Here is a 453,713-nt window from a genome sequence, read left to right on the forward strand (position 1 = left end):
TTGCGTATCAGTAAAGTAACTAAGGTGAAGGGCTTCATGCCGACGATTAATCAGTTGATCCGCAAGGGTCGCGAGCCGCAGAAAGAGCGCTCGAAGGTTCCCGCGATGGAAGCAAATCCCCAGAAAAGGGGTGTTTGCACGCGCGTCTATACGACGACCCCGAAGAAGCCGAACTCGGCTTTGCGCAAGGTGGCCAAGGTCCGCCTGACCAACCAGCGTGAAGTGATCAGCTATATTCCCGGCGAAGGCCATAACCTTCAGGAGCACTCGGTGGTGCTGATCCGTGGCGGTCGTGTTCGCGACCTTCCCGGCGTGCGCTACCACGTGCTACGCGGCGTGCTTGACACGCAAGGGGTCAAGGACCGCAGGCAGAGCCGTTCGAAATACGGCGCCAAGCGTCCGAAGTAAGGGAATAAGAGATGTCACGTCGCCGTCGCCCGGAAAAGCGCGAAATCCTGCCCGACCCCAAATTCGGGGATCTGGTCCTTTCGAAATTCATGAACAGCGTCATGCTCGACGGCAAGAAGTCCGTCGCAGAGGGCATCGTCTATGGCGCCTTCGAGACCGTCGAGGCGCGCGCCAAGCGCGAGCCGCTTCAGGTGTTCCATGATGCCCTGAACAACATCAAGCCGGGCATCGAGGTCCGCAGCCGCCGTGTCGGCGGCGCCACCTATCAGGTGCCGGTCGAGGTTCGTCCCGAGCGTGCTCAGGCCCTCGCCATCCGCTGGCTGATCACCGCGGCCCGTTCGCGGTCCGAAAACACCATGGCCGCCCGCCTGTCCGGCGAGCTGATGGATGCCGCCAACAATCGCGGCAATGCTGTCAAGAAGCGCGAAGACACGCACCGCATGGCGGAGGCCAACCGGGCCTTCTCCCACTACCGTTGGTAACAACGGTGGTCGTGGAACGTCGCTGGTAATAATCGAACGCCGGGCCGGAGCCCGGCCCTGGAGTTGAAATCGTGCCCCGCAGCCACCCGCTCGAAAAATATCGCAATATCGGCATCATGGCCCACATCGATGCCGGCAAGACCACGACGACCGAGCGTGTGCTTTATTATACGGGCAAGTCCTACAAGATCGGCGAAGTCCATGAAGGCACCGCCACCATGGACTGGATGGAGCAGGAGCAGGAGCGGGGCATCACGATCACGTCGGCTGCCACCACCTGTTTCTGGGACGATCATCGGATCAACATCATCGACACGCCCGGGCACGTCGATTTCACCATCGAGGTCGAGCGTTCGCTGCGCGTGCTCGACGGCGCGGTTGCCGTGTTCGACGGCGTCGCCGGTGTTGAACCGCAGTCGGAGACGGTTTGGCGTCAGGCCGACAAGTACAAGGTTCCGCGGATGTGCTTCGTCAACAAGCTCGACCGCACCGGTGCCAATTTCGAAATGTGCGTCGGCATGATCAAGGATCGCCTCGGCGCCCGTCCGATGGTCCTTTATCTGCCGATCGGCATCGAGGGCGGTTTCAAGGGCCTGGTCGATCTGGTCGAGAACCGGGCCATCATCTGGCTCGAGGAAAGCCTGGGCGCGAAGTTCGAATATCAGGATATTCCCGCCGATCTGGCGGACGCCGCCGCGGCGGCACGCCAGGAAATGATCGAGATGGCCGTCGAACAGGACGATGCCGCGATGGAAGCGTATCTGGAAGGCAACGAGCCGGACGTCGCGACGCTGAAGAAGCTGATCCGCAAGGGTACGCTCAACTTCTCGTTCGTGCCCGTCCTGTGCGGTTCGGCCTTCAAGAACAAGGGCGTGCAGCCGATGCTCGACGCCGTCGTCGATTATCTGCCGAGCCCGCTCGACGTCCCGGCCATCCAGGGTTTGAAGCTGGACGGCGAGACCACCGACGAGCGTCCGGCCGACGACAATGCGCCCTTCGCGGCCCTCGCCTTCAAGATCATGACCGATCCGTTCGTCGGCACGCTGACCTTCGCCCGCATCTATTCGGGCAAGCTCGACAGCGCCTCGACCGTGGTCAATTCGGTCAAGGACAAGAAGGAAAAGGTCGGGCGGATGCTGCTCATGCATGCCAATGACCGCGAGGACATCAAGGAAGCCTTTGCCGGCGATATTGTCGCGCTCGTGGGCCTCAAGGACACCACAACCGGCGACACTTTATGTGCGCCGAACGCGCCGATCATCCTCGAGCGGATGGAGTTTCCGGATCCGGTGATCGAGGTCGCGGTCGAGCCGAAGACGAAGGCGGACCAGGAGAAGATGGGCGTCGCCCTTCACCGCCTGGCGCAGGAGGATCCCTCCTTCCGTGTTTCCTCCGACCAGGAATCGGGCCAGACCATCATCAAGGGAATGGGCGAACTCCACCTCGAGATCCTGGTCGACCGCATGAAGCGCGAATTCAAGGTCGAGGCCAATGTCGGTGCGCCGCAGGTCGCCTATCGCGAATCGCTCGCGAAGCCGGTCGAGCTGGTCTACACCCACAAGAAGCAATCGGGTGGCTCCGGCCAGTTCGGCGAAGTCAAGGTTGCGCTGGAGCCGGGTGAGCGCGGATCGGGCATCCAGTTCATCGACGAGATCAAGGGCGGCAACATTCCGCGCGAATATATTCCGTCGGTCGAAAAGGGTATGCGCGAGACGGCGGCGACCGGATCCTTGATCGGCTTCCCGATCATCGACTTCAACATCCGGCTGCTCGACGGCAAATATCACGACGTCGATTCGTCGGCGCTGGCTTTCGAGATCACCGGCCGCGGCGCGATGCGCGAAGGTGCCCGCAAATCGGGCATCAAGCTGCTCGAACCGATCATGAAGGTGGAAGTCACCACCCCTGAAGACTATCTTGGCGACGTCATTGGCGACTTGAACAGCCGCCGTGGCCAGATCCAGGGAACGGACAGCCGGGGCAATGCACAGATCGTCGAAGCGATGGTGCCGCTTGCCAATATGTTCGGCTACGTTAATGAGCTGCGATCCTTCTCTCAGGGGCGCGCGCAGTACACGATGCAATTCTCTCATTATGAGGAAGTGCCGGCGAACGTGGCCGAAGAGGTCAAGGCGAAGCTTGCTTGAGCGACGTGACAGTTTGAATTTGTTAGAGAAAGACGAGGGTTAGGCAAAATGGCGAAAGCTAAGTTTGAGCGGACGAAACCGCATTGCAACATCGGCACCATCGGTCACGTCGACCATGGCAAGACGTCGCTCACCGCGGCGATCACCAAGGTGCTCGCCAAGACCGGCGGCGCGACCTACACAAGCTATGCCAATATCGACAAGGCTCCGGAAGAGCGCGAGCGCGGCATCACCATCTCGACCGCCCACGTCGAATATGAAACCGAAGCGCGTCACTATGCGCATGTCGATTGCCCGGGTCACGCCGACTATGTGAAGAACATGATCACCGGCGCCGCGCAGATGGATGGTGGCATCCTGGTCGTGTCGGCCGCCGACGGCCCCATGCCGCAGACCCGCGAGCACATCTTGCTCGCCCGTCAGGTCGGTGTTCCGGCTCTCGTCGTTTTCATGAACAAGGTCGATCAGGTCGACGATGAGGAGTTGCTCGAGCTCGTTGAGCTCGAAATCCGCGAACTGCTTTCGTCCTATGATTTCCCTGGCGACGACATTCCGATCATCAAGGGTTCGGCACTGGCCGCGCTGGAAGACAGCAATGAGACGATTGGCGAAAAGGCGATCCTCGAGCTGATGGCCGCCGTCGACAGCTATATCCCGCAGCCGGAGCGTCCGCTCGACAAGCCGTTCCTGATGCCGATCGAGGACGTGTTCTCGATCTCGGGCCGCGGCACGGTCGTCACCGGCCGCGTCGAAACCGGCATCGTCAAGGTTGGCGAGGAAGTCGAGATCGTCGGCATCACGGATACCAAGAAGACCGTGGTCACCGGCGTCGAGATGTTCCGCAAGCTGCTCGATCAGGGCCAGGCGGGTGACAATATTGGCGCGCTGATCCGCGGGGTCGGCCGTGACGAAGTGGAGCGTGGCCAGGTTCTGGCCAAGCCCGGCTCGATCACGCCGCACACCGATTTCAAGGCCGAGGTCTATGTCCTCTCCAAAGACGAAGGTGGCCGTCACACGCCGTTCTTCGCCAATTACCGTCCGCAATTCTACTTCCGCACGACCGACGTGACGGGTGAAGTGGTGCTGCCGGAAGGGACCGAGATGGTCATGCCCGGGGATAATGTGAATCTGGGCGTGAAGCTGATTGCCCCGATCGCGATGGATCAAGGCCTGCGCTTCGCGATCCGAGAAGGCGGCCGGACTGTCGGCGCAGGGGTTGTCGCCGAGATCACGAAGTAATATAGGGCGCGCAGCCGCTCGAATCCTGCGGGATTCGGGCGGCTCACGCTTTCAAGGTTTATTCGCCCGCACCGGGGCCTTCGGCTCCGGTAACGGCTTTGGTTAAATGTCCCCTCGGGGATTGGCTCTTTCGCATCGGTAGCTCTTATGGAAACGCAGAATATCCGGATTCGCCTGAAGGCGTTCGATCATCGTGTGCTCGATCAGGCCACTGGCGACATTGCTGATACGGCACGTCGCACCGGAGCACTTATTCGCGGTCCCATTCCGCTGCCGACGCGTATCGAGAAGTTCACCGTCAACCGCTCGCCGCACGTCGACAAGAAGTCGCGCGAGCAGTTCGAGGTGCGCACATATAAAAGGCTGCTGGACATTGTGCAGCCGACGCCGCAGACGGTCGATGCGCTGATGAAGCTCGATCTGGCCGCCGGCGTTGACGTCGAGATCAAGCTGGCCTGAGGCCGGCACGAAATAGGGATACCGCACGGCTTGCCGTGGTCTGCGTCCCCCGCATCTCCGGTTTCGGCCGGGGAATAGCCCAAGCGGGGCACGCATCTTTTCTGGGCTGAACATGCCCGCGGAATGGTCCGCGGGCCTCTGTCATAAGGAGTTTGGTCATGCGCACTGGCGTGATCGCGAAGAAAATGGGGATGACCCGATTGTTCCAGGAAGACGGCCGTCACGTGCCCGTCACCGTCCTGGTGCTCGACAATGTTCAGGTGATTGCGCGCCGTGAAAGCGATCGCGACGGCTATGTCGCGCTTCAGCTCGGTGCCGGCACCGCCAAGGCGAAGAACCTCACCAAGCCGGAACGCGGCCATTTCGGTAAGGCCGAAGTCGAGCCCAAGGCCCGCATTGCCGAATTCGTGGTGGCGGAAGATGCCCTGCTCGATGTCGGCTCCGAGCTGACGGCCGACCATTTCGTGGCAGGCCAGCTGGTCGATATCCAGGGCTGCACCCAGGGCAAGGGCTTTGCCGGCGGTATGAAGCGCTGGGGCTTTGGCGGTATGCGTGCAACGCACGGCGTTTCCGTCTCGCACCGTGCGCTCGGATCGACCGGCCAGCGCCAGGATCCGGGCCGCGTCTTCAAGAACAAGAAGATGGCCGGCCATATGGGCGCCCGCAATCGCACGCAGCAGAATCTGGAAGTGGTCCGCACCGATGCGACCCGCGGCCTGATCTTCGTCAAGGGATCGGTTCCCGGCCACAAGGGTGGCTGGCTGCTGGTCAAGGACGCCGTCAAGGTGAAGCGTCCCGATGAGGCGCCTTATCCTGCCGGCATCCGCGCGATCGCAGGCGAGATCGAGCATGAGGAAGCGCCGGCCGGCATGATCGAGGCCGCTGCCGAGCACGAGATTGCGCCGCTGCCGGGCGCCGAGGAAGTGGCCGCCGGCGTCGCCGAGGCCGATGCCCATGCGGCCGAGAATGACGCGGCCGAAGCCGCTGCAGTGGCTGACGCCCAGGCTCCGGCGGAAACGCCCGAGAGCGATGCCGCCGCCGACGAGAGCAAGGAAAGCTGATCATGAAGGTCAAGGTTCAGACCCTGGATGGTGCCGGCAAAGGCAAGGACATAGAGCTCAACGACGAGGTGTTCGGCGTCGAGCCCCGTGCCGACATCCTTCACCGCGTCGTCACTTGGCAGCTCGAGAAGCGCCGCGGCACTGCCCGCGCCGCCCGTGAGCGTTCGGACGTCGCCCGCACCGGCAAGAAGTTCGGCCGGCAGAAGGGTGGCGGCACCGCCCGCCACGGCGATCGCCGCGCCCCGATCTTCGTCGGCGGCGGCAAGGCGCATGGACCTCGTGTTCGCGACTTCAATCCGTCGCTCAACAAGAAGGTCCGCGCACTCGGTCTCCGCATGGCTCTTTCCGCCAAGGCCCGCGATGGCCAGCTGGTGGTCATGGAGAATCTCGACATCAGCGAAGCCAAGACCAAGAGCCTGAAGGCGCAGCTCGGCAAGCTGGGCTTCGGCAAGACGGCGCTGGTGATCGACGGCGATGCGCTCAACGTTGGTTTTGCCCAGGCCTCGTCGAATCTCCGCGAGGTCAATCTGCTCCCGGCGGTCGGCGCCAATGTATACGATATCTTGAAGCATGAGACTCTGGTGCTGACCCGCGCCGCGGTCGAGAAGCTGGAGGCGCGGTTCAATGGCTAAGAAGCCTGCCAAAGCGGCGGTCGACATCAATCATTATGATGTCGTGCTCGCTCCCCACATCACCGAGAAGGCGACCCTGCTGTCCGAGCAGAATGCGGTCGTCTTCAAGGTAGCCACTGATGCCACGAAGCCGCAGATCAAGGCGGCCGTCGAGGCTCTTTTCGGCGTCAATGTGATGGGCGTCAACACCATCACCCAGAAGGGCAAGACCAAGCGCTGGAAGGGCCGTCCCTATACGCGCTCGGACATGAAGAAGGCGATCGTGACGCTGGCCGACGGCCAGTCCATCGACGTCACCACCGGTATCTGAGGCTCGATCGATGGCACTCAAGACATATAATCCGACCAGCCCGTCGCAGCGCGGCCTCATCCTTGTCGACAAGTCGGCACTCTGGAAGGGCAAGCCCGTCAAGGCGCTGACCGAAGGCAAGAACAAGACCGGCGGCCGCAACAATAAAGGCCATGTGACGTCGCGCGGTATCGCCGGCGGCCACAAGCAGCGTTACCGCTACATCGATTTCAAGCGTCGCAAATGGGATCAGCCGGCCACTGTCGAGCGGCTCGAATATGACCCCAACCGCACCGCGTTCATCGCTCTGGTGCGTTATGAGGATGGCGAGCAGGCCTATGTGATCGCGCCGCAGCGGCTTGCCCCCGGCGATACGATCGTTGCCGGCAAGAAAGTCGACGTGAAACCGGGGAATGCCATGGAATTGGGCTCCGTCCCGGTCGGCACCATCGTCCACAATGTGGAGATGAAGCCGGGCAAGGGCGGCCAGATCGCCCGCTCCGCCGGCACGTATGTCCAGGTCGTCGGTCGTGATCGGGGCATGGTCATCGTCCGTCTGAATTCGGGCGAGCAGCGTTATATCCGCTCCGATTGCATGGCGACGGTGGGCGCCGTCTCCAATCCGGACAATCAGAACCAGAATTTCGGCAAGGCCGGCCGCACCCGCTGGATGGGCCGTCGTCCGCTGACCCGGGGCGTCGCCAAGAACCCGGTCGATCACCCGCACGGCGGCGGCGAAGGCCGCACATCGGGCGGCCGTCACCCGGTCACGCCCTGGGGCAAGCCCACCAAGGGCGCCCGTACCCGTTCGAACAAGGCGACGGACAAGATGATCATCCGTTCGCGTCACGCAAAGAAGAAGAGGTAGATATGGCCCGCTCCGTCTGGAAAGGCCCGTTCGTCGAGCTGTCGCTGCTGAAGAAGGCGGAGACTGCGCAGGAAGCCGGTACCCGCGCCCCGATCAAGACCTGGTCGCGCCGCTCCACGATCCTGCCGCAGTTCGTCGGCCTGACTTTCAACGTCTATAATGGCCGCAAATTCGTTCCGGTCTCGGTGAACGAGGACATGGTTGGCATGAAGCTCGGCGAATTCGCGCCGACCCGCTTCTTCCCCGGCCACGCGTCCGACAAGAAGGGCAAGAGGTAAGCCATGGGCAAGCAGAAGAGCCCCCGCAAGGTTGCCGACAATGAAGCTTTGTCGGTCGGAACCCAGATTCGCGGTTCGGCGCGCAAGCTGAACCTCGTTGCGGGTCTGATCCGCGGCCGCAAGGCCGAAGATGCGCTCAACATCCTCTCCTTCTCCAGCAAGGCGATGGCGGTGGACGTGCGCAAGGTCCTCGCGTCGGCGATCGCCAATGCCGAGAACAATCACAATCTCGACGTGGACTCGCTGGTGGTTGCGGAAGCAAGCGTCGGCAAGAGCATCTCGATGAAGCGCTGGACCCCGCGTGCCCGTGGCCGCTCCAGCCGGATCGTCAAACCGTTCAGCCGGGTACGCATCGTCGTCCGCGAGCAGCAGGAAGCAGAATAATGGGTCAGAAATCCAACCCGATCGGCATGCGGTTGCAGATCAACCGCACCTGGGACAGCCGCTGGTTCGCCGAAGGCGCCGACTATGGACGGCTGCTCCTCGAGGACCTGAAAATCCGCGCCTTCATCATGAAGGCGATCCCGCAGGCTGCCATATCCAAGGTGGTGATCGAGCGTCCGGCCAAGCTGTGCCGTGTTTCGGTCTATGCGGCGCGGCCCGGGGTGATCATAGGCAAGAAGGGCGCAGACATCGAAAAGCTGCGCAAGCAGCTTAGCGCGATGACGTCCAGCGACGTCTCGCTCAATATCGTCGAGATCCGCAAGCCCGAGATCGACGCGAAGCTGGTCGCCCAATCGGTCGCCGATCAGCTCGAGCGCCGTATCGCCTTCCGCCGCGCCATGAAGCGAGCCGTCCAATCGGCTCTTCGTCTTGGCGCGGAAGGCATCAGGATCACTTGCGGCGGCCGTCTCGGCGGTGCCGAGATCGCGCGGACGGAATGGTATCGCGAAGGCCGCGTGCCGCTCCATACGCTCCGTGCGAATGTCGATTATGCTGAAGCGACCGCCCACACCGCTTATGGGGTGTGCGGCGTCAAAGTCTGGATCTTCAAGGGTGAAATTCTCGGCCACGACCCGCTGGCCCAGGACAAGCTCATGATGGAAGCGCAAACCTCGGGTGTCCGGCCGGCCAGGTGAAGCGATAGCTTCAGCTGACCGCCTGATCGACCGACAATCGGTGTCAGAAGGCGAATTTAAATGCTGCAACCCAAACGGACCAAGTTCCGCAAGGCCTTCAAAGGCCGCATTTCGGGCAACGCCAAGGGCGGCACCGATCTGAACTTCGGTGCCTTCGGCCTGAAGGCGATGGAGCCCGAACGGATCACCGCGCGCCAGATCGAGGCCGCGCGCCGTGCCATCACCCGCCATATCCGCCGTCAGGGCCGGTTGTGGATCCGCATCTTCCCGGATGTGCCGGTGTCGAAGAAGCCCGCCGAAGTCCGCCAGGGCAAGGGCAAGGGCTCGCCCGAATATTGGGCGGCGCGGGTGAAGCCCGGCCGCATCCTGTTCGAGCTGGACGGCGTTCCCGGCCCGCTCGCCCGCGTCGCTTTCGAGCGTGCTGCGGAGAAGCTGCCGATCAAGACCAAGGTGGTTGCCCGTCTTGGCGAATCCGTGATGGACGAAGAGTGAAGCAAATGGCCAAGATCGACGATCTCAAGACCAAGACTGACGACCAGCTTTCCGAAAGCTTGGGCGAGCTGAAGCGCGAGCAGTTCAACCTGCGCTTCCAGGCGGCGACCAACCAGTTGGAAAAGCCGTCTCGGATCCGTGAGGTGCGCCGCACGATCGCCCAGATCAAGACGCTTCAGGCCGAACGCGCGCGCCGCGTCCAGGCCGAGGCATAAGGAGTAGACATGCCCAAGCGCATTCTGACCGGGACCATCGTGTCCGACAAGACCGACAAGACCGTGGTGGTGAAGGTCGAGCGGCGGGTGAAGCACCCGCTCTACGGCAAGATCATAAAGCGGTCGAAAAAATATCATGCCCATGACGAGGGCAATGAGTTTCGCGAAGGCGAGACCGTGCGCATCGAGGAGACGCGCCCGATCTCGAAACTGAAGACCTGGAAGGTCGTGGAGCGGGTCGACACCCATGCCACGCCGGCCAAGGCGGATGTGGCCTGATTCATCGGGCCTGGTTTCGGGCCTGAATTTGTAAGCTGATCGCCGGACCGGTTCCGGTTGAAGTGAGAGAAGGAATGGATCGATGATCCAGATGCAGTCTAACCTTGAGGTTGCCGACAATAGCGGCGCCAAGCGCGTCCAGTGCATCAAGGTGCTCGGCGGGTCTAAGCGCCGGTTTGCGGGCGTGGGCGATATCATCGTCGTTTCCGTGAAGGAGGCGGCGCCACGCGGCCGCGTGAAGAAGGGTGACGTCCACAAGGCGGTCATCGTCCGCACCGCCAAGGACATCCATCGTCCGGACGGTTCGACCATCCGCTTCGATTCCAACGCCGCGGTGCTCGTCAACAACAATGCCGAGCCGATCGGCACCCGCATCTTCGGTCCGGTTGTCCGCGAGCTGCGCGCGAAGAAGCATATGAAGATCATCAGCCTTGCGCCGGAGGTTTTGTAATGGCCGCCGCTAAGATCAAGAAAGGCGACAAGGTCGTCGTCCTGTCCGGCAAGGACAAGGGCAAGCATGGCGAAGTCACGAAGAGCCTGCCTCGCGAGGGCAAGGTGATCGTGTCCGGCGTCAATATCATCACCCGTCACAGGAAGCCGAGCCAGTCCAATCCCCAGGGTGGACTGGAGCGGACGGAAGCGCCGCTGCACATTTCCAAAGTGGCGATCGAGGATCCCAAGACCGGCAAGGCGACACGTGTCCGCTTCGAGGTCCGGGATGGTAACAAGGTCCGCATCGCAGCGCGGTCCGGGGAGTTGATCGATGGCTGAAGCAAAGAAGGACGGCTACAAGCCTCGCCTGAAGCAGGATTATGAGGATCGCATCATCAAGGCGATGACGGACCGGTTCGGCTACAAGAACGGGCTGGAAGTTCCGCGTATCGAGAAGATCGTGATCAACATGGGCGTCGGCGAGGCGACCCAGGACAAGAAGAAGGTCGACATCGCGGCTGCCGAGATGGAGCTGATTGCCGGCCAGAAACCTGTCATCACCAAGGCAAAGAAGTCGATCGCCCAGTTCAAGCTGCGCGAAGGCATGCCGATTGGCGTAAAGGTCACCTTGCGTCGGGAACGGATGTACGAATTCCTGGACCGACTGGTCACGATCGCGCTGCCGCGCGTCCGCGACTTTCGCGGCCTGAATCCACGCTCGTTCGACGGGCGGGGCAATTACGCGATGGGTCTCAAGGAACAGATCATTTTCCCTGAGATCAACTATGACCGCATCGAAAAGGTGCGCGGCATGGACGTCATCATCACCACCACCGCGAAGACGGATGAGGAAGCGCGCGAATTGCTGCGTCTCTTCAATTTCCCCTTCCCGGCGGAAGAGGAACAGAAGCAGGCGGCCTGAGGCCGACTGCGCTTAGACAAGAGGAAGAGAACTTAAGTCATGGCGAAACTGAGTTCGATCAATAAGAATGAGCGTCGCAAGCGGCTGGTGAAGAAATATGCCGGCCAATATGCGAAGCTGAAGGCGATCGCGGACGACGAGTCCAGGGACGATACCGAGCGTCTGATCGCGCGGCTGAAGATGGCCGAGATTCCGCGCAATGCGAACCCGACCCGGGTCCGCAACCGCTGCGAGATAACCGGGCGTTCGCGCGCTTATTATCGCAAATTCCGTCTCTCGAGGATCATGCTCCGCGATCTGGCCAACAAGGGCCTGATCCCCGGTGTGACCAAGTCGAGCTGGTAAGGGTAGAGCAGATGCCATTGACCGATCCTTTGGGTGATATGCTCACCCGCATCCGCAACGGCCAGCAGGCCCGCAAGGACAGCGTGGTTTCGCCCGCGTCCAAGCTGCGCGTGCGCGTCCTCGACGTGCTCCAGCGCGAAGGCTATATCCGCGGCTATACGGAAGAAGATCTGGGGCCCGCCAAGGGGCTTCGGATCGAGCTCAAATATTTCGAGGGCCAGCCTGCGATCCAGCACCTGTCCCGGATTTCTAAGCCTGGTCGTCGCGTCTATTCGGGAAGCCAGGAGCTGCCCCGGGTCCGCAACGGCCTCGGCATTACCATCGTTTCGACGCCACGTGGTGTTCTGTCCGACGCGGAAGCGCGCGACCAGAATGTCGGCGGCGAGGTGCTGGCGGAGGTGTTCTGATGAGCCGTATTGGAAAAGTCCCGGTTGCCCTTCCGGCCAGCGTGACCGCATCGATCGAAGGATCCGTGCTGTCGGTGAAGGGACCCAAGGGCACGCTCTCCATGGCAATGATGGACGACATCAGCTATGGCATCGAAGACGATCGTATCGTCGTCAAGCCGGCGAACGGGACGAAGCGCGCACGTTCTTTCTGGGGCATGCATCGGACCCTGGTTCAGAATCTCGTGACCGGCGTGACCGAAGGTTTCACCAAGGTCCTCGAGATTACCGGGGTCGGCTACCGCGCTGCCGTCCAGGGCAAGAATTTGCGCCTGCAGCTCGGCTATAGTCACGACGTCAATATTCCGGTGCCGGAAGGCCTGGAAGTCAAGACGCCGGATCAGACGACGGTCGAGATTTCCGGCAACGACCGGCAGCGCGTCGGCCAATTGGCCGCCGAGATCCGCCGTTGGCGCAAGCCGGAGCCCTATAAGGGCAAGGGCATCAAATATCGCGGTGAGTTCATCTTCCGCAAAGAAGGCAAGAAGAAGTAAGCCATGGCCAAACTTTCCCTTTTCGAGCGGCGTCGTCAGCGCGTCCGCACTTCGCTTCGCAAGCGCGGCGGCTCGCGGCCGCGGCTTTCGATCCATCGGTCGGGCCGGCACATCTATGCCCAGATCATCAAGGACGATGAAGGTCGTACCGTTGCGGCCGCGTCCACGCTGGACAAGGAAGTGCGCGGCAAGACCGGGGCAACGACGAATGGCGCCCAGGACGTGGGCCGCCGCATCGCCGAGCGTGCCAAGGCGGCCGGCGTCACCCAGGTAATATTCGACCGTGGCGGCTTCCTGTTCCACGGCCGCGTCAAGGCGCTCGCGGATGCGGCGCGCGAAGGCGGATTGGAGTTCTAAATATGGCCGACCAGAAGAACACGTCCGGCGAGGCTGATAACGCCCAGACCGAAGAGGCCGTGGCGACCGCCGCGCCCGAGGCCGCGCCCGAAGCGCCTGCCGAGCAGCAAGCTGCTCCCGCCGAAGATGCTCCTGCGCCAGTCGAGGAAGCCGCAGCTCCGGCTGAAACTCCCAATGAAGCTGCCGCTCCCGAGCCCGCTGCCGATACTCCGGCCGCTGCCGAGGACGTGGCTGCGGCTCCAGCCGCGGCTGCTGAAGCAAGCAGCGAAGCCGAACCCGTCGAAGCGCGCCCTGAGGGCCGCCGTGATCGCGGTCCGCGCGGCGGACGCGGTGGCGGCGGGGGGCGCGACAATCGCGGCGGCCGTGGCCGTCGCGACGATCGTCGCGGCAATCGCGACGACGATGGCGGCGAGGAACTGGTCGAGAAGCTGGTTCATATCAACCGCGTCTCCAAGACCGTGAAGGGTGGCAAGCGCTTCGGCTTTGCGGCCTTGGTCGTTGTCGGCGACGGCAAGGGCAGGGCTGGCTTCGGCAAGGGCAAGGCCCGCGAGGTTCCGGAGGCGATCACCAAAGCGACGGCGGCCGCCAAGCGGGCGATGGTCCGCGTGCCGCTGCGCGAAGGCCGCACGCTTCACCATGACGGGATGGGTCATTTCGGCGCCGGTCGCGTCTATGTCCGTACCGCTCCGGCGGGAACCGGCATCATTGCCGGCGGCCCTATGCGCGCCGTGTTCGAAAGCCTTGGCGTCGCCGACGTGGTGACCAAGTCGGTCGGCACGTCCAACCCGTACAACATGATCCGGGCGACGTTCGAGGCGCTTGGCGAGCAGACCAGCCCCAAGTCGGTTGCGCAGCGTCGCGGCAAGAAGATTGCCGATCTGATGCGGCGCGGCGGCGCCGGCGAAGCTGAGGCCAAGGCCGATGCTGAAGCGGTCGTGGAGTAAGAGACATGGCGAAGATCAAGATCACCCAGACCGGATCGCCGATCCGCCGCGCGCCGGATCAGCGCAAGACGCTGATTGGCCTCGGCCTGAACAAGATGCACCGCACCGTGGAGCTCGAGGATAGCCCCGAGGTTCGCGGCATGATCAAGCGCGTGCATCACATGGTGTCGGTGGCGGAATAAGCCCGTTCCCGACGGCGCGACAAAAGCGAAAGCGAGTGCAACGAATATGAAACTCAACGATCTCCGCGACAATCAAGGTGCCCGCAAATCCCGCGTTCGCGTGGGTCGTGGCATCGGTTCCGGCCTCGGCAAGACTGCCGGCCGCGGCCAGAAGGGCCAGACCAGCCGTTCGGGCGTGTCCATCTTCGGTTTCGAAGGCGGTCAGATGCCGCTCCACATGCGAATTCCGAAGCGCGGCTTCAACAATGTGTTCGCCAAGGATTATGCTGAGGTCAATCTCGGCGCGGTCCAAAAGGCGGTGGATGCCGGCAAGCTGAAGACGGACGGCACGATCGACCACGCAGCCTTGAAGGCGGCAGGCCTCGCGCGCGGCGGCAAGGACGGCGTTCGCCTGCTCGGCAAGGGAACGATCAGCGGGAAGCTCGCTTTCCGCGTGGCCGGTGCGTCGGCCGGTGCCCGCAAGGCCGTGGAAGCGGCCGGCGGCGCGATCGAACTGATCGAAGTCGTTCCGGCTGCCGAGAAGGCCGCCGCCAAGAAGGGCATCGCCAAGGCGGCGAGGAAAGACGGCAAGGCCGCAAAGAAGGACAGTGCCAAGGCGGCAAAGACGGAAGACTGATCGGTCTTCGCCGGGTGAGGGTTTTGATCCTAGAGGCTGACAAGCCGCGACTGGTCACTATATGAGGCGGCGGGGGTAAGCTTTCCGCCGCCTCGCATCTTTTTCGGGATCGAACGAACATGGCATCCGCAGCCGAACAGATGGCAAGCAATTTCAGCTTCGGCAATTTTGCCAAAGCTGCCGATCTCAAGAAGCGGCTCTGGTTCACGCTCGGGGCCCTGATCATCTTCCGGCTGCTGAGTTTCGTGCCTCTGCCCGGCATCGATCCGCGCGCGCTCAACACCCTGTTCGACACGACCCGGGGCGGCGTGCTCGATTTCTTCAACATGTTCTCGGGCGGCAGCCTCGAGCGGATGAGTCTGATCGCCTTGGGCGTGATGCCCTACATCACCGCCTCGATCGTCGTGCAGCTGGCCACTGCAATGTCTCCGACGCTCGCGCAGCTCAAGAAAGAGGGCGAGAGCGGGCGCAAGAAGATCAACCAATATACGCGCTATGGCACGGTGTTCCTGTGCGCCATCCAGGGCTATTTCATCGCGGTCGGCCTGGAAGGCTGGGGCCAGGGGGCAAGCGGATCGGCGGTGATCGATCCGGGCATGATGTTCCGCATCACCACCGTTATCAGCCTGGTCGGCGGGACCATGTTCCTGATGTGGCTGGGCGAGCAGATCACCAGCCGGGGCATCGGCAATGGCGTGTCGCTGATCATCATGGCCGGGATCGTCGCGCAGCTGCCCACCGCACTGGCGCAAGCATTCGAAGGCGGCCGCACCGGCACCTTGTCGCCGCTCATCATCATGGGCGTGCTCGGGCTTGCGGCGGTCCTGATCCTGTTCATCTGCTTCATGGAGCGGGCCCAGCGGCGTGTGCTGATCCAATATCCCAAGCGCCAAACGGCTCGCGGCCAGATGCAGGCGGAGCGTTCGCATTTGCCGCTCAAGATCAACACGGCAGGGGTGATCCCGCCGATCTTCGCATCGTCCCTGCTGCTGATGCCGCTGACCATCGCGCAGTTCGCGGGCAATCGCACCGAGGGCGAAAGCGCGTGGGGCGATGCCCTGATCACGGTGACGACCGCGCTCCAGCATGGTGCGCCGCTTTACATGGCGCTCTATGCCGCGGGCATCATCTTCTTCTGCTTCTATTATACCGCGGTCGTCTTCAATCCCGAGGAAACGGCGGAGAATCTGAAGCGCTATGGAGGCTTCATTCCCGGCATCCGTCCGGGTAAGCGCACCGAGGAATATCTCGATTATGTGCTGACCCGGATCACCGTGGTCGGCGCCGCCTACCTGACCCTGATCTGCCTCGTGCCGGAATTCCTGATCGCGCGCGCCGGCATTCCATTCTATCTGGGCGGTACCAGCTTGCTGATCGTCGTCAACGTCACGATGGACACGGTAACCCAGATCCAGAGCCATCTCATCGCCCACCAATATGGCGATCTCATCAAGAAGGCCAAACTGAAGGGCGGTGGCCGCCGCTGACGGTGGCACTTTTGGGGGACAGGGACATGAACATCATCCTGCTCGGACCGCCGGGGGCTGGAAAGGGTACGCAGGCAAGCAGGCTCGAGCGCGATCGTGGAATGGTGCAGCTGTCGACGGGCGACATGTTGCGTGCCGCCGTCGCCGCCAGATCGCCCGTAGGTCTTCAAGCCAAGGCGGTGATGGATGCCGGCGATCTGGTGTCGGACGAGATAGTGACGGGCATATTGTCCGATCGCCTCGACCAGAACGACGTCGCCAAAGGCTTTATCCTGGACGGCTATCCCCGGACCAGAGCGCAGGCGGAGTCGCTGGACCGTCTGCTGGCGGAAAAGGGCATGAAGCTCGACCAGGTGATCGAGATCGTCGTCGACGAAGAAAAGTTGGTCGACCGGATCACCGGCCGTTTCTCCTGCGCCAGCTGCGGCGAAGGCTATCATGACCGTTACAAGCTCCCCAAGACCGAGGGCGTTTGCGAGATTTGCGGCTCCACCAATTTTAAACGCCGGCCCGACGACAATGAGGAGACGGTTCGCAACCGCCTGGTCGAATATCGTGCCAAGACGGCGCCGATCCTTCCTCATTATGAGGCGAAGGATCTGGTCAGCCGTGTCGACGGGATGGCGCCGATTGCCGAGGTGGAAGCGGCGATAGAGGCCATTCTCGACCGGCAAGATTGACGCTTTTCGGAGCTTGGCGCATCCTCTGAAGCGTGGGCGACGAGGAGGCTAGCCATGAAGACCGGAGCCAAGGTGGCCGTCATGGTCGCGCTCAGCGTCGCCGCTCCCGCCCAAGCCGAAGTGAAGGCAGCGACGACCGTCGGCTTCGAGCTTGAATCCAAAATCGTCGTCGCTGCCACGCCAGGCGAAGCCTATGCCATGCTGGGCCGGATTGGCGACTGGTGGAATCCGGCGCACAGCTATTCGGGCGAGGGCGCCAATCTCCACCTCGACCTGAAAGCAGGCGGCTGCTTTTGCGAGACCTTGCAGGGCGGCGGCAGCGTCGAGCATATGCGGGTCGTGTTCGTACAGCCGGGTTCGGTGCTGCGCCTTCAGGGTGGACTCGGGCCGCTGCAGACGGAAGGCGCGACAGGAACGCTCACCTGGTCCCTGAAGCCGGCCATTGACGGAACGGAGATCGTCCAGACATATGTATTCGGCGGGTATGTCCGCGGCGGCGCCGACAAGATTGCGCCGATTGTGGACCAGGTCATGGCCGAACAGTTGGATCGGTTGCGCGCCAAGCTCAATCGGGTCCGCTGACGCTTCCGATCCGCCTTCAGCGGTCATGCCAGCGATTTGTCCTTGGCTGAGAAAACAAAGGCGATAGCCACCACGAGCATCATGACAGGATAGGGATGGTATAGGGACCCTTCGTAGAGCGACATAGTTGCTAGCCCGGCCGCAGCCAAAAAGGCCGGGATCGCCTGCGGGCTCCCATCTTGCGCGCGCTTCACGAAATGCCAGCCGAGATAGGCCGTGAGGGCGAGGAAGCAGGCGGCGCCGAGCATGCCCCACTGAATCAGTAATTGCAGAAAGATGTTATGCGGATGATTGAATTGGTCCCAGCCCGGCACCGCATGCCCATATTGACTTTCACCATAGCCGAACAATGGCCTGTCCCAAATAGCGCGAGCACTTTCCTGCCACTGGGTGAGCCTGCCGGTCGCCAGTTTGTCGGCGCCGGTCACCGCAGTCGATCTGGAGATGCGAAACAGGCCGTAGAATGGATGAGGCGGCTGGTGAGCCAGCGAAAGCAAACCGCCGGCCGTGTAGCTTGCGACCAAAGCGCCGATGGCGGCCCAATTGCGCATCGGCCGCAATAGGATCCATCCCGTCCCGAAAGCGACAAAGACGGCAAGAAGTGAGCCTCTCGTTCCCGACCAGAAGGACAATGCGAGAAGCAATGTGGCCGCGACGATTGCTGCCCAATAATAGAAGCGGTTGTTCGTGATCGCGGCAAGCCCGAGCGAGGCGCCGGCCCCCACGATCGAATAGAATGCAACTTGGCGAATATGAGTCACGCCGAGACCGAACCCCTTCCAGTTGAAGAGTTGCTCGTCAGGGATGGCAAGCACGAGGGCAATGACTGCGAGCATATACAACAGGGTGCCTCCGACGACGGACGGCCACACGAAGGGCCGAAGCTGCGACCATCGGGTTTCGAATAAGTCGCAGAGGCTGAACCCGAAAAGGAGGTGGATTGCCCATGCATAGGTGCGGACGGTGGCCGCTGCTCTGTCCTGGGCGACGAAGATCGTCGTCAGGAGTGCGATGGCGATCAGTATGGCAAGAACGATTCGGACCCAGACAGGCATTCTTCGAAACGAGGAAGCGAGCCGCAAGCCGGTCATTAGCGCGAAGAAGATTACGATCATTTCGATGATCGTAATCGGGAGTGAAAGCGAGCGCAGGATCGCTTGGAGAAGGGAGTTGTTACCCCACGGATCCCAGGTGACGGAGGCGAAGATGAAAGGCGCCAAAGGTAGAAGAAGCCAAACCCAGCGATCCAACCAAGCCAAGGCATGAGTGCTGTCGCCCGTCGGTCCTGCAGGTTGAGGAGAGCCTGTTTCCGTCATGAGCGTCCTTTGCTTTGGGCATGATCTTGCGGTCTTGTGATCGACGGATGTTGCTATGAAGGCATCTGGCATCCGCAGATGCCCAAATATGATTAACGTTCGGTAACCATGGTGGTTTGATCTGCTTAACGGGAACCGGGTGCATCTTCGGGTCATGCGACGCGCAACGTCACAGCCATGTAACAGCAAGGGTGCGATACATTCGCCACGATACATTTGTCGTTAAGTCGGAATGCGGCAGCCGGCTGTCGACGATGAAGGATGTTCCCATTTTGCGTAATTGTCTCATCCTCTTCCTGCTCGCGACGACGGCGCAGGGTCCGCTCTATGCACAAGAAGCTCCGGCACTATCGGAATGGCGGACTGCGGATACGGCGCAAGCGCCACCGCAGGATGATGGGCCTGCGGCTGCTTCAGATCCGGCCAGCGGCGAACCCGAGGAGGACTATGGCGAGGAGGAGGAGGGCGAGGAGATTGTCGTCACCGGACAGCGTCTTCGCGGCGCCGTCATCGGTGATATCGAACCGGAAGTGTCGCTCGATCGCCGCGATATACGTGCCTATGGCGCCGGCAGCCTTGCTGAACTGCTCGATGCGCTGGCGCCGCAAACCCGTAGCGGCCGCGGGAGGGGCGGGGAACGTCCTGTGCTTCTCGTCAACGGCCGGCGCATTTCCGGCTTCTCCGAAATTCGTGGCATTCCGCCCGAAGCGATCGAAAGGGTCGACATCCTGCCGGAAGAGGTGGCGCTGAAATATGGCTATCGGGCCGATCAGCGGGTCGTCAATTTCGTGTTGCGCCGCCGCTTCCGTGCGATCACCGCCGAAGCGGAGGGCGGCCTGGCGACAGGCGGCGGGCGCGACAGCCAGGAAGCCGAAATCAACATCCTGCGGCTGAACCGAAATGGACGCTGGAGCGTCGAATTCGACTATGAGCGCGACTCAGCTTTGTTCGAAAGCGAACGCAATATCATCGCCGACGATCCGCCGGGCACGCCGGATACGCGTGCCTATCGCAGCCTATTGCCCCTGGCGGAGGAAGCGTCCGTGAACGCTACGCTCAATCGGACCATTTTCGGCAATGTGTCGGCAACGCTCAATGGCGAATTCCAATCCAATTCAACGACGAGCTTCCTCGGCCTGGCCGACATCGGGGGCGACAGGCCTCTGGTGCGCGATACCAACGTCATGACCTATCATCTCGGTCTCGCACTGAACGGCGATCTCGCTTCGTGGCGCTGGTCGGCGACGGGCAATTATGACCGGTCGGAAAGCGACAGTCTGACCGACACAGACAGTTCCGGCGATCGGGCGCAAAGCTGGAGCCAGACCGCCGAAGCCGAACTGGTCGCGAACGGATCCTTGTTCGATCTGCCCGCCGGCGCGGTGTCGGCGACGATTCGCGCCGGTGGCGAAACGCGCGGGCTGCGCAGCGCGGCGCGGCGCGCGGAAATCTTCCAGCAACGATCGCTGTCGCGCGATCAAGCCAATATGCAGGCCAACCTGGACCTTCCGATCGCCAAGCGCCGCAATGGCGTCCTGGCCGCGATTGGCGATCTTTCCGCCAACCTCAATCTGGAAGTGGAGGAACTCTCCGACTTCGGGACGCTGCGGACCCTGGGGGGTGGCTTCAACTGGTCGCCGTTCAAGCCGTTGGACATCATCCTGTCGGTGACGGATGAGGAAGGCGCGCCGAGCATGCAGCAGCTTGGCGATCCGACGGTGCTGACGCCCAATGTGCGGGTGTTCGATTTTATCCGCGGACAAACGGTCGACATCGACCGGATCGACGGCGGCAATCCGGCCCTTCGTGCCGACAATCGGCGTGTGTTCAAAGCCGGGCTGACACTGAAGCCGTTCGACGAAACGGATCTGTCGATCACCGCCAATTATACGAACAGCCGCATCCGCAATCCGATCGCTTCTTTTCCGACCGCAACGCCTGAAATCGAAGCGGCTTTTCCGGACCGCTTCGCGCGGGATGCGTCGGGCGGGCTGGTCAGTATCGACAGCCGTCCGGTCAATTTCCAGAGATCGGCCAGGCGAGAGCTTCGTTGGGGTCTTAATTTTTCCCAGCCGATCGGGCCCGAGCGGCGTGCCGGCGGTCAGAGCGGGCGAGGCGGCTGGCGCGGGCGAAGTCAGCCTGCGGACGGCGCGTCGACGACGGCGACATCCGACAATCCAAGCTCCCTGCCTTCTGACGCGCGCGAAGCGCAGCGTGGCGCAGGCGGCGGAGGGCGCGGTCGAGGCGGGTTCGGTCGCGGAGGGCGCGGTCAGGGAGGGCGGCTGCAATTCTCGCTCTATCACAATATAAGATTGGTGGACCGTATCCTGATACGCGAGGGTGTTCCGGAACTCGATCTCCTGGGCGGCTCGGCTGTCGGTAGCCGAGGCGGCCAGCCCCGGCATGAGATCGAGGCCCAGGCCGGCATCTACAAGAACGGCTTCGGCGCGCGCCTCACCGGCAATTGGCAAAGCGGCACCAAAGTGAATGGCGGGATCGGCGGCGCACCAGGTGCGGAAGATCTATTCTTTTCCGATATCGCGACACTCAACGTGCGTCTGTTCGCCGATCTCGGTCAGCAACGTTCCTTGATACGGGCGCATCGCTGGCTGAGAGGAGCGCGTGTCAGCCTGTCGGTGACCAACCTGTTCGACACCCGGATCGACGTGCAGGATCGCAACGGCCTGACTCCGATCGGCTATCAGCCCGACCTGCTCGATCCGCTTGGCCGGTCGGTGCGGCTCAGCATTCGGAAATTGTTCTTCTAGCGCATGCGATCTGCAACATTTGCCCTGCCAGCAACGATCTGGTGAACGAAACGGGGAGCGTATCGTCCGCGATAGGAATGACCCCAAGCAGTATGCGGGTTTGCCACCAATCATATATAGGGCATGCCTGAAGCTGACCAGTCTTGAGCGAACGGATGTCGGAGGTTGCTTGTTTAGGGATAGTCCGCGCGGCAACGAATTGCGACATCGCGAAATGCCTTCAATGACCAAGCGCACTATCAGTGGCGTGGTCTGGCAGACTGGGGGGCGTCTCGTGCAGGCGATGATCGGGCTTCTGGTCGTGGCGATATTGGCGCGACTTCTCACGCCTGCGGAATTCGGCGTGGTCGCGGCAGCCATCGCTGTCGTCAATCTTGGTATCGCCCTCAATGACGGTACCTTCGGCCTGTCGCTGATCCAGCGAAAAAGGATCGGAGCGCGTCAGGTCACTGCATCTTTTGTTCTGGCATTTTGGCTTGGTGTCCTGCTGGCCTTGATCGTGAGCCTAGTGTCTCCGTGGGTTGCGGCTGCGCTGCAACTGCCGACGCTTCAGGCTGTCCTTGTGGTCGCGTCATTCCTTCTTCCGATGGGTGCGCTCGCCTCTGTTGAAACTGCTCTTCTTCAGCGAGCAGGCGAGTTCCGGCAGATATCCACCATCTCGATGGCTAGCCAGATCCTAGGGGGACTAATTTCGATCACACTTGCCATTGGCGGATATGGGCCTTGGGCATTGATCTGGGGTCAGCTGGCGGCGGCCGCTTTCAATGCGGCCCCGATTTCCCTTCTAGCCACCCGTCACCGTGATTGGAAAATCTCGCGAACAGCTTTGGCCGTCGTGGGCCATTCTAGCGGAATCTTCACTCTGTACAAGTTGTTGAGCTGGGGCAGCGGCAATGCCGGTCGACTGGTCGAGCGAACTAAATTCGTGACCGTCACCGGCCAAAAGGCGGTCATATGAAGCCGATAGTTTCCATCGCCATGGCCACCTTTAATGGTGCCCGCTATCTTCAGGCGCAGTTAGAGAGTTTCTCTACGCAAACCCTATTGCCGGATGAGCTCGTGGTCTGCGACGATTGTTCAAGCGATGCCACTGTCGAAATAGTCGAGAGGTTCAAGCTTGCGTCTCCCTTCGAAGTCATCATCCACCGCAACGAGGCCAATCTTGGCTATATTCAGAATTTTGCGAAGGCGCTGTCGCTATGCCGGGGGGACGTGGTCTTCCTGTCGGACCAGGATGATGTCTGGTACGATCAAAAGATCGAGCGTGTGCTTGCCGCTTTCCAAAGTGACCCTGACGCCATGGTTGTCTTGAACGATCAGCTGATAGTGGACGCCGAACTGAATTCCAGCGGTGTGACGAAGGTCGCCAACATGAAGCGGCTTGGTATCCCGCAGAAGGACTTCGTCACCGGATGCTGCTCGGCGCACCGACGGGATTGGCAATCTATCGTGCTTCCGATCCCCGATGGTGCTGTCACTCACGATGCCTGGATTAATGGCATCGCGCAGCGTCTTGCTGCAGCGATCTTGCTGCCGGATGTGCTTCAGCTTTATCGCCGGCATGGCGCGAACGCCTCCGACAACCTCATTAGTTCGGGCAAGCCGGGCTCACCACTTCGAAGGTTTCGGCGCTATCATCCGTATGGTCTGAAGGAAAAATTGGAGCATCTGATTGTTCATAAGGCCGCCATTGTAAAAAGGCTCGGGGAGGCGCGGCTAGACCTGGAGCGCATGGGGTTCGCTCTGGCTGCCGATGACGCGAGGGCCCGTTTGTCCAGGTACCTTTGGCTGCAGAGATTCATCTTGCGCATGCTCTCGGGTGTCAGTCGAATAACCAGGCTGTCGATTTGAGCCAAATCTGCGCCTCCACAGGTTTCAAAGTGATAGGGGGCCTACATAATCAATGCAGAATCGGTTTTATTCAGCTTTGATTACTCCCATCGTTGAACTGAGCATTTCTCCAGGTTGGTTGCGGGCCCGCTTTGCCTCCGCCATAATAGCCTCATGGGGACCGCGATCGATTGTTGGACCGATAGGGGAATCTCGAAATATTACTTCCGTCGGTGTGCTCGCCCTGAATTGGCCGCGCGACCGGTCGAACGAACCAAATATTTAGGACGCTTGCTCCTGACTGATGCTGTAGGTAGGCGACAGTACCAGACTCCGTTGGGAACGCCGCTTAATGGCTGATCCGCAAACTACCCGTCTCCGTATCTGTCTAGCGGCATCGGGAGGGGGGCATCTCCGTCAGATACTCGATCTCGCACCCTTCTGGGAGAGGTACGATCATTATTTCGTAACGGAGCCAACCCCGCTCGCTGAAAGTCTAGCGGCGGACCATCGTGTGCGCACCGTACCCCATTTCGCTTTGGGCCAAGCCAAGGTTCAATCGACAGGCGTCCTCATTGCTTCGGCTGTGCGCAACCTGATCGCCGCCTGGCGACATGCGAGGGAGGAAAGACCGGACTTGGTCATCTCGACCGGCGCCGGCTCGGCTTTCTTCCCGGTGCTTTTCGCCAGATTATTCGGCGCTAAATTCGTCTTGATTGAATCCTTCGCCAGGGTTCATCGCCCCTCCCTATTTGGCCGGTTGGCACGACCTTTCGCGAACAAGGTCGTGGTCCAATCAGCACACCTGCTCGACATGTGGCCCAATTCCGAACTGTGTGATCCGCTGGTCCTGCTTGGGCCCACCAACGAGCACAAAGACGATCTTGGCTTTGTCACCGTCGGGACCGTCATGCCATTCGACCGGCTGGTGAATGCTGTCGCCGCCCTTCCAGAGGGAAGGGGGAGGCCAAGCCATATTGTAGCCCAGGTCGGAGGTGGCGGCGCTATGCCAGATGGACTAGAGGGTCACGAGCGAATGGGTTTTGACGAGATCCAGCGGCTTCTTTCTCGTGCGAACATCGTCTTTTGTCACGGCGGGACGGGTTCGCTCGTAACAGCCCTGCGGGTCGGATGCCGTGTTGTGGCGATGCCGCGTCGCCCCGATCTCGGGGAGCATTATGACGACCACCAACGTGAAATTGTCACTGCCTTTGCAGCACATGGCTTGATCGAGGTGGCAGAAGGCCCGGGCGATTTGCAGGCGGCATTGGAACGTGCGTTGAATGCCACCCCTCAACGAGCGACTACGGATCCTAGCAAACTCATCAGCCGTCTAGATGTATTCGTGACAGAATGGTTCATGGAGAAGATATCGGCGCCCTTATCGTATTGAGCGCCAAACATTTTCCCGCATCCTTTTCGGGATAAGCTGCAATCTCGGTAAGGGTGGTGCGAATATTTTTTGTGCCGGGCCGAAGGCGATCAGCGGATCGCTACCAGCGACTTAGTGAAACCAGCAACCCGTTCCTTCCAGATACGGGATTCGGGAAACAGAAAAGAGAACTGGGATGCACTCAAGAGCGAGATACGCTGAACCGCCCGGGTGGCTGCGCCAGCGTCAATGTCCCCGCCCAGCCTTCCCGTCATTTGAAGGGCCCTTATTCGCGCCTGCTCCGGCATCCAATGAACAAAGGGCAGTTTAAAATGCGGCTCGATCGGAAATCCGATGTTCGGCGTCTGAATGAAATGCGACGGCGCGAGGCGCCTCACCTCTGCCGCCATGCGTTCCATCTCGGTCCAGTGGCCGACATGCTCGATCACGCTGTTGGAATGAACGATGTCGAATGTGCCGTCCGCGAACGGAAGGTCGCATGCGTTGCCGGCGCGCAATTCCAAGTTGGCTTCGGACGATTCTGGCTGGTCCAAGTTTACCACGGTGATCTCAACGCCGGGTAGGCCATAAAGCGCGGGTAGGGCACGCCAATAAGCGGCGGTCCCGCCAACATCGAGAATTCGGACGGTCTTGCGCGCCCTGACAGGCTCGACCAACTCTAGAAATTTGGCCATGCGCCGCCTTCGAAAGCGGTTGCCAAGATTATGTTCTTTGGATCCGGGAACTATCAAAAGGCGTTCCTGTGCATTAGCACCTGTAAGGTCTTAACGATGATTGTGATGTCGCGCCCGATCGTCCAGCCGACCAGATATTCGAGATCCGACTGAAGGCGGTTGGTAAGATCGGAACAGCTGGCGGTGGCACCGCGAAAGCCGCGGATCTGGGCGAGGCCAGTGAGGCCGGGCTTAATCGCATGTCGGTCCCAATAGCGTGCGTCTATGGTCCAGAAGAATCGGTCTTCGGCGGTCGAGGCAAGTGCGTGGGGGCGTGGTCCGACGATGCTCATCTCGCCTTTCAGCACGTTCACCAACTGCGGCATCTCGTCAAGGCTTGTTCGGCGGATGAACCGGCCGACGCGGGTCACGCGATCGTCATCGCGTCCGGTAGAGCGGGCGCCGGCGGTATCGGTGGCTTCGGCCCGCATGCTGCGGAACTTCACCATCGAGAAAATCCGGTTGCCGCGTCCGACGCGCGGCTGGCGAAAAAGGACGGAGCCCTTGCTTTCGATTCGGATCGCGAGGGCGATGGCCATCAGAAGCGGTGCCAGCAGGAAAAGCGCTGTTGACGAGATGGCAATATCAAGCCCTCGCTTCAGAATGCGGTCGCGCAGACCCAGCGGCCCGCAGGCCACGAGAAAGGTCGAGCGCCCGCCATATTGGCGTAGGGCCAATGCCCCTAACTGATCCAATTCTGGCGCAAGGATCTCTATATCGACATTGGCGCCCTTCAGCATCTGCGCCCACGCGCGGCGGCGGGCAGGTGGGCAGGCAAGGATCACTCTGTCGCGATGCTCGAGCAGTCGGCCAATCCGGTCGAGCATTTCGGGGTCGTCGAGAGACGGCTGAAGGCCCTCCCGATCCGCGAAGGTCACATCCTCGCCAGAGGACGGGAGCGCATTTGTTCCATCTACGAAGAGCAATTCGTTCCGGAAAGTCCAGCCGAACCGCTTGCCGATCGCATTTCCCGCCGCCAGACGGCCTGCGGTTACGAGGATCAATGCACCCACCGCGCCGATGCCGAACACCAGGCGGGAGAAGTCCGTGCTGACCTTGAGGGAGAAAAGCATGGCGACCGCGGCCGAGATGGCAAAGACAAGCGCCTGTGTCGCCCGCGAGGCGCCGGCACGCGGGTTTTCAAGGGCATCGATGGAATAAGCGCGCCCGTTGAGCGCGAGGCAAACATAGATGGGCCAAAGCAGCGCAAAGGTTTCGATACTCTCCGTATGCTGGGGGCTTCCAAATCGGATTGCGCCGGCCAAGGCGAAGGCGGCGGCCATGGCGACAGTATCGACCAGGATCAGAAGCCCATAAAGTCGCAGACGCAACGCCTCCGTGGGGCGCGCCTTGTTCGCGGGCAGCGGACGCAAGGGCACCTTTCCTACAGGCGACAGGACCTCGACCGGCTCGACCTCGAACTCCGCTCTGTACGCTGACTTATGCTCGCTCAACCTTATACCCCCAGCGGCTGGCTTGGCCGTGGGACGGTTACAGTCTAATAAGGTTAATGTCGGGTTACCGCCCGTCATTGAAATGCTCCGCCTGGGGCTTTGAAGCGTCTCCATATTTTCGCCAGCGAATCCGTTGACAACGCCCTCGCCCGATCCTATCTGCACCTCATCCCGATAACCGGCACCCCGGCGGCGCTCCCTTGCGCTCGTCGGCTATGCTTGTTGTGGGGGCTCATGAAGCGCTGAGATAGGAGGGGCAGCCAGCCCTCCTGTGGAGCAGGAGAAACTATCCATGGCACGTATTGCGGGTGTCAACATCCCGACCAACAAACGCGTTGTAATCGCACTTACCTATATCCACGGTATCGGGCGCACCAAGGCGGTGCAGATCGCCCAGAAACTGGGCATCGCTCCGGAGCGGCGCGTCCAGGACCTGACCGACCAGGAAGTATTGCAGATCCGTGAGGCGATCGACTCCGATCATATGGTCGAAGGCGATCTTCGTCGCGAAGTGGCGATGAACATCAAGCGGCTGATGGATCTGGCTTCCTATCGGGGCCTCCGCCATCGCAAGGGCCTTCCGGTCCGTGGCCAGCGCACGCACACCAATGCGCGCACCCGCAAGGGTAAGGCCAAGCCGATCGCCGGCAAAAAGAAATAAGTTCGGGCAAGGATTAGGATATGGCACGCGAACCTCAGCGCCTTCGTCGGCGCGAGCGCAAGAACATCACCGCCGGCGTCGCGCATGTGAACGCCAGCTTCAACAATACGATGATCACCATCACCGACGCGCAGGGCAATGCAATTGCATGGTCGTCGGCCGGCATGATGGGCTTCAAGGGGAGCCGCAAGTCGACCCCCTATGCCGCCCAGGTCGCCGCGGAAGATGCAGGCAAGAAGGCGGCGGAACATGGCGTCCGCACGCTCGAGGTGGAAGTGAAGGGCCCGGGTTCGGGTCGCGAATCGGCACTGCGCGCGCTGCAGGCGGTCGGCTTCCAGATCACGTCGATCCGCGACGTGACCCCGATCCCGCACAATGGCGTTCGTCCGTCCAAGCGTCGCCGCGTTTGAGGCAGAGGCTGCGGATCGCAGCCTTTGTCGCTTTTGAAGATATAACGGCGGGGACAGATCCCCGCCAAAGCCAAGGGAAGATCATGGCCGTCAACGCAAAAAACTGGCAGGAAATGAAGAAGCCCAATGCCCTCGAGAAGAAAGCGGGCGGCGACAGCAGGCGCAAGGCGACGTTCGTCGCCGAACCGCTTGAGCGCGGCTTCGGCCTGACGCTCGGCAACTCGCTGCGGCGCGTCCTCCTCTCGTCGCTCCAGGGTGCTGCGGTCACCTCCATGCGAATCGAAGGCGTGCTGCACGAATTCTCGTCGCTCCAGGGCGTGCGCGAGGATGTGACGGATATCGTCCTCAACGTGAAGCAGATCGCACTCCGCATGGAAGGCGACCAGCCCAAGCGGCTGCAATTGAGCGCCACCGGCCCGGGCGAGGTTACCGCCAAGCAGATCGCTACCTCGGGCGACATCGAAGTGATGAATCCGGATCTGGTCATCTGCCACCTGGACGAAGGCGCGACGCTCAACATGGAGCTCACCGCCGAAGTCGGCAAAGGCTATGTCGCCGCCGCTTCGAACCGTCCGGTCGATGCGCCGATCGGTCTCGTCCCGATCGACGCGCTTTATTCGCCGGTTCGCCAGGTCAGCTACAAAGTCGAAAATACCCGCGTCGGCCAGGAGCTCGATTATGACAAGCTGACGCTGACGGTCGAGACCGACGGCACCATCACGCCGGACGATGCGCTCGCTTATGCCGCGCGCATCCTTCAGGATCAGCTGCAGCTCTTCGTCCATTTCGACGAAGGCATGGTTGCCGTGCCGACCATGGCCGGCATGGCCGCGCCGTCGGCCGCCGATACGGAAAGCGACGCCAACCAGCTCAACCGCTATCTGCTCAAGAAGGTGGACGAATTGGAGCTCAGCGTCCGTTCGGCGAACTGCCTGAAGAACGACAATATCATCTATATCGGCGATCTGGTGCAGAAGACCGAGGCCGAGATGCTCCGCACCCCGAATTTCGGCCGCAAGAGCCTCAACGAGATCAAGGAGGTTCTTTCCTCCATGGGCTTGAGGCTCGGCATGGACATCCCCGGATGGCCGCCGGAGAATATCGAAGAAATGGCCAAGAAGCTCGAACAGGAGCTCATGGGCTAGAATATCGGGCCGAAGTCGTACTTCGGCCCGAGCTCCACTGGGGTTTGGGCGGCGCCCCTTCTTTGCCGCCTGGTCCGGGGTACCTGATACGGCCCCCGAACGAACTTAAGGAAGAAGAATATGCGTCATCGCGTCGCCGGCAGGAAGCTGCAGCGCACCTCTAGCCACCGAGCGGCCTTGTTCCGCAACATGGCGGCTGCGCTCATCAAGCATGAGCAGATCACCACCACGACCGCCAAGGCGAAGGAACTTCGCCCCTATGTCGAAAAGCTGATCACGCTTGCCAAGAAGGGTGGCCTCTCGAATCGTCGCCTCGCCCACGCTCGGTTGCTCGACGATACCCAGCTCAAGAAATTGTTCGACGTGCTGGCGCCGCGTTACGCGGATCGCCCCGGCGGTTACGCCCGCATCATCAAGGCCGGTATTCGCGCTTCCGACGCGGCGCCGATCGCGATCATCGAACTGGTTGATCGTGACGTCAGTGCGAAAGGGCAGGATTCCGGGCCGGTTCAAGGCGGCGAAGCTGACTTCGACGAAGCGGCCTGAGATCTTCGCGCGGCCGGTTCAGTCCAGCGAGTGCAATATGAAAGGGCCTCCTTCGCGAGGCCCTTTCTCTTTTGTGGGTGATACGCAAAGACAGGTGCCGATCGCCCACAATAACGAGCCGGCAGAGGCTGATCCTCGCCAGCGAGATCCGGCCACAATGGGTTCTCGGTCGGCTTGACGTTCTCCATCAGTGTCATGACACTCATCTGGTGCGGCTTTCCGGCGCCGCAAAGCGGAGCGATGGATCAGATGACGGTTGATCTTCTCTCACATCGTTCAGCTCCAGGAGTCTGAAAATGAACGGGGTCCTACGATCGAGTTCAGGACCGGCTCAGTCCGAACCTTCTAGAACGAACATAGCCCACATGTTTCGAGGGCGAGTTGTTCGACAGGAGGTTTGCCATGAAGGCTTTTTCTACATTCATCGCTGGCGCTGCCGCAGCAGCCATGCTCAGCGTACCGATGGCCGCGCCAGCCCAGGCGCAGTGGCGCCATGACCGTGACCGCGGCATCGATGCCGGCGACGTCATTGCCGGCGTGGCGATCCTGGGCGGGGCCGTTGCCATCGCCTCGGCTCTCGACAGCGACGGCAGGCGTTATGGTTACGGTTATCGTGACCGCTACCGCTACGGGTATAGCAATGCCGTCAACGCGTGTGGCCGCGAGGCCGACCGCTATGGTCGTGGCCGGGTTCGGATCCTGGACGTCGATCGACGCAGCAACAACAGCTATCGCGTCCGCGGCGTCATCGAGGGCGGCTATGACCGCTACGACCGCGGCTATGATCGTCGCTACGACCGGGATTATGGACGCTACGACCATGACCGACGGGATCGTGACAGCTTCACCTGCACAGCCCGCAGCAACGGCCGGATCACCCATTTCCGCGTCCGCGATCGCTACTAGGCGCCGGCAGGTCCGGCGGGCGTAATGTTCTCCGCCGGGGCTTTGCTGGACAGATATGCGCGCGAACCTTAGGGATCGCGCGCATATTTTTTGCATCAGGGCCAACCAGATCCATGACCGTCCAGCCTTCCGATTCCGTCCTGATCGTCGATTTCGGCAGCCAGGTGACGCAACTCATCGCGCGGCGGGTGCGGGAGGCGGGAGTCTATAGCGAGATCGCGCCGTTCAACCGCGCGGACGAAGCCTTTGAGAGGCTCCGTCCCAAGGGTATCATCCTGTCCGGCGGTCCGTCTTCGGTCATGTGGGACGATAGCCCGCGGGCGCCGCAGCATTTCTTCGGCGCCGGAATTCCTATTCTCGCCATCTGCTATGGGCAGCAGACGATGGCACATCAGCTCGGGGGCCGGGTGGCCCCTTCCGACAATCGGGAATTCGGCCGCGCTTTCATCGAGATCGTATCCGATTCCGTCCTGTTCGACGGTCTGTGGAAGCCGGGCGAATCGCACCAGGTCTGGATGAGTCATGGCGATCGGGTCGAAGCCTTGCCGGATGGGTTCAGCGTCGCTGCGCGATCCGAAGGTGCACCTTATGCCGTCGCCACCGACGAGGCGCGTCGTTTCTTCAGCCTGATGTTCCATCCGGAGGTCGTCCACACCCCCGACGGCGGCAAGCTGCTCGCCAATTTCGTCCGTCATGTCTGCGGGCTCGCCGGTGATTGGACCATGGCCGAATTCCGCGAAGCGAAGATCGCCGAGATCAAGGAGCAGGTTGGCAGCGGGCGCGTAATTTGCGGCTTGTCCGGGGGTGTCGACAGCGCCGTGGCGGCTGTCCTCATCCATGAAGCGATCGGGGATCAGCTGACCTGCGTGTTCGTCGACCATGGACTGATGCGGGCCAACGAGGCCGAGCAGGTCGTCAGCCTGTTCCGCAATCATTACAATATCCCGCTCGTCCATGCCGATGCCGAAGCGCTTTTCCTGGGCGGCCTCGCAGGAGTCACGGATCCGGAAGCCAAGCGGAAGTTCATCGGCAAGACCTTCATCGACATATTCGAGGAGGAGGCAGGAAAGATTGGCGGCGCCGAGTTCCTTGCCCAGGGCACTCTCTATCCCGATGTGATCGAAAGTGTCAGCTTCACCGGCGGGCCATCGGTGACGATCAAGAGTCATCACAATGTCGGCGGACTTCCGGAGCGGATGAACATGAAGCTCATCGAGCCGCTGCGGGAATTGTTCAAGGACGAGGTCCGCGCATTGGGCCGCGAGCTTGGACTGCCCAAAGCCTTTGTCGGCCGGCATCCTTTTCCGGGCCCCGGCCTCGCCATCCGCATCCCGGGCGAAGTCACCAAGGAGCGCTGCGATATCCTCCGCAAGGCCGATAGCATCTATCTCGAAGAGATCAGGAATGCCGGGCTCTACGACGCGATCTGGCAGGCCTTCGCCGTGCTCCTGCCGGTCAAGACGGTGGGCGTGATGGGTGACGGACGCACCTATGACAATGTCTGCGCGCTCAGGGCGGTGACGTCGACCGACGGCATGACGGCCGACATCTATCCGTTCGACGCTGCATTCCTCAGCCGGACCGCCACGCGCATCATCAACGAAGTGCGCGGCATCAATCGGGTGGTCTATGATTATACGTCGAAACCGCCTGGCACGATCGAGTGGGAATAAGCGAATAGGCTCGGGCCCCCGGCGAAAGCTTGTCTATCTGTTCCGGCCGCGGGCAGGATCCGTCGCGAGGAGGGTGCCATGAGAGACCTGATCCTGAAGATGGCTATCTCGGTCGACGGCTTCGTCAGCGACCTGGATGGCCGAAATGGATGGATGTTCGGCACCGACGAAGAGGCGAAGGCCTGGGCTGTCGAGGCGATCGGGCAGGCCGGACTCCACATCATGGGCAGCCGCACCTTCCATGACATGGCCGCTTATTGGCCTACCTCCACCGACATGTTCGCGCCGCCGATGAACCAAATTCCGAAGGCGGTCTTTTCACGACAGGGACCGGCTATCTTGCAGAAGGCGAACCTGACGGCGGCGCTCGGTGAGGCACGTGCCAAGGCGGGGAAGGGACAATCCGCGGAGCCGCAGCCCGGCGCGAACAGCTGGGCGGAGGCTTATGTGGCGAGCGGCAATTTGGCCGACGAGATCGCGATGCTGAAAGCCCAAGAGGGCAAGCCGATCATAGCCCATGGCGGAGTCGGCTTCGCCCGAAGTCTCGTCGCCCACGGACTGATCGACCAGTTCACCCTGCTCGTCGCCCCCGTGGCGCTCGGTCAAGGCCGGCCCTTATTTTCCGACCTTGCCGCACCGGCGCCTCTCGAGCTGGTCAGTTCGAAGGCCTTTCCGGGGGGCGCTGTGGCGCAGATCTATCGCACGGCTTGAACCCGCCGCAGCTCGACATCGATCGTCGGGAGCTGCTGGGTGCAAGGTTGCGCCTTCAACTGCCTGTCGGCGGAGCGTTCGGCGAAGGAACGCTGCAGCCACCTCCTTGGTCAACCCTCCCCTACGCTTGGGCGTCAGCGTCGCAGACAATCGTTGACGTCCTGCGCCGCGCGGCGCGACAAAGAGGGATGACAGACGACATGATTGCCGGCCAGCCCGTTCGCTGTGCCTGGGCACAAGGGGATCCGCTGATGCGGACTTATCATGACGAGGAATGGGGCGTCCCTCAGCGCGACGGCCGCATGCTGTGGGAAATGCTGATGCTGGAAGGGTTCCAGGCCGGCCTTGCCTGGATCATCATACTCCGCAAGCGGACAGCCTTTCGCGCGGCGTTCGCCGAGTTCGATCCCGCGCAGGTCGCGCGATTCGGGGAGGCGGACGTGGTTCGGCTGATGGGCGATGCCGGGATCGTACGCGCGCGCGCCAAGATCGAGGCAACCATCCGGGGCGCTCAAATCTATTGCGACATGGAAGATGGCGGCGAGAGCTTCACCGACTTCTGCTGGTCCTTCACCGACGGGCAGGTACTGTGCGGCGCTGGCACGCCTGTCGCCTCCTCGCCACTGTCCGAACGGATTTCAACGACGATGAAGAAGCGCGGCTTCAAATTCGTCGGCCCCACCATCGTCTATGCGTGGATGCAAGCCGTCGGCATCGTCAACGATCACGATCGGCGCTGTTTCCGGCGTTGATCCGCTGAACCGGCCTTTGATGGCGAAGCAGGAACCAATCGACCTTGCCGAGCAGGAATTTGTTCTTGGCGGCGCGTTCCCACAATGGCGTGTGATGGTCGCCGACGATGAGGATGTCGGTGGGCGGCAGCGCGGGATCGCTTGCGATCGCCGCCACCTGCTCCATCACCTCAACCCAATATTCGCCGAGCTGGCACACGGTTCGATTGTCGATGCGGGGACGGGCACCGGAACAACCCAGTCCGCCCCTCGTCTTCGGGACGAACGGGACGTGGGAATTGAGCGTCAGCCAATAGACGAATTTCGGCTGTCTTGACGGAGCCGTCAGCTCGCGCCGCACGACGCTCGCGACCTCATTGTCGCACAGGCCCAGGAAGACACTGCCGCAGGACGAAGGCGTCAACCTGCCATGGTCGCGCAATATATCCTTTTTGAAGTTCAAGCGGGCGAAGCCGATCTGCGGATACCAGTGATCGCGGGAGAACATGGACGGGACGAAGCCGTGATAGGCGATGCTTTGATAGCCTTTCCTGGCCAACCGGCGAGGCAGGCAGTCATAATCCCCTTTCGGCAGATAATCGACATAATCGCCCCACCGTCCGCAGAGCTCCCGCGATTCCCCGCCCGTCGTCGATCCCGAATAATGCGTGGTCCCGGTCTCGAATCGATAGCCGGATCGGTTGGCCGCGAGGCGCAACGACCGGGTGATGAGTCCCCGGTCGGCCGGATCGGCGAAGGCGCCCATTCCTTCGACCAGCACGACGAGAAGATTGTTTCCATTCGCTGCGACTCTGTCCGCCGTAAGACCGGTACGGCTGATCGCACTGTCAAAAGGGAGGCCGTCCGACCTGCCTTCGACAAAGGGGAAATTGGCGCTCAAATCGAGCAGCATCAGCAGCAAGGCGGCGATAGTCGCCGGAACCGGGGAGACATTCCTGAGCCGGGCGCGGTTTCGAGCCATCAGCCAGGCGGTCGCCAAGGCCGTTCCGATCATGATTGTCACCACCGCCAGGTAGAAACTCGAGGCGCCGACGTCGATCGAGGCCATGTAGCGCATGGACTTGAGCGCCGTGCCGACGGGGAGATGGAAGGCCGTGGCAATGATCAGTCCGAGATCCACGAACGCGGCGACGAGGAACAGCAGATAAATGGCCCACCGGGGCACAACGAAGGCCAGGAGACCGGCGACCAGAAAAAGCAATGGCGCGAGCAGGCGCTCGGCAATGTAGAAGGGCATGGCCACCAGGAAGAAAAGGTTCGGTAGCAGGCCGACGATCAGAGCGAACTGGATCGCTTCCCGGCTGAAGGGCTGGAACCGCTTTCTAGGCGCCGCTTCCATGGAGAGCGTGGAACTGGTCATCGCTGCGCCCTAGCCGAAACTCGTTAACCATTAATGGAGGGCATGGCAGGATGCTTTTTGCGTTGCAGCAAAGGAGTGATTAATAGGGTGAAGCGGGCCGCCGGCGCCGCCTCGTGCTGCAATCATCAGGCAGAAATCATGTCCACCTACACTATCGACACTTCCACCAGCCGCGCCAATCCTTCGCCCACGCCGATGAAAAGGCTGACTGTCCCGAAATTGCGGGAGATGAAAGGCAGGGAACCCATCGTCATGCTGACCGCCTATACGATGCGGATGGCGCAACTGCTCGATCCGCATTGCGACATATTGCTGGTGGGAGACAGCCTCGGTCAGGTCATTTACGGACTGCCGACGACAGTCCCGGTGACCATGGAGATGATGTGTGCGCATGGCGCGGCAGTAGTGCGGGGATCCTGGCACTCGGTGGTGGCCGTGGACATGCCGTTCGGCTCCTATGAGGCGAACCCGCAACAGGCATTTGAGAGCGCGGCCCGTATCCTGAAGGAAACAGGTGCGGCGGCCGTCAAGCTCGAGGGCGGCGAGGCGATGGCGGAAACGATCGCCTTCCTGACAGCCCGGGGCATTCCCGTCATCGGCCATGTCGGCCTCACTCCGCAGGCGGTGAACATGCTCGGCGGATATCGCGCGCGCGGCCGTGACGAGGCAGAATCTGACAAGATACTCGCCGACGCGCGTGCGGTATCGGAGGCGGGCTGCTTCCTGCTCGTCCTGGAAGGGGTGATGGAAGAAATTGCGGCGGAAGCGACCCGCGCCGTCGCTTGCCCGACCATCGGTATCGGCGCCTCGGCAAGCTGCGACGGGCAGGTACTTGTCACCGAGGATATGATGGGATTGTTCGAGCGTACGCCCCGTTTCGTCAAGCGCTATGACGATCTGGCGGGTCGCGTCACCGCCGCCGCCGCCGCTTATGCCGATGAAGTGCGCAATCGCGGCTTTCCCGGCGAGGAGCAAATCTACCGGTCGAAAAAGTGAAGCCCCTTCCGTTCGAGCCGCTGCCCCGGTAGAGGGTGCGCGAGGGCAAATTCCGGGCGCCGATCAATCCGTTCATCTTCGCGATCCCTTGTTCGTGCGAAGCTGTGGGAAAAAGGCGGGACCGGCGCGGTGTTTGGAGAATTAGATTGGCGATCAAGCCCAAGGATAATGAAGCCTTCTATCGCGAAGTCGACGAGGAGGTCAGGCGCGCGCAGCTGACGGGCTATTGGCACCGTTACGGCAAGGCGATGATCGTCGGAGTGGTGCTGTTGCTCGCGGGCCTTGGGGGCTTCCTCTACTGGCAGCACAACCAGAAGGTCGCCGCCGGCAAGAATGGCGAGGCGATGATCGCGGTATTCGATGATATCCAGGCGGGCAGGCGCAAGGAAGCAGGCGCGAAGCTCGATCGCCTCGCGAAGTCGGATTCTATAGGTTACCAGGCAGTCGCGACCTTGACCAAGGCGGATCTTGCCATCGATGCAGGCAATCAGGATGCTGCGATCGCGGCTTTCAGGACGGTTGCGGACGACCCGGATCTGCCGGAGGCCTATCGCAATCTCGCTTTGGTGCGGATGACAGCTCTTCAATTCGACACGCTCGATCCGGACGTAGTCATCAGCCGCCTGCGCCCACTCGCCAAGGCAGGCAATCCCTGGTTCGGCAGCGCCGGCGAAATGGTTGCCATCGCGCATATCAAGCAGAACAAACCTCAGCTTGCCGCTCCCATTTTCGCCGCATTGGCGAAGGATGAGGCTGTTCCGGAATCGCTTCGCTCCCGTGCCGTGCAGATGGCGGGGTCGCTGGGCGTTGACGCGATCCAGGAGCCGGCGAACCCAGTGAAGGAATGACCTACATGAAGCGAGTAGTGATCGCCCTGGCGGCTATCTCCATTCTTAGCGGCTGCGGCATCATCAAGGGCAAGAAGGGTCCCACGACCCCGACGGTCGGCGAACGGATCTCGGTGCTCGGCACCGAAGCGTCCATCGAAGTCGATCCCGCGCTCGCGGGAATTCCAGTCAGCATCCCCCCGGCCGTCACCAACACGGATTGGGCGCAGCTTGGCGGCAATGCCGCAAAGTCGATGACCCATGTCTCGCTAGGCACTGCGGTTGGCCAGGTCTGGTCGGTCAGCATCGGCGAGGGCAGCTCGACCAAGGGCAGATTGGGTGCCGGTCCCGTGGTCGGCGGCGGCAAGATCTTCACAATCGACACCCAGGCCGAAGTGCGCGCGATCAGCCCGGAAAATGGCGCCACCTTGTGGAGAACCCGCGTGGGTGTCGACGGCGAGAATTCGGGCTCGCTGTTCGGCGGCGGCGTCAGCTTTGACGGCGGCCGCGTCTATGCCACCAGCGGATTGGGCCATGTCGTCGCGCTGGATGCCAGCAATGGCGCGGTGATCTGGCGGGTTCAGCCGGGCGGCCCGTTGCGCGGTGCGCCAACCATCGCCAACGACAATGTCTATGTGGTGAGCCAGGACAATCAGCTTTACGCCCTGAATCCCGCTGACGGCAAGCTTCGCTGGACAGGCTCGGGAACCGTGGAACTGGCGGGTGTGTTCGGGACGGCTGCTCCAGCTGCATCGCAAGGCACGGTGGTCGCCGGATTCTCTTCCGGCGAACTCAATGCCTATCGCTACGAAAATGGCCGGGTCGTCTGGCAGGATGCACTGGCGCGCACCAGCATCTCAACGGCGGTCGGCACGCTGTCCGACATCGATGCCGATCCGGTCATCGACAATGGCAGGGTCTATGCGATCGGCCAGGGCGGCCGCATGGTCGCCATGGAGCTCAATACGGGCCAGCGCGTGTGGGAAATCAACGCCGCCGGCATTGCGACTCCCTGGGTCGCCGGGGAATGGATCTTCGTGGTCACCGATCAGGCCAAGCTGCTCGCCATCGCCCGTGCCACCGGCAAGGTCCGCTGGATGACCCAACTCCTTCGCTACCGCGATGAAGAGGATAAGAAGGGCCCGATCAGTTGGGTGGGACCGATCCTGGCCGGGGACAGGCTTATCCTGGCGAGTTCGGTCGGGCATCTGGTCAACGTCTCGCCTACCGATGGGGCGATCCAGTCGATCGTCAACACCAAGGATCCGATATCGCTGCAGCCGGCTGTGGCCAACAACACCCTCTACATTCTGCACGATAATGGACAGCTCACCGCCTGGCGGTGACCGGCGCCGATCCTGCGCTTCGCGACCGGTGGGTCGAAGCCGGGAACATATTGGTGCTTTGGGTGCCGCTGAAACGATCAACGTTCGGTTGACCCTAACCGGCTGAATGGGCAGGGCTGGCGTCATGGCCAAGCTGCCCCTCGTCGCGATCGTCGGCCGGCCCAATGTCGGTAAGTCGACCTTGTTCAACCGGCTCGTCGGTCGGAAATTGGCGCTCGTGGACGATCGTCCCGGCGTGACACGGGATCGCCGAGAGGGCGACGCCACCTTGCTCGGGCTGGATTTCCGGGTGATCGACACGGCCGGATATGAGGATGAGGATCCGGTGACGCTTCCTGGCAGGATGCGCACGCAGACGATGGCGGCAGTGCGCGAGGCCGACGCCGCCTTGTTCCTGATCGATGCCCGGGCCGGGCTGACGCCGCTCGATGAGGAAATCGCCCGCTGGCTGCGGAGCGAGACCACGCCCGTCATCCTGGCCGCCAACAAGGCGGAAGGCAAAGCAGGGGAAAGCGGCGTTCTCGAATCCTGGGCCCTGGGCCTGGGCGAGCCGATCCCGATGAGCGCCGAGCATGGTGAAGGCGTGGTCGACCTGTTCGAGCATTTGCGTCCCTATATCGAACGCGATGGCGACGATGATGCGGATGAGGGCGACGAAGAGGGGCCGCTCAAGCTCGCCATCGTCGGCCGCCCCAATGCCGGCAAGTCTACCCTCATCAACCGCATCCTCAGCCAGGACAGGCTGATCACCGGCCCGGAGGCGGGCATCACCCGCGATTCGATCGCGATCGACTGGGTGTGGACCGCGCCGGATGGTCAGGTCCGGCCGGTGCGCCTGATCGACACGGCCGGGATGCGCAAGAAAGCCAAGGTCGAGGACAAATTGGAGAAATTGTCCGTCGCCGACGCCCGGCGCGCGGTCGATTTTGCCGAAGTCGTCGTTTTGCTGCTGGATGGCACGCGTGGCCTGGAGGCGCAGGATTTGAGGATAGCCGACAATGTCCTCAAGGAAGGACGGGCGCTTGTCATCGCCATCAACAAGTGGGACGTGGCGGAGGGCCAGAGCGCGTTGTTCAACGGCATCAAGGCTGCTCTGGAGGAAGGACTGAGCCAGGCGCGGGGCGTGCCGCTGCTCACCGTATCGGGCAAAACCGGGAAGGGGCTCGATCAGCTGCTGGCCGTCGCCTTCGAGACGCGGGAAACCTGGTCCAAGCGGGTGTCCACCGGCCAGCTCAACCGCTGGTTCGAGGAAGCGATCGAACGCAACCCGCCACCTGCGCCTAGTGGCCGGCGGATCAAGCTCCGCTATATTACCCAGGTCAGCACCCGGCCGCCGAGCTTCGTGATCTTTGGGACCAGGGTCGATCAGCTGCCTGACAGTTATTTGCGCTATCTGGTCAATGGCATGCGCAAGGAGCTCGGATTCGGTGCGGTGCCGGTGCGTCTGACCGCCCGCGCCGCGCGCAACCCGTTCGACACGTGAGTGATGAACACGGCGATCGAGGACGCGCCGGCTGCAATGGCCGCTTGACCGCCATCCGTCTCAGCCGAAAGCATGCCAAATAGACCGCCGCGACCGGATATTGGTTGGTGATCCGGTACCATCGCCAGGCTTTGACCGCGGCGTGCCGGGCCATCGCTCGCCGACAATGAAATTCTTCCCTTCGACATACGAATGAGGCGAGCCGTCAACCGGCTGTTTACCCCATCGCCTTATAGATGACGCCGTGGACAATATGACCGATGATTTCGACGCGAGCGTCGACTGGGAAGTCTTTTCCCGAACGCGGACCGAACTCGGCGCGGCTTTCGTTCGCATTCTCAGCTATTTCCGGGAGGATGGGGAAAAGGCCGTGGCCAGGATCGAAGAAGCGATGCAGCGCCGCGACGCCGTGGCCCTGGTGATACCAGCCCATACGCTCAAGTCGGAAGCCCGGCAGTTCGGTGCCGATCCGCTGGGCGACCTGGCCGAGCTGATCGAAATCGAAGGCCGGCGATCTGTGGAGATGCGCCTCTTCCCGGACGATCTCATTCCCGAAGTTGCCAAGCTCCGGCCGCTCTATCTCAGCACGATCGAGCAGCTCGAAAAGGAGGCAAATCCTCTCCGCCAGCGCCGTCCTGCGGCCGACGGGATCGTATAAACATTTGAACAGAGCGGGCGTTCAAGCCCTTCGCATCGGCTGAAATGCGCCACGGGCGAGGCTCCGCCACAGCCATTCGAGTGGTCCGTAGCGAAAATGGTCGAGCCAGAGCTTGCTCCACACCAGGATCAGCAACCACATTGCCAGAACCGGCAGATAGACTTCGGCACGACCCATTCGGCCGTAAAGGCCGAAGCCATATCCATAGAAGAAGGTCGTCATCACCATGCTGGTCGCCAGATAATTGGTGAAGGCGGCGCGTCCCACGGCAGCGATCAGACCGGACCAAGCCCGACCATGTCCCGAAATCAGGATGATAAGGGCTGCGAGTGCAACGATCATGATTGGTCTGAGCGGCGTGGTGGCGCCAAGCGACAGTGCGGCTACCAAAGCAGGGTCGAAGCCTGATCGGATGATCAGCACGGCGAGGATCCCGAACGAAGGCGTGGCGACGGCGAATCCGATCGTTGCCCATCTTCGGTATCGCGCGGCTTCCCATGCGCCGGTGAGGAAGCCGCTTTTCAACCCCGCCATGCCCATCAGCATGTAGCCCAATGTTTCCGGCCCGACGAACGTCAAGCTGTTGACCAGCGAGGTTGAATTGTGAAGCCGATCGATCACGAGCGGAAGATAGGGGCCGCGGTGAAGGGCGAGGTCGGCGTCAAGTTCGGCGGGCGGGAGCGGACCCAATTGGGACCGCATCGCTTCCCAGCGAAGGATCGCCTGGCTTCCTGTTTCGGAAGATGCGGCGTCGCGTGCGGCTTCGATGAAGCGCGCTCCGGTCAAGGCCATCAGCGCCGTCTCGATGGCGATGAAGCCGATACCGTAAAGGGCCAGCTTGCCGGCCGGCTGGTGCCTGAAAGCGAAGGCGACCAGGCCGATCATGGCGTAATGGGCCAATATGTCGCCCCACCAGATGAGCCAGAAATGTAGGAGGCCGAACAGCAACAACCAGGCCATGCGGCGAAAATGGACCGCGCCTGGATCTTCGCCTTTCGCTTCGGCCCGGTCGATGACCAACAACAGGCTGGCACCGAACAGGAAGGAGAAGAGGCCTCGCATCCTGCCGTCGACGAAGATGAAGTTGAATGTCCAGGCAGCGAGGTCGAGGCCGGTCGATCCCCCATAAGCGGCTGGATTGGAATAAGCCGGTTCGGGCATTGAAAAGCCGATGATGTTCATCGCAAGAATGCCCATCACCGCGACCCCGCGCAGGATGTCCAGTGTGACGACGCGGGCGCCTGTTTCCATCTGTCTTCCCTGAGGTCGGCCGACAGGCCTGTCGCTAAACGTTTGAGTAGAGCCTGATCCACGTCATCGGTGGAAGCGCGAAGCACGTCCACCTCAAACGATCAAATCCAGGCGGGAGTGCCTGCAACGTGCAAACGTGAATCGTGCCGAACCCGAAGGTCAGGCGATTGCGGGCTCACCGCGCATCAGCGAGGGAAAGAAATCCTCATGCGCCGTTCTGAGGCTGGCAAGCGGAACAGTTTCTCCCTCTGGCAGGACGAGTGCATCGCCGCCAACATTGCCCAGACGGGTGATCTGGATTCCGGCCCGGCCTGCCGCGTCGAGCAGTGCCCCCTCGGTGTCGCCCGCAACCGTGACGACATAGCGCGCCTGATCCTCGCCGAACCAGCCCCCCGGTCCGGCAATTGCCGGGCCGTCCAGCGTCGCGCCGATTCCTCCGGCCAGCGTCATTTCGGCGATCGCAACCAACAGCCCGCCATCGGATATGTCATGGACATTCCTCGTCAGGCCTTGATCGATGAGGGCGCGGACGAAGTCTCCTGCCTTCTTTTCCGCGGCCAGATCGACGGGCGGTGGCGGACCTTCTTCGCGCCCCGCAATCTCGCGCAGCCAGATCGATTGACCGAGATGGCCATTTCCCGCCTCACCGACGAGGAATATGGCATCACCGGCTTGCCCGAAGCCGACGCGCGCCGAGCGGCGCCAGTCCGCGAGCAGCCCGATGCCGCCGATTGCCGGCGTCGGCAAGATCGCGCTCCCGCTTCCATCGTCATTCTTGGTCTCGTTGTAGAGGCTGACATTGCCGGACACGATCGGCATGTCGAGCACGCGGCAAGCCTCGGCCATCCCCTCGATGCAACCGACGAATTGTCCCATAATCTCCGGCCGCTGCGGGTTGCCGAAGTTCATGCAATCCGTCGTCGCCAGGGGCTTCGCCCCGACAGCCGTCAGGTTGCGATAGCATTCCGCGATAGCCTGTTTCCCGCCTTCGAACGGATCGGCGAAACAATAACGGGGGGTCACGTCGGTAGAGATGGCAAGCGCCTTTTCGGTCCCGTGGACGCGAACCAAAGCGGCGTCGCCGCCCGGGCGCTGGACGGTATCGGCGCCGACCATGTGATCATATTGCTCCCAGATCCAGCGGCGGCTGGCGAGATCGGGCGAGCCCAGAAGCCGGATTAGATCCTGGGCGGCGCTTCCCGCCGTCGGGACGGGGTCGAGCGGCGCCGGCGCCGGCGTCCGCACCCAGGGGCGCTCGTAACAGGGCGCTTCGTCTGCCAGTGGCGCAAGCGGGATATCGGCGGCAATTTCTCCATTCCATCTCAGCACCATATGGCCGGTCTCGGTCACGCGGCCGATAACGGCAAAATCCAGCTCCCATTTATGGAAGATTGCCTCTGCCTCGCCTTCGCGACCAGGCTTCAGCACCATCAGCATCCGCTCCTGCGACTCGGACAGCATCATCTCGTAAGGTGTCATGCCTTCCTCGCGGCAAGGCACTTTATTCATGTCGAGTTCAATGCCGACCCCTCCTTTTGAGGCCATCTCCACGGACGATGAAGTGAGGCCGGCGGCGCCCATGTCCTGGATGGCCACGATCGCATCTGATGCCATGAGCTCGAGACAGGCCTCAATCAGCAACTTCTCGGTGAAGGGATCGCCGACCTGGACGGTCGGGCGCTTTTCTTCGCTGTCTTCCGAGAAATCGGCCGAGGCCATGGTCGCGCCATGGATGCCGTCGCGGCCGGTCTTTGATCCCACATAAACGATCGGATTGCCGGCACCCGACGCGGCCGAATAGAAGATCTTATCGGTCTGGGCGATGCCGACGGTCATCGCGTTGACCAGGATGTTGCCGTCATAGGCCCGATGGAAATTCACTTCTCCACCGACCGTGGGCACGCCGACGCAATTGCCGTAGCCGCCGATTCCCGAAACAACGCCGGCGATCAGGTGTCGCATCTTGGGATGGTCCGGACGACCGAAGCGGAGCGCGTTCAGGTTGGCGATGGGCCGGGCACCCATCGTGAAGACGTCGCGCAATATTCCGCCGACTCCGGTCGCGGCGCCCTGAAAGGGCTCGATATAGCTCGGGTGGTTGTGGCTCTCCATCTTGAAGATTGCTGCCTGGCCATCGCCTATGTCGACCACGCCTGCATTCTCGCCGGGGCCGCAGATCACCTGTGGCCCGGTAGTCGGAAGTTTCTTCAGATGGATGCGCGAGCTCTTATAGGAGCAATGTTCGGACCACATGACCGAAAAGATGCCGAGCTCGGTCAGGTTCGGCTCGCGTCCCATGGCATGGAGGACATGCTCATATTCTTCGGGGGAAAGGCCGTGCTCGGCGACGATCTCGGGCGTGATGGATTCGGTCATGGCGGCCGTTTAGCGGGGCAGGCGGAGCTTGTCTAAGCGCCCTTTCGCCTTGCGTCCCGCGCCCGCCGGGAAGATATTGCCGGCTCCCCAGTATCAGCACAAGGAACAGGCTGATGGCGAAGCCAATTCCCGACGGATATCACAGTGTCACTCCCTATGTCATCGTCGACGACGGCAATGCGGCGATCGGCTTCTACAAGGAAGCCTTTGGCGCAACAGAGCTGCTCAGGCTGCCTATGGGGGACAGGATCGCCCATGCCGAAATAAGGATCGGCGATTCCGTCGTCATGCTGGCCGACGAGATGCACGATATGGGCTTATTGGGTCCCAAGGCACGCGGTGGATGCACGGCCGGGATGATGATCTATGTCGAGGATGTCGATGCTGCATTTCCGCGCGCCATTGCCGCGGGGGGGAAGGTCGAAAGGGAGGTTCAGGACCAGTTTTACGGCGACCGTTCGGGCACGCTGGTCGATCCGTTCGGCCATCGCTGGACGCTTTCGACCCATGTCGAGGACGTGCCCGAAGAAGAAATGCAGCGGCGTATGGCTGCCTTTGCCGCAGATTCCGGCAGCACCTGATCAGGCGCTGCTTGTTATCGTGGACGCGCCAGCGCGCTCAGGCCTTGCAGCTTTGCGTGCCCTTGCCGGGCGCGGTTACGGTGACTTGCGCCGCATTCTCGCTGATCGACCATCCTTCGGCCGTATAAGGCGGTTTGCCGTCGACGGCCGTTAGGACCGTCGTCTCACCGTCCCTCTTGGTGCGGGCGCGGGCCGAATCATTGGTATAGAAATCGACATAGAGCAGGCTGTTGTCCTTGCAGCGATAGGTCCGGCTCGCCTGGATCATCGGTGGTGCTTCAACGGGAGCGGCATTCTTGAGCGCTTCGGCCTGGGGATCGTTGAGGCCCCCGGTGATGGTTTCGGGCTCGTTGTCGCATCCGGCCAAGACGAGAAGGGCGGCGGCAGGGATAAAAAGCTTTTTCATGGCGCCCAATTCGCGAGTGCGGCAGCCAAGGTCAAGGGGTTTTGCGAGCGTTTCGCAAACTGTCCCAAGGTTCGACATGTCGTGACAGCATCCTGGCTCGTAAATGCATCTCCTTGTTCCGCTGCGTGGCATCCATGGTCTTCAAGGCGTCGTGAGCCGCGGTTCGACAAATACGCACCTTTCGGTTAGACCCATGTCGCTTTGGGGCATGGGAGTATCGGCTTCATGCAGCGCGTTCGCATCGGCCTTACCGGCCTTGCCTTCGTTTTCGTCTTTGTCCTGCTGGCCGCCATCTTCACAAGGCCCAGCGAGGAAGAAGCGATAACGGCGAATACGATCGAGCAGAAAAGGGTGGATAGCGGCGGCAATGAAGCGCAGCCGACCGAACCTCTTGCGGAACTCGGTGTCGTTCCGGGCAATGCTGATAATGTGAGTGCGACCGATCCGGCGTCTGCGGAACGGTGATTGCTTCCAGTCAGGCGAGATCGCCTGACTCATAAAGCCGGAAGATAATGAATCCGGGGTCGGTTTCCGGAACGGTCCAGTTGAACTGGCGAGCTGGAAAGGCGCCCTCTCGGTGTGCCTTCGCTCGCAATGCGTCTGTGCCCCGTCGCAAGGCGCGGGCGGCCCAAGCGCGCAAATGAGAGCCGGTGGGTCGCGCGGAGTCGCCGATCGCGCATGGCAACGCTCTCCCCCAGATTTATCCACAGCCCGATCCCATGGAACAACCGCAGAACAAGTTGAGGAACAAACCACGAAATGGGCTCTATCTCCCTCTGATTGGCATGAAATCCCCATGTAGGGCATCAAAACCCCTTCCCTACCCATCCGCTTCCTGTTATTCACACTGCCTTAAAGTTTCGGGGCACTCCTGCTGACGGCAGTCACGCGGCGCAAAGACATGTGCGTCCGCGAAGGGGAGGGGTCCGTCTAGGGGAGCGGATCGAAAGTTGGACTTGGAACACCTCTTCAACGGAAGCGCGCTGAATGCGGTGGACGCCAAAGGGCGTCTGTCGGTGCCGGCGTTCATCCGAGGTGTGATCGAGCGTCGGTCCGATGCCAAGGCGGTGGTGATCGGTGCCCATGAGGTGGATCCGTGCCTGACCGCTTATGATCGCGGCTATGGCCGCTACCTCCAGAACGAGATCGAACGTCGCCGCCTGATCGAGGAAGAGCAGGGCGGGACGTCCCAGGCCCATTTCGCGCGCGCCCGTCGTACCTTCGGCATCGTCGAAGACGTACCCTATGATACGAGCGGCCGCATCATCCTGCCCCCGATGATGCGCCGTAAAGGAAAGATCGAGGACCTGGCGCTGTTCGTCGGCGTCGGCGGTACGTTCGAAATCTGGAACCCTCATGTCGCGCTCGAAAGCGGAGACGAGGGTCTCAGGGATCTCGCCGCTTACCGGCTGGAAGAGCGGGGGATCGCTCCATGAGCGCGCCCGCCCATCATGTCCCCGTGCTTCTCGCTGAGGTGATGGCGGCGCTTTCGCCGCGCCAGGACGAAGTTCATGTCGACGGCACCTTTGGTGCCGGCGGCTATTCCAAGGCCATGCTAGATCTGGGTGCGCGTGTATTTGCGTTCGATCGCGACCCGGATGCCATCCGAGAGGGATGTATCCTCGAGGATGAAAGCGGGGGGCGCCTGACGCTTGTGCCGGAACGTTTTTCCCGGATGCGTCAGGCGCTTGCCGATCGTGGTGTCGACTCCGTCGACGGTGTCACGCTCGATATCGGCGTTTCCTCCATGCAGCTCGACCGCGCTGACCGTGGCTTCTCCTTCCAAGCGGACGGGCCGCTCGACATGCGCATGAGCCAGCAAGGTCGGACCGCGGCTGATTTCCTCAACAACGCGGCCGAAGAAGAGATTGCGGACATACTCTATCATTATGGTGAGGAACCGAAATCCCGCCGCGTCGCCCGCGCGATCGTGGCTGCCCGGCCGATCGAGCGCACCGGTCAGCTGGCCACGGTGGTGCGCAAGGCGCTCGGCCACCATCCAGGCATGAAGAAAGACCCGGCGACCCGCACTTTTCAGGCGATCCGCATCTATCTGAATGAGGAACTTCAGGAACTGGAGGGCGGCCTGGAGGCGGCCGAACAAGTGCTCAAGGCCGGCGGTCGGCTCGCCGTGGTGACGTTTCACAGTCTGGAGGACCGGTTGGTGAAGCGATTCCTGAAGGCGCGCAGCGGCAGCCTGCCGACCGGCTCACGCCATCTCCCTGAACGGAAATCGGCCGCGCCGTTGCCCAGCTTCGAAGCGGTCGCGAGACCAGTCCGGGCCGGCGAACAGGAGCTCGCCGCCAATCCGCGCGCACGTTCCGCGACGCTCCGCGTCGCCCGCCGCACTGCGGCATCGTCATGGTCAAGGGAAGGAGTGCCGGCATGATGGCGCGTGGTTTCAGGTCGGTCGGATGGGTCGCGGCCGTGGGTACGGCGGCGCTGGCCTGCTACATGCTTTCGCTGCAGGTCGCCACCGAGCGCGCCGAGCTTGCCAGCGTCGAGCGCAAGATCATCGCGACCAAGCAGGAAATCAGGTCGCTGCAGACCGAGCTTGGAACGCGTGGCCGGCTGTCCCAGCTCGAGCGGTGGAACGCGGACGTGCTGGCCTTGTCCGCGCCGGCATCCGGCCAATTTCTGCAGAGCGAATTCACGCTTGCCCGCTTCGACCAGCGCGAAAGGACGATCGAGGAGAAAACTGCCGTACGCCTGGCTTCACTGGAAACGCAGAAGCAGGAGAATGCCCCCGCTCTCCGCCGGGCGGTGGCCGAGGTGCGGGAGCCGCTGCGGCCGCCGCAGGCAGTGATCCATCGCGCAAGTTTCCAAACGCCGCCGGCTGAGGTTGCTGCCGCCAAGCCCGTCCTCATCGACGACAAGCTTGCCCGCGAGATCGGAGCCGCGGCGCATGCTGAAACGGGCCGGAGGACCAAAGCAGGCCAATGACCGCTCTTGCCGTCGAACCGGAACGGGCAAGGCTCGCCGGCGATCGGCAGCAATCAATGGCGCTCACTTATCATCGGCTGATGCTGATGATGCTGGTTTTCGCTGGCGTGACCTTGCTGATCGTGGTGCGGCTGCTGTTCCTGCAGCTCTTCACCGATCGTAGCGTCGTCCCTGTGGGTAATCCGCTGCTTCCGGCGCGGGGTGACATTGTCGATCGTAACGGCGTGCCTCTTGCGCGGACCATCGATGCCTGGTCGATCGCTGTCCACCCGCGCAAGCTGCTTGGCGATCCGGACGAGCTTGCGGTGAAGCTCAATGAACTCATCCCGGAACGGAGCGTCGCGCAATATCGGGCGATGCTGACCTCCGACAGGAATTTCACCTATCTGAGTCGGCGTGCCGCTCCCGAGTTGGTCGCCGCCGTCAACGCATTGGGCGAACCGGCGATCGTCTTCGATCGCGAGCCGGAGCGCCTCTATCCCCAGACCGTCATGGCGTCGCATGTGCTGGGTTGGACGGACATGGACGGACGCGGTGTGGCCGGAATGGAGCGCGTCCTCGACGAGCGGCTGAGTGATCCGGCGAAACGCGGTACCCCGGTCGCATTGTCGATCGACGCTCGGGTCCAGGCCGTTCTCGAGAGCGAGCTGAGCGCAGCGATGACGAAGTTCAGCGCAATCGGCGCTGCCGGGATCGTCATGGATATCGAGACGGGGGAGGTGCTCGCCCTGGCGTCCCTGCCGCAGCTCAATCCCAACGCGCCTGGTCAAAGTGCGATCGAGGCTGGATTCAACCGAGCGACCCTGGGTGTCTATGAGCTCGGATCCACCTTCAAGCCTTTCACGGTGGCGATGGCGATGGACGCCGGTGTCGTAAAAGGCTTCGGCCAACACTATAATTGCCCGGCCGGGCTGAAGGTCGGCCGCTTCACGATCACCGACACCCATCCGTTTGGACGCAGTTGCACCGTCGCGGAGATCATGAAGGAATCGTCGAATATCGGCACTGCCCAGATCGCAGCCGAACTCGGCGGCGTTCGCCAAAAGGAATTCCTTCGGAAGATGGGATTCCTGGAGCCGATCTCGATCGAATTGAACGAACGCGGCCGCACCCTGACGCCTGGCAGCAATTGGGGAGAGGTTGCCACCATGACGGTGGGCTATGGTCATGGCATTGCCGTGACCCCGCTTCACCTGGCGAGCGGCTATGCCACGTTGTTCAACGGCGGCTTTTGGCGTCCAGCGACATTGCTCAAGCATGATCGCGGGCATCCGGTGCCTAAAGGAAGGCGTGTGTTCACCGAGGATACGTCGTACCGCATGCGGTCGCTGCTGCGACTGGTCGTTACCGAAGGAACCGGCAAGAAGGCGGACGCACCCGGATATCGGGTCGGCGGCAAGACCGGTACGGCCGAAAAGATAAGCGGCGGGCGCTATACCGGCGCCGCCGTGGTCACGACCTTCGCCGGCGTATTCCCGATGGACAAGCCGCGTTATGTCGTCGTCGCCATGCTCGACGATCCCAAGGGAACGGCCGATACCTATGGGTTCCATACGGCCGGCTGGAACGTCGCGCCGGTCGTGTCGCGCGTCATCGGCCGCACCGGGTCCCTGCTGGGCGTCCGTCCGAACGAAGCCGTCGATGCCGACATGCAGGAGGTTCTTCGCTACGTTCAACGTGAACAGGCGCATTGATCGATGCGCTTGGCGGATCTTGCGGGGATCGAGTCCGATTCTCAGGTCACCGGCTTTGCCATCGACCATCGCAAGGTCGCGCCGGGAACGGTCTTCGGCGCCTTTCGGGGTGCGGTCTTCAACGGCGAGGATTTCATCCCGGATGCAGTGAGAGCGGGCGCTGTGGCGGTCGTCGCTCGCCCGGACGTCCTTGTCGAAGGCGCCGCCCATATCCCCGCGGACGAACCGCGGCGCGCATTTGCCAGACTGGCGGCACGCTTCTTCCAGCCTTTCCCGGGCACGGTGGTGGCCGTCACCGGCACCAACGGCAAGACCAGCAATGTCGAACTCACTCGTCAATTGTGGCGGATGGCCGGACATCATGCCGCTTCGATCGGTACGCTTGGCGTCACTACCGCCGATGACCAGGTGACGACCGGACTCACCACACCGGACATCGTGACTTTCCTGTCGAATATGGCCGGTCTGGCGCGGGAAGGGGTTACGCATGCCGCCTTCGAGGCATCCAGCCATGGTCTTGCCCAGTTCCGGACCGAGGGGCTTCCAGTCCAGGCGGCGGCCTTCACAAATTTCAGCCGCGATCATCTCGATTATCACCAGACGATGGAGGATTATTTTCACGCGAAGATGCGCCTCTTCGCTGAGGTGGTGGAGCCTGATGGGACCGCAATCGTCTGGATGGACGACCCGAAATCGGAGGCAGTGGCGCGAATCTGCCGCGAACGCGGGCTTCGCCTGTTCACGGTAGGCGAAAATGGCGAATCGCTACGGTTGAAGGCGCGCGCGGCCACCCAGTTCGGCCAGAGCCTGACCATCTGCTCCGGCGGCACGGACCATGTCGTCCAATTGCCGCTGATCGGCGCCTATCAGGCCGCCAACGCGCTCACGGCTGCGGGCCTCGTTATCGCCACGGGAGGCGAACTCAAGCAGGTTCTTGCAAATTTGGCGCGGGTGCAGCCCGTGCGCGGCCGGCTTGAGCGGGCCGTGATCAGCCGTGCTGGCGCGCCCGTCTATGTCGATTACGCCCATACGCCCGACGCGATCGAGGCCGCCGTGGAGGCGCTTCGCCCCCATGCCAGGGGGCGGCTGATCCTCCTTTTCGGCGCCGGTGGCGACCGTGACGCCGGCAAGCGCGCCGAAATGGGCCGGGCGGCCGCGCGCCTCGCCGACCTCGTCATCGTTACAGACGATAATCCCCGCAGCGAGGATCCCTCAGCTATACGCAGGCAGATCATGGAAGGCTGCCCTGATGCCCGCGAGATTCCGGGCCGCCGAGAGGCAATCGCCGGCGCGATCGCGGAAGCGCAACAGGACGATATCGTTCTGCTGGCTGGCAAGGGACATGAACAGGGTCAGATCGTCGGGAACAGGGTGCTCCCATTCGATGACGTCCAGGTGGCGCGGGAGTGCGCCGCATGACCCCGCTCTGGACCTCCGACGAGATCGAAGCCGCCACTGGGGGACGGGCGCAAGGTGCGTTCGCGGTGGAAGGCGTGGCGTTCGATTCGCGCGAGATCGAGCCGGGCGATCTTTTCGTCGCGATGAAGGGTGAAGCCACGGACGGGCATCTTTTTGTCGCCGGCGCGTTTACCGCCGGTGCGGCTGGAGCCCTGGTGAGCGAGGCCATAACGGGCCCGCACGTGCTGGTCGGGGATACTGCCAAGGCGCTGGACGATCTCGGCCGCCATGCGCGGCAGCGGAGCCGGGCCCGCATTTGCGGTGTTACAGGCTCGGTCGGCAAGACAGGTACGAAGGAAGCGCTTTTCGCGGCGCTTGACCGGTTCGCGCCCGGACGCGCCCACCGGTCGGTCAAGAGCTACAACAACCAAACCGGCGTGCCGTTGTCGCTGGCACGGATGCCGGCTGACGCCCGCTTCGGCATCTTCGAAATGGGTATGAGCGCCGCCGGCGAGCTTTCGGCCCTCACCCGGCTGGTCAGACCGCACGTGGCGATCGTCACCGCCATCGCCCCGGCGCATCGCGCCTTCTTCGCCAGCGACGAAGAGATTGCCGATGCAAAAGGGGAGATCTTCGAAGGCCTCGAGGATGGCGGGATCGCCATCATCCCCTATGACAGCCAGCATCGCGACCGGCTGGCAGCGGCGGCCCGCCCGCATGCCGCCGAGATCCGCACCTTCGGGCTTGGGGAGGGCGCCGACATAAGGGCGCTGGACGTGGTCGCCTCGCCGGCCGGCGGAAGTCTGGTGACGGCCTCGTTGCCGGATGCCGAACTCACCTTCACCATCTCGCAGCCGGGCGAACATTGGGTTTCCAACGCGCTGGCCGTACTTGCCGCAGTTCAGGTCATGGGCGGGGATCTCGCCGCGGCCGGCCTTGCCCTCGCCGACATGGCCGGCTTGAAGGGCCGGGGGGAGCGGCGCCGGATCCCGCTGGCGGGCGGCGAGGCCTTGCTGATCGATGAAAGCTATAACGCCAATCCAGTCTCCATGGCCGCGACTCTCAAGACCTTTTCCATCCAGCCCGTGCGCGGGCGGCGGATCGCCGTGCTCGGCGCGATGCGCGAACTTGGCGCCGATTCAGACATGTTTCACGCGGGCCTGGCGCAACCGCTGGAGGCGGCGCGGGTCGATTATGCTATTTTGGTGGGCGAAGAGATGGCACCGCTTGCGAAAGCGCTTGGACAGAGGCTGGAAATATCGCATGTGCCCGACGCGGCTTCGGCCATCGGCCTTGCGCGAGAGGCGGTGGCTCCGGGCGATGCGTTGCTCGTCAAGGGTTCGAACTCCATCGGTCTGGCCGCCCTTGTCGAGGCGCTGGCAGACGGGAAGAGCTGATGTTTCTCTGGTTATCAGAACAATTGGGTTTCCCGGGCCTTCTCAACCTCTTCCGTTACATCACCTTTCGTGCCGGCGCGGCAACCGCCACCGCTTTGTTCATCGGCCTGCTGATCGGCCCGAAGTTCATCGGATGGCTGCGCGTTCGGCAGGGCAAGGGCCAGCCGATCCGCAGCGACGGACCGGAAAGCCATTTTTCCAAGCGCGGCACGCCGACCATGGGCGGGCTGATGATCCTGACCTCGCTGACCGTGGCGATGCTGCTGTGGATGGATTTGTCCAACCGTTATCTGTGGGCTTGCCTCTTCATCACCGTGGGCTTCGGAATCATCGGTTTCCTCGACGATTATGACAAGGTCACCAAACGCAGCCACAAAGGCATTTCCGCCCGCATGCGGCTGTTCGCCGAATTCGTGGTCGCGGCGATCGGGTGCTGGATCATCAGTTGGGGTGCCGGGACCGAGCTCTACATCCCGTTCTACAACGGCCCCGTGATCGATCTGGGGCCTTTCTATATCGTCTTCGCCGCGTTCGTGGTCGTCGCCTTCGGCAATGCGGTCAATCTCACCGACGGCCTCGACGGGCTCGCCACCATGCCGGTAATCATCGCCAGCCTCGCTTTCCTCGCCATCTCCTACCTGGTCGGCAACGCCGTCTTCTCCGCCTATCTCGGCATTCCCTATGTGCCGGGGGTCGGACATCTCACCGTCCTTTGCTCGGCGATCATCGGTGCCGGCCTCGCATTCTTGTGGTTCAATGCGCCGCCGGCCGCCGTTTTCATGGGCGATACGGGCAGCCTCGCTTTGGGAGGCGCCCTCGGAGCGATCGCCGTCGCCACCCAGCATGAAATCGTGCTGGGCATCATCGGCGGGCTGTTCGTTGTCGAAGCCATGTCGGTGATCATCCAGGTCTTCTTCTACAAAAAGACCGGCAAGCGCGTCTTCAAAATGGCGCCTATCCACCATCATTTCGAGCAGATGGGGTGGTCGGAGCCGACGGTCGTCATCCGCTTCTGGATCATCAGCTTCGTGCTCGCTTTGGCCGGTCTGTCGACGCTGAAGCTCAGATGATCACGGGCCCATCCTTCGCCGGTCGGAACTATGCGGTCCTGGGGCTTGCGCGTTCCGGCAGGTCGGCGGTCGAGACGCTGGCGGCGAGCGGTGCCACGGTCATGGCCTGGGACAGCCGTGAAGAGGCGCGGGCCGCCGTCGCGGACAAGGCCCGCCTCGCCGATCCACTGGTGACCTCGCTCTTCGGCTTCGCTGCGATCGTGGTTTCTCCGGGCGTGCCACTGAACCGGCATCCGATCGCGGGTCGTGCGCGCGAGGCCGATGTCCCGCTCATCGGCGACATCGAACTTTTCGCTCAAGCGCGGCCATCTTTGCCGCCGCACAAGGTGATCGGAATTACGGGCACCAACGGCAAGTCGACGACGACAGCACTCATCCACCACATTGTGAAGAGCGCCGGCCGTCCCGCCCTGATGGGTGGCAATATCGGCATTCCGATCCTGTCCCAGGACCCTTTGCTGCCGAACGAGGAAGGCGAAGGCGTCTATATCCTCGAACTTTCCTCATATCAGATAGATCTCACCCAAAGCCTCGATTGCGATATCGCGATTCTGCTGAACATCAGTCCCGACCATCTCGATCGCTATGACGGGGTGGAGGATTATGCGGCGTCGAAGGCGAGGCTGTTCGCGATGCAATCGCCCGACCGTCTCGCCATCGTCGCCGACGAGGACGATTTCAGCCGGGCGATAGCCGGGCAATTGGTGGGCCGGAAAATGCTGGTTTCATCGGACCAGATCAAGGATCAATCACGCTGGCCATCGCTTCAAGGCCCGCACAATGCCCAGAATCTCGCCGCGGCCGTGGCCGCCGCGCGCGCGCTTGGAATCTCCGATCGGGTCATTGCCGACGCGCTCGTCACTTATGCCGGCCTGCCGCACCGCATGGAGCGGGTCGCCGAGAAGAACGGAATCCTTTTCGTCAACGACAGCAAGGCTACCAATCCGACCTCGGCGGCGCCTGCGCTTGCCGCTTATCCAGCAGTCCACTGGATCCTCGGCGGGCTCGCCAAGTCCGATGATCTGCAGGCTTGCGAGCCTTATCTGGACCATGTTCGGGGTGCTTATACGATTGGCGAAGCGGGCCCGATGTTCGCCCAATTGCTGGCCTCCAAGGTGCCGGTGACCGAGTGCGAGATGCTGATCGAGGCGGTCGGCGTGGCGGCCGAGGCGGCGCAGCCGGGCGAAGTCGTCCTGCTGTCGCCGGCCTGCGCATCGTTCGACCAGTTCAGAGATTATGAGGCCCGTGGCGATGCTTTCCGGGCGGCGGTAGAGGCATTGGCATGAGGACCCGCGGATGAATGTCGTCGAACAGGCAAGGATGAGCGGCTCGGCCCGGCTCGGCCGTTCCGATCGCAGCGCACTGGGTCGCTGGTTCTGGGAGATCGACCGGGTCCTGCTCCTGCTCGTCGCGGTCCTGATCGCGATCGGCCTCATCGCCGTTGCTGCGGCCTCTCCTGCCGCCGGATCGCGTTATTCGGGCGGTGACGTCAGCTTCGCGCCGCTCCATTATTTCTATCGGCAGCTGATGTGGATCATCGTCGCCATCCCTGTGATGATCGGCGTATCCATGCTGCAGAAGGCGACGGCGCGCAGGCTGTGTCTGATCGGAGCCCTCATCTTCACAGCCTTGCTGTTCGCCGTTCCGATCATCGGTAACGAGGTGAACGGCGCCCGCCGCTGGATCGGCGTCGGTTTCGCGCAATTTCAGCCGTCGGAATTCCTGAAACCCCTTTTCATCGTCTCGCTTGCCTGGCTGCTGTCGCTCAAGGATCGCGATGCGGGACTGCCGGTGGTACCTCTGTCCGGAATCCTGACGGCATTGGTTGCATTGTTGCTGATGCAGCAACCCAATTTCGGCGAGACCATCATATTCGCCGCCGCCTGGGTAATGCTGCTAACCCTTTCCGGCGCTTCGCTCCGCTTCCTCGGCATTCTGGGAGTCGCGGCAATGGTCGGGATCGTGCTCGCTTATTTCTTTTATCCGGTGGCAACTGCGCGCATCGACGGGTTTCTCTTCGCCGGGGGCGACACCTACCAGACCGATTCCGCCCTTCGGACATTGACCGCGGGTGGACTGTTCGGTGCCGGACCTGGCGCCGGAGTCCGCAAGTTCCATCTGCCCGAGCCTCATACCGACTATATCTTCTCGGTCATCGGCGAAGAATTCGGCATCATCGCCTGTCTCGCCATTGCAATCATTTACCTGGTGATCGTCGCGAGGGTCCTGATCCGCCTGTTGCATGAAGAGGATAGTTTCATCGTGTTCGCGGCTGCCGGACTGGTCACGCAATTCGGATTGCAGGCCCTCATCAACATGGCCGTGAATGTCCAGATCGCTCCATCCAAGGGAATGACACTGCCGTTCATCAGTTATGGCGGCTCTTCCATGGTGGCGCTGTCGATCGGCATGGGCCTCCTGCTCGCCTTCACGCGCCGCAACCCCTATCTGCACCGTTCGCCCTATGTGGTGAAATGGAGCGGTGGATGACGCTTTCGCGCCATTATGTGCTCGCCGCCGGCGGCACCGGCGGCCATATGATTCCGGCCCATGCGTTGGCCGAGGAATTAATCCGGCGTGGCCACAGGGCTGCCCTCGTCACCGATGCCCGCGGTGCGCGCATCCCCGGCCTGTTCAACGGGGTACAGGTGCATGTCCTTCCTGCCGGCAGGCTTGGCGGCGGGCCGATCGGCTGGTGGCGGGCGCTGCGCAACATTTATACCGGCCGCGCCATGGCGTCTCGGCTGTACGAGACATTCCGACCGGCGGCGGTGATCGGCTTCGGCGGCTATCCGGCGCTTCCTGCCTTGATGGCAGCGCAGCGAGACGGGATCCCGACCTTGGTTCACGAACAGAATGCGGTGCTCGGCAGGGTGAATCGCCTGATGGCGCGCAAGGTGGATGCCATCGCCACCGCTTATCCCGACATCGACCGTCTGTCGCCCAAGCATGAACCCAAGGTTCATCTTGTCGGCAATCCAGTGCGGGAGGAAGTGCTGGAACTTCGCGATCAGCCCTATCCAGCGCTGAGCGAAGACGGTGTCTTCCGGATTCTCGTCACCGGCGGCAGCCAAGGGGCCACGATCCTGTCTCACGTCGTCCCGGATGGCCTGGGCTTGCTGCCCGAGCATTTCCGCAGGAGGCTGCAAGTCACCCAACAATGCCGGACCGAGGATATCGACCGGGTCCGGTCCGTCTATGCCCGTCTCGGCATTCCCGCCGATCTTGCCACCTATATTACCGACATGCCGGAAAAGCTGGCCTGGGCCCATCTGGTCATCGCCCGGGCTGGCGCTTCGACCATTGCCGAGCTGACCGCGGCGGGCCGTCCCGCGATCCTGGTGCCGCTTCCGTCCGCGACCGACGATCACCAGACCGCCAATGCGCGCGAGATGGCGAAGACAGGCGGCGCGCGCATGATCGCCCAGAGGAATTTCACGCCGATCGAGCTCGCCAAGCAGATGCAGAAGCTGGGCCTCTCGCCTGCGGCGCTCGGCAATGCGGCCGATCGTGCCAGGCTGGTCGGCCGGCCAGACGCGGCCAGGGATCTCGCCGATCTTCTGGAGCGGACCGGTCAGGAACTTGGTTCCGATCCCCTTGTCGCAGAGGAGATGGTGCTGCGTCCCGTCTCCGGTGGAGCCTTTGCGTGAAGCGGGAACGGACATGAGAGGCGTCGGCACCGATATCGGCACCATTCACTTCATCGGCATCGGTGGCATAGGCATGTCCGGGATCGCCGAGGTCATGCACATCCTTGGTTACAAGGTGCAGGGCTCGGACGTCGCCGAAAGCTATGTGATCGACGGTCTTCGCCGAGCCGGAATAAAGGTGAGCATCGGACACGATCCCGACAATCTCGGCAATGCCGCGGTTGTCGTCACATCCACAGCGATCAGGATGAACAATCCCGAGGTCGCCTGCGCCTATGAGCGGCGGATCCCCGTGGTCCGGCGGGCCGAAATGCTGGCGGAACTGATGCGCCTGAAATCGACTGTCGCGGTGGCCGGCACCCATGGCAAGACCACGACCACATCGATGATCGCGGCCCTGCTGGATGCCGGCGGCATCGATCCGACCGTCATCAATGGCGGCATCATCAATGCCTACGGCTCGAATGCCCGGCTCGGCAGTTCGGAATGGATGGTGGTGGAGGCGGACGAAAGCGACGGCAGCTTCCTGAGGCTGGACGGAACGATTGCCGTCGTCACCAATATCGACCCCGAACATCTCGATTTCTACGGCAGTTTCGACAGGGCCAAGGACGCCTATGTGGAATTCGTGGAGAATGTGCCTTTCTACGGGGCGGCCCTGCTTTGCGTCGATCATCCGGAAGTGCAGGCGATCATTCCCCGCCTTCGCGATCGGCGGATCGTCACGTACGGCTTTGCCGCCCAGGCCGATATCAGGGGGGACAATGTCGTCCCGTATCCAGGCGGCAACCGTTTCGACGTCACCATTCGCAATCGCGCCGGCGAGTTGCGCGTGATCGCGGGGATAGCGCTGCCCATGCCCGGGCGGCACAATGTCCAGAATGCGCTGGCCGCAATCGGCGTCGCAATCGAGCTCGGCATCGAAGACGCACTGATTGCCCGAGGCTTCGAGAAATTCGACGGCGTCAAACGCCGCTTCACGAAGGTCGGGGAAGTGGAAGGCGTCACCATCATCGACGACTACGGCCACCATCCGGTCGAGATAAAGGCCGTGCTGGCGGCTGCCCGCGAAAGCGCGGGGGGGCGGGTGATCGCCGTCGTGCAGCCGCATCGCTACACGCGCTTGCGCGATCTGATGGAGGAATTTCAGAGTGCCTTTAACGATGCCGACATCGTTTATGTCGCGCCCGTCTATGCGGCCGGCGAGGAGCCGATCGAAGGAGTCACTGCCGATGCCTTGGTCGAAGGACTGAAGCAACGCGGCCATCGCGCTGCCCGCTCCGTTACCGGCCTGGGCCACCTCTGCGAGGAACTTGGTGACATCGCCGCCCCGGGGGACATGGTGATCTGCCTTGGCGCCGGCGACATCACCAAATGGGCGGGCGGGCTGGCCGACGGCATCAAGGCGGCGAGGGGAGTCGAATGAATCCTGTCCTCGACCTGCCGAGACTGGAAGGTACTGCCGAACGCGGTGGTGCGCTCGCCGACTTCATCTGGTTCCGTACCGGCGGGCCGGCCGAATGGCTGGTCAAACCATGCGATGTCGACGACCTCGCCGGTTTCATGAGCCGGCTCGATCCGGCGATCACGGTGATGCCGGTCGGCGTCGGCTCTAACCTCATCGTCCGTGACGCAGGGGTGCCGGGGATCGTGGTGCGGCTGCCGAAAAGCTTCGCGAAGGTGAGTGTGGACGGGGATCGTGTCCGCGCCGGCGCCGCCGCGATGGGGATCACCGTCGCCAGCAAGGCACGGGATGCGGGCATTGGCGGCCTCGAGTTTCTGCGTGGCATCCCGGGGACGGTCGGGGGCGCGGTACGGATGAATGCAGGCGCCTATGGCCGCGAGGTCTGCGATATTTTGGTGGAGGCGGTGCTGGTGCTGCGGGACGGCAGCATCGAGACCTGGCCGCGCGAACGGCTCGGCTATACCTATCGGCATAGCCAAGTGCCGGACGGTGCTGTCGTGGTCGAAGCATTGTTCGAGGGAAAGCCGGGTGAGCCGTCGGCGATCGGGGCGGAGATGGACCGGATCGCCGCGGAGCGCGAGGCGAGCCAGCCGCTGCGGAGTCGGACGGGCGGTTCGACCTTCAAGAATCCGCCCGGCACCAAGGCTTGGCAGCTGATCGATGCGGCCGGGTGCCGCGGCCTTCGCATCGGCGACGCACAAGTATCTGAAAAACATTGCAACTTCCTCCTCAACCTTGGCAAGGCCAGCGCCGCGGATATCGAGGCGTTGGGAGAGGAAGTGCGCCGCCGGGTGCGCGAGCAGAGCGGCATCATGCTGGAATGGGAAATACAGCGCGTCGGGCGCGGGTCTGGGGAAGAATGATGGATAAGCTTCATGTCGCGGTGCTGATGGGCGGTTGGTCGGCGGAACGGGACGTCTCCTTGATGAGCGGAGCCGACATTGCCGACGCTCTCGAAAGCCTGGGCCACAGGGTCAGTCGCGTCGACATGGATCGAAATGTCGCCGAGGTTCTGGCCGGCCTGCGCCCCGACATCGTCTTCAACGCCCTCCATGGCACACCCGGAGAAGATGGCACCGTCCAGGGCATGCTCGACATCATGGGGATAAAATATACCCATAGCGGCATTGCCACGTCCGTGGTCGCGATCGACAAGGAGCTGACCAAGCGGACCTTGAGCGCCCATGGCATTCGCGTGCCGGGGGGCGAAATCGTCGCCAGCAAGAGCCTGTACCAGGCCGATCCCATGCCGCGGCCCTATGTGCTGAAGCCGGTCAACGAAGGCTCTTCGGTCGGCGTGGCGATCATCACCGACGAGGGCAATTATGGCAATCCGATTTCCCGCGATGCCCGGGGCCCCTGGCAGGAATTCGAGCGGTTGCTGGCCGAACCGTTCATTCGCGGGCGCGAATTGACGGTCGCCGTACTTGGCGAGCGTGCTCTTGCTGTGACCGAGCTTCGGCCGAAGTCCGGCTTTTACGATTATGACGCCAAATATACGGATGGCCTGACCGATCATGTCTGCCCCGCCGAGATTCCGTCCGCGATACGCGACGCTGCCATGGCGACCGCCTTGCGGGCGCATCAGATACTCGGGTGTAGGGGGTGCTCTCGTTCCGACTTCCGCTGGGACGATGAGAAAGGAGAAGAGGGCCTCTATCTTCTCGAAGTGAATACCCAGCCCGGCATGACGCCCCTCAGCCTCGTTCCAGAGCAGGGAAAATATATCGGCCTCAGCTATGCGGAGCTGGTTCAGTCGATATTGGAGGAGGCGTTGTGACTGCCCGCATCGCGCGCGGATCAAGCCAGCGCGCCCGCCCGAAGCAAGCGGCGCGCGGACGCCCGGGCCGCAAGCAGGCAAGTCCCGATCCGCTTTCGGACTTCGTTCGTCGCATGAGCTGGTGGATTTTCATCCTCATGATCGTCGCCGTGGCGATCGCCTCGATCGTCGCTTTCAGAATTCCGCAGATGATCGGCACGGCCGTCGGCGAAGAGATTGGCGAGGCGGGATTCGCAGTCAAAAGAGTGGAGATAAAGGGCCTGGAACGCATGCAGCGTCTTCCCGTCTATGCAGTGGCCCTCGACCAGGACTCAATGGCGATGCCGCTGGTCGATCTCGAAGCAACACGGGCGCGCCTGCTGCGCTTCGGCTGGGTCCGCGAGGCGCGCGTGTCGCGGCGCCTGCCGGATACGCTGGTGGTGGACATCATCGAGCGCAAGCCGGCTGCGATCTGGCAACATAACCAGCATCTCAACCTGATCGACAGCGAAGGCGTGGTGCTGGAAGCGGTGCGGCTCGAAGCGATGCCGGACTTGCCGCTCGTGATCGGTCCGGCGGCCAATCGACACGCCGCCGAGCTCGCGCGCCTGGTCCAGATGGCTCCGCAGCTTAAGCCGATGATGGCCGGCGCAAGCTGGATCGGCGGCCGGCGCTGGGACATTCGGTTCCAGTCCGGGGAAGTGCTTGCGTTGCCGGAAGGGGTGGCCGCGCAGCGGGCGCTGGTCCATTTTGCCCGCATGGACCAGGCGACGCAGCTTCTCGGACGCGGTTTTGTCCGCTTCGACATGCGCATCCCCGGCAAGTTCATCGTTCGGGTTTCCAAGGAGCCCGGCAGCGCCCTGCCGCTGATGCCGTCGGAACCGCCGGCTCCTCCTCCTGCGGCACAGGTCGCCGAGCCTGTCGGGCGGGACGTCGTGCCCGATCTGAAGACGACCATCTGATGAAGCGCATCCAGACTCCCCCCGCCCAGAAACTGGTTACCGCCCTCGACATCGGGTCTTCGAAAGTCTCGGCACTCATCGCCGAGCCTCGCGAAAATGGTGAATTGCGCATCCTGGGCACCGGCCAGCGCCAGAGCCAGGGCGTGAAGCGCGGATTCATCGCGGACATGGAGCGGACCGAAGTCGCCGTCCGCGAAGCGGTGGAGCAGGCGGAGCGGATCGCGGCAACCAATATCGAAAGCGTGTTCGTCGGATATTCGGCCGGCGGCCTCGTCAGCACCGTGGCGAGCGTCGAGGTCGAGATTGGCGGCCGCCGCATCGAAAAGGAGCATATCGATGCGCTCCTTGGCGTCGGCCGGGACAGCATCGATCCGGAAGGGCGGATGATCCTTCACGCCATGCCGGCGCTCTATACGCTGGACGGGCTGGAAGGCGTGAAGAAGCCGCTGGGGCTGCACGCCGATCGGCTCGCCGTGGACATCCACGTCATCGCAGCCGAGCCGCCGCCCGTGCGCAATCTCGATCTGTGCGTCCGGTCCGCGCATCTCGGGGTCGACGCGATCGTCGCTTCGCCTGTCGCTGCGGGCAAAGCATGCCTCAGCGAGGAGGAGCGCGAGCTGGGGGTGGCTCTGGTCGAATTGGGGGCCGGGGTCACCAACATTTCGGTCTTTGCCGGCGGCATGCTGGTCGGGCTGAAATCGCTGCCTCTGGGCGGAATCGACATCACCGACGACATCGCCTCCGCCTTCGGAACACGCCGCGCCGAAGCGGAGCGGATGAAATGCTTCTATGGTTCGGCGACGACGAGCCCGCGCGACAATCATGACATGATCGAGCTGGCACCGATCGCCGGATCCGAAGAAGGCACCGAGGCAGCCCGCATCACCCGCGCGCAACTCATCGCGGTCATTCGCCAACGGCTGGAGCAATTGACGGGCGATATCGCTGTGGCACTGAAGGAACTCGGTTTTGCCGGCCCTTTCGGACGTCAGGTCGTTTTGACCGGCGGCGGTTCCGAGCTCAAGGGCATCGCCGATTATGCTCAAGGGGTCCTGGGACGGGCGGTTCGCGTCGGGCGTCCGCAGCTTGCAGGCCTGCCCGAAGCGCATGGCGGACCGGCCTTCACCACCCTGGTCGGGCTGGCGCAGTTCGCCGCATCGAACGAGCTCGATCTGCGCCAGATCGTCGCGCCCGGAGCGATCGTCCATAAGGGAAATGGCGGAAACCTGGTCCAGCGGCTGATTTCGGCCGTGAAGAGCGGATTTTGAACATGGTCCCGGAAGCGAGCGCTTCGTGCCTCCGCCAAAGGCCTGAACCAGCCCTGCGACAATGTCGAATCCTTGGTACGGGCCGCAGGTTGAATCGACGTAAGATGATCAAGGCTTTGAAAAAATAACCGGGCTGTTAACTTTTTGCTCGCACCGGCGAATCGCATAGTGCAAAAGGGTCGTGACAGCGCCGCGATGGCCAGATTTTTAGGGGGAGATAGCCCATGAGCATCGACTTTATCCGACCCGATGTAGACGAACTCAGGCCCCGCATCAGCGTCATCGGCGTTGGCGGTGCGGGCGGCAACGCCATCGCCAACATGATCAATTCCGACGTGCAGGGCGTCGACTTCATCGTCGCCAACACGGACGCGCAGGCGCTCAACGCTTCGCCGGCCGACCAAAGAATCCAGCTTGGCCTGCGCATCACGCAGGGGCTGGGCGCCGGATCCCGCCCGGAAATCGGCAAAGCGGCTGCCGAAGAGACGCTCGAACAGATCGAAAAGGCTCTGGAAGGTGCGCATATGTGCTTCATCGCCGCCGGCATGGGCGGCGGCACCGGTACCGGTGCCGCGCCGGTCATTGCCAAGGCGGCGCGCGACAAGGGCGTATTGACTGTCGGCGTCGTAACCAAGCCGTTCAGCTTCGAAGGCGCCCGCCGCACACGCTCGGCCGACGCCGGGATCGAGGAACTGCAGCAGCATGTCGACACCCTGATCGTCATTCCCAATCAGAATCTGTTCCGCATTGCCAATCCGAACACGACCTTCAAGGAAGCGTTCATGATGGCGGACGAGGTTCTGCAGCAGGGCGTGCGCGGCATCACCGATCTGATGGTCATGCCCGGCCTTATCAATCTCGACTTCGCGGACGTCCGCTCCGTGATGGGCGAGATGGGCAAGGCGATGATGGGCACCGGCGAAGCGGGCGGCGACAATCGCGCAATCGAAGCGGCCGAACAGGCGATCGCCAACCCCTTGCTGGATGGCGTTTCCATGAAGGGCGCAAAGGGCGTCATCATCTCGATTACCGGCGGTGAGGACATGCGCCTGATGGAGGTCGATGAGGCTGCCAATCACATCAAGGATCTGGTGGATCCGGACGCCAACATCATCTGGGGGTCTGCCTTCAACAACGATCTCGAGGGCAAGATCCGGGTCTCCGTCGTCGCCACGGGTATCGATGCCAATGCCTCGGCCATGCCTGCCCCTGCAAAGGTCTTCGCTTTCCCTGCGAGCCGTGCCGCCGAACCCACCAGGAAGGAAGAGCCGGCCCCCATCGTTCAGCCGATCGCCGAAGAGGCGCCGGCAATGGAGTTGGGCGCTGAACAGGAAGTCGCGGCCATCGACGAGCCCAGCCTGGAAGAAGTGGGAGAAGTTGTCGAACCTGTCGACAGCGAAGCGGAAAGCGACGAGCTGCTGCTCGATATGGGCACCATGGTCGAAGAGGATGAGGGCTTCGTCGAGGAGGATCTCGTCAATGGTCCCGAAACGAGCGGGCCCGGCACCCGCAGCTGGATTACCGGAGAAGAAAGTCCGGCGCCGGCGCCGAAGCCTGCCCGGGAAGGCGGCACCTTGTTCGAGCGCATGTCCAACATTGCTCGCGGCGCTGCCAAGGCCCAGGTCGAGGAGGATCCCCAGCCCCAGGGTCGTTCCGAACGGGATCCGCTCGATATTCCCCGCTTCCTGGGCCGGCAGAACAATCAATAGCAAGTCCCTGGACTTCTGATCGGGTTCGGGACTCTGGCCCGGCTCATCGCCGGGCCGAACCGATTGGCCGCAATCGAACGGGGCCAGACATTGCCGGTACAGCTTTGACCCGGTCTATCCGGTTCATGATTAAGACAAGAACGGGAGCAGTCGGGCTTGGCCTAGCCGCGTTCGGCGCGGCCCTGATCATGGCGCCGGCGCCGGTACGGGCGCAGGACTTGCCGACGAGCGCCGACAAGCCGGACGAAACATTGTCCGCGCATTTGCGCATGCTCGCGGACAATCCGCAAAGCCTTACAGCCTTGATGGGTGCCGGCCGCGCTGCATTGGACCTTGGCGATGCGCAGGCGGCGCTGACCTTCTTCGGCCGGGCCGAGGAACTCGCTCCAACCGACGGCCGCATCAAGATGTGGATGGCATCGGCGCTGGTGCAGATGGAGCAGCCTGCAACCGCGCTCAAATTTTTCGATGATGCCCGGCGTCTCGGCGTCCCGGAAGCCGATCTCGCACGGGATCGGGGGTTGGCATATGACATGAGTGGCAATCCATCGCAGGCGCAACATGATTACAGGCTGGTGTTGGCGCAGGGTTCCGATCCCGAGGTGACGCGCCGCCTGGCGCTGTCGCTGGCAATCAGCGGAAAGAAGGAGCCGGCGCTCGCCTTGCTGGAAGGGCAATTGCGGCAGCAGGTTCGAGCGGCATGGCGGACCCGGGCCTTCGTTCTTGCTTTGACGGGCGATGTCGAGGGTGCGAAACGCGCCGCGCAGTCGGTCATGCCCTCCGCCCAGGCAGCGGCGATGGCGCCTTTTTTCGCACGCCTGCCCATGCTCAATCCCGCTGAGCGCGCGATGGCGGTCCATTTCGGCCGGATCTCGGGCGATGGCCGGCCATCAATGGCGGCTGCGCCAACGCCGGTCAGTTCCTCCTCCGGTGCGGCGGCCATGGAAGCCGGCAAGCCGGACAGCCGTGAACCTACATTGGGCCAAAGGGCGGAGGCCTCGGCGGACCTTTCCGACCGGGCCCGCCTGCCTCGCGAGCCGAGGCGGCGCGGCGTCGCTGCCGCAGCGGTCTCCCGACGCAGCGCCGAAAGTCGCCCTCCGGCCAAGGCGACGCCGTCATTGACCAGTGCCGCCCAGCCGGAAGCTCCTCCCCAGGCGACGGCGCCGGTCGAGAGCGCTCGCCTGCAGGATCAACCGCCGGGGCCGGTCACTCGGCCGCGGCCGAGCGTGTTGCCGCCCGGCAAGGTCGCCCAGCCGGATTTTCCTGAAAGCCCGGCCGTTGCGGCCAATGACGAGATGGGGGATTCCGAAAATATACTGGCCCTGCCGGAAGCCAAGAGGCCGGCAGCTATCCCGGTCAGCGCTGAGCCTGTCGTCCCCACGACCCAGATCACAGTCACGCCTGCTCCCGCTCCTCCAGCCGGTCTGGCAGATATCGCGGCGGCGATAGCGGCCCTGAAGGAAGAATCCGTCGTGTCGCTGCCAATGGCCGGGCAGGCCGCGCAACCGGCCGAGGCCCGGTCCCGGCGTGCGAGCAACGCGGCGGTGCCCGCGAAAGCTCAAGCCAAGGCCCCGCCAAAGCCGAAGGCGGCAGCGCCTCGGGCACCCGCGCGGCATTGGGTGCAGGTGGCGGGCGGCGCCTCAAAGACCGCCTTGCCGCGCGAATTTACCCGTCTCAAGGCCAAGGCGCCGGCTCTGCTCGGCAGGCAGGCCGCCTGGACGACGCCGCTCAACGCGACAAATCGGCTGTTGGTCGGTCCGTTCGATAGCCAGGAGGAGGCTCAGGACTTCGTCAACGCACTCAAGAAGGCAGATGTCGCGGCGTTCAGCTGGACCAGCGCCGCTGGCCAGGCGATCGAGAAACTTCCTGCCAAGTGACGATACTCGCGCCTTATGCCGCCGATCCGAACCGGTCGCGAGGCCGGCGTCACGGCGGCGTGCCCGGAGAGGTCAGGGGGCCGCGCGACGCCTTCCAGCGCGATCGGGATCGGATCATCCATTCGGTCCCGTTCCGCAGGCTTCGGCACAAGACGCAGGTTTTCGTGGCGCCCGACGGAGATCATTTCCGAGTACGGCTCACCCATAGTCTCGAGGTAGCACAGATCGGACGGACGATGGCCCGGGCGCTGGGCCTTAACGAGGACCTGACCGAAGCGCTTTGCCTCGCCCATGACATCGGGCATCCGCCCTTCGGCCATGCCGGGGAGGAAGCGCTGCGCGAGGCCATGGCCGATGCGGGCGGATTCGATCACAACGCCCACACCCTCCGGCTCTTGACGAGGCTCGAGACGACCTATCCCAGTCATCATGGTCTCGATCTTAGCTGGGAAACGCTGGAAGGGCTCGCCAAGCATAATGGTCCGGTGACCGCACCGGGCTGGGCACTCGCCGAGGCTGATGCCGAATTTCCTCTCGAGCTCGCCAGCTGGCCCAGTCTGGAGGCGCAAGTGGCCGCGATCGCAGACGACATCGCCTATGACAATCACGACATTGACGACGGTTTGCGCGCCGGCCTCTTCTCGCTTGAGTCCCTCCTTTCGGTGCCTTTGGTGGCCCGCACATGGGCGGCCGTGCGGGCGCGCTATCCCGATGGGGACGAGGCAAGACTGCTGCCCGAACTGATCCGCGACCAGATCGGATTGATGGTGACGGACGTCCTCGACGAGACGCGTCAGCGGGTGGCGGAGGCCGGTGTCGGCACGATCGACGAGGTGCGTGGCGCAGGAAAGCCGCTTTCGGGCTTCTCGATGGCGATGGCGCTGGAGGAGCGGGTTCTGAAATCGTTCCTATATGCGAATATGTACCGGTCGGCGCCGATCATGGCAGTCCAGTCACAAGCGCAGAAGGTGATCGCGGACCTGTTTCAGGCCTATCGCGACCGTCCCTCCCTGATGCCGGACGGATGGGGCGGAGAGGAAGACGGGGTCGCGACCCGCCGCCGCATCGGCGATTTCATAGCCGGCATGACCGATCGCTACGCCATCGGGCGGTATCGCGATCTTATCGGACCGGTCGAACTTCCCGAAGCCTTCTGAAGTGTCTTTCAGCCGGACCGACCCACCTGCCCGCTGAAAATCACGACAGGCAATCCAACATGACTCCGTGCCACTGGACCTTGCGCGCACGCATCCGCTACAGCGCCGCCCTCCCCCCGTCCGGATGGTGATCGTGAGCAGCCTCTACGCCCGTTTTGCAGCCTATATCGATGCGATCCTCGCCGATCTCGAACGCGAAGGAAGCCTTGTTCCGGGCATTGATCGCGGTACGGTTGCGGTCGAACCGCCCCGCGACCCTGCGCATGGCGATCTCGCCACCAACGCCGCGATGGTGCTTGCCAAGCGCGCCGCCACCAATCCGCGCGCCTTGGCCGATCAGATCGCGCCGCGGCTGGCAGCGCTGGACGAAGTCGCCGAGGCGACGGTCGCCGGCCCGGGCTTCATCAACATCAGGCTGGTACCGAATTTCTGGCATGACGAACTGCGTGCAATCTTGGCCGCCGGTGCCGACTATGGCCGATCGGATTTCGGACGCGGCCTCCGAATCAATGTCGAATATGTCTCCGCGAATCCGACCGGCCCGATGCATATGGGTCATTGCCGCGGCGCCGTTGTTGGCGATGCGCTGGCGAGCCTGCTCGAATATGTCGGCTATGCCGTAACCCGCGAATATTATGTGAACGATGCCGGCGCACAGGTCGACACGCTCGCTCGCTCCGCCCATCTCCGCTACCGCGAGGCGCTTGGCGAGACGATCGGCGCCATCCCCGAGGGATATTATCCCGGTGACTATCTGAAGCCGGTCGGCGAGGCGCTCGCTGCGGAATATGGCAGCCAATATGCCAAGGCCTCCGAAGAGGAGTGGCTCGGGCTCTTCCGCACGAAGGCGGTGGCGATGATGATGGACCAGATCCGCTCCGATCTGGCTCTGCTCGGCATCCATCACGACCTTTTCTCCTTGGAATCCGAGGTCGTCGAAAGCGGCGCCGCCGCGCGCGCCATGGAGACCCTTCGGTCGAAGGGGCTTGTCTATGAAGGGGTGCTCGAGGTTCCCAAAGGCAAGACGCCGGAAGATTGGGAGCCCGTCGAGCTGACGCTTTTCCGGTCCTCGGATTTCGGCGACGATCAGGACCGGCCGATGAAGAAGTCGGACGGCAGCTGGACCTATTTCGGCGTCGACGCGGCCTATCACCTGGCCAAGGCCGAACGGTCCGATATTCTGGTGAACATTTGGGGCGCGGACCATAGCGGCACGGTGAAGCGAATCCAGGCCGCCGTGCGGGCGCTGACCGATGGCCGCGTCGCGCTCGACGTCAAGCTGATCCAGATGGTACGCCTGCTGCGCGCCGGCGAGCCGGTGAAGATGGGCAAACGTCTTGGCACCTTCGTTACCTTGGCGGAGGTCGTGGAAGAGGTCGGCAGGGATGTCGTCCGATTCACGATGCTGACCCGCAAGGCCGATGCGCAGATGGATTTCGACTTCGCCAAGGTCGTCGAGGCTTCGAAGGACAATCCGGTCTTCTACGTTCAATATGCCCATGCCCGCATCTGTTCGCTCCATCGGCGTGCGAAGGAGGCCGGCATCGATCTTACCGCCACGGCCGATCTTTCGCTGCTGGACGATGAGGAACTCGCGCTCGTGAAGCTTGCCGCCCAATATCCCCGCGTAGTGGCGGGGGCGGCGGAGGCGCACGAGCCGCACCGCATCGCTTTCTATCTCGGCGATCTCGCTGCGGCGCTGCACGCGCAGTGGAACAAAGGTAATGATGATCCCGCGCGGCGTTTTTTATTGGCACACAATCCCGATTTGACACGGACTCGGCTGGAACTCGCCTCAGCAATCGGGCAGATTGTCCGTAATGGCCTTGGGCTCATGGGAGTATCCGCGGCCGAGGAGATGCAGTGATGACCGACATTCGCGCCGATGAAGCGACTCCGCTGGACGATGAGGACCGTCTGCCCTGGCTCGAAGCTGTGGATGAGGAGGGGGAAAATGAGGGCCCGTCGCCGCTCAAGCTGATCGTCGCCGTGCTGATCGGCCTGGTCGCCATCGGCGGCATCGTCGGCGGCCTGTTCTGGTTGGGCAATCGCGATGCGGCGGAGCACCGTGACGCCGAGCTGATCGCCGCGCCGGAAGGTGATTACAAGGTGCGTCCGGACGATCCCGGCGGGATGAACATACAGGGGGAAGGCGACACTGCCTTCGCGGCCAGCGAGGGTGCCGATCCGAACGGACAGATCAACACCAATGCGCTTCCGGAAGCCCCCGTGACGCAGGCGCCGAAGCAGACGCCGCCTCAGGTGCCGGCGGCGCAGCCTGCGCCGCAAGCGCCGCCCGCCCCAGCGGCCGCGGGTGTTACCATCCAGCTCGGCGCCTTCTCCAGCCAGGCGGGTGCCACAAATGCGTGGAAGGCCTTGTCCGGGCGTTTCTCCTATCTTGCGCCGCTCAGCCATACTATCATACCGACCAGCAGCGGCGGGCGGACCCTCTACCGTCTTCGGGCCTCGGGCGGCGACGCAAGGAATATCTGCAATCGGCTGCGCATCGCTGGCGAGGCCTGCACCGTCGTCGATTGAAGGTGAGTCGAGAATGCAGCCCGCAATCTACGCCGTTGCGGGCGAGTGCCTGACGGCCGACGAACGTTCGTTCTTCAAGGATGCCGTTCCCGCCGGCCATATTCTGTTCGCACGCAACTGCCGCGACAAGGAACAGCTTCGTGCGCTGACCGACGATCTGCGCGGGCTTCATGGCCGCGCCGACCTGCCGATTCTGGTCGATCAGGAAGGCGGCCGGGTGGCACGGCTGTGCCCGCCCATCTGGCCATCATTTCCCGCAGCGGAGCGCTTTGCGGCGCTCTATCGGGTTGCTCCCGTGAGTGCGATCGAGGCCGCTCGCCTGAATGCCCAGGCCATCGCGTTCCAGCTTCGGGACTGTGGGATCAACGTGAATAGCCTGCCCTTGCTCGATGTCCGGCAGCCGACCACGCATGTCATAATCGGGGATCGCACGCTCGGTTCGGATCCAATGCAGGTCGCAGCGCTCGGTCGCGCCATGCTCGAAGGGCTGAACCGCGGCGGCATAGCGGGCGTGGTCAAGCACATGCCAGGCCATGGTCGCGCCACGAGCGACAGTCATGTCGAGCGCCCGGTGGTGGAGGCAAGCGAGGAAGAGCTGCGGATCGACCTGGAACCTTTCACCACCCTGCACCGTGCGCCTATGGGGATGGTCGCGCATATCCTCTATACTATCTGGGACGATGAGAGGCCGGCGAGCCAGTCGCCGACTGTTATTCGCGAAGTGATACGCGGCAGGATCGGCTTCGACGGTCTGCTCATGTCCGACGATATCGCCATGCAGGCGCTGGCCGGCAGCGTCGCGGAACGAGCGGAAGCCGTGCTTGCCGCTGGTTGTGATGTCCTGCTCCACTGCTCGGCGGTCCTTGCGGATATGATAGCGATCGCATCGGTCGCCGGAGAAATGAACGGCCGATCCAGTGAACGGCTGGCAAAGGCGATGGAAATCGTGGCGGGCGCTGCCGATGCGACTCCGTTCGACGTGTTGGCGGCCGAAAGGGACGTCCTCCTGGGTCTCGCCTGATCGGGTCCATCTGCGATCCTCGAGGGGAATTTCCGCTTCGCATGCGCGGCTTCTGTCCCTAATCTCCGGCAATGGACATGAGCGACTCCTTCGAGGAGCAGCCGGCAGTGCGCGAGGCGGACCGGTTGACCCTGGATCTCGACGGCTGGGAAGGACCGCTCGACCTGCTGTTGACGCTCGCGCGTGGGCAGAAGGTCGATCTGGCGAAAATCTCAATTCTTGCCTTGGTCGAGCAATATCTGGCGTTCATTGCCGATGCCAAGAAGCTGAAGCTGGAAATTGCCGCAGACTATCTGGTGATGGCGGCCTGGCTCGCCTATCTCAAATCCTGCCTGCTCCTGCCCAAGGACCAGGAGGCCGATCCCAGCCCTGAGGAGCTGGCGCTGCGCCTGCAGCTGCGCCTCCAGCGGCTCAATGCCATGCGGGAGGCCGGGGCCCGCCTTATGGCGCGTGACCGGCTTGGCCGCGACGTCTTCGTTCGTGGAACCCCCGAAGGGCTGCGGGTGGTCCGCAAATCGGACTGGAGGGCCGATCTCTACGACATCATCGCCGCTTATGGTTCGATCCGGGCGCGCAACGAGCCCGCCATCCACGTTGTTGGCCGTCGTCCGGTCATGACATTGGACGAAGCCCTGCTACGGATCGAGAGGATGATCGGAGCCAGTCTGGAATGGGCCGCGCTCGAATCCTTCCTGCCGGAAACGCAGGATCCGGAATTCCGTAAATCGGCCCTCGCCTCCAGTTTCGTCGCCACCCTCGAGCTGGCGCGCCAGGGCAAACTGGCGATCGAGCAGAAATCGTCCTTCTCCCAGCTCTACATCCGCGCCGCATGACCGCGATCGCCGACGATCTCCGCGCCGTCGAGGCGATCCTGTTCGCGGCCGAGGAGCCATTGAGCCGGGAGGAGATAAGGGATCATGTCGGCGCGCATGTGGACCTTGACCATGCCCTTGCCGCCCTGGCCGATCATTATTCCGGCCGCGGCATCGAGCTGGTCGAACGAGGCAGGAAGTGGCATTTCCAGACGGCGCCCGATCTGGCCGATTTCCTGCGCAGGGAGCGGGAGGAAACGCGCAAATTGTCCCGCGCGGCGGTCGAGACGCTGGCGATCATCGCCTATCATGAGCCTGTCAGCAGGGCCGAAATCGAAGCGATTCGGGGCGTTCAGATTTCCAAGGGCACGCTGGACGTCCTGATGGAAGCCGGCTGGGTGCGTCCGGCGGGCCGCCGCGAGGTGCCGGGCCGGCCGCTCACCTATGCGACGACCGCGTCCTTCCTTTCCCACTTCGGCCTCGCGAGCCGACGCGACCTGCCCGGTATCGACGATCTGAAGGCGGCCGGCCTGCTCGATCCGATCGATGCGGCGATGGAGCAAATCGGCAATGAACAGCTAGAGCTGGAAAGCGAAGCCGAGGACGACTAGGGATCAGAGTGAGGAATCCGGGAGTCGGCAGTCACGCGCTCTCGGCAAGGATTGGAGAGATATCATGGGTGGTCTAAGCCTCTGGCACTGGCTGATCGTAGGCATCGTGTTGCTGCTGCTGTTCGGCAAGGGCCGATTTTCGGACATGATGGGCGATGTCGCCAAAGGCATCAAAAGCTTCAAGAAGGGCATGACCGAGGATGAGGAAGCACCGCCTCCCCAGCCGCAGCCGCGTCTCAAGGATGAAAGTATTGTCGACGTGACCACCGATCGCAGCCGCGATCGCGACACTGCCGAGCGCTCCTAGGATCAGGGTCCTCGTCATCCGCCGGAAAGGCGAAAATGTTCGACATCGGTTATTCGGAGCTTCTGATCATCGGGATCGTGGCGCTGGTCGTCATTGGTCCCAAGGATCTTCCGCGAGTCATGCGCACTGTCGGAAACTGGGTCGGTCGCGCGCGAGGCATGGCGCGCCATTTTCGATCCGGCCTGGACACGATGATGCGGGAAGCCGAACTCGAGGAGATGGAGCGCAAATGGCGCGAGGAGAACGAACGGATCATGCGCGACCATCCCGCGCCGTCCGCGTCGGAAGACAGGCCGGCGGATCCTGAACTTCCCTCGATCGCGCCGCCCGTCGCGGAAGCGCCATCGGCGGCCGATGCGCCACCCAGCGGCGAATTGCCGCTGTCGGGAGGCGGCGACCGTCCGCGCGAATTGCCATGAGTGACATAGACGAATCCCGCGCACCGCTGATGGACCATCTTATCGAGCTCCGGCGGCGCCTGATCTGGTCCTTTCTCGCGCTGGGGGCGGCTTTCGCGGTCTGCTTCTATTTTGCCGAATATATCTTCGCCTTCCTGGCGCAGCCCTTGGTCGAGGCGTTCGGTGCCGGCCAGGGCAAGCTTATTTACACGAAATTGTACGAAGCCTTCTTCGTGGAGATCCGGGTTGCCCTGTTCGCAGCTTTCTTCATGGCGTTCCCGATCATTGCGAGCCAGCTCTGGGCATTCGTCGCACCCGGTCTTTACGCCAAGGAGAAGCGCGCATTTCTTCCTTTCATCATCGCCACGCCGGTGCTGTTCCTGATGGGCGGGGCGCTTGCTTACTATCTGGTCATGCCCACGGCTTTTCGCTTCTTCCTGCAATATGAAGGCAATCTTGGCGGCATCGAGCAGGAGGCCTTGCCGGCTGTTGGCGATTATCTGTCGCTGGTCATGCATTTCATCTTGGCCTTCGGCGTCGCCTTCCTTTTGCCCATCCTGTTGATGCTGATGGAGCGCGCGGGCCTCGTCACCCGGCAGCAGTTGAAGGGCGGCCGCCGTTACGCGATCCTGATCGCCTTCGTCATCGCCGCCGTTGCGACGCCGCCCGATGTGGTCTCGCAATTCATGCTCGCCATTCCGCTGATCCTTCTCTTCGAACTGTCTTTGATCGCGATCTGGTTCACCGAGCGACGCCGGGCCCGCACGGCCGCTTCCGAAACGCCCTGACCGTGGCGGTTTCGCCGCCTTTCCTCGATGCGGAAGGCAATTCAACCCCTTTGCATTCGCCCGATTGGGGGAGTCCCTTTCCGCCGAGGCCGGGATGTGTCGTGACGCCTCTTATCGAGGCGGCGGATATGTTTCCGGCACTCGAACGGCTGGTGCTGGATGCGACGAAGGAGGTGTGGATGTCGTTCCGCATCTTCGATCCGGGCACGAAGACGCGATCGCAGGAGGCGCGGGCCCTGGGCTTGGCCTCCTGGTCGGACCTTCTTCGCCACGCCGTCCTGTCGGGCGTGACGGTCAGGATATTGTTGGCGGATTTCGAGCCGGTACTCGCAGATTATCTGCATGCCGGCTCCTGGAACAGCTATCGCCAGATCCGGGATATCGTTGAGCAGCTGGACAGGGATGATCGCGCGCGTTTGCAACTGATCGTCATCCAGCACGAGGGCGAGCTTGGCTGGGTCTGGCGCCAGATGCTGCGGTTTCCGCTGCGGCAGCGCATTCGCAAGGTTGTGAAGAGGCTGCTCGGGCGCGCCGAACATGACGATGGCGGTCTCGAAAACCGCCCGGGCTTATGGAATCATCTCACCTGGGACGGCGACAAACCCAAGGCCTGGAAGGCAGCGGCGCCGCCGCGGCTCTGGCCGGCCACCTATCACCAGAAATTCGTCGTGATCGACGGGCAGATCGCCATCATCGGCGGGTTGGATCTGGACGAGCGACGGTGGGACGATCGGCGCCATCACCGCCGCGCCAACCAGACCTGGCACGACATCTCCGCCCGGCTGGAAGGTCCGGCGGTGACGGACGCAGCCCGGCATTTTGCCTTTCTCTGGAACCGCGAGATGCCGCGCTATCGCGCCATCGTGGAGGATTGGACCACGCCCTGCGGGCGTGAACTGATGCTCGATCCGCTCGATTCCATTGCTGAGCCTGATGCGTGGCAGCCGACGCGAGGGGAAGCGACCGTGCAGATAGTGCGGACGCTGTCGCGTCAATCCTCGTCGCTCTTCGCGATCGGGCCTGTGCCCTATCTTCGCGAGCTCAAGGCGGCGCACAGGAATCTTATTCATTCGGCGCGGCGCCAGCTCTATGTCGAAGCCCAATTCTTTCGGTCCCGCGAGGCTGCCGCCTGGATCGAACAGGCCCTGCGGGCAAATCCCGCACTCGAGGTCCTCATCCTCATCGCGAACGCGCCGGAGGAGATCGCCTTCGAAGGACAAGGCGGCAATCCGGCACATCGTCACGGCGAATATCTGCAGGCCCGCACATTGGGCAGATTGCTTCGCCGGGCCGGGCCAGATCGTCTAGGGCTGTTCACCCTCGTCAAGCAGGAACCTGTCAAAGCGGACGAGGAGAAGTTCGAGGAAACGAGGGGCACCGCCTTTGGCTCCGGCCTGATCCACATCCATTCCAAGCTGCTGATCGCGGACGATCGCAATTGCCTTCTGTCTTCAGCCAACATCAACGGCCGCAGCTTCGATTGGGATACCGAGCTCGGTTTTCTCTGGCAGGAGGAGGGGAAGGGTATCGCCTCGTTCAAGAGGCAGCTTTGGCATCAACTCTTCGACGGCCCGCCTCCGGAGGGTCTGGATGGATGGCGGGATGCGGCGCGTTTCAATGCGGGTGCTGAGCCGGAGGATCGAAAAGGATTCGTCCTGCCGTATCAGCTGGGTCGAGCCCGTCGCTTCGCACGGCCTTATTGGTTCATTCCGGATGATCTGGTGTGACAATGAAAAGGGCCGCTCCCAAAGCGGGAACGACCCTTCCTATTACAAGAAAAAGCCGGCTTATTCGGTCACACGGTCACCGGTTTCTCCGACGGATTCGATATCCTCGCCGGCGCCCCGCACGGTATTGCAGGCAGCTAGCATGAGGCCTGTCGACAGAGCCACGAGGGTAATAAGCTTACGAACCATGATACATCTCCTTGCCGTCCCATCGTACGCGCCGCCGCGATCGAAGCGATTGGCGGAGGCTTAATGCGTTCGCCTAAGCTTGGTTCCGTGGCGTAACGATTATGAGTGTTCGAAACCCTGACGGATCGACCGCGCCTCGAAAGTCTGCACGTCAGGTTTGGTCCGCAAGGGAAGCGAGATCGCGTTCTGCCAAAAAAATTTGAGCCCGGAGGCGCCACCGGGGGGGGGAGGTTGGCGCGTCCGGGCTCATGTCTTGGATAGCGAGAGCGGGGGGGCAAAAGGTCACTATCCGAAGAGCAGAACGACGAAGTTCGGACGGGGTTCCAAACATTTTTTGAAATAATTCGCGGCCGCTCGCAACCGTCCACCGGTGCCGCAAGTTCAGGCTTGGTCTTCCAAGGAGTGAAATATCGTGACCAAGCCGCCGAAATCTCCCCCCCATTCCGATCTGGATGGCGTCCGCGAAGACGAACGGCGCAATGTCGACGTCGCAAATGAATCAGGCCAGGACAGCGGAGATCTCGAAAGGGCAGACCGACATTCGGCCGGGCGACCGCGATATGAGGAGGATCGAAAGAACCGGGAGGATCGCAGCCGCTGATCGCCGAGCGATTCCAGGCTCTGGACCTGGTCTGGGCCCCGATCCGGACCCGAGCGGCGCGGCCTAATCATCCTTGTCGGAAATCGTGATGTCGACCGAATAGAGGCCCGTTTCCAGATCGCGAACCATCGCCGACCGCAACTGACGCGCGAGGCCGGTGATGATTCTGTCAAATCGCCCGAACAATTCCTCGTCACAACTCCTGTCGCCTTGCAGGCTATCCGAATGCACGGCGAGTGTGGCGGTTCCAGGGCTGGAGGTCGTGAGCGAAACGGCGACGATTTCGGCGCCGCAAAACATGGCGAATTCGACCATTTCGGTGATCAGGAAAGCGACCGAGACAGCAACATCCTGTGTCACATAGACCGATTCCAAATTGAGCGTTATCGGCATATGGCTCGCGGACAAGGGAGCTGTCGCACGCAAATTGGCGCCGAGCTCCGAGATCAATGCCTTGAGCGCCACGCCCCGATTTTCCTCCAGTTCGGCATAATGGTTGCGGTGAACCACGGCGAGCGCATCCACCCGCCGCTGGATCGAGGCATAAGCGGCCGCGACTTCCTCGTTCGAGGATCCGCGCGAGTGGAGGTTGAGCAGCGAGGCGACCACTTGAAGGTTGTTCTTGACCCGATGATGCACTTCGCGAACCAGCCGGGACTGACGCTCGATCGCGGCCTCCAGTTCCGCTTCGTGGCGGGCAACGGTCTGCGTGACCTGATCGAATGCCTCGCCCAGTTCGGTAATTTCGCGGGCCGGCGAAGCGACTGCCGGCAGGTCGAGATGCCGGTCACCCGGCTTGTAGGCGGATACCGCCCTCTGCATTCTCGCCAGCGGTCGTAGCAGCAGCCGATCGGCGATCACCCAGCCGATCAACGCGGCGAAGAGCCACATCAGCACTGGAAGCAGTGTCATCAAGGCGTCCGCGGCGCTGATCGGCGTGGCACCCAACCTGATCTGCAAGCTCAGCTGGCCATCGGCCACTGATTCGGAGCCGCCGACGGTCCGGACCAGCGGACCCCCCCTAAATTGGTCGCGCAGGACCAGTTTCCGGCCACCCTGGATCAAGTCCAGATCGAAATTCCCGCTCGTACCCGGAATGTAAGACAAACTGGCAAGCGTCTCGCGAGAAAATTCGACAACCCCTTCCAGATTGCCTTCCTCGCCGAACACGAATTGTTCCAGAGCATCCCGTTCGGGCAGAATGCGAACCTGAATACCCGGACCGTCGGCCTGATTCGGATGCGCCGGCGGCGCAAAGCCCGAACTGGCGCAACGAAGTGCGCCATCCGAACCATAAAGCGCGTAAAGGCCGGGAACCGGGCCTTGCCGAAGGCGCCGAAGCGTCGTTTCGCAGACCCTGTTTTGCGGCGTCAGGGAAATCGCAGCATTGGCTGTGGTGATGGTGATGGCACTACGCGACAGGACTTCGTCAAGACGTTGCGCCTTTACTTCGAGACGCGTCAAAGTCTGCCGCGTGCGTTCGGCATTCTTCTGCCGGGCATTGTCGATCGACGCCAATATGGCGAGCACGCCAAGCGGCAACAGACCCAGAGTCAGGAACAGCAGCATCTTCAGTCCGGTCGAAAGCTGCCCGAACGAAGATGTCACCCAGCCTTTTGCCCGCGCCTTCACGAGACTTTGATCGCCGGATCAGAAAGCCTCTCCACGGGCTACCCTCCTGCACCAGCTTTTTTGCTGTCGCTTCCAGATTCCAGATCTCGGGGACGAACGTCCGCCGCGCGCACTTTATCCCAGCTTACCGAGCAGATCGAGCATTTCCGGTGGAATATCCTCATCGATCGTCTTTTGATAAACGGATCGCAATGCGGATCCCACCTCCGGGGTTGGCCGCTTCCTGATCGCGCGCCGCTTATCTCCCGCTTCAGTGGATTGTCCGGATCTGCGCCGCCGGTCCTTTTCTTCCTTGTCGACCGCCAAAATCACTCACCCCCCGCGCCCAGCGCCATAACGCCGTCTTTCAAGATGCCTGCCGTGCCGTTCGACCTTTCGCCAAACTTGTCGAGCAGATGCCCGCAGGCGAATAGGGGCCCGCAGACGTCGTGGAAACAAAAAACTCAGCCAATAGTTCCACCATCACGAAAGGGCGGACGGGGCCGGATTCTCTGCAAGTCTGCAACTTGAGGCGCGCATTGGCGCCCCAGGCTTGCAAAGCTGGCAGGTCCCACCCAATAGAGCCCGGTTGAACAGGAGTCGTAACGAACATGTCGCTTGGACAGGAACTCGCGCCCCATCTTCCGTTTTTGAGGCGTTACGCCCGTGCGCTCACCGGCAGCCAGAAGCATGGCGACGCCTTTGTTCGCGCGACTTTGGAGGCAATCGTTGCTGCGCCCGACGATTTTCCGCGCGACGTGGATCCTCGCCTGGGGCTTTATCGCACCTTCCATGTCATCTGGTCCTCGGCGCATATCGAGGATGATCCCGGCGCGGGTTCGGCCGAAAATGCCGAAGGCATTGCCCAGGCCCGGCTTGCGCGAATCACGCCGCTTTCGCGGCAGGCGCTGTTGCTGACAGCGATGGAAGGCTTCACGCCCGAAGATGCTGGCTATCTTATCGGAGCGTCCGCCGACGAAGTGGATCATTTGGTGAGCGAAGCCCTGTCGGAAATCGAACGGCAGACCCGCGCCGAGGTTTTGATCATCGAGGACGAACCGATCATCGCCATGGATATCGAGACCATCGTCCGGGACCTCGGCCATAACGTCACGGGTGTCGCCGTGACGCGGGACGAGGCTGTGGCCCAGGCGCTGGCGCGACGTCCCGGGCTGGTTCTCGCCGACATTCAGCTTGCCGACGACAGTTCCGGCATCGACGCGGTCAAAGATATTTTGCAGGAATTTTCCGTGCCCGTCATCTTCATCACTGCATTCCCGGAGCGGCTACTGACCGGCGAACGGCCCGAGCCTACCTTTCTGATCACCAAGCCCTTTCAGCGTTCGACGGTGAAGGCGGCAATCGCGCAGGCATTGTTTTTCGACACGGCCACATTGCCGGCCTGATAGGCCAAGTGGCCCCATTGCGTCCGGCTCAGGCCGAATCCGAGTTTTGAGACAGTGATTCGGAACCCGCTCCGCGACAGGGCGTTGCCGTCCTGTAACGAATGGAACCGAGGGATATGGACGACAGCGAAAAGCATATCGATACGACGCGTGCCAGGGCGGGCGCGACTCCGCACATGACGCGCTACATCCTGCCGATCTCGCTCGCGCTGGTTGCGATTATCTTCGTGCTCCTGTTGTTACTCTGGGGCTAAGCGCTTACATCGCTGGGAGAAACGGCAGCCGCCGGGCTGGCAGCTCCGCATGAGCACAATCTGTAACGCGTATTCCTTGGGGGCCTAATGATGGCAGGCGACCGGCCGGCATTTTCCGAATTGAGTGACGAGCAACGGGCCGATCCGGTGCCGTTGCCGGACGATGAGTTCAAGGACCAGCTGGCCCAGGTCATCCCGCACCTGCGTGCCTTTGGGCGCTCGCTCTCTGGCAGCCGTGACCTCGCCGACGATCTCGTTCAGGAAACGCTGCTCAAGGCCTGGGCTGCCCGCAAGAGATTTCAGGCCGGCACCAATATGCGGGCCTGGACCTTCATCATCCTACGCAATCTTTTCCTGAGCCAGATGCGCCGAGCGCGGTTCAAGGGCGAATGGGACGAGATCACCGCATCGAAGCTGCTCGCGGCGCCGGCCAGCCAAGACCGTCACGTGGAACTTGGCGACATGCAACGCGCGCTCCTCCATTTGCCCCAACCGCAGCGCGAAGCGCTGATCCTGGTCGGCGCCGGAGGCTTTGCCTATGAGGAAGCGGCCGAAATATGCGGCTGCGCCGTCGGCACGATCAAGAGCCGCGTGGCGCGGGGCAGGGTTGCGCTGGAAAGCCTGCTCACCGATGGCAAGCTGCCTTCCCGTCGGCTCCATGAAACCGATGCAAACAAAACGGCGCTGCAATCGATCATGAACGAGGTGGATGAACTAAGTCGCGATCGCGACCCTCAAGGCTGATCGAACGGGATTCGTCTCGCGCACGCTCCCGCTGCGAAACGTCTTAGTCAAGACGAGCGAGCAGATCCTCGAACGTCTGCAGCGAGCGTTGCTCGCCATTCAAGGCAAACGCCTCGCGCAGGGCGTTTCCCACGCCTGCATGAAGCGTGGGCGGGGCGACCTTCACGAACCGCCTTGAGGAAGCACGAATCATCGCTTCTTTTCTCGGATTGAGCGTATTCACGGTCCAAGAACGTCTATCGCTCCAATGGGTTTCAACCGTTGCGCATCCTCAATGGAACCGGTGTTAAGCTCTTGTATGAATAAGACACATCGTAAACGGGAAATGAATGATGCGATTGCGCGCGCCAGACTTCACGCGCCGTTCCTGAATTTCCAGCTCGACAGCTTTCCTGCCATTTCCGAAGCGCTCGGGAATGGGCTGGTGGAAGATGCGATGATGCTTGCACGGCGCGCTGGCCACGGCGCGCTTACACTGGCCTCCGCGCTTCGCCGAGAGCGGCGTGCCTTGGCGTTGACGTTGGGTATCGCCGATCTTGCCGGGGCCCTGCCTCTGGAGCGGATCGTCGGATCGCTTTCGGACCTCGCCGACTCGGCATTGGAAAAGGCGCTGGCCGCTGTGATCGCGGAAAGGACGCCGGAGGCCGAAACGAAAGGCTTTGCTATCATTGCCCTTGGCAAGCACGGCAGCCGCGAGCTCAACTACTCCTCCGACGTCGATCTCATCTTCCTGTTCAATCCGGCAACCCTTCCGCGCAGGCCGCGAGAGGAGGCGGGCGAGGCCGCGGTGCGAATCGGGCAGCGCATCATCGAACTTCTCCAGAAGCGTGATGAAGAGGGCTACGTCTTCCGGGTGGACCTTCGCCTGCGTCCGTCACCCGAAGTGACGCCGATCGCCCTGCCTGTCGATGCCGCCATCTCTTATTATGAAACCAGCGCCCTGCCCTGGGAACGCGCTGCCTTCATCCGTGCGCGCGCGGTGGCGGGCGATTTCGTTTTGGCCCACTATTTCCTGGAGGCCATTCATCCCTTCGTCTGGCGGCGCTCCCTCGATTTCGGGGCGATCGGAGAAATCCAGTCGATCAGCCGGCGGATCCGGGACCATTATGCGCCGGGCCAGCGTTTCGGCCCCGGCTTCGACCTTAAGCGCGGTCGCGGCGGCATTCGAGAGGTCGAATTCTTCGCCCAGATCCATCAGCTTATCCACGGCGGCCGGGATTTGTCCCTGCGGGCGCCTGCAACCCTGGACGCACTTTGCGCGCTCGCCGGTGCCGACCGCATCGATCAGGATACAGCCCATGACCTCGCTTCTGCCTATCGGTTGTTCCGCACCATCGAGCACCGTTTGCAGATGGTCGACGACAAGCAGACCCACACCCTCCCCGCGGATCGGATCGCGCTGGACAACGTTGCGAGGCTCCACGGTGTCGAGGACGGGGTAGAATTGCTCGCCGTGCTGGAGGGACCCGTCGCCCATGTTGCAGCCATTTATGACGGGCTCGACGGTGGTGGAGACATTCGCCTGCCTCGGGACGAGCAGGCTCTAGAGCAATGGCTCGGCGAGGCCAGCTTCGCCGATCCGGCAGCGGCACGTCTCCGTATCGAGAGCTGGCGTTCCGGCAAGGCGCGCTCGCTTCGTACCGCGCCGGCGCGCGATGCGTTCGAAGCCATGCTGCCGGGCCTGGTGAGCGCCTTCGTCGAGGCACCCGATCCGATCCAGGCGATGATACGATTCGATGATCTTGTCATGCGGCTCCCCAGCGGGGTGAATTTCTATCGTCTGCTCGATGCGCGACCAGGCCTTGCCCAGCATCTCGCGACCCTGCTCAGCCACGCGCCTGCGCTTGCCGAGCAACTCGGTCACCGTCCCGAGCTGCTGGATGGGCTGATCGATGCCAGCGCGTTCGATCTGCCGCCGGATGTATCGGAAATGGCACGTGAATTTTCTCGTCTGGATCGCGCCGAGGGTGATTATCAACTGCTTCTGGACAGCGTGCGCCGCCGCGTCAACGAAAGGCGCTTCGCGCTCGGGGCCCAGCTCATCTTGGGATACAGTGACCCAATCGATGTCGCCGGAGGCTATTCCCGCGTTGCCGAAGCCGCCATCATCGTGCTTGCCGACGCGACGACCGCCGAATTCGAGGCGCGGCATGGTCGCGTAGCAGGATCGGAACTGCTCATTCTCGGCCTCGGGCGGCTCGGCGGCGAGGCGCTCACCCACGCCTCCGATCTCGACCTCGTTTATCTGTTCAGCGGATCGCATGAATCAGAATCGGACGGCCCCAAACCCCTTCGTGCGACGGATTATTTCAACCGGTTGGCCGCGCGGGTCTCGGCCGCGCTGAGCGTCCCCACCGCGGCTGGCCCCCTCTACGAAATTGATACTCGCCTTCGTCCTTCCGGCAAGGATGGGCTGCTGGCCGTGTCGGTCGAAAGCTTCGCCCTATATCAACGGGACCAGGCCTGGACCTGGGAGCATATGGCCCTGACGAGGGCGAGACCGGTCTATGGCTCGGCAGCAGGACGATCGCTTCTGCAGCAGGCCATCGATACCGCTCTGGCCCAGCCTCGAGATGCCGCACGCTTGATCGCCGACGCCGTTCGGATGCGAGCCGAAATGGCGATCCACAAGCCGCCCAACGGCCCTTTCGATATCAAGCTGGGGGAGGGGGGGCTGGTCGATCTCGAATTCGCCATCCATATACTCCAGCTGAAGCATCGCATCGGCTTTAACCCGCATCTCGAGCGCGCACTGGCGGAATTACAGGCGGAAGGACTGATCGGTCCCGACATCGAGCCGGCCTTGCATCTGCTGACGCGGATCCTCGTCATTCTCAGACTGGTTTCGCCGAGCTCGGCCGAGCCAGCCGACGCCAGCAAGAATCTGGTCGCCCGCGCGTGCGGCCTGGAGAATTGGAACGCCTTGCTTGCGGCGCACGACGATGCGCGTCAAAGGATCAGCACACTCTGGCGCGTCGTCGCCTATGAAAAAGGAGCCTGAACATGCTGCAGGAAGGCGATCCCGTCCCCGACGTCAAGCTGGAAAGCCTCGAGGGAAAGCAGATCAGCCCGACCGATTTTCGCGGGCAGAAGCTCGTCCTCTATTTCTACCCGAAGGACGACACGTCCGGTTGCACGCGGGAAGCGCAGGATTTCACGGCGCTTGCGGAGCAATTCGAACAGGCGGGAACCTGGATCCTCGGTGTTTCCAGGGACGATGCCAAGAAGCACCGGAAGTTCATCGACAAATATGGTCTGAAGGTATCGCTGGCCAGCGATCTCGACGGGTCATTCTGCGAGGCCTTCGGGACGTGGGTCGAGAAATCCATGTACGGCCGCAAATATATGGGCATCGACCGCGCCACCTTCCTGATCGACAGGGACGGCCGCATTCACCGCATCTGGCGCAAGGTGAAGGTTCCGGGCCATGCCGAAGCGGTGCTCGCGGTGGCAAAGACGCTGAGCTGAATCGTCTTCTCATCCGTCCCTGCGGCCGAGGGTCTCTTGCGCTCATTCGAAAATTGGAGTTCCGAATCCCCTCGGAAATCGCAGAATTTTCCGGAATATATGGTTAACGCAGCACAAATCATTTGAGCGGATTCATCACGCTTCAACGCTTCAACCCGCCGCCCGCCCGATCCGTCCCGCGATTTCCGCTCCGGGGTTGCCGCGGCAGGATATGTTTAACAATCTCCGGTCACACGTCGCGGGGTGGGCAACTTCCGAACGTATTCGACGGGCTTAACCGCCCGGATTGTGACACAGCGCGCGGCCGCGCTTTCGGCGGCAGCGGGGGATTGGATGATTAAACTTGTGCAAATGACCAATGCGGGAGTGGCGGGCAAGTTCCGCAATCTTTTCAAAGCTCGCGAAATTTTCTTTCACGATGGCACCAGCCTCCGGCGTCTCACCATCGGCAGCCGGGTGCAGTTCGCGCTCGCAGTGACCGCGCTTAGCCTTTTGCTTTGGTCGATCTTCGCCGCGGCTCAGCTCGCAATTGTCGCCGCCGGTCCCAGTCAGGCCGATATCGCGCGGATGGAGCGGGAAATGGAATCGATGCAGGCCGATGTTCTGACGATTAAAAAGGTCGCCCAGGCTCGCTATCATCTGACGGCGCGGGAAGTGCGACGTCTCGGCCTCGATCCCGACCGGCTCCAGGAAGGTGTGGGCGGTCCGCTGGAAGCGGTGCCGGCTACGCGCGTCGCCGATCCCAATTTCAAGGCCTTGTTCATGAGCTGGAAGAGGCTGGAGAAGCTCGAACAGGGCACGATCGCCATTCCTTCCACCGAACCCGTGCATGGCACCGCCTTCACCTCCGGTTATGGCGTCCGCTCCGATCCCTTCCGCGGCCGCGCCGCCATGCATGCCGGGATCGACCTAGCCGGCCCGATCGGCACGCCCATTTATGCCACCGCGGATGGCTTTGTCGGCCGCTCGCAGTGGGTGAACGGCTATGGCAATCTCGTGGAACTCGACCATGGCCGCGGCATCCAGACGCGTTACGGCCACCTTTCCAAATCGCTGGTTCAGGAGGGGCAACGGGTGAAGCGCGGCGACATGATCGCGCTAATGGGCTCTACCGGCCGCTCCACGGGAAGCCATCTTCATTATGAAGTCCGTCTCGACGGGAAGGCCGTCAATCCGGTTCCCTTCATGCAATCCTCCAATTACCTGCAATCGGTACAGCGCCGCGCCGCCGCCTCGACCCCGATTGCCATTGGCGGACCTGAGGCGGGCACTCGCTAAGCTCATAAGAAGATTCGGATCAGCAAAAGCCCCGTCCTATCCAAGACGGGGCTTTTCTTCATGCGATCCGCCCTGGAGGCAAAGACGGCGAATCCGGCTCGAACTTGTCCGCTCTTCCTCTCCAGTTCCTGCACCGCGCGCTTGCGAAGCTCACTTGTCTGCCTCTGCCGCGCCGGTCGCGACCGCATAGTGAGGCGGGCCTTCAGCGGCCCCGCTTCTGGCGATGCTCGTCCAGGTCGAGGACCATGTTGGATTCGCCTTCCGGGAGCAGGCCGAGGCGCCGGGCCACTTCCTGATAGGCTTCAGCTTCGCCGCCCAGGTCGCGGCGGAAACGGTCCTTGTCGAGCTTCTCGTTGGTGGCCATGTCCCAGAGCCGGCAGCCGTCGGGGCTGATCTCGTCCGCAAGGATGACGCGCGAGAAATCATTTTCCCAGAGACGGCCGAATTCCAGCTTGAAGTCGACGAGCCGGATGCCGATGCCGGCGAACAGCCCTGCCAGGAAATCGTTGATGCGCACGGCCATGTCGGCAATGTCGTTCATCTCGTCCTGGCTCGCCCAGCCGAAACAGGCGATATGTTCGTCGGCGATCAAGGGATCGCCGAGCGCATCGTCCTTGTAATAATATTCGATGATCGTACGCGGGAGCTGGACGCCCTCTTCGATGCCCAGACGCTTCGACAGCGAGCCCGCAGCGACATTACGGACGACGACTTCTATCGGGACGATCTCGACCTGCCGGATAAGCTGTTCGCGCATGTTGAGCCGGCGGATAAAATGCGTGGGGATGCCGATCTGGGCGAGCAAGGTGAAGACATGTTCGGAGATGCGATTGTTGAGGACGCCCTTTCCGGAAATCGTGCCTTTTTTCTGGGCGTTGAAGGCGGTGGCATCGTCCTTGAAATATTGAATCAGGGTGCCAGGCTCAGGTCCTTCATAGAGAATCTTGGCCTTGCCCTCGTAAATCTGGCGACGGCGGGACATGGGTGAGAGCCTCCGGCTAAAAACAGTGCGCCCCGGACGCGGCGTCGATGCGACGCGCGGGCGGGGCGGGGGAGTTCCTATAGTGGAACTGCATTCGTGGCGCAATCAGCGGAACCGTTAAGCGGGTCGGATCGACGGACTTTTCATCCGCCCGCACCTGTCCATTCAGCTATCGGCCCAGCGCATCTTCGATTTTCCGGCGTGCGACCGTCCAGGCTTTCGACTCCGGAGCGATGAGCTCGACATGTCCGGTGTGGTCGACCATCGTGACCTCGACAGCGTCTCCGGCGGCCCGCATCGGCCCTGCATAGCCTTCCGCATAGGCAGTCGGAATAACCCTGTCCTGCAGGCCGTTGATCAATATTTGCCTGACGCCCAGCGGCGCCAGACGCGGCACCGACGTGTCGGCAAAACTCCCTCCGCTGATCTTGGCGATCACCTCCGTTCCGCATCCGCTTCCGGGTTCGCGTGCGGCCTCTTCGAGGTCGGGCAGGCCGCCGAGGCTCACCGCGGTCTTGATCGGGATCGGGTTGGACGATCGGAGCGGGCTGGAGATGGGAAGGCGGGGCCGCCCTGCCAACCAGAGGGCCAGATGCCCACCGGCGGAATGGCCGGTAGCGACCAGCCGGGAGATGTCGAGCTCATATTTTTCGGCACTGGCGGCCAGCGCGTCGGCCGCCCTGGCTGCGTCGAGGAAGGTGCCGGGGTAGCCGCCCCCCTGCCGATCGACGCCCCGATAGTCGATGTTCCACACGGCAATGCCGCGTTTACGAAGATCGTCGGCAAGCCAATTCATGATCCGCCGATCAGCGATTTCGCTTGTCCAGCAGCCGCCATGGACCATCAGCACCGTCGGATGCGGCCCCTTTCCTTCCGGCAACCAGAGGTCGACGACTTGGAGCGCATCTTCGCCATATGGGATGGCAAGGCTTTCTCGGGGCCGTTCACGTTCGAGCAGATCGGGCCAGATCATCAGACCGTCCGGTCGTTCCACGAATTTTTCAGGCGGTACAGGTTCGCTCATGACACAGCCGGCTAGCGCCAGCAGACTGGTCAAAGCAAGGACATAGAGGGTCAGGCGCATGCTCGTCTCCCATGGGGTCCTCATCGGTAGACGCATTGGAGCGGCTGTCAGAGTGCTTTTTCCGTCGGTCCCGCTCGCCTCCTGCGCAACGCGCTGCTATCGCTGCCTTCATGTCCACATCGCCCGATGAATTCGACCAGATTGTCGATTCCCCCTTCGATGACGCTTTGTCGCAGCGTTACCTTGTCTATGCCCTGTCGACGATCACTGCACGGTCTCTGCCGGACGTTCGCGACGGGTTGAAACCGGTGCACAGGCGTCTCTTGTGGGGAATGCGGCTGCTCAAGCTGGATCCCGCCGCCGGCTACAAGAAATGCGCGCGCGTGGTGGGCGACGTCATGGGTAAGTATCACCCGCATGGCGACCAATCCATCTACGATGCGATGGTCCGTCTCGCTCAGCCTTTCTCGCTTCGGTACCCCCTCGTCGACGGACAGGGCAATTTCGGCAATGTCGATGGCGATAATGCGGCGGCGATGCGCTACACGGAGGCCCGTCTGACCGCGGCCGCCTATGAGCTGATGGCGGGGCTCGACGAAGGCACGGTCGATTTTCGTCCCACATATAATAGCGAGGAGGAGGAGCCCGAGGTCTTTCCAGGGCTGTTCCCGAACCTCCTCGCCAACGGTGCCAGCGGCATTGCGGTCGGCATGGCCACCTCCATCCCGCCGCACAATGCGGCCGAAGTGATCGATGCCGCCATCCACCTGATCGACGATCCCGGCGCAGAGCCGTCGGCGCTGATGGATTTCGTTTCCGGTCCGGATTTTCCGACCGGCGGCGTCATCGTCGACAGCGCCGAATCCATCGCCAATGCTTATGCGACTGGCCGGGGCAGCTTCCGGGTACGCGCCGAATGGGCGACCGAAGATCAGGGACGGGGAACCTGGACGGCGGTGGTGACCCAAATTCCTTTCCAGGTTCCGAAGTCGAAGCTGATCGAGCAGATCGCTGCCTTGATCGCCGACAAGAAGCTGCCGATCCTCGCCGATGTCCGAGATGAATCCGACGCCGAGATCCGGATCGTCATCGAGCCGCGAAGCCGATCGGTCGATCCGCAAATGCTGATGGAGAGTCTGTTCCGGATGACGGACCTCGAGGTCAAGGTCTCGCTCAATCTCAACGTGCTGGACGCCCACCACACGCCCAGGGTGATGAGCTTGAAGGAAGTGCTGTCGGCATGGCTTGGCCACCAGTTCGAGGTGCTGGTCCGGCGCTCCCAGCATCGCATCGCCAAGATCGACGACAGGGTCGAGCTGCTCGAAGGCTATTTGATTGCGTATCTGAATCTCGACAGGGTCATCGAGATCATCCGTCACGAGGACGAGCCGAAGCCGATCATGATGGCGGAGTTCGCGCTCTCCGATCGCCAGGCCGAAGCGATCCTCAACATGCGGCTGCGTTCCTTGCGCAAGCTCGAGGAAATGCAGATCCGGAGCGAGCGCGAGGCGTTGGAGAAGGAACGCGACGAATTGGCGAAGCTGGTCGAATCCCGGGCCCGGCAGCGGACCAGACTCAAACGGGACCTGGCCATGCTCCGCGACCGCTACGGACCCGATACCGATCTGGGTCGTCGTCGTACACGAGTCGAGGAAGCCGGGCCGGCCATCGAGATCCCCCTCGAGGCGATGATCGAACGCGAGCCGGTGACGATCATCATGTCGCAACGCGGCTGGGTCCGGGCGATGAAGGGCCATGTCGATCTCGCCAATCCCGAGGCGATGAAGTTCAAGGAAGGCGATGGTCCCGCCTTTGCCTTCCATGCCCAGACGACGGACAAGATCCTGCTCGCCGCGCCCAATGGCCGATTCTATACGCTCGCGGCAGATCGGCTGCCCGGAGGGCGGGGCTTTGGTGAACCGGTTCGGTTGATGGTCGACATCGAAGGCGAGGGGAATATCGTTGCCTTGTTCCCCGCGGCGGCTGGCGCGAAGCTGCTGCTCGCCTCGTCGGATGGTCGCGGGTTCGTCACGAGTGCTGCCGGTGCGATTGCGGAAACCCGGAAGGGCAAGCAGGTCGTCAACCTGCGCCAGGGCGCCCGGCTGGCCGTCGTCCGGCAAATTGGTCCCGACGACGATTATGTCGCGGCCATCGGCGAAAACCGGAAGATGGTGGTGTTTCCGCTGACCGAACTGCCCGAAATGAATCGCGGCCAAGGTGTTCAATTGCAGCGTTACCGCGATGGCGGGCTTGCGGACGCGACCACCTTCCTTTTCGCCGAGGGCCTCAGCTGGGGCATGGGTGGCGCGAGCGGACGTACGCGGACCGAGGGAGACCTTTCGGCCTGGCGCACGGCGCGCGGGGCGGCGGGGCGGATGCCGCCGGTCGGCTTCCCTCGCGACAATCGATTTTGAGGCGGGTCGGGCGGATGGCAGCAATTAACGTCTCTAAATCAAGACTTAATCACTTCCAAATATAAGATGGAGATATGCAGGTCGCATCCGCAAGAGGATTGAAGAAACCAGCCAAGGTCGCTCCCGCCGACCCGCACGAGCCCCTGCGCCTCCTTGCCACGCCCCACGACGATCTCGATATGGCACGGGGGGATTGCCTCGATGCTCTTCCCATCGCGGCGGCGGTCGTCCGCCTGGACGCCAAGGGAAAGGCGCATATCGAACTTGCCAACAAGCAATTCTTGACGCTCGTCGGGGAAATGCCGCGGGCGACGGACAAATTGGTGGAGGATGTGGATTTCCTGAGGGCGAGCGGGCTCGGCCGCGCGATCACGAACTTCCTCCTTGGTGAGGAACAGGCTCTGCAGTTCCAGGGCGATGACGGCCATGTCGTTGGCGGACGCCATTTCGAAGTCGGCTTTGGCCGCTTGGGCCGAGCCCAGGGTTCGGGCCTGCGCTGTCTTGTGTCGCTGCACGACATCACCGCTCAGGTGGAGACCGAAAGGAGCCTGCGCGGCGAGATGCTGCGCGACAGCCTGACGGGGCTCCCCAATCGCCTCGGCTTCAATGAACGTATCGATGCTCTCCTCGACGACCCTCACTTTGCGCCGGACAGCCATGCCGTGCTCGTGCTCGACATGGTTCGGTTCAGCAGGGTCAATGAGTGCGTCGGCGCTATCGCCGGCGACGAATTGCTAATCACCTTTGCGCGCCGGCTCTTCGGTGCGCTGCGGGCCGGTGATGTGCTCGCCCGTACGGCCGGAGACGAATTCGGTATTCTGATGAAGCTTGACCGGGGCGTCGACGACGCGATTCAGATCGCGCGACGTGTCGAATCGGTGCTCGCGGCGCCCTTCAAGCTCTCCGACCTGGAAATTGGGGTCGATTGCGCGATCGGCTGCGCGCTGGTCAAGGGCACGGAGCAGCTTTCCGAAGAAGTCCTGCGTAACGCTCAATTCGCTCTCAAACGGGCAAAGACCCTCGGGCAGATACAGATTTACGAACCAGGGCAGGCGCGTGCAGCACGACATCGGTTCAGCATCGAGACCGAACTTCGGCACGCCATCGAGCGCGGTGAGCTAAGTCTCGCCTATCAGCCCCTGATCGAACTTTCCACAGGGGCGGTGTCGGGGTTCGAGGCCCTTGCGCGTTGGGAGCATAAGGAACGTGGCTCCATACAGCCCACCGAGTTCATTCCGGTGGCTGAGGAATCGGGCCTGATCGTCGAATTGGGCCGTTGGGCGCTGGATAGTGCCGTCAGGACAATCCGCGATTGGGATGAAGAGATCGGATCGAAACTGCCCATCTCGATGAGCGTCAACCTGTCGGCGATTCAGATTGCCCGGGACGATGTCGCGGCCGTCGTCACTGAAACGCTGCGCGCCAATGCAGTCACCGGTGAAAGGCTGACGCTGGAACTTACCGAAAGCGCGATCATCCAGGATCCGTATCGCGCGGGCCGGGTTCTGGAAGAGCTCAAGGGCTTGAATGCTCGGGTCGCCATGGACGATTTCGGCACTGGCTACACCTCGCTTGCTTACCTGCAACGCTTGCCTATCGACATCCTCAAGATCGACCGAAGTTTCGTGACGGCCATGCATGACGACCGTGATTCGATTGCGATCATCCGGGCCGTTCTCTCGCTCGCCGACGCGCTGGGCATGGAGACGACGGCAGAAGGCATCGATTCCGCGGAGCTTGCGAGAACCCTCTCCTATCTGGGTTGCACTCACGGCCAGGGATTCTATTTCGCGCCGCCGCTCAACGCCGTGGAAGCGCTCGATTATTGGCGGGTCCGAAGCGCCTGATCGACGTGCCGCAGCGCGAGGGCACGCTGCATTTCCTTCTCGGGCGCAAATCCTTCTTGGGCCCATTCCCGCTCGATCGCCTGCAAGGTGCGTGCGACGACGGGACCGGCAGCCAATCCCATAGCGATCAGATCCCCGCCGCCGATCAGCAGGCGTGGCCTTTCCCATTCCGAAAGCTTCTCGACCGCAACGGGATCGCCATGGCCTAGAAGGATATGGTCAATCGCTTCCTCGACGCCGATACGATAAGCGAGCAGTCTCGGGTTCGCGACTTCATCTTCCTGTCTCGAGGCTGCGGACCTCAACCGCTTCGCAATCTTGCGCGAAAAACGCAGACGCGCCGCTACATTGGCCGCCAGCTCCTCGTCTGCGGGGAGGAGCGCCGCCAGCCTGCGGACCGCATCCGCCGCCACCCCAGCCAGCCTTTCCCTGTCGATGAGAGCGCTGAGTCGCGCAACGCCCTCCGAGCGGATTTCGGGTAAGACGGACTTCAATATGCCATGCTTTACCATCAGGGCGACCGCAGGCTGCGGCGAGGGCAGGCCGAGGAGTTTCAGGAGCTCGTCGGCGATGCGCTCGCGGGAGAGCGCCATCAGATCGTTGGCGCGCGCGGCGCAGCCCTGGAGTGCGTCCGCATCCGGTTCGCCCCGGCCGAAGCGCGCGTGGAAGCGAAAGAAGCGGAGAATACGGAGATGATCCTCGGCTATCCGTTGCAATGGGTCGCCGATGAAACGTACGCGGCCCGCCTGCAGATCTTCGAGACCTTGAAAATAGTCGAAGATTTCACCGGAGGCGGGATCCGCCGTGAGTGCATTTATGGTGAAGTCGCGCCGTGCCGCATCCTCCTTCCAATCGCTCGTGAAGGCGATAGTGGCGCGGCGGCCATCGGTGGTAACGTCACGGCGAAGACTGGTCACTTCGATGGGGACGCCGTTAAGGACGGCCGTGACCGTGCCGTGGGCAAGGCCGGTCGGGACGACCTTGATCGACTTGGCCCTCAGGCACCGCATGACCTCCTCGGGTTCCAGTCTCGTCGCAAGATCGACGTCGCTCGCCGCGAGGCCCAGCAACGCGTCGCGGACGCAGCCGCCGACATAGCGGGTATCGCCTTGGTCGCCCCGCAGCGCCTCCAGCAATTCCTGCATGCCCCGACGCTCCTGCCACTCCGTCCGCGGCAGCCTCATGCGACAAGCTCCAGACGGCGGCTGAGGTTGACGATCATCGCTGCAGTTGCTCCCCAGATTCGGCGCCCTTCCCAGATAATCTCATAATAAGAGCGTTCGCGACCGCGCCATTCGGCGCGGCGAACGATCTGGTGTCGCGGCTCAAGGAGATAATCCAGCGGTGCCTCGAAGATCGCCGCCACTTCGCCGGGGTGCGCCGCCAGGGGCAAATCCGCCGGGACCACGCCGACGATCGGTGTCACCTCGAATCCCGTGACGGTGCGGTAAAGGTCTGCGGTGCCGATGACCTCCACGAGATGGGGCGGCAGGCCGATCTCTTCCTCAGCCTCGCGAAGCGCAGCCGCGGTCGGGTCGCGATCGTCGGGATCGATACGGCCGCCCGGAAAGCTGATTTGCCCCGGATGGGTGCGCATCGTCCCGAGCCGTTCGGTGAGGATGATCGTGGGCTGGGGACGATCCACGATCGGAACCAGCACCGCCGCCGGGGTCGGTGGTTCCCCGGCCTCTTCCAGCACATCTCCGCCGATGAGAACGGGCCGCCGGCGCCGTCCCTGCTCCAGGGCTTCCCGCAGATTTGCCGCGAGCGTCACGAAGTGCCGGCCATCGGGAAGAAGGTGCCGCCGCTCCAGAGCCCCGCGGGTTCAGCGCTTTCGGCAAGGGCGAGATGGGCGAGCTCGTAATAGACCGGTCGGGCAATGAGCGCGTCCAGGCCATTGCGAACCTCCAGATAGGGGATAGGCCCCAGGGCGGCAGTTTCGAAGCGCAATCCATGATCGGGTCCTGCCATGACGAGATCGCCGGTGTTGAGGCGAAAGGCGAGGGATCTGCCCTCACCTTCGCCTTCGGTCTTGAGCTCGACTGCGACGAAGGGCGCATCCTCGACGTCGATCGTCAATTTTTCAACCGGCGTGACGAGCACGAAAGTCCCGTCCGTCTCGCGGCGCAGGATGGTGGAAAAGAGCCTGACCATCGCCATGCGGCCGATCGGGCTCCCCTCATGGAACCACGTGCCGTCGCGCGCGATGCGCATCGCGCTTGGTCCACAATGGGCCGGATCCCAACTTTCGACGGGCGGCAGTTTCTTGGCGGCCGCGAGTGCCGCGATATCGGCGAGCGACAGGCCAGTCAGATCCGGCAAGGGGGGTGCCATCGGCATATTCGGGTCCAAACCCCAAAACGGCGTGGCCCGCAAGCCTTGCCGCCACCGGCGGCCCCCCTTATCGCCTGCCATCATGGGACAGGAATTCACCGGACCGCGCACCGCGATCGTGACCGGCGGCGCGAAGCGAATCGGCGCTGCGATTGCAAGGGCACTAAGCGCCGATGGCTGGCACCTTCTGATCCACTGCCACAAGTCGATCGCGGAGGCGGAAGCGCTTGCTCGGGAGCTGGATAATGCCGTCGTGGTCAGCGCGGACCTGGCCGAGCCCACGGCCGCCGACCGCGTCTTCGACGCATTGTGCGGGCTCCCCCCTCCATTGCTGCTGGTCAACAATGCCTCTCGCTTCGTCCATGACAGCGCCGGCGATTTCACGGTCGAGAATTGGGACGCCCATCTGAACATCAATTTGCGGGCCCCTGCCTTGCTGTCGAGATACTTCGCTGAAATGGCGGGCGACGGCGGGCTGATCGTGAACCTTCTCGATGCCAAGCTGGTCCAGCCCAATCCCGATTTCTTCAGCTATACGGTTTCCAAAATGGGCCTGGCGGGGCTGACGGAGCTTCAGGCCCGCGTCTACGCGCAGCGGGGGATAAGAGTATGCGGCATTGCGCCATCGGTCACTTTGGTTTCGGGGCCGCAAAGCCGCGAGAATTTCGACTCGGTGCATAAATTGAACGCTCTGGGCCGCGGCGTCGAAGCCCGGGAAATCGTCGCGGCATTGCGGTTCATTGTCGACACTCCCACCCTGACGGGCCAGACGATCGTTCTGGACGCCGGACAACGTTTCCTTGCATTGCCTCGCGACGTTCAATTCATGGGACCCAGGCGATGATCGACATGAAGACGCTTGACGGGCTGGTGCCGGATGCGCTGGCGCCGAAGACCCGCAAGATCGTCCTCGAAGACTATTGCCTGCCGGTGGACATAGGATTCCACGAATTCGAGATCGGGAGGCCGCAACGGCTGCTGGTGACGATCGAGGTCTGGGTGGACGAGGAAAGTTTTCCTGCCGACGATCGGGCCGAGCAGGCCTGGGACTATGATTTTCTGAGGAACGAGATCGGCAGGCTGGCGTCGGCGCGTCGCTTCAACCTGCAGGAGACATTGGTGCGAGAGATTTACACCATGATCGCTGCCCGCCGCGGGGTAACGGCGTTGCGCGTGGCAAGCCGCAAGCCCGACATTTATTCCGACTGCGCCGGGGTCGGCGTCGAACTGGCATCCTATTAGCGGCGGCCCGGGTGGTTTCTCGCACAGGGGCCCAGTTCATCGAGGATCAGCTCATAATCGGACTGGATGGCGGCGGCCGAGGCGCCCGCTTCGGCCAGGCTCTGTCGCGGCAGTGCCCGCGGTAGGGTGCAGGCGAGCCGATACCATAACAAGGTCTCGCGCCTGGGCGGTTCGGCCGCCTCGTCGACGATTTCGCTTAACGCGACCGCCCATTGCGGCGTCTGGCCGGGACGGCGCAGGACGGTAAGCGACACAGGCTGGCGATCCTCTGTCTGAAGGAAGATCTGGGTTTCGCTTTCTCCGGCAAGAGCGCCCGGGACATGGAAGGCGCGCCCGATTCCGGTGATGTGCGGCGGTGCGTCGGCGGCTGCCGCTTCCTTGACGATTGCGCGCAGCCGTTCGCCCCGGGCCGGCGTCCAGGCCAATTGCGCGTCGGGCGCGACCAGTTGCAGCGAATCCGGCCGGCCTGAAACTGGAGCGGCGAGCAGGATATATTCGGCCTTCTTCCGCAATTTCGGGGCGCGGCCCTTGGCGTCGCGCGGCATGTCGACGAGATAATTGATTCGCGAAGGCAGGCCTCGAGCGCTTCGAATCAGGGTGACCAGATCTGCTTCGACGTAGAATCGCGCCAGCCCTGGCGGGACGCCCACGGCCTGTTCCTCCTCAAGCTCGATGGCTTCTGCGATGCGGACGTGGGCGGCGACAGGCGCGGCGAGGGCGAGGTCTGCAAGGTCGGCGTAGGTGGGCTCTCCGGCAGGCACTTGCGATTCGGCGGGAATAGCGATCGCCATTCCGAATCCAACCGCGACGAGTAAGGAAAAATGTTTCATCGCTTTTCCATGTTTCATTTCGAGGGGCAAACCAATGGCTCTTTTTCCCATAAACCCAAGGACATTAACCATGCATTTCGCCTCTCGGCACATTTTTTCCATGCAGGACAAGTGAGGATTGCGTCCTCTCCCTCGACGCGATAGAGACCTCCTTCTTGTCGATGATATGTTAAAACATCGATGGACCCGTTATGGATTAACTTCGTTATCTGCGCGGCGATTCATGACGACGAGACAAGAGAGAGGGAGTGTGGCTGATTAATGGCATATGCTGACAAACAGATGAGCTCGAGCCGCGTCACCGCGATCGTGGTCGTCGCCTTGATTCACGCTCTGCTCGGGTACGCCTTCGTCACCGGCCTCGCTTATAATGTCGTGAAGCAGGTCGCGAAGGATCTGAAGACCTTTAACGTGGAGGAGCCGCCGCCCCCTGAAGAGGAGCCGCCGCCGCCGCCGCCCGACCAGCCGCAGACGCCGCCGCCGGTCGTCGCACCGCCGCCGCTCGTACGCATGCCGTCACCGGCGCCGCCCGTCATCGCTCAGCCGATCGCGCCGCCTGTGCAGATAACGCCGACAGCGCCGCCTGCGCCGCCTGCGCCGCCTGCGCCACCGCCGCCGCCGCGCAAGGTCGAGACGGCTCGCGCGAAGGCGAATCTGGCTTCTTATGTGTCCAACGACGATTATCCGTCATCGGCGATCCGCGCGGGCGAATCCGGCACAACGGGATTCCGGTTGGAGATCGGCGCCAATGGCCGCGTCACAGATTGCTCCGTGACTTCGTCAAGCGGTTCGTCTTCGCTGGATTCGACGACTTGCCGGCTGATGAAGAGCCGAGCGCGGTTCACGCCGGCGCGCGACAGCAGCGGCAATCCGACGACCGATACCACCACCGGCCGCATCCGCTGGGTCCTTCCTGAGGATTAAGCGCCGTTAATTCGAAGCTTTATTGAACATAGAGAGGAACTTACAGAGATGGCTACCCCAGCAGCGCCGGCAGGCGAAAATCCCTATGGCCTTCAGGCCGCACTTGAACAGGGCGGTCTTATCGCCCAGTTGACCTTCGCGATCCTCGTCATAATGTCGGCTGCGTCCTGGTACATTCTCTTCGTCAAGCTGTTCGAACAGCAGAAGATTATCAACCAGGCCAAGCGAGCCAGAACATCCTTCTGGCAATCGGCCAATTTGCGTGAGGGCGCGTCGAAGCTGGAAAAGAACAGCGCCTATCGCCAGATCGTCGACGATGGCCTCCTCGCACTCGAACAGCATGACAAGCTGACCGATCCCGTGGACCAGCATGACTGGATGCTCGGCTCGCTGGCGCGCAGCCAGGGCGCCATCGCGTCGAAGCTCAGCACCGGTCTCGCCTTGCTCGCGACCGTCGGTTCGACTGCGCCTTTCGTCGGTCTGTTCGGTACCGTCATCGGCATCTATCGCGCCCTGATCAAGATCGGCGCGGCAGGCCAGGCATCAATCGACGCGGTCGCTGGCCCAGTCGGCGAAGCCCTGATCATGACCGCGCTCGGCCTCCTCGTCGCGGTTCCGGCGGTGATGGCCTATAACTGGCTGTTGCGCCGCAACAAGTCGATCGTCGAGGAAATGGCCCGCTTCTCCAACGATCTTCACGGCTATATGATGTCCGGCGGCGCGGTGAAGCCGAGCAGCACAACGCGGGCGACCGCAGCCGGCGCAACCGCCGCACGGGCGGCGCAGCCGGGTGCGGCTGGACCGGGTGGCACGACCGCGACGGGCAGCGCGACCGGTGCCACCACGGGTTCGCCGAAGAAAGTCTGAGCCGCTTTGGGGCGGCTCCGGCCGCCCCGCCTGATACCTGAAAGTCGATAGACAGATAGGAATGCTAAAATGGCCATGAATGTCGGCCAAGGCGCGGATGAAGAAACGCCGATGTCGGACATCAACACGACGCCGCTCGTCGACGTCATGCTGGTGCTTCTTATCATCTTTCTCATCGCCGTCCCCGTCGTGATCCAAACGGTCCCGGTGAACCTTCCGAAGGTCGAGTTCGAGCCCACCACGACTAAACCTGAAAACGTATCCCTCTCCGTGCGTGGCGACGGGGCAGGAGGCTGCGAGGTCTATTGGGGACTCCAGAAGCTGGATTCGGAAGAATTGCTCGATCGCGGCGTGAAGAAGCTGGAAGACGAGATCAAGCGGCTTGGCGGGGTCGAATTCATCACCGAGGAAACGATGCCCGAAGTGCATATCCGAGGTGACGTCGACACGCCGTACAAGTGCGTCGGCGGAGCCATCTTCACCATGCAGCGTGCGGGCTTCAGCCGCGTCGGCTTCATTTCCGAGCCGGCACCGGGTGGCGCCGTCACCAGAATGTAAGCAGGGTTTTAGGAGCAATATTATGGCAATGGCAGCCGCCACCGAAGAAGGCGAGCCGATGATGGACATCAACACGACGCCGCTTATCGACGTCATGTTGGTTCTTCTCATCATGTTCATCATCACCATCCCGATCCAGACCCATGCCGTGAAGCTGGATTTGCCTGTGGATCAGCAGAATAATGAGCCGCCGCCGATCGACCCGGTGAAGAACAAGATCGTGATCCAGCCCAACGGTGCGGTGCTGTGGAATGGCGAGCCTGTGGACCTCATCAGGCTGCGTCAATATCTCGACATCACCACAACGATGAATCCGGTGCCGGAACTCCATCTCCAGCCCGATCCGAATGCGCGCTATGAATTGGTCGATGAAGTTCTCGCCGTCACCAAGCGCGCCAACGTCACGAAAATGGGTTTCGTCGGAAACGAGGCGTATTCGACCTTCTGAGTGAAAGCTCCGACCCGTGATTGGAGGGCGGCCATTGCGGCCGCCCTTTTTTCATGTCCGTTCCATGGCTGGACTCGAACGATGTTCTCGGACGCGCCGGTCGTGCGGAACCATTCCAGCAGGATATCGAGAGATGAGGTTGGACCCGAGTCGATCGAGGAGAATTCGTGCAAGGCCTCCGGGTTCGCGGGGTGCGCAGGTTTGAAGGCGACATTCCGATCCCTCGTCCCGACCCGGAGTTGCACAGGTGGCTTCGCTGCCCCTTTTTAATTATGCAGCCATGCCTTCGAATTGGAGCCGCGCCAAGCGCGCGTAGAGGCCGCCATTCGCGCTCAGGCTGTCATGAGTGCCTTCCTCGACGATCCGGCCCTGATCCATGACGATGATCCGGTCAGCAGCCCTTACCGTTGCCAGACGGTGAGCGATGACGACGGTTGTACGGCCCTTCATCAATCGCTCCAGCGAGGATTGGACGAGCCGCTCCGACTCCGCATCGAGAGCGGACGTCGCCTCGTCCAGCAGCAGCAGTGGCGAATCGCGCAGGATCGCGCGCGCTATGGCGAGACGCTGGCGCTGGCCGCCCGACAGCCTCGCTCCGCCTTCACCCATGAACGTGTCCAGTCCTTGCGGCAGCTTCCTGAGGAATTCGGCGGCATTCGCCGCTTCCGCTGCTTCCCACAGGATTTCGTCGCTCGCGTCCCAGCGACCGTAGCGCAGATTGTCGCGGGCGGAGGCAGCGAAGATCACCGTCTCTTGGGGCACCACCGCGATCCTGGACCTGACCTCGGCCGGGTCCGCCTCAACGATCGGCACGCCGTCCAGCAGGACGGTACCGCCCTCGGGGTCGTAGAAACGCTGGGCGAGCTGGAACAAGGTGGATTTGCCGGCACCGGACGGACCCACGACCGCAACGGTTTCGCCAGGCGCGATGGCAAGCGAGAAATCGCTGAGGGCACTGACTTCGCGCCGGGTTGGATAGCGAAAACTGACATCATGATATTCGAGCGCGCCGCGTGGCGGTGCCGGCAGAGAGCGCGGATTGGCAGGCGCAGATATCTCCGGCTGCTCGGACAGAAGTTCCGTCAGGCGGCCGGCTGCGCCGGCACCGCGCAACAGATCGCCATAGACTTCGGTCAAGGCTCCGAAGGCGCCCGCGACGAGACCGCCGGTCAGCACGAAAGCAGCAATGGTGCCGCCGCTGAGCGCGCCCGATTGGACGTCGAGCGCACCTTGCCACATGACCAGGGTGATGGCGCTGAAGATCAGGGCAATGACCATTGCCGTCATCATGGCCCGCAGGGAAATTCTTCGCTTCGCGGTGTCGAACACGCTCTCGACCGCCGCTTCGAACCGCCTGGCCTCGCGCTCTTCCTGTCCAAAGGCCTGGACGATCTTCATCGCGCCGAGCACTTCGTCCACCATTGCTCCGACGTCCGCCACCCGATCCTGACTCTGACGGGAAACCCGCCGCACCCGCCGGCCCAGAAAGACGATCGGCAGGATCACGAGGGGAATGCCGATCAGCAGCATGGCTGCCAGCTTCGGTGCGAGCGCGAACAGGTAGATGACACCGCCTATTCCCATGACCACGTTCCGGAGAGCCACGGAGATTGTGGTACCGACCACCTGTTCGATGATGGTCGTATCGGCGGTCAGCCGGGAGGCGATTTCGGAAGGACGATTTTCTTCGAAGAATCGAGGGGCCAGCCGGAGCAGGTTGCGCTGAACCGCTTCGCGGACGTCAGCGACGACGCGTTCACCCAGCCATGATACGAAATAGAAGCGGAAGGCGGTGGCGATCGCCATCACGACAACGACCAGCAGCAGATATTGGAACCAGCGGCTTATATCGCCGCCCGCGGCGGAAAAACCACGGTCGATGATCAGACGGAAGCTGTTGGGGATGGCCAGTGTCGCAGCGGCGGCGACCATGAGCGCCGCCAGAGCCCCGGCGACCTGGCCCCGATAGCGGATCGTGAACCGCCATAATATGGCGAGGTTGCCGAGTTTCCTGGAAACGGGTGGGTCGGCGTCCTGGTCTGCCATGCCGGGCGGCCTAGCAGTGCCGGACCACCTGCTCAATGCCGAAGCCGATCGGCGTCGGAGCACCTTTGCTTATTCATTGGCCTATTGCCCGCGCTTGACGCTAATGCTGCTCCGCACCATCTAGGAGGTTCGATGCTATACGACGCCTATGAAATGCAGCGGTCGCTGCTCGCCGGAGCAAGCACGCTCGCCAATATCGGCGCCGGATGGATGCAGAATCCCGCCAATCCGTTCGCCTATAGCGGCATGGGGCCGATCGTCGCGTCGGCGCTCGATGTGTTCGCCCATGTCAGCGCGCCGAGGGGAAAGCCCGAGTTCGCGCTCAACTCCACGATCGTGGAGGGCAAGTCTGTCGCGGTCCACGAGGACATCGTCCTCCGCAAGCCTTTCGGACAGCTGAAACGCTTTCGGCGCGAGGGAATTGAGGGTTCACCACGATTGCTGATCGTGGCGCCCATGTCTGGCCATTATGCCACCTTGCTGCGCGGCACCGTCGAGCGGATGCTTCCGGCGCACGACGTCTACATCACCGACTGGCGAGACGCCAAGATGGTGCCGCTGGACGAAGGGCATTTCGACCTGGACGATTATATCGATTATCTGATCGAATTCATGGAGCATATCGGCCCTGGGGCTCATATGCTTGCCGTCTGCCAGCCGTCCGTTCCCTGTTATGCGGCGGCTGCGGTGATGAGCCGGGACGGCAACCCTGCCCGGCCGAAGACATTGACCCTGATGGGCGGCCCGATCGACACGCGCAAGGCGCCGACCGCCGTCAACCTTCTGGCCACCGAACGTCCGCATAGCTGGTTCCAGCAGAATGTGATCGCCACCGTGCCTTATTCCTATCCCGGCGCGGGCAGGGCCGTTTATCCGGGATTCCTGCAGCTGGCGGGTTTCATGACGATGAATCTCGGCAGCCATCTCACGAGCCATTGGGAGATGTTCAAACATCTCGTTGCCGGCGATGAAGAAAGCGCGGACGCGACCAAGAATTTCTATGAGGAATACCGGTCCGTCTGCGATATGACCGCTGAATTCTATTTGCAGACCGTCGAGGCCGTGTTCCAGCAGCATCTGCTTCCCAAGGGGGAATTGACCCATCGCGGTCGCCGCGTCGATCCCAAAGCCATCACCGATATTGCTCTTCTTGCGATCGAGGGCGAGCGGGATGATATTTCCGGCATCGGCCAGACCAAGGCCGCACTCGATATTTCCAAGGGGTTGCCCGCCAAGTTGAAGCAATATCTTCTGGCCAAGGATGTCGGCCATTACGGCATCTTCCACGGCGGCAAGTGGCGCAATCGGATCGCGCCGGTGGTCGAGCAGTGGATTGCCGACCATGATAGCTAGGGCCTGATCGCTCGAGGTGGAACGCTTTGCGCTTCGGCCGATGAAGTGAATCATGGCCTGGACTCCGGCATGATCCTTATTGTCTTCGGCAACGCCATCTCTGCGCCAGTGGAAATGGAAGCTCCGCCGCGTCGGGAACGGCCTTTCACATCCAGGTATCAGTAACGGGGTTCAGTCTCGTCCGAGTTTGTCGACGACCTGCAGGAAGCTTGCTTCGACGGCGACGCGACGCGCTCCAAAATAGATGTCGGTAGGGTCCGGAAACCGAACGAACATGGGTGACGTGCTCCGGATTGATCGCGATCTCGCCTGTTTCTCCTCCTTTTCTGAAGGTTAAGAGCTTCACATCCATTCCGATCCGTTGCTTGTCAGCGATAGTTGAAACCCCACAGCCGGACGATCAGCATGGCGGCGAGCAACCAGACGCCAATGACCATCAAGGCGCCTGTGGCGCTGCCGGGCCGCTTCGACGCGGCTTCCGCTTCCTTTCTATGCTCCTCGAAAAGTCCTGGAGGGAGCATGCGTATGAAGAGCCAGAGGCCTGCCGGTATCAAGACTGCATCGTCGACCAGGCCGAGGATCGGGATGAAATCCGGAATGAGGTCGATCGGCGACAAGGCATAAGCCGTCACCACCAGCCCGACGAGCCGCGCATGCCACGGGCAGCGCGGATCCCGCGCCGCCAGCCAGGCGGCGTGGGCATCGACCCTCAGCTTGTGGAAGAGGGACGGGCGCCCGGATTTCGATTTCAACTTCGGCCTCCAACCGACGGGGATGCCCATGCCGGCACTGCGGCACGGCGAGAGGCTAGGCGGGTCATCATGCCCGTCCTTCGCCTTTCTTCTCCCGCAGCATCTTGGATATTCATGTCTCGATCCGTGTTACAGCCGAAGTTGAACCTTAAAGGACCTCGAACAGGCCGGCCGCGCCCATGCCCCCGCCCACGCACATGGTGACGACAACCCATTTGGCCCCACGGCGCCGCCCTTCAAGGAGGACATGGCCTGTCATGCGTGCGCCGGACATTCCGTAGGGGTGGCCGATCGAGATCGAGCCGCCATTGACGTTGAGTTTTTCGTCCGGAATGCCCAGCTGGTCCTGGCAATAGAGGACCTGCACAGCGAAAGCCTCGTTCAATTCCCACAGATCGATATCGGCGGTTGTCAAGCCGAAACGGTTCAATAGCTTGGGAACAGCGAAGAACGGTCCGATGCCCATCTCGTCAGGTTCGGTTCCCGCCACCGCCATGCCGACGTAGCGGCCAAGCGGCTTCAGTCCCCGCTCGGCGGCGAGGCCGGCTTCCATCACGATGCAGGCGGCCGCCCCGTCGGAGAGCTGGCTGGCATTGCCGGCGGTGATCACCGCGTCCGGTCCCATGACCGGCTGAAGGCTGCGAAGTCCTTCCATATTCGTGTCCGGACGATTGCCCTCGTCGCGGGTCAGCGTCACCTCAGTCATGCTGATCGCGCCGGTCTCCTTGTCCTTGACCGCCATGGTCGCAGTGACGGGGATGACCTCCTCGTCGAACTTGCCGGCGGCCTGAGCGGCGGCGGTGCGCTGCTGGGACTTGAGCGCATATTCGTCCTGGCGCTCGCGGCTGATCGAATAGCGCTTCGCGACCACCTCGGCGGTCTGGATCATCGGCATATGGATGTCCTTGTGCATCGCCAGCAGTTCCGGATCGGGCGCGAGCCGCATCTCCGGTGTCTGCACCAGGGAGATGGATTCGACGCCGCCGGCGACGCACATATCCATTCGGTCGACGATCACCTGTTTCGCGGCGGTGGCGATCGCCATCAGTCCGCTCGAACATTGGCGGTCGATGGACATGCCCGCTACCGTGACCGGAAGTCCGGCGCGAAGGGCAGCGGTGCGGCCGATCGTGGCCTGCACACCCTGCTGCAAGGCGGCGCCCATGATGCAATCCTCGATTTCGGCCGGATCAGCTCCGGATCGTTCCACCGCGGCCCTTATCGCGTGCGCCGCGAGGGTAGGCGAAGGTGTCGCATTGAAGGCGCCTCGATAGGCTCGTCCTATTGGCGTGCGGGCGGTAGAGACGATGACGGCTTCGCGGTTGGACATGATTTTTCTCCATGAAGGTTTCAGCTTAAGATGAGGGCGATCCACTCCGCCCGCAATGCCGGACGTTGCTCCCCCTCGATCTCGACGAGGACATCGTGGACAAGGCGCCATTGGCCATCCTGCTTCTCCTCGAAGGCGGCGAGGGTGAAACGGCCGCGCACCCGCCGACCAGATCGGACAGGTGTGATGAAACGGATTCGCTCGAGGCCGTAATTCAGAGCCATGGTTGCGCCGGCCGGGACAAGCATGACGCCGGCACCCATCCGGGTCAGCAGCGACAGGGTCAGGAAGCCGTGGGCAACAGTGCCGCCGAAGGGCGTCCGCGCGGCAGCTTCCGGATCGACGTGGATGAACTGAGCGTCGCCAGTGACGTCGGCAAAGCGGTCGATCATGGCTTGGTCGATCTCGATCCAGGGCGAAACGCCGATCTCGGTGCCGAGCTTTCTGCTGATCTCGTCGATGCTGGCGATCGGCAAAGCCCGTCCCTTTCCGTGTTTCTACAGCTGCTGTAGGGCGTCCTCGCCATCCCAGACAAGGCTGCCGCCCCGGCCCCCGCTCCGACGCTACGGAACGGCGCCTTTCTCTTTGGCGGCGATTTCCGTATCGGCTGACGGGGCAGGGGGCTAGCCGATTCGCCTTGGCGTCAGATCGGCAGCGCGAAGCTGCTTTTCACTTCATCCATCACCGCATAGGTGCGCGTCTCTCGGACGCCGGGTATCTCCGCCAGTACCTCGACCAGGAAGCGACGATAGGCGATCATGTCCGGCATGCGCAGTTTGAGAAGATAGTCGAACCCGCCCGCCACCATGTGGCATTCCATGATTTCGGGGCGCATGCGCACCGAATCGCTGAATTGCCTGAATATGTCGCCGGTCGTCCGTTCCAGTACGACCTCGACGAAGACCAGAAAGCTCTGGTTGAGCAGGACCGGATCGAGCAATGCGGCATAGCCGCGGATAAAGCCGCGTTCTTTCAGCCGACGCATGCGGTCGAGGCAGGCGGACGGCGACATGGCGCATCGTGTCGCCAGCTCCTGATTGGTGATTCGCCCTTCTTCCTGCAGGATCCTCAGTATCTTGCGATCGAGCTCGTCCATCATGAATAATTCTCCCAAACCATCTGTCTCCCGAACGATCTGCGGCAATTCCGCCGATTTGTCCAAAATTACGAGGAAAATTCGCCGGGATTTCGGCTAATTCTCCGACATGAAGAAGCAAAATTTAGCGCAAAGGCGCACCGAGATCAGGAAGTTGCACCGGGCGCCCGAGCCGGACGTGCTGGCCCCGTTACTCAAGGACGCCGCGCCCGGCGCGGCGACCAGGCAGCATATCGAGCGGCGCGCGTCGCTCCTTCTCGCCGATCTCCGCGACGCCCAGAAAAGCGGCTGGGTGAACCAGTTTCTCCAGGAATATCGTCTTAATACGTCGGAAGGCATCGCCCTGCTGTCGCTCGCCGAGGCCTTCCTTCGCGTACCCGATCCGGAAACGGCCGACCAGTTGATCGCCGACAAATTGGGCGATGCCGATTGGCGCGCCCATGCCGGAAAGTCCCATTCCACCCTCGTCAACAGCGCGACCTGGGGCTTGGTGATCGGTCGCGCTTTGGTGAGCGACAGCGAGCAGGGGAGCCAGTTGAAGCGGCTGATCGCCCGCGCCGGTGAGCCGTTCGTCCGTCAGGCCGTGGGTGCCGCCATGCGCATGATGGGGGAGATCTTCGTGATGGGCCGTACCATCAAGGAAGCTGTCCGGCGCATGGACAAAGGCGAGAATAGCGGCTTCACCGCCAGTTTCGACATGCTTGGCGAAGCTGCGCGGACATTTCCGGACGCCGCGCGCTATTATGAATCCTATGAAGACGCGATCCGCGCCGTCGGCAAGGTGGCGGATCGCGGCCACTCCATCTCGGTCAAGCTGTCCGCCCTGCATCCCCGCTACGAGGTCGCCCAATATGGACGCTGCGTCCCCGAGCTGATTGAAATGGTGGAGGCGCTGGCGACTTTGGCCAAGGCGTCAGATATCGCCTTCACCATCGATGCCGAGGAAAGCGAGCGTCTCGAAATGAGCCTCGACATCATCGAGGCTGTTGCTGGGCTGCCGGCCCTCAAAGGCTGGGATGGGCTCGGCATGGCGGTGCAGGCCTATGGCAAACGCTGCCGACCGGTCCTCGCCTGGGCCGATGCGCTCGGTGCCGCCAATGGCCGCCGGCTCGCCGTGCGGCTGGTAAAGGGCGCTTATTGGGACAGCGAGATCAAGCATGCACAGGAACAGGGGCTAGATGACTATCCCTTGTTCACCCGCAAGGCTGCGACCGATGTCTCCTATCTCGCCTGCGCGCGGGACATGCTGGCGGCGAAGAACATCTATCCTGCATTCGCTACCCACAATGCACTGACGGTTGCGACGATCGTCGAATGGGCGGGGCCAAGCCGTGACTTCGAGTTCCAGCGTCTGCACGGCATGGGCGACGGTCTGTATGAAAAGCTGGTGCGCGAAGAGGGGTATCAGGCCCGCATCTACGCACCGGTCGGCGGTCATCGCGACCTGCTCGCTTATCTTGTCCGGCGTCTTCTCGAAAATGGCGCCAATTCCAGCTTCGTTCACCAGCTCGCCGACGAAAGCTTGAGCGACGCCGATATCCTGGCGGATCCCGTGGCGAAGATCGCCGCTGTCGGCGGATCCCGCCATCCCTCCATTCCACTGCCGTCGGATCTGTTCATGCCAGAACGCCGCAACAGCGAAGGCATAGATCTCAACGACAAGGCTGAACTCCAACGAGTGGCCAAGGTCGTCGCATCAGACCTTGACACGGGCAAGGTGCCATCGCCCGCAAAAGCCGGCTCGCCTCAACTGGATCTCGCGGCCGATGCGCGGCGGATGGTAGGGCAGGCTCTTGCCGCCCAGCCAGCCTGGGACGCCTCGCAGGTCGAGCATCGCGCCGCCTGCCTGGATCGGTTGGCGGACCTGCTCGAGCATGAACGCGATGCATTGATGCGGATCGCCGTCCAGGAAGCGCGCAAGACCATCCCCGATGCGCTCGGCGAAGTACGCGAGGCGGTCGATTTCTGCCGCTATTACGCCGCTCAGGCGCGTCTGGGATTGCAGCCGGTCGAACTTCCAGGCCCGACCGGAGAGCGCAATATCCTCAGGATGGAGGGACGCGGCGTCTGGGTCTGCATCGCGCCCTGGAATTTTCCATTGGCCATCTTTCTCGGGCAAGTGGCGGCGGCTCTCGTCACAGGAAATGCGGTCATTGCCAAACCGGCCCCGCAGACTCCGGAAATCGCCGCTTATGCGGTCGGGCTGGCACATGGCGCAGGAATACCGGAGGATGTCCTGATCCTCGCCCCAGGCGGCCCGGAAATGGGGGCGGCGCTAGTGGAGGACAGCCGCATAGCAGGCATCGCCTTTACGGGCTCGACCGCCACCGCCAAGCGTATCGGCCGGGCGTTGCTGGAGGATGAGGAGCGGCCGATCGTCCCGCTGATCGCCGAGACGGGGGGCATCAATGCGATGATCGTCGACTCCACGGCGCTGCCGGAACAAGTCGTCGTCGATGTCGTCACTTCCGCCTTTCGTTCGGCGGGGCAGCGCTGTTCGGCGTTGAGGCTCCTCCTCCTTCAGGAGGAAATTGCCGAACGAACGATCGAGATGCTTGAAGGCGCCATGGACACTTTGCGGATCGGCGATCCGGCGGATCCTGCGACCGACGTCGGGCCGGTCATCGACCGGGACGCCTATGACCGGCTGATGGGTCATCGGAGCGAATGCCGGAGCCGGTGGCTGAAGACCCTCGAGGTACCGGACGAGGGGCTATTCGTGCCGCCGACCCTGATCCAGGTCGATCGGGTCGAGGACGTTCGCAAGGAATGGTTCGGTCCCCTCCTCCACGTCGCAACCTGGAAGGCGGGACAGCTCACCGAAACGGTGGATCGGGTGAACCGCAGCGGCTTCGGCCTCACCATGGGACTGCACAGCCGTATCGCCAGGGCCGCCGAGACGGTCGAACAGACGGCGAATGTCGGCAATCTTTACGTCAACCGGTCGATGATCGGCGCGGTCGTAGGTTCCCAACCCTTCGGCGGCGAGGGTCTGTCCGGCACCGGGCCCAAGGCCGGAGGGCCGCACTACCTCCCGCGCTTCTGTTCGGAGCGGGTGACTTCGACGGACACGACATCGTCTGGGGGCAATGCGACCTTGCTCTCCCTCGCCGACATCGGTGTCTGACGGAGGCGGCCAAGCTGTCTGCGAATGCGGGAAATCCCTGCTTAAGCATGATCCTTCGCTATCAGGGTCACGTCCGGATAGGGAAGGACGAGGTTTCCATCGGGGGCTGCCGTGAAGCTGGTCTGGGTCGGATAGGCGAAGTCGATCTTATCCTCGTTGAAGCGCTTCAAGATGTCGAGGCAGATCGCACTCCGGGTCATGAAGGCTTTCTCGTAATCGGTCGTGTGGACGTCGAACTGCACCTCGAAGTCCAGGCTGGAATCGCCGAAATTGATCATGCCGCATCGCACGAACGTGGTATCCTCATGCGCCTCCACCATCGCCTTGATCATGTCGGGGATGCGCGCGCACACCTCCGGTGGCGTCTGATAGACGATCCCGAGAGTGAGCACGAAACGTCGATGCTCCAGATGGGTGAAATTGTGGATTTGCTGTTCGAGCAATTTGGCGTTCGATACGATCACCTGCTCCCCGCTCAATGATCTGATCCGCGTTGTCTTAAGTCCGATATTCTCGACGCTGCCGGTGATCTGGTCGAACTTGACGCCGTCCCCTCGCCGAAAGGGCTTGTCGAAGATGATCGATAGGGCAGCGAAGAGATCGGAGAAGATGCCCTGCGCGGCGAGGCCTATGGCGATGCCGCCGATGCCGAGACCGGCGACCAGGCCGGTGACGTTCACCCCGAGATTGTCGAGGATGAGGATGATGGCGATGGCGAAAAGGGCGATCGTGACAAGCAGACGGATGATGCCGATCGCCGATCCCAATGTACTATGTTCGGTTTCCGGGCCGACCCTATGTTCGATGAAGCCGAGCACCAGTTCCCGCGCCCAGATCGCCGCCTGGAAAGCCGCCGAGATCACGAAAAGGAAGTTGATCGTCTTGAGGATGGCTGGAGGCGTCGCCGCATAGCCGGCGACCAGCTCGGCCGAGCACATGACGATGAAGAAGATATTGGTCTTGGACAGCACGCGCACGAAAATCACCGGCCAGCGCGGATCGCCGCCCATCCGTTTCATGATCCGGCAGCCAAGCGACCTTATCCCGAGCAGCAGCAGGGCGATGATGATACCGGCGCCCGCCGCGAGCATGATCTCGACGATATTGCCGCCGATCCAGTGCGCGGCCTCGTTGACCAACGTCGCGCCCTGCTGGGATATGTTGTGGACGGCGTCCGGGCCGTCGCCTTCGACCTGTTTGTTCATGTCGGCTCTTTAGTCGTAAGTCGTTTCGGCGGCCAGTCAGGCGGCCTGCGCCTCGATCGAGGGCGGCGTTCCCGCTGCCGGGCCACCCTCCACTTGCTCGCGGCTCTTTGCCGTCGCCTTGGCGGCGCTCCGGATCCTTGTCGCGATTTTGTTTTGCTCCTTCGGCAGCGCTTCGAGGAACTCGAGGAAGCCCCGCTCGAAGGCATTCATATATTTGGTCGACCGCGGCAGCTTGCGTTCGCCGATTGCGCCGGCATCCTTGGCGGCTTCGATCAGCGCGGGGTGGACATAGGATTTGCGGCTGATCGCCGGAGTGTTGCCCAGCGCCTCGGCGACGGGCTCGATCATGCTTTTCAGGTTGATCCGGTCCTTCCTGGAAGCCTTCTTCACCATCTCCTCGAAGGCAATGACGCTCGCGCCCCAGGTACGGAAATCCTTCGCCGTGAAGTCCTCTCCTGTCACTTCCTTGATATAGGCGTTGACGTCGTTCGACGTGACCGGCCGGACATCGCCTTCCTCGCCGATACATTCGAACAGATGCTGGCCTGGAAGATCCTGGGTCCGCCGCGCGATCCTGGCGAGGCTGCGGTCGTCGATCACGCAAGTCCGCTTGATGCCATGCTTGCCGGCATAACTGAGCTTCAGCTTGCCACCCACTATGCGGGCATGGCGGTTCCGCAGGGTAGTGGCGCCGAAACTCTTATTCTCCTTCGCATATTCCTCGTTGCCGATGCGCATGTGGGTGGCATCGATCAGCCTCACCACCGCTGCGGTCACCGTGTCGAAACTGATCGCCTTGCCGCCAATATCCTCCTCGACGCTCCTGCGGAGCTTGGGCAAGGCGTGCCCGAATGCCACCAGCCGCTCATATTTCTCGCTGTCCTTGTGGGCGCGGAACTGCGGGTGATAGCGATATTGCTTGCGGCCTCTGGCGTCATATCCGGTTGCCTGGATATGGCCATTGGGGTGAGGACAGAACCAGCAGCGCTCATAAGCCGGAGGCATGCCGATGCCGTTCAGCCGGTCGATCTCGTCCCGATCGGTGATGCGATCGCCGTTCGGATCGAAATACATCCAGTAGCGACCCCGGCGTTTGCGGATGATCCCGGGTGAAGTATCGTCGACGAAACGGAGCATCCAGTCATCCTTCGAGATTTGGATATTAAAGCCCCCACGAAGAGCTTCGTTCCTCAGGATTGACCGAGGTCCGGAGAGCAGGGCTTGGCCATGCCCACAGCTGCGACTATCGACAATAAGGACCGCGGCCCATGTCGAAGTGGAAATGGTTGCGGTGGAAGCTGTCCGCATTCGGGCCCAGGCCGATCTGGAAGCGACGGCACCCCGCCTGATGCACCGCGCGCAGGAAACGACGGATATCCTCGTCCTCGCTGTTCCAGCCGCGCAGCACGTCGATCCTGCGTCCGTCCACCAGTACGAAGGCCGCGATGTCCACCGCGTTGGAGCGGCCATGTTCGCTCAATTTGGCGCCAGACTGGCTGTTGACCGGCCGGCAGCTATAGGTGCCGAAGCTTTCGATTCGCGCAACCGGATTGCCGAGCCAGGAGCGCGCCGCCGGCTGTACCGCCTCGCGTGCCCAGCGCGCGAACTGGCGGGCCAGCGGACAAGTCATGGCTCCCAAATTTGTCACAGGCGTGCCGATATCCAATAATTGGACGCTGCCGAACGAGGTGCAGCCGCCGCCGAAGTTGCGATCGGGAAGGATACGAAAACCGACCTCTTCGCGTCGAAGATCGGCATGGCATTTCGCCGTCGCCCTGTCGGGCGGGACACTGCTTGTCTGCGGCGGTAAGCTCCGGGTCCGGGGTGATTTTTCGCTGCTCGAGGGGATGCAGGCCGCCAGCAGCAAGGTGGCCAGAATCGTCGCCCTTTGTCGCATGGCCGCACCGTGATGAGGGCGGCCCGAAGCGTCAAGGGCCGCCCCTGCCGCACGAGTCCAGCCGACCCGTGACTGCGCCGACTGAACGGTTGACTTAAGCGCAACCTCCTTTAAGGGCGGCGGCGGGCCACGCCGTCCCAACGCGGCGCGAGCTCTCTGTGAGGAGAGTCTTAAATGACGAATGACCTGCCCGGCAACGCCGGTAATATTGCGCGTACCCGACCCGAAGTCCGTCCTGCGCGACCTTATTTTTCTTCCGGACCTTGCGCCAAGCCTCCCGGCTGGGCCCCGGAGCATCTCGCCTTGGGATCGCTCGGCCGCTCGCACCGCTCGAAACTCGGCAAGGCGCGTCTCGGCTATGCGATCGAGATGACGCGCAAGCTGCTGCGCGTGCCGGCGGATCATCGTATCGCCATCGTTCCCGCATCCGATACTGGCGCCATGGAAATGGCAATGTGGTCGATGCTCGGCGCCCGTCCCGTGACGATGCTCGCCTGGGAAAGTTTCGGTGAAGGCTGGGTCACCGACGTCGTGAAGCAGCTGAAGCTGGATGCGAAGGTGGTGAAGGCTCCTTATGGAGAGCTTCCCGATCTGAGCGCCGTCGACCAGACGAATGATTTCGTCTTCACCTGGAACGGCACTACGTCGGGCGTCCGCGTCCCGAATGGCGAGTGGATAAGCGATGCGCGCGAAGGCCTGTCCTTCGCCGACGCCACCTCAGCCTGCTTCGCCATGGATCTTCCGTGGGACAAGCTCGATGTGACGACCTTCAGCTGGCAGAAGGTATTGGGCGGGGAGGGCGCCCATGGGGTACTGATCCTGTCGCCCCGCGCCGTCGAACGGCTGGAGAATTACACGCCCGCTTGGCCATTGCCCAAGCTGTTCCGCATGACCAAAGGGGGCAAATTGATAGAGGGCCTGTTCAAAGGCGAGACGATCAACACGCCCTCCATGCTGGCCGTCGAGGATTATATCTTCGCGCTGGAATGGGCACAGGGACTTGGCGGCCTCGACGGCCTCATCGCCCGCGCCGATGCCAATGCCTCGGCGCTCGATGCCTGGGTTCAGCTTAGCAGCTGGATCGATCATCTGGCGGCCGATCCTGCCAGCCGGTCGAACACCAGCGTCTGTCTGAAATTCGCCGATGATGCTTTGCCCGGCAGCGATGATGAAGCGAAGCTGGCTTTGGTCAAGAGTATCGCCGGCCTGCTCGAAGGCGAAGGTGCGGCGTTCGACGTAGCCGGCTATCGGGATGCGCCGCCAGGCCTTCGCATATGGTGCGGGGCCACCGTGGAGACGGCCGACATCGAAGCGCTCTTGCCCTGGCTCGATTGGGCCTATCACGAAGCCCGCGCGAAATAAGGAATCCAGCAATGCCCAAAGTTCTGATCTCGGATTCCATGGATCCGAAAGCCGCCGAGATATTCCGTGCCAACGGCGTCGACGTCGACGAAAAGCCTGGCCTGTCCAAGGACGAATTGAAGGCGATCATCGGCGAATATGACGGTCTGGCCATTCGCTCGGCGACGAAGGTGACGCCCGACGTGCTGGAAGCCGCGACCAATCTGAAGGTAATCGGCCGGGCTGGTATCGGCGTCGACAATGTCGATATCCCCGCCGCATCGGCCAAGGGCGTTGTGGTGATGAACACACCCTTCGGAAACTCGATCACCACGGCCGAACATGCGATCGCCTTGATGTTCGCACTCGCCCGGGAGCTTCCCGCAGCCGACGCTTCGACCCAGGCCGGCAAGTGGGAGAAGAACCGGTTCATGGGGGTCGAGCTGACCTCGAAGACGCTCGGGCTGATCGGCGCTGGCAATATCGGTTCGATCGTGGCGGAACGGGCCCTGGGACTCAGGATGAAAGTGGTCGCTTACGACCCCTTTCTCACGCCGGATCGTGCCGTTGATCTGGGCATCGAGAAAGTCAGTCTGGATGAGCTTCTCGCTCGTGCCGACTTCATCACGCTCCATACGCCGTTGACCGATCAGACTCGCAACATCCTCAGCCGCGAGAATCTGGCAAAGACGAAGAGAGGGGTTCGCATCATCAATTGCGCCCGCGGCGGCCTCATCGATGAGGAGGCGCTGAAGGACGCACTGGAAAGCGGCCAGATCGCTGGTGCCGCACTCGACGTCTTCAGCGAAGAGCCCGCCAAGCAAAGTCCCTTGTTTGGAACGCCGGGTTTCGTCGCGACTCCGCATCTCGGCGCCTCGACCACGGAAGCTCAGGTCAATGTCGCCATCCAGGTGGCGGAGCAGATGTCGGAATATCTGACCCGCGGCGGCGTCACCAACGCGCTCAACATGCCGTCTCTGTCGGCGGAGGAAGCGCCGAAACTGCGTCCCTATATGGAGCTGGCGGAAAAGCTCGGCTCGCTGGTTGGCCAGCTCGAGGGGCGAAGGGTGACCGGCATTGCGATCGAGGTCGAAGGGGCCGCCGCCACGCTCAATCAGAAGCCGATAACAGGCGCGGTTCTGGCCGGATTGATGCGGACCTATTCGGACACGGTGAACATGGTGAACGCACCATTCCTGGCAAAGGAGCGCGGGCTCGATGTGCGTGAAGTCCGCCATGACCGGGAGGGCGATTATCACACCCTCGTTCGCGTCACGGTGACCACGAACGACGGCGAACGTTCGGTAGCCGGAACCTTGTTCGGCAATTCCGCACCGCGGCTCATCGACATGTTCGGCATCAAGGTGGAGGCGGAGCTGGAAGGCGAGATGATCTATCTCGTCAACGAAGATTCGCCGGGCTTCATCGGCCGGCTCGGTACAGAGCTTGGCGAGGCCGGCGTGAATATCGGTACCTTCAATCTCGGACGCCGCGCAGCGGGAGAGGAGGCGGTCGCACTGGTTTCCGTGGACAGCCATGTCGAGCAGGATGTTGTCGAGACCCTGGCAAGCCTGCCCGGCGTCAAGCGCGTGGCGCCGCTTCATTTCTAAGCTCGTGTCGACGGAACGGAGCGAACGGGGAAGGCTTCCGGCCGACGCGCTGGAAGCTTTTTTCCGGATCGGCGAGCCTCGATGCCGTGGGTTCTTCCCTAAGCATTTGAATCGAGCCTGATTCACATCATCGGTGAAAGCGCCAAACACTTCCCCCCGAACGATCAGGCCCTAGACGAAGGAGGACCTGCGCCCTAGATCGGCGCGCGGCAATCAAGGGGCAGACTTTGGGCAATGTAACCGTGATCGGCGGCCAGTGGGGCGATGAGGGCAAGGGCAAGATCGTCGATTGGCTCGCCAGTCGCGCCGACGTCGTCGCCCGCTTCCAGGGCGGCCACAATGCGGGCCATACCCTGGTCGTCGGGGATCAGACCTACAAGCTGTCGCTGCTGCCCTCCGGCATCGTCCGGGGGACCTTGTCGGTCATCGGCAATGGTGTGGTGCTCGATCCCTGGGCATTGAAGGCGGAGGTCGAAAAGCTCAGCGGGCAGGGCGTCAAGGTCGACCCTGGGACATTGCAGATCGCAGACACGTGCCCGCTCATTCTCCCATTTCATCGTGATCTCGATGCGCTGCGCGAAGATGCCAGCGGACAGGGGAAGATCGGAACGACCCGTCGCGGGATAGGCCCGGCCTATGAGGACAAGGTTGGCCGGCGGGCGATCCGGGTCTGCGATCTGGCCCATCTCGGCGAGCTTGGACCGCAGCTCGATCGACTTTGCGCCCATCATGATGCGCTGCGCGCGGGCTTCGGTGAGGGCCCGATCGACAGGGCGCGGCTGGAAAGTGATCTGGGCGAGATCGCCGATTTCGTGCTGCAATTCGCCGGCCCCGTCTGGCTAACCCTCAACGAGGTCAAGGCGAAGGGCAAGCGTATCTTGTTCGAGGGCGCACAAGGCGTCCTGCTGGACGTCGACCACGGCACCTATCCGTTCGTGACCTCGTCCAACACCATCGCCGGGACGGCCGCAGGCGGGACCGGGCTGGGTCCCTCGGCGGCCGGATTCGTGCTCGGCATCGTCAAGGCCTATACGACCCGGGTCGGCTCGGGTCCTTTCCCGACCGAGCTCACCGACGAGATCGGCCAAAGGCTCGGCGAGCGGGGCCGGGAATTCGGTACCGTGACCGGCCGAAAGCGTCGCTGCGGCTGGTTCGACGCCGTGCTGGTGCGTCAGTCCTGCGCGGTTTCCGGCGTCACCGGCATCGCCCTCACCAAGCTGGACGTGCTCGACGGTCTCGATGAGATCAGGATCTGCACCGGCTACCGGCTACGGGGGCAGGAGTTTAGCCATCTTCCCGCCCATGCCGCGGACCAGGCTGCGGTCGAGCCCATTTATGAGGCTGTCGAAGGCTGGGGCCAGTCCACCGCCGGAGCCCGCAGCTGGGCGCAATTGCCGGCCCAGGCGGTGAAGTACATCCGCCGGGTCGAGGAACTGATCCAGTGTCCGGTCGCTTTGGTTTCCACCAGTCCCGAGCGCGAGGACACGATCCTGGTCCGCGATCCTTTCGCCGGCTGACGGTTTTCGGCTGAAGCGGAGTTCTGGAATGACGTCACGCGAAGCCACCAGTCTCTTACCCAGGTTCGGCGACACCGCCGTGATCGGCAATGCCAGCCGTTCTTTGTCAGACTGGCTCAGCATCATCGCCTTCGGCGCGATTCAGTGGCCATGGCTTTTGAGGAGCCTGAACGGCGGTTCGATGGAGGCCAGGATTGCTTTGCTGGATCGGCTGCATTTGCCTCATGACGCGCTGCCAAATCTCGGCAGTTGGAAGGCGGATATCGGGCTGCTCACGCTCGTCACCGATTACATTTTAGAGCACCGGCCGAATCTGGTGGTCGAGTTCGGCGCCGGCGCCTCGACATTGATCCTCGCCCGGGCGCTCCAGCAGGCCGGCGGGGGCACCCTGATCAGTTTCGATCAGCACCAGGATTTCGTAGACGCCACGCGCGACTGGCTTCTCGAACATGGATTGGAAGCCGATCTTCGCGCCGTTCCGCTGCGGCCCTCGCCGGGAGATTGGCCTGGGCTCTGGTATGATCACGGTCCGTTGCCGCGCGATATCGATCTCATGCTGATCGATGGTCCGCCCTGGACCATCCACCCGTTCACCCGCGGCGGCGCCTCCTGCCTTTTCGATCATATCGCTCCGGGCGGCACGATAATATTGGACGATGCCGCGCGGCCCGGCGAGCGCATCGTGGCACGCCGTTGGGGCAAGGCCTGGCCAGATTTCCGGTTCGAGCGCCGGCGGAGCGGGAGCAAGGGCACATTGATAGGCACGCGCCGTTGAACATCGATCTTGCTTGGAGCGTGACCGTTTGAGGTGGAGCGCTTCGCGCTTCCACCGATGACGTGAATCAGGCCCTAAGTCGTCGAGATATCGGGCGCATCCTCGGCCTTCATGCCGACGACATTATAGCCTGCGTCGACATGATGGATTTCGCCCGTCACCCCCGCGGCCAGATCTGACAGCAGATAGAGGCCCGCGCCGCCGACATCCTCGATCGTCACGTTGCGACGGAGCGGGCTGTTATACTCGTTCCACTTGAGGATGTAGCGGAAATCGCCGATCCCGCTCGCGGCAAGCGTCTTGATGGGGCCTGCGGAGACGGCGTTGACCCGGATATTTTCCGGGCCAAGATCCATCGCCAGATATTTGACGCTGGTTTCCAGCGCGGCCTTTGCGACCCCCATCACGTTATAATGGGGAATGACTTTCTCGGCCCCATAATAAGACAAGGTAAGGATGGATCCGCCGTGCGGCATCAACGCACGCGCGCGCTTCGTCACTGCGACGAAGCTGTAGGCTGAAATGTTCATGGTGAGCAGGAAATTTTCCAGACTGGTATCGACATATTTCCCACGCAGCTCGTTCTTGTCGGAAAATCCGATTGCGTGGACCAGGAAGTCGATCGTCTGCCACCTCTCCTTCAACCTGTCGAAGGTTCGGTCGAGTGCAGTCATGTCGCCGACGTCGCAGTCGATCAGAAAGTCCGATCCGACCGATTGGGCAAGCGGCGCTACTCTCCGTTCCAGCGCTTCTCCCTGGTAGGAGAAGGCAAGCTCCGCGCCCTGATCGGCAAGTGCCTTGGCAATGCCCCAGGCCAGCGACCTGTCATTGGCGAGACCCATGATCAGGCCCCTTTTCCCCTTCATCAAGCCGCTCATATATTTTCCCTGTTGAAGAACGCCTCTTCGCCTTCCTTTAGGGCCTCTTCCGGGGTTTCCGCTAGTGCAGCGTTGAGTTCTGCCCCGATCACCACGCCCAAGCCGATGACAAAGAAAAACAGCAAGGCGATGATAACTCCCGCGAGGCTGCCATAAGTAAGATCATAGCCGCCCAGACTGTTGAGAGCCGCCGGCAGGATTGCGGTGGTCGCAAGCCACCAGAACGTCACGAAGGCCGGGCCCGGCCATTTCGGGCATTCGCTGTTGCGGTAGCGCTTCGGCGTCAGTGAATAGAAAAGCAGGTAAAGCGACCCGAACAGCACCAGGGCGGGGACGACCCTCAGCAGAGTGAACAGGCTTACGAGTTCGTCCGCGCCCGGCAGCCATTTTAGAACGAATTCCTGAACGCCGCTGAGCAGGATCGAAATACTGAAGGCGATCATGGCGATGATCACCGATCCTATGATCATTCCGATCGAGCCGAGCCGATATTCCCAGAAGGGCCGGCTGAACGTCACGCCATAGGCCCGGCGGATGATGTCGCGGATCGTCTCGATGAAGCTCCCGGTGGTCCAAAGGCCAACGATCGCCCCGAGCCACAAAAGACTGCCAGAGCGGGAATGGATTACATCCCTGATCGGCTTCTGCAAGACCTCCGCCACGTCAGGCGGCATCGTCTGGAGCAGACCGTTGACGGCTGCCAGACCTTCGCGGGTCTGACCGAATATGCCGGCGACGGCAGCGGCGACAATCACGAAAGGAAAGAGGGTGAGGAGAGCGAGATAGGCAAGATTGCCGGCATGGATAAAGCCGTCGCTATAAACGCCGACCGCCACCCGCTTGACCACTTCGAATGGATATTGGCCTGGCCGCATCCGGCTGGTCAGCTTCCCGAAATGGCTCTGCGGCGCGGCCTGCTTCTTTCGCCGGGCCTCCGGGGATTCGGGGGAAATTTGTTGCACGATTAGGGATTCGTCCCACCCGAACGGCGCGATCGTCCGAGCGTCGCGGAACGTCCACGAGCTCGACCGGGCCTGGACCCAGAGCCCATGCTCTGCATTTCTCCTCGTACGATATCCTGATTTGTCATCGAATGATCCGCGTCGTCGTCGGGGTATGAGCTATTAGACGCCCAAGGAGGCCCTCGGGTTTCCTCTGCCGCGACCGTTCCAGCTTTCCAGGAAGCGGATAAGATCCGCATCGTCGGCTGGAAGATCGACCATCAGCGTCACCAATTGGTCGCCGCGCTGACCGCTTTTGGCGGTGAACCCTTTGCCCTTGAGACGAAGCACGCGCCCGGAAGTGGAACCCTTGGGAATGCTGAGCATGACCGCTCCGTCCACCGTCGGTACCTTCACCTTGGCGCCGAGCACCGCCTCATCCAGGCTTACCGGGAGGTCGAGGCGCACATCCTCCCCTTCCCGCCGAAAGAAAGGATGGGGCGTGATGGCGATGGTGACTATTGCATCGCCGTTACCGCCGGGCCCCGCCCGGCCCTGTCCGGCCAGGCGGATCTTGCTGCCTTCCTCGACGCCGTTGGGCAATTTGATATCTACCGTCTTGCCGCCCGAAAGAGTGACGCGTTGCGGTTTGAGAGTTGCCGCGTCCTGGAAGGGGACGGGTAGCCGGTATGCGATGTCCATCCCCTTTTCGGGCGCCGCGCGGCGCCCGAAACCTGAAAAGCTGCCGCGGCGCTGGCCACCGCTGAACAATCCCTCGAAAAGGTCGGACAGGTCGGCAGTCTCGTTCATCTCGAAAGGGGAGGGGCCGGGACCGCCCGGTCGGAATCCGCCGGCCCCGGGGCGCGGCCCACCGCCGCCGAAGCCGAACGGCGCCTTGGGATTGCCGTCCTCGTCGATCTCGCCACGATCATATTGGGCACGCTTATTCTTGTCCGTGAGGATGTCGTAGGCCTGCGTGACCTTCGAAAATCGTGCAGATGCCGCGGGATTATCCTTGTTGCGGTCTGGATGCAGCTCCTTGGCGAGCTTGCGATAGGCCTTTTTGATCTCGGCCTCACTGGCGCTGCGCGCCACTCCGAGCTGTGAATAAAGATCGGCCATCCGCGCTTCGTTCTCCACAGGGTGGAGAGCCAGCGCGCTCCGACCCGTCCTGTTGCAGTTGCTCTAAGGTGCGCTGTTGCGATTGCGCAACCCTGTTGCAGATGGGTCGCTTGAGGCCCAGGTGCAAGCGCCGATGCTTGTGCGAACGTCCGGCAGGCGGCAAGAGGCGGGAATGGCTGACGATCCGCATGAAATCTTCGCGCAATGGCTGGTCGAGGCCCAAGCGGTCGAGCCCAACGATCCGACCGCCATGGCGCTGGCCACGGCCGATGGGGCCGGCACGCCATCGGCGCGCATGGTGCTGCTGAAGGGCCATGACGATCGCGGCTTCGTCTTCTACACCAATATCGAAAGCCGCAAGGGCCGGGATCTGGCCGCCAACAGTCAGGCCGCCTTGCTCTTCCACTGGAAGTCGCTGCGCCGACAGATACGCGTCGAAGGCCTTGTGGAGCCCGTCGACGAGGGGGAGGCGGACGCCTATTTCGCGACGCGCGCGCGCGATTCGCAGCTCGGTGCCTGGGCCTCGGATCAGTCTCGCCCGCTGGAAACGCGCGCCCTTTTCGAAGAGCGCTATGCCCAGGCAAAGGCGCGCTTCGAGGGAAGCGCGGTGCCGCGGCCGCCGCATTGGTCCGGCTATCGTGTCGTCCCGCACAGGATTGAATTCTGGAATGACCGTACCCACCGGCTCCACGAACGCCGCCTGTTCGTGAAGGATGGTGACGGCTGGCGCGAAGGGCTGCTCTATCCGTGATCGGTACCCATCATCACGACCATCATGGCGCCCCAATGGGGACGCTCGCGGCCAGGGCCGCGATGGCCAGCGTCGGTACCGCCCTCTTCCTCCTGCTGATCAAGGTCTATGCCGCGCTGCAGACCGGTTCGGTGGCCATGCTTGGCTCGCTGGCCGACACCGGCCTCGATCTGTTCGCCTCGCTGGTGACCCTCTATGGCGTGCGCCTCGCGGCGATGCCCGCCGATCGGGACCATCGCTTCGGCCACGGCAAGGCCGAGGCGCTGGCTGCCCTGTTTCAGGTCGGGCTGATCGTCTTCTCCGCCGCAGGCATCGGTTGGCGGGCCGTTTCGCGCCTGTTCCAGGGGGAGGCCACAGCCCATGCGGAACAGGGCATCGCCGTTTCGCTTGTCGCGATCGCCGTGACGCTGGCCCTGCTCCTGTACCAGCGGCGTGTCATCTCCCGGACCGGCTCGGTCGCGATCGAGGCTGATCATGTCCATTATCAAAGCGACCTCCTGCTGAACGGGTCGGTAATCGCGGCTTTGGTGCTCGATCAATATGTCGGCCTGACCGGCGCGGATCCAATATTCGGGATCGCGATCGCTCTTTGGCTGGCCTGGGGCGCCTGGCGCGCATCCAGCCGTGCCGTCGATCAATTGATGGACCGTGAATGGCCGGAGGAGAAGCGGCAACATTTCCTCGCCGTTGCCGCTCGCCATCCCGAACTGCGGGGGATCCATGATTTGCGGACCAGAAGCAGCGGAAGCCGCGACTTCGTACAATTCCATATCTGGGTCGATCCGGCGATGACGGTCGCCGAAGCGCATCGCGTGACCGAGGAGGTGGAAGCCAAGCTCGGCCGGGAATTTCCGACCTGCGAAATCCTCATCCATCTCGACCCTGAAGGCCAGGTCGATCAGCCCGGCAACAGTTTGGCCGAAACCGATGAAAGCCTGTTTGCGAAAGGAACCAGAAGATGACGGAGCTGCGTTTCGTCCAGGTCGATGCTTTCGCCGAGCGGCCATTCGCCGGCAACCCGGCTGCCGTGATCCCGCTGGATGCCTGGCTTCCGGACGATTTGCTGCAGGCAATCGCCATGGAGAATAATCTCAGCGAGACCGCTTTCACCGTTCCGGCCGCGGGCGATGCCGATTACGAGTTGCGCTGGTTCACCCCGACGACCGAGGTCGTCATGTGCGGCCATGCCACCCTGGCCAGCGGTCACGTGCTCATCGAAGGGGACAAGATAAGGTTTCGGACCCGCAAGGTGGGTATATTGGAAGTCGCGAGGCAAAGTGGCGGCTATGCCCTGTCGCTGCCGCTTCGTCGGGCCGAGCCCAAGCCATTGCCGGATGTCCTTGCGGGCCTCGGGTGCGGCGAAGCTGAAACCTTCTGGCACGAGGAAGGCTATGCACTCGTCGCCTTGCCGACCGAAGAGCAGGTGCTGGCCTTGCGACCCGATTATAAGGTGCTGGCAGCCGAAGGCGATGTGCTAATCATCGTGACAGCGCCGGGCCGGGAAAGCGATGTCGTCAGCCGGGTTTTCGCGCCCGGCGCCGGCATCGACGAAGATCCGGTCACCGGATCGGCCCATGCCGTGCTGGTGCCTTATTGGGCGGAGCGGCTCGGCCGCGACGAATTCACCGCTTATCAGGCGAGCCGGCGCGGGGGCCGCATCTCGTGCAAGCGCCTCGGCGACAGAGCAATATTAGGCGGCGGATGCGTCACCGTGATCGAGGGCATGTTCCGGTTGTGAGCCTAAACATTTGAATAGAGATCGGCTTCGAGCGCATCGAGGATAGGGCGCTGGCTCGCCAGCATGAGTCGGCGCGCCTCCCCAAGCGGCATCCAAGCTGCGCGATCGACTTCAGGATAGGTTTGAAGGCGGCCGCTGCGCGGCGGCCATTCCAGTTCGAATCTGTTGCTGACGATTCGGTCCGGATCGAGATCGCCTTCAAGCGCGAAGGTTTTCACCCATTTGCCGCCGGCCTGGCGAATCGTGCAAAGTGGGCGTGGCACTCCGGCGGGCCGGCTCCCCAATTCCTCTTCGAACTCTCGCAGTGCCGCCGCTTCGTCCTTTTCGCCCGGTTCGACCAAACCTTTCGGGATCATCCAGGCGCCCTCGTCCTTGTTGCGCCAGAACGGTCCGCCGGGGCGGACGAGCAAGACCTCCAATATTGTCTCGCGCATGCGGTAGAGAACGATACCGGCGCTGAAATCGGGCATCGCTGTCAGGTCCTACGCCGGCTCCAGTTCGGCGGCGATCGTCTCCTCGATCCAGCCGCCGCCCAGCACACGATCGCCGTCATAGATGACGGCCGCCTGGCCTGGGGCGACGCCATATTCCGGGTCCAGGAAATGGAGGCTGCGGCCATCGAAGCGGGCAGGTGCGGGCCTTGCCATCGATCGGACCTTTGCGGTGAGTCCTTCCTTTTGCGCCTCGCCGAGCCAGTTGATGTCGGAAAGGTGGGCGGTACGGACCGCCAGCGCGCTTTTCGGACCGACGATGACGCGGCGTACCCCCGGCTCCAACCGGACGACATAGAGCGGTTCCTTCTGTCCCCCGATCTCAAGGCCGCGGCGCTGCCCCACCGTGAAATGGATCAGGCCCTTGTGGCGCCCGAGCAGCCGGCCGTCCATGTGGACGATCTCGCCCTCTTGCGCCGCTTCTGGACGGACCTTCTTCACGACCGAGGCATAGTCGCCATTCGGGACGAAACAGATGTCCTGGCTGTCCGGCTTGTCGGCGACGATCAGTTGCAGATCGCGTGCCACCTCGCGCACCAGAGCCTTGGGCAGATCGCCGAGTGGGAAGCGCAGATAATCGAGCTGATCCGCAGTGGTGGCGAATAGAAAGTAGCTTTGGTCGCGGGCGGGGTCGGCGGCGCGATGAAGTTCTGCGCCTGACGGCCCTGCCATTCGCCGCACATAATGACCGGTGGCGAGGCAATCAGCGCCGAGATCGCGTGCCAGGCTGAGCAGATCGGTGAATTTAACGCCTTGATTGCAGGCGATGCACGGGATGGGCGTGCGGCCCATCATATATTCATCGGCGAAGCGGTCGATCACGCTGTCTTTGAAGCGGCTTTCGTAATCGAACACATAATGGGCGATGCCGAGCCGGTCGGCTACGGTACGGGCGTCGTAAATGTCCTGGCCGGCGCAGCAGCTCCTGGATCGCTCGACGGCCGCCCCGTGGTCGTAAAGCTGGAGCGTCACGCCGACAACCTCGGCCCCCGACCGCGCGGCGAGTGCGGCCACGACCGAGCTGTCGACGCCGCCCGACATGGCAACGACGATCCTTGCCTCCTCGGACGGGCGTCCGAGCTGGAAATCGACCTCTATCATGCGCGCTACATAGGCCCGTTCCCGGCGGGATTGAACCGGCACTTGCCTGATCAGCCTCGCTCGCCGCGCATATTGTGGTGGTAAGAGCGCCATACTCGCCCACAATGTGGTTGGAAAGAAAGGGGAATTCCACGAATTCCGCTCTCCTTTACCGGCTGTTCAACCTTATTCGCTACCAAGTCGCCATGGATTTGAGCTTTTTCCGCCGTGCGCAGCAAGGATTTGCCGGTCGCCTCGACGTTGCGCTCGATTATGGGCTGCTCGTCGCGATGTTGCGCGCGCATCAGGATGCCAGCTTGGCCGCCTGTTCGGAAGCGGGGCACGATATCGATCCGCATGTCCAGGAGCCACTGGTCGAATTGCTGCTCGGCGGCGCCCAGTGGCGGCAAGCGTCGGCCACGCAGAGAGGATGCTTCAATCCGGCTTATGCGAGGCAACCGGACGTAAATTGAGATGACCGGGAAATTTACCTTCGCGTTTCAGGCTTCTTTCAGTGGCGCGGCTTAGGACCGTCGTATCGACTGGCCTTGGCAGTGATTTTTGAGGTGGGAATGATTGAGAACCAGAAAATACGACCAGCCCAGGTCATTGGTCCCTTGGGGGAGCCGCTGACTCTTGAATCACTGCCGCCCAGTTCGACGACGCGATGGGTCGTGCGCCGCAAGGCGGAAGTCGTCGCCGCGGTCAATGGCGGTTTGCTTACGGTCGACGAAGTGTGCGAGCGCTATCAGCTAACGCTGGAGGAATTTGCCTCCTGGCAACGGGCCGTCGATCGCTCTGGCATGCCGGGACTGCGGGTGACCAGGATCCAGCATTACAAATCTCTGTACGAGCGCCAGCAGAAATTCTGACGCGTTATTCCGCGTGCGCTCCAGGCACGGCCTAAGCGTCCCCGGTCCCAGGGTCAGCGAAGGGCACCTCTATCGAGAGTGGCAGTCGCCCGCTTCCCTTTCGGTATGTCCGACAGGAAGCGGGCTTGCGCCTGCAGCGCCGATAATTTCCTTCGATACTGGCCCGAAACAATGTACGTCTTTGTCCGTTCCATCCGTTCCGATCCCGCAAGAAGGACGGACGGTAGGAACAAGCGCGTGCTTGACGCGTCTTATGGATCGAACCGCCGCTCTAACTGCCCGGTTCGTCCGGCAATGAATACAGGAGGGAAGAGATGGTTACCTGGATACTTATCATCGTTATAGGCGGCATCCTGGGCTGGCTCGCCAGCATCGTGATGCGCACCGATGCTCAGCAAGGAATACTTCTCAACATCGTCGTCGGTATCATCGGCGCAATCCTGGGCGGCCTGCTGCTCAGCCCGCTGATCGGCGGCGCGCCCATTACGAGCGGAAGTTTCGACATCATGTCGCTGCTTGTCTCGTTTCTTGGCGCCATCATTCTGCTCGCGATCGTCAATCTCTTCCGTCGCGGTCGGGTGCGCTAGCACGAGACTGTTCAAGCGAAAAAGGCCGTCCTGCAGAGCAGGGCGGCCTTTTTCATTCTTGCGAAAAATGGACGCGCTTTTCCGCGTTTCGACCAACCCCTCTATTGGAGTTCGAAGCTGACTGACAGCGTCACGGAAACGGTCTGCTCGCCTGGATTGATCTGCGAGGTGGCGCTATCCGCAGCCTCGGCTCGCATCGCCATTGGCCTAGGATAAGGCGTCATATTGCCGCCTTCGCTGACCGATAGGATCCGGCCGACTGTCTTTCCCATGGCGCGGGCATAAAGATCGGCGCGGGCGCGAGCATTGGCGAGAGCCGCGGTTCGCGCTTCGTCCAGTGCCTGCTCGGGCTCGTCGATGCTGAGCGCCGGGCCGTTGATCTGATTGGCGCCCTCGGCCACCAGCGCATCCAATATTTTGCCGGTGTTCGCGATGTCGCGGAAGCGCACATTCACCTCGTTGCTGGCGCGATAACCGATCAGCTGCGGATTGCCGCCGCGCTCGTCGTGGCGGTAATCAGGATAGAGATTGATTGCGCTGGTCTGGATGTCGCGATCGGCGATGCCAGCGCGCTTCAGGGCGGCGCGCACCGAGTTCATTTGCCGCGCATTCTGTTCGAGCGCAGCAGTCGCGGTCGGCGCGGTCGTAATGACTCCCGCGCCGATGCGGGCAATATCGGGGACCCGGCTCACCTCGCCCGTTGCGACGACATCCAGCCTTGTTCCCGAGAGGGGAGGCGCCTGCTGGGCGAGCGCCCCGCCTAGCGGCACCGCCGCTGCTGCCAGCAGAACCGCAACTTTCATTTTCGTGATCATCGACTACTCCCAAATAACTGAACACCTTCAGGCGTCAGGCTGCTTTCAACGACAACGCCCCTGCACGCTTGCTGAACCTCGTCCCGCACCGCGCCAACATGCTCTGATGCGCGCGCGGGCGCCGGGCTCCTTGGATCGTCGCTGCGCGACCCGCCTGTCAGAGCGAGCCGGCGGCGAACTTGCGCTAACGCCGGGAAATCAGCCTGTAGACGAACAGGATGATGATGGCACCGACAATGGCGGCGATGAAGCCTGCGCCCTCCCCAGGATCGTACCAGCCGATCGCATTGCCGATGAAGCCGGCTAGAAGCGCGCCGCCGATACCGAGGGCGATCGTGACCATGCAGCCGCCGGGATCACGGCCCGGCATGATGAATTTCGCCAGCGCGCCCGCGAGCGCGCCGATGATTATCCAAGCCAATATCCCGTAATCGGTGAGCAAGTTCATCCCGTTCCTCCCGCCGGTCGCCCGGCCGCCTGTCATTCACGCCTGACGGGTTTGGACCGTAAAGCGATGGCTAAAGGGTAACAATATTGGTAGAGCCGCGGTTCCACGGGACCGAGGCGGTCTTCGAGAAACAAGACTTGAGAGGGGTGCCCTATTCGGCTAACACAGTAGTCGAAGCGGCCGAGCCGCCCTTTTGGTGTGGGATGATGGAAGCGATGAACCTGGAATCGGCGACGTGGCGCCGCAGCGCGATCGAAACAGAGGTTCTCGATGAGGAGACGCTTGCGCGCCGGCGGCGGCGCAGGACGATCATCATCGGTGTCGTTGTTGCGCTGATCGCGATCGGCATCGCCTTCTTCATGCTGACGGGTCCGGCGGAAGAGGTGCCTGCCCCCGCCGGTCAAGGCGCGGCATCGCTGCCCGCAGTCACGGTCGTGGTGCCGGGCAAGCAGCAGGTCTCGAGGAGCATCTCCGCGACTGGAACGCTGGCGGCGCGGCGTGACATGCCGGTCGGCGTAGCCGGCGAAGGTGGAATGATCGCACGGGTGCTCGTCGAGCCAGGTCAATGGGTCGATAACGGGCAGACGCTCGCCGTAATCGAACGTTCGGTGCAGTCCCAGGAAGTGCAGCAGCTCGCCGCCAATGTCGAGGTCGCCCGCGCCGACGCCCGTCTTGCCCAGCAGGAGCTCGATCGCGCCCAAGCCTTGGTCGGACGCGGCTTTATCTCGAAAGCGGATGTCGAGCGGCGGATTGCCACCCGCGACGCCGCCAATGCCCGCGTCCGCGTCGCTCAGGCGCAGCTTGGCGCGGCCCGGGCCAGGGTCGGGCGGCTTGATATACGCGCCCCTGCGGCGGGACTCGTGCTCGATCGCAACGTCGAGGCTGGCCAGGTGGTTGGCGCCGGAAGCGGCGCTCTCTTCCGGATTGCCCAGGGGGGGCAGATGGAATTGCTCGCTCGGCTCGCCGAATCGGACCTGGAACAGGTGAAGGTCGGAATGACCGCGTCGGTCACGCCAGTCGGCTCATCGAAAAGTTTCACCGGCCAGATCTGGCAGGTCTCCCCTGTCATCGATCCGCAGTCCCGCCAGGGCGAAGCGCGTATCGCGCTTTCCTATGATTCCGCGTTGCGGCCGGGTGGATTTGCCAGCGCGACCATCAACGTCGGCACGATCGACGCACCCTTGCTGCCGCAGTCGGCGGTCCAGAGCGACGATCGCGGCAATTATGTCTACATCATCGATGGCAACAATGCCGTCGTGCGTCGTGACGTGAAGGTTGGAGAGGTTTCCGACCAGGGCGTTGCGATCGCTTCCGGCCTCAGCGGCAATGAACGGGTGGTTCAGTCGGCCGGCGCCTTCCTGAGCCCCGGTCAGAAGGTCCGGCCCGTCCGCGCCGCGTCGCGCTAGGATAGATCGCCATGGGCTTTCGGAATATTTCTGCCTGGTCGATTCGGAACCCGGTACCGCCGATCGTCATCTTCATCGCGCTGGCGCTGGCGGGGATCGTCAGCTTCATGCGGATGGAGGTGCAGAACGAGCCCGACATCGATTTTCCGGTCGCGATCGTCTCCATATCGCAGCCGGGCGCGGCGCCGACCGAACTCGAAACCCAAGTGGCGCAACGGGTCGAGGCGGCGGTTCGCTCCATTGCCGGCGTCGACGAAATCCAGTCGATGGTCAGTGAGGGCAATAGCCAGACGATCGTTCAGCTCGACATCGGCACCCCGATCGATCGCGCCGTCAACGACATACGAGATGCGGTCCAGCAGATTCGCAGCAACCTGCCGGACGGGATACTCGAGCCGCAAGTCTTCCGGGTGGATACGACCGACAAGGACCTCGCCAGCTTCTCGGTCGCCGCAACCGACATGACGCTCGAGCAATTGAGCTGGTATGTCGACAATAATATCGCGAAGGAATTGCTGTCGGTACCGGGCATGGCGGCGGTCAACCGGGCCGGCGGCGTTTCCCGGGAAATTCGCGTCATTCTCGACCCGGTCAAGCTCCAGGCGCATCGCCTGACGGCAAGTCAGGTCAACCAGCAGTTGCGGGCGGTCAACCTCAACGCGGCCGGTGGCCGCGCGGAAATCGCCGGTTCGGAACAGTCGGTGCGCGTGCTTGGCAACGCAGCCTCGGCTTATGATCTGGGACAGACGGAGATATCGACCGGCAGCGGCCAGACCATCAAGCTCGCCGACATCGCCGAGGTGCGCGATCTCTATGCAGAGCAGCGTGGCTATGCGACCCAGAACGGCCAGCAGGTGCTGAGCTTCAGCATTCAGCGCGCGAAGGGCAAGTCGGACGTCAGCGTCTACGATGCCGCGATCGAGAAGATCAAGGCGCTCGAGGAACGCACGCCGGGCGTGAAAATCGTCGAGCTGAACAACAGCGTCAAATATACGAAGGCGCAATATAATTCGGCAATGATCGCGATGGTCGAAGGCGCGGCCCTGGCCGTGGTCGTGGTGTTCGTCTTTCTGCGCGACTGGCGCGCGACCCTGATTTCCGCTTTGGCGATTCCGTTATCGGCGATCCCGACCTTCTGGTTCATGTCGATGCTGGGCTTCACGCTCAACAATATGACCTTGCTGGCGCTCAGCCTCGTCGCGGGCGTGCTGGTCGACGATGCCATCGTCGAGATCGAGAATATCGTGCGCCATATGCGCATGGGGAAAAGTGCCTACCAGGCCTCGATCGATGCCGCCGACGAGATCGGCCTCGCCGTGCTGGCAACGACCATGTCCATCGTGGCGGTCTTCCTGCCGGTCGGACTGATGCCCGGAATTCCCGGCCAGTTCTTCAAGAATTTCGGGCTGACCGTCGTCGTCGCCGTGCTGATGAGCCTTGCCGTCGCGCGGATGATCACGCCGATGCTCGCCGCTTATTTCCTGAAAGCGAAGGGGCACGCCTCGCATGGCGAGGGGCGGTTCATGAATTTCTACATGACGGTCCTCAAATGGACGATGCGCCACCGCTGGGCTGCGGTGGTGGGCGGATTGGCGGCCTTCCTCCTAACCATCGCCACGTTCATGGCGATTCCTCAGACGTTTCAGCCGAATCACGATTCCGATCAGAGCACGGTGAACGTGGCGATGGTGCCGGGCACGACACTCGCGCAGACCGGGGCGGCGGTTCGCGAGGTCGAGGCCATCCTGCGCACCCAGCCGGAGGTCGAATCGATCTTCTCCCGCGTCAACGTCGGCCAGGGACGGGTGACGGCGATATTGAAGGAAAAGCGGGATCGTAAGAGCGTCGAGATCGAGCGCGCGGTCGCGCCCCGGCTCGCGCGCATTCCCGACGCGCGTGCCACTTTCCAATCGCAAACCGGCTTTGGCGGCCGTGACATCACGGTGACGCTTGGCGGCGACGATCCGGTCAAGTTGCAGGAGACCGCCAACAGGCTGGTCCGGGAAATGGCCACCATCCCGGAATTGGTGGCGGCGCGCGTCGACGGCGATCTGCAGCGCCCGGAAATCACGATTGAGCCGCGCCTGGACCTGGCGGCGAATCTCGGGGTGACGACCAGTGCGCTCAGTCAGGCTATCCGGATCGCGACGCTCGGCGACATCGATCAGAACAGCGCGCGATTCTCCTTGTCCGATCGCCAGATTCCGATTCGCGTCTCCCTGGATGAAGATGCCCGGCAGCGGCTTTCGACAATCGAGAATATGCCGGTGCCGACAAGTGCCGGCGGATCGGTACCGCTCAAGGTGGTGGCCGATATCGGCTTTGGTGCAGGCCCGACCCAGATCCAGCGGGTCAACCAGATGCGGATGGTGAATATCGGGGCGGACCTGGCACCCAATGTCGTCACCAGCGAGGCTTGGGCAAAGATCAATCAGCTGCCAGCGATGCGCGACCTGCCCTTGGGCGTGCAGCGGATCGAACTCGGCATGAACAAGTGGATGGGGGAGATGATCCAGAGCTTCATCATCGCCGTCATTTCCGGAATCCTGCTCGTCTTCGCGGTGCTGGTGCTGCTCTACAAGCGTTTCATGTCGCCGCTGGTGAACATGGGGTCGCTGCTGCTGGCGCCGTTGGGCGGCATGCTCGCTTTGCTGATCGTCGGACTTCCGATCTCGATGCCCGTTTATATCGGTATTCTCATGCTGCTCGGCATCGTCGCCAAGAACTCGATCCTGCTTGTCGACTTTGCCATCGAGGAAATGGACAAGGGCATCGACAAGATGACGGCGATCATAGATGCCGGTCACAAGCGCGCCCAGCCGATCGTGATGACGACGGTGGCGATGGTTGCGGGCATGATCCCTTCCTCGATCTCGCTGAGCGGCGACGGCGCCTGGCGGGCGCCCATGGGCGTAACCGTGATTGGCGGTCTCATCCTGTCGACCGTATTGACCCTGCTCATCGTACCGGCATCCTTCTCGCTCGCGCTTGGGATAGAGCAACGGCTCGGCAGCAGGCTTCGCCGGATCATCACCTATCGGGGGGTCGAGGATCACGGTCCCGAGCCTCGCTCGCAGCCGGCGGAGTGACTTTTCCGCCACCAGAGATCGGGCCCGTACGAGCCGTATTCCTTTAGGAGGATCCGTGATGGGCTTTCGCAATATCTCCGCCTGGTCGATCCGAAATCCCGTTCCGCCGATCGTCATCTTCATCGCGCTGGCGCTGGCCGGAATCGTCAGCTTCATGCGGATGGAAATCCAGAACCAGCCAGACGTCGATTTTCCGGCGGTGATCGTCTCGATATCGCAGCCGGGCGCCGCACCGACCGAGCTCGAGACTCAAGTAGCGCAGCGCGTCGAGGCAGCGGTGCGATCGATCGCCGGGGTCGATGAGATCCAGTCGACGGTCAGCGAGGGGAATAGCCAGACTTTCGTTCAGCTCGACATCGGCACGCCGATCGATCGTTCTGTCAACGACATCCGGGACGCGATCCAGCAAATCCGCAGCAACCTGCCAGAGGGAATACTCGAACCGCAGGTCTTCCGGATCGAGGCGAACGATCAGGAGCTTGCCAGTTTCTCGGTCGCCGCAACCGATATGACGCTCGAGCAATTGAGCTGGTATGTAGACAATAATATCGCCAAGGAATTGCTGTCCGTCCCGGGCATGGCGGCGGTCGACCGCGCCGGCGGTGTCTCCCGCGAGATCCGGGTCATTCTCGATCCGGTCAAGCTCCAGGCGCATGGCCTAACGGCGGGCCAGGTCAACCAGCAATTGAGGGCCGTTAACCTCAACGCCGCCGGGGGGCGTGCGGAGATCGCCGGATCGGAACAATCGGTTCGCGTGCTTGGCAATGCCGCTTCGGCTTACGACTTGGGACAGACCGAGATCGCGACCGGAAGCGGCCGCACGATCAAGCTCGCCGATATTGCCGAAGTGCGCGACCTCTATGCCGAGCAGAGGGGATATGCGACCCAGAATGGCCAGCAGGTGCTGAGCTTCAGCATCAAGCGCGCCAAGGGCAAGTCCGATGTCAGCGTCTACGACGGGGCGATAGAGAAAATCAACGCGCTCGAAGAACGAACGCCTGGCGTGAAAATCACCGAGCTCAACAATTATGTTAAGTATACGAAGGAAAATTACCAGGCGGCAATGGCGGCAATGGTCGAGGGCGCCGCGCTTGCCGTCATCGTCGTCTTCCTGTTCCTGCGCGACTGGCGTGCAACGCTCATTTCCGCGCTCGCTATTCCGCTGTCGGCGATCCCAGCGTTCTGGTTCATGTCTTTGCTCGGCTTCAGCTTGAACATGATGACTTTGCTGGCGCTCAGCCTGGTCGCGGGCGTGCTGGTCGACGATGCCATCGTCGAGATCGAGAATATCGTGCGCCACATGCGAATGGGAAAGAGCGCCTACCAGGCCTCGATCGATGCCGCCGACGAAATCGGCCTTGCAGTGCTGGCGACCACGATGGCGATCGTCGCTGTATTTCTTCCCGTGGGTTTGATGCCCGGCTTTGCCGGCCAGTTCTTCAAGAATTTCGGGCTGACCGTCGTCGTTGCCGTGCTGATGAGCCTGGCGGTGGCGCGCATGATCACGCCGATGATCGCCGCTTATTTCCTGAAGTCCAAGGGACATGCCTCCCATGGCGAAGGCCGTCTTATGAACGGCTATATGTCGGTACTGAGATGGACCATGCGCCATCGTTGGGTCGCCATTGTCGGCGGGATTGCCGCTTTCGTCCTGACGATTGTGACCTTCTCGATGCTTCCCCAGACCTTCCAGCCCACCGAGGATTCGGATCATAGCAGGGTGATCGTGGAAATGGTCCCGGGAACCAATCTGGAGCAGACTGGCGCGGCGGTTCGCGAGGTCGAGGCAATCCTGCGCGAGACGCCGGAAGTCGCCTCGATCTTCTCGCGCGTCGATGTCGGCTCGGCTCGGGTCACCGCCACTTTCGACGAGCAGCGGGAACGCACGAGCGTGGAGATCGAGCGCGCGGTCGCGCCCCGGCTGGCCCGCATTCCGGATGCGCGCGCCAACTTTCAATCTCAGTTCGGAGGTGGCCGCGACATCACGGTGACTCTGGGCGGAGATGATCCGGTCAAGTTGCAGGAAACGGCGAACCAACTGGTCCAGGAAATGGCCACCATTCCAGAATTGGTGGCGGCGCGCGTCGACGGCGACCTGCAGCGGCCGGAAATCACGATCCAGCCCCGGCTGGACCTTGCCGCGAATCTGGGCGTGACCACCAGCGCCTTGAGCCAGGCAATCCGGATCGCCACGCTTGGCGATATCGACCAGAATAGTGCCCGTTTCTCCCTGTCCGACCGACAGATACCCATACGTGTCGCACTTGAGGAAGATGCGCGGCAGCGGCTTTCTACCATCGAAAACATGCCGGTCCCCACCACCTTCGGAGGGTCCGTACCGCTTAAAGTGGTGGCGACCATCGGATTCGGCACTGGGCCGACCAAGATCGAGCGTATCAACCAGATGCGGATGGTGAATATCGGCGGCGATCTGGCACCCAATATCGTCAGCAGTGAGGCTTGGGCGAAGATCGATCAGTTGCCGATCATGCGCAATCTACCGCTGGGCGTGCATCGGGTCGAGACTGGCGAGAGTAAGTGGCAGGGGGAGATGATCCAAAGCTTCATTATCGCCGTCGCCTCGGGGATCCTGCTCGTTTTTGCGGTGCTGGTGCTGCTCTACAAGCGTTTTATGTCGCCCCTCGTCAATATGGGCTCCCTGTTGCTCGCGCCGCTCGGCGGAACCCTGGCATTGATCGCCACCGGCCACCCGATCTCGATGCCCGTCTATATCGGCATCCTGATGCTGCTCGGCATCGTCGCCAAGAACTCGATCCTGCTTGTCGACTTTGCCATCGAGGAGATGGACAAGGGCGTCGACAAGCTGACGGCGATCGTCGATGCCGGGCACAAGCGCGCTCAGCCGATCGTCATGACGACGGTGGCGATGGCAGCCGGCATGGTCCCTACCGCTTTGTCGCTCAACGGCGACGGTTCGTGGCGCGCGCCAATGGCCATCATGGTGATCGGCGGTCTGATCATGTCCACGGTTCTGACATTGGTGATCATCCCCGCATCCTTTTCGCTCGCGCTCGGCATCGAGCGGCGGGCCGGCCGCCGGCTCAGCCGGATCATCACCTATCGTGGGGTTCAGGATCATGGGCCGGAACCCGCCACCCAGCCAGCAGAGTGAATCATGGGCCGGGCGCGATAGTGATATGGTTTCATCCACTCCGACGGGCGTAACTATCCCGGCGCGCGGGTCCGTCGATGGGCCCGGACGAGCATCGAGCCGGCTATTCGCCTTTCTCCAATTGGCCGGTATTGCGATTAAGTGCGGACCCTTGGATCAGGTTCGACTATTGAAGTCGTTATGAGCCTGTTCGAGCGGTCTGGCCTGGTGCGACTGAACCCGGCCCAAGGGGGTGTCCGCGGCATGCGGATCATGGCCACGGGCATGCTGGTCGCGATGGCGGCTTTGTTCCTGATCGCCAACAGCCTCGACGAGCTTTATCCGGCGCTGGGCTTCGTCAAGGCTTTCGCGGAAGCTGCGATGGTCGGCGGCCTTGCCGACTGGTTCGCGGTTACCGCCTTGTTTCGCCATCCGCTCGGCCTGCCCATCCCCCACACAGCCATCATTCCCAGGAACAAGGACCGGATCGGTGAGGCGTTGGCCGCGTTCCTGCGCGACAATTTCCTGACGCCATCCGTCGTCGCGCGGCGGATGCGCAAGCTCGACGTTGCTGCCGGGATCGGCCGGTTTCTGGCCAGTCCACCAGCGGAAGGAAGGCTGCGTGAAGGAGGATCGCGGCTGGTCGCGAACCTGCTCGAATCGCTGGATCAGGAAAAATTGGGCGGCATGGTAAAAGGCGCCGTCGCCAGTCGCATGCGGGCGATGGAGGTGTCGCCCTTGCTCGGCCAGTCGCTGGAGGCGGCGATCACCGACGACCGCCACGTTCCTATCCTCGACGGGATCATCACCTGGGCTGGTCGCACGCTCGACGCCAATGAGGACATGATCCGCGCCATGGTCCATCAGCGCGCCGGGCTCGTCATGCGTCTCGCCGGACTGGACGAGAAGCTTGCGGACGGGATCATCGACGGGTTGCGGCGGCTCACCATCGACATGGCGGTGGACGAGCACCATCCGCTTCGGGCCAAGGCTGAGGAAGGCTTGGCCGCGCTCGCGACCTCGATGCAGAATGATCCGGACATGCGCCGAAAGGTCGAGGAGTGGAAGAATGAGATCATCGCCAACAAGGCGGTAACCGATTGGGCCGACGGTCTTTGGGAAAATGCCCGGGCCGGATTGCTGAAAGCCGCCCGCGATCCGGATGCGACCATGGCAGGGAAGTTCGGCGAGGCGATCCGGCAGTTGGGCGAAACGCTGCAGCAGGACGCCCGGCTCAAGACGGCGGTGAACCAGTTCGCCCGGCGTGCCGCGGTCGGATTCGTCGCAAGCTATGGCAAGGGCATCGTCACCTTGGTCTCGGACACTATTCGGAGCTGGGATACGGGAACGGTCACCGGCCGGCTCGAGAACGCCGTCGGGCGTGACCTCCAATATATCCGGATCAACGGGACTTTGGTCGGTGGCCTGGTCGGGCTCCTCATCCACAGCATCGAACTGCTCGTTTGACCTTTCGCCCTCTCGATGCCGCCTTTCCCGCCGAGCCCGGCTATCCTTCGCTCGACATCCTGGCAGTCTCCGCCTGACCTGACCGGATCAGCCGTCGCTGACGCGCTCGATGTCGGCGCCGACTGCCTGTAGCTTCTCCTCCAGCCGCTCATAGCCACGGTCGAGATGGTAGACACGGTTGACCTGCGTCTCCCCCTCTGCGGCAAGGCCGGCGAGGATGAGGCTCATCGATGCGCGAAGATCGGTCGCCATGACCTGGGCGCCGATCAGCTTGTCGACCCCCCTGACTACGGCCGACCGGCCTCTCACCTCGATATCCGCGCCCATCCGGATGAGCTCCGGAACGTGCATGTACCGATTTTCGAAGATGGTTTCGGTAAGCAGGCTGGTTCCGTCCGCGAGACTCAGCATGGACATGAATTGCGCCTGCATGTCGGTCGGGAAGGCCGGGAAGGGTGCGGTCGAGAGGGAAAGCGGCCTCAGCTTCCCGTCTGCGCTCACCTTGATTCCTCCCGGCACGTCCTCGACGATCAGGCCGGCGTCGCTGAGACCGGAGAGGATTGACGGCATCGTCTCCTTGCTGGCGCCTTTCAGCTCCAGTGTGCCGCCGGTGATCGCCGCGGCGCAGGCATAGCTGCCAGCCTCGATCCGGTCGGGCATGACCGAATAGGTCGCGCCGTGGAGCCTGTCCTTTCCATGGACAGTCAAAGTATCGGTCCGCAAGCCATCAATCCTGGCGCCCATCGCGATCAGGCATTTGGCGAGATCAGTGATCTCCGGTTCGCGTGCTGCATTCTCGATGGTGGTTACGCCCTTGGCGAGTACCGCCGCCATGAGCGCATTTTCGGTGGCCCCGACCGACACGACCGGAAAATTGATCGTACCCCCCCGAAGGCCGCCGTCAGGCGCGATCGCCTTTACATAGCCCGCCGTCAGCTCGATGCGGGCGCCAAGCGCTTCGAGCGCCTTGAGGTGAAGGTCGATCGGTCTGTTGCCGATCGCACAGCCCCCGGGCAGCGACACCGTTGCCTCCCCGGCGCGGGCCAGTAACGGCCCCAACACCAGGATCGAGGCGCGCATCTTGCGGACGATGTCATAGGGCGCGACGGTCGAAGTGATGTTCGAAGCGCGAAGCGTCATGACGCGTCCGAACTCGTCCGCCTTTGCCCCCTCCACCATCGTCGATACACCGAGCTGGTTCAGCAGATGGCCGAAACTGTCGACGTCGGCGAGACGCGGAAGGTTGCGAAGAGTCAGCGGCTCGTCCGTGAGCAGGGCGCAGGGAAGCAAAGTGAGCGCCGCATTCTTGGCCCCCGAAATCTGTATCCTGCCCTGGAGGCGGTTACCGCCCCTGATGATGATGCGATCCATGAGACGGTCCTAAGGAATTGGCGACGCGGCGCAAGCTGGTGGCATTGATAGGATGTTCGTTCGGGCCGTTATGAGAGCAGCGGAGAGTGGTGGCCAGGCACGGCTCGCCAGCGTCGCACCGTCCTCTTCTGGGCAGCCAGGGGACGATTTAGGCGGCTATGCCTTTTCCAGCGTGCATTGGAGGGGGTGCTGATTTTCGCGCGCAAAGTCGATTACTTGGGCTACCTTCGTTTCCGCGACCTCGTAGCTGAAGATTCCGCATACGCCGACGCCGCGCTGATGAACGTGAAGCATGACCCGGGTGGCATCCTCGATATTCATCTTGAAAAAGCGCTGCAGGCACAAGACGACGAATTCCATGGGCGTGTAATCGTCGTTCAGCATCAGCACCTTATAGGGGGAGGGAGTCTTGGTGCGGGTACGCGTGCGCGTCGCGACGCCAAGGCCGGTCCCCTCGTCGTCTCCCTTCCGTTCGTCCGCCGCAACGATAACTGAATCATTCATGGCCATAAACATTGCCTAAATATGGCAAGCAGCGCTTTGCGGGCAAGGCTTTGCAGCTATTTGTCTTCGCAATTTTCGCCGGGCCGTGAGGGAGCGAGGGCCGGCCAAATCCGTCGCCGGCTGCCGGACATGGAAAGGGCGACCGCTCCTGGCCGGGAGCGGTCGCCCTTTCTGGCACTCGATTGGAGAATTCGCCGAGTCTCGGCGAACCTCTTTTAGAGCGCGACGGCGTTCTTCACCCGCTCGGCGGCGACTGAATAACGGTTGGTGATCGGCTCGGCGACTTCGCCCGCAAGCTTGACCACGGCTTCGCTCAGCTTCGAGCTTTCGGCGATCATCGCGTCGAACTGCGTGCGCGCGAATTCGCCCTGCAGACGGAAGAAGTCGGTCGGCGATTTCACTTCCGCAAAGCTCTTGAGCGCGGCAGACGCATCTTCGAAGCTCTTGCGGCTGAAATCGGCAACGTCCTGGCCGATCCGCTCGACGCCCTTTGCGGCAAGCTTGGTCGAAGCGACCATCGCCTCGACATTGCCCTTGGTGAGCTCGGTGACTTCTTCCGCAAAGCGGACATTGCGATCGAACGCGCCCTTGGCACGCTCATTGGCTTCGCCGAAAGCGGCCTGGACGCGGTCAGCGACCTGATTGGCTTCGTTCTTCATGGCTTCGTTTCCTTGGTTGATCTGATGGATAGGGGCGGCAGGCTTGGCAGCTCGACTTTTCGCCGTGGCAGCCTTGGTTCCAGTCTTGGCCATTGCAGTCGTCCTCATTCTTATGCTGCATTGCAACATAAGGTATTGAAGCCGATCCTGCAACCTATTTTGTGCAGTGCAACAGAGATGTCACAATCTCCGGCTGCCCATCTTGCGTGTCTTCCGGGGAAGCGAGGACCCGATCAGGGACTGGCGGGTTCGTCGCCGCCAATCTGCGTGGCGAGAATGGTCAGCAGGATGGCGCCCGCAATGGCGCCAAGCATCAGCAGGAGACCGGAATTGGTCATGGAATTCTGCCGAGCGATCGGGCGCACGTTGCTCGTCGGAGTCTGGTCGGGCGCGGTCTGCGCCACAACCGGGCTGGTGGCCAGCAACAGGGAACAAGCGGCCGCGACGGCAACTTTACGAGAGACCATTCCAATCATCCTTCCGAAACGAACGGGTCCACATAGAGCCTAATCATGCGTGGCGGAAGCGCCTTTGCACTTCCCCTGACAAGCCCGGGCGAAGCACGGCCGGGGTCTAGCCGAGTGGGAGGATGTCGTTCAAGCACGGGAGGGGGAGAGCAGCATTATCGCGCGCGCACATAGGATCCGGGGGCATCCTCGATCGCCGGGAGCTTGCCCTGGCCAGGAATGCGCGCGCCATCGGCGGCCAGCTCATATTCCGACTGGCTGCGGATCCAGGCGATCCAATCCGGCCACCAGCTCCCCTTATGTTCCTCGGCGCCTTCGATAAACGCCTCCAGCGTCGCCACCTTCTCGTCATTGGTCCAATATTGATATTTCTGGGCTTCGGGCGGGTTGACGACTCCGGCAATGTGGCCTGAACCGGCGAGGAGGAAGCGCAGCGGCCCCTGAAAGTGATGGGTGATCTTCCACACGCTGTGGGCGGGCGCGATATGATCTTCGCGGCCCGCCTGGACATAAGCGGGGGTCTTCACGGCAGAAAGGGTGATCGGCACGCCGCCGATCGTGATGCCTCCGGGCACGACCAATTTGTTGTCGCGGTAGAAATCGCGAAGATAGGCTTTGTGCCATTTGGCCGGCAGGTTCGTAGTATCGCCGTTCCAGTAGAGAAGGTCGAAGGGCGGATAATCCTCCCCCATCAGATAATTGTTGGCGACATAGTTCCAGATGAGGTCGCGCCCGCGCAACAGGTTGAAGGTGGCGGCCATGTAGCGGCCGTCCAGATAGCCCTTTTCGGCGGTGATCTGGTCGATCAGCTGCATCGCGCTGTCGTCGACGAACAGGTTGAGGTCGCCGGCTTCCGAAAAATCGACCTGCGCCGTGAAGAAGGTGGCGGTCGCCACCTTGCCGGCCTCACCTCTGGCTTCCAGCAGGGCCAGGGTTGCGGCTAGGGTCGTACCGGCGACGCAATAGCCGATCGCATGGACGCTTTCGACGTCGAGCAGGTCGCGCACAGTGTCGATCGCGTCGATCTGCCCGCCCAGGACATAATCGTCCAGGGTGGCATCGGCGAGGCTTTCGTCCGCCGATTTCCAGGAGACGACGAAGACGGTCAGACCCTGCTCGACGGCCCAGCGGATGAAGCTCTTCTTAGGGTTGAGATCGAGGATATAGTAACGATTGATCCAGGGCGGGAAGACGATCAGCGGGGTTTCGAATACCTGCCTGGTCGTCGGCGCATATTGGATGAGCTGGTAAAGCGGCGTTTCCTTGACGACCTTGCCGGGCGTCGTCGCGATGTTGCGTCCAACTTCGAAGGCGTGGGCGTCGGTGTGGGAGAGTTGCCCCTGCCCGATGTCCCGAAGCATGTTTTCGAGGCCCTTGAGCAGGTTCTCGCCTTTGGTTTCGAACGTCCGTTCAAGCACTTGCGGGTTGGTGAGGGCGAAGTTGGACGGCGCCATGGCATCCACGAAGGCCCTGGTGGCGAAACGCAATTTCTCGCGCGCGGGCTCGTCTATCCCCTCCAGCGCATCGACGCTGCCGAGCAACCGGTCGGAAATCAGGATATAGCTCTGCCGGATCAGGTCGAACAATGGATTCTCGCGCCATTGGGGGGCATTGAAGCGCTTGTCCCTGTCCGCTTTGCTCCGGGAGTCCGCTTTACCCGCGGCATCCGCCTTGCCGCCGGATCCGTCGAGTACGCTTTGCCAGATCGACAGGCCTTCGGTCCAAAGGTCGACCTGCGCCTTGGCGATCTTCGCGGGATCGGCGAACATCGTCATGGCCGGCCAATGCGCCGTCAGCCCTCTTGCCTCGGTCGTCGGCATTTCCTTCGCCTGCTTGGCGACATGTTCCATCATCAGCTGTTGGGCTCGGCCCATGACCCAGGTCCAATGCTGGATTTCCTCCAGGGTCGGCAAGGGCAGCGGTGTATCTTGATCAGCCATGTTTCGGATCCTATGCCGCTGCACCAGTAAGGAAACCCACGAAGCTGCGAAAGTGGTCCCTGCCCCGATCCGCTTTCAAAGGGGCATTCTTCCTGTGCCGCCAGTGAATTTCGATGCCGGAATGGGTTCGGCATCATGTTAGGATCATGAGATGAACGACGATTTCTACCGCATCCGCCGCTTGCCGCCTTATGTCTTCGCCGAAGTGAATGCGATGAAGGCAGCGGCGCGAGCGCGGGGCGAGGATATCATCGATCTCGGCATGGGCAATCCCGACGGCGCCCCGCCGCAGCATGTCATCGACAAATTGACCGAGGTCGCACGCAATCCGCGCGCGCACGGTTATTCGGCTTCCAAGGGCATCGCCGGCCTTCGCAGGGCCCAGGCGGCTTATTATTCGCGCCGCTTCGGAGTCGATGTCGATCCGGACAGCGAGGTCATCGTGACCCTGGGATCGAAGGAGGGTCTGGCCAATCTCGCCCAGGCCATCACCGCTCCCGGCGACGTCGTGCTCGCACCGAATCCGAGCTATCCCATTCACCAGTTCGGCTTCATCATCGCCGGCGCGGCGATTCGGTCGATCCCGGCCGCACCCGGGCCCGAATTCTTCACCCGGCTGGAATATGCGATCCGCTACACCGTTCCCAAGCCGACCGTGCTGGTGATCGGCTATCCGAGCAATCCCACAGCCTATGTCGCCGACCTGGCTTTTTACGAACAGGTGGTCGCCTTTGCCCGGGAGCATAAGCTCTGGGTCATCAGCGACCTCGCTTATGCCGAAATCTATTTCGGGGATGTGCCGACGCCGTCCATCCTGCAGGTGCCCGACGCGCGCGACGTCGCCATCGAATTCACCAGTCTCTCCAAGACCTATTCCATGGCCGGCTGGCGGATCGGCTTCGCGGTCGGAAACCGCACGCTGATCAACGCGCTGACCCGGGTGAAATCCTATCTCGATTATGGCGCCTTCACACCCGTCCAGGCGGCCGCCGCCGCAGCGCTCAATGGGCCGCAGGACATTATCGGGGTCAATCGCCAGCTCTACAAATCGCGGCGCGACTGCCTGGTCGAAAGCTTCGGCCGCGCCGGCTGGGACATACCGCCGCCGCAGGCGAGCATGTTCGCATGGGTCCCGATCCCGGAGCGCTTCCACAATCTCGGCTCCATGGCCTTTGCCAAGCAATTGTTGACGGAGGCCGGAGTCGCGGTCAGCCCGGGCGTCGGCTTTGGCGAGGAAGGCGAAGGCTATGTCCGAATCGCGCTCGTCGAGAACGAACAGCGCATCCGCCAGGCTGCGCGCGGCGTGAAGAAATTTCTCGCGAAATAGGACCGTTTTCGTCCCGGCGACCGCTTTCAATTTCTCGACATGCGCGCGCCCGTCACCTAAGGTCGAAACCTGCCATTCGCGACAATCACATCCTTTAGGAAGACGGATAATATGGTGACTGCCAGCCACGTTCTCGATCGCGTGCTCGTCCTTGAAATGGTGCGGGTCACCGAGGCCGCGGCCGTCGCCGCATCCAGGCTGATCGGCCGGGGCAACGAGAAAGCGGCCGATCATGCGGCGGTCGAGGCGATGCGCGAGGCGCTGAACCAGCTCGATTTCGACGGCACCGTGGTGATCGGCGAGGGCGAGCGCGACGAGGCGCCGATGCTGTTCATTGGCGAGAAGGTAGGCGCGGCCCAGGGAACCGGGCCCAGGATCGATATTGCCCTCGACCCGCTGGAGGGCACGACCATTACCGCCAAGGCGGGTCCGAACGCGCTCGCCGTGCTCGCCATTGCCGAGGAAGGCGGGCTGCTCAACGCGCCCGACGTCTATATGGACAAGCTCGCCGTCGGGCCCGGTTTCCCCAAGGGCGTGATCGATCTCAACAAGTCCCCGACCGAAAATGTGAAGGCGGTTGCCGCCGCTAAGGGCGTCGAACCGTCCGACATCATCACCTGCGTGCTCGACCGGCCGCGCCACGAGGCGCTGATCGCCGAGCTGCGCGGGCTCGGTTGCGGCATCATGCTGATCCCGGACGGCGATGTCGCCGGCGTTATCGCCGTTACCGATCCCGACACGACGATCGACATCTATATGGGCTCCGGCGGCGCTCCGGAGGGCGTACTTGCGGCGGCTGCCTTGCGCTGTGTCGGCGGCCAGTTCCAGGGACGCCTGCTGTTTCGCAATGACGACGAGCGTGGCCGCGCCGCCAAATGGGGCGTGGAGGATCTCAATCGGATCTACGATCTCCACGATCTGGCGAAGGGCGACGTCATCTTCGCCGCGACCGGGGTGACGGATGGATCGTTGCTGCAAGGCGTGAAGCGTCGCAAGAATTGCATCAGCACGGAGAGCGTCGTGATGCGCGCCAGCACTGGTACGGTGCGCTGGGTACGGGGTGAACATCGGCACGAGCCGGGTAGCCATTGCTGAGGGTGGGCACGGACGGCTCCCTGTCTTCATTCCCGCCCGTCTGCGGGGTGGAGCGATCGATCCTGGGCCAGGCCTGGCAATGGCGCGGCGCCGCAGCTGATGCCGCCGACGAGAATTTTCAGCCCGACGACCTGATTGATCAGCTCCTGCTCTCCCGTGGTGTCGCGCGGGAGGCGCTGGAGGTCCATCGCCAGCCGACCATCCGCGCCTTCATGCCGGATCCGTCCATCTTCCAGGACATGGACAAGGCGGCGGAAAGGCTGGCGGACGCCGTCCAGAAGAACGAGCCGATCATGATCTTCGGCGATTACGACGTGGACGGGGCGACGTCCGCCGCCCTTCTGATCCGCCTGCTGCGTGATCTCGGCGCCGATCCCAAAGCCTATATCCCGGATCGGCTGATGGAAGGCTATGGACCCAGCGGCGAGGCTCTGGTCAGATTGGCGGCGGATGGCGCGAAGCTCATCGTCACGGTCGATTGCGGCGCCCAGGCCTTCGAGGCGCTCGCCATGGCGCGGGAGGCCGGTGTCGACGTCATCGTCGTCGACCATCACAAATGCGCCTCCCAGCTTCCGGCGGCCCTGGCCCTGGTCAATCCGAACCGGCTCGACGAATCGGCCGAGGCCGCCGGCCATGGCCATCTCGCCGCCGTCGGCGTCGCCTTCCTGCTCGGAGCGGCCCTGCTCCGCCTGCTGCGGGCGCGGAGCTTCTTTTCCGGCCGGCAGGAGCCCCGGCTCGTCGACCTGCTGGACATTGTCGCGCTCGGCACGGTCGCCGACGTCGCGCAGCTCCGGGGACTCAACCGCGCCTTCGTGACGCAGGGGCTCAAAGTGATGGCCCACCGCCGCAATGTCGGCCTGTCGGCTCTGATAGAGGTGGCTCGGCTCGACCGCGCACCCACCTCGGCCGATCTGGGCTGGGCGCTGGGCCCGCGCATCAATGCCGGCGGTCGGGTCGGCCGATCGGACCTCGGCGTCCGGCTGCTGACGACCGAGGATGAGGAGGAGGCGCGTGCCCTTGCGGCGGAACTTGAGCTGCACAATCAGGAAAGGCGCGCGATCGAGAGCCTGGTCTCCGAGGCCGCCGAGCAGCTTTGTGCCGGCCAAGGCAACCGCGCCGTCGCCCTGGTCGCGGCAAAGGGATGGCATCCCGGCGTCATCGGCATCGTCGCCGGCCGTCTCAAGGAAAAGCTGGGTCGGCCGGCGATCGTCGTCGCGATCGGGGAGGACGGCCTCGGCAAAGGGTCCGGCCGGTCGATTTCGGGTGTCGACCTTGGTGCGGCGATCCTGGCGGCCAAGGATAGCGGCTTGCTGATCGCCGGCGGCGGCCACGCCATGGCGGCGGGATTGACAGTGGCGGGCGACCGGATCGACGCCTTGGCGGATTTCCTCGACGAAAGGCTGTCGGCGGCGGTCGCCAAGGGCCGGGAGGATCGGGCGCTGCTGCTCGACTTCATTCTGGCCCCGGGTGGGATCAGTCCTACCCTGTGCGACGCGCTGGAGGCGGGCGGTCCTTTCGGGGCGGGCTGGCCGGCGCCGAGGGTCGCGGCCGGACCGGTACAGATCGTCAAGGCGGACATTGTCGGCCAGAATCATCTTCGGCTGATCGTCGCGGGAGACGATGGGCGGCGCATCAAGGCCATCGCCTTCCGCATGGCCGACAGCGCGCTGGGCCAGGCGCTGCTTGCGGCGGGCAGCCATCGCAAGCTCTGGCTCGCCGGCCGCCTCAAGCGCGATGATTGGGGTGATCGTCCCTCGGCGGAACTGCATCTGGAGGACGCGGCCTGGATCGACTGACGGGCCACTGGCGGAAAGGAGAAGGGTTCGGGTTGACCGATGCCGGCTCCTCTTCTAATCCCCGCCCGCTGTCGCCAGCCTTCGGAAGCAATGTTCCGGCGGTCGGAGCTTGGCCCCTTCGTCTAGCGGTTAGGACGCGGCCCTTTCACGGCTGAAACACGGGTTCGATTCCCGTAGGGGTCACCATATCAGAGAGTTGCGGGGCAGCCTTGTATAGGTGACGGCGACCGAAAGGAGCCGCGGCCCACCACAAGCGAAACCGTGGGACCATCGCCTATATGGCGATTACGGCCTCTCCTTCTCCGGTTGAGGCCGGTCTGCTATCCTCGACCTTCGGACCGGCAGGATCTTTTCCTGGTTCGGCTGATCGTCGGGGAGGGGCGTGCATGAACCGGCCCATTCTTGTCTTTGTCGCGATCGTTTACGGCCTTTCGGTCGCGCTTGGCCTGCTGATCGGCCTCACCGGTCGCGAGCAGAGTCCGTTCATGAGTCTCGGTATTGCTGCGATGCTGTTTCCGGCCATGGCGTTGCTCGTCGTCGGCGTCGCCATGAACGCGAAGGTGGCCGACTTCGGGTGGAAGCGCTTTCCGCCTCGATATGGGCTGCTTGCCCTGTTCCTGATCCCGGGCGTCATGCACCTGGCTATGATCCCGGCGACGGCCGCGCTGGTCGGAGAACTGCCTTGGGAGAATTGGCTTACGCCGCGCGCAGATGGGCTCTTCAACGCGGACGAGCGGGGTTGGGGTACGCTCACCCCCCTCGGTCTGGCCGGCCGGCTGGCGCTCAATGCGGCGATCGGGCTTGTCGCCGTGACGCTGCTGGCCTTTTTCGAGGAGATCGGGTGGCGGGCCTGGTTGCTGCCGAGGCTTGCCGAGCGTCTCGGATGGCGGCGGGCCATAATGGCCACCGCGGCGCTTTGGGCGGTCTGGCATACGCCATTCGCCCTTTCGGGCGTCCACACGCTGCCCGACATTTCAGTCACTCTGACGGCCCTGGTTCTCCCGGTCGGCCATCTTGGCGCCGGATTCATCATCGGCTGGCTGTGGATGAGGAGCCGGAGCATCTGGATCGTCATGATCGCGCACGGCGCTCTCAACAATTGGGGCCAATATGCTTTCAAGTTCATGCAGGATATCGGTCCTGATGCACTCTGGATACTGCTGGTCGGCAATGTCGCGCTGCTCGCAACGGGCGGCATCCTGCTTGTCGCGAATCGATCACCAGAGCCGGACAGCCGGCACGGCTAGTTGCCGAGCCTCAAGGGGTTGTTCATCGGCCTGGCAAGCCAAGCTGCGGGCCGACACAGATTCACGCTTCCGCGATGGCTTCCGGCTGAGCGGCTGAGCGCCTATCCTCCTTGCGGCATACGACGGGGGCTGAGGATATGAACGACGCGATAAGGCAAGAAAGTCCCACCGTCGCGGCGGGGGCCGTCATTCCCACCCGAATGGAGGAAGCTGCGCTGGCAAAGGCATTCTGGCGCCTCATTCCGCTGCTGGGCCTTCTCTATTTCATCTCCTTCCTGGACCGGGTCAATGTGGGTTTCGCCGCGCTGACCATGAACCAGGATATCGGTCTGTCCGCGGCGGCTTACGGCTTCGGCGCAGGCATCTTCTTCCTTGGTTATTTCCTGTTCGAGATCCCATCCAACCTGATGCTGGAGCGGGTCGGGGCTCGCCGCTGGATTGCCCGGATCATGGTGACGTGGGGCATTCTTTCCGTTGCGATGGCCTTCGTGACCGGTCCGGTCAGTTTCTGGATCGTTCGCTTCCTGCTGGGTGCGGCGGAGGCCGGCTTCTTTCCAGGTATCATCCTTTATCTCACTTACTGGTTCCCCGGCGCCATGCGCGGAAGGATCATGGGCTGGTTCCTGATGGCCCTGCCTCTTTCCAATGCCATCGGCGCGCCATTCTCCACCTGGCTGCTTGGTCATAGCGTCTTTGGGCTGGCCGGCTGGCAGACCATGTTCGTCGTGGAAGGCCTGCCCGCGATTCTCCTGGGTCTCCTGGTCCTGCGGATATTACCCGACAAGCCGGCCAAGGCGTCTTGGCTGGACTCCGGGGAAGCAGTGGCAATCGAAGCCGTGCTCGTCCGCGATTCCCAAGCCGCCCGCCACGTGGGCTTGAGGGCCGGACTCACCAGCCCGCGCGTGTGGCATTTCGCCTTCATCTATTTCGGTATCGTCATCGGTCTTTACGGCTTTGGTTTCTGGGCGCCGCAGATGATCAAGGCGTTCGGGGATCTTTCCAACCAGCAGGTCGGCCTGCTGACGACTGCGCCTTATCTGCTGGTTCCGCTCGGCATGTATCTGTGGGGCCGCCGCTCCGATCGGCAGGGCGAGCGACGCTGGCATCTGGCGCTGGCGGCGTTCCTCGGCGCGACCGGCTTCGCTGCCAGCGCCCTAACCGACGATCCGATGCTGAAAATGGCTGCTTTCATGGTCGCGGCGATGGGTGTCTATGCCGCTCTTCCGATCTTCTGGACGCTTCCCACCGCCTTCCTGTCCGGCACGGCGGCCGCGGGTGGAATCGCCCTTATCAACTCGATCGGCAATCTCGGCGGCTATTTCGGGCCGGCGGCGATCGGACATCTCAAGGATCAGTTCGGCTTCGGGCTTGGATTGCTCGTCCTGGCGGCGGGCCTGGCGTCGGCCGGCGGCCTCGCACTCCTGGTCCCACGAGATCGATGCGCCGGCGCCACGAGCCGCTGATCCGTTCAGGCCCGGACCAGCCGTAGCTTGAGCTCAGCCAGGGTGCGCAAGGTGTTGTTGGGGCGGATGGCGGCCGGCGCGAGAAGCTCGATCTCCTTCACATGCCGGAGCAAGGCAGTGATGATGGCGCCCGCTTCCAGCTTCGCCAGGAGTTGGCCGACGCACATATGGATGCCGACTCCGAAGCCGACATGACCGCCGGCCTTGCGCTGGATATCGAAGCGATCGGGATCCTCCCAACGCCGCGGGTCACGATTTGCGGCGCCCAGGAACATCAGCACCTTCTGTCCTTCCTCCAGTTCATGGTCGCCGATACGGGCCGGGCCGGTCGTGGTACGGAAGAATGTCTGCGCCGGCGTTTCGAACCGTATCGCTTCCTCGAAGGCGGCATTGGCGAGCCCGGGGTCAGCCCGCAACGCTCGCCATTGATCGGGGAAGCGGGCCAGGCAGTGAAGCACGGCGCCGATGCCGCTCACCGTGGTGTCGACGCCCGCAGCCAGCATTGCACGGACGAGCGCCGCCGCCTCCTCCTCGCCGATGATGCCGGCATCGGCCGCTTCGTAGACGGCGGCACCGAAGCCACCCGGTGCCAGGCTCGGCCGCAAGGATTGTTCTTTCACCCAGGCGAAGCCGGCATCGGCATGGGCCGCGGACCGGCGGAACAGATCATTGTCGGGACCGAAGGAGTTGAACAGCATATCGCTATAGGGAAGCAGCTCGCCGCGCCCTTCCTCCTTCATCCCGAGGGCGGCCGGGAAGACCGACAGAGGATAAGCTTCGGCGATGTCACGGACGCCGTCTGTCTCGTCCTGGCCGGCTAGGGTGTCGATGAGACGGTCGGCCACCTGTTCGAAAGACGATTTGAGGCCAGCCATGACGGCCGGCGACAGCACCTTCATCAGGATCGATCGGGAAATATTGTGCACGGGTGGATCGGTCTCGAGGATCAGGCTTTTCAGCCGGAACCGCTCCTTGGACAGATCCGCCAGCCCGACACCGCGCGCGGACGAGAAAGTGCGCCAGTCGATCAAAACCTGCCGGACCTCCTGATAGCGCGCAACACCGACGACGTCATATTTGTCGATCCATACGGCCGGCCCAATTTCGCGGAGCCTGTGGTGGAGCGGATAGGGATCGATCAGCATGTCTTCGGCGAAAGGATCTTCGTGGAAGGCAGGTGGCAAGGGGATGGAGCGCGACATGTTGATCACATCAACAATCTTGTTGATCAAGTCAACAACTAATGGGTGCGAAGCTGCTCGGGTGGCGCTATTGCGACGCGATGGACAGTCGTGAAATCCGTGTGCTCGATATCGACCGGTTCGTGCCGGCGCTCGTCACCTTCCTCGCGAACCGGTTGACGGCCACCGGAAGCGCAAGCTTTCGATCGCAACTCGATATGAACATTCTCGATTTCCGGATTCTCGCCATGCTGGCGATCGAACCCGGCATTCCGGCATCGCGAATCGTTCAGGTCATCGGGCTGGACAAGGCCCTGGTCAGCCGGACCCTAGCGGCGCTCGGCCGGCGGGGATGGGTCCGCTCCGAGAAAGACCCGACGCACGGCCGCCGCCGCCTGGTCAGCCTGACCGAGGCTGGCATGAGGATGCACGATCGGGCGCTCGCTTTGGCGCTCGAGCGCGAAGCGCTGCTGCTGGAGCCTCTGGAGACGGACGAGCGGGAGCAACTCGTGACGTTGCTCCATAAGATGTTGGCGCGGACGGAGGCGGTCGCGAAGGCTTGCGTGTGAACGATGCTTCGTCCGGCCGGTCAGGCGGGAGGGATCGCGACCGCGGCTTCCTCGCCGTGCAGGTTCATGAGCGAATCGAGCAGACCATCTTCCGCGCTCGAACAGACGCCCAGGACGATCGCCTCGTTGCAGCCTTTGCCGGTCACATAGGCATGGCCCATGTTGGAATCGATATAGGCGAACTCTCCCTGGTTCAGCTCGATCGGATCGTAGAATTCCGTGTGAACGGCTACGCGGCCGCTCAGCACATAGATGAATTCCTCGCCGCTATGATGCAGGAGCTCGCCGAACTCCTCGACGGATTTGGCGCGGATATGGGTGATCATCGGCACCATCCGCTTTCGCCTCAGTTCGGTGCACAGATAGAAATAATCATAGCTGCCGGTGTTGACGCGCACAGCTTGGTCGAGCCCGCCCACGCTCCGCCTGGCCGTCACCTGCGTTTCATTCCGTGGATCGTTTTCGGCGAACAGGTCCGATATGCGGATGTTGAGGCGCTGACTGAGCTGCAGCAATTTGTCGTAAGTAAGCGTCAACCGGTCATGTTCGACCTTCGACAAAGTGGAGATCGGAATTCCGCTATGGTCGCTCATCTCCTTGAGCGTCCAATTGTTGCGCATCCGCAACCCGCGCAGCAGCATGCCCAGCGTCGGCCGATCAGAACTCATCGATAATCCCCGCCCGTCCATTGCCTTAAAGACAATTTTCCTATCAAGATCTTGTGTCCTATCCAGGACACGTTTAGGATGAGCCTATACGTTCCATAATGCGCGCGCAATCCAGCGGAACCACGGTGATCTGCTACCGGGGCGCCGTAGATGCCCGTCCGAACGCATCGCGCAACGCTCTGGCGCTCGCGGGCCCGTTCGCCTTATGGTCGCGCCGGCCTTCAGGCCGACCGGTTTCGATATGTGTTGTTAAGGATCATAGATGTCATGACACGCCTTTCTCTCGACGTGAACGTGGAACTTTTCCCCTATGTGAAGCCGTTTCGCATCTCCGGTCATGTCTTCACCGATTCCTCGGTCGTCGTCGTAACCTTGTCCGACGGCCAGAATGTGGGTCGTGGCGAAGGTTCGGGCGTCTATTATACGGGCGACGACGTCCCGCACATGCAAGCGGCGATCGAGGCCGCCCGGTCGAGGATAGAAGCCGGAATTTCGCGCGAGGAATTACTGGATGCCATGCCCGCCGGCGGCGGCCGCAACGCGGTCGATTGCGCCTTGTGGGAACTCGAGGCGCGGCAGACGGGCCGGCCTGTCTGGGAGCTTGCCGGATTGCCGGAACCGCGGCGGCTGGTCACCACCTTCACCATGGGCGCCGACGATCCGGAGGTGATGGCGGCGGACGCACGATCCTATCCACACGCGCGCGCGCTGAAACTCAAGCTGACCGGCGACCTCGACGTGGATATCGAAAGGGTCCGCGCGGTCCGTGCGGCGAGGCCCGAATGCTGGATCGGTGTGGACGCAAATCAGGGCTTCTCGATCGGCGAGCTCGATCGTCTTGTCGCGGCCCTGGTCGAATCGGACATCAAGCTCCTCGAACAGCCATTGGCCCGAGGCAGGGAAGGGGATCTGGACGATTTCGAATCGCCGGTCCCCCTGGCCGCCGACGAAAGTGTCCTGACCTTGGCGGACGTGCCTGGACTGAAAGGCCGGTTCGATACGGTCAACATCAAGCTCGACAAGTGCGGCGGCCTCACCGAAGGGCTGGCGATGGCGAGGAAGGCGAAGGAGTTAGGCCTGAACGTCATGGTCGGAAACATGATGGGATCGAGCCTGGCGATGGCCCCGTCCTTCATCCTCGGCCAATTGTGCGACGTCGTCGATCTCGACGGTCCCATTTTCCTCGCCAAGGATCGCGCGCCAGCCATCGACTATAGCGATGGCTACGCCTGGTGCGACGAATCGATCTGGGGGCGCGTGCAGAGCTGAATTCTGCGAACAACGCCTTCGCTACGGGTGAAGCAGCACCTCCCCCATTGACTTCGCCTCCACGCTCCTTTCATTCTGGCAAAAAATATCCTGAGCAGAAAAGGAGTTTGTGTGCCTGAGATCAACCGGCGGAATATATTGACGGGTGCCGCCGCGGCAGCCGCGATGATTGGCTTCCCGATGGTGAATTTCGGTCAGTATCGGGCCCATGCCCAGTCGCCGAAGCGCTATTCAAAGCGGGCGACGGACTTGGTCAAAGGGTCGTTGGTCATCGACATGCTCGGCCTGATCAAGCTCGGCCGGGACGATCCGCCTTATTATTCGAAGCCGCTCAGCGACAAGGATGCGGCCGAATTCCGCGCCAGCGGCATCACAGCCTTCCACGTCGCCAGCGGCACGCGCGATTATGAATCGACGCTCGTCTACATGGCGGGTTGGCAGGGCTTTGCCGGTCGCAACGGCGACGTTTTCACGCTCGTCGGGCGCGCCGAAGACATCGACGAGGCCAAGCGCGACGGCAAATGCGCCGTCATCATGGGTATCCAGAATAGCGAACATTTCCGTACGCCGGCGGATGTGAAGGCTTTTTACCAGCTCGGGCAGCGTTGCTCGCAGCTCACCTATAACAGCCAGAACAGGATCGGAGCCGGATCGACTGAACGCGTGGATGGCGGCGTCACCGATTTCGGCGTCGAGATCATCAAGGCGATGAACGAAGTGGGCATGCTGATCGACGTGTCGCATAGCGGCGACCGCACAACGCTCGACGCTATCGAGATCTCGTCCAAGCCGATCGCCTTCACTCACAGCAATTGCCGGGCGCTGGTCAACCATCCGCGGGTCAAGACGGACGAGGCGATCAGGGCGTTGGCGAAGAAAGGCGGCGTCATGGGCATGACGGGTGTCCGAAACTTCGTGAGCGCCACCGAGCCCACCGACGTGACCCATGTCGTCAATCATATCGATCATGCGGTGAAGCTGGTCGGCATCGATCATGTCGGCATCGGATCGGACGCCGATCTGCACGGCTATGATGCGATGAGCCCTGATCAAATTGCCCGCACCAAAGCCAATTACAAGGATAGCTACGCCTTTAGGGAAAAGATCGATACGGATGGTTTCGATCATCCGCTGAAGATGTTCGACCTCACCGAAGAGCTTATCCGTCGCAATTATTCCGACGCGAATATCAAGGCGATCCTGGGCGGCAATTTCCGCCGCCTGCTTGGAAGCACCTGGCTTTGACCTCTTCGGCTACACGCCTTCACGCGAATAGCACTTTTGCCGGGCGATCCCGGACTCACTTGCCTCGCAGGCATTGGGTCGCTGCCCTGGCCGGAGCACGGAACCGAAATCATTCGACCTCCCCCTCAATGTTTGTTTAGGCTGGATTATGGACACGAACACAATCGCCAAGCCCTCCTGGTTCCAGCGTTTCCTGCTGCCAGGCTTTGCCTTCAAGGCCGTCGTGATCGGGGGCGGCTACGCCACCGGTCGGGAACTGGCGGAATTCTTCATTCCCAGCGGTCCCTGGGGCGGCTTGATCGGCATCCTTTTGGCGATGATGATCTGGAGTCTGGTTTGCGCGATCACGTTCGCTTTTGCCCGCCTGACCCAGGCTTATGATTATCGCTCGATGTTCCGGCAGTTGCTCGGCCCGTTCTGGATCATATTCGAAATCAGCTATCTGCTGTTCATGATCCTGATCCTGGCGGTGGTGGCCGCGGCTGCAGGGGCCATAGGTGAGCAGGTGTTCGGCCTGCCGCCGATGGCGGGCACCCTTCTGCTGATCGCCGCTATCGTCGGCGTGACGACCTTCGGCAATCAGGGTGCCGAGCAGCTCTTCAAATATGGCACGACCTTCATCTATGTCGTCTATGGCGTCTTCCTCGTCCTTGCGATCGCCAGTTTCGGAGGTCTTATCGGCCCGGCCCTGACGTCGGGCGTTCCGACGGACGGCTGGGTGGTCGGTGGGGTGACTTATGCCAGCTATAATGTCGTGGCAGTGGTCGCCGTATTGCCATTCCTGCGGCGTGCAACCAGCCAGCGCGACGCCTTGATTGCCGGTGCGCTGGCGGGGCCGCTCGCGATGCTTCCGGCGTTGATTTTCTTCCTCTGCATGGCCGCTTTCTATCCCGCTATCGGGGCAGAGGCGCTTCCTTCCGATTTTCTGCTGCAACGTATGGGCGTGCCCTGGTTCCAGATCGTCTTTCAGCTGATGATCTTCGTCGCGCTTCTCGAGACAGGTGCTGGCTGCGTCAATGCGTTCAACGAGCGCATCGGGGAGGCCATGGTCGATCGCGGACGTCCGTCGCTTTCGCCCCTCGGCCGACTTGCCATCGCCACGCCGCTTCTCGTGGGCTCGGCCTTCGGGGCTTCGCAAATCGGTCTCGTCGACCTGATCGCAACGGGTTACGGCGCCTTCGGCTACATCATGCTGGTGGTCTTCGTGTTGCCCATCGTCACCATAGGCGTGGCGCGCGTTGTGCGAAGCAAGGCTCCGCCTTTGGGTCCGGCGCCCGAACACGGGCCCGTGGGCGAGGTCGCGCGCGACTGAAAGACTGCCCGGCCAGTCCTGAAAGTGGCCGCCCACCTGGGCGAACGACACTATTCGGCAGTCAATTCGTCGCATTGACGAATAAGACAGATTGTCCCGATCAGGATCATAATCTAAGAAGAGGGATATTCGATCCTGTTTCGACGCGGCGTCGGCTTCTGGCCGGCGTTACGGGAATATCGATCGGTTGCGTGGCGGCGGCTCCATCCCTGCGGAGACGCCGTTGCTCAGGCCTGGGTCGGCTGGCCGCAAGACGGCTGGCCCAGGCCATTTCCATTCGCATCTGAAAAATGTGCCGGGTGTCAGTGTGACGGTTGAGGTGGGGTGCCTCGAACCAATTCAATCGACACGCGCCCAAATTATCGAGCCTGAATCACAGCCAAATCCTGCGTGCGTATCAGCCCCTTGGCTTCATTGTTGAGGGTCGGTCGCGGCTCGGCCGATGTGAGCAGACGCCGCCTGTGTCGCCGTCTCGCCACGGCGCGTCCAGAAATAGATCGCCACGATCGTCGTCATCAGCGGCAACGCCCAACCGAACTCGCCGCCGGCATATTTCGTGGCATCACCGCGCTCGCCGGTGATCCCTTGGAAATAGATCTGGAGAAACATGTTATGGGTGGTGTGGAAGAGGGTGGCCGGCCAGAGGCTGCCTGATTTGAGCCGAAGCCAGGTCAGAATGACGCTCATGCCCAGGATCATGATCGCGAAGCAGAGCGTTGAATACCACCATGGGGTTCCGCCATTATAGTCGGCGGCCACGATGAGCGGAAAATGCCACAAAGCCCAGATCAGGCCGGTGATGATCGATCCCGTGGTAAAGCTCGACAACGCGACCAGGCGCGGCGTCAGGAATCCACGCCAGCCGATTTCCTCGCCCAGCGCGGATGACACGGAAGTGATCGTGCCGGTGAAGGCCAACAGGAGGAAAAAGAAAATGAGGACAAGCGCATTGTCCATGCCTTGCCAGCCCATGGATTCCGCGATCTTGTCGACATTGGCCTGGTCCGCGAAACCGCCCGCGCCCGTTGTCCAGATCAGGATATAGGCGGCCAATATGTAGAAGAGCGGGATCAGATAGCCGGCGGTGTTCCATTTCCATTCGCCCCAGCCCCAACCAAGCGACCGCAGGTCGATCCTTCTCAGCCAAACGGTGAGCAGGGCGGCCAGTCCCGGGGTCCACATCAGGCCGGTCGCGTAGCGTCGGGTATTGCTGCCGGCGAAACCGCCCCCGCCGATGATCAAGACATAAAACAGGATACTGATGCCGATTACCAGCAGCAGATAGACGCCGAGGTCGATCATCGTCTTGCGACGGTCCATGGTCGGAGCCCCCCCCCCCCCAGATTGTCCCGCAAGGGCTGATCTTATCCTTTCCAGGCGATTTGCCAAACGGAAAGGCACCGCTTTTGACGCTTCGGAACGATCTCGCGCAGAGCGGTTGTTGCGCCGATCAGTCCCGGCTGACGGTGAATCCGGCGAAGCTCTGTCGCACTGGCATCATCTCGATGCGGTTGATGTTGAGATGCGGCGGCAGGGTCGCCACCCACCAGATCGTGCCGGCGATATCGTCCGCCGTCATCGGTTCCGCACCGGCATAAAGCGCATCCGATGCTGCCTGGTCGCCGCCGGTCCGGATCAATGTGAATTCGGTTTCGGCCATGCCGGGCTCGATCGACGTCACGCGGACGCCCGTGCCGGCAAGGTCCGACCGGAGGCCGAGCGAAAATTGGGTCACGAAGGCCTTGCTGCCGCCATAAACATTGCCGCCGCGATAAGGATAGGTCGCCGCCGTGGAGCTCAAGTTCACGATGGCGCCGGCGCGTTCGATCAGGGTCGGCAGCAACCGATGGGTTATCGAAACCAAAGCGGTGACATTGGTGTCGATCATCTGCCGCCAGTCGGAAAGAACGCTCTCCTGCGCCGGGGCTGTTCCCAGACCAAGGCCGGCATTGTTGACCAGGAGGTCCACGTCGCGAAAGGGCGCGGGAAGGGCATCGATTGCCTCGGCCATCGCGTGGTCGTCGCGCATGTCAAAGACGCACGGGTGGACATTGTCCGTTCCGAGCTCCTCCACCAAAGAGGCGAGCCGGTCGGCCCGCCGGCCGGTCGCCACCGCCTGCCAGCCGCCGGCGACGAAGCGCCGCACCAGCGCCCGGCCAAATCCCGAGGTCGCCCCGGTGACGAGGATTGTCTTTCGCATGCCGAACATCCCACGAATCGCCATAGTGGCGCTGAAGCCGATGACGCGGGCCTATAGCTTCGCTTGCGTCTCAGGTGAACCGGATGAATCTATTTGACTGACCAGTCAGTCATGTTCTATCGGCGAGTCTGGGAGCATGGATATGGCCATCGGGCGACCGACGTTTCGATCAAAGGGGGCAGTGCTCGGCACGTTGGCGATGGCGGCCTGCACCACTGTCGGGCCGGATTACGAAGCGCCGGACATTGCCATCCCGTCCTCCTTTTCCGCAGGTCCGGCGAAAATGGCGTTCGCCGATCCGGTCTTGTTGCAAACTTGGTGGCGCCAGTTCGACGATCCCGTGCTGGACCGGCTGATCGCGGCGGCTTGGGCGGGAAATCTCGATCGGCGGGAAGCCGCCTCAAGGATCAGGGAAGCGCGGGCGCGGGAGATCGTCGCCGGAGCTTCAGGCCGGCCGCAAGTCGGCCTCGCCGCGGAGGCGGCCCATAACCGGCTGAGCGAAAATGCGGGCGTGACCTTGCCGGGCCAGGCGCCGGGCGCCGTACCGGGCCTGCCGGGAAGCGAGTTCAGCACCTTCCGCCTCGGCTTCGACGCATCATGGGAAATCGATCTGTGGGGCGAGGTCCGCCGCGCCACCGAGGCGGCTGGCGCACGAACCCAGGCCGAGCAATGGCATGCGCGGGACGTCGACGTCGCGCTTGCGGCCGAGATCGCTCGGCAATATTTCGATTGGCGGGCCTTGCGGGTACGCATCACGATCGCGCGCGAAGCGCTTGCGCGGCAGCGGGACATAGCCGGCCTGATCGACGCGCGCGCGCGAAACGGCCTGGTGTCGGTCCAGGACGTGGAGCAACAGGGCCGCCAGGTCGAACGCGCGGCCGCAGCCGTCCCGCCGCTGGAAGCCGAGGCCGGCATCCGCGTCCACATGCTCGCCTTGTTGCTTGGCACCTTTCCCGATCGGATCGTCGATGCGCTGAGCGCACCAGCCGTTCCAGCTCCCTCATCCGCCGCCTTGCCCGCGGTCCCGGTCGGCCTGCCGTCCGATCTGCTGCGCCGGCGTCCAGACATCCGGATGGCCGAACGACGGCTCGCGGGGGCGACGGCGGATATCGGCACGGCCGTCGCGGCGCTCTATCCGCGCATCAGCCTGACCGGTGCGCTTCAGCTCGTCTCGACCTCGCTGGCCAGCATCGTTTCGGCCGATTCCATCCAGGCGATGGCTGGAGGCGCGTTCGCCCTGCCGCTGCTGGACGGCGGCCGCAACCGCGCGAACGTCCGAATCGAAGAGGAGCGCAGGAACCAGGCGCTGACGGCTTATGAACGGCAGATTCTGGTCGCCTTCAAGGATGTCGAGGATGCCTTGTCCCGGTGCCAGCATGAAAGGGAACGGACGCAATCGCTCGATCGCGCCGCAACCGCCGCGCGGGCCGCCGCGGACACTGCCCGCATCCGCTACCGGGCCGGACTCACGCCCTTGTTGGATGTGCTGGAAAGCGAAAGCGCTTCGCTCGTGCTCGAAGACGAATTGGCGGTCAGTCGGTCGCAGCAGGTTCAGAATCTCATCTCGCTCTACAAGGCACTCGGCGGTGGCTGGGCGGATGAACGTACGAGCACCGGCACCCGCCATCGGGAGGAATTAGAAGATGGCAGAAACTGATAATCCCGCAGGGCCTGTCCCGCCGGAGCCAAGGCGCAGGAGCAAGTTGGCGGCGCGATGGCCATTCCTCCTCCTGGTGCTGCTCATCCTCGCTTTGCTGATCTGGCTCGTCGTACGGCCGGTCGCCGCGGAGGAAGAGACGCTGACCGGCTATATCCAGTCCGACAATCTCTATCTTTCCTCTTCGGTGGCGGGGACGATCCGGTCGGTGGCGGTGGAGCGCGGCGATGTCGTAGAAGCCGGCAGCCACGCTTTCACCATCGATCCGGCGTCGCTCGGGGCGGAGGCGGGGGGTGCTCGCGCCGGCGTCGTCGAAGCCCAGGCCCAAGCCGCGCTCGAGCTTGAAAATGTGGCCGTGGCGCGCGCCGAATATCAGGCGCAGGTAGTGGAAGCGCAGCGTATGGCGGACGATCTTCGCCGCTACCTCGCCGCGGATGCCGCCAAGGCGGGCGCGGTCGCCCGGCAGCAGATCGACGCGGCGCGGGCGGCGGCTGTCGCGGCGGCCCGCCAGCGGGAAGCCGCGCGCGCACGCGCAGACGCGGCATCTGCGCGGGTAAAGGCAGCACGCGCGCGTATTGCCGCCGCTGGCGAGAGCCTGCGGGGTGCCGAGACACGGGTTGACGAGCTCGCGCCTGTGGTCCCGGCCCGGTCGCGGGTCGAGGACGTGCTCTATCAGCCCGGCGAATGGGTGGCGGCCAACAAACCGGTGGTGAGCCTGATCCCCGACAACAAGGTGAAGGTGCGCTTCTATGCGCCGCAGTCGACGCTGCCGCTCTATCGCCCCGGCCAGACGATTAGATTCACATGCGACGGCTGCCCTCCGGACCTCACAGCGCGCATCGATTATGTCAGTCCCCGGCCCGAATATACGCCGCCGGTCATCTATTCGCACGAAAGCCGGGACAAGCTGGTTTTCATGGTAGAGGCCCGGCCGGCCCGGCCGCAGCGTCTCGCGCCCGGCCAGCCGGTGGACATTGTCCCGCTCGGCCGTTCCGATAGGCCCCGTTGATGCTTGCGATCGACGTCCGTGGCCTCAACAAATGGTTCGGGGACAGGCATGTCGTCCGCGATGTCGCGATTCAGGTCGGGCAGGGACGGATCACCGGCTTTTTGGGACCCAACGGCGCCGGGAAGACGACGACCCTGCGCATGCTCTGCGGACTGCTGACGCCGGATAGTGGCGAAGGCGAGGTGCTGGGCCGGGATTTTCGGGCCGAGGCCAACGCGGTCAAGCGCATGACCGGCTACATGACTCAGCGTTTCTCGCTTTATGAGGATCTGACGATCGAGGAGAACCTTGCCTTTGTGGCACGGGTCTATGGGCTCGATCGACGTGGACAGCGCGTGCGCGCGGCGCTGGAGCAGCTTGGCCTTGCCGATCGGCGCAGACAGCTCGCCGGCGCGTTATCCGGAGGATGGAAGCAGCGTCTGGCGCTCGCCACCGCCGTGCTGCACGAACCGAAGCTGCTGCTGCTCGACGAGCCAACCGCGGGCGTCGACCCCAAGGCACGGCGCGAATTCTGGGACCATATCCACTTGCTGGCCGATCAGGGGCTGACCGTGCTGGTGTCGACCCATTATATGGATGAGGCCGAGCGCTGCCACGATATCGGCTATATATTGAACGGCCGGCTCATCGCACGCGGTACGGCCCAGGAGATCATTGCGCGATCCGGCTTGATCACCTTCCGCGGTGAAGGACCCGATGTCGGTCGGCTCGTTCTCCCCTTGTCGGGCAGGGCAGGCGTGCTCAGTGCCTCGGCTTTCGGGTCCGCAATCCATGTCAGCGGCACCGACCGTCGCTTGCTCGAGGAAGCGCTTCGCCACAACCGCAGCGGCGAAACGAAGTGGGAAGAGGTCCCGTCGACCCTGGAGGATGTGTTCATCCAGCTGATGGCCGACCAGGCCGACGATCGGTATGCGGCGTGACCGGGTTCTCATTCCTGCGGGTCCTGGCGCTCCTGGTGAAGGAATTCACCCAGCTCACGCGCGACCGGGTGACTGCCGCGATGATCTTCGTGCTGCCGATCGTGCAGCTGCTGCTGTTCGGTTTCGCCATCAATAACGATCCTCATCATCTGCCGGCGGCCGTTTTCGCCCAGGATCACAGCAACCTTACCCGCGCTCTGGTGGCGTCGATGGAGCGTACCGAATATGTCGACGTTCGCTATCTGCCGCGAAGCGAGGCCGAGATGGAGCGGCTGATGCGTCAGGGCAAGATCCTGCTGGCCGTCACCATTCCTCCGGATTTCACGCGCCGGGCGCTGAGGGGTGACAAACCGCAAATCCTGGCCGAGGCGGATGCGACCGATCCCGTCGCCGCCAGTGGTGCAATGGCGGCGGTGGCGGCCCTGCCAACCGAGGCGCTGCGACACGACCTCCGAAATATTGCGCCGGAGCCGACGGCGCCTGCATTCGAAGTGATCGCGCACCGGCGCTACAATCCGGAGAATTTGACCTCCCGCAACGTGCTCCCTGGGCTGCTGGGCGTCATCCTTACGATGACGCTGGTGATGATGACGGCGATGGCGGTGACCCGCGAATATGAACGCGGCACGATGGAAAGCCTGCTTTCGACACCCGCGACCTCGGCCGAGATCATGGTCGGCAAGCTGACGCCTTATGTGCTGGTGGGCATCATCCAGACGATGATCGTCATCACGCTTGCCAAGCTGCTGTTCGCGCTGCCTTTGGCAGGAAGCGCTGCCGGTTGGTTCGCCTTCGTCTTCGCGGTCCTGCTCTTCATTCTCGGCAATCTCTCGCTCGGCTATCTGATCTCGACCGTCGCCAAGAGTCAGTTGCAGGCGATGCAATTGTCGGTCTTCTATCTGCTCCCCTCGATCTTCCTGTCGGGCTTCATATTTCCCTTCCTCGGCATGCCGCGCTGGGCCCAGCTGATTGGCGAAGCGCTTCCGGTGACCCATTTTCTTCGTGTCGTTCGGGGTTCGCTGCTCAAGAGCCAGACGATGGCGGACATGGGCGGTGAGCTGATCGCGCTCGGGCTGATCGTTCTCATCTTCTCGAGCGTTGCCGTCATGCGGTCGCGCACGACGCTCGATTGAGAGGGAAAGGTCATTGAGAGCGAAAAGGACAAGGGCGCAGCAGACTGACGAGAGGCGGCTGGCGATCGTTGCAGCGGCCCTGGATGCCTTTGTCGAAAGCGGCTTCGAGGCGACCAAGATCAGCGACGTCGCGGCCCGGGCCGGCGTCGCCAAGGGGACCGTCTATCTTCATTTCGCCGATAAGGAAGCGCTGTTCGAGGCGATCGTCCGGGATGCGCTGTCGCCGGTGGTGCAGGGAATCGGCGCGATCAGCACCGATGGCGTTGCCAGTGTTCGGTCATTGTTCGAAGCCTTCGCGCTGCCCTTGATGCTGGATATCGTGGAATCCCGTCGCGGCGACGTGCTGCGCCTGCTCATCTCGGAAGGGAGAAGGTTTCCCCGACTGGCCGAATTCTACCATGCCGAAATATTGACGCCGGCCAAGGCGCATATTCAGCGGCTGCTGTGCAAGGCCGTGGAAAATGGAGAGCTGCGCAATCCGGGGCTCGCCGAATATCCGCTTCTGGTTGCCGCGCCGATGCTGATGTCGGTGATCTGGGCCGGCCTCTTCCAGAGGCTCGACCCGATCGATTTCGAAGCCTTGTTCCGCACCCATCTCGACACATTGTTCATGCCGGGGGCTTAGGGGCGCGACATCTTGGCCCCCCCGCAAGCCCAAGCGGAGGGCATCAACTGCTACCGTCCTGATGCGCGGCGCCGAGCCCGGTTCGTCTTTGGCGCGCCGGCGGCACCGAAACTGGGGCGGCGGCTCTTGGGCCGGCGCACGCGGTTGCGGTCATTCTCGGTCCGCTCCACCACCGGCGGTCCGGTGCGCGTCGCCTTGATGCGGTTCGCCTCGGCGACGAAATTCTCGGGCAGGGGGACGATCTCGATCTTCTGTCTGGTGATCCGCTCGATCCCCTTGAGATAGGCCTTCTCGTCATCCGCGCAGTAGGCGATGGCGACACCCGCCGCGCCGGCCCGCGCGGTGCGGCCGATGCGGTGGACATATTGCTCGGCCACGTTCGGAAGCTCGAAATTGATGACGTGCGACACGCCGCTGACATCGATACCGCGTGCGGCGATGTCGGTGGCAATCAGGATCTTAACCTTGCCATGCTTGAATTCAGCCAAAGCCCGCTCGCGCTGCGGCTGGCTCTTATTGCCGTGAATGGCATTGGCGGCGATGCCGTTGCCGGCGAGCAGTTTCACCACGCGGTCGGCGCCATGCTTGGTGCGGGTAAAGATGAGGACGCGGTCCATATTGCCACGCTCGCCAAACCCGGCGCGAAGCATCATGGTGAGAAGCGCCTGCTTCTCCGCCTGCTGGACGAAGGTCACATATTGGTCGACCCGCTCCACCGTCGTCGCCTGCGGGGCGACCGACACCTGGGCCGGATCGGTCAGGAATTTGTCGGCTAAATCCTTGATCGTCTTCGGCATGGTCGCCGAGAAGAACAGGCTCTGGCGCTTGACCGGCAGCACTTTGACGATCCGCTTGAGATCGTGGATGAAGCCGAGGTCGAGCATCTGATCGGCCTCGTCGAGCACGAGGATTTCGACGTTGCGTAGGTCGAGGATGCGCTGGTCGATAAGATCGAGCAGGCGCCCCGGCGTGGCCACGAGGACATCGACGCCGCGGCTCAAGTCCTGACGGTTCTTGTTGATCGACGTGCCGCCGAACACGGTCGCGACCGATATGTGCGAGAAACGCCCGTACGCGCGAGCGCTCTCGGCGATTTGCGAGGCCAGCTCGCGGGTCGGAGCGAGCACCAGCATCCGGCAGGTACCGCGCTGAGGCCTTTTGTCGGAGAGGGTCAGCCGGTCGATCGACGGCAGCATGAAGGCTGCGGTCTTGCCGGTGCCGGTCTGGGCGATGCCCAAGAGGTCGCGGCCCTGGAGCAGCATCGGGATGGCTTGCTCCTGGATCGGCGTGGATTTTGTATATTCCTTCAGAGCAAGCGCCTGGAGGACGGGCTGCGACAGCCCGAGATCTTCGAATGACATGGTAATGACAACTTTCAAAAAGCCGGCGCTCCGGACGCATTTCGGGCGCACGGAGAGCGGGGTCAAAAATGACGACCCGCGTGATAAGGGAAGCCGGAAATAGCCACGAAGCAGAGCCGGGGCGGTGACGCCCGATCACGCTGCAATGATGCTTCGCTGGCGATCATTTGGATGCTGCGCCGCAAAAAGTCAAGGGAATCCGCGTTTCTCGCGAACCAGCTTCACTCTTGCCGTTGCAGGACAGCGTCCAGCACGGCCCTCGCGGTATTGGACGGCACTGCCAGACCGATGCCGACATTGCCTTGGCCTGGACCGATGATGGCGCTGTTGATGCCGATCACCTCGCCGCTCATGCTGATCAGGGGGCCGCCCGAATTGCCCGGATTGATCGGAGCATCGGTCTGCACATAAGCGGGGCTGCCGCCCCGCCGGCTCCGCCCGAGCGCACTGACGATGCCGGCCGTTACCGTCTGGCCGATCTGGAAGGGATTGCCGATCGCCACGACATAATCGCCGACCTTGAGCACATCCGAATTGCCAAGCGGAAGCTGGGCCAGGCGCGGTGCGTCAATCTGAAGCACTGCGATATCGGTCTCAGGGCTCGTGCCAAGCAAGCGTGCCTGGACGGTTCGCTGGTCGCTCAATGTGACCTCGATCGCCCGGGCATTGCGGATGACATGATGGTTGGTGAGGACGATGCCTTTGTCGGCGTCGACGATCACTCCGGAGCCGGCGGACAGGCTTGGCGCCAGCGCCCCATCCGGAACACCGAAGAAACGGCGGAAATAGGGATCCTGCAGCAGCGGGTTCTGCTCATAGGGTGACGGCTGAAGGACCGCGATGTTCACCACGGCTGCCGCCGTCTTTTCGACCAGGGGCGACAGGCTGAGCCGGCTCAAGGGAACGGCCGTCACCGGCGTCTGCGTGGAAATCGGCGCTAGCGCAGCCTCTTGCGACTGCGGCCGCCCCTGCAGCCACCAGGAGAAAAGGCCGCCGATCAGTCCGGACACGATAAGGGCGGGCACGAAGAAGATGCTGCGCATGAAGGCTTCCTACCCAGCTCGTTCCGAGCGTCAACGTCCCGCAGCGATGATCGTGCCAGCGTCAAGCGGCCCCGGCTCCTGCCGAGCCGGGGCCGTCGCGATCACGGGGCCGTCGCGATCACATGAAAAGGTGAGGAAGAAGGCGGTCAGGCAGCCGCTTCATTCTCCGCATTCTCATTTTCGGCGCTGCCAGCCTGGAGGCCGCCGATCTGCCTTGCTTGCGATCCGCCGATCTCGATCTTGCGCGGTTTCATCTCTTCCGGGATCTCGCGGACCAGCACGATCGACAGCAGACCATCCTTCAGTTCGGCCTCGCGCACCTGTACATAATCCCCGAGCGCGAAGCGGCGCTCGAAGGAGCGCGTCGCGATGCCCCGATGGACGAAGCTACGGTCATTCTGCTCCGCCTTGCGACCCGACACGACGAGCAGGTTCTGCTTGGCGATGATGTCGATCTCTTCTTCCCGGAAGCCGGCCACAGCAAGACTGATGCGGTAGCGGTCCTCGCCTTCCTGCTCGAGATCGAAGGGCGGATAATTCTCCGCCGATGTCAGGGATGTGCCGTTTTCGAGCAGGTCGAACAGCCGGTCGAAGCCGATGGTCGAACGGCGAAACGGCGTGAAATCCACATTCGTTCTCATATCCAGTCCTCCTTGAGCAACTTGACAATGAGCGTCCGAGAGAGCGGACGCCCTCCATGCTGAACCCATGACGGCGTCCAGCATGGGTAATTTATAACCCATTTGGACGCTTTCAAGATCCCTGGGGACGATTTTTTCGGGAGGAACCAAGGGGACGGCTGGGCTTTCTTCAGGTAGGAAGGAGAGCGAACCATGAGCCTCAAGGCCATCGCCCTCAATTGCAGCCTGAAACACAAGGGCGACGAACAATCTTCGACGGACAGGATGATCGGCTTGATCGTCTCCGAACTCCGCCGGCGCGACGTCGAATTTCTCGAGACGATCCGGGTGGCCGATCATGACGTGAAGCCCGGCGTGACTTCGGACGAAGGGGAGGGCGATGCCTGGCCGGATATCCGCCGGCGCATCCTGGATGCGGACATATTGATTTTAGGCACTCCGGTCTGGCTGGGCCAGATGTCGAGCATCGCCAAAAGGGTCGTCGAGCGAATGGACGCGTTTCTGAGCGAGACGGATGACCAATCGCGAATGCCGAGTTTTTCGAAAGTGGCTTTGCTCGCTATCGTCGGCAATGAGGATGGGGCGCATGGCATCAGCGCCGATCTTTACCAGGCGCTCAACGACGTGGGCTGGACGATTCCCGCCTCGGCGGTGGCCTATTGGGTGGGAGAAGCGATGGCAAAGACGGATTTCAAGGATCTGGAGACCATACCGGACAAGGTCGGGGAATCGGTGGCGATGGCAGCAGCCAATGCCGTCCATCTCGCCGGCCTGCTCAAGGCGAAGCCCTATCCCGGTCTTGCCCATTGAGCAGCCTGGATCAGGAGATGGACCGGGTCCATCGTGTGGCGGCTGATCTTCCGGGCATCGAACGTTCGGTCTGGTATGGCACGCCTGCGCTCAAGGTTGCCGGCAAGGGCTTCGTGCGGATGAAGGAGAGGGGAGTATTAGTCGTCACGTGTCCGCTCGAACTGAAGGACATATTGATGGAGGCTGAGCCGGGCATCCTCTTTCAGACCGATCATTACAGGGGATGGCCTGCAATGCTGGTCCGGCTCGACCGGATTGACGACGAGCGGCTCAGGGAGAGACTGGAATGCGCATGGCGCGAGAAGGCGCCGTCCAGGCTGCTCAGGGAATATGGCCGCGACTGACGCCGGCCTGCCATTCCGGCCGCCGGGCCGTTGCGCCCGGCGGCATGGAGAACATGCCTATTGGCAGCGGACCTCGCCGCGCTCGATCGCCCGGCCGGCGACCGCGCCGCCCGCCGCGCCGATGATGGTTCCGATCGTCTTGGATCCGCGCGGCGCGATCAAATTGCCGAGGAGGCCGCCGACGCCGGCTCCGATCACCAATCCGACGGTACCGTCGCGGCGCTTGCAATAATAACGGCCGTCATCGCCCCGATAGATATAATCGTCGCGGCTCATCGCATAAGGTTCATATGTGCCAGGCCGATATTGCCGGCCCCAGTCGTCGGCATAATAGCCGTCATTGGTCGTGCAGGCGGAAAGCGGCATGATCGCCAAAGCGGCTGCTGCCAGGATGGGGGTACGCATCACTTGCTCCATTTCGTTAGAGGAATGATGCAAGGGTGAATGCTTGAGGCGCAGGTTGGTTGCGTTCACAATGACTCCGACATCTCTTCGTCGATCGCAATCGCCAATTTCACGGTCGGCTGGCTCGGCCGCTACTATGAAAGGATGGACGCGGGCAGCTTTTGGCTGCTTCATTCCGCCATCGCCGCAGCAGGTGCGCTCGCCGCCATCCTGCTGCGTCCGATCGTCTACCGCCTGTTCGAAAGGAAAATCGCCTGATGATATCCCTGTTCGCTGCACTGGTCCTCGCCTCCAGTCCGCCGGCCGCGGCGCCGCAAGCCGTGTCCGCGCCCAAGCTCGGCGAGGCCTATGTCATGCCGCGAACGGCGGTGCGCACGATCAAGGCGAAATCCGGCGGCGAATATCGGATCTTCGTCTCCTGGCCGGAAGCTCCGCCGCCACCCGGGGGTTATCCGATCCTCTATCTGCTCGACGGCAATGAAAGCTTTCCCGTCGCCACGACCGTCGCTCACGGCCTCGGCCGCTATCTCGCGATGGAGCCGGGCGTCATCGTCGGCATCGGCTATCCGTCCGAGACGCGCCGGAGTTTCGATTATACGCCGGCCGTTCCGCCCGATCGGCCGACCATCCTGCCCCTCGGTCCCAGCGGCGGCGCGGAGGCCTTGCTTGCTTTCATCGCCGACGAGCTGCAACCGTCGATCGAGGCCGAACTGCCTGTCGATCCCAAGCGTCGGACGCTGAGCGGATACAGCCTTGGCGGGCTGTTCACCCTCTACACCTTGTTCAACCGGCCCGATCTGTTCCAGACCTATGTGGCCGGAAGCCCCTCCATCTGGTTTGGCCAGAATGAGGTGCTGAAACTGGAAAGCGGACTGGCTGCCAAGCTTCGTGCCGCGCGGGGCGGGCGGCGGCTTTTCCTCAGCGCCGGCCAATATGAGCAGGATCCGCTGCCGCCGCCCGGCGGCGAAACCGAGGAATCGCGCAAATTCGCGGACATCAGCGCAAAGGCGCGTATGGTCGACAATGCCCGCGAACTGGCCGGCCGGCTGGACGGGCTGAAGGAGGAAGGATTGACCGTTCATTTCCAGCTTGCCCCCGGCGAAAGCCATGCAACCGGCACCTATCCCGCCATGCGCGACGCGCTCCTCGGCGCGTTCGGGCCCCGCCAATGAGGCCGGCTTTCTGGTGGGCCGCGGCGGCCCTCATGTCCGCTCCGGCAGCGGCGGCCGAGCGCGAAGCCTGGGACGTCGAGGGACTGGAGCATGAGGCGGAGTTGATCGTCGACCGTTGGGGCCTTGCCCACATCTACGCCGCAAGCGAACGCGACGCCTATTTCCTGCAGGGCTATAATGTGGCGCGGGATCGTTTGTGGCAGGTCGATTTGTGGCGCAAGCGCGGGCTCGGCCTGCTGTCGGCAAGCCTGGGGCCGGCTTATGTCAAGAAGGACCGGGCGGCGCGGTTGTTGCTCTATCGTGGCGACATGCAGGCGGAATGGGACCGTTACGGCCCCGGCAGCCTAGCCCGCTACGAAGCTTTCGCGGCCGGCATCAACGCTTTCGTCGACGAGGTGCTGGCGGGCCGGAAGCCCTTGCCCGAAGCTTTCGTGCTGACGGACAGCCGGCCAGCCCGCTGGCGGGCGGAAGACATTGTCCGGATACGCAGCAACACCTTGGTCGGCAATGTCCGTAGCGAGGTGGCGCGGGCGCAGGTCGCCTGCGCGGCCGGCATCGATGCGGACCGGCTACGGCTGCGTCTCTATCCCGACCACAAGACAGAAATTCCCGCAGGCCTCGATCCTTGCGACATCGTGCCTGAAGTCCTGCAGGATTATGGTCTGGCGACAGCCGATGTGTCTTTCGAACCCGGCAGGGAGACCGCCTTGGCCGATCCCAACCCCGCCGACGCCGCGGAGGCGGCGAGGATGGAAGGTTCGAACAATTGGGTGATCGCGCCGTCGAAATCCGCCACTGGACGGCCGATCCTCGCCAACGATCCCCATCGCGTCTTCGCCATTCCCAGCCTTCGCTACGTCGTCCATCTCGAGGCGCCCGGCCTTTCGCTGATCGGTGCCGGCGAGCCGGCCGTCCCCGGGATTTCGCTGGGCCATAATGGCAAGGGTGCGTTCGGACTCACCATCTTCGGCACCGACCAGGAAGATCTCTACGTCTATGAATTGAAACCGGGCGAACCGGATTCCTATCGCTATGGCGATGGCTGGGAGCGGATGAAGATCGTCCGCGAGACGATCGCGGTGAAGGGCGGAAAGGCCGAGCAGGTCGAACTGCGCTTCACCCGGCACGGCCCTGTTCTTTTCCAGGATGCCGCCAAGGGTAGGGCCTTCGCCTTGCGCACCATCTGGTCCACGCCCGGCACGTCCGGCTATGCGGCCGCATCCTGGCATGCCCAGGCCGACAGCTGGGACGATTTCCGAAGGACCGCCGATCATTGGGGCACGCCGCCGCTCAATCTGATCTGGGCCGATACGAGCGGGACGACGGGCTGGATCGCCTCGGCGATGGTTCCGGTCCGGCACAATTGGGACGGGCTGCTGCCCGTGCCCGGCGATGGCCGCTACGAATGGGACGGCGTGCTTCGCGAAGGCGCTTTGCCGTCGATCAAGAACCCGGCCAAAGGCTGGTTCGCGAGCGCCAACGAGATGAATCTCCCGCCCAATTATCCGGCAAGTCCGCCGATCAGCTACGAGGCGAGCGACCGCAGCCGTGCCGATCGCCTCGGCCAGGTGCTTGGCGCCAGGGACAAGGTTTCGATCGCGGACGCCGCGGCGCTGCAGATGGACACCTACAGCAATATGGCCGCCCGCCTGGTGAAGCTGAGCCGCGGGATGGCGCCCGCCGATGCCGATCAGCGCAAGGCGCTCGCATTGCTCGGCGCCTGGGATCTCGACGTCGGCGTCGACAGCATCGCGGCATCCATTTACGAGACTTGGGCGACCCAGCATCTCGGCCGCACCCTGATTGCGCGGGCCGCCCCGGCAGCGGCCAGGATCATCGGGGCAGGTTCGGCCGACGCATCCCTTCATGCGCTGGAAACGCGCGATCCCCTGCTCGGCGCCGACCCGGACGCGGCGATCCAGGCCATCCTCTCCGAAAGCCTGGCGGCTACTCTGGAGGATCTGAGGACGCGCCTCGGTTCGGACATGGACGGGTGGCGATGGGGAAAGCTGCACGGCATCTCGCTCGAGCCGGCGATCGCCGTCCTGGCCGATGCGGAGCGCAAGGCGGCAATGGCGGTCGGCCCCGCGGAAATGCCCGGATCGGCATCGACCCCGGCGCTGATGGCCTATCGCGGTACGAATTTCGCAGCCGTTCACGGCGCATCGGTGCGGCTGGTGATCGACGTGGGCGCTTGGGACAAATCGCTGTTCCTCAACATGCCTGGCCAGTCCGGCAACGCGGACGATCCCCATTACAAGGATCTGTTCGGGCGCTGGCGGGCGGGCGACTTCGCGCCGCTCAGCTATACGCGCGCGGCGGTCGATGCGGCGGCCGAGCGCGTCATCCGCCTGCGTCCGGCCAGATGAATCCGCTTGTCCGCGCGAAAGCGGGCGCGCCGGTCACGATCGAGACCGCGCGCCTGGTCCTTCGGCCTCCGTCCGCCGACGATTTCGCGGACCTCCTCGCGCTGTGGACGGACCCGGTGACCTTGGCCTTTCTCGGTCGGGCGAGCACGCCCGCGGAGGCCTGGGCGCGGATGCTCAAATATGCCGGACATTGGTCGTTGTTCGGCTTCGGCTACTGGATGCTCCGCGAAGCGGGAACGGGGCGCTTCGTCGGCGAGGGCGGTCTCGCCCATCAGAAGAGGGACGGGATTGACGGCGGCGATCCCGAGGCGGGGTGGGCGCTCGTCGGCAGCGCCCAGGGCAAGGGCTACGGCCAGGAAGCCTTGGCCGCCATCCTCGCCTGGGGCGACACATGCCTGCCGTCGCCGCGCACCCTTTGCCTGATCGACCGGGCCAACCACGCATCGATCCGGCTCGCGGAGCGGAATGGATACCGGGCCAGCGGGGAGGCGACTTTGAACGAAGCCCCCGTCGTCCTGTTCGAACGGATGCGGGTAGGCCTTGCCGGATGAGCAGCCGGCATCTAATCGATCCCGAGCTCCTGCCCCTGCTCGAGACCTTCCCGACCATCACCATAACCCACGACAATCTCGCCGCGCGCCGCGCCCGCGTCTTTCCCGTGGAGATCGACCGCAACGACGATGTCTCGCTCGAAATCCTGTCGGCGCCCGGGCCAGAAGGCGCGCCCGATATCCGGATTCATGTCTACCGGCCGATCCAGGCCGATGGCCCGCTGCCCGTCCTCTATCATATCCATGGCGGCGGCTATGTCAGCGGATCGGCGGCGCAGCTGGAGGCGTTCCACCGGCCCTTGGCTGCCGATCTCGGCTGCGCACTCGTCGCCGTCGATTATCGCCTGGCGCCCGAGACGATTTTTCCGGGGGCGCTCGAGGATTGCCATGCGGGGCTCGGCTGGGTTTTTGGCCAGGCCGGCAAACGCGGCTTCGATATCGGCCGCGTCGGTCTGATGGGGGAAAGCGCCGGGGGTGGGCTCGCCGCGGGACTGGCTTTGCTCGCCCGCGACCGCGGCGATTATCCCATCCTGTTCCAGCATCTCATCTATCCGATGCTGGATGATCGGACCTGCGTGGCGGCCGACCCGAATCCCTTTGCCGGCGAATTCGGCTGGCACGCCGCGAACAATCATTTCGGCTGGTCGGCGATGCTCGGGGGGAAGCCGGGCGGAGAGAATGTTTCGCCTTATGCCGCGCCGGCGCGGGCCGAAGCGCTGGCGGGGCTGCCGCCGACCTTCCTGTCGGTCGGAGCACTCGATTTGTTCGTGGACGAGAATCTGGACTATGCGCGTCGGCTGATGCGGGCCGGGGTGCCGGTTGAGCTCCATATCTGGCCGGGTGCATTTCACGGGTTCGACTATCAGCCCGGCGCCTTCGTCGCGGAGGCGGCGCGGCGGGCAAGCCGCGACGCGCTGAGGCGTGCGTTTCGAGTCGGAGTTTAGGAAAGGTCGTCACCGGCCGGATCCGGCGCGATTCGCGCGAGATTGGATTCGCAAGGCACCGGAATTTCCAGGAGAGCGGAATCGCAGGACGCTGGAATCGTAATGGGGGCTGGTGTCGCCACCAGCCCCCACTGTCCGGCTCGATCCTCAGGCCCTTCAAGAGCCTGATTTTCTTCCCCGGAGGGCCCGGTTCCGGCGGAAGCATTGCTGCTTCCGTCGGTTCCGGTTCGCGGTTCCTTTGCCCGAAGGCTCCGGTTCCGCTGGACGATCTTGGAAAGTGGGATCGGCTTGCGCCTCACGCTTCTTCCTCGATCACCCTGCCACTTCCCTTCCGAAACTTTCATCCTTGCGGATGTCCGTCCTTCCGGTGGTGACAGCGGCTGGGCGCTTCCCTCGTTTCCGAAGGGCCGCTTCCGGCCACATCCAGAACCTGACAGGTCGAATCGAGTCGCGCGAGTCAAATCCGCCTGTGGATAAAAAGGATAACGGGTATAACTTTATCGGATCGATTTGGTACTTCGATCCGGGCAGGAGGAGGCGTGCTTCGTTCCTTTGGTCACCCTGAACGCGATTGAGGGTCCAGTTCGCTACCTGATCGGCGGCCTCCAAGCTGGATGCTGAATCAAGTTCAGCATGACGAATCCTTCAGCCTCGGTGCTCCCTAGCTTCCGTTGAGCCGGTAGTCGAAGCCTATTTCGGCATTGAGCAATTTCGAAATGGGGCAATTGGCCTTGGCGGTTTCGGCGATCTCGCGGAACCTGGATTCCTCGATACCGTTCACATTGGCTTCGAGGCTGAGATCGGAACGGCTGACCTTGAAGCCGTCGCCTTCCTTGTCGAGTTGCACCTTGGCCGTGGTCTGGAGCAGGCCGTCGGTCAAGCCTTCCTTCGCGAGCGCGAAGGACAAGGCCATGGTGAAGCAGGAGGCATGGGCGGCGGCGATCAGTTCCTCGGGGTTGGTGCCGGGCTCGTCGCCGAACCGCGTGCCGAAGCCGTAGGGCTGGTCGGCGAGCACGCCGGAGCCGGTCGAGACATGGCCCTTGCCGTCCTTGCCGAAGCCTTCGTAGCGGGCGGATGCTGTGCGCGTGGTCATATTCCTGTTCCTTCCTGGCTCGGCCGTGGGGTGTTGGGTTTCTCGCAGCTACATGCTGATCAGGTGAAGAATATTTCCATCCGGATCCTTCAGCCAGACGAGCTTCGCATCGTCCGCCACATGCACGTCCCCTTCGATGGTGACGCCCTCCAGGTCGGGAAAATGTTCGAACGTGACTCCCTTCGCCTTCAGATCTGCGACGATCTCGTCAATCTCGTCGCCGCAATCCCAGACGGCCGCATTGGCCTGGTTCGTGCCGGCGAATTCGGATTTGTAGACAATGAGCTGCGTCGCACCGGTGCGGTAGACCAAGAGATCGCCCATGCCCGCGTCGGCAAGTTCCAGCCCGAGCGTGTCGCCATAGAAGGTCCGGGCGCGGTCGATGTCGCGGACCGCGACGATGGCCGACGAGGATTTGTTCTTCAGCATGTCTCTCTCCCTCGCCAGCGCCCGCTTGCGCTGGCTCTGGCTCTCCCGGATCGAAAAGGCGTCGAGCCGGCTTCCCGGACAGGCAGGTCCGAGGCTCTTGCCGGACGAACGGCCGGAACCGCGCGAAGTTCAACGGCTCGTCGGTCCCCGCCCACGGACCGGGCCACCTTGGGCTGGCAGGTCCTGGAGTAATTTCAAGGCAGATGGCATCATCTGGCGACTGGGAAATAACGGAAAACAATGAGAAACAAGGCTCGTTTTCGGTTCAATATAACCGTGAACCAGTCTAGCCGAGATCCCTGTAGATTGCGGGAACGAGATCGTTGCCGAATGCGTCCTGGCCGGGCGGGAATTTCTGGATGTAACCGCTCGCGCGAATGCTGTGCTTGCGATCGACCCAGGCGATGGTGCCGGCCGCGCCACCCCAGCCGTAGGTGCCTGCACCCTGGCCGCTGGCTTCGTCCGCCAGCGAAACGCGGCCGCCCGCCCCGAACCCGCCGCCGCCGAAATCCTCCGGCAGCGGGACCCCGGCCGGCAGCAGGTTGGACATGGCCTGTCGCGCGGTCTCCGTCTTCATCACCCGGACGCCGTCCAGTATCCCTTCGCCCAGCAGCATCGCCAGGAATCGGTCAAAGTCCCGTGGCGATGATACCAGGCCGGCGCCGCCATAAGCGAAAGCGGGCGCGCGGGCGTAGACGCTGTCCGGCGGCGCATCCTTCGGCTGGATGCCCTGTGGGGTGTCCACATAGACCGGCCCCAGACGCCCGATCTTGTCCTGCGGAACGGTGAAGAAACTGTCCCTCATGCCGAGCGGATCGAACAGGCGCCTCTCCAGAAAGGTCTCGAACGACTGGCCGGAGACACGTTCGATGACCGCACCGGCAATGTCGAGGCCGATCGAATAGAAGAATGTGGTGCCGGGCTCGAAGAGAAGCGGCACGCTCGCGACCTTCCTCGCGAATGCCGTCAGGTTCGCCGGGCGCGGCTTCGGCGGCTCGTCCGAAAGGCCCTGATGGGGCATGATGCCCTCTTCGCGATACAGGCGCATGAGCGGCTGATCGCCCATGATGTCATAGGAAAGACCGGCGGTATGGGTCAGCAGATGACGGATCAGGATCGGATTCGTCGCCGGCCGGGCGTCCAGGCTGTTCGCCGCATCGGTCAGCACGTTCATCCGGCCGAATTCCGGAAAGATGTCCGCGAGCGGCTGATCCAGCTTCAGCTTGCCGTCCTCGACCAGCATCATGGCGGCGATGCCCGTCACCGGCTTGGTCATCGAATAGACGCGATAGAGCGTATCGGGCCCTGCCGGAACGGAGCCGTCGAGGGTGATCGTTCCCGCCTGCAGGAAGGACGGCGCGGCGCCGGCGCGGCCGATCGCGGCCACCGCATTGGGCACCTTTCGCTCAGCCACGTAGCGATCGAGCACCGCCTTCGTCGCTGGATAGTCCGGCGTGGCGCGACGGAAGGCAAAGGCAGGGCCGCCGGCGTGCAGTCCTGGCAGAACGGCGGCGGCGCCGAGCATGGCCAGGAATTGCCGACGGTCCTGCCGCCAGTGGGCCGGTGCGTCTCCGAACAAAGGGCTTGGCATCGGCTCATCTCCGGATGTCGTTTCCGGCAAAGCAGACTAGCCGATTGCCTTGGCTTGGCAAGCTTCGGACCGCGGGCCGGGTTCTCGCCGGCCGGCTTGCCCCGGGGCGATCAGGGATTGATCGCCGCGCCAACCACCGGCGGCCGTTCCCGTGCCTCCGCGCCCAACGTCCGGTACAGCAAACCGCCGATCAGGCCGCCGACCACAGGCGCCAGCCAGAACAGCCACAATTGCTGGAGCGCCCAGCCACCCTGGATGAGCGCAGGCCCGGTCGACCGCGCCGGATTGACCGAGGTATTGGTGACGGGAATGCTGATCAGGTGGATCAGGGTCAAAGCCAAGCCGATGGCGATCGGCGCGAAGCCGACCGGCGCGCGCGTATCGGTCGATCCCATGATGATCAGCAGGAAGAACAGAGTCAGCACGATCTCGATCATCAACGCTGCGCCGAACGCATAACCGCCGGGCGAATGTTCGCCGAAACCATTGGCGGCAAGGCCGTTGGCCGCCAGTGAATAATCCGCCTTGCCGCTGGCGATGACGTAAAGGGTAAGGGCAGCCGCAACCGCGCCCGCCACCTGCGAAATCACGTAGAGCGGAATATCCTTGGCCGGGAAACGGCCGCCGGCCCAGAGACCCAGGGTCACGGCCGGATTGAGATGGCAACCGGAAATATGGCCGATCGAATAAGCCATGGTCAGCACCGTCAACCCGAAGGCGAGCGACACGCCGAGCAAGCCGATGCCGACCTCAGGAAAGGCCGCCGCGAACACCGCGCTGCCGCAGCCGCCAAACACCAGCCAAAAGGTCCCGAGAAATTCGGCGATACCGCGCTGAGCATATGTCATTCGTTTGCTCCTCCCGTCTCCCGCATCACGTGCGGTTTGGGGAAGATGCGCTTTCATTCCGGACACGTAAAGAGTTTCGTCTGTACGGGCGGCCCGACTCACTCAGCAGCTTCCCGCTTCGCATATGCTCGATCCGACCGTCCCCCGGACGGTCGTCCCTGCGAGCACGACTTACTCGGCCGCCTCTCGCTGTCGCATTGAGGCTGACGAACCCCGCTTTTTCTTCAGCACAGGTTTCGCCTCTGTGCGTTTGCCATCGAGCAAGGGCTTGAGATAAGCCCCGGTATAGGAGCGGGGTTCCTGGGAAACCTGTTCGGGCGTCCCTTCCGCCACAATCTCTCCACCCTTGTCGCCGCCCTCCGGCCCGAGGTCGATGACCCAATCGGCGGTCTTGATGACTTCCAGATTATGCTCGATCACCACGACGCTATTGCCTTGCTCGACTAGCGCATGGAGCACTTCGAGCAACTTCCGCACGTCCTCGAAATGAAGACCGGTCGTGGGTTCGTCGAGGATGTAGAGGGTCTGTCCCGTCGCGCGGCGTGACAATTCCTTGGCGAGCTTGACGCGTTGGGCTTCGCCGCCGCTCAGGGTGGTGGCCTGCTGGCCGACCTTGACGTAGCCGAGGCCAACTTCCTCCAGCATCGCCATCTTGTCGCGGATCGGCGGGACGGCCTTGAAGAATTCGTGCGCGTCCTCGACGGTCATGTCGAGCACGTCGGCGATGCTCTTGCCCTTGAACTTCACCTCCAGCGTCTCGCGATTGTAGCGCTGGCCGTGGCAGACGTCGCAGGTGACATAGACGTCGGGAAGGAAGTGCATCTCGATCTTGATCAGGCCGTCGCCCTTGCACGCCTCGCAGCGGCCGCCCTTGACGTTGAAGCTGAAGCGGCCGGGCTTGTAGCCGCGCGCGCCGCTTTCGGGCAGGCCGGCGAACCAGTCGCGGATCTGGGTGAAGGCGCCGGTATAGGTGGCCGGGTTGGATCGCGGCGTGCGGCCGATCGGCGACTGGTCGATGTCGATCACCTTGTCGAGATATTGGAGGCCGGTCAGCTTCTCGTGGCGGCCGGCGAGGACGCGTGCGCCGTTCAGCTGCCGCGCCGCCGAGGCATAGAGCGTGTCGATGGTGAAGCTCGACTTGCCCGATCCGGACACGCCGGTGATGCATGTGAAAGTACCGAGCGGAATGCTCGCGGTGACGTTCTTGAGATTGTTGGCGGTGGCGCCGTGCACGGTCAATTTCTTGCCGCTGCCCTTGCGCCGCTCGGCCGGCAGCGGAACGACGCGGCGGCCGGTCAGATAATCGGCGGTCAGGCTGTTCTCGTTGGCGAGCACTTCTTCCAGCGTGCCCTGGGCGACGACGGCGCCGCCATGGACGCCGGCGCCGGGGCCCATGTCGATGACATGATCGGCATGGCGGATCGCATCCTCGTCATGCTCGACGACCAGCACGGTATTGCCGAGGTCCCGAAGCCGCTTCAGCGTCACCAACAGGCGGTCATTGTCGCGCTGATGGAGGCCGATTGACGGTTCGTCGAGCACATAGAGCACGCCCGACAGGCCGGAGCCGATCTGGCTGGCGAGGCGAATGCGCTGGCTCTCGCCACCGGAGAGGGTGCCGGAGGTGCGGTCTAGATTGAGATAATCGAGCCCGACATTGTTGAGGAAGCCCAGCCGCTCGTTAATTTCCTTTAGGATGGCGCGGGCGATCTCCTGCTGCTGCGGCGTCAATTTCTCTTCAAGCGTCGAAAACCATTCGAGCGCCTGCACGACCGAGCGGCGGGTGGAGACGGAGATATCCTCGCCGGCGATCTTGACCGCCAGCGGCTCGGGCCGGAGGCGGGCGCCGTCGCAGGTCTCGCAGGGCGCGGCGCTCTGATATTTGGACAATTCCTCGCGCATCCAGGCGCTTTCGGTCTGGAGCATGCGGCGGTTCAAATTGCCGATCACGCCTTCGAACGGCTTCTTCACCTCATAGGATTTGCGGCCGTCGACGAAGCGCAGGGTGACGGGCTTGCCCTTGGTGCCGTGCAGGATGATGTCGGGAATTGCCTCCGGCAGCTCGTTCCACGGCGTCTCCATGCTGAAGCCATATTCGCGGGCGAGGGAGCCGAGCACCTGCATATAATAAGGGCTGGGCGGGTTGGACTTGGCCCAGGGCACGACGGCGCCGCGCTTGATCGACAGATTCTGGTTGGGGACGACCAGCTCCGGATCGAAATAAAGCTTCTCGCCGAGGCCGTCGCAAGCGGGGCAGGCGCCCTGCGGCGCATTGAATGAGAAGAGGCGCGGCTCGATCTCCGTGATGGTGAAGCCGGAGACGGGGCAGGCGAATTTCTCGGAAAAAGTGATCCGGCCCGGCGGGGCATTGTCGGCCAGCACAGCACGTTCGGCGGCCTGGCCGAGCGCGGCGGCGACTCCGATATTGGCGTCGCCCGGACCGGACTCCTCGCCCTGCGCTTCGGCCCGATGGACGAAGGCGGCATGGGCTTCGCGAACGCCGCTATCCTTCGGCGCGTCGGCGGGATCGAGATAGACGGTGCCTTCGGCCAGCTTCAGCGCCGTTTCGAGGCTGTCGGCCAGCCGGGTCTCGATGCCCTCGCGGACGACCAGCCGGTCGACCACGACCTCAATGTCGTGCTTGTATTTCTTGTCGAGCGCGGGCGCGTCCTCGATGTCGTAAAATTCGCCGTCGACGCGGACCCGGGTGAAGCCTTCCTTCTGCCATTGGGCCATTTCCTTGCGATATTCGCCCTTGCGGCCGCGCACGACCGGGGCGAGCAGATAGAGGCGGGCGCCTTCCTCCAGCGCCATCACCCGGTCGACCATCTGACTGACCGTCTGGGCGGCGATCGGCAGGCCGGTGGCGGGGCTGTAGGGAATGCCGACCCGCGCCCACAGCAGGCGCATATAATCGTAGATCTCGGTGACGGTGGCGACGGTCGAGCGCGGGTTGCGGCTGGTCGTCTTCTGCTCGATCGAAATGGCCGGGGACAGGCCCTCGATATGATCGACGTCCGGCTTCTGCATCAGCTCCAGGAACTGGCGCGCATAAGCGGACAGCGATTCGACGTAGCGGCGCTGCCCCTCGGCATAGATGGTGTCGAAGGCGAGGCTCGACTTGCCCGATCCCGACAGGCCGGTGATCACCGTCAGTGTCTCGCGGGGAATGTCGATGTCGACATTCTTGAGATTGTGCTCGCGTGCGCCGCGGACGGAAATGTGCGTCAACATATCGGGCTATGTGTTCCATATTTGTTCTGATGAGGCAAGGGCGGCATGACAGCGTCAACGCGGCCCAGCGGAGATGGGTTCGCAGCCCTCTTAAAGCAAGCCTCCCGCCTTCAGCGGCAGCCGCGCCAGCCCGTCGCGCCGCGGCTTGCCTGGTCGAGATGGAGATGGTCGTGATGCGCCTGGTTGTAGTCGGGCGAGAGGGTGGTCGCGAACAGGCGGCAGGCACCGTCGCGAACCTCGCGGAGGAAGCGTCCTTTGGCGTCTTCGCTGTCCCAGTCGCCGGCCACCGTGATGCGCTCGCCCCCCTCAAGGCGGAAACCGGCAATGTCGACTGCATTGGCGCGGGCATGCTCGCTCCATCCGCCTTCTGACCGGCCGTAGAGGCGGCGGCAGCTATAGCTTCCGAAATGGTCGATGCTTGCGACCTTGCGTCCGAAATGGCGCAGCGCGGCGGGCTGGACGATATGCCATTCCCACAGCGCCAAAGCGGCGCCGACCGGACAGGATGTGCCGAGGCCCGGCGGGCGATAGGAGATGTCCAGCGCGCCATCCGTCCGCAGTCGGACGGCCTCGTCATGGCCGCATTGGGGTCCGTCCCGCCGCGGCGGCAAGGCGCTATAGCCGACTCCCGCCTGGTCCAGGAGGGCCTTGCAGCGAGCGCCTTCGCCGCCCAGCTCCGCCAGCTTGCGGCCGGTGAAGGCGCCGATCGGCTGGGTCAGGTCAAGCCGCGTCCAGGGCAGGTCTTCCGGATTGTCGCGGGCATAACCGTAAAGCAGCAACGCCGCGAAGCCGAGCAAGGCGAGGATCAGCAAGCGCCGAAGGATCATTATGCACTTCCGTCGCGGGCGCGAGCCAGGCGAATGCGACGCAGGACGAGCCTCTCGGGGGAGCGCCCAGGCCCGCGCCGAAGAGAGGCTCCGTCCCACCCATTGAGGATATTCATTGTGAACCTTCCATCCAGCGGAGATAAGGCATGCTGGAGAGGACGCGCGAAGCCGGAGTCGGTTTCAGCGGGCATCATGGGGACAGGAATGAAAGCCAGCCGCCTCGACAAGCGGAACGTCGAGAAAGTCTGGGGGCGGCAGCATCTCCCCCGCGCCTTCGGCGCGGACGGCGCCTGCCCGGTCGGCGAAATCTGGTTTCAGGACAGGACCGGCGGCGATGCGGAACTGCTGATCAAATATCTGCTCACCAGCGAGAAATTGTCGATCCAGGTCCATCCGGACGATGCCGTCGCCCGGACGCGCGGATACAAGCGCGGCAAGGACGAGGCCTGGCTGATCATCGACGCCGAACCGGGTGCGCGGATCGGTCTCGGCCTCAGACGGGAAATGACGAAGGAAGGGCTGCGTGCCGCCGCGCTCGACGGATCGATCGAGGATCTGATCGACTGGCGCGAGGCCCGTGCCGGCGATTTCCTATATTCCCCGGCCGGCACGATCCATGCGCTGGGCCCGGGCCTGACCCTTATCGAGATCCAGCAGAATGTCGATCTCACCTACCGCCTGTACGATTATGGCCGTCCCCGGCCGCTGCAGCTCGATGAGGCGATCGAAGCGGCACGGCCGGAGCCTTTCCGCGCCCCTTTCCAGCCCTACCGACATGGCCCTGGCCGGCAGATCCTGGCCGAAGGCCCCGCTTTCGTGGTCGAGCGCTGGACCGAAGCGGCGGGCGGGCAGCTCGCGGGAGAGGCAAAGCGGCCAGTCTGGCTGATCCCGGTCGCCGGCAGCGGTCTCATCGACGACGAACCGCTCGCGCCGCCCGAGGTCTGGCTGGTCGAGGCCCAGAGCCGGGTCCGGATCGACCCGGGATCGGAGATGCTCTTCGCTTATCCTGGCGACCGGATCATCGAGGATTTGCTTGTGGATACCCGCCGGGGGGGCGGCGAAATCCTGCCGGACGACCGCCGGACCTACGTCCCGCCCGTGCGGATCTCGCCTTCATTCTACGAGGACGAATGAATTCCTTTGCCGGAAGAGCGGCCGATCAGCGTCGGCGTGCCGTTTCGAACAATTCGGCCGTGACCGGGTAACCGGCTTCTTCCGGGATGCAGACCCAATGGCGGCCGTCCCGCTCCTCCACCCAGGGCGTGATCTTTTGCACGGGATGCAGCGCGGCGTCGGCGCGTGCATCGTCGATCGAGGCGAAGCGGGCGAGCCGTTCCAGATTGCGGCGCGTCGGGAAGATGGCACGGGCCTCGCCGGCCTCGATCTCCATGAGCACCGCGGCTGCGCTGGACCAGAAGGCGCGGGCCGCTTCGGTCTCGTCGGCGGAGACGAGCGGGGCTCCTGCAGGGGCTTCGGCGATATAGAAATGCGTGTCGAAGCGACGTGTCTCGCGGAAATTGGGGCACCAGCGCGCGAACGGAACCAGGGCTTCCAGGTCGAGCGACAGCCGATGTTGGTCGAGCAATCGGGAAAATGCCTCGCCGGCGGCGAGCCCATTGCGCAGGGACGCGGCCTGATCGGGATCGGGCTGCTGGCGGATGCCGACGGCAATGCCGGTTTCCTCGATCGTCTCGCGGATCGCGGCGACCCGCGCCGCCGCGTCGGCTAGGCCCGCGCCATGCAGGGCCGCGCTGGCATGGTCGTCGGGATCGATGCGGCCGCCGGGAAAAGCCAGGGCACCGGCGGCGAAAGCCATGTTGGCGGCGCGCTCGATGACTAGCAGGTCCGGCGGGCCGCTTGCCGAGGGCCGCATCAGGACGAGGGTGGCGGCGGGAATCGGTTCCGGAAAATCGGTCATGACGGGGCCTTAGCAGAAGCATCGCGCCTTTGGAGCGAGACGATGATGGCAGCAGCATCCGCTCCTGGTCGGCAATCCCCCTTGAAGTTCGGGCGGAGGATGGGATGATCGAGGCCGATGCGGATGAGACCGTCGATGGAGAATGAGATGAAACTGTTCGGACGCTCCTGCCTCGGCCTTGCCCTTGCCGCTTCTGCCGTGATGGCCCCTGCTGCGCCTCCGTCGTCCAAGCGCTCGGTCTCCGATCCGGTGCCCCGGGCAGGGCAGGTCTCCATCTATCGGGACGAATGGGGCGTCCCCAACATCTACGCCGCGCGCGAGGCGGACGGCTTCTACGGCCTCGGCTACGCACTGGCGGAGGACATAGGGGAATCATTCTACCTGATGATCCTCGCCGCCCGCGGGGAATTGGCCGCGACCCTGACATTTGCCGAGCTCTCGCCCGCAGCCCAGGCGCGTGCCGGTGGCGCCGATGCGATGATCGAAAACGACTATCAGGCGAAGCTGTGGCGCATCCATGAAGAGGCGGAGCGCAGCGTGGCGAGGCTCGAGCCCCGGCTGCGCGACAATTACGAGAAGTTCGCCGCAGGGGTCCAGGCCTTCGCCCGGCAGCATCCCGACAAGGTTCCGGCCTGGGCGCCGCGAGACGTCGATGTCGCCGACCTCGTCGCCATGGGGCACTGGCTGCTATGGCTCGAATATCAGGCGGGACAGGGCCTCAGGGAGTGCCGCCGCGGCGGGATCGCGCCCGCCAGCTTCGCGATGGTGAAGGGGGATGCGACGGCGAGCCGGCCGCCGACCGAGGGATTTTCGAACCAATGGGCGGTCATGCCGAACCGCACCGCCACGGGCGGCGCGATATTGCTGAGCGATCCCCATGGCGGGATCAACAGCGAGTTCTTCGAATATCGACTCCATGCCGGCGGGTTCGAATCGGCGGGCTTTTCGGTCGGCCCCATGATGCTCCTCGCGCGCAATGCACGCGTCGGATGGGCGATGACCACCGGCGCTCCCGACGTTGCGGATTGCTATCGGGTGGCGACGACATCGCCCGACAATCGGGCCTATCGTTTCGATGACGCTACGATCCCGATCGAAAATGAGATGATCGAGATCAAGGTGAAGGGGCGCGCGCCGGAGCGGGTGCCGGCAAAATATACCAGGCACAATGGCGTGCCGTCTCCGGTCGTGCGGGAGATGCCCGGCGTCGTCTATGTGGTCAGCACGCCCTATTTTCTCAATCTGGAGGGAATGCACAACAGCGCCTATCTCATGAACCGCGCCACGGACGTCGATGGTTTCCGGGATGCCCTGAACAATGGCGGCATGTTTCCACAGAATGTGCTCGCGGCGGATACGAAGGGCGACATATTCTATTTTAGGGCCGGCCTGACCCCGAGGCGCCCGGCCGCAATAGTCGATCCGTTGCTGATCCTGGACGGCAATAGCAGCAGCACTTCATGGACCGGGCTCCATCCCGCTTCCGATCAGCTGGCGATCAAGTCGCCGGCCGCGGGCTATCTCCAGAACAACAATGTCGATCCCCTCTCGATGAGCGATCCGGCGCCGGAAATGCTCAAGACGATGCCGACCCATCTTTACAAGGACGGTCGCACCTCGGGACAGACCTCGCGCAGCCTGGCCGCGCTTCGTGCGCTGGAGGCGCTGCCGAACATGACCGAAAGCGACGCATTCGCTTTGGCCACGAGCGTGAAGCTCGTGGACGAACAGGCCTGGGTCGAGATGATGAAGCTTGCCGTTGCCGGCGCCAATGTTGATCTCGGATCGAACGAACCGCTTGCCGCCTTCATCAAGGATCTGCTGAACTTCGACGGGGAGCTTCGCGCGGATTCCACCAGCGCGCTCAAATATGTCTATTTCCGGGAGGCGCTGCGGCCGGGCCTGACCCTGGAGGACATTGAGGGCCTCTCCAAGGCGTTCGACGATCCGACCAAGCTCTCGAGCCGGCTACAGGCGCGTTTCGTTGGCGCGATGGAAACGGCCTTCGCCCGCCTGCTCAAGATGCCCAAAGGGTTGCAGCGCCTATATGGCGACGAGTTCCGGCTACGCACCGGTCCGGACAGTTCGGAGCCGATGTCGGGAGGCAATCTGATCCTGCCGCAGACCGGCATCAACGAATGCACCATCCGGGAAAGATTGTGCGGCACCAGTCTGATGGCCCTTTATTATGCGCCGCCCAACGAGAAGGGCGAGCGGTTCGCGATCCTCGGATCTCGCATCATGCGGCTCGATTTCTATTCGCCCCAGGGCATCCGCACTTATTCCCTCCAGAATCCGGGCCAGGTCCATGAAGCGGGCTCGCCCCATTCCCACGACCAGGCGCGCGACCTGATGAGCAAGCGCAAATTGAAACAGGTCCATTTCGACTGGAAGGACCTTCGCGACAACGTCGTATCGAGCGTGAAGCTACACGTCGAATAAGGCCGGTCAGCCCCCCGAAATCGGAAGGCGCACCCGGGCGCAAAGGCCCCCTTCGGGCCGGTTGGACAAGCTTATGTCGCCGCCGCTGGCCTGGACGGCGGCCTTCACGATCGACAGGCCGAGGCCGATGCCGCCGGTCGATCGGTTGCGCGATCCTTCGGTGCGGTAGAAGGGCTCGAAGACCCGTTCCAGATCCTCCTCGGCAAGTCCGGGGCCCGTGTCGCATATGTCGACGATCGCCGTCCGGTGATCGACCGACAGGCTGATCCTGGCGTTCTTGCCATAAGTGACGGCGTTCATGACCAGATTTGAAAAGAGCCGCCGCAGCATGAGCGGGTCGGCCCGAACCGTCGCATTCCCGGCCTCGACCAGGCGGACGTCATGGCCGGTGTCCGCCAGATCGTCCGCGACGGATTCGACCAGCAGGCGCAAATCCACTTCCTCGGGCTGTTGGGCGCGAGTCTCATTCTCGACGAACTCCAGCGTGTTGGCGATCATCTTCTCCATTTCCGCGATCTCGGCCTCGGCCTTGCGCCGTGTTTCCTCGGGCACGGAAGCGAGCAGGAATTCCAGGCGGGACAAGGGCGTGCGCAGATCGTGGGCGATCGCGCCGATCATGGCCGTGCGTTCCTTCACATAGCGTTGGAGGCTACGCTGCATATCGTTGAGTGCGGTCGCGGCGAGGCGGATTTCGCGTGGTCCCGTCACGGCCACCGCTTCGATCTGGCGATCCCGGCCCAACCGTTCTGCCGCTTTGGAGAAAGCGCGGATCGGCTTGGCGATCCGGTTGCTGAACAGCCACGCGAGCGGAAAGACGAGGAGGATGGTCAACAGGATCCAGCCTATCGTGGTGAATTTCCAGCGCTGCAGCGCATCCGGTCCTTCGCGGGTAACGGTCCGCCAGCGCCCGTCGGGAAGCTGCAGTGCCGCGGTGAAGGAACCCAGGATCAGCAGGTTCAGCCTCTGGCCGATCGAGGATATCTGTTCGCCGCCTTTCGGCGAGATGATGAGCAGGCGCTGATATTCGACTCTCGGTCCGGAAGGGAGGACCCGCAGGAAGCGAATGCGGTCGATCGGGACACCCATATGCTGGGCGAGCGCGCTTCGCTGAACGAGAGAGAAAGGATCCTCCACGCCGGCCGGCAAAGCAGGCGGCTCGGCGGCGATGGTCACCTTTATCCGATTGATGGGACGCGGCGCCGGCTTTCCGTTCAGCAGGTCGGCGATTTCCTGGATCGATATGGCGGGATTGGTGGGCGCCGAACGGAAGAGGATCGTGGCGACGCTGAGGCCCGCCATCACGATGACGATGCCCATTACCAGCAGCAAGGTGTGCCCGAGGATGGAGCCGGACCAGCGGTGAGACTGAATTCGCATCAGGCCCTGGTGACCTTGGGCATGAACATATAGCCTTCGTTCCGCACGGTCCGGATCAGTTCGTCGTCGCACCGGCTTTCCAGCTTTCGCCGGAGCCGGCTGATCTGGGTATCGATGGCGCGGTCGAACGACTCGCTGTCGGGCCCGCGTGCATATTCCAGCAATTGATCCCGGGTGAGCACGCGCTGAGGCCGTTCGACAAACGCCTGGAGGAGCGAGAATTCGCCGCCTGACAGGCTGATCACGACCTTCTGGGGGTCTCGCAGCAGCCGCCGCACCGGATCCAGCCGCCAATTGGCGAATCCGTAATTCGCGCCCGGCTGTTCGCGCGCGCTTGCCGCATTCTGGCGGCGGACGAAGGCACGGATGCGGGCCAGCAGCTCGCGCGGGGAGACCGGCTTGGCCAGATAATCGTCCGCGCCGATCTCCAGCCCGACGATGCGGTCGGTTTCGCTGCCCAAGGCGGAGACCATGATGATGCCGAAGCTTCGCGAGGCGCCGAAGGACCTGGTGAGGGACAGGCCGTCTTCGCCCGGCATCATCACGTCCAGGACGACGACGTCGATCTGTTCGTCCGCCAGGATGCGGCGCATGGCGTCGCCGCCATCGGCTTCGAAGACCCGATAGCCATAGCTGCGCAGGAAATCCCGGATGAGCGTGCGCAGGGATTCGTCGTCGTCGACCAGAAGTATGGTTTGGCTTTCGTCCACATTCAGGCTCCGGCTCGGCATGTCATTGTGCAACGGGACGGCAGGGAGGGGAAGCGCCCGTCCGCTGCATCCCGCATCAAAAGAATTGCTTTCGAAGGGTGAGGCGGACGGCGCGGCCGAGTGGATCGAGCAAGGCCGATTGATAGCCGATCGGGGTCGCCCCCGTTGCGTCCGTGACCTTGAGGCGGCTGTCGAAAAGATTGTCGACGGCCAAGGTGAAGCGGCTGTTCCTGAGGAAGGGGAGGCGGCCGACCAGTGATTTGCGCTCGTTGAAATTGACGAAGACGCTGAGATTGATCGTCGCGAGGTCGGAAAAGAAGAGGTCGCTGCTGGTCGCCCCGCCCCTGACGAAGGTGCCGCTTTGCCATTTGGCATTGAGCTGCACGCCGAGGCCGTTCCGGAAGACGCCGCTTTGCACGTCGATTTCGTGGCGCGGCCGCCCGCCCGTGCTGCCAATGGCCGATCCGTTCAGGAGGTCCAGTTCGGGCAGACCGGGCCTGATCAATATCTCATCCTGGAAGCGCCAATTGTGGTAGATGCCGAATTGCATCCCGCCGCTGCCCGAGGTGCCGAGCGCGATCCTCGGTCCCCCCGCCGGCGGGCGTGCGGGACCGGCAGGCACGCTTCCAGGCGGCGGCGCGGCCCCTGCGCCGGAATTGCCGGGCGGGACCGATCCGGCTGGGGGCGGCTCCTTGGCATCGGGTGCCCTCTGGGCCGGTGGCGCGGGCGGCGGAGCGCCGCCGCCGCGTGGCGGCGGCGTTCCGAACGGTTTGCGGAACGTGAAGCCCCAGCGCAATTCCCTCGTTTCCCAGCGGGTGAAATTGACTGGCCGGGCATCGATTTGAAGAAGCCGTCCGGAAGTATCGCGGGTGAAGCGATCGGGGAAGGCGGCCTCGATCTCCAGCGTCGCGGTCGGGAAGCTGGCGATGGGATTGTCGATGCGGCTCGCCGTGTAATTGGCGTTGAAGGAGAGGAATATGTCCTCGAACGGCTGGGCCGAAAAGCCAAGCTTCGTCACGCGCCGATTGTCCGCGACCAGACCCGGATTGCCGCCGTCGATGCGGGTGACGTCCACCGTCTCGTTGCGAAGGAAATCGAACACCCGGACGTTGGGCGTCGCCAAAGCGGGATCTCCCAATTGCTGCATGGTCGGCGCGCCGTCTTCCTCGGTGACGGAGGCGATCAGGTTCACTTCCTCGATCGGCGACCAGTTGGCGCCATAGCCGATCGTTCGAAGCGTGCCGAAGTCCGAAAGCCGGTCGACCGCGAAATTGGCATTGGCGGAAAGAGTGCCGATCGCGCCGAGGAAGCCCGTCCGCCGGCTTGTGACGGGTATGTCCACATTGACCTGCCCGCTCGCTATGTCCCGCGATAAGCGGCTCTCATTTTCCACGCCGGGGCGCCTGAGCGTGCTGCTGAAATCGCGCGTCTCCACCCCGGCCTTCAACGTCGTCGCGATCGGTCCGCCCGGCAGGTCGAACAGGGTTCCGTTCGCCGTCAGCTCCGCCTCGGCGGTTTCATTGTCGGTGCGGGCCCCCTCGCGGACGGTGGCTGCGTTCTCGAGGGGCGCGAACGGATTGAGCGAAGGATCGCCTGCCGCGATCCGGGCCTGGACGTCGGCAAGATCCAGGCCCCTGTCCGTGACGATCCTGTCCACGTCCTTGTCGTAATTGGCGATGAACGACCAGCGCCAGGGAGCGATGGCGCCGTTCGCGGAAAGCCCGAAATGGCTCGTCCGGCTTTTCGCTTCCCGCATGAGTGGTCCGGCAGCATCGAAATAAAGATGGAGCAGGACGTCCGAGGCGAAAGGGGAATAAGGATGTCCGCCAGGAATGAGGAGGCTCGAAGAAGGAAGACCGAGCCGGCTTGCGGTGTCGGTCGCTTCGAACCGCGCATTTATCGTTGCGGAAACGCTGCCGAAGGATCGGCTGTAGGTTCCGTTGGCGCTAAAGCGGTCGATGGCGGGAAGCAGGGTCCGATAGTCGCCGATGTCGGTCATGTTGGCCGAATTGGCGCCGGCCGCAAAGTCGGCGAGTGTCGGAACTGCCTTGGCCGCCAATGCCGGGACCGCGGCAAGGCCGACCGTGCTGCCCGCGAGCGAGCTCAAACCTGGATCGATTTCCTGGCCTAAACCTGCCGCAGCGCCGATATTGCCGGTAAGATCGAACGGCAAAGGCGAGGGCGCCTGCTGCAGGCTGCGCTCGCTTTCCAGTAGCGGATCGTCGCGCTGATATTCGGCATCCAGATTCCACCGGCTGCCGGTATTGATCCGCGCGATATTGATACCGGCTTCATAGCTGCCGCGCCCGCCGGCCGTCGCCATGCCATGTTTCAGCTCGGCCGTCACGGCGCGAAAATTGGGCTTGAGCACGAAGTTCACGACCCTCTGATCGGCGCGATAGCCATATTTGAGCGCGACTTCCTCGGGGAAGATGTCGACGCGCTGGATCGCCTCGGGCGGCAGGTCCTGCAGTTCGGCGAAGCTGGAAATGCGCTGGCCATTGAGGAGGATGACCGGGCCGTTCGCGCCGCCGTCCGGCCCCCCGATGATGACCCGTCCGCGATTGCTCCGCAGCCGGGGAGCGATGGCGCCCAGCAATTCGGCGACGCTGCCGGCGCCATAAGCCGCGATCTCGTCTTCGTTCAGCTGATCTTCCGGCGGGATGTCGCCGATCACCCTGCCCCTGTCGCCGACGACGAGGATGTCCTGTCCCACGAACGGCTCCCCCGCATCGTCTTCGAGGTCCGGAGCCGGCGCTGGTGCCTGGTCCTGCGTGGAAACGGCCTGCGCGTTTGCCGGCAGTGTGGGCGATAGGACCGGAAGCAGGACCAGGACCGCGGCTTTGCTGAAATTCACTCGTCACTCTCCGCCATGGTCGATCGGCGGCAGGCGGGAAGCCCGGCGCGCCGAGCCTTTGCTCGTCGCGCGCTTATGAAAAGCGCATGTCACCCGAATTTGTCCGCCGGGACAAAATGGGATGGAGGCCGGAAAGGAAGGATTTCGGTTCTAAGTTGGTGGAGCCGAGGGGAATCGAACCCCTGACCTCTGCAGTGCGATTGCAGCGCTCTCCCATCTGAGCTACGGCCCCGCGCCATCACGGCGAAGGCGCCTCCATTAGCCGTGCGCGCGGTCGCGCGCAACTTTGCAAAATTTACTGCGGACGAGGGACTTTTCCGTGACCGCTTAATGACATCGGGGCAGCGGGCGTCGTTCCGCCGCCGTCCGCGAACGGATCGCCTCTCCCTTCGGAACGGGCATCCATTCTCCTTCGTTTCAGACCCAAGAACGCAAGCGCGGATCGGCCGCGCCTGGTGTCTGCGAACAACCGCGAAGGAGAAGATGATGGGATATCAACGCAGCGACTATCGCTACGGCGGCGACGATCGATGGCAGGATCGCGACCGCGACAGGAGCCGCTCTTATGGACGGGGCTATGATCGCGGCTACGACGCCCGCGACGATGATCGCGGCTTTTTCGACCGCGCCGGAGACGAGGTTCGGTCGTGGTTCGGCGACGAAGAGGCCGAACGCCGGCGCGAGATGGATGAACGCCGCTGGGCGCGCGAGCATGCCGCCGACCGCGGCGGGTGGAGCACAGGCGGCGGCTGGGGCAATCAGCGCGGAGACAGCTGGCGTCGCGACCGGCCCGGCGAGCGCGGCTATCTGCGCGAGGGCGGCTGGACCGATGAGGAAATATTCGGCGCCAATCGCAGTGGCGGCGGTGCCTCCGGCTTTGGCGGCGCACCCGATAGTGGCCGCCGCTTCGATCGGATCGACGCCGGCAGCACCGGCACGCACGGCGTCCATCCGATGTCGTCACCGGTAGGCGGTGCCTATGGCGCGGACTATGGAGCCTCGGCTTCGGGCTATGGCAGTTCGGCGGCCCGCTATGGCGCACGAAGCGGCGGACGTGGCGGCGGCCTGCACGACCCGCATTATTCCGAATGGCGCAATCGCCAGATCGACGATCTCGACCGGGACTATGACGAATATCGCCGCGAGCATCAGTCGAAGTTCGAACAGGAGTTCGGCAATTGGCGCAACCGTCGCCGGACGCAGCGTCAATCGCTCGGTCAGGTCACCGAGCATATGGAAGTGGTCGGCTCCGATGGAGAAAGGATCGGTACCGTCGACAAGGTTCGCGGTGACCGCATCATCCTGACGAAAAGCGACGAAAATGCCGGCGGCGCGCATCATTCGATCCCGTGCAGCTGGATCGAAAGCGTCGACGACAAAGTGAAAGTCGACAAGACGGCCCAGGAAGCCATGGATGCCTGGCGCAACGAGGAACGCAGCCGAGCGCTCTTCGAGCGCGAGGACAGCGGCAGCGATGGTCCGCACGTGCTGAACCGGAGCTTCTCGGGAACATATTGAATCCCCTCGGTCCGCACGGATTGAATTGGCCCGGCCGGCGCCCAGACGCCGACCGGGCCTTTTGACTCTGGGGGCCGATCCAGCGACAGTGACTCGAACTTTACGGAGACGAGCCGATGGCCGAAGCGCGCGCCTGGCATTTGAAGTCGCGGCCCAATGGGTTGCCGACACCGGAGAATTTCGAGCTGAAGGCGCTGCCTTCGCTGAAACTGGAGGACGGATGGATTCGCGTTCGCAACCATTGGCTGTCGGTCGACCCCTATATGCGCGGCCGCATGAACGACGTGAAATCCTATGTGCCGCCGTTCGAGCTCGATGCGCCGATGGAAGGCGGTGCGCTCGGCACGGTGGTGGAATCGCGCTCGCCCGATTTTGAGGAAGGCGAAACCGTGTTCCATATGATGGGCTGGCGCGAGGAAGCGATCGGGCCTGCCGAACAGTTCAATAATCTGCCCAAGCTTCCCGTCGAGGATCATCATTGGTTGGGTAATCTCGGCCTCACCGGAGCCACCGCTTATTTCGGCCTTCTGCGCGTAGCCGAGGCAAAGGCGGGAGACATAGTGTTCGTGTCCGCGGCCGCCGGAGCCGTCGGTTCCGCCGTGGTCCAGATTGCCAAGGCCAAGGGCATGGAGGTCATCGGATCGGCCGCCGGCGAGGAGAAATGCGCGTGGGTGAAGTCGCTCGGTGCGGATGCAGCGGTCGATTATAAGGCGGAACCGATCCTCAAAGGCTTGATGAAGGCCGCGCCGAAGGGGATCGACGTCTATTTCGACAATGTCGGAACCGACCATCTCGACGCCGCTTTCGCCGCGGCCCGCAACAATGCCCGCTTCGCCATCTGTGGGATGATCGGCAGCTATAATGCGGGCACGCCGGCCAGTTTCCGGTTCATCATGCGGGTCATCAGCGCCCGGATCATGATAAAAGGCTTTCTCTATTTCGATTACCTGTCCGAAATGGACGAATTCCATCGCGACATGGGCGCATGGGTCGCCAGCGGACAGATCAAGTCGCGCGAGACGATCCACGACGGAATCGAGGCGGCACCGGAGGCCTTCCTCGATCTGTTCAGCGGTGCGAATATGGGGAAGATGCTGGTCCGGTTGTGACGGGGCGTCACTCCCTAACCGCTCCACCATGCTGCGCATCGTTCCCCTCCCCGCCAGGGAGATTTCAAATTAGCGTCTCCAACCGCTTCCGTACCTGAACCAGGTCCTTCACGAACCGGGCATATTCCTCTTCCTTATTGTCGCGGACGCGGAGCAGGAAGGAGGGGTGAACGGTGACCCAGGCCTCGCCGCCGTCACCGAGCGTGTGCGCGCGTTCGCGCATGGACGTGATGGTGACCACGCGGCCGAACAGGGAGCGGGCGGCGGTGGCGCCGAGTGCGACGATGATACGGGGCCTCAGGATCATCTGCTCCTGTTCGATCCACCACCGGCAGGCCTCGATCTCGGGACCGTCCGGCTTCTGGTGGATGCGTCGCTTGCCGCGGCGTTCGAACTTGAAATGCTTTACCGCATTGGTGACATAGGCTTGCCTGCGGTCGATCCCGGCATCGCCCAGGGCCTGGTTCCACAATTGTCCGGCAGGGCCGACGAACGGACGTCCGGCCAGATCCTCCTGGTCCCCGGGCTGTTCGCCGACAAACATCAAAGGCGCGTCGACCGGACCTTCGCCGAATATTGTCTGGGTAGCGCATTTGTAGAGATGGCATCGGGTGCAGCCTCTGGCTTCCTCGCGCAAGGCCTCCCACGCCGTCAGCGCATTGTCGCCGATCCCGCCTCGCCTCATGCCTTCTCTGGATGCCTTCACCATTTGCGCCTCGCGAGCCTGGGCCCCCGCCACAAGTTGCCCCACCAACGCAGTCTCGGGCATGTTTTTCCAATATTTCTTCGGCATCTCCTTGGTCATCGCGCCGATCTTCACCCGTGCCGGATTGAAGATGGAGGCGTAATAGGTCTTCCAGACCTCCTCGACGGGATCGCCGTCCGGGGCGTCCGCCTTGACCGCGCCCGGGGTGAAGGCCAGCCCCTCGCCGTCCCAGTGAGCGCACAGTTCCGGCGTCAGGATCGACCAGTTCATGTTGGCGAAGCGCCGGACGAAGAAGTCGGCGTCGGACCGGAGAATATGATGCTCCGGCTCGAACCAGGCGACGTAGCGCGTCTCCCCGCCGGCCTGGATTTCGCGGAAGCGGACGAAGGCATGCATCTTGTGCATGTCGCGCCGCACCTCCTTGGCCATCAATTCGAGCCTGCGGATGAGCGGATCGGCGCCGTCCTCCAGCGCCTTCGGTTGGTCGCGCAGGCGCAGCAGCACAGCGTAAAGGAGGGAGAAGCGCTCAGGATCACGGTGGCAGATGACGGAACGGGCAAGCGCGACGAACGGACGGGGCACGGAGAAAGTGGGCGCGGACGCTACAGGCGGCAAAAGCTCGCCGCCAAACAGATCCTGCCTTGCCTCGCCGACCTGCCAGCTTATCCCGGCCGGCGACATGCCCGCGATCGCCAGCGACCGGGCTGCCGCCCGCCAGCCATCGAAATCCTCATCATGGGCAAGGGAAACGACCCGCATCCAAACCTCAGGGTGCAAAGAGCTCCAGCTGCTCCAATTTTGGCTGCAGGCGCCGCTTGAGATCAACGCGATCCGTCAGCAATGTCGGCCGCCAATTCCGGGCGGTGATGAAAGGCCGCACCTTGGCGATCGAGACGGTAAGGCGGGCAACATCGTCAAGATCCAGGCTGCGCCATCGGCGCGACGACAGGATCTTGTCGACCGCCTTCACGCCCAGGCCCGGTACCCGCAGCAAAAGCTCGCGTGGTGCCCGATTGACGTCGACGGGGAAATGCTCGCGGAACTTGAGTGCCCAGGCGAGCTTCGGGTCTATGTCCAGCGCAAGCATGCCGGCATCGTCTGCGGTCTGGGCCACTTCCCCCGGCGTGAACCCATAAAAGCGTATCAGCCAGTCGGATTGATAGAGGCGGTGTTCGCGCATCAAGGGCGGCCGGCGCAGCGGCAGGATCGCACTCGCATCGGGGATGGGGCTGAAGGCGGAATAATAAATGCGGCGGAGGCCGAAGCGCCCGTAGAGCGTCGCCGCGCGCTGGACGATGTCGCCATCATTGGCGCTGTCCGCGCCGACGATCATCTGGGTCGATTGTCCGGCGGGGGCGAAACTGGGAGCGTTTTTGAACCTTTTTCGGGCATCCCGCTTTTCCTCGATCGCATTCTTCATATCCTTCATGGCGCCTTCGATGCGGTCGCCATCTTTTTCGGGAGCGAGGCGCCTCAGTCCGGCGGCCGTCGGCAGCTCGACATTGATCGACACCCGGTCGGCATGGACGCCGGCCTGCCGGACCAATTCCGGATCGGCGTCCGGAATGGTCTTCAAGTGAACATAGCCGCGAAAATCATGATCCTCGCGCAGGCTTCGCGCCACCTCCACGATCTGCTCCATCGTGTAGTTGGGCGAACGGATGATGCCGGAGGAGAGGAACAGGCCCTCGATATAATTGCGTCTGTAAAAAGCGAGGGTGAGTTGGACTACCTCCTCGACCGTGAACCGCGCCCGCCGCACGTTCGAACTCTTGCGGTTGATGCAATAATGGCAGTCGAAGATGCAGCTATTGGTCAGCAGGACCTTCAGCAACGAGATACAGCGCCCGTCGGGCGCATAAGCATGGCAGATGCCCATGCCTTCGGTCGAACCGATGCCCTTGCCGCCAAGGCTGTTGCGTTTGGCTGTCCCCGAAGAGGCGCAACTCGCGTCATATTTCGCGGCGTCCGCGAGGATGGCGAGCTTTTCCTGGGGACCGAGCCGCGACATATGTTCCTTATATGTTCTCACTGACGGAGTGTCGAGCGGCAAATCATTCAGATTGCGGGGCTTTATCCTCGTCCCCGGAAAGGATCGCTCAATTGCGCAGGGTGAAGCCGATCTTCAGCGTCACCTGATAATGGGCGACCTTGCCATTTTCGACATGACCGCGCGTTTCCGTGACCTCGAACCATCCTATATCTTCGACAGTCGCCGATGCGCGCGCGATGGCCTGCTCGACAGCATCCTCGATCCCGGTGCTGGAGCTGCCGACGACCTCGATGACCTTATAGACATTGTCGCTCATGAAGATCCTCCGTCCCTTCAACAACTCTTGGGGGAGTGGAGGGTTGCCGGGACTTGCACATCGAAGGCATGGGATAGGAAATATTCAGGGAGGGCCATCGATGCGCCGCACGATTGTCAGGATATCATTGCTGGTCGCGCTGATCGGCGCGGCCCCGGCCGCTGCCGCGCCGGCAGATGATTTCAGGAAATTGCTCGACGATCATTACGCGTGGCTGTTGCGCGAGGATCCCGTCTACGCCACGCAACTCGGGGTCCGGGACCATGACCATCGCATCGCCGACATCAGTTCCGCGGCACGCGACCGGCGTGCTACCGAAGCCCGGGCATTTCTGGCGCGGCTGGAAAATATTCCCGGGTCCGCGCTCGGCCCGGACAACCGCACCGACCGCGCCATATTGAAGCGGATGCTGGAAGAGGCGGTGGAGGCCAATCGCCATGCCCAGCGGACGATGCTGTTCAGCACATATTTCGGCTGGCATCAGGACTTCATCGATGCGGTGACGGCTATGCCGTTCCGGACCCGCGCCGACTTTGAATCCTATCTCGCCAGAATTGCCCAATATCCGACGCTCAACGACGCGGCGCTCGCCATAACCGAGGAAGCCGTGCGTGGCGGATTCGTGCGTCCCTGTTCCGTGCTCGCCAATTATGAGCGGACCGTCTCCGGCGTGATCGCCGAGGATATGGCCAGATCGCGCTATTACGAACCTTTCGCCGGCAAGCGGCCAGCCGACGTTGACGTCTTGGAATGGCAAAGCCTGCAGTCCCGCGCTCGCACGATCATAAAGAACGTCATCAACCCGGCCTATGCCAAGCACCGGGCATATTTTCGAGTCTCCTATCTGCCTCATTGCGCGAAGACGGACGGCATCTCCGCTTTGCCAGGGGGGCGCGAATATTATGCCTTTCGGGTAAGGGCCGAGACCACTACCGATCTGAGCCCAGACCGGATCCACCAGATCGGCCTGGAAGAAGTGCGCCGTATCCGCGCTGACATGGCTCAGGTGGCGCGCGAGGCCGGCTTCCCAAGCCGCGAGGCCTTCATCCAGGATTTGCGCACCAATCCCGTTCACTATGCCGCCACGCCCGAAGCGCTGATGGCGGCGACTGCCTTGGTCACCAAGACGATCGACGGCAAGATGCCCAGTCACTTCGGAATCCTGCCGCGCCTGCCCTATGGCATTCGCGCCATTCCGCAGGAGACCGCGGAAGGGAGCACGACCGCTTATTATATGCGCGGCACGCAGGAGAGCGGCGTTGCCGGCACATATTATGTCAACACGTCGAAGCTCGACCAGCGACCCTTGTGGGAGATACCGGCGCTGAGTCTCCATGAGGCGGTCCCCGGCCATCATCAGCAGATCGCGCTGCAGCAGGAGATGGATATTGCGCCCTTCCGCCGCAATTTCACGGGCTTCACCGCCTTCATTGAGGGATGGGGTCTTTATGCCGAGAGCCTCGGCGAGGAGATGGGACTGTACGATACGCCAGCGAAGCGGATGGGGCAGCTATCCTATCAGATGTGGCGGGCGGCGCGTCTCGTCGTCGATACCGGCATCCACGCCCAAGGCTGGGACAAGGCGCGTGCGGTCGCTTTCATGCGTGATAACACGGCCCTCAGCGACGCCAATATCGATGCCGAGGTCAACCGCTACATCAGTTGGCCGGCACAGGCGCTCGCCTACAAATTGGGCGAGTTGAAGATAAAGGAATTGCGGGCGCGGGCAGAACGAGAGCTGGGCTCGCGCTTCGATCTTCGCCATTTCCATGATGCGCTGCTCCGGAACGGTCCGCTCCCGCTCGACCTGCTGGAGGCGCAGATGGTGGACTGGATCACGGTCGAAAGGACCAAGGCCTGATCAGGCTCTATTCCGATATTCAGGAGACCCGGCGCGTTCCCGGTCTCAAGCCCCTTCGGGCACCCGGTCCGAACTGGCGCCGGCGCTTTGGTCTTCCCTCGCTGCGCGCATCATCTGTTCCCAGCAGCCCGTGAAGCCGCCGGGGCCGACGGTCGAGCAGCTCTGGGTTCCGGTCCGGCCGACATATTCGAGGCTTTCGGCGCGGACGGCCCAGCTATCGCCTTCCGGGCCAGGCGAGGATTCGCGCAGTGTTTCGGGGATGCGGAACCGCTCGGTATCGGGACGGCGCGCGCAAACGACGACTTCACCTGTGACGCTTTGCGGACAGGGATCGTTGCCATAGACGATGACCCTGCTGATCTTATCCTCCGGGCCGGTCGGCTGAGCCGTTGCCGGCACGTAGGAAAGGGTGGTGGCCACGATCAGGGTCGCGGCCTTGAATAATGTCCTCATGTCCACCTCCGATGCAGATCCACTCCCGTAGAGAAGGGCCGACAGCCCTGCTTTGTTCCTTCCGAACCGGCGTTTCAGCCCATCGGGCAGCATGGGCGTCGCAAGCTTATGGGTTGCGTAGATCCTCTTCGATCGCCTCGGACTGAGCGTCGATCCGGCCCAGCCTTTCCTGCCGCGCTTCCTCGATCAGCTGGTTCCAATTCACCTGATCGCGGGTCGCGCGTTCGGCGCGGGCCGCCCGGACGATATCGTTGAAGCAGCCGATCATGCCGCCTTGGCCGACCGTCGAACAGCTCCCGATGCCGGAGCGTCCGACATATTCCAGCTGCTCGGCACGGTTTATCCAGGATTGATTGACCGGCGCATTGGGGTCTTCGCGCAGATTTTCCGGAATGCGGAATCGCTCGCCTTCCGGTTTGCGCGCGCAAACGATGATCTCGGCGTCGGTGCTTTGGGGGCAGGGGTCGTCGCCATAGACGATCAACTGATTGACCTTGGCGCCGTCGACCGGCTCCTGCGCAAATGCCGGCGCCGCGAAGGCCGCCACGACGAGCAGTGGAGGAAGGAAGGCTTTCATCGATCAGATCCTTTTCGAAAGTCCGATGGCGACCCGGCAACCGGCGCGTATCAGGCCGGATAATATCGGGTAGCCGAAGCTGTTTTCCGCACCTGCGGCAACGGCAGTATCGCGATGCTCGATCTCCTCCGTCCGGAACTCGGCGATCGCACCGGAAAGGTCGGGATCATCCTCGCGCAGGGCTTCGAGCTGCGCACCATAATGTTTATCGATTTCGGTCTCGACCGCCGCGGTGCAGGCCATGGCCGCTTCCGGACCCAACAAGGCGGTGACGACGCCGAGGCCATGACCAGCGATGTTCCAAAGAGGCTGGAGCAGCGTCGGCCGCACGCCCCGGTCGATCATCATCTCGTCGAAATGCCTGAGGTGCCGTTCTTCCTGCACCTGCATCCGGGCGATCACCCGCGAGGCCGGATGACGTGCGCCGAGAACGGCCTGCTGGCCGGCATAGATGCGGGTTGCGCCATATTCGCCGGCCTGGTCGACGCGGATCATCGAGGCGATGTCGGGCCGGGCGTCGCCCGGCCGCCAGCGCGGCGCCGCTACGGCGGGGTCAGGACCTAGGCCTGGGCGCGGGGTCGTCTGAGGCTCAGCCATGCTATCACCAGGAAAGTTCCAATCGAGACGATCGCATTCCATCCCGCCATCGAGAGGCCGAGGAACGACCATTGCACCTCGTCACAGCGGATGATCGGCGTGTCCAGCACATTTGCCAGAAGATCCTCCACCGATTCGCCGCGAGGAGCCGCCGTGCATTGGGTGAAGCCTTCGAAAATTCCGGCCTCGACTCCTGCATGATAGGTACCGATCATGCCGCTGGCGAGGATGGAAAGCGCCGCCAGCCAGACAAGGCTGCGGCCCTTGTCCGCCATTGGCGCGAAAGACAGCAAGGCGAAGGCCAGAGCGGCGAAATGCGCCCAGCGCTGCCAGTAGCACATCTCGCAGGGGTGGAGCCCACCCAGATATTGCGACCCATAAGCGCCCGCCAGCAAGGCGGCCGGGATCAGCAGGGCCAACGCCCGCGCCTGCTGAAGCGAGGTCAAGTTCGGTTCGGCCTAGCGCAAGTCACGGCGCGCAGCCGTGGCTGTGCCGGTCTTGCTGCCGAGTCGGGAGATGGTCTGAAGGGCATAATGGAGCTGGAAGTCCTCGATGCCCTTCTTCTTCAGTTCCTCGGCGGTGGCGGCGAAGCGCGGATCGGGTTTCCCGTCGTCCTGGATCACATCGTCCTCCACCTTCAACTCGTTGATCAGGTGGCGGCGAAGATCGGCCTCGCGGAAGCGCGGCCTGTCCTTGTAATCGGGATCGGAAAGCTGCGGCACCTCGACATCGGGAGCAATGCCGCCCTCCTGCACCGATCTTCCCGAAGGTGTATAGTAACGCGCGGTCGTGAGCCTCAAGGCCGTATCGCTCGACAGCGGAAGCAGGGTCTGGACCGATCCTTTCCCGAAAGTGCGCTCCCCCATCACCAATGCTCGGTGATGCTCTTGCAAAGCGCCCGCGACGATTTCGGCGGCAGAGGCGCTGCCCGCGTCGACCAGGACGATGATCGGCAGGCCGTGCGTCGCGTCCCCTGGCCGCGCATAATAACGTTCGATGTCGCTCTTGTTACGGCCGCGCTGCGAGACGACCTCGCCGCGTTCCAGGAAGACGTCCGACAGCCCGACGGCCTGATCGAGCAGACCGCCAGGATTGGAGCGGAGATCGACGATATAGCCGAGCGGCTGCCCGCCGAGCGACTTTTCGATACTGGCGATGGCGGCAAGCGCCTCATCGGTAGTATCGCGGCTGAAGCTGTTGACGTTGATGATGCCGACCCGGTCCTTGACCTCCCATTTCACCGCCTTCAGCTGGATGATGGCGCGGGTGATCGAAACGTCGAACGGTTTGTCCCGGCCGGGGCGGACGACCGTAACCTTGACGGTGGTTCCGGCGGCGCCCTTCATCTGCTCGACCGCTTCGTCGAGCGTGCCGCCATAGACCAGCTTGCCGTCGAGATGGGTCAGATAGTCGCCCGTCTTGAGGCCGGCGCGATAGGCGGGCGTATCTTCCGTGACGCTCATCACCTTGACCGCGCCATCCTCCATCGTGACGCTGAGACCAAGCCCGCCATATTCGCCCTCGGTCGTCGTCATCAGGGATTTGAAGCCCTTTTCGTCGAGATAGGAAGAATGGGGATCCAGCGAGGCAAGCATGCCGTCAATGGCACCGCGCAGCAGAGTCTTGTCGTCAACCTGCTCGACATATTCGGACCGGACCCGCTCGAACACGCTCATGAACTGGTCCAGTTCGCGATAGGTGTTGACGTCGACCGCCGCGAGCGCAGCGGTGGCTGCGGGGACGAGGGCGACGGCGCTGACGAGTCCGAGCGAACGGATGAGATTGTTGGCCATTTTGTTCCTGCTAATCGAATTTGTCCTTAAAGCATCGTGCTGAGATGTGGGCACCGATATCAGCCTTTCACGATGCGATAACAAAAGTTTAGAGCAAATGACCGATTCTCGCTTCGGCTTCTGGCTCTCGCTTACAGCCTTTTTAGCGCCACGAAAAGCAACGCCCGGTGAACGCGCCCCGCAGCAAGGGCGATTTCAGCCAAGCGCGATCAGGGGCGATATCGGAAAAGGCCTTCCGTTGCGCCTGAGTTCTACCGAAATGCGCGGCGATCCGCTGCCGGCGCGGCCGATCTCGCCGCCCTGTCGAACCTTGTCGCCGACGCCGACGTCGAGCGAGGCCAGGTTGGTGATGGCGGTCATCCAGCCATTGCCGTGGTCGATGATGACGATTTCTCCATAGCCTCTGAACCGGCCGGCATAGACGATCCGGCCTGATGCGGGGGCGATTACCACGGCACCGGCCTCGGTGGCGAAGGTGAGGCCGCGGGCATGGACCCCGGCATCGGAAATCTCGCCGAGGCCCCTGATCAGCCGGCCCTTGACGGGAAGGATATAGGTGGGCTTGGACGTGGCCCTGGCGCCCGACGGTGGCGGTGTGCCGGGGCGGAGCGACGGACCCGGGAGCTGCACCAAATCCTGTCGGAGGCGTGCCTGGAACTCGCGCGTCCCGGCAAGGGCCGCGAGTTCGCGCGCCTCCTCGCCGAAAGCCAGGGCACGGTCCGATTCGGCAAGCGCCGACTGGCGCAGGCTTTCCGACCGCTGACGCTGGCGCTGCTCCAGCCTGGCCAAAGCGATTCTTCTCGTCCTCAACTCCTCCTGTCCGGAAACCAGGGATGCCACCGCGCGATCGGCTTGCCGTCGCAACTGGTTGCCGGCCTCCACCTCGGCCCGCAGATCCGCCGTCCTGGCCCTGATCACCGGCAGCGTGGAGGCGAGCAGCGAACGGACATGGACGACGTCGTCCAACGAGCCGGGCTGCACCAAGGCGAGGGCGGCAGGCCGCCGAGCCATGGTCTGTAATGCTGCCGTAAGTCGGATGACGGGCCCCTCCTTCTCCGCCAATCGGGCCCGTTGCCGCGCGCGCAGATCCTCGATGATGCGGATCCTCGCTTCGGCAGCGCTGATGTCGGCTTCGGCGACTTCGATCCGTGCGGCGAGGGCGGCGGCGTCGGCGCGCGCGCGGGCGGCTTCGTTCGTCGCCTGTTTTGCCTGCCGCTCCAATTGTTCGGACCGGCGCGCCGCTTCCGCTGCCTGGCGCTTGGCGAGAATTAGCGCGTCGGCCCCCGCATTGACCCGAGTCTGCGCCAAGGCCCAACCGCCCCCGATCAAGCTCGTCGCGGCGAGGATAAGAGCGAAGCGGCGCATCATCCCTAACCTTCCCGATGATAGGGGTGATGTGCAAGCAGACTTGTCGCGCGCCACAATTGTTCGGCCAGCATGGCGCGGGCGAGGAGGTGCGGCCAAGTCGCCTTGCCGAAGGCAAGCAGAAGGTCTGCCGACATTCGCTCTGGGTCGCTGAAGCCGTCGGCGCCGCCGATCAGGAAGCGGGCCTCGCGCTTGCCGCCGTCGCGCCATTGCTCCAATTTCCGCGCGAAGGCGGCGGAGCCGAGTTGCTCGCCCTTTTCATCGAGGATGATCGTGACGGATTGGTCGGCGGCGGCGGGCAATTTGCCGCCGCTTTCCGGCAGCTCGGTGATACGGCTGGGCCAAGCCAAGCGCTTCATGTAACGATCGACGAGCTCCGCCTCCGGACCGCGCCCGATCTTACCTCGCGCGACAATGTGCAGAAGCATGTTCGCCCCCGGCTTGGATCCTAACTTTGGGCAGGCGCCGCATTGCCCTCCTCGAAGGCCCACATTCTCTCGAGATTGTAGAAGCTGCGCACTTCCGGGCGGAACAGATGGACGATCACATCCTCGGCGTCGATCAATACCCAATCCGCGACCGGAAGGCCCTCGATGCGGACATTGCGGCCGAGTTCCCGCTTGATCCGCTCAGTCAGCTTTTGAGCCATCGACGCGACCTGCCGGGTGGAGCGCCCGCTGGCGATCACCATATGGTCGGCAATGCTGGATTTGCCGGTAAGTGGGATGGTGACGACCTCTACTGCCTGGTCGTCGTCGAGAGACCGGAGCACGAGATCATGCAGGGCTTCGGCCTTGTCGATCGCTCCGTCGCTTTTCGGAGCAGGTGCTGGTGCGGGCAATTTGCCTCCTTAGGTCATCGGCTGCCGCGTTACGTCGTCGCGGAGCGCCTGGGGGTTGAACGATCTGGTCAATCTTCGGTGCCAATTGGGATCGGCGGCACGTATGCCTGTGGCGGAAGTCGGGTCGGGCGGCAGTGTCACGAACACGAGTGCCGGCATTCTCCACTTCGTCCAGTGCCGAGCTTCGGCTACGGGCCGGACGAAGCGGCGCAGCCAGCCCATGGCGGGAGCCGCCCGGGCGGCGCCATCATATCCCGGACGGGCGATCACGGCAATCGGCACTTGAGCGGCAATCTTTCGCCAATCTTTCCATTTGTGGAATTCACTCAGATTGTCGGCACCCATCAGCCAGATGAAGGCTCGCCTGGGGTAACGGCGGCGCAGCGAACGCAAGGTATCGATGGTGTAGCGCGTGCCCATCGCCTGCTCGATCGCCGTCACCCTGATGGGAAGTCGCCTGGCGGCGTGCCGGGCCGAGGCGAAGCGTAAGGCCAATGGCGCCATATCCTTCTTCGGCTTCAACGGATTCCCCGGTGACACCAGCCACCAGACATCGTCGAGCGCGAGCGCAGCAAGGGCGAAGGCGCTGATCCGGCGATGACCGCGATGGGCCGGATTGAAGGAGCCGCCCAGCAGCCCGGTCCTGGTCATGCGCGCCGGATCAACACGAAGCGCGGCCTCCCCGAACGACCTCGGCTAGGCGCCCTGTGGGGCGGCACCGCCTATTCCACCGCCACGCGGTTTGCGCGTCGTCGGGATCGAAGAGCCCGCCGTCGGCAGGACCAGTCGTTTCGAATCGGTATCGTCGCGGCCGATATCGTCGCCGCTGATCGCCTTCTTCGCCTCCTCGCCGTTCAGCGTCTCATATTCCAGCAACGCGCCGGCCAGCCGATGAAGCTGGTCCAGATTCTCCGTCAGCACCTTGCGCGCTGTCGCTTCCGCTTCTTCGATCAGGCGGCGCACCTCGTCGTCGATAAGCTTCGCTGTATCGGCCGAGATCGACTGCGTGCGGGCAACGCTGTGGCCAAGGAAGACCTCGTCCTGATTGTCGCGATAGCGCAGCCAGCCCAGTTTTTCCGACATGCCATATTCCATGACCATCGCCCGGGCCATCTCGGTGGCCTGCTGGATGTCGTTGGACGCGCCGGTGTTGAGCTCGTCGGGACCATAAATGATCTGCTCGGCGATGCGGCCGCCGAAGCAAAGCGCGAGCCGCGCCTTCATCTGCTTCATCGACATCGAATAGCGGTCGCGTTCCGGCAGATTCCAGGTCACCCCCAGCGCGCGGCCGCGCGGGATGATCGTCACCTTGTGCAAAGGATCGCAGCCCGGGACGTGGAGCGAGACGAGTGCATGGCCGGCTTCATGATAAGCGGTCGATTTCTTCTCATCTTCGGTCATCACCATCGATTTGCGCTCCGCGCCCATCATGACCTTGTCCTTGGCGAGCTCGAACTCGTTCATCGCGACGAGGCGCTTGCCCATGCGCGCGGCGAGGAGAGCGGCCTCGTTGACGAGATTGGCGAGATCGGCGCCTGAAAAGCCGGGTGTGCCGCGGGCGATGGTGCGGGCGTCGACGTCCGGCGCCAGCGGTACCTTCTTCATATGCACCGCCAGGATCTTTTCGCGTCCTTCGATATCCGGGCGCGGCACCACTACCTGGCGGTCGAAGCGGCCGGGACGCAGCAATGCCGGATCGAGCACGTCCGGACGATTGGTCGCGGCGATGATGATGATGCCTTCATTCGCTTCGAAGCCGTCCATCTCGACCAGCAGCTGGTTCAAGGTCTGCTCGCGCTCGTCATTGCCATTGCCCAACCCCGCGCCGCGATGCCGGCCGACCGCGTCGATTTCGTCGATGAAGACGATGCATGGGGCATTTTTCTTGGCCTGCTCGAACATGTCGCGCACGCGGCTTGCGCCGACGCCTACGAACATTTCGACGAAATCCGATCCGGAAATGGTGAAGAAGGGGACATTGGCTTCCCCAGCGATGGCGCGGGCGAGCAAGGTCTTGCCGGTGCCAGGCGATCCGACCAAGAGGGCGCCCTTCGGAATCTTGCCTCCCAGGCGGGCGAACTTGGTCGGATCCTTCAGAAAGTCGACGATTTCTTGCAATTCCTCGCGTGCCTCGTCGATGCCGGCCACGTCGTCGAAGGTGACGCGGCCATGCTTCTCGGTCAGCATCTTCGCCTTGGATTTGCCGAAGCCCATCGCTCCCGAACCTGCATTCTTCTGCATCTGCCGCATCACGAAGAAGGCGATGGCGAGAATCAGCAGGAAGGGCAGCGACTGGTAGAGGAGTATCAGCCAGACGCTGGTCGTCTGTTCCGGCTCCCCGCTGAAATTGACGCCGCGCTGGCGCAGGCGCGACGGTAGCTCCGGGTCAAAAATGGCGTTGGTCTTGAAGGATTCACCGCTGGTCAGTTTCCCGCTGATCACTTCCTTGCCGATCGCAACTTCCTTGACGCTGCCCTCATCGACCCGGTTCAGAAAATCGGAATAGGCAATCGCCCCGGCGCCTGCGCTGCTGCGACTGCCGCCGTCGACGATCTGGACGAACAGAATGAGCGCAAGCAGGATGCCTGCCCAGATGAAAAGGCTCTTCATCCAGGGATTGCCCTGCGGGTCCTTGTTGGGGGTCGGATTCTCGCTCATTCTCGCTCTCTTTGCTCGTCCCGACCTAGATAGGCGTTTTCGGGTCGATGACAATGTAGTGCGGCCATCTGAACTACTGCTTGACGCCATACCGGTCCGGCGATGCGCCGGACGGCGTCGGTGCGACTAGAGCCGTCACCATCCTCCAAGGCCCTGGCAATAAACAAGGATCAGCCTGTCCCAGATCAGGGCAGCCCCGATCTCACCATATTATATGATTGTGACTAACTATTTGGTGACGTAATATTCCTCAATCAACTGAACGCGTTGACCGACCGCGTGACCAGTTGAGCGTGGAGGCCGGTCCGGCATCCGTTCGACGGCCTCCAAAACGATTATGTGCGGATCCCCTCGGTCGCGACGAAGTCAGGAAAGGCACAGACGATGGAAAATCCGGAGCCAAGAGAGAAACCCGAAAAGAATCCCGTGTCCGTGATCGGGGCGGATATCGTCATCACCGGGAATATCGAATCCTCGCTGGACCAGCGCGCGGTGGACTTGCACATCGAAGGGCGCGTCAACGGCGATGTCCGATGCGCGACCTTGATCCTGGGCGAGGGCAGCATGATCAAGGGCAGTATCCACGCCGATCGCGTACGTGTGTCGGGTGCTGTTGAAGGTTCCGTCGAAACCAGGGACCTGGCCATCGAAGCGGGCGCGCGAGTCACCGGCGATATCGTCTACGAACGATTGCGGGTGGCCAATGGCGGCATGATCGAAGGCAATATCAAATGCCGGACCATCGAGGGCAATGAAGGCGGGGGAAGCAAGCTCAAGCTGGTGGAAGCCCCGGGTGACGCCAAGAGCAAGCCGATCTACATCGATTGATCGCGGCTCGGACGCTGCCCGATCAATATGGTGAAGCTGCGGGCGGGAAGACAATCGCCCATGACGCAGCCGCGCCGAGCCCTTGCCGCGTGCGGGACGGGGAGCCGTGCCGGTCTTGGAGGATGCTATGCGCCTTTTTTGCGCGATCGGCTGGCATAAGGCCAACCCCTATGATCGCTGGAATAGCGGCTATTATTTCACCAGGTGTCAGGCCTGCGGCCAGGACCTTGTGAGAAGGGTAGCCGGGCGCTGGCATGTTCCCAAGGGCTATCGGGTCGTCTGGAAGTCTAAATATGAGCCTGAAACCTTGCCTGTACCGGGACGCTTCCAGCTCAAAACCGAAGAATGGAGTGAAGTTCCGAGCCACTCCCCCATCGGCCGTCTCGCCCGGGGTCTTGCCGAGAATTCGCCGAGGAGGGGCGAAGACCAAGCGGAACAGGTGCCTGGTCCGGCTCGGATGGCGGGCACCGGTAGCGAGGGCGTCAGGATAAAAGTCCCCGCGAGCGAAAGCTCTGTGATGGCAAGCAGTGCAATCGAAGACGTAGCAATCGACGACCCGAATCCTGCCAGGGAGAGTCCAGACGTGGAAAGTGCGACCGAAGCGCCGACGGCCCCCTTGGCGCCACCAGGCACCGAACCGGACTCAGTAGCCTTTCAGAGAAACATTTCCAGGGCACCCGCCGGTGCGCGAGAAAATTCTTCGGCGGAGCTCCCTTCGGAACGCGTGGACCAATCAAGCATGAACGATGACGACTTCATGCAGGACGATGCCATCGCATGGCCCCAGCCCAGCAAACCTGCCTTCGTCGATGTGGACCATGATTTCATGGATGTTCCGGACGACATCATATTCGGGGACCGAAGCAACTTTGGTCCGGACCCAGACCATGTCGATGAGCGACCAGGGAATCCGACCGCTGCCCCGGAGGATCTCGAACCCGAATCCAAGACGCCGAAGGCCCGACGCAGCCGAAAGAAGGCAGCCGACACTTTATGAAATCATCTATTTTCGATCCTTGGCGGGTGACTTTCGTGCTGATCCCAGGGGAAATCAGCAGACGACTCGGCAGGAAGGAAAAGAGAAAAACGGATCAGGCCTGTCATGCGCGTGAAAGCAGCGCCGCCTTCGCTGGGCGGCTCCTCAGGCCGAGTCCTCCTCTTCCTCGAACAACACGGCTACGTCGCCATTGGCCGACAGCCTCACCCGGTCGTCTTCCACCTCGGCGACGAGGCCGAGTGAGATATAATGGTGATGGCCCTCATGCGATCCTTGTCCGCTATCGGCCTTGGTAAGCTTGATGCGATCGCCATTGACGTGATCGACAGTTCCGACATGGACGCCGTCGGCGCCGATCACTTCCATATGTTCCTTGATATCGTTCCGATCGACCATGTTTCTTCTCCTCTTGAAAGCTGAACTCCGGGGCGGTCGAAACGCTCCACCCCCGGGTCGGACAGGCAATGTCAAAGTGGTGGCGCAAGATAGGCGTGGAGTGCGGAGACGACCTGGGCGCCGTCCCCGGCCGCTGCTGCGACCCTCTTCACCGATCCGGACCGGACATCGCCGATGGCGAACACGCCCCGCCTGCTGGTTTCCAGCGGCAGGCGGTCCGCCGCGGCATCCGGACCGGTGCGGATGAAGCCGCGATCGTCCAGGGCGATGTCGGCATTGGCGAGCCAGTCCGTATTGGGATCTGCGCCGATGAACAGAAAGAGATGCCGAACTTCGCGGCGATTCTCGCCGGTGCTGCCGAAGGCGCGCCAGGATATCGCGTCCAGCGCGCCGCCGGTCCCTTCCAGCGCCGTCACCTCTACCCCCGTGACCACTTCGACGTTGGCAAGGCCGGCAAGGCGCTGAACCAGATAATGAGACATGGTGGCCTCCAGCTTCCGGCGGGTCAGCAAGGTGACATGCGCGGCATGACCGGCGAGGAAGACGGCTGCCTGGCCGGCGGAATTCCCCCCGCCGACGAGGGCAATATTATGTCCCGACGTCAATTTCCCTTCGAGGGGAGACGCCCAATAGTGTATCGACGAACCTTCGAAATCCTCGAGTCCCGCAAGCGGCAGTCTGCGATAGCGGGCGCCGGTGGCCACCACGATCGACCGGGCGCGGATATGCTCGCCATTGGCAAGGGACAGGCACAGGACGCCATCCTCGCCGTTCTCCAATCGAGCCACCTCGTCCGGAATCGCCATTTCAACCCCGAACTTCTGGGCCTGGCTAAAGGCGCGTCCCATGAGGGCCATTCCGGAAATGCCGGTGGGAAAGCCCAGGAAGTTCTCGATCCGCGCCGACGCTCCCGCCTGTCCACCAAACGAGCGGCAATCCAACGTCAGCACGGACAATCCTTCCGAGGCGCCGTAGACGGAAGCGGCCAGGCCGGCCGGCCCCGCGCCGACCACCGCCACATCGAACAGCCGATCCGCGTCGATGGGCCCGACCAAGCCGATGCAACGGCCGAGCGCCGCCTCGGTCGGGTTGCGGAGCAGCCGGCCATCCGGGCACAGCACGATGGGAAGCTCGCCGGGATCGAAATGGAATCAGTCCACCAGGGCTTGGGCGCAGCTGTCGCTTTCGGCGTCGAGCCGCTGGAAGGGGTGCCCGTTGCGCGACAGGAAGCCCTCGAGCCGGAGGACGTCCCCATCCCCGGCACGGCCAATGATGACGGGACCGCCATCGCCGGATTCGATGAGGCCGACGCGGCGCAGGATCAGCGCGCGCATGATCCGTTCGCCAAGCTCGGCCTCGGCTGTCAGCAAGGCCCGCAATTGATCTGGAGCGATGATCAGCGCCTCGACCATCTCCCTGGCTCGCGCGTCGAACAAAGCGGGGCGGCCGGACAATTGGGCGAGCTCGCCCACGAAGTTTCCGGAACCATGCGTCGTGATGAGCTGTGCCGCTGTGCCGCCGCCATGGCGGTAGACCTCGACTTGGCCGTTCAGGATGATGGCAAGTCCGTGGCCCGGCTCGCCGCCCCTGACCAGCATCTCGCCTGCGCCGAATCGCCGGTGGCTTGCAAAGCGACGCAGACGGTCGATCTCCACTCCTTCCAGAGATGGATAGATTTGCGCGCGTCGCGTTTCCCGGACCGAAGGGGAGCTGGCCATGTTTCGATCCTGGCGCATAATGTATCGGCCGGCAACGAGATCGCTCAGTCCTTGTGACTGAACGTTGACGCGTCAGGTGACAAGGATGCGCGCCGGGGCGGTGCGGGTTCGAAACGGTAACAGACTCCGCCGCTGCATTTGACTCCTGCCAGCGTTGCCACCCGACCGCGCCGGAGCTGCTCGGCAAGGTCCGTCAGTTGCCCGCCGCGCGGTGCCGCGTCCGGAACGATCAGACGCAGACAGGACAGGATCACGCGACGGAGTAGCGCGTTGGGGATATCGCCCGGATCCAGTAGGATCGAACCGCCACTTTGCTCGATCCGGGTAGCGGCGAGCGTGCGGGCGGCGGCGTCCAGAGCCTCCTCAGCATCGGCCAGGGCGGCGGCGCTGCGGGCGAGCGGCTCGGGATCGAGCCAAGGGGTTTGGGCAAGATGGCGGCGGATGCGGGCGCGATCGAAATCCTCATTCTCGTTGCTCGGATCCGCAACGGCCTGCAGTCCGGCATGCTGGACGATCTCGGCCAGTGCCGCGCGGCGCCAGCCGAGCAGTGGCCGCAGGATCAGCGCGTCCTCGCCTGCGGCCGGAAAGGGCATCCGGCTCCGGACACCGGCAAGCCCGGCCACGCCGGATCCTCTCAACAGGCGCATGACGAGTGTTTCCGCCTGGTCATCGGCATGATGGGCGGTGAGCAACGCCTTCATGCCTTCCGATTCCAGCCAGCCTCCAAGCGCGCCGTAGCGAGCTTGGCGAGCGCTGGCCTGGAGGCCGTCCCCAGCCGAGACCACATTCACCGTCAGGATGGCATGGGGAATCGAAAGGGAGGTGCAATAGCGTGCGACCAGATCGGCCTCAGCCCTGCTTTCGCTCCGAAGGCCGTGATCGACCGTGGCTGCCCGGACATGATCCGGATAGGCTGCGTGCGCGAGCAGCAGCAAAGCCAGGCTGTCCGGTCCACCCGATACCGCGACGCCGACCCCTTCCTGTTCATTGCCGCCGAGCGCCGCAAAGTCGCGGCGGAATCGTTCGACCGAGAGCGGAGGCAAGGATGGGAGCGCCATGGACCGCGTTTAAACGGATATGCGCCTAAGGGAAATGCGCAGGGAGGCGCTGGCAGGGTCCGGCCGCGATCAGGCGGCGATGGCGCTGGTGCGGCGCGCTTCGATGAATGCGGCCAGCGCCTCGTGCGGCAACGCCGGTGCGTAGAGAAAACCCTGCAGTCCGTCGCAGCCTGCTTCCAGCGCAACCTGTTCCTGTTCCTTGTTGGCGATTCCCTCCGCCATCACCTCGAGATTGATGGCATGGCCGAGGCCGACGGCGGCTCGGATGATGGCGACGCTCTCGTCCATATGGGCGGTGTCGATGAAGGAGCGGTCGAGCTTGATCTTGTCGACCTGAAAGCGCCGCAAATAGCTTAAGGACGAATAGCCCGTGCCAAAATCATCGAGCGCGATCCTGAACCCGTTGCTGCGAAGCGCCTGGATGACTTCCGCGCAACTGTCGCCATGTTCGACCAGCAGTGTTTCGGTGATTTCAAGTTCGATCTGACTGCATTGGACGCGTTCCGTTTCGACGATCTTCCTGAGTCGCGCGGGAAGATCGGAATTTCGGAACTGCATCGGCGAAAGGTTTACCGCTACGGAAAGGTCCGGCCACTGGCGGGCGACGGCACAGGCGCGCTTCAGCACCAATTCGCCGAGCACATTGATCAAACCGCATTCTTCCGCGATCGGAATGACTTCGGTGGGAGTGAGCTCGCCGAGCACAGGGTCGGTCCACCGCAACAGGCCCTCGAATCCGGAGACGTGTCCGGTGCTGGTGATTTGCGGCTGGAAATAGAGGCCGAGGTCGCTGCCGGCCCGCAAGGCGGCCCGAAGCCGGCTCTCGATCTGGTCACGGCGCTGGACGGCGGCGTCCATTTCGTCGGAGAAGAAGCGGAAACAATCCCGCCCCGCTGCCTTGGCCCTGTACATGGTGATGTCGGCCTTGCGGAGCAGGTCCGCAGCTGTGGTTTGGGTCTCGGCGGCCAGAATGGCACCGATACTGACTCCGATACGCGCTTCCCTGCCGTTGAGCAGGAAAGGCTCTCGCAGTGCCTTGATGACGCGACCGCACATGGCGCGGACCTCGGCTTCATTCTTCGGGCCGGTTTGGATGAGCGCGAATTCGTCGCCGCCGATACGCGCCACCGTATCCGTCGTGCGCAAGAGCTTGAGCAGCCGGTTGCCGACCTGCTGGACCAGGAGATCGCCGGCATGATGCCCAAGCGTATCGTTGACCTGCTTGAAGCGGTCGAGGTCGAGCATCAGTAGGGCGACCTTTTCGCCGGCGCGGCGATAGCGGCCCAGCGCCTGATCCAGGCGGTCTTGCAGAAGGGTCCGGTTGGCGAGACCGGTCAGTTGGTCGTGAAGGGCAAGATGCTGCGCGGCCGCCTCCCTGGCCTGAAGTTCGAGGACCAGATCCGTAAGTGTTCTATAGAGGAGGGACATGACGAGGATCACGGCCACAGCAGAGGTCAGCACGATCGGCCAGATCAATTGGAATAGCGCCAGGCCGGAACCCGCTTCGTCCCTCACCAGGATGATGATGGCGAAGCTGGTCAGCGATATGGTCGCAACGGCCGCCGAGACGATCGGAGCAATGAGTTTGCGCGAATAAGACATGCACCCTCCCCCCGGCACAGGAGGCGCGACTGTAGAGAAGTGCGGTTAATAAAGTGTCATTCCGGGGTCGGGAATAGACATAAACCTATGTTACCATCGGGCGATGGCGGCCGCCTCAGTCGCAATTGGCAGTTTTCCGGGCTTGCGGAAGGCGCTGTTTCAGGAAGTCGCGCATCGATGCGCCATAGACATCCTGCAACTCGTCATAGACTTTGCAGGCTTCGGGCATCTTCTGCAGCTTCACCAGCGCCTGGCCGAGGAAGAAGAGACTGTCGGCCGCACGTTCTCCCTTGGGATCGTTCTGATAATTGGCGAGAAGGACCTTTGCCGCGGTCGCCGGCTTGCCATCGTCGAGATAGGCACGGCCGGCCAGGTTGCTGGCCCAGCTCGCCAGGCGATGCTTCGGATATTTCTTGGCCACAGCCTCGAGGGCCTGCTGCGCTTCGCCATAACGCTGCTGGTCCCAGAGCCGGAAGCCGGCATTGTAGGCATCTTCGGCGGAGGCCGCCGCATCGGCGGCGGTTCCGGCATCCTCTTCCTCGATGGCGGGAGGTGCTTCGGCCGGGGCCGGTTGATCCGGCACTGCCGGCCGCTCGATCGCATCCAGCCGGGATTGGGTGCTTTGCGTCAAGGAGGTCAATGCCTGTTCGAGCTGGCGCAGCTGGTACTGATTCTGCTCGATCTGGCCCGTGAGGCTGGCCAATTGGCTTTCCAGTGCATCTACCCGAGCGGTGAGATCGGCGGTGGCGCTGCTCGCGGGCACGCCAGGCATGGGTTGCAGCTCGATCTCGGGACGGATTTCAGGCTCGACATTGCCGCCGGGAAAGACCCGCCGTTGGACCGCGCGCATTTCCTGTTCGAGCTTGCCGATGCGCCTGTCGATACCCTGTGACGCATTCTGCTGCGCCACCGCTGGCGCCGCAGTGCTGGCCAGCAGGACCAAGGCAAGAAGATGAAGACGCATGATATCGACCCCGTTAACCACTCTTTCGCGTTGATATTAGGAAGCGTCCCCTGTCGCCAGCATTAAGCAGCTGGTTCCATGGGCAGTTTCAATCCACCGGTATCTCGGACGCGGCGGCGGGTTGGGCGTTCTGATTGGCCCCCGCACCCGCATTGGCGCGGGCAAGCAGGTCCGCAGGCAGAAGGCTGACATCGGAAATGGTCCGTTCCGCAGGCGACAATTGGGGGATCATTGTCGATCCGACGGTCACGCGAAGCGCATTGGGCCGGCCGGTCAGGATTTGCGGCGCCGTGGCGGTGGATGGCACGGTATAACTTTCGCCGGCTTTCAGAATGGCCTCGTGCAGCCGGCGGCCGCCATTGCCTTCGTAAATGCGTAGCCATACGTCGGACGTGGCGGTGAGGACGACCGGGCCGCTTCTGTCGTTAGCGACCGGAACTGTCCCTGGCGGCTGCTTCGGAACCGCTTTGTCTGCAGGCGCGGCAGGTCCGGCAACGATCTCACTCTCATCCGTTGCCGGATCGTCGAGCGCCGCATTGCGCCAGATCAGATAGCCGCCGGCAAGCAGGACGAACAGGCATGCGGTCAGCAGCGCCAGCGAGCGTGGGGGCACCCGCGCCGGGTCGGCAGGTTCGTAATAGGCCGGAGCCGCGGCACTGGTGTGCGAAACGCCGCCCAGCTGTTCGCGAAGCTCGGCGCCGATGGCCGGTCCGTCGAGGCCCACCGCATTGGCATAAGCCCGGGTGAATCCGATGCTGTAGGTGACGGCCGGCAGGGCGTCCCATTCGCCCAGCTCGATATGCTGGAGATGGCGAATCGGAATGCGCGTCTGGCTTGCCACCTCGTCAAGACTGAGTCCCCGCTTTTCGCGGGCGGCCTTCAGCCTTTCGCCCACGCTCGGGCCCAGTAACGGATCCTGATCCATCTCAGCCATCAAATCCCAATCCGCTCGACCCGTTTCGAATGGTTTGTCATGACATAGCAGCCGCGCTTCATTGTCAACCGACGCGCGCCCCCTCCAATGGGAGGATTTTTAGAGAGCCGGCGGCCCATCTGCCTATCCTATGGCAACGTCATGGGCCTGGGCCCAGTCGGACAAAGCGGTGCGAAGGTCCGCGCGCCCGCTTGCAAGCAGCTTTTCCAGCTCCGGAACCAGCTGGCCCCGATCGAGGGAACGGATCATCGCCTTGACGGGGCCCACCGCCGCGGGCGTGATCGAAAGCCGTTCGACGCCGATGCCGATCAATGCCATCGATTCCAGCGTGCGCCCACCCATTTCCCCGCATACGCCGACCGGCACGCCATAATCCTTGCTGGTCCGCACGATCCGGCGGAGAAACCGGAGGATGGCCGGCGACAGCCAATCGTAGCGCTCGGCCAGCTTCGGATTGGCGCGGTCGGCAGCGAACAGGAATTGCGTCAGGTCGTTGGTCCCGATCGACAGGAAATCGATCTTGGGAAGAAGCATGTCGAGCATTTCCGCGAGCGCCGGAACCTCCAGCATCGCGCCATAATTGATTTTCGCCGGCAGCAGCTTCTTGCGGCCCGCAAGCCATTCGCGCTGATGTTCGACGATCGCCTTGGCGGCATCGAATTCCCACGGCTCCGAGATCATCGGGAACATGATATTGAGCTCGCGCCCCGCGGCGGCTTCGAGGAGTGCGCGTGCCTGGGCTTTCATGAGACCGTCGCGGTCCAGGGCGAGGCGTAGCGCCCGCCAACCCATCGCCGGATTTTCCTCGCCGACGCCATTGCCGACCTCTATATAGGGGAGGGCCTTGTCTCCGCCGACGTCGACGGTTCGAAAAATGACCGGCTTGTCGCCCGCTTCCTCGATGATTGCGCGATAAAGGCGTTGCTGGCTTTCCCGGCGCGGAAGGGTCGCCGAGACCAGGAACTGGAATTCCGTGCGGAAGAGGCCGATGCCGTCGGCGCCGGTCAATTGGAGCGCGGCGGCATCGTCGCGAAGGCCGGCATTGATCATCAGGGTGATCCGCGTTCCGTCCTTGGTTACGGGCGGCAGGTCGCGCAGGGCGGCATAATCGGCGAGTCGCTTGCGACCGGCAGCCTGCTTGCTCTTGAAGGCTTCTTCCACCGGGCCGGTGGCGCGAACGAAGGCAACGCCTTCGTTACCGTCCAGCAGGACGAGATCGCCTTCGCCGATCGCCTGGCGAATGTTTCGAATGCGGCCAAGCATCGGAATGCCCATCGCCCGTGCTACGATAGTGACGTGCGCAGTGAGCGATCCTTCCTCCAGGATCACCCCTTTCAAGCGCCGCCGGTCATATTCCAGCAGTTCCGCCGGCCCGAGGTTGCGGGCGATGAGGATCGCATCGTCGCGCAGCCCCGTCTGGGCGGCAGTGCCCAGCTGGCCCGAGACGATCCGGAGCAGGCGGTTGGCGAGATCGTCGAGGTCGTGCATCCGCTCCTGGAGCAGCGGATCGTTGATCTCGCGCATTCGCATCCGCGTCCTTTGCTGAACGCGCTCGATTGCCGCTTCGGCGGTGAGGCCGCTGTCGATCGCTTCGTTGATCCGTCGCGACCAGCCTTCGTCATAAGCGAACATCTTATAGGTTTCGAGAATCTCTTGATGTTCGCCCGCGGTGCCGAATTCCGCGAGGCTGGTCATCGTGTCGATCTGCTCCCGCATCTTGCGGAAGGCGGAATAGACGCGGTGGCGTTCCGCCTCGATGTCCTCTGCCACCGTATGCTCGATCAGCACGCGCGGCTGGTGGTAGACTGCGATCCCGCCGCCCATGCCGGTGACCAGCTTGAGGCCGGAAAGCCGCATCGGGCCGGCCTCGCGTGCGGTCGCCTCGCTTGCCGCCTTGTCGGCAAGGCCCGCATTGGCGATCAGCTCGGACAACACCATTGCCACCGTCTGCAGCGCCTCGATCTCAAGATCGACATAAGCGCGCGGCTCGGCATGCTGGACGCTGAGGACGCCAATCGCTCGCTCGCGCCGCACGATCGGCACGCCGGCGAAGCTGTGGAACAATTCTTCGCCCGTTTCCGGCCGGTAGGCGAATTCCGGATGGCGGCTCGCCTCGTCCAGGTTGAGGATGGCCACGTCCCGGGCAATCGTCCCGACCAGTCCTTCGCCAAGGGCGAGCCGGGTGACGTGAACGGCGCTCTGGTTGAGGCCGACCGTGGCGAACAGTTCGAGTACGCCGTCGCGCAGCAAATAGATGGAGCAGACTTCGCTCGCCATCGCCTCTGCGATGATCCTGACGACATTGTTGAGCTTGGCCTGGGCGCTGGCCCGGGATGCCATAACGTCGTGAAGCCCGGTCAGGATTTCACGTGCGGAGGCGGGGGAGGTCGGGACCATGTCGAGGGTCAATAATCGGTCCTTGCCCCGTGCGCCATCAGTTATGCCCGCGCCGTTCCAAAGCTTTCGCGGCTTCATCGACGAGGTCGCGCAATATGTCCGCGACGGGCGCTTCCTCCTTGACCATCCCGACCGACTGGCCGGCCATGACCGACCCGGATTCGACATCCCCCTCGATCACCGCCCGGCGGAGCGCGCCGGCCCAATAATGTTCGATCTGGAGCTGGGCTTCGGCCATCTCCACGGCGCCCGTGTCGAGGAGGCCCGCGACCTCGCGCTGCTTGGCGGCGAAGCTTTCCATCTCCTTGTTGCGGAGCGCGCGCACCGGGATGACGGGAAGGCGCGGATCGATCTGCACGCTGGTGATGGCGTCGCGGGCCGACGCCCGAATGAAGGCCCGCTTGAAGTTGGGATGGGCGATGCATTCTGTTGCGCAGACGAAGCGGCTGCCGAGCTGGACGCCGACGGCGCCCATTTCGAGATAGCCGGCGATGAGACCGCCATGGCCGATGCCCCCGGCGACGAAAATCGGGATCTCCGCCGCCAGCGGCGGAAGGATCTCCTGGGCGAGTACCGATGTCGACACCGGACCGATATGGCCACCGGCCTCCATGCCTTCGATCACCAGCGCATCGACGCCGGACCTGATCAGCTTCTTTGCCAGCGCCAAAGCGGGCGCGAAGCAGATGAGCTTGGCGCCGCCAGCCTTTATCCTGTCGATCGCACCGGGCGGGGGCAGGCCTCCCGCCAGGACGACATGACCGATTTCGTGGCTTCTGCAGACCTCGATCAGCGCATCCAGCGCAGGGTGCATGGTGATCAGGTTGACGCCGAACGGACGGGTCGTCCGCTTCTTCGTCTCGGCGATTTCCGAATCGAGCAATTCGGGCGTCATCGCCCCGCAGGCGATCACGCCGAAGGCGCCGGCATTGGACAAAGCCGAAACCAAGTTGCGCTCCGAGATCCAGCTCATCGCGCCGCCGAGAATCGCCACCTCGCAGCCGAGGAAGTCCGTGCCCCGTTGCATCAGCCGGGCGAGGCGATCATGGCCGGTGCTTGGCGCCGGCACCTCGTTCGTCATCCCTCCACGTCCTGGTCGAGCCCGTAAGCCGTATGCAGGACACGCACCGCAAGCTCCGTATAATCCTCATGGATCAGGACCGAGACCTTGATCTCGCTGGTGGTGATGGCGAGGATGTTGATCTGGCGGTCGGCGAGCGTCTGGAACATGGTCGCCGCGACGCCGGGATTGCTGCGCATGCCGACCCCGACGATGCTTATCTTGCTGACGGCCGTATCGGTCAGCATCTCGGAAAAGCCGATCTTGTCCTTCAATCTTTCCAATATGTCCGCGGCCTGCGCCAGTGAGGCGCGGGGGACGGTGAAGGTCATGTCGGTCTTCTCGCCGGCGCGTGGAACGCTCTGGACGATCATGTCGACATTGATACCCGCTTCGGCCATTGGCGCGAAAATGGCAGCGGCCTCGCCCGGCGTATTGGGCAGGCCCATCAGGGTGATCAGGGCCTCGTTCTTGTCGTGGGCGACCCCAGTAATGAGTTGCCGTTCCATCCCATGTTCCTCGATTTCGCTGTCGGCGACGATCATCGTTCCCGGTCTATCCTCGAACGATGACAAGACTTTGATCGGCATATTCTCGCGCATGGCGAGGCCGACCGAGCGGGTCTGGAGCACCTTTGCGCCTACCGATGCGAGCTCCAGCATTTCCTCATAGGTGACGACCGGTAGTTTGCGCGCCCGCGGCACGATGCGCGGGTCGGTCGTGTAGACGCCGTCGACGTCCGTATAGATATCGCATCGATCGGCCTTCATCGCCGCCGCGATAGCGACCGCGCTCGTGTCCGATCCGCCGCGGCCCAGTGTCGCGACGCTGCCGTCGGCGGCGACGCCCTGGAATCCCGGAATAACGGCGACGCCGCCCTGCTCGAACGCGGCTTCCAGCACTTCGACGTCGATCTCGTCGATCAAGGCGGCGGAATGGGCGGTGGTGGTCCGGATCGGCAGCTGCCAGCCCATATAGGATCGTGCATTGAGGCCCATGCCCTGGAGCGTGATCGCGAGCAGGCCGCTCGTCACCTGCTCGCCGCTCGCGACGACCACGTCATATTCGCGCGCGTCGTAGAGCGAAGAAGCCTCGCGGCAGAACTGGATGAGCCGGTCGGTCTCGCCGGCCATGGCGGAGACCACGACAGCGACCTGATTGCCGGCCTCGACCTCACGTTTCACGAGACTGGCGACATGGCGGATTCGCTCGATCCCCGCCATCGAGGTGCCGCCGAACTTCATTACGATACGGGCCATGAAACTCGCTTGCCGGTGGAGATTTTTCTCTTGGAGGTTTGGACCCCAGAGCTGGGTCCTGATAGGGAGCCGCCATGGCAGATGCAAGCGAACCGGCCGCGACCACGATCGACCCGCGCGAGGCGGCCCATTTCGGGAAGCTGGCAGGGGATTGGTGGGACCCGCACGGGTCCTCCGCCATGCTCCACAAGCTCAATCCGGTCCGGCTTTCCTACATCCGCGACCGGATCGACCAGCATTGGGGGATGGACGAACGCGCGCTGAGGCCGCTCATGGGGAAAAAGGCGTTGGATGTCGGCTGCGGTGCCGGCCTGCTTGCCGAGCCGCTGGCGCGGCTTGGCGCCGACGTCACGGCGATCGACGCCGCGCCGGAGAATATCGCGGCGGCGCAATCCCATGCGGAAGGCCAGGGCCTTGCCATCGATTATCATATCGGAGGCGTCGAGGCGCTCGGCGGCCGCTATGATCTTGTCACGTCCCTCGAAGTCGTGGAGCATGTGACCGACAGCCGCATGTTCGTATCCGGGCTTGCCGATTTGCTCGCCCAGGATGGGCTGCTCATCCTGTCGACGCCCAACCGTAGCGCAGTGTCGCGGCTGATGATGATCGTCATCGGCGAAGGCACGGGCCGCATCCCCAAGGGGACGCACGATTGGGACAAGTTCCTGACGCCCGAGGAGCTTTGCGCTCTCCTGGAGGAGACTGGTCTCGAGATCGTCGATTGCACCGGCCTTGCCTGGGGTCCCGCGCGCGGCTTCCACCTCTCCGACAACAAGTCGCTCGATTATTTCGTCACGGCTCGCCGCAAGGGCTGAGCTCGATCAATCCTTGTCGGGATCCTCATAGTCGAACGGTCTGGTGACCGACGGCTGGGTCGGAAGGACGTTGCGCGGCAGCGGCTTGTCACTGTCGGCGGCGCTCAGCAGCAGGCTCGCCATCACCGTGGCCGCCTGGCGCAGATCCTGCGCGCGCAGGTGATCGAACGTGTCCAAGCTGCTGTGATGGGCGCGGCTGCCATAATCGAGCGGATCCTGGATGAACTGGAAGGCCGGAAGGCCAAGCTCCGCCATGCCGATATGGTCGGTCGAGCCGGTCGGCTTTGCGACAACCGACGTCACGCCCATGCTGGCAAGGGGTGAAATCCATTCCTTCAGCATCGGCACCGCCGCGAAATTGCCTTCCGCGTAGATGCCTCGCAACTTGCCCGATCCATTGTCCATGTTGAAATAAGCGACGAGGTCGCGAAAGCCGGGCAATGGGGTGATCGGATAGGTCTGGTCACCCCATGGCCCGAGCGAGGCGATCTCGGGGTCAGGCTGCGCCGGACGTGTCACCAGATGTTTCCGGACATAGGAATAGGATCCGAACAGGCCTTGCTCCTCGCCCGACCAGAGCGCGAAGCGAATGGTGCGTTTGGGACGCACGCCGATCGCGGAAAGGATACGGGCCGCCTCCATTACCACGGCGCTGCCAGCCGCATTGTCGGCGGCACCGTCGGCGGCAACCCAGGAATCGATATGGGCGCCGGCCATGACATAGCCGGCCTTCGGGTCGGTGCCCGGTATTTCGGCAATGATATTATAGCCCTTGGAATCGGAATCGTCGAAATGGACCTTGCTGTCGATTTCGATCGTCACCGGGCCGGTCTTGGCGAGGCGGGTCAGCCGCCGATAATCCTCGGCGGCCAGTTCGACCGCCGGCAGGGACGGTGTTTCGCCGGTGCGGAAGCTGTAGCCTTCGCCATGAACGAGCCCATTGTCGCGCTGCGCCATGCGCGCCCACGCGATCGCGCCTTCTGCCTTGAGGAATGCGTCCAGCCGGCGACCGAATCTGAACCATTTCGCCAGGTCGCGTGCTTCGGACGGATCGTAGACAGGCTGTCGATATTCGTCTTTCTCCGCGAGCTCGCCGCCCGACAGCCGCTTGAACGGTGCCTCGCCCTCATCCTTGGGATCCTTGGGGAGGCTGACGAGGACGATCTTGCCGGCCAGCTTGCCGCGCCACTTCGTGAAATGGTCTTCCTTGGTCATCGGCGCGACGATGACCGGCGCTGTGATCGCGCCATCAGTTGGCGGTGTCCAGGCGATGGGGATCGCATGGAGCGCCAGCGGCCGCGGTGCCGTCATCCGGACCCTGGAAGATTCGATCCACCAGCCGCGCCCGAATTCGAAGCCCTCGAGATGGACGTTCCTGAGCCCCCACTCCTTGAACTTGGCCTGGGTCCATCGCTCGGCTTCCCGCATCGCCGGGGAATTCGTCAGCCGCCCGCCGATGCGGTCGGTGAGATAGGCCGCCGTCTCGACCACCTGGCCATGGTTCATCGCCTGGTCGGCGATGCGGTTGATCGCCGCCGGATCCGCGGCTGCGACCGGGCTCGAGACCAAAGTGATGGCAATGAGGGCGCATTTCAGGCGCATCGGCAGGTCTCCAATCGTTGCGCGGCACGGCGAAATCTATTGGCGCGATTCTCCGGCCGTGATCGCCGCGGAAGGATCATGGCCCTGCTTGATCAGGAAATCGTTGAGCGCGACCGCCATGTTCTGCGCGCCGGTAAGGGGCATCACGACCCGTTCCACCACGACATGCTGCACGGCCTTTTTCACCGGGCTCCAGCGAGCGCTGCTGAGCGTGATCGACACGTTCGACGTGCCCACCATCGAAAAGCTCAGCGCCTGCGTGGCGAAAAGATCGCGAATATGCGGATTGTCGATGATCTCGGCCTGGTTGTTCGGGGTCTTTGCCATCATGGTCTCCGGCGGAATCAGAAAAAGTCGACCTTGTCGTAATGAGCCGGCGGGGCGATCACCTCCATCCGTTCACTGAGCAGGGGGCGGAAACTCGGCCGCGACTTCATCACGGCATACCAGTCGACCGTCTGCTTGTGGCCGCGCCAATCGAGACCGCCCAGATAATCGGCCACGGAAAGTTGTGCGGCTGCGGCGAGATCGACGAGGCTCAGCACCGGCCCGCCGAGCCACCGGCGATGATCGAGAAGATAGTCGATATAATCGAGATGCGCGTTAGCCGTCTTCATCGCTTCGCGAAGGATACGCGTGTCCGGAGCGTCGCGAGAGACGAGACGCTTGCGCATCCGCTCCTCCATCATCGGCGCCACGACTTCGCCATAGAGCTTCTCGTCGAACCAGGCGACCAGCCGCCGCACCTCGGCGCGTGCCGCAGCGCCGCCCGGAATCATCGGCGCGCGATCGACGGTTTCCTCGAAATATTCGCAGATCGCGACCGAATCGATCAGCACCGTGCCTTTGCCGACCTGGGCGAGCACCGGCGTCTGTCCGGCCGGATTCATGTCGAGGAATTCGTCGCGCCGAGCCCAGGGCGATTCACGCACCAGCTCGTGCGGCACGCCCTTCTCGCCCAGCATCAGGCGGACCTTGCGGGAGAAGGGGCAGAGCGGGAATTGATAAAGCTGCCACATGCCCGCCGTCTTTAACGACCGAACGCGCCGCGTCCACAGCCGGGCAGTTGTTTATTACAGCTTCGCGACCGCTTTGTTCAGCGGTCCCAATCGTCCGGACCTTCATAAGAAGGTTCGTCATCATAAGGGCCGCGCTCGCGATATCGTGACCGATAGCGGGATTCGCGCATCGCTTCCTCCATCCGGATACGACTGTCTTCGATCGATCGGCGGAGAGCAGGCGCCAGGACTGCGATCTGTTCGATCATCGCGCTTATGCCTGCGGTCGCAGCGCCGATGTCGGCCTGGATCCGTGCGCGCGCATAGGGATCGTTCCGCGTCGCGATATCGCCGAGCGTGTCGCCGCGATGACCGCGATTATAGCGGCGCGCAGGATCCACCGCATCGACCACAGGGCCGAGATCCACGTCCATCAGCGCATCGGTCGTGCGGCCGATCGCATCGCCCATCGCGTCGATTTCGCCGGGGTCGGGCAAGGAGCGTAGGATTTCCTCGTCGGCGGGATGGACATATTGGGCGGCGGCCGGCGTTGCGGCGAATATCATCAGGCTGGCGGCGATCAGCAATCCACGCAAGGCGGGCCTCCTTCGATGAACAAGCGGCACGGCAGAAACGCCCGGTTGGGCGACTCGGTTGCGATCCATGTATGAACCCGGATGAGCAAAGGCTGAATGGGGCGGGACTTGGCTCACCCCCGGAACAACCGGGTTCGTGGCTATCGCGCCAGCAGCCAGACCAGGGCGACGGTGCCGATGACGATCCGATACCAGGCGAACGGCGCGAAGCCGTGCCGGGAGACGATGCCGATGAACCATTTTATCACCACCAGAGCGACGATGAAGGAAACGACGAAGCCGATCGCGATCGTCGTCCAGGCCCCGCTGTCCAGGCTCGCGCCGGTCTTGAACAGGTCGTAGCCCGAAGCGGCGAGCATGGTCGGCACCGCAACGAAGAAGCTGAACTCGGCCGCGCTCTTGCGCTCGACGCCCAGCCCGATGGCGCCCATGATGGTCGCTCCCGACCGGCTGACTCCTGGGATCATCGACAGGCATTGGATGAAGCCGATGCCCAGCGCCGTCTTCCAGCTCATCGCTTCGACGGTGGGCGTGGTCGGGTTGCGGTTCCACTTTTCCAGGACGAGAATGGCGATGCCGCCGACAATCAGGGCGACCGCGACGATGATCGGCGCGTCGAGCATCCTCTTGACCATGTCGTAGACCAAAAGGCCGATCGCCGCGGAAGGCAGGAAGCCGAGCAGGATGTTGCGCGCGAAGGCGATCGAATCGCGGTCGCGGCGCCCGAGTCCCAGGAATACGTTCCAGAAGCGGCGCCAATAGAGGACGATCACGGCCAGGATCGCGCCGAGCTGGATCACGATCTCGAATGTGCCTGCGGCCTCGCTGTCGAAGCCCAGCAATTCGCCCGCCAAGACCAGATGGCCGGTCGAGGAAACGGGAATGAATTCGGTCAACCCTTCGACGATGCCGAGCAGGATGATGGTGAGGAGCGAAGCTTCCATGATCTCGAAACGCAGCGCGGCGGATCAGTAAGGCGACTTGACGGCGAAGCGGCCGTGGCGGCGATAGCTGGCGATCCAGCCTTCGGCGATCGTGTCGAGGGGCGTCTTGGTCAAGCCGAATGCCTCCAGTCCCTTGGCGCCGGGCGACACGACATTGTCCTTCTGCAGCATCAGCCACTGGTCCCAGGTGATTGGCGCGCCCGGCGCCCAGCCGGTCAGGCGGGCGATCAGCCTGGCGATCGGATCGGGAACGTCCACAAGCGTGCGATCGTGACCGGTGGTCCGGCAGACCCATTCCATCAGCGCGCGCATGGTGAACAGCTGCGGCCCGCCAAGTTCATAGGTCTTTGCGCCGTGTCCAAGCCGGTCTAGCGCCGCTGCGGCTATCGCGCGGCCGACGTCGCCGACATAGACCGGCTGGAACCTGACCGGCCCGCGGATCACGGGCATCACCGGCATCAGGCGCGCCATGCCGGCGAAACGGTTGATGAAATGGTCCTCGTGGCCGAAAATGATCGACGGCCGCATGATGGTCGCTTGGGGAAAGGCGGCGCGGACGGCCTGCTCGCCCTGGCCCTTGGTGCGGCCATAAAGCGATTCGCTTTCCGGATCGGCGCCGATCGCCGACATGTGGACCAATGCACCGGCCCCGGCCTGCGCCGCGGCTTCGGCGACGTTGCGGGCGCCATCGACATGGACGGCCTCCATATCGCCGTCGAGGATCCCGACCAGATTGATGACGGCTGTGCTGCCCTGGACCGCGCGGCGCACCGCCGCCGCATCGCCAATCTCGGCGCGCACGAACTGGGTCTGGCCGACCCCGCCGAGGGGCTTCAGGAAATAAGCGCGGCGCGGATTCCGCTCGGCGATCCGGATACGGGCGCCGCTGCGATGCAGCGCCTGCACCACATAGCGGCCGACAAAGCCGCCGCCGCCGAACACTGTGACCAGCCTGTCCGTCTTTTCCACCATCTCGCACGCCTCGCCAAACCAGGGCCGCGGCCCGGCGCCCCATTGCCCGCTCGTCCCCGAATTGACAAGCGCCGCGACGCCCCCTAACTCGCCCCGCCTACCCCGTGCCCAGATGGCGGAATTGGTAGACGCACCAGCTTCAGGTGCTGGCGCTCGCAAGGGCGTGGAGGTTCGAGTCCTCTTCTGGGCACCATTTTCCCTCAAACGAGGTTTCTGAATTCGTCGAGAGGCCGCTCTGCCGTGCGGCGCTTAAGACGATGCGACCCCTATTCTTTCGGCTGCAAAGTGTGCTGTCGCCGGCTCAGCGGTCTTCGGCCCGAACTGCATCCACCACCTGTCCAACCGCCGCGATCACCGCATCCGGCCGGTCCCAGGGAACAGCGTGAGATGAATCAGGCAGCAACATCTGGCTGCTCCGGTTCGACCATTTCTCCTGCTCGTCATGCATTTCGCGCCAGACTCGGCGCAAGGTTACGCCCTGGGCTTGGGTAAGGCCGAAACCGGTGAGCTCGGCTACGGACTGGGGCTTGGTCGCGGTCAGGATGACCAAAGGACGGTCGCCGAAATCGCGCGCGGCATTGGCGTCGCGCATCGTCCGGTGGAAGCCTTCGAATTCGGATTTCCAGCCGGGAATGGAGATGCCGGCATAGGCGTTCATCGGCCCCTTGATGGCCGGCGGGATGCCGGGGCCTTCGACCTGCATCATCTTGCGGGGCAGGCCGAGCCAGCGCGTCGCCGACAACATGTTCAGCGTGGACGATGGCGGGATGAGCTGGATGTTCAACCCGGCCTGCTCGAAACGCTCCAGCTGTTCCGGATGCACGGCGTCGACCAGGACCATGCCGGCAACGTCGGACGGATACTTGCGCGTGTAGATCATCGCATAAGGGCCGCCGATCGAATGGCCGACCAGGACGAACGGGCCGCGTTCGCCGGCGGCCGCCAAGGCGGCGTGGAGATCCTCGGCGACGGCATTGCCGTCCTGCGGCGTGCTCTTGGCATCGCTCCACATGATCCCGGCCCGGTCGTAGCTGCAGGTCCGGCTGTTCCTGGCCAGGGCCTCGTGAACCGGCATCCAGTCGAGCGAGCCGGTCAGGTCCAGCGCCGATTCCAAGATGATCGTCGGCGAACCCCGGCCCTTGCAGTTCAAATGGATGTCACGGCCCCCAATGTCGACCAGCTTGCCCGGAGCCGGGAAACTTTGCGCCGCCGATCTGCGCGACAGCGCTTCATAGCCTGCGCCGAAGATCAGCAGCAGGAGGATCAGGCCCAACAGAAGCAGACCCAACCATTTCAGCCCGCGCTTTATCGAAAATCGACGAGTGGATAAGGTCACGGCCAGCTCCCCCCTTGCACGCCTGTCGCCGGACGGATGCCGGCGACCAACCCCGTCCGAGCCCTCGCGCTAGCGCGCCAGCGCGCCTCCGGCAGGGTGCCGTTCGTCTATGCCGTTTATTTAGCCGAAGGGCAAATCAAGTGGAGTCCGCATCGGGACGGGCGCGCCGTCAGGCGGCCTCCATCGTCCGATCGATGCCGCCACCCCAGACGTTGGCATCGTATCGAATCAGGCCATCCTCATAGGCCATGCCGGGAACGCGATCGGCCTTGAGGGTCAGGGGGCCGTCCAGATCGACAACGTCGCAATATTGGCCGACGACATGGGCCGCCGCCATCGCCCAGCTGCTGCCCGCCATGCAGCCTACCATGACGCGAAATCCCAGTTCACGCGCCATCTTCGCCATCTTCAGGCCTTCGGTAAGGCCGCCGCATTTGTCGAGCTTGATATTGATCACGTCGAAGCGGCCGACCAGGCCCTCCAGGTCCGCGCTGGACAGGACGCTTTCGTCCGCCGCGATCGGAATCGGCGACGAAAAGCCGTCCAGGGATGCTTCGTCGCCCCGGCGCAGGGGCTGCTCGATCAGCTTGACGTCGTTGCGGACGAATCCCTCCACCGCGGCGCGCAGGCCTTCGATCGTATAGCCCTGGTTGGCGTCCACGCCGATCCAGATATCCGGGAAGGCCGCCCTGACCGCGTCGACCCTCTTTCCGTCCAGCTCGACTTCGCCGGTAAGCTTGAGCTTGAGCGCTTTCGGACTGTCATATTCGCGGCAATTCCGGACCATCGTCTCGGGATCCTCGGCGCCTGCCGTCATCGTCGTCAGCAGCGGCCTGGATTGGCCGAGGCCGGCGAGCTTCCAGACCGGCTGTCCCCGGCGGCGCGCCTCGAGATCCCAATAGGCGCAATCCAGCGCATTGCGGGCGCCGCCCGGCGGCAGCAGCTGCTGGAGAGCTTCCCGGGACAGGCCGGATTCGATTTCACCCCGAACGCTTTCGATGGTCTTCACCATATGGTCGATATCATCGCCGAGATAATAGACGCCCGAGGCCTCCCCGATGCCGGAATGCGCCCCATCCGAAAGGCGGACGACAATTGCCGGCACCGAGGTGAAGACGTGGCCGGTGATGTGAAAGGGCCTTTTGAGGGCGAGATCCTCGGCACGCAGGTCGAGCGTCAGATGGTCGGGCATGAAAATGGGCAACTCCGTTAGGGATCCGGCTCCCGTGCCGGAGGGAAGGATTTGGGGCACCGATATTGGAATTGGTAAGATATGAAAAGGGGCAACTTCATGCGAGAATATTCCGGCCGCATGGTTGGGCTGGTGGGATCAGCTGTCCCAGGGGCAAATGCGGCTGCGAATGCTGGTCGGTGTCAGGCGGATGCCCGCTTGCGCAAAGCGGTTCGTCCGGCTTTCGCGGCGACCTTGCGGGAGGGGGCATCGGCGCCAGGGTGCCGGACGGCACCGACCGGGCCGAGATTTTCGCGGACGCGCGTTGCCAGCAAACCGTGTTCGGATTCCGGCACATTGTGAAGTTCTGAATCCTCCGTATGCGAATAGACGCAGAGGATGAGGGCGGAATCCTTCCCCTCGCGAACATAGCGGTGCGATAATGTCGCGTCGAAATAGACGCTGTCGCCGGCCTCCAGCAGGACAGGCGCATAGCCTTCGCAGATAAATTTGACGCGGCCCTTGAGGACGTAGGTGAATTCTTCGCCCGCGTGGCCCATGCTCTCTTCGGTCGTGGCATCGACCTCGATCAGACAGGGGCAGAAATCCTTGCTCGCGATGTCGGTCGCGAGGAAGTGATGGAGATTGTCCGCGAAATCCACCACGGGCGCGCTGCCCTTTCGGTTGACGACGCGGCGCCCCCCCTTGCGGAAGGTCGCCTCCACCGGCGAGAAAAGGTCTGCGACGGGGACCTCGAGGCCGGCGGCGAGCTTCAAGAGCTTGCCATAGGTGAGCGTGGTTTGCCCGTTCTCGACCTTCCAGAGCATCGATGTCGACAATTGCGCCCGCCGCGCCGTTTCCGCGATCGTCCAGCCGCGGCGTTCCCGCAAAGCCCTGGTGCGCCGCGAAAGCATCGATTTTTCGTCCACCATGTCTCCGTCCGGGGTCCTGGGTGTGTCCAAGTGCCAACTGCCCCCTCAATTGGATTCGGCTCCATAGTTGCATTAAATCCACATGGTGCAAACCATTTTGAGCAGTCCGCAGCGCCGGGGATCGAAGGATGCGACGCATAAAGGGGTTGACTATGTTCAAATTAGAAACGCATTTTCCGGACAGGTTGATTCAAGATAAATCGAATAACCAGAAAGAGGGGGAGCGGATGTTCGCGCATTCCAAGAAGCTGCTAGCCGCGGGCCTGACGGCCCTGTTGTCCTTGATCGCGCTGCCGTTGATGGCGCAGGGTCCGGACGCGCTGCAACCGGCCCAGCCAAAGGCCGCACCCGCCGAGGCCGCGAGCGCGGCACTCCCGCCGACGACCGGCCAGCCGAGCGGTGGCGCGCAGATCGAAGCGCAGGACCTCAATGTCTGGCTCGACGGCTTCATGCCTTATGCGCTTGCCCGCGGCGATATTGCCGGCGCGGTCGTGGTTGTCGTCAAGGACGGCCAGATCGTGACGCAGCGCGGCTTCGGCTATTCCGATGTCGCCGCCCGCAAGCCGGTCGATCCGGCCACCACGATGTTCCGGCCGGGATCGGTCTCCAAGCTTTTTGCCTGGACTGCGGTCATGCAGATGGTCGAGCAGGGCAAGATCGACCTCGATGCCGACGTGAACAAATATCTCGATTTCAAGATCCCGCCGCGCGACGGCAAGCCGATCACGATGCGCAACATCATGACGCACACGCCTGGATTCGAGGAGCGCTTCCGCAACCTGATCGTCGATAAATGGGAGGTCAGGCCGGTCGGCGAGATGCTGAAGAAATGGGTTCCCCACCGCATCTACGCGCCGGGATCCACCCCTGCTTATTCCAATTATGCCACCGCTCTCGCCGGCTATGTTGTCGAGCGCGTCTCGGGCGTGCCCTTCGACGATTATATCCAGCGCAACATCTTCGATCGGCTGGGCATGGCCCATTCGACCGTCCGCCAGCCGCTTCCGGCCGCGCTTCAGCCTTTCATGTCCAAGGGCTATGCCCTGGCTTCGGGCGAACCCAAGCCATATGAGCTCGTCACGCTGGCCCCGGCGGGCAGCGGCGCTGCGAGCGGCGTGGACATGGCCAGGTTCATGATCGCGCATCTGAACCAGGGCGGGGCGCTGATGAAGCCGGAAACCGCGCGATTGATGCACGATTATCGGCAAGAGGTCATTCCTGGCCTGAACCGGCACGCGCTCGGCTTCTGGGAGCAGAAGATCAACGGCAGGACGACGATCGGCCATGGTGGCGATACGGCCTGGTTCCATTCCTATCTGTGGCTTTTCCCGAACGAGAATGTCGGCATGTTCATGTCGATCAACAGCTCCGGCAAGGATGGTGTATCGGGTCCACTCCGGACCGCCCTGATCGAGGGTTTCGCCGATCGCTATTTCCCGGAACCGAAGCCGGCTCCGGTGGCGCTCTCCACCGCACGTGAACATGCCCGGATGATGACCGGCACCTATACGGGCAGCCGCCGGCCTTCGAGTAGCTTCTTCGATTTCATGAACTTGATGGGTCAGGTGAAGATCAGCGTCAACGACAAGGGCGAGCTGCAAGTGCCCGCCGTGACCAATCTTGCCGGCGAGCCCCGCAAATGGGTCGAGGTCGAGCCCTTCGTATGGGAATCGATGGATGGCAATGAGCGGATCGGAGGTAAGGTCGAGAATGGCAAGGTCGTGCGCTGGACGTTCAGCAGCTTCGGCCCGATCATGGTCTTCGATCGCACGCCTTGGTATCGGAGCAGCAGCTGGTTGATGCCTGTGCTGATCGTGAGCATGGTCATCGTCCTGTTGACGGCCCTCTCCTGGCCGGTCGGGGCGATTGCCAGACGACGCTACGGAGCGACGCTGGCGCTGCAGGGAACGGACCGGAAGCGTTACCGGCTGCTTCGCGCCGCGGCCTGGCTGGTGGTACTCGTTCCGGTCGGCTGGATGCTACTCCTGAGCGGCGGCCTCGAAGGCGGAGGGGGTTTGACCGCGATGTTCCTGCTGCTGCAGATCCTTGGCGCGATCGGCTTCGTCGGCTTGTTCGCCTTGGCATTGTGGAATGCCTGGCGGGTCTTGAAGAGCGACAGCGGATGGTTCGCGAAGCTCTGGTCGGTCCTGCTGGCGGTGGCCGGGTTCTTCATCCTATGGGTGGCATTGTTCTTCCACCTGATCGGTCTGGCGACCGAATTCTGATCTCCTTCGTCGGCCGCCCGGTCCGGGAGGAGCGGGCGGCCTTTTGTTTGAAGACTACTGACTCGGAGTATCCTCGTGACGGCACGTTCACCAATCTCGCGGCGCCAGATGCTGGTGGGAGCCGCCGTCACCGCAGGCGCGGCAGGGTTTCCAATGGTCAATTTCGGCCAGTACCGGCTCTTTGCCCAGACCCAGCGGACCTATTCGAAGCGTGCGGTCGATCTCGTACGATCCTCCTTGGTCATCGACATGCTCGGACCACTGAAAATCGATATGGACGAATTTTCGAAGAAACCGCTCAGCGAGAAGGATGCAGCGGAATTCAGGGCGAGTGGCATCAACGCCTTCCATCATGCCGTCGGCAGCGGCGGTCCCAACGCCTATGAGAATGCCTTGGCGTTCTTCGCGACCTGGAACAATTTCGTCGCCGTCAATTCCCACGTGTTCAGCGGTGTGTCCCGGGTGTCGGACATGGTCCGGGCCAAGGCGGAGAACAAATGCGCCGTCATCATGGGCCTTCAGAATAGCGAGCATTTCCGCCGACCGCAGGACGTCCAGGCCTTTTACGACCTCGGCCAGCGCTGCTCCCAGCTCACCTATAACAGCCAGAACCGGATCGGATCGGGTTCGACCGATCGCGTCGATGGCGGCGTCAGCGATTTCGGCGTCGCGATCATCAAGGCGATGAACGAAGCCGGCATGCTGGTCGACGTGTCGCACAGCGGCGACAGGACCACCCTGGACGCCATCGAACTCTCCCCGGTGCCGATCGCCTTCACCCACAGCAATTGCCGCGCGCTGGTCGATCATCCCCGCGTCAAGACGGACGAGGCGATCATCGCGCTCGCCAAGAAGGGCGGCGTGATGGGCATTACCGGCGTCCGCATGTTCATCAGCAAGAAAGAGCCGACGACGATCGTCGACATGGTCGACCATATCGACCATGTCGTGAAGCTGGTCGGGATCGACCATGTCGGGGTCGGATCTGACGCGGACCTGAACGGCTATGACGACATGTCGCCAGAAATGCAGAAGATGATCCGTGCGGCCTACAAGGACAGCTACGCCTTCCGCGACAAGATCGACACGGATGGATTCGATCATCCCAAGAAGATATTCGACCTCACGGAAGAGCTGATCCGCCGCAAATATTCGGATGCCAATATCAAGGCGGTGCTGGGCGGTAATTTCCAGAGATTGCTCGGCAGCACCTGGAAGTGAAGATGTTCCAATCGAGACGATTGGAATCCTTTCTTATTTTTCGATAGCAGCACCGGTCCCCCATAGTACGGCAGCCTCGTTAGAGTGTTGCTGTATTAACACGATACCTGATGCCTTTTTGCCACATTTGCTGCGGAAAGCTATTGCTCAGCGGAAAACTCTTGTCCTCAGGTGAGAAGGTGACAAAATGACCCGTGAAGATAGGGGGGTTGCTGTGCTAACACAGCAAAACGCTACTTTCACGCCTTTTAATTGCGCGATGAAAAGTAGAGTTTTGAACATCGTTGTCGTTGTTTGAATTGGTCATCCTAATCATGGGTCGGGCCTGTTCGGCGACACCGACCGAACCTCAAAAAAGCGCGTCGACTGCCTGTTAACTTACAACAAGGGGGGGAATACAATGCGCAATAGTTCCATGGGAGTGAACAAGACCTTCTTTCGTGGAGGCAGCGCGATGGCGCTGGCACTGGCGCTCGGCCATGCCAATGCCGCCTACGCGCAACCGTCCGCGGCTGATCAGGACTCGCCAGCCGAGGAAGCCGGCCTTGGCGAGAGCGGCAATGAGAATGAAATCGTCGTCACCGGCTCGCGCATCGAGCGGGCAGGGTTCGACCAGCCGACCCCGACGACAGTGATCGGCGACACCGAGTTGCGCCAAGGCGCACCAGTTAGCCTTCAGCAGGTCCTAGCGGACCAGCCGTCGGTTCGTGCCACGGTCAGCCCCGCTACTACCGTCGGCAACACTGGGGCAGGCTCGGCTCCGGTGGATCTTCGCGGCCTCGGCATCGACCGCACTTTGACCCTGATCAATGGCCGTCGTTTCGTGGGCGCCAACAATTTGAACTTCGTACCACTGAATCTGGTGGAGCGGCTCGAAGTCGTCACCGGCGGCGCTTCCGCGGCATGGGGCTCCGGCGCCGTCGCCGGCGTCGTCAACATCATCCTCAACGATGATCTGGAAGGCCTGCAGCTCGGAGCTGAGACCGGCATATCCTCGCGCGGCGATGGTGCGCGTTATCGCTTTGACGGCTCCTTCGGCACGCATTTCGCCGGCGGTAACGGGCATTTCATGATCGGCGCCGAATATTTAGACGATAAGGGTTTGTCGCCGCGTGCGCGCTTGTCGCGCCCCGGCCTGCGCGCGCCCGGCCTTACCGTCGTCGATGGCGAACTTGTCATCGCCGATGATCTGAACTCGGCACGAAGCACAACGGGTCTGATCACCACCGGCATTCTCGCCGGCCAGACCTTCAACAACGACGGGACGCTGCGTCCTTATCGCGGCCCCGCTGCGAACGGCATTGGCGGCGAGGATGCTTCCAGCCTGTTCGACAATCTTTATGCAGCCTCGCCGAACAAGCGCTTCAGTAGCTATGCGCGTGTCAGCTACGATATTGGTGATGCCACAATCTGGGCTGACGCTGCCTACGCAAAAACCAAGACGAACTACAATTTCTTCCCGGACTTCCTGGCGCCGGGTGACTTTGGCGGTGGCCCGCTTGTCGTCCAGGCCGACAATGCATTCCTTTCGCAGTCCATCCGGGATCAATTAGCGGCGGCCGGCGAGACCAGCTTCGAACTGAGCCGGTCTTATGAGGATGTCCTCGAACTTGTTTTCGACGCCGAGCGCCAGAGCATCGAAGGCGCAATCGGCGTGGACGGCTCCTTCGGTAATGGTTGGAAATATAGCGCTCATTTCAGTCATGGCGAAATCGACGACGAGCAGTATCTGCGTGACAGCCGATTGGCGGCGAATTTCGCGCGCGCCACCGATGCGGTTGTGAGCGGTGGGCAGGTCGTGTGCCGTGTGAATGCTGACGCGGACCCGACCAACAATGATCCCGCATGTCGCCCGCTGAATATATTCGGCGTGGGCAATGCGTCGGCCGAGGCACAAGACTATGTCACCGGCGATCAAGGCCAGCGTAGCGTCCAAAAACTGGATTCGGCCGGCATCCAGATCCAGGGTGATCTTTTCTCTTTATGGGCAGGCCCGGTCACCATGGCCGTCGGCGCGGAAGCGCGTTGGGAAGAAATCACCACGACCCGTCCTGCTGAGACGCTTGCCGGCGGGTTTGGTCTGCCAGTCTACACTAGCGAACTTAACGGTGGCTTCAATGTCAAGGAGGGTTTTGCCGAAATCGTGCTCCCGTTGCTCGACGTGGAATCGTTCAAGCTCGAGTTTAACGGCGCTGCCCGCTATTCAGATTATAGCAATAGCGGCGGCATCTGGTCGTGGAAGGTCGGTGGCACCGCCCGCTTGTTCAACGATTTGCTGCTGCGCGCTACCCGGTCGCGCGATATCCGCTCGCCGAATATTTCCGATCTGTTTACGACCCAGAATATCAATATCGGCGCCGTGGCTGACCAGGACACGGCGGGGCGAAATCATCCGCAGTATAACCCCAATCCGGCGACGGTGACGCTCTTCTCGGGCGGCAACCCGGATCTTAACCCGGAGGTGAGCAGCACGCTAACTTTGGGCGGATCTTATTCGCCATCTTTCCTTCGTGGCCTGAGCTTGTCGGTCGATTTTTTCGACATCAAGATCAAAGGTGCCATCACGACCTTGGGCCCGACGGAACTCACGGCGTTGTGCGCCGGTGGTCTGCAGTCGGCCTGCGATGCAATCATTCGCAACCCCGTGACCGGGACGCTCGAGACCGTCTTCTCCAACTCCCAGAATATTGCGCGCTTCGAGACGAGGGGCTTCGATTTCGAAGCGGCCTATGTGCTGCCCGTTTCTCAAATTGCGGGTGACAAGCAAGGCACTTTGCGCTTCCGGGCACTTGCCACGCACGTCAACAAATATGTGTTCGACACATTACTGCCTGGTGGACGACAGGAGCGAGCTGGCGAAGTGGGCGATCTCAATCTTGGCGTTCCGAAATGGCGGGGCACGTTCAGTGCCACTTACCAGGATGACGTATTTGGCTTGGATGCACGCGTCCGTTATGTGGGCGGCGGCGTATTCAGCTACGACCTCGTGAACGTTATTGCTAATAACGACGTCGGATCGCGGACCTATGTGGATATCGGCGCGCAGTTCAAAGTGATGGATAAGTTTACTTTCTTCGGCAATGTCTCCAACTTGTTTGACCGTGCTCCGCCTCTGGTGCTTCAGGGTACCTATCATTATGATATCATGGGCCGTTATTTCTCCTTCGGTGCCAAGGTTAACTTCTGATTTTTTAGACCGAAGATCTCGTGCGTGAGCGACGGAAGTCTGTCGCGTGGGAATAAGGCGGGCGGCAATCGCAGGATTGCCGCTCGTTTCACGTTCCGCGCCCACTCTGTTCCGGCATGAGACGTTCGTGGTCTGCAGCCTTTGGCCGGCGTCATGCGTTGATAAGGTCTTGATGACTCGCTCTAACTGTGCTCCTTTAGAGTTTGAACCGCCGCTTAACGGATAAATCGGCGGGCGGTCGCGGCACTTTGCTCCAATGCCGTGACGGGAGAGACGAATGGCATATGCGGAACGCGACAATCTGCAATTTCCCGGGCAGCGGGAATATCGCGAGCGCGCCCGCAAGCGTAATCTCCTGACCCAGATCGCCATGTTCGGCATCGGGGTGCTGGGTGCGCTTGGCGTTGCGGCGCTTCTTTATTTTGTCGCCTGGCTGCTGTGGCTCGCGGGCCAGACGGTTGCGGGCCAGACACAGACCTATATCGAGAATGCGGCAACCGCCCACAACTGATCGGCTGGGCTTGGATGGTCGATGGTCAGCAAGCGGATCATTACGTCTCGTCGCTGAATGATTTTCGATTCCGATATCGACACGATCAGGTCAGATTCGGCAACGGTTGATTGAACCGAAAGCGAGCCTGGTTTTTCTTCGTTTTTCGCTATTTCCGAGTCGTCTAACAATTCCATCTGCCTTGAAATAACTCTGGTCGGGAGCAGCGGGGACGGCTAGATTCTCCTTATGTTGCAAGTCGCTGCGCGGCGGCGCGTGGTGGTCTTGCTGGCTGCCTCCGCCCTCATTTTTTGCCCGGGAGCGGCGCTTGCGCAGCCACAAGATCCGTTCAGCGAATTGAATTCGCCGCTCGATCCGTCCGCGCCGATGGATCCGATGCCCGATTTGGACCTCGAATGGCCGGACATGGACACCGAAACGGACGAGGTGATTGCGGACATGCCCCAGCAGGGGCTGGCCGATGCTTCGGCCGAGCGATCCTATTCCTTGTCGATCGTGGGGCTGGACGACTTGGGGGGTGGGCTGGTCCAGCAGTTCCTGCCTCTTTCGACCCTGGAGCTCAATCGCGACGACCCGGCCAATGCGGCGCAAATCGACCGGCGCGCGCGGGCGGACGCCGAGACGCTCGGCGAATTGTTGCGGAGCCACGGCTATTATGACGCGCTCGTCGCTACGCGCATCGAGCCTGGATCGGCCGGAACGAGGCTGCTGGTCGTCTTGGAGGTCCAGCCCGGACCGCTCTATCGCTTTTCGGACGTGCGCCTGCCCGGCATCGAAAAAGCGGGTGAGGATGCGGGCGCGTTGCGCGAAGCGTTCGCAGTGGATCCACATGAACCGGTCGATGCCGCAGCGGTGACCGCCGGCGAAGCGGCGCTTCGGCTGGAACTCGGCCGCCGTGGCTATGCCTTCGCCGAGGTCGGCAAACTCGACATCGTCGTCGACCATGAAGAGCGAACGGCCAGCCTGGTCCTGCCGGTGAAACCGAACGGCGCGCGCCAGTTCGGACGCATTCGGGTGGAGGGACGCCGTCTGTTCAGCGCGGCCCATATCCAGACGATTGCGCGCTTTCGGCCCGGCGACCGCTTCGAGGCGGAGCTTCTGGACGATTTGCGTCGGGCACTTATCGCGACCGGCCTCGTTTCCTCGATCACGGTCCAGCCGGTGTCCTCCGAAGATCCGAAGGTCGTGGACATCGCGGTGAAGCTCGATCGCGCGCCGATCCGTACCGTCGCCGGCCAGGCCGGCTACGGTACAGGTGAGGGGATCAGGGTCGAAGCGAGCTGGCAGCATCGCAACCTGCTTCCGCCCGAGGGAGCGGTGACGTTTCGCGGCGTCCTCGGCACGCGCGAGCAATTGGTCGGCGCGATTCTTCGCCGAGGAAATTTCGGGCGGCGCGATCAGGTGTTGAACACGCAGGTCGCCGCAAGTCACATCGATCGCGCTGCCTATGAAGCGCACACGTTCCTCATGGCGGGGGGCATCGAGCGCCAGACCAATTTGATCTGGCAGAAGAAATGGACCTGGTCGGTCGGCGCCGAGCTGATCACCAGCGACGAACGCGACGTGGACGTGGATAGCGGCACGACGCGCCGCCGGACTTTTTTCATCGGCGCCTTGCCGGCTATGCTTTCCTATGATGGGTCGAACGATCTGCTCGATCCCACCCAAGGCTTTCGTCTCGCTGGTCGCTTCTCGCCCGAGGCATCTCTCCAATCCGGTGCCTTCGGCTATGCCCGTGCGCAAATCGACGCCAGCTACTACCAGCCCCTTTCGGACAAGCTGGTGATTGCGGGTCGGGCCCGGCTCGGAACGATCGTCGGTGCCGGCCGCGATCGGATCGCACCGTCGCGGCGTTTCTACGCCGGCGGCGGCGGGTCGGTCAGGGGCTATGGATTCCAGCGCCTGGGCCCGCGCGATCCCGTGTTCGACGATCCGATCGGCGGCCGCAGCCTTGCCGAATTCTCGATCGAAGCGCGGGTGCGGATGGGTAATTTCGGGATCGTCCCCTTCATCGATGCCGGCAACATCTACACTTCGCCTCTGCCCGCGCTCGACGCTCTGCGCTTCGGTGCCGGCATCGGCATCCGCTACCATACCAATTTCGGACCAGTGCGCGTGGATGTCGGAACGCCGCTCAATCGTCGGCGTGGTGACGCGCGGGTCGCGGTCTACGTATCTTTGGGCCAAGCCTTCTGATGCTTGAGAACCTGCCCGAGCAGGTGGCAATGAAGCGGCGGGCCCGGCCCTGGCCATCCTTCCTTGCGAAGGCCGCCCTCATCCTGCTTTTGCTGGTGATGCTGGCGGCCGCGACGCTCGTCATTCTGCTCGACACCGGCCCCGGGCATCGCTTCATCGCAGACCGCATCGCCGCCATAGCGCCGTCGTCCGGTCTCAAGATCCGGATCGGGCGGATCGAAGGTTCGATCTGGGGCGACACGAGATTGCGCGACGTCCGCCTCTATGATCCTCAGGGGCTTTTCGCGGAATCGCCGCTGATCCGGCTGGATTGGCAACCGGTCGCCTTGATCGCCAACCGGCTGGACATTGACGGTCTGCAATCGGCTCTGGTCGATCTCCATCGGCTGCCAGTGCTTCGGCCGAGCGCGGAACCCAAACCGATTCTCCCTGAATTCGATATCCGCATCGGCCGGCTTGCCGTCGCGCAATTGCGGGTCGGAGTCGCAGTCACTGGTCAGCAGAGGCTGGCAAGCGTCGCTGGCAAAGCCGACATTCGCTCCGGACGTGCCATGGTCGATCTCGACGTCGCGGTGAAAGGCAGTGGCGAACGGCTTGCCGTCACGCTGGATGCCGAGCCCGATCGCGACCATTTCGACCTCGACCTGAATCTTGCTGCCCCGGCCAATAGCCTCGTCGGCGCCTTGGTGGGGACGCGGCGCCCGGTCGGCCTTGTCGTCAAGGGCGACGGGCGCTGGAGCGCGTGGGCGGGAACGGCCAGACTCGATCTGAGCGGCCGGCGCACCGCCAGCTTCGACCTCAATGCCGAATCCGGAAATTATGCGCTGTCGGGCTGGATGGCGCCGTCGCAATTCCTGACCGGAAAGCTGTCGAGGCTCACCGGCCCGCGACTTCTGCTCAACGGAAGGGCCTCGCTGGCGGATCGGCAACTGGCCGGAAACCTGTCCTTTCGTTCCGCGGCGCTGAAGGCGGAGGCGAAGGGAAGGGTCGATCTGGCCGCCAGCGGCTTCGGCGGTGTCGCCTTCGCGGTCGATCTGCTGCGTCCGAGCGCCTTGTTTCCGAACATGACCGGTCGGGATATCAGGTTGGCCGCATTGCTTGATGGCCCGTTCGCGCGGGCGCGCTTCGCCTACCGGCTGACGGCGTCGCGCGTCGCCTTCGACAAGACCGGTTTTGAGCAGGTCCGCGCCGAAGGGAGAGGGCGCCTGTCGAAGCCGCCGGTCGCGGTGCCGATCCTGCTCACAGCTCGGCGCGTGACGGGGGTCGGTGATGTCGCCGGAGGGATTCTGGCTAATTTGCGGGTCCGGGGACAGCTCAAGGTGACCCGCCAACGGCTTGTCGGCGACGGCCTCAGCCTGACCTCGGACAAGCTGAAGGGGCGGCTCAGTCTGCTCGTCGATCTTGTCACGGGGCGATATGATGTGATCCTTTCCGGAGGCCTCACCCGCTATTTCATTCCCGGGCTCGGCATTGTCGATGTGGCGACGGAGCTGAAGGTGGTTCCCGGACAAGGCGGACGCGGGACTCTGGTGACAGGCAAGGGGCGGGCGTGGGTTCGCCGCTTAGACAACAAATTCCTGGCAGGTCTTGCAGGCGGCTTGCCGCAGATCGAGACGGACCTCGTCCGCGCTGCCGACAATATCCTCCATTTCCGCAACCTGCGGCTGGTGGCACCGTCAATATCCATAGCCGGAAGCGGCTTTCGCCGCCGGGACGGAACGTTCCTGTTCGAAGGCAATGGGCGCCAAAGCCGATATGGGCCGTTCGCGCTGGCTCTGGATGGTCGTATCGACCGGCCGAAAATGGCGATTCGGTTGGCGCGGCCCAATGAAGCGCTTGGCCTTGCCGATGTCGTGCTCAACCTGGACCCGACGGAACAAGGCTTCGCCTATCGCGCGGCGGGGATGTCGACGCTCGGTCCCTTTACCTCGAACGGCGCCATTCTCCTTCCGCGTGGTCAGCCGGCCTTGGTTAGGATCACCGTGCTTCACCTGTCGAACATGGTCGCGGCCGGGACGCTTCGCTCGGATCCGGGCGGTTTCACCGGACGGCTGGAAATTTCGGGCGGGGGCCTGCGGGGCAGCTTGGCCTTCGATCCCGTCCGGGACGTCCAGCGCATCGCCGCCGATATCAGCGCCGCCGACGCTCGCTTCGCCGGGCCACCGCCGATCGCCCTTCGCAGCGGCAGGCTTGAAGGCGTGGTCCTGCTCGACCCGGCGGGAATGTCGATGCGCGGCACGCTGACGGCGCGGGGACTCAGCCGAGGTGCGCTTTCTCTCGCCAATCTCAATGCGACAGGGGAAATGCGCGCCGGCACCGGTCGAATCAGCATCGATATTTCGGGGACGCGTGGCCGCGCATTCGCCCTCCGCACGGCGGTGGATTTCGCGCCCGGACGGGTGCGGCTGACGGGCGGCGGTACCGTGGATCGGCGCCCGATCCGGTTGACCGAACCGGCATTGTTGGTCCGTGCCGAGGATGGTTGGCGGCTTTCCTCGGCCACGATTGATTTCGAAGGGGGCAGCGCTGCGCTGTCCGGACTATTCGACGGATCGCGCACGGAGATTGACGCCCGACTGCAGGGGATGCCGCTCACCGTCCTCGATATCGCCTCGCCCGGGCTCGGCCTGGGCGGGATGGCTTCGGGAACCTTCCGCTATGCCCTCCCCAAGCTAAATGGCACGCCGACGGGATCAGCCGACATCCGTGTTCGCGGCCTGACGCGTTCCGGCCTTGTCCTGTCTTCCAAGCCCGTCGATATCGGCCTCGTCGCAAAGCTCGACGGACGCAATGCGGCGATGCGTGCCGTGGCAGTCAGCGAAGGGCGGACCATCGGCCGCGCCCAGGCCCGGCTTTCCCCAGTGCCGGGCAGCGGCGCGATCGGCGACCGGCTCAGCCGTGCCCCCCTGGCAGCCCAGTTGCGCTACAACGGCCCCGCCGACACCTTGTGGCGGCTGACCGGGATCGAATTGCTCGACGTCAGCGGCCCGGTAGCGATCGGCGCCGATCTTACAGGAAGTCTCCGCGATCCGGCGATTCGGGGTTCGTTGCGAGCCGAAAAGGCCCGGGTGGAAAGCGCAGTCACGGGGATGGTCCTGGACAATGTACGGGCGGGCGGCCGCTTCGACGGCTCGCGCCTGATGCTCGACACGTTCAGCGGCACGACCAAGCGGGACGGCACCGTCTCCGGGCGGGGCATGTTCGATCTGGCGGCAGAGCGGGGCTTCGCGATGAATGTGACTCTCCAGACCGACCAGGCCCAGCTGATCGATCGCGACGATCTCAGGGCGCAGGTCACGGGCCCCATCGCCATCCGGTCGGACGGCGGCGCTGGCACGATATCTGGCCAGGTGCAGCTGACGAGCGGCAGCTTCAGGCTCGGCAGCGCCACCACCGCAGCGCGGCTGCCGCGGCTCGAGGTCCGGGAGGTGAACCGGCCCGACGAAGAGGGGCCGCCACCCCGCCGATCGTCACCCTGGAAGCTCGATCTGGACGTGAATGCGCGCAACCGCTTGATGGTCACGGGTCTTGGCATCAACAGTGAATGGAGCGCGGACCTCAAGATCAGAGGAACCGTGACGGAGCCGCGGATCGAAGGCGACGCCAACTTGGTCCGGGGGAGCTACGACTTCGCAGGACGCCGTTTCGATCTGGAGCGGGGGAAGATCCGATTCCTCGGCGAATCACCGATCAATCCGGTGCTCGACATCACGGCCGAAGGTGGGGTGCAGGGATTGAATGCGATCATCCGCGTGACCGGCCGTGGCCAGAAGCCGGAAATCGCCTTCACCAGCACGCTGGCCTTGCCGCAGGACGAACTGCTCAGCCGTTTGCTTTTCGGGACCTCGATCACCAGCCTGTCGGCCCCCGAAGCCCTGCAGCTCGCCGCCGCCGTCGCCGCGCTCAACGATAGCGGCGGCGGCCTCGATCCGATCAACGCCGTCCGCTCCGCCACAGGGCTCGACCGCCTCCGAATCGTCCCCGCCGATATTTCGACGGGGCAGGGTACGGCGATCGGCGCTGGTAAATATCTCGGCCGGCGGGTCTATGTTGAGGTGGTGACCGACGGACGCGGCTATTCCGCGACGCTTGTCGAATATCAGATCACACGGTGGCTATCGCTTCTGTCGAGCATCTCGACCATCGGGCGGGAAAGCGTCAATATTCGAATATCGAAAGACTATTAGCGATCAGAGCGACTTTTAGCGGGGGCAGACATGGCGGATTACAAGGCGAGATTGAATTGGGCGTCGGATGGCGAGTTCCGCAGCGGCCGCTACAGCCGGGCGCATCGCTGGATCTTCGACGGCGGCGCTGTCGTGCCCGCTTCCTCCTCGCCCCATGTCGTGCCGCTGCCCATGTCCGATCCCGGCGGCGTCGATCCGGAGGAAGCCTTGATCGCCTCCGTTTCTTCCTGCCACATGCTCTGGTTTCTGTCGCTCGCGCAGGAGGAAGGGTTCGATGTGCTGCGCTACGAGGATGAGGCGACCGGGCGGATGGGCCGGGACGAACGCGGCCGAATCGGCATGACGCGAATCGTCCTGCGGCCCAAGATCGCCTATGCGGGCGATCCGCCGGATCCGTCGCTGGCACGCCGCATGCACGACGCTGCGCATGAAAAATGCTTCATCGCCAATTCCCTGCGCACGGAAATCCTCGTCGAATTCTGAATCGTTTTGGCATGGCCTCCGCCCGCTTGATCGATACTGACGATCAGGCGATGATGCGACTCGGGTGCGGGGAGGCACGAACATGTTTACAGCCAGCCAGAAGGTGCCGGTCGACCGGCGCAAGCAGAGCGCCAGCCTGTCTTATATCGGGGCCGAGGCCATGATCACCGGGGGCATCGCGACCTCCGCACAATTTCATATCGATGGCCGCGTGGACGGCGATGTGAAGTGTCACATGCTCATCCAAGGGCATAGCGGGACTATTGTGGGCAACATCATCGCCGACGAGGCTCGCCTCGCCGGTTTCGTCGATGGCACGGTCACCGCCGTGACGGTCGTGCTGGAAGCGACGGCGCGGGTCACCGGCGATGTCAGTTGCGAGACGCTCAGCGTTGCGACTGGCGCCGAGGTGGAAGGCCGCTTCGTCTGCAAGGCGGGGGCAGCCTCGACGGCGAAAGAGGATGAGCCCGCCGCGCCGGCAAGGCGCCGGTCCGAGCCACAGGAAATCACCCTGACGCCGGCACCCGGCCTGTTCGGAACGCCGTCCCATCTCGCGGCCGCGGCCGAATAGGCTTATTCGAATTCCAGGATGACCGCGTCCACGGCCAGGCTGTCGCCAGGCTCGGCTTCCAACTTGGCGACTGTGGCCGCCTTCTCGGCGCGGAGGATATTCTCCATCTTCATGGCTTCCACGACGGCAAGCGGCTGACCTGCCTCCACGACATCGCCGGCCTTGACGTGCAGGGCCGTGAGCAGGCCGGGCATGGGGCAAAGCAGATATTTGGAAAGGTCGGGAGGAACCTTCTCGATCATATGTCGCGAAAGCTCGGCGATATGGGCGGGCAGCACATCGACGACATGCGAGGCGCCTCGCGTGGTTAGCCGCCATTGTCGTCCGCGGCGCGCCACCTGAACGATGCGCGCCCTGCCGTCGATCAGCCCCTTGAAAGCCGGCTTGCCCGGCATCCAGCGGCCAACCACATCGATCGGATCGCCATCGTCGAGCCGTGCCAGAATGCCGCCTTCATAAGGCTCGAAGCGGAGACGGTGCTCGGCCTGCTCCAGCCGCACGACGTGTTCCTCAGGCGGTTGCACGTCGTCGCCGAGCTGTCCGCTGATGGAGCATGCCCGGCTGTCGGTCTGGAGCGCGACGAACCCAGCGACCACGGCGAGGTCGCGGACCAGCTGCGGATCGGCCGGAGCGCCCGCGAAACCCTCCGGATATTCCTCGGCGATGAAGCCTGTGGTGAGCGCGCCTTCGCGGAAGCGAGGATGCTGCATCAGCGCGGACAGAAAATCGATATTGTGGCCGATGCCTTCGATCGCGAAGGAATCGAGCGCCTCGATCTGGCGGTCGATCGCTTCTTCCCGATTCGCGCCATAGGTGACCAGCTTGGCGATCATCGGATCGTAGAACATCGATACTTCGCCGCCCTCGACGACGCCGTCGTCGACGCGGACACCTTCCTTTTCCGACGGCGGCCGATAACGGATCAGGCGACCGGTGGATGGCAGGAAGCCGCGATAGGGATCCTCGGCATAAACCCGGCCCTCGATGGCCCAACCCTTGAGCCGCACGTCCTTCTGGGCGAAGCTCAATTTCTCCCCGGCGGCGACCCGGATCATCTGTTCGACAAGGTCGAGACCGGTCACTTCCTCTGTCACCGGATGCTCGACCTGGAGGCGCGTGTTCATTTCGAGGAAATAGAAGCTGCGGTCGGCACCGGCGATGAACTCGACCGTGCCGGCGGAATAATAGCCGACGGCCTGGGCCAAAGCGACGGCCTGCTCGCCCATCGCCTTGCGCATCTCGGGCGTGACGAAGGGGGAGGGCGCTTCCTCGACCACCTTCTGGTGCCGGCGCTGAACCGAACATTCCCGCTCGCCCAGATAGACCATGTTGCCATGCTGATCGCCGAGCAACTGGATCTCGATATGGCGTGGATTCTCTACGAACTTCTCGATGAAGACGCGGTCGTCGCCAAAGCTGGCCAGGCCTTCGCGGCGAACCGACTCGAACGTCTCGCGCACGTCCTTTTCGGAATAAGCGAGGCGCATGCCCTTGCCGCCGCCGCCGGCCGAGGCCTTCATCATCACCGGATAGGTGATGCCATTTGAGATCTCCACCGCATGGTCGGTGTCGCGTATCTCGCCGATGAAGCCGGGCACGACGCTGACATTGGCCGCCTGCGCCAGCTTTTTCGATTCGATCTTGTCGCCCATCGCCGCAATCGCCTTGGGGGGCGGGCCGATGAAGGCGATGCCGCTGTCGCCGAGCAAGCGGGCGAAGCTCTCACGTTCGGACAGGAAGCCATAGCCCGGATGCACCGCCTCGGCGCCTGTCGCCTTGCAGGCTTCCAGGATCAGATCCGCATTCAGATAGGATTCGGCGGCTGGCGGCGGGCCGAGGCGCACACGCTCGTCGGCCATCTCGACATGGGGTGCGCGAGCGTCGGCATCGGAATAGACGGCGACCGTCTCGATCCCCATATTCTTGGCTGTGCGGATAACGCGGCATGCGATTTCGCCGCGATTGGCGATCAATATCTTCTTGAACATGGCTTAGCGGGATTCCGTATCTGTGGGTTTGAGCTCGGCTATGCGGGCGCGGGTCAGCCGGGCGCGGCATCCGCTGTAGAGCATGGGCTCCATGCTGCCGCCACGCATCTCATATCCTTCATAGGTGCAATGGGCATCCCGGAACTGGATCCAGGCACGCTGCGCGGCGCGTAGCGCCGCCTCGTGGGTCGGCCGCGTGTCATCGTTGCGATCGAGACCCTTGTCCGCTTGGCGTGCAGCACCGATCACGTCGCGCCAGAGCAGATTGAGTTCCTTGTCCGCAGCCTCGAAATCGAGCTGGGCGCAGGCATTCATATCCTGCTGGGCCATCGGCTCGTCGCAATGATGCTCCTCATAAGGCGTTTGCGCGGTCGCCACAGCCGCCAGTATCAGGATCGAGATCATTCCCGATCCTCCTCGGGGCCGCTGGGCGGGACGTTATGGCCGAGCAAAGCGAGTACCTCGCTGGCGGCGGTGACGAGGTTGGTGCCGGGGCCGAAAATGCCCTGGACCCCGGCATCGCGCAGGAACTGGTAATCCTGCGCGGGAATGACACCGCCCGCGACGACCTTGATATCGCTACGGCCGGCCTCTCGCAAATGATCGATCAATTCGGGGATCAGGGTCTTGTGACCGGCTGCGAGGCTGGAGGCACCGACGATGTCGACATCAGCTTTGATAGCCAGTTGAGCTGCTTCCTTGGGTGTTTGGAACAGCGGGCCCGCCAGCACTTCGAAGCCGAGGTCTCCGAACGCCGACGAGACCAGATTGGCGCCTCTATCGTGCCCGTCCTGCCCCATCTTGGCGACCAATAGCCGCGGCTTGCGGCCCTTGCGCCGGCCGATCGAAACGACACCATCGATCAGGCTGGTCCAGCGCGGATCCTCGCCATACGCGCCGCCATAGACGCCCGAAACCGGGGTCGGGTTTGTGGCGTAGCGGCCGAAAACATCCTCCATCGCCTGCGAGATCTCGCCAAGCGTTGCGCGCTTGCGCGCGCATTCGACGGCAAGGCCCAGGAGATTGTCCTGGCCGCGTGCGCCCTCGCGCAGGTCATCGAGCGCCGCCTGGCAGGCGGCTTCGTCCCGGCCGAACCTGACCCGCTGGATGCGGGCGATCTGGGCGTCGCGCACGGCGTGATTGTCGACGTCCAAAATGTCGATGCCGTCCTGCTCGGACAGAAGATATTTATTGACCCCGACAATCACGTCTTCTCCGCGATCGACTCGGGCGGCCCGGGCCGCCGAAGCCTCCTCGATCATGGCTTTAGGCCAGCCGGCGGCAACCGCTTTGGCCATGCCGCCTTCCGCTTCGACCCTTTCAATGATTTCCCAGGCCTTGTCGTACAATTCCTGCGTCAGCGCCTCGACATAATAAGAGCCACCCAGGGGATCGACGACATGAGTGATGCCGGTTTCCTCCTGCAGCACCAATTGCGTGTTGCGCGCGATTCGGGCCGAGAAGTCGGTCGGCAAAGCGATTGCTTCGTCCAGCGCGTTGGTGTGCAGACTCTGTGTTCCGCCTAGCGCCGCCGCCATGGCCTCGACCGTGGTGCGGATGACATTATTGTAGGGATCCTGTTCCGTCAGTGAGACGCCGGACGTCTGGCAATGGGTGCGCAGCATCTTCGACCGTTCCTGCTTCGCGCCGAGATCGGTCATGATCCGGTGCCACAGCTTGCGCGCCGCGCGGAGCTTCGCGACCTCCATGAAGAAGTTCATGCCGATCGCGAAGAAGAAGCTCAGTCGTCCGGCGAAGGCATCGATATCGAGCCCCGACGCGATCGCCGCCAGTGCATATTCGCGACCGTCAGCGATGGTGAAGGCCAGTTCCTGCACCTGCGTCGCCCCGGCTTCCTGCATATGATAGCCGGAAATGGAGATGGAGTTGAACTTCGGCATATTGGCCGAGGTAAAGGCGATGATGTCGGAGATGATCCGCATCGAAGGGTCCGGTGGGTAGATGTAGGTATTGCGGACCATGAACTCCTTCAGGATGTCGTTCTGGATCGTGCCGTCCAGTTTCTCCTGGGGAACGCCTTGTTCCTCGCCGGCGACGATGAAGAAAGCCAGGATCGGGATGACGGCACCATTCATCGTCATCGACACCGACATCTGGTCGAGGGGGATGCCGTCAAACAATATCTTCATGTCGTCGATCGTGTCGATTGCAACGCCAGCCTTGCCCACATCGCCCGTCACGCGGGGATGGTCGCTGTCATAGCCTCTGTGAGTGGCAAGGTCGAAGGCGACGGAAAGGCCCTTTTGGCCGGCGGCGAGGTTGCGGCGGTAGAAAGCGTTCGATTCCTCGGCGGTCGAAAAGCCCGCATATTGGCGGATGGTCCAGGGGCGGCCGGCATACATGGAGGCGCGCACGCCGCGCGTGAACGGCGCGAAGCCAGGCAGGCCCGGATCGATTTCCGTAATGTCCTCGGCCGTATAGAGCGGCTTCACCTCTATGCCTTCAGGCGTGTGCCAGGCAAGGTCCTTGCCCTTAACCTCCTTCGCGGCTGCGGCTGTCCAGTCTGCCTTGGTCGGCTTTCTCTCAGTGCTCACCACGGGGACTTTCCATCAATTCGACCAGGACCCCGCCCATATCCTTGGGATGAACAAAGATCACCGGAGTGCCATGCGCGCCGATGCGCGGTTCGCCCAATATCTTGGCGCCCTTGGCGCCCATGTCGGCTGCTGCTGCGTGGATGTCGGGAACTTCGAAGCAGACATGATGCTGCCCGCCCGCCGGATTCTTGGCGAGGAAATTGTGCAATGGGGACGCCTCGCCGAGCGGTTCGATCAATTCGATCTGGCTGTTCGGTAGGTCGACGAAGCAGACGCGCACGCCCTGCGGTGGCAGGTCGAACGCCTCATGGATCTTCGTCGCGCCGAGCAGGTCGCGATAGATGGCCAGGCTCTTTTCGATCGACGGAGTCGCCACTCCGACATGGTTGAGACGGCCGATGGTCATAAGCGGCTCCTAGAGCGGGATATTGTCATGCTTCTTCCACGGATTTTCGAGTTGTTTGTCGCGCAGCTTCCGAAGGCCGAGCGCGATGCGGCGCCGCGTCGAATGGGGCATGATGACTTCGTCGATGAAGCCTTTCGACGCGGCCACGAAGGGGTTGGCGAAGCGCATTTCATATTCGGCGGTGCGCGCAGCAATCTTGTCGGGATCGCCAATATCCTTTCGGAAGATGATCTCCACTGCGCCTTTGGGACCCATCACCGCGATCTCGGCGGTCGGCCAGGCATAATTGAGGTCGCCGCGTAGGTGCTTCGACGCCATCACGTCATAGGCGCCGCCATAGGCCTTGCGGGTGATGACGGTGATCTTCGGAACGGTGGCCTCGGCATAAGCGAACAGCAATTTGGCGCCGTTCTTGATGATCCCATTATGCTCCTGGGCAACGCCGGGAAGGAAGCCCGGCACGTCGACGAAGGTGATGATCGGGATGTCGAAGGCGTCGCAGAAGCGGACGAAACGTCCGGCTTTTTTCGAAGAGGCGATGTCGAGCACGCCAGCCAGCACCATCGGCTGGTTGGCGACGATGCCGACGCTCCGGCCTTCGATGCGGCCGAAGCCTATGATGATATTGGCGGCATGCTTGGGCTGGACTTCGAAGAAGTCGCCTTCGTCGACGACCTTACGAATGAGTTCGTGCATGTCATAGGGCTTGTTCGAACTGTCCGGGATGAGGGTGTCGAGACTGTCCTCGCGCCGGTCCCAGGGATCGGTGCAGATCCGTTCGGGCAGATCGTGGCGATTCGACAATGGCAGGAAATCGAAGAAGTCGCGCGTGGCGAGCAGAGCCTCGATATCGTTTTCGAAGGCGACGTCTGCGACGCCTGATTTGGTCGTGTGGGTAATCGCGCCGCCAAGCTCCTCCTGGGTCACGACCTCATTGGTGACGGTCTTTACGACATCGGGGCCGGTCACGAACATGTAGCTCGAATCCTTCACCATGAAGATGAAGTCCGTCATGGCTGGCGAGTAAACCGCACCGCCCGCACATGGTCCCATGATCAGGCTGATCTGCGGCACCACGCCGCTCGCCAGCACGTTGCGCTGAAAAACCTCGGCATAGCCACCCAGACTGGCAACGCCCTCCTGGATGCGGGCACCGCCGCTATCGTTGAGTCCGATCACCGGCGCGCCGGCCTTCAGCGCCATGTCCATGATCTTGGTGATCTTCTGGGCATGTCGCTCGCTCAAGCTGCCGCCAAAAACGGTAAAATCCTGCGCAAACACATAGACGAGCCGGCCGTTGATCGTTCCGGATCCGGTGACGACGCCGTCACCCGGGAATTTCTGGGTCTCCATGCCGAAATCGGCGCAATTGTGCTCGACGAACATGTCATATTCTTCGAAGCTGTCCGGATCCAGCAGCACCTGCAGCCGTTCGCGCGCCGTCAGCCGGCCTTTGGCATGCTGCGCCTCGATGCGCTTCTCGCCGCCTCCGAGCTTGGCTTGCCGCCGTCTCTGCTCCAGTTCCTCGATCGTCGTGGCCATAGCCGACTCAAACCCCTTTTTTCCGAATGGGACTCCTAATTCAGGAGTCCGCCCCCAAAGGCAAATGCCTATCGGCCGTCGAACCGCGGCTGCTGTTTCGAAATGAAGGACATGACCGCGGACTTGAAGTCCTGGCTATGTCCAGCTTCGCACTGGGCCGCACGTTCGGCGCGCAGCGCATCGCTCAAGGAGAGATGATCCGCGTCGCGGGCAAGCTTCCGGATCAGCCCCAGGGCGATCGTTGGCCCTTGCGCGAGCCGCGTAGCAAGCGCAACCGATTCCGAAGTCAGATATTCGTCTTCGACCAGCCGCGCAATCAATCCCCATTGCAGCGCCTGTTCGGCGGAAATCCGCTCTCCCAGCATCATCATTTCCATCGCTCGGGCACGGCCGGCGAGGCGTGGCAGCAGCCAGGTCGCGCCGGCATCGGGTATCAGGCCGATATTGACGAAGGCCTGGAGGAAATAAGCCGATCGCCCCGCAATGACGAAGTCGGCGGCGAGTGCGAGCGAGCAACCGGCACCGGCGGCTGGACCATTGACCGCCGCCACCACGGGTATCGGCAGGTTGAACAAGGTCTCGACGAGTGGATTATAATGCTCTTCCAGCGCTGCTCCGACATCTTCCGGCAGCCCTCCGCCCCCAAGGTCCGCCCCGCTCGAAAATCCGCGGCCTTCGCCCGTCAGCAGAATGGAGCGGGCCCCAGCCTCGACAGCATCGCGCAGGGCGGCGCGCAACTCGTCGAGCATGAGCAGGCTGAGGGCGTTCAGAGCTTCCGGTCTGGCCATGGTGATGGTGGCAACAGCTGCGTCGCTCTGTACCATCCTGATCGTCTCGTAGGTCATGCTGAACTCCGTTCGACGTGAGTGCCGGGCTGAAATGGCTGCGACAGTCAGTCCGAAAGGATGATTTCTTCCGGCGCGTGCAGGCGGAGTCGCGCGACCCGGCGCGTATCCCCGTCGGTTATCTCGAGCCGCCAGCCGCTGGGGTGGCGGATCACTTCGCCTGGCTGGGGCACGTGGCCGGCCAGGACGGAAGCCAGACCCCCGAGTGTATCGACATCTTCCTCCACGATCGCCAGCCGGGCATCGACCGTTTCGGCCAGTTCTTCCAGCTCGGTGCGGGCGTCGGCATCCCAGGTCCCGTCCTCGACGAGGATCAGCATGCCGGGGACTTCCTCGTCATGTTCGTCCTCGATGTCGCCGACGATCTCCTCGACGACGTCCTCGATCGTGACCAGGCCTTCGGTGCCGCCAAATTCGTCGACGACGATGGCGAGGTGAACGCGGTCGGCCCTCATCCGGGCGAGAAGGTCGAGCACCCCCATCGATTCTGGGACGTAGAGCGGCGTTCTCAGCAGCGCCGAGATGTCCTGGGGAGGTGCGGAATCGTTCACCTGCAGTGTGAAAACATCCTTGATGTGGACCATGCCGATCACGCTATCCAGGCTGTCCTCATAGACGGGGAGGCGGCTATGGCCAGCCTCCGCAAAGGCATTGACCAACGCCTCGAAGCTGATGGTGCTGGGAACGGCGATGATGTCGCCGCGGGTGACGGCAATATCGGAAACCGTGCTTTCGCCGAAATGGAGGAGGTTGCGAAGCATTTGGCGTTCGACCGGCGAAAGGTCGCCGACCATCGGTGCTTCGCCTTCATGACTTTCGATCACTTCTTCGATCTGGTTGCGCAGAGTGGCTTCGCTATCCTCTCCGAACAGGAAGGTGCGCAGGCCTCTCCAGAAGCTTCTGCCGTTGCTCGCGTTCGATTCGATCTCTTCGGTCATGATCAAGGCCGCGCCTCGGCTGGATAGGGATCCGTGATGCCCATTGACGCGAGTGCTTCACGTTCCAACTTTTCCATGGCTACGGCCGCCTCCTCCCCGATTTCATGATCATAGCCCAAAAGATGAAGCGCGCCATGCACGACCAAGTGGATCGCATGGTCCTCCATGCTGATCCCGCGTTCCCGGGATTCGGCCGCGCACACACCGTGGGCAAGGACGATATCGCCTAACAGGGCTTCGCCTTCGCCGACGGCATCGAATGCCGTGATAAGAGCCGGCTCGACCATCGGAAAGGAAAGCACGTTGGTCGGCTTGTCCTTGTCCCGATAGGCGGCGTTCAGCGCCCGGACCTCTTCGTCATCGGTGAATTTCACTGAAATCTCAAAGGAGACCGGGCTGCGGAGCAGCAGCTCGTGGCGGCTTGCGGCGATGGCCGACCGCACTGCCTGATCGGCAAGCGCGGCCCAGCCGGTGCTACTGTCCCATTCCTCCGAAGTGTCAGATTCAACCAGGATCATGCCGGCCCCTCATAGGCTTCCACGATCTTTCCGACGAGCGGGTGGCGGACGACATCGCCGGCGCCGAAGCGGATGGTGGCGATCTTCGCAATCCCCTCCAGCTTCGAAACTGCATCGGCGAGTCCGGATTTGCCGGGCTCCGGCAAGTCGACCTGTTTCGGATCGCCGCAGATGACCATCCGGCTCCGCATGCCGAAGCGGGTGAGGAACATCTTCATCTGCTGCGGGGTGGTGTTCTGCGCCTCATCGAGAATGACGAAAGCGTCGGCCAGCGTCCGGCCCCGCATGAAGGCGAGCGGCGCAATCTCGATCTCGCCCGAAGCGATCCGGCGTTCCACCTGTTCTGTGGGCAGCATGTCGTAAAGAGCATCGTAGAGCGGACGGAGGTAGGGATCGACCTTCTCCTTCATGTCGCCGGGCAGGAAACCGAGCCGTTCGCCCGCCTCGACGGCGGGACGCGACAATATGAGCCGGTCGACCGAACCGCCGATCAATTGCTGCACGGCCTGGGCCACGGCGAGATAGGTCTTGCCCGTTCCTGCCGGGCCAAGCGCGAAGATGATCTCGTCTCGGGCCAGCGCTTCCATATAGGCGACCTGCGTCTTCGACCGCGGCACGATCGTCTTGCGCCGTGTCCGGATCATGATCTTGGGTGGTTCCGCGACGTCGCTGGAAACGATGCCATCCAATGTGGGCTGGCCCGACATGGCAATCACGCCTTCGACGGCACCGGCGTCGATGTCCTGCCCTTGATCGAGACGGTTATAGAGCCCGGTCAAGACGTCGCGAGCGCGGGCCGCGGCTTCCGGTTCTCCTTCGATCTGGACGCGAGTGCCACGCGCGGCAATATAAACGCCCAATCTGTCCTCGATCGCAACGAGGTTGCGGTCGAACTCGCCGAACAGGGACCCCAGCAAATGGGGCTGGTCGAACTCGATTTCCAGCCGCGCACGAGGTGGCGAGGCTTCGGCTGCCTTTTTCTGAGCCATCAGGCGGCATTCCTCATGATTTCGGCTCCGGAGAGACTGTTGGGTCCGGCCGCGACGATCTCGACCTCGACCAGATCGCCGATCATCGCGTCCGTTTCCAGATGAACGGACTGGAGCCAAGGCGATTTCCCGATCAACTGGCCGGGCCTTCGTCCCTGCCTCTCCAGCAGCACGGAGGTGCGGCGCCCCATGGCGGCGCGGTTGAAAGCGTGCTGCTGCTCGTTGAGAAGAGCCTGCAGTCGCTGCAATCTTTCATCCATTACCTGGGCTGGCACCTGTTGATCCATGTCGGCGGCCGGCGTGCCCGGTCGCGGGGAATATTTGAACGAGTAAGCCTGGGCGTAGTTCACCCGTTTGACGATTTTCAGCGTCTCTTCGAACTCGGCATCGCTTTCGCCGGGGAAGCCGACAATGAAGTCGCCGGAAATGGCGATGTCGGGCCGCGCCTCGCGGACCCGTTCCAGGATGGCGAGATAATCGGCGGTCCGGTGGCTGCGGTTCATCGCCTGCAACACGCGGTCGCTGCCCGATTGCACGGGGAGGTGAAGGAAGGGCATCAGCTTGCCGACATCGCGATGGGCCTCGATCAGGGCGGCGGTCATGTCGTTGGGGTGACTGGTCGTGTAGCGGATGCGTTCCAGCCCTGGCTCGCGATCGAGTGCGCGGATGAGACCGTCCAACCCACAGGGCCGGCCTCGATCGTCAAGGCCCGTCCAGGCATTCACATTCTGGCCCAACAGGGTGATTTCGCGGGCGCCGGCGCCGATCAGGGCTTTCGCCTCCTCGATGATCGCCTGCCAGCTTCGCGAGACTTCGGCACCGCGCGTATAGGGGACCACGCAATAGGTGCAGAATTTGTCGCAACCCTCCTGTACGGTCAGAAAGGCCGAGGGACCCTGCCGGCGCCGCGCGGGAAGCGCGCCGAATTTGGACTGGACCGGCATGTCGGTGTCCAGCGCCTTCTTCCCTTGGCTCGCGGTAGCGATCAGTTGCGGCAGCCGGTGATAGGCCTGGGGACCGACCACGATGTCGACGCTGGCCGCGCGCCGCGGTATTTCCGCGCCTTCGGCCTGGGCCACGCAGCCGGCCACGGCTATCATCGGCCGCGAACCGTCCTCGCGCTTCAGCCGGCCGATATCGGAATAGACCTTCTCGGCCGCCTTCTCCCGGATGTGGCACGTGTTGAGGACAACGAGATCCGCTTCGCCGCCTTGCGCCGCACGCATTCCCTCCGCCTCCAGGAGCTCGGCCATCCGCTCGCCGTCATAGACGTTCATCTGGCAGCCGAAGGATTTGACGTGATAGGTCTGGGGCTTCGCCGATTTCATCGCGCGCCTATAGGCGATCCGCGCCGCGCGCGGAAGCATCAAGCCGGGATCCTCCGGTGCCGTCCGGACCCGCGGCCGGCAACGCGCCGAGGATTGCGGCCCTGCTGGCGATGGCCAGCGCCTTGCGGTCGGCGAAATCGACCGGGTCGATCGGGTCGAGAAAATGGATCATGACAGGGGTGGCGCCGGACCGGGACAATATCCGCATCGCATTGGCGCGGGCGCTTTCCCGGCCTATCCATGCGATCTCGGTTGCTGCCGCGCCATAATCGATCGCCACCGGCTGGACCCTCAGCCTCGGCAAGGGCGGGAACAGTGCGGCCAGGAGGCTGGGGCGGAACGGCAATATTTCCTCGCCGCCATCCGTGGTTCCCTCGGGAAAGAGCGCAACCGGCTGTCCGTTGGCCAGTGCGGTCCGAAGCGCATCGGCCTGCCCCTTGACCGACCGCGGTTGCTCGCGAGCGACGAAGACGGTCCTATTGAGTCGCGCCAGCCACCCGACCAAAGGCCAGCGGGCGACCTCCTCCTTGGAAACGAATGCGGTTCCGCTCGCGCTTGCCAGCAAGACAATATCGAGCCAGCTCGAATGATTGGCCACGAACAGGACATTGCTGGACATCGGCTTGCCGATGATCTGGCATCTCATCCCGGCAGACCAGCCGACCCAGGCCAGATAGCGCCTCGGCCAGGCCGACCGGCCAGTGATCAGGAGGGCGAGATAATGAAAAGGCGTGCACGCGATCAGCCCGGCCGTGATCGCTGCGATCCGCAAGGTCAGGCGCATCGGGCGCGGCACATCCTGGCGGTTGCCGGGGGTTCTGATCCTAATTCTTGCGGCCGAGGGCGACGCCGTACAACTCCATCCGATGGTCGACGAGACGGAAACCGAGCTTTTCGGCGATTCGACGCTGGAGCGCCTCCAACTCTTCATCGACGAACTCGATCACGTTTCCGGTTTCGACGTCGATCAGGTGGTCGTGATGGGATTCGGCCGCGGCTTCGTAACGAGCGCGGCCGTCGCCGAAATCATGACGCTCCAATATCCCAGCCTCTTCGAACAGCCTGACCGTCCTGTAGACGGTGGCGATCGAAATGCCGCTGTCGATATTGGAGGCGCGCGCGTGGAGTGCTTCCACGTCGGGATGATCCTCCGCATCCGACAGGACCCGGGCGATGATCCGCCTTTGTTCGGTGATGCGCAGTCCCTTTTCGGCGCACAAGCTTTCGATGTCGATCCTGCGTGTCATAGCGTCACGAGTTTAGACGAATCCGCCGCCGGGTAAAGGTGCCGGGACGATGATGCCCCGGCGGACCTTCTATTTTTTTGTGGTACGACGACGCTTGGTGCCAAGGCCGATCTTCTTGGCAAGGGTGCGGCGTTGCTCGGCATAATTTGGAGCGACCATTGGGTAATCTGCGTTCAGGCCCCATTTTTGTCGATATTCGTCCGGCGTCATTTGATAATGAGTCATTAGATGGCGCTTCAGCATTTTCAGCTTCTTGCCGTCCTCAAGGCAGACGATATAGTCGGGCTTGATCGAGGAGCGGATCGAAACGGCCGGTTCCTGCTTCACGGGAGCTTCCTGAGCCGCGGTGCCAAGACCGTTCAAGGCATTGTGCACGTTCTGAATCAGCTGAGGCAAATCATTCACCGCCACGCTATTGTTGCTGACGTGCGCCGATACGATGTCCGCAGTCAGAGTGATAAGCGTTTCATTCATTTCACTATTTTCCGCCATTGTAGGACCCGCTCGAGCTAGTGTGATGAGAATAGGTTAGTCTGTCCGCGTCCGAATGGTCCGTTTCGGAGCAATTTACAAGAAAAAACCTTTACCGGTGTATTGGTCAAATGCTCAGGGGCCTTGCGAGGGTCAACGCATCGTATACCTGGCCATCCTTCCCATTATAATAGTTACGGCGGCGTCCCACCTCGGCGAACCCGGCGCGGCGATAAAGGTTAATGGCAGGGTTGCCGTCGCGTACTTCGAGATGAAGCTGCTGTGCGCCCCGCGTGCCCGCGACCAGGCTGAAGCGATTTAGCAGCAATTGTCCGACACCTTGTCCTCGAGCCTGCTTCTTGACTGCCAGCAGGAGCAGTTCGGCTTCGTCGGAGACGATCCTCGCAAGTGCGAATCCGACTAGATCCGTGCCGGCCTTGGCCAGCGAGAGCCACACGCCCGGCATTGGCATCAAACCGGCGCATTGCGGCGCGGTCCATGCTTCCCCGAACACGGGATCGAAGCTGTCGTCCATCACCTTCATGACCGCATCGAGATCGATTATGCCTCCTTCGCACAGACGGATCTGATCCAGGTTCTTCACTGCATGGGCTTTGCGTCAGGGGCCCGGCCATAGATCGGCCTGGCCGGAAGGTTGCGAAGATGTTGAGGAAGCAAAATCGCGTGGGCGGCGCGGGGGAAGGCTTCCCGCCAGCTTCCGTGTCCGCGGGCTGCGACCAGCGTTTCCGCTCCCGATCCGATCACGAGCGACGCCCGGACGGACGCGGCCGCCTCTTCGGGGGGCACGGAACGCAAGGCATCCAGGGCTTCGATCGGATCACCGCCATAACTTTGCACGAATAATTCGCCATGTCCCGCTTGCAGCGCAACGGCCAGCTCTCCTTCGTGCTCAGCTGCCGCAGCGATCACGGCCATGGACGAATAGGCACGAAGTGGAATTCGCCATCCGATGGCGAGGCCGTGCGCGGCGGCAAGCCCGACCCGGACGCCGGTGAAGCTGCCCGGCCCGCAATCGACAAGGATTTCGTCCGGACGCCTTCCGTCCAGCAGCCTTGCCGTCATCGGCATCAAGCGTTCGGCATGGCCGCGGCCGACGATTTCATGATCCTCGCCGATCAGCCGACCATTGTCGACGAGCGCCACCGAACATGCTGCCGTCGCGCTGTCGATCACCAGCAGCATTTCGAGTCCCCCGTCCGGACCACGGCCGGACATAGAAGTTGATCATACCAGGCTGTAACAGCTTGAGGTGCGAATCAAGGCTTTGACCAGTTGTGATCCCCGCCCGATTCCCGTCGTCCGGTGTTAAACGGCCTCGACGGCATCGACCTCCGGCACATAATGTTTGAGAAGGCTCTCAATGCCTTGCTTCAGCGTCATGGTCGAGGAGGGGCAGCCCGCGCAGGCACCGTGCAAAGCGAGGAAGACCTTTCCATTCTGAAAGCCGCGATAGACAATGTCTCCGCCATCCTGGGCCACGGCGGGCCGGACGCGGGTTTCGATCAGCTCCTTGATCTGGGCGACGATGTCCGCATCCGCCGGGTCATCCGCAAATCCGGCATCGGGTTCGATAGCAATCCCCCCGGCACTGGCCGCCTTGAAAAGCGGCGCCCCGCTGGAGAAATGATCGAGTAAAATGGCCAGAATCTGAGGTTTGAGATCCTTCCATTCTACGCTGGGCGCTGCCGTTACCGAAATGAAGTCGCGCCCGAAAAAGACGCCATCGACGTCGCCCGTCGAGAAAATGGCCTCCGCCAGAGATGAGGCTTCCGCCTCTTCCGGGGTCGCGAAATCACGTGTGCCCCCATCCATCACGGCCTGGCCTGGCATGAATTTCAGCGTGGCGGGATTCGGCGTCGTCTCGGTCTGGATCAGCATGAAGTTCATGTGGGGCAGCAGGCCATGGCGATCAAGTGGTCTCGGCCTCCCGCTCAGGTCCGCTTCTCGTGGCTCAGCCGGGACATCAGGATCGCCGCGCGCTTGCCCGGGTGATCGAGGCTGCCGAAATCGACAATAAGTTCAGTCGTGCCCACCGTCCGCACCATCTGTCACTCCGGCCTGCCAACTGAGTGCTGGTGACGGCCGCGCGGTGGGTAAGGGCGGCAAACAGGCCGAGCAGGGAGCTTCTTCATTACCTTCTCCAGGGAGCAAGGCCGGGTCTTGAACGTTTCTGGCCTGCGAGCGGGAGGTCTTATGCATCTGCTTCGAACTTTGCTTTTCGTCACGGCAGCAATCTCGGCCCATGCTTTGCCTGCTCAGGAGTGGCGCGGCGCGCCGGAATATGATGTGCTCCTGTCGAGCTACGATATCGCACCGAAGACAATATATCTGAAAGCAGGAGAGCCGGTGCGCCTTCGTTTCGTCAATAATAGCGACCGGAGCCTCGATTTCGCGGCCGGCGCCTTTTTCGCAAGTGCGAAGATGCGAGAACGGGATGCCGATATGGTCAGCGGTGGCAAGATCAGGGTGCGGGCAGGCCAGACGCGGACGCTCGTGCTAATGCCTCGGCCGGGTCGCTATGGCGCCGGTGGCGGCAATTTCATCTACCGTCTATTGGGAATGCGCGGTTCGATCATCGTCGAATGACCTCCGACCCGATCGGCTCGTGAAGAACCTGACTTCCCCGCATCGTCGGACCGTGGCAGTTTGCATCGGACCTTAAGGAGGCGAGCATGGGCAAAGGCAAAGGCAAAGGCAAAGGCAAAGGCAAAGGCACGGGCAAGGCGAAGACCGACGAGAAGGGAGACCCGACCGAAAAGGCCGTGAAGAAGCTGCGCAAGGCGGGCAAGCGGGCCTTGAGACTGGTCGATCAGCCAGCTGTGAGTGAGATTGCGGCGGCAGCCATGATGGCGGCGGCGGCGGCACTCAGCGAAGGAAGGGCTGGCAGCGAAGGAAAGGCCGGGAGTCGCGCCGGAGGTGGTAAGGGGTCTGTCGCGGCTGATGTCGAAGCCGCCAAACTGGCCGACACGCTCAAATCGCTGGCGATCGATGTCGCGCGGCGCACGCTTGAATCCTGGGAGGGGAAGGCGAATGCGGGCCGCGGCAAGCGCGATGCGGCCGGGCAGAGCAAATCGGGCTGATTTATACCCGATATCCTTGTTATCCACAGGCAGATTTCGTTGGTCCGACTCGGAAATTCGTGAGAGCTTTCATTTGTGGCGGAGAACCGACGGGACGGCAACGGACCGAAAGTATTCCAGTCACAGCCGATGCGGACCGGCTTCGTTCCCCCAAGGACGAAGAGCAGGAAAACATGGGTGGACCGTGGATGAAGCCGCGCGACCATCAGCGCAAGCGGATGCGAGCGGGATTTCATAAAGCGGTCCGGCGATTCCGGAACCTTCGGGCGACGGCGTCGCAAACGGGGACCTGGCAAGGTATGACCTGGCCAGTGGCCCGGACAGGAGATCGGCTCGGGCCTGACCCGGTCCGGGATCCAAAGCCCAAGCGAAGACAGCTTCGCTACCCGGCGACGGCAGTCAAGGCTGGGACAGTGGGGGCCGGTGGTGACGCCGGCCCCCATTTCACGCGTCCGTTCGCAACTTTGCCTTCAGCCCCCTCCGATTGCCGCGCGATCGTTCGCAGCGCATCCTTTCGTTCCATCTACGTGTTTGTCCGGGACGCAAACCGGCATTTGGAAGGAAAAGAATGCGCCTGAGTCTTGAAGCTAATCTCGACTATGATTTTCCGGAGCCCGCCGACGTGCTGCTTGCCGTCGAGATCGCGCAGATGGCGGACCAGCATCTTGTCGAGGACAGGCTCACCGTCACGACGGCTACCCCTTTGGCCCCCGTCGAGGGGCTGCATGGGATCGGTCGCCGCACATGGACGCGAGGCGAAGGAAGATTCCTCGTTCATTATCGCGGCATCGTCGACGTCGATCGCCGGGCTCCCGACCTTTCCGGCTGTGCGATGATTCCCCTGCACGATCTGCCCGGCGACGCGATCGAATATCTTCTGCCGAGCCGTTATTGCCGTCCCGACAAGTTCAAATCCTTCGCTGTGGAGCTGTTCGGCGAGCTGGAAGGGGGAGCGAAGGTCACGGCGATGGCCGACTGGATCCGCGACAATATGCGCTATGTCCCGGGATCGAGCGACGAGCGGACCACGGCCGAAGACAGCTTTTTGACGCGTGAGGGAATTTGCCGTGACTATGCCCATGTGCTGATCGGGTTCGCCCGCGCCTTGGACATACCGGCACGGATGGTAAGCGCTTATGCCTGGAAGCTCGAGCCGCCGGATTTCCATGCCGTGGTGGAAGTCTATCTCGACGATTGCTGGCACCTCGTCGATCCGACGGGCTTGGCCCCGATCGAGGGGCTGGTGCGGATCGGAGTCGGCCGCGACGCGGCGGACATCAGTTTCATGACGATTTTCGGAAGCGCGAATCTCGTCAGCCAAAGAGTTCAGGTCGAACGCATCGGTGGATCGAATCCAGATTAAGGCCCGGCACCGCGTCTCTTGTCCCCGAAATTTGTGGATAAGTCCCGATCTGCCGGCAAGTGCCTGATTTGCTGAACTTTCGCAGGCATCACTGTTGCTGCGATGTGACAGCCGAACTCGGCTCGTCCCTTATTCGAAATTAACCGTTGCGGCGCGACTCGAACTCTGATTCATTTCTGAATGGGGAGTGGGGATTTGGTTAAGCGGTCGGTAACCGTTTTGCGCGCATGATCTCCGCCAGGCAAAAGGAGTGGGGACATGGGTACGCAGACCAAGCCTGCCAGTGGCGCGCTGACTCTGGTCGAGTTGAAGGAGTTTGCCAGCTTTTCAAAGGGCACACAGCGCTACATCCGTCGTTCGCTGGATGTCGGCCTTGGCCATCGTGATGCGATCCGGCGCTGGTCCCGCGACGTGGGCGAGGCGGCGAGCATTCGTGCGCAGGAGCGGGTCTATAGTCGGATCGACCATATTCGCGCCCATGTTCCGGATGATAGCGGCCTCGATGCCATGGAGCCGATGATGGGGCCGTTGGTGACGATGAGCGCCTTCGACCTTGGCCAGGACCGGCTTCCCGATTTCGCGTCCTACCGTTTCCTCTACGAACGCTTGATCGGCGCGGCCGTTCGTCCATGGCTCCCCGGCGCCTTCTGCGCGGCGGCCGCGCTCCCGCACCTTCACCCGGAGCGGCGGCGGATTTTGCTGCAATCGATCAGCGAAGCTGCCGCAACGGCGCCCGGCTGGTCGAACAGGGAGCCGAGCTTCTTTCCGGAATGGGTGGAAAAGGTGGATCTCACCGTCGCTGGCTAAACAGTTTCGCGTCGAACACGGGCGGTCCTGACCTTCAGGGCCGCCCCTTTTGTTTCTGCGCTCGCTCTATTGAAATGTGTGGACCATGATTCACGCTTCAGATTGACTCAATCTGAGACGATGATGGTCTAGGCTCGATTGCGCAATCGCTTGAGCAGATCGGCCGCGAAGGTGGAAAGCGTGTCGTCCCGAGCGCCCATGATGACGATGCGATCGCCGGGGCGGGCAAGCATCATCAGACGGGTCGCGCAGTCGGCTCGGTCGGCGATATGTTCGGCATTGCGTCCCGCCGCCCGCACCCCGTCAACGATGTCGCCGCTGGTGACGGAGCGTTCCACCGTGCCGCCAAAATAAGCAGGATCGGGCATTATCAATATGTCGTCGGCTTCGAGATTGTGGGCGAAGCAATCGACAAGTTGCTGTTTCATCACGCGCAGCGGCCCGTAACCGTGCGGCTGGAACATGACCAGCACTCGCCCGGGAAAGGCGTGAAGGGTGGCAAGGGTCGCAGCGATCTTGTCCGGGTTGTGGCCGAAATCGTCGACGATGCTGATGTCGCGATATGTTCCCACGACCTCGAATCGGCGGCGCAGGCCATTGAAACCAGCCAAGGCCTCGACCGCAGTCGCAAGGTCTAGACCGCAGGCTCGGGCCGAGGCAATGGCAGCCAGTGCATTGGTGGCGTTGTGGCGTCCGGGAACCTGGAGACGGACACGGAAAGTGTCGCCGGTCGCCCGTTCGAAGACCGTGAACGAAATTGCTAGCGGTTCCTCGACGATATTCCTTGCGACAAGATCTGCGGCTTCGTCGAGCAGGCTGAAGGTCACCAACCTCACCCTCTCGCCTCTGGCCGCGAGCGTCCGCACCTCTTCGTCGTCCAGGTTGAGGATCGCCGTTTCCGCCTTGCCGATGAAATCGAGGAACAGCGCGCGAAGCTCGTCCAGCGACTTGTGATCGAGCGTAATGTTGTTGAGGATGGCGATGTTCGGCTCGTAGAGCGCGATCGAACCGTCGCTTTCATCGACCTCGCTGACGAAAATGCCCCCTTGGCCCACAAGCGCGCTGGCAAAAGGTTGGTCGGGCGTAACGAAATTCTTCATCACGGCGCCGTTCATGACGGTAGGATCGCGACCGGCCTGATGAAGAATCCAGGCGATCATCCCAGTGACCGTGGATTTGCCGCTCGTGCCGCCCACCGCGATGCTCGTTGACGCAGCATTGAACAATTCCGCAAGAAGCTGGGGTCGGCTGACCAGTTTGGCGCCGATTCGTCTGGCAGCCTCGACGTCCGGAATCGTGTTTTCGACTGCGGCCGAGGTCACCACGATCTGATTCGGGCTCGCGACACCGCTGCCATCCTGTGGAAAGAGGTGGATGCCCCGTTCCTTCAGGAATGAGAATTTGTCGGCGATGCGGCCTTGGTCGAGCGATCGGTCGGAGCCGGCGACTTCGGCCCCGCTGGCTTTGACGATACAGGCGAGCGGAAGCATGCCGCTGCCACCGATGCCGCAAAAGAAATAGGATTTGGTTTCCTTCATGGCCACGCCCTATTGAGGTGCGGCGGTCATTTCAAACTTTAGGGTCGGGACCCTGAGCCGCGCAGGGGCGAGGAGGCTGGATGCGGATAGGTGTTGTGGCGCCCAGCTCTCCGCTCAGCGCCGGGACGGCTGATCGCGTCATCGCGATCGCGGCAGCCTCCTGTCCGGGGGTAACGCTGCACTTTCACCCGCAATGCTTCCTCGCTCATAACCATTTCGCCGGCCCGGACGAGGTCCGCGCCGATGCTTTCGTAGATTATGCCAATGATCCGGAGATCGATGCGATCTGGTTCGCCCGCGGAGGCTATGGTGCATGTCGGATCGCGGAAACGGCGATCGAGCGGCTGGGCGACGCGGCCAGAGGCAAGGCGTATCTCGGCTATTCGGATGCGGGCTTCCTGCTCGCGGGCCTCTATCGTGCCGGTTTCCCCCGTCTGGCCCATGGGCCGATGCCGCAGGACGTCCACCGCGATGGCGGGGATATGGCCGTCTTGCGGGCCCTGTCCTGGCTCGCCGGGTGTTCGCCAGTGGGGATGGAGGCCGCTCCGGGCGACGGGAAAGCCGTGGCGTTCAACTTGACCGTTTTCAGCCAGCTGCTCGGCACGGCGCTGGAGCCCGACCTCGAGGATCATGTTCTGATGCTGGAGGAGGTCTCCGAATATATGTACCGGATCGATCGCTCCATGTTCCACGTCGCAAGCAATTTTGCGGACCGGGGGCTAAGTGGCATCAGGCTCGGCCGTTGCAGCGACGTCCTGGCCAACGATCCCGATTTCGGGGAAACGGAAGAACAAGTTGTTCGTTTCTGGTGCCGGCACGCTGGCATTCCCTATCTGGGCCGCGCCGATATCGGCCATGACGCGGATAACAAGATCGTGCCGTTTGGCAGCTCCTGACGGTCATGCATCCCGTTCAGGCGACGACTCGCGCCTGTTCATTATGGTTTCTCCGGATTTTACCGTCATTGGTCCGGTCTCTATTCTCTTCGCGAGGTGAAAAGCCGAGTTTCGGCTCGCTGATGCAGATTAAAAGGCCTGTGAAAGCCGCTTGTGAGGCAAAGTCGCGCATTCTCTCCATCGAACCCCTTGCACTTCCCGCGAGTTTGGGGCTTATCAGAGGCGGAATCACAGGAGGGAAATATGGCAAAAGGCACTTCAGGCAGGCAGGATGGGCTGCAACGGCCGGTGAAACCGTCCGCGGACCTCGCGGCGATCACGGGTCCGGATCCGCTTCCGCGCAGCCAAGTTGTCAGCAAGATGTGGGAACATATCAAGAAGAACAATCTGCAGAATCCAGCGAACAAGCGCGAGATCCTGGCGGACGACAAGCTCAAGAAGATTTTCGGCGTGGACAAGGTCTCGATGTTCGAGATGAACAAGCACCTCTCGCGTCACCTCAGCTAATAGGATTTCCGGCAGGCCCCGCGGGGCCTGCCGGTGCCACCTCGCGAAGCGCCGCTGCAATAGATGCGGCGCGCGCCGCGCTTCGCCATCAGAATATGTCCACCAGTTTGCCGAGACGCATTGGCAGTTGGGCCGGCGCTTTACCCCGATATATCCATTTCTAACGGGTGACGGGCTGTTCCGCTCGCCAGCTTCCCGAGTTGCGATATTCTTCGCGCACTTGGGATTGTGGAAGCCGATCGTCGGCCATCGCGAGCGGTTGCGAGCTACCCTCGGCCTGGTTCACTGAAGATCTTGCATCGGTCCGCTCGGTGCTTTGCGCAGAGCTTTCGAGCGCGAAAGAGAGTGTCGGCGTCCAAGGTGCCGCCGGGCGCTTGGCTAGCATAGCGGCAGGAGAAGGTTCGCGGCCGGCATAGGATTGGGTGAAGGCGGCAGGCCCACCCGAAGCGCCTTGCAGTCGATAGAAATTGTGCGCGCCGATCACCGCGAGCTTGATCAGCCGGTAGGCCCATGTCGGGACGACCTCATGCGTGTGATAATGGGTAGCATAGCCCACCGGCGCGAAGACCTGGCCGGCAAGGGCGGAAGATGCGAGAATGCGCGCGCGCGCCCAATCGGCGCCTGAAGGTCGAACGGCGAGCGAATTGTCGCAGGTGAAAGTGAACTGGCAGCCGCCGCCGGCACGCATCGGGCCCTGATAGACGACACCGCAGACACTGTTGGGATAAGCGGGATGACGGACGCGGTTGAGTACCACCTGAGCGACTGCGCGCTGTCCATCCACTGATTCTGAACGGGCTTCATAGTAAATGGCTTCGGCCAGGCATTGCAGCGACTTTTGCTGGTCCCAATCGCTCGCGGCGCGTGCAACGAATGAAGCGGCGCGCGGATTTGCCTCGGCAGAAACGGGGATGGCAGCGTTGAGGGCAGCCGCCTGGCTAGGCGAGGCGGGCACGAGTTTCGTGGGTTCCGCCAAGACTTCCGGTGCTTGTTGCATTCGCGGCTCGGCGAGATCCAGCAGGTCCGGTACCGCCATTGCCAGCCCGGCAGCCGGAGGATCATCGGCGGCATGGATGGGAACGCACGAGGCGCTGAGGAGCAGCATGGCGAGGCCGGTGACAGCCCGGTTCCGGACACGGATCCGCGGCCTCGGGCACGACGGCGAGGCTTTCATTCCAGATTGTCTTAACGCTGCCACGTGAGCTTCACCGCCTATCCCCAGGGGGGCATAGAGGGATCTAGACGATCTTGTCGTGGGCTCGCGCCCCCCTGATTTCGGCTGTCCTATTATGATACCGAACAAGGCCGGTGCTTAAGTAAAGAAGCCTTCGCGCTAACAGGAATTCTATCAATCAGGGCATTAGCCTGACCCGATTTGGCGGAAGGGTACCAATGGGCTCGATTGCCTGTCGGTTGGCGCAGGGCGCCAGGCAAAGTGGATGCTGCTGGTCACTCCGGCGCGGCCCGCTCCCGACGATCACAGGCGCATTGCGGGAACTTGCGGCGCCGGCTCAACGGCGCCGCAAGTCGATTCATCGATTAGCTTGAATAATACATATCATATTCGACCGGGCTCGGCGTCGTTTCCCAGCGCATCACCTCTTCCCATTTCAGCTCGATATAAGCATCGATCTGGTCGTCGCTGAAGACATCCCCCTTGGTCAGGAAGGCACGGTCCGCCTGCAGCGCGTTCAGCGCCTCGCGAAGGCTGCCGGCGACCGTCGGGACATTTTCCAGTTCGGCCGGTGGCAGGTCGTACAGATTCTTGTCCATCGCATCGCCCGGGTGGATACGATTCTGGATGCCGTCGAGACCCGCCATCACGAGGGCCGAATAGGCGAGATAGGGATTGGCGAGCGCATCCGGGAAACGGCATTCGACCCGCTTCGCCTTCTCGCCCGTGCCATAGGGAATGCGGCAGGACGCGGAGCGGTTGCGGCTCGAATAAGCGAGCAGGACCGGGGCCTCGAAGCCGGGCACCAGCCTTTTGTAGCTGTTGGTGGTTGGATTGGTGAAGGCATTGCAGGCCTTGGCATGATGGATGATGCCGCCGATGAAATGGAGGGCCAGTTCGCTCAAGCCCGCATAGCCATTGCCGGCGAAGAGCGGTTTGCCGCCATTCCAGATCGACAGATGGGTGTGCATGCCCGACCCATTGTCCTGCTTGATCGGCTTGGGCATGAACGTGGCGGTCTTGCCATAGGCGTTGGCGACCATGTGGACGACATATTTGTAGATCTGCATCCGGTCGGCGGTCTCGACGAGCGTTCCGAATGTCAGCCCCAATTCATGCTGGGCGGAGGCGACCTCGTGATGGTGCTTGTCCATCGGCAGGCCCATCTCCATCATCGTCGATACCATCTCGGCGCGTATGTCCGTGGCACTGTCGACCGGGGCGACCGGGAAATAGCCGCCCTTGGCCCGCGGCCGGTGGCCGAGATTGCCGACATCATATTCGCGGCCCGTATTGGTCGGCAGTTCGATATCGTCGATTCGGAAATAGCTGCTATTGTAGCCATCCTCGAAGCGGACGTCGTCGAACATGAAGAATTCGGCTTCCGGGCCGACATAGATGGTGTCGCCGATGCCGGTTGCCTTCAAATAAGTCTCGGCGCGCTTGGCGGTCGACCGCGGATCGCGGGCATAAAGCTCTCCGGTTCCGGGATCGACGATGTCGCAGAACATGATCAGCATCGGCGTCGCCGAAAAAGGATCGACATAAACGGCGTCGAGATCGGGCCGCAGGATCATGTCGCTTTCGTTGATCGCCTTCCAGCCGGCGATCGAAGAGCCGTCGAACATGAATCCGTCGGTCAGCTGATCTTCGTCGACGAGGCCGGACACCATCGACAGATGCTGCCACTTGCCCTTGGGATCGGTGAAACGAAGATCGACCCATTCGATCTCCTGGTCCTGGATCATCTTCAGGATTTTGCCAGCGTCATTGGCCATGTGGAAATGCCCTTTTCAAAATGAACCGCCAAGGCAGCACCTTGACGGGAACCGTGCCCATCCTGCCGAAGCATGCCTCGACCGGAAATTCCCCTTCAATGACGCGCCCGACAGCCTTTTTGGCTTCGTCAGATTGCGTCCGAGCCCCTCTCGTCAGTTCGAATCCGAAGCGCTTCTTCTACGTTCGACACGAATATCTTGCCATCGCCAATCCGGCCGGTGCGGGCGGCATTGGCGATCGCCTCGACCACGCGCTCCATGAGTCCGTCGTCGACCACGACTTCCAGTTTCACCTTGGGGAGAAAATCGACCACATATTCGGCGCCGCGGTAGAGTTCGGTATGGCCTTTCTGCCTGCCGAAACCCTTCGCTTCCGTTACGGTGATGCCGGACACGCCAACCTCGTGCAGCGCTTCCTTGACCTCATCCAGCTTGAACGGCTTGATGATCGCTTCGATCTTCTTCACCGCGAATCCCCCATCTGCTGCGACGCAGCATAATCGAAGAGAATTCTGTGACAAGCTGATTGCAGTATCCTGACGACCTTCGCGCCGCCCGGAATGCCGACAGGCGGTGGCGCCTCAGGAATAAGGAGGCTTGTCCAACCCCTTAGGGCTTTTGGTGAAAATCTCGCAACCCTCTTCGGTGATGCCCACAGAATGTTCGAACTGGGCGGAGAGGCTACGATCGCGGGTGACGGCGGTCCAGCCATCGTCCAGGATCTTGCAGGCCGGCTTGCCGATATTGATCATCGGCTCGATCGTGAAGAACATGCCGGGCTTCAATTCCGGCCCGGTGCCCGGCTGGCCGGCGTGGACGACTTCGGGCGCATCATGGAACTGGCGGCCAAGGCCGTGGCCGCAAAAGTCGCGAACGACGCCATAGCGCTGGGCTTCCGCGAAGCTCTGGATGGCGTGGCTGATATCGCCCAGGCGGTTGCCGGGTCGCGCGGCGGCAATGCCGCGCATCATGGCTTCATAAGTTGCGTCGACCAGGCGGCGCGCCTTGATGGGTACGTCGCCCACCAGATACATGCGGCTTGTGTCGCCGTGCCATCCGTCCAGGATCACGGTCACATCGATATTGACGATGTCGCCCTCCTTCAGGGTCTTGGTGCCAGGTATGCCGTGGCAAACGACATGGTTGATCGAGGTGCAGCAGCTCCCGGTGAAGCCGCGATAACCCAATGTGGCCGGCACGCCGCCGCCTTCGCGCATCAGCCGATAGACGATATCGTCTATCTCCTGGGTCGCGACGCCAGGGACGACATGTGGTACCAGCGCGTCGAGCACCTGGGCCGCCAGCCTGCCTGCGGCGCGCATCCCGGCAAAGCCTTCGGGTCCATGCAGCTTGATCGCGCCGCTCCGGCCGACAATCGACTCGTCCTGTTCGATATTCCGATATTCGTTCATATCGCCTTATATAATAGCGGCTTCGCGGCTTGGCGAGCCCATGAGCCGACACATCCGGCGACGAAGCGCTTTCTCCGCCGAAGATCAAGTTCTATGGCCACGGCATGGACAAGGATCGGATCTGGACAGCCGGGTTGCTGATCATCGGCGACGAAATTCTGTCGGGGCGCACTCAGGATCGCAACATCGCCCAGATCGCGGTCTGGCTCAACCTGCAAGGCATCAGGCTCGCGGAGGTGCGGATCGTCGCGGACGATATGGCGCGGATCGGGGCGGCCGTGAACGCCTTGCGCGCGCAGAATGATTATCTGTTCACGACCGGCGGCATCGGCCCTACCCATGACGACATCACCGTCGATGCGGTTGCGGCGGCACTCGGCCTGCCCGTCGTCGTCCATCCCAGGGCAAGGGCAGCGCTAGAAGCTTATTATGAGGGCCGTGGCGGCATGACCGAAGCGCGACTCCGGATGGCCCGGGTTCCCGAGGGGGCCGATCTTATCGAGAACGCGATGTCGGGAGCACCAGGCATCCGCGTCGGCAACATATTCATTCTGGCTGGTGTGCCGCACATCGCCAGCCTGATGCTGGAAGCGCTTTCGGGGACGCTGGAGGGCGGGCGCCCACTGCTGTCGCGAACGCTCGGCTGCTGGGTAGCCGAGAGCGAAGTTGCGGATATACTCAGCGCGACGGAACGGGCGCATGACGCCTGTCAGATCGGCAGCTACCCTTTTTTCCGAGAGGGCAAAGTCGGCGCCAATTTTGTCGTTCGCAGCGCCGACGCGGCTGCCCTTGAATCCTGTGTTGCCGATCTGATGCATCGCCTCGAAACGGATGGAAGAGCCGTCGCCGACGGGGGTATCTGAATCTCACCGGACACTCCGCGCGTCACCGCTTCCAGATGGATGGAGCCTGTACTGATATCCTGCCAACGTTATGGCCGGCAAATGAATTCCGTAGCCCCGGCGCGTGTTACAAACGGCCGGATAACGTCCTCCCAACCACGCCAAGAAAAGCAGGTCCGATGCTCGACACCCTGACCCGTAACCTTTCCCAGACGACCTCCATCGAGGATCTGGAGACGCCCTGCCTCGTGCTGAACAGATCGAAGGTCGAGCGGAACATCGCGAGACTCAACGGCCATCTGTGGGCGCTCGGCGTCGCGCTGCGACCGCATCTCAAGACGTGCAAGTCGATCGAGGTGGCACGGCTGGCGATGCCCGGTGCCTATGGTCCCGCCGCCGTATCGACTTTGAAAGAAGCGGAGCAATTCGCCGCCGCGGGGGTCCGGGACATTCTGTACGCCGTCGGTATCGCGCCCCAAAAGCTGCCTCGCGTGCAGGCCCTCCGAAGCGCCGGCACGGATTTATCGATCATTCTCGACTCGGTCGAGCAGGCCGAAGCCGTCGCGGCGGCGTCCGCCGGAGGAGATCCGATCCCGGTCCTGATCGAAATCGACAGCGATGGCCACCGTGCGGGGATCCGACCCGAAGATCGCGAAATGCTGACGGCTGTCGGTCGCGCGGTGCATGAGGGCGGTGCCGAATTGCGCGGCGTGCTCACCCATGCGGGCGAAAGCTATCACTGCAAAGGCATCGCCGCGTTGGAAGCCATGGCTGAACAAGAGCGGGCGGCGGCGGTTTCATGCGCCGCGACGTTACGCGATGCGGGATTGCCGTGTCCGGTCGTGAGCGTCGGTTCCACGCCCACTGCGCATTTCGCGCGAGATTTGACCGGGGTCACCGAAGTGCGCGCCGGCGTCTATATCTTCTTCGACCTGGTGATGGCGGGGATCGGCGTTTGCAAAATTGAAGATATCGCGCTCGCGGTGCTCGCCACCGTCGTTGGCCGTCGTCCCGATCGGAACCTTCTGATCATCGATGCGGGCTGGATGGCCCTGTCACGCGACCGGGGAACGGCAGGGCAGGAGGTCGACCAGGGATATGGTCTGGTCTGCGATCTGGATGGAATTCCCTATCCGGACTTGGTCGTTGTCGACACGAACCAGGAACATGGCGTCGTCAGCCTTCGCGCCGGCAGCAGCGCGTCCTTGCCCGATCTTCCGATCGGGGCCCATATCCTGATCCTGCCGAACCATGCCTGCGCCACCGCCTCACAGCACGACTGCTATCATGTTGTGGACGCAGCAGGCACGCCAGTGTCGGCGATCTGTCCGCGTTTCGGCGGCTGGTGAGGTAGAAATCCGGTGGAGCGGGTGAAGGGAATCGAACCCTCGTCGTAAGCTTGGGAAGCTTCTGCTCTGCCATTGAGCTACACCCGCAAGATGCTGGAATATCTAGAATATTCCAGGCGTCGTGCGGACCGTCTTGCAGGGGGTTTTTCCCACGCCGTCCGATCCGCGCGCCAAGTGCCACATCAACCTGCGCCTGGTCAACGTAGCGGTTCCCGGACGACAGCGATTCTTTGCGTCGAGCATCAGGATCTCTTCATGCCTGAGCCCTCCCGGAGGATCGGCGGCATTGCTCCCGATCCCTTTCTCGGTCACGCCGTTGTTCATATCCGCTCCCTGGCCAATCCCATGGATCTTCGGCCGGCGCATGTTCCCACCAATTCGACGGCAATGATTCGACGCCGCAGCCGATCGTTGGAACTTAGTCGCCCGGCGCGGAGAAGAGATAGTAATCATATACAGCCCGCGCGATTTCGGCGATCGTGCGTTCTCGAACGGGCGTCGGGGCTTCCCCTTTCTTGATATAGACGGCGATGACGATTTGGCCCGCTTCGCCCGGAAGCGTGATGACGCCGGCATCATTGACCGTGCCGCCAATCGTTCCGGTCTTGTGGGCGACGACGGTGCCTTCCGGCAGGAGTCCCTTCAGGCGCGTCTTGCCGGTCTTGGTGCGTTCCATGATGTCGGTGAGAACTTTGGTGCTCGCAGGCTTGAGCGCCTTGCCGCTGAAAATGCGGGTGAGCAGGTTCGCCATCGCTTCGGGCGTCGAGGTGTCGCGGACGTCATTGTCGAAGGCCGGAAAAGGTCGGGAGCTTCGTTCCCCGAGGCTCGGATCGGCTTTGGCTGCTCTTTCGAACGCTTCTGCCAGCGGGCCGGTGGCCGGCAAGCCGAAAAAGTCGCGCAGCAGGGCTCTGGTGTCGCGGTCGATGCGTTGGTCGGTGATGCCTTGCGCGCGCAGCCAGGCTGTCGCCCCGGCGGGACCGCCGGCGAGCTCGGTCAGCACGTCCGTCGCCGTATTGTCGCTGTGGGTGATCATCAGTTCAAGGAGGTTGTGGACGGAAAGGCTCACGCCCGGGTGGATCAATTCCTCCGCGATAACCGGGGAAGATGCATATTTGTCGGGGTCCACCTCGATCATCTGGCCGAGCGTCAACTCGCCGCGATCTATTCTGGCCATGATCGCGCCGGCGACAGCAACCTTGAAGGTACTCGCCAACGGATATCTCTGCTCTGCATTGAGGGCGATGCGCGGTCCTCGCCCATCGAGACGCCAGGCGGATACGCCGACGACGCCCTTGGCGGCCGTCGCCAGTCGCGCGATCTCGCTCTGCAGGCGCGCAACGCTCGGCGCGGCCTGTTCGGCCACGGTGGTTCCTGACTGGGCAAGGACGGGCTGCAAGGGTGTCGCTAAAAACAAGGGCGCCATGAGCAAAGAAGTCGAAAGTTGTCTCCAGGCATGGATGCGCATGATTTTCCCCTAAGCTGTTATTATGTTTAGTTCATTATCCGTGAGGCAACGTGTCGGCCCGCGGCCCGCCGAAGCCCTCCGAACAGGTTAGGCCGCTCGACGGAGGCTTTCAATCTTCATCGGAAAAATGTTGCCTGCGAGGTCGTATCCTATCCCCTGCGGGCAAGCAGATTTGCTGGTTCCGAGCTTGCATATAGTAAGCATGCTTATTATCTGCGCGTCATGGACAGGAACTTCGCCTTCGAGGTCGCTGAGACCGCGCAGGTCTTGCGTCGGGCTTTCGACCGGCGTGCCGCCACACTCGGCGTCACCAGGGCGCAATGGCGCGTGCTTGCGAGATTGGGCCGCCAGGACGGCCCGCGGCAGGTCGAGCTTGCGGAGGCCCTGGATGTGGAGCCGATCACGCTTTGTCGAATGGTCGATCGTCTGTCGGAGGCAGGCCTCGTCGAACGTCGCCGTGACGAGGAAGATCGGCGCGCGTGGCGGATTCATCTGACGCCCGCGGCCGGGCCGCTGATCGAAAGCCTGCGTTTGCTCGCGGCGGATTTTCTCGGCGACGCGCTGGATGGAGTGCGTGACGAGGATCAGGTTCTGGCTTTGGATATTTTGGCACGGGTGCGGGCGAACATCGCCGGCAAGGCCGTAAACGCGCGGAAAGCATCATGAAGGGGGCGATCGCGGCGGCCGGGGGTGCGATCCAACCGGCCCGAAAAGGGCGAATGCGGTTGGTATTGATGCTCTCGGTGCCGGTGCTGGTGGCGATGGTCGGCGCCTATTTGTGGCTCACATCCGGACGATATGTTTCCACCGACAATGCCTATATTCAGCAGGACAAGGCATCGATCAGCGCCGAAGTGGCCGGACCGATCATCGAGGTCGGCGTGCGCGAGAACCAGCGCGTGAAGAAGGGCGACCTGCTGTTCCGCGTCGATCCGCGCCCCTTCCGCATAGCCCTGGCTCAGGCCGAAGCGCAGGTAGCGGCGGCGCAGGTTCAGGTGGGCATGCTTCAGGCCGAAAAGGCGAGCACTGGGGCCGACATTCATGGCGCGACCGCCAATCTCGAATTTGCCGAACGTGCCTTTCAGCGTCAGGCCGAGCTTCTGGAGCGCGGCTTCACGACCCGCGCCCGTTACGACGAGGCCCAGCATGATGTTCAGGAGGCAAGGGAGCGGCTTTCCAACGCCCGCGGCGAGGCCGATATCAAGCAGGCGGCGCTGCGACAGGGCGGATCCTCGGTTCAGCCGACGATCGCCGCTGCTCTTGCTGCCCGCGACAAGGCATTGCTCGATCTGAAGCGGACCGAGATACGCGCGCCTTCTGACGGCTATGTGAGCCAGACCGAGCGACTGCAGGTCGGTACTGCCGTCGTGCCCGGCCTGCCGATGGTCACCCTCATTCGAAGCGATGAAGCGTGGGTGGAGGCCAATTACAAGGAAACCGATCTCGACAAGATGATGGTGGGCCAACCGGCCGAAGTTCATCTCGATGCCTATCCGAGCCTCAAGGTGCGCGGCCACGTTGCCAGCATCGGCCGGGGCACCGGTTCAGAATTTTCAGTGCTGCCCGCGCAGAATGCTTCGGGCAATTGGGTGAAGGTGACCCAGCGGGTTCCGGTGCGGATCGCGATCGACGGCGATCCGGGGAGGCCTTTGCTGGCTGGCCTTTCCGCCGACGTCTCGATCGACACGAGGGAATCGCCCGGCGGCAGACACTTCGCAAGCCGACGCTGACATGGCGACGGCCGTCGCTCCGCCCCTGCCGCCCTTGAGGCTCGGCCGCTTCGAACATGCAATCGTCACCATCGCCCTGATGATGGCGGTGCTGCTGCAGGTGCTCGATACCACGATCGCAAATGTTGCGTTGCCGCACATGATGGCGAGCATGAGCGCCACTCAGGAAACCATCAATTGGGTGCTGACCTCTTATATCGTGGCCGCTGCCATCGCCATTCCCATCACCGGATGGCTCGCCGACCGGGTGGGGCGCAAGCGCCTGTTCGTTTGGGCGGTCATCGCTTTCACCGCGGCCTCCGTGCTGTGCGCGGCGGCGCAGAGCCTTCCGGAAATGGTATTGTTCCGCGCCATCCAGGGCGTGGCGGGCGCTTTTCTATTGCCGATCGCGCAGGCGGTCATGTTCGATATCAATCCGCAGGAGCGCCATGCCAAGGCCATGGCGATTTTCGGCATGGGCGTCATGATCGGCCCGATCCTGGGGCCGATCTTGGGCGGTTGGCTGACCGAAAGCTTCAACTGGCGCTGGGTGTTTCTGGTCAACCTGCCGGTCGGAATCATCTGCGCCTTGATGCTGATCCGTTTCATGCCGGGCACACAGGTTCGGAAGCGCCGGTTCGATCTGCTCGGCTTCGCCTTGCTGGCACTTGCGCTTGGCAGCCTGCAGATGATGCTCGATCGCGGACAGCAGCTCGATTGGTTCGACTCCTGGGAAATCTGGTTGGAGGCCGGCCTGGCCTTGTCGTGCGGCTGGATGTTCGCTGTCCATCTCGCCACGGCGCGTAACCCCTTGTTCGATCCGCGCATGTTCACCGACCGCACCTTTGCGGTGTCGCTCCTGTTCATGGCCATCACTGGCGTATTGCTGCTGGCAGGCCTCGCCTTGCTTCCGCCTTTGCTCCAGCACCTGCTGGGCTATTCGGTGCTCGATTCAGGCTTCCTGACCGCGCCCCGCGGCATCGGCACCCTGATCTCGATGATGCTTGCCGGTCGGCTCGCGGACAGGGTCGATGCGCGCTACCTGATCTTCACTGGCATGGCGCTGATGAGCCTCTCGCTGTGGCAGATGTCCGGCTTCACCCTGGTGATGGATTCGACACCTGTCATCGTCAGCGGAATTGTCCAGGGCCTGGGCCTCGGCCTGATCTTCGTACCGCTTCAGTCGCTCGCCTTCGCCTCCTTGCCGACGCAATATCGGACGACCGCGGCCAGCCTGCTGAATCTGTCCCGCAACATTGGTGGTTCGATCGGTATCTCGCTGGTGACGGCGCTGTTGGCACGTAATCTCCAGGTCAGTCATTCGGATCTGACCGCCGCAATTTCCCCGTATACGCTTGCCCAGGCGGGGCAGTGGCTTGGTGAAAGGCTGGGCGGCGCCGGCGACACGGCGGCGGCCTTACTCGATCTCGAGATTAACCGGCAGGCGCTGATGATCGCCTATCTCGACGATTTCCATCTGATGATGCTGGTGACGCTGGCCGCCTTACCGCTCGTCTTATTGCTGCGCAGGCCCTCGAGATCTGCTTCGGGTCCACCCGCAGTGGCGGACTGAGCCGAGCGTCGCTCGCATATTGCACGCCCGAGACGCCAAGGATGATTACGAAAGAAATGCGGCCAGTGCCGAAGTGCCGAGAGCGTGACATGGATCAGCCTCAATTCGAATGTCCGGTTGCGCACGAAAAAGACCCCGGAAGCATGCTTCCGGGGTCTCCGTCCGGCGTCCGTCCAAACGGACGAAAGGTCGCTTAACGCTTCGAGAACTGGAAGGAACGGCGCGCCTTCGCCTTGCCGTACTTCTTACGCTCGACCACGCGCGGATCCCGGGTCAGGAAACCCTCGCGCTTGACGGTGGTGCGGAGTGACGGCTCATAGCGGGTCAGCGCCGTGCTGATGCCGTGGCGGACAGCGCCCGCTTGACCGGAAAGACCTCCGCCCTTGACGGTCGCGATAACGTCATACTGACCCCGGCGATCGGTGATGTCGAACACCTGGTTGATGACAAGCCGCAGGGTCGGACGGGCGAAATAGACTTCCTGGTCGCGGCCGTTGACGACGATCTTGCCGGTTCCGGGCTTCAGCCAGACGCGCGCCACGGCATCCTTGCGGCGGCCCGTCGCATAAGCGCGGCCTTGCTTGTCCAGCTGTTGCTCGCGCAGCACGGCCTGGATCTGCGGACCCTGGGTCGAAACGCCATGGTCGTCGGCGGGCTCGGCAGGCTTAGCCGGAGCTTCCGTGGCCTGTTCGTTGGCTGCGGCTGCTGGCGCGGGTGCCGGCGTTTCCTGGCCGCCCTCGGTCAGCGCGGCAAGATCGGAAAGCGATTGACGGTTGTCTGACATCAGGCACCCACCTTGTTCTTGCGGTTCATGGCCGCGACATCGAGAAGTTCGGGAGACTGGCCACCGTGCGGATGCTCGGTGCCGGAATAGAGGTGAAGCGCCCGCATCTGGTCACGACCGAGCGGGCCGCGAGGGATCATGCGTTCGACCGCCTTTTCGAGCACCCGCTCGGGGAAGCGTCCCTCGAGTATTTTCGCTGCGGTAACGCCCTTGATGCCGCCGATATAGCCGGTGTGGCGGTAATAGACCTTGTCGGACAGCTTCTTGCCGGTGAACCGCACCTTGTCGGCGTTGATGACGACGACATGGTCACCGCAATCGACATGGGGGGTGTAGCTCGGCTTATGCTTGCCGCGCAGAATGTTTGCGACGATCGTGGCAAGGCGCCCGACCACCAGACCTTCGGCATCGATCAGATGCCATTTCTTCTCCACCTCGGCCGGCTTGGCCGATTTGGTGGTCTTCATCAGCGCCTTCATGGGCCCGGACCTCTTGTAAATGAACGACGCCGCCCCGTCAGGGAGCGGCGCTGGTGGCGGGCAAATGACAAAGGAGGCCCAAGAAGTCAAGTAAAAGCGGGTGTTTGCTGGGCGGTAACATATTACCTTCCACTATTTTCGATCACCCATAAGCGGTACGCTTCGGAAGCCTCCGAAATTGGCCACACCACTGCCGCTGGTGATTCGTAGCTATAGAGTTGACCCAGGCGCGCGATGAGGAGCGGCGCCTGCCCGGCCGTGGTCTTGAAGATCGCTGCTACCTCCTCGGCCTCTTCGACCTTGCCGTGCCAGCGATATATCGAATGGCAGGTTCCCAGCAGGTTGATGCAGGCAGCCAGCCTTTCCTCCACCAGCGATCGCCCGACGCTGCGTGCCTCCTCCACGCTGGCGAAGGTCGCGTAGACGCTGACGATCTCGCTCACGCCGTGCGGCTCCCCAGCCTATGCGCTGCGGCGATGATCGAACCAAGCAGCACGGCGGCCATGCCCTGGTGGGCGACAGCGATCCAAAGGTCGACGCCGCTGAGCAGGGTAAAGATGCCGAGCAGGATCTGGATCAGCACGGCCGCGACCACCGCCGTCGCGATTTTCCTGTCACCCTGCCTCCAGGCCGCGCGGGCAAGCAGGAATGCAGCCGCCGCGACGATCCAGGCGAGCCATCGATGCACGAATTGGACGACGATCGGATTGTCGACGAAGTTGCGGAGCATGGGCGTCAGCATCGGCGTCTCGGCGGGGAACCATTGGTCCCCCATTTTGGGCCAGCTCGAAAAGGCATAGCCCGCCTCGAGGCCGGCAGTATAGGCCCCGAACAGATATTGCAGGGCTAGGAGGGACAATATCCAGATCGCCAGCGTCGGCATCCTCGCCGGCCTGGCCTCGGCGATGCGGCCGAGGCGCCGCAGGTCGAGGCCGACCCAGATCAGGGAGCCGAAGATGAGCAAGGCGGTCAGCAGATGGACGGCAAGTCGAATGTGACTCACCTCCGGCCGCTCGACCAGGCCGGACGCCACCATCCACCAGCCAATCACTCCCTGCAGACCGCCAAGGGCGAGCAGGATGATGAGCTTCCAGCCGAACCCGGCGGGGATGCGGCGGCGCACGGCGAACCACAAGAGCGGCAAGGCGAAGGCCAGGCCGATGATGCGGCCCAGCAGGCGATGCACATATTCCCAGAAGAAGATGTTCTTGAATTCGGCAAGGCTCATTCCGCTGTTGACCAGCTGGTATTGCGGGCTTTGCCGATAGGCGTCGAATGCTTGCTGCCATTGCTCCTGGTTGAGCGGCGGGATGGCGCCCTTGATCGGTTCCCAATGGACTATCGACAGGCCGGATTCGGTGAGGCGGGTGATGCCTCCGACCACGATCATCGCGAGAACCAGGGCAGCGACGAAGAACAGCCAAGCCGCCAGCGGGGCAGGGTGGACCGGTCGCATGACCGGCGCTTCGATCTGTGCCTGTGAGGCCATGAGCGGCGCTATGGCGGCGATTGCTTCCCTTGCCAATGCGGATCGCGATTTGATCCGGATCGGACACAATTTTTCGCTAGATGTTATGTTGTATCTTTACTGTTTGGTGCTTATAAGACGCACCAGACAGGGAATCGGGACCGCGATGTTTGCCAATGTGATGCGCAATGGAGCGATGGACCGGCTTGCGATCGGTTTGTCTGGCCTTTGCCTTGTCCATTGTCTGGCCAGTGCCATCTTTCTTGCCTTGCTGGCCTCGGCGGGCGGCCTTCTGGTCTCTCCCATGGTGCATGAGCTTGGTCTCAGCCTTGCTATTTTTCTGGGTGTCGTCGCCTTGGGCCGCGGCATTGCCGAACATGGATTCATGATGCCGTCTTCGGTTGGCGGCATGGGGCTTGGCGTGATGGCCGGATCCCTGACGCTTCCGCATGGCGGCGCGGAGGTCGCCTATACGGTCCTCGGCGTGTTGATCCTGGCCTTGGGCCACGATCTCAATCGCCGGGCGGTCATTTAGGATCGGGACCCCCGAACCCAGGCGGACGGTCAGAACCCGCGTGGGTGGGTCGTCCCTTGTTCCGAGACCTGAAAGGGCTTAAATCCACGCTCATGGTTCATGTCCATCACAGCCACGAAGGCGACTCGCTTGCCGGCGCGGCAGCATCGACGATGGTTCGCTCGGGCGAACAATGGACAGCGATGCGGGCGGCTGTGTTCGACGCGCTGGCCAGCTTCGACAAGCCGGCCTCCGCTTACGACATCGCCGACAAGGTCAGTCAGGCCCAAGGCCGAAGGGTCGCGGCGAACAGCGTATACAGGATCCTGGATTTGTTCGTGAGCGCGAACCTCGCCCGGCGGGTGGAAAGCGCTAATGCCTACGTGGCCAACGATCATCCGGATTGCCTCCACGACTGCATTTTCCTGATCTGCGACCATTGCGGACAGGCAACCCATATCGACGACGATAAGCTGTCGAGCGGTGTCCGGGCGGCGGCGCGCCAGGCGGGATTCTCGCCGGATCGGCCGGTGATCGAAGTCAGGGGACGTTGTGGCGATTGCGAAGCTGGGTGAAGGGTTCGACAGGCGGATGCGGCTACGCTAACGCTGCCACGGACCGTTGATGATGAGCATGGAGCCCTGAAGCCCCGCAATGACCGAACGCCCGGAAACACCCATGCTCGATACCGTTCACGGTCCGGACGACCTGCGCCGGTTGACCTCCGAACAGCTTCCTCAACTGGCCGAAGAATTGAGAGCGGAAGTGATATCCGCCGTCTCTGTCACGGGCGGCCATCTGGGCGCTGGCCTCGGCGTGGTCGAACTGACCGTCGCGCTCCATTACGTGTTCGATACGCCGCGCGACCGGCTGATCTGGGATGTGGGCCACCAATGCTATCCCCATAAGATCCTCACGGGTCGTCGCGACCGCATCCGCACCTTGAGAATGGGTGGCGGCCTCAGTGGTTTCACGAAGCGGGACGAGAGCGAATATGATCCGTTCGGCGCCGCGCACAGCTCGACCTCGATCTCGGCCGCGCTCGGCTTTGCGATCGCCAACAAATTGGGTGGCGCACCCGGCAAGGCGATTGCGGTGATCGGCGACGGTGCGATGAGCGCCGGCATGGCCTATGAGGCGATGAACAATGCCCAGGCGGCGGGCAACCGGCTCATCGTCATCCTGAACGACAATGACATGTCGATCGCGCCGCCCGTGGGCGGGCTTTCCCATTATCTGGCGCGTCTCGTTTCGTCCGGAAAATATCTGACCGTCCGGCAGCTGGCGCAGCGATTCGCCCGCAAGCTGCCGGAACCGCTCCACAATGCGGCCCGCAAGGTGGAGGAATATGCGCGGGGAATGGCGACCGGAGGCACCCTCTTCGAAGAGCTCGGCTTCTACTATGTCGGCCCGGTCGACGGCCATAATGTCGAGCGGCTGGTCCACATCCTGGAAAATGTGCGCGACGCGGACGAAGGGCCTATGCTGGTCCATGTCGTGACCAAGAAGGGCAAGGGCTATGCCCCGGCCGAGGCGGCGGCCGACAAATATCACGGCGTCCAGAAGTTCGACATCATATCGGGCGAGCAGGCCAAGGCCGAGCCGGGTCCGCCCAGCTACACCAATGTCTTCGCCAAGGCACTGATCGGCGAGGCCGAGCGCGACGAAAAGGTCGTGGCGATCACCGCCGCGATGCCGTCCGGAACAGGGCTCGACAAGTTCGGAGCGCGTTTTCCCGAGCGCATGTTCGACGTTGGTATCGCCGAACAGCATGCCGTCACCTTCGCCGCCGGGCTCGCCGCCCAGGGCTATCGCCCGTTTTGCGCCATCTATTCGACCTTCTTGCAGCGGGCCTATGACCAGGTGGTCCATGACGTCGCGATCCAGAATCTGCCTGTGCGCTTCGGTCTCGACCGCGCAGGCCTTGTCGGCGCTGACGGCGCGACACATGCCGGCAGCTTCGATCTCGCTTATCTGTGTACCTTGCCCAATTTCGTGGTGATGGCGGCAGCCGACGAAGTCGAGCTCGTCCATATGGTGCATACTATGGCGCTTCACGACCAAGGGCCAATCGCATTGCGTTATCCGCGCGGCAACGGTGTTGGGGTCGCGCTCCCGACAAGCCCCGAGCGGCTGGAGATCGGCAAGGGCCGAATTGTGCGCGAGGGCAAGAAGGTGGCGATCCTGTCGCTTGGCACGCGCCTCCGGGAAGCGGAAAAGGCAGCCGACATCCTAGAAAGCATGGGCCTGTCTGCCACGGTGGCCGATCTGCGCTTCGCAAAGCCGCTCGACGAGCAGCTGATTCGCCGCCTGCTGACGAGCCATGAGGTCGCCGTGACTGTGGAAGAGGCAGCTGTCGGCGGCTTCGGGGCTCATGTGCTGACGATGGCAAGCGATCAGGGTCTGATCGATGCCGGCCTCAAGTTGCGCACGATGCGCCTGCCGGATCTGTTTCAGGATCAGGACAAGCCCGAAAAGCAATATGCGGACGCCGGGCTCGACGCCGACGGCATTGTCGGAACAGTATTGAAGGCGCTTCGCATCAACAGTGTGGGCGTCGTCGAGGGCGCAAGGGCCTGACCCCAGGCATTGCGCTTGCAGCAGCCTGGACTCGAGAAAAGCGAAAGCCGCCGGAAACCGACGGCTTTCTGTCTGGCTCGATGGCCGGCATTTGATCACGGCTCAGCCTGAGGCGTGGATCAAGGTTCCGGTCTGAGGAGCCTGATCCACATCAACGGCGAGCGCATATTGCTCCTCCGCTGAGGATCAGGTTCAGATCAGGAGTGCGGCGACAACGAGCGTCTGGGCCAGGGCGATAAGGCTGGCTGTCGTCAATTCCACGATGCGCATTGCATTCTTCCTTTGTCTTTGAGTCGGGATCGCTTCGTTTCCCGAGGGCCTATCTGGCTTCGGGTCGATCTTTTCTCAACTGCAAAGGTAGAGAAGACGAATGCAGAAATTGCAATCGTCTCAGATTATCCAGTCACGTCAATAATTTGTGCGCTGCAGCATATGTGAAACAGCTGATATAGGAGTGGCTGGTACCGCAATCACACACGATTCCGTTGCACTGCACCCAAGGTGGAGGTGGTAGGCTAGACGATCGGCGGCTCGCCATGAGCATGAGGTTTGGGATGGCCGTTGTGGCGAAAAAAGCGCCCATCGAGAGCTTCTATCAGCTGTTCGGCCTTGTCGCCGCCGGTAAGGCGGATCAAGGCATCTATCTTCGCTTCCATGCGATCGTCATTCTCTTTCGAGCTCGGCGATCCCAGATAAAGGAAATATGCGAGACCGCAGACCTGCCATAGCAGCTGGAGGAATTCAGATTGCCAATTCTCGAAAGTGTCGCGTCCCATCTCGATGAGATAGCTGGAGATCTCGGTCTTCTGCCCATGGTCGGCCGCCTCTTCGACGAACGCATACCAGCCAAAAAGCCAATGCAGCAAAAGCGAGCCGAGAAAGAAGGCCATCGTGATCCATGCATAAGCATATTTCTTGAAAAGACCGGGTTTCATGAGCTTGCTCCTGTCGGGATGGACTCTTTCGGATGTGAAACGTGAGCAACTTAATGCGGGTTCCCCGCCTCCCATGAACAAAATCCGTTCCGATCAGCTCCTCGTCGAGCGCGGCCTCGCTGATAGCAGGGCCAAGGCCCAGGCTCTGATCCTGGCCGGCCTTGTCTTTTCCGCCGAGCGGCGGATCGACAAGGCCGGCCAGATGCTTGCCGGCGACGCGCGGATCGAGGTGCGCGGACGCGTTCATCCCTGGGTCTCTCGCGGCGGCGTGAAGCTGGCGCATGGACTCGATCATTTCGGCTGGGAGGTGACGAATGCGGTGGCGCTCGACGTCGGCGCGTCCACCGGCGGCTTCACCGATGTGCTGCTGCAGCGCGGGGCGGCCAGGGTCTTCGCCGTGGACGTTGGCACCAACCAACTCGCCTGGAAGTTGCGGCAGGATCCTAGGGTCATTGTCCATGAACGGACCAATGCCCGCTACCTCACGGCCGACATAATCACGGAGCCTGTCGACATCGTCACCTGCGACGCGAGCTTCATCTCTCTGGCGAAGGTGCTGGACAAGGCGCTCGCCTTCGCCAGACCGGGTGGACGGCTGATCGCTTTGATCAAGCCCCAATTCGAGGCGGAGTGTGGTGAAATCGGCAAGGGCGGCGTCGTTCGGGACCCTGCGATTCATGCTAGAGTCTGTGCGCAGGCTTCGCTATGGGCGGAGGCGCAGGGGTGGAACGTCAACGGGATCATCGAGAGTCCGATCCGGGGACCTGAAGGGAATAGAGAGTTTCTACTCGCTGCACAGCGCGCCTGAGCGGATCGGGGCTGCAATCTTGCGGCCTTTCCGCGCGCCCATTCAAATCTTTGATTATATTGTCGCTGCTCGCCCTCGTCGCAGCCTGCGGCCAGGGCGACGCGCAGAAAGCAGGCCTGATGCCGCCGCTGGTGACGGTCGCGCCCGCCGTCACCGCGCGTTTCGCGGAGACGATCGAGGCGGTCGGTACGGGCGTCGCCAATGAACAGGTTACATTGTCCGCGCCGGTGACGGAGCGGATCGTGCGCTTGGGCTTTGACGACGGAAGTTTTGTTCGTGCTGGTCAGGTGGTTGCTGTACTCGCCCAGGGCCAGGAAAATGCCCAGCTCGCGGAAGCGCAGGCGCGCGCCCGCGAGGCGGGTCAGCAACTTGAAAGGGTTACCGAACTCAAGGAGCGGGGCTTTGCCACCCGGTCGAATTACGAAGCCCAGGAGGCGACCGCCGCAGCCGCGAAAGCGCAGGCCGCACAGGCGCGCGCGACAGTCGGCGACCGCGTGATCACCGCCCCCTTTGCCGGTTGGGTCTCGCTTCGAAACATCTCCCCGGGTGCGATCGTCTCGGCCGGAACGGAGATTGCGACGATCAGCGACATCCGCACCATCAAGCTGGATTTCCCGGTTCCGGAAACGTCGCTTTCCGCCATTCGGCCGGGCCAGACGATAGTGGCGCGCGCCGCAGCTTATCCCGATCAGCCGTTTCGCGGCCAGATAGCCAATATCGACACCGTGGTGGACCCGAACACGCGAGCCGTCACCGTTCGTGCCCATCTGCCTAATCCCGACGCGAAGCTGAAGCCCGGCATGCTTCTGGCAGTCACGATCGAAACGGCCTCCAGGGTCGCTGTAGGCGTACCGGAGCTTGCCGTGATCGGCCAGGGAGATTCCCGTTTCGTCTATGTGCTTGGCAGGGACGGCACGGTGAAACGAACCGAGGTCAGAACGGGCCTCAGATCCGAAGGGAAGATCGAGATCGTGGAGGGGCTCCGTCCGGGCCAGCGGATCGTCACGGAAGGCGTAGCCAAACTATCGGATGGGATGAAGGTACGGCTTGCCGCCGCTGCCGCCCCCCGCCCGGTCGGCAAACAGATGCCCGCGGCCGGCGGCTAGACAGCGGACGATGCAGCTTTCCGATCTCTCCGTAAAACGGCCCGTCTTCGCGGCAGTGCTCGCCATGCTGATCGTCGTGGTCGGCGTGGTCGGTTTCTTCAGCCTTTCTATCCGCGAATATCCGGCCGTCGATCCACCGATCGTGTCGGTGCAGACGGTTTATACGGGCGCTGCTGCCAGCGTGGTCGAGACGCGGATCACGCAGGTTCTGGAGCAGAGTCTGTCTGGCATCGAGGGCCTGGAAACGATCAGCTCGACCTCGCGCGATGGCGAATCGTCCATCTCGATCGAATTCGCGGCAGGCCGGGATGTCGACGCGGCGGCGAACGATGTTCGCGATCGGGTCGGACGATCGATCGACGATTTGCCGGACGAGGCGCGCCCGCCCGAAATCCGCAAGGTCGACGCGGATTCTTCGCCGATAATGTTCCTCGTGATTTCCAAACCCGGCTGGAGCCGGCTTGAACTCAGCGACTATGTCGATCGCAACCTGGTCGATCGCTTCTCCTCGATCGATGGCGTCGCCAATGTCTTTGTTGGCGGCGAGGCGCGGCCAGCCATGCGGGTCTGGCTTCAACCGGATCGGCTTGCCGCCTTCGCCTTGACGCCTGCCGATGTTGAAAGTGCGCTTCGCCGGCAGAATGTCGAACTGCCGGCAGGAAGGCTCGAATCGGCCGATCAGAACGTTACCTTGCGCGTCGACCGGCCGTTCCAGACCGCCGCGGAGTTTCGCAATCTCGTCGTGGCGCGTGGCGGCGATGGCTATCTTGTTCGTTTGGGCGATGTTGCGCGGGTGGAGCAGGGCCCGGAAAATCCTTACGCGTCCTTCCGGCTCAATGGCGCGACGGCGGTCGGGCTCGGCATCGTTCGCCAATCCGGCGCGAATACGCTCGCCGTCGCCGAATCCGCCAAGCAGACGATGGAGGATATGAAGCCGAGCCTGCCGGAGGGAATGGAGTTCACCGTCGGATCCGACGATTCCCTCTTCATCGACACCGCGATCGAAAAGGTGTGGACGACCCTCGGCGAAGCCGCCGTGTTGGTGGTGGCGGTCATCTTCCTCTTTCTCGGCAGCTGGCGGGCGACTCTGATCCCGGCAGTGACGGTTCCGATCTGCCTGCTTGCGAGCTTCGCGGTGCTTTGGTTCCTCGGTTTCTCGATCAACCTGCTGACCCTGCTCGCGCTCGTTCTCTCGATCGGCATCGTCGTCGATGACGCGATCGTCGTCCTTGAAAATATCTATCACCGCATCGAAGAGGGGGAGTCCCCGCTGGCCGCTTCCTATAATGGCGCGCGCCAGGTCGGCTTCGCCATCATCTCGACCACGATGGTCGTCTGCGCCGTCTTCGTTCCGGTCATGTTCATCGCCGGTCAGACCGGTCTTCTCTTCCGGGAGCTGGCCGCGGCGATGATCGGGGCGGTGGCCTTTTCCGGATTCCTCGCGCTCAGCCTCGCGCCCATGCTTTGCTCCAAGCTGCTTCGCCACGAGGAAAGGGGCCGTCTTGGGGCGTGGGTCGACGCCCGCTTTCGCCGCCTCGAGGTCTTTTATTCGAATCGTCTCGACATATCCTTGAGGAAGCCGTTGGTGCCATTCGTCGTGGTCGGGGTCTTGCTGGTGGGGGCAGGATTGCTTTTCGCGACGCTGCGCTCCGAGCTCATTCCGTCCGAGGATGTCGGAATTGTTCAGGTTGGCCTTACCGCACCGGAAGGAACTGGCTTCGACACCATGGATCGTTACGTGGTGGAGGCTCAGGATGACGTACTCGCAATGATGGAGGACGGCCCGATCCGGTCGGTGATCTCCCGTACACCCGGAGGATTCGGCGCTAGTGACGATTTCAACAGCGGGAACATGTTCATCTTCCTGAAGCCCTGGAATCAGCGCGACGCGACCACTCAGGATGTTGTGAACGAAATCAACAAGAAGCTGACGGCCTTGCCAGCGATCCGCGGCAATGCGAGCGTCAGATCGCCGCTGGGACGCGGCGGCGGCGGTCGCGGCGGCCAGATCGGCTTCGTCATTGCCGGCACGACATATGATGAGCTGGCGATCGCCCGCGACCGTATCCTTGCCGCTGCACAGCAGAATCCCGGAATCATCAACCTCGATTCGGATTATAAGGAAACCAAACCGCAGCTCCGCATCGAGGTCAACACCATGCGTGCCGGCGATCTCGGCGTCTCGGTCGACGATGTCAGCCAAGCGCTGCAGAGTCTGCTCGGCTCGCGCCGCGTATCCACCTATCTCGATCGCGGAGAGGAATATCGGGTCGTCGTCCAGGCCGATGCAGCCGACCGATCGACCGTCGCCAATCTCGCCTCCATCCATGTCCGCAGTCGATCGGGCCAGCTCGTTCCCCTGTCCAATCTCGTCACGACCCAGGAGAGTGCCGGCGCGCGCGAACTTGGCCGCTTCAACAAGCTCCGTGCCATCACCTTGTCCGGTGGCCTGGCCCCTGGCTACTCGCTTGGAGAAGCGCTGACTTTTCTCGAGCAGCAGGCTGCGGCGTCGCCGGAGGTGATTGCCGTCGGCTATCGCGGCGAGAGTTATGCGTTCAAACAGGCCGGCGGCTCCATCGTGCTGGTATTCCTCCTCACGATCCTGGTCGTCTACCTGCTGCTCGCTGCCCAATTCGAAAGCTTCGTCCACCCGGCCGTTATCATCACCACGGTGCCGCTCGCCGTCGCCGGCGGTGTTATTGGTCTCACGGCAATGGGACAGACGCTCAATCTTTACAGTCAGGTCGGTATCGTCATGCTCGTTGGCCTCGCGGCCAAGAACGGCATTCTGATCGTCGAATTCGCCAACCAGCTGCGCGATGCGGGCCGCGATATCGATCAGGCGATTCGGGAGGCGGCCGCCCGCCGACTGCGCCCGATCCTGATGACGTCGATCGCGACCGCGGCCGGGGCCGTGCCGCTCATGCTCGCAAGCGGTGCCGGCGCGGGCGCCCGTCAGGCGATCGGTGTTGTCGTTGTCTGGGGCGTTTCCATCTCGACCTTGATCACCTTGTTTCTTATTCCCCTCCTTTATTCTCGTCTGGCGCGTTACACCGGCTCTCCCGAGGCGGTGAGCCGGAAGCTCGAAATGGAGCTGGCCCAGCCGCAGCCGGCCGAGTGAAGGAAGAAAGATGACCGGAATCGCCTCCCGCGGGCAGCTCAGAATGTCCTTTCTGCGCTATGCTCTTTTCACCGCGCCGCTGATCCTCCTGCTCGGCACGGTGTCGGGGCGGATCGCCAATAGCGGCTATGGCAATCCTTGGTTCGATGCCCTGTACAAACCGGAAATCATGCCGCCAGGCTGGGTGTTCGGTGCCGCATGGACCTCGCTCTACATTCTCCTGGGGCTGGCGCTGGCGATGGTGCTGAACGCGCACGGCGCGCGGGGTCGGGGGCTTGCGATCAGCCTGTTCCTCGTCCAGCTCTTGCTCAACTATGCCTGGTCGCCGGTCTTTTTTGCCCTGCACAAGGTCGACACCGCCTTTCTGATCATCCTGGTGATGCTGACGCTGTCGATCGTCGTGACCCTGCTCTTTGCCCGGATTCGAAGCGGCGCGGCCTGGTTGATGGTGCCTTATGTCGGGTGGCTCGTCTTCGCATCGGTGCTCACCTATCAGGTGGATCAGCTCAATCCCGACGCCGAACGGCTTGTACCGCAGCGGGGCAGTGCCGATATCCAGATCTGAGCGATTGAGGAGAAGACGAAATGCAGTCAGAAAACCGTCTGTTCGACGATTTCGTCAAGGTCATGAACGGTGCCGCCGGAACCATTGCCGGTATGGGTCGGGAAGCCGAGGGCGCTTTCCGTGACAGAATGCGGGAATGGGTCGGCGGCCTCGACATGGTCGGCCGCGAAGAGTTCGAGGCTGTCAAAGCCATTGCGGTTGCCGCGCGGGAAGAGAATCAGCTGCTCAAGGCGCGCCTCGATGCGCTCGAGGCCGGAACCTGGAAAGATCAGGCCGCGTCACCCTCCAAGCCTCGGCGCAAGCCCGGCGCTGGTGCGACAGCCGGCCAGTAATCCACAACATATTGTGGTTGCCGCTCCTGCCGGTCTTGCGCTTTGGCGGAGGCGCGTGCACGCTTGGGCGGCATTTATGGATGCAGGATTTAGGTAATGGACGTCGACGAGTTTGAGCTGGAGCGTGAAACGAGCGCCCCCATCGACATGCTCGAACATTATTTCAGTGCGCATGGCTGGGCCTATGAAAGGGGCGGCGAGGAAGAGATCGTCGCCAATTTCCAGGGAAGTTGGGCGCAATATGAGCTCCGCGCGATCTGGCGCGACGATGATCATGTTCTTCAATTCCTGGCTTTGCCGGACATCCGGGTCGCGCCCGACAAACGCGCGGTCTCATATGAAGTGATCGGCCTGATCAACGAGCAGCTTTGGCTGGGGCATTTCGAATTGTGGGCGGCTTCGGGCCTGGTACTGTTCCGCCATGCGGTCCTCCTCGAAGGCGAGGAGGGCGGGACCCTGACGCTGCAGCAGGCGGAGACATTGGTCGAAGCAGCGATCGAGGAATGCGAGCGTTTCTATCCGGTCTTCCAGTTCGTCCTGTGGGCCGGCAAGAGCCCGCAGGAGGCGATCGCCGCCGCCCTTATCGAGACGCAGGGCGAGGCCTAGTGACCGATCTTGAACTGCCGGGTCCGTTCTGGCTGGTCGGCTGCGGCAATATGGCAGGCGCGATGCTGACCGGCTGGTTGAACGCCGGGCTCGATCCTCGGCACGTCACGGTAATCGATCCGGTCGGCAAGATTCCCGCCGAGGGTGTGCGTGGGCTGACTGCTCTGCCCGAAGACGAAGTGCCGGCTTTGGTGATGCTTGGCGTCAAGCCGCAATTGTTGGACGAAGTCGCGGCGACCCTTGCACCGGTGCTCGAACCCGAAACCATGTTGATATCCATTCTCGCTGGCGTGGAACTCGCCTCCCTGCGGGCACATTTTCCGAAACCGCGCGCATTGTTCCGGGCGATGCCGAACCTACCGGCCCGGCTGAACCGGGGCGTGACCGGCCTTCATGGCCAAGGCGACACCCAGGCGCGCAAGATGGTCGAGACGCTGATGAAAGCGTTGGGTCTTGTCGAATGGTTCGACGACGAAGCGCAGTTTCAGATCGTTACCGCGCTGGGCGGCAGCGGACCCGCTTTCTTGTACCGCTTCATCGACATGATGGGCGCCGCCGGGGAGGCACAGGGCCTGGCGCCCGAACAGGCCAGCCGCATCGCATTGGCGATGGTCGCCGGGGCCGCCGAGCTTGCCTTTCGGTCCGATGTCGATCCGGCGACCCTGGCGGATCGCGTGACCAGTCCCGGCGGAACCACTGCGGCCGGTCTCGGGGTTCTGGATGCTGCGCTTCCGGAACTGCTTCGGGCAACGCTCGACGCTGCCGTGCGGCGCGGCGAGGAAATGGCTGAGGCGGCGCGGCGCTGAGCCGGCGGGATCTTCGGAAAAAGGATAGGGTCTGGGTCTTTCACCGGCGAAGGATGCGGCTATAAGGCGCGTCGCGAGCCGATGCTGGGGCGTCGCCAAGTGGTAAGGCACCGGTTTTTGGTACCGGCATTCGCAGGTTCGAATCCTGCCGCCCCAGCCAATTTCGTTCGGGCCGCCGAGATCGGCCATTCACCCATCAGATTATCTAGCCCCCAGCGCCAGCAATACTGGCTTGCTCCAGGCGGCCCGCTCGATTTCATATGGTGGAACAACGGGGAGGCCTGATCCTTACGAAGGCATGGCATCCCGATCTAGGGCCAAGCGTCGCATTGGAACCGAGGGGGGATTGGATGAAGCGGGTTGGTCGCATCGAATATGGCCGCGCAATGCCCTCGGCGGGGACGGCGGCAGCATTTGCACGGTCCACCCATGAACTCGGCAGAGGCAGAAGATGACTGCGCCTGCGCCAGCGCATGAGCTGTTGCACGGGCACATCCTGATTCATTCCTCAGCGCTTCTTCCTGGGCTGGCGCCAGCGCCTTCCGGCGCTGGTGCATCCCTTTTGCCATGAACCGGCGCGATCTTTGCCTCGCAATGGCGGCAGGGGCCGGCAATCTGTTCCTCCTTTCCCATGCGGCGGTCGGACGAGCGGCTACCCTCAAGGAAACAGAGTCAGGCGATCCGACGCAGTCGAGCTTGGCCGCGGCCTCCCGTGCCATCCGCCGCGGCGAGACGTCTTGCGTCGAACTTATCCAGGGCTGCCTCCGTCGCATCGAGACCGAGAACCCCAAGGTCAATGCGATCATCACCACCATGCGCGACCAGGCGCTCGCGCAGGCCGCAGCGCTGGACGCCGAAGCCCGCAACGGCCGCTTTCGCTCGCCGCTTCACGGAATTCCGATCGCGCTCAAGGATAATATCGACACAGCGGGCGCCCGCACCACCAATGCCAGTGCGCTGCAAAAGGATCGCATCCCGGCGCAGGACGCGCGCGTGGTGCAGCAGCTCAAGCAGGCCGGCGCCGTCATCATCGCCAAGACCAATCTGTCCGAATTCGCCTTGGCATCGGCGACTTCAGCCTCTTCCTTCTTTGGCCCGGTGCGCAACCCTTGGAGCCTCGACCGCGTCTCGGGCGGATCGTCGGGCGGATCAGCCGCGGCGGTTGCGACCGGCATGTGCTTCGGTGCGTTGGGCACGGACAGCGGCGGTTCGGTCCGTATCCCCTCCGCATGGTGCGGGCTGACTGGGTTGAAGCCAACCCTGGGACTGGTCCCGGCCACCGGCATCGGGCCCGGAGTTCCGCTTCTCGACACTTGCGGGCCGATGGCGCACACGGCTGAGGATGTCGCGCTCCTGTTCGAGCATATGACAGGTTATGATCCGATCGACGTGGTGAGCCTGGAGCGGCCCCGCGAACTTTATTCCGCAAGGCTCGGCCGGCCGCTTTCGGACCTGCGGGTGGGCGTTCCCCGGCGCCCCCATTTCGAAGGGCTGGATGCGCAGGTCGCCAACGCCGTCGAAGCCGCATTGACGATCGTGGCGGGCATTGCCGGCAGCGTCGAAGACGTCGCTTTCGATGTTGGCGAAATGCCGGACATCATGGCGGCAATGGCAGACATCTACAGCGACCACCGCGAGAACCTGGCCCAGCGGAACGACCTTTATCAAACGGCGATCCGGCGAGCGCTGGAAGGAATAGCCGCGGAAATGAATCCGCCGGGCGGCCCGGATACCGAACAATTGCCGCATTATATCCGATCGCGCACCGCCACGCTGCGGTTTCAACGCACCGCCGATGCCGCCTTCAAGGGTTTCGACGTCGTCGTCATGCCCACCATCAAAATCCTGCCGCAGACGCTGAAGTCGGCCCTGGACTCCGAATATGGCAGCGGACCGCCCAATCATGGCGCGATCGTCGCGAACACGATGATCTTCAACATTATGGGCTTGCCTGCCTTGACCGTTCCGTGCGGCTTTTCCCGTGAAGGCCTGCCGATCGGGCTGATGATCTGCGGTCCCCGATATAGCGAGGCGACGTTGCTCGCGCTGGGTGCCGCCTATCAGCGTTCGACCTCTTGGCATACGCGCCGGCCGGCTCGGAACGCATGATGACGACTTTGATCGCATATCGGGGAGAGAGCTGATGAACCGCAGAGAAGCATTGTTTTCGGCGCTCGGAGCGGCGACGACCGTGGCTGCATCGGGGTCGCTTGCGGCTCAGCCACGCCGAAGTGCAGCCAGTTTGGCCGAGGCGCGACGGCTGCAGGATTCCACATTGCTGGTGGATCAGCTCGATGGGTCGGCGATGACCGACGAATATCTGGACATGCTGGAATCGGCGGGCGTCGATATCTGGCAGGGTCATGGCATGAGCAGCATCGGCAATGCGACCAGCCTGCTGACATTTCTCGACAAGCATTCCAGGCGGCTGGTCCTGGTGAAGAGCGTGCGTGACATCCGCAGGGCACATGAAGATGGCAGGATGGGCTATCTTGTCGGCTGGCAAGCGGCGAACAGCATCGCCACCGATATCGATAGATGGGGTATTCCCCAGGTCGAGAATCTGCGGACTTACTGGGAATTGGGCCTGCGCATCTGCGGCCTCGTCTACAATAATACCAGCGTGTTCGGTGGCGGCTCGCTGGATCCGACCCTGGGGCTCAGCCGTCAAGGTCGGCGGCTCGTGGAGGAGATTCACAAGCAACGGATCGTGCTCGACGTCGGCGGACATACGGGCGACCAAACATCCTATGACGCCATCGCCATGTCGAAGGGCGTGCCGATCATCTGCTCGCATACCAACCTGCGGTCGATCGCCGATAATCCACGAAACATGCCCGACAGGATGATCGAACAGATTGCGGCGAACGGCGGGGTCGTCGGCGTGACAGCGGTCAACGATTTTCACGCGCGCAATCGGCAGGATGCCCACGTTCAGGTCACGCCGCAGGTCGGGCTGGAGAAGCATCTCGATCAATATGATTATCTAAAGCGCCTGGTGGGCGTCGATCATATCGGCCTTGGTGGCGACTTCATGTACGGCCGGAGCGACCTCACCGAACTGAACCCGATGGTGTGGCCGCCGGATGCCTACAGCGTCCTGCCGCCGGCGAAAATGTTCATGGTCAAAGGCTATGAGAAGATCACCGAGTTGCCGAACGTCACGCAGGGATTGATGCAGCGCGGCTGGACGGATGCCGAGATCCGAAAGGTGCTCGGGGGAAATTGGCTGCGCGTCTATGAGAAAGTCTGGGGTGCCTGAGCCGGGATAATGGTGCCGGGCCGGGCGATTCCCACCTGGCCGCGCCAATCTCGAAAAGAGCTGATCCTTTCGTTCTCGTTGCGACACGCAGATCATCATTGGTGAAATCCCACATCAAGGGCGCATCAGCGCGCAAATCAAAGTGAAGAATAGAATGGACCAATATCTTCCGGTCGATCTCGATACCGACATGGCCAATCGCGTCTTGCCGAAAATCCTGCGGATGCGGGCGGAACGGCACGGCGACAGGAAATTTCTCGATATATGCGGGCAATCGGTCAGCTTCGGTGAAATGGACCTCATTTCGAGCCGGTTGGCGCGCGGTTTGCAGAAGCTGGGGGTCGCGCGGTCGGACCGTGTCGCATTTCTCTTGCCGAACTGCTTCGAGCTCGTGGCGATCTGGTTCGCGGTTTCGAAGCTCGGCGCGATCGAGGTGCCGAACAATCGGCATCTGAAGGGCGAGCTGCTGATCCACAATCTGAACAATTGCGGAGCCGAGCTCCTCGTCGCGGATCGCGCCTCGCTGACCGAGATCGCCAAGGTCCAGGACAGCCTTCCGGCCATCCATACACTCGTCCTGGTCGGCGCCAGGCCGGAGGAGGCTCGCGATGCGGGCATTCGCATCGACGCGATCCTCTCCTACGAAGAATGTGTGGCGGAGCGGGATGATTTCGATCCGGTCGACGTCCATTATTCCGACCCGATGGCGATCCTCTATACGTCCGGCACGACGGGACCCGCCAAGGGCGTCCTGATGTCCCATCACCATTATTTCAGCTGGGCGATCGCGATGGCGTGCAACCTTGGCTACACGGGAAACGACAGCTATTTCTCGCCATTGCCGCTCTTTCATGCCGATGCACAATTGTTCGGTATCTTCATGCCGCTTCTGTTCGGCACGGGATCGACGATGGTCGAAGGCTTCAGTGCTTCGAGATATTGGGATCAGGTGAGGCAGAGCGGTGCCACCAGCACCAACCTGCTCGGCGCCATGGCGGTCATCCTCATGCGTGCGGCGCCTTCCGAACTTGACCGCGACAATCCAGTGAGGGTTTGTCAATGTCTTCCCATAGTTCCGGACCAGGCGGCGTTCGAGGCTCGTTTCGGCATCAAGCTCGTGACCGCCTATGGACAGACCGAGACGAGCTTCGTCACGTTGGACACGGTAGACGAATCTCGCCCCAATTCATGCGGCCGCGCGCATCCGGAATGGGAAGTCGCCGTGGTCGACGAATATGATCAGCCTCTGCCGCCCGGCGCGGTCGGGGAGATCGTTTCCCGTCCCAGGAAGAGCTGGAGCATGTTTTCCGGCTATTACAATCAGGACGCCAAGACGGTGCAGGCGCTCAGAAACTGCTGGTACCATTCCGGCGACGCCGGCGAAATGGACGAGGATGGATGGCTTTATTTCAAGCATCGCCTGAACGAATCCATTCGCCGCCGCGGCGAGAACATTTCCCCCTACGAAGTCGAGACGGTCGCGGGTGGGCATGCCGACATCGTCGAAAGCGCAGCTTTTGGGGTACCTTCGGAATTTACCGAGGAGGAGATCGTGCTCGTGGCCAGGCGCAGGGCAGGCTCGGCCCTATCGGCGGCAGACCTGCTGGGCCATTTCCAAAGCAACGCGCCGCGCCACATCGTGCCGCGCTACATCGAGATCACCGACCTTCCGCTGCCGCGCACCCCTACCGAAAAGGTGTCGAGAAGCGCCCTGAAGCATAAGGGAATAACCGAGGCTACGTTCGATCGCGAACGGCGATAGGTTCCGGCTCCAAGCAGAAGGTGACCTAAAGGAAGGCGTATCAGCAATGACATCGAGCCAGGATAATTCGGAAGCAGGCCCGCCGACGGTCAGCCGGGCGATCGCACGATTCATCTCGAGCCAGGGCGTGAAGCGGGTCTATACCTTGCCCGGTTCCCACGTGAAGCCGATCTGCAGCGAGCTCGATCTGGCGGGTGTCCGGATCATCTCGGCCCGCGATGAGCGTTCCGCCGTGCACATGGCGCATGCAGACGCCGATCTCACCGGGATTCTGGGTGTCGCGATCGTCACCGCCGGGCCTGGAATGACCAATGCGATCACCTCGATCGCCAGCGCCTTCCTGGCACGCACGCCCTTGCTCGTCCTGTCCGCCCGCGTTCCCGATCCGCAGGCAGGGATGGGCGCGCTGGAGGAGGTGCCACAGGCGGATCTGGTGCGGCCCGTCAGTCGTCATGTCCGCGAGATATCGGACGCGCGGCACGTCTTGCAGGGCCTGCACCTGGCCGTCAGCAGCGCAATGGGCAATGACGGCCCAGCCGGTCCGGCCTATGTCGATTTTGCGCCCAATCTCCTGAAGATGCGGATCGCTGACTGGCACTTGCGGCAAAATTGGTTCGAGCCGGTCAAGCGTTCCGTCCGTGCGCCCGGTCAGGACAGCATCGACGGGGCCGCACGATTGCTCCGCCAGAGCCGTCGGCCGCTCGTCATCGGCGGGCGCGGCGCCTTGGGGTCCGGCGATCTGCTGGAGCGGTTCCTGGAGGCCTCCGGCAGCTTATACCTCGATACGAGAGAGAGCCGCGGGGCCTTGTCGCCGGACAATGCGAATTCGGTGCCCGCTCAGAGAGGGCGGGCGATGGCGGAAGCCGATCTCATCATCACATTGGGCAGACGGCTGGATTTCGAACTCGCCTTTGGTTCCCCGGCGATATTCTCCGAAGGTGCGCGTTTCCTTCGCATCGGCCGCAATATCGAGGAGCTCAGCGAGAATCGGCCCGGCGACGTCCAATTGTGCGCCGACGTAGACGCCGCACTGCGTGCTTTGCTGAAATCCGATTTCAAGGCGACCGATCCTGATCGGGGCTGGCGGGAGGGCCTGATCGCAACCAACGCTGAAAAATCCCGCGCGACAAGCGAGAAAATGGCAAATCTTCCGGTCGAAGCGGACGGCCGCATGCATCCGCTGACCTTGATCGGCCATATCAACCGGCATGTGGACGAGGATACGATCTGCATCGTCGATGGCGGCGATATCCTTTCCCACGCGCGGGTCGGGTTGCGCGCCTACAGATATCTTGATCTGGGACCTTTTGGCTGTCTCGGATCGGGGGTTCCATACGCAATCGCTGCCTCACTGGCTTTTCCCGAGGACCGGACGGTCGCGATCGTCGGCGATGGCGCCTTCGGATTCTCGGCGATTGAAATCGAAACCGCGGTCCGTTGTGGCGCACGGGCACTTTTCATCGTGGCCAATAATGACGCCTGGAACATCGAGCGCCAGGATCAACTGATCAAATATGCAGATCAGGAACTCGGCAGCACATTGTCGCCATGCCGCTATGATCTGCTCGCCAGATCATTGGGTGCGCATGGTGAGCGCGTCGACCGGGAAGGAGACCTGGCTGGCGCCCTGGAAAGAGGATTGGCCAATTTGCCTGCAGTGATCGATGTCGCGGTGACTCGAAATGCGATTTCCTCGGACACCAGAAGCGGCCTTGCCAATGTGCCGCCTCTGCACGCCGTCCAGGCATGGGATGATGCCGAGAGGGCTATGATGGATGGACCGGCTGCTGCTCCTCAGTAGGAAGGACAGGGTTCAGCTGACTGCGATCTCAAGCCGCTTCCTCACCACAAAGAAGTCGCCTCACACCCGCCAGAAAGACGGCGCGGGAATGTTGACGCTCGACATCGCGCCGGCCGCTTTCGCCAAGTTCACGTCTCAGCGCCTCATTCCGTGCGAGCTTCAGGCAGGATCGGGCAAAGCCGTCCGGACTGTCGGCCACGACCAGGCCGGTCAGTCTGTCCAGGCCGCGCGCAGCATGCGGCGAACACACGCAGGGCAATCCCATGGCAAGCGCCTCGATTACCTTGATCTTGGTGCCCCCACCGCGCCGGATCGGAGCGATGGCGATGCCGGCGCGGGCATATGCGGCGGAAAGTTCGTCGACGGGTCCGGCCAGTTCCACCCCCCTTATATTTCGCCAGCGCTCGAGGAAGGGCTGGTGCGGCAATCGCCCCACCAGCCTCAGTCGAGAATCGGGAGCCGCAGCCAGGATGAGGGGCCATACCTCCCGCAGGAACCAGTCGAATCCCTCGGCATTGGGTGAGTAACGGAACTGCGCCACCCCTAGGAATTCCGTCGCCGCCGGGGACAAGGGGATGTTTGCTTCCTCAAGCGTGTGGAACGGAATATTGGGAAGTGGGACGGCCCTGACGCCGGGGCTCTCATTCAGCCAGGCGGGGGTCCAGCCGTTGATCCACAAGCCATCGGCGGCGAGCAGGGCCTGCCGTTCGCGCCGTTCGATCACCGGTGCCGCGAACAGTTGCCGGAGCAGGCGCGCCAAGGGGTTTGGGCCGACTTTCGATTCCGCCGGCTCGACCAATTGCGTCAGGAAATCGTCGACGTCGACAAGGATTTCCACATTTGGGCAAAGCCGCCGCAAATCGCGCAGCCGGCAGGCCGTGCTGCCGTAGCGCAGCACCACTGCCTGGTGTCCGCCCGCCTTTATCTTTGCGGCGATCTCCGCCGCCAGCCTCCTGTCCGGCAGAGCCTCTCGGAGAAACGGAGACACGGTGCCGGCAAGTCTGAGAAAGGCCCGCCGCAATACCCCGTTGCGCCCGAACGTGCCGATCAACCCCGGTCCCAGTGCTTCGATCACTTCGGGGGCCATCGGCTCGAGCAGATACAGGTCGACGCTGGAATCGCGCGCGAGGGCTTGGTGGAGCAAGGCCGTGCGCTGGGCGCCCCCGCTGTCGGGAGGCCAGGGGGAGACAGGACTGACCAGGAGGACCCGGCGGGTCCGGACACATAAGTCAGTCAAGCAGCTGCACCTTCACATCCTCGCGGAAATCGGACCAGGATCGAGCGTGGAAGTGCGACCGGATCCGCGCCTCGCGGCGACGCAGTTCATCGCGGTCCCTGAGGTAATGGGCGATGCGGTCCGCCCACAGCGCCTCGTCCTCCGGGTCGAGCGTTTCTGTCAGACCCGCGCCGGCCTCCGGGAGGGCGCCTCGATCCGAAGACAGGCAGAAAGTGCCGAGCGCGAGTGATTCACTCACGGGGATCCCCCAGCCCTCGTAAAGGGAAGGATAGACGGTGAAGAGGGCCCCCCGATAGAGCGCGGCAATTTCCTCGTCGGACTGATTCTCGACGATCCGGACGAGAGCGGCGGCGCCCGCGGCGCCGTCGATCTCCGCCAGCAGATCTTCGACCAGCCAGCCGCGGTAACCGGCGAAGACCAGCATCGGCAGGTCGGTCCACCCCTGCGCCATGAGCCGGTCATAGACGCGCAGCAGGAGGCGATGGTTCTTTCGCACCTCGATGGTCGACACATAGAGGATATAAGCCCGCTCGAATCCGGGCAGGCTCTGCGCCTCCCTGTCCGTTCGCCGCAAGTCGCATCCCGGCGGGATCACTCGTCCGTCCACGCCGGCAAATCCCATCCGGCCGGCTACCGCGCCAAGATCGCGCAGGGTCGCCTCGGAATTGCACAGGATCCGCGCTTCGGCCTCGAGCAGGGTCCGCAGCAGTTGCGTGAAGCAACGGGCGGTGTTCGATCCCACATAACCCTCGAACAGGATCGGGATCAGGTCGTGGCAATAGAAGAGAGTGGAAACCCCTGTCGTCTCGATCATCTTCCGATAGGTCGCGACGCGGCCATCGTCGTTCGAAACGTCGGCATAGATGAAGCAATCGTCCGGTCCGAATGCTGGGAATCGCCGTCCCGGTGCCAGCGCGGAGAGGCGGCCGAGCAGAGCCAGGCCGGCGCGCCAGACCAGACGCAGCAGCGCCGATCGACGCAACAGCCGGCGCGCCCATACGGAAAGGTCGCGCGTGTCCGGGCCGTCGCGCTGCAAGCTCCGCTCGAGCGCCTCCCACGAAACCGGCCGCATGCGCTGCGCCCGATGATCGTAGCGCCAGGCCTGATGCTCTTCAGACAAGTCCCGCACAGCCCGCGCCAACTCGGTCACGATCCGACTGATGCCATGCGGCGGCGCCCTCCGGTTCCAGGACGCTGTAACGTCGATGTGCAGCCGCGCGGTCATGGTCGGCCTTCCTACTGAAGCCGGCGCGGCACTGCCAGCTTGGCCCGCCGAGTCGGCGCAGATGCGGGAGGTGGCGCACCCTCCCGAAAGCTGCTTAGGACAAGGTGCTGGGGGTGAAAGGATGACGGACAGGATGGAACGCGACGGAGGGCCGGCGGCGGAGCGGGTGCTGATCCTGACCCCGATCAAGGATGCTATCCGCCATCTCGATACCTATTTCGGGCTGCTCGACCGGCTCACTTACCCGCGCGATAGGCTGTCGCTTGGTCTGCTGGAAAGCGACAGCGACGACGGCACGTTCGAAGCGCTCTTGCAGCGTCGGGGGCAGCTGAACAGACCCTTCCGGCGGTTCACACTGCACAAGCGCGACTTCGGCTTTCGCATGCCGGCGAATCAGCCCCGTTGGGCCAATCATCTTCAGGTGCAGCGGCGTTCGACCCTCGCCAAATCCCGCAACCACTTACTGTTCCGGGCGCTGGAGGATGAAGAGTGGGTGCTCTGGCTGGATGTCGACGTGATCGATTATCCACCGGACATTATCGAGCGGCTGCTCGCCACCGGCAAACGAATCGTCCATCCCAATTGCGTCCGGGATTATGGCGGCTCGAGCTTCGATCTCAATGCCTGGCGCAAGCGCGGCAAGCTCCATCTCCACGATCTGCGTAAGGAGGGCGATCTCGTGCCGCTCGACAGCGTGGGCGGGACGATGTTGCTGGTGCGGGCCGATCTGCATCGCGACGGCCTGATCTTCCCGCCCTTTCCCTATGGCCTGCGCAACAAGAAGATCCGCCGGTTCAACCACTGGTCGGGCGAGATCGAGACCGAGGGCTTCGGCATCATGGCTTCGGACATGGGCGCACAATGCTGGGGCATGCCCAATCTCGAGATCAGGCATCACCGCGATTGAGCGCAGCGCCGCCGCCTGGAAGGCGGGCGGCCGCGGCCATTTTCTGCATCGCCTCGGGGACGGCGCCATGACCCAGATCCCGTTTCGATCGCAGCCGGCCCAGGCCGAGCAGCGCCTTGCGCATCTGCTTCGCGGTTTCGATCAGGCCGAGCGCTGCCACCAGGCGCAAATTGGCGCCGGGCGCAGACAGCCAGGTGACGGCGTCGCGCATCAGCGGGCTATCGTGCAGCAGGGTCGCAGTGATGCCTGCAAAGGCGCGATCGACCTCGGTGCTGCGCCGGTGCCGGATTCTGGCGAGCTTCGTCAGGAACAGCGCCATCGACGTCATCCGCACGCCGAGGCTCTCGCGGCGAAACGCCTCGTGGCGGGTGATCAGTTGCGCCGCCGCGACGAGGAATTTGGCCTGCTCGTCCAGGGGGATCCGGTCGAGCGACAAATGGCCGCGATTGTGATGGCGGCGGACTCCGATAATGTCGGGGCAGGCGGCGCCGTCGCCATAATTTAGCTTCACCTGGATCTGGAAGATCGTGTCCTCCCCGACACGCAGGCTCTCGTCGAGCCCGCCCAGCGCCAGCCAGGCTTCACGTCGATAGAGCGCGGCATGGGTGCACCATTCGGCGCTGCGCAGGATGTTGCCGGGATCGTCCTGATGGAACTCGCCGATCACCTGGCGGAGCGTGTAATCGACGTCGACGATCCGTCCGATCGCATAAGCGGCCGGCGATCCCGTCAGCCTGGCGACCAGCCGTGCGATCGCATCGGGGAAGATCAAATCGTCGGAATCGAGGAAATGGAGATAAGCGCCCCGGCTCTCGGCGACGCCGCAATTGCGCGCCGATGCCGCTCCGCCATTGGCCTTCCGCACATAACGGGTCGGCCGGTCGCTGCCGAACCGGGCTCGAAGCGCCTCGAACCTGGCGGCGTCGAGATCGTCCGACCCGTCATCGACCAGGATCAGCTCGATATCGGGATAGGTCTGCGCGCCGACCGAGACGAGCAGATGCTCCAGCATCTCGCGCCGATTGTGGATCGGAACGATGATGCTGACCTTGCCTGCCGCCTGTTCGCCCGTCGTCAATGCGGTTCCGACCCGTCGCTCTCTGTCACATTCTCGTTCTGGCCATGACGATCATCCTGCGCGGGATATGCGGGACTCGTCAGCGACGCGCACCGGCTTTCAGCACGACTGCGCCCGGATTTGCAATGCGGTCGGCGCATCCACGCGCCGATCAGCGCCTTTTTGTCGCGGAAGACTGGCGGATGCAGGCGCGGACGACTAACCGGGGCAGGATGACAGAGGGTTCGATCTTCGTCGGCATTGGCGGCTGGGACTATGAACCATGGCGCGGGACCTTTTATCCGCCTGGCCTCGCCAAGACCAAACAGCTCGAATATGCCGCCGGCCGCCTGACCGCGACCGAGATCAACGCGACTTATTACAAGCTGCAATCGCCAGACCTGTTTGCGCGCTGGGCGAAAGTCGTTCCCGACGGCTTCCGGTTCGCGGTCAAGGCGTCGCGCTTCTGCACCAACCGCAAGGTGCTTGCCGAGGGCGCAGAGGCGATCGCGCGCTTTTGCGGCCAGGGACTCACCGAATTGGGCGATAAGTTGGGGCCGATCCTGTGGCAGTTCATGGGCACCAAACAGTTCGACCCGGAGGATTTCGGCGCCTTCCTGAAGCTGTTGCCCAAGTCGTGGGATGGCGTGCCGCTCCGTCATGCGGTCGAGCCGCGGCACGAAAGCTTCCGAACGCCTGAATTCGTGGCGATGGCGCGGGCGGCCGGCGTCGCCATCGTTTTCGCCGATGCCGACGATTATCCCTGTATCGCCGATCTCAGCGGCGACTTTTCCTATGCGCGGTTGCAGCGCTGCCGGGAGGAAGAGGCGACCGGCTATGATGCCGCTGCCCTCGATCGTTGGGCGGCGATCGCCAATTCCTGGTCGCGGGGTGAAAGCCCAGTAGAATTGCCCTATGTCGCCGACACCGGGGCCAAGGCCCAGTCGCGGGACACCTACATCTTCTTCATTTCGGGTGCCAAGGTGCGGGCGCCCGCCGCAGCCACCTCCCTGATCGAGCGTCTATGAATCCTCTATTTGCCAACATTCCCACCACGATCTTCGAACGCATGTCGATGCTGGCGCGGGAGCACGGCGCGACCAACCTGGGGCAGGGCTTTCCCGATTTCGGCTGGCCCGAGGATGTCGTCTCGCGGGCTGCGGCCGAACTGACCGGCGCCGCAAGCCAGTATCCGCCGATGCGCGGACTTCCCGAACTCCGTCAGGCCGTCGCCGATCATTATCGGGCTCATCAGCAGATCGACTATTCGGCCGAGCAGGTCACGATCACGTCGGGCGCCACCGAGGCGCTGGCCGCGGCCTTGCTGGCGCTAATCGAGCCGGGCGACGAGGTTGTCCTGTTTCAGCCGCTTTACGACGCTTATGTGCCGATCATCCGGCGGGCCGGCGGCATTCCCAGATTCGTCAGCCTGACTCCGCCGGACTGGCGCATCACCGCGGAAGCGCTGGGCGCCGCCTTCACTGATCGCACGCGATTGGTCGTTTTCAACAATCCCCACAATCCGACGGCGCGACTGTTCGATGCCGAAGAGCTGCGCGTCCTCGGTGAGGCCTGCATCCGCCACGACGTCGTCGCCGTTTCGGACGAGGTCTGGGAGCATGTGCTGTTCGACGACCGGCGCTTCGTTCCGCTTTCTGCGGTGGCCGGCATGAAGGATCGGACGGTCAAGGTGGGTTCGGCCGGCAAGATCTTCTCGCTGACCGGTTGGAAGGTCGGCTGGATCCTGGCGCCCGATCATCTTGCCGGGCCGATCGCCAAGGCGCATCAGTTCCTGACCTTCACCACCCCGCCGAATCTGCAGGCTGCGGCGGCGTTCGGGCTCGGCAAGGCGCCTGACTATTTCGCGGGGATGCGGTCCAATTTCCAGGCGGCGCGCGACGTGATGGACCAAGGCTTACGCGACATCGGCTATGTAACGCTCCCATCCGAAGGCACGTATTTCCTCTGCATCGATCTCGCCGCCTCAGGCATCGATGTGGACGATATGCATTTCTGCCTGCGTGCGGTCGAGGAAGCTGGCGTCGCCGCCATCCCGATCTCGCCTTTCTATGAGGACGATCCGGTGCGGAACGTGATAAGGCTCTGTTTCGCCAAGAAAGACGAGACGATCGAAACTGGCTTGGCCGGGATGAAAACGGTGCGCGCTCTTTTCGGTTAAAGCCTCGTCACTTTCGAGATAGATCCAATCGAAGAGTCCATGGTCCGGCGACGGCCGGACCGTCGATTTCCAGTCGAGTCGTGCGAGGCTTCAGTCCATCAATTCGTCGGCGAGAAAAGCCAGCTCCTCGACGTCGCGCTCGATCGCTTTCTCGGTGGTCATCTGGTTGTGACCCGCGCCACCGCGCACGCGCAGCAATTGGCGGCGGTCGGAAGTGCTGGCTTCCTCCATCGCGGCAATCATCTTGCGGGTGTGCCATGGCGGGCAGGTGAGGTCGGTCGCGCCGGCGTCACAGAGCAAAGCCGGATAGGCCGTGCCGGCGCGGACATTGTGATAGGGCGAAATGCCGTGCAGGCCCGGCGCGTCGGCGGGGTCGTCGGGATTGCCGTAATCGGCCATGCAGATGCCGATCGATCCGGGATCCTTCCGGCATTGCAGCAGGTCCAGGATCGGCACCTGCGCCACGGCGGCGCGGAACAGATCGGGGCGCTGGGTCACCGCCGCGCCGACCAGCAGGCCGCCATTGGACGATCCCCACAACCCGGTGCGCTCGGCCACGGCCCAGCCTCGCGCCTGCAGATCCTCCAGCACAGCATAAAGATCGTCGAACGTGCCCTGCTTCTTCTTCATCCGGCCGGCATGCCAGAAGTCCTTGTCCTGCTCGCCGCCGCCGCGCAGATGCGCATGGACCCAGATTCCGCCCAGCTCGGTCCAGGCCGCGCCCATCGCCGAATAATAAGGGATCCACGGCACGTTGAACCCGCCATAGCCGGTGACGATCACCGGCGCCGATCCATCCAGCGGCGTCGCGGCCTCGCGCATCATTCGATAGGCGACATCGCCGGCCGGCCCCTTGGCGGCGAGCGCGTCGACGATGCGGTCGCTCAGGACATGAGCCGGCGCCACCAGTTCCTCGCAGGTCAGTGCGGTCAGGTCGGCGCGATAGACGCCGGGGCTGCGCTCCAGGCTGCTGTGGACGAAAACGCAGCCGTCGCCATCGGACCCGATGATGTCGGTCAGGATCGCGCCGATATGGCCGACGCCGGTCAGGCCGAAGGCGCCGTCGCCCGGCAGGTCCACGTCGCCGATCGCCTTGCCGCTCAGGTCGAGCGAAGACATCTTCATGATGCCGCCCTCGATCCGGCTGAGCACGAGATAGGCGCCGCAGCGGGTCATGGAGGCGAGCTTGACGCCGGCGCGGGCGGGGATCAGCTCCCGCCAGGTCGATTCATCGTCGAAACTGGTCAGCGGAATGGCGACCAGCCTGCACCATCCTGACACATCGTCGCTGATCGCGATAAAATCGTCGCCGACTAACGCGCCCTTGTACATGGCGGTGGCGTCGGGGAGGAAACGGGTCCATTCGCCGCCGTCGATCTTCCTGATCCAGCGCGGCCGTGGCGCCGTCTGGTCGCAAGTGATCGCCATCCATCCGCCGTCCGACGCCATCACTGGCCAGGCCATGGGATGATCGTAAGGGAGGTCGAGCGGCGCCGCCTCGCCGGCCAGGGGCTGCCAGATGATCCGCGTCTCCGGCACCATCTGGCCGTCGGGCAATGCCTTCATCGCCATCTGCATATAATAGACGCCGCTTTTATCGGGTGCCCAGACATAGAACGCGGTGCCGATCTTATGGCCGAGGTCGAGCACGACATGGCCGTCGGTGACGTCGATCACGCGGACATTCATCGCGCCGCCCTGGCTGGTCGCGATCACCGCCAGCGTGCCGTCGGGCGACGGATGCCAGAGCGCGAGCGTGACATCCTCGCCTTCGTCGCTGGGATCGACCAGCACTCGGCCCTGGCCAGTCGCGCTGTCCGCCACTTCCAGCACGGTGTTGGAACCGCCTTCGGGAAGCCGGGTGCGGAACCATTTGTCACCGAAACGCTGCGGCGCCGCATAAGTGAACACGTCCTCGTAGGTGGCGCGCACCGCGGCGGCGACCTCGGCCGCGTGCGGCGATGCTGCCAGCGCTGCGGCGGCGCGGGCATTAGCCTGCTTCTGCCATTCGATCACCTTCGGATCGGCATCATCCTCCAGCCAGCGATAGGGATCGGAGACGGCGACTCCGCCGATCGTGTCGGTGAAACTCATTTCATCCTCGCTTGTCATTGGGATAAGTTGGAGCTACTTTTCTCCCGACTGCTAGAAAGTGTCAAGGCTAGGCATGAATCAGATTGAACCTCGTCGTATGGGGCGCCCGCCCAAAATCACGCGGGACGAGATTTTGGATGCGGCCTCGCAATCGACGGCGGAGGATCTGCAGCTGACCAGCCTGGCGCGGGCGCTCGGCATCTCGGTCAAGACGGTCTATTATTATTTTCCGACCCGAAGGGCCTTGATCGACGCGCTGACCGACCGCGCCGTGTCGCATATGGGACTCCCCGAATTCGATCGGGCGAAGGATTGGCGGGCCGTGCTCGCGGAGGATGCTCGCTGGCATTATCGGCTGGGCTCGTCCCAGCCCGGCTGGTTCTTCCGGACGGCCGCTCCGCGCGGGATCGGCATCGAAATGCTCAGGCAGGTTCAGGCCCGCCTCGCGGCACTGGGCTGGACAAAGCGCGATGCCATGATGGCCCACCTCGTCATCTGCAATTGGGCGATCGCTACGGGCGAAGGCGTCTATCGCAGCTATGAACTGGGGGGCTTCGATGTCGACAATATCCGCCGTCATCTGGACGATTATGCAGACCCCGCCACTGTCGACGCCCTGAGCCTGCAAATGTCGGAGCTCGACCTTGGCGAGGTCTTCGAAACAGGTCTCGACATCGTTCTCAACGGCATCGAGGAATCATTGGTCCGCGCAAAGCGCGTAAGCGGCCATTCATCCTGACTCGACCATGGTTCGGGGACGGAACGGATTTGAAAGCTTGTGTTGCATGCGTGCGACCATTTGTTGAAATCGCTCGATTCCACCCCACGTTCGTAAGCGCTGACGCTGGTTTTGGACATTGGCTTGGGTTAAAGAGGGATATGAGAACCACCTTCCGCCTTTCCACGTTCGGGTTGCTGCTGGCCGCTTCGGCGATGCCCGCCGGTGCGCAATTGAAGCCCGGCGAGCGCCCGACAGAGCTGCAGATCCAGGCCGGCGAAGCACCGGCAACGCCGATCGACGAGAGCGAAAAGGCCCTTCGTGCCTTGCAGAACAGTGTTGCCACGACGAATTGGACCCGAACCGCGGCGGGCGATCTGCTCGCTTTCGTCGAGCGGATCGGAGAGGAGGGGCTCGACCCGGCGGATTATCAGCCGGATCGGCTTCGTGCGGCGCTCGACGGGATCGACGAAGAGCAGCTGCGGATCGCCGCCACCGACACTTTCCTCAGGGTTTCCTCGGATCTCGCGCTCGGTCATGCGCGGGGCGACACAAGGGTCGACTGGCACATGGTCGACACCGATCTCGACGGCAATCAGCAATATGCGCTGATGCGGCAGGCGGTGGAGAATGACAGTGTCGAGGATACGCTGCGCTCGCTTTTGCCGACCCATCCGCAATATGCCGAACTGAAATCGGTCCTTTCCAACACCACCGACGCGGCGACGCGAAACAAGATCCGTACCAATCTCGATCGGTGGCGCTGGCTGCCGCGCGATCTTGGCCCTCGCTATGTCATCGTCAATGTTCCGGCTTTCACGGTTGCCCTCGTCGAAAACGGGCAGGTCGTTACGCGGCACAAGGCCGTTGTCGGTGCGGTGAAGACGGCGACGCCACAACTCAGCGCGGTCGCGACCGGCGTCATTCTCAATCCTTGGTGGGAAGTGCCGGCGAGCATCGCGCCGGAAGTGCGCGGCAAGAAAGGCTATGTGAAGGTCGATACCGGCAATGGTGGCGTCCGCTACCGGCAGCCGCCCGGCCCCGGCAACGCGCTCGGCCGGATGAAGGTGGTGATGCCGAACAATTATGCCATCTATCTTCACGATACGCCGTCCAAGGCGCATTTCTCACGCACCGCGCGGGCGTTGAGTCACGGCTGCATCCGCACCCAGGATCCGCTGACCTTCATCCGCCTGCTGTTGGATAATCCGGAGTGGGACAAGGAGGCGATCGACAAGGCGGTCGCGGCGGGGAAAACCGTCAAGGCAGAGGCAGTGACTCCGACACCTGTCTATATCGCTTATTTCACCGCCGCTGCGGAGGCGAATAGCGGGAAGATATTGACCTATAGCGACGTCTATGCCCGCGATTCCAAGGTAGTGGCGGCGCTGACGGATCGTTCGGAAAAGACGGCGCTCGCTTCCGCCGATTGAGGAAGCCGATTTCAGTCCCGGCCTAGATTGTCGCATTTGGTAACGTCTTGATTCGGTCGCCACTTGAAGGCCGTTGCGTGTCCCAGGATCACTCCCGCCGATATGTCACGCGCCCGAACGAGGGCCCGCAGGCATGTGCGCAGGCTGCGCGGGGCGAAATTCGCCCAGAGCGCCCAGATCATCGATTTGAGGCTTGCCAGATCGATGCGAAGGTCGGCCCGCCGCCATATCCTTTTCAAATTGGACGGCGACCGGCCAGCCCACAAAATCGTGGAGCCGAGCGAGAGAAAGACTTGCGGCCTGACTTTGTCCGAGGGCGGTGGCCTGTCCCGAAGCAGCGCTTCATAATCCAGCCTCCCGCCAGATTCGCCGAGGCATCGAAGCATGAGATCGACTTGGGCCTCCACCTCCGGGCGCGGTGAGGAGAGTCGCGTGCTCGTCTGGGCGAAACGATGGCGGTAGAGGGATTCCGGAATGACGAGGATGTCCCGGCAGCCTGCGATGCGCAGGAACAGGTCCAGATCCTCCCAATAATTACATTCCTGCCGATAGCCGCCGACCTCGTCGAAGACCGTTCTGCGAAACATCACCGACCCGTGCGGGAAGGGTACGAAAGGGGATTTGCGGACGAGGCGCCAGCGGTCGAGAGAACGCACCTTGTCTCCCGCAGCGTCGATGCCCTCCCATAAGGTGCCGATCAGACCTGCCGACGATTCGCGTGCGAACAAGTTCATTTGGCGGCGCAGTCGGTCCGGATGAGAAAGATCATCGGCGTCCATGCGCGCGACCAAAGGTGCATTGCTATGCTCGACGACCTTGTTGGAGCTCCCCGCAGGGCCCAGTTTCTCCCGGCCGAAATGGGGTATGATCCGTCTGTCTCGACTGGCCCACTGCCGGATGAGATCGCCGGATCCATCGGTCGAGCCGTCATCCAATATGACAAATTCGAACGCGCCGAAGCTCTGATCGATGATGCTCCTTATGCTTTCGTCGAGGAAGGGCAAAGCATTGTGGACCGGCATGACGACGCTGAGCGGAGGAATCATCTCGGCTGATCGTCGAACGGCTCGGTGCGGCGGCAGCCCACGCTTGCGCGCCCAGCCTGGCGCGGGAAGCGCCCGCGCAAACACGCGTCGAAACCGATTTTGAAGGAAATTGGGCGGACAGGTCGAGACTCTCGCCAACCGAAATGGCCGGTAGGGACCGTCCTACACCTTGTCTGCGTAAATCATCCTGCCCGGGCCAAGGCGTTGCAACACATATTGGAGGCTAATCTGCGAAAGCGCAAAGCAGCCCTCGCTGCGGCCGAGCTTACCGAAATGATCGACCATGTCGGGCTCGGCATATTTGGCGGCATGGACGACGATCGCCCTCGCCTCGGCATTGCTATTGCTATGGTCGAGCCCGCGCAGCCGCAGTGAACGGCCATATTTGCCGTAATAGACATTCTCGGTCACATAGGCCCCGGCCGAAGTGGCTTCCGAACCCACTACGTTCGAGAAATGCTCGAGGTAGCCGGAATGCGCGGGGTCGGAGCCGCGGCCATGCGCCACTTGATAGGATGTCACCATTCCTCCGATCATGTCGACCAGGTAGAAACGATCGAAACGCGAGGCCTGGGAGAAATCGGTGATGGCGATGACGTCGCCATCGCGAATTTGGCCACGCTTCGATTCAAGTGCAGCTTTGGCGCGTTCCATCAAGCGCGGGTTGATCTTGGGCTGAACAGGGGCGACGATCGCGGCTGCGCCAAGGGCCGGTCGCGCAGCGCAGGCAACCAGACCCGCGGCTCCCGCTTGCATCAGATTTCTGCGCGTCAGGATCAAAACTCATTCCCTCCCGGAAATGAATTTCTACCGGATTTTCATCACCTTTCCAATGGTGTGATAGGGATTCATCCTTCGTTCTTTTCGGTTCGTCGCATTAACAAGGTTAACAGATAGGGGCGGAACCGGTCCCGGCCGCAGGCGTCTAACGCCTTACACTGGGGGCCGGAAGGAAGCATTGTGGGTGCATTCGATCGTCTGCCGGCAAAGCCTGGCTTACCGCCCATGGAAGCAAGGCTGGTCGATGCGCTCCCCGACGAAGCCGAATGGCAATTTGAGCCCAAATGGGATGGTTTCCGCTGCCTCGTCTTTCGCGACGGTGAGGCAGTCGATCTGCGGTCGAAATCGGGCAAGCCGCTCGGGCGTTATTTTCCGGAGGTCGTTACCAGCCTGCTCGCCACGAAGGAGAAAAGGTTCGTTCTTGATGGCGAGCTGATCATTCCCGTCGGAGGAATATTGTCTTTCGAAGCGCTTCAGCTCCGGCTTCACCCCGCCGAGAGCCGGATCCGCAGGCTTGCCGCGGAAAGCCCCGCACAGATCATGCTGTTCGATTGCCTTGCAGCTGGCCCGGCTTCCTATCTGGAAACACCCCTTTCCAAGCGGCGACAGGCTCTCGAAAGGCTCCATTCGAACGAAAGGACTGGCGGCCTTCTCCTATCGCCTCGCACCGTGGATCGCCACCTTGCGCAGTCGTGGCTCGAGGGAACAGGTGGTGCGCTGGATGGCATTGTCGCCAAGCGCCTGGACGAACCCTATCGGCCCGGTGAGCGCGCCATGCTCAAGATCAAGCAGAGGCGATCAGCCGATTGTGTGGTCGGCGGCTTTCGCTACGGCACGGCGCGCCAGGAAGTGGGCTCGCTGCTGCTCGGTCTTTATGATGCGTGCGGGAAGCTCAATCATGTCGGCTTCACCTCTGCCATTCCGACCGCCAGGAGACGGGGGCTGACCAGGAAGCTCGAGGCGCTGATCGAGCCGCCCGGATTTACCGGCAAGGCGCCCGGCGGCCCAAGCCGCTGGTCGACCGATCGCTCGGCCGACTGGCGGCCGCTTCGGCCGGAACTGGTTGTCGAGATACGTTACGACCATGTCACCGGCGACCGGTTCCGCCACGGGACCAAATTCTTGCGCTGGCGGCCCGACAAGGCACCCGACCAATGCGGAATGGAGCAGCTGCGGCTGGAAGCTGGTCCTTCCGAATTGGCCGCAACCCTGAAGGAAACCCAATGAACGAAAGGATGATCGCGGGCGTCAGGCTCACCAATCCCGACAAGATACTTTACCCCGAACAAGGCATCTCCAAAGGCGCCCTGGCCGATTATTATGTCGCTGTGGCCGAACGGATTCTTCCTCATGTCGCTTTCAGGCCAATCACCATGGTGCGCTGTCCCGCCGGGCGCGAGAAGCATTGCTTTTATCAGCGCCACGCGGGCTCGGGCATCCCGGAACAATTGGCGGAAGTGACGATCAAGGGCTTCGAAGAACCCTATCTGTTCATCCAGGACCTGCCAGGCCTTATCGCACTCGTGCAGATGGGCGTTCTCGAAATCCACCCATGGGGCGCGCGTGTCGAACGTCCGGATCGCGCCGATCGGATCATCTTCGATCTCGACCCGGATGAAGGGCTTGGCTTTGCCGGCGTGATCAAGGCTGCGCGTGAGGTTTGTGATCGGCTCGCCGCCATTGGTCTTGCCAGCTTCGTCAAGACGACGGGGGGCAAGGGACTCCACGTCGTCGTGCCGATCGTTGCCACCGCCGACTGGCGCGAAGTGAAGAGCTTTGCGAAGGGGCTTTCGGTCGCGATGGCGAATGACGCGCCGGATCTTTATTTGACCAAGATCTCCAAGGCGGAGCGCGCCGGCCGGATTTTCATCGATTATCTTCGCAACGATCCGACCTCAACTGCCGTCGCGCCCTATTCCACCCGTTCCCGTCCGGGCGCGCCCGTGGCGATGCCGCTGCGGTGGGAGGATCTCGGGCCGAAGCTCGATCCGCACGATTTTACGATCTTGAGCGTGCCCCAGAGGATCGCACGGCAACGGACGGATCCTTGGGCGGGGATGGTCGATATGCGCCAGGCCCTGCCGCCGGCTCCGCGCGCCTGAACCTTGCCTGCCGGCCGCCGCTGCTTATCTTCAGGACTTGAGGAGACAATGATGGCGCAAGAGCAAGCGACACTCGCCGGCGGATGCTTCTGGTGCACCGAGGCGGTTTTCAACGACGTGATCGGTGTCTCCAGGGTGGAAAGCGGCTATATTGGCGGCCATGTCGCCAATCCGGATTATAAGCAGGTTTGCGGCGGGGATACCGGCCATGCCGAGGCGGTGCGGCTCACCTTCGATCCCGAGGTCATCGGTTATGACGATATCCTCGACATCTTCTTCGCGACCCACGATCCCACGCAGCTCAATCGGCAGGGCAATGACATCGGCACACAATATCGTTCGGCCATTTTTCCGCACTCTCCCGAGCAGGAAGCGGCCGCGCGCGCCGCGATCGATCGGGCGAAGGCGGAATGGGACGGGGCGGTCGTGACGACCATCGAACCTTTGTCCGATTGGTATCCCGCCGAGGATTATCATCAGGAATATTTCGAACGCGAAGGCGCGAGCAACCCCTATTGCATGGCTGTCATCGCTCCCAAGCTGCGGAAATTCCGCAAGAGCTTCACCGAAAGGCTGAAGAACACAGCCCCAGCCGGCTAAACCAGCTCTTCAGCGCGGAGCCCCGAATTCAGCCTTCATGCCTGAGCCGATCCTTGATTGAGGCCCGGCGATCAGAGCGATGCCGATTCAGAAAAAGAAGGCAGCTTCGAACCCGCCTGCATCAGCAAGTTCCTCTCGGTGCGGCTGCCCGGGCAAGGCGGTCGTTGATGGCGATTCCAAGTCCTTCTTTCGGAATCGGGGCGACCGCGATCCGTTGCGCGGGCGCAGCTTCCGCCTCGTGCAGCCGATCGAACAAGGCGGATGCGGCTTCCACCAGATCGCCGGACGGGCTGAGACTGCTCTGCCCGATCACCCGTCCAAAGCCGATCAGCCATTCATCCTCGCCTCTTTCGGTGGCGTCGAGCCGAAGCTGCTTCGAAGGGGCATAATGGCTCGACATCTGGCCGGGCGCCTCAATGCCGCGCTCGCCCGCCGGAGCGAGGGGGATGTCCAGCATTTCCGTGGTGACGGGCCCCGGCCGGAGCAGGCGCGTCTCGCCCCGGCTGATCGCGACGATAGTCGATTCGAGCCCGAGGCTCGTCGGTCCGGCGTCGATGATGAGCTTGATGGACCCTCCCAGGCTTGCCGACACATGTTCGGCCCGTGTCGGGCTGATCAGGCCGCTCGCGTTGGCGGAAGGCGCGGCTAGCGGCCGGCCCGTCGCGGCCAGCAGGCCGCGCATGGCCGGATGGACGGGGCTCCTGAGCGCGATCGTGCCGAGGCCGGCCGTCGCGAGCGAAGCGATCCGGGCGCCGGCACGGAGCGGCAGGACCAATGTCAGCGGACCGGGCCAGAAACGTTCCGCCAGGGCGAGCGCCGTGGAATCGAATTCGGCCAGCTTTTCGGCATCGTCGAGCGAAAGCACATGGACGATCAACGGGTTGAATGAAGGCCGGCCCTTGGCCGCATAGATCCGGGCGATGGCCTGGCCGCTGGTCGCGTCGCCCGCGAGGCCGTAGACCGTCTCGGTTGGGACGGCGACCGGCCATCCATCGGCGACGATGGCAGCCGCTTCATCTATGGCCGCCTTTCCATAGGGGCGCACCAAAGTGTCAAAGACTGGATTTTGTGCTGTCACGACACCCGGCTATAGCGCCTGCCCGAACCACGCAATATCAGGACCGGAATGACGTACATACCCCCCATCGCCGACCAGAAGTTCCTCCTGGATCACATCGTCAAGCTGGATCAGCTGAACGGTCACCAGGGCTTCGCAGGGACGTCGCCCGACCTGGTCGATGCGATCCTGGCGGGGGTTGGGGAATTGGCCGCCGGTGTGTTCGCGCCGCTCAATCGGACAGGCGACCAGATCGGGGCGAAATGGTCCCCCGAAGGCGTGACCATGCCTCCGGGTTTCCGCGAAGGCTATCGCGCGTATGTCGAAGGCGGCTGGGGTACGCTGGCGGCGCCGCAGGAATTTGGCGGCCAAGGCTTGCCGCTTTCCTTGGCGACGGTGGTGATGGAGGATCTCGGCAGCGCCAATATGGGTTTCTCGCTCGTCGCCATGCTGAGCGCAGGAGCGGTGGAAGCATTGCCGGAACATGGCTCGGCGGAGCTCAACGCGCTTTGGCTTCCCAAGATCGTTTCCGGCGAATGGCCGGCGACCATGAACCTTACCGAGCCGCAGGCGGGATCGGACGTTGGCGCGCTGAAGACCCGCGCCGTCAGGCAGGCGGACGGCAGCTATCGGATCAAGGGCCAGAAAATTTTCATTACCTATGGCGATCACGACCTTGCCGAAAATATCGTCCATCTCGTTCTGGCCCGCACCCCGGATGCGCCGGAGGGGACGAAGGGGATTTCACTGTTCCTCGTTCCGAAGTTCCGGCTCGGCGCGGATGGCGCCCCCGCCGAGAGCAACGACGTTCGGCCGGCATCAATCGAACATAAGATGGGCATTCACGCATCCCCCACCTGCGTCATGGCTTATGGGGACAATGACGATTGCGTCGGCTGGATCGTGGGTGAGGAAAATGGCGGCATGCGCGGCATGTTCACAATGATGAACAATGCGCGGCTCAATGTCGGTCTGCAGGGGGTCTCGATCGCGGAACGGGCGACCCAGGCCGCGGTCGCCTATGCCAGCGAGCGAATCCAAGGCACTCGGGCGGGCGCCGCCAGCCGCGACCCGGTCCGGATCATCGAACATGCCGACGTCCGGCGCATGCTTCTGCGCATGAAGGCTCTCACCCAGGCGGCGCGGGCGCTCGCTTATTATGCCGCCGGCCAGACCGACCGGGCGAGCCGCGGCGATGGCGCCGCCAAGGCGAGGATAGACCTGCTGACTCCGCTGGTGAAAGCTTATGGCACCGATGTCGGGGAGGAGGTGGCCAGCCTCGGCGTCCAGGTCCATGGCGGCATGGGCTATATCGAGGAAACCGGCGCTGCCCAGCATTATCGCGACGTCCGGATTTCGCGAATTTACGAAGGCACTAACGGCATCCAGGCCGCCGACCTGGTCGGCCGAAAGATTGGGCTGGAAGGCGGCCACACGCTGGCCTCGCTGTTTGCCGACATCAGGCGCGATTCGGCTGGCGAGGCGGTGCTCCGCGATCTCGTGGACGCCTGCGAAGCAATTGCCTCCCGTCTCCAGTCGGCGAGCGCGGACGATCGGATGGCTGCTTCCTATCCGTTCCTGACGATGTTGTCGGTCGCGACCTGCGGGTGGCTCATGCTGTTGCAGCGTCGCGTAGCCGAAGGTGATGAAGGCGATCCGAACTTTCTCGCCATGAAGCGGGCTGCCGCCGCTTTTTACCTCGAGCAGATCGTGCACGAAGCGATGGGACTTCAAGCCGCCGCTGCGGCGCCGGCGGACATTCTCTATTCGGTCAATGAGGAGATGTTCGCCACCTGAACAGGCGTGCCGCGTCAGGCGAGCGAGCGTTCCACCAGGTCTTCGACATCCAGATTCAGCCGACGCATGTGGGCGACGATGGCCGGCCAGCGCTGCTCGACGAATTCCTTGCGTTCGGCGGTGCGAAGCCTTTCCGAGGCGCCTTCGGCGACGAACATGCCGACTCCACGCCGGACGACGATCAGCCCTTCATCCTGGAAAGTTTGATAGGCCTTGGCGACGGTGAGCGGATTGGCGCCATGCTCGGCCGCCAGGCTCCGCACCGACGGGAGAGGATCGCCGTCGCGGACCTTTCCATCAAGGATGCTGGCGGAAATGTGGTCGCGCAGGCGAAGGTAGACAGGACGATCGTCATTATGCATGGCGCTATAGTGGAGTAATACAGCTGTGCGGTCAAGAGCCTATGTTAATGTGACGTTCAGGCCCGGCAGCGCCGATCAGCCGTTCGGATTCCACTCCGAGACCACATAATCCATCGCAGGCCGGGGCCTCTCCTCCAGTGCCGTGGCCGGCGTTCCGATAAAGATGAAGCCGGCAATACGCTCCTGTCCTCTGCCGAACATGCGGAGCACGTCGTCGGAATAGGCCGCCCACCCGGTCACCCAGCCGGCGGCGAAGCCCATCGCATGGACGGCGAGCAGCATGTTCATGCACGCGGCGCCGCAGGACAATTGCTGTTCCCAGACCGGTATCTTGCTGTCTTCGACGGGGCTCGAAAGGACGATCACCAGCTCCGGCGCCTGATGGGCGAAACGATGCACCGCTTCGATCTCCAGCCGTCCGGGATCCTGCTTGTCCGCCCGATACGCCTGTTCGAGAACAGCACGGAAAGCGTCACGATCCTGTTTTCGGACATGGACGAAACGCCACGGCGCCAGCTTGCCATGGTCGGGTGTCCGCGCGGCGATCGCCAAAATATCTCGAAGCTGTTCCGGCCCGGGGCCGGGATCGACCAGATCGCGGGGCCGGCCGGACCGGCGGGTCTTGAGAAGCGACAGGGTGGAAGAGAGGTCGTTGAACATGCGTCAGCCGCTAGCAGCCCGCGCCGTCCGCAACAATCTGCTTCACAAGCGCATTTTGGTCGTTAGTCTCGCCGTCCTCAGGCCGCCCGGAAGAGGCGCGAAATATGGAGGAACGGCCCGTGGCAAACACTTTTCCCGACGCCGTCGATCCGTCGGGGGGCAAGACCTTCCTGGGCCATCCGCGCGGCCTGTATGTCCTCTTCTTCGCCGAAATGTGGGAGCGTTTTTCCTATTATGGAATGCGCGCTTTGCTCATCCTTTATCTCACCAAGCACCTGCTGTTCGGCGACGAAAAGGCCTATCTGATCTACGGCGCCTATACGGCCCTGGTCTATATCACTCCGGTAATCGGCGGCTTCCTCGCCGACCGCTATCTTGGCCATCGCAAGGCGGTACTGTTCGGCGGCATTCTGATTGCGCTTGGCCACTTGCTGCTGAGCGTGGAGGGCACGGGGGGTCGCGACCCGACCGTCATGTCCTTTTTCTTCGCCGCGCTGGCTTTCATCATCGTCGGAACCGGCTTTCTCAAGGCCAATATCTCCGTGATCGTCGGGCAGCTCTATCCCCGCGACGACGCCCGACGCGATCCGGCCTATACGATCTTTTATATCGGCATCAATCTGGGCGCCTTCCTCGGCGCACTTGTCTGTGGATGGCTCGGTGAGACCGTCGGCTGGAGCTACGGCTTCGGCGCCGCCGCAGTCGGGATGCTCGCCGGCATCATCGTCTTCGTGATCTTCAAACCCCTGCTCATGGGCCGCGGCGAAGCGAGCGATCCGGAGCTCCTGCAACAGCGCTTCATCGGCATTTCGCGGGAATGGCTGATATATCTGGGCGCGATATTGGGCGTGGGCGTGGTCTGGCTTCTCATCCAGTATCAGGAGGTGGTCGGCCTTTTGCTCGGCGGATTCGGGGCGGTAGTGGTCGCCTATATCCTCTATACTGCGGTATTCCAGCTGCCCAAGGTCGATCGCGACCGCATCCTCGCGGCAATCTTCCTCATCGCCTTGCAACCGCTTTTCTGGGGCCTGTTCGAGCAAGCGGGTTCCTCGCTCAACATCTATACCGACCGGGACGTCGACCGGTCTATTTTCGGCTACGAAGTTCCGGCATCGATGTTCCAGTCGATCAACAGCTTCTACATCATTACTCTGGCGCCATTCTTCGCCTGGCTGTGGACCTCGTTGGGCAAGCGCGGGCGCGAGCCATCGGCGCCGGCCAAGTTCGGCCTGGGCCTGATCCAGCTCGGCGCGGGTTTCCTGGTGCTGGTGGCTGGGGCGGCAAGCAGCGACGGGCTGACGCCGGTCATCTTCATCTTCCTCATCTATCTGCTTCACACAACCGGCGAACTTTGCCTCTCCCCCGTCGGCCTGTCTGCCATGACCCGGCTGGCGGTGCCGAAGATGCTGGGGCTCATGATGGGCACCTGGTTTCTCGCCTCGGCCGGTGGCAATTACATTGCGGGGCTGATTGCTCGCGCGACGAGCGGTGGCGAAGGCGCCGCCGAAACTGCGTCGGGCACTCAGGTACTGGACATCTACGCGACGATCGGCTGGCTTTCCGTGGCGGTGGGAGTGACGGTCTTCGTCGTGGCCCCGCTGGTGACGCGACTGATGCACCTCGAAACGATCGGGGAAGACGCCGATCGCGACCTGGCGGGTCGGGCGGAACTGGCGGAACCTGCCGGCGCGGGCATCGATCTACGTGGGGAAAAGAAGCCTGGCCCAGGCCCGAACACCGGAGAACGTCCTTGATGCGTCGACATGTGATCAGCCTCGGAACGTTCGCAATCCTGGCGTCCTGCGCTACCGCCGACCGGCCCCAGACGAGCGCGCCGGCGGCACAAGAGGAGAGGGCGAGGCCCATCGCCGCCGATCCTTACCCTTCGACCTATCGTGTCTATCCGGGCGTCGTGACCGCAATCGTCGGCGCCACCGTCTATGACGGCGAGGGCGGCCGGATCGAAAATGGCACGGTCGTGCTTGCGGACGGCGAGATAGAGGCGGTCGGCGGGGCGGAGACCCCGATCCCGGACGGTGCCACGCGCGTGGACGGCCGGGGAAAATGGGTGACGCCGGGGATCATCGATGTCCACAGCCATCTCGGTAACTATCCGTCGCCGGGCGTGGAGGCCCATCAGGATGGCAATGAGGTGACGGGCGCGGTCCACGCGGACGTCTGGGCCGAACATTCGGTCTGGCCGCAGGATCCGGGCTTCAGCCGGGCTCTTGCCAATGGCGGCATTACGGCGCTGCAGATTCTTCCCGGCTCCGCCAACCTGTTCGGCGGCCGGTCGGTGACGGTCAAGAACGTGCCGGGCCGGACGATGCAGCAGATGAAGTTTCCCGGTGCGCCTTATGGCCTCAAAATGGCCTGCGGTGAGAATCCGAAGCGCGTTTATGGCGGCCGCAACCAGATGCCCGGAACCCGGATGGGCAATGTCGCCCTGATGCGGCAGACCTGGATCCGCGCGGCCGATTATAAAAAGCGGTGGGATCGGTATGAAAAGGATGGCGGCGACATGCCCGGCCGCGATCTCGCCATGGATACGCTGCGCGGCGTTCTCGCCGGTGACATTCTCGTCCACAATCATTGCTACCGCGCCGACGAGATGGCGATCATGATGGATATGGCCGAGGAATTCGGCTTCAAGATCACCGCTTTTCATCATGCGGTGGAAGCATACAAGATTCCGGATCTGCTTCGCGCCAATGATGCCTGCTCGGCGATGTGGTCCGATTGGTGGGGCTTCAAGATGGAAGCCTATGACGCGATCAACGAGAATATTCCCTTGGTCCACAATGGCGGCGCCTGCTCCATCGTCCATTCCGACGATCCCAACGGCATACAGCGATTAAACCAGGAAGCCGCCAAGGCGCTTGCAAATGGCCGGCGCGCCGGCATCCGGATTCCGGACGAAGTCGCTTGGACATGGCTCGCAATCAATCCGGCCAAGGCGTTGGGCATAGCCGATCGCACGGGCAGCTTACGGCCGGGAAAAATGGCGGATGTCGTACTGTGGAACGGCAATCCGCTCAGTGTCTACAGCCGGCCCGACCGGGTGTGGATCGATGGCGCATTGCTTTACGACGTCAACGATCCGAGCCGGCGTCCGGTCAGCGATTTCGAACTTGGGCAGCCCGGCGAAGGGGACGTGAAGTGAAGCGGACATTCGGCAGGATCGCCGCTGCACTCCTTCTCGGCCTTGCCGCCTCGGCTGCTTCCGCGCAGACGATCGCCATAACAGGTGGCAAGCTCGCGCTGGGGGATGGCAGCGAACCCATTGAAGGGGGTACCGTACTTATCCGCGACGGCCGCGTGGTCGCCGCCGGCGGCAATGTCGCCGTGCCGCCTGGAGCGGAGACGATCGACGCCGGCGGTAAATGGGTCACGCCGGGCCTCGTTGCCGGCTTGTCCCGGGTCGGGATCGTTGAAGTGGATGCCGTCGATGCGACGAACGACGTGCAGGCGAACGGCTCTCCGTTCAGTGCCGCCATCGATGTCGTGCCGGCGGTCAACCCCCGCGCGGCCGCCATCGCGATTAGTCGTTCCGCAGGGATCACGCGGGCACTGGTCGCGCCCGGAACGGCCCGCAGCATTTTCGCGGGTCAGGGCGCGGTGATCGATCTCGGTGCGGACATGGAGCCGATCACGCGCGCTCGCGCTTTCCAGTTCGTCGAACTTGGCGAGACCGGGGCGGGTGAGGCGGGCGGCAGCCGCGCCGCCGCCTATGTCCTGTTCCGCAACGCTCTGCGCGAAGCACGCGACCTCAATCGTTTCTCGGGCATCCCTGTGGGGCGCGGCACGACCCGCACTGCGCGGGCGAACGATCAGCGCGATTTCCCTTTGGAGGAAGTGCCGGACGCCCGGCTTCTCGGCTCGGCCGTGGAACGTTCCGACGACGTGCTCCTCACCCGCTTCGACGCTGCGGCGCTTGTGCCCGTGCTGAATGGGCAGCAATTCCTGCTCGTTCATGTCGAACGGGCCAGCGATATCCTGCAGGTCCTCGCATTGAAGCAGGAATTTCCTTCGCTCCGCCTCGTTCTGGTGGGCGCCACCGAAGGTTGGACGGTCGCCGACAGGATCGCTGCGGCGGGCGTGCCGGTTATCGCCAACGCGCTCAACGATCTTCCTTCTACCTTCGAACAGCTGGCCGCTACCCAGTCCAATGTCGCGCGGATGCAATCGGCGGGCGTCAAGGTTTCGCTCGGCATGATCAACAATGACGAGAGCCGCCAGCTTCGGCTTTCGACCCAAAATGCCGGCAATCTGGTCGCGTTGGGGCGGATCCCCGGTGCGTCCGGAATCAGCTGGGGCCAGGCGCTGGCGATGATCAGCTCGCGCCCGGCCGAAGCGATCGGTCTCGGCGGTGAGATCGGATCGCTCCGGGAGGGACGGCGCGGCGACGTGGTTATCTGGGACGGCGACCCGTTGGAAAATGGTTCGGCGCCCTTGCTCGTGCTGATCGACGGTGTCCGGCAGCCGCTCGACAATCGTCAGACCCGGCTTCGCGATCGCTATCGGACCGCTACCGAGGGACAATTGCCCAAGGCTTATGAAAGGTGATCGAACATGTCAGTCTCGCGCTGGCGACCCTGGCCTTCATAGGCTCCCATCTTGCCATGTCCCATCCCCTGCGAACCCGGCTGGTCCAGAATCTGGGAGAGGCGGGATTCGCCCTTCTTCATTCGCTGATCGCATTCGCGACCTTGGGTTGGATGATCGTCGCCTGGCGCGGCATCAATGCTCCAGTTCCCATGTGGATCGCGCCCTTATGGTGGTGGAATGTTGCTTCGGCGATCATGCTGCTGGCATGCATATTGCTGGTGGGGTCTCTCTTCCGTAACCCGGCTTTTCCCAACGCCGGCGCGCGCAAACCGGCGATGCGTCCCGCGACCGGCGTGTTCGCGATCACCCGCCATCCGATGAACTGGAGCTTCATCCTCTGGGCGCTCGTTCATATTTCCCTCTGGTGGTCGCCGCGCAACCTGATCGTCGCAATGGGTATCCTCATCCTCGCCATCGCGGGATCGATCGGTCAGGACCGGAAGAAGAGGGCGCTGCTCGGCGAAGGTTGGAGGGGGTGGGAAAGCCGCACGTCCTTCATCCCGTTTCGGGCCCTGATCGACGGCCGCATTCCCTGGCGCGCCGCCTTTCCCGGCTGGACTGCCTTGCTCGGCGGCCTTGCCTTGTGGCTGGCGATTACCTGGTTTCACGCACCAATGGTCTCTCCTATCGGCGGCCTGGGGCGCGGGATCGGCTAAAGCCGCTTCACCCGCGTCGCTGCTTCCGGGAAGTGACATTCTGCCGCCGGCCGCGCGACTACTGCCTTCCAATATCAGGCAAGGCTGGAGCGGGATGTTTTACGAGGAACCCTCCAGCAGGCGGTCTTCTTCCGACAGCGAGCTTCCTGGCTCGAATCCGCTTCGCCGCGCAGCCGTGGCGGTTGCTGCAACGTCCCAGGTGACGTTGCCGAGCGTGCGGAAGATGTCCGGGATCGTTTCGACCGCGATCAGCAGGAGCAATGCCTCCATCGGCACGCCCATGGCGATGCCGATCGGGGCGATCGAGGTGACGAAGCTGATCTGACCGGGAAGGCTGACGGCACCCATTGTGGTAATGGCGGCTGCGGCCACGCCCATCGCCATTTCGGCCGGTCCCAGCGGCATGCCGAACCAATAGGCCACATAGATGACGACGGCTAGGTTCATCGCGGGGCCGGTCGCCCGGAACAAGGCGACGGCCAATGGCAGAACCACGCCGGAAGCAGCGACAGGCACGTTGAGCGTCTCGGCGCTCCGGAGCATGGCCGGAAGCGAGGCCAGCGACGATTGGGTGCTGATCGCGACCGCCTGGGCCGGTGCCATGGCGCGCGCGAAATCGCGCAGGGAGACGCGCCCTCCGATCATCGCCATTGGATAGGCGAGTAGCCATATGACGATGCCGACGACCGATATGATGAGGACGTAATGGAGGAGGCCGCCAAAGGCAGCTCCGCCGGAGCGTGCCCCGACCACGAAGGCGAGGGCCGTGACGCCGATCGGCGCAAGCCAGAGGATCCAGCCGATCATGACCAGCATCACGTCCGACAGGGCACGGAAAAAGCCGGTGAGCTGTCGGCGCGGCGCATCGGGAATCCGCGTCAGCGCGAAGGCGAAGATGGTAGTGAATATGATCAGCGGCAGGATGGCGTCATTGGCCGCAGCCGAAATCGGGTTGGTGGGAATCATCGATCGCAGGAACTCACCGAAGCCCGGCACCGCGCCGACCGCCTGCGGCGCCGACGACAAGGCCGTGCGGAGCGCATCGGCGGCTTCTGCCGGCATCGGCCAGAGCTCCAGCAGGAAAGGTGTCAGCAGGGCAGCGAGGATGGCGGATGACCACAGGACCAGGATGAACAGGAGGATAGCGCGGCCGGCAAGGCGGTTGGCGCGCGCGGCTTCGGCAGAATCGGCAATGCCGATAATGATGAGTGCCACCACCAGCGGAACGATCGTCATCCTGAGCGCGTCGAGCCAAAGGCCGCCCACCGGCTCCGCCACCGCGATCGCCGTCCCGACCCAGTCTCCTCCGGAAGAGGCGCTGACAATGCCGAGCAGCAGGCCGGCCACCAGGGCGAGAAGGATGCGGGTGGCCTGCGACATTGCCGTCTCTTAATCCGCGCATCTCGTCCGGGGAAGTGAGGTAGGCTTGCGCCGCTCTCTTGCATTGTGGGGAAAGCTGCGCCCAAGTGAAGCGCAGGCGGCCGATGGGTCGCGGGTGGACGGAGCAAGGCAGGTTGGATGACGCGTAAATTCTTCGGGACCGATGGGATCAGGGGTCGCACCAACGTGGCGCCGATGACGGCCGAGATGGCCCAGCGGGTCGGCCAGGCTGCCGGCGCCCATTTCCTGCGCGGCAATCACCGTCACCGTGTGGTGATCGGCAAGGATACGCGGCTTTCCGGTTATATGATGGAATCGGCGCTCATCTCGGGCTTCACCAGCGTCGGCATGGACGTGGTGATGGTCGGGCCGGTGCCGACGCCGGCCGTGGCGATGCTCGCGCGATCGATGCGCGCCGATCTGGGCGTCATGATCTCCGCCAGCCATAATCCCTATGTTGACAACGGCATCAAATTGTTCGGGCCGGACGGCTACAAGCTTTCGGACAAGGATGAGCTGGCGATCGAAAGGCTGCTGGAAACGCCGCCCAAGCTGGTGCCGGCGCCGGAGATCGGCCGGGCGCGGAAGATCGAGGACGCGCGCGGCCGTTACATCCATTTCGCCAAATCGACCTTTCCGGAACATCTGCGCCTGGACGGACTCAAGATCGTCGTCGATTGTGCCAACGGCGCGGCCTATCAGGTCGCCCCCGCCGCCTTGTGGGAGCTTGGCGCCGATGTGGTGGCGGTTGGCGTGAGCCCGACCGGCCTCAACATCAACGACGATTGCGGATCGACCGCGCCGCAACAGCTTCAGCAACGGGTCATCGAGGAAGGTGCCCATATCGGCATCGCCCTCGACGGCGATGCGGACCGGCTGATCGTCGTGGACGAGCAGGGTCAACTCGTGGACGGAGACCAATTGATGGCGTTGATCGCGCTATCATGGAAGAAGCGCGGCAAGCTCAGGGGCGGCGGGGTCGTCGCGACCGTCATGTCGAACCTTGGACTGGAACAATTCCTGGCTGGGCATGGGCTGTCGCTGGTGCGCACCCAGGTCGGCGATCGCTACGTTCTGGAGACGATGCGGGGCGAGGGCTTCAATGTCGGCGGAGAGCAATCCGGGCACATCATCCTGTCCGACCACAGCACGACCGGGGATGGCCTCGTGGCCGCGTTGCAGATTCTCGCCTCGCTCGTGGAAAGCGGGAAGCCGGCAAGTGAGCTCTTGCATCTCTTCGATCCGCTCCCGCAATTGTTGAAAAATGTCCGTTTCGAAGGCGGGGAACCCCTGGAGTCACAAAGCGTGAAATCGGCCATCGCGTCGGCGGAAGGCCGGCTGGACGGGGTGGGAAGGCTCCTCATCCGCAAATCGGGCACCGAGCCGCTGATCCGTGTCATGGCGGAAGGCCAGGACCATGCCCTGATCGAGGAACTGGTCGACAGCATCTGCGAAGCCGTGAGATCGGTGTGACCCTGGCGATGAGACCCGATTGCGAGCGGTGCGGGTGCGACCTGCCGCCCGCCGGCACGAACGCCCGCATCTGCTCGTTCGAATGCACTTTTTGCGCTGACTGCGTGGACGGACCGCTCGAGGGCACCTGTCCCAATTGCGGCGGCGTCTTCCAGCCTCGGCCGACGCGAGCCGATCATTTGCTCGAAAAGTATCCGCCTTCGACGGAGCGCAAGGGCCCGCAATGATGGGGAAAGTGCCGCGGGTGCTGATCATCGCCGGTTCGGATTCGGGCGGCGGCGCGGGCATCCAGGCCGACATCAAGACGGTGACGATGCTGGGCGGCCATGCCATGACCGCGATCACCGCCCTGACGGCGCAGAACACGATCGGTGTCGATGCGGTGATGCCGGTGCCGACCGAAATGGTGCTGAGGCAGATCGACGTCGTCGTCTCCGACCTCGGCGTGGATGCGGTCAAGATCGGGATGATCGGCTCATCTGAAACGACCCGCGCCGTGGCCGGCTGGCTGGAGCATTCTGCCAGGGTACCGGTCGTTTTCGATCCTGTCATGGTCGCATCGAGCGGAGCTGAACTCGCCGATGCGGACACGATCGCTGTCTTCGAGCGGCTGATCGCCGTCGCATCCCTGGTCACGCCCAACCTCCCCGAACTGGCGGCCTTGACGGCCCGGACCGTGGCAACGGCGCTGGAGATGGAGGAGGCCGGGTCTTGGCTGGCGACATCCACCGGTAGCGCGGTGCTTGCCAAGGGCGGGCATCTCGAGGGCGCAGCTCTGATCGATCTGCTTGTCGAACCGGACGGCATGGTCACACATTGGAGGGGGGATCGGATCGAGACGCGTCATACCCACGGAACCGGCTGCACGCTCGCAAGCGCCATTGCCTGCGGTCTTGGTAGCGGAGCGTCCCTGACCGATGCGATCGACCGCGCGCGCAATTTCGTACTGGCGGCGATCCGTGCCGCGCCGGGCTTCGGCCAAGGCCACGGGCCGATGGGTCACGCGCTCGGCACTACACCGTTCGATTCCATCCACAGGATCTTCAAGTCCGACTGACTTTTCGGGTGGCGGCGGGCCGGCGCGATTCCTATGCTGGGCCGATGGCGGGACCCTGTTTCAAGATCGAGAAGCAATTTCCCGAGCCGCTCGCCGGGGTCGATGAGGCCGGTTGTGCGCCCTTGGCCGGACCGGTTGTCGCCGCTGCCGTCGTACTTGACCGCACGCGCTTTCCGCGCGGCATCGATGACAGCAAGGCGTTGCCGCAGCCGTTGCGCGAAGTGATCTATCTGAAACTTCGGAAGGTCGCCAAGATCGGCGTCGGCATCGCTTCGGTCGAGGAGATCGACCGTCTCAACATATATTGGGCGCGGATGCTGGCCATGACCCGGGCGGTGGAGGCGCTGGACTTCGATCCGGCCTGGGTCCTGGTCGACGGCAATGCCTGCCCGCGCTGGGATCGGCCGTCCAAGGCGATAGTGGCCGGCGATGCGAAATGCCGCTCGATCGCGGCGGCGTCGATCGTCGCCAAGGTCACGCGCGACCGGATCATGGCCGACCATGCCCGGGAGCATCCGGGGTACGGCTGGGAAACCAACAAGGGCTACCCGACGCCCCAGCACCAGCGCGCGCTGGCAACCCTCGGCCTAACGCCGTTGCATCGGCGCAGCTTCGCCCCTTGCCGGCAGCTTATCCTCACTTTGTGAGTCTTTCGGGCCACACCACTCTATCTTGAGTCCTTCCGCTGGCTTTCCGGGCTAGATGTAGCGAAGGACTCGTTTCGTTCCCGGAGCGATGACGGCATTTCAAACAAGCCGCCCAACTGGTTGATCTTGACCGCGGACTCCGCTTGACTCACTCTGCGCCTCCAACTGGGGGATTGCCTGAATGAGTGTGTTCGAGCGCGTGAAGACGGGTGCGCGGCGTGCCCCGGCGGAGGCTGATGCTATCTTGCCCGTGGGCAAAATTCTGGAAGAGGATTGCGTCGCCGCGATGGCCCGCCTTCCCGACGCCTGCATCGATATGGTCTTTGCCGACCCGCCTTATAATCTGCAGCTTGGCGGTGACCTGTTCCGGCCGGAAGGTGGGCGCGTGGATGCCGTCGACGACGATTGGGACAAGTTCGACACCTTTGCCGCCTATGACGATTTCACCCGCGCCTGGTTGAAGGAAGCACGCCGCATTCTGAAACCTAACGGGACGCTGTGGGTGATCGGAAGCTATCACAACATCTTCCGCGTCGGCGCCGCGCTTCAGGACGAAGGCTATTGGATCCTTAACGACATCATCTGGCGCAAAGCCAATCCGATGCCCAATTTCCGCGGCACGCGCTTTACCAATGCCCATGAGACATTGATCTGGGCGTCGCGGAGCGAGAACAGTCGCTACACGTTCAATTATCGGGCCATGAAGGCGCTCAACGACGAATTGCAGATGCGCTCGGACTGGGTGCTGCCGATCTGCGGGGGCGGTGAGCGGGTAAAGACACAGGGCGTCAAGGCGCACCCGACGCAGAAGCCGGAATCCCTGCTCTATCGGGTGCTGCTTGCCTGCACGAACAAGGGTGACGTGGTGCTCGATCCCTTCTTCGGGACCGGGACGACCGGGGCCGTGGCGCGACGGCTCGGACGGCAATGGATCGGCATCGAACGGGAAAAGCGTTATGTGAAGGTGGCGCGTGAGCGGATCGCTTCGACCCTGGAACTGGACGAAAGCGCGATGCGCACGATGCAGTCGAAGCGTTCACAGCCCAAGGTGCCCTTCGGCGCGCTGATCGAGACCGGGATGATCGAGCCGGGAGCCTTGCTGGTCGATTCCAAACGGCGCTGGAAGGCGCAGGTCCGCGCCGACGCGTCGGTCGAAATGGGTGGACAGCAAGGTTCGATTCATCAGATCGGTGCCGCTGCCCAGGGCGCTCCTTCATGCAATGGCTGGACTTTCTGGCATGTCAGCGAGGGCAATGGCCTGATTCCGCTCGATACACTGAGGCAGCGCTACATCCTGATGCTGGATTGAAGCAAAAGGCACAGGACTTGGAATCTATTTATCTTCGGCCAGTCGCTTTCGTCGATGCCCCTTTCGGGCTCGACGAGCAGGCCAGGCGGCTGGCCGGAGGCATGCTGTGGTTTTCCGCGGTCGAGGTCGTTTCCTGTTGCGGTGCCCGCCCCGAAAAGGTCGAACTCGTCCCTGTCTCGGCGATGCCGGAGATTATCGAGCGTCTCGGCCCGGGTGCGCGTGCCGTTTGGGACAATCTCTCCGCTGCGCGGCCTCCGCTTACGCTCGGCGATCGCATCGTCAGGCTCGATCAGCCGCAGGCGGTCGGCATCGTCAACGTCACGCCGGACAGTTTCTCGGACGGTGGCGCCCACGAAGATCCGGCGCGGGCAGCCGAGGCGGGCCATGCCATGGCCGCGGCCGGCGCGGCGATCATCGACGTGGGTGGCGAATCGACCCGGCCGGGCGCAAAGCCGGTCTGGGAGGGGGACGAGGCCGAACGCATCTTGCCGGTGGTGCGCCAGCTTGCAGCCTCCGGCACGGCCGTCTCGATCGACACCCGCAAGGCCGCGGTCATGGAGGCCGCCCTTGGCGCGGGGGCACATATGGTCAACGACGTCTCGGCGCTGATCTTCGATCAAAGGTCGATGCCGGTGGTTGCCGCTGCGGGTTGCCCGGTGGTGCTGATGCACCATCTCGGTGATCCGGAGACGATGCAGCAGGCGCCGGCTTATGACCGGCCGGTGCTGTTCGAGGTCTATGACTGGCTGGAACAGCGCATTCTCGCTGCGGTGGCGGCAGGGATCCCGCGGGAAAGGATCATCATCGATCCCGGCATAGGGTTCGGCAAGACCGTGCAGCACAATCTGCAGCTCCTGAACGGGCTCGCATTGTTCCACGGCCTGGGCTGCCCGGTCATGCTCGGCGCGAGCCGGAAGCGGATGATCGGCGCGCTTGCGGGCGAAGCGCCTGCAGACCGGAGGCTGGCCGGCTCGATCGCCCTGGCCCTGAAGGGCGCGGATCAGGGCGTGCAGCTTTTGCGTGTCCATGACGTACCGGAAACATTGCAGGCGCTGAAGGTCTGGCGCGGGCTCAGGGACGCCGCATTGACCCCTCTTTAGCGATGCTTGAGTTGGATGGACTTGCCTGACGCGCCGGCGGCACGGGAGCTACGTCATCGGCATCTTTTTCGGCGTCGCCGCAGGCGATAGGCAATGCGGGAACGAGTAGAAGGCTAAAGCGAATAGCCGCCGTCTGAGACCAGGCAGGTTCCGGTGATGAAACGCGCATCTTCGGAAAGCAGGAAAAGGATCTGCCCGGCAATTTCGGCCGGCTTGGCAAAGCGTCCAAGCGGCGCATTGGCGCTCATCGCGCGATAGGCCGCCTCCTCGCTGCCGGTCTCCGCAACGAGATCGGTGAAAAAGGGAACTGTGTTCCAGATCGGTGTTTCCACCCCTCCGGGCGCGATGGAATTGACCCGGATCCTTGCGGACGCACCTTCTCTGGCGGCGATGCGGGCGAGTTGGATGACGCCCGCTTTTGACGAACCATAAGCCGCGGTGCCCGGTTCGGCCTTGATGCCGGAAACGGAGGCGGTGAGGACGATCGCTCCGTTGCCGCCGTTGGCGCGGATCGACCGCATGGCCGCCTGCAGGCTCAGGAAGGCGCCGTCGAGATTGGCGGACTGGACACGCCGCCACTCTTCGAAATGCATCTCTTCGATCGTGCCGCCGGCGCCGATGCCGGCATTGACGACGGCATGGGTGAGGCCGGTAAGATCGGCATTCGACCAAAGTCGCTCATCGGCGACGTCGCCGATCAGCAACTGACGTTCGCAGGGCAGCGAGAAGGCGAAATCGGCGAGACTGCCTTCGTCGAGGTCGGCCAGGATAAGCTTCTTGGCGCCATTCGCCGCAAGCGAGGTGGCGGTCGCGGCGCCGATGCCAGAGGCAGCACCGGTGACGAGGATGATCGCGTCGTTGAAATTCCGCATGCCCTATCCTTAGCAGCGTCGGGCGCGGCTCACCGCAACAAAATCAGGGTCGTCTCTGCCTCATGCTGCGTCGCCGATGCCCAGTTCGCCCAACTTGCGGTAAAGTGTCGACCGGCCGATGCCGAGGCGACGCGCCACTTCGGTCATGCGGCCGCGATAGTGGCCGATGGCGAGGCGGATCACGTCGGATTCGATTTCTTCCAGGGTGCGCAGGTTTCCGTCGGGATCGTAAAGGGTGATGCCTGCCCCGTTCGACATGGCTGCGGCCGCCGAAGCGCCATTCAGCAGGCGCGCGTGATAATCGTCGGCCCGGTTGCTGAAGGTGGACTCGGTGGCGATGTGGGGAAAATCGGCGGCCGTCAGCGCATTGCCCTCGCAAAGCACCGCGGCCCGGAACAGCGCGTTTTGGAGCTGCCGGACATTGCCCGGCCAGCCATAAGCCATCAGCACCGACAGGGCGTCGTCGGTGATCGAAAGATGGCTCATGCCGGGTTGCTCGGCAATGCGTGCAAGCAGATGTCTGGCGAGCGGTGGAATATCGCTCGAACGATCGCGTAGCGGCGGGATGTCCACATGGACGACGTTCAGCCGATAATAGAGGTCCTCGCGGAAACGGCCGGCGGCAACCTCCTCGATCAGCCGCCGGTTGGTGGCGGCGATGATGCGCACGTCCACGGTCTGGATCGCACGGCCCCCGACACGCTGTATCTCGCCCGATTCCAGTGCCCGAAGCAGCTTCACCTGTGTGTCGAGCGGAAGCTCCCCAACCTCGTCGAGGAACAGGGTGGAGCCGTCGGCATCCTCGAAGCGGCCGATATGGCGGTCGAACGCCCCTGTGAACGCGCCCTTTTCATGGCCGAACAGAACCGATTCGACGAGGTTTTCCGGAATGGCACCGCAATTGACCGTGACCATGGGCTTGCGCCCGCGTGGGCTGGAACTGTGGATCGCCTGGGCGATCACTTCCTTGCCTGAACCGCTTTCGCCTTCGATCAGGACGGAGACGCGGGCGCGGGCGGCCTTGGCGGCGATGGCAAGGGCAGCGCGAAACCGCGGCGCCGACCCGACGATCTCCTCGAAGGCGAGCGTCTTGGAGATTTTTTCGGAAAGCGGCCTCAGTTCGCCGCTGGCGCGCCGTCGATCGGTGGCCGTGTCGAGAGCGGCGAGCAGCCGGTCCGGCGCCAGCGGTTTGACCAGAAAATCGCTGGCGCCGGCGCGCATCGCTTCCACCGCCACCGCGACCGAGGTCTGGGCGGTAAGGATAAGCAAAGGCAAATCGGGTCTCATCGCGCGTATCTGCTCGATGATCTCGGTGCCGGCGGGCCCCGGCAGCCAATGGTCGAGGAGGATCGCGTCCACCTTCGGAGATTCAGGGTCGTTCAGGAATTTCTGCGCCGCATCGACATCGGGTGCACCCGTCACCCACCAGCCGGCGCGCGCACCGATCGCGGTGACCAGGCGGCGCTGCGCGGGCTCGTCGTCGATCAGCAATAGGCCACGGGTAGGATCCGGCCGCATATCTTTCCCTTCATATTTTCCAGGTTCCTCCTACTCCAAGTCGGTAAAGTTCGGCTTAATCCCGCCGATTTAGGCTTGGGACTGGGGACGGGGCTTGATAAGGGGTTCGCGGACAGCGTTAAAAAGGGGTTGAAAATGGCGGCCGAGGGCGATCTCCAAAAGGAAGTGGCAACCCACAAGAAGGGCTATGAGGGCTTTGTCGGCCTTATGAAATGGGGGGGCATAGTCAGCCTTCTCCTCGCCCTGATCGTCGTTTTCGTCATCGCCGAATAATCGGCGCATTTCGTGAAATTCGCCGTCCTGAAAGAGACTGCTGCGAGCGAGCGGCGGGTCGCCGCCACGCCCGAGACGGTGCGCAAGCTTATCGGGCTCGGCGCCAGCATTGCCGTCGAGGCGGGGGCGGGTGAGACCGCGTCTATCCACGATTCGGAATATGAGGCGGCCGGCGCGACTTTGGGCGATCGTTCGACGATCCTGAAAGGCGCGGAGGTCGTGCTTGCGGTTCAAGGGCCCGAACCAGCTTCCTTGACGGGCGTGGCTCCCGGTGCCTTGGTGGTGGCTTCGCTCAACCCATTCGCCGAACGAGCTCGGGTGGATGCCTATGCGGCCGCGGGCGTCGACGCGCTTGCGATGGAATTCATGCCGCGTATCACCCGGGCCCAGTCGATGGACATATTGTCTTCGCAGTCCAACCTCGCCGGCTACAAGGCGGTGCTCGACGCGGCGGCGGAATATGGCCGTGCGTTCCCGATGATGATGACGGCGGCCGGCACCATCCCGGCGGCGCGCGTCTTCGTCATGGGCGTCGGCGTCGCCGGCCTGCAGGCGATCGCCACGGCGCGCCGATTGGGCGCAATCGTCTCCGCAACCGATGTCCGGCCGGCGGTCAAGGAACAGATCGAAAGCCTCGGGGCGAAGGCGATCTTCGTCGAGGACGAAGAAACGCAGGCGGCTGAAACCGCCGGCGGCTATGCCAAGGAAATGTCCGATGCCTACAAGGCCAAGCAGGCGGAGATGGTGTCCAGCCATATTGCCAAGCAGGACATTGTCGTCACCACCGCCCTGATCCCGGGCCGCCCGGCGCCCCGGCTCATAACCGACGCTCAGGTGGCATCGATGAAGCCGGGCAGCGTCATCGTCGACCTCGCCGTCGAACAGGGCGGCAATGTCGAAGGCGCTGTGCCGGGTGAAGTGGTCGAACGTCACGGCGTTCGGATCGTAGGCCACCGCAACGTGCCGAGCCGTCTGGCCGCCGATGCCTCCGCCTTCTTCGCGCGCAACCTCTACAATTTCCTTGCCGCCTTCTGGGATGCCGAGGCGAGAGGATTGGTGCTGCCCGACGATGACGAGATCGTGCGGGGCGTGCGCCTGACCAAGAATGGCAAGGTCGTGAACGAACGGCTCACGGCAGGCTAAGGAGAAGCTGGTGGACTTCCTCGCGATCCTCTCGATCTTCGTGCTCGCCTGCTTCGTCGGCTATTATGTCGTCTGGTCGGTGACGCCGGCTCTGCACACGCCATTGATGGCCGTCACCAATGCGATTTCATCGGTGATTGTCGTCGGCGCCCTGATCGCCAGCGCGGCCGCAGGCGTGCCCGGCGCCAAATGGCTGGGCCTGCTTGCGGTGGTGCTGGCCAGCGTCAACATCTTCGGCGGCTTCGCCGTCACGGCGCGCATGCTCGCTATGTACAAGAAGAAGGAGCGGCAATGATGCATCATGCCGCCGCTGTCCCGGCCTGGGTGTCGCTCGCCTATCTGATCGCCGGCGCCTTCTTCATTCTCGCCCTTCGCGGCCTTTCCAGCCCGGCATCGTCGCAGCGCGGCAATCGTTTCGGCATGGCGGGCATGGGCATCGCGGTTGCCACGACCCTGATCCATTTCCAGCCGGGCGCCGAACTGGGGCGCATAGACACGATTTTGCTCGTGGAGATATTGGTCGCGATCGCGATCGGCGGCACGATCGGCCTGGTGACCGCGCGCAGGATCGCGATGACGGCCATGCCGCAGCTCGTCGCGGCTTTTCACTCGCTGGTCGGCCTGGCGGCCGTGCTGGTCGCCGCGGCCGCCTATCTCAACCCGCAGGCATTCGACATTGCCGGCGCCGATGGGGTGATCAATCCGGTCAGCCGGGTCGAGATGGGGCTTGGGGCTGCGATCGGTGCGATCACCTTTTCGGGCTCGGTCATCGCTTTCCTGAAGCTGAACGGCAATATGTCGGGAAAGCCGATCCTGCTGCCGATGCGGCATGTGATCAACCTCGGCACCTTGGCCGCGATCCTGGGCCTCACCGCCTACTTCACCGTCGATCAGGGGCCTTGGGTGTTCTGGACCGTGACCGGCCTCTCCTTCCTGATCGGCTTCCTGCTGATCATTCCGATCGGCGGCGCCGACATGCCGGTCGTCGTGTCGATGCTCAATTCCTATTCCGGTTGGGCCGCGGCGGCGATGGGATTCACGCTGCAGAACAGCGCGATGGTGATCACCGGCGCCCTGGTCGGTTCGTCCGGCGCGATCCTGTCCTACATCATGTGTCGGGCTATGAATCGCAGTTTCATCTCGGTGATCGCGGGCGGCTTCGGCGGCGATGCGGTCGCTGGCGGCGGCGGGCCCGCCATCGATCGCCCCTACAAGCGTGGCTCGGCGGAAGATGCGGCCTTCCTCATGAAGCAGGCAGAGCAGGTGATCATCGTCCCAGGCTACGGCATGGCGGTGGCTCAGGCCCAGCATGCGCTTCGGGAAATGGCGGACCTGCTGAAGGAGGAAGGGGTCAGCGTCAAATATGCGATCCATCCTGTGGCGGGACGGATGCCGGGCCATATGAACGTATTGCTGGCCGAAGCGAACGTGCCGTACGACGAGGTGTTCGAACTGGAGGATATCAATTCGGAATTCGCTCGTACCGACGTTGCTTTCGTGATCGGAGCCAACGACGTTACCAATCCGGCTGCCAAGACCGACAAATCGTCGCCGATCTACGGCATGCCGGTGCTGGACGTCGAAAAGGCGAAGACCGTGCTGTTCATCAAGAGATCGATGGGCGGCGCCGGCTATGCGGGCGTCGAGAACGAGCTTTTCTTCCGCGACAATACCATGATGCTGCTCGCCGACGCCAAGAAGATGGTCGAGGAGATCGTCAAGGCGCTGGATTAGAGTCGGCGCCCTACCGCGTAGGCGGCTTCAATTCGTCCTGCCCTTGCCCAAGGAGCGCAACTTACCATCCTGTGCCGGGCCTGGCGTCCGCCCGGTAAAGGGCTACGCGGGTCTTTTGCAGTCGCCTCAAGCCAGCGCATGATCGATTGAGGTGGTAGCGCTTGGCGCTTCCGTCGATGACGTGAATCAGGTTCTATTCAAATGTTTAGTCCATGAGTCACCTTTCAGATTGGTTCAATCTGAAGCGATCTTGGTCTAGGATCGGAATCCATTCCCGACTAGGCTGCTAGCCACTCGGGTCGGAGTCTTCCAAAGGTGCGCAAGCTAGGCATGATCGGCGGGATGAGCTGGGCCTCGACCGCGATCTATTATGACATGATCAACAAGGGCGTAGCGCGAAAGCTCGGCGGCAGGTCGTCGGCTCCCCTGATCATCGAAAGCTATGATTTCGAACCCATTACGGCATTGCAGGCGGCCGAGGCTTGGCAGAGGCTCGGCGACATGCTCGCGGGCACCGCACGCCGCCTTCAGGCGGCCGGCGCCGAGGGCCTGATCCTGTGCACCAACACGATGCACAGGCTTTACGACCGCGTCGCGGGGGCGGTGGCCGTACCGATCCTTCATATTGGCGACGTCACCGCCGAAAAGCTGGCGGCTGACGGCGTCAGGCGCGCCGGCTTGATCGGGACACGCTTCACCATGGGTGAGTCTTTCTATCGAGAGCGGCTGGAAGCGCGCGGGATTGCCGTTGCCACCCCCGATTCGGGTACCGCTGCCGAGATTGACCGCATCATTTTCGACGAATTGTCGCGCGGCGTCATTTCGCGTCAATCGCAACGGCGTTTGAAGACATGCCTGACGGAAATGGGGCAGGCGCGGCAGCAGGCCGTCATCCTTGGCTGTACGGAACTCGTCATGCTGGTCGATCCGGCAGCAAACGTGATTCCGATCTACGATACGACCGCCCTTCACTCCAAGGCGGCCGTGGACTGGATCACCGCCTGACAGGGGCATGTCCGCACGGATGGACGATTCAAGCGTTCTTGCCATCATCGGTATCCGCTGGCAGGGGCAACGGGCCGGGCGCTTAGCTCAGTTGGTAGAGCATCTCGTTTACACCGAGAGGGTCGGCGGTTCGAGCCCGTCAGCGCCCACCACCCCGAAGGGGAACATTGCCGGCAGCCTTGCCTTTTTCCAGGGGAAGGCTGTTTTGGGCCGGCGGTTACAGCGTCCGAATCAATTTGACGGCGACTGCCGCCCATTGCGGGTCTGCGATGATGAGCTGGCGCGTGCCAGCGCCCGGCGGAAGCAGATGAAGTTTGTCCTCTTCGCGCCCGATCAGGCGACCGAACAGGAAGCGGCCCGCCGGACGCGGTACCAGCAGATCCCGATTGAGGACCGACGCGAAGTCCGCCGGGCCAATCCGGCGGCACCAGATTTCGTCATTGCTTCGATAATCGCCAATTCCGCAGGCAACGCTGATCGCGATCATGTCTGGTCCCGGCTGCGGCAGCAGCGCGACGCCGCCGCGACGCGGCGCACGGGCTCCGTCCTGACCGAGCACGGCGGCGATCGGGACGTCCCCCCGGTCGGGCAGACTGACGAGATCGGCGGCTTCGACGTTCAGGGCGAGTGCGATCCGGTTCAGCCAGACCACGGAGAGGGTGCGGGTGCCCGTCTCGAGTCTGCCGATGGTTTGCGGCGTCGTCGGCGGGGTGCATCGGTCGGCGACGTCCTGAAGCGTCATTTTCCTAGCGCGGCGTACGTCGCGGATACAAGTGATCATAGGGCCCTCGAACCATTCCGGTTCAATTCTTCTGCTTGACCTTAGCCTCGCTGGCAAGCCTCTGTGACGAGACGCGCGAGATTGGACGGCGGGTGAAACCTGCCGTATACGTATCAAAACAAAACCGAATGGAGGAAATATGATCGTTTACGGGTCCTCGATGTCGCCCTTCGTCCGCAAGGTGCTGGCATTCGCGTCGGAAAAGGACATCTCGCTGGACCATAAGCCGCTTGGCCTGGGCTCCGACGATCCGGACTTCCTCGAGGCGAGCCCGTTTCGGAAAATTCCTGGCTTTCGCGACGGCGATTTCGCCATTTCGGATTCGAGCGCGATCATCGCCTATCTCGAAGCTCTTCAGCCGGAGCCGAATTTGATCCCGGTCGAACCCAAGGCCCGGGCGCGAACGATCTGGTACGATGAATTTGCGGACACGATCTTGGCGGCGTGCGGAGGCAAGATGTTCTTCAATCGCGTCGTGGCACCGCGCTTCCTGGGCCGCGAGGGCGACAGCGTGACGGCGGACAAAGCCGAATGCGATGAATTGCCACCTCTGCTGGACTATATCGAGCGGGTGTTGCCGGAAAGCGGATGGCTGGTCGATGATCGCCTGACTCTGGCGGACATCTCTGTGGCCAGTCCCTTTGTCAATTTGGGCCACCTCGACATCGACTATGAAGCGGGGCGGCCGAAGCTGGCGGCCTATATAGGTCGTATGCTTGCGCGTGAGAGCTTCCGGCCGTGGGTGGAGCGGGAATCGGCCTTCCTGCGACGTAGCGCCGCTTGAGGCCTTGCGCTGGTCCGCGGGGATGTCGATTAGCCGATGAGGGCGACCGCCAGGGAAGGATCGATCTTATCCGTCGGGAGCCTTTCGATCGCGGGCACGAGCCGGTCGGCGTCGCGGACCTTCTCGTCGAAATTGACCGGCAGTCCGCGTACGAAAGCCGGGCTCGGTGTCTCGCTCGGGCATGATCCGGAACAGGTTTCCAGGCGCGCGAGCAGCCGTTCCAGCTGAGCGGCGTCGGGCTGGGGTTGGGGGGGGGTCCGATGCGCAGGCTGCACATAGGGACATCAATAGGGACATCAGAAGCGCGGACGCAGCATATCCTTTCATGATCGGTCCAACGCGGATCATGGAAAAGGGATGCGGCATCGAGAAGGTTTATGCGTCGCCAACCATTTCCGACAAGGTCGTGACAAGGAGGTCGGCCGATACTCGGCGGGAGTTCGGCCGGGAGAATGTCGTGACGAAGCTGGGATCGGGACGTTCTGGACATCTGCTGGCGGTGATTGCGCTGGCTTCAGCCGCGCCGCTGCTTCAGGGCAGTGCAGGCCCGCTCAGCAATCTGGATGTGCGTCTGCTTGCCGCGCACAATCGGGAACGCGAAACGGCCGGCCTTCCGCCGCTCGGGTGGGACCGGGCCCTTGCATCGGACGCAGCACGTTGGGGCGATTACCTTGCCGCCGTCGGTGCGCTCGAACATGAAGAGGATGATCCGGGGGATCCCGATCCGCAAGGCGAGAATCTGTGGTTGGGCACCAAGGGACACTTCACCGCCGAGGATATGGTCGGCATGTGGATCGAGGAGAAGGCTCATTTCGTCCCAGGCGCTTTTCCGGACAATAGCCGCACCGGCGATTATGAGGATGTCGGCCACTATACGCAGCTGATGTGGCGCGACACCCGACGTGTCGGCTGTGCGGTCTCCCGCGGAAACGATTATGACGTGCTGGTGTGCCGCTACCGCCAGGCCGGCAACGTCTTGGGCGAGCAGCCGTTCTGATCGGAGCGCGGCTAGATTGACTCGGAACTAACGGAATATAACGAGGTGTGATTCCGCCGATGACGCGAATCCGGCTCAATTCAAACGTCTATGTCGACAGGAATTTTCGCGCGGCGGCAATCTGCCTTGCCCTCTCGATCGCGCGCTCTTCGGCCTTGACCTGATCGCCCTTGAAGCCGGGCCGGTAGACGGAAAGGCGCGCGGCAGGAGGTTCCAAGGCGGGATTGATCTGCGCCCAGACCTGGCCCTCGGACAAAGGATCTTCGAATTCGAGGCCGGCATGATTGTCCGTTGACCACCGCACCGTGGCGAGCACTTCCAGATTGCCGCGCCGCAGGATGATGTCGGTTCCCGGACGCGGAATTCCCTCGCCTTCCACCAGGGCGCCGGTTGCGGAAAGATCCCGCATTCGCACGGAATATTCGTTGGTAGTCGTTACGAGCTTGGCAAGCAGCAAGGCGCGGTGTCGCATACTCGCCCGTCGGGACGGTTCCGTCCCGTTCGTCACTAGGCTCAAAGCTGCCTGACTACCCATCATCTGTCACCCACGGAAATTGTCCGAAGGTGACTTTGCTCCGATAAGGCTAATATGGGGTTAACCTTGTTCGACCGCATGGGGACGTGGCTGGAAGAACTGGATCCGGTCCCATAAATGGGTCTGACCCAAGATTAGCCCCGGGAGGGGTCCTGGCGGCCGCGAAGGTCAGCCGCCTTTCTTGGCGGGCTTGTCCTTCGCATCCGGCTTTGTCGCCGTGTCCGTCGCGGCCGGGGTTTCGTCTTGCAGGTCGCCTGGCCGGCCCACGACCGGTATTTCGGCCGATCCCTTCATCACCTGGATCGCGCGAAGGCATCCCTGTCGGCGCAGATAAGCGACCGCGCTGGCAGCCACGACCTTGCCGTTGCCCGCCGCGAAGTTCCAGCGCCAATGGCCCTGCTTGTCCTTGAAGATGAGGAATGATGGAAGCGGACGCTTGATAGCCATGGATTGCCCTTGATGATCTGTCGTGGAGACCGCTCGATAGCGGGGAGCGGCAGCGAGGCCAAGGCGCGATCGCCTAATTGAGTTGGTTTGGGAAGAATAGCGGATGGCGATACCGGCGTGCGCGCCGGTGACTGTCAGGCGGCCGTTCCTCTTATCGCTTCCAGCAGGGAGTGGGCCGTGTAGGGTTTCGCCAGGAACCGCACGCCTTCCGGCCGCTCTGCCCTGCTCGGCTCCACGCAGCCGGAGGTCAGCAGCAGGGTGATTTCCGGCCGCATCTCGCGTGCACGCTCAATCAGATCCAATCCGTTCATCTCGCCAGGCATGCTGATGTCCGTGAAGAGGATGGCAACATCGTCGTTCCGATCGAGCGTCGCCAGGCCTTCGGCAGCGTCCGCGGCCTCGAGCACGGTGAAACCGTGATCCAGAAAGATCTGTACGGCAAACAGCCGGGCAAAGGTTTCGTCGTCGACCACCAGAGCCACTTTGTGCGTGTCGGCATATCCCATTCGACGTTGGGTAGCGCGACGAAGGTTTCCAATCCGCTAAAATGTGCCGCGACAGACGTGCAGAAAAACATGAGCTCCAGACATAAATTCGGCCGGCTTTCCTCGGCTTAGACCCCCCGGATTGGAACGACAGGGCGCGTTCCAGCGTTGAAGCGGGAAATATCAGGAGACGATAAATGGACCGCCTTCGCCGCCTTTCCCGCGCGTCGGCAACGCCGCTGCTGGCTTTTGCCCTGCTGACCGCCTGTGCGACCGCGACACCCTATCAGCCGCTCGGTACACGCGGGCAGGCGAGCGGGGGCTATAGTGAGCAGAGGATCGAGGACAATCGCTTTCGCGTATCCTTCACCGGCAACCAGTTCACGTCGCGCCAGCGCGTGGAGAATTATCTGCTCTTTCGGGCCGCGGAACTGACGCTTCAGGCCGGCTTTGACAGTTTCACGATGGTCGAACGGTCGGTCGACCCGAACACGCGCACAACCGTATCGCGCGATACTTTCGGGCCTTATGGACCCGGACCCTGGGGTTATTGGGGCCCCTCATGGCGATATCGATATGGCGGCTATGGTTGGCGTTATTGGGATCCCTGGTACGGCAGCCCCTTCTGGGCCAACGACATCGACGTCCGAACCGTGACGAGCTTCGAAGCGACGGCCGAAATCGTGATGAGCCGTGGTTCTCGTCCGAACGACCCCCGCAGCTTTGATGCGCGTCAGGTGATGGACAATCTCGGCGGAACGATCGAATTGCCGAGGTGACGAGGAAGATCAGGGCTGCGACTGATGCTTCTAGGCGTCGAGGGTTAGTTCCTTGGAAAACAAAGGTAATTCCGATCGGTCCGGGGGAGGTAAGATCACGGTGATTGTGACAAAAAAGTCACGGCGGTGCAGGGAACGACTTTTTTTTGCCCTGCGATGAAACCGCTGCCGTTGCGCCTCGTTCAAGCCCCTGTCTGACGAAAAGCCTTGCTATTCCTATCGGATAGTGAGGCTTTTCGGCAACATTGTGGGGACAAGCGTGCTTGCGCGAAAACTCCGCTTAATTTATCAAGTCAAAGCCGTTCCTTGTTGGAACGCAGAAGAAAAGGGGAAGATTTTATGCGGAAGCTCGCCATAATAGTGGCTCTCTCTTCCACTGTCCTCGCGACACCCGCGCTGGCGCGGGATGGCGCTTGGTACGTGGGTGGGCATTTCGGGGCCGGGATTGTCGAGGATGTCGACGTCGATATTGGTGCCGTGGATAATGCCGTGGCTGTCGACATGGACTATATGTACGACGCCGACCTCGTCGTCGGCTATGATCTGGGTTCGTTCCGGATCGAAGCGGAAGGCAGCTATAAAAGCGCCGACATCGAATCTCTCGACAGTTCCCTCGTCCTGCCAGGGGCTCTCCCCGGCGCCTATGACTTCGGTCGTGGCAAGGTCAACGTCTGGAGCGCCATGGTCAATGCCATGCTCGACTTCGGGGATGATGACGGCATCGGCGGCTTCGTCGGCGGCGGCGTGGGCTGGGCGCGGGTCGAAGCGGATAACCTGCGGGTGTTCGGCAATACCGGCGCATTCCTCGACGGTCATGATTCCGGGCTAGCCTGGCAAGTGATTGCCGGCGTCCGTACGGCGGTCTCCGACAATGTCGATGTCAGCCTCAAATATCGTTTCTTCAACGCCGACAATATCGACATGGTAGCGTTCAACGGCGACGACAGCGACATGCGGTTCCGTTCGCACAGCTTGCTGGCGGGCATCACCTTCAACTTCGGCGGTGCCGAGCCGGCTCCGCCGCCTCCGCCGCCTCCCCCGCCCCCGCCGCCTCCGCCACCGCCTCCACCCCCACCGCCACCGCCGCCTCCGCCGGTCGCTCCGGGACCGTTCATGGTGTTCTTCGACTGGGATAAGTCGGATATCACCCCTCAGGCAGCGGCGATCCTGGACAATGCGGCTGCGGCTTATGCGCAGACCGGCCAGGCGCAGGTCATGCTCGCCGGTCACGCCGACCGTTCGGGTTCGGACCAGTATAATGTGGGCCTGTCCCAGCGTCGTGCTGAGAACGTCCGCAATTACCTGACCGGCCGAGGCGTCCCCGCTGGCGTCATCAGCAGCGAAGCGTTCGGTGAAAGCCGTCCGCTCGTCGAGACTGCCGACGGTGTGCGCGAGCCTCAGAACCGGCGCGTGGAAATCACCTTCGGACCCGGCTCGGGCTGGTAAGAAGGGCGTCGCTCCGGCGACGACCACCGACGAAAAGGGGAGGAGCCGGCCTGCAAGGGTCGGCTCCTTCTTTTTTGCCCATTGATCCAGGGTCGGTGCAAGATCGGCAGCGCATGCCGGGCTGCGTATTGATCGACGCCTGCCGGGTGCCGGGGAAAAGCCTTGTCCCGGGCGAGGGTGCTGAGATAAGCGGAGACGACTTCCTACATGGGGATAATGAATGCGGATCGCGATGATCGGAACGGGCTATGTCGGCTTGGTTTCGGGAGCCTGTTTTTCCGATTTCGGGCACGATGTCGTCTGCGTTGACAAGGACGACTCCAAGATTGCGGCGCTGGAAGGCGGCGTGATGCCCATCTTCGAACCAGGTCTGGCCCAACTGGTCGAACGCAATGTTCGCGGCGACCGGCTGTCCTTTACCACCGATCTGGCGGCGGCCGTGGCGGAGGCTGAAGCGATCTTCATCGCCGTCGGCACGCCGTCCCGCCGCGGCGACGGACATGCCGATCTCAGCCATGTCTTTGCGGCGACGCGGGAGATTGCCGAAGCGCTGAAACGGCCCGCCGTGGTCGTAACCAAATCCACCGTCCCCGTCGGCACTGGCGATGAGGTGGAAAGGATCATCCGGGAGACTGCGCCCCAAGCGAAGGCTTGGGTCGTCTCGAATCCGGAATTTTTGCGCGAAGGTGCTGCCATCGAAGATTTCAAGCGGCCTGACCGGATCGTCCTGGGCACGGAGGAGGAGGAGGCTGCCGAAATGATGCGCGAAGTCTATCGGCCGCTCTATCTCAACAGGGCGCCCTTGCTTTTCACCAGCAGGCGGACTGCCGAGCTGATAAAATATGCCGCCAACGCTTTCCTCGCGACCAAGATCACCTTCATCAACGAGATTGCCGACCTTTGCGAATGCGTCGGCGCCGACGTTCAGGATGTTTCGCGCGGTATCGGCCTCGACAACAGGATTGGCTCGAAGTTCCTTCACGCCGGGCCTGGCTATGGCGGTTCCTGCTTTCCCAAAGATACGCTTGCTCTGCTGAAAACGGCGGAGGATCATCAAGCGCCGCTCAGGATCGTGGAATCGGTCGTGAAGGTGAATGATGCGAGAAAGCGCGCCATGGGCCGGAAGATCATCCAGGCTCTCGGAGGCGAGGCGCGTGGCCGGACCATCGCCCTGCTCGGCCTCACCTTCAAACCCAATACAGATGACATGCGCGATGCGCCTTCGCTCAGCATCGTGCAGGCCTTGCAGGACGCCGGGGCGAAAGTGAGGGGTTACGATCCGGAAGGAATGGAGCAGGCGCGGCCGCTGATGCCGGATGTGGAATTCTGCGACAGTCCCTATCAGGCAGCCGAGGGAGCCGATGCGGTCGTACTGGTGACGGAGTGGGATGTGCTGCGGGCACTCGATCTGCAAAGGCTCGCGATCTCGATGGCGCAGCCGAACTTCGTCGACCTGCGTAACGTCTATCCTCCGGAAGACGTCCTGGCGGCGGGACTGAAGTGGTACGGCGTCGGAAGAATGGCGCGAAGCTGAGCCCGTATCGAAACCGTTCGGCCCGCGGCTCGTTCGGAATGTGAAGGAGATGGACATGAGGCGGTTTGAAATTCTTGTCGGTGGAGCGATCCTGCTTGCTTGTGCCGGCTGCGCGGCGGGCACTGGGTCCGGAGGGGCTACGGACACTTTCGCGGCGGATCTTCGGGATGCGGCCGGCAGCAGGTTGGCCATTGCCACCCTGCGGCAGAGCGGTACCGATCTCAACGTGAGGATCGAAGCGACCGGTCTGCAGCCGGGTTCCTACGCCGCTCATATCCATATGGTGGGCCGGTGCGATCCGCCCGACTTCACCAGCGCGGGATCGCATTGGAACCCCACGGGTCGCCAGCATGGCAAGGACAATCCCGCCGGCAACCACAAGGGTGATCTTCCCAATCTGATGGTAGGCGCCGATGGCCAAGGCAGTTTCGAATTCACGGTAAGCGGCGTTCGCGCCCGCAGCGGCGAAGGCGCTTTGCTGGATGGGGACGGTGCCGCAGTCGTCGTCCATGCCAAGCCAGATGATTATCGGACCGATCCCACCGGCAATGCGGGCGGGCGGTTGGCCTGTGGTGTCGTTGCTCCCTCTTACTAGACACCGGACTCTGGTCGAAGTTTCGCATCTGGCTGCGCGGGAAGTCCTGGATACAAACGTAAAATCTGGACTCGCGCCCGGCTTGATCCAGCCGCGGACGAATCATGCCGTCAGATCGGCTCGCCGGCACCCCGGGCCCGTTCGACCTTGCTGGCTTCCATTTCAGCAAGTCTGCGGGCTCCCGCCCACAGGGCAGCGAGCGTGATTGGCGGCATCAGGTAGAGGGCGAAGATGCCGGTTCGCAGACTTTCCGACAGGACCGAGATCTTGCCCGCGAAATAGGGCCCCAGTGCCAGCCCGACCATTGTCGTCCCCAGGATATAAGTTGCACCGGCTGTCGCTCGCATGCGCGGGAGCACCAGGTCCTGGAGGGTCGCCACCGCAGCGCCCACCCACAGGGCGGCGGCGAACTGGGCAAGAGGGTTGACCCAGTAGAACAATGCAAGGCTGTCGGTCGTGAGCAAAAAGGCCATGAGCGGGACGGGTACGACCACCGACACCATGTTCAGGAAAAGCCTTCCTCGCGCATCCCGCTGACGCCACAGATCGGACACGTAACCGCCAATGATGACGCCCGCTGCGGCGGCCAGAGCCGATGTCCAGCCAATGATGAGGCCGATCTCTTCCTTGGCGGTCATCCCTTCCAGATAGTGCGATGGAAGAAGGGGGTCGCCGTAGAACGTCTGCTCCAGATAGTGCGGGACCCAGAATGTGGTGGCGTAGTTGACGAAGGAAATGCTGCCGAACGCAAAGACGAGGAGCACGGTCGTCGGGCATCCCCAGATCAGCCGGAAGGCGGGGGGGTCGCGATGTTGCAGGGATTGGATCCAGGACAGGATCGCATAGACGCCCAGCCCATAGGCCGCCCATTGCGCGCCATCCCCGGTCAGCCTGTAGAGGCCATAGCCCGATGCGATGACCAAGATCATCATCATGAGATTGCGGGGCAGGGCGCCGGGTATGCGGGCGACGTTCAGCAGGGTCAGCGGCGGCAATATTGCGACCAGTTCGCGGCCGAATTCGCGCCAGGCGCCAGGGCGGACTGCGGGCTGGGGCAGCCCTTCCGCATTGCCGCGAGGCGGCTCGCGAAGGGACAATACCCAAAGAGCGAGAAGCAGGCCGGGAAGGCCCACCGCAAGAAAGGCCGCTTGCCAGCCGGCGAGGCCGAGCGGGGCGGCGGCGGGATCCGGAAACATCACGTTCCATCGGCTCAGCACGAAGCCGCCGATCGGCAGGCTGATCGCGCCGCCGATATAGAGCCCGCTTGAGTAAATGGAGATGGCGGTTGCCCGCCGCTCTTGCGGGAAAGTGTCGGAGATCATCGAATAAGCGGCAGGCGAGGCACTTGCCTCGCCAATGCCGACGCCGACCCGTGCGACGGCCAGCATGCCAAAGCTGTTGGCGAAGCCGGAAAGCGCCGTCATCGAGGACCAGAGCGCCAGCCCCCCGGCCATCAGGCGGCCGCGATACCAGCTGTCGGCCAGGCGGCCGAGCGGGATGCCGAACAGGGCGTAGAAGACCGCGAAGGCGGTGCCGTACAGAAAGCCTATCTGCGCGTCGGAGACGCCGAGGTCCCGCTTGATATCGCCGACCAGGATCGAAAGGATCTGCCGATCGATGAAATTGACGATATAGACGAGTACGAGGACGAAGAGGACGTACCAGGCATAAGCGCCGACGCGGGTGCCGCGCCCGGCTACCGACGCGGACTCATCGGAACCGGTTTCCATATCGCCTCGAGATTGTGCTGATCCTCCCACCTGGCTAGCAGAGGGATGCGGTTTGGCAACTGGGGTTCGGATTCAAGGGCCAACAATGACGACGTCCATTCTCTTCATCTGCTTGGGAAATATCTGCCGGTCGCCGCTTGCCGAGGCGGCGCTGCGTGCGGAGGCGGCACGGCTGGGTATTCCTGTCGAGGTCGATTCGGCGGGGACGGGCGATTGGCACCTTGGCCATCCGCCGGACAAGCGGGCAGCGGCCGTGGCCAGCCGCAACGGCATCGACATATCCGGGCTGCGCGCCCGACAGGTCCGCGCCGAGGACTTTCATCATTTCGACCATATTGTTGCCCTCGACGCCCAAAATCTCGCCGACTTACGCGGCATGCGGCCCCAGGGCAGCAGGGCGGAACTGTCCCTGCTCCTCGATCATGTCGAAGGCAGGGCGGGGCAGGCAGTGGCCGATCCCTATTACGGTCAGGATGAACATTTCGACGTCACATGGCAGGATGTGACGGAAGGCGCGAAGGGCCTGGCCCGGAAGCTTGCGGCCACCGAATGACGGTCTTCGCGGCACGAGTGAGACAGCTCACGGGAGTGCCGGAGGAAAGATTGGAGCGCCTCGCAGGCGGCGATCTCTCCGAAGTGCTGCTGCTGAGACGGCCGGAGGGTAGGCTGTCCGTCGCCAAGGGCGGAGCATCGGTCGGTACGGAAGCGGCCATGCTTCGCGCGATCGCGTCGACGGGGACTCCCGCGCCGATGGTCGAGGGCGAGCATGACGGCATCCTGCTGCTCGAGCATGTCGCCAATGACGGGGTGTTCAGCCCGCATGCCTGGGGCGATATCGGGATCGCCATCCGCCGGCTCCACGATCATCGGGGAACGCGCTATGGCTGGCCGGTCGATTATCGGATCGGTACGATCGAGCTCGACAATCGCGAAGGCGGCGATTGGCCCTCATTCTGGGGGCAGCAGCGGCTTGCGGCGACCGCAAGCATTCTCGACCGGCCGTGGCGGGATCGGATCGAACGTCTTCTGCCGCGCCTCGCCCTGCTGCTTCCTCCATCTCCCGATCCTGTGCATCTTCACGGGGACTTGTGGAGCGGAAACATATTGGTTGCGGAAGGCAGGCTTGTTGCCTTGATCGACCCCGCCTGCTGCTTCGGCCATTGCGAGGTGGATCTCGCCATGCTGGACTTGTTCGATACGCCGCCAGGGGAATTCTGGGAGGCCTATGGCGGACTGGACGATGGCTGGCGGCAGCGTCGTCCTATCTACCAGCTCTTTCCGGCTCTGGTACATCTGCGTCTGTTCGGTGCGGCCTATGCCGGGATGGTGGATCGGCTGCTGGAAGCCGTCGAGACATGAGCCGCATTGTCTGGGCGGCTCAGGCGAGCTTGTAGCGCTCCAGGATCGAATAGATCGGACCATTGGGGGTCAATTCGCTCTCGAAGAGACAGAAACTGTCGACCGGGAAGGCGGGGCTCGCCACGGCGCCGGCGCTTTCCATCAGCCCCTGGACCGGGCCGGCGGCACGGCCAAGGCGCGCAATGGTGATATGGGGGAGGTAGGCACGGCGGTCCGGCGCCACACCTGCTTTCAGACAGGCCTGGTCGACCTTCTTGTGTAGCGCCTTTAGCGGCTCATGGGGCGTGACCCCGGCCCACAGGGTCACGGCCTCGCCTCGCCGGTCGAAGGAACCGATGCCGTTCAAGGCGATCTCGAAGCTGGGCTGGTGGATCGATCCCAGCGCGGCGTGGATATCCTCGGCGATGTGGCGATCCACCTCGCCGATGAAGCGCAGGGTCAGGTGGAGCTGTTCGTCGGTCGGCCAGCGCGCCCCGCGAACACCGCCCATGAGGTCGAGCAGGATCTCCCGCACGGGCCGCGGCGGACGGATGGCGACGAACAGGCGATGCATATCACGGCCTCTTTATCCGACGAGCCGGGGCTCTGAACATCCGCTCGGCCTCATTCACAGGACAGGCTACCGGTTTTCCTTGAAAGCGTCACGAAATCACCCGATATTGCGGTCGACGGCACAGACATTGCCGTCGAAGGAGAGATTTAAAATGGCAAATGGATTTGACCCGCGCGCGACTGCAGCGCCGCATCCGACCACGATCGGCCGGGCAGGCGTGGCCTATCACGCGGGCCTGCGGTCCTACATGCTCTCGGTCTACAATTATATGGCTTCGGGCGTGTTGCTGACCGGCATCGTTGCGCTGCTGTTCGCGAATAGCGGCTATGCGGCAGCGGTTCTTGGCGGTCCCGGCATCCTCAAATATGTGATCATGTTCGCGCCCCTTGCGTTCGTGATGGTGTTGAGCTTCGGCATCAACCGGCTTTCGACGGGGACGGCGCAATTGCTCTTCTGGGCGTTTGCGACGGTGATGGGCCTGTCGATGGCTTCGATCTTCCTCGTCTTCACCGGCGAATCAATCGCGACCACCTTCTTCGCGGTGGCCGCCGCTTTCGCCGGTCTCAGCCTGTGGGGCTATACGACCAAAAAGGATCTGTCGGCATTCGGCACCTTCCTGATCATGGGCGTCTTCGGCCTGCTGATTGCAATGATCATCAACATCTTCCTGCAGTCGAGCGTGATGAACCTGGTCATCAGCGCTATCGGGGTGCTCGTGTTTGCGGGCCTGACGGCCTATGACACGCAGCGGATCAAGAGCATCTATTTCGAAGTCGCCGGCACCGATATGCTCGGCAAGACGGTGATCATGGGCGCGCTGTCGCTCTATCTCGATTTCGTCAACATGTTCACATTTCTGCTGAATTTCCTCGGCAATCGCGAATAGCGAGAACCTGTTCGCGACTTCCAAGGCCCGGCGGCGACGCCGGGCCTTTTTTGTAGCGGGACCTCCTTCGAAAAAGGCGCTGTTCAGGCATCCTGTTGCCGTTGAGCGGCCAGCGCATCGTCGATTTCTCGGGCGCGCTTGGCCGCCGGACGTTCGAGGAGTCTTTCAAGATAGGCGTCGAAAGCAGGATTCTTGTCGATAATCCCGAACATGGTGCCCCAGCTGATCTGGGAACCCACATAGACGTCCGCCGCGGTGAATCGGTCACCGCAGATATAGGATGTGTCGGCCACGGCTTGTTCGAGAGCGGCCATGGTTTCCTCGAAACTGCCATATCCCGCCATCTGCTTCTTGTCCTCGGGGGCGAGCAGGCCGAGCGCCTTGCCGGTCACCGCCGATTCCACGGGCCCGGCGGCAAAGAACATCCAGCGATAATAAGGCCCGCGTCCTGCGCTGCCATGTGGGGGAGCGAGGCCGGCGTCGGGAAAGGCATCCGCCAGATAGGCGCAGATCGCCGCCCCTTCCGTCACCACCGTCATGCCATGTCGAATCGCGGGCACCTTTCCCATCGGGTTGATGGCAAGATATTCTGGCGACTTCATGCCGCTCGCATAGTCGAGCACAACCGTTTCGTAGGGCTGGCCGACCTCTTCGAGCATCCATCGCACGATACGGCCGCGGGACATCGGATTGGTGTAGAAGGTGATCGCGTCCGCCAAGGCTTCCTCCTGATAAGATGGGTGGGTCGGATAACCTTAAGGTCTCTGACGCTTGGAGGACAGGGATGGAAGCCGCGGCGCGCTTTCCTATTCTGTCCTGTCGAGCCTGTGTGATAAGCTTGGGCATGCCTTTGGGTCTCGCCATTCTCTGGCTCGCAGCTTCGGCGGCACCTCTCCCGGCTTTTCTCTCGCACGAGGATGTGGCCGCGATACGGAGCTATGTGGATCGTGATCGGGCCTATTCGCCACGCGCCCGTGCCGAGGCGTTGACGCAGGTCGACCGGCTGACCGGAAAGTCGCTCAGCCGGGCCGAGCTCGAGCTGGAACTCGCCCACATCGCCGCCCTGGCCGACAATGGTCATAGCTTCCTGTTGCCGCCGCAGTGGACCACCCGATATCCGCGTAGCTTGGTCCGTCTCGGTCTGTTCGCCGACGGTCTGTTCGTGATGTCCGCGCCGCCCGAGCAGAGGCATCTGAGCGGGCGGGCGGTGGTGGCTATCAATGGGCGGCCATGGCGGGACATATATCGCGCCTACGCCCGCTATCAGGGCGGTTTGCAATCCTTTCGGGACCAGTTCGTCACCATTTTCATGGAAACCCCCGCTCTGCTCGAAGCCGCTGGCCTGGGCGGTGATGGCCATACGCTGCAGCTCACGCTGGGAAACGGGGGGAGCGAGCCGGAAATTGTTCGACTGCCGTCCAGGCTCCTGCCGCTGGAAGGTGAGGCCGCCTTGCTCGGCTATCCGGCGTTGTTCGACGCCATCGCCCTCGTCAATCCGGATAAGAAGCCGCTCTACCTCCAGGCGGTCGACAAGAGTTTCCGGGTGATGCTGCGTCCCGAACTCAGCGGCGCCTATGTCCAGATCAATGCCACACGAGGCGAGGATTTGCCGCGCCTTCTCGCGGACGGGCTTTCCGAATTGCGGCGGGCGAAGCCGCGCAACATCGTCGTCGACCTGCGATTCAACATGGGCGGCGATCTCAACATCGCGCGCGACTTCATGCGGGAATTGGCCGGCCTTGCGCCCGGCAGGCTCTACGCCATCACCTCGGGCCGCACATTTTCCGCGGCGATTTCAAGCCTCGGCTATCTGAAGCAGGCTGCGGGGAAGCGGCTGATAATCGTGGGCGAACCGATCGGCGATCGGCTGGAATTCTGGGCGGAAGGCGACACCGTGGAGATCCCCTCCGTGAAGGCGACGATGCTCTACGCGACCGAACGCCATAATTATGTGACAGGGTGCCCGGAATCCGATTGCCATGAATCCATCCGGACGCATCCCATAAGGGTCCGTAGCCTTCAGCCCGACATCGAGACTTCTTTGACGTTCGCTGACTTTCTCGCCGGCCGGGATCCTGCCTATGACGCGATCGTCCGCGACATAAGGAACGGTCCGGCAGGCTAAGCGGGCCTGGAGTTATTTCGAGGCAGATGGAATCATCTGACGACTCGGAAATAACGGAAAGCAATAAAACACGGCTCGTTCTCGGCTCAATATAACCGTGAACGAGCCCAGTCGCCCCCCTCCTCGCGAGGGGAACGAATGGTTGGGATCAGGCCTGCTTTTCCGGCTGGTCCGGTTCCCTGGCCTTGCTGCCCTTCTTGCGTTTCGACGCCTTGGGCGGCGCGGCAATCACCTCGAAGGCAGGTGCATTATCCTTGATCCGGACCTTGACCTCGCCGCCATTGATCAGCTTGCCGAAGAGCAGTTCCTCGGCGAGCGGCTGCTTGATCTTTTCCTGGACCAGACGGCCCATCGGGCGCGCGCCATAGAGCCGATCATAGCCGCGCGACGTCAGCCATGCCTTGGTCTCGTCGTCCAGGCTGATATGGACGTTGCGATCCGCCAGCTGGAGTTCCAACTGCAGGATGAACTTGTCCACCACACGCGCCACGACCTCGGTGGGCAGATAGCTGAACGGCACGATCGCATCGAGGCGGTTTCGGAACTCGGGCGTGAACATCCGCTTGATGGCTTCCTCGTCCTCGCCCTCCCGGGTCTGGGCGCCGAACCCGACGCCTTCGCGCGCCATGTCGCTCGCGCCGGCATTGGTCGTCATGATGAGCACGACATTGCGGAAGTCGACCGTCTTGCCGTGATGGTCGGTCAGCTTGCCATTGTCCATCACCTGCAACAGGATGTTGAACAGGTCCGGATGGGCCTTCTCGATCTCGTCCAGCAACAGCACGCTATGCGGATGCTGGTCCACCGCGTCGGTCAGAAGCCCGCCCTGGTCGTAGCCGACATATCCCGGAGGCGCACCGATCAGGCGGCTGACCGAGTGCCGCTCCATATATTCCGACATGTCGAAGCGCTGAAGCGGAATGCCCATGATCGACGCGAGCTGGCGCGCGACCTCGGTCTTGCCGACGCCGGTCGGCCCGGAAAAAAGATAATTGCCGATCGGCTTGTCCGGGTCGCGAAGGCCGGCCCGGCTCAGCTTGATCGCCGATGACAGGACGTTGATCGCCTTGTCCTGGCCGAAGACCACCCGCTTCAGATCGCGGTCGAGATGCTCCAGCGCCTTCTTGTCGTCGGCGGAGACCGATTTGGGCGGGATTCGGGCGATCGTGGAAATGACGGCCTCGATCTCCCTGGTGGTGATGGTCTTCTTGCGCTTGTTAGGCGGCACCAGCATCTGCATGGCGCCGACCTCGTCGATCACGTCGATCGCCTTGTCGGGCAATTTGCGATCGTTGATATAGCGCGCCGACAGCTCGACCGCGGACTTGATCGCATCCGCCGTATATTTGACGCTGTGATGCTCCTCGAAAGCGGACCGGAGACCGGTGAGTATCTTGATCGTATCCTCTACCGTCGGTTCGTTGACGTCGATCTTCTGGAAGCGCCGGAGCAAGGCCCGGTCCTTCTCGAAATGGTTGCGGAATTCCTTGTAGGTCGTCGAACCGATGCAGCGGATCGTGCCGCCCGACAGCGCGGGCTTCAGCAGGTTGGACGCGTCCATGGCCCCCCCGCTGGTCGCACCGGCGCCGATGACGGTGTGGATCTCGTCGATGAAGAGGATGGCATGGGGGAGCTTTTCGAGCTCGTTCACCACGGCCTTCAGCCTCTCCTCGAAATCGCCACGATAACGCGTGCCCGCCAACAGGGCGCCCATGTCGAGCGAATAGATGACGGCCGGTTTCAGTACGTCGGGAACGTCGCCCTCGACGATCTTGCGCGCCAAACCTTCGGCGATGGCGGTTTTCCCCACGCCCGGATCGCCGACGTAAAGCGGGTTGTTCTTCGATCGGCGGCACAGGATCTGGACGGTCCGATCTACCTCGGGCCGGCGGCCGATCAGCGGATCGACGCGGCCATCGGCGGCCTTCTCGTTGAGGTTGACGGTGAATTGCTTGAGCGCGGATTCGGACTTCTTCTTGCCGTCCTCCTTCTGTGAATCGTCCGTCCCCTTGATCTCGGCCGGCTCGGCAGCGGTCTCGCCCTTGCCGACGCCATGGCTGATATAGCTTACCGCATCGAGGCGGCTCATATCCTGCTGTTGCAGGAAATAGACGGCATAGCTTTCGCGTTCCGAAAAGAGGGCGACCAGGACATTGGCGCCGGTCACTTCGTCACGGCCCGAGGATTGGACGTGGAGGATGGCGCGCTGGACGACGCGCTGGAAGCCGCTGGTCGGCGAGGGATCGGTGTCGCCTTCGACCTTCAAGGCCTCGAGCTCATTGTCCAGATAGAGGCGGACTGCGTCGCGCAGCTCGTTGGTGTCGACGCCGCAGGCCTGCATGACGCGTCCGGCATGCTCGTCTTCGATGAGCGCGAGCAGCAAGTGTTCGAGCGTGGCATATTCATGCTTCCGGCCGCTCGCTTCGGCAAGCGCGGTGTGCAGCGTCTGTTCAAGTTCGCGGGCAAATGACGGCACTAAACTCACTCCTTAAAGCCCGCTGGAATCACGGGCTGCTTCGGCTCAATGTTGGTCTTTGCGCACACTTCATCAAGCTGAACCCTGAAAAAGCTGGGGAAAAGGATAGATTCCCCGTGACTTCATTGCTTGAATATCGCGTCGGCACTTGCCCGGAAATTAACGGCGGCGTCGATCTTGGCCTGGACCCGTTCGATTTCGGACGTGAGGATGGCGATACGGGCGTGCAGCTCGTCGATCGAAAGCGGATCCAGATCCTGCTTGGCCACCAGCGCAAGCGGATCGCCGGGTTTGTTCGGAAAGAGCTCGTCGAGATCCATCTTTTCCAGCCTCCTCGGGGGGAGAGTCAGTCCTTCTGCATGCTTGTGTCAACCTGCCGCGATCAATAGGCAACGATTTCATCAGGGGACGTGACCGAATGACCACCATAGCGGCGACCATGAAGGCGATCGATCCGGACGAAACGGGCGGGCCCGAAATACTCGAGGCGGTTTCGCGGCCGGTGCCGGTGGTTGGCCCTGGCGAGCTTCTGATCGAAGTCGCTGCCGCCGGCGTGAACCGGCCCGACGCGGCGCAACGTCAGGGCCGCTATCCGCCACCCCCCGGCGCGCCCTCCATCCTTGGCCTGGAAGTGGCCGGGACCGTCGTCCGGGTCGGCAGCGACACGGATCGCGACTGGATCGGGGAGCCGGTCTGTGCGCTGGTGACCGGCGGCGGCTATGCCGAATATTGCGTCGCTCCGGTGGGCCAATGCCTGCTCGTGCCGGCACCGCTCGATATGGTGGAAGCGGCCGCGCTGCCCGAGACCCTGTTCACCGTGTGGAGCAACCTCTTCCAGCGCGGCGGCGCGGGACAGGGGGATACCGTCCTGGTCCATGGGGGCACCAGCGGCATCGGCACGACGGCCATATTGCTCGGGAAGCTTTTCGGGCTATCCGTCATCGTCACGGCCGGGTCCGACGAGAAATGCGGCCGCGCAATCGAGATCGGGGCGGCCGCGGCGATCAATTACCGTTCCCAGGACTTCGTCGAGGAGATCAAGCGGCTGACCGAGGGCAAGGGCGTCGCCGTGGTCCTCGATATGGTCGGCGGCGATTACGTGCCTCGCAATCTGGCCTGCCTGGCCGAAGAGGGACGGCATGTCTCGATCGCCGTGCAAAAAGGCGGCAAGGCGGAGGTGCCGATCTGGGATCTGATGCGCCGCCGGCTGACCTTGACCGGATCCACGTTGCGAGCACGTTCGGTCGCCTTCAAATCGGCGCTTGCCGACGATCTGCGGCGCAAGGTCTGGCCGCACGTCGAGGCCGGGCGATTGAAGCCGGTCATCGATTCCATCTACCCGCTGAAAGAGGCAGCCGAGGCCCATCGGCGCATGGAAAGCAGCGCCCATGTCGGCAAGATCGTCCTGACGATGAAATGAATGCGAAACGGGCCAATGGATCTGACCTCGGCCAACCGATGATGCGCGATCCGCTCGCGCCGTCTCATTGCCGTCCGGCAGCCATGCGCCGCGTCGCTTTCACCGGTCCCGAATCGGGCCGCATCGTCTGCTAAGGCCCTATTTTGCACGCCTAAAGGCCGGGCGGCTTGCTCTCCGGTTCCGCCTGCACTAAGTCGTGGCCACGCATCGGCCGCTCCGCGAAGGGGCGGCCCTTATTGTTTTTGGAGAAGCCAGTGGCACAGCCGCTCATGCCCCACGCGACCGCTTCATGGCTGGTCGACAACACCGCTCTGACCTTCGAGCAGATCGCCGAGTTTTGCGGGCTGCACATCTTGGAAGTGCAGGCGATCGCCGACGACACCGCCGCGACCAAGCTTACCGGCCGCGATCCGATCCGCGCCGGCGAACTCAACCAGGAAGAAATCGAGCGCGGCCAGGCCGATGCCGAATATCGGCTGAAGATCCAGAAGGAGCCGGACCAGGTCCGCCGCACCAAGGGCCCGCGCTATACGCCCGTCTCCAAGCGGCAGGACAAGCCGGACGGGATCGCGTGGATCATCCGTAACCATCCGGAGATTTCGGACGGCCAGATCGGTAAGCTGATCGGCACGACCCGCACCACCATCGCCGCCATCCGCGACAGGACCCACTGGAACATCGCCAATATCCAGCCCAAGGATCCGGTGACGCTCGGCCTTTGTTCGCAACGGGAACTCGATGCGCTGGTCGCCAAGGTGGCCAAGGCCGCAGGCATCGAAACGCCTGTGGACGCCAGCTTCGCCGGTGACCGGGACGCTCTGATCGAGGAGCTTCGTGCAGAGCGCGAAGCTCATGTCCGCGAGGCGGAAGCCGCGCTGGCCGCCGAGCAGACCGATGCCGAAGGGACGGTCGAGGACGAAGCCGACAAGGCCTTTGTCGATCCTTTCAAGAGCTAGGGGCCGATACCGCCCGCAAAATAATGGCAGGTTCTCCTCCTGATCGTCCCGAGGCCAGTTCTGCTACGGCCAGCCCTCCCGCACCCGACGCCTCGCTGGCGGATGCGGGCGGGGCCTATAGCCACAGGGGCCTGACCTATCCGCTCGGCCGGACGGGACCGGAGACTGGCCAGGTCATCGCTTTGGCGGACGGCGTGGGCTGGGCTCGGCTGCCTGTCCCTGGGTCGCTCAAGCATATCAATGTGTGGATCCTGGAGGATGAAGGCGGGATCGCGCTCGTCGATACGGGACTAAATATCGCGGCGTGTCGTGAGGCGTGGGAAGCCCTCTTTTCCGGCCCGCTCGCCGGCAAGCCGATCACCCGCATCCTGTGCACCCACTTCCATCCTGACCATGTCGGCCTTGCCGGCTGGCTGACGCAAAGGTTCGACGTCTCCCTCTGGATGACGCGCGACGAATGGCTGTTCGCGCGCATGCTACTGGTGGATGTCAGAGAATCGCCGCCGCGCGAAGCATTGGCCTTCTGGCGCGCCGCCGGCTGGGACGAAGGGCGGATCGAGGCGGAGGCCGCCAGGGGCTGGGGGCGCTTTGCCGAAGTGGTCAGCCCCGTGCCGGTGAGTTTCGTGCGCATTCGGGACGGCGAGAATCTTCGCATCGGCGGCCGCAGCTGGCGCGTCGTCATCGGCAACGGACATTGTCCGGAGCATGCCTGCCTGCTGGATGAGGAAGGCGGCCTGCTGATCGCTGGCGACCAGGTGTTGCCCAGGATCACGTCCAACGTCTCGCTCGGTCTCAGCGAGCCCGAATCCGATCCGCTGGGGGATTGGCTCGATTCGATCGCCCGGCTGCGCTCGTTGCCTGAAGACCTGCTTGTGCTTCCGTCCCATGGCGAGCCCTTTACCGGCCTTCACGCCCGTCTGGACGCACTCGACCACGGCCATCGGGACCGCCTCGACGCGCTTCACAAGCACCTGTCCGAACCGCGGCGGGCGGTGGATTGCTTCAGGATTCTTTTCGGCCGCCAGATCGACGACAATGTCTACGGGCTCGCGACCGGAGAGGCGTTGGCGCATCTTCGACATCTGGAAGTCGAAGGCCGGGCTCGGCGGGAAATAAGCGGCGGCGTATATTGGTATCGGCGAATTTAGCGCCACCGCCGCCTAGCGGCGCTTGACCCCCGCATCGCAGGCAGCCAATGCTCGGACGATGGCGGAACAAGCTCCCCCGATATCCGATCTCTCCTTCGAAGCGGCATTGAAGCGCCTTGAGGAGATTGTGCGCCGATTGGAGAGCGGCGAGGCATCGCTCGACGAATCGATCGAGCTTTACGGTGAGGGCGATGCGCTCAAGCAGCAATGCGAGGCGCGATTGCAGGCGGCACAGGCCAAGATCGAAAAGATCCAGTTCGGCCGCGACGGCCAGCCAAGCGGCACCGTTCCGTTCGATCAAGCCTGAGCCGCCATATGGCGGAGATACCTAATGGTCTGAAGCTGGCCCTCGAACAGATCGGGGCGGAGATAGACGGGCTGTTCGAAACCATATTGTCCCTGCCGGCCGACAGCCGTTCCCGCCTCTACGACGCCATGCGCTACGCCGCGATCGGCGGCGGCAAGCGTCTTCGCCCGCTTCTCGTCGTGGCTGCCTGCGGCCTGTTCCACATCGGTCGGCAACAGGCACTCCGCGTAGGCCTCGCGGTCGAATCGATCCACGTTTACTCGCTCGTCCACGATGATCTTCCCTGCATGGACGATGATGATCTTCGGCGCGGCAAGCCGACCCTCCACAAGGCCTTTGACGAATCCACGGCGGTGCTCGCCGGTGATTCCCTTCATGCCCTCGCTTTTGAAATCCTTGCCGACGAAGCCACGCACGAAGATCCCTTCGTCCGGCTGCAGCTCGTCGCGGAACTTGCCCGGGCGGCGGGCCCGTCCGGCATGGCCGGAGGACAGATGATGGATCTTGCGGCGTCCGAATCCACGCTGGACCTGGCCGCGGTCACGCGGCTGCAGCAGCTGAAAACCGGGGCCCTGATCGGATTCTGCCTCGAAGCGGCCGCCATCATGGGGCGGGTGCCCCTGGAATCCAGGACGCCGCTGCGCGGCTACTCCCGCGATGTCGGCTTGGCCTTCCAGATCGCTGACGACTTGCTCGATGTCGAGGGCGAGGAAGCGAAGACCGGTAAGAAGGTGGGCAAGGATTCGGTGAAGGGCAAGGAAACCTTCGTATCGCTTCTGGGCCGAGAACGCGCGCGCCAGCAGGCCGATTTGCTCGTAGCCCAGGCGATAGAGCATCTCCAAAGCTTCGGCGGAGAAGCCGATTTACTCCGCGAAATTGCGCGCTTCGCGGTGGCGCGCGATCACTAATCTCATGGAGCCTCGGGTTTCATGATAGGGCGATGGGTCCACTCATCAGGGGGATGAAATGAGGACAGGGGTTTATCCGGGGACGTTCGATCCGATCACCTTGGGGCACATGGATATCATCCGGCGCGGAGCGAAGTTGGTCGATCGGCTGGTGATCGGCGTCACTACCAATCCATCCAAGTCACCGATGTTCACGGTCGAAGAGCGGATGGCTATGGTGGAGCGGGAGATCGATTCCATCGAAGGCGTGAGCGTCGTCTCCTTCGATTCACTGCTGATGGATTTTGCCACCCGGGAAGGCGCTTCCGTGATCGTTCGAGGCCTTCGGGCGGTGGCGGATTTTGAATATGAATATCAGATGGCCGGCATGAACCAGCAGTTGAACGATCGGGTCGAAACCGTCTTCCTGATGGCTGACGTCTCGCTGCAGCCGATCGCCTCGCGTCTCGTGAAGGAGATCGCGCTTTACGGGGGTGCGATCGACAAGTTCGTTACGAGGGCGGTGGCCGCCGATGTTCGGGACAGAGTGGCCGAAATCGGCAGGAAAGGCTCTTGATCGTTCAGCTTGGTGCAAGCAGAGTCGGGCAAGGCAAGCGGCACATCCGGAGAGCGAACTTCCCATGCGTTTGAAATCAGTCATCGCCGCTTTGACGGCCATATTCTTCGCGAATGCTCTGGCCGCTCAGGCCGTTCCCAATCCGGCCGTGCCGCCGCCCGCTGAGCCCGAAAACATTCTCAATCTTGATCTGTCGACAGGGGGACGGGTCTCGATCCAGCTCCGGCCCGACGTGGCGCCGGCCCATGTGGATCGAATCAAGACGCTGGCTCGCCGGGGTTTCTATAATGGCCTCGTCTTCCATCGCGTCATTGACGGTTTCATGGCGCAGGGCGGAGATCCGAAGGGCGATGGAACCGGGGGGTCCGATCTTCCCGATCTCAATGCGGAATTCAATGTCCTGCCGCACGTGCGCGGCGTGCTTTCGGCCGCTCGCGCCGACGACGCCAACAGCGCCAACAGCCAGTTCTTCATCATGTTGGCGCCCAGGATGAGCCTGGACGGCAAATATACCGTATTCGGACGAGTGGTAAGCGGCATGAACTTCGTCGATGCCATCGAGCGCGGCGAGCCGCCGGCCAATCCCACCAAGATCGTCCGGGCCTCCATCGGGGCGGACAACGTGCCGGCGCTGTCGGCGGCCGAGCTTCAGGCGGCTGCCGCGCCTCCGCCCGCCCCGACGTCCGTTCTTTCGATACAAGGAGCGGCCACGACACCGCCGCAATGAACCTGCCGGCGATCAGGGCGGGCCGTGATGAGGCTGCAGATTAGGTGCGCGTCGATCTCTTCGATTTCGATTTACCGGCCGAACGCATCGCATTGAGACCGGCGGTGCCGCGCGACAGCGCACGGCTGCTGTGCGTAAGCGGCGAATCATTGTCCGATCATCGCGTCACGGACCTGCCACGCCTGCTGAAGGCGGGCGACCTGCTCGTCTTCAACGATACCCGCGTCATTCCTGCCCAGCTCGAAGGCCGTCGCGGCGATGCGCGCATCGGCGCGACTCTTCACAAGCGGGAGGGGATGCGTCACTGGTGGGCCTTCGTCCGCAATGCGCGTCGGCTGAAACATGGCGATCGGGTCGATTTCGGCCATGGCGTCGTCGCTCTGGTCGAGGAGAAAGGCGGCGACGGCGCCGTTCTGCTCGGCTTCGAAGGCGACGAGCCGGTCGAACGGCTGCTGGAGCGTGCAGGTCGAATGCCGCTGCCCCCCTATATTGCGGGCAAGCGCGCCGCCGATGCCCGCGACGCCGAAGATTATCAGACGATGTTTGCCAGGGCCGAGGGTGCGGTAGCCGCTCCGACCGCCGCCTTGCATTTCACGCCGAAGCTCATGGCCTCGCTGCAGGAAGCGGGTATCGGCTTCGAGATTCTGACTCTTCATGTCGGCGCCGGTACCTTTCTGCCGGTCAAGGTCGAGGATACGGCCGATCATGTCATGCACAGTGAATGGGGCACGATCGGCGCGCGGGCGGCGGAGCGGATGAACGCGGTCCGGCAGACGGGCGGGCGCATCATTCCCGTTGGAACAACCTCGCTGAGGCTGCTCGAAAGCGCCGCCGCGGCCGATGGCCTGCTGCGTTCGTTCGAGGGCGATACGGATATCTTCATTACGCCCGGCTATAGTTTCAAGGCGGTGGATGGGCTCGTCACCAACTTTCACCTGCCCAGATCGACCTTGTTCATGCTGGTGTCGGCATTGATGGGGCGGGAAACGATGCAGGCGGCCTATGCACATGCCATCGGGAGCGACTATCGCTTCTATTCATATGGCGACGCCAGCCTGTTGCTGCCCTGATAGGGTCGGGAGAGGATCGGAATGCGAAGGATTTGGATGATGCTCTGCCTCGCCGCTAGCCTCGGCGCGGGTGGAGCGCAGGCGCAGCGGCGGGATTTTCGGGATTACCAGCATAGTCCGACCACCATTGCCGCGACGCCGGCTACCCTGGCGATAGCAGGTTTCGACCGGGACGGTGATCTCAAGGTCTCGCGCGCGGAATATGATTCCGAAGTGCTTCGCTCCTTCGCGATCGGCGACCAGAACAAGGACGACCTGCTGTCGCTGATCGAATTCTCGATCTGGGCGGAGGCGGTGCTCGGCGATGCCAACGCCATTCCGGGCCCCTTCAATTTCGATAAGGATGGCGACGACAAGATATCGAATGTCGAGTTCGTGGCGGAGTTTGCGAAGCGCTTCGGGGAACTCGACAAGGATCGCGATTCCGTGCTCGTCCGTTCGGAATTGATCGTGCTGATCGATACGCCGTTGCGCGACCGGCGGTCCCGCCGTGGCGGGAACAGCCGGCAGCCGGCAACCGACGGCCCGAAATAGGCCGATTTTCCCTGACCTCGGAGCCTTCGGCATGTACGGCGCCCGCAAAGCCCCTTCATAAAAAGATGATGACGTGAATCGATTTTCCTTCTCGATCGAGGCGACGGACGGCAAGGCCCGGACCGGCATGATCGCCATGAAAAGGGGCGAGATCCGGACGCCTGCCTTCATGCCGGTGGGAACGGCCGCGACCGTGAAAGCCATGAAGCCGGCGGACGTACGGAACAGCGGCGCGGACATCATCCTGGGCAATACCTATCATCTCATGCTGCGGCCGGGCGCCGAGCGCGTCGCCCGCCTGGGTGGGCTGCACGCTTTCATGGGCTGGGACCGGCCGATCCTGACCGACAGCGGCGGATATCAGGTCATGAGCCTCGCGGAGCTCAGGAAGCTCGGCGAAGACGGCGTGAGCTTCAAGAGCCACCTGGATGGTTCCGCCCACATGCTGACGCCGGAGCGGTCGATGGAGATCCAGCGCCTCCTGGGATCGGATATCGTCATGGCCTTCGACGAATGCACCCCTTTTCCTTCGTCGAGGGACGCGGCGGCGGCATCGATGGAACGTTCGATGCGCTGGGCCGAACGCTCCCGCGCGGCCTTCGACGATGGCGGTGCCCATGCCGAGGCTGCGGCCTTGTTCGGGATACAGCAGGGTGCGATGGAAGAGGATCTTCGCCGGATTTCCGCTGATCGCCTGATCGGCATCGACTTTGACGGCTATGCCGTCGGCGGCCTCGCCGTCGGCGAAGGACAGGCGGAAATGTTTCGCGTGCTCGACTTTGCGGCGCCGATGCTCCCGGCGGACGGCCCCCGATATCTGATGGGCGTGGGCAAACCCGACGACATCGTCGGCGCCGTGGAGCGGGGCATCGACATGTTCGACTGCGTTCTGCCGACTCGGTCCGGCCGTACCGGTCAGGCCTTCACCTCCATGGGCCCGATCAATATCAAGAATGCGCGATTTGCCGAAGATTCCGAACCGCTCGACGCGGCCTGTCCTTGCCCGGTCTGCGGCACATGGAGCCGTGCCTATCTCCATCATCTGATCCGTTCGGGCGAGATATTGGGCGCGATGCTGATGACCGAGCATAATCTCCATTTCTATCAGAACCTGATGACCAGTCTCCGAAAAGCGATCTCGGATCAAAGGCTTGCCGAATTTTCCTCGGATTTCAGGGCACGCTATCGGGGCTGCTGACCCTCCCGTCTTGAAGAGTCACATATCTTTCCCATTTCCATGTCAGAGCGGATGCGGCAGGCGGCCGGCCCGGCGTTAGCCGGGCAGCCATTTGCCTGCCCGGGCGTTGCCAACGGACATCCCGATCTCTAATGAGCCCGACCCTTGCGGAGTCACGATGCTGTCAGCAGGAATCATTTTGCCGCCACGGCCGTCCCTGCCGGAGCGTCGTCAGTGGGTGAACATGGCCGTCCTCGCCATGATATTGCTCCTGAACCTGTTTGCTGGCCTCAGCCTTGTCACGCTCGACCAGGGTTCGGCCAATGCGAAGGTCGCTCGAGGCGCGCTTGCGTCGCGTCCGTCGCAAAGCCCCCCGGCGCCCGAGCCGCTCGCCTTTCGCGATGTGCCGCCGCAGGATGCTTTGGCCATCAATGCATCGATTCCGGTTTCGACCCTTCCCAATCCTGCCGCGCAGCCGTTCGCGATCCGCTTCGCCAGTGAGTTCGATCAGGCCCGTTCGCTGGAATGCCTCACCGCGGCCGTCTATTACGAAGCCGCCATCGAGCCGCCGGAAGGCCAGCGCGCGGTGGCCCAGGTGGTCCTCAACCGTGTCCGCCATCCTGCCTATCCGCGCAGCGTCTGCGGCGTCGTCTTCCAGGGATCGGACCGGGCCACCGGATGCCAGTTCACCTTCACCTGCGATGGATCGCTACGCCGCACCCCCTCGGCCGCCGGCTGGGAACGCGCCCGCAAGGTCGCCGAAGAAGCGCTCGCCGGCAAGGTTTACAAGCCGGTCGGCTGGGCCACCCATTATCATACCAATTGGGTCGTCCCTTATTGGAGCTCCAGCCTGGTCAAGGCGGCCAATGTCGGTACCCATATCTTCTATCGCTGGACCGGCGGTTGGGGGCGGGCTCCGGCCTTCCGCTATCGCCCGACCGGCGTGGAGCCCGCCGTTGCGCAGATGGCGCACCTGACGTCGGCGCCGGCGGATGCGGCCGGCGCGGCTGCCGATCCCGCCGATATAGTCGCTCTGACGGCCGACATGGTGCTGCCGGTCGCCCCGAATGTCGATATGGCACACCGTCCCATCGTTCGTCGCTACGAGCCGCTCAGCCGCGAACAGGCCACGGCGAGCGCGATCGCCCGGACCGGCGAGACTGCATCGACCAGCCTTAAATGGGCGCTTGCCGGCGGCACGGCCGGCGCGCCTCTGGGCCAGAAGGTAGACGGCCCGACGGCCTCCAGGCTGCCCGCCCAGACCCGCGCCGCCCCGGCGGCGCCTGCCGCGCCGCGCTGTCTGCAGGGCGTACGCCGCCTGGGCGACAAGGTTCAAGGACCGGTCGAGACCGGCTGTTGAGCAAAAACGTTAGCCTTACGGCCTGAGCGCGTAGCGCTGCAGCTTGCCGGTCGCCGTTTTGGGAAGGGCCTCGACGAACTCCACGAGCCGCGGATATTTATAGGGGGCGATCACCGCCTTGACGTGGTTCTGCAGGGATTCGGCCAGTGCCGGGCCGGCGGTCTGGCCGGGCGCCAGGACGACAAACGCCTTCACTTTCTGTCCGCGTTCCTCGCATGGTACGCCGATGACAGCGCATTCCTGCACCGCTTCGTGGGAATAGAGGGCGTTTTCCACCTCCGGCGCAGCGATATTATAGCCCGATGAGATGATCATGTCGTCGGAGCGGGCAACGTACCAGAAATAGCCTTCCTCGTCGGCCCGATATGTATCGCCCGTGACGTTCCAGCCCTTGACGACATAATTGGCCTGGCGGTCGTCGTCGAAATAGCGGCAACCCGTCGGTCCCTTGATCGCGAGACGCCCGACGCCATGGGGGAGGGGGCGGTCATCGGCGTCGAGCACGCAGGCGCGGTAGCCGGGAACGGCCTTGCCCGTGGCGCCCGGCCGGATGTCATCGCCGCGCGCCGAAATGAAGATGTGCATCATTTCGGTGGCCCCGATCCCGTCGACGATGGCGATCCCGGTCGCCTCCTTCCACGCATGCCAGGTCGCCGCGGGCAGATGTTCGCCGGCGGAGACGCAGGTCCGCAACGACGATATGTCCCGGCCCTCCAGCTGGCTGAGGATCGCCTTATAGGCGGTGGGTGCCGTGCCCAGCGTGGTCACCTCGAATTTCTCGATCGCGGCCACCAAGGCAGGCGGCGTCGGCGCCTCGATCGTCACTGCCGTGCCACCGAAGCGGAACGGGAAGATCAACTGCTGGCCGAGGCCGAAGGTGAAGGCGATCGGTGCCGAACAGGCCCATCGTTCGCCTGTCTGCGGCGCCAGGATATGGCGCGCGAAGGCGTCCGCGGGAGCCAGGATGTCGCGGTGAAAATGGATGCAGCCTTTGGGCTTGCCGGTGGTGCCCGATGTGAAGGCCAGCAACGCGACGTCGTCCCGTTCCGTGTCGACCGCCGCAAAGCCGGGTTGAACCGACGCCAGCCTCGTTTCCAGCATCCCGCCGCCGGCATCGCCTTCATAGGTGAGGAGCGATCCTATGCGACCGGTCGTTGAGGCGGCTTTGGTGAAATCGTCCAGCGTTCGCGCATCGACGATGGCATGCCGGATATCGGCTCGCTCTATGATCGTGGCAATCTCGCCGGGGCGAAGGATCGGCATCGTCGCGACCGCGATCCCCCCGGCCTTGAGGATCCCAAGCCACGCCGCGAACATCATCGCATTGTTCGGTCCGCGCAGGAAGACGCGATTCCCCGGCACCAGCCCTTCTTCTTCGGCCAGCAGGCGGGCGATCCGATCGGAAAGATCCTTCATCTCGCCATAGGTCCAGCTTCCGGCATCGTTGATGACGGCGAGCCGGCCGGGATCGGCCTTGTCGATCAGTTCCACCGCCGCGTTCAACTTCCGCGGATATTGGAGCTCCGGCAGATCGAAGAGGAAATCCGGTTGCTGATCCGGCGGCGGCAGCCGATCGCGGACGAAAGTGTCGATATGGGCCGTCGTCATCAGTCGGGGACCATCGCTGTTGTTTCGATCTCGATCAGGGCTTCGGGTTCCACCAGCCCGGCCACCTGGACCACGGCCATGGCTGGGAAGTTCCTCCCCATCAATTCCCGGTAAATCGCGCCGATCTCGCCAAGGTTCGCGACATAATCGTCCCTGCTGACGATATACCAGGTCATCCTGACGACATGTTCGGGTCCGGCTTCATCCTCCGCGAGAATGGCCAATATATTGAGCAGCAACTGCCGGAACTGGCCTGCGATGCCGGACGCGAACACTCCGTCGCTGTTCCAGCCGACGACGCCGGCGGTAAGGATCGTGCGGCCGCGTGCCGAAATGCCGTTCGCATAGCCTTTCGGGCGCTGCCAGCCGCTGGGGAGCAATGTTTTCATGGTCGGTTTTCCTGAAGATGCGCGCGCGCGATCACTACTTTTTGCACTTCGGACGCGCCTTCGTAGATCCTGAGCGCCCTGATTTCGCGATAGAGGGACTCCACCGGCACGCCGTGGGTCACGCCCATGCCGCCGAAGATCTGCACCGCCTTGTCAATCACCTGCTGCGCGCTGTCGGTGGCATGGAGCTTGGCGAGTGCCGCCTCGCGGCTGTTGCGCAATCCCTTCACGTCGCGCAGCCAGGCCGCGCGGTAGATGAGTAGGGCGGAAGTATCCACGTCCAGCACCATCTCGGCAAGCTTGGACTGGGTTATCGGGTTGTCGGCCAGCGTTCCGGTCCCCAGCCGCCGGGTCAGCGCCCGTTCGGTGGCCTCGTCGAGAGCCCGTCGCGCGAAACCCAGCGCAGCCGCGCCGACAGTGGTACGAAAGACGTCGAGCGTGGCCATGGCCTGGGCAAATCCCCGGCCGCGTTCGCCCAGCAGCGCCTCGGCCGGGAGCTGCATGCCGGTGAAGCGCAGGGTAGCCAGCGGGTGCGGCGCGATCACCCGGATCCGTTCCGAATCATCCAGCCCGGCGGTGCCGGCGTCGGCGATGAAGGCGGTAAGGCCCTTGGCGCCCGGCGCCTCCCCGGTGCGGGCGAAGAGGATGTAGAAATCGGCGATCCCGCCATTGGAGATATAGGTCTTGGCCCCGTCGATACGGTAGCCGGATCCTTCTTCCCGCGCCTCGGTCTCGATCGATGCGACGTCGGAGCCCGACCCGGGCTCGGTCAGGGCGAAGGCGGCGATCTTCCCGCCCGACGCGACAGCCGGTAGATAGGCTGCCTTCTGCGCCTCGGTTCCGAACAGGCTGATCGTCCCCGACCCCAGGCCCTGCATGGCGAAGGCGAAATCGGCGAGCCCGGAAAAGCGGGCCAGAATCTCGCGGATGAGCGCGAGCGACCTGATGTCCAATTTGTCGTGAAGGCCACCATAAGCGGCCGGCACGCAATAACGGAGCCAGCCGCCCTCGCCGAGCCTGCGCACCAGATGGCGACAGGCCTCGTCGACATTCTCCTCATGTGCGTCGCCGGCAAGCTCGGTCTCGCACCATCGTTCCAGCTCTTCCGCCAGCCGGCGGTGGCTGTCGTCGAAGAAAGGCCAGGCCAGAAAGGATTTGTCGGCCATCAATCGCCCTCGAACACCGGTGTCGATTTGGCGGCGAACGCCTCGAAAGCGCGCCGGAAGTCCTTGGTGGCCATGCAGATTGCCTGCGCCTGAGCCTCCATCTCGATCGCCGTTTCCAGGCTGACATTCCATTCGGTGTTGAGCTGCGTCTTGGTGATGCCGTGGGCGAAGGTCGGGCCGGCGGCCAGTCCCTGCGCCACGGCAACGGCTTCGTCGAGCAGCGCTTCGCCGGCCACGATCCGGTTGTGGAAGCCCCAGCGCTCCCCTTCCTCGGCCGTCATGACCCGACCCGTGAACAAGAGTTCGGAGGCGCGGCCCTGGCCGATGATCCGTGGGAGGATCGCGCAGGCGCCCATGTCGCAGCCTGCGAGTCCTACCCGGGTGAACAGGAAGGCGGTCTTCGTCCGGGCCGTGGCAAGCCGGATATCGGATGCCATCGCGATGATCGCTCCCGCGCCTACGCAGATCCCGTCCAGCGCCGCGACGATCGGCTGAGGGCAGCCCCGCATCGCCTTGACGAGGTCTCCGGTCATTCGGGTGAAGGCCAATAATTGGGGCATGTCCATTTCAGTCAGCGGACCGATGATCTCATGGACGTCTCCGCCCGAGCTGAAATTGCCGCCCGCGCCCGCCATGATCACGGCCTTGACCTCCGGCGCATAGGCGAGCGCGCGAAACATGTCGCGGAGCTCGGCATAGCTGTCGAAGGTCAGCGGATTCTTGCGTTCCGGCCGGTTCAGGGTGACGGTCGCGACACCCTCTTCGAAGTTCCAGCGGAAATGCTTCGGGTCAAACCCCCTGGGATCGAAATTCACATCACCTCCCCGCCGGCGACGGCAATCGCCTGGCCGTTGATCGCTTGGCTTTCCGGCAGACAAAGCCAGAGCACCGCTTCGGCAACCTCCGCGGGCTTTATCAGCCGGCGCTGTGGATTGAACTTGGCGAGTTCGGTGCGCGACGCTTCGTCGTCGCGGCCCGTCTTGGCCGTGATCTCCGCCGCCGCGCGCGCCACTAGGTCCGTGTCGGTAAAACCCGGGCAGACCGCGTTAACGGTCATTCCGGTCCGTGCATATTCGGCCGCCAGCGCGCGCGTGAGGCCGACGGCGCCATGTTTTGCCGCGACATAGGGCGCGATATAGGCATAGCCTTTGAGGCTGGCCGTCGAGGCGATGGTCACGATCCTTCCAGCCTCGGCCTGCAGAAGGTCGGGAAGAGCGGCCTGACAGCAATGGAACAGGGCGTCCAGATTGACCGCCAGCAGGCGCTTCCACATATCTTCCCCGACCTTGGGGAAGGGCGCGCTTTCGGCAGCGCCGGCATTGTTGACGAGGATGGTGACGGGACCATTGGCATGGCGGGCAGCGGTGAAGGCACCCTCGACCTGCAGCCGATCGGTCACGTCGGCTAGGGCGATGGCACCGCCGATCGCTTCGGCCGTCTCTTGCAGCGGCTTTTCGCGCCGGCCGACAAGCGTCAGCTTCGCCCCTTCGGCGGCCAACCTTCGCGCAATGGCGGCGCCGATCCCAGTGCCGCCGCCCGTGACAAGCGCATGATGGCCGGCCAGCCTGCTCATGCCTTCAGCGCCGCGGCCATCTCGGCCTCCCGTGCCAAGTTGCGGGCAAGCTGGGTCATGCCGCTGAGATAAGGCGGCGGGACGGCAACGCCGCGATATTCCTGCTGGGCGGCCGCGCGCAGCGTCCACATCGGATCGACGAGATGGGGACGTGCCATGGCGACCAGATCGGCGCGCCCCGCGGCCAGGATCGAGTTCACGTGATCGGCTTCGTAGATATTGCCGACCGCCATCGTAGCGACCCGCGCCTCGTTGCGGATCTGGTCGGCGAACGGAGTCTGGAACATTCGTCCGTAGATCGGCTTGCAATCGGCCCAGGTCTGTCCGGCCGAAACGTCGATAAGGTCGGCGCCTTCCTCCCAGAAGGCGCGGGCGATCTCGACCGCTTCGTCGGGCGTCACGCCGAGGTCTCCCATCCAGTCATTGGCCGAGATGCGCACCGACATCGGCTTGTGGGACGGCCACGCGGCGCGCACCGCCCGGAAGACCTCGAGCGGATAGCGCAGCCTGTTCTCCAGGCTGCCACCATATTCGTCGGTGCGCTTGTTGGTCAGCGGCGTGATGAAGCTGGAAATCAGATAGCCGTGGGCGGCGTGGAGCTCGATCATGTCGAAGCCCGCTTCCAGGCCGCGTTCGGCGGCCGCGACGAACTGGTCGCGGACCATGTCCATGTCTGCGCGCGTCATCGGCAGCGGCACTTGGTTTTCCGGGCTCCAGGGGACGTTCGATGCCGCCAGAAGCGGCCAATTGCCGTCGTCCAGGGGCACGTCATAGCCTTCCCAGCCGACCTTGGTGGATCCCTTGGGCCCGGAATGGCCGAGTTGGAGGCAGAAGCGCGCCTTGGAATTGGCGTGGACGAAATCGACGATCCGACGCCAGGCCTGGACGTGCTCGGGCGCGTAGAGACCGGTACAGCCAGGCGTGATCCGGCCGTCGGCCGAAATGCAGGTCATTTCGGTATAGACCAGGCCGGCGCCGCCCTGCGCACGCGTGCCATAATGAACCAGATGGAAGTCATTCGGCAGCCCATTTTGTGCCGAATAGGTTGCCATGGGCGACACCACGATCCTGTTCTCCAGGCTCAGCTCGCGCAGTCGGAACGGCGCGAACATCGGCGGAGCGGCGTGGTCCACCGCGCTGCCGGCGGCCCTGGTCTGGAACCAGCGCTCGACCCCTTCAAGCCAGGCCTTGTCGCGCAGCCGGAGATTTTCATGGCTCACCCGCTGCGACCGGGTCAGCAGCGAATAAGCGAACTGGATCGGCTCGAACGGAAGATAGCGGTCCAGGGTCTCGAACCATTCGGTGGAGTTCCTGGCCGAGTTCTGGAGCTTCAGTACCTCAAGATTCCGCTCGCCCTGATATTCCTCCAGCGCGACGTCGCGCGGCAAGTCCGGACGGTTGAGAACGTCCGCGAGCTTGATCGCATCCTCGAGCGCCAATTTTGTCCCGGATCCGATTGAAAAATGAGCGGTGTGGGCGGCGTCGCCGAGCAGGATCAGGTTCCGGTAGGACCAGCGGTCGCAAATGATGCGCCGGAAGTTGAGCCACGCCTCCGGACCCTTGCGATGAGTTGCATTGGACATGAGCCCGTGTCCGTCCAGATACTTGGCGAACAGCGTCTCGCAGAGCGCGATCGCTTGCGCCTGGTCCATCCGGTCGAACCCCAGCTTCGCCCAGGTCTCGGGCGCGCATTCGACGATGAAGGTCGAAAGACCTTCGCCGAAGCGATAGGCATGAGCCCAGACCCAGCCAGCCTCGGTCTCCTCGAAGGCGAAGGTGAAGGCGTCGAACACCTTGTGTGTCCCGAACCAGAAGAATTTATTGGCGCGAACCTGGATGTCGACGCCGAAATGCTCTTCGTAGCGGTTGCGAATGCGGCTGTTGGCGCCGTCCGCGGCGATGACGAGGTCGTAATCGCCCCAATCCTCGAGGTCCGGGCTGGCTTCATGTTCGAAATGCAGGTTCACGCCGAGCTCGCGGGCGCGATTCTGCAGGATGTTGAGCAGCCGCTTGCGACCGATGCCGATGAAGCCGTGTCCGGTCGATGTGATGGTCTCGCCGCCTATATGGACGTCGATATCGTCCCAATGGGCGAATTCGTCGCGAATCGTGGCGCCGCTCACCGGATCGTTGGCCATCAGATTTTCGACGGTCTGGTCTGAAAAGACCACGCCCCAGCCGAAGGTATCGTCGGGCCGGTTGCGCTCGAAAAGATCGACGTGATGCGATGCATCCCGCAGCTTCATCGATATGGCGAAATAAAGCCCCGCGGGGCCACCGCCCAGGCATGCGACCCGCATGACGTTCCTCCGTAATGTTTTAGGTATAAAACAAATCGGAATGGCTCACAAGGGTGAATTCTCACGCTTGTGGCCGCCCGCGGCCGGTCCACCGGACATGGCCGATGGGCCGGATTGCCGGCGGAATCTGGCAGGAACTCACAGCATATTGTTTTAACCATGAACCATATTGCACGCCCCGTCGCCACGGCCTACGCATGGGCTCTGCTATGCTGCCGTCCCGGCGGCGACATGGGCGATATCGGGCCGCATCTCGGTTGAGGCTCGGAGGCGCTGGCGAGATCGAGGTGCTGGACATGGCCCGGAGCCGATGAACGACATTCCCGACGATCTCGATTCGGAGACCCAGGTCCTGGACCGGTCCGATCCGCCGCACGACCAGCTGCGGCTCTGGCTGCGGTTGCTGACCTGCACCTCTCTTGTGGAAGCGGAGATTCGTACCCGATTGCGGGAGTCTTTCGACGTCACCTTGCCCCGTTTCGATCTGATGGCGCAGCTCGATCGCGCGCCCGAAGGGATGACGCTGTCCGATCTTTCGAAACGCATGATGGTGACCAATGGAAACGTGACCGGGCTGGTCGCCCGCCTCGTCGGGTCGGGCTATCTCGAAAGATGGACTTCGGCCAGTGATCGCCGCGTTCAGTATATAAGGCTCACGCCGGCCGGCCGTGCCGAGTTCCGCAAAATGGCCTCCCGTCACGAACGGTGGATCGAAGACATGTTCGCGGGCCTGCGCAAGGAAGAGATCCGGTCGGTACTGAAGCTGCTCGGCAAGGTGAAGGAGTCCGCACGAACCGCCGTCCGCCGCCGTCTGGGTTCCTGATTGCGGCGCGGCTTATCGGCATCGCGTCGCTTCGTCGCCTGCCCATCCTGCCAGCAGCCTGTCGGCAACCGATTGGATAAGCTCGTCCACATCCTCCCGAACCGCATTCAGGTGATGGCGAATGGCGAAGCCACCAAAGGCCATCAGCAATATGTGGGACAATTGGTCCAGCCTCGCGTGCGACTTTGCCTCGCCCTCCTGCATCAGCCTGCAGAGAGTTCCTTCGCACCATTCGAGCAAGTCGCTCGACAAGCTCTCCTTCGGGGAAGCGTTCGAGACGGCCTGAATCAGATTATTGGCAAAACCATTGTCGTGCGTAGGAAGGTCTATCCAAAGGAATTCCAGGATCCCCACCAATCGTTCCCGACGATCGTCGAGACCTGTCAATTTTGCTTCGAGCCGACCGAACTGTTTATGGATCCAGGGTTCATAGACCGCGAAGAAAAGTTCAAGCTTCGATCCGAAATAAGCATAGATATTAGAGGGTGCGATTCCGGCAACCTGCCCCAGCAAGGTGATCGATGCGGCATTATAGCCTTTCTCCCTGAACACCCGATAGGCTCCATCGACGATCGCTTCGCGCACCTCCGCTTTCTTGACTTGAACCATGTGAATCCCCCTGCACATCGACCCCATCCGTTCATGGGACCGGCCCCCACTTAAGCGGAGCAACATCAAGTGCAAGTCTCATTCCAAGAATAAGGTGGGTGATAGGAATTAATCATTGTCTTGAATTCAAAAACGGATGGTAATCGTCTTAAAGCGGAAGACATTTACTTGAACGAAAGAATTGTGAGGGCAACGCCTATTCGCTGTCTGGCCGTTGGACATCCCTGCCCAGAAAGTGCCAATCAAGCACTGCTTGCCTTCCCATTTACTCGCAAGGTCGCTCCAAGAGCATTGGTGAACCTTAAAGGCCAAACCAAATGGGTTATAGATTGGGTCTCCGGAATGTATCGTGCTTTCGCTATTTCGTCTGCCGCGTGGGGCTTGATCTTCCCATTCCGGGCAAAAGGGGAGGAGATCGGGTGCGGCCCCTATATGGCGATGGGCCTCGGACCGCCGACGCTTTTCGCTTGCACGCTCCAGACCCTCCTAATACCCCGGCACCGCGGGCGAGGGCCCCGCTGGTCCTTCAGTATCGAAATCGAGGCATGACGCTCAATCACCTTCAGCGGCTCGAGGCCGAAAGCATTCATATCATGCGCGAGGTGGTTGCCGAGGCCGAGCGGCCGGTGATGCTCTATTCGGTCGGCAAGGATAGCGCGGTGATGCTCCATCTGGCGCGCAAGGCTTTCTATCCCGCCTTGCCGCCTTTTCCCCTGCTTCACGTCGACACGACCTGGAAATTCCGCGCCATGTACGAACTTCGCGACCGCATGGCGCGCGAAGCGGGGATGGAACTGATCGTCCATCACAATCCCGAAGCGAAAAGGCAGGGGATCAATCCGTTCGATCATGGCGCGCTTCACACCGATTTATGGAAGACCGAGGGGTTGAAGCAGGCCCTCGACCAGCACGGTTTCGACGTGGCTTTCGGCGGCGCCCGGCGCGACGAGGAAAAAAGCCGCGCCAAGGAGCGCGTGTTCAGTTTCCGCTCCGCCAATCACCGTTGGGATCCCAAGAACCAGCGACCCGAATTGTGGCGCCTCTACAATGCCCGCAAGGCCAAGGGCGAATCCATCAGGGTTTTTCCGATCTCCAACTGGACCGAACTCGACGTCTGGCAATATATCTATCGGGAGGACATTCCGATCGTACCGCTTTACTTCGCCGCGCCGCGCCCCACGGTGGAGCGCGATGGGCTGCTGCTGATGGTGGACGACGATCGCTTTCCGCTCCGCGAAGGCGAACGGCCGGTCGAACGGACCATCCGTTTCCGGACATTGGGTTGCTACCCGCTCACCGGCGCGGTCGAAAGCCGGGCGAGCAGCCTTCCCGACATCATCCAGGAAATGCTGCTCACCACGACCTCCGAACGTCAGGGCCGGGCGATCGACCATGATCAGAGCGCCAGCATGGAGAAGAAGAAGCGGGAGGGCTATTTCTGATGCCCGCTGGCAAATCTTCTGAACCGGCACCGGAAGCGGGCTGGGCGTCCTGCGGTGGCTATGAGGTGTCGGAGTTGGCGGCCCGGGATATCCACGCCTATCTCGATCGGCATCAGGACAAGAGCCTACTCAGGTTCATCACCTGCGGATCGGTCGACGACGGCAAGTCGACCCTGATCGGCCGGCTTCTCTACGACAGCAAGATGATCTTCAACGACACGTTCGAGGCCCTGGCCGCGGACAGCAGGCGGGTCGGCACCCAGGGCGAGAATATCGATTTCGCCCTCCTGGTCGATGGTCTTGCGGCGGAGCGGGAACAGGGCATCACCATCGATGTCGCCTATCGTTTCTTCGCCACCGAAAGGCGCAAGTTCATTGTCGCCGATACGCCCGGCCACGAACAATATACCCGCAACATGGTCACCGGCGCCTCGACCGCCGATCTGGCGATCATCCTGATCGATGCCCGCAAGGGCGTGCTCACCCAGACCAGGCGCCATTCCTATCTCGCCCACCTCCTGGGGATCCGGAACATCGCGCTGGCCGTCAACAAGATGGATCTGGTCGGCTACGACCGGGCCGTCTATGACGATATCGTCGCCGATTATCGGGCTTTCGCCGACACGATCGGCATCGGCGAAGTCACCGCCTTGCCCATTTCCGGGCTCGGCGGCGACAATATCGTGGCCCGGTCCGGCCCTATGGATTGGTATGGCGGACCCACCCTGATCGAGCATCTCGAAACGGTGGCGATCGATGCCGACCTCGATCGCGCGAAACCGTTCCGCATGCCCGTCCAGTGGGTCAACCGGCCCAATCTCGACTTTCGCGGATTTTCCGGCCTGGTCGCGGGCGGAGCCGCCCGGCCGGGCGACAAGGTCCGCATCCTCCCGTCCGGCAAGGTCACCAGCATCGCCCGGATCGTCACCTTCGACGGCGATCTCGACGAGGCGGTCGCGGGGCAGTCGGTGACGCTGACGCTCGCGGACGAGGTCGATTGCTCGCGCGGCGACGTGATCGCGGCCGCCGCCGCGCCGCCCGAGGTCGCCGACCAGTTCGAAGCCAGTCTCGTCTGGATGGCGGAAGAGGAATTGCTTCCCGGCCGTGCCTACTGGCTGAAGAGCGCGACCCAGAATGTGTCGGCCAGCGTTCAGGAGCTTAAATATCAGGTCAACGTCAACACGGCCGAACATCTTGCTGCCAAGACGCTGGAGCTGAACGGCATCGCCGTGGTCAACATCGCGACCGAACGGCCGATCGTCTTCGAATCCTATGATGACAGCAAGGATCTCGGCGGCTTCATCCTGATCGACAAGCTGAGCAATGCCACCGTCGGCGCGGGAACCATTCATTTCGCCTTGCGCCGCGCGCAGAACGTCCATTGGCAGGCGATCGACATCAGCCGCGCCGCCCGGGCCGCCCAGAAGCACCAGCAGCCGAAACTGCTCTGGTTCACCGGCCTCTCCGGGGCTGGCAAATCGACCATCGCCAATCTGGTCGAGCGCAAGCTCCATGCCTTGGGCAAGCACAGCTTCCTCCTGGATGGTGACAATGTCCGTCACGGCCTCAACAAGGATCTTGGCTTCACCGATGCCGACAGGGTCGAGAATATCAGGCGGGTGGGCGAGGTGGCCAAGCTGATGACGGATGCGGGCCTGATCGTGCTCAGCGCCTTCATCAGCCCGTTCCGGGCCGAGCGGCGCATGGTCCGATCCATGTTCCCGGAAGGCGAGTTCGTGGAGATTCATGTCGATGCCCCCCTCGCCGAGGCGGAGCGGCGCGACGTAAAGGGACTCTATGCCAAGGCGCGCGCGGGCAAGCTGCCCAACTTCACCGGCATCGATTCCCCTTACGAGGAGCCCGAGGAGGCGGACATCGTCATCGACACCACGCGAATGACCGCCGAAGCCGCGGCCGAGCGCATCGTCGACTTCATTCTGGACAGGTCTGTCTAGGCTGGCGCCTCGCTGGCGTGCAATGCCTCGCGAATGATGATGCAGAGGCAAATGTGATCTCCCGCTCTGCCACCATGTCGGCTGGGTCCGAGCCTGCCTGACGGAAGAAGACGAATCCCGGCCGCGCGGCGCGCGCGGAGCGGGGCGGAGACCTCGGTTAAGCGAAGAATTTCTGGCGCTTTTGCGTCACTTATGTTGCGACGACTGCATCCCGTCTCTCCCTTCACCAAAATGGATGAAATTATTTTCGGCGCGGGGCCGTTGGTCTTGCCCTCCTCTTGGCGATTCATTGGCGCAACCGTAAGTCATTGTGTTAGTGAGATATTTGCTGCCAGATTGCCGAGGCGCCGCCTCGGCGGAGGCCGTCATTCCAGGTTGTAGCGGATCGGACACAGCGCGCTGAATGCCTCCGGGAGCGATTTCTCGCTTGATTATTTCCCGCTCATGAACGAACAAGCGTCGCAACCATGCCTGCGCGGTGTGGGCCTAATAACGTGCCGAATCAAAAGGGGACTACAATGAGCCGTTCGAAGATCAGCCTGCTCGCCAGGGGCGTTTCGGTGTTGGCGATGGGTGCAGCAGCACCTGCCGTCGTCTATGCCCAGGACGCTTCCGATCCCGGCATCTATCAGAGCGACGCCGATGTTCCGGGTGTGAACATCTACACTGTCCCCGTCGGCTCGACCGTCTTCGGTCAGCGCGACGACGAACTCACCGGCGCCGCAGCGGCGACGGCGACCGCGGTCGTGACCTGCGCCGGCAGCCCCGATGCCGAAGCTGGCGACGGCGGCGATGACGGCGGCGCTTGCGCCGGCCAGTCGGGCGCAATCACGCAGACGGCGGTAGGCAACGCTACTGCAACGAACTCGATCGCGGTTGCCGGCACGCAAACCGTTCGGGCCGACGCCTCCGCTTCTGCAACCACTTATGCTTCGGCCAACGCCACGATGGACACGGGCGTTCAGCAGAACATCTTCTTCGCCAGCGAAGCGAACAACAACATCGACATTGCCAGCACCGGCTCGCTCGAAGTGCGCGTCAATGCGCTCGCCGACGCTACCGATGGCTTCGCCACTGCCAACGCCTATCTCGGCACCGGTGGCATCGATGGCGCGGGCATCCAGCAGGTCATCGTTTTCGCTACCACTGCTGTTAATACGATCGACAATGCCGGCGACCTCGCCGTTGTCGTCAACGCGCAGGCCACCGGTCTGGGCGGCGCGGACGGTCTGGGTGGCGGCGCGTACGCCTCTGCGAGCGTTTCGGGCCCGGCAATCGGGCAATATATCGCCAGCGTCGACGATGGCACGAACAACCTCAACAACACTGTCGACGGCACGGTTGAAGTCACGGTCCGCGCCGATGCGATTGCCGATGGTCAGGTTACCGCGAATGCCTATCTCGACATTGGTCTTGGTCAGTATGTTTCGGCTGAAGACAATGCGGACAACAACCTCACCAATGCCGGCCTGATCGACATCAGCGTTCGTGCCAATGCCGTCGGCGAGACGGCTTTTGCCAGCGCTACGATCGGAAGCGGCGGTGGTACGTTCAACAGCGAAGCTATCGGCCAGGTCGCTATTGCCACCGGCAGCAGTGGCCTCGCGACCAACGATATCACGAATACCGGCTCCATCGATGTCGATGCGATAGCCTATGCCAATGCCACGCTGGGCAGCGCGACTGCGGTCGTCGATCTCCAGACCGGCATCTATCAGTCGGCGAGCGCGACGGGGACCGGCGGGAACGCCAGCAACCAGATCGCCAACACGGGTGCTGGGGCATCGATCGATGTCAACGCCCAGGCATCGGCAGTCGCTGAAAACGTGCTGTTCACCGGTGGTTCGGCGGAAGCTGATGCCACGCTCGATTATGGCATCTATCAGACTGCCAATGCTGACGAATCCGCCAACGTTGCCATTGCCAACGAAGGCACGATCAATCTCACCGCGAATGCCCTCGCCGACGCGAATCAGAGTGCTGATGCCAGCGCCGATTTCGGCACCGGCATCTATCAGACCGCCAATGGCGGTACTGCGGCCGTTGTCGGCCTCAGCAACACTGGCGGCACGATCAATATCGCTGCCAACGCCACCGCGAATGCCGGCGTTGCCGGTCTTCCGTCGGGCAGTGATGCCGACGCCAACGCGCGGATCGATATCGGCATCTATCAGGATGCCACCGCGACAGCCGTTAGCGGCGTCGCCACGGCGACCATTGCAAATTCCGGCACCATCAACATCGCTGGAAATGCATTGGCCAACGGCATTGCCACGACCGGCGATGCTGATGCGACCGCCACGATCGATACGGGTATCTACCAGACTGCATGGGCGACCGGCGCAGCCGATGATGGTATGGCCACTGCCGGTATCGTGAACAGCGGCACGATCAATATCACGATGACTGCGGACGCGGTGGCAGAGGATGATGCCGAAGCGAATGCCGAGATTGACGGCTACGGTATCTTCATGGGTGCTTACGCCTATGGTGAGGACGCCAATGCCTACAACGTCCTTGATAATGACGGCACCTTGAACATCGTTGCAGACGCGCAGGCGACCGGCGTTGACGAAGTCACGGCAGGTGCATCGATTAGCACCGGCATCTATCAGTCGGCTTATGCTGGAAGCACCGGAACTGCCGGTGGCGAGATGCATGCCACCCTCACCAACGATGGCACTATTTCGATCAACGCCATTGCTCAGGCCAATGGTGCCCCGGCAGGCGGCGGCACGACGGGCAATGCCGAAGCCGACATCGGCATTGGCGTTTACAATGCCGGTTATGGTTCCTTTGCAAAGACAGGCGTCGACGCTGATGCCAACATCATCAACAATGGCACCTTGGAAATCTCTGCGGTGGCCGTTGCCGATGTTACTGGAAATGCTGAAGCGGATGCCACCATCCGTACCGGCATCTATCAGTCTGCCTGGGCGCCGGGTGACGATTCGACCCGTAACGCGGTTGTCGACAATAATGGCACCCTTGATATTCTCGCTTCGGCGACCGCGACCGGCGCCAGCGCCGACGCGGACGCTTCGATCTCGGCATACGGCATTTACAATGCGGCCTACGCAGCCGGAGGCGATGGTGCTGCGACCGCAACGGTCGATAATGCCGGCACGCTGAACATCGGGGCAAACGCCGTCGCCAATGCCACCAATGGCAGCGCCACGGCCCAGGCCTATATCGACACCGGGATTTATCAGTCGGCTACGGGCAGCACGCTGGCCGATGCGAACATCGTAAATAGCGGCGCGCTCAATATAACGGCGAATGCAGTCGCCATTGGCACCGCTGATGGGGATGCCGATGCGACCGTCGAAACCGGCATCTATCAGACCGCCACGGCCTATGGCACTGGTGGCAGCGCACTTGTTTCGCTGGACAACCAGCTGACCGGCAGCTTGGCCATCTCGGCTGTAGCGACCGGCAGTGGCTCGGATGGCGAGGCCTTCGCTGAAGTCGAATATGGCATCTACCAGACGGCAAATGCCAACATGACGGATGCCGTTGCTGCAGTCGATCTGACGAATGCGGGCGCGATCACCATTTCCGCTCTCGCCAATGCGACGGGAACCACGGATCGCGCCACGGCGACGGCCACTGTCGATAATGCGATTTCGCAATATGCCTTCGCGACCGGCACCGGCGGCAACGCCAGCGTCGGCCTTGCCAACACGGGTCTCCTCGATATCTCGGCCGAAGCGAATGCTTTCGCCGGAGAGGGCGGCGGCGCCGATGCCGGCGCCGAGGCTTATGTCGACGGCATCTATCAGTCGGCTGTCGCCAACGATGACGATGGCGTCGCGGCGGCTTCTCTGTCCAACGGTACCGCCGCCTCGCTGAATATTTCGGCATTGGCGAATGCGACCGGTATCGATGGTTCGGCAACGGCCACCGCCACCGTGAGCTACGGGATCTCGCAATATGCGTTCGGCGATGTCGATGCCGATGCAGTAATCAGCAATTCGGGTGCGCTCGACATCAGTGCGACCGCAAACGCTTTGGCCGATGACGATGTGTTCGCATATGCAAGCATAGAGGACGGTATTTACCAGAGCGCTTCTGCGAATGGTGACCTTGGGAATGCGTTCGCTTCGATAGCCAATGACGGTTCGCTTACGATCGCAGCCGCGGCCGACGCGCTTGGGGACGATACTGCGGTAGCGAGCGCATATGTCAGCGACGGCATCACTCAGATCGCTGCTGGCGGTGTCTCCGGCACGGCCGTCGCGGTGATCGAGAATAGCGGAGCGCTGGCCATCACCGCGGACGCAACGGCAACGGGTGGTGACGATGTCTTCGCTACCGCCGTGGCCGGTTCCGGCGCGGCTATCTTCCAGGGGGCCTATGCGGGCGACGGCGCTTCGGCGGTGTTCACCAATGGCGGCACCGACGGTCTCGGCACGCTCACGATCGCCGCTAACGCGAAGGCTTTGTCCACCGACGGCAATATCGGCCTCGACGCGGATGCATATGCTTCGGCGCATGCGAACGGCGTTAGCCAGTCTGCCTTCGGCGGCACCACGGGTACCTTCACCATCGTCGGTACGACCGGCGGCTTTACCGGCGCGCTCACGATCGAGAATGCCGGTCCGGCCTCGGTATCGCTGACGAACACCGGGGCGCTCAGCGTGACGGCGAATGCCGATGCGGCAGCGGATGAGCAGGCTTATGCCCATGCTCATGTGGTTGGTGGCCTTAACCAGTCCGCGGCGGGAACGGATGCCAGCGCTCTGATCGACAACCAGGATGTGATGACCTTTGCCGCCGTCGCCAATGCGACCGGCAGCACCCAGGCCGCTGCCGAAGCGTCGGTCGAGGGTATCAATCAGTCTGCGCTCGCAGCCGAGATCCAGATCACATTCTCCGGCGATCTGGTCGCTCCGGGTAATCTCACCGGTGAGATTGCCGACGTTCCGTCGGGTCTGGCCTTGGCCTCTCTGACCAACACCGGCACGATCGCCATGGCCGCTACGGCCAATGCCGTCGGCGGTCCGGTCGACACCCTGGTCGGCGGTATCGCCGCTTCGGCTTCCGCCTTCGTGGACGGCATCGATCAGGCGGCGCGCGGTGCGACGGCTTCGGCCATCCTCAACAATGAAGGCGATCTGTCCTTCACCGCCGAAGCCAATGCCAATGGCATTGAAGTCGGTGCTGGCACGACCGCCGTTACGGTGGCCACATCGGCATTCGCCTTCGCAGGCGCGTCCGGTGTTAGCCAGGTTGCGACAGCGGTTGAAGGCGCGATCGGGGCGAACGTGGTTCTGCCCGTCATCCCGCCGGTCCCGCCGGTCGTCGTGAACGGCGAGGTCACGGCAACCCCGGTCGGAACCGCTGTGGCTTCTCTGACCAACAACGGCAGCATGGTCGTCGGCGCTGTCGCCAACGCCACGGCCGCCGAGGTTGCTGGTGCGGGTGCCGGAGCATTCGGCATCTATCAGCAAGCTGCTGGCCTTGAAGCTACGGCAAGTGTGGTCAACGACGTGGACGCGGTCCTGTCGGTCACGGCGGACGCCGCGGCTGTCGGGGGAACGGCCGCTGGCGCGGGCGCCTTTGCTACCGGTATCAGCCAGTTGGTCACCGCGATCGACTATGACACCGATTTCACCCTCACCTTCACGACCACCGCGGGCATTACGATTACGACGGCGCCGACCGCCGAATCTCTGACGGTCGGCGGTGTCGCCAATGCCTCGGTCGAGAATTCAGGTAACTTCGACGTGGCTGCGGTCGCCTCGGCGGTCGGGACGGCTTCGGCTACGGCAAGTGCCGGTGCCTTGGGCGTCTTCCAGGCCGTCGCTGCTGAGGATTGGAATGCAACCTTCCTCAACAATGCGGGTGCCGACTTCGACGTCAGCGCAACGGCGAGCGCGTCTGCGACCGCTGGTGTGGCCAATGCATCGGCCGGCGCCGCCGGTTATGTGCTGGTCGCCTCTGGGGGCACGCTGACGGTCGACAACAGCACCACCTTCGACGTGTCGGCGGTGGCTGTCGCGGCCGGAACCGCCGGCTTCGCCGGTGCGAGCGCGGTCGGCATCAGCGCCTCCGCCGTGGGTGCCGGTACGCCGGTGGTCGTAGGTGGCGCTCTCGAAGGCACGATCGACAACAATGCCGCCTTCAACGTTCTGGCAAGCGCCAGCGGCGCGACACTGTCGTCGGCAACCGCCACGGGCATCTTCCTTGGCTCCAACGTCAACACGATGACCATCACGAACACGAGCTCGATCACGGTCGAGGCCATCACCGCCAATGGCGGCCTGGCCACCGCGAACGGCATCGTGATCGACGATAACGGCGTTGGTGCTGCCCCGGTCGGAGGGGAAGTCCTCACCATCAATAATGATGGCGGCGACATCCAGGCCGCGATCAGCACAGATGGCGGGCTCGATCGTGATTGGGGTACGGCGATCGACGTCCAGAACGCTCCGAACGCGGTGCAGATCAACCTGCTCGGCGACGGATCGATCTACGGCAATATCGATCTTTCGGCCGATGATGCGATCCTGGTGTCGGGTGGCGAAACCTCCTTCAACGGCATCATCAATCCGGACTCGGTCGGAACCGATACGGACGATGCCGCTCCGGTGGCCTTCGAAGGTTCGCTCGACATTGCTGCCGACGGAACCCTGTTCCTTCGTCACAATGCCTGGGAAGACGGCTACAACGACCCGGCTTCCAAGGTCTATGTCAGCGACTTCAACATCGCCGCTGGTGGAACGCTGGCTCTCGAGCTGCCGATCAGCTCGGTCGCTACGGAAGCAGAGGCCGATTATCCGCAGATCTTCGCCAATACGGCGGATATCTCCGGTGCGACCCTGGATCTTCGCCCGAACTACGAGAATGGCGCGCCATTCCTGTGGGATGATGAATATAATTTCGACAACATCATCGAGGCGGATTCGCTGACCGGCGAGTTTGCCGACAACAGCCCGGAGGTCGATGGCGCGAACTTCCTGATCAACGCGCAGATCACCTACGATGCGAACGAGAACGTCGATCTGACGATCAGCCGCACGCCCTTCGGTCAGCTCGGCGACGAGACGGCCAACCAGGCTGCGGTCGGTGGAGGCCTCGAGGCTGTCTACAGCCCGACCCTGACCGGACCGTTCGCCAACCTGCTGGCGGAATTCTTCACCCTGCCGACCGAGGCCGAATATTATGACGCCTTGGATCAGCTGAGCGGCGTCGAATATCCGCTCTATGTCCACAACATCCGGAACAACACGTTCACCAACAACGTGTTCATTGCGGACCAGATCGACTGCGCGATCGACATTCGCGGTGTCGATGCCTGCCGTACGCCTGAAAAGGGTGCACGGTTCTGGATCCTGGGCACCTACAACTGGAACAAGCTTGACGGGAACGACAACTTCATCGGGTACAAGGCCAATAATTGGGCCGCGTTGCTCGGTGTCGACTATCGGTTCGGCAACAACTTCCAGCTCGGTGCCTTCGCTGGTTATCGCAATGCCGACATGAAGTTCCGGGATGCCCTCGGTAGCGACATCGACTCCGATGGCTGGCAGCTGGGTCTGACCGCCGCTTATGATGTGGGCAACTTCTACATCAAGGCAGTCGGCAGCTACTCGATGATGGACGGCGACAGCGAACGCACGATCGACATCGGCAACTTCGGTGGCAACATCACCGGCGAGCCAGATGCCAACGTCTGGTCCTTCTATGGTGAGGCGGGTGCTCGCTTCGACATGGGCGGCTCGTGGATCACACCGTTCGTCGCGATCGACCACACCAGCATCAAGCTGAAGTCGTTCGTGGAAAGCGGTGTTCCGGGCGCCAATCTGGCCATCGACAGCCAGACGGAGAGCCAGACCTCGGGCCTCATCGGGCTGAAGTGGGCCGGCAATTTCGGCGGCATCGTTCCGGAAGCCAAATTGGCCTATCGCCACGACTTCGGCGATCGGACAATGGGTGTCGACCTCCGCTTCGCGGATGCTCCGGCCGGCAGCGACTTCCGGAAGGCCGAACGTTACGATCGTGGTTCGATCGTGGCTGGCCTGAGCCTTGCCGGGGTCATGTCCGACAAGATCACCGGTCGCATCGGCTATCTGGGACGGTTCAACGACGACGTGAAGGATCATGCGATCTACGGCTCGCTGACCTTCAAGCTGGGCGGCCCGGCCGAGCCGGCGCCTGAGCCAGCCCCGCCGCCGCCCCCGCCGCCGCCCCCGCCGCCCCCGCCGCCTCCGCCGCCCCCGCCGCCGGTTCAGACGGTCGGTCCGTACATCGTGTTCTTCGACTGGGATAAGTCGGATATCACGCCGCAGGCCGCCGCCATTCTCGACAATGCGGCCGCCACCTATCAGCAGACTGGTTCTGCCCAGGTGATGATCGCAGGTCACGCGGATCGGTCGGGTTCGGCCAGCTACAATGTCGGTCTCTCCGAACGGCGTGCCGCCAATGTGAGGTCCTACCTTGCGGGTCGTGGTGTTCCCGACGGTGCGATGGCGACGGAAGCGTTCGGTGAAAGCCGGCCGCTGGTCGAAACCGCCGACGGTGTGCGTGAGCCTCAGAACCGCCGCGTGGAGATCACCTACGGACCTGGCGCAGGAATGTAGTGGATCGGCCAGCAGCCACTTTCGGGTGGTTGCCAGCGACAAAGGAAGGAGCCGGCCCATTGGGTCGGCTCTTTTCTTATCAACGGTTGAAGAGGCTCCGCCGCAGCGTGGCGGGACAGCCCCATTGCCGTGGTTCCCGTGAGAGCCGGCTTCCCGGCGGTGTTAATCGATTTGCTATGGCGGGCAGGAATCCGCTAACCTTCCCATCGCAATCCTACCCAAAGCTTTGACAGGAATATCAATGGCTAATCCCGATTCTGCAGTCGCGACCGTTCCGGCCGCCGCCAACGCTCCAAAGATGAAGCGCATCCCGATGACGCCCGCTAAGGCCGTGGAGGCCGCGGGGAAGCTGTTCTCGCAGGGAAAATTCAAGGAAGCGCACGACGTCGCGAAGCAGATCGTGCAGCATAATCCGAAGATGGCCGATGGCTATAACGTGCTTGGCGTGAGTTTGAATGCGATCGGCAACTCCAAGGAGGGGGCGGCCATGCTGCAGAAGGCCATTTCGCTGGCGCCCCGCAATGCGAGCTTCTACGCGAATCTGGGTGAGATCGAGCGGCAGCGCGGACGGAATGTCGAGGCACGCCAGGCATTGCAGAAGGCAATCGAGCTCGATCCCAAACAAGCGTCCGCCTATAACAATATCGGCATCCTCAATTTTCAGCGCAAAGCCTATCGCGAAGCTGTCGCAGCCTATCTCAAGGCTATCGAGCTCAATCCCAATTTCGCCGAGGCCTATAACAATGTCGCCAATGCAAGCCGGTTCATAGGCGAGCATAACAAGGCGCTTGGCTATTATCACAAGGCGCTTCAGCACCGCGAAATCTACCCCGAGGCGTATAACAATCTGGGTAGCCTGCTGAAGGATCTGGGCAAGCTCGCGGAAGCGGAACATGCTTTCCGCAAGGCCATGTCGCAGAATTCCAATTATATCGAGGCCTATAACAATCTCGCTTTGCTTCAATTCCAGCAAGGCAAGGACACGGATGCGCTGCGGACGCTGTCGGATGCGCTGCGGGTACAGCCGAACAACCCCGATACGCTGACGACGACCGCGCGCGTGCAGTTGCGGCGAAACAATTTCACGGCGACAGAGCAGGCCGCACGGCGGGCCCTTGCCGCCAAGGCCGATCATGCCGATGCGATGATTGTGCTGGGTCAATTGTATCACGAAACGGACCGGTATGATGAAGCCACGGCGATGCTTGAGGAGGCGTTGAAGCATGCGCCGAATTCACCGGAAGCGCATAATTTCTATGGTGTTGCGTTGAAGTCGGTGGGCCGCCTCGACGAAGGGCGGACCGAGATCCTGAAGGCGCTCGAGCTCAATTCCCAGAATTATGGCGCTTATGCCAATTTGAACGACCTGGTGGATTTCAAGGACGCTCCGGAACTGGTCGAGAGGATGGAAGCCATCTTCAAGGCGTCGAAGAATCATGACGATCCGCGGCTCATGGCTCTCCATTTCGGTTTCGCCAAGGCGCTGGAGGATATCGGGCAGCATCCGCGCGCGCTCGATCATTATCTCAAGGGCACGAAGCTCAAGCGGGCGACGCTCGCTTATAACGAGCAGGAGACGTTGCAATTCTTCGCGGACATCAAGGCGGCATTTACCGCCGAATTGTTCGATAAGCGGCCCTTTGCCGGGTTGCCGACCAATCGCCTGATCTTCATCGTCGGCATGCCGCGGTCCGGATCGACTTTGGTCGAACAGATCCTTTCAAGTCACCCGGATGTCTTTGGGGCCGGCGAAGTTAAATATCTCGCGCGTGCTATCGGCCAGCTGCGTGACCGCTTCCCCTCGATGGCGAAATATCCTGCCATGTTGAAAGAATTGGAGAAGTTTCACTTCGAGACGCTCGGAAAATCCTATCTGAAGCAGATCGAGCCCACGGCCGGTGACCATAAGCGCATCACCGACAAGCTGCTGACCAATTATTTCTTCGTCGGCCTGATCCACCTGATCTTCCCGCACGCGAAGTTCGTCCATACCCGGCGCAATCCCGTCGACACCTGCCTGTCGGGCTTCACGAAGCTGTTCAAGGACGACATGCCGCACAGCTACGACTTCGGTGAGCTGGGCCGCTATTATCTCCAATATCAAGACCTGATGGATCATTGGCACAATGTGCTTCCGGAAGGCGTCCTGATGGATGTCCAATATGAAGAGGTCGTCGCCGACGTCGAAGGCAATGCCCGCAAGCTGATCGAGCATGTCGGCCTGGATTGGGACCCGGCCTGTGTCGAGTTCCACAAATCGAGCCGCCCGGTGAAGACTGCAAGCGTCGCCCAGGTGCGCAAGCCGGTCTACACGGGTTCGGTGGAGCGCTTCCGCAAATATGGACCCGGCATTCAGCCGCTGATCGACGCGCTCAAATATGATGCGACGCCGGATGCCAAGCCCGCGGGGCCGAAAGCCCCGGCCCGCAAGAAAAGCACGAAGGCCGACGCTGGTTGAGGATGCGGACGTTCGAGCCATGGAATCACCTGGCGGCTCGGAACGCACTGAAGGCAAGGAAATGCGGGACTCGCTTTCGGTCTGATATGACCGAGAACGAGTCCAGCCAGCTTCGCATCTGACAGCTGGCAGTCGCCGGCTCTGAAAAAGAAGAAGGGCAGGATGCGTGCATCCTGCCCTTCTTCTTGCCATCGGCCGTTGGCCGAAGGCTTGGCTTTTATCGCCGGCGCGCGGCCGGTGCGCGCGCGGGCCGCATTTCGGCCGCGCTCAGCCTGCCGTCCTTATTGGCATCCATGCGATCGAACGTGGCCAGGACTTGCGCCGTGGCTTCGTTCAGCGACACCCTGCCATTCTTGTCGGTGTCGGCGCCGCTGATCCAACCCGCCGAATTGGCGGTCGCCGGACGCCGATTGGCAGTCAATGCCGTCTCGAATTCCTGCTTGCTGATCATATTGTCCTTGTTGCTGTCGATCCGCGCGAACTGCGCATCGCGCTGCGCGCGGGCGCGTCCTTCGGCCGCCGAGACGCGCGCCGCGAAGACCTTGTCTGCTTCGGCCTTGTCCACCTGGCCGTCGCGATTGGCATCCATCGCGTCGAAGGCGGATTTGGCCTGGGCCTGGGCCTGTGCGCGGGTCTGGCTTGCTGCTGGCGCCTGGGCGGGAGCCTGGGCCGGCGCGGAAGCCGCTGCCTGCAAAAGGAGCATCATGGCGGTCGTCATCGTCATTTCAAATCAATCCCTTACTGAACCTTGCCTGCCTCCGCACGGCTAGCCCAATCATCGGCGATCGACAATGAATGGCATATGACCGTCCCTTTTCGGGAGATATGCCTCATCCTGATCCGGCCGCTGGCCTTCGGCATGTGCTGGCGTGAGCATGCGGCCATAGCCGAAGGCCGGCCCGCTTACCACCCCGGCCCACGGCGCAGCTACAGGTCGATCCTGCTGCGATCCGGCGATCGTCGAGGCCCCGCGGTTCTTCGCAACGCCTCCGCCTCTCCGGCTCCGACGCCAGCATGGCACGAGTCCGACGCTACCGCCCGAATTCCTGCGCGAATGCGGCGGCTGCTCCGAACAGGCCGGGCTGGGGATGCGTGATAAGCTTCACGGGAAGCGTTTCCATGCGGCGTTCGAAGCGGCCCTTGGCCACGAACCGCGTCGGAAAGCCGGAATCGGCAAGCCGGTCCGCCAGCCTCGCGCCCAGACCTCCGGCGATCACGACGGCGTCGGCGCCGTGGGCCAGTGCCATGTCCCCCGCGGCGGCGCCGAGGGTCAGCAGGAAGCGATCCAGGGCGGCTGCGGCAAGCTGGTCGGTCCCGCCCATGGCCGCCTCCCACAATTCTCTCTCGTCATGATAGGCGATAGGCTGGCCCTCGATTTGTGCCAGGGACTGGTAGATGTTGGCCAGGCCCAGGCCAGAGGCTACGCGCTCCACCGACACGCGCCGGTAGCGGCTGCGGAGCAAGTCCAGGATCCGATCCTCAAGGCTGTCCAGGGGCGCGAAATCGACATGGCCGCCTTCGCTTTCGATCACGTGATAATGGCCGTCGCGCCGCAGGAGCTGCGCCACGCCAAGGCCGGTTCCGGGGCCGATGATGCTGATCACGCCCTGCGCCGGCAGCGGCTGGTCGGGCCCGCACAGATGGCGGAAATGGTCTGGATCGAGCTGGGCGACGGCATGACCGACGGCACCGAAATCATTGATCAGCGCCAGCTGGTCGACACCCAGCTCATCTCCGATCGATGCGAGGCGGATCATCCACGGATTGTTGGTGAGTTTCAGGATCTTGCCCTGGATCGGCCCTGCCATGGCGATCCCGGCGGCGGAAGGAAGCGGCCGGTCCAGCCTCCGCTTGAACGCCTCCCAGGCCTGCGGAAGGCTGGCATGTGCCGCCGTCTTGAGCGTGGTTTCGCTGCCGAGCGAGGCCACCCGGCCTTCCCGGATCTCCGCGATCGCGAACCGTGCGTGGGTCCCGCCAATGTCGGCGGCGACGATCTCCATCGTGTTGCTTCCCTCCGCGTCCGATCATTCTGCCGGCCTGCGCCATTCTGGACATCCTGCAGCTCACTTGCCAACTGAAAAGCCGGTCGGGTGCGCTTATGCGGGCACTCTCGCTATTTATCGGCCCCGATCCTAAGGAGCTTGTGGCCCAGGGTCATCCGTGATGCGGCAGGGACAATGACGAAGAAGATCGACGACGTCCGGATCACCGGCATCAAGGAACTGGCCTCGCCGGAGAGCCTGCTTGGCGCGCTGTCGCCGGGCGATGCGGCGAGCCGAACCGTTTACCGGGGGCGGCATGCGATCCATGAGATACTCCACGGCCAGGATAACCGGCTCGTCGTGGTGGTCGGGCCCTGTTCGATCCACGATCCCGAGGCTGCGCGCGATTATGCGGGGCGGCTGATGGGCGAACGGCGGCGCCTTGGCGACCGGCTGGAGATCGTGATGCGCGTCTATTTCGAAAAGCCGCGGACCACGGTCGGCTGGAAGGGGCTCATCAACGATCCCGATCTCGACGGCAGCTTCGACATCAACAAGGGGTTGCGGACGGCGCGCGAGCTGCTGCTCGACATCAACGAGATGGGTCTTCCCGCCGGCACCGAATATCTCGACATGATCACGCCGCAATATATCGCCGATCTCGTCGCCTGGGGTGCGATCGGCGCCCGCACCACCGAATCCCAGGTCCATCGCGAACTTGCGTCCGGCCTCTCCTGCCCGGTGGGGTTCAAGAACGGCACCGACGGCAACCTCCGCATCGCCTTCGACGCCGTCAAGGCCGCTTCCCATTCCCATCATTTCGTCGGCGTGACCAAGCGCGGCGGATCGGCGATCCTCACGACCGCTGGAAATGANCCGCATCGCCTTCGACGCCGTCAAGGCCGCTTCCCATTCCCATCATTTCGTCGGCGTGACCAAGCGCGGCGGATCGGCGATCCTCACGACCGCTGGAAATGACGATTGCCATGTCATCCTGCGCGGTGGTGCCGAGCCCAATTTCGACGAACGGGGCATAGCGGCGGCGGAAGCGGAGGCAAAACGGGCGGACCTGCCGTGCCGCCTGATGATCGATGCGAGCCACGGCAACAGCCGCAAGGATCCGGCCAACCAGCAGGATGTCGTAAGCCACGTGGCCGCACGCGTCGCCGATGGCGAACGGCGCATCTTCGGGATGATGATCGAAAGCCATCTCGTCGAGGGACGGCAGGATTTCGCCGACCCTCGCACCCTGGTCTACGGCCAGAGCATCACCGACGGCTGTGCCGGTTGGGACGCCACGGTCCGGATGCTCAACGGCCTTGCGGAAGCGGTGGAGGCGCGGCGGGGGTTGCCGTTCCTGGCCGGGTAAGTGATCCCATTCTCGGCGACATCCCGTCCTCTGTTTGGTGCCGCATTCCGCCTCCGGCCGACGCTGTACGCAGACCGTGGAGCAAGTCGTACGGAAATGAACCTCTCGATCGAAATTAGTCCTGGCGCCGGCGTGTGGTAGGAAAGTTCGCGGCCGGGACTCTTTGTCGGGCGGATTATACCCGGCGTGGGAATTGGCTCGAAAGGGAAGGGATACGGCGACGGGCTGTCAGGTCGAACGGCGCAATCGCATCGCACGGTGGGTGGCGGACCACGTCATGCCCCACGAGCCTGCCGTGCGCGCTTGGCTTGCGCGCTCGCGTTTTGATCTGGAGGATATCGAAGACGTCATCCAAGAGGCCTATTGCCGGCTGGCGAGCCTAGACGCCGTCGAACATATCAGCCGTCCCGGCGCCTACTTCTTCTCAGTGGCGCGCAACTTGGCGGTGCGACGGCTCAAGCGGGCGCGAGTGGTGCCTATCGACACCGTCGCCGAGATCGAATCCTACCGCGACGATGAAAGGCCCAGTCCGGAACAAGAGGCCGATGATCGCCGCAACCAGACTCGGCTTCGGGCGCTCATTGAGGAGTTGCCGGAGCGTTGCCGTCGGATCGTCAAAATGCGGAAGCTTGAGGACCGGACGCAACGGGAGATCGCAGCTGTGATGTGTATGAGCGAAGGAATGGTCGAGAAGGAATTGCACAAAGGCGTGCAGACAATTCTCCGAGCTTGGGCTGAGGCAGATACACGCTCGGCCGAGCAGATGCAGCGGATCGCGATGGCGAAAGGGGAACGCGGATGAGTTCCGAAACCAGTCTCGACCGCCAGGCCGAAGCGATCCGTTGGCTCGTTGCCATGGATGCGGCCGGTTGGGACGAAAGTTCGGAGCGGGCACTGGAAGTCTGGCTTTCGAGCGATCCCCTTCGGCGCGGCGCCTTTCTCCGGGCGCAGGCGGCCTGGTTGGCGCTCGGTCCAAGGGTTCACGCGTTAGCCGATCGTTTCGATTCTGAGAGCGATGGTGCAAATCGCGGCACTTCAATGGGTCGGCGCGTCTTTCTGGGCCTTGGCGCTGCTCTTGCTGCCTCGTTCGCCGGTGGGTTGCTCGTGTGGAGCAGGCCAGCGGTTTTCGAGACGAGGGTTGGTGAAATTCGCAGCGTCCCTCTGGCCGACGGATCAGTCGCCGCGATAAACACTGCCAGCGTCGTGAGCGTTGATTTTGCGGAATCCAGGCGCTCGGCACGTATCGAGCGCGGCGAAGCCTGGTTTCAGGTAGCCAAGGATAAGACGAGGCCCTTCGTAGTCGAGGCAGGTCGCGTACGGGTGCAGGCGGTGGGAACTGCCTTTTCCGTTCGCAGGCGAGAGGCTGGCGAGGGCGGTGTGGCGGGCGCCGAAATTCTGGTGACCGAAGGCGTCGTCGTGGCTTGGGCGGATGGTGCCGAAGGCAATCGTGTGCGGCTTGCCGCCGGCTCGCGGACATTTATCGCCGACAATGCCGGAGTGGAACGGGTCCCGGTGTCACCAGCAGAGGCGGACCGCGCATTGGCTTGGCGAAGCGGCAGGATCGATCTGGTTGCTCAGCCCTTGAGGCTCGCCGCAGCGGAGTTCAACAGATATAATCAGCGTCAGATCGTCATCACCGACCCAGCGCTCTTGTCCGAACAGATAGACGGGACGTTTAGCGCCAATGATCCTGAAGGTTTCGCTCGTGCACTTGGTGTCAGCATGAATATCACTGTTGATACAGCCGACCCCACGAAAATTCGCATCGGTACGCCGCATTTCACACGCTAATCGGCACGCGGTGGTAGGAAAGTTTCGAACAGGGACTCTTCATGGCAGGAGCGCAGAAGCCGCTCCCGGAACCGAGGGGGAGGATCATGACCAACTTTCTTTTGCGCAGTGCTCTCGCGGCATCCACGGCCGTAATATCTACGGCATCGGCCTCTGCCGCAGCCCAGGTCCGGTCGTTCGATGTTGCCGCACAATCGGCCGTCGATGGTATCGCTCTGCTTGGCAAGCAGGCCGATATCCAGATCATATCGATCCGCAAGGACACCAGGGACAAGCGTACCAACGCCGTCCGAGGAAATATGGATATCGATCAGGCGTTGGGGGCGCTGCTGAGCGGGACGGGGCTTTCAGCCCGAAAGATGGGTGCTCGGACTTATTCGGTCTATCGGCTTCACAAGACCAGCGCCCTCGTCAGCAAAGCTCCCCTGGCCGTGGCTCGGGATCGCGTTCAAGCCCAGGAGACTGCGTCTTCGGCAGTCGACTCGGCGTTGGCATCTGCGGAAGTCGGGCAGCGCGAGGCCGATGCTGAGATCGTGGTCACTGCGCGTCGCCGTAGTGAAAGAGTCGACGATGTTCCCATGAGCATCACCGCCATTTCCGGCCAGGATATCGCGCAACGCGGACTGCTTGGATCCGCAGACGCGCTTCGAGGCATTCCCGGCGTCAACCAGATGGAGCATAGCGCCGGCCAATCGATCACGATCAGGGGCATCGAAAGCGCCACGACCGGCCAAAATTTCGGGTCCGGTCCGACGACGGCGACCTATTTTGGCGAAGTGGAGACGACGAGCGCAGCCGGCCTGTACGGCGGTGCCGGCGTCGACTTGAAACTGGTGGATATCCAGCGGATTGAAGTGCTTCGCGGTCCGCAAGGCACGTCGTTCGGCAATGCGTCGATGGGCGGAGCCGTGCGTACCATCCCAAATGCGCCGCTGCTTGCGGAGATCGAGGGTCGTGTGGCCGGATCGCTGTCTTCGATGTCACGCAACGGCGACATCAACTACGTGCTTCAGGGTATGATCAATATTCCTGTCGTCATGGACCGGTTCGCCATTCGCGCTGTCGCCTATGATTATGAGGATAGCGGTTTCGTCGACAATCGTGCGGCGTCCGATCCGGCCTTCATCGCATCCGCAATCATTCCCTTCGGTGCGCAAGCGTCGGCGGCGGACGAGGATCATCTCGGCGGCACCCATGTTACGGGCGGCAGGATCGCGGCCTTGTTCCAGCCGATCGACGATCTGAGGTTCACCGCGACTTATATCACCCAGAAGACTGAGACCGACGGCATCGCTCTGTCGACCCGCCCCGGCTACGTGCAGGCGATTCTCGACATAGCACCCGAACATGGCGGCGGCCCGGCCTTCTTCGACACGAAGATCGATATCTTCACCGCCACTATGGAATATCATATCGATTGGGGCCAATTGGTGGCGACCTATTCGCATGTCGACAGCAAATCAATCTCGGCGATCCCGCTCAGCGCCTATCTCACGCCTTGGCCGCTCTCCCAATATTTCAACAGCGACCATTCGGAGGATGTCGGCGAAATACGCTTCGTTTCCTCGCTCGAAGGCCCGATCAACTTCATCGCCGGCCTTTATCATGGCGATGTGACGGACAATGCCTTTGCCGACAATCGCTGGCATGGCAACGTCACGATGGAGAACGCGATCGGCGTGGTTCCGGGCCCGCGCGGTGTGACCGACGCCGGCGTCTATACGGAAGAGCGGGACCTGACCCAGAAGGCCGCCTATGGCGAGCTGTCGTTCGAGCCGGTCGACGGCCTCACGCTGACGGGGGGCGTCCGCCATTACACTTATGACCGTGATTTCTTGCTCGATGCGGTTGGTGGCTTCTATTCCGCCGCCGGCCAGTTCTCGCAGGAAAAAGGGGGCGCGTCGGGCGAAACCTATCGCCTGAACGCGGCTTATAAGCCGCGCGATAATGTGCTTCTTTATGCCGATTTCTCTCAGGGCTTCCGGCTTGGCCGGCTCCAGGCCGGCCTGCCGGCGGGCGTGTGCGATCTCGACAATGACGGCATCTATGACGGCGACGGCGTCACGAGCATCGCGTCGACTCGACGATTGGAATCCGACAGCGTCGACAATTATGAGATTGGCGGAAAATTCGCCCTCTTCGACCGCAAGGTCCATGTGTCGGCGGACGTCTATCGCGCGGAATGGAAGGGCATTCCGGTGCGTGTGCGAACCCCTGCGCTTTCCGGTCCGTGCGGCGGCGGCTTCGGCTATTTCGCTAATGCGGGCGCCGCCGTGTCGGAAGGCTTCGAGTTCGCCTTGACATGGCAGGTGAGCGACGCAACCCGTATTGATCTTGGCGGATCGCTGACGGATGCGAAGCTGACGGAGGACGTGCCCGCGATCGGAGCGGAAAGCGGCGATCGCCTTCCGGGCGCGCCGAAATATAATGCGAACGCGGGCATCCTGCACAAATATACACTGGCAGGATATGACGCCTCGCTCAGGGTCGACGCCATCTATGTCGGCGCCTTCTATGGTGATCTCGCGCAGTCCGCGAACACCCGTGCCGGCGACTACATCAAGCTGGATTTCAACGCCGGAATTGAGTTTGGCAATCTCGGCGTGGACATCTTCGTCCGCAACATCACCAACGAAGATGCCTTCACTTATCGCGGCGACAGTGCGGCGGCGGACGCTGTCTATGGCTATCGGCTCAGGCCACGCACGATCGGTGTCCAGATGAACTATCGCTTCTAGGCCTGGCGTTCGAACGAAACGATCAAATTATGGCCGAGCAGAAGGCATGCGAGATAGAGCCGGCACGGATCGATGCGATCTTCGCGGCTTTCGACCGATGCGATGGACCAGGCGCCGCAGTGGGCATCTCCGTCCACGGCTGCCCGGCCTATCGCAAGGCGTTCGGTCTTGCCAACGCCGAGTTGCCGATCGCGCTGACAACATCGACAAGGATGCGCATTGCCTCGATGAGCAAGCATTTCGCCTGTCTTGCCTTCATGCTCCTCGTCGAGGATGGTTTGGCGGATGCCGAAGCCGCCATCGGCACTTACCTGCCAGAACTTGCGCCGGCGACGGGATCCGTCACGGCTACGCAGTTGATGGGCCACATCAGCGGCATTCGCGACGTCGTCGATATGGGCTGGCAATTTGGCGGCTGCGGACGACCGGTCACGGCTGATGCATTGCTCGGCATCTATCGTTGGGCGGACGGCGCGAATGCGCCGCCTGGCGAACGCTGGATATACAATAATGGCGGCATCCTGCTTCTCACCCGCGCGATAGAGCGCCTCTGCGGTCTCAGCCTAGAGCAATTCCTCAATCAGCGTATATTCGGGCCGGCCGGCCTCCACGACACCATGTTACGGAGATGGGACACAGACTTCGTGCCGAACAGCGCCGCCTTGCATATGACTGGCGCGTCCGGAGAATATGTCCGTTCCTATCTCGGCATGGAACTCACGGGGGACGCCGGCGTCGTCTCCACGATCGACGACATGCTGCGTTGGCTCGCCCACATGGACAGGCCACGGATCGGGAGCGAGGCGACATGGCGGAAGATGCTTTCGCCCTTGACGCTGAACAATGGCTTTTCGACTAATTACGGCCTCGGCATCGTGACCGAGGTTCATCGCGGTGTCGAACTTCTCTACCATGATGGCGGCGTCATGGGCGGCAGTTCGCGCATGTTGAAGGCCCGCGAATATGACCTCGACATCGTCGTCATAAGCAATTGTCAGGACGCCAATGGTCCGGCCCTTGCGCTCGCGACGCTGGAAGCCTGCTTGCCTGATCTCGACGAGGAGCCGGTCGATCATGGCCAGCGACGAACGGGTATTTTCCTGTCTCCGGACACCGGCCGCGCGCTGCGCCTCTTCACGCGCGACGAGCAGCAATTCGCATTGGTCGATGGCTTCGAAGTGCCGCTCGTGGCGGGCGATAATGGGCTGCTGACGGTCCAGGCGCGCTACAGGATGCTCGGCCTGTCGCTCGAGGTGGAGGGCGCAGACGATCATCCATCCTCGATCCGGCTTCAGGAATTCGGGCATGTCGACACGCTCGTCGCGGTTCCCTCGGGCAATGGCGCGGACGGACGCCAAATCGCTGGACGCTATCGCGCGCGCGAAGTCGGCGCCGAAGCCCAGATCAGTGCCGACGGGGGCGAACCCATACTCGCCGTCACCATGGCATTCGGAACGGAGCATTTCGCGCTCGAACCGCTCACAGACTCCCTCTGGCGCGCTCGGCCGTCGGGCTGGTGGCCACCCGGCGGGATTCTGGCCTTCGAAGAGGGTGGATCGGGATTGTCCTTCCGCTTTACCAGCAGTCGCACGCGCGGCCTTCGTTTCGAGCGGGTCGCCGACGTCGCGGATGGCCTGAGCGGCGAGGCTGGGGCCTGCTCGTGACCGGCCCCGTCTATCGGCGCTACGTGCTGGGCGTCGCGACCACGGTCTATGGACTGAATCTCGTCGATCGCGGGGTCATTCAAATCCTGCTCGAACCTATCAAGCAGGACCTTTCGCTCAGCGACACGCAATTGGGCTTCCTGACCGGCATCGCCTTCGGTTTGTTCTACGCAATTGCCGGAATTCCGATCGCAAGGCTGGCCGATCGCGGTAATCGCGCCACCATCACGTCCGTGGCGATCGGCCTGTGGGCGCTGACTGTCATGTCCGTCGTCTTCGTGACCAACTTCCTGGGGCTTCTTGCGGCCCGCGTCGCGGCTGCGGTGGGCGAAGCCGGGTGCAAACCGCCAACCTATTCCTTGATCGGCGACTATTTTCCCAAGCCCGCCGAACGGACCCGAGCCATGGCAATCTTTTGGCTGGGGGGACCAATCGCTTCGCTCGTCAGCTATGCGCTGGGAGGCTGGCTGAGTGAAATCTATGGCTGGCGCCTCACATTCTTCGTCATGGGGCTTCCAGGCCTGCTGCTCGCCCTGATCGTCTTTACCACGATAAAGGACCCGCGCACCGCCAGGACCGTCGAAGATCGTTCGGATCCAGAGCGGCCCGGAATGTGGGCGGTCTTCCGGCATTTGTGGGTGAGCAAATCATGCCGGAACATCCTGATCGGCCTCACCCTGCTTTTCACCATGTGTTTCGGCATGAACCCCTGGTACGCTTCATTTCTGATCAGAAGCCATGGCATGGAGACGTCCACGATCGGCGTGGCGCTTGGCTTGATCTTCTCGCTGGGCGGCGTCGCCGGCATTCTCTTGGGTGGTTATATCGGCAGCAACCGACTCGCCGATGACGAGCGGGCTCAATTGCGATGGTCGGGCCTCGCGATTGCTTGCGTTATGCCCTTTTTCATCGGTTTCCTGCTGCTGCCCACCAAGCTGCTTGCCTTGGCCGCTCTTGTCCCTCTCCAGATCGTCCTGAACCTCTTTTTCGCTCCCACCTTCGCCCTGTTGCAGCGTCTGGTCCCCGAAAATATGCGGGCAACAAGCCTTTCGATCATCATGCTTTTCGCCAATCTGATCGGCATGGGAGTGGGACCCCAGATGGTCGGCATACTGAGCGACGGACTCAATCCGTCCTTTGGCGTGGACTCCCTTCGCTACGCCATGCTGGCTATGACCATCGTGGCGCTCTGGTCCGGCTATCATTTCTGGGCGGCCGGACGATCCGTTCGATCCGACCTGGTCGAAGTGCGCGGCTGATGGGCAGGATCGAGCCGAGGATCAGCGGAGCGCCGGTCGGCGCGACGATCATTCTTGATGGTCGGGTCTACAGCAATTTTGGCGGGTCCTCCTATCTCGGCCTGTCGGGACATCCTGAGCTTGTGGACGCTGGCGTGCGCGCCTTGATCGCGACCGGCGGCGGCTATCAGTTTCCGCGAAATCATGGAATCGCGACCCGGCCCCATCTGGATGTCGAGCACGAAGCAGCTCGTTTCTTCGGCAGCGAGGATGCATTCTATTTCGCCGCCGGCTATTATTTCGGGTCGCTCGCCATCGAAGCGACAGCTTCGCAATTTTCCGCGATATTCTACGACGAATGGTCCCACTTCTCATTGAGAGAAGCGATCGCGGCTTCAACCCTTCCCGGCCATGCCTTCCGGCACCTCGATGCGGGACATCTGGTCGAGCTTCTCCGCGACAAGCTCAAGGCCGGCGAACGGCCGTTGATCGTCACCGACGGGCTTTATTCGACATTGGGTGAAATCGCGCCGCTTGCCGATCTTGCGGCCCTCGCGGCATCTCATGACGGCCGGCTGATCGTCGATGAATCCCACTCGTTCGGCATATTGGGAGAGACGGGACGCGGCGCGGTGGAGGAGCATCGCCTCGAACGCGAATCCTTCATTCACGGAGGATCGACCGGCAAGGCCTTTGGCGCGGTCGGTGGTCTCATACCCGCATCCACCCAGCTGGTGGATGCCTTCCGCCTTACCTCCATCGGCCGGGGTGCCGCGTGCGGCCTGCCGGCGGCGGCGGCCATGTGCGCGGCGAGCCTAAGGCATCTGCGCCAAAGCCCCGCCTTGCTGGCCGGCCTTCGCCAGAATGTCCGTTATCTGAAGTCGCGCCTCCGGGAGATCGGCATCTCTGTCGATGACAATGTCGTGCCCATCGCAACGTTCAGCACAGGCAGTCGGCAAGGCAATGAAGCGGTGCGGTCGCGATTGCTTGAGGCCGGGATCCTTATCTTTCACTCTCATTATATTGGGGCCGGCGATGCTGGCATGCTCCGATGCGCGGTATTTGCCGACCACAGCTTCGAGCAGATCGATACGCTTGCCCGTCTCCTATCTGAAACCCTCTGATGATGTTCGAAAAGTCCCGTTCGATAAAAAGCTTCACCTTGGAGCCGAACCGCGATCTTTCGGTCCTTGCCAACAACAAAGCCCGCTGGACGAACCCAGGCGAGCGCCGCCATGGCCTTCACAATCTGCATCGTGTCGCCCGTTACGTGATGTCGTTCCGCTCGGCGGACGTCTGGAAGCTCTTCCCTTCCGCCAGGATAGGCCTGGCAAGCTTGCCCACGGTGCGGCTCATGACGTCGCTGCCCTGCTTCTCGGCAATGGTCGTGCTGCAAGGCGACGAAATTCTCTTCGAGGATTATGCTCGCGACTTTTCGCCCGACAGCCATCACAGCATTCAATCCATTACCAAGACGATGATGAATCTGGTGATCGGTCGGTTGGTGGAGGAGGGCGCGATCGACCTTTCAAGATCGGTTCGGGATTATCTTCCGGAAATAGGCTCCGGCTATGCCGACGCCACGGTCCAGCAGGTTTTGAACATGGACGTCGTCAACGAATATTCTGAGGATTTCAGCAACCCTTCCGCCACTTATTATGCGCACGAGGAAGCGATGGGTTGGCGATTGCCGGCTGATCGAGCGCATGAGGACACGCAGCGGGCGTTCGTTGCTCGCCTCACCAGCACCGATACCCGCAACATGAGCGGATATATGCAGTATAAGGATGCCAACACCGATATCCTGGGCTGGGTTGCCGAACGTGCGACGGGGAGGTCATTGCGCAGCTTCCTTGCGGACATCGTCGACGCCGCGGGCCTGGAACATCCCATGCATATCACCACCGACCGCGAAGGCTTCCCCACCTTAGACGGTGGCGCCTGCCTGACACCGCGCGACCTTGCTCGCTATTTCTCCATCTTTGCCCGCTTGGGACTGGGCGTCGATGGACGACCTATTGGAAGCGCTTCGTTCCTGGACCGGACACTGGCGGACGGCATTCCGATCGCGCCGCCCAGAGACCATCAACGCTACAGCAATCACCTCGCCATTTATGGCCGTTCGGTCGGGCACAGCGGCTGGGGCGGCCAATATGCGCTGGCCAATCCCGCCACTGGCATCGTTGCCGTCTTTCTAAGCGCGATCGAAGACGCGCATGGCGCCGACCGCGCTTATCTGAACAAAGTAAGCGCGATGCTCGAGGAAATCGTCGAATTGAACGAGCAGCCATGATTCTGCTCTCGTCAGCTCTGAATCATGCGAACGCCCGAGCAACCCGCCATGTCTGACGGGATCTGGGAGGCGTCTCTATCCACTTATATTGAGCAGGTTCGCGAAGCCTGGCGGACTGTGGGCGTCGCCGTTGCGGTCGTTCGGGGAGAGGAGTTGATCTATGGGCGCGGTTTTGGGCGCCGCCGACGCGACGACGCCGCCGAAGTCGATGTCGACACGTTGTTCCAAGTTGGATCGACGACCAAGGCCTTCACCGCAAGCGCCATCGGAATGCTCGTCGATGAAGGAATGCTCGCCTGGGACGACCGTATCGTCGACCATCTTCCGGAGTTGAAGCTGAAGGATCCATGGCTCACGCGCCATCTGACTGTCCGGGACGTGCTGACGCATCGGGCGGGACTGTCCATCGCACTTCTGCCTTATCTGGCGGTGATCGACTCCAATTCGGCCCTCGACCAGCTTCGATACGCCGACGCGAACGGGAGATTTCGTGACTGCTTCGAATATGACAATCTTCTCTATGCCCTGGCAGGCAAACTCGTGGAGGCGGTCTCAAGCTGCTCTTGGTCGAATTTCACGCGGATGCGGCTGTTAGAGCCGCTAAATATGACGCGAACCCGTACGAGCCCTTACGATATTTGGGCGCGCGACCGCATAATACCCACTTTTCTGGGATGTCCTCTTGGCGAACCGCCTCCGCTGAGCGAAGCGAGGATCGCGAATGTGGCCATGCCTCATTTTGCCGAGAGCGAAGGGTGCGCGACGCTTCTTTCTTGGGGCAGCTATGACAATGAGGCTCCTGCCGGATCGATGGTCTCAAGCGCGGCCGACATGGCTAAATGGCTTTCCCTTAATTTGCGGAAAGGCCGTGTTGGCACCCAGCAACTGATTGATACTCGGACCATCCAGGAGCTTCACAGGGTTCAGAATCCGCATGGGAAGCTAGAGGAATGCTTCTTTGGGGAAACGAGCGATGGATATACGCTTGGATGGTGGCGGGCCAGGTACCGTCAGCGTGTTCATTTGGAACATGGCGGCGGAATGATCGGCTTTCCAGCCTATGTTTGCCTGGTTCCAGAGGAGGATCTGGGGATAGTCGTTTTGTCCAATACCGGATTGGGTCCGGGCAGAATGCTGTCTCGCCGCTACCTTTTTCACAAGGCGGTGGCTTATTGGATTATCGATCGGCTGCTCGGCGACCAGGTTCATGATTGGTCATCCGCGCTGATTGCTCACGCTCGCGAAGCCGATCAGGCTGCGCATTGCGAGGAAATTGAGCTGAGCAGGGACCGGAATCCGAAACCTGCCTCATGTCTTCCCTTCTCTGCTTATACCGGTCACTTTGGCGATATGTCTGGATCGACCGGCCGGATCGCGATTGATCTGGAGGCAGGATCCTTAGGTCTGAGCTTTGCCGGCGAAGGTGCCTTTCACGCCCGGCTCGTTCCTTGGCAGGGTAACACGCACCGTCTCCAAATGGCGCCCCCGGTAGCCAATATCCTGGGACCCCAATTCGCGACGTTCCAAGTGGAAGATGGAGGCCAGGTCAACGAACTTGCCGTCTTCGGTTCGAGGTATCGACGGCTATGACCGGTGCACCCTGGCAGAGGCTGCATGACTCCGCGATCGTGATCGACGCCGTCTGCCCGCTCGCCAGCGATCCCGACTATCTCGAATGGTATCGCCAAGGCGGCGTGACCGCGCTCGCGCCGACCATCGGAAGCACGGAGGGAAAGGGGGAGACACTTACCAGGCTTGCACCCTGGCACAGGCTCTTGCGGGAGCGCGACGACCTTCTGCTCATCCGGACGGCATCCGACATCGGCGTGGCCAAGGCCACCGGCCGGCTGGGTATCTATTTTCATTTCCAGGGAACCGACCCGATCGAGGACGATCTCGATCTGATAGATTTGTATAAAAGTCTGGGCGTGGGGATGATTCAGCTCGCCTATAACAGGCGAAATCGGGTTGGAGACGGCTGCGAGGAAAGCAGTGATGCCGGGTTGAGCCGGTTTGGATGCAAATTGGTGGAGCGCCTCAACGCGGCCCGTATCATCGTCGATTGCAGCCACACGGGTCAAAGGACGGCGATGCAGGCAGTGGAGCGTTCCGCCGCTCCTGTCGTACTTTCGCATTCCAATGTGGCTGCAATCCATGCCACGCCCCGTAACGTCTCATGGGATCTGATCGACGCCATTGCGCAGAGCGGGGGTGTGATCGGCGTGGTCGCCTTTCCGGGACTGGTGGCTGCTGATCCGAGACCTTCGATCGACCAGCTTATCGTCCACATCGATGCGCTTGTCGGACGTGTAGGGGTCGATCACGTCGGACTAGGCCTCGATTATTATTCGATGCAGGCGGGGGTGGCTTCGGATGATGACGCCCTTGCGACATATGAGCAAGCGCTGTGCGAAGGCATCTGGACATCGGCCTATCCGAAGCCCCCGCATCATTATCCCCAAGGCATGGAGATACCGTCCAAACTTTCCGAATTGACGCGCCAGCTGTCTCTGCATGGCTATACCGAAAAGGAAATAAGAAAGATCCTCGGAGAGAATTGGTTGAGGATCATGAAGATGGTTTGGGGATAGGCTCGGCTCCGTCAATTCCTCACCGAATTTCGCAGTCTCGCACATGGACGAACGAGCGGTTCGAAAGCGCTGTGGCCGGTTTCGGCGCGAGGTCGTCACCCATGTCCCAGGTACGTTGTGTTACCTATGTGTCCAGGCTGGACAACTGGAGCTCTGGTGCCGGGTGTCGGACTCGAACCGACGACCTACTGATTACAAATCAGTTGCTCTACCAGCTGAGCTAACCCGGCACGTGGAACTATTTCTCCCATGCGTCAGCTTATGCCGAAGGTCCAGCCCTCGCTGCGGGCGATTTTTCGCGTCAGCGCCTTTGGTCGCCAGTAACGCGGATCTTCGGCGATCGCGCGAAGCCCGGCGGACGCGATCAGGGCGTCCGTGGCATGATCGTCCGGCTCGCGCGCGAGTTCGGCCGGGCGGCTGCCCAGCGCGTCCAACGCCCGGTTCAGCACCTCCCGGCTTCGCACCTTGCCGCCCTTGAGGCCCGCCAGCAGGATGAAGACGCGGGTATAGATTTCGACGACGAGGCTTCCTTCGGCCGGGACCGGATCCATCGGCCAGACGGGCAGCTTGCCGTTCAGCCGATGGAGCAGCCGCATTCCGGCATAGCTGGCTTTGGCGACCTGGGAGGCACCGATCGCATCATAGACGGTCGAAGCCTTGCCGCCGCCGATGGCGTTGAACGCATGCTCGCAGACCCGGTGATGGAGGAAATCCGCCTTCACGCCGTCGCTTGCGCCGAAATAGAAATGTCTGCGGTGGTGCTTTTCCAGGAAGCTGGCGGCGCCGAGATCCTCATCGTCGCAAAGTCGATCGACATAGGCCCAGAAGTCCTTGGCATTGTCGGGCGGATCCTTCTCTCCGGGCAGATAGGCACCACGCTCCATGATAGGCGGCGCATGGCTGAAGTCGAAGCCGTACAGGGTCGGAACCTCCTTCGACGTCTCGACCAGCCAAGCCAGTACCCCCGTCCGGGACCAGGGCCTTTCCGGCTCGATCAGCCGGGGTGCTGCCTCGCCGCTGTCGCAGATGGCGACCGCGATATTTCTGTGGCGCGATCCCTTGGCCCCGGACCAGTCGATCGCCGCGAAGCGCCTGAAGTGGCCGGGTGCATCGCCGTTGCGGATGACAGGGGGTTTGGCGTGCATGCACAACTACTTAGCTGGGTATCCAGTGTCCGCAAGGCTGGCCCCGCCTGCGGAACTGCTTTCATGTCCCGCGCAGCTGCGTCCGTTGTTCCTCCCACCAGGCGATCCGCTCGGCGATCCGTTTCTCCAGTCCCCGGTCGGTGGGCGTGTAGAATGTCTGCGGCTCCATCTCCTCGGGCCAGTAATTGTCGCCCGAAAAGCCTTCCGGAGCATCATGGTCGTAACGATAATCCTTGCCATAGCCGATCTGCTTCATCAGCTTCGTGGGGGCGTTCAGGATATTCCTCGGCGGCATCAGCGACCCCGTGTCCCGGGCCGAGCGCCAAGCGGCCTTCTGGGCCCGGTAGGCGGCATTCGACTTGGGTGCAGTCGCGCAATAGAGGCAGGCTTGGACGATGGCGAGCTCGCCTTCCGGCGAGCCCAGAAATTCATAGGCGTCCTTCGCCGCCAGGCATTGCACCAGGGCCTGCGGGTCGGCGAGACCGATATCCTCCGAGGCGAAGCGGACGATTCGCCGCAGCACGTAGAGAGGTTCCTCGCCGGCGACGAGCATCCGCGCCAGATAATATAGGCTGGCCTGCGGATCGGATCCGCGCATCGCCTTGTGAAGCGCGGAAATGAGGTTGTAATGGCCTTCCCGGTCCTTGTCGTAGACCGGCATGCGCCGGTGGAGCAGGGCGGACAGGCCGGCCGGGTCGAGAGGCTCTTTCAGCGTCACCGAGAATAAGGTTTCCGCTTGGTTGAGGAGAAAGCGCCCGTCGCCGTCGGCCGTGGCAATCAAGGCCTCCCGGGCCGGCGAGGTCAGCGGCAATGGCCGCCCGACCAGGGCCTCCGCCCGTTCGAGCAGCTGGCCGAGCGCAATCCCGTCGAGCCGGTTGAGGATCAGCACCTGCGCGCGCGACAGCAAGGCGGCATTGAGCTCGAAGGAGGGATTTTCGGTGGTTGCGCCGACCAGGACGACCGTGCCGTCCTCGACATAAGGGAGGAAACCGTCCTGCTGCGCGCGATTGAAGCGATGGATCTCATCGACGAACAAAAGGGTCTGCCTGCCGATCCGCCGGTGTTCCCGGGCCTCCGCGAACACCTTCTTGAGGTCGGCGACCCCGGAAAAGACCGCCGAAATCGCCACGAACCGCATGCCCACCGCCTCCGCAAGCAGTCTGGCGATGGTGGTCTTGCCGGTTCCCGGCGGCCCCCACAGGATGATCGAGGCGAGCTTGCCCGCCGCCACCATCCTTCCGATCGCGCCATCGGCGCCTGTCAGATGGTCCTGACCCACCACGTCCACCAGGACCTGGGGGCGCAAGCGGTCAGCCAGCGGCGCATCGTCGGCCGGCGCAGCGGGGGCGGCGGGGGGATCGTCGGGGAAAAGGTCGCTCACGGGGACTGGTCTAGCCGATCGGGCATGGCCCGTCAGCCGTTCGCTTTCGTGCGCGAGCAGATAGTGGCGCTCCGAGAGATACGCCCCGGAGCGCCAGGATCGCGGAAAAGGGAGCTTCGCGATCTATCGAATGATGAACTCTATTACTGCTGGTTAACCTGGACGTCCGCGTCGTCGATCGCGTCCTCCTTGGCTTCGCCTTCCTCGCGGATTGCCTGGGCATTGTCCTCGACCATATCGGCGGCGACTTCGTTCGACATATTGTCGGCCTGGTCCTCCATCACGTCCGCGACGGCATCGGCATTGTCGGCGATATTGTCGCCAAGCGAATCGTCGCCCTGTCCACCGCAGGCAGCCAAGGCCATCAGGCCGGCACCAAGCGCGGCTTTGAGAATCAGCTTCATATTTCTACCCCTCTGTAGTGACTCTAATAAAGGACGCCCCAGCGATTGGGGCTGAGGCGTCCGGGGGAACCCCGCGTGACCAATTTGGGGCTCTTCCGTGACACTGAACCGACCGCGAATGATTATGTTCCGCAAAAGCAACGATCTTCGATTCCCCAGATGCCGCCAAAGAAGGGCCGATTCTCATGGCACCGGACTGGTCCCGGGCAATCTCGCGCCCTCGGCTCTCTGCCGGATGATACGCAGATAGGAATCGACCAGACTGCTATTCACCTGGTCCCACCCGTAATTCTTGCTCACTTCCGCGCCGGCCGCGCCGGCCGCGCGCCGTGCGTCCGCATTGTCGCAATATTGGGCCAGGGCATCGGCAAAGGCGCCGATCGCCCCGGCTCTGATCAGGCGCCCGGTCACGCCGTCCGTGACCAGGCTCTGGCTGCCGGTGGCAATGGCGGCGACGACCGGCAGCCCCGCCGCCATCGCCTCCAGGGTCACATTGCCGAACGTCTCCGTCACTGACGGATTGAACAGCATATCCATCGACGCGACGGCCCGGCCCAGATCCATTCCTTCCTGGAATCCGACGAAAACGGCATCCGGCAGGCGGCGCTCGAACCAGAGGCGCGCCGGCCCCTCTCCGACCACCAGTACCTTGTGACGGACCTTCGCCTGCGCCAGCTTGTCGATACTGTCTGAAAAGACGTCGAGACCCTTTTCCATGACGAGGCGTCCGACGAAGCCGATGACGGGGATATCGTCCTCGATCCGCCACTGCCGGCGCCACGTTATGTCGCGTCGTCCGGGATTGAAGATCTCGCGGTCGATGCCGCGGGTCCAGATGCCGACATCATAGTTCATACGCTGCTCGCGTAGCAGCTGGGCCATCGACTCCGATGGCGCGAAAATGGCGTCGCAGCGGCGATAGAAGCGTCTCAGGCCGGCGAGTAACAGCGGCTCCAGGAAGGCAAGGCCATAATAACGGGGATAGGTTTCGAACCGGGTATGGACCGATGCCACCGCCGGTACATCCATGCGGCGGGCGAGGGTGACCGCGCGGTGCCCCAGCAGCTCCGGGCTGGCGATATGAAATATGTTCGGCTGAAAGGCGCGGATGTCCTTCTTTGCGCGTGGCGACAGCAGGACGGGCGCGCGATATTCGGATCTGCCCGGGATCGGCACGGACGGTATGTCGACGATATCGGCGTTGCCGGCGATGGCCGGATGTTCGACCGTCGGTGAATAGACGCGGACCGCGGCGCCGTGCCGCAGCAGATAGCCGACCAGGCGATTGAGCGCCTGGTTGGCGCCGTCGCGGACATAATTGTAATTGCCGCTGAACATAGCGATGCGAAGGCCGGTCACGTCCATCGGCACCGGATAACGAAGTCGCGGTAAAAGGCCAATGCCGGTCGTTTCGGCGTCAATCCCTGCGGCGGTGCAAGATGATCCGGATCGTTGCCCGCGCGGGCAGGATCACCAGCGCCAGGAGCACCAGCGTCAGGGGAAGCTTCGCCAGCACATTGCCTTCATGAAAACGCCCCGCCGGATTTTTCCGGACGGGGCGTCGTTCATACCGGCTCGGATCGCCGCTTCAGCGTCAATCCTGGAGATATTCCCCGGCATCGGCATCGGTGCCGTGGCCAGTCGGTGCGACCGAGCCGAGCGGATCGTCGCCGATCGCCGCTTCAGGGCCCTGCGCCAATTCCGCCGCATGTTCTTCGGCGGCGGTGTTGGCGGCGATCAAGGCTTCCTGATTGGCGGCGGCGATCGAATCCTGCAGCTTGCGATGCTGCGCACGAAGCGCCGCATCACGGCTGGAGGCTGCGATCCGCATCCGGTTCATGCCGGCGCCGGTTCCCGCCGGAATGAGCCGGCCGACGATGACATTCTCCTTGAGGCCATCGAGCGTGTCGATCTTGCCCTGCACGGAAGCCTCGGTGAGCACGCGGGTGGTTTCCTGGAAGGATGCGGCCGAAATGAAGCTGCGGGTCTGCAGGCTCGCCTTGGTGATGCCCAGCAGGACGGGCTTGCCTTCGGCCAGCTTCTTCTTGGCCGCCTTCAGCTTCACATTGGCCTCGCGCATCTCCTGATGGTCGATCTGTTCGCCCACCAGATAGGTGCTGTCGCCGCTCTCCGTGATCTCGACCTTCTGCAGCATCTGACGAACGATCGTCTCGATATGCTTGTCGTTGATCTTCACGCCCTGCAGCCGATAGACTTCTTGGATTTCCGACACCAGATATTCGGCCAGCGCCTTGACGCCGAGCACCTCCAATATGTCGTGCGGGTCCGGGGAGCCGCCGATCAGATTGTCGCCGCGCTTGACGAAATCGCCTTCCTGGACGTCGATCACCTTCGATTTCGGCACCAGATATTCGACCAGCTCGCCGCCATCCTCGGGACGGATACCGATCTTGCGCTTGGCCTTGTAATCCTTGCCGAATTCGACACGGCCCGAGACCTTGGCGATAATCGCATTCTCCTTCGGCTTGCGAGCCTCGAACAGCTCGGCCACCCGCGGCAGACCGCCGGTGATGTCGCGCGTCTTGGCCGCTTCGCGGGAAACGCGGGCGAGAACCTCGCCGGCCGCGACCGTCTGGCCGTCCTCGACCGAAAGCATGGCGCCCGGCGAGAGCATGTAGCGTGCCGCTTCGCCGCTATTCTCGTCGAGCAGGGTGATCCGCGGACGCAGATCCTCCTTGGCGCGGGCCGAGCCGCGATACTCGGTCACGACCCGCTGGGCGATGCCGGTAGCTTCGTCGGTCTGCTCGGCAAGCGTCTTGCTGTCGATCAGGTCCTGGAACTTCACGACGCCGCCCTTTTCGGTGATCACCGGCATCATGAACGGATCCCATTCCGCGATCCGGTCGCCCTTTGAGACGATGTGGCCGTGATCGGCCATCAGATGGGCGCCATAGGGAATCCGGTGCACCGCTCGCTCGCGGCCGTCCATGTCGACGATCGCGAGCTCGCCGTTGCGTGCCATGGCGACGCGGCGGCCGCGGGCGTCCATGATCGTCGGCAGGTCGCGCAGTTCGATCGTGCCGTCCACCGACGCTTCCAGGCTCGACGTTTCGTTGAGCTGGGCGGCGCCGCCGATGTGGAAGGTCCGCATCGTCAGCTGCGTGCCGGGCTCGCCGATCGACTGGGCGGCGATGACGCCGACCGCTTCGCCGATATTGACCGGCGTACCGCGGGCAAGGTCGCGTCCGTAGCATTTGCCGCAGACGCCATGCTCGCTCTCGCAGACCAGAGGCGACCGGATGTTGACCGACTGGATGCCCATCTCGTCGATGCGCAACGCCGCGGCCTCGTCGATCAGCTCGCCTTCCTTGGCCAGCACGTCGCCGGTCTTGTCATCGACGATATCCTCCGCCGGGGTGCGGCCGAGGATGCGTTCGCCGAGCGATGCGATTACCGCGCCGCCCTGGACGATGGCCCGCATGTCGAGCGAATTGTCGGTCTTGCAATCCTCTTCGACAATCACGCAATCCTGGCTGACGTCGACCAAGCGGCGGGTCAGATAGCCCGAGTTCGCCGTCTTGAGCGCCGTATCGGCCAAGCCCTTGCGGGCGCCGTGAGTCGAGTTGAAATATTCGAGGACGGTCAGGCCTTCCTTGAAGTTGGAGATGATCGGCGTCTCGATGATCTCGCCCGAAGGCTTGGCCATGAGGCCACGCATACCGGCGAGCTGCTTCATCTGCGCCTGCGAACCGCGGGCGCCGGAATGGGCCATCATGTAGATCGAGTTGATCTGCGCCATGCGCCCGTCTTCGCCGATCGGCTGCGCCTTGATCTTCTCCATCATCGCATTGGCGACCTGGTCGCCGCAACGCGACCAGGCGTCGATCACCTTGTTATACTTTTCCTGCTGGGTGATCAGACCGTCCTGATATTGCTGCTCATAATCCTTCACGAGCGCCCTGGTCTCATCGACCAGGCCGACCTTTTCGTGCGGGATGATCATGTCGTCCTTGCCGAAGCTGATGCCGGCCTGGAAGGCGTGGCGGAAGCCAAGCCCCATCATCGCGTCGGCGAAGAGCACGGTCTCCTTCTGCCCGGTGTGGCGATAGACGACGTCGATGACGTCCCCGATCTCCTTCTTAGTGAGCAGCCGATTGACGGTCTCGAACGGCACCTTGTGGCTTTTCGGCAGGGTCTCGCCGACGAGCATCCGGCCCGGCGTGGTCTCGACGCGCTTCATGTAGAGATTGCCATTCTCGTCAGTCTGCGGGACCCGCGAGGTGATCTTGGTGTGGAGCGTCACGACCTTGGCGTTCAGCGCCTGGTGGACTTCGCTCATGTCCGAAATAATCGAGCCTTCGCCAGGCTCGCCGTCACGTTCCATGGTCAGATAATAAAGACCAAGCACCATGTCCTGCGACGGCACGATGATCGGCTTGCCGTTAGCGGGCGACAGGATGTTGTTGGTGGACATCATCAGCACGCGCGCTTCCAGCTGGGCCTCGAGGCTCAGCGGGACGTGCACGGCCATCTGATCGCCGTCGAAATCGGCGTTGAACGCAGCGCAGACGAGCGGATGGAGCTGGATCGCCTTGCCTTCGATCAGCACGGGCTCGAACGCCTGGATGCCGAGGCGGTGGAGCGTCGGCGCGCGGTTCAGCAGCACCGGATGTTCGCGGATCACCTCGTCGAGGATGTCCCAGACTTCCTTGCGTTCTTTCTCCACCCACTTCTTCGCCTGCTTCAGAGTCATGGACAGACCCTTGGCGTCGAGGCGTGAGTAGATGAACGGCTTGAACAGCTCGAGCGCCATCTTCTTCGGCAGACCGCATTGGTGGAGCTTCAGCTCCGGCCCGGTCACGATCACGGAACGGCCGGAATAATCGACGCGCTTACCGAGCAGATTCTGCCGGAACCGGCCCTGCTTGCCCTTCAGCATGTCGGACAGCGACTTGAGCGGCCTTTTGTTGGCGCCGGTGATGGTGCGTCCGCGGCGGCCATTGTCGAACAATGCGTCGACCGATTCCTGCAGCATGCGCTTTTCGTTGCGGACGATGATGTCCGGCGCGCGCAGCTCCATCAGCCGCTTCAGGCGATTGTTGCGGTTGATGACGCGACGATAAAGATCGTTGAGATCGGAGGTCGCGAAGCGGCCGCCATCCAGCGGCACCAGCGGGCGAAGCTCCGGCGGGATGACTGGAATGACTTCCAGGATCATCCATTCCGGCCGGTTTCCGGATTCCAGGAAGCTCTCGACGACCTTCAGGCGTTTGATGATCTTCTTGGGCTTCAGCTCCGACTTGGTCTCCGCCAGCTCGCGCAGCAGTTCTACCTTCTCGCCTTCTAGATCGAGGCTCTCGAGCATGACGCGGACGGCCTCGGCGCCGATGCCGGCGGAAAAGGCGTCTTCGCCATATTCGTCCTGGGCTTCGAGCAGCTCGTCCTCGGTGAGCAGCTGGAACTTCTCCAGCGGCGTGAGGCCGGGCTCGATGACGATATAGGCTTCGAAGTAAAGGACGCGCTCCAGCTGCTTCAGCTGCATGTCGAGCAGCAGGCCGATGCGGCTCGGCAGCGACTTCAGGAACCAGATATGGGCGACAGGGGCAGCCAGCTCGATATGGCCCATCCGCTCGCGGCGGACCTTCGATACGGTCACTTCCACGCCGCACTTTTCGCAGACGATGCCCTTGTATTTCATGCGCTTGTACTTGCCGCACAAGCATTCATAATCCTTGATCGGACCGAAGATGCGCGCACAGAACAGGCCGTCGCGTTCGGGCTTGAACGTCCGGTAGTTGATCGTCTCGGGCTTCTTGATCTCGCCGAACGACCAGCTGCGGATGCGCTCGGGGGAGGCGATCCCGATCTGGATCTGGTCGAACGTCTCCGGCTTGGCGACCGGGTTGGCGAAGTTGGTCAGTTCATTCATCTCTCAGGTCCCTTTCAGGGGATGCAATTCATGTCTTGGCGAAGGAGAGGGGCGCCGGGCTTGGGTCCGGCGCCCGCTCTGCTCATTCCGCTGCCAAAGCCGGCGTCTCGCCGTCTTCGGCGTTGGCGACCGAATTCAATTCGACGTTGAGGCCCAGCGAGCGCATTTCCTTGACCAGCACGTTGAAGCTTTCGGGAATGCCGGCCTCGAACGTATCGTCGCCCTTGACGATCGCTTCATAGACCTTGGTGCGGCCGATCACGTCGTCCGACTTCACCGTGAGCATTTCCTGGAGCGTGTAGGCGGCGCCATAAGCCTGCAGCGCCCAGACCTCCATTTCCCCGAAACGCTGGCCGCCGAACTGCGCCTTGCCGCCGAGCGGCTGCTGGGTGACGAGGCTGTAGGGGCCGATCGACCGGGCGTGGATCTTGTCGTCCACGAGATGGTGGAGCTTCAGCATGTAGATATAGCCCACAGTCACCTTACGGTCGAACTCGTCGCCGGTGCGTCCGTCGAACAAGGTCACCTGGCCGCTCTCGTCGAGACCGGCCTTGCGCAGCATCATCGACACGTCGGCTTCGCGCGCGCCATCGAACACCGGCGTGCCCATCGGAACCCCGGTGACCAAATTGGAGGCCAATTCCATCACCTGCGCATCGTCGCGGGCGTCGATGTCGTCATTATAATGGTCGCCGTAAATATCCTTCAGCTTGGTGCGGACCGCGCCGACATCCTTGCCGTCGAACTGCTGCCCGTTGGCGTGGATATTCTCCAGCATCTCCGCGATCTGCTGGCCGAGGCCACGCGCGGCCCAGCCCAGATGGGTCTCGAAGATCTGACCGACATTCATGCGCGAAGGCACGCCCAGGGGGCTCAGCACGATGTCGACCGGGGTCCCGTCCTCCAGGAAGGGCATGTCCTCCTGCGGCAGGATCCGGCTGATGACGCCCTTGTTGCCATGGCGGCCGGCCATCTTGTCCCCCGGCTGCAGCTTGCGCTTCACCGCGACGAACACCTTGACCATCTTGAGCACGCCGGGCGGCAGTTCGTCGCCGCGCTCCAGCTTCTCGATGCGATCCTCCAGCCGGCGCCGGATGACGCCTTCGGCCTCGTCATATTGGGCTTTCACGGCCTCGAGATCCGCCTGGACCTTGTCTTCCTTGACCGCGAACTTCCACCATTCGTGACGCTCGACGCTTTCCAGCATCTCCTCGTCGATGGCGCTGCCCTTCTTGACGCCTTTGGGTGCGGCGGTGGCGATCTGACCGGTGAGCATCTCGCGAAGCCGCGCATAGGTCGCCCGCTTCAGGATCGAACGTTCGTCCTCGCTGTCCTTGCGCAGCCGATCCTTTTCCTCGGTCTGGATCGCCCGCGTGCGATCGTCGATGTCGATGCCGTGGCGGTTGAAGACCCGAACTTCCACGACGGTGCCGGCGACGCCGGGCGGCAGGCGCAGCGAGGTGTCCCGCACGTCCGACGCTTTCTCGCCGAAGATGGCGCGGAGCAGCTTTTCCTCCGGCGTCATCGGGCTTTCGCCCTTCGGCGTGATCTTGCCGCACAGGATGTCGCCCGGCTCGACCTCGGCGCCGATATAGACGATCCCCGCCTCGTCGAGGTTGCGAAGCGCTTCCTCGCCGACATTGGGGATGTCGCGGGTGATGTCTTCAGGGCCCAGCTTGGTGTCGCGGGCCATCACCTCGAACTCTTCGATATGGATCGAAGTGAAGACGTCGTCCTTCACGATCCGCTCGGAAATGAGGATTGAATCCTCATAATTGTAGCCGTTCCAGGGCATGAAGGCGACCAGCACGTTACGGCCGAGCGCCAATTCGCCGAACTCGGTCGAAGGGCCGTCGGCGATAACGTCGCCGCCATTGACCACATCGCCAACCTTCACCAGCGGACGCTGGTTGATGCAGGTATTCTGGTTCGAACGCTGGAACTTCATCAGCGTGTAGATGTCGACGCCCGACTTGCCGGCTTCGACCTCGCCGGTGGCGCGAATGACGATGCGGGTGGCGTCCACCTGATCGACGATGCCGCCGCGGCGGGCCGCGATGGCTGCGCCGGAATCGCGCGCCACCGTCTCTTCCATGCCGGTGCCGACGAAGGGCGCCTCGGCGCGGATCAGCGGAACCGCCTGACGCTGCATGTTCGATCCCATCAGGGCGCGGTTGGCGTCGTCATTCTCCAGGAAGGGAATGAGCGAGGCCGCGACCGAAACCAGCTGCTTGGGGCTGACGTCCATCAGGGTGATCTGATCGCGCGGTGCCATCAGGAAGTCGCCGGCCTGGCGGGAGGAGACGATCTCCTCGACGAAGCCGCCGTCCTTGTCCAATTCCGCATTGGCCTGTGCAATCGTGTGCTTCGCCTCTTCCATCGCCGAGAGATAGACGACTTCGTTGGTCACCTTGTGGTCGATCACCTTGCGATAGGGGGTCTCGATAAAGCCATATTTGTTGACCCGGCTGAAGCTCGCCAGCGAGTTGATCAGGCCGATATTCGGGCCTTCAGGCGTTTCGATCGGGCAGATCCGGCCATAATGGGTCGGATGGACGTCGCGAACCTCGAAGCCCGCACGCTCGCGGGTGAGGCCGCCCGGCCCGAGCGCCGAGACGCGGCGCTTGTGCGTCACTTCGGACAGCGGGTTGGTCTGGTCCATGAATTGCGACAGCTGCGAGGAGCCGAAGAATTCGCGCACGGCGGCGACCGCCGGCTTGGCGTTGATGAGGTCGTTCGGCATCACCGTCGAGACGTCGACCGAGCTCATCCTTTCCTTCACGGCGCGCTCCATGCGCAGCAGGCCGACGCGATACTGGTTCTCCAGCAGCTCGCCCACCGAGCGGACGCGACGGTTGCCGAGATTGTCGATGTCGTCGATCTCGCCCTTGCCGTCCTTCAGGTCGACCAGGGTCTTCACGACCGCGATAATGTCTTCCTTGCGAAGAGTCGTGACATCGTCCTCGACGTCGAGATCGAGGCGCATGTTGAGCTTGACGCGGCCGACGGCCGAAAGATCGTAGCGCTCCGGATCGAAGAACAGGCCTGCGAACAGGGCGTCGGCCGTCTCGCGCGTCGGCGGCTCGCCGGGGCGCATGACGCGATAGATGTCGCTGAGCGCCTGGTCGCGATCCTCGGCTTTGTCGGCCTTGAGCGTATTGCGGATCCAGCCGCCAATATTGACATGGTCGATGTCGAGCAGCTCGATCCGGTCGATGCCGGCCTGGTCCAGCCTTTCGAGATTTTCGGGCGTCACTTCATCGCCGGCCTCGATATAGATTTCGCCGGTCTTGTCGTTGACCAGGTCGAAGGCCGAATAACGGCCGAAAATCTCTTCGGTCGGGATGAGCAGTTCGGCGAGCCCGTCCTTGGCGGCCTTGGTGGCGGCACGGGGGCTGATCTTCTGTCCGGCCGGGAAGACGACTTCGCCGGATTTGCCGTCGGCGATGTCGAAGCTGGGCTTCTGGCCGCGCCATTGTTCCGGCACATAAGGGATCTGCCAGCCATTCTTGCCGCGGACGTAGGTCACCCGGCCATAGAATTCGTTCAGTATCTCCTCCGAATTCATGTCCAGCGCATGGAGGAGGGCGGTGACCGGCAGCTTGCGCTTGCGGTCGATGCGGACGTTCACGATGTCCTTGGCATCGAACTCGAAATCGAGCCAGGAGCCGCGATAGGGAATGACCCGGGCGGCGAAGAGATATTTGCCGGAGGCATGGGTCTTGCCGCGGTCATGGTCGAACAGGACGCCCGGCGAACGGTGCATCTGCGAGACGATGACCCGCTCGGTGCCGTTGACGATGAACGTGCCGTTCTTCGTCATCAGCGGCATATCGCCCATGTAGACGTCCTGCTCCTTGATATCGAGCACGGAGCGGGTTTCGGTATCGGGGTCGACCTCGAATACGATCAGGCGGAGCGTCACGCGCATCGGCGCCGCATAGGTCATGCCGCGCTGGCGGCATTCGTCGGTGTCATATTTGGGTTCTTCGAGCTCGTAATGGACGAAATCGAGCTCGGCCGTGCCGGCGAAATCGCGGATCGGGAAGACCGAACGAAGCGTCTTTTCGAGGCCGGAGACATAGCCTTCCTGGGGACGCGAGCGCAGGAAATGCTCATAGCTTTCGCGCTGAACCTCGATGAGGTTCGGCATTTCGGAGACTTCGTGGATGTTTCCGAAGATCTTGCGGATACGCTTGGACGCCGTGGACCGATTCTCGGTCGGCTGAGCTGCTTTGGTCGCCATTTGGATTTTTGCCTCGTCTCGTCAATTTCGGGCACGCAAAAACGCAAAAAGCCGCAGGTTCCCCCTTGGAAACCGCAGCTTCAGCGTCCTGTGAAACCATAGCCGATCAATGCGTGGAATGCGCTGCGCGACGGCGCATTCTGTTCCGAAAGGCTGTAGTGATGGTGGCTATTTAGGGAGGGGAAAGGCCTGTGTCAATCAATCGCATTAGGTGCTTGCCTTTAATGTCACGCCAGTCCTACTTTGCTTGCACCATGCCCGCTGATCATGACACCTACATCGCCGAAGCTCCTGAAGACCTCCGCCCATTGTTGGCAAGACTGCGCGCGCAACTGGCGAGCGCCTTGCCTGACGCCGAAGAGGTTATCGCCTACAAGATGCCGGGTTTCAGGATCGGCCAGTCGATCGTCGCCGGCTATGCGGCTTTCAGCAGGCAATGCGGCCTGTATCTCTCTCCCGCCGCGATCATGGCCTGTGCCGACGATATTGCGGCCGCCGGGCTCAAGGCGACCAAGACCGGCATCACCTTCTCGCCGCGTCAGGCCATCCCCGATGATCTCGTGCGGAAGCTCGCTCTCGCCTCGAGACAGGATCAACGCCGATCCGCCACATAAGATAAGGGCGGCCCGCTCGCGCGGACCGCCCCATCCACTTCAAAAGAAGAAGCTCACTTGAGCTCGACGGTGCCGCCGGCTTCCTCGATCTTCTTCTTGATCTCTTCGGCTTCCGCCTTGGAGACGCCTTCCTTGATCGGCTTCGGAGCGCTTTCGACCAGGGCCTTGGCTTCGCCGAGGCCGAGCTGGGTGATAGCGCGGACTTCCTTGATGACGTTGATCTTCTTGCCGCCGTCGCCGGTGAGGATGACGTCGAACTCGGTCTTCTCTTCGGCAGCCGGAGCGGCGGCGCCGCCGCCGGCCGGGGCCGCGGCGACAGCCGCGGCGGCCGAAACGCCCCAACGCTCTTCGAGCGCCTTGGCGAGATCGGCGGCTTCAAGGACGGTCAGCTCGGAGAGCTGGTCAACGATGGAATTAATGTCTGCCATTTGTATCTCCATGAGGGGCAACAAGGCCCCAAGGTTCGGGTTTCAATTGAATCAGGCGGCTTCTTTGTTGGCGTAAGCGCCGACCACACGGGCAAGCTTGGCCGCCGGCGCGTTGACGAGCTGCGCGATCTTGGTCGCGGGCGCCTGGACGAGGCCCACGATCTTGGCACGCAGTTCATCGAGCGACGGAAGCTCGGCAAGAGCCTTGACGCCGTTCACGTCGAGAAGCGTCTCGCCCATCGCGCCGCCCACGATTTCCAACCGGTCGTTGGTCTTCGCGAATTCGACGGCAACCTTTGCGGCCGCCACCGGGTCGGTGGATGTCGCGAGCGCCGTCGGCCCGGTCAGCATGTCGCTGATCGGAGCGTAGGTGGTGCCCTCGACGGCAATCAAAGCGAGCGTGTTCTTGGCCACCTTGTAGCGGGCGCCGGCATTCCGCATGCGATTCCTGAGATCGGTGGACTGGGCCACCGTCAGGCCGAGATTGCGGGTGATCACCACCACGCTGGTCTCGTTGAACACTTGCTTCAGCTCGGCAACCAGCTCGGACTTTTGAGCTCGATCCATGCCTCTTCCTTCATTCTGCCCGGCAGAACGCCTGCCGGACGGGTGGACCGATGAGCCATAAGCCGCTCACCGGTTGTCCGAAGGGGTCGGTTGCCTGGCCTGAAGCATGGAGCCCCTGGCAGACCCGGCCGCGCATCGCACGCTTGGCCGGAAAACTCTTCCCCGTCTTGGCGGGCCATTAAGGGCCCTTTCGGGCCCACCCGCTGTCTCGGACGGATGCCGGAACGCTTGCGGCGCTCCGGCGACATACGGGAAGGCCCAGAGGCCTTTCCGCAATCTCGTAACGAAGATCCTAGACCGAGGCGATTTCCGCCGAATCGATCCGCACGCCCGGCCCCATGGAGGAGCTGATCGCGACCTTCTGCACATATTTCCCCTTGGCGCCGGTCGGCTTTGCCTTGACCACCGCATCGACGAACGCATCGAAATTCCGGCGAAGATCGGCTTCGGAAAAGCTCGCTTTGCCGATCCCGCTATGGATGATCCCGGCCTTTTCGACACGGAACTCGACTTGGCCGCCTTTGGTTGCCTTGACGGCTTCGGCGACGTTCGGGGTGACGGTGCCGAGCTTCGGATTCGGCATCAGGCCCTTGGGGCCCAGCACCTTGCCGAGACGGCCGACGATGCCCATCATGTCGGGCGTGGCAATGACACGGTCGAAATTGATCGTGCCGCCCTGGATCGTTTCCATGAGATCCTCTGCGCCGACGATGTCCGCGCCTGCAGCGGTCGCCTGCTCGGCCTTGTCGCCACGGGCGAACACGGCGACGCGGACGTCCTTGCCGGTGCCGGCGGGCAGGGTGACGACCCCGCGCACCATCTGGTCGGCGTGGCGGGGGTCGACGCCCAGGTTGAGGGCGATCTCCACGGTTTCGTCGAACTTGGCGGTGGCATTGGTCTTCACGATTCCGATCGCTTCATCGACAGCGTAGAATCTGTCGCGATCCACGGCTCCGGCCAGCGCCTTCTGCTTCTTGGTCAGCTTTGCCATCGTATCAGCCCTCCACCACTTCGAGGCCCATCGAGACGGCGGAGCCCTCGATGATCTTGGTTGCAGCATCGAGATCGTTGGCGTTCAGATCCTTCATCTTCAGCTCGGCGATCTCGCGCAGGGCGGAACGGTTGATCTTGCCCGCCGAAACCTTGCCGGGCTCCTTGGAGCCCGATTTCAGCTTGGCAGCCTTCTTGATCAGGAAGGATGCCGGCGGCGTCTTCGTCTCGAACGAGAAGCTGCGATCCGCATAGACCGTGATCACGGTCGGGATCGGCATATTCTTTTCGACGTCGCCGGTGGCGGCGTTGAACGCCTTGCAGAATTCCATGATGTTGACGCCGCGCTGGCCCAATGCAGGGCCGATCGGCGGCGACGGATTGGCGGCGCCGGCCGGCACCTGCAGCTTGATATAGCCTGTTATCTTCTTCGCCATTTCTCACTCACTCTTTCTCAAGTTCAGCGGTCCAAGCGGCAGTGGCACTGCCTCCCGCGACATTTCCCGGATCGCTCCGGAAACCTTTCATAATTTCATTCGGTCATTTCGAAAGTTCGACCTGTTCGAAATCCAGTTCGACCGGTGTCGCACGGCCGAAGATCGACACGCCTACCTTGACCCGGCCGCGGTCGAAATCCAGTTCCTCGACGATGCCGTTGAAGCTTGCGAACGGACCGTCGAGCACCTTGACGCTGTCGCCAATCTCATAATCGACGCTGATCTTGGTCTTCGGCGCGGCCGTCGCGGCCTCGTCCTTGGTATTGAGGATGCGCGCGGCCTCGGCCTCGGAAATGGGCTGGGGCTTGCCCGACGAACCCAGGAATCCGGTTACCTTCGGCGTGTTCTTGACCAGGTGATAGACGTCGTCGTTCATCGCCAGCTTGGCGAGCACATAGCCTGGAAAGAATTTCCGGTCGGACGTCACCTTCTTGCCGCGGCGGACTTCGGTGACCTTCTCCGTCGGCACCTCGACCGCTTCGACAAGCTGTTCAAGGCCAAGGCGCGTCGCCTCCGCCATGATGGCGTCGCGCACCTTGTTCTCGAAGCCCGAATAAGCGTGAATGATGTACCAGCGAGACATTCTATTCCCTAACTCAGCAGTCCGAGCAGCATCTTGACGATCGCGCTGAACGCCGAATCGACACCGAAGAAGAAGAGACCGAGCAATGTGGTCATGATCACGACCATGATTCCGGTCGTGATCGTTTCCTTGCGGGTCGGCCAGACGACCTTCGCCGTCTCGGCACGCACCTGCCTCAGGAATTCGCCGGGATTGACCTTCGCCACCGCTTCAACCTCTAAACAACACAAAACAGGCCAAGAACCCAACCGAATATCGGGTGCGTCTTGACCTGGTTAAACCCCAGCCCCTCATCGACCAATCAGTCTCGTCCAAGCAGAGTCTCTGGACGAGATGGCAGGAGTGGAGGGACTCGAACCCACGGCCCTCGGTTTTGGAGACCGATGCTCTACCAGCTGAGCTACACTCCTAAGAGCCGGAGAGCGCAGGTCCTTAGCGGCGCCAAGGCTGGCGTGCAAGCCCGATTCCTCGCCGTGCGGAAGCGGAATTCGGCGGCTTATGCCGCGGCCCGGCGGTTCTTGTCCGCGAACATCGGACGCAGGTCGTTGGCGGGGACAGGCGCGGAGAAGATATAGCCCTGGATGCGATCGCAACCGATCTCGCACACCAGTTCCAGTTGCTCCTGGGTTTCGACGCCTTCGGCGACGGTCGTCATGTCGAGGCTGTTGGCGAGCGCCACCACCGCCCGGACGATCGCCGCGCTGTCCGGGTCGTCCCTGGAGGCCGATCGGACGAAGGTCTGGTCGATCTTGAGCGTGTCGAAATTGGCCTCGCGCAGATAGCCGAGCGACGAATAGCCGGTCCCGAAATCGTCCATGGCCAGCCGCACGCCGAGCTGTCGGATCTGATGGAGGATCTTGCGTGTGTCGGGTGTGATGTTGAGGAACACCGTCTCCGTGATCTCGAGTTCCAGTCGGTTCGGCTCGAGGCCGGACCGGGCCAGGGTCGACACCAGCATCGTCATGAAGCCCGGATCCTGGAGCTGCCGCGGCGAGATGTTGACCGCCAGCGAGATTTCTGACGGCCACTGGGCGGCCTCGGCACAGGCGGTACGAAGCGCCCATTCGCCGATCGGCACGATCAGGCCGGTTTCCTCGGCGAGCGGGATGAACTTGGCGGGGGAGATTTCTCCGAATTCGGGCTTGAACCAGCGCATCAGCGCCTCGCAGGATTCGATCCGCCCGGTCACGGCGTCGATCACCGGCTGGTAGACGAGGCGGAGCTCGCCCCCGCCGAGCGCGCCGCGCAGTGCCAGCTCGATGCGCCGCCGCTCTTCGGCACGGAGGTGGAGCGATGGTTCGTAGAAGCAGATTTCGTTGCCGCCATTATCCTTGGCGCCGTACAGGGCCAGGTCGGCATTGCGGATCAGTTCCTCGACCGACTTGCCGTCGAACGGCCCGACGGCGGCGCCGACGCTCGCGCCTACGAAGAGGTGCTGGTCGTGATAGACGAAGGGCTGCTCCAGCGTTGCGACGATGGTCTCGCCGAGCGCCCTGATCTCCGCATGGTCCGGTGCGTCGGGTATGACAATGGCGAATTCGTCGCCGCCCAGCCTGCCCACCGTCATCTCGGGCGAGACGATTTTGGAGAAGCGGGCCGAGACCTGCTGCAGCAGATGGTCGCCGGCGACATGACCCAGCGAATCATTGACCGTCTTGAAACGGTCGAGGTCCACGAGCAGCACGGCACAGCGGCCGTCTCCCTGTTGGGCCTGGTCCAGTGCCGCACCCAGATTTTCTAGCAGGTGCATCCGGTTTGGAAGGCCGGTGAGGGCATCGTGCCGCGCCATATAGGCGATGCGATTGGCCGCCTGCTGCGCCTCGGTGACGTCGGAGCCCACGCCGCGATAGCCGATGAACCGGCCGCGCCGGCTGAACTGTGGCCGCGCGGAAATTTCGATGCAGCTGTCCTTCACCGGCACCAGCACTTCGCTGAACGGAGCGCGCTTGCCGAGGCAGGCCGTGGCCTGTTCCACGGCGCTTCCGGACCTCGGTTCCGCGCCCTGAACCGCGGTGAGCAAGTCCAGGATCGACATCTGGTGAAGCTCTTCCACGCTCCGGCCGACGGCGCGGGCGAAGCGGGGGGAGACGTGGCGGAAAATGAGCTTGCTGTTGGTTTCCCAGAGCCAGTCGGCGTCGCTGCTCTCATATTCGCGGAGCAGCAGGCTGACCGTCTCCGCATGTTCGGCCAGCGAAAGCCGCTCGCACTGGCGCTGCATGAAGGCACGGCCATTGGCGAGGATGATGAGGAGGAGCCCGGCGAGGTAGGCGGGCACGATGGCGGCGATCGCCGGCGATCCGACCGAACCCAGCAAATTGGTGGCGGCCGCGCTGAGGATCACCACGAAGCAGCCCGCCGCCGATGGCAGCGGCGCCAGGATGAAGGCTGCGCCGGCCATCATGCCGGCGGTCACGACGCAGATGGCAAGTTGTTCCGGGTGAGGGGCGTAGCCGGCGAAATATTTTGCCGGAATGGCCCATGCGATGGCGAAGAAGGCGCTGTGGAAAGCCGCCTGCTGGACGGCCCGGCGTGACGCGGACTGGATTTCGCGGCCGCGCCAGCGGCGCTGCTGGAACCATGCCATCAGCATCAAGGATGCGAGCGACAGCAGCCAGAGTCCCAGGATCCGCCCTGGCACATAATCTTTCAGGATGACCACGAGCAGCAGTGCGTTGAGAACCTGTCCCCACACCGCGACGGCAAAAACACGCGCCATTTCCGTGATTTGGGCCGCACGGACCCGTCCCCAGCCCCGGTGTCCGGGTGGGGCGGCGCGGTTGAATACGACGCGCCAGTCAATCTTGGGCAGCGATGTGTCGCTCATGGTCTTCCACGGACGCATAACCCAGGAAGCGTTAGGGAAGCGTTATCCTAGAAGCATATTTGGAATGACGGTCGATTTTGGCCCGCTGGCCGCACCCTTGGACCCCCTACCGCCCTTCAGGCGGCGATGTCATAGGGTTGGATTTCTCCGGACAAATAGAGGTTTCGCGCCTTGGCGCGGCTCAGCTTTCCCGAACTGGTGCGAGGTAGTGTGCGCGGTGGCACCAGTTCGACGACGCAGTTCATGCCGGTAATGGCCCGCACCCGCTCCCTGATCGCGTCGCGCAGCCGGCCGCGTTCCTCGGTGTCCGACGTCCGGCATTGGACGAGGACGGCCGGCGTTTCCTCCCCGCCGGGCGTGGTGATCGAGAAGGCGGCGATGTCCCCGGCCTTGAAGCCCGGAATCTGCTCGACTGCCCATTCGATGTCCTGCGGCCAAAGGTTGCGGCCGTTGATGATGATCATGTCCTTCGCACGGCCGACGATGTAGATATAGCCATCGGACATATAGCCCATGTCGCCCGTATCCAGCCATGAATCGGCATCGAGGCAGGCCTTGGTCGCTTCCTCGTCGCGAAAATATCCGACCATCACCGATGGTCCGCGGACATGGACCTTCCCGATCTGCCGGTCGGCAAGCTCCTGCCCGTCTTCGTCGCGGATCGCGATCTCCATGTCGCGCGCCGGCCGGCCGCAATTGACGATGGCGCGATAACGTTGCGGGCGGTCCCGCTCGGACTCTGCGCCTCCGGCCAACAGCCGTTCCTCGACCAGTTCCACGACGATGCCTTCGCCGGGCGGCATGATCGATACGGCCAGCGTCGCTTCGGCAAGGCCGTAACTCGGCAGGAAGCTCGATGCGTTGAAGCCGGCATCCGCGAAGGCGTCGACGAACGACTGCATGACGTCCGGGCGGATCATGTCGGCGCCGTTGCCGGCGACACGCCAGCGCGAAAGGTCGAAGCGCTCGGCGATATTGGTCTGGCTGGAGATGCGGCGCGCGCAAATGTCGTAGCCGAAGGTCGGCGAATAGCTGAGGGTCGTGCCCTGGTTGCGGCTGATCAGGTCGAGCCATGCCAGCGGCCGCCGGGCGAAGTCCTCCGTCTTGAGATAGTCGGTGGACACCTGGTTCGCCACCGGGGACAGCAGGCACCCGACCAAACCCATATCGTGATACCATGGAAGCCACGACACGCAGCGATCGGTTTCGCACACTTCCATGCCGTGGCTGTGCGCGGCCAGATTGTTGAGGAGGGCTTGATGGGTCACCGCCACGCCGTGCGGAAAGCGCGTCGATCCGCTCGAATATTGAAGATAGGCGATGTCGCCGGGAGCCGCGGCAGGGAGCGACGCTTCCGGGGTCGGGAGGGTGGCGAACCCTTCCCAGTCAAGTCCCTCGATGCCCGCCGCCTCGGCCGCGGCCCCCGCCATCGACATGAGCTCGGCCGGAAACAGGAGCAGGACCGGGTCGGAGCTTTTGAGCTGAACGCCCAGCTGGTCGATATAGGAATCCCGTCCCCCGAACGAGGTCGGCAATGGCAGCGGCACCGGCCAGGCGCCGGCATAGACGATGCCGAAGAACAAGGCCGCGAATTCCGGAACGGTTTCCGCGATCAGCGCCACCCGGTCGGCAGGCTTCACGCCATGCGCGATCAGCCGATAGGCTGCGGCGATGGCATCCTCGCGCAATTCGCGGAAAGGATATGGCCGCGTCAGCACGCCGCGCGGATCATGAAAATTGAGGCCGCGCACACCACAGGCCGCGTAATCCAGCGCCTCTCCGATGGTTTGGAAGTCGGCGAAGCGGCGGGGCAGTTCGTCCGCGGTGGGCGTCGGCATCAAGGCTTCGCCTCTGGTCCGCTCGCGACCCGGGAGTTGATCTCGTTGGAGCACGTCTGGACGGATCCTCAAATATTTCCATCGACCGGAAGCGGTCGCGTCAGGACCCGCCTTCACAGCCAAAGCACGTTCATATTCCGGTGCGACTGTGGCACAATCATGGCGCGTGCGAGATCGATCCGGGGTTGGGACCATATTCAGCGAGGTCTTTATGGCATCACGGCGGGGCGCATCCGCGCGGAAAGCGGCCGAAGCCGCGGGGGTGTCACGGCAAGGCCGCCTGGCGCGGCGGAACCAATGTCCTGCACAGAGGGGGCAGGGGGAAACCGGGTCGAAGGCGGCAGCTCCTTTGGAACGGTCCCGCTGATCATGGCTCCTGGTTCTCATCGGAAGCCGATCGACCAAGCGGAGCTGGAAAGACTCGGCCTCGCTTATGCCGGGCGCTATGCGACGACGCGCGCCAAGCTTGCGGCCTATCTCTCCAGGAAGGTGAGGGAACGCGGTTGGGCCGAAGCCGGTCCCCCGCAACTGGATCATTTGGTCGAGAAGTTCGCGTCGCTCGGTTACGTGAATGATGGGCTTTTCGCGTCGGGCAGGGCGTCCGCCTTGCTTCGGCGAGGTTATGGCCGCCGCAGGGTGGATCAGGCCTTGCGGGCAGCCGGCATCGCCGAAGAGGATACCGCCGACGCCCGCCGGCAGGTCGAGGAAGGCGAATATGAGGCGGCTTTGCGCTACGCGCGGCGCAAGCATATCGGACCGTTCGCGACCGCGGAAATCGATGGAGATGCGCGTCGAAAGGCCTTTGCGGCGATGCTGCGTGCGGGCCATTCGATGGACATGGTGCGCAAGCTGTTCGGAACCCGCCCCGGGGATGAGCCGGACGGCTTTTGAAGATCGCGCGGAATCGGTTCACAAATCGGCGGAAGCCATGATAGTCTGCAATCGGAATATTTGGACGAGCTCAATGACTTCGCGCCGGGAAGTACTCGCAGACAGCCAGCCCCCTCCGCCGGAGGGGAGCGCGGCCGTGCGTCCGGAGGACGAAGCGCTGGTAAAGCTGACGGGCACGGTGAAGTGGTTCGATGCGACGCGCGGCTTTGGATTTCTCGTCAGCGATCAGGCCAAGGGCGACATACTGGTCCATTTCTCGGTCCTGAAGGAGCATGACCGGCGCAGCCTGCCGGAGGGCGCGATCGTCGAATGCCTCGTCGCGGAGCAGGAGCGCGGGCTGCAGGCTCGCAAGGTCCTGTCCGTCGATCTGAGCCAGGCCGTGATTCCGGAACCGCCGCGACTTCCTAGCAGCACGGAGCGTGTCGATCCTTCCGCCCTGCTGGACGATGCCGGAGCGTTCGAACCGGTGCGGGTGAAATGGTTCAACCGTCTGAAAGGCTACGGCTTTCTGGTTCGGGAGACCGGCGACGACCAGGATATATTCATTCATATGGAGACGGTGAGACGAGGCGGCCTGGGCGATCTGTCGCCTGACCAGCCGCTTCGCGCCCGTATCGCGAGCGGCAAAAAGGGTCCGCTCGCCGTCGAAGTGGAGCATATATGATCCTGAATCGCCTGTTCCTTGCCATTCTGCTGGCCACCGGCGCCCATGGTTGCCGGGCCGAGACGCAGAATGTGGCGTCCCCGTCCGCTGCCATTGCCCCGTCCGGCCTGGACGTAGTGACGCTGGAAGTGCGCGGCAGCGATTCCTCTCACGCCTTCCGGGTCGAGATTGCACGCACCCCGGAGGAGCAGGAAAAGGGCATGATGTTTCGCGACTCGATGGGGGCGGACGACGGCATGATATTTCCTTTTCCTTCGCCGCGTCCGGCGCGGTTCTGGATGAAGAATACGATGATTCCACTCGACCTGATCTTCATCCGCGAGGACGGAACGATCGCCAGGATCGCAGTCAATGCGGAACCTTATTCCCTGGCGGGCATAGAAAGCGGCGAACCGGTGGCCGCCGTGCTGGAAATTGCCGGTGGCCGTTCCGTCGAACTGGGCATCGTGGAAGGCGATCGGGTCGTTTGGCCCGGTGGCCCTGTCGGCTAGGCGAGTTTGCCGTTGCGGCCAGACAAGATCTCCTGACAAAAGCTTGCGCAGCGTCCGTCATCGGCGCTAGGCGATCGTCCATGGGCGTCTTCAAGAATATGTTTACCTGGTGGGAGGGCGCGTCGCTCGGCACGGCCTTGTTCAGCTGGCGCCACGGGCAACGCGTCGGCAGCGATTCCCTTGGCAATGTCTATTTCCAGGCGAAGAAGGACGGTCGCCGCTGGGTAATCTACAACGGCTCGAACGATTCGAGTCGAGTCCCGCCGGAATGGTTCAGCTGGCTGCATCATCAGATCGAGGCGGTGCCCGACGAGGCCTTGCCGCCTCCGCCCAAATTCCTCAGGGATGCGACCCCGAACCTGACGGGCACGTCGCAAGCCTATCGTCCGTCCGGAGCCATGGAGCGTGGCGGCAAGAGGCAGGCGGCGAGCGGCGACTATGAGGCTTGGACCCCGGACCGGGCATGACCCCAGGCTTGCGCTCCGCTGGCGCCCTCCTGCTCGGCCTGCTTGCGCTTTCGGGCTGCGGTGACTCTCGAACCGGCGGCGATACCCGGCAAAATGTGCAGGTAGAACCCGAACCGCAGACCGTCGACGTTCCGCAGACAGTCACCGCGATCGCGCCCGGGACGACGCCGATGGCGGAACGCGTCGCCATTCTCGGTCTTCTCAACAAGCGCAACGGCATTTCGCGCGATCTGGAGATGAAACCGGGCCAGGCCTTTCGGGTCGGGGACGTCATCGTCCGGCTTCGCGCCTGCGAGATCACGGCGCCGTGGGAGGTGCAGAAGCTGACCGGCGCGTTCGTGCAGCTCGACGTCCGCAATCCGCAAGGCCGGTTCCAGAGGGTCTTTTCAGGCTGGCTTTACAAGGAGACGCCGTCACTCAACGTCGTCGAGCATCCGGTCTACGACGTCTGGCCCAAGAGCTGCAGGATGACGCATCCGGAAGCGGGGCCGTCGACCGTCCGCGCCGGATCGGCCTCCAGCAACCGGTCGAGAGCGCCGAACTCGACGGCAGGCGGAGGGGAGGCCGCACCGCCCGACGCCGCTACGCCGTCACCTGATGCGCCGTCGCCTTCGGCGGCACCCGCCGACAGAGCTGCCGACAATAATGTGACATAGGATTTCTGATCGATCTCGATCGCGCCCAGGCTGCGCAGATGTTCGGTCATGAACTGGCAGTCGAGCAGCCGGTACCCGCCCACCTTCAGGCGTGCGACCAGCCAGGCGAGGGCAACCTTTGAGGCATCCGGCATGATCGAGAACATGCTCTCCCCGAAGAAGGCGGCGCCCAGGGTCACGCCATAGAGGCCGCCGACCAGCGTCTCGTCATGCCAGCACTCGATCGAATGGGCATGGTTCATCCGATGGAGCCGGATGTAGCTGTCCTCGATGTCCCGGTTTATCCACGTTTCCGTGCGTTCGGCGCAATGGCGCACGACTTGGGGGAAGGCCGCGTCGCGCGTCACCCTGAACGCGCCCGAGCGGATCGATTTGCGAAGCGAGCGTGATAGCCGCAGACCGTCGAGCGGAATGATCGCGCGTCGCCGCGGTTCGACCCAGAATATTTCGCCCGCATCGCGGCTGTCGGCCATCGGAAAGACGCCGATCGAATATGCGCGCAACAGCAGGTCGGGATCGATCACCGCCATGATCGCGGATTGGATCGGCGGACGGGGAGCGTCAACCGCCTTTAAGATGGCTCAATCGCTTTTCCACGGCTTTCCATAAAGCCGCCAGCGCGTTCGCCGCCGCGGAGGATGGCGGCAGGCCGTCAGCCTGTGTTCGCCGCGCCGACAGGGACTCGATGGCGCTGGCCATCGGCACCACCGGCCATTTGGGATTTTCGGCGAGCGCCTGCCGGTGCAGCGACCGGCGGCGGTCGACCATGTTGAACACTGGCAGGATAGCGCCGGACCGGATCGAATGGCCGTCCAGATAATCCGCGACCTCCCCGAACGCGCGCTGGGATAAAGGCGATGGAATGACCGGCACGATGATGAGATCGGCGCTCCGCAAGACCTGCTCGCTCGTTTCGGCGAAGCCTGGCGGGCAATCGAGTATGACCCGATCATAGCCCTTGCCGATTCGCTCGAGCAGCTTTTCCAGCCTCTTTTTCTTGCCGATGTCGAAGAAGACCTTGTCCAGCCGGCGCAGTGACTTGTCGGCCGGCAGCAGGTCGAGCCGCGGCGTGGCAGTAGCCCGGATCAGGCGGGACGCCGGCAGGTCGCCCGAAAAGAGTGCCTCCGCTTCGGTCGATCCCCTGTCGTCGACGCCAAGCAGGAAGCTGGCCGCCGCCTGTCCGTCCAGGTCCCACAACAAGGTCTTGCGCGCCGACAGCGTCGCCGCCGCGCGGGCGAGGTTCACCGCCAGGCTAGTCTTGCCGACGCCGCCCTTGAGGCTGTAAATCGCGATTGATCGCATGTCGTGCCGGATCCGGAACTGTCATGAGGACACGGCGTGTGACCTGCTGCCGCGACAGGTTTAGGTCGGTTTGATGACAGATTCGCGACACCTGGCGGAAGCGTCGAACGGACCGGTCACAGGATTTCGCGAACCCTATCCTGCGGACGGCAGAGCCTTACCCCCTTGTCGGTTTCCACCAGCGGCCGTTCGATCAGGATCGGATTCTCGGCCATCGCGTCCAACAGCGCGGATTCGCTGATCCGGCCGCTCAGCAGATCGAGGTCGCTTGCCAGAGTCTCCTTCTTCCGGAGGCCCTCGGCCGGATTGAGACCTGCTCGCTCGTAGAGCCGTTTCAACTCGTCCCTGGTCGGCGGCGTCTTCAGATATTCGATGACGGTCACGTCGGCACCCGATTCCTGCAGGATCGCCAGGGTCTTGCGGGAGGTGCCGCATTTGGGGTTGTGGTAAATGGTCGCCTTCATCATCTTTCGTCCTGACGTGCCTCAGTATGACTCGATCGAGGGCTGCCCGGTGACCGGCGATACGTTTCCCGCGGGTCCCGCTACGCCTCGTTCGCCAGCCACTCCTCGAGCCATTTGATCGTATAGTCTCCGGCCTGGAATTCCGGATCGCCGATCAGCTTTTGATGGAGCGGGATGGTCGTCTTCATCCCCTCGATCACGAACTCCTCCAGCGCCCGGCGTAAGCGCATGATGCAGCGCTCGCGCGTGCTTCCGTAAACGATCAGCTTGGCGATCATCGAATCGTAATAAGGCGGCACCTTATAGCCGACATAAAGGCCGCTATCGACGCGGACATGCATGCCGCCGGGCGCGTGGAAGCCTTTGACGGTGCCGGGCGAGGGGGTGAAATTCTGCGGATCCTCGGCATTGATCCGACATTCGATGGCGTGACCCTGGAACTTGATCTGGTCCTGGGAGCAGGACAGCGGATGGCCTTCGGCGACACGGATCTGCTCGCGTACCAAGTCCATGCCGGTAATCATCTCCGTCACCGGATGTTCCACCTGCAGCCGGGTGTTCATCTCTATGAAATAGAATTCGCCATTCTCGTACAGGAATTCGATCGTGCCCGCGCCGCGATAACCCATCTCCGCCATGGCCTTGGCCACGATGGTCCCCATCCGGTCGCGCTCCTCGGCAGAAACGACGGGGGATGGGGCTTCCTCGAGCACCTTCTGGTGGCGGCGCTGCAGCGAACAGTCGCGCTCGCCGAGATGGATCGCATTGCCGTTGCCGTCGCCGAAGATCTGGAACTCGATATGCCGCGGATCGCCGAGATATTTCTCGATATAGACCGTGTCGTCGCCGAAGGCGTTCTTGGCTTCCGACCGCGCCTGCATGATCTGGCTTTCCAGTTCGCTGGCGCCGGCGACGACCTTCATGCCACGTCCTCCGCCGCCCGACGCCGCCTTGACGATCAAGGGATAGCCGGTTTCGGCTGCGACGGCTCGCGCCTCTTCGATCCCCTCTACCGGTCCGTCGGATCCGGGCACCAGGGGTAGGCCCAGCCGGGCGGCGGTGCGCTTGGCCTCGACCTTGTCGCCCATCGTCCGGATATGTTCGGGCTTGGGGCCGATCCAGATGATGTTGTGGAGCTCGACGATCTCGGCGAAGCGCGCATTTTCCGAGAGGAATCCGTACCCTGGATGGATCGCGTCGGCGTGGGCGATTTCGGCTGCCGAGATGATGTTCGGGATGTTGAGATAGGAATCGGTCGCCGGCGGCGGGCCGATGCAGATGGCCTCGTCGGCGAGGCGGACATGCATTGCGTCCGAATCGGCGGTCGAATGGACCGCGACGGTCTTGATGCCCATCTCGTGGCAGGCGCGATGGATCCGAAGAGCGATCTCCCCGCGGTTGGCGATCAGGACCTTGTTGATGGCCATCAGACGGTCACTCGATGATCACGAGCGGCTGGTCGAACTCCACGGGCTGCGCGTCGACGACGAGGACCTGCTTGACGACGCCTGCCTTCGATGCCGCAATCGGGTTCATGACCTTCATCGCCTCTATGATCAACAAGGTGTCGCCGGCGCTGACTTTCTGGCCGGGCGCGACGAATGGCTTGGCGCCGGGCTCGCCGGCAAGGTAGACGGTGCCGACCATCGGCGATTTCACCGCGCCGGGATGGCTGCCTGCGCCCAGCTCCGTGGAAGCTACATGTCCATCCGCCGCCGGACCGGCGACGGGGGGCGCCGCCGCAGGGGCTGCATATGCGGCGGTGGTGATCTGCCGCTTCACCACGATGCGGCGGCCGCCATCCTCCACTTCGATTTCGGTGAGATCATTTTCATGGAGCATTTCGGCCAGCTGGCGGACCATATCCGTATCGACCCGCATAATCCTTTCAGCATCGCCATTCTTATCGGCCATCGGCCCATTCTCCCTGTTTCCGGCACGTCCCCGGCGGAGGCGGTTCCCTGTCAGAGACGGGCTGCTGCGTCCAGAGCCAGCGCATATCCGAGCGCCCCGAAGCCGGCGATGGTTCCGCGCGCCGCCGGTGCGATGAAGCTGCGGTGCCGGAATTCTTCGCGGGCATGAGGATTGGAAAGATGCACCTCGATCACCGGCACGGCCACGGATTTGATCGCGTCGTGGAGCGCGATCGAGCTGTGGGTGAAACCTCCCGCATTGAGGATCACGGCCTTTGCCCCCTGGGCATTGGCCTCGTGCAGCCAATCGATCAGATGCCCTTCGTGATTCGATTGCCGCATATCGATGGCGAGGCCCAGTTGTTGGGCGCGATCCTCCAGCTGGCCTGCAATGTCGTCCAATGTGTCGGACCCGTAGATTTCCGGTTCCCGCATTCCCAGCAAGTTGAGATTGGGGCCGTTGAGCACGTAGATCGTCGGTAGCGTCGCCATGGCGACTCCCTATATGGCGGGGAACGAAGGAGCGCAAAGGCGGACATGGTTTACGACGATACCCTCTCGATCACGGTCAATGGCGAACATCGCCGCATCGTCAAGGGAATGACGGTGGCGGAGCTTGCTCTGGAACTCGGGCTGGAGCCGACCAGGGTGGCGGTGGAACGGAATATGGAGGTGGTGCCGCGCTCGACGCTTGGCGAGGTGCGGATCGAGGACGGCGACGATTTCGAGATCGTCACCTTCGTGGGAGGCGGCTGACATGACGGATCAGTGGCAGGTCGCCGGCCGCAATTTCACCTCCCGCCTGATCATCGGCACCGGCAAATATAAGAGCTTCGAGCAGAATGCCGCCGCGGTCGAGGCCTCCGGAGCCGAGATCGTCACGGTCGCGGTCCGTCGCGTGAACATCGCCGATCCCAAGCAGCCGATGCTGACGGACTTTATCGATCCTAGGAAAATCACCTATCTTCCCAACACGGCCGGCTGTTTCACCGCCGAGGATGCGATCCGGACGCTCCGCCTCGCCCGCGAGGCCGGCGGCTGGACTCTGGTGAAGCTGGAGGTGCTGGGCGAAGCCAAGACGCTGTATCCTGACATGATCGAAACCCTCCGCGCGACCGAGATCCTCGCCACTGAGGGCTTCGAACCGATGGTCTATTGCGCCGACGATCCGATCGCCGCGAAGAAACTTGAAGATGCCGGCGCGGTGGCGATCATGCCGCTCGGCGCGCCGATCGGCTCGGGCCTGGGGTTGCAGAATCAGGTTATGATCCGCCTGATCGTCGAAAATGCCGGCGTGCCGGTGCTGGTTGACGCGGGCGTCGGCACTGCCTCCGATGCTGCGGTGGCGATGGAGCTCGGCTGCGACGGCGTTCTCATGAACACCGCCATCGCCGAAGCCAAGGATCCCATCCTGATGGCTCGGGCGATGAAGGCGGCGGTGGAATCCGGTCGGCTCGCCTATCGTGCGGGGCGCATGGGAAAGAGGCTCTACGCCGATCCTTCCAGCCCGCTTGCCGGGCTGATCTGAGCTTCGAACGCTTCCGCCATTCCTTTCGACAGGGCGAAGTCGTTGGCCAGGTGGAACAGTTCTGGCCTCTCTGGGTTGATGACCTGGTCGCTGGACGCATTGCGGCTTCAAGCAGGCGAAGCTCCCTGCAAACGGGCGCCTCGGAGGTTCCGGGGCGTCTTGCTTAGGGCTTCGGAAGGGAGTGTTTAACATGAAGAACGGCTTAAAATTGCTTATCGGGGCGGCCTGCTCCCTCGTCATTTCCGCCTGCGACGTGGATCAGACGAAAGAGGGCGAGCTACCGGAGGTCGACGTCAACGCCACCGGCGGTCAGCTGCCGGAATTCGACGTCGAAGGGCCCGATGTGGACGTTTCGATGGAGAACAAGACGATCCAGGTTCCCGATGTGGACGTCAGCGTCCCGCAGGAGAACGAGCAGTAGGATAGTCGCTCCGGCGCAAAGCCGATTCATTCTGCGCGGAGGCGTCCGGCTCGAAAAGGCCGGGCGCCTCTTTAATTCGGGGACACTATACTAATTTCCGGCAGCGGGCATGCTGCAATTCACGCGGTCTACCTGCCCGGCCCTGAGGCCTCCCTCGGCTCTCGCGTGTTGCGAGGTGACTTAGTTTAGCATAACACCTCCCTCAGCGGTCCTGCCGCTCTGAAGAGGATGAAACATGCGCCTTTCGATATGCCTAGCCCTTGCCTTGCTGTTGCCGGCCCTGTGCATTGCCGCGCCGTCGTCGGCCTCCGCTCAGGAGGCCCGGCAGGTCATGGAGCGCGTAGGGACGCTCACGGCCAAGGATGCGATCGACGAAAAGGGGCTCGTGACCATCGGCGGGATCGAACAATGGGTGTCGGTGCGGGGGCGCCATCGGTCCAATCCCATCCTCCTGGTCCTGCACGGCGGGCCCGGCTTCACCCTTTCGCCTGTCAGCTATTGGTACATGCGCGACTGGGAAGAATATTTCACTGTGGTCCAATGGGATCAGCGCGGCGCCGGCAAGACCTATGCCGCCAACGATCCCGCTTCAGTGCGGCCGACCATGAGTGTCAAGCGCATGGTCGACGATGCCGAGGAACTCATCCTCCATCTCCGGCGCACCTATGGCAAGGACCGCGTCGTGCTGCTGGCCCATTCCTTCGGCACGATCCTCGGCGTGGAACTGGCCCAGCGCCGCCACGATCTGCTCTACGCCTATGTCGGCACCGGCCAGTTCATCGATTCTCGGCGCAGCGAGCGCATGGGCTTCGAGGCGACACTCGCCGCCGCCCGGGCGGCGGGCGATGCTGAGGCGGTCGCGGAACTCACCGCGATTGCCCCCTTTCCCGATCCGGTCAATCCCGCGCGCAACCTGCAGAATCTCGGCAAGGAGCGGAAATGGCTGGCGAAATATGGCGGCTATTACCGGGCCGGCGGGGTCGGCCACAATGGCGAGATCGCCAGCCTCAGCCCCGATTTCACGGCCGATGAGTTGAAGACCCGCGATGAGGCGCAATGGTTCAGCCTGCAGGCGATGTGGGGCGAGCTCGGCACCGTGTCGTTTTCCGAACGAACGACCTTCCGCACACCCGTCATCATCCTGCAGGGCCGCCACGATCTCGGCACCTCCTCCACCCTGGTGGCTGAATGGTTCCCCCGCGTGAAGGCGCCGGTGAAGAAACTGGTCTGGTTCGAGGATTCGGCGCACATGGTCCATGAAGAGGAACCGGGAAAGCTGCTGGTGACGCTGGTCGAGCAGGTCCTGCCCCTGACCCGGCGCAAGTGAAGCCGGGTCCAAGTCGCGTCCCGGATCGATGCGCTCGGACGTTTTGACGACCCGCGCGAACATGCAAGGCGACGCACTTCCTGCCCGGATCGAACGTGCAGGCTCCTATCGTGCCCCCTCCAGCCCGGCGCCGACATCAGCAGTCGGCAGATAACGGGGCGGAGTCCGCGCGCGGCTCGCCTGCTCATAGGCATGGCCTGCTTTCAGCACGGCCTCGTCGCCGAAGGCGGTCGCAATGAACGACAGGCCGACGGGAAGGCCCTTCACCAGGCCCATCGGCACGGTCAAATGGGGATAGCCGGCGATCGCCGGCAAAACGCTCCCGCCCAGGCCGTTGAACGTGTCGCGATAGATCGGGTCCGCCAGCCAGGCGACGTCATAGCTCGGCTGTATGAGGATGGTCGCATTCGCCTGCTTCAGCATCGCATCGATGCCTTCGCTCCCTGCGAGTCGCAGCGATTTCGCCCGCGCGTCGCGATATCCGGCATCGTCGAGGCCGCTGGTCTTCGCCGCCTCGACGAAGATCTCCTGCCCGATGAAGGCCATTTCTTCCGGGGTGGCCGCGTTGAATGCTATGACCTGCTCCAACGTCCGTGCCGTCACCGCGGCCGGCGTCGTCGCGAGATAGGAGCCGAGCCCTGCCTTGAGCTCGGTTCGAAGCACGGTCGTCAGGGCCTCGAACAGGCCGTCGGCCTTGGGCTGGTCGACGTCGACCAGAATCGCGCCCGCCGCGCGCAGCGCCGTCAGAGCCCGGTCATATTCTTCCCTGATGGCGGGGGGCATTTCGGGGCGGACCACCCCCATTCGCACGCCCTTCAGCGCATCCGCCGACAGCCCCGCGGCGAAATCCTTCTTGTGCTTTGCCGCGTCCCGCGTCGTCGGGTCCGCCGGATCTTCGGCAACCATGGCGGAAAACAGGATCGCCACGTCGCGGACGCTGCGTGCCATCGGCCCGACCATGTCCTGGCTATGGCTGATCGGTACGACATGGGTGCGGCTCACCATCCCCAAGGTCGGCTTCAATCCGACGATCCCGTTCATCGACGCGGGGCAGATGATAGATCCGGCCGTGTCCGATCCGAGTGCCGCCGCCGCGAAGCTCGCCGCCACCGCGGCCCCCGATCCGCTCGATGAACCGCAGGCGCTGCGGTCGAGCGCATGGGGATTGCGCACCAGTCCGCCGACGGCGCTCCACCCGCTGATCGAGGGCGCGGCGCGGATGTTCGCCCATTCGCTGAGGTTGGCCTTGCCGAGGATCACTGCGCCGGCCCTGCGCAATTCGGCGACGACCGGCGCGTCGCGCCCCGTGCGATTGTTCTTGAGCGCGAGACTGCCGGCCGTCGTCGGAAGCTCCCGCGTCTCGATATTGTCCTTGATCAGGATCGGCACACCGTCGAGCGGCCCGCGCGTCCTGCCCGTCTTGCGCCGGGCATCGCTCGCTTGCGCCTGATCCAGCGCGTTGGGCGCCACGGCGATCACTGCGCGTAGCGTCGGCCCGTTGCGGTCCATCGCCGCGATGCGATCCAGATAGGCGCGGGTGATCGCTTCGCTCGTCGTGCCGCTGGCCATCGCGGCCTGGAGCTGATCGATCGACTGTTCCTCGACCTTCGGTGCCGCCTGGGCGGCCAGGGCCGCCGCCGCGGCGGCGCTCAAAAGCAAGGAATAGCAAAAAGCGCGCATCAAAGTCTCCCGATTGTCAGCACTTACGCTGTACCCCCAATGTGACACGAGCCGCGCGAGGTTGATAGCGGCCAGCATGTTTTAGGCGTCCGCTGCAATCGAAGGCGGCGAAGTCAGGCTCAGAACAGCTCATCCTCCGCGCCAGCAATACTGGTTTGCCGCCCGTGGCAGACAGTCAACATAATTGGGGTGTGACACGCAGCTATCTGGACAGGGGGCAGCGAAGAAGATGAACCGAAGAGAATGCCTTCTATCCGCGGCGTCGGCGCTGACCTTGGCCTCCGTTCCGGGCGCCCGGCCCGCGCTGGCGAAATCCGGCGATGAAGCGGCCGGACCCAAATTCGCGCCGCAGGTGAAGCATTATGTGAAAATCCCGATGCGTGACGGTACGGAGCTCAGCGGCTCGCTCTATCTGCCGCGGGGGTTGAAGACGCCCCGTCCGGCCATATTCGCTTTCGGCCCTTATTCCGCCGATCATTATCATCCGGAGGGCGTCTCGCTTTCCTCCTACGGCTATCCCTTCCTCTCGGTCGACATGCGAGGGCGCGGCGATTCCGGGGGCGAATTCTCGCCCTTCGTCACTGAAAGCAAGGACGCCGCCGACATAGTCGATTGGATCATCGAGCAGCCCTTCTGCAACGGCAAGGTCGGCTCCTTGGGCCTGTCTTATTACGGTTATACTCAATGGGGCGCCGTGCGCGGCGATGCCAGGCTGGCGACGATCGTCCCGTCCGCTCCATGCTTCGTCGGTTTCGACTTCCCTCTCCGCTACAACATCTTCTTCAACTTCGCGTCGACCTTCCTGACTCGCGTGTCGGGCAACACCTCCCGCCTGATCGCCTATAATGACGGCCAATTCTGGCAGACCGAGTTTCTCCGCTTCCTCGAATCCGGTCAGCCCTTCCGCAAGATGGCGGAATTTTTCGGACTCCCGGCCAAGCCTTATGAGGATTGGATGGAGCATCCGATGCAGGATGAATATTGGGACCGGGCCAATCCTACGCCCGAGCAATTCGCCAACCTCACAATTCCGGTCCTGTCAATGTGCGGCGTCTATGACGGCGATCAGCCCGGCACGCTCGAATTCCATCGTCAGCATCTCAAATATGCCGGCGCGAAGGCGAACCATTATCTGGTGATCGGTCCCTGGGGCCATATCGAAGTGCGTAAGCCGAGGGCCGAATATTTCGGGATCAAGGTTGGGCCGGACAGCGTCATCGACATGCCGAAGCTCCACCGCGACTGGTATGCCTTTGCGATGGAGGGCGGTGAGCGGCCGGCCTTCCTCAAGAAGAAGGTCGCCTATTACGTCATGGTCGCCGACAAATGGCGCTATGCCGACACGATCGAGGGCGTCACCGCGCGCCACGAAAAGCTGCACCTCGGCTCCTCCGGCAATGCCGACAGCGTCTACAATTCGGGAAAGCTCGGCGCTGCGCCCGCAGGCAAGCCAGATCATTATGTCTACGATCCGCGCGACCTCAGCATGCCGAAGCTGGAAACGACGCTCAGCCAGTCGCATCTGCTCGATCAGACGATGGTCCTCGCCAAACGGCGCGACCAGTTCGTCTATCACAGCGAACCGTTCGAGCAGGACGTCGAGGTCAGCGGCTTCTTCAAGCTCAACGCCTGGATCGCGATCGACCAGCCGGATACCGATTTCATCGCCCAGATCTACGAAATCGCCCCCGATGGTTCGAGCATGTTCCTGACCGAGCAGCATATGCGCGCCCGCCACCGGGAGGGCCTGCGCACCGAAAAGCTGATCGAGACGGCCAAGCCGCTCCGCTACGATTTCGAGAATTTCTTCTTCGTATCGCGGCTCGTCCGGAAGGATCACCGCCTGCGCCTGGTCTTCCGCGCCAATCACGGCCTCGCCTGGCAGAAGAATTACAATAGCGGCAAGCCGGTCGCGGACGAAACCATGGCCGACGCGCGCACCGTGACGGTCCGGCTCTATCACGATGCCGCCCATCCGAGCACGCTCAGCATCCCCATCGGCCAGCCGGACGCCTGACGTCCCGGCGCCGCCGGCTTGCTTGTGCCGGAACGCCTCCGCCCGCGGCTGGTTTACCCCTGAAGGAGGCGATCATGGCCGACTTCGCAGCCGAGCGCGAGAAGATGGTGACGCGGCAGATCGTCGCGCGCGGCATTCTGGACCCGCAGATTCTCGAGGCTTTCCGCGCGGTCCCGCGCGAAGAGTTCGTATCCGGGGACGTGCGCGAATTCGCCTATGAGGATTCGCCGCTACCGATCGAATCCGATCAGACCATTTCGCAGCCTTATATCGTCGCCCTGATGATCGAGGCGGCCGGTATTTCGGCCGGCGACCGGGTGCTGGAGATCGGCGCGGGCTCGGGCTACGCCGCCGCCGTCATGGGCCAGATCGCCGGGAAGGTGGTGGCCATCGAGCGTCATGCCGATCTCGCCAGGCTGGCGCACGAACGGATGGAACGGCTCGGCTACGGCAATGTCTCGATCCGCCAGGGCGACGGCACCGGCGGCCTGCCGGAGGAGGGTCCCTACGATGCGATCATCGCGTCGGCCAGCGGGTCGCACGTGCCGGACCTCCTTCTGCGGCAGCTCGCCATCGACGGAGTCCTGGTCATGCCGATCGGCGAACCGCAGAGCGTCCAGAAACTGGTAAAATTGAGGCGCATCGGCCCCGAAGATTATGAGCAGGAGGACCTGGGGCCGGTCCGCTTCGTGCCGCTGATCGGTGCGCACGGCTGGGACGGGCATGATCGAGGATCGCCAACCCTTCCCGATCTTCTTCGCTCGGCCGCCGAGCCGTTGCCCGAGATCGACGATCCCGCATTCGGCGAAATGTTCGATCGCTTCGCCGATGCTCGCCTCGTCCTGCTCGGCGAAGCAAGCCACGGCACGTCCGAATTCTACCGCGCCCGCGCCGCCATCTCGAAACGCCTGATCGATCGGCACGGATTCCAGATTGTCGCGGTCGAGGCGGATTGGCCGGATGCCGCAACCATCGACCGCTATGTCCGTCATCGCCCGCGGCGGGAAGGGGAGGAGGCGGCCTTCCGGCGGTTTCCGACCTGGATGTGGCGCAACACCGATGTCGACGCCTTCATCCGTTGGCTGAAGCGCCGCAACGAAGGATGCGATCCGGCCGCCATGACCGGCTTTTACGGGCTCGACCTTTACAATCTAAGCGGGTCGATGCGAGCGGTGATCGACTATCTTGAGGATGTCGATCCCGAGGCGGCCAAGATCGCCCGGGAACGATATGGCTGCCTCGCCCCCTGGGGCCGCGACCCGCAGGCTTATGGCAGGATGGCGATCACCCAGGGCTATGCCCGGTGCGAGCGGCCGGTCGTCGAGATGCTGACCGAATTGCTTCGCAAAAGAATGGAATATGTCGCGGCAGATGGCGACGCCTGGCTCGATGCCGCCGGCAATGCCCGCCTGGTCAAGAATGCGGAGCGCTACTACCGCATCATGTATCATGGCGCCGCCGAAAGCTGGAATCTGCGCGATACCCACATGTTCGAGGCGCTGTGCCAGTTGCTGGACGCCAAGGGCCCGGCTGCCAAGGCGATCGTCTGGGCACATAACAGCCATGTCGGCAATGCCGCCTTTACCGAAATGGGTCGGGTGCGCGAGGAGCTCAATGTCGGGCAGCTCTGCAAGGAAAGGTTCGGCGACCAGGCCAGGCTGATCGGCTTCGGCACCCATGACGGGACCGTCGCCGCCGCCACGGATTGGGATGGACCGATGGAGGTGAAGCAGGTCACTCCGTCGCTTGACGGCAGCTACGAGCGCCTGTGCCATGAAACTGGTTTCGAACGCTTCCTCCTCGATCTTCGCGAAGGGAACAATGACGAGGCGCGGCGGGCATTGCTGGAAGCCCGCCTCGAGCGGTTCATCGGCGTCATCTACCGCCCCAACGCCGAACGCTGGAGCCACTATGCCGAAGCCACTCTCCCCCGCCAGTTCGACGCCTGGGTGTGGTTCGACCGCACCCGGGCCGTCACCCCGCTGCCCGGCCCCCAGATCGCCGGCGAAGACGAAACCTACCCGTTCGGCCTTTAGAAGATCCTCCTTCAGGCGAGGGATCGGAGTGGAGCCGGTCTCGGAACGCCCCCAAATCCACGACGTAAAAAGAGACGCCAACGAAGTCTCCCGTTCAATCCGAGCCGAAGAGAGTCTACCTGCCCAGCACCAAGCCCTTGGGGCCTTTTTTTGGAACAGCCTCGCTGTCCATGATACCGGACCCATATTATGCCCGATCGCCTGAACGTCCTCCTTCAATACCTGCTGCCGAAACGGCGTCTGACGATGTTCGCTGGCCGCGTCGCCGGGGCGCGGGGTGGGGCGCTGACGACCCGCCTGATCCGATGGTTCGTCGGCAAATATGGCGTCGATATGAACGAGGCCGAAAATGCCGATATCGGTAGCTATGGCAGCTTCAACGACTTCTTCACACGGCCGCTCAAGGCCGGTGCCCGCCCGCTGGCATCCGCCGATTTCGTCTGTCCGGTCGATGGCGCGATCAGCCGCTTCGGCCGTATCGACGATCACCACATCCTCCAGGCCAAGGGCCATCGCTTCACCACCATGGGGCTGGTCGGCGGCGACGATTCGCTCGCGGCGCTGTTCCGCCACGGCAGCTTCGCCAACCTCTATCTTTCACCCAGGGATTATCATCGCCTGCACATGCCTTGCGACGGCAGGCTAACCCGCATGATCTACGTGCCGGGCGCCTTGTTCTCGGTAAATCCGGTCACCGCCCGCGGCGTGCCGAACCTGTTCGCCCGCAACGAGCGCGTGGTGTGCGTATTTGCATCGCCGGAGCATGGGCCGTTCGTGATGGTCCTGGTCGGGGCTACCATCGTCGGCAGCATGGCGACCGTCTGGCACGGCGTCGTCAATCCCAAGCGCACCGGCAAGGTGTCGGAATGGAGCTATGACGATCGGGAAATCTTGTTGAAACAGGGCGAGGAAATGGGCCGCTTCCTCCTCGGATCGACCATCGTGATGCTGTTCGGAAAGGACAGGATCGCCTTCAACCGGGACTGGGCCCCGGAACGGCCGGTGCGCCTTGGCGAATTCATGGGCAATCGCCCCGCCTGAGCCCGAAATCCTCCCCCAGCACGGACACTCGTCGCTTGGGGCTCAGTTCTCAGCTGCTGGCCCACTGGCGCACCAGATTATGGTAGCAGCCGGTCAGCGAAACCACTTCCGCGCGATCGTCGCCCAGTTGCTGCGCCAGGCTGCGGATCGCGGCGTCCATGTCGAGCAGGATCGTGCGCTGGGCGTCGTCGCGGACTCGGGATTCGATCCAGAAGAAGGAGCAGATCCGGCTGCCGCGCGTGACCGGCTCGACCCGGTGCAGTGAAGTGCTCGGGTAGAGAATGAGGTCGCCGGCGGCGAGCTTGACTTCGTGCGCCCCGTAACTGTCCTCGATCACCAGTTCGCCGCCGTCATAATCTTCGGGCGCCGAGAGGAACAAGGTCGCGGAAAGGTCGGTGCGGATCGAGCCCGAACCATCGGGCAGGTACCGGATCGCGTTGTCGACATGGTTGCCGAATGCGTGGCGCACGCCGCCGTCGTAACGGTTGAACAGGGGCGGGAAGATGGCCCTGGGCAAGGCGGCCGAAAGGAACAGGCCGTCCTCCTGCAGGGCCTGCAGGACGATGGCCCGCGCTTTCTCGCCTTGCGCGCAATCGGCGGCGATCTGCCGGTTGCGCTTGGCGAGCGCCGATTGCTTTCCCGCGGTTTCCCTACCATCCTCCCACCGGCCCTCGTCGATCAGGCTCCGCACTTCGGCAACCTGACCGGACGAAAGAAGTGATGGGATCGCAAGAAGCACGGATGCCAGCCTAGAGCGTGAAAGCCACCGTGGCTATGGCGCTGCGGCCGGCGCCGGGCACGAAGTGACCGCCGCCCACCTGATCGATGTAACGCTTGTCGAACAGGTTGAAGACGTTGAGCCGGGCCGTCAGGCGAGGGCTGAATTCGTAGGCAATTGTGGCATCGGCAAGCCAGTAATCGCCGATGCGGCGGGTATTGGCCTCGTTGGTGAACCGCTCGCCCACATAGCGTACGCCGCCGCCGAACTCGAGGCCGGAGGGGAGCTTGTAGACCGACCATAAGGTGCCGCTATGGTCGGGCACGTTGCGCAGATTATTGCCCACTTCCGCAGGGTCGTTCGACTCGACAATCTTGGCGTCGATGTGGCTGTAACTGGCGATGAGCGACCAATGGCGGGTCAGCTTGCCCGTCGCGCCAAGTTCGAACCCGTCGACACGTTGCCGTCCGGCAAGCACGATCGCCGGCTCGCCGGGCAGGCCGTCGGTCCGCGCATTGACCTTGTCGGTGCGGAAAATCGCGGCATTGAGCAGCAGGCGCCCGCCGAATCCGTCCCACTTGGCCCCGACCTCGTAGGTGCGGCTGCGCTCCGGATCCAGCGCGGCAAGATCCGCGCTGACATTGGTCTGGGTCATATTCTCGATCGACGGGTTCACCGAAGTGCCCGCGCCCGCATAGAGGCTGAGTTGCGGCACCGGCTTGTAGGTCAGGCCGGCGCGCCAGGTCACGTTCTTGTCGACGCGCTCGAACGGCGCGGCCGCACCCGCGGGCGCGAACGTGCTTTTATAACGTTCCCAGCGCAGGCCGCCGGTGAGCAGCAACTGGTCGCTGACGTGGATCGTGTCGAACAGATAGGCCGCGATCGTGTCGGCGGTGGCGGTGACCAGGCCGCCCGGCGTGTCGACGATCGTGCCGGTCCACGGCCGCCTGGGGTCGGGATCGAACAGGTCGGTCGGGGTGCCGGCGGTCACGGTGCGCAACTGGTTGCGACTATTCTCGTCCGCTATCTCGAACCCGGCGATCATATCGTGGCGCAAGCCGCCCGTCGCGAATTCGGCGAACAAGTTGCTCTGGTTGAACAATACGTCGTCGACGGTGTCGCGCGACTGGGTCTGCGGGTTGATCAGCGTGGTACCGGTCCCGGCAAAACGCGGCGCGGAATAGATCGAATCGCGCACCGCATAGCCGTAGCGCGTGGTGTTCGAGACGCGGATAGTATCGGTCAGGTCGTGCTCCAGCGCGAAGGTGAGAAGGTGCGTGCGCGTCTTCTCGTAATCGCGCGCGAGCAAGCCGTAATAATTGTCGAAATCGACCGGCGCGGGCTGGTCGGCATATTCGGCCAGAACGGTGTTCGTCGCCGGCACGAAGGGGATGCCATAATCGGGCTGGTTGTTCTGCCGGAGATAGAGGTAGGAGAGGATTGCCCTGGTGGAGGAGCCGAGGCCGACCGCGATCGAAGGCGCAACGCCGATCCGCTCGCTGTCCACGAAATCGCGGCCCGGCGTGTCGGCATTGTGATACATTGCGTTGAGGCGCAGCGCGGTGCCGCCGCCGATACCGAGCTGCTCCTCACCGACATTGATGTCCACGGTGGCGCGGCCGTAGGCAGGGATTCCGCCGGCGGCGGTGCCGGAGACGAAGCTCGCAGGCTGCGGCTGTTTGGAGAACAGGTTTATGTAGCCGCCGGTCGAACCGCGGCCGGTCTGGGCGGAGGCGGGACCCTTCACCACTTCGACTTGCTCGATGTTGAAAACATCCCGGGTGTAGCTGGCGAAGTCGCGGATGCCGTCGACGAAAATGTCGTTGCGCGCGCCGAAACCGCGCAGGGTCAGATTGTCGCCGCCCGGGCCGCCGCCGCCTTCCCCCGCCGCCATCGAGATGCCGGAGACGTTGCGTAACACGTCGCGCAGGCTGGAAGCCGCCTGCTGTTCGATCACCTCCTTGGCGATGATGCTGATCGATTGGGGCGCATCCTGGACGTCGCCCAGCCGGCTATTGAGGGTGTTGATGCGCTCCCGCTCGCCGACCACGACGATCGCGTCTTTATCGCTATCCTCGAGGGTGGTCAGTTCCCCGGCCCGGTCTTCCGCGTGCGCGATCCCTCCGATCAGGAGGGACCCGGCAAGTCCTGCCGCGATCTTCCGGCCGACGGCCGTCTTCCGGTACGCGCTGATGCCCTGACTGAGTCTGAGCCGATCATTCATCGAATTGCCCCCTTGTTACGAATCATTCGCATTATCAAAGTTGCTAATAATCGTTTGCAACAAGCTTGCAACAGCAATAGGTACTGCCAGGGAACACGCCTTGAGCAGGGGCCGAAATTTGCCGAAGTCGACGAAGAAGCAGCTCCGCGCACTCTGGCTGCAGGTTCACAAATGGATCGGCCTCCTCCTTGCTGTCCTGATAATTCCGATCTCGGTCACGGGGTCGGCGCTGGTCTGGCATGATTGGCTCGACGCGAAACTGGACCCGCAGCGCCACGTCATCATCGCACCGGCTGGGCTGGCGCCATCGGCTTATGCCGCCACAGTGGCGGCGCAACTGGCCCCCGATCAGCTTTTGACCAGCCTGCGGTTCAGCCCCGAAGGTGAGCCCGTTCTTGCCGTCGCTCAAAAGGCCGCGCGGGGCCCCGGGCGACCGGAGCGGACCAACTTCTGGCTGGATCCGAGAGATGCGAGGCTGATCGACCGGGCCCCGGCAAATGCGGGTGTGGTCAGGGTGCTGCACGGGCTGCACGGATCGATGATGATTCCCGGCGGATGGGGGCGTCCGATCGTCGGCTGGGTCGGGATCTTCATGCTGGTCTCGTGCCTGACCGGCCTCTGGCTCTGGTGGCCGTTGCGCGGGGGCTTCAGGTCCGGCTTCAGGTGGAAGCGCCGCAACACCGCCAATGCGAACCTGCACTATATGACCGGCTTCTGGATTCTGATCCCGCTCGCCATGCTCTCGTTCACGGGCGCGTGGATCAGCTTTCCGAAGGTGTTCAGTCAATTCGAATCCGGTTCGACACGCATGTCGGGCGGACCTCGCGGCGGCGGCGGGCCATCGCAGCCGATGGCGGAGACGCGGATCTCCGCGGATGCCGCGCTGGCGGCTGCGACGCCGCTGGCCACCGGTCCGCTGCTCAGCATCGGATGGCCCACCGATCGCCAGCCGGAATGGTCGATCCGTTTCGAAAACGCCGGCCCGCCGTCGGAGGTCAAGGTGGCCGACGCCTCCCCCGCCTCTGTGGAACTGGAGCCGATCCGACCAGAGACGCTCGCGCGCAAGATTCGGCGCTGGCACGACGGCACCGACATGGGCCCTGTTTGGCAGATCGTGATCTTCCTGGGCGGGATCATTCCTGCACTGCTCTCCGTCACCGGCATTATCATCTGGTGGCGCGCCCGCGCCTCGCGTCGGCGCGCGCGGCCGACGGCGGTCGCACTCAGTCCTTAGAAATTCAACCGGCCAAGCCTGAAGGAGAGGAGGGCAGTCGCACTCGTGACGGCCATATCGACCGCGCGGAGCGACACTCGCGACTTGCTCTTGCGATCATCAGATGATGATAGGGGTGCGACCATGGGAGAAGCACATGCCTGATGTGGAGTGGGGAGAGCCCGCGACCTTGATCGATCTCGACGGCAAGGCGCCTTTGATCGGCACCATCCGCGACTGCGCGATGCATTTCGCCATCTTCAAGCCATCGGCGAAGGAACAGGCCCGAATCTTGCTGACGAAGCCCGTCCATCGTGAAGGCCGCAAGACGCGAACCTGGATTCTCGATCCGGACGAGATCGAGCGTCTGGCGGTACGGCTGCGCAGCGAAGGCTGATCAAGTTCATATCCAAAGCAGATCGGACCAGGATCGAGCCCTTGCGATCTTCCCTTAGAGGTTCGATCGACTTGGAACATCGAGGAGCTTTCCGATTCCTGCCCCGGGCCCTTGACCTGACGTTCACGTAACCTAGTTGGGTCGCAGACCAGCTGGAGGCGAAGAATGACGAAGAGCGAAATGGCCGCGGCCATCAACGAGAAGAATGCATGGCTCCCCGGCAAGCGCGTGAAGCTCGATTTCGGCTCCGAAGGCATCGTCATGCTCGATGGTGTCGCCAACCAGGCGACCGAGGAGGATGGCCCGGCCGATACGACCATCAAGGTTGCTTGGGCCGATTGGCAGGAAATGAGCGATGGCCGGCTCGACGGCATGACCGCCTTCATGCAGGGCAAGCTGAAGATCGAGGGCGACATGTCGAACGCGATGCAGCTGCAGGGCGTGCTGGCAAAGTTGAAGGGCTGAGAAGCCCTGCCTTCCTTGACCCGGCGCCTTGCGCGCGCTTAACGGCGCATCACGGACCCTGATCGACGCCGGCATGGCCGGGGCGCGATGCGCGGTCTTGGGCATCAAGAGGCCTGGTTCAGGTCGACGGCGGAAGCGCGAAGCATCTCCGTCGTCGATGGCCAGGTTCGCAGCGGAGCAGCACATGCAGAAAATCTACGCCAATGCGGAAGGAGCGCTCGACGGCCTCCTGTTCGACGGGATGGTCATTTGCGCGGGCGGGTTCGGCCTGTGCGGCATTCCCGAACGCCTGATCGACGCGATCCAGGCGAGCGGGGTCAAGGATCTCACCATCGCCTCCAACAATGCCGGCATCGACAATGAGGGGCTCGGCAAGCTGCTGCGCACCAATCAGGTCCGCAAGATGATCTCCTCTTATGTCGGGGAGAATAAGGAGTTCGAGCGGCAATATCTGTCGGGCGAGCTCGAAGTGGAATTCTGCCCGCAGGGCACGCTCGCCGAACGCTGCCGGGCCGGCGGCGCGGGCATTCCGGGCTTCTATACGAAGACCGGCGTCGGGACACTGGTCGCCGAGGGCAAGGAGCATAAGGAGTTCGACGGCGAGACCTATATCCTGGAACGCGGCATCCGTGCCGATCTCAGCATCATCAAGGGCTGGAAGGCCGACGAAAGCGGCAACCTGATGTTCCGCAAGACGGCGCGCAACTTCAATCAGCCTATGGCCACGGCAGGCAAGATCTGCGTCGCCGAGGTGGAGGAAATCGTTCCGGTCGGCAGTCTGGATCCGGACTGCATCCATTTGCCGTCCATCTACGTGAAGCGCCTGGTCCTGGGCGCGCCTTATGACAAGAAGATCGAATTTCGAATGACTCGCCAGAGGGAGGCCGCGTGATGGGCTGGGATCGCAACCAGATGGCGGCCCGCGCGGCCAAGGAGCTTCGCGACGGCTATTATGTGAACCTGGGCATCGGCATCCCGACCCTGGTCGCCAACAACATTCCGGAAGGGATGACGGTCACGCTCCAGTCGGAAAACGGCATGCTCGGCATCGGGCCCTTCCCCTATGACGATGAGGTCGATCCGGACCTGATCAATGCGGGCAAGCAGACGATCAGCCAGCTTCCGTCCTCCAGCTATTTCTCCTCGTCTGACAGCTTCGCGATGATTCGCGGCGGCCATATCGACCTGACCGTCCTGGGGGCGATGGAAGTGGCCGAAAATGGCGACATCGCCAATTGGATGATCCCGGGCAAGATGATCAAGGGCATGGGCGGGGCGATGGACCTGGTCGCCGGCGTCAAGAAGATCATCGTCGTGATGGAGCATGTCTCCAAGAATGGCGATCCGAAATTCATCCCGGAATGCACGCTGCCGCTGACAGGCAAGAACGTCGTCGACATGATTGTAACCGATCTGTGCGTCTTCCAACGCGTCGATCATGACAGCCCGTTCCGCCTGATCGAATTGGCACCCGGCGTCACGGTCGAGGAGGTGGCGTCCAAGACCAGCGCGAAATACGAAGTCGCGCTGTGATAGCGTGCTCCGAAAACCCGCTCGGCATCAGGGCGTCTGCCCGGCCTGTCGCCGCAGCCGGCGGTCGATAGGCTTCGGAGTTCACAGGAAGGGGGCCAGGCCATGAAGGCATTGCTGTCGCGCAACGCGGGCGGACCGGAAACGCTCGTCCTCGCCGATCTTCCCGATCCCGTGCCTGGCCCCAACCAGCTGCTCGTTCGCGTCAAGGCTTGCGGCATAAATTATCCCGACGTCCTGCTGATTCAGGACAAATATCAGTTCAGGCCGGAACGGCCGTTCGCGCCGGGCCTCGAGATTGCCGGGCTGGTCGAAGCGGCGGGCGAGGGCGTGGCGGGCTGGTCGCCTGGCGACCGCGTCATTGCCACGCTCTCGCATGGCGGCCTTGCGGAAAAGGTACTGGTGGATCCGTCCCGCGCCTACCGGCTTCCCGCCGAGCGCAGCTTCGAACAAGGCTCCGCTTTGGTGCTGACCTACGCGACATCGCTGCACGCTTTGGTCGACCGCGGCCGGCTGAAGTCCGGCGACACTCTTCTGGTCCTCGGTGCGGCCGGCGGCGTGGGCCTGGCCGCCGTCGAGCTCGGCAAGGCCTATGGCGCGACCGTCGTCGCCGCCGTTTCCTCCAAAGAAAAGGCGGAGGCGGCGCGGCAGGCCGGCGCCGATTCGACCCTTGTCTATCCGCGTGGCTCGTTCGACAGGGAGCAGTCGAAGGCGCTGGCATCGCTTTTCAAGGACGCGGTCGGGCCGGGCGGCGCGGACATCATCTACGATCCCGTCGGCGGCGACTATGCGGAGCCGGCGCTCCGCTCGATCGCCTGGGAAGGACGCTATCTGGTTGTCGGTTTCCCTGCGGGCATCCCGCTCCTCCCGCTGAACCTGCCCTTGCTCAAGAGCTGCGACATATGCGGGGTGTTCTGGGGCGGCCATGCGGCGCGCGATCCCGAGGCCAATGCGGCGCTCGTCCAGACCCTCTTCGATCTGTGGGAAGACAAGAAGATCGCGCCGAAGATCAGCCGCGTCTGGCCGCTGGCGCAGGCGGGCGAGGCGATCGCGCACATGGCCGAGCGCAAGGCCATCGGCAAGCTGGTGGTGACGATAGACTGAGGCTCGCCGTTGCGCCGGGCGCATTGCCTGCCTATCTGGAGGAAACTTTCACAAAGGACCGCCATGACCAGTTTCGACGACCGTGAACGCGCATTCGAGAACAGATATGCCCGTGATCAGGAGCTCCAGTTCAAGATCGTCGCGCGGCGCAACCGCCTGCTCGGCCATTGGGCGGCCAATCTGATGGGACTGACGGCCGAGGAAGCGGACGCTTATGCCAAGGATGTGGTCCGTGCCGATTTCGAGGAAGCGGGCGACGAGGATGTGATTCGCAAAATCCTTGGCGATCTCACCTCCGCCGGGGTCGATTGCGACGAAACCCGCATCCGCGAAGCGCTCGACCACAAATTCGTTGAAGCCCGCCGCCAGTTCATGGAAAGCGAGAGCTGAGCCGATGGCTATGGCCGCCGAAGAGATCGAATCCCTGATCCGCAGCTTCATTCCCGATGCGCGGGTCGAGATCACCGATCTGGCCGGCGATGGCGATCATTATGCGGCGCGGGTGGTGTCGGAGAGCTTCCGGGGCCTGCCGCGTGTCAAACAGCACCAGCGCGTCTATGAGGCGCTGGGCGGCCGAATGGGCGGAGCGCTCCACGCGCTTCAGCTCACCACCGCCGCCCCCGATCCAGGAGCAAATCCATGAGCGACATCAATGCACGCCTCGACGAGATCGTGAACAGCAACGACGTCACCTTGTTCATGAAGGGCACGGCCTTGTTCCCGCAATGCGGCTTCTCGTCGCGCGCGGTGGCGATCCTCGACCATCTCGGCGTCGCCTTCGAAACGGTTGACGTGCTTCAGGATTCGGAGATCCGCCAAGGCATCAAGGATTATTCCGACTGGCCGACTATCCCGCAGCTTTACGTGAAGGGTGAATTCGTCGGCGGATCGGACATCATGATGGAAATGTTCGAAGCCGGCGAACTCCAGGCGCTGCTCGAAGAAAAGCAGGTGGCGAAGGCCTGACGGAGGAAGCCGGGACTCCTCGGTTCGAATTCTCTCGGTGGTCTTTGAACCGTTACACCGGCAACGGCGCGATTCGCAGGCCGCGCGGTCCCAAAAAATGAGGGGCGGGCGGCGCGACCGGAAGAAGCGCCTGCCCGCCCCATAGGGGGATTTGTGTGGACGCTGATATAGATACACGGGCCGTGCCAAATCGTGGGAATGACGGAAAAGCGTGGGTGTTGATGGTGAAGCGGAATTAACCTTTTCGCTTCGTGTAAAGCGTGCCGACACTTTCACCCTCCAAGGGCAGTGCTTCCAAACCGCGAACCCGTTGCCCGTGGCTCCCGCCGACGCCACGCGCTTTCACCAAAGATGTAGGGCGATCGCGCAATGGGTCCAAATATTTGAATAGAGGCTGATTCACGCCATTGGCGGGAAGCACGTATCACTTTCACCAAACGATCAGGCTCTGGGCGCTCGGATCAGAGGATCGTCCGCTCCCAGGACGCCCGCCGGTCGGCCGAATCGCCAATACGGCGCACGGGACCCGGCCATTCTGCCGGCTTCATCCTGCGCGCGAGATGGCCATGACGGTGGGATTCGAGCTGGTCGGAAAGTGTGCGCAGCATCTCCACGGTTTCCGTCTCGTCGCAGGCGGTCGCATAGAGTCCGAGGCTGTGCAGAAGCTGCGACAGCTCCTCCAATCCATCCATCATGCGCACGGGAAACTTGGCCGACAGATCCATGACGATCCTCCTGCCGCCTTTCTGAGCTCCTCGTGGTTAAGGATCCGATACCGGAAATGGTGAATCTGAGGGGTCGACCCTAAACGTCCTGGACGCGGTCGACGAACGGCTCCACGATGGTCCGCCGGCCGAGCAGGAAGGCTTCGGCCGCCAGCCGCAGCGGCTCGATGTCGACATGTGAGCGGCGCTCGTCGATCAGGTCCACGAAGTGATTGTATATGCTCTGATATTCGCCGGATCCGCTTGCGTCGACCGGATCGCCGTCCAGCGTCAGCTTCGCCCCGCCCTCACTCAGCCGCAGCTCCAGGCCGTCCGCCGTCCGGATGTCGATCCTCCACATCTCGCCGGCCTGGTGGCGCCAGTCGAACGCGACCTCGATGGCTCCACTGGCGATGGGGCTGGCGAGATTGAGCCGGGCGGCGATCGGCGTCTGCCGGTTCTCCGGATAGAGCAGCTCGGCGTCGCGGACGAACAGGGCCCCGGGGACGATATGGCTCGCGATCGAAAGCGCGTTGATACCGGGATCGAAGACTCCGAACCCGCCCGGCTCCCAGATCCATTGCTGGCCTGGATGCCATTTGCGCACGTCTTCGCGCCAGGCAATTTTCATGGCCGCGATCTTCTGTCCCGCAAGCAATCGGGCGGCATCGGCAACGGCAGCAGCATGCTGGGCGTGCCAGGTGGTGAACAGGGTCGCGTCCCTGGCCGCCGCGACCCTCGCCAGCTCCTCGACTTCGCCAAGCGTCGCCGCCGGCGGCTTTTCTAGCAGCACATGCTTTCCGGCAAGCAGGCAGTCGCGGCCTATGTCGTACCGGACGGAAGGCGGAGTGCAGATCGCGACCGCGTCCAGATCGTGCATAGCGGCGAGCATCTCCCGATGCGTCCCGAAGCTGGGAATGCCGGGATGCGGCTCCGGCTTGGAGCTGACGGTCGCGGCCAGCGCGAACCGCGCATTGGCCTGGATCGCCGGCACATGTTGGTCGCGAGCGATCTTGCCATAGCCGATTATGGCGATGCGAAGCGGCTTCACGGCATGAGTGCTTCGACATAGGCCTGCGCCTGAGCGCCGATCTGGTGCGGCGGCTGGCCCGGCCGGTAGAGGCCGGAGCCGAGGCCGAAACCGTCGGCCCCCGCATCGAGCCACGTTCGCATATTGGCGGGGGTTATGCCGCCGACGGCCAGAACCGGCATATCCTTCGGGAGGACCGCACGCTGGGCTTTCAGCACGCTGGGCGAAGCGCCTTCGGCAGGAAAGAGCTTCAGTCCATGAGCGCCTGCGCGCAGCGCCTCGAAGGCTTCGGAAGGCGTGAAATATCCCGGCATCGACACGAGGCCGGCAGCCACCGTCGCCGCGATGACAGGCGCATAGGTGTTAGGCGAAACAATCAAGCGGCCGCCGGCGTCCCGCACCCGATCGACGTCGCCGGGATGCAGGACGGTGCCGGCGCCGACCAGCGCCCTGTCGCCAAGCGCCTTGGCGAGATTGCCGATGCTGGCGAAGGGATCGGGCGAATTGAGCGGCACCTCGATGATCCGGATGCCCGCTCCATGGATGGCTTCGCCGACCGCCGCCGCCTCGTCCGGCGTCACGCCGCGGATGATTGCGATCAGAGGACATTCGCCGAGCCGGCGCGTCAGGGTTTCGATCGCACTCATGATAGCAGCTCCGCTAAACGCCTTGCCCCGGCGAGGAAGGCCTCCTCGCCGTCGATTTCGCGGCCCTCGCGGCCCAGCTCCCGGAGCGCGGCGGCGAACAGACCGGTCAGTTCAGGCCGGCCCATGACCACGATATCGGCATCGCCGGCGAAGCCAAGGCCGATCCGCAGATCGCTGCCGATCAGGAGGCCGCTCGTATAGGATGCCGCCGCGTGCGCCGGCGCCTTGCCGAGCAGCACGCGGGCGCGGACCGAGAACAGGTCGGCGGTGAGATCGCCTTGCTCGAAGCCACGTCGGACGCCGGCCTCGAAGGCGGCGTCGGCGACGGCGGGGGGCTTCAGCAGATCGGCGAGGATGCTGTGCTCCTTGAGCAGATTGAATATCTCGCCCGTCATCACCGTCCGGAAGGTGGCAATCCTGCCATTCTCCAGCCTGATCCATTTGTTGTGGGTGCCGGGATGGCAGATGATGGTCTCCGCCGGCACCAAACCGTCGGCCAAGGCCCCGAGGATCTGCACCTCTTCACCGCGCATGACGTCCGCCGCTTCGCCTTGCGTCCAGGAGATTCCCGGCACGATGCCGATCTGGTCCGGCTCTACCCAGAGTATTGCCGCCGCGAGTTCCTCCAGGCCGGCGGGGGCGGGGACATAGGGCGCTTCCTTCCAGCCGCGGTTGGATCCGATCATACCGGCCATCAGCATCGGGTGATCGCCTAGCCTGTCCGTGATGGCGCCGACGGCGTCGGGAAAGCCGCCTGTGTCCACGGACAAAATGCCTCGATCATCCTCCATTTCGGCCAGGCACCGCCCGTCGCTGCCGATCAGATAAGCGCGTCGATTGGTCGTTCCCCAATCGACCGCGATGAAGCCGTCACTCCAGTGCATGGCACTCCCTTCGCCTCAGGGCTCCAACGTTCTGGCGGCCATCGGGTCCCAACTTTTCTTGCGCCCGCCATTGGCGAGGCTATCCAGCGGTCATGACCGATGCGTCGGAAGCCACCTGCCTCGTCGATTGCAAGGCCCTCCTCGGGGAAGGCCCCGTCTGGGTCGAACGCGAAAGGGCGCTCTATTGGGTGGACATCAAGGGTCGGATGCTGTTCCGTTACGATTGGGAAAGCGGATCGCATTCCTCCTGGCCGACGCCCTTTCGCGTCGGATCGATCGCTCCCCGGCGATCGGGCGGCTTCGTCGCCGGGACTGACCAGGGCATCGCCGCAGTCGATCCCGCCCGGAATCTATACGAGATCATCGCCGATCCCGAGCCCGATCGCCCCACCAACCGCTTCAATGACGGCAAGGTCGACCGAAATGGGCGCTTCTGGGCCGGCACGATGGACGATCGCGAAGAGCTCGCCCAGGGAGCGCTTTATCGGTTCGATCCAGATCTCAGCTGGAGGCGCTTGGACGATGGCTATCGGGTGACCAATGGCCCGGCCTTCAGCCCGGACGGCCATTCCATGTATCATAACGACAGTGCGCGGCGGATCATCTACGCATTCGATCTCGACGAGCAGGGCAATCCCAGCGAGCGCAGGATATTCGCGCAATTCGGCGAAGACGGGGGATCGCCCGACGGCATGACGGTGGATGCCGAAGGCTGTCTCTGGGTGGCGTTCTGGGATGGCTGGTGCGTCCGGCGGTTCAGCCCCTCCGGCGCCTGTATCGGCGAGCTGTCTGTGCCGGTACAGCGCCCGACCAGTTGCGCCTTCGGTGGCCCCGGCCTCGATCATCTGTTCATCACCTCGGCGCGCACCGGCCTCGACGCACAGGCGCTTGCCGGCCAGCCGCAGGCCGGCGGCCTGTTCATGGTCCGGCCAGGCCATAGGGGCGTGGCGGAAATATTGTTTGCCGGCTGATCGGCTCAGGTGATCGCAAGTCAGATGAAATGATCTGGCGACTCGGAAACGACGGAAAACAAAGCAACACCAGGTTCTATTCAAATGTTTAGGAGGAGGCGTTCGGATCGGTGAGCGGCTCGGCCAGCTCGCGAGGGCTGGGGGTGCGGCTGTCGGGGATCGAGCCGGTCTGCCGCTCGATCATCCGGCGGATGATCGGCGCCTTCTTGCCGCAATGGAGGGCCCGCAGTCGCTCGGTGACGACCGCATCCGCCTTGGTGACGCGATTGTTGTGGCGGGCATATTCCAACCAGGTCGGAAGATGAAAGCGTTCGATCCAGATCTCGGCGTCGGCCAGATCACGAAGCAGTGTCCAGTGACGCGCCCCGTCCCGCCGGCGGATGCGCCGCCGCTCCGCCATCGTCGCCAGGAACGGGCGACGATCCTCGGGCCGAATCCGATATTCGATGGTGATGACGACCGGTCCGCTTCGCGGCTCGACGGCCACCGCCGTTTCGGGCGCCTGCCAGCTGCGCAAGGGATCGAGATCGATGTCGGATCGAGCCGGCAAGGGAAGACGAAGTCCGAGCAGGGCGCAGCCGAGCAGGACGGTCGCCGCGACCGCGAGCGCCGCCCAGATGCCATGATCTTCGGCGATGACGCCCCACAGCCAGCTGCCCCCCGCCATTCCGCCGAACGCGGCCATCTGGTAGAGCGAGAGGGCGCGGGCGACGACCCATCGCGGCGAATGGAGCTGGACAGTGACGTTGAAGGTGGACAGGACCAGCACCCATGCGACCCCCGCCACGAGCAGGACGGCCATGGTCGCCGGCAGCCAGGGGCTGAGGCCCGCCAGCGCGGCGGCGGCCGCGAAGGCCAGGCAGGATCCCCGGGCCAGGGTCTCGGATGAAAAAGCGCTTCTGAGTCTTGCGCTGGCAAGCGCGCCGGCCACGGCTCCGAAACCGAACGATCCGAGCAGCAGGCCATAGGTCAATGGTCCGCCCGCGATCACGTCGCGCGCTATGAGCGGCATCAGCGCAGGGATGGCGCTTGCTCCGATCCCGAAGATCGCGCTCCGGCCGAGCACGGTGCGGATTGCCGGCGACATGGCGGCATATCGGATGCCCGCCGCCATCGCGACGCCAAGCGTCTCGCGGGGCAGCGGCTGCGGAGCGTGATCGGGTCGCCAGCGGGCCAGCACGGCGATCAGGCCGACATAGCTGGCGGCGTTGACCGCGAAGGCGGCGGCGGCGCCCGCTGCGGCGACGATGGCGCCGCCGATCGCCGGTCCCAGGCTGCGCGCAATATTGAAACCCATGCTGTTGAGCGCGATGGCCCCGGGAAGATCCGGCCGCTCCACCATGTCGCCGACCGACGCCTGCCAGGCCGGTCCGTTGAACGCGGTGCCGCATCCGATCATGAAGGTGAAGGCGAGCAGCAGCCACGGCGTGATCAGCCCCGTCCAGGCGCAGGCCGCCAGCGCGACGGAAACGAACAGCATGAAGACCTGGGCGGCCAGCATCATGCGCCGCCGGTCGAAATTGTCGGCCAGCGCGCCGGCGACCAGCGACAGCAGCATGATCGGCAGCGTGACGGAGGCCTGGACGAGCGTGATCATTTCCGCCGAACCCGCGATGGACGTCATCATCCAGGAGGCGCCGACCGACTGGATCAGGCCGCCGAAATTGGAGGCCATGCTGGCGATCCACACGGCGCGGAAGACGGGATTGCGAAGCGGATCGAGGGTCGATCCCTGACGCGTACCCGGCATCCTTGGCGGCGGATCCGCCATCAGACGCGCCGACCCGAAGAGCCCGTGGCGTGCGATCCGATCGGGAAGATATCTGCCATTCGATCCGTCGTTGCGCGCTTCCGGTGCCGTTGCAAGAGACGAGCGGCGGAGAGACAGGTTCCGCAGCGGATTTTCCTGGGGACGCTTGGTTTTTGCGAGGGCAGATGCCACATGCTGGTCATGGACGATCGGCCTCCCGGCGCCGCGCAGCGGCTGGACCCCCTGGTCCGACGCCTGCTCGCCGACAATCCGTCGCCATTCACCTTCACCGGGACCCAGACCTACATCGTCGGATCGGGAGAGGTCGCGGTGATCGATCCCGGGCCAGACCTGCCCGATCATGTCGCCGCCATCCTGGAGGCGATATCCGGCGAACGGGTCGCGGCGATCGTCTGCACCCACACCCATCGCGACCATAGTCCCGCCAGCCGGCCGCTGCAGGCGGCGACCGGCGCGCCGATCATTGGCTGCGCGGCGCTGGCGCTCCACGACGAAGGGCCGCGCGCGGACGACGGCTTCGATCCCGATTATCGTGCCGACAAGACGCTCGCGGACGGCGAAGCCCTGCACGGCGCGGCGTGGACGCTGCGCGCCGTGGCGACGCCCGGTCACACATCCAACCATCTCTGCTTTGTGCTGGAGGAGAGTTCCGCCCTTTTCACCGGCGATCATGTCATGGGCTGGTCGACGACCGTGGTGGCGCCCCCGGACGGCGACATGGCCGATTATATGGCCAGCCTCGACAAGCTCATGGGCCGCGACGATCACGTATATTATCCCGCTCACGGCCCGGCGCTGACCGCTCCGAAGGACCATCTTGCGAAGCTGATCGATCACCGGCGGCAGCGCGAACGCCAGATCCTCTCCCGCATCGAGGCAGGCACCGGCAATATTCCGGATATGGTGGAATCCATCTATCGCGAGGTCGATCCGCGTCTCCATCCTGCGGCGGGGCGATCGGTGCTCGCCCATCTGATCGACCTCGAGGCCCGGCAGCTCGTTCGGCGGCAGGGCGATCGATGGATGCTCGCGGCATGAGAAAGCTCGGCCCCATCATCGTCGCCGTCATCGCGGGCCTTGTCGCGGGAGCGTTGCTGGTCGCGGCCTTGCGCGTCTCCGACTGGTTCGGGGATGGCCCGGATCCGGAAACGATCGCCGCCGCCAGCCTCCAGTCGGTGCGGGAGCAGGCGCGGCTAACGCCTTTCGCGGCCCGCTTCGTGGCGGTCGTGACCTCCACCCAGACGCGATTCGGCCTGAAGGCGCAAAAGACGCTGATCATGCCGGGAATGGTCCGCTACGAGATAGATCTGGCGCGGCTGAGGCAAAGCGACTTGCGCTGGGATGATGCGAGCAAGACGCTGACCATATCCTTGCCGCCGCTCGAAATCGCCGGGCCGGAGGTCGACCTCACCCAGGTGAGGGAATATGATGGCGGCGGCGTGCTACTGGCATTGACCGATGCGGAGCAGACGCTCGACCAGGTCAATCGGCGCCGGGGCCAGCAAGAGCTGGTTCGCCAGGCGCGGGAGTCACTGCCGATGCGTCTGGCCCGCGACGCCGCCCGCCGTGCCGTGGCGCGAAGTTTTGCCATGCCCTTGCGGGCCGCGGGCATCGATGCCGATGTTGCCGTGCGCTTTCGCGATGAGCCGGGGCGGGATCCATCCTTCCTCGACCGGTCGCGCCGGATGGAAGATGTGCTTAAGGAACAGGCGGGACGCCGCCGCTCACCGGATAAGGAAAGTCGATGAACGCACCTACCGCAAGCCTCCGCGGACTCGACCTCCGCGCCGAGATCGATCGGCTGCGCAAGGAACGAAATGCCGTCATACTCGCCCATTATTATCAGGCGCCGGAATTGCAGGATCTTGCCGATTTCGTGGGCGACAGCCTGGATCTCAGCCGCAAGGCGGAGAAGACCGATGCCGATGTGATCGCCTTTTGCGGGGTTCGCTTCATGGCCGAAACAGCCAAGATCCTGTCCCCGGACAAGATCGTGGTCCTGCCCGACATGGACGCCGGCTGCAGCCTGGAGGACAGCTGCCCGCCCGATCAGTTCAAGGCGTTCCGGGAAAAGCATCCGGATCATATCGCACTGACCTACATCAACTGCTCCGCCGCGGTGAAGGCGCTGTCCGACATCATCGTCACCAGCTCTTCGGCCGACATCATCCTCAGCCAGATCCCCAAGGATCAGAAGATCATCTTCGGGCCCGACAAGCATCTGGGCGGCTATCTGACCCGCAAGACCGGCCGCGACATGCTGCTCTG

At 62.9% G+C, this 453,713-nt stretch carries 424 protein-coding genes, 8 tRNA genes and 2 pseudogenes (1 of these 434 running past the window's edge); 257 read left to right on the plus strand and 177 right to left on the minus strand.

Features of this window, described 5'->3' with window-relative positions:
• The first annotated feature begins 36 nt into the window (after positions 1–36).
• The 28 genes from rpsL (at position 37) to RQX22_RS03465 (ending at position 17,415) form a co-directional block, all read left to right on the plus strand.
• Positions 37–408: a 30S ribosomal protein S12 gene (gene rpsL, locus RQX22_RS03330; RefSeq protein WP_315724580.1), complete on the plus strand. Its 372-nt coding sequence runs from the start codon at positions 37–39 to the stop codon at positions 406–408.
• Between the two features lie 11 nt (positions 409–419).
• Positions 420–890 carry a 30S ribosomal protein S7 gene (gene rpsG / locus RQX22_RS03335; protein WP_315723657.1) on the plus strand — a complete coding sequence of 157 codons (471 nt, stop codon included), beginning with the start codon at positions 420–422 and terminating at the stop codon, positions 888–890.
• A gap of 71 nt (positions 891–961) precedes the next feature.
• Positions 962–3,037, plus strand: coding sequence for an elongation factor G (fusA, locus tag RQX22_RS03340; protein WP_315723659.1), 2,076 nt, complete (start codon positions 962–964; stop codon positions 3,035–3,037).
• Positions 3,038–3,085: 48 nt separating this feature from the next.
• Positions 3,086–4,276: an elongation factor Tu gene (gene tuf / locus RQX22_RS03345; protein ID WP_315723660.1), complete on the plus strand. Its 1,191-nt coding sequence runs from the start codon at positions 3,086–3,088 to the stop codon at positions 4,274–4,276.
• Positions 4,277–4,423: 147 nt separating this feature from the next.
• Positions 4,424–4,735, plus strand: coding sequence for a 30S ribosomal protein S10 (gene rpsJ, locus RQX22_RS03350; RefSeq protein WP_028969184.1), 312 nt, complete (start codon positions 4,424–4,426; stop codon positions 4,733–4,735).
• A 158-nt stretch (positions 4,736–4,893) separates the two neighbouring features.
• Complete coding sequence (rplC, locus tag RQX22_RS03355; RefSeq protein WP_315723662.1) at positions 4,894–5,796, plus strand: 50S ribosomal protein L3; 903 nt, start codon at positions 4,894–4,896, stop codon at positions 5,794–5,796.
• 2 nt (positions 5,797–5,798) lie between these two features.
• On the plus strand, positions 5,799–6,428 hold the full coding sequence (gene rplD / locus RQX22_RS03360; protein ID WP_315723663.1) for a 50S ribosomal protein L4: 630 nt from the start codon (positions 5,799–5,801) through the stop codon (positions 6,426–6,428).
• On the plus strand, positions 6,421–6,738 hold the full coding sequence (locus RQX22_RS03365; protein ID WP_315723665.1) for a 50S ribosomal protein L23: 318 nt from the start codon (positions 6,421–6,423) through the stop codon (positions 6,736–6,738). Before rplD ends, RQX22_RS03365 begins: the two co-directional genes overlap by 8 nt.
• Positions 6,739–6,748: 10 nt before the next feature.
• Complete coding sequence (gene rplB / locus RQX22_RS03370; RefSeq protein ID WP_315723667.1) at positions 6,749–7,585, plus strand: 50S ribosomal protein L2; 837 nt, start codon at positions 6,749–6,751, stop codon at positions 7,583–7,585.
• 2 nt (positions 7,586–7,587) lie between these two features.
• A complete protein-coding gene (gene rpsS / locus RQX22_RS03375) occupies positions 7,588–7,863 on the plus strand; it encodes a 30S ribosomal protein S19 (protein WP_315723669.1) in 276 nt (91 codons plus the stop codon).
• A 3-nt stretch (positions 7,864–7,866) separates the two neighbouring features.
• Positions 7,867–8,247, plus strand: coding sequence for a 50S ribosomal protein L22 (rplV, locus tag RQX22_RS03380; protein WP_315723671.1), 381 nt, complete (start codon positions 7,867–7,869; stop codon positions 8,245–8,247).
• Positions 8,247–8,942, plus strand: coding sequence for a 30S ribosomal protein S3 (rpsC, locus tag RQX22_RS03385; protein ID WP_315723673.1), 696 nt, complete (start codon positions 8,247–8,249; stop codon positions 8,940–8,942). The genes rplV and rpsC overlap by 1 nt, the downstream gene beginning before the upstream one ends.
• Positions 8,943–9,002: 60 nt before the next feature.
• Positions 9,003–9,434 (plus strand): 50S ribosomal protein L16, encoded by a 432-nt coding sequence (rplP, locus tag RQX22_RS03390; protein ID WP_315723675.1) that lies wholly within the window; start codon positions 9,003–9,005, stop codon positions 9,432–9,434.
• A 5-nt stretch (positions 9,435–9,439) separates the two neighbouring features.
• Complete coding sequence (gene rpmC / locus RQX22_RS03395; RefSeq protein WP_315723677.1) at positions 9,440–9,649, plus strand: 50S ribosomal protein L29; 210 nt, start codon at positions 9,440–9,442, stop codon at positions 9,647–9,649.
• A 9-nt stretch (positions 9,650–9,658) separates the two neighbouring features.
• Complete coding sequence (gene rpsQ, locus RQX22_RS03400; RefSeq protein WP_315723679.1) at positions 9,659–9,928, plus strand: 30S ribosomal protein S17; 270 nt, start codon at positions 9,659–9,661, stop codon at positions 9,926–9,928.
• Positions 9,929–10,010: 82 nt separating this feature from the next.
• Complete coding sequence (gene rplN, locus RQX22_RS03405; protein ID WP_315723681.1) at positions 10,011–10,379, plus strand: 50S ribosomal protein L14; 369 nt, start codon at positions 10,011–10,013, stop codon at positions 10,377–10,379.
• Positions 10,379–10,699, plus strand: a complete 321-nt coding sequence (gene rplX / locus RQX22_RS03410; RefSeq protein WP_315723683.1) for a 50S ribosomal protein L24 — start codon at positions 10,379–10,381, stop codon at positions 10,697–10,699. The genes rplN and rplX overlap by 1 nt, the downstream gene beginning before the upstream one ends.
• The gene (gene rplE, locus RQX22_RS03415; RefSeq protein WP_315723686.1) at positions 10,692–11,282 is read left to right on the plus strand and encodes a 50S ribosomal protein L5; all 591 of its coding nucleotides are present in this window, start codon (positions 10,692–10,694) and stop codon (positions 11,280–11,282) included. The genes rplX and rplE overlap by 8 nt, the downstream gene beginning before the upstream one ends.
• A 39-nt stretch (positions 11,283–11,321) precedes the next feature.
• Positions 11,322–11,627 (plus strand): 30S ribosomal protein S14, encoded by a 306-nt coding sequence (rpsN, locus tag RQX22_RS03420; protein WP_315723688.1) that lies wholly within the window; start codon positions 11,322–11,324, stop codon positions 11,625–11,627.
• 11 nt (positions 11,628–11,638) lie between these two features.
• Positions 11,639–12,034 (plus strand): 30S ribosomal protein S8, encoded by a 396-nt coding sequence (gene rpsH, locus RQX22_RS03425; protein WP_315723692.1) that lies wholly within the window; start codon positions 11,639–11,641, stop codon positions 12,032–12,034.
• Complete coding sequence (gene rplF / locus RQX22_RS03430; protein WP_315723694.1) at positions 12,034–12,567, plus strand: 50S ribosomal protein L6; 534 nt, start codon at positions 12,034–12,036, stop codon at positions 12,565–12,567. The genes rpsH and rplF overlap by 1 nt, the downstream gene beginning before the upstream one ends.
• Positions 12,568–12,570: 3 nt before the next feature.
• A complete protein-coding gene (rplR, locus tag RQX22_RS03435) occupies positions 12,571–12,924 on the plus strand; it encodes a 50S ribosomal protein L18 (protein WP_315723696.1) in 354 nt (117 codons plus the stop codon).
• 227 nt (positions 12,925–13,151) lie between these two features.
• Entirely contained in the window at positions 13,152–13,868 is a 717-nt protein-coding gene (gene rpsE / locus RQX22_RS03440) for a 30S ribosomal protein S5 (protein WP_315724582.1), read from the plus strand.
• 5 nt (positions 13,869–13,873) lie between these two features.
• A complete protein-coding gene (gene rpmD, locus RQX22_RS03445) occupies positions 13,874–14,050 on the plus strand; it encodes a 50S ribosomal protein L30 (protein WP_315723698.1) in 177 nt (58 codons plus the stop codon).
• 46 nt (positions 14,051–14,096) lie between these two features.
• Complete coding sequence (gene rplO, locus RQX22_RS03450) at positions 14,097–14,666, plus strand: 50S ribosomal protein L15 (RefSeq protein ID WP_315723700.1); 570 nt, start codon at positions 14,097–14,099, stop codon at positions 14,664–14,666.
• Positions 14,667–14,785: 119 nt separating this feature from the next.
• Positions 14,786–16,153 (plus strand): preprotein translocase subunit SecY, encoded by a 1,368-nt coding sequence (secY, locus tag RQX22_RS03455; protein ID WP_315723702.1) that lies wholly within the window; start codon positions 14,786–14,788, stop codon positions 16,151–16,153.
• 26 nt (positions 16,154–16,179) lie between these two features.
• Positions 16,180–16,833 (plus strand): adenylate kinase, encoded by a 654-nt coding sequence (locus tag RQX22_RS03460; RefSeq protein ID WP_315723703.1) that lies wholly within the window; start codon positions 16,180–16,182, stop codon positions 16,831–16,833.
• A 54-nt stretch (positions 16,834–16,887) separates the two neighbouring features.
• Entirely contained in the window at positions 16,888–17,415 is a 528-nt protein-coding gene (locus RQX22_RS03465) for an SRPBCC family protein (protein ID WP_315723705.1), read from the plus strand.
• 23 nt (positions 17,416–17,438) lie between these two features.
• Here the strand turns inward: RQX22_RS03465 and RQX22_RS03470 are convergent, their stop codons facing one another.
• Positions 17,439–18,887: an O-antigen ligase family protein gene (locus RQX22_RS03470; protein WP_315723707.1), complete on the minus strand. Its 1,449-nt coding sequence runs from the start codon at positions 18,885–18,887 to the stop codon at positions 17,439–17,441.
• A gap of 116 nt (positions 18,888–19,003) precedes the next feature.
• On the opposite strand from RQX22_RS03470, the gene RQX22_RS03475 reads away from it, so the two are divergent.
• From RQX22_RS03475 to welK, 4 genes are all read left to right on the plus strand, one after another.
• On the plus strand, positions 19,004–21,499 hold the full coding sequence (locus RQX22_RS03475) for a TonB-dependent receptor (RefSeq protein WP_315723709.1): 2,496 nt from the start codon (positions 19,004–19,006) through the stop codon (positions 21,497–21,499).
• Positions 21,500–21,722: 223 nt separating this feature from the next.
• Entirely contained in the window at positions 21,723–22,457 is a 735-nt protein-coding gene (locus tag RQX22_RS03480) for an oligosaccharide flippase family protein (protein ID WP_315723711.1), read from the plus strand.
• A complete protein-coding gene (locus tag RQX22_RS03485) occupies positions 22,454–23,350 on the plus strand; it encodes a glycosyltransferase family 2 protein (protein WP_315723713.1) in 897 nt (298 codons plus the stop codon). Before RQX22_RS03480 ends, RQX22_RS03485 begins: the two co-directional genes overlap by 4 nt.
• A gap of 331 nt (positions 23,351–23,681) precedes the next feature.
• Positions 23,682–24,722, plus strand: a complete 1,041-nt coding sequence (gene welK / locus RQX22_RS03490; RefSeq protein ID WP_315723715.1) for a beta-1,4-glucuronosyltransferase WelK — start codon at positions 23,682–23,684, stop codon at positions 24,720–24,722.
• An 89-nt stretch (positions 24,723–24,811) separates the two neighbouring features.
• Here the strand turns inward: welK and RQX22_RS03495 are convergent, their stop codons facing one another.
• Both RQX22_RS03495 and RQX22_RS03500 read right to left on the minus strand, forming a co-directional pair.
• The gene (locus RQX22_RS03495) at positions 24,812–25,378 is read right to left on the minus strand and encodes a class I SAM-dependent methyltransferase (protein ID WP_410001590.1); all 567 of its coding nucleotides are present in this window, start codon (positions 25,376–25,378) and stop codon (positions 24,812–24,814) included.
• Between the two features lie 71 nt (positions 25,379–25,449).
• Positions 25,450–26,808, minus strand: a complete 1,359-nt coding sequence (locus RQX22_RS03500; RefSeq protein WP_315723719.1) for an exopolysaccharide biosynthesis polyprenyl glycosylphosphotransferase — start codon at positions 26,806–26,808, stop codon at positions 25,450–25,452.
• A 373-nt stretch (positions 26,809–27,181) separates the two neighbouring features.
• Between RQX22_RS03500 and rpsM the strand changes: the two genes are divergently transcribed.
• The 8 genes from rpsM (at position 27,182) to RQX22_RS03540 (ending at position 33,693) form a co-directional block, all read left to right on the plus strand.
• The gene (rpsM, locus tag RQX22_RS03505) at positions 27,182–27,550 is read left to right on the plus strand and encodes a 30S ribosomal protein S13 (RefSeq protein ID WP_315723721.1); all 369 of its coding nucleotides are present in this window, start codon (positions 27,182–27,184) and stop codon (positions 27,548–27,550) included.
• Positions 27,551–27,570: 20 nt separating this feature from the next.
• Entirely contained in the window at positions 27,571–27,960 is a 390-nt protein-coding gene (gene rpsK / locus RQX22_RS03510) for a 30S ribosomal protein S11 (protein ID WP_019831586.1), read from the plus strand.
• An 83-nt stretch (positions 27,961–28,043) separates the two neighbouring features.
• Entirely contained in the window at positions 28,044–29,105 is a 1,062-nt protein-coding gene (locus tag RQX22_RS03515; protein ID WP_315723725.1) for a DNA-directed RNA polymerase subunit alpha, read from the plus strand.
• A gap of 120 nt (positions 29,106–29,225) precedes the next feature.
• Positions 29,226–29,651 carry a 50S ribosomal protein L17 gene (gene rplQ, locus RQX22_RS03520; protein WP_315723727.1) on the plus strand — a complete coding sequence of 142 codons (426 nt, stop codon included), beginning with the start codon at positions 29,226–29,228 and terminating at the stop codon, positions 29,649–29,651.
• A gap of 402 nt (positions 29,652–30,053) precedes the next feature.
• Positions 30,054–30,557, plus strand: coding sequence for a hypothetical protein (locus RQX22_RS03525; RefSeq protein WP_315723729.1), 504 nt, complete (start codon positions 30,054–30,056; stop codon positions 30,555–30,557).
• Between the two features lie 113 nt (positions 30,558–30,670).
• Positions 30,671–32,230, plus strand: coding sequence for a glutamine-hydrolyzing GMP synthase (guaA, locus tag RQX22_RS03530; RefSeq protein ID WP_315723731.1), 1,560 nt, complete (start codon positions 30,671–30,673; stop codon positions 32,228–32,230).
• A 78-nt stretch (positions 32,231–32,308) separates the two neighbouring features.
• Positions 32,309–32,941 carry a dihydrofolate reductase family protein gene (locus RQX22_RS03535; protein ID WP_315723732.1) on the plus strand — a complete coding sequence of 211 codons (633 nt, stop codon included), beginning with the start codon at positions 32,309–32,311 and terminating at the stop codon, positions 32,939–32,941.
• 188 nt (positions 32,942–33,129) lie between these two features.
• Positions 33,130–33,693: a DNA-3-methyladenine glycosylase I gene (locus tag RQX22_RS03540; RefSeq protein ID WP_315723733.1), complete on the plus strand. Its 564-nt coding sequence runs from the start codon at positions 33,130–33,132 to the stop codon at positions 33,691–33,693.
• On the opposite strand, the gene RQX22_RS03545 is transcribed toward RQX22_RS03540, so the two are convergent.
• Positions 33,659–35,053 carry a sulfatase-like hydrolase/transferase gene (locus tag RQX22_RS03545; RefSeq protein ID WP_315723734.1) on the minus strand — a complete coding sequence of 465 codons (1,395 nt, stop codon included), beginning with the start codon at positions 35,051–35,053 and terminating at the stop codon, positions 33,659–33,661. The genes RQX22_RS03540 and RQX22_RS03545 overlap by 35 nt on opposite strands.
• A gap of 138 nt (positions 35,054–35,191) precedes the next feature.
• Here RQX22_RS03545 and panB point away from each other — a divergent pair, with 138 nt between their 5' ends.
• The 5 genes from panB to RQX22_RS03570 all read left to right on the plus strand — a co-directional run bounded on the left by panB (position 35,192) and on the right by RQX22_RS03570 (position 40,363).
• The gene (gene panB / locus RQX22_RS03550) at positions 35,192–36,049 is read left to right on the plus strand and encodes a 3-methyl-2-oxobutanoate hydroxymethyltransferase (RefSeq protein WP_410001591.1); all 858 of its coding nucleotides are present in this window, start codon (positions 35,192–35,194) and stop codon (positions 36,047–36,049) included.
• A 146-nt stretch (positions 36,050–36,195) separates the two neighbouring features.
• Positions 36,196–36,897: a tetratricopeptide repeat protein gene (locus tag RQX22_RS03555; protein ID WP_315723735.1), complete on the plus strand. Its 702-nt coding sequence runs from the start codon at positions 36,196–36,198 to the stop codon at positions 36,895–36,897.
• Between the two features lie 5 nt (positions 36,898–36,902).
• The gene (locus tag RQX22_RS03560; RefSeq protein ID WP_315723736.1) at positions 36,903–38,222 is read left to right on the plus strand and encodes an outer membrane protein assembly factor BamB family protein; all 1,320 of its coding nucleotides are present in this window, start codon (positions 36,903–36,905) and stop codon (positions 38,220–38,222) included.
• A gap of 124 nt (positions 38,223–38,346) precedes the next feature.
• Complete coding sequence (gene der, locus RQX22_RS03565; protein ID WP_315723737.1) at positions 38,347–39,705, plus strand: ribosome biogenesis GTPase Der; 1,359 nt, start codon at positions 38,347–38,349, stop codon at positions 39,703–39,705.
• Positions 39,706–39,958: 253 nt separating this feature from the next.
• Positions 39,959–40,363 (plus strand): Hpt domain-containing protein, encoded by a 405-nt coding sequence (locus RQX22_RS03570; protein WP_315723738.1) that lies wholly within the window; start codon positions 39,959–39,961, stop codon positions 40,361–40,363.
• Positions 40,364–40,384: 21 nt separating this feature from the next.
• On the opposite strand, the gene RQX22_RS03575 is transcribed toward RQX22_RS03570, so the two are convergent.
• Together RQX22_RS03575 and purL are read right to left on the minus strand one after the other, a co-directional pair.
• A complete protein-coding gene (locus RQX22_RS03575; RefSeq protein ID WP_315723739.1) occupies positions 40,385–41,614 on the minus strand; it encodes a DUF418 domain-containing protein in 1,230 nt (409 codons plus the stop codon).
• Positions 41,615–41,773: 159 nt separating this feature from the next.
• The gene (gene purL / locus RQX22_RS03580; RefSeq protein WP_315723740.1) at positions 41,774–43,990 is read right to left on the minus strand and encodes a phosphoribosylformylglycinamidine synthase subunit PurL; all 2,217 of its coding nucleotides are present in this window, start codon (positions 43,988–43,990) and stop codon (positions 41,774–41,776) included.
• 113 nt (positions 43,991–44,103) lie between these two features.
• Between purL and RQX22_RS03585 the strand changes: the two genes are divergently transcribed.
• A complete protein-coding gene (locus RQX22_RS03585) occupies positions 44,104–44,571 on the plus strand; it encodes a VOC family protein (RefSeq protein WP_315723741.1) in 468 nt (155 codons plus the stop codon).
• A 37-nt stretch (positions 44,572–44,608) separates the two neighbouring features.
• Here RQX22_RS03585 and RQX22_RS03590 read toward each other — a convergent pair whose 3' ends face one another.
• Entirely contained in the window at positions 44,609–44,977 is a 369-nt protein-coding gene (locus RQX22_RS03590; RefSeq protein ID WP_315723742.1) for a YajG family lipoprotein, read from the minus strand.
• A gap of 225 nt (positions 44,978–45,202) precedes the next feature.
• On the opposite strand from RQX22_RS03590, the gene RQX22_RS03595 reads away from it, so the two are divergent.
• The 28 genes from RQX22_RS03595 to RQX22_RS03730 all read left to right on the plus strand — a co-directional run bounded on the left by RQX22_RS03595 (position 45,203) and on the right by RQX22_RS03730 (position 75,528).
• Entirely contained in the window at positions 45,203–45,442 is a 240-nt protein-coding gene (locus tag RQX22_RS03595; RefSeq protein ID WP_315723743.1) for a hypothetical protein, read from the plus strand.
• Positions 45,443–45,927: 485 nt separating this feature from the next.
• Complete coding sequence (locus tag RQX22_RS03600) at positions 45,928–46,413, plus strand: division/cell wall cluster transcriptional repressor MraZ (protein ID WP_315723747.1); 486 nt, start codon at positions 45,928–45,930, stop codon at positions 46,411–46,413.
• Complete coding sequence (rsmH, locus tag RQX22_RS03605) at positions 46,410–47,366, plus strand: 16S rRNA (cytosine(1402)-N(4))-methyltransferase RsmH (RefSeq protein WP_315723748.1); 957 nt, start codon at positions 46,410–46,412, stop codon at positions 47,364–47,366. Before RQX22_RS03600 ends, rsmH begins: the two co-directional genes overlap by 4 nt.
• A complete protein-coding gene (locus RQX22_RS03610; protein ID WP_315723749.1) occupies positions 47,363–47,920 on the plus strand; it encodes a hypothetical protein in 558 nt (185 codons plus the stop codon). Before rsmH ends, RQX22_RS03610 begins: the two co-directional genes overlap by 4 nt.
• The gene (locus RQX22_RS03615; RefSeq protein ID WP_315723750.1) at positions 47,917–49,614 is read left to right on the plus strand and encodes a peptidoglycan D,D-transpeptidase FtsI family protein; all 1,698 of its coding nucleotides are present in this window, start codon (positions 47,917–47,919) and stop codon (positions 49,612–49,614) included. The genes RQX22_RS03610 and RQX22_RS03615 overlap by 4 nt, the downstream gene beginning before the upstream one ends.
• 3 nt (positions 49,615–49,617) lie before the next feature.
• A complete protein-coding gene (locus RQX22_RS03620) occupies positions 49,618–51,033 on the plus strand; it encodes a UDP-N-acetylmuramoyl-L-alanyl-D-glutamate--2,6-diaminopimelate ligase (protein WP_315723751.1) in 1,416 nt (471 codons plus the stop codon).
• The gene (locus RQX22_RS03625) at positions 51,030–52,409 is read left to right on the plus strand and encodes a UDP-N-acetylmuramoyl-tripeptide--D-alanyl-D-alanine ligase (RefSeq protein ID WP_315723752.1); all 1,380 of its coding nucleotides are present in this window, start codon (positions 51,030–51,032) and stop codon (positions 52,407–52,409) included. The genes RQX22_RS03620 and RQX22_RS03625 overlap by 4 nt, the downstream gene beginning before the upstream one ends.
• Entirely contained in the window at positions 52,409–53,479 is a 1,071-nt protein-coding gene (mraY, locus tag RQX22_RS03630) for a phospho-N-acetylmuramoyl-pentapeptide-transferase (RefSeq protein ID WP_315723753.1), read from the plus strand. Before RQX22_RS03625 ends, mraY begins: the two co-directional genes overlap by 1 nt.
• On the plus strand, positions 53,476–54,765 hold the full coding sequence (gene murD, locus RQX22_RS03635; protein WP_315723754.1) for a UDP-N-acetylmuramoyl-L-alanine--D-glutamate ligase: 1,290 nt from the start codon (positions 53,476–53,478) through the stop codon (positions 54,763–54,765). The genes mraY and murD overlap by 4 nt, the downstream gene beginning before the upstream one ends.
• A 10-nt stretch (positions 54,766–54,775) precedes the next feature.
• Entirely contained in the window at positions 54,776–55,969 is a 1,194-nt protein-coding gene (locus RQX22_RS03640) for an FtsW/RodA/SpoVE family cell cycle protein (protein ID WP_315723755.1), read from the plus strand.
• Positions 55,966–57,129, plus strand: a complete 1,164-nt coding sequence (gene murG, locus RQX22_RS03645; RefSeq protein WP_315723756.1) for an undecaprenyldiphospho-muramoylpentapeptide beta-N-acetylglucosaminyltransferase — start codon at positions 55,966–55,968, stop codon at positions 57,127–57,129. Before RQX22_RS03640 ends, murG begins: the two co-directional genes overlap by 4 nt.
• A 13-nt stretch (positions 57,130–57,142) precedes the next feature.
• Entirely contained in the window at positions 57,143–58,555 is a 1,413-nt protein-coding gene (gene murC, locus RQX22_RS03650) for a UDP-N-acetylmuramate--L-alanine ligase (protein ID WP_315723757.1), read from the plus strand.
• The gene (gene murB, locus RQX22_RS03655; protein ID WP_315723758.1) at positions 58,552–59,457 is read left to right on the plus strand and encodes a UDP-N-acetylmuramate dehydrogenase; all 906 of its coding nucleotides are present in this window, start codon (positions 58,552–58,554) and stop codon (positions 59,455–59,457) included. The genes murC and murB overlap by 4 nt, the downstream gene beginning before the upstream one ends.
• Positions 59,454–60,374, plus strand: coding sequence for a D-alanine--D-alanine ligase (locus RQX22_RS03660; protein WP_315723759.1), 921 nt, complete (start codon positions 59,454–59,456; stop codon positions 60,372–60,374). Before murB ends, RQX22_RS03660 begins: the two co-directional genes overlap by 4 nt.
• Positions 60,371–61,315: a cell division protein FtsQ/DivIB gene (locus RQX22_RS03665; RefSeq protein WP_315723760.1), complete on the plus strand. Its 945-nt coding sequence runs from the start codon at positions 60,371–60,373 to the stop codon at positions 61,313–61,315. The genes RQX22_RS03660 and RQX22_RS03665 overlap by 4 nt, the downstream gene beginning before the upstream one ends.
• Complete coding sequence (gene ftsA, locus RQX22_RS03670) at positions 61,315–62,583, plus strand: cell division protein FtsA (protein ID WP_315723761.1); 1,269 nt, start codon at positions 61,315–61,317, stop codon at positions 62,581–62,583. Before RQX22_RS03665 ends, ftsA begins: the two co-directional genes overlap by 1 nt.
• A 224-nt stretch (positions 62,584–62,807) precedes the next feature.
• A complete protein-coding gene (gene ftsZ, locus RQX22_RS03675; protein ID WP_315723762.1) occupies positions 62,808–64,292 on the plus strand; it encodes a cell division protein FtsZ in 1,485 nt (494 codons plus the stop codon).
• Positions 64,293–64,417: 125 nt separating this feature from the next.
• Positions 64,418–66,169, plus strand: coding sequence for an SPOR domain-containing protein (locus RQX22_RS03680; protein ID WP_315723763.1), 1,752 nt, complete (start codon positions 64,418–64,420; stop codon positions 66,167–66,169).
• Positions 66,166–67,326 (plus strand): deoxyguanosinetriphosphate triphosphohydrolase, encoded by a 1,161-nt coding sequence (locus RQX22_RS03685; RefSeq protein WP_315723764.1) that lies wholly within the window; start codon positions 66,166–66,168, stop codon positions 67,324–67,326. Before RQX22_RS03680 ends, RQX22_RS03685 begins: the two co-directional genes overlap by 4 nt.
• Before the next feature lie 124 nt (positions 67,327–67,450).
• Positions 67,451–69,193 (plus strand): arginine--tRNA ligase, encoded by a 1,743-nt coding sequence (gene argS / locus RQX22_RS03690; RefSeq protein ID WP_315723765.1) that lies wholly within the window; start codon positions 67,451–67,453, stop codon positions 69,191–69,193.
• Positions 69,193–69,864 carry an SPOR domain-containing protein gene (locus RQX22_RS03695; protein WP_315723767.1) on the plus strand — a complete coding sequence of 224 codons (672 nt, stop codon included), beginning with the start codon at positions 69,193–69,195 and terminating at the stop codon, positions 69,862–69,864. Before argS ends, RQX22_RS03695 begins: the two co-directional genes overlap by 1 nt.
• A 13-nt stretch (positions 69,865–69,877) precedes the next feature.
• Complete coding sequence (gene nagZ, locus RQX22_RS03700; RefSeq protein WP_315723769.1) at positions 69,878–70,885, plus strand: beta-N-acetylhexosaminidase; 1,008 nt, start codon at positions 69,878–69,880, stop codon at positions 70,883–70,885.
• Between the two features lie 77 nt (positions 70,886–70,962).
• Positions 70,963–71,718, plus strand: a complete 756-nt coding sequence (locus RQX22_RS03705) for a segregation and condensation protein A (RefSeq protein ID WP_315723771.1) — start codon at positions 70,963–70,965, stop codon at positions 71,716–71,718.
• Complete coding sequence (gene scpB / locus RQX22_RS03710) at positions 71,715–72,308, plus strand: SMC-Scp complex subunit ScpB (protein WP_315723773.1); 594 nt, start codon at positions 71,715–71,717, stop codon at positions 72,306–72,308. Before RQX22_RS03705 ends, scpB begins: the two co-directional genes overlap by 4 nt.
• A 64-nt stretch (positions 72,309–72,372) precedes the next feature.
• Positions 72,373–72,615: a twin-arginine translocase TatA/TatE family subunit gene (locus RQX22_RS03715; RefSeq protein WP_315723774.1), complete on the plus strand. Its 243-nt coding sequence runs from the start codon at positions 72,373–72,375 to the stop codon at positions 72,613–72,615.
• A 35-nt stretch (positions 72,616–72,650) separates the two neighbouring features.
• On the plus strand, positions 72,651–73,034 hold the full coding sequence (tatB, locus tag RQX22_RS03720) for a Sec-independent protein translocase protein TatB (RefSeq protein WP_315723775.1): 384 nt from the start codon (positions 72,651–72,653) through the stop codon (positions 73,032–73,034).
• A complete protein-coding gene (gene tatC, locus RQX22_RS03725; RefSeq protein WP_315723776.1) occupies positions 73,031–73,801 on the plus strand; it encodes a twin-arginine translocase subunit TatC in 771 nt (256 codons plus the stop codon). The genes tatB and tatC overlap by 4 nt, the downstream gene beginning before the upstream one ends.
• 101 nt (positions 73,802–73,902) lie before the next feature.
• On the plus strand, positions 73,903–75,528 hold the full coding sequence (locus RQX22_RS03730) for a hypothetical protein (RefSeq protein WP_315723778.1): 1,626 nt from the start codon (positions 73,903–73,905) through the stop codon (positions 75,526–75,528).
• Between the two features lie 60 nt (positions 75,529–75,588).
• On the opposite strand, the gene RQX22_RS03735 is transcribed toward RQX22_RS03730, so the two are convergent.
• A complete protein-coding gene (locus RQX22_RS03735) occupies positions 75,589–75,717 on the minus strand; it encodes an entericidin A/B family lipoprotein (protein WP_315723780.1) in 129 nt (42 codons plus the stop codon).
• Between the two features lie 412 nt (positions 75,718–76,129).
• Here RQX22_RS03735 and RQX22_RS03740 point away from each other — a divergent pair, with 412 nt between their 5' ends.
• Positions 76,130–76,318, plus strand: coding sequence for a hypothetical protein (locus RQX22_RS03740; RefSeq protein WP_315723782.1), 189 nt, complete (start codon positions 76,130–76,132; stop codon positions 76,316–76,318).
• A 63-nt stretch (positions 76,319–76,381) separates the two neighbouring features.
• On the opposite strand, the gene RQX22_RS03745 is transcribed toward RQX22_RS03740, so the two are convergent.
• Together RQX22_RS03745 and RQX22_RS03750 are read right to left on the minus strand one after the other, a co-directional pair.
• Complete coding sequence (locus RQX22_RS03745) at positions 76,382–77,950, minus strand: sensor histidine kinase (RefSeq protein WP_315723784.1); 1,569 nt, start codon at positions 77,948–77,950, stop codon at positions 76,382–76,384.
• 114 nt (positions 77,951–78,064) lie between these two features.
• Complete coding sequence (locus RQX22_RS03750; RefSeq protein ID WP_315723786.1) at positions 78,065–78,262, minus strand: NepR family anti-sigma factor; 198 nt, start codon at positions 78,260–78,262, stop codon at positions 78,065–78,067.
• Positions 78,263–78,540: 278 nt separating this feature from the next.
• On the opposite strand from RQX22_RS03750, the gene RQX22_RS03755 reads away from it, so the two are divergent.
• From RQX22_RS03755 to RQX22_RS03765, 3 genes are all read left to right on the plus strand, one after another.
• Complete coding sequence (locus RQX22_RS03755) at positions 78,541–79,335, plus strand: response regulator (RefSeq protein ID WP_315723788.1); 795 nt, start codon at positions 78,541–78,543, stop codon at positions 79,333–79,335.
• 101 nt (positions 79,336–79,436) lie between these two features.
• Positions 79,437–79,589: a hypothetical protein gene (locus RQX22_RS03760; protein ID WP_315724632.1), complete on the plus strand. Its 153-nt coding sequence runs from the start codon at positions 79,437–79,439 to the stop codon at positions 79,587–79,589.
• A gap of 87 nt (positions 79,590–79,676) precedes the next feature.
• Entirely contained in the window at positions 79,677–80,333 is a 657-nt protein-coding gene (locus RQX22_RS03765) for a sigma-70 family RNA polymerase sigma factor (protein WP_410001592.1), read from the plus strand.
• A 43-nt stretch (positions 80,334–80,376) separates the two neighbouring features.
• Here the strand turns inward: RQX22_RS03765 and RQX22_RS03770 are convergent, their stop codons facing one another.
• Positions 80,377–80,556, minus strand: a complete 180-nt coding sequence (locus RQX22_RS03770; RefSeq protein ID WP_315723790.1) for a hypothetical protein — start codon at positions 80,554–80,556, stop codon at positions 80,377–80,379.
• A 102-nt stretch (positions 80,557–80,658) separates the two neighbouring features.
• On the opposite strand from RQX22_RS03770, the gene glnE reads away from it, so the two are divergent.
• The 3 genes from glnE (at position 80,659) to RQX22_RS03785 (ending at position 85,079) form a co-directional block, all read left to right on the plus strand.
• Positions 80,659–83,334, plus strand: coding sequence for a bifunctional [glutamate--ammonia ligase]-adenylyl-L-tyrosine phosphorylase/[glutamate--ammonia-ligase] adenylyltransferase (gene glnE, locus RQX22_RS03775; RefSeq protein ID WP_315723792.1), 2,676 nt, complete (start codon positions 80,659–80,661; stop codon positions 83,332–83,334).
• Positions 83,335–83,336: 2 nt separating this feature from the next.
• Entirely contained in the window at positions 83,337–83,801 is a 465-nt protein-coding gene (locus RQX22_RS03780) for a peroxiredoxin (RefSeq protein ID WP_315723794.1), read from the plus strand.
• 333 nt (positions 83,802–84,134) lie between these two features.
• Positions 84,135–85,079, plus strand: coding sequence for a M23 family metallopeptidase (locus RQX22_RS03785; RefSeq protein WP_315723796.1), 945 nt, complete (start codon positions 84,135–84,137; stop codon positions 85,077–85,079).
• Between the two features lie 202 nt (positions 85,080–85,281).
• Here the strand turns inward: RQX22_RS03785 and purC are convergent, their stop codons facing one another.
• Positions 85,282–86,061, minus strand: coding sequence for a phosphoribosylaminoimidazolesuccinocarboxamide synthase (gene purC / locus RQX22_RS03790; protein ID WP_315723798.1), 780 nt, complete (start codon positions 86,059–86,061; stop codon positions 85,282–85,284).
• A 169-nt stretch (positions 86,062–86,230) separates the two neighbouring features.
• Positions 86,231–87,145 (minus strand): alpha/beta hydrolase family protein, encoded by a 915-nt coding sequence (locus tag RQX22_RS03795; RefSeq protein ID WP_315723800.1) that lies wholly within the window; start codon positions 87,143–87,145, stop codon positions 86,231–86,233.
• A gap of 110 nt (positions 87,146–87,255) precedes the next feature.
• On the opposite strand from RQX22_RS03795, the gene parC reads away from it, so the two are divergent.
• A complete protein-coding gene (parC, locus tag RQX22_RS03800) occupies positions 87,256–89,499 on the plus strand; it encodes a DNA topoisomerase IV subunit A (protein ID WP_315723802.1) in 2,244 nt (747 codons plus the stop codon).
• Between the two features lie 98 nt (positions 89,500–89,597).
• Complete coding sequence (locus tag RQX22_RS03805) at positions 89,598–91,346, plus strand: putative bifunctional diguanylate cyclase/phosphodiesterase (protein WP_315723804.1); 1,749 nt, start codon at positions 89,598–89,600, stop codon at positions 91,344–91,346.
• Here the strand turns inward: RQX22_RS03805 and RQX22_RS03810 are convergent.
• Genes RQX22_RS03810 through RQX22_RS03820 form a run of 3 tightly spaced genes read right to left on the minus strand, consistent with a single transcriptional unit; the run spans position 91,322 to position 93,686 of the window.
• Positions 91,322–92,530, minus strand: a complete 1,209-nt coding sequence (locus tag RQX22_RS03810) for a CCA tRNA nucleotidyltransferase (RefSeq protein WP_315723806.1) — start codon at positions 92,528–92,530, stop codon at positions 91,322–91,324. The genes RQX22_RS03805 and RQX22_RS03810 overlap by 25 nt on opposite strands.
• Positions 92,527–93,120 carry a CoA pyrophosphatase gene (locus tag RQX22_RS03815; RefSeq protein WP_315723808.1) on the minus strand — a complete coding sequence of 198 codons (594 nt, stop codon included), beginning with the start codon at positions 93,118–93,120 and terminating at the stop codon, positions 92,527–92,529. Before RQX22_RS03815 ends, RQX22_RS03810 begins: the two co-directional genes overlap by 4 nt.
• Positions 93,117–93,686 carry a DUF1285 domain-containing protein gene (locus RQX22_RS03820; RefSeq protein ID WP_315723810.1) on the minus strand — a complete coding sequence of 190 codons (570 nt, stop codon included), beginning with the start codon at positions 93,684–93,686 and terminating at the stop codon, positions 93,117–93,119. Before RQX22_RS03820 ends, RQX22_RS03815 begins: the two co-directional genes overlap by 4 nt.
• A gap of 76 nt (positions 93,687–93,762) precedes the next feature.
• Between RQX22_RS03820 and RQX22_RS03825 the strand changes: the two genes are divergently transcribed.
• Positions 93,763–94,524 carry an SDR family oxidoreductase gene (locus tag RQX22_RS03825; protein ID WP_315723812.1) on the plus strand — a complete coding sequence of 254 codons (762 nt, stop codon included), beginning with the start codon at positions 93,763–93,765 and terminating at the stop codon, positions 94,522–94,524.
• Positions 94,521–94,922, plus strand: coding sequence for a dihydroneopterin aldolase (locus RQX22_RS03830; RefSeq protein WP_315723814.1), 402 nt, complete (start codon positions 94,521–94,523; stop codon positions 94,920–94,922). The genes RQX22_RS03825 and RQX22_RS03830 overlap by 4 nt, the downstream gene beginning before the upstream one ends.
• Here the strand turns inward: RQX22_RS03830 and RQX22_RS03835 are convergent.
• The gene (locus RQX22_RS03835; protein ID WP_315723816.1) at positions 94,919–95,752 is read right to left on the minus strand and encodes a hypothetical protein; all 834 of its coding nucleotides are present in this window, start codon (positions 95,750–95,752) and stop codon (positions 94,919–94,921) included. The two genes, RQX22_RS03830 and RQX22_RS03835, sit on opposite strands and share 4 nt — an antisense overlap.
• A 261-nt stretch (positions 95,753–96,013) precedes the next feature.
• On the opposite strand from RQX22_RS03835, the gene RQX22_RS03840 reads away from it, so the two are divergent.
• The 4 genes from RQX22_RS03840 to RQX22_RS03855 all read left to right on the plus strand — a co-directional run bounded on the left by RQX22_RS03840 (position 96,014) and on the right by RQX22_RS03855 (position 98,549).
• Positions 96,014–96,676 (plus strand): TonB family protein, encoded by a 663-nt coding sequence (locus tag RQX22_RS03840; protein WP_315723817.1) that lies wholly within the window; start codon positions 96,014–96,016, stop codon positions 96,674–96,676.
• Between the two features lie 48 nt (positions 96,677–96,724).
• Positions 96,725–97,543: a MotA/TolQ/ExbB proton channel family protein gene (locus RQX22_RS03845; protein WP_315723819.1), complete on the plus strand. Its 819-nt coding sequence runs from the start codon at positions 96,725–96,727 to the stop codon at positions 97,541–97,543.
• A gap of 69 nt (positions 97,544–97,612) precedes the next feature.
• Positions 97,613–98,101, plus strand: coding sequence for an ExbD/TolR family protein (locus RQX22_RS03850; protein ID WP_315723821.1), 489 nt, complete (start codon positions 97,613–97,615; stop codon positions 98,099–98,101).
• A gap of 22 nt (positions 98,102–98,123) precedes the next feature.
• Complete coding sequence (locus tag RQX22_RS03855) at positions 98,124–98,549, plus strand: ExbD/TolR family protein (RefSeq protein ID WP_315723823.1); 426 nt, start codon at positions 98,124–98,126, stop codon at positions 98,547–98,549.
• A gap of 270 nt (positions 98,550–98,819) precedes the next feature.
• Here RQX22_RS03855 and RQX22_RS03860 read toward each other — a convergent pair whose 3' ends face one another.
• Positions 98,820–100,595 carry an ABC transporter transmembrane domain-containing protein gene (locus RQX22_RS03860; protein ID WP_315723825.1) on the minus strand — a complete coding sequence of 592 codons (1,776 nt, stop codon included), beginning with the start codon at positions 100,593–100,595 and terminating at the stop codon, positions 98,820–98,822.
• Between the two features lie 132 nt (positions 100,596–100,727).
• Between RQX22_RS03860 and RQX22_RS03865 the strand changes: the two genes are divergently transcribed.
• Positions 100,728–101,948, plus strand: a complete 1,221-nt coding sequence (locus tag RQX22_RS03865; protein WP_315723827.1) for a polyhydroxyalkanoate depolymerase — start codon at positions 100,728–100,730, stop codon at positions 101,946–101,948.
• A gap of 368 nt (positions 101,949–102,316) precedes the next feature.
• Here the strand turns inward: RQX22_RS03865 and RQX22_RS03870 are convergent, their stop codons facing one another.
• The 4 genes from RQX22_RS03870 to RQX22_RS03885 all read right to left on the minus strand — a co-directional run bounded on the left by RQX22_RS03870 (position 102,317) and on the right by RQX22_RS03885 (position 105,129).
• Entirely contained in the window at positions 102,317–102,700 is a 384-nt protein-coding gene (locus tag RQX22_RS03870; RefSeq protein WP_315723829.1) for a YkvA family protein, read from the minus strand.
• Positions 102,701–102,848: 148 nt separating this feature from the next.
• Entirely contained in the window at positions 102,849–104,030 is a 1,182-nt protein-coding gene (locus RQX22_RS03875) for an acetyl-CoA C-acyltransferase (protein ID WP_315723831.1), read from the minus strand.
• Between the two features lie 20 nt (positions 104,031–104,050).
• Complete coding sequence (locus tag RQX22_RS03880; protein WP_315723833.1) at positions 104,051–104,506, minus strand: MaoC family dehydratase; 456 nt, start codon at positions 104,504–104,506, stop codon at positions 104,051–104,053.
• 167 nt (positions 104,507–104,673) lie between these two features.
• Complete coding sequence (locus tag RQX22_RS03885) at positions 104,674–105,129, minus strand: Lrp/AsnC ligand binding domain-containing protein (protein ID WP_315723835.1); 456 nt, start codon at positions 105,127–105,129, stop codon at positions 104,674–104,676.
• 106 nt (positions 105,130–105,235) lie between these two features.
• On the opposite strand from RQX22_RS03885, the gene putA reads away from it, so the two are divergent.
• Positions 105,236–108,253 (plus strand): bifunctional proline dehydrogenase/L-glutamate gamma-semialdehyde dehydrogenase PutA, encoded by a 3,018-nt coding sequence (gene putA, locus RQX22_RS03890; RefSeq protein ID WP_315723837.1) that lies wholly within the window; start codon positions 105,236–105,238, stop codon positions 108,251–108,253.
• 41 nt (positions 108,254–108,294) lie between these two features.
• Here the strand turns inward: putA and RQX22_RS03895 are convergent, their stop codons facing one another.
• The 3 genes from RQX22_RS03895 to RQX22_RS03905 all read right to left on the minus strand — a co-directional run bounded on the left by RQX22_RS03895 (position 108,295) and on the right by RQX22_RS03905 (position 111,355).
• The gene (locus RQX22_RS03895) at positions 108,295–109,458 is read right to left on the minus strand and encodes a mechanosensitive ion channel family protein (RefSeq protein ID WP_315723839.1); all 1,164 of its coding nucleotides are present in this window, start codon (positions 109,456–109,458) and stop codon (positions 108,295–108,297) included.
• Positions 109,459–109,494: 36 nt separating this feature from the next.
• Positions 109,495–110,595 (minus strand): DNA topoisomerase IB, encoded by a 1,101-nt coding sequence (locus RQX22_RS03900; protein WP_315723841.1) that lies wholly within the window; start codon positions 110,593–110,595, stop codon positions 109,495–109,497.
• A gap of 106 nt (positions 110,596–110,701) precedes the next feature.
• Positions 110,702–111,355, minus strand: a complete 654-nt coding sequence (locus tag RQX22_RS03905) for an extensin-like domain-containing protein (RefSeq protein ID WP_315723843.1) — start codon at positions 111,353–111,355, stop codon at positions 110,702–110,704.
• Between the two features lie 174 nt (positions 111,356–111,529).
• On the opposite strand from RQX22_RS03905, the gene RQX22_RS03910 reads away from it, so the two are divergent.
• The 4 genes from RQX22_RS03910 (at position 111,530) to RQX22_RS03925 (ending at position 116,598) form a co-directional block, all read left to right on the plus strand.
• Positions 111,530–112,717, plus strand: a complete 1,188-nt coding sequence (locus tag RQX22_RS03910; RefSeq protein WP_315723845.1) for a phosphoserine transaminase — start codon at positions 111,530–111,532, stop codon at positions 112,715–112,717.
• An 11-nt stretch (positions 112,718–112,728) separates the two neighbouring features.
• Positions 112,729–114,306 (plus strand): phosphoglycerate dehydrogenase, encoded by a 1,578-nt coding sequence (gene serA / locus RQX22_RS03915; RefSeq protein ID WP_315723847.1) that lies wholly within the window; start codon positions 112,729–112,731, stop codon positions 114,304–114,306.
• Positions 114,307–114,533: 227 nt separating this feature from the next.
• On the plus strand, positions 114,534–115,823 hold the full coding sequence (locus RQX22_RS03920) for an adenylosuccinate synthase (protein WP_315723849.1): 1,290 nt from the start codon (positions 114,534–114,536) through the stop codon (positions 115,821–115,823).
• 28 nt (positions 115,824–115,851) lie between these two features.
• Positions 115,852–116,598, plus strand: coding sequence for a class I SAM-dependent methyltransferase (locus RQX22_RS03925; protein WP_315723851.1), 747 nt, complete (start codon positions 115,852–115,854; stop codon positions 116,596–116,598).
• A gap of 74 nt (positions 116,599–116,672) precedes the next feature.
• Here RQX22_RS03925 and fabI read toward each other — a convergent pair whose 3' ends face one another.
• From fabI to RQX22_RS03940, 3 genes are all read right to left on the minus strand, one after another.
• Positions 116,673–117,476, minus strand: coding sequence for an enoyl-ACP reductase FabI (gene fabI, locus RQX22_RS03930; RefSeq protein WP_315723853.1), 804 nt, complete (start codon positions 117,474–117,476; stop codon positions 116,673–116,675).
• Positions 117,473–118,438, minus strand: coding sequence for a YihY/virulence factor BrkB family protein (locus RQX22_RS03935; protein ID WP_315723855.1), 966 nt, complete (start codon positions 118,436–118,438; stop codon positions 117,473–117,475). Before RQX22_RS03935 ends, fabI begins: the two co-directional genes overlap by 4 nt.
• A 162-nt stretch (positions 118,439–118,600) precedes the next feature.
• Positions 118,601–119,539, minus strand: a complete 939-nt coding sequence (locus RQX22_RS03940; protein ID WP_315723857.1) for a DnaJ C-terminal domain-containing protein — start codon at positions 119,537–119,539, stop codon at positions 118,601–118,603.
• Positions 119,540–119,711: 172 nt separating this feature from the next.
• Between RQX22_RS03940 and pdxH the strand changes: the two genes are divergently transcribed.
• The 3 genes from pdxH to RQX22_RS03955 are packed head-to-tail and all read left to right on the plus strand — an operon-like array spanning position 119,712 to position 122,028.
• Positions 119,712–120,290, plus strand: coding sequence for a pyridoxamine 5'-phosphate oxidase (pdxH, locus tag RQX22_RS03945; RefSeq protein WP_315723858.1), 579 nt, complete (start codon positions 119,712–119,714; stop codon positions 120,288–120,290).
• 35 nt (positions 120,291–120,325) lie between these two features.
• Positions 120,326–121,252 (plus strand): cation diffusion facilitator family transporter, encoded by a 927-nt coding sequence (locus tag RQX22_RS03950; protein WP_315724588.1) that lies wholly within the window; start codon positions 120,326–120,328, stop codon positions 121,250–121,252.
• Positions 121,249–122,028: a PhzF family phenazine biosynthesis protein gene (locus RQX22_RS03955; protein WP_315723860.1), complete on the plus strand. Its 780-nt coding sequence runs from the start codon at positions 121,249–121,251 to the stop codon at positions 122,026–122,028. The genes RQX22_RS03950 and RQX22_RS03955 overlap by 4 nt, the downstream gene beginning before the upstream one ends.
• Positions 122,029–122,030: 2 nt before the next feature.
• Here RQX22_RS03955 and RQX22_RS03960 read toward each other — a convergent pair whose 3' ends face one another.
• Positions 122,031–122,498 carry an NUDIX domain-containing protein gene (locus RQX22_RS03960; RefSeq protein WP_315723862.1) on the minus strand — a complete coding sequence of 156 codons (468 nt, stop codon included), beginning with the start codon at positions 122,496–122,498 and terminating at the stop codon, positions 122,031–122,033.
• A gap of 12 nt (positions 122,499–122,510) precedes the next feature.
• Positions 122,511–123,617: a tRNA 2-thiouridine(34) synthase MnmA gene (mnmA, locus tag RQX22_RS03965; protein ID WP_410001601.1), complete on the minus strand. Its 1,107-nt coding sequence runs from the start codon at positions 123,615–123,617 to the stop codon at positions 122,511–122,513.
• Positions 123,618–123,805: 188 nt separating this feature from the next.
• Here mnmA and RQX22_RS03970 point away from each other — a divergent pair, with 188 nt between their 5' ends.
• From RQX22_RS03970 to RQX22_RS03980, 3 genes are all read left to right on the plus strand, one after another.
• Complete coding sequence (locus RQX22_RS03970) at positions 123,806–124,072, plus strand: hypothetical protein (RefSeq protein ID WP_315723864.1); 267 nt, start codon at positions 123,806–123,808, stop codon at positions 124,070–124,072.
• A gap of 99 nt (positions 124,073–124,171) precedes the next feature.
• Positions 124,172–124,471 carry a CtrA inhibitor SciP gene (gene sciP, locus RQX22_RS03975; protein ID WP_315723866.1) on the plus strand — a complete coding sequence of 100 codons (300 nt, stop codon included), beginning with the start codon at positions 124,172–124,174 and terminating at the stop codon, positions 124,469–124,471.
• Between the two features lie 314 nt (positions 124,472–124,785).
• Entirely contained in the window at positions 124,786–125,058 is a 273-nt protein-coding gene (locus RQX22_RS03980) for a GlsB/YeaQ/YmgE family stress response membrane protein (RefSeq protein ID WP_315723867.1), read from the plus strand.
• Between the two features lie 101 nt (positions 125,059–125,159).
• Here the strand turns inward: RQX22_RS03980 and RQX22_RS03985 are convergent, their stop codons facing one another.
• Together RQX22_RS03985 and RQX22_RS03990 are read right to left on the minus strand one after the other, a co-directional pair.
• The gene (locus RQX22_RS03985) at positions 125,160–125,873 is read right to left on the minus strand and encodes an SIMPL domain-containing protein (RefSeq protein WP_315723869.1); all 714 of its coding nucleotides are present in this window, start codon (positions 125,871–125,873) and stop codon (positions 125,160–125,162) included.
• Positions 125,874–126,057: 184 nt separating this feature from the next.
• Positions 126,058–126,321 carry a GlsB/YeaQ/YmgE family stress response membrane protein gene (locus tag RQX22_RS03990; protein WP_315723871.1) on the minus strand — a complete coding sequence of 88 codons (264 nt, stop codon included), beginning with the start codon at positions 126,319–126,321 and terminating at the stop codon, positions 126,058–126,060.
• Positions 126,322–126,536: 215 nt separating this feature from the next.
• Here RQX22_RS03990 and RQX22_RS03995 point away from each other — a divergent pair, with 215 nt between their 5' ends.
• The 4 genes from RQX22_RS03995 (at position 126,537) to RQX22_RS04010 (ending at position 135,395) form a co-directional block, all read left to right on the plus strand.
• The gene (locus RQX22_RS03995) at positions 126,537–127,727 is read left to right on the plus strand and encodes an efflux RND transporter periplasmic adaptor subunit (protein ID WP_315723874.1); all 1,191 of its coding nucleotides are present in this window, start codon (positions 126,537–126,539) and stop codon (positions 127,725–127,727) included.
• A gap of 11 nt (positions 127,728–127,738) precedes the next feature.
• Positions 127,739–130,816: an efflux RND transporter permease subunit gene (locus RQX22_RS04000; RefSeq protein ID WP_315723876.1), complete on the plus strand. Its 3,078-nt coding sequence runs from the start codon at positions 127,739–127,741 to the stop codon at positions 130,814–130,816.
• A 58-nt stretch (positions 130,817–130,874) separates the two neighbouring features.
• Entirely contained in the window at positions 130,875–133,949 is a 3,075-nt protein-coding gene (locus RQX22_RS04005; protein WP_315724592.1) for an efflux RND transporter permease subunit, read from the plus strand.
• A 180-nt stretch (positions 133,950–134,129) separates the two neighbouring features.
• Entirely contained in the window at positions 134,130–135,395 is a 1,266-nt protein-coding gene (locus RQX22_RS04010; protein WP_315723878.1) for a DUF445 domain-containing protein, read from the plus strand.
• 87 nt (positions 135,396–135,482) lie between these two features.
• Here RQX22_RS04010 and murA read toward each other — a convergent pair whose 3' ends face one another.
• The 5 genes from murA to RQX22_RS04035 all read right to left on the minus strand — a co-directional run bounded on the left by murA (position 135,483) and on the right by RQX22_RS04035 (position 140,336).
• Complete coding sequence (gene murA / locus RQX22_RS04015) at positions 135,483–136,766, minus strand: UDP-N-acetylglucosamine 1-carboxyvinyltransferase (RefSeq protein WP_315723880.1); 1,284 nt, start codon at positions 136,764–136,766, stop codon at positions 135,483–135,485.
• Positions 136,767–136,922: 156 nt separating this feature from the next.
• Positions 136,923–137,270 carry an ATP-dependent Clp protease adapter ClpS gene (gene clpS, locus RQX22_RS04020; protein WP_315723882.1) on the minus strand — a complete coding sequence of 116 codons (348 nt, stop codon included), beginning with the start codon at positions 137,268–137,270 and terminating at the stop codon, positions 136,923–136,925.
• A gap of 215 nt (positions 137,271–137,485) precedes the next feature.
• Entirely contained in the window at positions 137,486–137,929 is a 444-nt protein-coding gene (locus RQX22_RS04025) for a phasin family protein (protein ID WP_315723884.1), read from the minus strand.
• A gap of 233 nt (positions 137,930–138,162) precedes the next feature.
• Positions 138,163–138,396, minus strand: coding sequence for a hypothetical protein (locus RQX22_RS04030; protein ID WP_315723885.1), 234 nt, complete (start codon positions 138,394–138,396; stop codon positions 138,163–138,165).
• A gap of 155 nt (positions 138,397–138,551) precedes the next feature.
• On the minus strand, positions 138,552–140,336 hold the full coding sequence (locus RQX22_RS04035) for a PHA/PHB synthase family protein (protein WP_315723887.1): 1,785 nt from the start codon (positions 140,334–140,336) through the stop codon (positions 138,552–138,554).
• Between the two features lie 151 nt (positions 140,337–140,487).
• On the opposite strand from RQX22_RS04035, the gene RQX22_RS04040 reads away from it, so the two are divergent.
• From RQX22_RS04040 to RQX22_RS04065, 6 genes are all read left to right on the plus strand, one after another.
• Positions 140,488–141,663, plus strand: coding sequence for an LL-diaminopimelate aminotransferase (locus RQX22_RS04040; RefSeq protein ID WP_315723890.1), 1,176 nt, complete (start codon positions 140,488–140,490; stop codon positions 141,661–141,663).
• 111 nt (positions 141,664–141,774) lie between these two features.
• Positions 141,775–142,758, plus strand: a complete 984-nt coding sequence (gene glpX / locus RQX22_RS04045; RefSeq protein WP_315723892.1) for a class II fructose-bisphosphatase — start codon at positions 141,775–141,777, stop codon at positions 142,756–142,758.
• A 2-nt stretch (positions 142,759–142,760) separates the two neighbouring features.
• Entirely contained in the window at positions 142,761–144,554 is a 1,794-nt protein-coding gene (recJ, locus tag RQX22_RS04050) for a single-stranded-DNA-specific exonuclease RecJ (protein ID WP_315723894.1), read from the plus strand.
• Between the two features lie 111 nt (positions 144,555–144,665).
• Positions 144,666–144,740: transfer RNA gene (locus tag RQX22_RS04055), tRNA-Glu, on the plus strand.
• A gap of 200 nt (positions 144,741–144,940) precedes the next feature.
• Positions 144,941–145,801 carry a CPBP family intramembrane glutamic endopeptidase gene (locus RQX22_RS04060; RefSeq protein ID WP_315723896.1) on the plus strand — a complete coding sequence of 287 codons (861 nt, stop codon included), beginning with the start codon at positions 144,941–144,943 and terminating at the stop codon, positions 145,799–145,801.
• Between the two features lie 137 nt (positions 145,802–145,938).
• Entirely contained in the window at positions 145,939–147,264 is a 1,326-nt protein-coding gene (locus tag RQX22_RS04065) for an MFS transporter (protein WP_315723898.1), read from the plus strand.
• 5 nt (positions 147,265–147,269) lie between these two features.
• Here the strand turns inward: RQX22_RS04065 and RQX22_RS04070 are convergent, their stop codons facing one another.
• Positions 147,270–148,466, minus strand: coding sequence for a cytochrome P450 (locus tag RQX22_RS04070; protein ID WP_315723900.1), 1,197 nt, complete (start codon positions 148,464–148,466; stop codon positions 147,270–147,272).
• Positions 148,467–148,507: 41 nt separating this feature from the next.
• On the opposite strand from RQX22_RS04070, the gene RQX22_RS04075 reads away from it, so the two are divergent.
• Entirely contained in the window at positions 148,508–149,014 is a 507-nt protein-coding gene (locus tag RQX22_RS04075; protein WP_315723902.1) for a MarR family winged helix-turn-helix transcriptional regulator, read from the plus strand.
• A 20-nt stretch (positions 149,015–149,034) separates the two neighbouring features.
• On the opposite strand, the gene RQX22_RS04080 is transcribed toward RQX22_RS04075, so the two are convergent.
• On the minus strand, positions 149,035–149,682 hold the full coding sequence (locus tag RQX22_RS04080) for a helix-turn-helix domain-containing protein (RefSeq protein ID WP_315723904.1): 648 nt from the start codon (positions 149,680–149,682) through the stop codon (positions 149,035–149,037).
• 267 nt (positions 149,683–149,949) lie between these two features.
• On the opposite strand from RQX22_RS04080, the gene RQX22_RS04085 reads away from it, so the two are divergent.
• The 3 genes from RQX22_RS04085 to RQX22_RS04095 all read left to right on the plus strand — a co-directional run bounded on the left by RQX22_RS04085 (position 149,950) and on the right by RQX22_RS04095 (position 153,508).
• Positions 149,950–150,951: a dipeptide epimerase gene (locus RQX22_RS04085; RefSeq protein ID WP_315723906.1), complete on the plus strand. Its 1,002-nt coding sequence runs from the start codon at positions 149,950–149,952 to the stop codon at positions 150,949–150,951.
• A 111-nt stretch (positions 150,952–151,062) separates the two neighbouring features.
• Positions 151,063–152,196, plus strand: coding sequence for a dipeptidase (locus tag RQX22_RS04090; protein ID WP_315723908.1), 1,134 nt, complete (start codon positions 151,063–151,065; stop codon positions 152,194–152,196).
• Between the two features lie 148 nt (positions 152,197–152,344).
• Positions 152,345–153,508, plus strand: a complete 1,164-nt coding sequence (locus RQX22_RS04095) for a YkvI family membrane protein (RefSeq protein ID WP_315723910.1) — start codon at positions 152,345–152,347, stop codon at positions 153,506–153,508.
• A 411-nt stretch (positions 153,509–153,919) separates the two neighbouring features.
• On the opposite strand, the gene RQX22_RS04100 is transcribed toward RQX22_RS04095, so the two are convergent.
• Entirely contained in the window at positions 153,920–154,828 is a 909-nt protein-coding gene (locus tag RQX22_RS04100) for a CPBP family intramembrane glutamic endopeptidase (protein ID WP_315723912.1), read from the minus strand.
• A gap of 130 nt (positions 154,829–154,958) precedes the next feature.
• Positions 154,959–155,708, minus strand: a complete 750-nt coding sequence (locus tag RQX22_RS04105) for an SDR family NAD(P)-dependent oxidoreductase (protein ID WP_315723914.1) — start codon at positions 155,706–155,708, stop codon at positions 154,959–154,961.
• 142 nt (positions 155,709–155,850) lie between these two features.
• Here RQX22_RS04105 and RQX22_RS04110 point away from each other — a divergent pair, with 142 nt between their 5' ends.
• The 5 genes from RQX22_RS04110 to RQX22_RS04130 are packed head-to-tail and all read left to right on the plus strand — an operon-like array spanning position 155,851 to position 161,052.
• Positions 155,851–157,365: an efflux transporter outer membrane subunit gene (locus tag RQX22_RS04110; protein WP_315723916.1), complete on the plus strand. Its 1,515-nt coding sequence runs from the start codon at positions 155,851–155,853 to the stop codon at positions 157,363–157,365.
• Positions 157,352–158,374 carry an HlyD family secretion protein gene (locus RQX22_RS04115; RefSeq protein WP_315723918.1) on the plus strand — a complete coding sequence of 341 codons (1,023 nt, stop codon included), beginning with the start codon at positions 157,352–157,354 and terminating at the stop codon, positions 158,372–158,374. Before RQX22_RS04110 ends, RQX22_RS04115 begins: the two co-directional genes overlap by 14 nt.
• On the plus strand, positions 158,374–159,294 hold the full coding sequence (locus tag RQX22_RS04120; RefSeq protein WP_315723920.1) for an ABC transporter ATP-binding protein: 921 nt from the start codon (positions 158,374–158,376) through the stop codon (positions 159,292–159,294). Before RQX22_RS04115 ends, RQX22_RS04120 begins: the two co-directional genes overlap by 1 nt.
• Positions 159,291–160,427 (plus strand): ABC transporter permease, encoded by a 1,137-nt coding sequence (locus RQX22_RS04125; protein ID WP_315723922.1) that lies wholly within the window; start codon positions 159,291–159,293, stop codon positions 160,425–160,427. The genes RQX22_RS04120 and RQX22_RS04125 overlap by 4 nt, the downstream gene beginning before the upstream one ends.
• A gap of 13 nt (positions 160,428–160,440) precedes the next feature.
• Entirely contained in the window at positions 160,441–161,052 is a 612-nt protein-coding gene (locus RQX22_RS04130; RefSeq protein WP_315723924.1) for a TetR/AcrR family transcriptional regulator, read from the plus strand.
• Between the two features lie 50 nt (positions 161,053–161,102).
• Here RQX22_RS04130 and RQX22_RS04135 read toward each other — a convergent pair whose 3' ends face one another.
• The 3 genes from RQX22_RS04135 to RQX22_RS04145 form a co-directional block, all read right to left on the minus strand.
• Positions 161,103–162,413: a DEAD/DEAH box helicase gene (locus RQX22_RS04135; protein ID WP_315723926.1), complete on the minus strand. Its 1,311-nt coding sequence runs from the start codon at positions 162,411–162,413 to the stop codon at positions 161,103–161,105.
• Between the two features lie 221 nt (positions 162,414–162,634).
• The gene (locus tag RQX22_RS04140) at positions 162,635–163,456 is read right to left on the minus strand and encodes a trypsin-like peptidase domain-containing protein (RefSeq protein ID WP_315723929.1); all 822 of its coding nucleotides are present in this window, start codon (positions 163,454–163,456) and stop codon (positions 162,635–162,637) included.
• 146 nt (positions 163,457–163,602) lie between these two features.
• Entirely contained in the window at positions 163,603–164,097 is a 495-nt protein-coding gene (locus RQX22_RS04145; RefSeq protein ID WP_315723931.1) for an Hsp20 family protein, read from the minus strand.
• Positions 164,098–164,289: 192 nt separating this feature from the next.
• On the opposite strand from RQX22_RS04145, the gene RQX22_RS04150 reads away from it, so the two are divergent.
• Both RQX22_RS04150 and RQX22_RS04155 read left to right on the plus strand, forming a co-directional pair.
• Entirely contained in the window at positions 164,290–164,907 is a 618-nt protein-coding gene (locus RQX22_RS04150; protein ID WP_315723933.1) for a flavodoxin family protein, read from the plus strand.
• Positions 164,904–165,251, plus strand: coding sequence for an MmcQ/YjbR family DNA-binding protein (locus RQX22_RS04155; RefSeq protein WP_315723935.1), 348 nt, complete (start codon positions 164,904–164,906; stop codon positions 165,249–165,251). The genes RQX22_RS04150 and RQX22_RS04155 overlap by 4 nt, the downstream gene beginning before the upstream one ends.
• 57 nt (positions 165,252–165,308) lie before the next feature.
• Here RQX22_RS04155 and RQX22_RS04160 read toward each other — a convergent pair whose 3' ends face one another.
• Entirely contained in the window at positions 165,309–165,656 is a 348-nt protein-coding gene (locus RQX22_RS04160; RefSeq protein WP_315723937.1) for a glycine zipper 2TM domain-containing protein, read from the minus strand.
• A gap of 39 nt (positions 165,657–165,695) precedes the next feature.
• Here RQX22_RS04160 and RQX22_RS04165 point away from each other — a divergent pair, with 39 nt between their 5' ends.
• The 5 genes from RQX22_RS04165 to RQX22_RS04185 are packed head-to-tail and all read left to right on the plus strand — an operon-like array spanning position 165,696 to position 170,692.
• A complete protein-coding gene (locus RQX22_RS04165; protein WP_315723939.1) occupies positions 165,696–165,914 on the plus strand; it encodes a hypothetical protein in 219 nt (72 codons plus the stop codon).
• On the plus strand, positions 165,914–166,828 hold the full coding sequence (locus RQX22_RS04170) for an alpha/beta hydrolase (protein ID WP_315723941.1): 915 nt from the start codon (positions 165,914–165,916) through the stop codon (positions 166,826–166,828). The genes RQX22_RS04165 and RQX22_RS04170 overlap by 1 nt, the downstream gene beginning before the upstream one ends.
• A 32-nt stretch (positions 166,829–166,860) precedes the next feature.
• Positions 166,861–169,197, plus strand: a complete 2,337-nt coding sequence (locus RQX22_RS04175) for a penicillin acylase family protein (RefSeq protein ID WP_315723943.1) — start codon at positions 166,861–166,863, stop codon at positions 169,195–169,197.
• Complete coding sequence (locus tag RQX22_RS04180; protein WP_315723945.1) at positions 169,194–169,748, plus strand: GNAT family N-acetyltransferase; 555 nt, start codon at positions 169,194–169,196, stop codon at positions 169,746–169,748. The genes RQX22_RS04175 and RQX22_RS04180 overlap by 4 nt, the downstream gene beginning before the upstream one ends.
• Positions 169,745–170,692: an alpha/beta hydrolase gene (locus RQX22_RS04185; RefSeq protein WP_315723947.1), complete on the plus strand. Its 948-nt coding sequence runs from the start codon at positions 169,745–169,747 to the stop codon at positions 170,690–170,692. Before RQX22_RS04180 ends, RQX22_RS04185 begins: the two co-directional genes overlap by 4 nt.
• 661 nt (positions 170,693–171,353) lie before the next feature.
• On the opposite strand, the gene RQX22_RS04190 is transcribed toward RQX22_RS04185, so the two are convergent.
• The 6 genes from RQX22_RS04190 to RQX22_RS04215 all read right to left on the minus strand — a co-directional run bounded on the left by RQX22_RS04190 (position 171,354) and on the right by RQX22_RS04215 (position 178,714).
• On the minus strand, positions 171,354–171,785 hold the full coding sequence (locus tag RQX22_RS04190; RefSeq protein WP_315723949.1) for an OsmC family protein: 432 nt from the start codon (positions 171,783–171,785) through the stop codon (positions 171,354–171,356).
• Positions 171,786–171,833: 48 nt separating this feature from the next.
• Positions 171,834–172,214, minus strand: coding sequence for a VOC family protein (locus RQX22_RS04195; protein WP_315723951.1), 381 nt, complete (start codon positions 172,212–172,214; stop codon positions 171,834–171,836).
• Between the two features lie 286 nt (positions 172,215–172,500).
• Complete coding sequence (locus RQX22_RS04200) at positions 172,501–173,805, minus strand: serine hydrolase domain-containing protein (RefSeq protein WP_315723953.1); 1,305 nt, start codon at positions 173,803–173,805, stop codon at positions 172,501–172,503.
• Between the two features lie 110 nt (positions 173,806–173,915).
• On the minus strand, positions 173,916–174,653 hold the full coding sequence (aqpZ, locus tag RQX22_RS04205; protein ID WP_315723955.1) for an aquaporin Z: 738 nt from the start codon (positions 174,651–174,653) through the stop codon (positions 173,916–173,918).
• A 171-nt stretch (positions 174,654–174,824) separates the two neighbouring features.
• Positions 174,825–177,887 (minus strand): excinuclease ABC subunit UvrA, encoded by a 3,063-nt coding sequence (gene uvrA / locus RQX22_RS04210; RefSeq protein WP_315723957.1) that lies wholly within the window; start codon positions 177,885–177,887, stop codon positions 174,825–174,827.
• A gap of 110 nt (positions 177,888–177,997) precedes the next feature.
• The gene (locus tag RQX22_RS04215) at positions 177,998–178,714 is read right to left on the minus strand and encodes an extensin-like domain-containing protein (protein WP_315723959.1); all 717 of its coding nucleotides are present in this window, start codon (positions 178,712–178,714) and stop codon (positions 177,998–178,000) included.
• A 204-nt stretch (positions 178,715–178,918) separates the two neighbouring features.
• Here RQX22_RS04215 and RQX22_RS04220 point away from each other — a divergent pair, with 204 nt between their 5' ends.
• Positions 178,919–179,848: a class I mannose-6-phosphate isomerase gene (locus RQX22_RS04220; RefSeq protein WP_315723960.1), complete on the plus strand. Its 930-nt coding sequence runs from the start codon at positions 178,919–178,921 to the stop codon at positions 179,846–179,848.
• 25 nt (positions 179,849–179,873) lie between these two features.
• On the opposite strand, the gene RQX22_RS04225 is transcribed toward RQX22_RS04220, so the two are convergent.
• Positions 179,874–180,632 (minus strand): NUDIX domain-containing protein, encoded by a 759-nt coding sequence (locus tag RQX22_RS04225; RefSeq protein ID WP_315723961.1) that lies wholly within the window; start codon positions 180,630–180,632, stop codon positions 179,874–179,876.
• A 117-nt stretch (positions 180,633–180,749) separates the two neighbouring features.
• Between RQX22_RS04225 and RQX22_RS04230 the strand changes: the two genes are divergently transcribed.
• Positions 180,750–183,074, plus strand: coding sequence for a penicillin acylase family protein (locus tag RQX22_RS04230; RefSeq protein WP_315723962.1), 2,325 nt, complete (start codon positions 180,750–180,752; stop codon positions 183,072–183,074).
• A gap of 6 nt (positions 183,075–183,080) precedes the next feature.
• On the opposite strand, the gene RQX22_RS04235 is transcribed toward RQX22_RS04230, so the two are convergent.
• The 4 genes from RQX22_RS04235 to RQX22_RS04250 all read right to left on the minus strand — a co-directional run bounded on the left by RQX22_RS04235 (position 183,081) and on the right by RQX22_RS04250 (position 188,250).
• Positions 183,081–184,451, minus strand: a complete 1,371-nt coding sequence (locus tag RQX22_RS04235) for a sensor histidine kinase (protein ID WP_315723964.1) — start codon at positions 184,449–184,451, stop codon at positions 183,081–183,083.
• The gene (locus RQX22_RS04240) at positions 184,451–185,182 is read right to left on the minus strand and encodes a response regulator (RefSeq protein ID WP_315723967.1); all 732 of its coding nucleotides are present in this window, start codon (positions 185,180–185,182) and stop codon (positions 184,451–184,453) included. Before RQX22_RS04240 ends, RQX22_RS04235 begins: the two co-directional genes overlap by 1 nt.
• Positions 185,183–185,237: 55 nt before the next feature.
• Positions 185,238–188,018, minus strand: coding sequence for a TonB-dependent receptor (locus tag RQX22_RS04245; protein WP_315723968.1), 2,781 nt, complete (start codon positions 188,016–188,018; stop codon positions 185,238–185,240).
• Positions 188,019–188,174: 156 nt separating this feature from the next.
• A tRNA-Ala gene (locus RQX22_RS04250) sits at positions 188,175–188,250 on the minus strand.
• Positions 188,251–188,504: 254 nt separating this feature from the next.
• On the opposite strand from RQX22_RS04250, the gene RQX22_RS04255 reads away from it, so the two are divergent.
• Together RQX22_RS04255 and RQX22_RS04260 are read left to right on the plus strand one after the other, a co-directional pair.
• A complete protein-coding gene (locus RQX22_RS04255; RefSeq protein WP_315724594.1) occupies positions 188,505–189,536 on the plus strand; it encodes a DUF2171 domain-containing protein in 1,032 nt (343 codons plus the stop codon).
• 116 nt (positions 189,537–189,652) lie between these two features.
• Entirely contained in the window at positions 189,653–190,645 is a 993-nt protein-coding gene (locus RQX22_RS04260; RefSeq protein WP_315723970.1) for an NADP-dependent oxidoreductase, read from the plus strand.
• 64 nt (positions 190,646–190,709) lie between these two features.
• Here the strand turns inward: RQX22_RS04260 and RQX22_RS04265 are convergent, their stop codons facing one another.
• From RQX22_RS04265 to RQX22_RS04275, 3 genes are all read right to left on the minus strand, one after another.
• Positions 190,710–192,110, minus strand: a complete 1,401-nt coding sequence (locus tag RQX22_RS04265; protein WP_315723972.1) for a UdgX family uracil-DNA binding protein — start codon at positions 192,108–192,110, stop codon at positions 190,710–190,712.
• Between the two features lie 7 nt (positions 192,111–192,117).
• Positions 192,118–193,362 carry a putative DNA modification/repair radical SAM protein gene (locus RQX22_RS04270; RefSeq protein WP_315724595.1) on the minus strand — a complete coding sequence of 415 codons (1,245 nt, stop codon included), beginning with the start codon at positions 193,360–193,362 and terminating at the stop codon, positions 192,118–192,120.
• Between the two features lie 88 nt (positions 193,363–193,450).
• Positions 193,451–193,660, minus strand: coding sequence for a dodecin (locus RQX22_RS04275; RefSeq protein ID WP_315723974.1), 210 nt, complete (start codon positions 193,658–193,660; stop codon positions 193,451–193,453).
• A 100-nt stretch (positions 193,661–193,760) separates the two neighbouring features.
• On the opposite strand from RQX22_RS04275, the gene RQX22_RS04280 reads away from it, so the two are divergent.
• Positions 193,761–195,521, plus strand: a complete 1,761-nt coding sequence (locus RQX22_RS04280) for a DUF885 domain-containing protein (RefSeq protein WP_315723976.1) — start codon at positions 193,761–193,763, stop codon at positions 195,519–195,521.
• Between the two features lie 45 nt (positions 195,522–195,566).
• Here RQX22_RS04280 and RQX22_RS04285 read toward each other — a convergent pair whose 3' ends face one another.
• The 10 genes from RQX22_RS04285 to ftsH form a co-directional block, all read right to left on the minus strand.
• Positions 195,567–195,974, minus strand: a complete 408-nt coding sequence (locus RQX22_RS04285) for a hypothetical protein (protein WP_315723978.1) — start codon at positions 195,972–195,974, stop codon at positions 195,567–195,569.
• 106 nt (positions 195,975–196,080) lie between these two features.
• Entirely contained in the window at positions 196,081–196,551 is a 471-nt protein-coding gene (locus RQX22_RS04290) for a hypothetical protein (protein WP_315723980.1), read from the minus strand.
• Between the two features lie 3 nt (positions 196,552–196,554).
• On the minus strand, positions 196,555–197,148 hold the full coding sequence (locus RQX22_RS04295; RefSeq protein ID WP_315723982.1) for a demethoxyubiquinone hydroxylase family protein: 594 nt from the start codon (positions 197,146–197,148) through the stop codon (positions 196,555–196,557).
• Entirely contained in the window at positions 197,112–197,594 is a 483-nt protein-coding gene (locus tag RQX22_RS04300; protein WP_315723983.1) for a disulfide bond formation protein B, read from the minus strand. Before RQX22_RS04300 ends, RQX22_RS04295 begins: the two co-directional genes overlap by 37 nt.
• Positions 197,595–197,606: 12 nt before the next feature.
• On the minus strand, positions 197,607–198,941 hold the full coding sequence (locus RQX22_RS04305; RefSeq protein WP_315723985.1) for a S41 family peptidase: 1,335 nt from the start codon (positions 198,939–198,941) through the stop codon (positions 197,607–197,609).
• A gap of 195 nt (positions 198,942–199,136) precedes the next feature.
• Positions 199,137–200,309 carry a murein hydrolase activator EnvC family protein gene (locus tag RQX22_RS04310; RefSeq protein ID WP_315723987.1) on the minus strand — a complete coding sequence of 391 codons (1,173 nt, stop codon included), beginning with the start codon at positions 200,307–200,309 and terminating at the stop codon, positions 199,137–199,139.
• A 2-nt stretch (positions 200,310–200,311) separates the two neighbouring features.
• Positions 200,312–200,734 (minus strand): 23S rRNA (pseudouridine(1915)-N(3))-methyltransferase RlmH, encoded by a 423-nt coding sequence (locus RQX22_RS04315; protein ID WP_315723988.1) that lies wholly within the window; start codon positions 200,732–200,734, stop codon positions 200,312–200,314.
• 20 nt (positions 200,735–200,754) lie between these two features.
• On the minus strand, positions 200,755–201,147 hold the full coding sequence (rsfS, locus tag RQX22_RS04320) for a ribosome silencing factor (protein WP_315723990.1): 393 nt from the start codon (positions 201,145–201,147) through the stop codon (positions 200,755–200,757).
• A 9-nt stretch (positions 201,148–201,156) separates the two neighbouring features.
• Positions 201,157–201,798 (minus strand): nicotinate-nucleotide adenylyltransferase, encoded by a 642-nt coding sequence (locus RQX22_RS04325; RefSeq protein WP_315723992.1) that lies wholly within the window; start codon positions 201,796–201,798, stop codon positions 201,157–201,159.
• Between the two features lie 45 nt (positions 201,799–201,843).
• Entirely contained in the window at positions 201,844–203,805 is a 1,962-nt protein-coding gene (ftsH, locus tag RQX22_RS04330; RefSeq protein ID WP_315723994.1) for an ATP-dependent zinc metalloprotease FtsH, read from the minus strand.
• Between the two features lie 384 nt (positions 203,806–204,189).
• On the opposite strand from ftsH, the gene RQX22_RS04335 reads away from it, so the two are divergent.
• Both RQX22_RS04335 and RQX22_RS04340 read left to right on the plus strand, forming a co-directional pair.
• Entirely contained in the window at positions 204,190–204,633 is a 444-nt protein-coding gene (locus RQX22_RS04335) for a bactofilin family protein (protein ID WP_315723996.1), read from the plus strand.
• A 127-nt stretch (positions 204,634–204,760) separates the two neighbouring features.
• A complete protein-coding gene (locus RQX22_RS04340; protein ID WP_315723998.1) occupies positions 204,761–205,630 on the plus strand; it encodes a hypothetical protein in 870 nt (289 codons plus the stop codon).
• A gap of 144 nt (positions 205,631–205,774) precedes the next feature.
• On the opposite strand, the gene RQX22_RS04345 is transcribed toward RQX22_RS04340, so the two are convergent.
• The 10 genes from RQX22_RS04345 to RQX22_RS04390 form a co-directional block, all read right to left on the minus strand.
• On the minus strand, positions 205,775–206,026 hold the full coding sequence (locus RQX22_RS04345; protein WP_315723999.1) for a DUF2171 domain-containing protein: 252 nt from the start codon (positions 206,024–206,026) through the stop codon (positions 205,775–205,777).
• Positions 206,027–206,097: 71 nt separating this feature from the next.
• Positions 206,098–207,147, minus strand: a complete 1,050-nt coding sequence (locus RQX22_RS04350; protein ID WP_315724001.1) for an NAD(P)/FAD-dependent oxidoreductase — start codon at positions 207,145–207,147, stop codon at positions 206,098–206,100.
• Positions 207,148–207,177: 30 nt separating this feature from the next.
• Positions 207,178–207,744 (minus strand): cyclic nucleotide-binding domain-containing protein, encoded by a 567-nt coding sequence (locus tag RQX22_RS04355; RefSeq protein ID WP_315724003.1) that lies wholly within the window; start codon positions 207,742–207,744, stop codon positions 207,178–207,180.
• A 44-nt stretch (positions 207,745–207,788) separates the two neighbouring features.
• Entirely contained in the window at positions 207,789–208,802 is a 1,014-nt protein-coding gene (gene tilS / locus RQX22_RS04360) for a tRNA lysidine(34) synthetase TilS (protein WP_315724005.1), read from the minus strand.
• Positions 208,803–208,871: 69 nt separating this feature from the next.
• A complete protein-coding gene (locus tag RQX22_RS04365) occupies positions 208,872–210,404 on the minus strand; it encodes a putative bifunctional diguanylate cyclase/phosphodiesterase (protein WP_315724007.1) in 1,533 nt (510 codons plus the stop codon).
• 115 nt (positions 210,405–210,519) lie between these two features.
• Positions 210,520–211,368, minus strand: coding sequence for a tetratricopeptide repeat protein (locus RQX22_RS04370; RefSeq protein WP_315724009.1), 849 nt, complete (start codon positions 211,366–211,368; stop codon positions 210,520–210,522).
• Between the two features lie 88 nt (positions 211,369–211,456).
• Entirely contained in the window at positions 211,457–212,302 is an 846-nt protein-coding gene (locus RQX22_RS04375; RefSeq protein WP_315724010.1) for a helix-turn-helix domain-containing protein, read from the minus strand.
• Positions 212,303–212,425: 123 nt separating this feature from the next.
• Positions 212,426–214,699 (minus strand): phosphoenolpyruvate--protein phosphotransferase, encoded by a 2,274-nt coding sequence (gene ptsP / locus RQX22_RS04380; protein ID WP_315724596.1) that lies wholly within the window; start codon positions 214,697–214,699, stop codon positions 212,426–212,428.
• A 37-nt stretch (positions 214,700–214,736) separates the two neighbouring features.
• Positions 214,737–215,780, minus strand: a complete 1,044-nt coding sequence (locus RQX22_RS04385) for an NAD(P)H-dependent flavin oxidoreductase (protein ID WP_315724012.1) — start codon at positions 215,778–215,780, stop codon at positions 214,737–214,739.
• Complete coding sequence (locus RQX22_RS04390; protein ID WP_315724014.1) at positions 215,777–217,018, minus strand: aspartate kinase; 1,242 nt, start codon at positions 217,016–217,018, stop codon at positions 215,777–215,779. Before RQX22_RS04390 ends, RQX22_RS04385 begins: the two co-directional genes overlap by 4 nt.
• A 74-nt stretch (positions 217,019–217,092) precedes the next feature.
• Here RQX22_RS04390 and ubiG point away from each other — a divergent pair, with 74 nt between their 5' ends.
• Positions 217,093–217,833 carry a bifunctional 2-polyprenyl-6-hydroxyphenol methylase/3-demethylubiquinol 3-O-methyltransferase UbiG gene (gene ubiG, locus RQX22_RS04395; protein ID WP_315724015.1) on the plus strand — a complete coding sequence of 247 codons (741 nt, stop codon included), beginning with the start codon at positions 217,093–217,095 and terminating at the stop codon, positions 217,831–217,833.
• A 6-nt stretch (positions 217,834–217,839) separates the two neighbouring features.
• Here the strand turns inward: ubiG and RQX22_RS04400 are convergent, their stop codons facing one another.
• The 6 genes from RQX22_RS04400 to RQX22_RS04425 all read right to left on the minus strand — a co-directional run bounded on the left by RQX22_RS04400 (position 217,840) and on the right by RQX22_RS04425 (position 222,945).
• Complete coding sequence (locus RQX22_RS04400; protein WP_315724017.1) at positions 217,840–219,435, minus strand: M20/M25/M40 family metallo-hydrolase; 1,596 nt, start codon at positions 219,433–219,435, stop codon at positions 217,840–217,842.
• Positions 219,436–219,471: 36 nt separating this feature from the next.
• Entirely contained in the window at positions 219,472–219,765 is a 294-nt protein-coding gene (locus tag RQX22_RS04405; protein WP_315724019.1) for a hypothetical protein, read from the minus strand.
• A gap of 14 nt (positions 219,766–219,779) precedes the next feature.
• Positions 219,780–220,454: a glutathione S-transferase family protein gene (locus RQX22_RS04410; protein ID WP_315724021.1), complete on the minus strand. Its 675-nt coding sequence runs from the start codon at positions 220,452–220,454 to the stop codon at positions 219,780–219,782.
• A gap of 77 nt (positions 220,455–220,531) precedes the next feature.
• Positions 220,532–221,029, minus strand: a complete 498-nt coding sequence (locus RQX22_RS04415; protein WP_315724023.1) for a hypothetical protein — start codon at positions 221,027–221,029, stop codon at positions 220,532–220,534.
• Between the two features lie 140 nt (positions 221,030–221,169).
• On the minus strand, positions 221,170–221,973 hold the full coding sequence (locus RQX22_RS04420; RefSeq protein WP_315724025.1) for an undecaprenyl-diphosphate phosphatase: 804 nt from the start codon (positions 221,971–221,973) through the stop codon (positions 221,170–221,172).
• A gap of 24 nt (positions 221,974–221,997) precedes the next feature.
• Positions 221,998–222,945, minus strand: a complete 948-nt coding sequence (locus RQX22_RS04425; protein ID WP_315724027.1) for a complex I NDUFA9 subunit family protein — start codon at positions 222,943–222,945, stop codon at positions 221,998–222,000.
• Positions 222,946–223,051: 106 nt separating this feature from the next.
• Here RQX22_RS04425 and RQX22_RS04430 point away from each other — a divergent pair.
• Positions 223,052–223,138, plus strand: a tRNA-Leu gene (locus tag RQX22_RS04430).
• A gap of 108 nt (positions 223,139–223,246) precedes the next feature.
• Here the strand turns inward: RQX22_RS04430 and RQX22_RS04435 are convergent.
• The 3 genes from RQX22_RS04435 to RQX22_RS04445 all read right to left on the minus strand — a co-directional run bounded on the left by RQX22_RS04435 (position 223,247) and on the right by RQX22_RS04445 (position 226,384).
• Entirely contained in the window at positions 223,247–224,233 is a 987-nt protein-coding gene (locus RQX22_RS04435) for an alpha/beta fold hydrolase (RefSeq protein WP_315724029.1), read from the minus strand.
• Positions 224,234–224,450: 217 nt separating this feature from the next.
• A complete protein-coding gene (locus tag RQX22_RS04440; protein WP_315724031.1) occupies positions 224,451–225,473 on the minus strand; it encodes a dipeptide epimerase in 1,023 nt (340 codons plus the stop codon).
• A 182-nt stretch (positions 225,474–225,655) separates the two neighbouring features.
• Positions 225,656–226,384, minus strand: a complete 729-nt coding sequence (locus RQX22_RS04445; protein ID WP_315724033.1) for a helix-turn-helix domain-containing protein — start codon at positions 226,382–226,384, stop codon at positions 225,656–225,658.
• Between the two features lie 227 nt (positions 226,385–226,611).
• Between RQX22_RS04445 and RQX22_RS04450 the strand changes: the two genes are divergently transcribed.
• The 8 genes from RQX22_RS04450 to RQX22_RS04485 all read left to right on the plus strand — a co-directional run bounded on the left by RQX22_RS04450 (position 226,612) and on the right by RQX22_RS04485 (position 240,965).
• Positions 226,612–228,609 carry a serine hydrolase domain-containing protein gene (locus RQX22_RS04450; RefSeq protein WP_315724036.1) on the plus strand — a complete coding sequence of 666 codons (1,998 nt, stop codon included), beginning with the start codon at positions 226,612–226,614 and terminating at the stop codon, positions 228,607–228,609.
• Positions 228,610–228,717: 108 nt separating this feature from the next.
• On the plus strand, positions 228,718–229,830 hold the full coding sequence (locus tag RQX22_RS04455; RefSeq protein ID WP_315724038.1) for a dipeptidase: 1,113 nt from the start codon (positions 228,718–228,720) through the stop codon (positions 229,828–229,830).
• A 415-nt stretch (positions 229,831–230,245) separates the two neighbouring features.
• The gene (locus RQX22_RS04460; protein ID WP_410001602.1) at positions 230,246–233,017 is read left to right on the plus strand and encodes a TonB-dependent receptor domain-containing protein; all 2,772 of its coding nucleotides are present in this window, start codon (positions 230,246–230,248) and stop codon (positions 233,015–233,017) included.
• A 277-nt stretch (positions 233,018–233,294) separates the two neighbouring features.
• On the plus strand, positions 233,295–233,528 hold the full coding sequence (locus tag RQX22_RS04465; RefSeq protein ID WP_315724042.1) for a hypothetical protein: 234 nt from the start codon (positions 233,295–233,297) through the stop codon (positions 233,526–233,528).
• Between the two features lie 375 nt (positions 233,529–233,903).
• Positions 233,904–235,724, plus strand: a complete 1,821-nt coding sequence (locus RQX22_RS04470) for an autotransporter assembly complex protein TamA (protein ID WP_315724044.1) — start codon at positions 233,904–233,906, stop codon at positions 235,722–235,724.
• A 29-nt stretch (positions 235,725–235,753) separates the two neighbouring features.
• A complete protein-coding gene (locus tag RQX22_RS04475) occupies positions 235,754–239,911 on the plus strand; it encodes a translocation/assembly module TamB domain-containing protein (protein WP_315724046.1) in 4,158 nt (1,385 codons plus the stop codon).
• Between the two features lie 30 nt (positions 239,912–239,941).
• Complete coding sequence (locus RQX22_RS04480; RefSeq protein WP_315724048.1) at positions 239,942–240,394, plus strand: OsmC family protein; 453 nt, start codon at positions 239,942–239,944, stop codon at positions 240,392–240,394.
• Positions 240,395–240,476: 82 nt separating this feature from the next.
• Positions 240,477–240,965, plus strand: a complete 489-nt coding sequence (locus RQX22_RS04485) for a bactofilin family protein (protein WP_315724050.1) — start codon at positions 240,477–240,479, stop codon at positions 240,963–240,965.
• A gap of 2 nt (positions 240,966–240,967) precedes the next feature.
• On the opposite strand, the gene RQX22_RS04490 is transcribed toward RQX22_RS04485, so the two are convergent.
• The 16 genes from RQX22_RS04490 to RQX22_RS04565 all read right to left on the minus strand — a co-directional run bounded on the left by RQX22_RS04490 (position 240,968) and on the right by RQX22_RS04565 (position 255,694).
• A complete protein-coding gene (locus tag RQX22_RS04490) occupies positions 240,968–242,953 on the minus strand; it encodes an acetyl/propionyl/methylcrotonyl-CoA carboxylase subunit alpha (RefSeq protein ID WP_315724052.1) in 1,986 nt (661 codons plus the stop codon).
• A gap of 3 nt (positions 242,954–242,956) precedes the next feature.
• Positions 242,957–243,358 carry a lysozyme inhibitor LprI family protein gene (locus tag RQX22_RS04495; RefSeq protein ID WP_315724053.1) on the minus strand — a complete coding sequence of 134 codons (402 nt, stop codon included), beginning with the start codon at positions 243,356–243,358 and terminating at the stop codon, positions 242,957–242,959.
• Positions 243,355–245,508: a methylmalonyl-CoA mutase gene (scpA, locus tag RQX22_RS04500; protein ID WP_410001595.1), complete on the minus strand. Its 2,154-nt coding sequence runs from the start codon at positions 245,506–245,508 to the stop codon at positions 243,355–243,357. Before scpA ends, RQX22_RS04495 begins: the two co-directional genes overlap by 4 nt.
• On the minus strand, positions 245,498–245,917 hold the full coding sequence (mce, locus tag RQX22_RS04505; protein WP_315724057.1) for a methylmalonyl-CoA epimerase: 420 nt from the start codon (positions 245,915–245,917) through the stop codon (positions 245,498–245,500). The genes scpA and mce overlap by 11 nt, the downstream gene beginning before the upstream one ends.
• 9 nt (positions 245,918–245,926) lie before the next feature.
• Positions 245,927–247,459: an acyl-CoA carboxylase subunit beta gene (locus RQX22_RS04510; protein WP_315724059.1), complete on the minus strand. Its 1,533-nt coding sequence runs from the start codon at positions 247,457–247,459 to the stop codon at positions 245,927–245,929.
• 68 nt (positions 247,460–247,527) lie between these two features.
• On the minus strand, positions 247,528–248,304 hold the full coding sequence (locus RQX22_RS04515; RefSeq protein ID WP_315724061.1) for an enoyl-CoA hydratase-related protein: 777 nt from the start codon (positions 248,302–248,304) through the stop codon (positions 247,528–247,530).
• 47 nt (positions 248,305–248,351) lie between these two features.
• Positions 248,352–249,242, minus strand: a complete 891-nt coding sequence (locus tag RQX22_RS04520; RefSeq protein WP_315724063.1) for a hemolysin family protein — start codon at positions 249,240–249,242, stop codon at positions 248,352–248,354.
• A gap of 2 nt (positions 249,243–249,244) precedes the next feature.
• Entirely contained in the window at positions 249,245–249,760 is a 516-nt protein-coding gene (gene ybeY / locus RQX22_RS04525) for an rRNA maturation RNase YbeY (RefSeq protein ID WP_315724065.1), read from the minus strand.
• Positions 249,757–250,749, minus strand: a complete 993-nt coding sequence (locus RQX22_RS04530) for a PhoH family protein (RefSeq protein WP_315724067.1) — start codon at positions 250,747–250,749, stop codon at positions 249,757–249,759. The genes ybeY and RQX22_RS04530 overlap by 4 nt, the downstream gene beginning before the upstream one ends.
• Entirely contained in the window at positions 250,749–252,077 is a 1,329-nt protein-coding gene (miaB, locus tag RQX22_RS04535; RefSeq protein ID WP_315724069.1) for a tRNA (N6-isopentenyl adenosine(37)-C2)-methylthiotransferase MiaB, read from the minus strand. Before miaB ends, RQX22_RS04530 begins: the two co-directional genes overlap by 1 nt.
• 7 nt (positions 252,078–252,084) lie before the next feature.
• Complete coding sequence (locus RQX22_RS04540; RefSeq protein ID WP_315724071.1) at positions 252,085–252,861, minus strand: lysophospholipid acyltransferase family protein; 777 nt, start codon at positions 252,859–252,861, stop codon at positions 252,085–252,087.
• 40 nt (positions 252,862–252,901) lie between these two features.
• The gene (locus RQX22_RS04545; protein ID WP_315724073.1) at positions 252,902–253,324 is read right to left on the minus strand and encodes a Fur family transcriptional regulator; all 423 of its coding nucleotides are present in this window, start codon (positions 253,322–253,324) and stop codon (positions 252,902–252,904) included.
• 69 nt (positions 253,325–253,393) lie between these two features.
• Positions 253,394–253,816, minus strand: coding sequence for a Ros/MucR family transcriptional regulator (locus tag RQX22_RS04550; protein WP_315724075.1), 423 nt, complete (start codon positions 253,814–253,816; stop codon positions 253,394–253,396).
• A 106-nt stretch (positions 253,817–253,922) separates the two neighbouring features.
• Positions 253,923–254,399 carry a ribosomal protein S18-alanine N-acetyltransferase gene (gene rimI / locus RQX22_RS04555; protein WP_315724078.1) on the minus strand — a complete coding sequence of 159 codons (477 nt, stop codon included), beginning with the start codon at positions 254,397–254,399 and terminating at the stop codon, positions 253,923–253,925.
• Positions 254,396–255,031 (minus strand): tRNA (adenosine(37)-N6)-threonylcarbamoyltransferase complex dimerization subunit type 1 TsaB, encoded by a 636-nt coding sequence (tsaB, locus tag RQX22_RS04560; protein ID WP_315724080.1) that lies wholly within the window; start codon positions 255,029–255,031, stop codon positions 254,396–254,398. The genes rimI and tsaB overlap by 4 nt, the downstream gene beginning before the upstream one ends.
• A 90-nt stretch (positions 255,032–255,121) precedes the next feature.
• A complete protein-coding gene (locus tag RQX22_RS04565) occupies positions 255,122–255,694 on the minus strand; it encodes a NifU family protein (RefSeq protein ID WP_315724597.1) in 573 nt (190 codons plus the stop codon).
• A gap of 315 nt (positions 255,695–256,009) precedes the next feature.
• Here RQX22_RS04565 and RQX22_RS04570 point away from each other — a divergent pair, with 315 nt between their 5' ends.
• From RQX22_RS04570 to RQX22_RS04585, 4 genes are all read left to right on the plus strand, one after another.
• Positions 256,010–256,402 carry a cupredoxin domain-containing protein gene (locus tag RQX22_RS04570; RefSeq protein ID WP_315724081.1) on the plus strand — a complete coding sequence of 131 codons (393 nt, stop codon included), beginning with the start codon at positions 256,010–256,012 and terminating at the stop codon, positions 256,400–256,402.
• A gap of 86 nt (positions 256,403–256,488) precedes the next feature.
• Positions 256,489–256,896 (plus strand): hypothetical protein, encoded by a 408-nt coding sequence (locus RQX22_RS04575; RefSeq protein ID WP_315724083.1) that lies wholly within the window; start codon positions 256,489–256,491, stop codon positions 256,894–256,896.
• A gap of 568 nt (positions 256,897–257,464) precedes the next feature.
• Positions 257,465–258,259: a transglutaminase-like domain-containing protein gene (locus tag RQX22_RS04580; RefSeq protein ID WP_315724084.1), complete on the plus strand. Its 795-nt coding sequence runs from the start codon at positions 257,465–257,467 to the stop codon at positions 258,257–258,259.
• Between the two features lie 258 nt (positions 258,260–258,517).
• Complete coding sequence (locus RQX22_RS04585; RefSeq protein WP_315724086.1) at positions 258,518–259,066, plus strand: hypothetical protein; 549 nt, start codon at positions 258,518–258,520, stop codon at positions 259,064–259,066.
• A 128-nt stretch (positions 259,067–259,194) separates the two neighbouring features.
• Here RQX22_RS04585 and RQX22_RS04590 read toward each other — a convergent pair whose 3' ends face one another.
• Complete coding sequence (locus RQX22_RS04590) at positions 259,195–260,604, minus strand: UDP-N-acetylmuramate--L-alanine ligase (RefSeq protein WP_315724088.1); 1,410 nt, start codon at positions 260,602–260,604, stop codon at positions 259,195–259,197.
• 80 nt (positions 260,605–260,684) lie between these two features.
• On the opposite strand from RQX22_RS04590, the gene RQX22_RS04595 reads away from it, so the two are divergent.
• Entirely contained in the window at positions 260,685–261,500 is an 816-nt protein-coding gene (locus tag RQX22_RS04595; protein WP_315724090.1) for an LD-carboxypeptidase, read from the plus strand.
• 243 nt (positions 261,501–261,743) lie between these two features.
• Positions 261,744–262,007, plus strand: a complete 264-nt coding sequence (locus tag RQX22_RS04600; RefSeq protein ID WP_315724091.1) for an SWIB/MDM2 domain-containing protein — start codon at positions 261,744–261,746, stop codon at positions 262,005–262,007.
• Between the two features lie 160 nt (positions 262,008–262,167).
• Here the strand turns inward: RQX22_RS04600 and RQX22_RS04605 are convergent, their stop codons facing one another.
• From RQX22_RS04605 to map, 4 genes are all read right to left on the minus strand, one after another.
• Positions 262,168–263,112: a cell wall hydrolase gene (locus RQX22_RS04605; protein WP_315724093.1), complete on the minus strand. Its 945-nt coding sequence runs from the start codon at positions 263,110–263,112 to the stop codon at positions 262,168–262,170.
• Positions 263,113–263,546: 434 nt separating this feature from the next.
• Positions 263,547–264,959: a type I glutamate--ammonia ligase gene (gene glnA, locus RQX22_RS04610; RefSeq protein WP_315724095.1), complete on the minus strand. Its 1,413-nt coding sequence runs from the start codon at positions 264,957–264,959 to the stop codon at positions 263,547–263,549.
• Between the two features lie 128 nt (positions 264,960–265,087).
• Positions 265,088–265,426 carry a P-II family nitrogen regulator gene (locus RQX22_RS04615; RefSeq protein WP_315724097.1) on the minus strand — a complete coding sequence of 113 codons (339 nt, stop codon included), beginning with the start codon at positions 265,424–265,426 and terminating at the stop codon, positions 265,088–265,090.
• 114 nt (positions 265,427–265,540) lie between these two features.
• Positions 265,541–266,371, minus strand: a complete 831-nt coding sequence (map, locus tag RQX22_RS04620) for a type I methionyl aminopeptidase (RefSeq protein WP_315724099.1) — start codon at positions 266,369–266,371, stop codon at positions 265,541–265,543.
• Positions 266,372–266,475: 104 nt separating this feature from the next.
• Between map and RQX22_RS04625 the strand changes: the two genes are divergently transcribed.
• Both RQX22_RS04625 and RQX22_RS04630 read left to right on the plus strand, forming a co-directional pair.
• Positions 266,476–267,234 (plus strand): competence/damage-inducible protein A, encoded by a 759-nt coding sequence (locus RQX22_RS04625; protein ID WP_315724101.1) that lies wholly within the window; start codon positions 266,476–266,478, stop codon positions 267,232–267,234.
• A 158-nt stretch (positions 267,235–267,392) separates the two neighbouring features.
• The gene (locus RQX22_RS04630) at positions 267,393–268,562 is read left to right on the plus strand and encodes a DSD1 family PLP-dependent enzyme (protein ID WP_315724103.1); all 1,170 of its coding nucleotides are present in this window, start codon (positions 267,393–267,395) and stop codon (positions 268,560–268,562) included.
• A 13-nt stretch (positions 268,563–268,575) separates the two neighbouring features.
• On the opposite strand, the gene RQX22_RS04635 is transcribed toward RQX22_RS04630, so the two are convergent.
• A tRNA-Gly gene (locus RQX22_RS04635) sits at positions 268,576–268,649 on the minus strand.
• A gap of 331 nt (positions 268,650–268,980) precedes the next feature.
• Positions 268,981–269,925 (minus strand): class A beta-lactamase, encoded by a 945-nt coding sequence (bla, locus tag RQX22_RS04640; RefSeq protein ID WP_315724105.1) that lies wholly within the window; start codon positions 269,923–269,925, stop codon positions 268,981–268,983.
• A 324-nt stretch (positions 269,926–270,249) separates the two neighbouring features.
• Between bla and RQX22_RS04645 the strand changes: the two genes are divergently transcribed.
• From RQX22_RS04645 to RQX22_RS04655, 3 genes are read left to right on the plus strand one after another with little or no spacing between them, the layout of a single operon-like run.
• Positions 270,250–270,693 (plus strand): MarR family winged helix-turn-helix transcriptional regulator, encoded by a 444-nt coding sequence (locus tag RQX22_RS04645; RefSeq protein ID WP_315724107.1) that lies wholly within the window; start codon positions 270,250–270,252, stop codon positions 270,691–270,693.
• The gene (locus tag RQX22_RS04650; protein ID WP_315724109.1) at positions 270,690–271,757 is read left to right on the plus strand and encodes an HlyD family secretion protein; all 1,068 of its coding nucleotides are present in this window, start codon (positions 270,690–270,692) and stop codon (positions 271,755–271,757) included. Before RQX22_RS04645 ends, RQX22_RS04650 begins: the two co-directional genes overlap by 4 nt.
• 1 nt (position 271,758) lies before the next feature.
• The gene (locus RQX22_RS04655) at positions 271,759–273,309 is read left to right on the plus strand and encodes a DHA2 family efflux MFS transporter permease subunit (RefSeq protein WP_315724111.1); all 1,551 of its coding nucleotides are present in this window, start codon (positions 271,759–271,761) and stop codon (positions 273,307–273,309) included.
• A 193-nt stretch (positions 273,310–273,502) separates the two neighbouring features.
• Here RQX22_RS04655 and rpsI read toward each other — a convergent pair whose 3' ends face one another.
• The 4 genes from rpsI to RQX22_RS04675 all read right to left on the minus strand — a co-directional run bounded on the left by rpsI (position 273,503) and on the right by RQX22_RS04675 (position 276,061).
• Positions 273,503–274,093, minus strand: coding sequence for a 30S ribosomal protein S9 (gene rpsI, locus RQX22_RS04660; RefSeq protein WP_315724113.1), 591 nt, complete (start codon positions 274,091–274,093; stop codon positions 273,503–273,505).
• On the minus strand, positions 274,093–274,572 hold the full coding sequence (gene rplM, locus RQX22_RS04665) for a 50S ribosomal protein L13 (protein WP_315724115.1): 480 nt from the start codon (positions 274,570–274,572) through the stop codon (positions 274,093–274,095). Before rplM ends, rpsI begins: the two co-directional genes overlap by 1 nt.
• A gap of 122 nt (positions 274,573–274,694) precedes the next feature.
• Positions 274,695–275,015: a divalent-cation tolerance protein CutA gene (gene cutA / locus RQX22_RS04670; protein ID WP_315724117.1), complete on the minus strand. Its 321-nt coding sequence runs from the start codon at positions 275,013–275,015 to the stop codon at positions 274,695–274,697.
• Positions 275,012–276,061: a COX15/CtaA family protein gene (locus RQX22_RS04675; RefSeq protein WP_315724119.1), complete on the minus strand. Its 1,050-nt coding sequence runs from the start codon at positions 276,059–276,061 to the stop codon at positions 275,012–275,014. Before RQX22_RS04675 ends, cutA begins: the two co-directional genes overlap by 4 nt.
• Before the next feature lie 145 nt (positions 276,062–276,206).
• On the opposite strand from RQX22_RS04675, the gene RQX22_RS04680 reads away from it, so the two are divergent.
• The 3 genes from RQX22_RS04680 to dxs all read left to right on the plus strand — a co-directional run bounded on the left by RQX22_RS04680 (position 276,207) and on the right by dxs (position 279,134).
• Positions 276,207–276,575, plus strand: coding sequence for a MerC domain-containing protein (locus RQX22_RS04680; RefSeq protein ID WP_315724599.1), 369 nt, complete (start codon positions 276,207–276,209; stop codon positions 276,573–276,575).
• A gap of 92 nt (positions 276,576–276,667) precedes the next feature.
• Complete coding sequence (locus RQX22_RS04685; protein ID WP_315724121.1) at positions 276,668–277,129, plus strand: Fur family transcriptional regulator; 462 nt, start codon at positions 276,668–276,670, stop codon at positions 277,127–277,129.
• A 79-nt stretch (positions 277,130–277,208) separates the two neighbouring features.
• Complete coding sequence (gene dxs / locus RQX22_RS04690; protein ID WP_315724123.1) at positions 277,209–279,134, plus strand: 1-deoxy-D-xylulose-5-phosphate synthase; 1,926 nt, start codon at positions 277,209–277,211, stop codon at positions 279,132–279,134.
• A 515-nt stretch (positions 279,135–279,649) separates the two neighbouring features.
• On the opposite strand, the gene RQX22_RS04695 is transcribed toward dxs, so the two are convergent.
• Positions 279,650–280,069 (minus strand): DUF6766 family protein, encoded by a 420-nt coding sequence (locus RQX22_RS04695; protein WP_315724125.1) that lies wholly within the window; start codon positions 280,067–280,069, stop codon positions 279,650–279,652.
• Between the two features lie 73 nt (positions 280,070–280,142).
• Here RQX22_RS04695 and RQX22_RS04700 point away from each other — a divergent pair, with 73 nt between their 5' ends.
• From RQX22_RS04700 to RQX22_RS04755, 12 genes are all read left to right on the plus strand, one after another.
• Positions 280,143–280,877 carry a TlyA family RNA methyltransferase gene (locus tag RQX22_RS04700; RefSeq protein WP_315724127.1) on the plus strand — a complete coding sequence of 245 codons (735 nt, stop codon included), beginning with the start codon at positions 280,143–280,145 and terminating at the stop codon, positions 280,875–280,877.
• Between the two features lie 50 nt (positions 280,878–280,927).
• Positions 280,928–281,983, plus strand: a complete 1,056-nt coding sequence (locus tag RQX22_RS04705; RefSeq protein ID WP_410001596.1) for an efflux RND transporter periplasmic adaptor subunit — start codon at positions 280,928–280,930, stop codon at positions 281,981–281,983.
• 10 nt (positions 281,984–281,993) lie between these two features.
• Positions 281,994–285,104 carry an efflux RND transporter permease subunit gene (locus tag RQX22_RS04710; protein WP_315724129.1) on the plus strand — a complete coding sequence of 1,037 codons (3,111 nt, stop codon included), beginning with the start codon at positions 281,994–281,996 and terminating at the stop codon, positions 285,102–285,104.
• A 10-nt stretch (positions 285,105–285,114) separates the two neighbouring features.
• A complete protein-coding gene (locus RQX22_RS04715) occupies positions 285,115–285,669 on the plus strand; it encodes a TspO/MBR family protein (RefSeq protein WP_315724131.1) in 555 nt (184 codons plus the stop codon).
• A 20-nt stretch (positions 285,670–285,689) separates the two neighbouring features.
• Entirely contained in the window at positions 285,690–286,001 is a 312-nt protein-coding gene (locus RQX22_RS04720; RefSeq protein WP_315724133.1) for an accessory factor UbiK family protein, read from the plus strand.
• A gap of 96 nt (positions 286,002–286,097) precedes the next feature.
• On the plus strand, positions 286,098–286,607 hold the full coding sequence (locus RQX22_RS04725; protein WP_315724135.1) for a type III secretion system chaperone family protein: 510 nt from the start codon (positions 286,098–286,100) through the stop codon (positions 286,605–286,607).
• On the plus strand, positions 286,607–287,413 hold the full coding sequence (gene proC / locus RQX22_RS04730) for a pyrroline-5-carboxylate reductase (RefSeq protein ID WP_315724137.1): 807 nt from the start codon (positions 286,607–286,609) through the stop codon (positions 287,411–287,413). The genes RQX22_RS04725 and proC overlap by 1 nt, the downstream gene beginning before the upstream one ends.
• 85 nt (positions 287,414–287,498) lie before the next feature.
• A tRNA-Gln gene (locus RQX22_RS04735) sits at positions 287,499–287,573 on the plus strand.
• A 407-nt stretch (positions 287,574–287,980) separates the two neighbouring features.
• On the plus strand, positions 287,981–289,522 hold the full coding sequence (locus RQX22_RS04740) for an amidase (protein ID WP_315724139.1): 1,542 nt from the start codon (positions 287,981–287,983) through the stop codon (positions 289,520–289,522).
• A gap of 34 nt (positions 289,523–289,556) precedes the next feature.
• On the plus strand, positions 289,557–290,675 hold the full coding sequence (locus RQX22_RS04745) for a dipeptidase (protein WP_315724141.1): 1,119 nt from the start codon (positions 289,557–289,559) through the stop codon (positions 290,673–290,675).
• Positions 290,676–290,829: 154 nt separating this feature from the next.
• Positions 290,830–292,437: an AMP-binding protein gene (locus tag RQX22_RS04750; RefSeq protein WP_315724143.1), complete on the plus strand. Its 1,608-nt coding sequence runs from the start codon at positions 290,830–290,832 to the stop codon at positions 292,435–292,437.
• Positions 292,438–292,483: 46 nt separating this feature from the next.
• Positions 292,484–294,238, plus strand: coding sequence for a thiamine pyrophosphate-binding protein (locus RQX22_RS04755; protein ID WP_315724145.1), 1,755 nt, complete (start codon positions 292,484–292,486; stop codon positions 294,236–294,238).
• A 28-nt stretch (positions 294,239–294,266) separates the two neighbouring features.
• Here the strand turns inward: RQX22_RS04755 and RQX22_RS04760 are convergent, their stop codons facing one another.
• Positions 294,267–295,475 carry a glycosyltransferase gene (locus RQX22_RS04760; protein ID WP_315724147.1) on the minus strand — a complete coding sequence of 403 codons (1,209 nt, stop codon included), beginning with the start codon at positions 295,473–295,475 and terminating at the stop codon, positions 294,267–294,269.
• A complete protein-coding gene (locus RQX22_RS04765) occupies positions 295,468–296,700 on the minus strand; it encodes a glycosyltransferase (protein ID WP_315724148.1) in 1,233 nt (410 codons plus the stop codon). The genes RQX22_RS04760 and RQX22_RS04765 overlap by 8 nt, the downstream gene beginning before the upstream one ends.
• A 133-nt stretch (positions 296,701–296,833) precedes the next feature.
• On the opposite strand from RQX22_RS04765, the gene RQX22_RS04770 reads away from it, so the two are divergent.
• Positions 296,834–297,607 (plus strand): glycosyltransferase family protein, encoded by a 774-nt coding sequence (locus tag RQX22_RS04770; protein WP_315724150.1) that lies wholly within the window; start codon positions 296,834–296,836, stop codon positions 297,605–297,607.
• On the opposite strand, the gene RQX22_RS04775 is transcribed toward RQX22_RS04770, so the two are convergent.
• Entirely contained in the window at positions 297,588–298,685 is a 1,098-nt protein-coding gene (locus RQX22_RS04775) for a glycosyltransferase family A protein (protein WP_315724152.1), read from the minus strand. The two genes, RQX22_RS04770 and RQX22_RS04775, sit on opposite strands and share 20 nt — an antisense overlap.
• A gap of 212 nt (positions 298,686–298,897) precedes the next feature.
• Between RQX22_RS04775 and RQX22_RS04780 the strand changes: the two genes are divergently transcribed.
• Both RQX22_RS04780 and RQX22_RS04785 read left to right on the plus strand, forming a co-directional pair.
• A complete protein-coding gene (locus RQX22_RS04780) occupies positions 298,898–299,692 on the plus strand; it encodes a DUF72 domain-containing protein (RefSeq protein ID WP_315724603.1) in 795 nt (264 codons plus the stop codon).
• Positions 299,689–300,843, plus strand: a complete 1,155-nt coding sequence (locus RQX22_RS04785) for an aminotransferase (RefSeq protein ID WP_315724154.1) — start codon at positions 299,689–299,691, stop codon at positions 300,841–300,843. The genes RQX22_RS04780 and RQX22_RS04785 overlap by 4 nt, the downstream gene beginning before the upstream one ends.
• Before the next feature lie 90 nt (positions 300,844–300,933).
• Here the strand turns inward: RQX22_RS04785 and RQX22_RS04790 are convergent, their stop codons facing one another.
• Positions 300,934–302,955 (minus strand): prolyl oligopeptidase family serine peptidase, encoded by a 2,022-nt coding sequence (locus RQX22_RS04790; RefSeq protein ID WP_315724156.1) that lies wholly within the window; start codon positions 302,953–302,955, stop codon positions 300,934–300,936.
• A 79-nt stretch (positions 302,956–303,034) separates the two neighbouring features.
• Here RQX22_RS04790 and RQX22_RS04795 point away from each other — a divergent pair, with 79 nt between their 5' ends.
• Together RQX22_RS04795 and RQX22_RS04800 are read left to right on the plus strand one after the other, a co-directional pair.
• Positions 303,035–303,676 (plus strand): TetR/AcrR family transcriptional regulator, encoded by a 642-nt coding sequence (locus tag RQX22_RS04795; RefSeq protein WP_315724157.1) that lies wholly within the window; start codon positions 303,035–303,037, stop codon positions 303,674–303,676.
• A gap of 140 nt (positions 303,677–303,816) precedes the next feature.
• Positions 303,817–305,088, plus strand: coding sequence for a L,D-transpeptidase family protein (locus RQX22_RS04800; RefSeq protein ID WP_315724159.1), 1,272 nt, complete (start codon positions 303,817–303,819; stop codon positions 305,086–305,088).
• 11 nt (positions 305,089–305,099) lie between these two features.
• On the opposite strand, the gene RQX22_RS04805 is transcribed toward RQX22_RS04800, so the two are convergent.
• Both RQX22_RS04805 and RQX22_RS04810 read right to left on the minus strand, forming a co-directional pair.
• Positions 305,100–306,134: a glycosyltransferase family 2 protein gene (locus RQX22_RS04805; RefSeq protein ID WP_315724161.1), complete on the minus strand. Its 1,035-nt coding sequence runs from the start codon at positions 306,132–306,134 to the stop codon at positions 305,100–305,102.
• 162 nt (positions 306,135–306,296) lie between these two features.
• Positions 306,297–306,890, minus strand: a complete 594-nt coding sequence (locus RQX22_RS04810) for a murein L,D-transpeptidase catalytic domain family protein (RefSeq protein ID WP_315724163.1) — start codon at positions 306,888–306,890, stop codon at positions 306,297–306,299.
• 204 nt (positions 306,891–307,094) lie between these two features.
• On the opposite strand from RQX22_RS04810, the gene RQX22_RS04815 reads away from it, so the two are divergent.
• From RQX22_RS04815 to msrA, 3 genes are read left to right on the plus strand one after another with little or no spacing between them, the layout of a single operon-like run.
• The gene (locus RQX22_RS04815) at positions 307,095–308,141 is read left to right on the plus strand and encodes an ATP-dependent DNA ligase (protein WP_315724165.1); all 1,047 of its coding nucleotides are present in this window, start codon (positions 307,095–307,097) and stop codon (positions 308,139–308,141) included.
• Entirely contained in the window at positions 308,138–309,016 is an 879-nt protein-coding gene (gene ligD, locus RQX22_RS04820; RefSeq protein ID WP_315724167.1) for a non-homologous end-joining DNA ligase, read from the plus strand. Before RQX22_RS04815 ends, ligD begins: the two co-directional genes overlap by 4 nt.
• 51 nt (positions 309,017–309,067) lie before the next feature.
• A complete protein-coding gene (msrA, locus tag RQX22_RS04825) occupies positions 309,068–309,616 on the plus strand; it encodes a peptide-methionine (S)-S-oxide reductase MsrA (protein ID WP_315724605.1) in 549 nt (182 codons plus the stop codon).
• A 121-nt stretch (positions 309,617–309,737) separates the two neighbouring features.
• Here msrA and RQX22_RS04830 read toward each other — a convergent pair whose 3' ends face one another.
• The gene (locus RQX22_RS04830; protein ID WP_315724169.1) at positions 309,738–310,694 is read right to left on the minus strand and encodes an L-threonylcarbamoyladenylate synthase; all 957 of its coding nucleotides are present in this window, start codon (positions 310,692–310,694) and stop codon (positions 309,738–309,740) included.
• Between the two features lie 48 nt (positions 310,695–310,742).
• Here RQX22_RS04830 and RQX22_RS04835 point away from each other — a divergent pair, with 48 nt between their 5' ends.
• Positions 310,743–312,470: an acyl-CoA dehydrogenase gene (locus tag RQX22_RS04835; protein ID WP_315724170.1), complete on the plus strand. Its 1,728-nt coding sequence runs from the start codon at positions 310,743–310,745 to the stop codon at positions 312,468–312,470.
• A gap of 14 nt (positions 312,471–312,484) precedes the next feature.
• Here the strand turns inward: RQX22_RS04835 and RQX22_RS04840 are convergent, their stop codons facing one another.
• Both RQX22_RS04840 and RQX22_RS04845 read right to left on the minus strand, forming a co-directional pair.
• The gene (locus RQX22_RS04840) at positions 312,485–312,832 is read right to left on the minus strand and encodes a GntR family transcriptional regulator (protein WP_315724172.1); all 348 of its coding nucleotides are present in this window, start codon (positions 312,830–312,832) and stop codon (positions 312,485–312,487) included.
• Between the two features lie 75 nt (positions 312,833–312,907).
• Positions 312,908–313,492: a nitroreductase family protein gene (locus RQX22_RS04845; RefSeq protein WP_315724174.1), complete on the minus strand. Its 585-nt coding sequence runs from the start codon at positions 313,490–313,492 to the stop codon at positions 312,908–312,910.
• Between the two features lie 119 nt (positions 313,493–313,611).
• Between RQX22_RS04845 and RQX22_RS04850 the strand changes: the two genes are divergently transcribed.
• The 4 genes from RQX22_RS04850 to RQX22_RS04865 are packed head-to-tail and all read left to right on the plus strand — an operon-like array spanning position 313,612 to position 318,756.
• Entirely contained in the window at positions 313,612–315,246 is a 1,635-nt protein-coding gene (locus tag RQX22_RS04850) for a peptide MFS transporter (RefSeq protein ID WP_315724176.1), read from the plus strand.
• Positions 315,246–316,655, plus strand: coding sequence for an amidohydrolase (locus tag RQX22_RS04855; RefSeq protein ID WP_315724178.1), 1,410 nt, complete (start codon positions 315,246–315,248; stop codon positions 316,653–316,655). The genes RQX22_RS04850 and RQX22_RS04855 overlap by 1 nt, the downstream gene beginning before the upstream one ends.
• Positions 316,652–318,058 carry an amidohydrolase family protein gene (locus RQX22_RS04860; RefSeq protein WP_315724180.1) on the plus strand — a complete coding sequence of 469 codons (1,407 nt, stop codon included), beginning with the start codon at positions 316,652–316,654 and terminating at the stop codon, positions 318,056–318,058. The genes RQX22_RS04855 and RQX22_RS04860 overlap by 4 nt, the downstream gene beginning before the upstream one ends.
• Positions 318,055–318,756: an NnrU family protein gene (locus tag RQX22_RS04865; RefSeq protein ID WP_315724183.1), complete on the plus strand. Its 702-nt coding sequence runs from the start codon at positions 318,055–318,057 to the stop codon at positions 318,754–318,756. Before RQX22_RS04860 ends, RQX22_RS04865 begins: the two co-directional genes overlap by 4 nt.
• Positions 318,757–318,855: 99 nt before the next feature.
• Here the strand turns inward: RQX22_RS04865 and RQX22_RS04870 are convergent, their stop codons facing one another.
• On the minus strand, positions 318,856–320,136 hold the full coding sequence (locus RQX22_RS04870) for a dicarboxylate/amino acid:cation symporter (protein WP_315724185.1): 1,281 nt from the start codon (positions 320,134–320,136) through the stop codon (positions 318,856–318,858).
• Positions 320,137–320,274: 138 nt separating this feature from the next.
• Here RQX22_RS04870 and glmM point away from each other — a divergent pair, with 138 nt between their 5' ends.
• From glmM to folP, 6 genes are all read left to right on the plus strand, one after another.
• On the plus strand, positions 320,275–321,609 hold the full coding sequence (gene glmM, locus RQX22_RS04875) for a phosphoglucosamine mutase (RefSeq protein ID WP_315724187.1): 1,335 nt from the start codon (positions 320,275–320,277) through the stop codon (positions 321,607–321,609).
• An 8-nt stretch (positions 321,610–321,617) separates the two neighbouring features.
• Positions 321,618–321,836 (plus strand): DUF1272 domain-containing protein, encoded by a 219-nt coding sequence (locus RQX22_RS04880; RefSeq protein WP_315724190.1) that lies wholly within the window; start codon positions 321,618–321,620, stop codon positions 321,834–321,836.
• The gene (gene thiD / locus RQX22_RS04885) at positions 321,833–322,666 is read left to right on the plus strand and encodes a bifunctional hydroxymethylpyrimidine kinase/phosphomethylpyrimidine kinase (protein WP_315724192.1); all 834 of its coding nucleotides are present in this window, start codon (positions 321,833–321,835) and stop codon (positions 322,664–322,666) included. Before RQX22_RS04880 ends, thiD begins: the two co-directional genes overlap by 4 nt.
• 44 nt (positions 322,667–322,710) lie before the next feature.
• On the plus strand, positions 322,711–323,313 hold the full coding sequence (locus RQX22_RS04890) for a ribonuclease HII (protein WP_315724194.1): 603 nt from the start codon (positions 322,711–322,713) through the stop codon (positions 323,311–323,313).
• Positions 323,314–323,494: 181 nt separating this feature from the next.
• The gene (locus RQX22_RS04895; protein WP_315724196.1) at positions 323,495–324,622 is read left to right on the plus strand and encodes a site-specific DNA-methyltransferase; all 1,128 of its coding nucleotides are present in this window, start codon (positions 323,495–323,497) and stop codon (positions 324,620–324,622) included.
• Positions 324,623–324,639: 17 nt separating this feature from the next.
• Positions 324,640–325,722, plus strand: coding sequence for a dihydropteroate synthase (gene folP, locus RQX22_RS04900; RefSeq protein ID WP_315724198.1), 1,083 nt, complete (start codon positions 324,640–324,642; stop codon positions 325,720–325,722).
• 113 nt (positions 325,723–325,835) lie between these two features.
• Here the strand turns inward: folP and RQX22_RS04905 are convergent, their stop codons facing one another.
• Positions 325,836–326,594 carry an SDR family NAD(P)-dependent oxidoreductase gene (locus tag RQX22_RS04905; RefSeq protein WP_315724200.1) on the minus strand — a complete coding sequence of 253 codons (759 nt, stop codon included), beginning with the start codon at positions 326,592–326,594 and terminating at the stop codon, positions 325,836–325,838.
• A 60-nt stretch (positions 326,595–326,654) separates the two neighbouring features.
• A complete protein-coding gene (locus RQX22_RS04910) occupies positions 326,655–328,112 on the minus strand; it encodes a sigma-54-dependent transcriptional regulator (RefSeq protein WP_315724202.1) in 1,458 nt (485 codons plus the stop codon).
• Positions 328,113–328,247: 135 nt separating this feature from the next.
• Between RQX22_RS04910 and RQX22_RS04915 the strand changes: the two genes are divergently transcribed.
• The 6 genes from RQX22_RS04915 (at position 328,248) to RQX22_RS04940 (ending at position 332,419) form a co-directional block, all read left to right on the plus strand.
• On the plus strand, positions 328,248–328,385 hold the full coding sequence (locus RQX22_RS04915) for an aa3-type cytochrome c oxidase subunit IV (RefSeq protein ID WP_315724204.1): 138 nt from the start codon (positions 328,248–328,250) through the stop codon (positions 328,383–328,385).
• Positions 328,386–328,397: 12 nt separating this feature from the next.
• Positions 328,398–329,528, plus strand: a complete 1,131-nt coding sequence (locus tag RQX22_RS04920) for a Re/Si-specific NAD(P)(+) transhydrogenase subunit alpha (protein ID WP_315724206.1) — start codon at positions 328,398–328,400, stop codon at positions 329,526–329,528.
• Positions 329,529–329,538: 10 nt separating this feature from the next.
• Complete coding sequence (locus RQX22_RS04925) at positions 329,539–329,823, plus strand: NAD(P) transhydrogenase subunit alpha part 2 (protein WP_315724209.1); 285 nt, start codon at positions 329,539–329,541, stop codon at positions 329,821–329,823.
• Entirely contained in the window at positions 329,823–331,262 is a 1,440-nt protein-coding gene (locus RQX22_RS04930) for an NAD(P)(+) transhydrogenase (Re/Si-specific) subunit beta (RefSeq protein WP_315724607.1), read from the plus strand. The genes RQX22_RS04925 and RQX22_RS04930 overlap by 1 nt, the downstream gene beginning before the upstream one ends.
• Before the next feature lie 315 nt (positions 331,263–331,577).
• Positions 331,578–332,267 carry an aspartate/glutamate racemase family protein gene (locus RQX22_RS04935; protein ID WP_315724210.1) on the plus strand — a complete coding sequence of 230 codons (690 nt, stop codon included), beginning with the start codon at positions 331,578–331,580 and terminating at the stop codon, positions 332,265–332,267.
• A gap of 76 nt (positions 332,268–332,343) precedes the next feature.
• Positions 332,344–332,419, plus strand: a tRNA-Val gene (locus tag RQX22_RS04940).
• Positions 332,420–332,484: 65 nt separating this feature from the next.
• Here RQX22_RS04940 and RQX22_RS04945 read toward each other — a convergent pair.
• Entirely contained in the window at positions 332,485–333,048 is a 564-nt protein-coding gene (locus RQX22_RS04945; protein ID WP_315724212.1) for a helix-turn-helix domain-containing protein, read from the minus strand.
• Positions 333,049–333,187: 139 nt separating this feature from the next.
• On the opposite strand from RQX22_RS04945, the gene RQX22_RS04950 reads away from it, so the two are divergent.
• Positions 333,188–333,832: a glutathione S-transferase family protein gene (locus tag RQX22_RS04950; RefSeq protein WP_315724214.1), complete on the plus strand. Its 645-nt coding sequence runs from the start codon at positions 333,188–333,190 to the stop codon at positions 333,830–333,832.
• A gap of 29 nt (positions 333,833–333,861) precedes the next feature.
• Here the strand turns inward: RQX22_RS04950 and RQX22_RS04955 are convergent, their stop codons facing one another.
• Positions 333,862–334,107, minus strand: coding sequence for a hypothetical protein (locus tag RQX22_RS04955; protein WP_315724216.1), 246 nt, complete (start codon positions 334,105–334,107; stop codon positions 333,862–333,864).
• 131 nt (positions 334,108–334,238) lie between these two features.
• On the opposite strand from RQX22_RS04955, the gene RQX22_RS04960 reads away from it, so the two are divergent.
• Positions 334,239–334,829 (plus strand): CAP domain-containing protein, encoded by a 591-nt coding sequence (locus tag RQX22_RS04960; protein ID WP_315724217.1) that lies wholly within the window; start codon positions 334,239–334,241, stop codon positions 334,827–334,829.
• Positions 334,830–334,917: 88 nt separating this feature from the next.
• On the opposite strand, the gene RQX22_RS04965 is transcribed toward RQX22_RS04960, so the two are convergent.
• The 3 genes from RQX22_RS04965 to RQX22_RS04975 form a co-directional block, all read right to left on the minus strand.
• Positions 334,918–335,367 (minus strand): PilZ domain-containing protein, encoded by a 450-nt coding sequence (locus RQX22_RS04965; RefSeq protein ID WP_315724218.1) that lies wholly within the window; start codon positions 335,365–335,367, stop codon positions 334,918–334,920.
• 165 nt (positions 335,368–335,532) lie between these two features.
• Positions 335,533–335,811 (minus strand): YegP family protein, encoded by a 279-nt coding sequence (locus RQX22_RS04970; RefSeq protein ID WP_315724220.1) that lies wholly within the window; start codon positions 335,809–335,811, stop codon positions 335,533–335,535.
• Positions 335,812–335,945: 134 nt separating this feature from the next.
• Entirely contained in the window at positions 335,946–336,317 is a 372-nt protein-coding gene (locus tag RQX22_RS04975; protein WP_315724222.1) for a response regulator, read from the minus strand.
• A gap of 176 nt (positions 336,318–336,493) precedes the next feature.
• Between RQX22_RS04975 and RQX22_RS04980 the strand changes: the two genes are divergently transcribed.
• The 4 genes from RQX22_RS04980 to RQX22_RS04995 all read left to right on the plus strand — a co-directional run bounded on the left by RQX22_RS04980 (position 336,494) and on the right by RQX22_RS04995 (position 340,650).
• The gene (locus RQX22_RS04980; RefSeq protein WP_315724224.1) at positions 336,494–337,075 is read left to right on the plus strand and encodes a CC0125/CC1285 family lipoprotein; all 582 of its coding nucleotides are present in this window, start codon (positions 336,494–336,496) and stop codon (positions 337,073–337,075) included.
• Between the two features lie 339 nt (positions 337,076–337,414).
• The gene (locus RQX22_RS04985; protein WP_315724226.1) at positions 337,415–338,521 is read left to right on the plus strand and encodes an OmpA family protein; all 1,107 of its coding nucleotides are present in this window, start codon (positions 337,415–337,417) and stop codon (positions 338,519–338,521) included.
• A 220-nt stretch (positions 338,522–338,741) separates the two neighbouring features.
• Positions 338,742–340,055, plus strand: a complete 1,314-nt coding sequence (locus RQX22_RS04990; RefSeq protein WP_315724228.1) for a UDP-glucose dehydrogenase family protein — start codon at positions 338,742–338,744, stop codon at positions 340,053–340,055.
• Between the two features lie 55 nt (positions 340,056–340,110).
• Positions 340,111–340,650 (plus strand): superoxide dismutase family protein, encoded by a 540-nt coding sequence (locus RQX22_RS04995; protein WP_315724229.1) that lies wholly within the window; start codon positions 340,111–340,113, stop codon positions 340,648–340,650.
• A 110-nt stretch (positions 340,651–340,760) separates the two neighbouring features.
• On the opposite strand, the gene RQX22_RS05000 is transcribed toward RQX22_RS04995, so the two are convergent.
• Positions 340,761–342,380: a spinster family MFS transporter gene (locus tag RQX22_RS05000; protein WP_315724231.1), complete on the minus strand. Its 1,620-nt coding sequence runs from the start codon at positions 342,378–342,380 to the stop codon at positions 340,761–340,763.
• Positions 342,381–342,465: 85 nt separating this feature from the next.
• On the opposite strand from RQX22_RS05000, the gene RQX22_RS05005 reads away from it, so the two are divergent.
• Both RQX22_RS05005 and RQX22_RS05010 read left to right on the plus strand, forming a co-directional pair.
• On the plus strand, positions 342,466–342,933 hold the full coding sequence (locus RQX22_RS05005) for a low molecular weight protein-tyrosine-phosphatase (RefSeq protein ID WP_315724233.1): 468 nt from the start codon (positions 342,466–342,468) through the stop codon (positions 342,931–342,933).
• The gene (locus tag RQX22_RS05010) at positions 342,930–343,739 is read left to right on the plus strand and encodes a fructosamine kinase family protein (RefSeq protein ID WP_315724235.1); all 810 of its coding nucleotides are present in this window, start codon (positions 342,930–342,932) and stop codon (positions 343,737–343,739) included. The genes RQX22_RS05005 and RQX22_RS05010 overlap by 4 nt, the downstream gene beginning before the upstream one ends.
• Before the next feature lie 19 nt (positions 343,740–343,758).
• On the opposite strand, the gene thpR is transcribed toward RQX22_RS05010, so the two are convergent.
• Entirely contained in the window at positions 343,759–344,292 is a 534-nt protein-coding gene (gene thpR, locus RQX22_RS05015) for an RNA 2',3'-cyclic phosphodiesterase (RefSeq protein ID WP_315724237.1), read from the minus strand.
• A 151-nt stretch (positions 344,293–344,443) separates the two neighbouring features.
• On the opposite strand from thpR, the gene RQX22_RS05020 reads away from it, so the two are divergent.
• Positions 344,444–345,178, plus strand: a complete 735-nt coding sequence (locus RQX22_RS05020; protein WP_315724238.1) for a Bax inhibitor-1/YccA family protein — start codon at positions 344,444–344,446, stop codon at positions 345,176–345,178.
• Between the two features lie 83 nt (positions 345,179–345,261).
• On the opposite strand, the gene RQX22_RS05025 is transcribed toward RQX22_RS05020, so the two are convergent.
• The gene (locus RQX22_RS05025) at positions 345,262–345,897 is read right to left on the minus strand and encodes a glutathione S-transferase family protein (RefSeq protein ID WP_315724240.1); all 636 of its coding nucleotides are present in this window, start codon (positions 345,895–345,897) and stop codon (positions 345,262–345,264) included.
• A gap of 125 nt (positions 345,898–346,022) precedes the next feature.
• Between RQX22_RS05025 and RQX22_RS05030 the strand changes: the two genes are divergently transcribed.
• Positions 346,023–347,303, plus strand: coding sequence for a S41 family peptidase (locus RQX22_RS05030; RefSeq protein ID WP_315724242.1), 1,281 nt, complete (start codon positions 346,023–346,025; stop codon positions 347,301–347,303).
• A 148-nt stretch (positions 347,304–347,451) separates the two neighbouring features.
• Here RQX22_RS05030 and clpA read toward each other — a convergent pair whose 3' ends face one another.
• Both clpA and RQX22_RS05040 read right to left on the minus strand, forming a co-directional pair.
• On the minus strand, positions 347,452–349,779 hold the full coding sequence (gene clpA / locus RQX22_RS05035; protein WP_315724244.1) for an ATP-dependent Clp protease ATP-binding subunit ClpA: 2,328 nt from the start codon (positions 349,777–349,779) through the stop codon (positions 347,452–347,454).
• A 122-nt stretch (positions 349,780–349,901) separates the two neighbouring features.
• Positions 349,902–350,099, minus strand: coding sequence for a DUF1192 domain-containing protein (locus RQX22_RS05040; protein WP_315724246.1), 198 nt, complete (start codon positions 350,097–350,099; stop codon positions 349,902–349,904).
• A 98-nt stretch (positions 350,100–350,197) separates the two neighbouring features.
• On the opposite strand from RQX22_RS05040, the gene RQX22_RS05045 reads away from it, so the two are divergent.
• The 11 genes from RQX22_RS05045 (at position 350,198) to RQX22_RS05095 (ending at position 359,942) form a co-directional block, all read left to right on the plus strand.
• Entirely contained in the window at positions 350,198–351,199 is a 1,002-nt protein-coding gene (locus RQX22_RS05045; protein WP_315724248.1) for an NAD(P)H-quinone oxidoreductase, read from the plus strand.
• A 269-nt stretch (positions 351,200–351,468) separates the two neighbouring features.
• The gene (locus RQX22_RS05050; protein WP_315724609.1) at positions 351,469–352,155 is read left to right on the plus strand and encodes a DUF1013 domain-containing protein; all 687 of its coding nucleotides are present in this window, start codon (positions 351,469–351,471) and stop codon (positions 352,153–352,155) included.
• A 23-nt stretch (positions 352,156–352,178) separates the two neighbouring features.
• Complete coding sequence (locus RQX22_RS05055; RefSeq protein WP_315724250.1) at positions 352,179–353,303, plus strand: MBL fold metallo-hydrolase; 1,125 nt, start codon at positions 352,179–352,181, stop codon at positions 353,301–353,303.
• A gap of 58 nt (positions 353,304–353,361) precedes the next feature.
• Positions 353,362–353,610, plus strand: a complete 249-nt coding sequence (locus RQX22_RS05060) for an exodeoxyribonuclease VII small subunit (RefSeq protein WP_315724251.1) — start codon at positions 353,362–353,364, stop codon at positions 353,608–353,610.
• A gap of 8 nt (positions 353,611–353,618) precedes the next feature.
• On the plus strand, positions 353,619–354,518 hold the full coding sequence (locus RQX22_RS05065; RefSeq protein WP_315724253.1) for a polyprenyl synthetase family protein: 900 nt from the start codon (positions 353,619–353,621) through the stop codon (positions 354,516–354,518).
• 58 nt (positions 354,519–354,576) lie between these two features.
• Positions 354,577–355,074: a pantetheine-phosphate adenylyltransferase gene (gene coaD / locus RQX22_RS05070; protein ID WP_315724255.1), complete on the plus strand. Its 498-nt coding sequence runs from the start codon at positions 354,577–354,579 to the stop codon at positions 355,072–355,074.
• Positions 355,075–355,138: 64 nt separating this feature from the next.
• A complete protein-coding gene (locus RQX22_RS05075) occupies positions 355,139–355,801 on the plus strand; it encodes a peptidylprolyl isomerase (RefSeq protein WP_315724257.1) in 663 nt (220 codons plus the stop codon).
• 44 nt (positions 355,802–355,845) lie between these two features.
• Entirely contained in the window at positions 355,846–356,871 is a 1,026-nt protein-coding gene (gene queA / locus RQX22_RS05080) for a tRNA preQ1(34) S-adenosylmethionine ribosyltransferase-isomerase QueA (RefSeq protein WP_315724260.1), read from the plus strand.
• A 21-nt stretch (positions 356,872–356,892) separates the two neighbouring features.
• Positions 356,893–357,405 carry an EF-hand domain-containing protein gene (locus tag RQX22_RS05085; protein ID WP_315724262.1) on the plus strand — a complete coding sequence of 171 codons (513 nt, stop codon included), beginning with the start codon at positions 356,893–356,895 and terminating at the stop codon, positions 357,403–357,405.
• A 73-nt stretch (positions 357,406–357,478) separates the two neighbouring features.
• On the plus strand, positions 357,479–358,603 hold the full coding sequence (gene tgt, locus RQX22_RS05090) for a tRNA guanosine(34) transglycosylase Tgt (RefSeq protein WP_315724264.1): 1,125 nt from the start codon (positions 357,479–357,481) through the stop codon (positions 358,601–358,603).
• Between the two features lie 157 nt (positions 358,604–358,760).
• Positions 358,761–359,942 carry a cell wall hydrolase gene (locus tag RQX22_RS05095; RefSeq protein ID WP_315724266.1) on the plus strand — a complete coding sequence of 394 codons (1,182 nt, stop codon included), beginning with the start codon at positions 358,761–358,763 and terminating at the stop codon, positions 359,940–359,942.
• A 15-nt stretch (positions 359,943–359,957) separates the two neighbouring features.
• On the opposite strand, the gene RQX22_RS05100 is transcribed toward RQX22_RS05095, so the two are convergent.
• From RQX22_RS05100 to RQX22_RS05125, 6 genes are read right to left on the minus strand one after another with little or no spacing between them, the layout of a single operon-like run.
• Positions 359,958–361,550 (minus strand): AMP-binding protein, encoded by a 1,593-nt coding sequence (locus RQX22_RS05100; RefSeq protein WP_315724268.1) that lies wholly within the window; start codon positions 361,548–361,550, stop codon positions 359,958–359,960.
• On the minus strand, positions 361,550–361,939 hold the full coding sequence (locus RQX22_RS05105; RefSeq protein ID WP_315724270.1) for a RidA family protein: 390 nt from the start codon (positions 361,937–361,939) through the stop codon (positions 361,550–361,552). The genes RQX22_RS05100 and RQX22_RS05105 overlap by 1 nt, the downstream gene beginning before the upstream one ends.
• Positions 361,936–363,105, minus strand: a complete 1,170-nt coding sequence (locus RQX22_RS05110; RefSeq protein WP_315724272.1) for an acyl-CoA dehydrogenase family protein — start codon at positions 363,103–363,105, stop codon at positions 361,936–361,938. The genes RQX22_RS05105 and RQX22_RS05110 overlap by 4 nt, the downstream gene beginning before the upstream one ends.
• Entirely contained in the window at positions 363,105–363,920 is an 816-nt protein-coding gene (locus RQX22_RS05115; protein WP_315724274.1) for an enoyl-CoA hydratase family protein, read from the minus strand. The genes RQX22_RS05110 and RQX22_RS05115 overlap by 1 nt, the downstream gene beginning before the upstream one ends.
• Entirely contained in the window at positions 363,917–364,678 is a 762-nt protein-coding gene (locus RQX22_RS05120; RefSeq protein WP_315724276.1) for an SDR family NAD(P)-dependent oxidoreductase, read from the minus strand. Before RQX22_RS05120 ends, RQX22_RS05115 begins: the two co-directional genes overlap by 4 nt.
• On the minus strand, positions 364,675–366,978 hold the full coding sequence (locus tag RQX22_RS05125; RefSeq protein WP_315724279.1) for a bifunctional salicylyl-CoA 5-hydroxylase/oxidoreductase: 2,304 nt from the start codon (positions 366,976–366,978) through the stop codon (positions 364,675–364,677). The genes RQX22_RS05120 and RQX22_RS05125 overlap by 4 nt, the downstream gene beginning before the upstream one ends.
• 310 nt (positions 366,979–367,288) lie before the next feature.
• On the opposite strand from RQX22_RS05125, the gene RQX22_RS05130 reads away from it, so the two are divergent.
• A complete protein-coding gene (locus tag RQX22_RS05130) occupies positions 367,289–367,801 on the plus strand; it encodes a MarR family winged helix-turn-helix transcriptional regulator (RefSeq protein WP_315724281.1) in 513 nt (170 codons plus the stop codon).
• Positions 367,802–367,813: 12 nt separating this feature from the next.
• Here the strand turns inward: RQX22_RS05130 and RQX22_RS05135 are convergent, their stop codons facing one another.
• Positions 367,814–368,410 (minus strand): TetR/AcrR family transcriptional regulator, encoded by a 597-nt coding sequence (locus RQX22_RS05135; RefSeq protein WP_315724283.1) that lies wholly within the window; start codon positions 368,408–368,410, stop codon positions 367,814–367,816.
• 545 nt (positions 368,411–368,955) lie between these two features.
• Between RQX22_RS05135 and cysD the strand changes: the two genes are divergently transcribed.
• The 4 genes from cysD to RQX22_RS05155 all read left to right on the plus strand — a co-directional run bounded on the left by cysD (position 368,956) and on the right by RQX22_RS05155 (position 382,850).
• The gene (gene cysD, locus RQX22_RS05140) at positions 368,956–369,852 is read left to right on the plus strand and encodes a sulfate adenylyltransferase subunit CysD (RefSeq protein WP_315724285.1); all 897 of its coding nucleotides are present in this window, start codon (positions 368,956–368,958) and stop codon (positions 369,850–369,852) included.
• Entirely contained in the window at positions 369,852–371,807 is a 1,956-nt protein-coding gene (gene cysN, locus RQX22_RS05145; RefSeq protein WP_315724287.1) for a sulfate adenylyltransferase subunit CysN, read from the plus strand. The genes cysD and cysN overlap by 1 nt, the downstream gene beginning before the upstream one ends.
• A gap of 518 nt (positions 371,808–372,325) precedes the next feature.
• Complete coding sequence (locus RQX22_RS05150; RefSeq protein WP_315724289.1) at positions 372,326–380,392, plus strand: autotransporter domain-containing protein; 8,067 nt, start codon at positions 372,326–372,328, stop codon at positions 380,390–380,392.
• Positions 380,393–380,633: 241 nt separating this feature from the next.
• On the plus strand, positions 380,634–382,850 hold the full coding sequence (locus tag RQX22_RS05155; protein WP_315724291.1) for a sulfotransferase: 2,217 nt from the start codon (positions 380,634–380,636) through the stop codon (positions 382,848–382,850).
• Between the two features lie 217 nt (positions 382,851–383,067).
• Here RQX22_RS05155 and RQX22_RS05160 read toward each other — a convergent pair whose 3' ends face one another.
• Together RQX22_RS05160 and glk are read right to left on the minus strand one after the other, a co-directional pair.
• Positions 383,068–383,574, minus strand: coding sequence for an EF-hand domain-containing protein (locus RQX22_RS05160; protein ID WP_315724293.1), 507 nt, complete (start codon positions 383,572–383,574; stop codon positions 383,068–383,070).
• 307 nt (positions 383,575–383,881) lie between these two features.
• On the minus strand, positions 383,882–384,850 hold the full coding sequence (gene glk, locus RQX22_RS05165; protein WP_315724295.1) for a glucokinase: 969 nt from the start codon (positions 384,848–384,850) through the stop codon (positions 383,882–383,884).
• A gap of 177 nt (positions 384,851–385,027) precedes the next feature.
• Here glk and RQX22_RS05170 point away from each other — a divergent pair, with 177 nt between their 5' ends.
• From RQX22_RS05170 to RQX22_RS05225, 11 genes are all read left to right on the plus strand, one after another.
• Positions 385,028–385,810, plus strand: a complete 783-nt coding sequence (locus RQX22_RS05170; protein ID WP_315724297.1) for a 3-deoxy-7-phosphoheptulonate synthase — start codon at positions 385,028–385,030, stop codon at positions 385,808–385,810.
• Positions 385,764–386,201, plus strand: coding sequence for a hypothetical protein (locus RQX22_RS05175; RefSeq protein WP_315724298.1), 438 nt, complete (start codon positions 385,764–385,766; stop codon positions 386,199–386,201). Before RQX22_RS05170 ends, RQX22_RS05175 begins: the two co-directional genes overlap by 47 nt.
• Before the next feature lie 262 nt (positions 386,202–386,463).
• Positions 386,464–387,003 carry an RNA polymerase sigma factor gene (locus RQX22_RS05180; protein WP_315724300.1) on the plus strand — a complete coding sequence of 180 codons (540 nt, stop codon included), beginning with the start codon at positions 386,464–386,466 and terminating at the stop codon, positions 387,001–387,003.
• A gap of 236 nt (positions 387,004–387,239) precedes the next feature.
• Entirely contained in the window at positions 387,240–387,992 is a 753-nt protein-coding gene (locus RQX22_RS05190) for a FecR family protein (RefSeq protein WP_315724611.1), read from the plus strand.
• An 86-nt stretch (positions 387,993–388,078) separates the two neighbouring features.
• Entirely contained in the window at positions 388,079–390,730 is a 2,652-nt protein-coding gene (locus RQX22_RS05195; protein ID WP_315724302.1) for a TonB-dependent receptor, read from the plus strand.
• Between the two features lie 29 nt (positions 390,731–390,759).
• Complete coding sequence (locus RQX22_RS05200; protein ID WP_315724304.1) at positions 390,760–392,394, plus strand: serine hydrolase domain-containing protein; 1,635 nt, start codon at positions 390,760–390,762, stop codon at positions 392,392–392,394.
• The gene (locus tag RQX22_RS05205) at positions 392,391–393,653 is read left to right on the plus strand and encodes a spinster family MFS transporter (protein ID WP_315724306.1); all 1,263 of its coding nucleotides are present in this window, start codon (positions 392,391–392,393) and stop codon (positions 393,651–393,653) included. Before RQX22_RS05200 ends, RQX22_RS05205 begins: the two co-directional genes overlap by 4 nt.
• Entirely contained in the window at positions 393,653–394,756 is a 1,104-nt protein-coding gene (locus RQX22_RS05210) for an aminotransferase class I/II-fold pyridoxal phosphate-dependent enzyme (RefSeq protein ID WP_315724308.1), read from the plus strand. The genes RQX22_RS05205 and RQX22_RS05210 overlap by 1 nt, the downstream gene beginning before the upstream one ends.
• Positions 394,756–395,925, plus strand: a complete 1,170-nt coding sequence (locus RQX22_RS05215) for a serine hydrolase domain-containing protein (protein ID WP_315724310.1) — start codon at positions 394,756–394,758, stop codon at positions 395,923–395,925. The genes RQX22_RS05210 and RQX22_RS05215 overlap by 1 nt, the downstream gene beginning before the upstream one ends.
• Positions 395,926–395,973: 48 nt before the next feature.
• The gene (locus tag RQX22_RS05220; RefSeq protein ID WP_315724312.1) at positions 395,974–397,515 is read left to right on the plus strand and encodes a serine hydrolase domain-containing protein; all 1,542 of its coding nucleotides are present in this window, start codon (positions 395,974–395,976) and stop codon (positions 397,513–397,515) included.
• Positions 397,512–398,516, plus strand: coding sequence for a membrane dipeptidase (locus RQX22_RS05225; RefSeq protein WP_315724314.1), 1,005 nt, complete (start codon positions 397,512–397,514; stop codon positions 398,514–398,516). Before RQX22_RS05220 ends, RQX22_RS05225 begins: the two co-directional genes overlap by 4 nt.
• 154 nt (positions 398,517–398,670) lie before the next feature.
• Here RQX22_RS05225 and RQX22_RS05230 read toward each other — a convergent pair.
• The 7 genes from RQX22_RS05230 to rpoB form a co-directional block, all read right to left on the minus strand.
• Positions 398,671–398,746, minus strand: a tRNA-Thr gene (locus RQX22_RS05230).
• 24 nt (positions 398,747–398,770) lie between these two features.
• Positions 398,771–399,661 (minus strand): hypothetical protein, encoded by an 891-nt coding sequence (locus RQX22_RS05235; RefSeq protein ID WP_315724316.1) that lies wholly within the window; start codon positions 399,659–399,661, stop codon positions 398,771–398,773.
• Positions 399,662–399,722: 61 nt separating this feature from the next.
• Positions 399,723–401,042 carry a replication-associated recombination protein A gene (locus RQX22_RS05240; protein WP_315724318.1) on the minus strand — a complete coding sequence of 440 codons (1,320 nt, stop codon included), beginning with the start codon at positions 401,040–401,042 and terminating at the stop codon, positions 399,723–399,725.
• Positions 401,043–401,185: 143 nt separating this feature from the next.
• Positions 401,186–401,446 carry a hypothetical protein gene (locus tag RQX22_RS05245; protein ID WP_315724320.1) on the minus strand — a complete coding sequence of 87 codons (261 nt, stop codon included), beginning with the start codon at positions 401,444–401,446 and terminating at the stop codon, positions 401,186–401,188.
• A 183-nt stretch (positions 401,447–401,629) separates the two neighbouring features.
• Complete coding sequence (locus tag RQX22_RS05250; protein ID WP_315724321.1) at positions 401,630–402,811, minus strand: glycosyltransferase family 4 protein; 1,182 nt, start codon at positions 402,809–402,811, stop codon at positions 401,630–401,632.
• A 229-nt stretch (positions 402,812–403,040) separates the two neighbouring features.
• Entirely contained in the window at positions 403,041–407,336 is a 4,296-nt protein-coding gene (gene rpoC, locus RQX22_RS05255; protein ID WP_315724323.1) for a DNA-directed RNA polymerase subunit beta', read from the minus strand.
• 82 nt (positions 407,337–407,418) lie between these two features.
• The gene (gene rpoB, locus RQX22_RS05260) at positions 407,419–411,582 is read right to left on the minus strand and encodes a DNA-directed RNA polymerase subunit beta (RefSeq protein ID WP_315724325.1); all 4,164 of its coding nucleotides are present in this window, start codon (positions 411,580–411,582) and stop codon (positions 407,419–407,421) included.
• A gap of 254 nt (positions 411,583–411,836) precedes the next feature.
• On the opposite strand from rpoB, the gene RQX22_RS05265 reads away from it, so the two are divergent.
• Positions 411,837–412,196 (plus strand): iron chaperone, encoded by a 360-nt coding sequence (locus RQX22_RS05265; protein WP_315724326.1) that lies wholly within the window; start codon positions 411,837–411,839, stop codon positions 412,194–412,196.
• A 53-nt stretch (positions 412,197–412,249) separates the two neighbouring features.
• Here RQX22_RS05265 and rplL read toward each other — a convergent pair whose 3' ends face one another.
• The 9 genes from rplL to RQX22_RS05310 form a co-directional block, all read right to left on the minus strand.
• Entirely contained in the window at positions 412,250–412,624 is a 375-nt protein-coding gene (gene rplL / locus RQX22_RS05270; RefSeq protein WP_315724328.1) for a 50S ribosomal protein L7/L12, read from the minus strand.
• Between the two features lie 51 nt (positions 412,625–412,675).
• Positions 412,676–413,191, minus strand: coding sequence for a 50S ribosomal protein L10 (gene rplJ / locus RQX22_RS05275; RefSeq protein ID WP_315724330.1), 516 nt, complete (start codon positions 413,189–413,191; stop codon positions 412,676–412,678).
• Between the two features lie 292 nt (positions 413,192–413,483).
• Positions 413,484–414,182, minus strand: coding sequence for a 50S ribosomal protein L1 (rplA, locus tag RQX22_RS05280; protein ID WP_315724331.1), 699 nt, complete (start codon positions 414,180–414,182; stop codon positions 413,484–413,486).
• 4 nt (positions 414,183–414,186) lie between these two features.
• The gene (gene rplK / locus RQX22_RS05285; RefSeq protein ID WP_315724333.1) at positions 414,187–414,618 is read right to left on the minus strand and encodes a 50S ribosomal protein L11; all 432 of its coding nucleotides are present in this window, start codon (positions 414,616–414,618) and stop codon (positions 414,187–414,189) included.
• Between the two features lie 103 nt (positions 414,619–414,721).
• On the minus strand, positions 414,722–415,261 hold the full coding sequence (gene nusG / locus RQX22_RS05290; RefSeq protein ID WP_315724334.1) for a transcription termination/antitermination protein NusG: 540 nt from the start codon (positions 415,259–415,261) through the stop codon (positions 414,722–414,724).
• 8 nt (positions 415,262–415,269) lie between these two features.
• On the minus strand, positions 415,270–415,467 hold the full coding sequence (gene secE, locus RQX22_RS05295; protein ID WP_315724336.1) for a preprotein translocase subunit SecE: 198 nt from the start codon (positions 415,465–415,467) through the stop codon (positions 415,270–415,272).
• 128 nt (positions 415,468–415,595) lie between these two features.
• Positions 415,596–415,671 (minus strand) — tRNA-Trp (locus RQX22_RS05300).
• Positions 415,672–415,757: 86 nt separating this feature from the next.
• Positions 415,758–418,085 (minus strand): putative bifunctional diguanylate cyclase/phosphodiesterase, encoded by a 2,328-nt coding sequence (locus tag RQX22_RS05305; RefSeq protein ID WP_315724338.1) that lies wholly within the window; start codon positions 418,083–418,085, stop codon positions 415,758–415,760.
• Positions 418,086–418,201: 116 nt separating this feature from the next.
• Positions 418,202–419,923: a fatty acyl-AMP ligase gene (locus RQX22_RS05310; RefSeq protein WP_315724340.1), complete on the minus strand. Its 1,722-nt coding sequence runs from the start codon at positions 419,921–419,923 to the stop codon at positions 418,202–418,204.
• A gap of 369 nt (positions 419,924–420,292) precedes the next feature.
• Between RQX22_RS05310 and RQX22_RS05315 the strand changes: the two genes are divergently transcribed.
• The 5 genes and pseudogenes from RQX22_RS05315 to RQX22_RS05335 all read left to right on the plus strand — a co-directional run.
• Entirely contained in the window at positions 420,293–420,814 is a 522-nt protein-coding gene (locus tag RQX22_RS05315; protein WP_315724342.1) for a regulatory protein RecX, read from the plus strand.
• A 136-nt stretch (positions 420,815–420,950) separates the two neighbouring features.
• Positions 420,951–421,478 carry a cold-shock protein gene (locus tag RQX22_RS05320; protein WP_315724344.1) on the plus strand — a complete coding sequence of 176 codons (528 nt, stop codon included), beginning with the start codon at positions 420,951–420,953 and terminating at the stop codon, positions 421,476–421,478.
• The gene (locus tag RQX22_RS05325) at positions 421,475–421,969 is read left to right on the plus strand and encodes a DUF192 domain-containing protein (RefSeq protein ID WP_315724346.1); all 495 of its coding nucleotides are present in this window, start codon (positions 421,475–421,477) and stop codon (positions 421,967–421,969) included. Before RQX22_RS05320 ends, RQX22_RS05325 begins: the two co-directional genes overlap by 4 nt.
• A gap of 80 nt (positions 421,970–422,049) precedes the next feature.
• A complete protein-coding gene (locus RQX22_RS05330) occupies positions 422,050–422,436 on the plus strand; it encodes an NADH:ubiquinone oxidoreductase subunit NDUFA12 (protein ID WP_315724348.1) in 387 nt (128 codons plus the stop codon).
• A 236-nt stretch (positions 422,437–422,672) separates the two neighbouring features.
• A pseudogene (locus RQX22_RS05335) lies at positions 422,673–422,840 on the plus strand (DUF2155 domain-containing protein); the annotation flags it as partial.
• A 35-nt stretch (positions 422,841–422,875) separates the two neighbouring features.
• Here the strand turns inward: RQX22_RS05335 and aat are convergent.
• From aat to aroQ, 6 genes are all read right to left on the minus strand, one after another.
• Complete coding sequence (gene aat, locus RQX22_RS05340; RefSeq protein WP_315724349.1) at positions 422,876–423,622, minus strand: leucyl/phenylalanyl-tRNA--protein transferase; 747 nt, start codon at positions 423,620–423,622, stop codon at positions 422,876–422,878.
• Positions 423,623–423,653: 31 nt separating this feature from the next.
• Complete coding sequence (locus tag RQX22_RS05345; protein ID WP_315724350.1) at positions 423,654–424,394, minus strand: ParA family protein; 741 nt, start codon at positions 424,392–424,394, stop codon at positions 423,654–423,656.
• Between the two features lie 116 nt (positions 424,395–424,510).
• Positions 424,511–424,858 carry an arsenate reductase (glutaredoxin) gene (arsC, locus tag RQX22_RS05350; RefSeq protein ID WP_315724613.1) on the minus strand — a complete coding sequence of 116 codons (348 nt, stop codon included), beginning with the start codon at positions 424,856–424,858 and terminating at the stop codon, positions 424,511–424,513.
• Between the two features lie 80 nt (positions 424,859–424,938).
• A complete protein-coding gene (gene accC / locus RQX22_RS05355) occupies positions 424,939–426,285 on the minus strand; it encodes an acetyl-CoA carboxylase biotin carboxylase subunit (protein WP_315724351.1) in 1,347 nt (448 codons plus the stop codon).
• A gap of 7 nt (positions 426,286–426,292) precedes the next feature.
• Complete coding sequence (accB, locus tag RQX22_RS05360; protein WP_315724352.1) at positions 426,293–426,772, minus strand: acetyl-CoA carboxylase biotin carboxyl carrier protein; 480 nt, start codon at positions 426,770–426,772, stop codon at positions 426,293–426,295.
• A 50-nt stretch (positions 426,773–426,822) separates the two neighbouring features.
• Positions 426,823–427,263 (minus strand): type II 3-dehydroquinate dehydratase, encoded by a 441-nt coding sequence (gene aroQ, locus RQX22_RS05365; protein WP_315724354.1) that lies wholly within the window; start codon positions 427,261–427,263, stop codon positions 426,823–426,825.
• 45 nt (positions 427,264–427,308) lie between these two features.
• Here aroQ and thiS point away from each other — a divergent pair.
• The 3 genes and pseudogenes from thiS to RQX22_RS05380 all read left to right on the plus strand — a co-directional run bounded on the left by thiS (position 427,309) and on the right by RQX22_RS05380 (position 430,047).
• Positions 427,309–428,299: pseudogene (gene thiS / locus RQX22_RS05370) on the plus strand (sulfur carrier protein ThiS).
• A 190-nt stretch (positions 428,300–428,489) separates the two neighbouring features.
• Positions 428,490–428,720, plus strand: a complete 231-nt coding sequence (locus RQX22_RS05375) for a hypothetical protein (protein WP_315724356.1) — start codon at positions 428,490–428,492, stop codon at positions 428,718–428,720.
• A 235-nt stretch (positions 428,721–428,955) separates the two neighbouring features.
• Positions 428,956–430,047: an alpha/beta fold hydrolase gene (locus tag RQX22_RS05380; protein ID WP_315724358.1), complete on the plus strand. Its 1,092-nt coding sequence runs from the start codon at positions 428,956–428,958 to the stop codon at positions 430,045–430,047.
• 105 nt (positions 430,048–430,152) lie between these two features.
• On the opposite strand, the gene RQX22_RS05385 is transcribed toward RQX22_RS05380, so the two are convergent.
• Positions 430,153–431,727, minus strand: coding sequence for an amidase (locus RQX22_RS05385; protein ID WP_315724615.1), 1,575 nt, complete (start codon positions 431,725–431,727; stop codon positions 430,153–430,155).
• 229 nt (positions 431,728–431,956) lie between these two features.
• On the opposite strand from RQX22_RS05385, the gene RQX22_RS05390 reads away from it, so the two are divergent.
• The 3 genes from RQX22_RS05390 (at position 431,957) to asd (ending at position 436,821) form a co-directional block, all read left to right on the plus strand.
• Positions 431,957–433,744, plus strand: a complete 1,788-nt coding sequence (locus RQX22_RS05390; RefSeq protein WP_315724360.1) for a CocE/NonD family hydrolase — start codon at positions 431,957–431,959, stop codon at positions 433,742–433,744.
• 74 nt (positions 433,745–433,818) lie between these two features.
• A complete protein-coding gene (locus RQX22_RS05395; protein WP_315724362.1) occupies positions 433,819–435,780 on the plus strand; it encodes a protein-L-isoaspartate(D-aspartate) O-methyltransferase in 1,962 nt (653 codons plus the stop codon).
• 189 nt (positions 435,781–435,969) lie between these two features.
• Positions 435,970–436,821 (plus strand): archaetidylserine decarboxylase, encoded by an 852-nt coding sequence (gene asd / locus RQX22_RS05400; RefSeq protein ID WP_315724363.1) that lies wholly within the window; start codon positions 435,970–435,972, stop codon positions 436,819–436,821.
• Positions 436,822–436,870: 49 nt separating this feature from the next.
• On the opposite strand, the gene RQX22_RS05405 is transcribed toward asd, so the two are convergent.
• Positions 436,871–437,560 (minus strand): Fe2+-dependent dioxygenase, encoded by a 690-nt coding sequence (locus tag RQX22_RS05405; RefSeq protein ID WP_315724364.1) that lies wholly within the window; start codon positions 437,558–437,560, stop codon positions 436,871–436,873.
• Between the two features lie 10 nt (positions 437,561–437,570).
• On the minus strand, positions 437,571–439,763 hold the full coding sequence (locus tag RQX22_RS05410) for a TonB-dependent receptor (RefSeq protein WP_315724366.1): 2,193 nt from the start codon (positions 439,761–439,763) through the stop codon (positions 437,571–437,573).
• A 100-nt stretch (positions 439,764–439,863) separates the two neighbouring features.
• Here RQX22_RS05410 and RQX22_RS05415 point away from each other — a divergent pair, with 100 nt between their 5' ends.
• The 9 genes from RQX22_RS05415 (at position 439,864) to grxD (ending at position 445,438) form a co-directional block, all read left to right on the plus strand.
• On the plus strand, positions 439,864–440,997 hold the full coding sequence (locus tag RQX22_RS05415; RefSeq protein ID WP_315724368.1) for a PepSY-associated TM helix domain-containing protein: 1,134 nt from the start codon (positions 439,864–439,866) through the stop codon (positions 440,995–440,997).
• Positions 440,998–441,133: 136 nt separating this feature from the next.
• A complete protein-coding gene (locus RQX22_RS05420) occupies positions 441,134–441,373 on the plus strand; it encodes a hypothetical protein (RefSeq protein WP_315724370.1) in 240 nt (79 codons plus the stop codon).
• Positions 441,374–441,538: 165 nt separating this feature from the next.
• Positions 441,539–441,838: an SCP2 sterol-binding domain-containing protein gene (locus RQX22_RS05425; RefSeq protein WP_315724372.1), complete on the plus strand. Its 300-nt coding sequence runs from the start codon at positions 441,539–441,541 to the stop codon at positions 441,836–441,838.
• Between the two features lie 184 nt (positions 441,839–442,022).
• Positions 442,023–442,730, plus strand: coding sequence for a CoA transferase subunit A (locus RQX22_RS05430; protein WP_315724616.1), 708 nt, complete (start codon positions 442,023–442,025; stop codon positions 442,728–442,730).
• Positions 442,730–443,371: a 3-oxoacid CoA-transferase subunit B gene (locus RQX22_RS05435; protein ID WP_315724618.1), complete on the plus strand. Its 642-nt coding sequence runs from the start codon at positions 442,730–442,732 to the stop codon at positions 443,369–443,371. Before RQX22_RS05430 ends, RQX22_RS05435 begins: the two co-directional genes overlap by 1 nt.
• A 102-nt stretch (positions 443,372–443,473) precedes the next feature.
• Complete coding sequence (locus RQX22_RS05440) at positions 443,474–444,472, plus strand: NADPH:quinone oxidoreductase family protein (RefSeq protein WP_315724374.1); 999 nt, start codon at positions 443,474–443,476, stop codon at positions 444,470–444,472.
• Between the two features lie 63 nt (positions 444,473–444,535).
• Positions 444,536–444,862 (plus strand): DUF1476 domain-containing protein, encoded by a 327-nt coding sequence (locus RQX22_RS05445; RefSeq protein WP_315724376.1) that lies wholly within the window; start codon positions 444,536–444,538, stop codon positions 444,860–444,862.
• A gap of 4 nt (positions 444,863–444,866) precedes the next feature.
• The gene (locus tag RQX22_RS05450; RefSeq protein WP_315724378.1) at positions 444,867–445,115 is read left to right on the plus strand and encodes a BolA family protein; all 249 of its coding nucleotides are present in this window, start codon (positions 444,867–444,869) and stop codon (positions 445,113–445,115) included.
• Positions 445,112–445,438, plus strand: coding sequence for a Grx4 family monothiol glutaredoxin (gene grxD / locus RQX22_RS05455; RefSeq protein ID WP_315724380.1), 327 nt, complete (start codon positions 445,112–445,114; stop codon positions 445,436–445,438). The genes RQX22_RS05450 and grxD overlap by 4 nt, the downstream gene beginning before the upstream one ends.
• A gap of 461 nt (positions 445,439–445,899) precedes the next feature.
• Here the strand turns inward: grxD and RQX22_RS05460 are convergent, their stop codons facing one another.
• The 4 genes from RQX22_RS05460 to RQX22_RS05475 form a co-directional block, all read right to left on the minus strand.
• The gene (locus RQX22_RS05460) at positions 445,900–446,163 is read right to left on the minus strand and encodes a hypothetical protein (protein WP_315724381.1); all 264 of its coding nucleotides are present in this window, start codon (positions 446,161–446,163) and stop codon (positions 445,900–445,902) included.
• Positions 446,164–446,242: 79 nt separating this feature from the next.
• The gene (locus tag RQX22_RS05465; RefSeq protein ID WP_315724382.1) at positions 446,243–447,193 is read right to left on the minus strand and encodes a Gfo/Idh/MocA family protein; all 951 of its coding nucleotides are present in this window, start codon (positions 447,191–447,193) and stop codon (positions 446,243–446,245) included.
• A complete protein-coding gene (locus RQX22_RS05470) occupies positions 447,190–447,819 on the minus strand; it encodes a 2-dehydro-3-deoxy-6-phosphogalactonate aldolase (protein ID WP_315724384.1) in 630 nt (209 codons plus the stop codon). Before RQX22_RS05470 ends, RQX22_RS05465 begins: the two co-directional genes overlap by 4 nt.
• On the minus strand, positions 447,816–448,703 hold the full coding sequence (locus tag RQX22_RS05475) for a 2-dehydro-3-deoxygalactonokinase (RefSeq protein WP_315724386.1): 888 nt from the start codon (positions 448,701–448,703) through the stop codon (positions 447,816–447,818). The genes RQX22_RS05470 and RQX22_RS05475 overlap by 4 nt, the downstream gene beginning before the upstream one ends.
• A 92-nt stretch (positions 448,704–448,795) precedes the next feature.
• Between RQX22_RS05475 and RQX22_RS05480 the strand changes: the two genes are divergently transcribed.
• Positions 448,796–449,674, plus strand: a complete 879-nt coding sequence (locus RQX22_RS05480) for an SMP-30/gluconolactonase/LRE family protein (protein ID WP_315724388.1) — start codon at positions 448,796–448,798, stop codon at positions 449,672–449,674.
• Between the two features lie 88 nt (positions 449,675–449,762).
• On the opposite strand, the gene RQX22_RS05485 is transcribed toward RQX22_RS05480, so the two are convergent.
• Positions 449,763–451,424: an MFS transporter gene (locus tag RQX22_RS05485; RefSeq protein ID WP_410001603.1), complete on the minus strand. Its 1,662-nt coding sequence runs from the start codon at positions 451,422–451,424 to the stop codon at positions 449,763–449,765.
• 192 nt (positions 451,425–451,616) lie between these two features.
• Between RQX22_RS05485 and RQX22_RS05490 the strand changes: the two genes are divergently transcribed.
• The 3 genes in view from RQX22_RS05490 to nadA are tightly spaced (each overlapping or abutting the next) and all read left to right on the plus strand, a layout consistent with a single transcriptional unit that may run on beyond the window.
• Positions 451,617–452,483: an MBL fold metallo-hydrolase gene (locus tag RQX22_RS05490; protein ID WP_315724390.1), complete on the plus strand. Its 867-nt coding sequence runs from the start codon at positions 451,617–451,619 to the stop codon at positions 452,481–452,483.
• Entirely contained in the window at positions 452,480–453,193 is a 714-nt protein-coding gene (locus RQX22_RS05495; protein WP_315724392.1) for a DUF4230 domain-containing protein, read from the plus strand. Before RQX22_RS05490 ends, RQX22_RS05495 begins: the two co-directional genes overlap by 4 nt.
• Positions 453,190–453,713, plus strand: the 5' portion of a protein-coding gene (gene nadA, locus RQX22_RS05500) for a quinolinate synthase NadA (RefSeq protein WP_315724393.1). The gene runs 478 nt beyond the window's last position; 524 of the gene's 1,002 nt are visible here — the first part of the coding sequence; the start codon lies at positions 453,190–453,192; the stop codon falls past the right edge of the window. Before RQX22_RS05495 ends, nadA begins: the two co-directional genes overlap by 4 nt.

Origin of the sequence: Sphingosinicella rhizophila (assembly GCF_032378825.1) — a bacterium.
Lineage (GTDB): Bacteria > Pseudomonadota > Alphaproteobacteria > Sphingomonadales > Sphingomonadaceae > Allosphingosinicella > Allosphingosinicella rhizophila.

Excerpts from the sequence above, each read along its gene's own strand:
- rpsL (WP_315724580.1), top strand. The coding sequence starts at position 37 with ATGCCGACGATTAATCAGTTGATCCGCAAGGGTCGCGAGCCGCAGAAA.
- rpsG (WP_315723657.1), top strand. The coding sequence starts at position 420 with ATGTCACGTCGCCGTCGCCCGGAAAAGCGCGAAATCCTGCCCGACCCC.
- tuf (WP_315723660.1), top strand. The coding sequence starts at position 3,086 with ATGGCGAAAGCTAAGTTTGAGCGGACGAAACCGCATTGCAACATCGGC.
- rpsJ (WP_028969184.1), top strand. The coding sequence starts at position 4,424 with ATGGAAACGCAGAATATCCGGATTCGCCTGAAGGCGTTCGATCATCGT.
- rplC (WP_315723662.1), top strand. The coding sequence starts at position 4,894 with ATGCGCACTGGCGTGATCGCGAAGAAAATGGGGATGACCCGATTGTTC.
- rplD (WP_315723663.1), top strand. The coding sequence starts at position 5,799 with ATGAAGGTCAAGGTTCAGACCCTGGATGGTGCCGGCAAAGGCAAGGAC.
- RQX22_RS03365 (WP_315723665.1), top strand. The coding sequence starts at position 6,421 with ATGGCTAAGAAGCCTGCCAAAGCGGCGGTCGACATCAATCATTATGAT.
- rplB (WP_315723667.1), top strand. The coding sequence starts at position 6,749 with ATGGCACTCAAGACATATAATCCGACCAGCCCGTCGCAGCGCGGCCTC.
- rpsS (WP_315723669.1), top strand. The coding sequence starts at position 7,588 with ATGGCCCGCTCCGTCTGGAAAGGCCCGTTCGTCGAGCTGTCGCTGCTG.
- rplV (WP_315723671.1), top strand. The coding sequence starts at position 7,867 with ATGGGCAAGCAGAAGAGCCCCCGCAAGGTTGCCGACAATGAAGCTTTG.
- rpsC (WP_315723673.1), top strand. The coding sequence starts at position 8,247 with ATGGGTCAGAAATCCAACCCGATCGGCATGCGGTTGCAGATCAACCGC.
- rplP (WP_315723675.1), top strand. The coding sequence starts at position 9,003 with ATGCTGCAACCCAAACGGACCAAGTTCCGCAAGGCCTTCAAAGGCCGC.
- rpmC (WP_315723677.1), top strand. The coding sequence starts at position 9,440 with ATGGCCAAGATCGACGATCTCAAGACCAAGACTGACGACCAGCTTTCC.
- rpsQ (WP_315723679.1), top strand. The coding sequence starts at position 9,659 with ATGCCCAAGCGCATTCTGACCGGGACCATCGTGTCCGACAAGACCGAC.
- rplN (WP_315723681.1), top strand. The coding sequence starts at position 10,011 with ATGATCCAGATGCAGTCTAACCTTGAGGTTGCCGACAATAGCGGCGCC.
- rplX (WP_315723683.1), top strand. The coding sequence starts at position 10,379 with ATGGCCGCCGCTAAGATCAAGAAAGGCGACAAGGTCGTCGTCCTGTCC.
- rplE (WP_315723686.1), top strand. The coding sequence starts at position 10,692 with ATGGCTGAAGCAAAGAAGGACGGCTACAAGCCTCGCCTGAAGCAGGAT.
- rpsN (WP_315723688.1), top strand. The coding sequence starts at position 11,322 with ATGGCGAAACTGAGTTCGATCAATAAGAATGAGCGTCGCAAGCGGCTG.
- rpsH (WP_315723692.1), top strand. The coding sequence starts at position 11,639 with ATGCCATTGACCGATCCTTTGGGTGATATGCTCACCCGCATCCGCAAC.
- rplF (WP_315723694.1), top strand. The coding sequence starts at position 12,034 with ATGAGCCGTATTGGAAAAGTCCCGGTTGCCCTTCCGGCCAGCGTGACC.
- rplR (WP_315723696.1), top strand. The coding sequence starts at position 12,571 with ATGGCCAAACTTTCCCTTTTCGAGCGGCGTCGTCAGCGCGTCCGCACT.
- rpmD (WP_315723698.1), top strand. The coding sequence starts at position 13,874 with ATGGCGAAGATCAAGATCACCCAGACCGGATCGCCGATCCGCCGCGCG.
- rplO (WP_315723700.1), top strand. The coding sequence starts at position 14,097 with ATGAAACTCAACGATCTCCGCGACAATCAAGGTGCCCGCAAATCCCGC.
- secY (WP_315723702.1), top strand. The coding sequence starts at position 14,786 with ATGGCATCCGCAGCCGAACAGATGGCAAGCAATTTCAGCTTCGGCAAT.
- RQX22_RS03460 (WP_315723703.1), top strand. The coding sequence starts at position 16,180 with ATGAACATCATCCTGCTCGGACCGCCGGGGGCTGGAAAGGGTACGCAG.
- RQX22_RS03465 (WP_315723705.1), top strand. The coding sequence starts at position 16,888 with ATGAAGACCGGAGCCAAGGTGGCCGTCATGGTCGCGCTCAGCGTCGCC.
- RQX22_RS03470 (WP_315723707.1), bottom strand. The coding sequence starts at position 18,887 with ATGACCCGAAGATGCACCCGGTTCCCGTTAAGCAGATCAAACCACCAT.
- RQX22_RS03480 (WP_315723711.1), top strand. The coding sequence starts at position 21,723 with ATGACCAAGCGCACTATCAGTGGCGTGGTCTGGCAGACTGGGGGGCGT.
- RQX22_RS03485 (WP_315723713.1), top strand. The coding sequence starts at position 22,454 with ATGAAGCCGATAGTTTCCATCGCCATGGCCACCTTTAATGGTGCCCGC.
- welK (WP_315723715.1), top strand. The coding sequence starts at position 23,682 with ATGGCTGATCCGCAAACTACCCGTCTCCGTATCTGTCTAGCGGCATCG.
- rpsM (WP_315723721.1), top strand. The coding sequence starts at position 27,182 with ATGGCACGTATTGCGGGTGTCAACATCCCGACCAACAAACGCGTTGTA.
- rpsK (WP_019831586.1), top strand. The coding sequence starts at position 27,571 with ATGGCACGCGAACCTCAGCGCCTTCGTCGGCGCGAGCGCAAGAACATC.
- RQX22_RS03515 (WP_315723725.1), top strand. The coding sequence starts at position 28,044 with ATGGCCGTCAACGCAAAAAACTGGCAGGAAATGAAGAAGCCCAATGCC.
- rplQ (WP_315723727.1), top strand. The coding sequence starts at position 29,226 with ATGCGTCATCGCGTCGCCGGCAGGAAGCTGCAGCGCACCTCTAGCCAC.
- RQX22_RS03525 (WP_315723729.1), top strand. The coding sequence starts at position 30,054 with ATGAAGGCTTTTTCTACATTCATCGCTGGCGCTGCCGCAGCAGCCATG.
- guaA (WP_315723731.1), top strand. The coding sequence starts at position 30,671 with ATGACCGTCCAGCCTTCCGATTCCGTCCTGATCGTCGATTTCGGCAGC.
- RQX22_RS03535 (WP_315723732.1), top strand. The coding sequence starts at position 32,309 with ATGAGAGACCTGATCCTGAAGATGGCTATCTCGGTCGACGGCTTCGTC.
- RQX22_RS03540 (WP_315723733.1), top strand. The coding sequence starts at position 33,130 with ATGACAGACGACATGATTGCCGGCCAGCCCGTTCGCTGTGCCTGGGCA.
- RQX22_RS03545 (WP_315723734.1), bottom strand. The coding sequence starts at position 35,053 with ATGACCAGTTCCACGCTCTCCATGGAAGCGGCGCCTAGAAAGCGGTTC.
- panB (WP_410001591.1), top strand. The coding sequence starts at position 35,192 with ATGTCCACCTACACTATCGACACTTCCACCAGCCGCGCCAATCCTTCG.
- RQX22_RS03560 (WP_315723736.1), top strand. The coding sequence starts at position 36,903 with ATGAAGCGAGTAGTGATCGCCCTGGCGGCTATCTCCATTCTTAGCGGC.
- der (WP_315723737.1), top strand. The coding sequence starts at position 38,347 with ATGGCCAAGCTGCCCCTCGTCGCGATCGTCGGCCGGCCCAATGTCGGT.
- RQX22_RS03570 (WP_315723738.1), top strand. The coding sequence starts at position 39,959 with ATGACCGATGATTTCGACGCGAGCGTCGACTGGGAAGTCTTTTCCCGA.
- RQX22_RS03575 (WP_315723739.1), bottom strand. The coding sequence starts at position 41,614 with ATGGAAACAGGCGCCCGCGTCGTCACACTGGACATCCTGCGCGGGGTC.
- purL (WP_315723740.1), bottom strand. The coding sequence starts at position 43,990 with ATGACCGAATCCATCACGCCCGAGATCGTCGCCGAGCACGGCCTTTCC.
- RQX22_RS03585 (WP_315723741.1), top strand. The coding sequence starts at position 44,104 with ATGGCGAAGCCAATTCCCGACGGATATCACAGTGTCACTCCCTATGTC.
- RQX22_RS03590 (WP_315723742.1), bottom strand. The coding sequence starts at position 44,977 with ATGAAAAAGCTTTTTATCCCTGCCGCCGCCCTTCTCGTCTTGGCCGGA.
- RQX22_RS03595 (WP_315723743.1), top strand. The coding sequence starts at position 45,203 with ATGCAGCGCGTTCGCATCGGCCTTACCGGCCTTGCCTTCGTTTTCGTC.
- rsmH (WP_315723748.1), top strand. The coding sequence starts at position 46,410 with ATGAGCGCGCCCGCCCATCATGTCCCCGTGCTTCTCGCTGAGGTGATG.
- RQX22_RS03610 (WP_315723749.1), top strand. The coding sequence starts at position 47,363 with ATGATGGCGCGTGGTTTCAGGTCGGTCGGATGGGTCGCGGCCGTGGGT.
- RQX22_RS03615 (WP_315723750.1), top strand. The coding sequence starts at position 47,917 with ATGACCGCTCTTGCCGTCGAACCGGAACGGGCAAGGCTCGCCGGCGAT.
- RQX22_RS03620 (WP_315723751.1), top strand. The coding sequence starts at position 49,618 with ATGCGCTTGGCGGATCTTGCGGGGATCGAGTCCGATTCTCAGGTCACC.
- RQX22_RS03625 (WP_315723752.1), top strand. The coding sequence starts at position 51,030 with ATGACCCCGCTCTGGACCTCCGACGAGATCGAAGCCGCCACTGGGGGA.
- mraY (WP_315723753.1), top strand. The coding sequence starts at position 52,409 with ATGTTTCTCTGGTTATCAGAACAATTGGGTTTCCCGGGCCTTCTCAAC.
- murD (WP_315723754.1), top strand. The coding sequence starts at position 53,476 with ATGATCACGGGCCCATCCTTCGCCGGTCGGAACTATGCGGTCCTGGGG.
- RQX22_RS03640 (WP_315723755.1), top strand. The coding sequence starts at position 54,776 with ATGAATGTCGTCGAACAGGCAAGGATGAGCGGCTCGGCCCGGCTCGGC.
- murG (WP_315723756.1), top strand. The coding sequence starts at position 55,966 with ATGACGCTTTCGCGCCATTATGTGCTCGCCGCCGGCGGCACCGGCGGC.
- murC (WP_315723757.1), top strand. The coding sequence starts at position 57,143 with ATGAGAGGCGTCGGCACCGATATCGGCACCATTCACTTCATCGGCATC.
- murB (WP_315723758.1), top strand. The coding sequence starts at position 58,552 with ATGAATCCTGTCCTCGACCTGCCGAGACTGGAAGGTACTGCCGAACGC.
- RQX22_RS03660 (WP_315723759.1), top strand. The coding sequence starts at position 59,454 with ATGATGGATAAGCTTCATGTCGCGGTGCTGATGGGCGGTTGGTCGGCG.
- ftsA (WP_315723761.1), top strand. The coding sequence starts at position 61,315 with ATGAAGCGCATCCAGACTCCCCCCGCCCAGAAACTGGTTACCGCCCTC.
- ftsZ (WP_315723762.1), top strand. The coding sequence starts at position 62,808 with ATGAGCATCGACTTTATCCGACCCGATGTAGACGAACTCAGGCCCCGC.
- RQX22_RS03680 (WP_315723763.1), top strand. The coding sequence starts at position 64,418 with ATGATTAAGACAAGAACGGGAGCAGTCGGGCTTGGCCTAGCCGCGTTC.
- argS (WP_315723765.1), top strand. The coding sequence starts at position 67,451 with ATGGTGATCGTGAGCAGCCTCTACGCCCGTTTTGCAGCCTATATCGAT.
- RQX22_RS03695 (WP_315723767.1), top strand. The coding sequence starts at position 69,193 with ATGACCGACATTCGCGCCGATGAAGCGACTCCGCTGGACGATGAGGAC.
- nagZ (WP_315723769.1), top strand. The coding sequence starts at position 69,878 with ATGCAGCCCGCAATCTACGCCGTTGCGGGCGAGTGCCTGACGGCCGAC.
- RQX22_RS03705 (WP_315723771.1), top strand. The coding sequence starts at position 70,963 with ATGAGCGACTCCTTCGAGGAGCAGCCGGCAGTGCGCGAGGCGGACCGG.
- scpB (WP_315723773.1), top strand. The coding sequence starts at position 71,715 with ATGACCGCGATCGCCGACGATCTCCGCGCCGTCGAGGCGATCCTGTTC.
- RQX22_RS03715 (WP_315723774.1), top strand. The coding sequence starts at position 72,373 with ATGGGTGGTCTAAGCCTCTGGCACTGGCTGATCGTAGGCATCGTGTTG.
- tatB (WP_315723775.1), top strand. The coding sequence starts at position 72,651 with ATGTTCGACATCGGTTATTCGGAGCTTCTGATCATCGGGATCGTGGCG.
- tatC (WP_315723776.1), top strand. The coding sequence starts at position 73,031 with ATGAGTGACATAGACGAATCCCGCGCACCGCTGATGGACCATCTTATC.
- RQX22_RS03735 (WP_315723780.1), bottom strand. The coding sequence starts at position 75,717 with ATGGTTCGTAAGCTTATTACCCTCGTGGCTCTGTCGACAGGCCTCATG.
- RQX22_RS03755 (WP_315723788.1), top strand. The coding sequence starts at position 78,541 with ATGTCGCTTGGACAGGAACTCGCGCCCCATCTTCCGTTTTTGAGGCGT.
- RQX22_RS03760 (WP_315724632.1), top strand. The coding sequence starts at position 79,437 with ATGGAACCGAGGGATATGGACGACAGCGAAAAGCATATCGATACGACG.
- RQX22_RS03765 (WP_410001592.1), top strand. The coding sequence starts at position 79,677 with ATGATGGCAGGCGACCGGCCGGCATTTTCCGAATTGAGTGACGAGCAA.
- glnE (WP_315723792.1), top strand. The coding sequence starts at position 80,659 with ATGAATGATGCGATTGCGCGCGCCAGACTTCACGCGCCGTTCCTGAAT.
- RQX22_RS03780 (WP_315723794.1), top strand. The coding sequence starts at position 83,337 with ATGCTGCAGGAAGGCGATCCCGTCCCCGACGTCAAGCTGGAAAGCCTC.
- RQX22_RS03785 (WP_315723796.1), top strand. The coding sequence starts at position 84,135 with ATGATTAAACTTGTGCAAATGACCAATGCGGGAGTGGCGGGCAAGTTC.
- purC (WP_315723798.1), bottom strand. The coding sequence starts at position 86,061 with ATGTCCCGCCGTCGCCAGATTTACGAGGGCAAGGCCAAGATTCTCTAT.
- RQX22_RS03795 (WP_315723800.1), bottom strand. The coding sequence starts at position 87,145 with ATGCGCCTGACCCTCTATGTCCTTGCTTTGACCAGTCTGCTGGCGCTA.
- parC (WP_315723802.1), top strand. The coding sequence starts at position 87,256 with ATGTCCACATCGCCCGATGAATTCGACCAGATTGTCGATTCCCCCTTC.
- RQX22_RS03810 (WP_315723806.1), bottom strand. The coding sequence starts at position 92,530 with ATGAGGCTGCCGCGGACGGAGTGGCAGGAGCGTCGGGGCATGCAGGAA.
- RQX22_RS03820 (WP_315723810.1), bottom strand. The coding sequence starts at position 93,686 with ATGCCGATGGCACCCCCCTTGCCGGATCTGACTGGCCTGTCGCTCGCC.
- RQX22_RS03825 (WP_315723812.1), top strand. The coding sequence starts at position 93,763 with ATGGGACAGGAATTCACCGGACCGCGCACCGCGATCGTGACCGGCGGC.
- RQX22_RS03830 (WP_315723814.1), top strand. The coding sequence starts at position 94,521 with ATGATCGACATGAAGACGCTTGACGGGCTGGTGCCGGATGCGCTGGCG.
- RQX22_RS03835 (WP_315723816.1), bottom strand. The coding sequence starts at position 95,752 with ATGAAACATTTTTCCTTACTCGTCGCGGTTGGATTCGGAATGGCGATC.
- RQX22_RS03840 (WP_315723817.1), top strand. The coding sequence starts at position 96,014 with ATGGCATATGCTGACAAACAGATGAGCTCGAGCCGCGTCACCGCGATC.
- RQX22_RS03845 (WP_315723819.1), top strand. The coding sequence starts at position 96,725 with ATGGCTACCCCAGCAGCGCCGGCAGGCGAAAATCCCTATGGCCTTCAG.
- RQX22_RS03850 (WP_315723821.1), top strand. The coding sequence starts at position 97,613 with ATGGCCATGAATGTCGGCCAAGGCGCGGATGAAGAAACGCCGATGTCG.
- RQX22_RS03855 (WP_315723823.1), top strand. The coding sequence starts at position 98,124 with ATGGCAATGGCAGCCGCCACCGAAGAAGGCGAGCCGATGATGGACATC.
- RQX22_RS03860 (WP_315723825.1), bottom strand. The coding sequence starts at position 100,595 with ATGGCAGACCAGGACGCCGACCCACCCGTTTCCAGGAAACTCGGCAAC.
- RQX22_RS03865 (WP_315723827.1), top strand. The coding sequence starts at position 100,728 with ATGCTATACGACGCCTATGAAATGCAGCGGTCGCTGCTCGCCGGAGCA.
- RQX22_RS03875 (WP_315723831.1), bottom strand. The coding sequence starts at position 104,030 with ATGTCCAACCGCGAAGCCGTCATCGTCTCTACCGCCCGCACGCCAATA.
- RQX22_RS03885 (WP_315723835.1), bottom strand. The coding sequence starts at position 105,129 with ATGATGGACGAGCTCGATCGCAAGATACTGAGGATCCTGCAGGAAGAA.
- putA (WP_315723837.1), top strand. The coding sequence starts at position 105,236 with ATGAAGAAGCAAAATTTAGCGCAAAGGCGCACCGAGATCAGGAAGTTG.
- RQX22_RS03895 (WP_315723839.1), bottom strand. The coding sequence starts at position 109,458 with ATGAACAAACAGGTCGAAGGCGACGGCCCGGACGCCGTCCACAACATA.
- RQX22_RS03900 (WP_315723841.1), bottom strand. The coding sequence starts at position 110,595 with ATGCTCCGTTTCGTCGACGATACTTCACCCGGGATCATCCGCAAACGC.
- RQX22_RS03905 (WP_315723843.1), bottom strand. The coding sequence starts at position 111,355 with ATGCGACAAAGGGCGACGATTCTGGCCACCTTGCTGCTGGCGGCCTGC.
- RQX22_RS03910 (WP_315723845.1), top strand. The coding sequence starts at position 111,530 with ATGACGAATGACCTGCCCGGCAACGCCGGTAATATTGCGCGTACCCGA.
- serA (WP_315723847.1), top strand. The coding sequence starts at position 112,729 with ATGCCCAAAGTTCTGATCTCGGATTCCATGGATCCGAAAGCCGCCGAG.
- RQX22_RS03925 (WP_315723851.1), top strand. The coding sequence starts at position 115,852 with ATGACGTCACGCGAAGCCACCAGTCTCTTACCCAGGTTCGGCGACACC.
- fabI (WP_315723853.1), bottom strand. The coding sequence starts at position 117,476 with ATGAGCGGCTTGATGAAGGGGAAAAGGGGCCTGATCATGGGTCTCGCC.
- RQX22_RS03940 (WP_315723857.1), bottom strand. The coding sequence starts at position 119,539 with ATGGCCGATCTTTATTCACAGCTCGGAGTGGCGCGCAGCGCCAGTGAG.
- pdxH (WP_315723858.1), top strand. The coding sequence starts at position 119,712 with ATGGCTGACGATCCGCATGAAATCTTCGCGCAATGGCTGGTCGAGGCC.
- RQX22_RS03950 (WP_315724588.1), top strand. The coding sequence starts at position 120,326 with ATGGGGACGCTCGCGGCCAGGGCCGCGATGGCCAGCGTCGGTACCGCC.
- RQX22_RS03955 (WP_315723860.1), top strand. The coding sequence starts at position 121,249 with ATGACGGAGCTGCGTTTCGTCCAGGTCGATGCTTTCGCCGAGCGGCCA.
- RQX22_RS03960 (WP_315723862.1), bottom strand. The coding sequence starts at position 122,498 with ATGCCCGATTTCAGCGCCGGTATCGTTCTCTACCGCATGCGCGAGACA.
- RQX22_RS03970 (WP_315723864.1), top strand. The coding sequence starts at position 123,806 with ATGGATTTGAGCTTTTTCCGCCGTGCGCAGCAAGGATTTGCCGGTCGC.
- sciP (WP_315723866.1), top strand. The coding sequence starts at position 124,172 with ATGATTGAGAACCAGAAAATACGACCAGCCCAGGTCATTGGTCCCTTG.
- RQX22_RS03980 (WP_315723867.1), top strand. The coding sequence starts at position 124,786 with ATGGTTACCTGGATACTTATCATCGTTATAGGCGGCATCCTGGGCTGG.
- RQX22_RS03985 (WP_315723869.1), bottom strand. The coding sequence starts at position 125,873 with ATGATCACGAAAATGAAAGTTGCGGTTCTGCTGGCAGCAGCGGCGGTG.
- RQX22_RS03990 (WP_315723871.1), bottom strand. The coding sequence starts at position 126,321 with ATGAACTTGCTCACCGATTACGGGATATTGGCTTGGATAATCATCGGC.
- RQX22_RS03995 (WP_315723874.1), top strand. The coding sequence starts at position 126,537 with ATGAACCTGGAATCGGCGACGTGGCGCCGCAGCGCGATCGAAACAGAG.
- RQX22_RS04000 (WP_315723876.1), top strand. The coding sequence starts at position 127,739 with ATGGGCTTTCGGAATATTTCTGCCTGGTCGATTCGGAACCCGGTACCG.
- RQX22_RS04005 (WP_315724592.1), top strand. The coding sequence starts at position 130,875 with ATGGGCTTTCGCAATATCTCCGCCTGGTCGATCCGAAATCCCGTTCCG.
- RQX22_RS04010 (WP_315723878.1), top strand. The coding sequence starts at position 134,130 with ATGAGCCTGTTCGAGCGGTCTGGCCTGGTGCGACTGAACCCGGCCCAA.
- murA (WP_315723880.1), bottom strand. The coding sequence starts at position 136,766 with ATGGATCGCATCATCATCAGGGGCGGTAACCGCCTCCAGGGCAGGATA.
- clpS (WP_315723882.1), bottom strand. The coding sequence starts at position 137,270 with ATGAATGATTCAGTTATCGTTGCGGCGGACGAACGGAAGGGAGACGAC.
- RQX22_RS04025 (WP_315723884.1), bottom strand. The coding sequence starts at position 137,929 with ATGAAGAACGAAGCCAATCAGGTCGCTGACCGCGTCCAGGCCGCTTTC.
- RQX22_RS04030 (WP_315723885.1), bottom strand. The coding sequence starts at position 138,396 with ATGGTCTCTCGTAAAGTTGCCGTCGCGGCCGCTTGTTCCCTGTTGCTG.
- RQX22_RS04035 (WP_315723887.1), bottom strand. The coding sequence starts at position 140,336 with ATGGCTGATCAAGATACACCGCTGCCCTTGCCGACCCTGGAGGAAATC.
- RQX22_RS04040 (WP_315723890.1), top strand. The coding sequence starts at position 140,488 with ATGAACGACGATTTCTACCGCATCCGCCGCTTGCCGCCTTATGTCTTC.
- glpX (WP_315723892.1), top strand. The coding sequence starts at position 141,775 with ATGGTGACTGCCAGCCACGTTCTCGATCGCGTGCTCGTCCTTGAAATG.
- RQX22_RS04060 (WP_315723896.1), top strand. The coding sequence starts at position 144,941 with ATGAACCGGCCCATTCTTGTCTTTGTCGCGATCGTTTACGGCCTTTCG.
- RQX22_RS04065 (WP_315723898.1), top strand. The coding sequence starts at position 145,939 with ATGAACGACGCGATAAGGCAAGAAAGTCCCACCGTCGCGGCGGGGGCC.
- RQX22_RS04070 (WP_315723900.1), bottom strand. The coding sequence starts at position 148,466 with ATGTCGCGCTCCATCCCCTTGCCACCTGCCTTCCACGAAGATCCTTTC.
- RQX22_RS04075 (WP_315723902.1), top strand. The coding sequence starts at position 148,508 with ATGGGTGCGAAGCTGCTCGGGTGGCGCTATTGCGACGCGATGGACAGT.
- RQX22_RS04080 (WP_315723904.1), bottom strand. The coding sequence starts at position 149,682 with ATGAGTTCTGATCGGCCGACGCTGGGCATGCTGCTGCGCGGGTTGCGG.
- RQX22_RS04085 (WP_315723906.1), top strand. The coding sequence starts at position 149,950 with ATGACACGCCTTTCTCTCGACGTGAACGTGGAACTTTTCCCCTATGTG.
- RQX22_RS04095 (WP_315723910.1), top strand. The coding sequence starts at position 152,345 with ATGGACACGAACACAATCGCCAAGCCCTCCTGGTTCCAGCGTTTCCTG.
- RQX22_RS04100 (WP_315723912.1), bottom strand. The coding sequence starts at position 154,828 with ATGGACCGTCGCAAGACGATGATCGACCTCGGCGTCTATCTGCTGCTG.
- RQX22_RS04105 (WP_315723914.1), bottom strand. The coding sequence starts at position 155,708 with ATGCGAAAGACAATCCTCGTCACCGGGGCGACCTCGGGATTTGGCCGG.
- RQX22_RS04110 (WP_315723916.1), top strand. The coding sequence starts at position 155,851 with ATGGCCATCGGGCGACCGACGTTTCGATCAAAGGGGGCAGTGCTCGGC.
- RQX22_RS04115 (WP_315723918.1), top strand. The coding sequence starts at position 157,352 with ATGGCAGAAACTGATAATCCCGCAGGGCCTGTCCCGCCGGAGCCAAGG.
- RQX22_RS04120 (WP_315723920.1), top strand. The coding sequence starts at position 158,374 with ATGCTTGCGATCGACGTCCGTGGCCTCAACAAATGGTTCGGGGACAGG.
- RQX22_RS04135 (WP_315723926.1), bottom strand. The coding sequence starts at position 162,413 with ATGTCATTCGAAGATCTCGGGCTGTCGCAGCCCGTCCTCCAGGCGCTT.
- RQX22_RS04140 (WP_315723929.1), bottom strand. The coding sequence starts at position 163,456 with ATGCGCAGCATCTTCTTCGTGCCCGCCCTTATCGTGTCCGGACTGATC.
- RQX22_RS04145 (WP_315723931.1), bottom strand. The coding sequence starts at position 164,097 with ATGAGAACGAATGTGGATTTCACGCCGTTTCGCCGTTCGACCATCGGC.
- RQX22_RS04150 (WP_315723933.1), top strand. The coding sequence starts at position 164,290 with ATGAGCCTCAAGGCCATCGCCCTCAATTGCAGCCTGAAACACAAGGGC.
- RQX22_RS04160 (WP_315723937.1), bottom strand. The coding sequence starts at position 165,656 with ATGCGTACCCCCATCCTGGCAGCAGCCGCTTTGGCGATCATGCCGCTT.
- RQX22_RS04165 (WP_315723939.1), top strand. The coding sequence starts at position 165,696 with ATGCTTGAGGCGCAGGTTGGTTGCGTTCACAATGACTCCGACATCTCT.
- RQX22_RS04170 (WP_315723941.1), top strand. The coding sequence starts at position 165,914 with ATGATATCCCTGTTCGCTGCACTGGTCCTCGCCTCCAGTCCGCCGGCC.
- RQX22_RS04175 (WP_315723943.1), top strand. The coding sequence starts at position 166,861 with ATGTCCGCTCCGGCAGCGGCGGCCGAGCGCGAAGCCTGGGACGTCGAG.
- RQX22_RS04180 (WP_315723945.1), top strand. The coding sequence starts at position 169,194 with ATGAATCCGCTTGTCCGCGCGAAAGCGGGCGCGCCGGTCACGATCGAG.
- RQX22_RS04185 (WP_315723947.1), top strand. The coding sequence starts at position 169,745 with ATGAGCAGCCGGCATCTAATCGATCCCGAGCTCCTGCCCCTGCTCGAG.
- RQX22_RS04190 (WP_315723949.1), bottom strand. The coding sequence starts at position 171,785 with ATGACCACGCGCACAGCATCCGCCCGCTACGAAGGCTTCGGCAAGGAC.
- RQX22_RS04195 (WP_315723951.1), bottom strand. The coding sequence starts at position 172,214 with ATGCTGAAGAACAAATCCTCGTCGGCCATCGTCGCGGTCCGCGACATC.
- RQX22_RS04200 (WP_315723953.1), bottom strand. The coding sequence starts at position 173,805 with ATGCCAAGCCCTTTGTTCGGAGACGCACCGGCCCACTGGCGGCAGGAC.
- aqpZ (WP_315723955.1), bottom strand. The coding sequence starts at position 174,653 with ATGACATATGCTCAGCGCGGTATCGCCGAATTTCTCGGGACCTTTTGG.
- uvrA (WP_315723957.1), bottom strand. The coding sequence starts at position 177,887 with ATGTTGACGCACATTTCCGTCCGCGGCGCACGCGAGCACAATCTCAAG.
- RQX22_RS04215 (WP_315723959.1), bottom strand. The coding sequence starts at position 178,714 with ATGATCCTTCGGCGCTTGCTGATCCTCGCCTTGCTCGGCTTCGCGGCG.
- RQX22_RS04220 (WP_315723960.1), top strand. The coding sequence starts at position 178,919 with ATGAAAGCCAGCCGCCTCGACAAGCGGAACGTCGAGAAAGTCTGGGGG.
- RQX22_RS04225 (WP_315723961.1), bottom strand. The coding sequence starts at position 180,632 with ATGACCGATTTTCCGGAACCGATTCCCGCCGCCACCCTCGTCCTGATG.
- RQX22_RS04230 (WP_315723962.1), top strand. The coding sequence starts at position 180,750 with ATGCGGATGAGACCGTCGATGGAGAATGAGATGAAACTGTTCGGACGC.
- RQX22_RS04235 (WP_315723964.1), bottom strand. The coding sequence starts at position 184,451 with ATGCGAATTCAGTCTCACCGCTGGTCCGGCTCCATCCTCGGGCACACC.
- RQX22_RS04240 (WP_315723967.1), bottom strand. The coding sequence starts at position 185,182 with ATGCCGAGCCGGAGCCTGAATGTGGACGAAAGCCAAACCATACTTCTG.
- RQX22_RS04255 (WP_315724594.1), top strand. The coding sequence starts at position 188,505 with ATGGGATATCAACGCAGCGACTATCGCTACGGCGGCGACGATCGATGG.
- RQX22_RS04260 (WP_315723970.1), top strand. The coding sequence starts at position 189,653 with ATGGCCGAAGCGCGCGCCTGGCATTTGAAGTCGCGGCCCAATGGGTTG.
- RQX22_RS04265 (WP_315723972.1), bottom strand. The coding sequence starts at position 192,110 with ATGCGGGTCGTTTCCCTTGCCCATGATGAGGATTTCGATGGCTGGCGG.
- RQX22_RS04270 (WP_315724595.1), bottom strand. The coding sequence starts at position 193,362 with ATGTCGCGGCTCGGTCCCCAGGAAAAGCTCGCCATCCTCGCGGACGCC.
- RQX22_RS04275 (WP_315723974.1), bottom strand. The coding sequence starts at position 193,660 with ATGAGCGACAATGTCTATAAGGTCATCGAGGTCGTCGGCAGCTCCAGC.
- RQX22_RS04280 (WP_315723976.1), top strand. The coding sequence starts at position 193,761 with ATGCGCCGCACGATTGTCAGGATATCATTGCTGGTCGCGCTGATCGGC.
- RQX22_RS04285 (WP_315723978.1), bottom strand. The coding sequence starts at position 195,974 with ATGAGGACATTATTCAAGGCCGCGACCCTGATCGTGGCCACCACCCTT.
- RQX22_RS04290 (WP_315723980.1), bottom strand. The coding sequence starts at position 196,551 with ATGAAAGCCTTCCTTCCTCCACTGCTCGTCGTGGCGGCCTTCGCGGCG.
- RQX22_RS04295 (WP_315723982.1), bottom strand. The coding sequence starts at position 197,148 with ATGGCTGAGCCTCAGACGACCCCGCGCCCAGGCCTAGGTCCTGACCCC.
- RQX22_RS04305 (WP_315723985.1), bottom strand. The coding sequence starts at position 198,941 with ATGGCCAACAATCTCATCCGTTCGCTCGGACTCGTCAGCGCCGTCGCC.
- RQX22_RS04310 (WP_315723987.1), bottom strand. The coding sequence starts at position 200,309 with ATGATGCGCCGCTTCGCTCTTATCCTCGCCGCGACGAGCTTGATCGGG.
- RQX22_RS04315 (WP_315723988.1), bottom strand. The coding sequence starts at position 200,734 with ATGCTTCTGCACATTGTCGCGCGAGGTAAGATCGGGCGCGGTCCGGAG.
- RQX22_RS04325 (WP_315723992.1), bottom strand. The coding sequence starts at position 201,798 with ATGACCAGGACCGGGCTGCTGGGCGGCTCCTTCAATCCGGCCCATCGC.
- ftsH (WP_315723994.1), bottom strand. The coding sequence starts at position 203,805 with ATGAGCGAGAATCCGACCCCCAACAAGGACCCGCAGGGCAATCCCTGG.
- RQX22_RS04335 (WP_315723996.1), top strand. The coding sequence starts at position 204,190 with ATGGAAAATCCGGAGCCAAGAGAGAAACCCGAAAAGAATCCCGTGTCC.
- RQX22_RS04340 (WP_315723998.1), top strand. The coding sequence starts at position 204,761 with ATGCGCCTTTTTTGCGCGATCGGCTGGCATAAGGCCAACCCCTATGAT.
- RQX22_RS04345 (WP_315723999.1), bottom strand. The coding sequence starts at position 206,026 with ATGGTCGATCGGAACGATATCAAGGAACATATGGAAGTGATCGGCGCC.
- RQX22_RS04355 (WP_315724003.1), bottom strand. The coding sequence starts at position 207,744 with ATGGCCAGCTCCCCTTCGGTCCGGGAAACGCGACGCGCGCAAATCTAT.
- tilS (WP_315724005.1), bottom strand. The coding sequence starts at position 208,802 with ATGGCGCTCCCATCCTTGCCTCCGCTCTCGGTCGAACGATTCCGCCGC.
- RQX22_RS04365 (WP_315724007.1), bottom strand. The coding sequence starts at position 210,404 with ATGTCTTATTCGCGCAAACTCATTGCTCCGATCGTCTCGGCGGCCGTT.
- RQX22_RS04370 (WP_315724009.1), bottom strand. The coding sequence starts at position 211,368 with ATGCGTCTTCATCTTCTTGCCTTGGTCCTGCTGGCCAGCACTGCGGCG.
- RQX22_RS04375 (WP_315724010.1), bottom strand. The coding sequence starts at position 212,302 with ATGGCTGAGATGGATCAGGATCCGTTACTGGGCCCGAGCGTGGGCGAA.
- ptsP (WP_315724596.1), bottom strand. The coding sequence starts at position 214,699 with ATGGTCCCGACCTCCCCCGCCTCCGCACGTGAAATCCTGACCGGGCTT.
- RQX22_RS04385 (WP_315724012.1), bottom strand. The coding sequence starts at position 215,780 with ATGACGAACGAGGTGCCGGCGCCAAGCACCGGCCATGATCGCCTCGCC.
- RQX22_RS04390 (WP_315724014.1), bottom strand. The coding sequence starts at position 217,018 with ATGGCCCGTATCGTAATGAAGTTCGGCGGCACCTCGATGGCGGGGATC.
- ubiG (WP_315724015.1), top strand. The coding sequence starts at position 217,093 with ATGGCAGATGCAAGCGAACCGGCCGCGACCACGATCGACCCGCGCGAG.
- RQX22_RS04400 (WP_315724017.1), bottom strand. The coding sequence starts at position 219,435 with ATGCGCCTGAAATGCGCCCTCATTGCCATCACTTTGGTCTCGAGCCCG.
- RQX22_RS04405 (WP_315724019.1), bottom strand. The coding sequence starts at position 219,765 with ATGATGGCAAAGACCCCGAACAACCAGGCCGAGATCATCGACAATCCG.
- RQX22_RS04410 (WP_315724021.1), bottom strand. The coding sequence starts at position 220,454 with ATGTGGCAGCTTTATCAATTCCCGCTCTGCCCCTTCTCCCGCAAGGTC.
- RQX22_RS04420 (WP_315724025.1), bottom strand. The coding sequence starts at position 221,973 with ATGGAAGCTTCGCTCCTCACCATCATCCTGCTCGGCATCGTCGAAGGG.
- RQX22_RS04425 (WP_315724027.1), bottom strand. The coding sequence starts at position 222,945 with ATGGTGGAAAAGACGGACAGGCTGGTCACAGTGTTCGGCGGCGGCGGC.
- RQX22_RS04440 (WP_315724031.1), bottom strand. The coding sequence starts at position 225,473 with ATGCCCGACCATCTGACGCTCGACCTGCGTGCCGAGGATCTCGCCCTC.
- RQX22_RS04445 (WP_315724033.1), bottom strand. The coding sequence starts at position 226,384 with ATGGTGGACGAAAAATCGATGCTTTCGCGGCGCACCAGGGCTTTGCGG.
- RQX22_RS04450 (WP_315724036.1), top strand. The coding sequence starts at position 226,612 with ATGTTCGCGCATTCCAAGAAGCTGCTAGCCGCGGGCCTGACGGCCCTG.
- RQX22_RS04455 (WP_315724038.1), top strand. The coding sequence starts at position 228,718 with ATGCTGGTGGGAGCCGCCGTCACCGCAGGCGCGGCAGGGTTTCCAATG.
- RQX22_RS04460 (WP_410001602.1), top strand. The coding sequence starts at position 230,246 with ATGGGAGTGAACAAGACCTTCTTTCGTGGAGGCAGCGCGATGGCGCTG.
- RQX22_RS04465 (WP_315724042.1), top strand. The coding sequence starts at position 233,295 with ATGGCATATGCGGAACGCGACAATCTGCAATTTCCCGGGCAGCGGGAA.
- RQX22_RS04470 (WP_315724044.1), top strand. The coding sequence starts at position 233,904 with ATGCCCGATTTGGACCTCGAATGGCCGGACATGGACACCGAAACGGAC.
- RQX22_RS04475 (WP_315724046.1), top strand. The coding sequence starts at position 235,754 with ATGAAGCGGCGGGCCCGGCCCTGGCCATCCTTCCTTGCGAAGGCCGCC.
- RQX22_RS04480 (WP_315724048.1), top strand. The coding sequence starts at position 239,942 with ATGGCGGATTACAAGGCGAGATTGAATTGGGCGTCGGATGGCGAGTTC.
- RQX22_RS04485 (WP_315724050.1), top strand. The coding sequence starts at position 240,477 with ATGTTTACAGCCAGCCAGAAGGTGCCGGTCGACCGGCGCAAGCAGAGC.
- RQX22_RS04490 (WP_315724052.1), bottom strand. The coding sequence starts at position 242,953 with ATGTTCAAGAAGATATTGATCGCCAATCGCGGCGAAATCGCATGCCGC.
- RQX22_RS04495 (WP_315724053.1), bottom strand. The coding sequence starts at position 243,358 with ATGATCTCGATCCTGATACTGGCGGCTGTGGCGACCGCGCAAACGCCT.
- mce (WP_315724057.1), bottom strand. The coding sequence starts at position 245,917 with ATGACCATCGGCCGTCTCAACCATGTCGGAGTGGCGACTCCGTCGATC.
- RQX22_RS04510 (WP_315724059.1), bottom strand. The coding sequence starts at position 247,459 with ATGGCCACGACGATCGAGGAACTGGAGCAGAGACGGCGGCAAGCCAAG.
- RQX22_RS04515 (WP_315724061.1), bottom strand. The coding sequence starts at position 248,304 with ATGACCTACGAGACGATCAGGATGGTACAGAGCGACGCAGCTGTTGCC.
- RQX22_RS04520 (WP_315724063.1), bottom strand. The coding sequence starts at position 249,242 with ATGACCGAAGAGATCGAATCGAACGCGAGCAACGGCAGAAGCTTCTGG.
- ybeY (WP_315724065.1), bottom strand. The coding sequence starts at position 249,760 with ATGATCCTGGTTGAATCTGACACTTCGGAGGAATGGGACAGTAGCACC.
- RQX22_RS04530 (WP_315724067.1), bottom strand. The coding sequence starts at position 250,749 with ATGGCTCAGAAAAAGGCAGCCGAAGCCTCGCCACCTCGTGCGCGGCTG.
- miaB (WP_315724069.1), bottom strand. The coding sequence starts at position 252,077 with ATGAAATCGGCGAAGCCCCAGACCTATCACGTCAAATCCTTCGGCTGC.
- RQX22_RS04540 (WP_315724071.1), bottom strand. The coding sequence starts at position 252,861 with ATGCGCCTGACCTTGCGGATCGCAGCGATCACGGCCGGGCTGATCGCG.
- RQX22_RS04545 (WP_315724073.1), bottom strand. The coding sequence starts at position 253,324 with ATGACACGCAGGATCGACATCGAAAGCTTGTGCGCCGAAAAGGGACTG.
- RQX22_RS04550 (WP_315724075.1), bottom strand. The coding sequence starts at position 253,816 with ATGGCGGAAAATAGTGAAATGAATGAAACGCTTATCACTCTGACTGCG.
- tsaB (WP_315724080.1), bottom strand. The coding sequence starts at position 255,031 with ATGTCCGGCCGTGGTCCGGACGGGGGACTCGAAATGCTGCTGGTGATC.
- RQX22_RS04565 (WP_315724597.1), bottom strand. The coding sequence starts at position 255,694 with ATGCTGATCCAGACCGAGACGACGCCGAATCCCGCCACGCTGAAATTC.
- RQX22_RS04570 (WP_315724081.1), top strand. The coding sequence starts at position 256,010 with ATGCATCTGCTTCGAACTTTGCTTTTCGTCACGGCAGCAATCTCGGCC.
- RQX22_RS04575 (WP_315724083.1), top strand. The coding sequence starts at position 256,489 with ATGGGCAAAGGCAAAGGCAAAGGCAAAGGCAAAGGCAAAGGCACGGGC.
- RQX22_RS04580 (WP_315724084.1), top strand. The coding sequence starts at position 257,465 with ATGCGCCTGAGTCTTGAAGCTAATCTCGACTATGATTTTCCGGAGCCC.
- RQX22_RS04585 (WP_315724086.1), top strand. The coding sequence starts at position 258,518 with ATGGGTACGCAGACCAAGCCTGCCAGTGGCGCGCTGACTCTGGTCGAG.
- RQX22_RS04590 (WP_315724088.1), bottom strand. The coding sequence starts at position 260,604 with ATGAAGGAAACCAAATCCTATTTCTTTTGCGGCATCGGTGGCAGCGGC.
- RQX22_RS04595 (WP_315724090.1), top strand. The coding sequence starts at position 260,685 with ATGCGGATAGGTGTTGTGGCGCCCAGCTCTCCGCTCAGCGCCGGGACG.
- RQX22_RS04600 (WP_315724091.1), top strand. The coding sequence starts at position 261,744 with ATGGCAAAAGGCACTTCAGGCAGGCAGGATGGGCTGCAACGGCCGGTG.
- RQX22_RS04605 (WP_315724093.1), bottom strand. The coding sequence starts at position 263,112 with ATGCTGCTCCTCAGCGCCTCGTGCGTTCCCATCCATGCCGCCGATGAT.
- glnA (WP_315724095.1), bottom strand. The coding sequence starts at position 264,959 with ATGGCCAATGACGCTGGCAAAATCCTGAAGATGATCCAGGACCAGGAG.
- map (WP_315724099.1), bottom strand. The coding sequence starts at position 266,371 with ATGAACGAATATCGGAATATCGAACAGGACGAGTCGATTGTCGGCCGG.
- RQX22_RS04625 (WP_315724101.1), top strand. The coding sequence starts at position 266,476 with ATGGACAAGGATCGGATCTGGACAGCCGGGTTGCTGATCATCGGCGAC.
- RQX22_RS04630 (WP_315724103.1), top strand. The coding sequence starts at position 267,393 with ATGCTCGACACCCTGACCCGTAACCTTTCCCAGACGACCTCCATCGAG.
- RQX22_RS04645 (WP_315724107.1), top strand. The coding sequence starts at position 270,250 with ATGGACAGGAACTTCGCCTTCGAGGTCGCTGAGACCGCGCAGGTCTTG.
- RQX22_RS04650 (WP_315724109.1), top strand. The coding sequence starts at position 270,690 with ATGAAGGGGGCGATCGCGGCGGCCGGGGGTGCGATCCAACCGGCCCGA.
- RQX22_RS04655 (WP_315724111.1), top strand. The coding sequence starts at position 271,759 with ATGGCGACGGCCGTCGCTCCGCCCCTGCCGCCCTTGAGGCTCGGCCGC.
- rpsI (WP_315724113.1), bottom strand. The coding sequence starts at position 274,093 with ATGTCAGACAACCGTCAATCGCTTTCCGATCTTGCCGCGCTGACCGAG.
- rplM (WP_315724115.1), bottom strand. The coding sequence starts at position 274,572 with ATGAAGGCGCTGATGAAGACCACCAAATCGGCCAAGCCGGCCGAGGTG.
- RQX22_RS04675 (WP_315724119.1), bottom strand. The coding sequence starts at position 276,061 with ATGGCCTCACAGGCACAGATCGAAGCGCCGGTCATGCGACCGGTCCAC.
- RQX22_RS04680 (WP_315724599.1), top strand. The coding sequence starts at position 276,207 with ATGTTTGCCAATGTGATGCGCAATGGAGCGATGGACCGGCTTGCGATC.
- RQX22_RS04685 (WP_315724121.1), top strand. The coding sequence starts at position 276,668 with ATGGTTCATGTCCATCACAGCCACGAAGGCGACTCGCTTGCCGGCGCG.
- dxs (WP_315724123.1), top strand. The coding sequence starts at position 277,209 with ATGACCGAACGCCCGGAAACACCCATGCTCGATACCGTTCACGGTCCG.
- RQX22_RS04695 (WP_315724125.1), bottom strand. The coding sequence starts at position 280,069 with ATGAAACCCGGTCTTTTCAAGAAATATGCTTATGCATGGATCACGATG.
- RQX22_RS04700 (WP_315724127.1), top strand. The coding sequence starts at position 280,143 with ATGAACAAAATCCGTTCCGATCAGCTCCTCGTCGAGCGCGGCCTCGCT.
- RQX22_RS04710 (WP_315724129.1), top strand. The coding sequence starts at position 281,994 with ATGCAGCTTTCCGATCTCTCCGTAAAACGGCCCGTCTTCGCGGCAGTG.
- RQX22_RS04715 (WP_315724131.1), top strand. The coding sequence starts at position 285,115 with ATGACCGGAATCGCCTCCCGCGGGCAGCTCAGAATGTCCTTTCTGCGC.
- RQX22_RS04720 (WP_315724133.1), top strand. The coding sequence starts at position 285,690 with ATGCAGTCAGAAAACCGTCTGTTCGACGATTTCGTCAAGGTCATGAAC.
- RQX22_RS04725 (WP_315724135.1), top strand. The coding sequence starts at position 286,098 with ATGGACGTCGACGAGTTTGAGCTGGAGCGTGAAACGAGCGCCCCCATC.
- RQX22_RS04740 (WP_315724139.1), top strand. The coding sequence starts at position 287,981 with ATGAACCGGCGCGATCTTTGCCTCGCAATGGCGGCAGGGGCCGGCAAT.
- RQX22_RS04745 (WP_315724141.1), top strand. The coding sequence starts at position 289,557 with ATGAACCGCAGAGAAGCATTGTTTTCGGCGCTCGGAGCGGCGACGACC.
- RQX22_RS04750 (WP_315724143.1), top strand. The coding sequence starts at position 290,830 with ATGGACCAATATCTTCCGGTCGATCTCGATACCGACATGGCCAATCGC.
- RQX22_RS04755 (WP_315724145.1), top strand. The coding sequence starts at position 292,484 with ATGACATCGAGCCAGGATAATTCGGAAGCAGGCCCGCCGACGGTCAGC.
- RQX22_RS04765 (WP_315724148.1), bottom strand. The coding sequence starts at position 296,700 with ATGACCGCGCGGCTGCACATCGACGTTACAGCGTCCTGGAACCGGAGG.
- RQX22_RS04770 (WP_315724150.1), top strand. The coding sequence starts at position 296,834 with ATGGAACGCGACGGAGGGCCGGCGGCGGAGCGGGTGCTGATCCTGACC.
- RQX22_RS04780 (WP_315724603.1), top strand. The coding sequence starts at position 298,898 with ATGACAGAGGGTTCGATCTTCGTCGGCATTGGCGGCTGGGACTATGAA.
- RQX22_RS04785 (WP_315724154.1), top strand. The coding sequence starts at position 299,689 with ATGAATCCTCTATTTGCCAACATTCCCACCACGATCTTCGAACGCATG.
- RQX22_RS04790 (WP_315724156.1), bottom strand. The coding sequence starts at position 302,955 with ATGACAAGCGAGGATGAAATGAGTTTCACCGACACGATCGGCGGAGTC.
- RQX22_RS04795 (WP_315724157.1), top strand. The coding sequence starts at position 303,035 with ATGGGGCGCCCGCCCAAAATCACGCGGGACGAGATTTTGGATGCGGCC.
- RQX22_RS04800 (WP_315724159.1), top strand. The coding sequence starts at position 303,817 with ATGAGAACCACCTTCCGCCTTTCCACGTTCGGGTTGCTGCTGGCCGCT.
- RQX22_RS04805 (WP_315724161.1), bottom strand. The coding sequence starts at position 306,134 with ATGATTCCTCCGCTCAGCGTCGTCATGCCGGTCCACAATGCTTTGCCC.
- RQX22_RS04810 (WP_315724163.1), bottom strand. The coding sequence starts at position 306,890 with ATGCAAGCGGGAGCCGCGGGTCTGGTTGCCTGCGCTGCGCGACCGGCC.
- ligD (WP_315724167.1), top strand. The coding sequence starts at position 308,138 with ATGAACGAAAGGATGATCGCGGGCGTCAGGCTCACCAATCCCGACAAG.
- msrA (WP_315724605.1), top strand. The coding sequence starts at position 309,068 with ATGGCGCAAGAGCAAGCGACACTCGCCGGCGGATGCTTCTGGTGCACC.
- RQX22_RS04835 (WP_315724170.1), top strand. The coding sequence starts at position 310,743 with ATGACGTACATACCCCCCATCGCCGACCAGAAGTTCCTCCTGGATCAC.
- RQX22_RS04840 (WP_315724172.1), bottom strand. The coding sequence starts at position 312,832 with ATGCATAATGACGATCGTCCTGTCTACCTTCGCCTGCGCGACCACATT.
- RQX22_RS04845 (WP_315724174.1), bottom strand. The coding sequence starts at position 313,492 with ATGTTCAACGACCTCTCTTCCACCCTGTCGCTTCTCAAGACCCGCCGG.
- RQX22_RS04855 (WP_315724178.1), top strand. The coding sequence starts at position 315,246 with ATGCGTCGACATGTGATCAGCCTCGGAACGTTCGCAATCCTGGCGTCC.
- RQX22_RS04870 (WP_315724185.1), bottom strand. The coding sequence starts at position 320,136 with ATGTCGCAGGCCACCCGCATCCTTCTCGCCCTGGTGGCCGGCCTGCTG.
- glmM (WP_315724187.1), top strand. The coding sequence starts at position 320,275 with ATGACGCGTAAATTCTTCGGGACCGATGGGATCAGGGGTCGCACCAAC.
- RQX22_RS04880 (WP_315724190.1), top strand. The coding sequence starts at position 321,618 with ATGAGACCCGATTGCGAGCGGTGCGGGTGCGACCTGCCGCCCGCCGGC.
- thiD (WP_315724192.1), top strand. The coding sequence starts at position 321,833 with ATGATGGGGAAAGTGCCGCGGGTGCTGATCATCGCCGGTTCGGATTCG.
- RQX22_RS04890 (WP_315724194.1), top strand. The coding sequence starts at position 322,711 with ATGGCGGGACCCTGTTTCAAGATCGAGAAGCAATTTCCCGAGCCGCTC.
- RQX22_RS04895 (WP_315724196.1), top strand. The coding sequence starts at position 323,495 with ATGAGTGTGTTCGAGCGCGTGAAGACGGGTGCGCGGCGTGCCCCGGCG.
- RQX22_RS04905 (WP_315724200.1), bottom strand. The coding sequence starts at position 326,594 with ATGCGGAATTTCAACGACGCGATCATCCTCGTCACCGGTGCTGCCTCT.
- RQX22_RS04910 (WP_315724202.1), bottom strand. The coding sequence starts at position 328,112 with ATGCGGCCGGATCCTACCCGTGGCCTATTGCTGATCGACGACGAGCCC.
- RQX22_RS04915 (WP_315724204.1), top strand. The coding sequence starts at position 328,248 with ATGGCGGCCGAGGGCGATCTCCAAAAGGAAGTGGCAACCCACAAGAAG.
- RQX22_RS04930 (WP_315724607.1), top strand. The coding sequence starts at position 329,823 with ATGCATCATGCCGCCGCTGTCCCGGCCTGGGTGTCGCTCGCCTATCTG.
- RQX22_RS04945 (WP_315724212.1), bottom strand. The coding sequence starts at position 333,048 with ATGATCACTTGTATCCGCGACGTACGCCGCGCTAGGAAAATGACGCTT.
- RQX22_RS04950 (WP_315724214.1), top strand. The coding sequence starts at position 333,188 with ATGATCGTTTACGGGTCCTCGATGTCGCCCTTCGTCCGCAAGGTGCTG.
- RQX22_RS04965 (WP_315724218.1), bottom strand. The coding sequence starts at position 335,367 with ATGATGGGTAGTCAGGCAGCTTTGAGCCTAGTGACGAACGGGACGGAA.
- RQX22_RS04970 (WP_315724220.1), bottom strand. The coding sequence starts at position 335,811 with ATGGCTATCAAGCGTCCGCTTCCATCATTCCTCATCTTCAAGGACAAG.
- RQX22_RS04975 (WP_315724222.1), bottom strand. The coding sequence starts at position 336,317 with ATGGGATATGCCGACACGCACAAAGTGGCTCTGGTGGTCGACGACGAA.
- RQX22_RS04980 (WP_315724224.1), top strand. The coding sequence starts at position 336,494 with ATGGACCGCCTTCGCCGCCTTTCCCGCGCGTCGGCAACGCCGCTGCTG.
- RQX22_RS04985 (WP_315724226.1), top strand. The coding sequence starts at position 337,415 with ATGCGGAAGCTCGCCATAATAGTGGCTCTCTCTTCCACTGTCCTCGCG.
- RQX22_RS04990 (WP_315724228.1), top strand. The coding sequence starts at position 338,742 with ATGCGGATCGCGATGATCGGAACGGGCTATGTCGGCTTGGTTTCGGGA.
- RQX22_RS04995 (WP_315724229.1), top strand. The coding sequence starts at position 340,111 with ATGAGGCGGTTTGAAATTCTTGTCGGTGGAGCGATCCTGCTTGCTTGT.
- RQX22_RS05000 (WP_315724231.1), bottom strand. The coding sequence starts at position 342,380 with ATGGAAACCGGTTCCGATGAGTCCGCGTCGGTAGCCGGGCGCGGCACC.
- RQX22_RS05005 (WP_315724233.1), top strand. The coding sequence starts at position 342,466 with ATGACGACGTCCATTCTCTTCATCTGCTTGGGAAATATCTGCCGGTCG.
- RQX22_RS05010 (WP_315724235.1), top strand. The coding sequence starts at position 342,930 with ATGACGGTCTTCGCGGCACGAGTGAGACAGCTCACGGGAGTGCCGGAG.
- thpR (WP_315724237.1), bottom strand. The coding sequence starts at position 344,292 with ATGCATCGCCTGTTCGTCGCCATCCGTCCGCCGCGGCCCGTGCGGGAG.
- RQX22_RS05020 (WP_315724238.1), top strand. The coding sequence starts at position 344,444 with ATGGCAAATGGATTTGACCCGCGCGCGACTGCAGCGCCGCATCCGACC.
- RQX22_RS05030 (WP_315724242.1), top strand. The coding sequence starts at position 346,023 with ATGCCTTTGGGTCTCGCCATTCTCTGGCTCGCAGCTTCGGCGGCACCT.
- RQX22_RS05040 (WP_315724246.1), bottom strand. The coding sequence starts at position 350,099 with ATGGATCTCGACGAGCTCTTTCCGAACAAACCCGGCGATCCGCTTGCG.
- RQX22_RS05045 (WP_315724248.1), top strand. The coding sequence starts at position 350,198 with ATGACCACCATAGCGGCGACCATGAAGGCGATCGATCCGGACGAAACG.
- RQX22_RS05050 (WP_315724609.1), top strand. The coding sequence starts at position 351,469 with ATGCCCCACGCGACCGCTTCATGGCTGGTCGACAACACCGCTCTGACC.
- RQX22_RS05055 (WP_315724250.1), top strand. The coding sequence starts at position 352,179 with ATGGCAGGTTCTCCTCCTGATCGTCCCGAGGCCAGTTCTGCTACGGCC.
- RQX22_RS05060 (WP_315724251.1), top strand. The coding sequence starts at position 353,362 with ATGGCGGAACAAGCTCCCCCGATATCCGATCTCTCCTTCGAAGCGGCA.
- RQX22_RS05065 (WP_315724253.1), top strand. The coding sequence starts at position 353,619 with ATGGCGGAGATACCTAATGGTCTGAAGCTGGCCCTCGAACAGATCGGG.
- coaD (WP_315724255.1), top strand. The coding sequence starts at position 354,577 with ATGAGGACAGGGGTTTATCCGGGGACGTTCGATCCGATCACCTTGGGG.
- RQX22_RS05075 (WP_315724257.1), top strand. The coding sequence starts at position 355,139 with ATGCGTTTGAAATCAGTCATCGCCGCTTTGACGGCCATATTCTTCGCG.
- RQX22_RS05085 (WP_315724262.1), top strand. The coding sequence starts at position 356,893 with ATGCGAAGGATTTGGATGATGCTCTGCCTCGCCGCTAGCCTCGGCGCG.
- RQX22_RS05095 (WP_315724266.1), top strand. The coding sequence starts at position 358,761 with ATGCTGTCAGCAGGAATCATTTTGCCGCCACGGCCGTCCCTGCCGGAG.
- RQX22_RS05100 (WP_315724268.1), bottom strand. The coding sequence starts at position 361,550 with ATGACGACGGCCCATATCGACACTTTCGTCCGCGATCGGCTGCCGCCG.
- RQX22_RS05105 (WP_315724270.1), bottom strand. The coding sequence starts at position 361,939 with ATGAAAACATTGCTCCCCAGCGGCTGGCAGCGCCCGAAAGGCTATGCG.
- RQX22_RS05110 (WP_315724272.1), bottom strand. The coding sequence starts at position 363,105 with ATGGCCGACAAATCCTTTCTGGCCTGGCCTTTCTTCGACGACAGCCAC.
- RQX22_RS05120 (WP_315724276.1), bottom strand. The coding sequence starts at position 364,678 with ATGAGCAGGCTGGCCGGCCATCATGCGCTTGTCACGGGCGGCGGCACT.
- RQX22_RS05125 (WP_315724279.1), bottom strand. The coding sequence starts at position 366,978 with ATGCGGGTCGCATGCCTGGGCGGTGGCCCCGCGGGGCTTTATTTCGCC.
- RQX22_RS05130 (WP_315724281.1), top strand. The coding sequence starts at position 367,289 with ATGAACGACATTCCCGACGATCTCGATTCGGAGACCCAGGTCCTGGAC.
- RQX22_RS05135 (WP_315724283.1), bottom strand. The coding sequence starts at position 368,410 with ATGGTTCAAGTCAAGAAAGCGGAGGTGCGCGAAGCGATCGTCGATGGA.
- cysD (WP_315724285.1), top strand. The coding sequence starts at position 368,956 with ATGACGCTCAATCACCTTCAGCGGCTCGAGGCCGAAAGCATTCATATC.
- cysN (WP_315724287.1), top strand. The coding sequence starts at position 369,852 with ATGCCCGCTGGCAAATCTTCTGAACCGGCACCGGAAGCGGGCTGGGCG.
- RQX22_RS05150 (WP_315724289.1), top strand. The coding sequence starts at position 372,326 with ATGAGCCGTTCGAAGATCAGCCTGCTCGCCAGGGGCGTTTCGGTGTTG.
- RQX22_RS05155 (WP_315724291.1), top strand. The coding sequence starts at position 380,634 with ATGGCTAATCCCGATTCTGCAGTCGCGACCGTTCCGGCCGCCGCCAAC.
- RQX22_RS05160 (WP_315724293.1), bottom strand. The coding sequence starts at position 383,574 with ATGACGATGACGACCGCCATGATGCTCCTTTTGCAGGCAGCGGCTTCC.
- glk (WP_315724295.1), bottom strand. The coding sequence starts at position 384,850 with ATGGAGATCGTCGCCGCCGACATTGGCGGGACCCACGCACGGTTCGCG.
- RQX22_RS05190 (WP_315724611.1), top strand. The coding sequence starts at position 387,240 with ATGGGTCGGCGCGTCTTTCTGGGCCTTGGCGCTGCTCTTGCTGCCTCG.
- RQX22_RS05195 (WP_315724302.1), top strand. The coding sequence starts at position 388,079 with ATGACCAACTTTCTTTTGCGCAGTGCTCTCGCGGCATCCACGGCCGTA.
- RQX22_RS05200 (WP_315724304.1), top strand. The coding sequence starts at position 390,760 with ATGGCCGAGCAGAAGGCATGCGAGATAGAGCCGGCACGGATCGATGCG.
- RQX22_RS05210 (WP_315724308.1), top strand. The coding sequence starts at position 393,653 with ATGGGCAGGATCGAGCCGAGGATCAGCGGAGCGCCGGTCGGCGCGACG.
- RQX22_RS05215 (WP_315724310.1), top strand. The coding sequence starts at position 394,756 with ATGATGTTCGAAAAGTCCCGTTCGATAAAAAGCTTCACCTTGGAGCCG.
- RQX22_RS05220 (WP_315724312.1), top strand. The coding sequence starts at position 395,974 with ATGTCTGACGGGATCTGGGAGGCGTCTCTATCCACTTATATTGAGCAG.
- RQX22_RS05225 (WP_315724314.1), top strand. The coding sequence starts at position 397,512 with ATGACCGGTGCACCCTGGCAGAGGCTGCATGACTCCGCGATCGTGATC.
- RQX22_RS05235 (WP_315724316.1), bottom strand. The coding sequence starts at position 399,661 with ATGCACGCCAAACCCCCTGTCATCCGCAACGGCGATGCACCCGGCCAC.
- RQX22_RS05245 (WP_315724320.1), bottom strand. The coding sequence starts at position 401,446 with ATGAAGCTGATTCTCAAAGCCGCGCTTGGTGCCGGCCTGATGGCCTTG.
- RQX22_RS05250 (WP_315724321.1), bottom strand. The coding sequence starts at position 402,811 with ATGGACGTGACCGGCCTTCGCATCGCTATGTTCAGCGGCAATTACAAT.
- rpoC (WP_315724323.1), bottom strand. The coding sequence starts at position 407,336 with ATGAATGAACTGACCAACTTCGCCAACCCGGTCGCCAAGCCGGAGACG.
- rpoB (WP_315724325.1), bottom strand. The coding sequence starts at position 411,582 with ATGGCGACCAAAGCAGCTCAGCCGACCGAGAATCGGTCCACGGCGTCC.
- RQX22_RS05265 (WP_315724326.1), top strand. The coding sequence starts at position 411,837 with ATGCCCGCTGATCATGACACCTACATCGCCGAAGCTCCTGAAGACCTC.
- rplL (WP_315724328.1), bottom strand. The coding sequence starts at position 412,624 with ATGGCAGACATTAATTCCATCGTTGACCAGCTCTCCGAGCTGACCGTC.
- rplJ (WP_315724330.1), bottom strand. The coding sequence starts at position 413,191 with ATGGATCGAGCTCAAAAGTCCGAGCTGGTTGCCGAGCTGAAGCAAGTG.
- rplA (WP_315724331.1), bottom strand. The coding sequence starts at position 414,182 with ATGGCAAAGCTGACCAAGAAGCAGAAGGCGCTGGCCGGAGCCGTGGAT.
- rplK (WP_315724333.1), bottom strand. The coding sequence starts at position 414,618 with ATGGCGAAGAAGATAACAGGCTATATCAAGCTGCAGGTGCCGGCCGGC.
- nusG (WP_315724334.1), bottom strand. The coding sequence starts at position 415,261 with ATGTCTCGCTGGTACATCATTCACGCTTATTCGGGCTTCGAGAACAAG.
- RQX22_RS05305 (WP_315724338.1), bottom strand. The coding sequence starts at position 418,085 with ATGAGCGACACATCGCTGCCCAAGATTGACTGGCGCGTCGTATTCAAC.
- RQX22_RS05310 (WP_315724340.1), bottom strand. The coding sequence starts at position 419,923 with ATGCCGACGCCCACCGCGGACGAACTGCCCCGCCGCTTCGCCGACTTC.
- RQX22_RS05315 (WP_315724342.1), top strand. The coding sequence starts at position 420,293 with ATGGCTCCTGGTTCTCATCGGAAGCCGATCGACCAAGCGGAGCTGGAA.
- RQX22_RS05325 (WP_315724346.1), top strand. The coding sequence starts at position 421,475 with ATGATCCTGAATCGCCTGTTCCTTGCCATTCTGCTGGCCACCGGCGCC.
- RQX22_RS05330 (WP_315724348.1), top strand. The coding sequence starts at position 422,050 with ATGGGCGTCTTCAAGAATATGTTTACCTGGTGGGAGGGCGCGTCGCTC.
- aat (WP_315724349.1), bottom strand. The coding sequence starts at position 423,622 with ATGGCGGTGATCGATCCCGACCTGCTGTTGCGCGCATATTCGATCGGC.
- RQX22_RS05345 (WP_315724350.1), bottom strand. The coding sequence starts at position 424,394 with ATGCGATCAATCGCGATTTACAGCCTCAAGGGCGGCGTCGGCAAGACT.
- arsC (WP_315724613.1), bottom strand. The coding sequence starts at position 424,858 with ATGAAGGCGACCATTTACCACAACCCCAAATGCGGCACCTCCCGCAAG.
- accC (WP_315724351.1), bottom strand. The coding sequence starts at position 426,285 with ATGGCCATCAACAAGGTCCTGATCGCCAACCGCGGGGAGATCGCTCTT.
- accB (WP_315724352.1), bottom strand. The coding sequence starts at position 426,772 with ATGGCCGATAAGAATGGCGATGCTGAAAGGATTATGCGGGTCGATACG.
- aroQ (WP_315724354.1), bottom strand. The coding sequence starts at position 427,263 with ATGGCGACGCTACCGACGATCTACGTGCTCAACGGCCCCAATCTCAAC.
- RQX22_RS05375 (WP_315724356.1), top strand. The coding sequence starts at position 428,490 with ATGAAGAACGGCTTAAAATTGCTTATCGGGGCGGCCTGCTCCCTCGTC.
- RQX22_RS05380 (WP_315724358.1), top strand. The coding sequence starts at position 428,956 with ATGCGCCTTTCGATATGCCTAGCCCTTGCCTTGCTGTTGCCGGCCCTG.
- RQX22_RS05385 (WP_315724615.1), bottom strand. The coding sequence starts at position 431,727 with ATGCGCGCTTTTTGCTATTCCTTGCTTTTGAGCGCCGCCGCGGCGGCG.
- RQX22_RS05390 (WP_315724360.1), top strand. The coding sequence starts at position 431,957 with ATGAACCGAAGAGAATGCCTTCTATCCGCGGCGTCGGCGCTGACCTTG.
- RQX22_RS05395 (WP_315724362.1), top strand. The coding sequence starts at position 433,819 with ATGGCCGACTTCGCAGCCGAGCGCGAGAAGATGGTGACGCGGCAGATC.
- asd (WP_315724363.1), top strand. The coding sequence starts at position 435,970 with ATGCCCGATCGCCTGAACGTCCTCCTTCAATACCTGCTGCCGAAACGG.
- RQX22_RS05410 (WP_315724366.1), bottom strand. The coding sequence starts at position 439,763 with ATGAATGATCGGCTCAGACTCAGTCAGGGCATCAGCGCGTACCGGAAG.
- RQX22_RS05420 (WP_315724370.1), top strand. The coding sequence starts at position 441,134 with ATGCCTGATGTGGAGTGGGGAGAGCCCGCGACCTTGATCGATCTCGAC.
- RQX22_RS05425 (WP_315724372.1), top strand. The coding sequence starts at position 441,539 with ATGACGAAGAGCGAAATGGCCGCGGCCATCAACGAGAAGAATGCATGG.
- RQX22_RS05430 (WP_315724616.1), top strand. The coding sequence starts at position 442,023 with ATGCAGAAAATCTACGCCAATGCGGAAGGAGCGCTCGACGGCCTCCTG.
- RQX22_RS05435 (WP_315724618.1), top strand. The coding sequence starts at position 442,730 with ATGGGCTGGGATCGCAACCAGATGGCGGCCCGCGCGGCCAAGGAGCTT.
- RQX22_RS05440 (WP_315724374.1), top strand. The coding sequence starts at position 443,474 with ATGAAGGCATTGCTGTCGCGCAACGCGGGCGGACCGGAAACGCTCGTC.
- RQX22_RS05445 (WP_315724376.1), top strand. The coding sequence starts at position 444,536 with ATGACCAGTTTCGACGACCGTGAACGCGCATTCGAGAACAGATATGCC.
- RQX22_RS05450 (WP_315724378.1), top strand. The coding sequence starts at position 444,867 with ATGGCTATGGCCGCCGAAGAGATCGAATCCCTGATCCGCAGCTTCATT.
- grxD (WP_315724380.1), top strand. The coding sequence starts at position 445,112 with ATGAGCGACATCAATGCACGCCTCGACGAGATCGTGAACAGCAACGAC.
- RQX22_RS05460 (WP_315724381.1), bottom strand. The coding sequence starts at position 446,163 with ATGGATCTGTCGGCCAAGTTTCCCGTGCGCATGATGGATGGATTGGAG.
- RQX22_RS05470 (WP_315724384.1), bottom strand. The coding sequence starts at position 447,819 with ATGAGTGCGATCGAAACCCTGACGCGCCGGCTCGGCGAATGTCCTCTG.
- RQX22_RS05475 (WP_315724386.1), bottom strand. The coding sequence starts at position 448,703 with ATGCACTGGAGTGACGGCTTCATCGCGGTCGATTGGGGAACGACCAAT.
- RQX22_RS05480 (WP_315724388.1), top strand. The coding sequence starts at position 448,796 with ATGACCGATGCGTCGGAAGCCACCTGCCTCGTCGATTGCAAGGCCCTC.
- RQX22_RS05485 (WP_410001603.1), bottom strand. The coding sequence starts at position 451,424 with ATGCCGGGTACGCGTCAGGGATCGACCCTCGATCCGCTTCGCAATCCC.
- RQX22_RS05490 (WP_315724390.1), top strand. The coding sequence starts at position 451,617 with ATGCTGGTCATGGACGATCGGCCTCCCGGCGCCGCGCAGCGGCTGGAC.
- RQX22_RS05495 (WP_315724392.1), top strand. The coding sequence starts at position 452,480 with ATGAGAAAGCTCGGCCCCATCATCGTCGCCGTCATCGCGGGCCTTGTC.